Raw genomic sequence first — 455,411 nt, forward strand, 5'->3', positions numbered from 1 at the left:
TGGAAACGGCATGGGGCCCCAACGACCCCATCCCGGGCCTGCTGGCCGCAGGCGGCACGCTGGATGCGGCGCATCTGCGCATCGCCTACAGCCAGGGGATTTTTCCCTGGTTCAGCGAAGGCCAGCCCACGCTGTGGTGGTCGCCCGATCCACGCATGGTGCTGCAGACATCGCAGTTCCGGCTGCACCGCAGCCTGCGCAAGACATTGCAGCGCTTTCGCGCCACGCCGGGCTGCGAGATCCGCATCGACAGCGCGTTCGAGACCGTGATGCAGCACTGCGCCCAGACGGTGCGCCATGACCAGGATGGCACCTGGATCGTGCAGGAAATTCTTGACGCCTATGCCGACCTGCACCACCAGGGTGCAGCCCACAGCGTGGAGACCTGGGTGGACGGACGCCTGGTGGGCGGCCTGTATTGCGTGGCACTGGGCCGCGCCGTGTTTGGAGAATCCATGTTCGCGCATGCCACCGACGCATCCAAGATCGCGCTGGCGGCCCTGGTTGCGCTGTGCAGACACCAAGGCGCCGTGCAGATCGATTGCCAACAGGCCACGCAGCATCTGGCCTCGCTGGGGGCGCGCGAAATGCCGCGCGCCCGGTTCCTGCAAACCGTGGCCGAGCAAAGCCAGCTGCCGCCCATGCGCTGGCAGTTCGAAAACGTATACTGGGACGCGTTGCTGCCACCGTCCGGTGAGGCTGGCGACACATCACCGGCTGCCGCCAGCACACCATGACGCACCCGAACGATCTTCCGCTGCAGGCCCTGCAGTTCTATGCCACCGCCGCCTACCCCTGCAGCTATCTCGATGGCCGGCTGGCGCGTTCGCAAGTGGCCACACCCAGCCACCTGATCCAGAACAGCGCCTATTCGGAGCTGGTTTCACTGGGTTTTCGCCGCAGCGGAATGTTCACCTACCGGCCGTATTGCGACGGATGCCGCGCCTGCGTGCCAATGCGCATCCTGGTCCATGACTTCCGCCCCGACCGCAGCCAGCGCCGCGCCGCCGCGCGCCATGCCGACCTCACGGCATCGATCCAGCGCCTGCACTACTCGAACGAGCACTACCAGTTGTACCTGCGCTACCAGCAAAGCCGCCACAGCGGCGGAGGCATGGACCATGACAGCGTGGACCAGTACACCCAGTTCCTGCTGCAAAGCCGCGTCAACTCGCGCCTTGTGGAGTTCCGCACGCCGGCGGCCGATGGCGGCATCGGCACGCTGAAGATGGTCTCCATCCTCGATGTGCTGGAAGACGGGCTGTCTGCCGTCTACACCTTCTACGAGCCCAACGACCCCGCCAGCTACGGCACCTTCAATGTGCTGTGGCAGATCGACCAGGCCCGGTCCATGAGCCTGCCCTATGTCTACCTGGGCTACTGGATCGCCGACAGCCAGAAGATGAATTACAAGGCGCGCTTCCTGCCCCATGAAGTGCGCGTTGACGAGCGCTGGCAGCGCGTGGATCAGCTGCCGCGCTGATACAGCGTCACTCCACGCCTTTTCAGCGACATTTCTTATGCGCATAGCCGCTGTTTGCTGGCGGCACATATGCCGCCATGCCATGGCCGCCGCTAGAATGACCGAATGCCGAAACTCCACTCCGCCTCATGAAAAAAAACGATAACGCGGCCTCCCCCAAGCCCAGCGTCCAAGTCCTGGAACGCATGTTCACGTTGATCGACGTGTTGGCCTCGCGCGAGGAAGCGGTATCGCTCAAGGAGATCAGCGAGCGCACCGGCCTGCACCCCTCCACCACGCACCGCATCCTCAACGATCTGGCCATTGGCCGCTTTGTCGATCGCCCCGAATCGGGCAGCTACCGCCTGGGCATGCGCTTCCTGGAACTGGGCAATCTGGTCAAGGCCCGCCTGAGCGTGCGCGAAGCGGCCCTGATCCCCATGCGCCAGCTGCACAAGCAGATCCAGCAGCCGGTCAGCCTCAGCGTGCGCCAGGGCGATGAAATCGTCTATGTGGAACGCGCATACAGCGAGCGCTCCGGCATGCAGGTGGTGCGCGCCATCGGCGGCCATGCGCCGCTGCACCTGACATCCAACGGCAAGCTGTTCCTGGCGGCGGACGATGCGCAACAGGTCCGCGCCTACGCCACGCGCACCGGCCTGCCCGGCAAGACGCACTTCAGCATCACGCGGCTGGCCGACATGGAAAACGAGCTGGACAAGGTACGCCACCATGGCGTGGCCCGCGACAACGAAGAGCTGGAACTGGGCGTGCGCTGCATGGCCGCCGGCATCTACGACGACCAGGGCAAGCTGGTGGCCGGCCTGTCCATCTCCGCTCCCGCCGACCGGCTGGACGAGAGCTGGATGTCCAAGCTCCAATCCACCGCACAGGAGATCTCGAGCGCCCTGGGCTTCAACGCAACCCGCCCGGCGGCACCGCCACCCAACCCCTACGCGCGCAGCAGCCACTGAACGGCCGTCGGCCCCGTTGGCATTGGCCAGGGGCCATTGGCTACACAGACCTCTGCCCCCCCAGAAACAACAAAGGCGCCATCGGCGCCTTTGTCGTGAGGGGAAAGAAAACTCAGCCCTTGACCTTGTGGATCATGGGATCGCCAGCCACCTGTCCCATGGACTCCACCCAGTGGCGCACGCGCTCGGCATCGCCGAGGCGGCTGAACTTTCCGGCCGAATCCAAGAAGACCATGATGATCTTGCGGCCAGCCACCTGCGCCTGCATGACCAGGCAGCGGCCTGCCTCGGAGATGTAGCCGGTCTTTTGCAGACCGATGTCCCAGGTGGGGCTCATCACCAGACGGTTGGTGTTGTTGTACTGCAGCGTGCGGCGGCCCACGGCCACCTCATAGCCGGGCGAGGTGGTGTACTCGCGCACCAGCGGATCGCTGTGCGCCACATTGACGAGCACGGCCAGATCACGGGCGCTGGACTGGTTGCGGCTGGACAGCCCGGTGGGCTCCACGTAGCGGGTATCGGTCATGCCCAGCAGACGGGCCTTGGCATTCATCTGCTGGACAAAGGCATCAAGGCCACCAGGGAAAGTGCGACCCAGGGCATGGGCAGCGCGGTTTTCACTGGACATCAGGGCCAGGTGCAGCATTTCACCGCGCGTGAGCGTGGTGCCGACGGCCAGGCGCGAGCTGCTGCCCTTTTCGGTATCCACGTCGTCCTGCGTGATGGTGATGGTTTCATCCATCGGCAGATGGGCCTGGGAAATCAGCAGGCCGGTCATCAGCTTGGTCAACGAGGCGATGGGCAAGACGGCGTGGTCGTTCTTGCTCAGCAGCACCTCATGGGTGTCCTGGTCCAGAACCAGGGCCACGCTGCTCTTGAGATCCAGAGGATCGGCCACCGCATGCAGACCGGCCATCTGGCCGAAGGACAGGCGTGGCTCGTAGGCAACGGCGCGAATGGGGCTGGCCACGCTGCGTGCAGCGACGCGGCTGGGCTGGCGCGCGCTCTTGGCAACGCGCTTGCCCTGGGGAGCGGCCGTGGCGCGCTCCTTCACCGCCTTCTTCTTGACAGGGGCCACGGCCACCTGTTTCTTGGCAACTTTCTTGGCGGGCGCGGCATATGCGCCCGGAGCAGCAAGAGCACAACTCAGGGCCAGAAAGGACATGACCTGAGCAAATCGACCGAGGCGGGCACGGCGTAGGGTGGGCATGAGAAATGCTCCAAGCAGCAAGAATTTGTGACTAGACCTTACATTAATCGAAAAAGTCGCACTGTGACAATAACTTGTGCGACTTTTCGATAATTTAAGTGAAATTATAAGGCGAGTGCTTACCCCTGCGCAGCCACGATCTCTGCATTGCTGTGTAATTTGTTCAACGCGCTCAGATAGGCCTTGGCAGAAGCCACGACGATGTCAGGGTCGGCGCCCACGCCGTTGACCACGCGCCCGCTGCGCTGCAGGCGAACGGTCACTTCGCCCTGGCTTTCGGTGGAGCCGCTGATGGCGTTGACCGAGTACAGCAGCATCTCGGCACCGCTTTTCACCTCGGACTCGATGGCCTTGAACGAGGCATCGACCGGGCCATTGCCGTCGGACTGGGCCTTGATCTCTCGGCCGTCGCGGCTGAACACCACTGACGCGTGTGGGCGCTCACCTGTCTCGCTTTGCTGAGCCAGCGAGATGAACTGGAAGGGGTCGGCCTGCTGATGCGCGTCCTGCTCGGTCACCAGGGCCAGGATGTCCTCGTCGAAGATCTCGCTCTTGCGGTCGGCCAGCTCCTTGAAGGCGGCGAAGGCGGTATTGATCGCGGCTTCGCTGTCCAGCTCCACGCCCAGCTCGTGCAGGCGCTGCTTGAAGGCGTTGCGGCCGCTGAGCTTGCCCAGCACGATCTTGTTGGCGCTCCAGCCCACGTCCTCGGCACGCATGATCTCGTAGGTGTCGCGCGCCTTGAGCACGCCGTCCTGGTGAATGCCGGAGGCGTGGGCGAAGGCGTTGGCCCCCACCACGGCCTTGTTGGGCTGCACCACGAAGCCGGTGGTCTGGCTGACCATGCGGCTGGCGGCCACGATGTGCAGGGCGTCGATGTTGACGTCCAGGCCAAAGTAGTCCTTGCGCGTCTTGATGGCCATCACCACTTCTTCCAGCGAGCAGTTGCCGGCGCGCTCACCCAGGCCATTGATGGTGCATTCGATCTGGCGGGCGCCTCCGAGCTTGACGCCGGCCAGCGAGTTGGCCACGGCCATGCCCAGGTCGTTGTGGCAGTGCACGCTCCAGACCGCCTTGTCGCTGTTGGGCACGCGCTCGCGCAGGTTCTTGATGAAGGCGCCGTAGAGCTCGGGAATGGCATAGCCCACGGTGTCGGGCACGTTGATCGTGGTTGCGCCCTCGGCGATCACGGTCTCGATGACGCGGCACAGGAAATCCGGGTCGCTGCGGTAGCCATCCTCCGGGCTGAACTCAATGTCGGCAATCAGGTTGCGCGCAAAGCGCACGGATTGGCGCGCCTGCTCCAGCACCTGTTCGGGCGTCATGCGCAGCTTTTTCTCCATGTGCAGCGCGCTGGTCGCAATGAAGGTGTGGATGCGCGCGCGGTTGGCATCCTTCAGAGCCTCGGCCGCACGGGCGATGTCACGGTCATTGGCCCGCGCCAGCGAGCAGATGGTGGAGTCCTTGATGGCGCGTGCAATGGCCTGCACCGACTCGAAGTCACCGTTGGAGCTCGCCGCAAAACCGGCCTCGATCACATCGACCTTCAGCCGTTCGAGCTGGCGCGCGATGCGCAGCTTCTCGTCGCGGGTCATGGAGGCACCGGGCGACTGCTCGCCGTCACGCAAGGTGGTGTCGAAAATGATCAATTGGTCGGTCATGGGGAGTCTCGTCTTTCTTGTGGATGCGAAGCCCCTGCCCACGGGCAGGCGATGAAAAAAGCCGGTGCGCTTGTGGCTGCACCGGCTCGGGAACGAAATTCAGGCGGTAACCGCCTCCTGCTCCACCGCATTCTCGGCGGAGGGAACACGCTGCAAGCCCGACATGATGGCCCGGAACGAGGCAGAGACGATATTCGCATCGACCCCGACGCCGTAGCACACGTGGGACTCGTCCACGCGCAGTTCCACATAGGCGATGGCCTTGGCGTTGGCGCCTTCGCCAATGGCGTGCTCGGCATAGTCCAGCACGCGCACCGCGCGGCCGCTGTGCTCGCTCAGCGCCTGCACGAAGGCATCGATCGGGCCCGTGCCCTCGGCCTCGACCGTGCGCTTGCCGCCTTCGACGGCCAGGTCGGCCGACAGGCTGACCACACCATCGTTCTCGCTCAGCCGGTAGTGCGGCGCCTGCACGGATTGCAGGCCGTATTCGCGCTGGAACAGATTCCACAGGTCGGCCGCAGCCAATTCCTTGCCGCTGGCATCCATCTCGCGCTGCACGACCTGGCTGAACTCGATCTGCAGGCGGCGCGGCAACTGGAGGCCATATTCGCTTTCAAGCAGATAGGCGATGCCGCCCTTGCCCGACTGGCTGTTGACGCGGATCACGGCCTCATAGCTGCGACCCAGGTCCTTGGGATCGATGGGCAGATAGGGCATGTCCCAGACGTCGCCTTCCTTGCGGTCGGCGAAGGCCTTCTTGATCGCATCCTGGTGCGAGCCAGAGAACGAGGTGTAGACCAGATCGCCCACGTAGGGATGGCGCGGGTGCACGGGCAACTGGTTGCAATGCTCGACCGTGCTGCGGATGCCGTCGATATCGGAGAAATCCAGCCCGGGCGACACGCCCTGGATGTACATGTTCAGCGCCACGTTGACCACGTCGAGGTTGCCCGTGCGCTCGCCGTTGCCGAACAGGCAGCCTTCGAGGCGGTCGGCACCGGCCATCAGCGCGAGCTCGGCCGTGGCCGTGCCCGTGCCGCGATCGTTGTGGGGATGGACGGACAGCACGATGGAATCACGGCGCTGGATGTGGCGGTGCGTCCACTCCACCATGTCGGCAAACAGATTGGGCGTGGAATGCTCCACCGTGGTGGGCAGGTTGATGATGCACTTGCGCTCGGGCGTGGGCTGCCATACATCGGTGACGGCATCGATGACGCGCTTGGAAAACTCCAGCTCGGTGTCCGAATACATCTCGGGCGAGTACTGGAAGGTCCACTGCGTCTGGGGGTAGCCGGCAGCGATCTCGTTGAACATGCGGGCATTGGTGGTGGCCAGCTCGACGATCTCGTCTTCACTCATGTTCAACACCACGCGGCGCATCACGGGCGCGGTGGCGTTGTAGAGATGGACGATGGCACGGGGCACGCCTTCGAGCGCTTCGAAGGTACGGCGAATGAGGTGCTCGCGCGCCTGGGTCAGCACCTGGATGGTCACGTCATCGGGAATGCGGTTTTCCTCGATGAGCTTGCGCATGAAGTCGAACTCCACCTGCGAAGCGGAGGGGAAGCCGACCTCGATCTCCTTGAAGCCGATCTTCACCAGTTGCTCGAACATGCGCATCTTGCGATCGATGTCCATGGGCTCGATCAACGCCTGGTTGCCATCGCGCAGATCCACGCTGCACCAGATCGGAGCCTTGGTAATCGTCGCGTCGGGCCAGCTGCGATTTTGCAGACGCACGGGAGCGAAAGCGAACGGACGGTACTTGGTCGAAGGGTTTTGCAACATGGCTGAAGTGCTTTCTATCGTCTAGGTAAAAACAAGACCCACCTGCTCCAGCGACCCCACAAATGCAAAACGGCCCGTCGCTGGTGCAAACGGGCCGTGAAAGTAGGTATGTACGCGCGCGCTACTGTCTCTGCCCGTTGGACATCAGTAGTAGAGCTAGCGACAGGTATTGCATTCGAACGACTTTAGCACAGGTTCACAAAGGCTGTGAAGATGCTGCGCCGCATCACTTGTGCAGGCCGCGCTCCTCGGGCTCGTCGGTCGAGGTGCTGATGACGCTGGTGCGCTGGCCCTTGGCCTTGCGCCAGGCGTAGACGCCATAGCCCGAGAAACCGTAGAGCAGGAACACGCCGAACAGCACGATGGGCGGGTGGATGTTGATGATGGCAATGCCCAGCGCAATCAGCACGATGGCGGCAAACGGCACGCTCTTCTTGAAGTGCACGTCCTTGAAGCTGTAGAACGGCACATTGGTGACCATGGTCAGGCCCGCGTACAGGGTCAGGAAGAACATGATCCAGGTGATCTGCGTCCAGCTCAGCCAGGCATCCTGACCGCGCAGCAGGCCCGCTTCGTCCAGCAGCCAGATGAAGCCCGTGACCAGCGCCGCCGCCGCAGGCGAAGGCAGGCCCTGGAACCAGCGCTTGTCCACCGTGCCGGTATTCACGTTGAAACGCGCCAGCCGCAGTGCAGCGCAGGCGCAATAGACAAAGGCGGCAATCCAGCCCCAGCGACCAATGCCCTTGAGCGCCCACTCATAGGCGATCAAGGCGGGAGCGGCGCCGAAGGACACCATGTCCGACAGCGAGTCCATCTGTTCGCCAAAGGCGCTTTGCGTATTGGTCATGCGTGCCACGCGGCCGTCAAGACTGTCGAGCACCATGGCGCAGAACACGCCTGCGGCAGCCAGCTCAAAGCGGCCGTTCATGGCCATCACGATGGCGTAGAAGCCACCGAACAGCGCAGCCAGCGTGAACAGGTTGGGCAGGATGTAGATACCCTTGCGGCGCTTGCGCACCACCACGCCCTCAATCTCGTTGGACTCATTGTGGTTTTGCATCAATCCAGCCTCCAGCACAGCGCCTACGGGCGCGGGCAGCTATTAAAACGATAGTATTCTAAGGGAGCGGACCGCGCCGCCCCGAAAGGGTCAGTGTACCTGCGCGCCGCACCCCTTCCCTGCACGAAAAAGGCCACCCATTGGGGTGGCCTTGTCCTGCACCTTGCGTAGGCCGCTTGCGCGACCCAGGCAAGATGGAATGCAGCAATCTCAGTTGCGGCTCTGGTCAACCAGCTTGTTCTTGGAGATCCAGGGCATCATGGCGCGCAGCTGGCCACCGACCTTCTCGATGGCGTGGTCGGCGTTCATGCGGCGGCGGGCCGTCATGCTCGGGTAGTTGGTGCGGCCTTCCTGGATGAACATCTTGGCGTATTCGCCGGTCTGGATGCGCTTGAGGGCAGCACGCATGGCTTCGCGCGATTTGTCATTGATGACTTCGGTACCCGTCACGTACTCGCCGTACTCGGCGTTGTTCGAGATCGAGTAGTTCATGTTGGCGATGCCGCCTTCGTACATCAGGTCCACGATGAGCTTGAGCTCATGCAGGCACTCGAAGTAGGCCATTTCGGGAGCGTAGCCGGCTTCGGTCAGGGTCTCGAAGCCCATCTTCACCAGTTCCACCGCGCCGCCGCACAGAACGGCTTGCTCGCCGAACAGGTCGGTCTCGGTTTCTTCCTTGAAGTTGGTCTCGATGATGCCGCCCTTGCCGCCGCCGTTGGCCATGGCATAGGACAGGGCCAGGTCACGGGCCTTGCCGGACTTGTCCTGGTACACAGCGATCAGCGAAGGCACGCCGCCGCCCTTCAGGTACTCGGAACGCACGGTGTGGCCAGGACCCTTGGGGGCGACCATGATCACGTCCAGATCGGCGCGGGGCACGACTTGGTTGTAGTGGATGTTGAAGCCGTGGGCAAAGGCCAGCGTGGCGCCTTGCTTGATGTTGGGGGCCACGTTGTTGTTGTAGACCTCGGGGATGTTCTCATCCGGCAGCAGGATCATGACCAGGTCGGCGGACTTCACGGCGTCATCGACTTCCGCGACGGTCAGGCCAGCCTTGGCGACCTTGTCCCAGGAAGCGCCGCCCTTGCGCAGGCCGACCACGACCTTCACGCCGCTTTCGTTCAGGTTTTGCGCGTGTGCGTGGCCCTGGCTGCCGTAGCCGATGATGGCAACGGTCTTGCCCTTGATCAGGCTCAGGTCACAGTCCTTGTCGTAGAAAACTTTCATGTTGGCTCCAGGCTTCGTGTGTGTAGGGGTTGAAAAGGGGAAGGGGACAGGTTTCAGGTGCGTTGCAGCGCATCAAACGCGCAGAATGCGTTCGCCGCGGCCGATGCCGCAGGAGCCGGTGCGCACGGTTTCCAGAATGGCCGTGCGGTCCAGCGCCTGCAGGAAGGCATCGTTCTTGGATTGGTCGCCGGTCAGCTCGACCGTGTAGCTCTTTTCGGTCACGTCGATGATGCGGCCGCGGAAGATGTCCGCCATGCGCTTCATCTCCTCGCGTTCCTTGCCCACGGCACGGACCTTGACCATCATGAGCTCGCGCTCGGTATAGGAGCCTTCGGTCAGGTCCACGACCTTGACGACTTCGATCAGGCGATTCAGGTGTTTGGTGATCTGCTCGATCACGTCTTCGGAGCCATTCGTCTGAATGGTCATGCGCGACAGCGATGCGTCTTCCGTGGGGGCCACGGTCAGCGATTCGATGTTGTAGCCGCGGGCCGAGAACAGGCCCACCACGCGCGACAAGGCTCCCGGCTCGTTTTCGAGCAGCACGGCAATGATGTGTTTCATGAAAGAAAGATTCCTCTTTTCGCTGCCCTCCCCCGGCGCCGGTAAACGTCGGGCTTGGCAGGCAATAGATTCGTCAAAAAGGGGCCGCCTCGAGGACGGCTCACTGGAACGGATGCGGCAGGAATGAACCTGGGCAGATCCCGCAAGGGACCATGCTCAGAGGTCGTCAGCTCCCAGCAGCATCTCGGTGATCCCACGGCCGGCCTGCACCATGGGGAACACATTCTCGGTGGGATCGGTACGGAAGTCCATGAACACCGTGCGGTCCTTGAGCTTGCGTGCCTCGCGCAGGGCGGGCTCCACGTCCTCGGGGCGCTCGATCAGCATGCCCACGTGGCCATAGGCCTCAGCCAGCTTCACGAAGTTGGGCAACGAGTCCATGTAGCTGCTGCTGTAGCGGCCCGAGTACTCGATCTCCTGCCACTGGCGCACCATGCCCAGGTAGCGGTTGTTCAGCGACACCACCTTGACCGGCGTGTTGTACTGCAGGCAGGTGGCCAGCTCCTGGATATTCATCTGGATGGAGCCTTCACCCGTGATGCAGAACACCTCGGATTCAGGCTTGGCCAGCTTGATGCCCATGGCGTAGGGCAGGCCCACGCCCATGGTGCCCAGGCCGCCGGAGTTGATCCAGCGGCGCGGCTCGTCAAAGCGGTAGTACTGCGCGGCCCACATCTGGTGCTGGCCCACGTCGGACGTGATGTAGGCATCGGCGTCGCGGGTCATGTTCCACAGCGTCTCCACCACGTACTGGGGCTTGATGACCGAGCCATCGCCACGGCTGTACTGCAGGCAGTCGCGGCTGCGCCAGCCTTCGATGGTCTCCCACCATTGGCCCAGGGCCGCTGCATCGGGACGGGCACTTGCCTCGCGGATCATGGAGATCAGCTCGGTCAGCACCTCCTTGACGTCGCCCACGATGGGCACGTCCACCTTCACGCGCTTGGAGATGGAAGAGGGATCGATGTCGATGTGGATGATCTTGCGCTCCACCGACATGAAATGCTTGGGGTTGCCGATCACGCGGTCATCGAAGCGTGCACCCACCGCCAGCAGCACGTCGCAGTTCTGCATGGCATTGTTGGCTTCGATGGTGCCGTGCATGCCCAGCATGCCCAGGAACTTGCGGTCGCTGGCCGGATAGGCGCCCAGGCCCAGCAGCGTATGCGTGACCGGGTAGCCCAGCATGTCCACCAGCGTGCGCAGCTCGTTGCAGGCATTGCCCAGCAGAACGCCGCCGCCCGTGTAGATGTAGGGTCGCTTGGCGGCCAGCAGCAACTGCAGCGCCTTGCGGATCTGGCCGGCATGGCCCTTGCGCACCGGGTTGTAGGAGCGCATCTCCACCTTCTCGGGGTAGCCGGCGTAGAGCGCCTTCTTGAAGGACACGTCCTTGGGAATGTCCACCACCACGGGGCCGGGACGGCCGGTGCGCGCGATGTGGAAGGCCTTCTTCATCGTGTCCGCCAGCTCGCGCACATCCTTCACCAGGAAGTTGTGCTTGACGATGGGGCGGGTGATGCCGACGGTGTCGCATTCCTGGAACGCATCGGTGCCGATGTAGGCCGTCGAGGTCTGGCCGCTGATCACGACCAGGGGAATGGAATCGGTGTAGGCGGTGGCAATGCCGGTCACGGCGTTGGTCAGACCGGGACCCGAGGTCACCAGGGCCACGCCGACTTCACCCGTGGCACGGGCAAAACCGTCTGCCGCATGCACGGCCGCCTGTTCATGGCGCACCAGCACATGCTGAATGGAATCTTGTTTGTAGAGGGCGTCGTAGATGTACAGAACCGCACCGCCCGGATAGCCCCAAAGCTGCTTGACACCTTCGGCCTGCAGGGACTTGACGAGGATCTCGGAGCCCATCAGCTCCTGGGATGCATGGGACTGCGACGCCGCTGCTGCCGCGCTGGAGTACTCGGCTTTGGAAATTTCCATGATCAACCTTTGTGAATTTCTCTAACGAAAAACCTTGGGTGCCCCTTGCCTGAAGCCCTTGTGAGGCCGGTGCGGGACTTAGGACCAACAGACATGGGCGAGTGAGTAAACGCCGGACCGTGACCCGTTTGCCTTTTTGAATTGCAGCAGACATTATCGCACTGCAACAAGCCTGCGCACAATCCTGCGAAAAAAATTGACAGTGCGGTGCGATAATCAGGCCCCGCACCCGTTCAGCCCCTCATCAACGAGCCCCTCATCCGGGCCTGCGTTCCTTTTGGCAACCGAGCAAGAACTATCCGACTTCCTCAAAAGCGTAGAAAAGCGAGCCTTCAAGCGCAGCTTTTTTCACGTCCGGGATGAGGAGGCGGCGCTGGACATCGTGCAGGACAGCATGCTCAAGCTGGCGCAGCACTATGGCGACAAGCCCATCAACGAGCTGCCCATGCTGTTCCAGCGCATCCTGTCCAACAGCACGCTGGACTGGTTTCGCAGGCAAAAAACGCAGAACGCCCTCTTCACCCGCATGAGCGATCTGGAGGCCTCGGCCGGCGACGATGCGGACTTCGACTGGCTCGAAACCTATGCCGACTCCGGCCAGAACGGCGAAACCGCCCGCAGCGCCGAAGATCTGACCGAGCGGGCCCAGATTTTGCAAAGCATTGAAAAAGAGATACAGGAGCTTCCAGCACGTCAACGCGAAGCTTTCCTGATGCGTTATTGGGAAGAGATGGACGTCGCGGAGACCGCTGCCGCGATGGGGTGTTCCGAAGGAAGTGTAAAAACACATTGTTTCCGCGCCATCCAGACATTGAGCAAGGCACTGAAGGCCAAAGGAATCGAGCTATGAAGACTGCGCCCACTCTCACTCTCCACAGCGAAATGGCGGCCGACCGCATCGCACGCCGGATCACCGCGCGCCTGGGTGATGGCGAGGCGTTGCTGCCATACGACATCACCGAGCGGCTGCGCGCTGGGCGCGAGCGCGCCCTGTCCGTTCGCCGGCGCGAACTGCGCGCCGCACCGCTGCAGACCGCCAGCGCAACCCAGGCCCAGGGCGGCACGCTGACGCTGGGTTCGGGCGACGAGGGCGGCACCTGGTGGCGCGCGCTGATCTCGGCCGTGCCGGTGCTGGCGTTGATCGTTGGCCTGGTGGTCGTCAACGTGCAGACGGACCAGACAGGTCTGACCGAGGTTGCCGAGGTGGATACCGCCTTGCTGACCGATGATCTGCCGCCCGCCGCCTACGCCGACCCCGGCTTCATCCAGTACCTGAAGACTTCGGCCACCAACACGGAACGCTGATCCCCGCCTTGCCTGCCTGCATGCCCACTGATTCACGCGCCGCGTTCCACCGCTCAGCCGCCGCCATCCTGGCGGCGGTGCTGTTGATGGCGCTGGCCTGGACCGGCTGGCGCGTCGTGCAGCAGGTACGGCTGGCACCCAGCACCGTCTCGCCGGCCACGATCGCAGCCTCCAAGACCCTGCACGGTGATGCAGCCACACGCCAGCGCGCCACGGACCTGGCCTCCGGCCCGCGCTGGGCAGAGCTGACACCGGCGCAGAGCAGCGTGCTTGAACCCCTGTCCGAGCGCTGGTCCATGATGGACGCGCTGCAAAAGCGCCGCTGGATGGCGCTGGCCGAGGGCTGGGACAAGCTCAGTGAAAAAGAGCAGGAAAAGCTGCGCGATCGCATGCAGACCTGGTCCAGCCTCAGCGCCCAGCAGCGCAGCCAGGCCCGCCTGAATTTCGCCCTGACCAACCGCCTGGCCACGGACAAGCGCGCCCAGTGGGAGGCCTACCAGGCGCTCAGCGACGAGGAAAAACGCCTGCTGGCCGCGCGCGCCGCGCCCAAGGCCAAAGGCGCCGCCACCGCCATAGAGCCCGTGGCCCCCAAGCGGCTGGCGCGGATTCCCGCTGCCTCGGTGGCTCCGGCCACCATTCCGAATCCTCCGAAGATTCCGCCCGCCACCATCTACAACCCGCCGCTTCCCGTACCCCCTGCCCCATCCCCTGCGGCTGTGGAAACCCATCCCGTGCGCCCGCCGGCGCTGGTGGAGACGGCGCCGGTGGAAGTGCCCTCGGCCACGCCCATGCCTTTGCCGCCCATGGAACTGCATGACAGCCCCGATGCTGCATCCCAGCCATCGCACGGCGAAGCGCCCCTCTCGCATTGACGCACTGACGCACCGATCTCCCCGTCCGCATGACGAACGCCACATCCCCCGCCTCCACAACGGCAGCCGCAATCGCAGCCTCCCCACAGATGGCCCCGCGACTGGCGCGGCGCATGGCCTGCTGGCTCTACGAGGGCATGCTGCTGTTCGGCGTGGTCTTCATTGCAGGCTATCTGTTCGGCACCCTGTCGCAAACACGCAATGCCATGGACAACCGCCATGCGCTGCAGGCCTTCATGTTCGTGGTGCTGGGCATCTATTTCGTCTGGTTCTGGTCCAAGGGCCAGACGCTGGCCATGAAGACCTGGCACATCCGCCTGGTGGATGCGGCAGGCCAGCCCGTCAGCCAGTTGCGCGCGCTGCGGCGCTATGTGTTCAGCTGGATCTGGCTGCTGCCGCCACTGGCGGCCTATTCGACCGGCGTGCCTGCACTGACCACGCTGATGCTGCTGGTGCTGTGGGTGGCGCTCTGGGCGCTGCTCAGCCGCTTTCATCCGCGCCGCCAGTTCTGGCATGACGCATGGGCTGGCACCCAGTTGATCCACCAGGCACCGGCACCCAGGAAAAAGCGCTGACAGGCCCAGAGGCAGCGTCGCATCTCCTACACTCGCAAGCATGCCCGCCGCATCTCCCGACCCGACCGACAGTGCACCTGTCAATCCCCAGAAAAGCCGCACAGGCCTGACGCGTGTCTGGCACGCAGCAGGCTATTCGCTCTCAGGCCTTCGCGCCGGATGGAATGAAAAAGCCTTCCGCCAGGAAGCGCTGGCCGCCATCGTGCTGATCCCTGCCGCCTTCTGGCTGGGAAGCAGCTGGATCGAGGTCGCACTGCTGGCGGGCACGGTCTTGCTGGTGCTGATCGTGGAGCTGCTCAACAGCGGCATCGAGGCCGTGGTCGATCGCATAGGCCCCGAATGGCACGTTCTGTCCAAGCAGGCCAAGGACATGGGCAGCGCGGCCGTGATGCTGGCGCTGCTGCTGTGCGCCGGCGTCTGGCTGGCCGCCCTCTATCAACGGTTCATTGCATGACAAATCCCACGTTTTCCATTTGTGTGTATTGCGGCTCGCGCCCCGGCGACCAGCCCGGATTCATCGAGGCGGCCCGCGCCACCGGCCGCTGGATCGGTGAGCACGGCGGCCAGCTGGTCTATGGAGGCGGCCGCAGCGGCCTGATGGGGGAGGTGGCCGAGGCCACGCGGCAGGCCGGCGGCCGCGTCGTGGGCGTGATCCCGCAGGCGCTGGTGGACAAGGAACTGGCCAACCATGCCTGCGATGAACTGCACATCGTCCAGACCATGCACGAGCGCAAGGCCATGATGGCCGAGCGCAGCGATGCCTTCGTCGCCCTGCCCGGCGGCATAGGCACCTTCGAGGAATTGTTCGAGGTCTGGACCTGGCGCCAGCTGCGCTACCACGACAAGCCCATCGGCCTGCTCAATGTGGATGGCTACTACGACAGCATGCTGCAGTTCCTGCAGACCTGCGTGGGCCATGGCTTCATGGGTGAGTGGCAGATGGGACTGATCGAAAGCGGCAGCGACATCCCCACGCTGCTGCAATCGCTGGTGCAGAACGCCGGCACGGGCCTGGAGACTGCGCCCTTGCGCGCCGTGATCTGAACAGAAGCGGAAACGGAAACGGCCACCCTTGAGAGGATGGCCGCCAGCGTCGAGATATCAGGAATGCAGGGCGCCGAATGCGCCCTGCCCTGCTCTCGGACTCAAATGGCTCCGTCGTCGAGCTCGCCGGTACGGATGCGCACCACGCGCTCCACGGCCGTGACGAAGATCTTGCCGTCACCGATCTTGCCCGTGCGCGCCACGTTGACGATGGCATCCACGCAGCGGTCCACGTCCTCGGTGCGGACCACGACCTCGATCTTCACCTTGGGCAGGAAGTCCACCACGTACTCAGCGCCGCGGTAAAGCTCGGTATGGCCCTTCTGGCGGCCAAAGCCCTTGACCTCGGTGACGGTCAGGCCGTTGACGCCGCAGTCGGCCAGCGCCTCGCGGACCTCTTCCAGCTTGAACGGCTTGATGATGGCGGTGATCATTTTCATGGGGTGAACTCCTCAGTGCATGCAATACGGGGCAAGACGGCTGGCCGGGAAACCCCGCCGCCTCAGGTGCTTCAAGCGCGAAAGCGGTTGGTGATGGGGTAGCGCCAATCCTTGCCGAAGCTGCGGCGCGTCAGTCGCGGCCCCACGGGCGCCTGGCGGCGTTTGTACTCATTGATCTGGATCAGGCGCGTCACTCGCTCCACATCGGCGCTGGCGTATCCGTCGGCCACGATGGAAGCGATGCTTTCGTTATTTTCCATGTAACGGCGCACGATGGCATCGAGCACCTCATAAGCGGGCAGGCTGTCCTGGTCTTTCTGGTCAGGGCGCAGTTCGGCGCTGGGCGGGCGCGTGATGATGCGATCCGGGATGGGGTCCAGCCCCGTGCCGAACGGATCGTTGGCATTGCGCCAGCGCGCCAGCGCAAAGACCTCGGTCTTGAGCACGTCCTTGATCACCGCGAAGCCGCCTGCCATGTCGCCATAGAGCGTGCAGTAGCCGGTGGACATCTCGCTCTTGTTGCCGGTGGTCAGCACCACGGAGCCGAACTTGTTGGACAGGCCCATCAGCAAGGTGCCACGGATGCGGGCCTGCAGATTTTCTTCGGTCGTGTCCTCGGCGCGGCCCGCGAAGGCCGGGGCCAGGGCGGCCTTGAAGGCCTCGAACTGGGGCGCGATGGAGATTTCGTCATAGCGCACGCCCACGCGCTCAGCCATGTCACGCGCGTCAATCCAGCTGATGTCGGCCGTATAGGGCGAAGGCATCATCACCGTATGCACCTTGTCCGCTCCCAGGGCATCGACTGCAATCGCCAGCACCAGGGCCGAGTCGATACCGCCCGACAGGCCCAGCAGGGCGCCGGGGAAACGGTTCTTGCCCACGTAGTCGCGCACGGCCAGCACCAGGGCGGACCACAGCGCCGGCAGGTGCCCTGGCTGCGCAATCACCTCGCCTGCCAGCACCAGCGCATGCCCGCCCGTGCGGACCTCCACCCGCGGCAAGGCCTCGGCAAAGGCCGGCGCGCGCGCGGCAATGGAGCCGTCCGCCTGCACGGCAAAGGAGCTGCCATCAAAGACGATTTCATCCTGGCCGCCAATCAGATGTGCGTAGACCAGGGGCAGGCCGGTCTCGCACGCACGCGCGGCCAGCGTGGCTTCGCGTTCGGCCTGCTTGCCCTCATGGAAGGGCGAGGCATTGATCACGGCCAGCAATTGCGCACCGGCCTGAGCGGCGGCGCGTGCGGGTTCGGGATGCCAGGCGTCCTCGCAGATCAGCAGGCCCACGTGCACGCCCTGCACTTCGATCACGCAGGGCGATTGGCCGGCCACAAAGTAGCGCTGCTCGTCGAACACGCCGTAGTTGGGCAGGCATTGCTTGGCATGGCTGCATTCCACGCGCCCGTCGCGCAGCACGCTGGCCGCATTGCGCAACGCGCCAACGGCGCCCTGGTCGCGCCAGGGATGGCCCAGCACCAGCGCCAGGCCCGGCCATTGCGCGGTCTCCAGCGCAAGCTGCTGCACGGCCTGGTCGCAGGCATCCAGAAAGGCGGGGCGCAGATACAGGTCTTCGGCCGCATAGCCGCACAGGGCAAGCTCGGGCGTCAGCAGCAAGCGTGCTCCCGTGGCATAAGCTTCACGGGCTGCGGCAATGATTTTCTGGACATTGCCGGGCAGGTCGCCCACGACAAAGTTGAGCTGGGCAGTGCAGATGGAGAGCGTCATGGAATGCAATGGAGCCAACAGGGCCGACAAGGCCACCCCACAGCGAAAGGCGGCAGCGCGCGTCACACCGGCCTGCAAGGAATGGCATGGCTGAAACCGCAATTATCACCCGCGTGCTGGACAGCGTGCAGCAGCTCGATGCCCAGGCCTGGAATGCGCTGCTGGCATCGCAGGCCGCGCCCACTCCCTTCATGCGCCACGAGTACCTGAGCGCGCTGGAATCCAGCGGCAGCGCCGTGCCGCAAACCGGCTGGGCCGGCCGCGTGGTCACGCTCTGGCAGGGCGGCGAGCTGGTCGCCGCCTGCCCGGTCTACGCCAAGGCGCACTCCTATGGCGAGTACGTGTTCGACTTTGCCTGGGCACGTGCCTACGCCCAGCATGGGCTGGACTACTACCCCAAGGGCGTGCTGGCCGTGCCTTTCACGCCCGTGCCGGGCAGCCGCCTGCTGGCGCGCACGCCCTTGCTGCGTGCAGCCCTGGTGCGCGCGGTGCGCGAATGGGCCCAGGCGCAGCAGCTGTCTTCGCTGCACCTGCTGTTCAGCGATGCAGAGGATCTGGCAGCCTGCGATGCCGACGGCTGGATGCAGCGCAGCACCGTGCAGTTCCACTGGACCAACCAGGGCGCCGATGGCGCCGGGCACGGCGATTTCGAACACTTTCTGGCGACGCTGAACCAGGAAAAGCGCAAGAAGATACGCCAGGAAAGGCGCAAGGTGCATGAGGCCGGCGTGCGCTTTCGGGCCCTGCACGGGCCGGACATGGGCGCACAGGACTGGGCCTTTTTCTACCGCTGCCACGAGCGAACCTACCTGGAGCATGGCAACGCCCCGTACCTCGAACCGGCCTTCTTCGAGGCCATGGCGCGCCAGATGCCCGAGGCCTGGCTGATGTTCATCGCCGAGCGCGACGGCCAGCCCATGGCCTGCAGCCTGATCGCGCTGGATGCTGCGGCCGCAAGGCTGTCAGCGGGCCATCCAGGCGGGCGCGCCCACGCGCCGCAGACCCCGCAGGGAACCGCCTACGGCCGCTACTGGGGCGCACTGGAGCGCGTGGATTGCCTGCATTTCGAGGCCTGCTACTACCAGCCCATCGCCTGGTGCATAGAACGCGGGATTGCGCACTTCGAGGGAGGCGCGCAGGGCGAGCACAAGATGGCACGGGCGCTGTTGCCCGTGGTCACCCCCAGCGCCCACTGGATTGCCCACCCGTCCTTTGCCGATGCCATCTCGCGCTTTCTGGACCGCGAGGGCGAGGGCATGGCCGGCTATCTGCAGGAGCTGCAGGCCCACAGCCCGCTGCGCCAGGGGTAGGGCTCAGAAGGTTTCCCAGTCGTCATCGCCCTGACCGGGCTGGCCGGGCTGGCGTGGTGCCGGCTTGCCGGCCTGCGTGGGTCCGGCGCGCGGCCGGATGGGGGGTGTGGCATCGCGCTCAAGCCGGCGGGCCAGCGTCTCGCCGCCTGCAGGCGCACCGCCGCCGCCCAGGGCCGCAGGCCGCGCAGGACTGGCGGGTGGAGCGGGCCGGACAGGCGGGGCTGCGGGGCGCGCTGCGGGGCTGGCCGGTGCCGCCACCCTGTGCGGCACATGCGCATGGCTGTCCGTGGCGCCACGGGGCAACTGGAAGACGGCCACGGCCTCGACCAGGTCCTGCGCCTGCTTGCGCAGCGAGGCAGCGGCGGCCGCGCTTTCCTCGACCAGGGCCGCGTTCTGCTGCGTGGTCTGGTCCATCTGCGTGACGGCTTCGCCAACCTGGGCCACGCCGGAGCTCTGCTCGGTGCTGGCCGAGCTGATCTCGCCCATGATGTCGGTGACCCGGCCGATGGCGGCCACCACTTCGGTCATGGTCGTGCCTGCGCGGTCCACCAGTTGCGAGCCCTGCTCCACACGCTCCACGCTGGCCGTGATCAGCGCCTTGATTTCCTTGGCGGCCTCGGCGCTGCGCTGCGCCAGCGATCGCACCTCGCCCGCGACCACGGCAAAGCCCCGGCCCTGCTCACCTGCGCGGGCCGCCTCCACGGCAGCATTGAGCGCGAGGATGTTGGTCTGGAAAGCAATGGAGTCAATCACGCCGATGATGTCGCCGATGCGCCGGCTGCTGTCGTTGATGCCCTTCATGGTCTCCACAGCCTCGGCCACCACGTCGCCGCCACGGCGCGCAACGCTGGATGCATTGAGCGCCAGCTGATTGGCCTGGCGTGCGTTGTCGGCGTTCTGGCGCACGGTGGAGCCCAGCTCCTCCATGGAGGCTGCCGTCTGCTCCAGGGCACTGGCCTGCTCTTCCGTGCGGCTGGACAGGTCGGCATTGCCGGAGGCAATCTGCGCGCTGGCCGAGGCCACGCCTTCGGCGTTCTGGCGCACGCTGCGCACGGTCTGCACCAGGCTCGATTGCATGCGCTGCAGCGCGCCCAGCAGCAGGCCGGTTTCGTCATTGCGGTCGATGCGGATGGTCCCGCCCAGGTCGCCGTTGGCCACGCGGTCTGCGGCATCGACCGCATGCGCCAGCGGCGCGCGGATGGAGCGCGTCAGCCACAGGCCGGCCAGCACGGCCAGCAGCACGGCCGCCAGCGCCGCCACGCTGAGGACGACGACCGAGCGCCCGTACACGGCCTCGGCGTTGCGGCTTTCCTGCAAGGCGGCATCACTGTTGAGCTTGACCAGCAGATCCAGCGTGTTCGACGAATCGTTGTAGAGCTTCAGCGACTCGCCGCCCAGCACCGCCTGGGCCTTTTCCTTCTCGCCCTGACGCGACAGCGCCAGCACCTGCTGGCTCAGTTGCTGGTAGCGCTCGCGTTCCTGGACCAGTTGCGCGTAGAGCCTGCGTTCTTCGTCCGATGACAGCAGCGGCTCATAGGCCTTCTTGCGCTCGGCCAGGCGGCGCTGCAGTTGTTCCAGCTGCTTTTCCGAATCGGTCTTGTAGGCGGCATCGTCATTGTTGACATGGCGCACTTCCAGAAGGCGCGTGCGCACGACATCGGTGCCGATCTGGTTGATCACTTCCACGCTGGGCATGACGTTGCCCGTGATGACTTCCATGCTGGCGCGCATGGCGCGCAACTGCACCAGCGCCGCAGCCACCACGGCCAGCAGCAGCACTACCAGCAGGCCGAAGGTGCCCAGCATGCGCGTTGAGATCTTGAGGTTTTTCACGTTCGTCTTTCTTGTCGAAGTCCTGCCATCTTGTTGTGCCTGGCTTTGTGTTGCGCCATGGACAGGCGTCAGCCAGGCCCGGCGCGGACTTCGCAAAAACAGATCTGCCGCAACCGCGCAAGTCGGCTTGAGGGCAAGGATTGGAGAGGGAGGGCCACCGCGGTGGCGAGGTCCGCTGGAAGACTGATTGCCGCCAGGCGTGGCGGCCATGAGAACAAGGTGATCACGGGATACCCCTTCGTTCCTAGGGAGCGGCGCCAGAAGCCGCCATTGTTCACGCTGTAAGAATAGGACTACATCCACTTACATTCTGCCAGTATCCAGGCATTGTTCAGGACAAGTTCAGGTACTGGTAGTAGGCAGAAACCTTCACTGGCAGATTTGTGCCACAGCCTCTCGCTCCCGTCTCGCGCCAGCTCAGCGCCAGACGCAAAAGGAAAGCGGCCCCATGCAAAGCATGGGGCCGCCAGAAAAGGAAGCCGAACTGCGCGTGAGGCCTCAGAACGCGGCCCACTCCTCATCGTCGGCGGTGGTCGTCTTGGCGGCCTTGGTGGCCTTGGCCGGGGTGGCCGCAGCGATCTGTTGTGCCGGCCTGGCGGCCATGGGAGCCAGGGCCGGACGCGATGCCAAGGAGGCAACAACCGTTGCGCGCGATGCTGCGGCAGTCGCCACAGTGACAGCTGGCGCATCGGCAGCCGCCGTGCGGAATACCGAGACCGAGGCCACCATGGCCTGTGCCTGCTGCTGCAGCGACTGGGCGGCGGCGGCGCTTTGCTCCACCAGGGCCGCGTTCTGCTGCGTGGCCTGGTCCATCTGCGTGATGGCATCGCCCACCTGGGCCACGCCCGCGCTCTGCTCGCTGCTGGCCGCGCTGATCTCGCCCATGATGTCCGTCACGCGCCGGATGGCGGTGACGATTTCCGACATCGTCTCGCCCGCCTTGTCCACCAGCTGCGTGCCCTGCTCCACGCGCTGCTCGCTGGCCTGGATCAGCGCCTTGATCTCCTTGGCCGCCTCGGCGCTGCGCTGGGCCAGCGAACGGACCTCGCCCGCCACCACGGCAAAGCCCCGGCCCTGCTCGCCTGCGCGGGCCGCTTCCACGGCCGCGTTCAGCGCAAGAATGTTGGTCTGGAAGGCAATGCCATCGATCACGCCGATGATGTCCGCGATCTGGCGGCTGCTGTCGTTGATGCCCTTCATGGTGTCCACCACCTGGGCCACGACTTCGCCGCCACGCGCGGCGATGCCCGATGCGGAGGCCGCCATCTGGTTGGCCTGGCGTGCGCTGTCGGCGTTCTGCCGCACGGTGGCGCCCAGTTGCTCCATGGAGGCTGCCGTTTCCTCCAGCGCGCTGGCCTGGCTTTCGGTGCGCGCCGACAGATCGGCATTGCCCTGGGCGATCTCGCCAGCGGCCAGTGCCACGCCCTGCGCGTTGCCACGCACCTCGCCCACCAGCTCGGCGAGCTTGCGGCGCATGTCTTCCTGCGCATTGATGAGCTGGCCCATTTCGTCGCGGCGGCGGCTGGTGACCGGCGTCTCCAGATGGCCGGCCGCCACGTTGCGCGCCACATGGACGGCCTGGGCGACGGGGCCGGTCACGGCACGCGTGATGGCCCAGCCCACCAGGGCGGCAATGGCAACCACCACGGCCAGCGTGCCCAGCACCCAGATGCGGGCGAGGTCAAAGCCGGCCTGCGCCTGCTGGCGGGCCTGCTCGCCCGCCTCGCGCTGCAGGGTCAGCAGGCGGCCGGCGCTTTCGGCCAGCTTGCCGAACTGCGCCTCGGATTCGCCGGCGAACATCAGCCCCATCTCGTCGGCCATGAAGGCCTGCTCCTCGGTGGTCGAATAGTTGCCGGCACGCGCGCGCTCCAGCAGGCGCGCATGCATGGCCAGGAACTGCTGCTTGAAGCCGAGGTAGTCGTCAAAGGCCGCGCGCAGGGCCTGCTGGTCGATCAGCGCACGCAGAGCCGTCTCATGCTCGCCGATGGTCTGCAGCCGGTCCTGCACCTGCTTGGCAAAGCCATCGACCTCGCCCAGGCTGCGCGCCGAGGCGATGCCGGCCTCGTGGCGGCGCAGGCGGTTGTACTCGGAGCGCATGGCGCCCGCATGGAACATGCTGGGCAGGGCCACATCCGACAAATGCAATGCGTTGCGGTGCATCTGCGCCAGTTGCAACCACGCCACCGCCCCCAGGATGGCCGAGAACAGGACCATGACGAGGAATCCCATGCCCAGCTTCGTGCCCATGCGCCAATCTGCCAACTTCATTTGCTCGCTCCCGGGCTGATGGCTCGCACCAGCGCCTGATTGATCTGCCCAAACCCTGATCCACGACAAAACAAAAAACGCACCCGGCGCGTAGGCAACGGGTGCGTTTCAAATTGTATCAACTGCGAAGCGGGCATTTACCTCAGCGCAGTTGAGACTCCCTCAACGGGAGTGAAAAGGATCAGCCCTTGTAGTTGGCGATGCCGTCCACGACTTCCTTCTTGGCCTCGTCCACGCCCTTCCAGCCCAGCACCTTGACCCACTTGCCCTTTTCCAGGTCCTTGTAGTGCTCGAAGAAATGCTGGATCTGCTTGAGGGTGATCTCGTGGATGTCTTCCAGCGAGTTGATCTTGTCGTAGGCGGGCAGCAGCTTTTGCGTGGGCACGGCCAGGACCTTGCCATCCACGCCGGACTCGTCTTCCATCAGCAGGATGCCGATGGGGCGGCAGGCCACGACCACGCCCGGGGGCAGCGGGAAGGGCGTCATCACCAGCACGTCCACCGGATCGCCGTCGCCGGACAGCGTCTGGGGCACATAGCCGTAGTTGGCCGGGTAGTGCATGGCCGTGCCCATGAAGCGGTCCACGAAGACGGCGCCGCTTTCCTTGTCCACTTCGTACTTGATGGGATCGGAGTTGGCCGAGATCTCGATCACGACGTTGAAGGATTCAGGAGCGTTCTTGCCCGGTGTGACTTTGTCGAAAGACATGATGGATGAGGAGAGTTGAAACAAAAAAGCCCCCGCAGGGGGATAGCAGCGTGATTTTAGGCGCAGGCACACGCCCCCACGGATGGCTCCGCAGGAACGCCTGCCATGCTACGGCGCCAAGCCTGCGCCAAGCTTGCAGCGCCCGGGCCGTTTTCAGGCGTGTGCGCCGCCCGCGCGCCGCTGCACGGGCCCGCTGCGCTGCTCCACCGCATGCTGCACTTCGCGGCGCAGGCCCAGGGCAAAGCCCAGCTCGGCCAGCACGAACAGCGGCCCAATGACCAGACCCACGATGTCATCCAGGAAAGCCGGCTTGCGGCCCTCGTAGTAATGGCCCACGAACTGGATCACCCAGCCCACGGCGAAGATGCCCAGGCCCCAGCCCAGCCAAGCCCCCATCGGCAGCATGGCGATGGGCTGGGCCAGCGCCAGCATCAGGGCAAGCACCAGGGCCATGGCGATGCCGTAGCGCAGGTCCAGCAGACAGTAGTAGATGCCTGCCGCCAGTGCCGCCAGCAGGGCCAGGCTCAATGGCAGCTCGGGCAGGCCGTCGCCCAATGGGGCAGCCCACTGCAGGCGGGCCAGCAAAATCACCACCGCCCACATGATCAGCGGCACGCCGACGAAGTGCGTGAGGATGTTGCGTGGATCACGGTGATAGTCCGCGTACTGGGACAGTTGGTCGATGAGGGTTTTCATAGGCTGCACCTGCGGTGGATGTTGCGCAACCATGGTGGTGTCATCAAGGATTGGCGTCTGTCATGGATCCGACACAAGCCTCATCGCACACCTCGGGCTTACCCGCACCCGCCCCGGCAGCTCCGGCAGCCCACGCCGCCCCGCGCGGCGTACGGCGCCGTGCTGCGGCCGGCCCGCCGGGCATGGCCGATCTCTGGGCCACCATCGAGGCGGGCCGCTGGTTCCACGCCCTGCCGCCGGAGCTGGGCGCACAGCTCAAGGCACTGGCCCAGCCCCGCACGCTGGCGGCAGGCGACTGGCTGTTCCGGCGCGGCGACCCGCCCTGCGGCCTCTATGCGGTGGCGCGTGGTGCGCTCAGCATCTCGGGAACGGCCGCCTGCGGCGAGCAGGCCCGCACGGCGCTGCTGACCCTGGTGGAGCCTCCCATGTGGCTGGGGGAAATCGCGCTGTTCGATGGAGCCGAGCGCACCCACGATGCCCAGGCAGCCACGGCCTGCACCGTGCTGCACGTGCCCCAGGCCCCACTGCAGGCATGGCTGGCGGCCCATCCCGAACACTGGCAGGTGCTGGCCTTGCTGCTGACCGACAAGCTGCGCGTGTGCCTGATGGCGCTGGAGGAGCACACGCTGCTGCCTGCGCCGCAGCGCCTGGCGCGGCGTCTGGTGCGCATGGCCGAAGGCTTTGACCAGTGGCAGCCGGACGGCCAGGGCCGCCAGCGCTGGCGCCGCGAGCTGGATGTTTCCCAGGAACAGCTGGCGCGCATGCTGGGCCTGTCGCGCCAGACCACCAACCAGATCCTGCAGGAGCTGCAGCAGGCCGGTTGCCTGCAACTGCGGCGCGGCAAGATGGAGGTGCTGGACCGGCAGGGCCTGCGCGACGCGGGCTGGCCCGAGGACTGAAGCCACTGAAGCCACCAAGGCGATCGAGGGGACGCAGCAACGCCCGGGACTGGACAAGCGGCGCGGGCACCCCACAATCGGGCTCCATGCAATACCACTACATCGGCAATGCGTCCGTGCCCACGGAGTCGGGGCGCACGATCCCCGTGCTGGACCCGTCGGACGGGCAGGCTTTCGACGAGCTGCAGCGCGGCTCGCCCCAGGACATCGACCTGGCCGTGCGTTCGGCGCGCGAGTGCCAGGACAGCGTCTGGAGCAAGCTTTCTGCCGCAGAGCGCGGGCGCCTGCTGATGCGCCTGTCGGGCAGCGTGCTCCAGCATGCCGATGAACTCACGGCCATTGAGCAGCGCGACTGCGGCAAGCCCACGCGCCAGGCCCGTGCCGATGTGCTGGCGCTGGCGCGCTACTTCGAGTTCTATGCCGGCGCCTGCGACAAGCTGCACGGTGAGACCCTGCCCTACCAGCAGGGCTACAGCGCCCTGACCTGGCGCGAGCCCCACGGCGTGACCGGCCACATCGTGCCCTGGAACTATCCCATGCAGATCCTGGGCCGCAGCGTGGGCGCGGCGCTGGCCGCGGGCAATACCTGTGTGGTCAAGCCCTCGGAAGACGCCTGCCTGTCCGTGCTGCGCGTGGCGCGGCTGGCCACCGAGGCAGGCTTTCCAGCCGGTGCCTTCAACGTGGTCACCGGCCTGGGTCACGAGGTGGGCGAGGCCCTGGCGCGCCATCCCGGCGTAGACCACCTGAGCTTCACGGGCAGCCCCGGCGTGGGCACGCTGATCCAGCAGGCGGCTGCCGAGCGCCACTGCCCCGTCACGCTGGAGCTGGGCGGCAAGAGCCCGCAGATCGTGTTTGCAGACGCGGACCTTGATGCCGCCGTGCCCGCCATCGTCAACGCCATCGTGCAGAACGCGGGCCAGACCTGCTCGGCAGGTTCGCGCGTGCTGATCGACTCGCTGATCTACGAGCCGCTGCTCGAACGCCTGGGCCAGGCCTTCGAGGCGCTGCGCGTGGGCCCGGCCGCCATGGACCTGGACCTGGGGCCGCTGATCCGCGCCAGCCAGCAGCAGCGTGTCTGGGACTTCCTGTCCGACGCCCAGGTGGCCGGCATTGCCGTGGTGGCGCAGGGCCAGATCGTCGAGGATGCGCCCGACAGCGGCTTTTACCAGGCGCCCACCCTGCTGCGCGACGTGCCGCCCGAGCACCGGCTGGCGCAGGAAGAGATTTTCGGCCCCGTGCTCTGCGCCATGCCCTTCCATGACGAGGACCATGCCGTGCAACTGGCCAATGGCACGGCCTACGGCCTGGTGGCCGGCCTGTGGACGCGCGACGGCGCGCGCCAGCTGCGTCTGGCGCGGCGCCTGCGCTGCGGCCAGGTCTTCATCAACAACTACGGCGCCGGTGGCGGCGTGGAGCTGCCCTTCGGCGGCGTCAAGTCCAGCGGCCATGGCCGCGAAAAGGGCTTCGAGGCGCTCTACGGCTTCACCACGCTGAAGACCGTCGCCATACGGCATGGCTGATCTTCGCGCATGACGGAAAATCGCGGGATGCCCGGCGCCAGCCGGCAGCCCGCGACAGAAAGAACAGCTTCCCCCATGCCCTTGTCCCCCATTCCCGACCGCACGCCCCAGCATGAACGCGACGTGCGCTACCGCAGCTACGCCCGCGCCGATGGCCTCTGGGATATCGAAGGCGAGCTGCGCGACAGCAAGACCCATGACATCGAACTGAGCGGCGGCCGCCACATGCCCGCCGGCACGGCCATACACCACATGTGGATACGCACCACGGTCGATGCCCGCCTGGCGGTGCAGGCCATCGAGGTCGTCATGGATTCTCACCCGCTGGGCCACTGCCCCGAGGCCACGCGGGCCCTGCGGAAAATGGTGGGCTGCAGCATGGCGCGCGGCTGGCGCAAGGCCATCAACGAGAACCTGGGCGGCGTGGCCAGCTGCACGCATCTGCGCGAGCTGCTGTTCAACATGGCCACGGCCGCCTTCCAGTCCGTACCGGGCGTCTTTGGCGATGCCGACCCCAGCCAGCCGCCACGCCACCTGGGCCAGTGCCTGGGCTGGGACTTCAATGGCCCCGGCGTGGCGCGCTATTACCCGCAATTCGTGGGCTGGCAGCCCGGCACAAGCGGCGTGACCCCGATCCCGGCGACCACAGCAACCACAGCAACCACAGCAACCACCGAAACCCAGGGGGCCTGACCCCCGACCGAGGAGCAAAGCCCGATGCGTGTCCAGGACAAATCCATCATCGTCACAGGCGCCGGCAGCGGCATCGGGGCCGGCATCGCGCAGCGGCTGGCCGCCGAAGGTGCCCGGGTCATCGTCAACGACATCGACCGCGAGGCCGGCACGCGCGTGGCACAGGCCATCACCGCCGAAGGCGGCCGGGCACTTTTCGTGCAGGCGGACATGACAAGCAGCGAACAGGTCAAGGCCCTGGTGCAGGCCACGCTGCAGGCGCATGGCCGGCTCGATGCCTTCGTCAACAACGCGGGCTGGACGCACCGCAACCGCCCCATGCTCGAAGTCAGCGAGGCCGAGTTCGACCGCGTCTACGCCATCAACGTCAAGAGCATCTACCTTTCTGCCGTGCACGGCGTGCCCGCCATGCGCGCCAACCCGGCGCTGGCCGATGGCCGCCCTGGCGGCGGCAGCTTCATCAACATCGCCTCCACGGCCGGCCTGCGCCCTCGGCCGGGTCTGACCTGGTACAACGGCTCCAAGGGTGCCGTCATCATCACCAGCAAGTCCATGGCGGCCGAGCTCGGGCCCGAGAACATCCGCGTCAACTGCATCAACCCCGTGTTCAACCCGGACACCGGCCTGGCCGCCGAGTTCGCCGGCGGCCCGGTGGACGAAGCGCGCCGCGCACGCTTTCTGGCGACCATTCCGCTGGGCCGCTTCTCCACCGCAGGGGACGTGGCCAATGCCGCGCTGTATCTGGCCAGCGACGAGGCCGCCTTCATCAGCGGCACCTGCATCGAGGTGGACGGAGCGCGCTGCGTCTAGACACAGATCAAGAACTGCAGGCTTGCGCAGTGCCTGGACATAGGCATTCGGGCAAAATCGCAGGCATGGCAGAACGAGTGATCCCCCTGGTCGACGAGCGCTCCCCCACGCGCCCGGCCGCCGTGCCAAGTCTGCTGCAGACGCCCACCGGCGATCTGCAGGACAGGCTTGGCCGGTCGCTGCGCGACCTGCGCATCAGCATCACCGACCGCTGCAACTTCCGCTGCAGCTACTGCATGCCCAAGGAAGTCTTCGACAAGAACTACAGTTACCTGCCGCACGGCTCGCTGCTGAGTTTCGAGGAAATCACGCGCACGGCGCGCCTGTTCGTACAGCACGGCGTGCAGAAGATCCGGCTGACGGGCGGCGAGCCGCTGCTGCGCAAGAACGTGGAAACGCTGGTGGAGCAGCTCTCCGCCCTGCGCACGCCCGGCGGCCAGCCTCTGGACCTGACGCTGACCACCAACGGCTCCCTGCTGGCCCGCAAGGCCCGCGCGCTCAAGGACGCGGGCCTGAACCGCGTCACCGTGAGCCTGGACGGGCTGGACGACGCGGTGTTCCGCAGCATGAACGACGTGGACTTCCCGGTCTCCGACGTGCTGGCCGGCATCGAGGCGGCCCAGGCCGCGGGCCTGACCAACATCAAGGTCAACATGGTGGTCAAGCGCGGCACCAATGAAGACCAGATCCTGCCCATGGCGCGCCACTTCCAGGGCACGGGCGTGACCTTGCGCTTCATCGAATACATGGATGTGGGCGCGACCAACGGCTGGCGCATGGACGAGGTTCTGCCCTCCGACGAGGTCATCGCCCGGCTGCGCGCCGAACTGCCCCTGGTGCCGCTGCAGCCCAGCGCCACCGGCGAGACGGCCGTGCGCTGGGGCTATGCCGACGCGCGCGGCCTGCACGACCCGTCGCTGGGCGAGGTCGGCGTGATCAGCAGCGTCACCCATGCCTTTTGCGGCGACTGCAACCGCGCGCGCCTGTCCACTGAAGGCCGGCTGTACCTGTGCCTGTTCGCCTCCGAAGGCTGGGACCTGCGCAGCCTGCTGCGCAGCGGCGCCAGCGATGCCGAGGTCGCCTCCGCGCTGGCCCCCATCTGGCAGCAGCGCAGCGACCGCTACTCCGAACTGCGCGCCAGCCTGCCGGCCAGCACGGGCACGCAGCGCAGGCGCATCGAGATGAGCTACATCGGCGGCTGATCCGTGCGGCGTGCGCGGGGCGTCGGCGCCCTGCCATCGCCGCCTCGCCCCCTACTCCTTTTCCCCGCTGCTCCCTCCCGCCCCACATGCCCCCTTCTTCCCATCCCGCTCCCCTGCACGTCCCCCTGCCCCTGAACGACATCACGGGCTGCGTGCTGGCAGGCGGGCGCGGCATGCGCATGGGCGGCATCGACAAGGGGCTGCAGCCCTTTCTGGGCCAGCCGCTGGCGGCCCATGCGCTGGACCGCCTGGCGCCCCAGGTCGGGCATCTGCTGATCAACGCCAATCGCCATGCCGAGGCCTATGCGCAATTGGGCGCGGCCCACGGTGCGCCGGTCTGGCCCGATGCCGAACCCCACTATCCCGGCCCGCTGGCCGGCTTCCTGAGCGGCCTGATGCACTGCCGGACGCCCTGGCTGGTCTGCGTGCCCTGCGATACGCCGCTGTTCCCGCTGGACCTTGTGGAGCGGCTTGTGCAGGCGGCGCTGTCGCAGCAGCCTGCGGCCGACATCGTCGTCGCCCATGGCTGGGAGCGCTCGCTTGACGCAGATCAATCCCTGCTGCGGGCCCAGCCCGTGTTCTGCCTGATGCGGTCATCGCTGCGTGATAGTCTGCAATCGTTCATACGCTCGGGCGGCCGCAAGATCGATGCATGGACGGGCCAGCACCGCTGCGCCACGGCCCTCTTCGACCGCGCAGGCGACAGCCCGCTGGCCTTTGCCAACGCCAACACGCAGCAGGAGCTGCAGGCGCTGGCGCGCGCCGCAGCCACCCCGTCGTAGCGCCCCGCGCCGCCGGCCCGCACGCCGCCTTGCCCAACCGGATTCCGTTCTGATGACCGCATCCTTCCAGCCCGCATCCCCCACCACCGCATCCACCCAGGACCTGAGGGTCGATCAGGCCCTGACACAGCTGGCCAGCCTGCTGCAGCCCCTGGGCCCGGTGGCAGAGTTGGAGACGCTGGCGCTGGCCGATGCGCTGGACCGCGTGCTGGCCGAAGACATCGTCTCCCCCGTCGATGTGCCAGCGCATGACAACGCCGCCATGGATGGCTATGCCTTCGATGGCGGCCAGTTGCAGGCAGCTCACGCCGGTTCGCCCGCTGCACCGCTGGTGCTGCGCGTGGTCGGCCAGGCCCTGGCCGGCAAACCCTGGCACGGCACCGTGCAGGCCGGCGAGTGCATCAAGATCATGACCGGCGCCGTGCTGCCGAGCGGGCTGGACACGGTAATCGCGCATGAACGCACCGTGTCCGCAGGCACTGACCACATCGGCATTCCGGCAGGCAGCGTGCGTGCCGGGGACAACCGGCGCCTGCGCGGCGAGGACCTGAGCCTGGGCCGCGTGGCCCTGTCGGCGGGCCAGCGCCTGCATCCCGCGGCCCTGGGCCTGATCGCCAGCCTGGGCCAGCCCCAGGTGCGCGTGCGCAGGCGGCTGCGCGTGGCCTATTTCTCCACGGGCGATGAAATCCTCCACCCCGGCACGGCACCGCGCGAGGGTGCGGTCTACGACAGCAACCGCTTCAGCCTCATCGGCCTGCTGCAGCGCATGGGCGTGCAGGTGCTGGACCTGGGCGTGGTGGCCGACGAGCCCGAGGCCCTGCAGGAGCGCCTGCGCGAAGCCGCCTCCCTGGCCGACGTGGTGCTGACCAGCGGCGGCATCAGCGCAGGCGAGGCCGACCACACGCGCGCCATGCTGCAGCGCATGGGCTGCGTGCACTTCTGGCGACTGGCCATGCGGCCCGGCCGGCCGCTGGCCGTGGGCCTGCTGCAGCCCGATGCGGGCACGCCGTTTGCCGCAAGCCGCACGCCTGCACGCACCACGGTGCTGATCGGCCTTCCTGGCAATCCCGTGGCCGCCATGGTCAGCTTTCTGGTCTTTGTCCGTCCGGCGCTGCTGCAGCTCATGGGCGCTGCGCAGGCAGTTGCCGAGGCGGCCGCCCTGCCCCAGGCCGTGGCTGCCCATGCGCTGTCCAAGCGGCCGGGCCGCACCGAGTACCAGCGCGGCCTTCTGTCCACAGGCGCCGATGGCCGCTGCCTGGTCCGCACCACCGGGCCGCAGGGTTCGGGCGTGCTGCGCTCCATGGCCGAGGCGGACTGCCTCATCGTGCTCGAACATGAGCGCGGTGCCGTGCAAGCCGGCGAAACCGTATCCATCCTGCCGCTGCAGGCCTTTCCCTGACAGGAGATTCCCATGCCCTTCCAGTCCAAGCACCTGACCGACGCCCCCGATCGCAGCACCGTCGACATGCTGCCCGGCGCTACCTTGCTGGAGTTCGGCACCGCCTGGTGCGGCCACTGCCAGGGCGCGCAACCGCTGATTGCTCAGGCGCTGGATGCCGCCCCGCAGGTGGCGCACATCAAGGTGGAAGACGGCCCCGGCCGGGCCCTGGGTCGCAGCTACCGCGTCAAGCTCTGGCCCACCCTGATCTTTCTGCGTGACGGGCAGGAGGTGCAAAGGCTGGTGCGGCCCCAGCAGGCCCGCGAGATCGCGGACGCACTGGCCCGCATCACCGCCCAGCCCTGACGCTTGCGGCGCGGCCGCTGCCTGTGTATCGCCGACAATGGCCCGCATGCCGCCTCAAAAGAAGCCAACCGAATCCGCGCCCAAGAAGCCCCGCCGCAACAGCGGCCGCCCGCTGGCCGACGATGCCGTGGGACGGGACATCATCCTGCAGACCACGGTCAACCTGCTCAAGACCCGCACACCGGAGCAGCTGAGCATTCTGGAAATCGCGGCGGCAGCCGGTGTCACGCGTGCCCTGGTGCGCTACTACTTCAGCAGCCTCAAGGGCTTGCTGCAGGAGGTGACGGAGTCCCTGATGCGCGAGTTGCAAAACCGCATGGAAGTGGCGCTCAGGACACAGGGCACGGTGGAAGAGCGCGTCTACCAGCGCCTGCTGCTGCGGCTGGATTTCATGCGCGAGCACCCGCAGTTCGAGCGGCTGGCGCTCTCCGAGATCTACCACTACGAAAGCGAAGAAGAGCCGCCGCCCTCGGGCACGCCGCTGCAGCGCATCACGCGGCGCGGGCTGGAGCTGACCTCGACCATGCTGATGAACGGAGCGCAGGCCAGCCACCCGGCACAGGTGGACCCGCGCTTCATCCACCTGGCCATCCTCAGCATTTCGGCCTTCCTGCCCACGGCACGGCCGCTGCTGGCCGAGCTGTTCGGTGAGGGACCCGAGGCAGACCAGCAGATCGAGCGCTACCTGCGCTTCATGTCCCATCTGCTGGCCGAGCGCATCAGGCAGGATGCGCCGGCGCAAGACCACCCTCCGTCCCCGGGCCACCACCCGGGATGACTTGCGCCGGCGCCCGCTGCTTCCTCCCTCCTTTCGTTCGGTGCCTGTTCAATCTAGTCCGGCTGTATGCCCAGCTCCTTGACCAGCCGCCCGAAGCGCTCGAAATCGCCGGCATTGGTCTTGCCCAGCCGCTGGGGCGGGCCGCCCACAGGGACGGTTCCCAGCGTGGCCATGCGCGCCACCACGTCGGGCATCCTGAGGATCTCGTTGAGGTGCGTATTCAGGAGCTTGACCACCTCGGCGGGCATGTTCCTGGGGCCGAACAGGCCATACCAGGCGGTCAGCTCCACGTCCTTGTAGCCCAGCTCGGCCAGCGTGGGCACGTCGGGCGCCAGCGGTGAGCGCTGGGCATCGGCCACGGCCAGCGCCACCAGCTTGCCGCCGGGCAGGTAGGGAGCGATGGAGCCCAGCGTGCTGTAGGTGAAGGGCACATGGCCGCCCACCACATCGGTGACGGCCGGCGCCACGCCCTTGTAGGGTATGGCCTCAAAGCGGGCGCCCGTGGCGCGCCGGACCATCTCGCCGAGGAAGTGCATGGGCGAGCCGTTGCCCGGCGTGGCATAGCCCAGCGAGCGGCCTTGGCTGGAGGAGATGGCCTCCTTGAAGCTGCGCACGCCCGCACCGGGCCCGGCGACGAGGAACAGCGAAGTGGAGCCGACCTCGATCACGGGCGTGAAGCCATTGAGCACGTCGTAGCCGTGGCCCGCGCCCAGCTTGAGCACCAGTTGGGCCATGGCAAAGGTATTGGGCGCCAGCAGCAGCGTGTAGCCATCGGCCGGTGCCTTGGCCACGAAACTGCTGCCTATGGTGCCGCTGGCGCCCGCGCGGTTGTCCACGAGCACGGACTGGCCGATGCGGGCCGACAGCTTCTCGCCCAGCAGCCGCGCCAGCGCGTCGGTATCGCCGCCTGCGGGGTAGGCCACGACGATGGTGACCGGCTTGTGGGGGTAGGTCTGGGCCTGCGCCGGACCGGCGAGCAGCGCCAGGGCCATGGCCGCGCCCAGGGCGAGCGTTCTGCGTTTCGCTTTCATGGAGAGGGCTTTCATCGTGGTTTTTTCATTGTCAGCAAAGGTCGTTGCCGGGCTCAAGCCTGGCGTATCGCCACACGGTGCATCCGCCGCGCTGCGGGGTGGTAGTCATTGACCGCGTAGTGCTGCGTGGCCAGGTTGTCCCAGATGGCCACCGAGCCCTTGCGCCAGCGAAAGCGCACCTGCCATTCAGGCACCTTGGCCAGCCCGCTGAGCATGGCGATCAGGGCCGCGCTCTCGTCGCTGGTCACGCCTTCTATGTGCGTGGTGTAGAGCGAGTTCACAAAGGCCACGGGCAGGCAGGTCACCGGGTGCACCAGGACCACGGGCTGCTCCAGCGGCGGATGCTTGAGGCGGGTGGCGCGATAGGCCTCGCCAGACGGATCTCGGCGCATCAGGCTTTGCCTGAGCGCTGGCGCCTCCCAGTTGTGGGTGGCGCGCAGCTTGCGCAGATAGGCCTGCAGCTCGGGCGCCAGCGAGGCGAAGGCCGTGGTCATGCTGGCCCACATGGTGTCGCCGCCCGTGGGCGGCACGTCCACGGCGTAGAGGCAGGCACCGGCGGGCGGCTTGGTCTGCCAGGTCAGGTCGGCATGCCAGATGTCGGTGCCGGTGCGCGTGCCCTGGCTGATCAGCAGCTCGACATGGGGATCGTCCGGGTGCGAGGGAAAGGTGGAGGACACGGGCTCTACCTTGCCGAACACCTGGGCCACGCGCACCTGCTGCGCAGGGTCCAGCGTCTGGTCGCGGAAGAATATGACCTGGCGCTCGGCCAGCAGCCGGCGCAGCGCGTCCGCATGGTCATGCACCTGCGCCGGGTCCGAGAGATCGATGCCGTAGATCTCCGATCCTATGCACGGGGTGATGTGTTCGACTTGCATGAAATTCCTTTTCTCGAAAAAAGCGGGGTTGGGGTGGTGATCAGGTGGACGCGATGTCCTGCGGCAGCGGCATGGAGCGGAACCGGCGGCCGGTGGCATGGAACAGGGCCGTGGCCACGGCAGGCGCCGTGGGGCCCAGGGCCACTTCGCCGCAGCCCTGGGGCGGCCGGTCGCTTTCGACCAGGACCACTTCCACGCGGGGCATTTCGGACAGTTGCAGCAGCGGGTAGTCGTGGAAATTGCTTTGCTGCACCACGCCCTTGTCAAAGCCCAGCCGGCTCTTGAAGGTGTTGGTCAGCGCAAAGCCGATGCCGCCTTCGACATTGGCCTTGACCAGTCCCGGGTTGACCACGCGGCCCGCGTCGATGGCGCAGATGGCGCGCTCCAGCCGCACGCGGCCTTCCACAACACGCAATTCCATGACCAGCGCGACAAAGGTCTGGAAGCTCTCGCCCCGCCCCGTGTAGACGTTGAAGGTCATGGCGCGGTGCAGGCCTGCCGGTGCGGGCTGCTCCCAGCGCGCGGCCTTGGCCGCCGCATCCAGCACGCCCAGCGCCAGCGGCTGGCCGGCCAGCAGGCGGCGCCGGTACTGGTAGTCGTCCACGCCTGCGGTGTGGGCCAGCTCGCTGATGAAGCTTTCCAGGAAGAACACGCTGGACGTGGTGCCCACGCTGCGCAGATAGCTCAGCGGTATGGGCTGCTGCACGTCCACGGCATCCACCAGCAGGTTGGGCACGCCGTAGATCAGGTCGTAGATGGACTCGACCATGGTCTCGTCCCAGCCGCCTGCATCGGCCATCTTCTTGGGGTTGATGGCCCCGTACAGCGACTGGCCCGAGATGCGTGCATGCAGCGCGGCAGGCAGCCCGTCGGCGCCCAGCACGGCACTCAGCCGCCCCGAGGCACCGGGCCGGTAGTAGGAATGCCGTATGTCGTCCTCGCGCGAGCGGATGACCTTGACGGGCCGGCCCACGGCCTTGGATGCCGCTGCCGCATGCAAGGCGAAGTCGGGCATGTACTTGCGCCCGAAGCTGCCTCCGAGGAAGGTGGTGTGCACGATGACCTTGTCCGCAGGCACGCCGCAGGCCTTGCCCAGTTCGCCGCGCAGGAAGTCCTGGCCCTGGTAGGACCCCCAGGTTTCGACTTCGCCGTCGCGCACATGCACGGTGGCGGCCAGCGGCTCCATGGTGGCGTGCGTGATGTAGGGCGAGTGGTAGTCGGCCGTGATCGGCTTGCCCGCCGCCAGCATTTCGCGCGGCTTGCCCAGGCTGCGAGCAACGACGGCCTTGTCGTTCGACAGACCTGCGACGAACTGCGCATGGATGCGCTCGCTGTCCACGCCGGCCGCCGCGCCAGCGTCGAATTCGATGTCCAGCGCGTCGGCGGCCTGCTTGGCGATCCAGTACGAATCGGCCACCACGACCACGGTGCTGGGCTCAGGGTCGGGCCACTGCGTGGTGCGCACGATGGCATGCACGCCGGGGCGCGCGCGCACCTCTGCCTCGTTGCGGATGCGCACGATGCGCCCCGTCACGCTGGGCGCCATGCGCACGGCGCCGATCAGCATGCCGGGCACCTCGACATCGATGCCGAAGACCGCACTGCCATCGACCTTGGCCGGGGTGTCCACCCGGCGCAGGTTGCGGCCGATCAGGCCCTGCTCGGAAGCCGACTTCATGCGCGGGCGCGCGGCGATGGACAGCCTGGAAGCCTCGGCCACGATCTCGCCGTAGCCCACGCTGCGGCCCGTCGCGGAGTGCAGCACGCGGCCGGCGCGCGTGCTGCACTGGGATGCCCGCACGCCCAGCCGGGCCGCGCCGGCACGCAGCAGCACATCACGGGCCTGGGCACCGGCCAGGCGCATGCGCTCGTAGAAATAGTTCATCGACATCGACGCGCCCACGAACTGCTGGAACGGCATCTCGCCCGCATCGTTGCGATAGGCGTCGCGCCCCGTGACGAAGCGCACGGTCACGCTGGCCCAGTCGGCATCGAGCTCGTCGGCCAGCACCTGGGGCAGGCCCGTGTAGATGCCCTGGCCCACCTCGCACTGCGACACGCCGATCACCACCTGCCCCGAAGGCTCGATCCAGACCCAATCGCCGATGGAGGAAGCCGTTGCTGCCGCTGCACCGGCCTCCGCTGGCGCGGCCTGCGCCAGCGGAATCAGCAGGCTGCCGGCAGCAGGCGCCACCAGCAGCGCAGCAGCGCTCTGGAGCAGATGCCTGCGCCGCAGCGAGATGGCAGAGCCGGCCGTGCGGCCCCGTTCATTGCTTGGACGCTGCGGCATGGATGGCCTCCCGGATGCGGTGGTAGGTGGCGCAGCGGCACAGATTGGTCATGGCCTCGTCGATCTGCGCATCGGTGGGCTGTGGATGGGTCTTGAGCAGCGCGGCAGCGGCCATGACCATGCCGGACTGGCAGTAGCCGCACTGCGGCACGTCCTTGTCCATCCAGGCCTTCTGGATGGGGTGGGAACGGTTGCTGGACAGCCCTTCGATGGTCGTGACCGCCTTGCCGCCCACCGTCGAGACGGGCAGCACGCAGGAGCGCACCGGCTCGCCATCGACATGGACCGTGCAGGCTCCGCACATGCTGATGCCGCAGCCGAACTTGGTGCCGGGCAGCTTGAAGTGATCGCGCAGCACCCACAGCAAGGGGGTCTGCCCGTCGCCGTCAAAGGCCACGCTTCGGGAATTGAGGGTGAATTTCATCGTGGGGTCTCCAATGCGCCCGCATCGACCGGGCTGCATGTCTCATGCCTCTCAGAACGAGTGGTGTATGCCTGCCGCAATCACGGTCTGCGTGCGCCCGCTGGCAACGCCCACGGAATTCATCGCCGCCACGCCATCCGAGGCGCGCTGGTGCGTGACCGAGGCATGCAGCTGCGTGCGTTTGGAGAAGGCGTAGCGCGCGCCCAGGTGGACCTGGTTCCACTTCGTCTGCTCGAAGCGGCTGAAGGAGTAGCCCGTGTTGATGGTCACGGCCTGGCTGGTCTGCCAGGCCAGGCCCAGGTCAAGGGCACTCATGTTGCTGGAGGCTGCGCCGTACTTGAGCGTGGAGCGCGTCAGCAGCGCGTTGAGCCGGACCGGAAGCGCATCGAGCTGGTAACCGCCGCCGATGCCCAGCACCTGGAAGGTATCGAGCACCAGGGGCCGGCCCGCCACCAGGTCCTGGCCCAGCGCGTTCGCCAGGCCCGTGCGCCCGGCGATATCGAAGGCACGGCCACGCGCATCGGTGTAGGCCACGGCCAGATTGAGCTTGGCACTGGAATAGCTGCCCATGACGCTGTAGGTACGGTTGGCCTGCGAGCGGCCCGGCACCTCGCCAAAGCCGTACTGCGCGCCGAACTGCATGCCGCCCATGCTGGGCGTCAGGTAGACCACGGAGTTGTCCACCGGAAACTGGCTGGACAGGCCGTCCAGATTGCCGGGGTGGTAGAGATAGAAGTTGTAGAGCTGGTAGCCGTTGCCCCACTGGCTCAGCGTGCCGGCCGTGAAATCGACCTGGCGACCCAGCCGCACCGAGCCCATCGACGCGCTGTCCAGACCCACCCAGGAAGCCCGGTTGAAGTAGCTGGTCGGCGAGATCGGCGAGCCGATGTCCGTGAGGAATCCGTTCTCCAGCTGGAACGAGGCCTTCATGCCACCGCCCAGATCCTCCGATCCGCGCAGGCCCCAGAGGTCAGGCTGGGAAATGGCCGAATCCATGCGCGTCAGCCGGCTCCCGCGCACATCGCTGATCCAGGGCATGGTCAGGTCCATGCTGCCGTACAGCGTCACCGAACTCTGGGCCAGCGCCGCTCCCGCGCCGCCCAGCATCGCCAATGCGGCAATTGCTTTGTATTTCATCGCAAGGCTCTTTCATCGTGAGATGGGTAAAAAAATTCCACAAGTGGCAATTTTGAACACCACGCCACGGAAGATGCCTGGCAGGGCGCGAACTAATTTCCACTTATGGAAATATTAGCTGCGCGGGCCGAATTCTGGTTCTGGGGTTTTCATCTACCGCGTTGTAGGTAGGTCTCGGGAGGTGGAAGCAAGGGACGGGCATTGCACCCGCCCCACACCAGGCGCTCAGCGCCCCAGTGCCTGGTCCACGCCCTTGTTGGCCAGGGCGTCTGCCCGCTCGTTGCCAGGGTCGCCTGCGTGGCCCTTGACCCAGCGCCAGTCGATGCGGTGCCCGCCCCCCTGGACTAGGGCATCCAGCCGCTGCCACAGCTCCACGTTCTTGACCGGCTCCTTGGAGGCCGTCTTCCAGCCCTTGGCCTTCCAGCCATGGATCCATTCGGTGATGCCCTTGAGCACGTACTGGCTGTCGATGTAGAGCACCACATCGCAGGGCCGCCTGAGCGCGGACAGCGCCTCGATCACGGCCATCATCTCCATGCGGTTGTTGGTCGTGTTCAGCTCGCCGCCGAACAGCTCTTTCCTGGCGCTGCCGGCCTCCAGCACCACGCCCCAGCCGCCGGGACCCGGATTGCCCTTGCAGGCGCCGTCCGTGTAGATAACAACTTGATTCAAAAAATTTCCTTGGGTTGAATGGCCCGGCCTTCAGGCCGGTTGGAATGCGGATCGCTGCCCTGCACCGCCTGCGCCGGCATGCGGTGGGCCACAGGCACGGAGGCGCCCGACACGGCTGCGCGGCCACGCCAGGCAGGCTCCAGCATGCGTGCGCCCGGCACGCGCTTGACGGCCACCACGCAGTACACGCCGCCCAGCATGGGCCAGCCCAGCCGCCCCACGCGGTCCATGAACTGCCAGCGCCGCAGCCAGCGATCCGTCTGCACCGCGGGACGATAGCAGCCGAACTGCACGGCCTCGATCTCGAAGGCCAGCAATCGCAGCCAGTCGCGCAGCCGCCAGTAGCCCACGCCCCAGCCCACATCGGGCAGATACACGCCGCGCTCGGCACGGCGCTGCACGCCCAGCAGACTGGCGGGGTTGAGCCCGCACACGACGATACGGCCCTCCGGCATCAGCACCCTGGCCGCCTCGCGCAATACGGCATGCGGGTCCGGCGAGGTCTCCAGCGTGTGCGGCATGACGACGAGGTCGAGGCTGGCCTCGGGAAACGGCAGCGCGGCCGGATCGGCCAGCAGCGCCACGGGCACCTCCAGCGGCGGCACGCCCTCGGCTGGCACCGCATCCTGCATGGAATCCAGGGCCAGCCAGCGGTGCGGCATGCGATTGGCGCGCAGGCCCTGGAGCATGGGCATGCCCAACTGCAGGCTGTGATAGCCGAAAATATCGGCCACCGCCTCGTCGCAGCGCTGCTGCTCCCATTCCAGCAGGTAGTGGCCGAGGGCAGATTGCGTCCAGTGATGCGTCCCTATAATTTTGCTGCTCATGAACCTGTTGCCCATCCCCGCTTTTTCCGACAACTACATCTGGCTGCTGTACGACGCAGGGCAGGCCCTGGTCGTCGATCCCGGCGATGCAGCGCCCGTGCTGGCCAGCCTGCGCCAGCTGGACTTGCAGCTGCAGGGCATTTTAGTCACCCACCACCATGCCGATCATGTCGGCGGCGTGGCGCAGCTGCGCCAGGCCACGGGCGCCCAGGTCTGGGGCCCCGCCTACGAGCAGTTGCCCGAGCCCGTGCAGCGCGTGCAGGGTGGCGATACCGTGCAGGCCCTGGGCGGCCCCTGGCAGGTCATTGACGTGCCCGGCCACACCAGCGGCCACATCGCCTTCTACAGCACCGCGGCGCAGGCGCAGCCCGTGCTGTTCTGCGGCGATACCCTGTTTTCAGGGGGGTGCGGGCGCCTGTTCGAAGGCACGCCGCAGCAGATGCAGCAATCGCTGGACGATCTGGCCGCGCTGCCGGACAACACCCTGGTCTGCTGCGCACATGAGTACACAATGTCCAACCTGCGCTTTGCGCAGGCCGTGGAACCAAACAACCAGGCCCTGGCTCACTACCAGAGGCATTGTCAGGCGTTGCGCGAGGCCGGCCGGCCCACGCTGCCTTCCCTGATGGAGACCGAGCGCTCCATCAATCCCTTTCTTAGAACGCGCGAATCCGCAGTGGCCGCCGCCGCCGCAGGCTTCGACGCACAGGTGAGACAGCAGGACCCCGCCAGCGTGCTGGCCGGCCTGCGCCAATGGAAAAACGTCTTCTGATGAAACTGCTACACACCCTGCTGCTGGGCAGCCTGCTGGCTCTTGCGGGCTGCGCCACCACCAGCAGCCCGGACCTGGCCAGCACGGCCCCCGCCCCCAGCACCGCACCGCACTCCCCGATGTACCCCAACGGACCGCTGAGCCCGCTGGGCACAGGCAGCGCCGGCAACGGCGGCGTGGCCTCGCTGGAGACCACGGGCGATCTGTGGGTACGCATTCGCCAGGGCTTCGCCATGCCCGACCTGGACCAAGATCTGGTCAAGGACCGCGAGCAGTGGTATGCCAGCCGGCCCGACTACATACAGCGCATGACCGAGCGCTCCAGCAAGTACCTGTTCCACATCGTCGAGGAACTGGAGCGGCGTAACATGCCCACCGAGCTGGCACTGCTGCCCTACATCGAGAGCGCCTTCAACCCGCAGGCCGTCTCCACCGCCAAGGCGGCCGGCATGTGGCAGTTCATGCCGGCCACCGGCACCTATTTCGACCTCAAGCAAAACGCCTTCCGCGACGACCGCCGCGACGTGCTGGCCTCCACGCGCGCCGCGCTGGACTACCTGCAAAAGCTCTACGACATGTTCGGCGACTGGCACCTGGCCCTGGCCGCCTACAACTGGGGCGAAGGCAGCGTGGGCCGCGCCATCAAGCGCAACGAGAAGCTGGGCCTGCCCACGGGCTACACCGACCTGCAGATGCCGGCCGAGACCCGCATGTACGTACCCAAGCTGCAGGCCGTCAAGAACATCGTGGCCAACCCCGATGCGTTCAACACCGAGCTGCCGCTGATCGAGAACCACCCCTACTTCCAGACCGTCACCATCACCCGTGACATCGACGTGGAACTGGTGGCCAAGCTGGCCGATGTATCGACCGATGACTTCAAGGCGCTCAATCCCAGCTTCCGCAAGCCGGTGATCTTTGCGGCCGGCACGCCGGAGATCCTGCTGCCCTGGGACAACGCCAAGGTGTTTCGCCGCAACATGCAGGCCTTCGACGAAGGCCAGTACGCGAGCTGGACCGTGTGGACCGTGCCTTCCACCATCAGCGTGGCCGAGGCGGCCCAGCGTGTGGGCCTGGGCGAGTCCGACCTGCGCGCCCTCAACAACATCCCCCCGCGCATGCTGATCAAGGCAGGCTCCGCGCTCATGGTGCCGCGCGGCGCCAACGTGCGTGCCGACGTGGCCGGCCACGTGGCCGACAACGGCCAGATCAGCTTTGCCCCCGAGATCATCACGCGCCGCACCACCATCAAGGCCCGCAAGCGCGACACGCTGATCAGCGTGGCCAACCGCTACGGCGTCAGCGCGTCCAATCTGGCGGACTGGAATGACCTGAAGTCCTCCGCCACCCTGCATGCCGGCCAATCGCTGGTGGCCTACCTGCCGGTGCGCGCCAGCAGCGGCGGCAATGCCCGGGCGGCCAAGTCCACCGGAACCGCGCGCAAGGTAGCCGTGCAGCCGCAAAACCGCAATGCCAAGGTGTCGGTCACCACGGCGCCGCGTGGCGGCAAGCCATCCAAGGTGAAAAAGCGCTGAAGGCGCTGAAGGCACCGCCACTGCCCCACTCCAAAGAGCCCGCTTTCGCGGGCTCTTTTGCGTGCGGCCCGGGGGCTCAGGTGTGGAAACGCTGGCGGGACTGCCGCACGAATTCGTTGGTGAACGAGCGCTCCAGGTCGATACCGCTGCGCGCCAGCGCAGGGTTGAGCCGGACCAGGGCGCGCAGGGCCGTGGCAGGCCCGTCATCGGGCATCAGGCCATCGGGCGAGATGGTGGTGCGCATGTGCTCGAAGGCCGACAGATAGGCGCGCCGCGAGCCCAGCAGATAGGGTGCAGGCACGGCCCTGAGCACATCCATGGGCGCGGCGGTCTGCAGCCACTTGAGCGATCGGACCATGGCATTGCTCAGCGCCTGGGCCTTGGCAGGGTTCTTGCGCAAAAAGGCCTGGGTCGCGTACAGCGTGCCCGAGGGCATGGAGCCGCCGTACAGCTGCGCGCTGCTGCGCAGATCACGCAGGTCTCTGACGATGCGCACGGCTCCCTTGTCCTCCAGCACGCTCATCAGCGGGTCCGCATGGCACAGCGCATGCACGCGCCCGGTGCGCAGCGCCTCCATGGCGTCAGGCCCCGAGCCCACACCCACCAGTTGCACCAGATCGGCCTCCAGACCATCGCCCAGCAGCATCAGTTGCACGGCCCGGGCCGTGGATGCGCCCAGCGAGGACACGCCCACGCGCCGCCCGCGCAGGTCGGCCAGCGTCTGGTAGCGCGGCATCCAGCGCGAGGACACGCCCAGCGCAATCTGCGGCGCACGCCCCTGCACGACAAAGGCACGCAGCACACTGCCGCGCTGCTGCGCGACAAGCGTGTGTTCATAGGCACCCGCGCACACATCGGCGGCGCCCGATTCCAGCGCCTGCAGCGACTGCGACCCGCCCGGATAGTCATCGATGCGCACGGTCAGGCCCTCGGCCTCGAAGTACCCCAGTTGCTGGGCAATCACCAGCGGCAGGTAATACAGCAGGCCCTGACCGCCCACGGAAATCGTCACCAGCTCGGCCGAACCGAGGGAAGGAAACGACCAAAGGGAACCCAGCCCCATGAGGCTCAACAAGGTTCGGCGATCAAGCACGTGGGAAGACATGGTGGTTATTTTGCTGCAGTGCAACACGATCATGCCCAGAGCCCGCATGCACAGCATCGGTGCTTGCCCGTATGTGAAACACCGTAGGCTTCAGGGCCAGCACGGCGCGCGGTGAACACGCGCCCGGCCCTCACCCAGGTCTCACCCAGGCCTCAGCGGTAGCCCGCGAAAAACAGCAGCAGATTCACCACCAGCGCCAGCGCCCAGGCCAGACTGCGCAGCGTGGCGCGGTCCGTCACATAGAGGGCGATGTAGGCAATACGCAACACAACAAAGGCCACGGCCAGGCCATCGACACGCGCGGACGGTGCACCCAATTGCCAGGCAACCAGCAAGGCGCCAATGAAGAAAGGCAGGCACTCGAAGCTATTGGCCTGCGCCGCGTTGGCCCGTGCCTGGTAGCCCGTCTGCTGCGCCAGCCAGGCCCGGGGTTCGTGGTTGTCGAAACCGCGCTGCCCCGGCCGGTGCTTCATGCCGGGCGCCTTGGCGATGTAGGCGCAGGCCAGCGGCAGCAGGGCCGCCACCAGCAGGCACCAATGCGCTATGGAGAAGCCGCCGGGCGGCAGGATGACAGAGGTCGGCATACAGGCTCCTGATGAATAGACAAGAAACGCCAGCCGCCTCGGCCACTACCGGCGGTCCACCAGCGCATGGGCGATCGTACCGAGGTCCACGTACTCGAGTTCGCTACCTATGGGCACGCCGCGCGCCAGGCGCGTCACATGGATGCCGCGCGCCTTCAGGGCCTCGCTGATCGCATGGGCCGTGGCCTCGCCTTCGGCCGTGAAGCTGGTGGCCAGGATCACCTCCTGCACCTTGCCGTCGCCGGCACGCTCCAGCAGGGATGACAGGTTCAGATCGCGCGGACCTATGCCGTCGAGTGGCGACAACCGCCCCATCAGCACGTAGTAATAGCCTTGGTAGGCACCCGTGCGCTCCATGGCCGCCATATCGGCGGGTGCCTCCACCACGCACAACCGGGCCGCGTCACGCCCTTCATCCTGGCAGATGGAGCAGATGCGGCCTTCGGTGAAGGTATGGCAGCGCTCGCAGTGGGTGACCGACTCCACGGCCGTGGTCAGGGCACGGGCCAGTTGCCGCGCACCGTCCTGGTCGCGCTGCAGCAGGTGGAAGGCCATGCGCTGCGCCGACTTGATGCCCACACCCGGGAGCCTGCGCAAGGCCTCGATCAGGCCATCGAGCGATTGCACGTCCGACATGGCAGCTTCCTTTCAATGGAGAAGGTTCTCAGAAAAAAAGCGATCTGCAGGGGCAGATCGCTCGATGGCCACTCCACACGAGTGGGCAGCTGGAGAAGCCGGCATGGCCTCTCCAGGCTGTTCGGCACAACCGCTGGGGCCTGCCTCAGAACGGGAACTTCATGCCGCCCGGCAGGCCGGGCATGCCGGCCGTGAGCTTGCCCATCTTCTCGTTGGAAGTCTCTTCGGCCTTGCGCACGGCGGCGTTGAAGGCGGCAGCCACCAGATCTTCCAGCATGTCCTTGTCTTCGGCCAGCAGGCTGGGGTCGATGGTGATGCGCTTGACGTCGTGCTTGCAGGTCATGACCACCTTCACGAGGCCCGCGCCAGACTCGCCTTCCACCTCGATGTTGCCCAGTTCATCCTGGGCCTTCTTGAGGTTGTCCTGCATGGCCTGGGCTTGCTTCATCAGGCCGGCCAGTTGTCCTTTGTTGAACATGTGAGTTCCTTCTTCTGTAGGGTAAAAACGAAACGCTCTAGAGCGTGTCAGGGCTGAATGGATACGGGCTTGATACTGCCGGGCACGATTTTCGCGCCATGGCTGCGGATCAGGGTCTGCACCAGAGAATGATTCATCACGATGTCTTCTGCAATGCGCTGGCGCTCATGGCTGGCCACCGCATTGCGCCGCGCGGGGCTGTCTGCCACGGCGCCTTGCTCCACATGCAGTTGCCGCGCCAGGCCTGCGGCCTCCAGCGCCGCACGCAGGCGCTCGCGCGTGGCGGGCTGCGCCAGCGAGCTGCTTTCCACGCGCAGCGTCCATGCATCGCCGTCGCGCGCCACCAGTTGCGACTGCAGCGCCAGCTGCCGCGCCAGCGCCGTGACGGCCTCGGCATGCACCAGTTGCTGGACGGCAGCGTGCCAGACATCGCCATCGGGCGTGCGCTCCACGGTCGGCGCGGGTGGCGCACCGGGGGACTGACGGCCACGTTCGGGAGCGAAGTCCTGCACATCGATCTGAGTGTCGATCTGCGGTTCGGCCTGCCGTGCCACGGCAGCGGCAGGCGGCTCCAGGGCCAGATCTCCGTCATCGCTCCAGCGGCCTTCGTCGGCCCAGCCTTCATCGGGCATCCCGGCCCAGGCACCCTCGTCCGGCGCATCGGCATCCTGCGCCTGCGGCGCCTCATCGGCAGAAGAGTCTTCGTCTTCCTGCACATCGTCCACAGGCTCGTCCAGGGGCTCCTGGGCGACACCGGCGGCCGGCTTCACCGCTGGAGCAACGGAAGGCCTGGCCTCCTGGACAGGCGCAAGCACAGGTTCCGGCCTAGCAACTGGGGCCACGGCCACGGGCGCCTGAACAGGCGCTGGAGCCGCAACGGCTTGCACCACGGGAGCGACCACGGCGGGCGCAGCGGTCACTGGAGATGCGGCAGGCGCGACAGGAGCAGGAGGCGCGACCGGGACGGGCATGGCCGCCTCGGCTGGGACAGCGGGAGCCTCGGGCAAAGCGGGAGCCTCAGGCACAGCGGGCTGTGCGGGCCGCGTCTGCGCAACGGGCGCGGGAGATTCAGGCTTCGCCGTGGAGGGGGTCAGCGCTGGAGTTTTTTTTTCAGCCGCGCCCGGAGCGGGCTCTGCAGATTGCGGCTTGAACGCCAGCAGCCGCAGCAGCGCCATGGTCAGGGCCGCGTACTCGTCGGGTGCCAGGCCCAGTTCGGCCCGGCCATGCAGGCAGATGCTGTAGAGCAGCTGGGTTTCGTCGCGCGGCATCAGCACCGCAAGGCGGGCGATCTCTGCGGCCTCTGGATCGCTGGCGTCAGCGGCCATCTGCGGCACGGCCTGTGCCACGGCCATGCGCTGCAGCACGGCACACATTTCCTCCAGCGTGGAGGCAGCGGACAGGCCATTGCGGCGCAGCGCGTCGGAGGTTTCCACCACCACCTGGCCATCGGCCTGGGCGAGTGCCTCGATCAAGCGGAACACATGGCTGCGGTCCACGCTGCCCAGCATCTGGCGCACCGTGGCCTCCTGCAGCTGTCCGCTGCCAAAGGCAATGGCCTGGTCCGTCAGCGACAGCGCATCGCGCATGGAGCCACGCGCGGCGCGCGACAGCAGGCGCAGGGCCTGGGGCTCGGAGGCCACGCCTTCCTGCCCCAGCACCTGGCCCAGATGCTCCAGTACGGTCTCGGGCGCCATGGGCCGCAGGTTGAACTGCAGGCAGCGGCTGAGCACGGTCACGGGCACCTTCTGCGGATCGGTGGTGGCCAGCACGAACTTCAGGTATTCGGGCGGCTCCTCCAGCGTCTTGAGCATGGCGTTGAAGGCCGTGTTCGTGAGCATGTGCACTTCGTCGATCATGAAGACCTTGAAGCGTCCCTGCACCGGCTTGTAGACAGCCTGCTCCAGCAGGCTCTGCACCTCGTCCACGCCACGGTTGGAGGCAGCGTCCAGCTCCGTGTAGTCGGGAAAGCGCCCGCTGTCGATTTCGGTACAGGCCGCACAGACGCCGCAGGGCGTTGCCGTGATGCCGCCCTGGCCATCGGCGCCCTGGCAGTTGAGCGACTTGGCCAGAATGCGCGAGACCGTGGTCTTGCCCACGCCGCGCGTGCCGGTGAACAGATAGGCATGGTGCAGGCGCTGCTGCGTCAGGGCATTGGTGAGCGCCTGAACGACATGCTCCTGCCCCACCATTTCAGAGAAATTGCGGGGGCGGTATTTGCGGGCCAGCACAAGATAAGACATCCCGCGATTCTACGGGGCTGGGCGCCCTTGCCCGAGGCGACCCGGGTTTGGCCGGCCATGTCGTCCGGGCGGCCCGGTGTTTGCCCCTATAATCGAGAGTGACGGGCCTCCTCGCATGGGGAAGCGGCCAACCGGGTCAGGTGGGGAACCAAGCAGCCCTAACCGTGAAACCAGTGCCGAGGGCAAGGCTCGTCACCTTCATTGAACAGCAGGCCCTGCGGGCGCCTGCCCCGTCCAGGCCCGCTGCGGCACCCTCTCCTCCTTAACGCTCTGCGCCATCCGCCTTGAGATAGCGCGCAACGCCTTGCGCCGCCTGCAGGCCGCTGGCCATGCACGCCGTCAGCAGGTAGCCGCCCGTGGGAGCCTCCCAGTCCAGCATCTCGCCGGCGCAGAAAACGCCAGGAGCGGCTGCGCACATGCCGTTGGCGTCCAGAGCTTCCAGCCGCACGCCGCCTGCCGTGCTGATGGCCTCGTCAATGGGTCGTGCCGCCACCACGGTGATGGGCAGGGCCTTGATGGCATGGGCCAGCCGCACAGGGTCGGCCACACCTTCCTTGCCCAGCACCTCATGCAGCACGGCGGCCTTGATGCCGTCCAGGCCCAGGCGCCCCTTCAGATGGCTGGCCAGGCTGCGCGAGCCGCGCGGATGGCGCACTTCCACCAGCACGCGCTCGGGCATCAACTGGGGCAGCAGGTCGAGATGGACGGTGGCCTGCCCATCGCGCGCAATGGCTTCGCGCAGCGCCGCAGAGACGGCATAGATCAGGCTGCCTTCCACGCCCGTGGTCGTGGCAATGAATTCGCCCTTGCGCGAGAAAACATGGCCCTTGCCATCATCAAAGGACAGCGCCACCGACTTGAACGGCTGGCCCGCAAAGCGCTCGGTGAAATAAGGACTCCAGCCGCGCGCAGGCTGGGGGCTGGCACCCAGCAGCTCGGCCATGAACTCCCGGCGATCGATCTGTCCGCTCGAAGCCGCACCATCCAGGCCCACATCGAACCCGCAGTTGGAAGGCTTCAACGCAGCGACTTCAACACCGCGCTGCTCCAGCAAGGGCAGCCAGGCGCCATCCGAGCCCAGGCGCGCCCAGCTGCCACCGCCCAATGCCAGCACCACGGCCCTTGCCCGCACCTGCAGCCGCCCTTCGGGTGTATCAAAGCCCAGCGCATCGCCGTCTTGCCAGCCCACCCAGCGGTGGCGCGTGTGCAGCACCACGCCCTGGGTCTGCAGACGCACCAGCCAGGCACGCAGCAAGGGCGCAGCCTTCATGTCCTTGGGGAATACGCGGCCCGAGCTGCCCACAAAGGTTTCCACGCCCAGTTCACCGGCCCAGGCACGCAGTTGATCCGGCGACAGCAGTTCCAGCCAGCGCGACACCTCGGCACTGCGCTCGCCGTAGCGGGAGACAAAGGCGGGCAGGTTTTCGGAATGGGTCAGGTTGAGCCCGCCCTTGCCTGCCATGAGGAACTTGCGCCCAGCGGAGGACTTGGCCTCGAACACATGGACATCCAGCCCCTTGCCGGCCAGCCCTTCGGCCGCCATCAGGCCCGCAGGCCCCGCACCGATCACCGCCACATCGCAGTCCATCGTGCGCGCTGCCGCACCGGGTTCAAAAGCATCCATCACATCAGTTTCCATTCCATGCTCGCATTCAACTTGGCGCTGCCGGCCGGCACATATGCCTGCAGCGCGGGCGCGCAGAATACCCTGCCGCAGGCCGGTCTGCGCGCAGGCGCCACTAATTCCCGGAGTCCCGGCAACCCTGTCGCCACCCCATAAACAGCTATGACAGTCATAGCATTGAGCTACCGCCCATACGGTGCAGCAGGTGATAGGTTTCTGTCACAATCTTTTTGCGGTGCGGATTTTCCTGCGCCTTCCTCATTGCGAAAAATCAAGGACTCCACCCATGGCCAGCGAACTGATCAAACACATCTCCGACGCAAGCTTTGAAGCCGACGTCTTGCAGCCTGGCACCACGGTGCTGGTCGATTACTGGGCCGAATGGTGCGGCCCCTGCAAGATGATCGCCCCCATCCTCGACGAAGCAGCGCAGACCTACAAGGAAAAGCTGTCCATCGCCAAGATGAATGTGGACGAGAACCGCGAGATCCCCGCCAAGTTCGGCATCCGCGGCATCCCCACGCTGATGCTGTTCAAGGATGGCCAGCTGGCCGCCACCAAGGTGGGCGCCCTCAACAAGGCACAGCTGTCCGCTTTCCTGGAACAGCACCTGGCCTGATTCCCCCGACGGCCCCGCACACGGGGCCGTCACAGATGCGGGCCGGCGTTGGCCGCAGCACCGCATCGCACTGGCGCATAAACGAGGCGCCGGCGCAAATTTCCCTGTGACCTTCGGATTTTTTCCTGTCATAATGCCCTTCATCACCGGCCTTATGCATTGAAGGCCGCGCTGAGACCCTCAGGCAAGCCAGCCCACTTCCACAGTGTTTCGCTTGGCTCAACGCCTTCCCCTGGTTTCTTTCCACTCCGTTCTGGAGTCACTCCATGCACCTTAATGAACTCAAGGCACTGCACGTGTCTGAAGTCCTGAAGCAGGCCGAAGCGCTTGAGATCGAAAACGTCGGTCGCATGCGCAAGCAAGAGTTGATGTTCGCCATCATCAAAAAGCGAGCCAAGGCAGGCGAACAAGTGTTCGCCGACGGCGTGCTGGAAATCCTGCCGGACGGTTTCGGCTTTCTGCGCAGCCCCGACACCAGCTATACGGCCAGCACCGACGACATCTACATCTCGCCCAGCCAGGTCCGCCGCTTCAACCTGCACACCGGCGACATGATCGAAGGTGAAGTGCGTACGCCCAAGGATGGCGAGCGCTACTTCGCACTGACCAAGCTCGACTCCGTCAACGGCGGCTCGCCCGAGCAGAACAAGCACAAGGTGCTGTTCGAGAATCTGACCCCCCTGTTCCCCACCCAGCAGCTGCGCCTGGAGCGCGAGATCAAGGGTGAGGAGAACATCACCGGCCGCATCATCGACATCATCGCTCCCATCGGCCGCGGCCAGCGCGCGCTGATCGTCGCACCGCCCAAGAGCGGCAAGACCATGATGATGCAGAGCATCGCCCATTCCATCACGGCCAACCATCCCGACGTGCACCTGATGGTGCTGCTGGTCGATGAGCGCCCCGAAGAAGTGACCGAGATGCAGCGCTCGGTCAAGGGCGAAATCATCGCCTCCACCTTCGACGAGCCCGCCACGCGCCACGTGCACGTGGCCGAGATGGTGATCGAGCGCGCCAAGCGCCTGGTCGAGCTCAAGAAGGACGTGGTCATCCTGCTGGACTCCATCACCCGCCTGGCCCGCGCCTACAACAACGTCGTGCCCTCGTCGGGCAAGGTGCTGTCGGGCGGCGTGGACTCCAACGCCCTGCAGCGTCCCAAGCGCTTCTTCGGCGCGGCACGCAATGTGGAAGAAGGCGGCTCGCTGACCATCATCGCCACGGCCCTGGTCGATACCGGCAGCCGCATGGACGAAGTGATCTTCGAAGAGTTCAAGGGCACGGGCAACAGCGAACTGGCCCTGAACCGCCGCCTCTACGAGAAGCGCGTGTTCCCCGCCATCGAACTCAACAAGAGCGGCACACGCCGCGAAGAACTGCTGCTGGCTCCCGAGATCCTGCAAAAGACCCGCATCCTGCGCCAGTTCATGTACAACATGGACGAGATCGAGGCCATGGAGCTGATGATCAAGAACATGCGGGCCACGAAGACCAACGTGGACTTCTTCGACATGATGCGCCGCGGCGGCTGATCGCAGAGATCCAGCCCACGGCCCCTACAGACGCCTCGCTCACGCGGGGCGTTTTGCGTTCCAGCCGCCCGTCTCACCACGCTGCGGCAGACGTGCCCAGCGCACAGGCCGCGCGCTCCCAATGCATGGGCGCACCCGCCACCTCCACCGGCGCCCGCAGGCGCCGCGCCGCGCCCCAGGAGGTCGCCTCGATCGCCGCGCTGAAATCCTCGGCACCGTTCACCGGCGCCAGCGGGCAGGCATCCGGGTCGCCTACGCCATGTCCCGCCAGAAGATGGGCCGTGCGCGCCAACGAGGCGCGCACCGTGCTGCCGCCCTGCCCCTGCATGCGCCGCACCAGCGCCATCACCACGGCGGCAGCCATCAGATAGCCGGTGGCGTGGTCCAGCGCCTGCAGCGGCAGCGGCGTGGGTCGGTCACGGCCCAGCCGGTGCATGCCTGCATCGGCAATGCCGGCGCTCATCTGCACCAGGCTGTCGAAGCCGCGCCGCTGCTGCCAGGGCCCGCTCCATCCATAGGCGTTGAGCGACACATCGATGAGTGAGGGATTCAGCCGACGGCGCCACGCGGCCCCGAATCCCAGCCCCTCCAGCGCACCGTCCCGGTAACCGTGGACCAGCACGTCGGCGCCGGCCAGCAGTTGCTCGAACACGGCACGATCCTGGGGCGCCCGCAGGTCCAGCCGGGCGCAGCGCTTGCCCAGCGTGACTTCAGGCACCGTACCCGGCTCCTCCCAACCGGGCGGATCGATGCGCAGCACCTCGGCACCATGGCCCGCAAGCCAGCGCGTGGCGGCGGGACCGGCCAGGATGCGCGTCAGATCCAGCACGCGCAGCCCCTGCAGCGGCCGCTGCGCCGATGGCTGCCATGCACCAGCACTGAAACTGAAGGGCTGGCCCGGCTGCGGATGCATCTGCCACGCCAGCAAAGGCTCCTGCTGCACGGCCTGCCCCTGCGGATGCGCAGCCCAGGCAGCCAGCCCGCGCATGGCGGCAGCACAGCCACCCTGCGCGACAACGGCCGACTCCAATTCATGCGCCGTCCAGCGCCTGACCGCCGTCGCCACAGCCTCCCGGTCGGCCGGTGCGCCGAGCACGGCCAGCGCCGCTGCGCGGTGGTGGGGCGCATTGGTATGCAGGCGGATCCAGCCATCGGCCGTGCGGTAGTCACCGGCCACGGCGTCCCACAGCGCGGGCATCTCCCAGCCCAGTGGATGCAGGCTGCTGCCAAACCACAGGGACGCGAGCCTGCGGTCCACCACCACCTGCGGCGCGGCAGCGCCGCATTGGGCCACCAGCTCGGAGATGGCAAGGCCTGCCACACCCAGGCTGGCCGCCGCCAGATCGGAGACCGGAAACACCGAGGCCAAGGCGCCTTGCCCGCGCATCTCCAGACGTTGCAGCGCGCCGTGGGCACCTCCCAGTGCCGCCCAGATCTGGGCGGCGCAGTGATCAAAAGCGGAAGAGGACGGAAGACTGGACATGGAGCACTCCTGGCAACGGAAACAAGGGTTGGAACCCGCACCATAGATTTCCAGAAAATATTGTCAATATTGATTAAACAAATCAACATATCATCACACCCATGCCCGACTACCTGAACTCGACCGAAGCCACCGCACTGCTGGGCGTGAGCCGCGCCACGCTGTATGCCTATGTCAGCCGAGGACTGCTGCACGCCCATGCGGCAGACACGCCGCGCGAAAGCCGTTACCTGCGCGAAGAGGTCGAGCAGCTCGCGCGCCAGCGCGGCCAGGGCCGCAAACCCCGCGAAGTCGCCCAGGCCGCGCTCAACTGGGGCCTGCCGGTGCTGGAGTCATCGATCACGCTGATAGAACAGGGCCGCCTCTACTACCGTGGCGAGGACGCCGTGGACTGGGCACGCTCGCAAACGCTGGAAGAGACCGCCGCCCTGCTCTGGCAATACCCGGCCGATGCCGCCTTCGCTGCACACGCCGTGGAGGCCGCCCCTGTGTTGCCCGACCTGCAGCAGCGCATGGCCGGCCAGCCTTGCGAAAACACATTGCTGGCCCTGTTCACCGTCGCCAGCGATGACGCGGCCACTGCCGCATGGCAGCAATCGCCAGAACGGCTGGCGGCAGGCTGCGGAGCACTCCTGCGCCTGCTGGCAGCCTGCCTGCTGGGCACGGCGCCGGACAAGACCCCCATCCACCTGCAATGCGCCCAGGCCTGGGGTCTGGACGCACAAGGCGCCGACCTGGTGCGCATGGCCCTGGTGCTGTGCGCCGACCATGAACTCAACGCCTCCGGCTTCACGGCGCGCTGCGTGGCATCCACGGGCGCCAGCCTGCGGGCGGCCGTGGTGGGAGGCCTTGCCGCCCTGACGGGCGGGCGCCACGGCGGCACGACCGCGCGCGTCGAAGCGCTCTGGGACGAGCTGGGCGAGGCGCAGGCCCCGGCACGCCTGCGCCAGCGCCTGGCGCGCGGCGAGACCCTGCCCGGCTTCGGCCACCACCTCTACCCCGAAGGCGATGTGCGCGCCGCCCTGTTGCTGGAAATGCTGCCCAGGCAGGGACCGGCGGCGACCCTGGCGGCCGAAGTGATGGCACTCACTGGCCTGGCCCCTTCGGTCGATTTCGCATTGGTGGCCCTGCGGCGGCACCTGCAGCTGCCGGCGGGCAGCGCCTTCGGGCTGTTCGCGCTGGGCCGCTGCGCAGGCTGGCTGGCACAGGCGCTGGAGCAGCGCGCCACACGGCAGATCATTCGGCCACGCGCGGCGTACACGGGGCCCAGGCCCGCCGGCTTGGCACGCAACTGAGCACTATGCGATAATGCAGGGCTTTTTCTTGCGGAAAGTACGCTTGATTTGAACCGCTACAAAGGTTGCAGCGGGTCAGGCACGGCTACCGCACTTGCATCAGAAGGAAAGATCATGAAAGAAGGCATCCACCCCAACTACCGCGAAGTTCTGTTCGTGGACCTGTCCAACGGCTTCAAGTTCGTGACCCGCTCGTGCGTGAACACGAAGGAAACCGACACCTTCGAAGGCAAGGACTACCCCCTGTTCAAGCTGGACACCTCGTCCGAGTCGCACCCGTTCTACACCGGCACGCAAAAGTCGGTGGACAACATGGGCGGCCGTGTGGAGCGCTTCCGCAACCGTTTCGGCAAGAAGTAAATCCTGCTTCTCCGGCCAGAAGGGCAGCACGGGCAACCGCGCTGCCCTTTTGTTTTTCGCAGTCCGGCCAATCCATGGCGGCCAGGCATGCCCCATTCTTTTCGAGGCCTTTGCTTCGCGTATTCTTGCGCCCTCCGTTGCAGAAAGTCCTGTGAGTGAACCAGCCCACCCCTGCCATCGTTGCCCAAAGCGCCGTGCGCCGCCTGCCCCGCTGGTCGCTGCTGCTGCTGTGCCTGGCCTATGTCGTGCCCGGATATGTGGGGCGCAGCCCCTGGCGCATGGCCGACATGGAGGCCTTCGGCTACATGCGGGAGCTGGCCCTGGGCCATACCTCGTGGCTGGCACCGCGCATGGCGGGCCTGCTGCCCGAATCCGAGGGCCTGCTGTCGTACTGGCTTGGCGCGCTGGCCATGCAGGGAGCGCCTTCCTGGCTGAATCTGGAGATGGCGGCACGCCTGCCCTTCATCGCCATGCTGGTGCTCACGCTGACGGCCACCTGGTGGGGCGTGTACTACCTGGCGCGCACGCCGGGCGCGCGCCCCGTGGCCTTTGCCTTCGGTGGCGAGGCACAGCCCACCGACTATGCGCGCGCCATGGCCGATGGCGGCCTGCTGGCCCTGGTGGCCTGCCTGGGCCTGGCCCAGCTTTCCCATGAAACCACCAGCTACATGACCCAGCTCGGCTGCGCGGCCCTGCTGTTCTTTGCCGCCGCAGCCATGCCCTACCACGGCCGCACCGCCATGCTGGCGCTGCTGCTGGGCCTGCCGGGCCTGGCGTTGAGCGGCGCGCCGACCGTGGCCACGCTGTTCGGCCTGGGCGGTGCGACCATGGCGTTTTTCTCGCGCACCTGGGGTGACGAGCCCTCGCCCGCGCCGCGCGAGGCACGCATCTGGACCGCGCTGTGGCTGGGCGTCACGCTGCTGGCGGCCGCACTGTCCTGGTGGCTGGACCAATGGGCCTGGCGCCTTGTGGACAGCGGCACCGCCAAGGAATGGCAAAGCCTGGTCAGGCTGCTGCTGTGGTTCAGCTGGCCGGCCTGGCCGCTGGCCATGTGGACCCTGTGGGTCTGGCGCCGCCAGATCGCCACGCCTCGCCGCTATCCCCATCTGGCGCTGCCGCTGTGGTTTGCCGTCATTCCGGTGATCGCTTCGCTGAGCACGCTGCCTGCGGACCGCGCCCTGCTGCTGGGCCTGCCCGCCATCGCCACGCTGGCAGCCTTTGCCCTGCCGACGCTGCGCCGCAGCATCAGCGCCTTGATCGACTGGTTCACCTTGCTGTTCTTCAGCGCCGCCGCCATTGCCATCTGGGTGATCTGGCTCTCGCTGCAGACGGGCATTCCCGCCAAGCCGGCCGCCAATGTAGCCAGGCTGGCTCCGCAGTTCACGCCGGAATTCTCGGTGTTCTCCTTCGCCGTGGCGGTTGCCGCCACCTTGGCCTGGTGCGTGCTCGTCGCCTGGCGCACATCGCGCAACCGCGCCGCCATCTGGAAGAGCCTGGTGCTGCCGGCCAGCGGCGCCACGCTGGGCTGGCTGCTGCTGATGACGCTGTGGCTGCCGCTGCTGGACCACGCGCGCAGCTTCGAGCCGCAGATGCGACAGGTGCTGGCCGAACTGCCCAAGGACGGCAGCTGCGTGCAAACCTATGGCCTGCCCCGCGCCCACATTGCGGCGCTGCGCTACTACGGCGACATCGACACCCAACGCCTGAGCATGGCCGGCGCCGCCCGCTGCGACTGGATGGTGGCCGAGGAAGAAACCTGGCTGGACCCGCACAGCGCGCGCCTGCAGGGCACCTGGGAAACCGTGGCCCGCGTGGTGCGCCCCACCGATCGCAAGGACTTCCTGCTGGTCTTGAAGCGCAGGCCCGAGGCGAGCCGCGCCCAGGCCAGGCCATGAGCCAGCCCGCGCGCGCGCCACTGGGCACCGAACGGCGCACCATCGCCCAGCACGCGCTGACCGTGCTGGCCGGGCAGTTGGCGGTGATGGCCTTCGGCGTGACCGACACCATCGTGGCGGGCCGCTACGCCGAAGAGGCGCTGGCAGCGCTGTCCGTGGGCTCGGCCATCTTCGTGAGTGTCTATGTCTCGCTGATGGGCATCTTCCAGGCCCTGCTGCCGCTGTGGGCCGAGCATCGCGGCGCCGGACAGCCAGAGGCCATAGGCCGCACGCTGCGCCAGGCCATGTACATGCTGCTGGCCGCCTGCGCCCTGGGCATGGGCGTGCTGCTGTTTCCCGATGCGCTGCTGCGCTGGGCCGATGTGCCGCCACCGCTGCAGGTGGAGGTGCGGGCCTATCTTTCGGTACTGGCCTGGAGCCTTCCGGCCGCGCTGCTGTTTCGCATCTACAGCACACTGAACCAGGCGCTGGGCCATCCCCTGCTGGTGACCTGGCTGCAGCTGCTGTCGCTGCTGCTGAAAATCCCCCTGTCGATCTGGCTGGCCTTTGGCGGCGCCGGCCTGCCTGCGCTGGGCGCCGAGGGCTGTGCCTGGGCCACGCTGGTGGTGAACTACGCCATGGTTGCCCTCGCATTCGTGCTGATGCGCAGCCAGAGCCTGTATGCGCCCCTGGCGCTGTGGCAGCGCATGGAGCCCCCGGACTGGCCGCAACTGGCGCAGTTCGCTCGACTGGGCGTTCCTGCAGGGCTGGCAATTTTGGTGGAGGTGACCTCGTTCACGCTGATGGCCTTGTTCGTGGCACGCCAGGGCACGCTGTCCTCGGCCAGCCACCAGATTGCTGCCAATCTTGCGGCGCTATGCTACATGGTGCCCCTGTCGCTGGCGATTGCCACCAGCGCGCGGATCAGCTACTGGCGCGGCGCGGGGGACGAGGCCATGGCGCGCCGCCTTGTCACCATGGGCTGGCGGCTTGCGGCAACGGGTGGACTGGTGCTGGCCTCGGCACTGTTCCTGTCCCGCGAGGGCCTGGCCCGCATCTACAGCAGCAACCCCGAGGTAGTGGCCACTACCGCCAGCCTGCTGGCCTGGGTGGCTGCCTACCATGTGGCCGACGCCGTGCAGACCTTCTGCCTCTTCGTGCTGCGCTGCTACCGCATCACCGTGGCGCCGCTGGTCATCTACTGCCTGCTGCTGTGGGGCGGCGGATTGGCCGGCGGATACTGGCTGGCCTACGGCACGGACAGCGCCCTGCCCGCCTGGCTGCACCATGGCACGCCCGCCCCGTTCTGGGCCAGCAGTGCCTGTGCGCTGCTGGTGACAGCCCTGGTGTTCAGCGCCATCGTGCGCAAAGCCACAAGCCGCTGAACGGCAACGGCCGTACACACGGGGCCACGCCTACGCGGCGCGGCTTTCGCGGGCCTCGCCGACTTCGCGTGTGCCTGGGGCCGTGATGCGGACGCGGCTGGCCGGAAAGGTCACGGAAAACTCCGACCCCTGGCCCGGCGCACTGGTGATGCCCAGCTTGGCGCCATGGCGCTGCAGCACATGCTTGACGATGGCCAGGCCCAGGCCCGTGCCGCCGGTGTCGCGCGAACGGCTGCGGTCCACACGGTAAAAGCGTTCTGTCAGACGCGCCAGGTGCTTGGGTTCGATGCCTGGCCCGGAGTCCTGCACGGCAAAGCGTGCCGATCCATCAGGCAGGCTCTCCCAGGTCACCTCGATGCGCCCGCCTGCCGGCGTATAGCGCATGGCGTTGGCCAGCAGGTTGGAGAAAGCGCTTTGCAGCTCGGCGCTGGCGCCGGCCACCTCACCGGCCTGCGCCAGCATCTCGGCCGACGGAAAGCTCAGCGCATGCGGCAGGGATTGCTTGCGCGTAAGCATGGAAGACAGGCCGCGCGCCTCGTTCTCGCAGCGCTGCATCAGCTGGGCCACGGGCACCCATTCGTTGCTGCTGGGCAAGGGGCTGCCCTCCAGGCGCGACAGCGCCAGCAGGTCTTCCACCAGATGCTGCATGCGCTCGGCCTGCTGGGCCATCAGTCCCAGGTAGCGGTTGCGCTCCTCGGGCTCCAGCGGCAGGTTCTGCAGCGTCTCCACAAAGCCCACGAGCACGGTCAGCGGCGTGCGGATTTCATGCGAGACATTGGCCACGAAGTCGCGGCGCATGGCCTCTGCCTGCTCCACCGCGGTGACATCGCGCGCCAGCAGCAGCTTGCGCCCTTCGCCATAGCCATACAGCTGAACCGACAGTTTGACGGGCCGCGAGGCCGTGCTTTCGCGGCCCTGCATGACCAGGTCGCGTGAGAAATCCTGGGTGGCGAAATAAGCGCTGAACTCGGGGTCGCGCACCAGGTTGCCAATGCTTTGCAGCAGGTCGCGTTCGGCATCGAAGCCGAACTGCCGCGCCGCGATCTGGTTGCACCATTCGATGCGCCCATCGGCGTCCAGCAGGACCACGCCATTGGGGCTGGCCTGCAGGGCGGAAAGAATGTCGTTGAGGCGCTGATCGCCCTGCTGCACCTGCTGCACGCTCTGGCGCAGCCACCGGCGCATGCGCACGCTGGCCTCACCCCAGATGCCGCTGAGCTCGGGCGCCTCCCGCAGCTCCGACTGGCGCAGCCAGGACAGCAGGCGCATGGCGTTCCAGCTGTCCACCAGCCACCAGATCCAGCCCGCGCACAGCGCCCCCGTCAGGGCCGCCACGGCCTGGGCGGCCATGCCGGGGCTGGAGGCGGACATGACGCCCCAGAGCCACCAGCCCAGCAATGCGCCCGCGATCTGGGACGCCAACAAGCGAAAACCTCGCCAACCCATACTTGCGCCTTCTTTGCGTTGTATTCGCTGCCCGGGGCAGCGGCGCCCTGGCATGACCCGTGAAGGCCATGCGTGGATTCATGCGGAAAAAAGGCCTCAGGCCAGCGCCTGCGCGCTGAGCCGGTAGCCGGCGCCGCGTACCGTCTCGATCAATGCCCCGGCCATGCCCAGCGCCTCGCGCAGCCGCTTGACGTGCACGTCCACCGTGCGCTCCTCGATGAAGACGTGATCGCCCCAGACCTTGTCCAGCAACTGGGCACGACTGTGCACGCGCTCGGGGTGCTTCATCAGGTAGTGCAGCAGCTTGAACTCGGTGGGGCCCACCTTGATCATGTCGCCCTGCCAGCTCACGCGGTGCGCGGCGGCATCGAGCACCAGCTCGCCGATATTGACCTTGTCCTGAATCTGCTCGGGCGCACGGCGCCGCAGCACGGCACGGATGCGCGCGAGCAGCTCCTGGGTCGAGAAGGGCTTGGTGATGTAGTCATCGGCGCCCGCATCGAGCCCCGCCACCTTGTCGGGTTCATCGCCGCGCGCCGTGAGCATCAGAATGGGCACGGCCTTGGTGCGGCTGTCCGCGCGCCATTTGCGCGCCAGGGACAGGCCGCTGGCGCCGGGCAGCATCCAGTCAAGCAGGATCACGTCGGGCAGCACGGCATCCAGCTCGCGCTGAGCCGTCACGCCATCCTCGGCCCAGACCGGCTGGAAGCCGTTGTGCCGCAGGTTGACAGCGATCAGCTCCGCGATGGCGGGCTCGTCCTCGACGATGAGGACCATGGGCATCTTCTTCATCCGTTGTTCGCCTCCGGCACTTACAGCACTGCCGACTCAATGGCATCCATGGTCTGGTGACGGACATCCTTGCCCTCCACCAGATAGATGATCAGCTCGGCCACATTCTTGGAATGGTCGCCGATGCGCTCGATGGCCTTGGCCAGGAACAGCAGGTCCAGGCTGGCCGAGATGGTGCGCGGGTCTTCCATCATGTAGGTGATGAGCTTGCGCACGAAGCCGTCGAACTCCTGGTCGATCAGATCATCTTCCTTGAGGATGGCCACGGCAGCCTTGGTGTCCAGGCGCGCAAAGGCGTCCAGCGTCTTGCGCAGCAGGCCCGAGGCCATCTCGGCCGCCGTGCGCAGGTCGCCCGTGGGCAGGGAGCGCGCAGCACCGCTTTCGATGATGGACTTGACCATGCGCGCCATCTTGTGCGCTTCATCACCCATGCGCTCCAGATTGGCCGTGGCCTTGGAGAAGGCGATCAGCAGGCGCAGGTCGCGCGCCGTGGGCTGGCGCCGGGCGATGATGGACGAGAGCTCGTGGTCGATCTCCACTTCCATGGCGTTGACGCGCTTTTCCGCGGCATCGACCTGCTCCACGGCCTCGATGCTGAAGCGCGACAGCGCATAGACCGCCTGGCGGATCTGGGACTCGACCAGGCCGCCGAGCTCCATGACGCGCGCAGAGACGCGGTTGAGTTCGCTGTCGAACTGGCTGGAAAGGTGTTTTTCGTTCATCGATTGCTCCTGCTCAGCCGAAGCGGCCTGTGATGTAGTCTTCCGTTTCCTTGCGCTGGGGCTTGAAGAACATCTGCTCGGTGTCTCCGAACTCCACCAGATCGCCCAGGTACATGTAGGCCGTGTAGTCGCTGCAGCGCGCTGCCTGCTGCATGTTGTGCGTCACGATGACGACGGTGTAGTCGTTCTTCAGCTCGGCAATCAGCTCCTCGATCTTGGCCGTGGAGATCGGGTCCAGGGCCGAGCAGGGCTCGTCGAGCAGCAGCACTTCGGGCTTGATGGCAATGCCGCGCGCGATGCACAGGCGCTGCTGCTGGCCGCCGGACAGGCCCGAGCCGCTTTGCTGCAGCTTGTCCTTGACCTCGCCCCACAGCGCGGCCTTGCGCAGTGCCCATTCGACACGGTCGTCCATGTCGGAGGAGCTGAGGTTTTCAAACAGCTTCACGCCGAAGGCGATGTTGTCGTAGATGGACATGGGAAACGGCGTGGGCTTCTGGAAGACCATGCCCACCTTGGCGCGGATCAGCGCCACGTCCTGCTTGCTGGTCAGCAGGTTCTCGCCGTCCAGCATGATCTGGCCTTCGGCGCGCTGCTCGGGGTACAGCTCGAACATGCGATTGAAGGTGCGCAGCAGCGTGGACTTGCCGCAGCCCGACGGGCCGATGAAGGCCGTGACCTTCTTTTCGGGGATGTCCAGGTTGATGCCCTTGAGGGCGTGGAACTTGCCGTAGTAGAAGTTCAGGTCGCGAACCGTCAGCTTGGAGGAGTTCAGCGCGGTGGAAGAGGTCGCAGTCATTGCGTGATCCTTGTCCTTGTTGATTGCTTATTGCTGCATTACTTCTGGCGGGTCAGGAACCGCGCCAGGATATTGAGACCGAGCACCGCCACGGTGATCAGGAACACGCCGGCCCAGGCCAGTTGCTGCCAATTCTCGTAAGGGCTCATCGCGAACTTAAAGATCGTCACCGGCAGGCTGGCCATGGGCTTGGACAGGTCGGCATTCCAGAACTGGTTGTTCAGCGCCGTGAACAGCAGCGGAGCAGTTTCCCCGGCAATGCGGGCCACGGCCAGCAGCACGCCGGTGATCACGCCGGCACGCGCTGCACGCAGCGTCACCATGATGATGACCTTCCACTTGGGCGTGCCCAGTGCATAGGCCGCTTCGCGCAGACTGGCAGGCACCAGCACCAGCATGTTCTCGGTGGTGCGGATGACCACGGGAATCACGATCAGCGCCAGCGCCACCACGCCCGCATAGCCGGAAAAGCTCTTGAAGCGCGCCACGACCACGGTGTAGACGAACAGGCCGATCACGATGGAAGGCGCCGACAGCAGGATGTCGTTGACGAAGCGCGTGGTATTGGCCAGCCAGCCGCGCGCATCGTATTCGGCCAGGTAGACACCGGCCATCACGCCGATGGGCGTGCCGACGAAGGTGGCCAACGCCACCATGATCAGCGAGCCGAAGATGGCGTTGGCAATGCCGCCCGCCTCATTGGGCGGAGGCGTCATTTCGCTGAACAGCGCCAGGCTCAGGCCGCCGATACCCAGCGTGATGGTTTCCCACAGGATCCAGACCAGCCAGAACACGCCGAAGGCCATGGCAGCCAGCGACAGGGTCAGCGCCACCTGGTTCACGCGCTTGCGCTTGGCGTACTTGGCCTGACGCACGCGCGTCAGTTCAGCGGCATTGATCATCTTGGTGGAGGTGCTGCTCACGAGCGGGCTCCTTCATTCTTCTGCAGACGGTTGAGCAGCACCTTGGAGCAGGCCAGCACCACGAAGGTGATGAAGAACAGCACCAGGCCCAGATAGATCAGCGAAGCCTGGTGCAGGCCTTCGCCCGCTTCGGCAAACTCGTTGGCCAGCGCCGAAGTGATGCTGTTGGCAGCCTCGAAGACCGACAGAGAGTTGAGCTGGTTCATGTTGCCGATCACGAAGGTGACGGCCATGGTCTCGCCCAGCGCACGGCCCAGACCCAGCATCACGCCACCGAGCACGCCGGTCTTGGTGTACGGCAGCACGACCTTCCAGACCACTTCCCAGGTCGTGGAGCCCAGGCCGTAGGCAGACTCCTTGAGCAGGGCCGGCGTGACTTCGAACACATCGCGCATCACCGAGGCGATGAAGGGGATGATCATGATGGCCAGGATGATGCCGGCCGACAGGATGCCGATGCCCACGGGCGGGCCGGACACGAAGGCTTCCAGATAAGGAACGCCCTGAAACAGCTTTTGCAGCGGTTGCTGCACATAGGTGGAGAGCACGGGACCGAAGACCATCAGGCCCCACATGCCGTAGACGATGGAGGGCACGGCAGCCAGCAGCTCGACGGCGGTGCCCAGCGGGCGCTTGAGCCAGGCGGGCGACAGCTCGGTGAGGAACAGGGCGATGCCAAAGCTCACGGGCACCGCAATCAGCAACGCGATGGCCGAGGTGGCCAGCGTGCCGTAAATCATGACCAGGCCGCCATATTCGTTGCGAACGGGGTCCCAGACGCTGCGGCCCAGAAAGCTCAGGCCGTATTCATAGATGGCGGGCCAGGCGCCGACCAGCAGCGAAGCCAGGATGGCCAGCAGCAGGCCCAGCGTCAGCAGCGCGGCCAGACGCGCGAGAGCGCCAAACAAGCGATCCGCCACGCGCCCCGACAGCATCGGGGGGCGTAGCGGAGAAGGTGTGCGTCGCTGGGAAGCCTGTGCAGAGGCGGCCAGCGAGTTCGAGGGCGACGTTGTGGACACGTGAGGCGCCTTTATTCGCGGTTTGTGGGGAGATCAGGGGGGCCATGATGCACCTGCCGGCGGTGCGCCACGGCCCCTTTTCAGGGTTTACTTCAGGGAAATCGCGGTACCCGAGGCGTCCTTGACTTGACCCCAGGATTGGAAGATCACGTTCTTGACGGCGTCAGGCATGGGCACGTAGTCCAGGTCGGTGGCGGTCTTGTCGCCGGACTTGTAGGCCCACTCGAAGAACTTCAGCGAGGCAGCGGCCTGTGCGGGCTTGTCCTGGGCCTTGTGCATGATGATGAACGTGGCCGAGGTGATGGGCCATGCATCCTTGCCGGGCTGGTTGGTCAGGATCTGGTAGAAGCTCTTGGCCCAGTCGGCACCGGCGGCAGCGGCCTTGAAGGTGGCGTCGTCGGGCGACACGAAGGCGCCGCCAGCGGTCTGCAGCTGCGTGTAGGTCAGCTTGTTTTGCTTGACATAGGCGTACTCGACGTAGCCGATGGAGTTGGGCAGGCGGCCCACGAAGGCGGCCACGCCTTCATTGCCCTTGCCGCCGGCACCCGTGGGCCAGTTCACGGCCTTGCCCTCGCCAACCTTTTCCTTCCACTCGGCATTGACCTTGGACAGGTAGTTCGTGAAGCCGAAGGTGGTGCCCGAGCCGTCAGCACGGCGCACGGGAGCGATGGTGGCGTCAGGCAGGGTCACGCCGGGGTTCAGGGCCTTGATGGCCTCGTCGTTCCACTTGGTGATCTTGCCCAGGTAGATGTCGCCCAGCACCTGGCCGGTCAGCTTGAGCTGGCCGGGCTGGATGCCCTTGATATTGACCACGGGCACGATGCCGCCGATCACGGTGGGGAATTGCACCAGGCCCTTCTTGGCCAGTTCGTCGTCCTTGAGCGGCTCGTCCGAAGCACCGAAGTCCACGGTCTTGGCTTCGATCTGCTTGATGCCGGCGCTGGAGCCCACGGACTGGTAGTTGATCTTCACGCCGGTGGCCTTGTGGTAATCGGCGGCCCACTTCGAGTACAGCGGCGCAGGGAAGCTGGCGCCGGCGCCGGTGGCTTCCTGCTGGGCCAGGGCCTGGCCCATACCGCCCGCAGACAGAGCACCAGCCACCAGAATGTGAATCACAGACAACTTCATGTACAGACCTCTTAGGGGTTGAAAGATGCGATGGCTGGACTGTAAGAAGGCTTTGTGACATTGATATGACACGGAGAAAAGGCGTCACAAATGCTGAGCCATAGTCTGTAAGACCCGGGTCATCGCGGTGTCACAATTCCGTCTTAGTCTTGTGCCTCGCACGAGCTGGCACCAGACAAGCGCAGCCCTGCCACCCGGCACCGCTGCGCACTCCTGCTCGACGAATCTTGATTGGCGTTTCTTTCATGGCACCAGAATCCCTGCTCGCCGCCGTTGACCTCGGATCCAACAGCTTTCGCCTAGAAATAGGCCGCGTCGGCAGCCACCAGCGCATAGAGCGCGTGGAATATCTCAAGGAGACCGTGCGCCAGGGCAATGGGCTCAACGAGCACCATGAGCTGACCGACGGGGCCATGCAACGCGGCTGGGACTGCCTGGCACGCTTTGGCGAGCGCCTGGCCGGCTTTCCTGCCGACCAGGTCCGCGCCGTGGCCACACAAACCCTGCGGGAGGCCCGCAACCGCGATGTCTTTATCGCACGCGGCAGCGCCCTGCTGGGCTTTCCCATCGAGGTCATCTCGGGCGAGGAAGAGGCCCGGCTGATCTATCGCGGCGTCTCCAGCCTGTTGCCACCCTCGCAGCAGCGGCGCCTGGTGGTGGACATTGGCGGCCGCTCGACCGAAGTCATCATCGGCCAGCATGGCGAGGCGCGCCAGGTGGCCTCCTACCCCATAGGCAGCGTCGCCTGGAGCACGCAGTTCTTTGGCGAAGGCACGCTGTCGCGCGCACATTTCTCGGCCGCCATCAAGGCCGCGCAGGCGGCCCTCACCCAGACCGTCTCGGCCTACCCGGCCACTGCATGGGACTGCGCCTATGCCTCGTCGGGCACGGCCAACGCCGTGGGCGACATCCTGGCTGCCAACGGATATTCCGGCGGGCTGATCACGCCCGACAGCCTGCGCTGGCTGCATGAGCAGCTGATGGAGGCCGGCCATGTGGACCGCATCCGGCTGGCCGGACTCAAGGAAGACCGCCGCGCCGTCATCGCCGGAGGCCTGAGCATCCTGATTGCGGCCCTGGGCCTGCTGGGCATCACTGAACTGGAAGTCGCCCAGGGCGCGCTGCGCCAGGGCGTTTTGCACGACCTGCTGGAGCACGAGCCCCCCGCCGACCGCGAGGCAGCCGAAATTGCCGCGCTGCAGCAGGACTTCGGCATTGACGCCCCGCATGCGCTGCGCGTGCGCAAGGTGGCACGCTGGGCCTGGCAATCGCTGCACGCACAACAACCGCCCGATGTCCTGTCCACGCATGCACTGGACACGGCCGCCAGCCTGCACGAGATCGGCATGCGCATATCCCTGAGCGCCTACCACCGGCACGGCGCCTACATCACCGAGCACTGCGGTGCCGCGACATGGCCCGTGGAGCTGCGCGCGCGCATCACCCAGCTCGTGCTCGGCCACCAGGGCAAGCTGCGCAAGCTGGAAGCCGCCATCGAGGACCAGGCCGTGGCCTGGCCCCTGCTCGCACTGCGGCTGGCCGTGCAGCTGTGCCATGCCCGGCGTGACCCCGATCTGCAGGGCATTCGCCTGCATCGCTCGGACAGCGTCTTTCACCTGACCGTGCCGGAAGGCTGGGCCAAAAGCTATCCCCAGTCCGCCCAGCTGCTGCGCACCGAGGCCGTGGCCTGGCAGAAGACGCCCTGGACCTTGCAGCTGCATCTGCACTGAGCACGGCCACCCGCTTCGGCTTGCGCCGGGATGGCGCGGGGCGGCCGGCCGTGACGCAGCTCAGACCTGGGGCCCGTAGCGCTCCATCAAGGCGCGCTGCGCACCCAGGCCCGTGGTCGGATAGGGTGCACGCTGGTAGGCACCATTGGCCTCCAGGGTCCAGGCATCGCGGTTGTCATACAGGCCAGCGACCAGGCATTCGTCTATCACCTGCTGGCGCAGCACGGGGTCGCGCACGGGCCAGGCCAGTTCCACCCGGCGCATCATGTTGCGGTTCATCCAGTCGGCGCTGGACAGCAGCAGCTCCTGCTGCTTGCCCCAGGCAAAGTAGAAGACGCGCGAGTGCTCCAGGAAACGGCCGATGATGGAGCGCACGCGGATGTTGTCGGTCCAGCCCTTGCGCTGCGGCGGCAGCATGCAGGCACTGCGCACGATGAGATCGATGCGCGCGCCCTGCTGGCCGGCACGCACCAGGGCCTGCATGAGCAGTTCGTCGGTCAGCGCATTCATCTTGAGCACGATGCGCGCCTCTTCGCCGCGCTGCGCCGCCTCGCCCACCTGGTTGATCAGCGCCAGCATGCGGTCGTGCAGCTGGAACGGCGCAATCACCAGCTGGTGCAGCTTGGGCAGGCGGTTGTGGCTGGACAGGTGGCTGAATACGGCATCCATATCAGCCGTGATCTGCGCATCGCAGGTCAGCTGGCTGATGTCCGTGTACAGGCGCGCCGTGCGCACGTTGTAATTGCCGGTGGACAGGTGTCCATAGCGCTTGAGCTGTCCGCTGCGCTTTTCGCGGCGCGTGATCAGCAGCATCTTGGCGTGCGTCTTCAGGCCCAGCACGCCGTAGACCACCTGGGCGCCCAGGGCCTCCAGCTTCTCGGCGGAGTTGATGTTGGCCTCTTCGTCAAAGCGGGCCTTGAGCTCCAGCACGGCCAGCACCTCCTTGCCGCGGCGCACGGCCTCGGCCAGCAACTGCATGATTTCGGAGTCGGACCCGGTTCGGTAGATGGTCTGCTTGATGGCCAGCACCTCGGGGTCGTTGACGGCCTCGCGCAGCAGCTCCAGCACGCCGTCGAAGCTCTCGAAAGGCTGGTGGATCAGCACATCACGCTTGCGGATCTGGGCCATCACCGAGCGGCCCGGCTGCAGCTGGCGCGGCCATGCCGGCCGCCACGGCGGGAACAGCAGCGCGGGGTCATCGACCAGATCGACCAGCTGCGACTGGCGCACCAGGTTCACGGGCCCCTTGACGCGGAACAGTGCCTCGGTCGGCAGGCCGAACTGGCCCAGCAGCAGGTCGGACAACATGGGCGAGCAGGCAAAGGACACCTCCAGCCGCACGGCCTGGCCGTAGTGGCGGTGGTGCAGACCCTGGCGCAGCGCCATGCGCAGGTCGCTGACATCGTCCTCATCCACCGCCAGGTCCGAATGACGGGTGACACGGAATTGCGCGAACTCCGCCACCTCACGCCCCGGGAACAGCTCGACCAGATGGGCGCGCACGATGCTGGAGATGCTCACGAACAGGCGCTGCTTGCCCGCGATCTTCTCCGGCAGGCGCACCAGGCGAGGCAAGGCACGCGGGACCTTGACGATGGCCACCTCGTTGGCGCGGCCAAAGGCATCGACACCCTTGAGGCGCACGATGAAGTTCAACGCCTTGTTGGCCACCTGGGGAAATGGATGGGATGGGTCCAGGCCCACGGGCATGAGCAGGGGCTGGACTTCGCGCAGAAAGTATTCGCGCACCCATTTGCGCTGGGCGCTGCTGCGCTCGCCATGGGAGACCACGCGTATGCCCTGCCCCGCAAAGGCAGGAATCAGCGATTGGTTGTACAGCGTGTACTGGCGCAATACCAGCTCATGCGCCTTGTCCATCAGCGAGCGAAAGCTCTGCAGCGTATACAGGCCCTTGGCGTCGCCGGCCTTGGCCGCCGTCACATGGGGGGCGCAGCGCACCTCGAACCATTCATCGAGATTGGAAGAGACGATGCACAGGTAGCGCAGCCGCTCCAGCAGCGGCACATCCTCGCGCACAGCCCAGTCCAGCACGCGTTCGTTGAACGCCAGGATGCAATGGTCGCGGTCCAGAAACTGTTGTTGCTGCTGCTGTTGCTGTTGCACTTCACCGCTTTCGGCTGTGGCGTACAGGCCAGTGTATGCCGCGGCGACCAGCCCCGCAGCAGAGACCGGGGCAGACGCTGGCATCGCCTGGCCCTGCAATTCCAGCAGGGCGGTGGAAAGGCTTTTGGCCAGGGGCATCATCGGGACATTCAAGGGTGCAGAGACGGGTATGGGCGCTGTCTCGCGGGCCATGCCCAGCGAGGCCGGCCCTGCGGGCATGGTGCGCAGCCCCTGTTCATGTTCTGGTTCGGCAGGCGCGGCAGAGGCGCTGGCGGGAATCGGCGTGAATGTCTGGGGCATGGATGCAGGGGCCCGGCCTGTGCAGGACCCGGTAGTCACCCCGTGGACCGGGGATTCGGGCAGTCTGCCCCGGGTTTGTGACATGTTCATGACATAAATCCCGCCCACGCATGACACCTGTCATACAAGCGACTTCCGGCAAGGAATGGCTGCGCTGTCGCTGTCATGCAAAGGTCATGACCAGGTCACGCAGCCACGAGGGCCACGCTGTATCGCCAGGGTGCTAAGCTCACTGCCATCCCCCTGGATGGCGTTGGCTGCTGCAAACCTGCCGCAGCCGTGTCGTCGTCCGCCTTTCGCGCATGCCCTCTTCCAATCCCCCCGAAAGCCGCCTGGCCGCCATCGACATTGGCTCCAACAGCTGCCTGCTGGCCATGGCCCGCAGCGACGGCGCAAAGGTACAGCTGTTCAGCCACCGCAAGGAAGCCATACGCCTGGGCAGCGCCCTGGACGAACAGGGAGCCCTGAGCCTGGAGGCCATGCAGCGTGGCTGGGCCTGCCTGGAGCGCTATGCGCAGGTGCTGGGCGACCTGCCCCGCCACCGCGTTCGTGCCGTGGCCACGCAGACGCTGAGAGAGGCATCGAACCGCCAGGTCTTCCTGGACGAGGGCCAGCGCATCCTGGGCTGCGCCATCGAAGTCATCGACGGCGAGGAAGAAGCACGCCTGATCTATCGCGGCGTCGCCCAGTTGCTGCCGCCCGGCCCCCAGCGGCGGCTGGTGGTGGACATCGGTGGCCGATCGACCGAGCTGTGCCTTGGCCAGCAGCGGCAGGTGCTGCAGGCACGCTCCTTCGCTTTCGGCAGCGTGACCTGGGCATTGCGCCACTTTCCCGATGGAGAGCTGTCGGCCCAGGCACTGTCCCAGGCCGAAGCGGCGGTGGCCGACATCATTGCGCCCGAAGCCGCGCGGTTTGCCGCCGGGCAGTGGAGCCATGCCTATGGGTCCTCCGGCACGGCCGGTGCCATCGTCAAGGTGCTGGCCCATGCACCCGATGGTACGGCCGGCTGGATCACGCGGCAGGGACTGGACTGGCTGCAGGCGCAGTTGCTGCGTGCAGGGCATGTCAGCCGCGTGAACATGGACGGGCTCAAGGAAGAACTGCGCCCCATGATCGGCGGCGGCATGAGCGTGATGCGGGCGATCTTCTCCAGCCTGGGCATCGAGCGCATGCGCGTGACGCATGGCGCCCTGCGGCATGGCGTGCTGTATGAGCTGGCCGATCGGCTGGATGCCGAAGCCTCCGGAAAACGCAGGCGCAGGCAAGTTGCACCCGGCCCGTGACGGCCCATGATGGCCCAGGCCCTGCTTGCGTCAGGGAAGGCCGATAGAGTGTTTTTCGCACAAGTGCTACACTTTGTAAGCTTCCCACCCTCCCTCCATTACCGCCCCACCGCTTCGCCATGTCCGCGCCGACGATTGCGTACGACCCTGTACTCGAACGTCCGTCTTCGATGATGGCGGCGTCCCTGCAACGCAGCCTGCGCGAGCAGCAGGCCCTGCTCGACAATGCCGGCGTCGGCATCGTCTTCATTCGCCAACGCGTCATCGTCCGCTGCAACCAGTGCTACGCAGACATCTTCGGCTACGCGGGCGAGCATGCGCTGGTGGGCATCAACAGCGAACATCTGCATCCCAGCCGCGATGAGCTGCGCAGCCTGGGACGCGAGGCCTACCGCACGCTGAGCGCCGGCCTGTCCTTTCGCACGCAGCGCCGCCTGCGCCGCAAGGACGGCAGCCTGTTCTGGGGAGAGCTCACGGGGCGGCTCATCAATCCGGGCGATGCGCGCGAGGGATCAATCTGGATCGTGAGCGATATCGACGACCGCCTGCGTGCCCAGCAGGCCCTGAGCCAGGCCCACGAGCTGCTGGAGCAGCAGGTGCGCGACCGCACACGCGAACTCAGCGCCACGGTGGAGAACCTGCACCGGGAGATTGCCGACCGCAAGCTGGACCAGGAACGCATCTACTGGATGGCGCACTACGACGCGCTCACCGGCCTGCCCAACCGCACGCTGCTGGCCGAGCGCAGTGCCCGCGCCATCGAGCTGGCCAAGGCCAACGACACGCCGCTGGCCGTGATGTTCCTGGACCTGGACCACTTCAAGCATGTCAATGATTCGCTGGGCCACCGCGTGGGCGATGCCTTGCTGGTGGAGATTGCCCGACGCCTGCGTGCCGTCGTGCGCGACCGCGATACGGTGGCCCGCATCGGCGGTGACGAATTCGTGCTGCTGCTGCCCGGCGCCAATGCCCAGGGTGCGGCCCGCGTGGCCGGCAAGCTGCAGGAGGCGTCGCGCCAGGCCTACCAGATCGACCGCCATGAGCTGACCATTGCGCCGTCCATGGGCATTGCGCTGTACCCGCGCGACGGCCACGACATCGACTCGCTGACCCAGGCCGCCGATGCGGCCATGTACCACGCCAAGCAGGCCGGCCGCAACACCTACCGCTTCTTCACGCCGCAGATGCAGGCCCAGTCCCTGCGCGCCCTGCAACTGGAGAACGCGCTGCGCCGGGCGCTGGAGCGCAATCAGCTGTATCTGCACTATCAGCCGCAGATCACGCTGAGCACGGGCCGCGTGCGCAGCGTGGAGGCGCTGCTGCGCTGGGAGCACCCGGAACTGGGCTCAGTCTCACCGGCCGAGTTCATTCCCGTGGCCGAGGACAGCGGCCAGATCCTGCAGATCGGCGAATGGGTGCTGCGCAGCGCCATGCAGCAGTTGCAGGTCTGGCGCAATGCAGGCCTGTGCGACCTGAAGGTGGCCGTGAATCTTTCGGCCATCCAGTTCCATCAGCAGCAACTGCCCGAGATCATCAACCGCATCCTGCTCGACAGCGACCTGCCGGCCGATTCGCTGGAGCTGGAGCTGACCGAGGGCGTTGCCATCCATGATCCGCGCCAGGCGACAGCCACCATGGACCGGCTGCGCGAGCACGGCGTGCGCCTGGCCATGGATGACTTCGGCACCGGCTATTCATCCCTGAGCCAGCTCAAGCGCTTTCAGATCTACAAGCTCAAGATCGACCAGTCCTTCATCCAGGACCTGGACCACGACAGCAACGACCGCGCCATTGTCAGCGCCATCATCCGCATGGCCCAGGCCCTGGGCATGCAGACCACGGCCGAGGGCGTGGAGACCGAGGCACAGCTGGAGTTCCTGCGCGAGCAAGGCTGCGATGAGGCCCAGGGCTACCATTTCAGCCGCCCGCTGGCACCAGAAGCGCTGGAGTCCTTCTTGCGCAGCCAGGGCTGACCGGGCCGCATCACCGCGCGCATCGCATCACCTCGCGCACCGGAATCCAGACGAAAAAAAGCCGAGGCATGAAGCCTCGGCCTTCCATGCGCAGGAGCGTGCAACCGCTCAGGCAACCGGCGAATTCTTGGCCACGCTGGCCAGGCGCTCGGCACAGCGGCTGGCCTGATCGCCATCGCGCGCCTCCACCATCACGCGCAGCAAAGGCTCGGTGCCGCTGGCGCGAATGAGCACGCGCCCCGTATCTCCCAGCTCGGCCTTGACGGCCTCGGTAGCCTCTTCCAATTGGGTGTTGCGCTTCCAGTCCTGGCCCGGCTGCAGCCGCACGTTGAGCAGCACCTGGGGAAACAGCTGCACGGACGACAACCACTGCGACAGGCTCTTGCCCGAGCGCACGCAGGCCTGCAGCACCTGCAGTGCGCTGACCAGGCCGTCGCCCGTGGTGTGCTTGTCCAGCGCCAGCAAATGGCCCGAGCCCTCACCGCCCAGGGTCCAGCCCTGGCGGTGCAACTCTTCCAGCACATAGCGGTCGCCCACCTTGGCACGCACAAAGCCCACGCCCTGGGACTTCAGCGCCACCTCCACGGCCATATTGGTCATCAGCGTGCCCACGGCGCCCGGCACGGCCTCGCCGCGCGCCAACCGGTCGGCCGCCATCAGATACAGCAGCTCGTCGCCGTTGTAGAGCCGCCCTGCCGCATCGACCAGCAGTAGCCGGTCGGCATCGCCATCCAGCGCCACGCCGAAATCGGCCTTGTTGGCGCGCACGGCCAGCACCAGAGCCTCGGGGTGCGTGGCACCCACGTCTTCGTTGATGTTCAGTCCATCGGGCGCACAGCCTATGGCCACCACATCGGCCCCCAGTTCATGGAAGACCTTGGGTGCGATCTGATAGGCCGCGCCATGGGCCGCATCGACAACGATCTTCACGCCCTTGAGCGTGAGTGCATGGTCAAAGGTGCTCTTGCAGAACTCGATGTAGCGCCCTGCCGCGTCTTCAAGGCGCCGGGCCTTTCCCAGAGCGGCAGAGTCGGCCCACACGGGATCTTCGGTCAAGGCCTGCTCGACCTCTTCCTCCCAGGCATCGGGCAGCTTGGTGCCCTGGGCGCTGAAGAACTTGATGCCGTTGTCGTAGTAAGGGTTGTGGCTGGCGCTGATGACCACGCCCAGGCTGGCGCGCTGGGCGCGCGTCAGGTAGGCCACGCCCGGGGTGGGCAGGGGACCGAGCAGCATCACGTCCACGCCGGCCGAGTTGAAGCCGGACTCCAGGGCACTTTCCAGCATGTAGCCCGAGATCCGGGTGTCCTTGCCGATCAGCACCATCGGGCGGGCTTCCTTGCGCCGCAGCACACGGCCCACGGCGTGCGCCAGACGCAGTGCGAAGTCGGGGGTGATGGGCGAGCGGCCCACCAGACCGCGAATTCCATCGGTACCAAAATATGTGCGTGCCATAGTGCTCCTTTGTTGTTCAGTTGTTGTCGTGCATGGTCTGCCAGACCGTCAATGCCGCCACCGTATCGGCCACGTCGTGCACGCGCACCACGCGCGCACCCCGCTCCACTGCCAGCAGCGCCGCCGCCACACTGGGCACCATGCGCTGGCCCTGCGCAAGGCCACTGACCTGCCCGAGCGAGCCCTTGCGCGACCAGCCCGCCAGCAGCGGGAAGTCTAGGCCCAGCAATTCCTGCTGGCGCGCAAGCAGCGAAAAATTCTGTGCCACGCTTTTGCCGAAGCCGATGCCGTAGTCCCAGACAATGCGCTCGCGCGCCACGCCCCGGGCCAGCAGGGCATCGCTGTGCAACTGCAGGAAATCGCGCACGGCGGGCACGGCATCGCCTTGCATGGGCATGGTCTGCATGTCCTGCGGCGTGCCATGCATGTGCATGAGACAGATGCCGCATCGCGGGTGCGCAGCTACCACCTGCTGCGCGCCCGGCTGGCGCAGCGCCCAGATGTCGTTGACGATGTCAGCCCCCAGATCCAGCACGGCCTGCATGACCTCGGGCTTGTAGGTATCGACGGAGACAGGCACGCCCAGTTGCACCGCGCCCTGCACCACGGGCAGCACGCGCCGCAATTCCTCGTCCAGCGGCACGGCCGGTGATCCGGGCCTGGTGGACTCGCCGCCGATGTCGAGGATGTGCGCGCCTTCACCGACCAGCTGCTCTGCATGCCGCAAGGCCTGCTCCACCGTGTTGTGCCGCCCGCCGTCGGAAAACGAGTCGGGCGTCACATTGACGATGCCCATGACCAGTGGACGCTGAAGGTCTAGAACAAAGCGCGAAGTCTGCCATTGATGCGGCATGGGATTTCCTGAAGGTAGGCGCTTGCCGGACCGGGCCCCTCGCTCGGCCACCGCTGTGGGCGATTGAACACATCCTGCAAGCAAAGCAAAAGGGCCCCTCGGGGCCCTTTGCATGGGATTGGCAGATTCTGCGGCAAGCAGATCAGGCCGTGGTGGGCGCAGGGTCGGCATCCACTGCCGGCGTGCCGCCGGACGAGTTGCCACCGTCGGAAGACGGCGGGTTGCGCGGCACCCAGTCCTTGGGAGGACGCGGCTCGCGGCCGGCCATGATGTCATCGAGTTGCTCGGCGTCGATGGTTTCCCAGTCGAGCATGGCCTTGGCCATGGCATGCATCTTGTCGGAGTTGTCCTCGATCAGCTTGCGCGCCAGTCCGTACTGCTCGTCGATGATGCGGCGAACCTCCTGGTCCACCTTCTGCATCGTCTGCTCGCTCATGCTGTTGGTCTTGCTCATCGAGCGACCCAGGAAAGGCTCGCCTTCCTGCTCCGCATAGACCATGGGACCCAGCGCGTCAGTCATGCCATAGCGCGTGACCATGTCGCGTGCGATCTGCGTGGCCCGCTCGAAGTCGTTGCTCGCGCCCGTGGTCATCTGGTTCATGAACACTTCTTCGGCAATGCGTCCACCGAACAGCATGGCGATCTGATTGAGCATGAACTCCTTGTCGTAGGAGTAGCGGTCCTTCTCGGGCAGGCTCATCGTCACGCCCAGCGCACGGCCGCGCGGGATGATGGTGACCTTGTGCACGGGATCGCACTTGGGCAGCAGCTTGCCGATCAGCGCGTGGCCCGCCTCGTGGTAGGCCGTGTTGCGGCGCTCTTCCTCGGGCATGACCATGCTCTTGCGCTCGGGGCCCATGATGATCTTGTCCTTGGCCTTCTCGAAATCCTGCATCTCGACGGTACGCGCATTGCGGCGCGCGGCCATCAGGGCTGCTTCGTTGCAGAGGTTGGCCAGATCGGCACCCGACATGCCGGGCGTGCCGCGGGCGATCACGCCCGGATTCACGTCCTGGCCGACAGGAATCTTGCGCATGTGCACATTGAGGATCTGCTCGCGGCCGCGGATATCGGGCAGCGTCACATACACCTGGCGGTCGAAACGGCCGGGACGCAGCAGCGCCGCATCCAGGATGTCGGGACGGTTGGTCGCAGCCACGACGATCACGCCGAGGTTGGTCTCGAAGCCGTCCATCTCGACCAGCATCTGGTTCAGGGTCTGTTCACGCTCATCGTTGCCACCGCCCAGGCCTGCGCCGCGCTGGCGGCCCACGGCGTCGATTTCATCGATGAAGATGATGCAGGGTGCATTCTTCTTGGCGTTCTCGAACATGTCGCGCACACGGGCAGCGCCCACGCCAACGAACATTTCCACGAAGTCGGAGCCCGAGATGCTGAAGAACGGAACCTTGGCTTCACCAGCGATGGACTTGGCCAGCAGCGTCTTGCCGGTACCCGGAGGCCCGACCAGCAGCAGGCCACGCGGAATGCGGCCGCCGAGCTTCTGGAACTTGTTGGGGTCCTTGAGGAAGTCCACGACTTCCTTGACCTCTTCCTTGGCTTCGTCGCAGCCTGCAACGTCGGCAAAGGTCACGGTGTTGTTGTTCTCGTCCAGCATGCGGGCCTTGCTCTTGCCGAAGCTGAAGGCACCGCCCTTGCCGCCGCCCTGCATCTGGCGCATGAAGTACACCCACACGCCGATCAACAGCAGCATGGGGCCCCAGCTGACGAGCAGGGTCATGAGGACCGAGCCTTCTTCGCGGGGCTTGACGTCGAACTTGACGTTGTTGTTGATCAGATCGCCCACGAGCCCACGATCCAGGTAGGTGGCCGTGGTACGCACCTTGCGATCATCGTTGGTCGTGGCCACGATCTCGGTGCCGCCGGGGCTTTCCTGGATGGTGGCGCTCTTGATGCGGTTGCTTCGCACCTCTTCCAGGAACTCGGAGTAACCGACATGGGACGCGCCAGCGCCGCCGCGGGTGTCAAATTGTTTGAACACCGTAAACAGCACCATGGCGATGACCAGCCAGACGGCAATTTTTGAAAACCACTGATTGTTCAAGCGGGGCTCCAATGGGGATACAGATAAAACGACTTCCAGCGTGCTCGAAGCGTATTTGCGGTCCATTTTAGGTGTTTCAAGCTGGCTGGTCGCCTATATCCCTCTATAGCAGCCATAGCTTGAATGCGGTCTTGACCCGCGTCAGGGCCGCGCCGGGCGGCTGTGCAGGGCTACTTGAGCCCCATGCCCACCAGAAACGTCTCCGAAGACTTGTCGCGCGAGGACTTGGGCTTGATCGGCTTGACCACCTTGAAGGTCTGCCGGAACAGCGCTACAAGGTCGTCGTAGGCCCCGCCGTGAAAGAGCTTCACGACCAAGGCCCCTTCAGGTTTCATATGGTGGATGGAGAAATCAACCGCCAGCTCCACCAGCAGCGCAATGCGCGCCGCATCCGTCGTACCGTTGCCCGACAGGTTGGGAGCCATGTCGGAGACCACCACATCGGCCTTGCCGCCGCCCAGCGCTTCCTGCAGCTGCGCCAGCACCGGCTCCTCGCGGAAATCGCCCAGAATGAACTGCACGCCCTCGATGGGCTCCATGGGCAGCAGATCCAGCGAGATGATCCGGCCATTGAGCGCTCCCACCGCCGCACCTTCTGGCGACAGGCAGCGGCGCACATACTGGCTCCACGCCCCGGGCGTAGAGCCCAGGTCCACCACCGTGGCACCCGGCCGGATGAGCTTGAGCTGCTCGTCTATCTCCTTGAGTTTGTAGGCCGCGCGAGCGCGGTAGCCGTCCTTCTGGGCGGCTTTGACGTAAGGATCGTTGACGTGGCTGTTGAGCCAAGCCTTGTTGACCTTCTTGCTTTTTGTTTGGACTTTCATGCTGGATTCTTTCAGCCTCGATAATACGGCCATGCCCCAAATTCAATTGACTCCCGCCGAGCGCCGGGAACACCGCGCCAACGCACACCACCTGGACCCCGTGGTCCTCATCGGAGGTGACGGCCTGACGGCTGCCGTGCAAAAGGAGGTCAACGCCGGCCTTAACGCACATGGCCTGATCAAGGTCCGTGTCTTCAACGACGACCGCGCCGCACGCGAGCAGATGTATCTGCAGCTGTGCGACGAACTTGGCGCTGCACCCATTCAACACATCGGCAAGCTGCTGGTGCTCTGGCGCCCCATGCCAGAAAAGGAAAAAGCCGTCGACGAGAACCGCATGCCCGGTCCTCGCGATGTCAAGCTGCTCAAGTTCAGCAAGCGCTCCGGCCAAAAGCCCGAGGTCAAGCAGATCCGCGTGCTGGGCAACCAGCGCCTGACGGCAGGCGGCCAGGTCAAGCGCGCCAAGCCCAAGCAAAAGTCGGTCAAGAAGCGCCAGGCAGACTGAGTCCGCCGCATCCATGACCGTAGCATCCCATGCCGCCAGCGTGGCCCAGGCCGCGCAACCGCCCTCCGCCTCCCCCTCTGCGCAGCAGCGCTTCGTGATCTGCATGAAGTGGGGCAAGAAGTACGGTCCGGAGTATGTCAACAGGCTCTACGCCATGGTGCGTCGGCATCTGAAGGGCGATTTTCGCCTTGTCTGCCTGACCGATGACGGCGTGGGGATTCGTGACGAAGTCGAATGCCTGCCCATTCCGCCGCTGAACCTGCCCGCCGGCATTCCCGAGCGCGGCTGGAACAAGCTGGCCACCTTCAGTGCCGACCTGCATGGCCTGCGCGGCACGGCGCTGTTTCTTGACGTGGACGTGGTCATCACCGGGCCGCTGGACGATTTTTTCACCGAGCCCGGCGAATTCCTGATCATCCACGACTACAAGCGTCCCTGGCGCATCACGGGCAATTCCTCGGTGTACCGCTTCGAGCTGGGTGCCCACCCCGAGGTACTGGACTACTTCCGCACGCATTTCGAAGAGATCCGCAGCAGCTTCCGCAACGAACAGGCCTACCTGTCCGACATGCTGCACAAGCAGGGCAAGCTCAAGTACTGGCCACAGGCCTGGTGCCCCAGCTTCAAGTACCACTGCATTCCCGCATGGCCGACGAACTACTGGAAGCCACCCTTCGTGCCGGATGGTGCACGCGTGGTGATCTTCCACGGAGAATGCAATCCGCCCGACGCGTTGGCCGGCCGGCGCAATCGGCGCTTTCGCTATATCCGGCCTGCTACCTGGGTGGCCGAGCACTGGCACGAGTGAGCAGCTCGGCCCACAAAAAAACGCCCGCGCTTGCGGGCGTTTTCGTTTGGCATGGCACCGAACCGGCAGGACCGGGATCAGGCCGTGGCCTCGGCTTTCGCTTGAGACGGAGGACTGCCTATGCGCCACAGCACGACGAGCGCGCATAGCCACTGCAGCGCATACATCACCGTGCCCACGCTGTGCCACAGCTTGAGGTTGTCGCGTGCAACGATGCGCGGCGACACGCCGTACTGGACGACAAACGCCAGCAGCATGCCTGCGATCACAAAGCCCAGACAGGCCTTGGCCCAGGGCTGCAGGACCGGCTCCTTGTTGCGCCGGGACAGGACCAGCAGCAGGGCCGCGCAGGCGATGGACACCCAGGTCTGCGCGGCAAACAGCTTGGCTGCCATGAAGCCCGCGACAGCCGGCGTGGGCAATTGGGCGAACAGCATGGGCACGGCCATGAAGCCGATGGCCGACAGGCTGCCCCACCACAGGGCAGCAGCCAGCAGGGGAATGCGTTCGTACAGGTTGCTCATGGGCTTAGGCCTTCCTCAATGATCGAGGCACAGGCGCTGACGCATCAGAGGTAGCGCACCGACACCACTTCATAGCGGCGCTCGCCGCCCGGTGCCTGCACGACGGCGGTATCGCCCTCTTCCTTGCCGATCAGCGCGCGCGCGATGGGGCTGGAGACGTTGATCAGGCCCAGCTTGAGGTCGGCCTCGTCCTCGCCGACGATCTGGTACTTGACCGTGTCGCCGCTGTCTTCATCCTCGAGCTCCACCGTTGCACCGAAGACCACGCGGCCACCGGCATCCACGGAAGAGGGATCGATGATCTGGGCAGCCGACAGCTTGCTCTCGACCTCGGCAATGCGGCCTTCGATGAAGCCCTGGCGGTCCTTGGCGGCCTCGTATTCGGCGTTTTCGCTCAGGTCGCCCTGCGCACGTGCCTCGGCGATGGCCTGGATGATGGAGGGACGCTCCACGGTTTTCAGGCGGTGCAGTTCGTCCTTGAGCTTCTCGGCTCCGCGCTTGGTGATGGGAATGGTGGCCATTGAAAAGTCTCCATGTTCAGCGAACGCCGCGCGCTGCGCGGTTTCTTTGGTACAGGCGGGCCGGCGACTTTGCGGCTGGACCTGCACCCCAAAAGCAAACCGCCGCACGTTGCCGCGCGGCGGTTTCATCGAATGATTCGTTCCATTATGCCGTGTTTACCCACCCGAAATGGTGGGATAACCCGGCGGCACTGTCGGACAGTGCCGCTCGCTGCGCGCCATCAAAAAACAGGCGCAGCGGCAATGGAAGGATCTCAGGCAGCCTGCAGTTGGGCGTGCAATTCCTGGACCGAGTGCACGTCCATGTTGCCCATGGACTTCATGCCTTCGACGGCAGCTTCTGCACCGAAGATGGTCGTGAAGGTGGTCACTCGCGCCAGCAGGGCGCTGGTACGGATGGCACGCGAGTCGGCGATGGCGTTGCGGCGCTCCTCCACCGTGTTGATGACCATGGCGATCTCGCCGTTCTTGATCATGTCCACGATGTGGGGGCGGCCCTCGGTCACCTTGTTGACGAGCTGCACCTCGATGCCGGCCTCGGAGATGGCCGCTGCCGTACCGCGCGTGGCGCACAGCACAAAGCCCATCGCAGCCAGTTCCTTGGCCACGGCCACGGCACGCGGCTTGTCGGCGTTCTTCACGGTCAGGAAGACCTTGCCCTGGGTCGGCAGCGTGACGCCGGCGCCCAGTTGGCTCTTGACGAAGGCTTCGCCAAAGGTCTTGCCCACGCCCATGACTTCGCCGGTGGACTTCATCTCGGGGCCGAGAATGGTGTCCACGCCAGGGAACTTCACGAACGGGAAGACGGCTTCCTTGACGCTGAAGTACGGCGGCGTGACTTCCTTGGTGATGCCCTGCTGGGCCAGCGTGTCGCCGGCCATGCAGCGCGCAGCCACCTTGGCCAGCTGGATGCCGGTGGCCTTGGAGACGAAGGGCACGGTGCGCGAGGCGCGCGGGTTGACTTCCAGGACGTAGATCACGTCGCCGTCGGCCGTTTCCTTGATGGCGAACTGCACGTTCATCAGGCCGACTACGCTCAGCGCGTTGGCCATGGCGGCAGTCTGGCGCTTGATCTCGGCCACGGTCTCGGGCTTGAGGTAGTAAGGCGGCAGCGAGCAGGCGGAATCGCCCGAATGCACGCCAGCCTGCTCGATGTGCTCCATCACGCCGCCGATGAAGACGGCGCCTTCGCGGTCGCGCACGCAGTCCACATCGCACTCGATGGCGTTGGACAGGAAGTGGTCCAGCAGCACGGGCGAGTCGTTGCTGACCTTGACGGCTTCGCGCATGTAGCGCTCCAGGTCGCGCTGCTCGTGCACGATTTCCATGGCACGGCCACCCAGCACGTAGCTGGGACGCACGACCAGGGGGTAGCCCAGGCCGGCCGCCTTTTCCAGCGCTTCGGGCTCGGTACGGGCCGTGGCATTGGGCGGCTGGCGCAGGCCCAGCTCATGCAGCAGCTTCTGGAAGCGCTCGCGGTCTTCGGCCGCGTCGATCATGTCGGGCGTGGTGCCGATGATGGGCACGCCTTCCTTTTCAAGACCCAGCGCAAGCTTCAGGGGCGTCTGGCCGCCGTACTGCACGATGACGCCAACAGGCTTCTCGACAGCCACGACTTCGAGCACGTCTTCCAGCGTCAGCGGCTCGAAGTACAGGCGGTCCGACGTGTCGTAGTCGGTGGACACGGTCTCGGGGTTGCAGTTGACCATGATGGTTTCATAGCCGTCCTCGCGCATGGCGAGCGCAGCATGCACGCAGCAGTAGTCGAACTCGATGCCCTGGCCGATGCGGTTCGGGCCACCGCCCAGCACCATGATCTTTTTCTTGTTCGTCGGCTCGGCTTCGCACTCCTCGTCATAGGTGGAGTACATGTAGGCCGTGTCGGTGGCGAACTCGGCAGCGCAGGTGTCCACACGCTTGAACACGGGGCGCACGCCCAGTGCCTTGCGTGCCTCGCGCACGGCCTTTTCATTGCTGTGCAGCAGCTTGGCCAGGCGACGGTCGGAGAAGCCCTTTTGCTTGAGCGTGCGCAGCGTGGTGGCATCCAGTGCGGCCAGCGCGGCATCGCCCTTTTCCTCGTAGACCTGGTCCAGCTCGAGTTCGATCTTCACGATCTCTTCGATCTGCACGAGGAACCACTTGTCGATCTTGGTGATGTTGTGCACCTCGTCCAGCGTCCAGCCGGCAGCGAAGGCATCGCCCACATACCAAATGCGGTCCGGACCTGGCTCGCCGAGTTCCTTTTCGAGGATTTCGCGGTCCTGGGTCTTTTCGTTCATGCCGTCCACGCCGACTTCCAGGCCGCGCAGCGCCTTCTGGAAGGACTCCTGGAAGGTACGGCCAATGGCCATGACCTCGCCCACGGACTTCATCTGCGTGGTCAGGCGGTTGTCGGCAGCGGGGAACTTCTCGAACGCGAAACGCGGGATCTTGGTGACCACGTAGTCGATCGAGGGCTCGAACGACGCAGGCGTCTTGCCGCCCGTGATGTCGTTCTTGAGTTCGTCCAGCGTGTAGCCCACGGCCAGCTTGGCAGCGACCTTGGCGATGGGGAAGCCCGTGGCCTTGGAGGCCAGCGCCGAGGAACGCGACACGCGCGGGTTCATCTCGATGACGATCATGCGGCCGTCCTTCGGGTTCACCGAGAACTGCACGTTGGAGCCGCCCGTGTCCACACCGATCTCGCGCAGCACCGCCAGCGAGGCGTTGCGCATGATCTGGTATTCCTTGTCGGTCAGCGTCTGCGCGGGTGCCACGGTGATCGAGTCGCCGGTGTGCACGCCCATGGGGTCCAGGTTCTCGATGGAGCAGATGATGATGCAGTTGTCCGCCTTGTCGCGGACGACTTCCATCTCGTACTCCTTCCAGCCGAGCAGCGATTCCTCGATCAGCAGCTCATTGGTCGGGGACGCTTCCAGGCCGCGCTTGCAGATGGTCTCGAACTCTTCGGGGTTGTAGGCAATGCCGCCGCCCGTGCCGCCCAGCGTGAAGCTGGGGCGGATGACGGTGGGAAAGCCCATTTCCTTTTGCACGGCCCAGGCTTCGTCCATCGAATGGGCGATGCCCGAGCGTGCCGAACCCAGGCCGATGCGCGTCATCGCATCCTTGAACTTGAGGCGGTCCTCGGCCTTGTCGATGGCCTCGGGAGTTGCGCCGATCAGCTCGACCTTGTACTTGTGCAGCACGCCGTTGCGCCACAGGTCCAGCGCGCAGTTCAGCGCGGTCTGGCCGCCCATGGTCGGCAGGATGGCGTCGGGACGCTCCTTGGCGATGATCTTCTCAACCGTCTGCCAGGTGATGGGCTCGATGTAGGTGACGTCGGCCGTGGCCGGGTCGGTCATGATCGTGGCAGGGTTGCTGTTGATCAGGATGACCTTGTAGCCCTCTTCGCGCAACGCCTTGCAGGCCTGCACGCCGGAGTAGTCAAACTCGCAGGCCTGGCCGATGACGATGGGACCGGCGCCAATGATCAGAATGCTTTTGAGGTCGGTGCGCTTAGGCATTTTTGTGTTTCTCCATCAGCGCCGTGAAGCGGTCAAACAGGTAGGCGATATCGTGCGGGCCGGGCGAAGCCTCGGGGTGGCCCTGGAAGCAGAACGCAGGCTTGTCCTTGTGCTCAAGGCCTTGCAGCGTGCCGTCGAACAGGCTGATGTGCGTGGCGCGCAGCGTGTCGGGCAGGGACTCCATCTCCACGGCAAAACCGTGGTTCTGGCTGGTGATGCTGACCCGGCCGTTGTCCAGGTCCTTGACGGGGTGGTTGGCGCCGTGGTGGCTGTTGGCCATCTTGAAGGTCTTGGCGCCAGCGGCCAGGGCCATGATCTGGTGACCCAGGCAGATGCCGAAGACGGGCTTGCCGGACTCCACCAGCTCCTTGGTGGCGGCAATGGCGTAGTCGCAGGGCTCCGGGTCGCCAGGGCCGTTGGACAGGAAAACGCCGTCGGGGTTGAGTGCCAGCACATCCTTGGCGGGCGTCTTGGCGGGCACCACGGTCAGCTTACAGCCGCGCTCGGCCAGCATGCGCAGGATGTTGAACTTCACGCCGAAGTCATAGGCCACCACATGGAAACGCGGGGCCTGCTGCTGGCCGTAGCCTTCGCCCAGCTTCCACTCGGTTTCCGTCCATTCGTACTGCTGGGCTGCGCTCACCACCTGGGCCAGATCCAGGCCCTTCATGCTGGGAGCCGCCTTGGCTGCAGCCAGTGCCTCGTCGATGCGCGCCTGGGTCACTTCTTCGCCAGCGGCCAAACCGACGATGGCGCCGTTTTGTGCGCCCTTGTCGCGCAGCAGCCGTGTGAGCTTGCGCGTGTCGATGTTGGCAATCGCCACCGTGCCGCTGCGCGTGAGGTAGTCGGGCAGTGTCTCGGACTTGCGGAAGTTGCTGGCCAGCAGCGGAAGGTTCTTGATGATCAGGCCCGCCGCATGGACCTTGCCAGCCTCGACATCCTCTGCGTTGACGCCGTAGTTGCCGATGTGCGGATACGTGAGCGTCACGATCTGCTGGCAGTAGCTGGGGTCGGTGAGGATTTCCTGGTAGCCGGTGATTGCCGTGTTGAAAACGACTTCACCAACCGTGGTGCCTTGCGCACCGATCGAGTTGCCAACAAAGACCGTGCCGTCTGCGAGCGCCAGGATGGCGGATGGGAATGCTCCCTTGAGAGACAAAAGCACTGGGTTCTCCGGTTCTAATTACGGTTACGCCCAGCGTGCCGCACGGACGGATCCGGGCGGGTTATAGCTTGTCTGCAGGGGGTGGCGAGGAAGCGTCGCTAGGCGTAGTGTGGAATGCTTGAAAGCCGCCCATTATAGGCTGGTCGTGCTTCAGCCTCCTGACAGGAGGCGGGATTACCCTTGACGTGAGCCGGCACTCACGCTGCTTGCGTGCAGGCATATCGCCGCTGCAGCAGCCACGTTCAGCGACTCCTCACCGCCCGGCTGGCCGATGCGCACATGCTGCGCTGCCCGCTGCATCAGCGCCTCGCCAACGCCCTGCCCTTCATGGCCCATGGCCCAGGCACAAGGCCAGGGCAGCGCGGCATTTTGGATCAACTCGCCCTGGTGGGAACTGGTCACGATCAGGGGCAAGCCAAGCGCATCCAGGTCTTCGGGCGAGGCCGACTCGACCAGTTGCAGACCGAAATGCGCCCCCATGCCGGCGCGCAGCACCTTCTGGCTCCACAGCGCAGCCGTGCCCTTCAGGGCCACGATCTGGCCGAAACCGAAGGCAGCGGCACTGCGCAGGATGGAGCCCACGTTGCCTGCGTCCTGCACGCGGTCCAACACCACCGTGGCCACGCCGGCACGGATGACCACCGATGCCTGCCAGTCCATCAGAAAACCGATGCGCGCCGGGGATTCCAGGCCACTGACTTCGGCAAACAGGGCATCTGCCAGAACCACGCACTTGCCCGCGCCCTGCACCCATTCCAGCGGCACCAGCGGCCAGAAGGACTCGGCCACCACGGCCACGGAGGGCTGCATGCCACGCGCCAGCGCGGCACGGCACAGATGGTCCCCTTCCAGCCAGACGCGCCCTTGCTTGCGGTAGGCCCCACTGTCCTGGACAAGCCTGCGCAAATCCTTGACCAGGACGTTGTCACGGGACTGGATCAATGTGGCGGCGGGTTGTCGGCTCATGGTGAGGCTTTCGGGCAAAGGGAACAGCGCGCCACGGGCGCAGAAAGAAACGGCAAAGGCAATCAGGCCGACAGCAGCAAGGCCTGCGCGCCCTGCGCCGCAGCTGCCACGCGGGCAGCGGCCAGGGGCTCGGCCATGCGGGCAATGCTCACGACATGGGCCACCGGTGCGAAGGTTCGCCGGTGCTCCTCGCAGGCACCGTGCAGGCGCAGCGCCGCAAGGTGGGCCGCCGTGCCGTAGCCCTTGTGGCCGTCGAAGCCGTATTCCGGATATTGCTCATGCAGCCGTTCGCACCAGCGGTCGCGCGTGACCTTGGCCAGAATGGAGGCGGCCGAGATGGCCTGCACCAGGGAGTCCCCCTTGACGATGGCCTCGGCCTGCACATCCAGCACGGGCAGCTGGTTGCCATCCACCAGCACGAGCACCGGCTTCAGGCGCAGGCCCAGCACCGCGCGGCGCATGGCCAGCAGCGTGGCCTGCAGGATGTTCAGGCGATCAATCTCTTCGACCGAGGCCTCGGCAATGCTGCAGCACAGCGCCTTGGCACGGATCTCGTCATAGAGTGCCTCGCGGCGCGCAGCCGTGAGCTTCTTGGAATCGTTCAGGCCCTCGATGGGATTGAGATCGTCAAGAATGACAGCAGCGGCCACGACAGGGCCGGCCAACGGGCCGCGGCCCGCTTCGTCCACGCCCGCAACCAACCCCGGCGGATGCCAGGGCAGGCACGCCTGTTCAGGCGGCAGTGGGGGCAATGATTTTCTCGATCGCATGGGCGGCCAGTTCGGCAGTATCGCGCCGCAATTCATGGTGCAGCGCTGTGAAGCGCTGTACCAGCGCCTCGACGGTTGAAGGGGAATGTTCGCACGCCTGCAGCCATTGCAGCACAGCCGCGCTCAGCGCCTGGGGCGTTGCCGCATCCTGGATCAGCTCGGGCACGACGAAATCGCCGCACAGGATGTTGGGCAGGCCCACCCAGGGCTGCAACTGCTTGCCACGCATCAGGCGCCAGCTCCAGGGGTGCATGTTGTAGCCGATCACCATGGGACGCTTGTACAACGCGGCTTCCAGCGTGGCCGTGCCGCTGGCGATCAACGTCACGTCGCAGGCTGCCAATGCGTCATGGGACTGGCCGCGCACGATGTGCAGCGACGAGGCCATGCCGGACTCCTGGGCAATGCGCCGCAACTCGTCCAGTTGCGAAGGCACGGCAGGCACTACTATTTTAATAGCTGGCAGCGCCTTCCGGACCAAAGCTGCAGCCTGAAAGAAACGGGCTGCAAGATAGCGGATTTCGGAGCGTCGGCTGCCGGGCAGCACGGCCAGCACCAGACCATCTTCCGGCAGGCCCAGCCGACGGCGCGCGGCGGCACGGTCGGGCTGCAGCGGAATCACGCTGGCCAGGGGATGGCCCACGTAGGTGGCGTCTATGCCGTGACGGGCCAGCAACTCGGGCTCGAAGGGAAAAATGCACAGCACATGGTCGGCCGCACGCCGGATTTTCTCGACGCGATCGGCACGCCAGGCCCAGATCGAAGGGCAGACGAAATGCACGGTCTTGATGCCCGCAGCCCGCAGATCGGTCTCCAGGCCCAAATTGAAGTCGGGCGCATCGATGCCGACAAAAACGGCTGGCGGCTGTTTGAGCAGGCGCTGGCGCAACTGCCGGCGGATGTTCAGAATCTCGGCCAGCCGGCGAAACACTTCCCAGCTGTAGCCATGCACGGCCAGCCGCTCGCAGGACCACCATGCCTCAAAACCGCGCTGCTGCATTTGGGGCCCGCCGATGCCAAAGGCCGAAGCCTCGGGCCAGCGGGCCTGCAGCCCACCCAGGAGCAAGGACGCCAGCAGGTCGCCTGAGGTTTCCCCGGCGACCATGGCAATCGATGGACTCAGGCGCGCCAATGGCGCCGCGTTCTCTGTCATGCCGTCCTTTCGCGCGCCGGATCAGCGCGCAATGCCCCGGGTCGAAGCGGCCAGAAAATCCAGCATCAGCGATACATCGGCAGCGGCCTCGGGCTGCTCGCCAGCCAGCGCTCCAATGGCGTCGCGCGCGGCCTCCAGGGTCAGCCCCTGGCGATACAGCAGACGGTGCATCTGCTTGATGGCCTGGATACGCTGCGGCCCGAATCCGCGCCGGCGCAGGCCTTCGATATTGAAGCCACGCACAGCCAGGGGATTGCCATCCACCATCATGAAGGGCGGCACATCCTGCGAGATATGGCTGGCAAAGCCCGCCATGGCATGGGCGCCCACCTTGGTGAACTGGTGTACGCCCGTCAGGCCGCCCAGGATCACATGGTCGCCCACATGCACGTGGCCGGCCAGGGTGGCGTTGTTGGCCAGGATGGTGTGGCTGCCCACGACGCAGTCGTGGGCCACATGCACATAGGCCATGATCCAGTTGTCATGGCCGATGACCGTGACACCCTGGTCCTGCACGGTGCCCGCATTGAAGGTGCAGAACTCGCGCACCGTGTTGCGGTCACCGATGACAAGCCGCGTGGGCTCGCCTGCGTACTTCTTGTCCTGGGGCTGCGCGCCCAGGGACGCGAACTGGAAAATCCGGTTGTCGCAACCAATGCGGGTATGGCCTTCGACAATGCAATGCGCGCCAATCGTGGTGCCGGCGCCGATTTCCACATGCGGCCCGATGACGGCATAGGGGCCGACCGACACCGATGAATCCAGCTGTGCAGCGGAATCTATCAGTGCCGTGGGATGGATGCGTTCAATGCCAGCCATGCGCCCGTCAGCCCACGTTGCGCATGGTGCACATCAGCTCGGCTTCGCAGGCTACTTCGTCCTCGACGCGGGCCACGCCCTTGAACTTCCAGATGCCGCCGCGAACGCGGTCGATGGTGATCTCCAGCACCAGCTGGTCGCCCGGCTCCACGGGGCGCTTGAAGCGCGCACCGTCGATGCCCACGAAGTAGTAGATGTTGTTTTCGTCGGGAACCTGGCCCATGGCATCGAAGGCCAGCAGGCCGGCAGCCTGCGCCAGCGCCTCCAGGATGAGCACGCCCGGCATGACGGGACGGCCTGGGAAATGGCCCATGAAATAGGGCTCGTTGAACGTGACGTTCTTGATCGCCTTGATGCGTGTATTGCGCTCAAGCTCCGTGACCTTGTCCACCAGCAGGAAGGGGTAGCGGTGGGGCAGTTGCTTGAGAATTGCGTGAATATCCATCATTGCGTTCCGTTATGGCCTTGATCCGCCGATTGCTGCAGTTGCCGCTCCAGGGCCTTGATGCGATCGCGCATGGAGTGCAGCTGCTTCAGCGTCGCAGCATTTTTTTCCCATTTGGCGTTTTCATCCACGGGAAACATGCCCGTGTAAACACCTGATTGTGTCAGCGAACGGGTCACTACCGTCGCTGCCGAAATATGCACCCTGTCGGCCAGCTGCAGATGGCCCAGCACGATGGCGCCGCCTCCCACGGTGCAATGCGCGCCAATGCGCGCGCTGCCGGCCACCCCCACGCAACCGGCCATGGCCGTATGCTTGCCGACGTGCACGTTGTGACCGATCTGGATCAGGTTGTCGAGCTTGACCCCGTCCTCGATCACCGTGTCGTCCAGCGCTCCGCGGTCTATGCAGGTATTGGCGCCGATTTCCACATCGTCGCCTATCCGCACGCCACCGAGCTGCTCGATCTTCACCCATGCTCCGTTCTCGGGCGCAAACCCGAAGCCGTCCGCTCCCAGCACCACGCCGGAATGCAGCAGACAGCGCGCCCCCACATGGCAGTTCTCGCCAATGGTGACGCGCGACTTGAGCACGGTGTGGGCACCGATGGTGGCACCCTCTTCAACCACGCAGAGCGGGCCGATCGTGGCAGAGGCATCAACGATGGCACTCTCGTGCACCACCGCGCTTGGATGGATACCGGCCGACGCCACAGACCTGCAGTTCCGCTTCCACCACTGCGTGGCCCTGGCGAAGTAGGCATACGGGTCAGGGACCACGATGCAGGCACCCCGCTGCTGCGCCAGCTCACGCATGGCGGGCGCCACAATAACGCAGGCCGCCTCGGAGGCGGCCAGTTGCTGGCGGTAGCGGGGGTTGCTCAGAAAACTGAGATCCCCGGCCCCGGCGGAATCCAGCGGTGCGATGCGGGAGATGGGCATCTCCCTTTCGCCACCGACCAGTTCGCCACCGAGTGCATCGAGGATCTGACCCAACAATACGCTCACGGCATGCAGCCCTGGACTGCTGGCTTACTTGCCGCCGCCGTTCAGCGCCTTGATCACTTTGTCAGTGATGTCGTACTTGGGGTTGATGTAGACGGCTTCCTGGAGGATGACGTCGTACTTCTCGGATTCGGCCACTTGCTTGACCACCTTGTTGGCGCGCTCCAGCACCTGTGCCAGTTCCTCGTTCTTGCGGGAGTTCAGGTCTTCCTGGAACTCACGGCGCTTGCGCTGGAACTCGCGATCCTGGTCCACCAGCTGACGCTGACGGGAGACGCGCTGGCTTTCGGCCATGGTGGGCGCTTCACGCTCGAACTTCTCCGAAGCGCTCTTGAGCGTATTGCCCTGGTCGACCAGTTCCTTCTCACGCTTGGAGAATTCCTGCTCCAGCTTGGACTGCGCAGCCTTGGCCGTCGACGCTTCACGGAAGATGCGGTCTGTGTTCACAAAGCCGGCCTTGAACTCTTGAGCGTGCGCAGAAACAGCCATGGCGCCAAGCAGCACAGCCAGGGAAAAATGGCTAGATAGAGATTTCATTAGAAAGAGGTTCCGATTTGGAATTGCAGTCGCTGGATTTTATCCCCGGTCTGCTTGCGGATGGGTTGAGCAAAGGCGAGACGCAGGGGGCCCAGCGGGGAAATCCAGCTGATGCCCAGGCCCGTGGAAGCCCGCAGCTCCCCGAGATCGAAGTTCTCGTTGGCCCCGTAGACATTGCCCACATCGAGGAATGTAAAAAGACGCAAAGTCCTGTCATTGCCGGCACCGGGGAAGGGAATCATGAACTCTGCGTTCAAGGTCACCTTCTTGGAGCCGCCAAGCGCCAGGTTTTCCTTGGTGTCGCGCGGACCCAGCGAGCCCTGCTCGAAGCCACGCACCGAGCCCAGGCCACCCGAGAAGAAGTTCTTGAACAGCGGGAACGGACGGCCATTGAGGCCCTTGCCGTAGCCCAGTTCACCGTTCAGTGCCAGCGTGTACTTCTTGCTCAGCGGGATGTACTGCTGGATCTGGTAGTTGGCGCGCACATAGCGGGCCTCGCCACCCACCGACCACTCGGTGTTCAGGCGCTGGTAGAGACCGGAGTTGGGCGCCAGCGCGCTGTCACGGCTGTCGCGCGACCAGCCCAGGGTCAGCGGAATGCCCGTGTTGGAGTAGCCGTACTTGTCGGCATAGTCCTTGTACGCCTGGGGCAGGTAGGTGCCGGGCTTGATTTCGGAGCGCTCCACGCCGCCGCCGAAATACACGGTGTCAATCTCGCTGAACGGCACGCCAAAGCGAACGCTGCCGCCCGAGGTGACGATCTTGTAGGCCGCATCGTCGTAGTAGGGACGGTCGGTGCGGTAGTACAGGTCGTAGGTGCGCGAGATGCCGGTGTCCGTGAAGTACGGATCCGTGGTGGACAGCACCATGGTGCGGCGGTACTTGCTGGTGTTCACGTCCACGCCCAGGTAGTTGCCCGAGCCGAACACGTTTTCCTGCTTGATGCCGAACGACAGCGAAACCTTTTCGGCACTGGAGAAGCCAGCACCCAGTTGCAGCGAACCCGTGGGCTTTTCGGCCACCGAGATGACCAGATCCACCTGGTCGGGCGAACCCGCCACTTCCTGGGTTTCGACGTTGACCTCGGTGAAGAAGCCCAGGCGGTCCACACGGTCGCGCGACAGGCGGATCTTGTCGCCGTCATACCAGGAGGCCTCGTACTGGCGGAATTCGCGGCGGATCACTTCGTCGCGCGTGCGGTTGTTGCCACTGAGATTGATGCGTCGCACATAGGCGCGGCGAGAAGGCTCGGCGTGCAGCACCAGGGCCACGCGGTTGGTTGCACGGTCGATGTCCGGCACGGCCTCGACGCGTGCAAAGGCAAAGCCGAAGTTGCCGAAGTGCTCGGTGAAGGCCTTGGTCGTCGCCGTGACCTGGTCGGCGTTGTAGGGCTCGCCGGGCTTGATCTTGACCAGGGACTTGAATTCGTCGTCGCGGTCGAGGTAGTTGCCCTCCAGCTTGACGCCGGAGACGACGAAACGCTCCCCTTCATGGATGTTCAGGGTCAGCGAGATGGTCTGCTTGTCGGGCGAGATGGCCACCTGGGTGGAGTCCACGCGGAACTCCAGGTAGCCACGCTGCAGGTAGTACGAGCGCAGCGTTTCCAGGTCGGCGTTGAGCTTGTTGCGCGCATAGCGGTCCGACTTGGTGTACCAGCTCATCCAGTTGCCGGTGTCCTGGTCGAAGAGGTCCTTAAGCGTGGATTCGCTGAAGGCCTTGTTGCCGACGATGTGGATCTCGTTGATGCGGGCCGGATCGCCCTCGGTCACCGTGAAGGTCAGGTTGACGCGGTTGCGCTCGATGGGCGTGACCGTGGTGACGACTTCCGCGCCATAAAGGCTGCGGTTGATGTACTGGCGCTTGAGCTCCTGCTCGGCACGGTCGGCCAGGGCCTTGTCGAAGGGACGACCTTCTGCCAGGCCCACATCGCGCATGGCCTTTTGCAGGGTTTCCTTGTCGAACTCCTTGGTGCCGGCGAAGTTCACCTCGGCGATGGTCGGGCGTTCTTCGACGACGACAACGAGCACGTTGCCATTGGCTTCGAGGCGGATGTCCTTGAACAATCCCAGCGCGAACAGCGAGCGGATCGCAGCTGCGCCCTTGTCATCGTCATACTGGTCGCCCACGCGCAGCGGGATGGATGCGAAGACCGTGCCCGGCTCCACGCGCTGCAGGCCTTCGATGCGGATGTCCTGTACCCGGAAGGGCTCCAGCGCCCAGGCTGCATTGGCAGCCAAAACCATGGCAGCCAGGGTCGATGCAGCGCGCACGCCCAGGCGATTGATACGTTTAGTCATGAATGGATTTGCCGCCGCTGCGGCTTGCCGAAAACGGCTGAAAAGTTAGCCCCAAAGCCGGTTGATATCGTTGAAAAAGGCGACGGACATCATCATCATCAAAACCGCCACACCTGCACGCTGCAAGCGTCCGGCCCAGACTTCCGACACGCTTCGGCCAGTCACGCCCTCCCAAAGATAATACATCAGGTGCCCGCCATCGAGCACCGGCAGGGGGAGCAAGTTGAGAACCCCCAGGCTGATGCTTATCAGCGCCAGGAACGAAAGATATTGAACCAGGCCCATGCTGGCCGAACGCCCCGCATAGTCGGCAATGGTCAAGGGGCCGCTGATGTTCTTGAGCGATGCCTCGCCTATCACCATGCGGCCCATCATGCGCAGCGTCAGCGACGAAAGCTCCCAGGTGCGCTGCACGCCAGCCCACAGGCCTTCCAGCGGACCGCGCTGCACCAGAGCCATCTCGGGAGCGCTGCCGATGTAGGCACTGATGCGGGCAATGCTCTCCTTGCCATCTTCCGAGCGGCCCAGATCGGGCAGCACGGGGATCTGCAGTTGCCTGCCATCGCGCTCCACCAGCCAGACCTGCTGCTGGACCTGGCCGGATGCACCCATCTTGCGGATGAGATTGCGCAGTTGGGTGCCGTCATCCACCGGGGTGCTGCCCACGCGCAGCACCAGGTCGCCCTGGCGCAAGCCGGCCTTTTCGGCGGCACCACCGGCAATCACCTTGTCCAGCACGGGCTGCGTCCAGGGCCCCAGCAGGCCCAGGCGCTCGAAGAAGGCGGCATCGGGCTCGCCCTGCACCTGCCCGGCCAGCGCCAGCCGCAGTTCGGACGGAGCGGTGCGCCGGCCCTGGAGCACTTCCATGCGCACCGACTCATCATCGAGCGCGGCGCGCGTCAGTGTCCAGCGCAGATCATTGATGGAGCGGACCTCTTCCCACTCCTGGTCGCCCAAGGCGATGCGCAGCACGCGATCACCGCCCTGCACGCCCGCCATCTGCAGCACCGTGCCCGCCGGCGGCGTGGCCAATCGCGCCACGGGCTCCTGCATGCCCATCCAATTGACGATGGCCAGCAGCGCAATGGCCAGCACGAGATTGGCCACCGGGCCTGCCGCCACGATGGCCGCACGTGACCGCAGCGGCTGGGTGTTGAATGCCAGATGGCGCTGGTCGGCAGGGACTTCGCCCTCACGCTCGTCGAGCATGCGCACATAGCCGCCAAGCGGCAGTGCACCGATGACGAATTCCGTGTCCGAACCTTTGCGCTTCCAGCGCAGGATGGGGCGACCGAAGCCGACGGAAAACCGAAGCACCTTCACGCCGCAGGCCACAGCGACGCGGTAGTGGCCCCACTCGTGGACGGCAATCAGCACGCCCAGCGCGACCACGAATGCAACTACGGTCAGCAACAATTGATACTCCTTTGAATCCAATGCGCACCTGGATACCGCCGCAGGCCCACCGAGAAACCCGGTCTGGCCCGCGAAGCCGGCATTACAGCTGCCACTGCCGCGCCACGGTGTGCGCGATTTCACGGGCCTGGGCGTCCAGGGCCAGCAGATCGTCCAGGCTGCCCAGTGTAGGCGGCAGCAAGGTTTCGAGAGTGCGCAAATTCACAGCGTGGATACGGTCAAATGCCAGGCGTCGCTCCAGGAAGGCGGCAACGGCGACTTCATTGGAAGCATTGAGAACCGCCGTAGTTCCCTCGCTGGCGAGCAGCGCCTGCCAGGAAAGATGCAGGCCCGGAAAGCGCACGGCATCCGCCTCTTCAAAGGTCAGGGCCGACAGCTTCGCGAAATCCAGGGGCGCCGCGCCGCTGGCTATGCGCCGTGGCCAGGCCAGGCCGCAGGCGATGGGCACGCGCATGTCGGGCGTGCCCAGTTGTGCCAGCACCGAAGCATCCTTGAACTGCACCATGGAGTGCACGATCTGCTGCGGATGGATGACGACCTTGATCTTGTCGGGAGCCATGTCGAACAGCCAGCGTGCCTCGATGACCTCCAGCGCCTTGTTCATCATGGTCGCCGAGTCCACGGAGATCTTGCGCCCCATGGAGAAGTTCGGGTGCGCGCAGGCCTGCTCCGGCGTGATCTCGGACAAGGTGGCCGGATCGCGCAGGCGAAAGGGTCCGCCCGACGCCGTGAGCAGCAGACTGTCCACGCGATCGGGCCAGCTGGCTCGGTCTTCCGGCAGGCACTGGAAAATGGCCGAATGCTCGCTGTCTATGGGCAGCAGGGTCGCGCCATGGCGCTTGACCGTGTCCATGAACAGTGCGCCGCCAACGACCAGAGCCTCCTTGTTGGCCAGCAGCAGGCGCTTGCCCGCGCGCGCGGCCGCCAGACAAGGCGCAAGGCCCGCCGCACCGACGATGGCCGCCATGACGGCATCGACCTCGGGATGCGAGGCGATCTGCTCCAGCGCGTCTGGCGACTGCAGCACTTCGGTCGCCAGCCCATTGCTGCGCAGCTGTTCAGCCAGCAGCTTCGCGTGTGGCGCGCTGGCCATGACGGCATAGGCGGGCTTGAATTCGGCACACTGGCGCAGCATCAGGTCCACTTGCGTGGCCGCGCTGAGGGCAAAGACCTCGTAGTGCTCGCGGTGGCGCGCCACCACGTCCAGCGTATTGGTACCGATGGAGCCCGTGGAGCCCAGGACGGTGATTTTCTGCTTCATGAATGCGCGAAAGAGGAAAGCATCATGGCCAGCGGCAGGGTCGGCAGCAGGGCATCGACGCGATCAAGCACGCCGCCATGGCCGGGCAGCAGACCACTGCTGTCCTTGACGCCCACGCTGCGCTTGACCAGGGATTCGACCAGGTCGCCGACCACGCTCATCGCGGCCATGAACACAACCGCCAGCAGCAGGAACCAGGCCCCGCGCGCCAACAGCAACGAATAGAAACTGGGCACGGCCACCGCGTAGTGGCGGTCCGCCCAGACCCAGGCCAAGGCCAGCACCAGCACGCCGGCCATGCCGCCCCACACGCCTTCCCAGCTCTTGCCGGGACTGATGGACGGCGCGAGCTTGGACTTGGTGAATTTCAGGCCCAGGGTCCGGCCTGCGAAATATGCAAAGACATCGGCCACCCAGACCAGCACCAGCACCGACAGCAGGAAGTTGATGCCCATCATGCGTGCCTGCACCACGGCCACCCAGGCCAGCCACAGGGCCAGCACTCCGCCGACCAGACGCACAGGCCCCGCAATGCGCGGCCAGCCGGCCACGCCTGCGCGCAGCAGTGCCGCGCCGCCCAGCACCCAGGCGGAGCCAGCGACCACCCAGACCGCGGTCAGAGGCCGCTCCAGCCATCCCGCGGCCCAGGTTCCCACGCACATCGCCGTGCAGATGGCACCTATGCCGATGGCTCCAGCGGAGCCAAAGCCGTTGAGACGACCCCATTCCCAGGCACCCGCTGCCATGAGCACGAGCACCACCACGGCGAACGGAACGCCCGTCGGATAGAACAGCGCAGGCAGCAAGATGGCCAGCAGGATCAGGGCGGTGATGACTCGCTGCTTGAGCATGGCTCCCCCTTGTTCAGGTCGTCTGTTGATGGGACGACTTCGATTGTGATTGGTGTACTTGCGCGGAGGTCTGGCCAAAGCGCCGCTCGCGCGAAGTGAAGGCGGCAATGGCCTCGTCCAGGCAGGCCTCGTCGAAATCAGGCCACAGGCTGGCACTGAAGAAGAGCTCTGAATACGCGGCCTGCCACAACAGGAAGTTGCTGATGCGCATCTCCCCGCCAGTGCGGATCAGCAGGTCCGGGTCGGGCACATGGGACAGCGCGAGTGCGCGGTCCAGGCTCTGCGGGGTGATGGGCTCGCCCTGCTCTGCCAGCCGGGCTGCGGCCTGGGCAATGTCCCAGCGCCCGCCGTAGTTGAAGCAGACATTGAGCACCAGGCGGTTGTTGTGTGCCGTGACCTGCTCGGCCTGGGCCAGGCCTGCGCACACTTTCTCGCTCAGGCCACTGCGGTCGCCGATGAAGTGCAGGCGCACGCCATCGCGGCTCAACTGCTGCACTTCCTTGGCAAGGGCATTGGCCAGCAGGCCCATGAGACCGGAAACCTCCTCTTCGGGGCGGTTCCAGTTCTCGGAAGAGAAAGCGAAGACGGTCAGGACCTGCACGCCGCGCTGGACGCAGGCGCGGGCACAGCGGCGCAGCGATTCCACGCCCTGCTTGTGGCCGGCCAGTCGCGGCAGAAAGCGGCGATTGGCCCAGCGCCCATTGCCATCCATGATGACGGCAATATGGCGCGGCACCGCGCCGGAGTCTTGGTTTGTCAAAGGTACGGGCCCTGAGGCAAGCGAGGCAGAACGCCTCAGACCGCCATGATGTCTTGTTCCTTGGCAGCCACCAGCGCGTCGATCTCGGTGATGTGCTTGTCGGTCATCTTCTGGACATCGGCTTCGCAACGCTTTTGGTCGTCTTCCGAGGCTTCCTTGTCCTTGACCAGCTTCTTGACGGCTTCGTTGGCGTCGCGGCGCAGGTTGCGCACGGCGATCTTGGAAGCTTCGCCTTCGTTGCGGGCCAGCTTGGTCATTTCCTTGCGGCGCTCCTCGCTCATGGGAGGCATGGGCACACGGATCAGATCGCCCAGCGAGGCAGGGTTCAGACCCAGATCGCTTTCGCGAATGGCCTTCTCCACCTTGGCGGACATGCTCTTTTCCCAGGGTTGCACGCTGATGGTGCGCGCATCGAGCAGGTTCACGTTGGCCACCTGGGACAGCGGCACCATGGAGCCGTAGTAATCCACATGGATGGAGTCCAGCAGCGAGGGGTTGGCACGGCCGGTACGCACACGCGCAAGATTGTTCTTGAGCGCTTCGATGGACTGGCCCATCTTGGACTCGGTGGTCTTCTTGATGTCTGCAATCGTCATGTTCTTGTTCCTTGAAGAGCTGTGAAACGCGGGATCAAAACGCTCAAGCGTACACCAGCGTGCCCTCATCCTCGCCCATGACCACGCGCTTGAGCGCGCCGGGCTTGATGATGGAGAACACCCGGATCGGCAGCTTCTGATCGCGGCACAGCGCAAAGGCAGTGGCGTCCATGATGCCCAGGTTGCGCGAAATGGCCTCGTCGAAAGCCAGCTTGTGATAGCGGGTCGCGTTGGGATTCTTCATCGGGTCGTCGGTGTAGACACCATCGACCTTGGTGGCCTTGAGCACCACTTCGGCACCGATCTCCGCGCCGCGCAGTGCCGCGGCCGTATCGGTCGTGAAGAACGGGTTGCCGGTGCCGGCGGCGAACACCACCACCTTGCCCTCTTCGAGATACTGCAGGGCCTTGGGGCGCACATAGGGCTCCACGACCTGCTCGATGGCAATGGCCGACATGACACGGGCGATGAGACCCTGCTTGTCCATGGCATCGGCCAGGGCCAGGGCATTCATCACGGTGGCCAGCATGCCCATGTAGTCGGCGGTGGCGCGGTCCATTCCGACCGAACCACCAGCCACGCCACGGAAAATATTCCCTCCACCGATCACCACGGCCACCTGGACACCCACGCGGGTGACTTCGGCGATTTCGGAGACCATGCGCTCGATGGTGGCACGGTTGATGCCGAACGAGTCGTCGCCCATGAGCGCCTCACCGGACAGCTTGAGCAGGATGCGCTTGTGGGCCGGTGCGGCGTTGGACATGGTGTTTCTCCGAAAGGTGGATGGTGGTGGATGGTGAAGGGAACGGTTCAGGCGCTCAGACGAATCAGGCGCCGGCCTTGGCAGCGGCCACTTGGGCAGCCACTTCGGCAGCGAAGTCGTCAACCTTCTTTTCGATGCCTTCGCCGACCACGTACAGGGTGAAGCCCTTGACGTTGGTGTTGGCGGCCTTGAGCATCTGGGCCACGGTCTGCTTGCCGTCGGCAGCCTTCACGAAGACCTGGTCGGCCAGCGAGACTTCCTTCAGGTACTTCTGAACCGAGCCTTCGACCATCTTGGCGACGATCTCGGCAGGCTTGCCGGATTCGGCAGCCTTGGCGGCAGCAACGGTACGTTCCTTTTCGATCAGCTCGGCAGGCACGTCAGCGCTGGTCACGGACACGGGCTTCATGGCGGCCACGTGCATGGCGACGTCCTTGGCAGCGGTTGCATCGCCTTCGAACTCGACGATCACGCCGATGCGCGAACCGTGCAGGTACGAAGCCAGGCTGGTGCCGTCGAAACGCTTGAAGCGGCGGAAGGACATGTTCTCGCCGATCTTGCCGATCAGGCCCTTGCGCACGTCTTCCAGGGTGGGGCCGAAACCGTCCTGCTCATAGGCCAGGGCGCTCAGCGCGGCCACGTCAGCGGGGTTTTGCTCGGCGACCAGCTTGGCGGCGGCATTGGCCATCGCGATGAAGCTGTCGTTCTTGGACACGAAGTCGGTTTCGCTGTTGACTTCGATCATGGCACCCTTGTTGCCATCGATGAAGGCGGTGATCACGCCTTCAGCGGTCACGCGCGAGGCAGCCTTGCCAGCCTTGGTGCCCAGCTTGACGCGCAGCAGCTCTTCGGCCTTGACCAGATCGCCCTCGGCTTCGGTCAGGGCCTTCTTGCATTCCATCATGGGCGCGTCAGTCTTTGCGCGCAGTTCAGCCACCATGCTTGCGGTAATTGCAGCCATCGTATTTCTCCAATGTCAGTTCGATTCGTTACAGGATTTCGGCTAAAAAAACGGGGCTACCCTGAGCCCCGCTTCTTATTCAGCGACGAGGTCGCTCAGCCGGACAAGCTCAATCAGGCAGCGGATTCTTCCACTTCCACGAACTCGTCACCGCTCTCGCCGGATGCAGCCTTGACCACGTCGGTCAGTGCAGCAGCGCGGCCTTCCAGGATCGCGTCGGCGATGCCTTGGGCGTACAGTTGCACAGCCTTGGCAGAGTCGTCGTTACCGGGGATGACATAGTCGATGCCTTCGGGGTTGTGGTTGGAGTCAACCACGCCAACCAGGGGGATGCCCAGCTTCTTGGCTTCGGCCACGGCGATCTTGTGGAAGCCCACGTCGATCACGAAGATGGCGTCGGGCAGGCTGTTCATGTCCTGGATGCCGCCGATGTCCTTTTCCAGCTTTTCCAGTTCGCGAACGAACATCAGCTGTTCCTTCTTGCTCATGGCTTCCAGGCCGGCTTCTTGCTGGGCCTTCATTTCCTTCAGACGCTTGATGGACGTCTTGACGGTCTTGAAGTTGGTCAGCATGCCGCCCAGCCAACGCTGGTCAACGAAGGGCACGCCAGCGCGCTGGGCTTCAGCAGCCACCATCTCGCGGGCTTGGCGCTTGGTGCCGACCATCAGGATCGTGCCGCCGTTGGACGCCAGTTGCTTGACGAACTTCTGGGCGTCCTGGAACATCGGCAGCGACTTTTCCAGGTTGATGATGTGGATCTTGTTGCGGTGACCGAAGATGAAGGGGGCCATCTTGGGGTTCCAGAAACGGGTCTGGTGACCGAAGTGGACGCCTGCTTCCAGCATCTCGCGCATAGTGACGGACATATGAATACCTCAAAGGTTAGGTCTAAAATCCAGCCCGACAATTGCCCCCTGAAACACAGGGCGCAACACCTTGAAGGGACTGGTTTGCGATTGACTTTGCGCAGGATCCCCAAGCATGGGCAGGCGTTCTTGACGAACACCCCGCACCCAAAAGCTTTCACCTGACCCCCGGCAATCGCGGAGAAAATCAGGGGGAACCCCTAGCAAAGCCGCAAGATTCTAGCACACGCCACCCCTCAACCGAGGCTTCGCTCTCAAAGCGCGCTCATCGCCCCTCACGGCCGCGGCAGTTGCACAAGATGCACACACTCCTGTAGTGATAGCTGCATCCGCTTGATAATCCGGGCACTTCAGCAGATTCCACCCAAAAATGAACATCGCGATTGTGGGCGCCGGCAGCATTGGCGTTGCGACAGCCCACGCACTGGCACAGGCCGGCCACGAGGTCACCGTCTACGAGCGTCACGGCACCGCAGCCGAAGAAGCCAGCTTCGGACATGCCGGCTGGCTGGGCCCCAGCCTGCTCCAGCCCTGGAGCGTCCCCGGCCTTTCGACCGCCGAACGCTCCCCCACCCTCCCCGGCCGGCAGGCCCTGCCGCGACTGGGCTCTGGAAACCTCGCAGCCCAGCTGCGCTGGCTATGGCAATGGCGCCAGGCCGGACGGCAACTGCGCAAAGGCAACGTGCCCACAGCCGCCATGGCGGCGCTGGAGGCGCTCACCCAGCGCAGCCAGCAGTTCCAGCAATCGCTGTGGCGGCAATGGGAGTTTGACCCGGAATATGTCGCCGGAAGCCTGGTGCTGCTGGGCAGCGAGGCCGAGCACGAACAACTCAAGCCTGCGCTGGACGCACTGGCCGAGGCAGGCACACGCTGCGAGGCACTGGATGCCGCCCAGACCCGGCTGCGCGAACCCGCCCTGGGCGAGGAAACCACGCTCGCAGGCGCCCTGTATTTTCCACAGGCAGGCGCAGCCAATGGCCGCCTTGCCACGCTGATGCAACGCCAGGCAGCGCAGTCGGCAGGAGCACGATTCGAGACGCAGCGCCTGGTGCAGCGATTGCAGCCCGGCGGCGCCGGGCGCACCGCACGCCTGCAGTTGCTGGGCGAAGACACCCCCCGTTCGCACGACGCCATCGTCGTCTGCGCCGGCGCCGAGGCCGCGAACCTGCTCACGCCGCTGGGCCTGCGCCCACCCATGATCGCCCTGCACGGCTATGGCGTCAGCGCCCCTTTGCGCGAACAAGGTTATGCCCCCCGCCACGCCATCGTGGACTGGAGTGAGCAGATGACCCTGGTCCGCCTGGGCCAGCGCATGCGCATCGTGGCAGGCGCAGAGCTGGGCCGCCGCAGCCCCATGCATGGGGCCACGCTGCAGCGCATGTATCACCGCCTCAACATGGTTTTTCCCGGCAGCGCGGTGCTGGCCTCGGGCGTACAGATCTGGCATGGCACGCGCATGTGCACGGCCGATGGGCTGCCGCTGGTGGGCGCCAGCGGACTGCCCGGCATCTGGCTCAACCTGGGACACGGCAGCTGCGGCGCCGCCATTGCGCAGGGGTGCGCAAGCATGCTGAGCGACCTGATGGACAACCGCGCCAGCCTCCTGGACAGCGCACTGCTCGACCCGCGCCGCTTCGGCTGATTACCCGCGTCCGCCACCCGGCGGCGGACCGCTATGCTCGGTCCATGCTGCGCATTCCCACATCCACCGCCTTGCCGCTGTTTGATACGGCGGCCACTCGCACCCTGGAACAGCAGGCGGCAGCCAGACTGCCCGCGCACAGCCTCATGCAACGCGCAGGCGCGGGCCTGGCACGCCTGGCACGCGCCATCGCTCCCCATGCACGCTGCATCTGGATAGCCTGTGGCCCCGGCAACAACGGCGGCGATGGCTTGCAGGCAGCCGCCTGGCTGCAACAAAGCCTGAATGCGGTTCCAGAAACGGCCCGCAGTTGCCGCATTCTGGTCAGCTGCGTGCGCGAACGCGCCCACATGCCAGACGATGCACGCGCCGCCTGGGACGCCGCCCACGAAGCCGGCGTGCAATGGACCGAGCACATGCCCGCCGACATGGGACCACAGGACTTGTGCATTGATGCATTGCTGGGCATCGGCCTGCGCCAGCCAGACGCCGCAAGCCCACGCACCGGCACGAATGAGCGCCTGCTCACTCTGCTGCGCAGCCTGCAGCCCAGCACCAGCCCGGTCCTTTGCGCGGACATAGCCTCCGGACTGGATGCCGACACCGGGCAGTACCTGCCTGGATTCGCACCCCCGAACGCCCCAGCCAGCGCACGGCACACGCTGGCACTGCTGACGCTGCAGCCCGGACTGTTCACAGGAAGTGGCCGCGATGCCTGCGGCCAGATATGGTGGGATGACCTGGACACGGGACTGGCGAAAGGCGAGCCAACCCTCACTCCCCTGCCCTGCGCACAACTGTTTTCACCAGGCGCCAGCACCCCGCGCCCGCATGCCAGCCACAAGGGAAGCTTTGGCGACGTGGCCATTCTTGGCGGAGAGGGGCTGGGACAGCGCGGCCTTTCCATGACCGGCGCCGCCTGGCTGGCTGCCCTGGCCGCGCTGCATGGTGGCGCGGGGCGCGTGATGCTCGCCCTGCTCGATGCCTCGGCCGGCTCAGGCCAGGCCACCGCGCCCTGGCCCGAAATCATGCTGCGCAGCCCCGAGGCGCAGGACTGGCGCAGCACCACCGTGGCCTGCGGATGCGGGGGAGGCATGGCGGTGCGCGCATGGCTGCCCCAGATACTGGAACAAGCCCCCAGGCTGGTGCTGGACGCAGACGCACTGAATGCCGTTGCCGAAGATGAATCGCTGGCCTCGCTCTTGAAAGAGCGCCGCCAGCGCGACCTGCACACGGTGCTGACGCCCCACCCGCTGGAGGTCGCCCGCCTGCTGAAGACGAACACCGCACAGGTCCAGGCACAGCGGCTGCACGCCGCCAGGCAGCTGGCGCAACGCTTCGACTGCACCGCGCTGCTCAAAGGCTCCGGCACCGTGATCGCCGGACCCCAGGAAGAGAGTGATGCACTGCCTTGCTGGATCAATCCCACGGGAAACGCCCGCCTGTCGACCGGAGGAACCGGCGATGTGCTCGCCGGGCTGATTGCCGCACTGTGGGCCCAGGGCCTGGAGCCCACGCAGGCAGCAGCCCTGGCGGCCTGGCGCCATGGATTTGCAGCAGACCATTGGCCTGCGCACATCCCGTTCAGCGCCAGCGCTCTGGCCCAGCAGCTCGGAGCATAAAAACCCTCAGGACTTGCGCCGGGGCTTGGATGTGTTGCCTGTCACCTTGGACTTGACGGCACCCAAGGCCTTCTTGCCCAAGGCGCGCAGTGCCTGCACCGGCGACGGTGGAGGCAGCTGCGGCAGGCCGTGGGCAGCAGCATCCGTGGCCGCAGGCTTGCGTGCCTCGGACTTGTGCGCCTCGGACGCCCGGCCTCTGCGGGGTCGCGCAGCAGAGCCAGCGGATGATGGTTCCGCAACCGCCTCGCCCACATCGCTCTGCCGCGCCGAGGTAGCCGAGCGCGGCTGAGCATTCGCATATTCAGCTTCCAGCGCGGCCAGGTTCACACCCTTGACCATGGCCTTTTTAGACGCCTTGCGCCCCTGCTTGCCGGCCGACGCCGCTGCATCAGACTCAGGCCTTGCACCGCCGGAGCCTCCCGAGTTGCGCTGCGCCCGTTTTTCCTTGGCATCGCGACGGCCCCATTTTTCGCCCTGATGGGTTTCCGTGCGCGCCGGCGTCCTGCCGGGCCGGCCCGAGGCCGGCTGCTCTTCGCCATCGCGCACCAGGCGGAAATCGATGCGCCGGCCATCCAGGTCCACGCGGCTGACCTGCACGCGCAGCCGCGTGCCGATGCCATAGCGAATGCCCGAGCGCTCGCCGCGCAGTTCCTGGCGCGCCTCGTCAAAGCGGAAATAGTCGCCACCCAGCTCGGTGATGTGAACCAGCCCCTCCACATACATGGCGTCGAGCGTGACGAAGATGCCGAAGGTGGTCACCGCAGAGACCATGCCGCCGAACTCCTCGCCCAGATGCTCGCGCATGTACTTGCACTTGAGCCAGGCTTCGACATCGCGGCTGGCCTCGTCGGCCCGGCGCTCGTTGGCGCTGCAGTGCAGGCCAGCGGCTTCCCAGGCCTGGACCTCGGCGGCGGGCGCGCGCTTGCGCGGCTTCTGGCCGGGTGGACTGACGCGTGATGCCAGACGCTTGGCCAGCTTGGCCTCGGCTTCTCCGGGGGTGGGCAGCTCGGGCAGGCGATAGTGCGTGCCTTCGAGCTCGGCCTTGATCACGCGGTGCACCAGCAAATCGGGATAGCGGCGGATCGGGCTGGTGAAGTGCGTATAGGCGTCGAATGCCAGGCCGAAGTGGCCCGAATTCTCGGGCGTGTAGAAGGCCTGCATCATCGAGCGCAGCAGCATGGTGTGGATCTGCTGGGAGTCGGGACGGTCCTTGGTGGCGTTGGCAATGGCCTGGAACTCGGACGTGGCCGGGTTCTCGCTCAGCGCCACACCGACCCCCATGGCCTTCAGATAGTTGCGCAGAATGTCCTGCTTTTCCAGCGAGGGCTTGTCGTGCACGCGGAACAGGCCGACGCGACCGCTTTGCTCGATGAAGTCCGCACTGCAGACATTGGCAGCCAGCATGGCCTCCTCGATCAGCTTGTGCGCCTCGTTGCGCGTGCGCGGCACGATCTTCTCGATGCGGCCGTTCTCGTCACAGACGATCTGCGTCTCCGTGGTCTCGAAGTCCACGGCGCCGCGCGCCTCGCGCGACTTGAGCAGCGCCTGGTAGACACCATGAAGATTGAGCAAGTCACCCACGCGCTCCGAGCGCCGCGCAGCCTCCGGGCCACGCGTATTGGCCAGGATGGCCGCCACCTCGGTATAGGTGAAGCGCGCATGGCTGTGCATCACCGCCGGGTAGAACTGATAGGCATGGATCTCGCCCTTGGCGGTGATCAGCATGTCGCAGACCATGCACAGGCGGTCCACATCGGGGTTGAGCGAGCACAGGCCATTGCTCAACTTCTCGGGCAGCATGGGGATCACGCGGCGCGGGAAATAGACGCTGGTGGCGCGGTCATAGGCATCGATGTCGATGGCGCTGCCCGTGGTCACGTAGTGGCTCACATCGGCAATCGCCACCAGCAGGCGCCAGCCCTTGCTGCGCCCGACTTTGGCGGGCTCGCAGTAGACGGCATCGTCGAAATCGCGCGCGTCCTCGCCATCGATGGTCACCAGGGGCACATCGGTCAGGTCGATGCGCTTCTTGCAGTCGGCAGGCCGCACCCTGTCCGGCAGCGCCTTGGCCTGCGCCAGGCAGGCATCGGAAAACACATGCGGGACGCCGTACTTGCGCACCGCGATCTCGATCTCCATGCCGGGATCATCGACTTCACCGAGCACTTCGATGATGCGGCCCACGGGCTGACCGAACAGCGCAGGCGCCTCGGTCAGTTCCACCACCACCACTTGGCCGATCTTGGCCGATCCTGTGGCATTGGCGGGGATCAGGATGTCCTGGCCGTAGCGCTTGTCCTCGGGCGCCACCAGCCACACACCGCTTTCCTGCAAGAAGCGGCCAATGATGTTGTGCGCAGGGCGCTCGATGATCTCGACCACACGGCCTTCAGGCCGGCCGCGGCGGTCCTGGCGCACGATGCGGACCTTCACGCGGTCCTTGTGCAGCACGGCACGCATTTCATTGGGGGGAAGGAAGATGTCGCCTTCGCCGTCATCGCGGATGACGAAGCCATGTCCGTCGCGGTGCCCCTGCACACTGCCCTCGATTTCGTCGTTCACATCGGCGCTTTTGGCGTGAGGGTTCATTTTCTTGGTATACAATCTAAATCTTTCCTGAGATGCCCAGGTGGCGGAATTGGTAGACGCACTAGTTTCAGGTACTAGCGGGTAACTCCGTGGAGGTTCGAGTCCTCTCCTGGGCACCAAGTTTAACGACAACCTGCAGAGGTTGCGGTGAACTAAGGAACTATCTTCAGCAGAAGGCAGTTCCCTGGCTTCATGACTTGGCAGATGACAGTCTCAAGAAAAAATCGAAGATCGGGATAATTCTGCAAAAAATGCAGTAGAATTTCAGCTTCAGCAAGCCCAGGTGGCGGAATTGGTAGACGCACTAGTTTCAGGTACTAGCGGGTAACTCCGTGGAGGTTCGAGTCCTCTCCTGGGCACCAAACATGAAAAGGCCGTTGCACACGCAACGGCCTTTTTCTTTTCTGATCGCTGAAAGCCGATGGCAAGGGCATCTCGCCAAGAAAAGTTCGGGAAAATCTTTGCAAACCTGCCCGGCACATCGCTTTCACGCTATATAATTTATGTACTCTGAAATGCCCAGGTGGCGGAATTGGTAGACGCACTAGTTTCAGGTACTAGCGGGTAACTCCGTGGAGGTTCGAGTCCTCTCCTGGGCACCAAACATGAAAAGGCCGTTGCACATGCAACGGCCTTTTTTCTTGGGCGCTGCAGACGCATCGACCCCAGAAGGCCGCATCCATGGCGCAAAAAAAGGGAGCCAGCGGCTCCCTTCCTGGATGAGAGGATCACCTCCCGTGCATCACTTGCGCAGCAGTTGCTTGAGCACGTTCTGCAGGCGGCGCGCGCTGGCATCATCGCGCGGCGATGCCAGCACCCGGGCGGCATCGTTGCCCCAGGTTTCCTGCGGAGCAGGATCGTTGCGGCGCGTCAGCAGCTGCAGCTGCAGGGCACGGCGGGCGCTCAGATGTTCCGCAGGTGTGGGAACGTCGGCGGCCATTTCAAGGCGCAGCAGGGCTTCGCCCGCGTCTCCCTTGGGTGCCTGACCCAGGGCCTGCGACCAGGCACTGCGCACTTGTGCAGACACGCGGCCGCCAAGCTGCTGGGCAGCCGGCATCTGGGCAGCATCACGCGACTCCCACGCCGCCATCAGCTGGGTCAGTGCCTCACCATGGGCCTGGGCCGCGAGCTTGCGCAGGGCGTCCTGGGCATGCTCCATGGCTTCACGCTGGGCGCGGAAGGCGGGGTCCGCCAGGCGCGGTCCGCGCTCTTCGCGCGGCTCGCGGCTGAAACGGCCACTGTCGCGGCTGTCTCGGCCATCCCGGCCGTCGCGGCCACGGCCACCATCGCGGCGGTCGCCAGGACGGGCAGCACGTGCACCGCCCTCTTCCTTCTTCATGCCAGGACGATCATCGCCGCGCACGGCAACCACGGGGCGCACCGGCACCGGCTTGGCGTCGGATTCTTCCGAACCCGCTGCAGCAGCGGCAGGTTCCTGTGCTGGCTGGGCCGCATTCACGGAAGCATCGGCACGGCCACGCAGCGCTTGCTCCAGGGCCTCCACCGCAGCGCGGATTTGCTGCACGTCACCCGAGGTGTTGGCAGCTTCCACGGCCTGAGACGCTTCCAGCACGCGGCGATCATGGTCGCTGAGCGCCACGGCTGCGGCACGGGGGCCCCGCTCGGTGCCCTTGCGGTTGAAGGCTTCGTCCAGTGGCTTGCGGAAGGCATCCCAGAGCTTTTGCTCGTGCTTGCGGTCCAGAGGCACGGCCTGCGCCTCGGCCTGCCAGCGCTGCTGCAGGGCCTTGACGGCGTCGATGCGCAGATTGGGCGCTGCGCCCAGCGCCGTGGCCTCGTCGATCATGGCGTGGCGACGCTGCAGGCTGGCTTTTTGCGCGGCATGCAACGGAGCCTCGGCCAGGGCCATGGCCTGCTTGAACTGGGGTTGCAGTTCGGCAAACAGCTTCTCGCCGATGTGGCCGCTTTCACGCCAACGTTCAGCGAACTGGCGCAGTGCGCGCGCCGCGCCCTTGAGATCTTCGCTGGCGGTCTGCTGTGCTGCCCAGGCCTTGATCTCTTCGATCAGCGCCAGGCGCTGTGCCTTGGACTGGGTGGTTTCGGTGCGCAGCTTGTCGTGCCAGGACTCGACCACCTTGTGGGCCGTGTTGCAGGCTTCGTCAAACTTCTTCCACAGTGCGTGGTTGGCTGCGCTGCCCTGATCGGCCAGCTTCCATTGCTCGCGCAGGCTGCGCAGCGATTCCTGGATCTTGCGGCCACCCAGCGCCTGGCCTTCAGGGCGATTCAGCAGGGCTTCGGCCTTGGCAACCAGTTCCTCGCGCAGCTTGTCGGCGTTCTGGCGCGGCCAGCCTTCGGACTCGCCAGCTGCCAGAAGGGCCTCATGCACCTTGGTGACCAATGCATCGTCCACCAGGCGGCCATGGGCCTTGATAGCGGCGCGCACGGCCTGAACGGCGGCAGAACCCGCCTTGCTTTCGCCGGCAGCCGTCTCGGCCTGGAGCTGCTCCAGCGCCTGGGTCAGTGCACTGCTGGCGGCAGCCACTTGCTCAGGCGATGTCTTCGCCTTGGGCTGGGCTGCGCTGCGGGCAGCGGGAGCGGGCTTGGACGGCTCGGCAGCCGCTGCCTCGGGAGGCAGGCCACGCGCCACGCGCAGCTCATCGGCCCACACGGGCACGGTGGGCAGCGGAGCGGCTTCGTCGGCGGCGGCAGCTTCGGTCAGCGCCAGTGCAGACTGGAAGGCATCCCAGACCAGGATCAGCTGTGCGCTGGCGGCTTCCAACTGGGGCGGGAAACGTCCGTCCACGCTGGCCCAGTTGTCATCGCCAGTCAGTTCGCCGGCCTGCTCCTGCCAACGGGCCACGTCGGCGCGCAGGTTGTCGAGCACAGCCTGGGCATCGCGCCAGGGCTTGGTGGACAGGACCTCGATGCGCTGGGCCAGCAAAACGGCCACTTCGCGCTGGACCTGCACGCGGTGCTGCAGCTCCTCGATGGCCTTGACACGCTCGGCCAGCTGGGCCTTGTGCTGCGACAGAGGTTCACGCGACAGCGGGGCGCCCGCCTTGGCGGCGTCGCGCTGCCAGGCGATGGCGTCGGCGGCATTGAAGGGCGATGCGACCAGCAGCGCCTGGGCCTTTTCAGCCCACTCCACTGCGATCTTTTCCTGGTCCTTGGTGCGGCGGATCTCGTCCAGGCGCTCACGCACGGCACGGGCCGCGCCCTTGTCGCGCGCGCTCAGTTCCTTGAGGACGTCCTGCAATTGCTCGACCGAAGGCTGGGTTGCCAGCCAGTCGCGGATGCGCGCGGCGCGATCACCCGAGGTTTCGGCGGAGAAGGCACCGCCCGTGAGCACATCCAAGGGGTGTTGTTCGGGATTCTTGGCAGAAGCAGGGCTCACTTCAGGTGCATCGGACATGGTGCTGCGGGGGGAAAGAGAAGACATGAATCAATCGTTGAATGTCTGGCTGCCGCGGGCCGCCAGACGCGGCCGGCCAGGCCGCATGCGGGCATGCTAGCCGGACCGGGAAAACCATATTCTCGCCGTTATTTGAAGCGGAGCCAAAACCGGGCTACTGCGTGGACAGGCTGAGCTGGGCGCGCGGACTCCATTCCTGGTCGTCGGAGTCCAGTTTTGGAGCCCCCAGAAACAGGCGTTCAAGCGGCAACTGCTGCTGGGCAAGGTAGTCGCGCACGGCCACGGCGCGGGCCAGCGCCAGTTCGCGCATGGCGTCGTCGGGCACGGCAATCTGCTCCAGCAGCAGACTGCGCATCTGGTCGGTGGGCAGGTCCTTGGCCATGCCGATGACATTGCGCGGCTTGGCAAAGTCGGCGCGACTGTACAGCGCCTTGGTCAAGGCCGGCACTTCGGAGGCGGGCAACTCGGTCACGGACTCTGCCGATTTGCCGTCGCGCAGCACCTGGCGGCGTTTCTGGGCGAGCAGCAGGCGATCGAGCTCCGCCTGCTTCCAGGCCTCTTTGTCCTGCGCCTCGCGCGCCTCGCCGATCACGGTGAGCTTGAGGGCCGGGCGATCCTTGAGGGAAGCAACCACCTTGTCCAGGCTCTCGCGGGCCTTGCCGTCGATCTGGGCACGCCCCGGCGCGAAGGCCACTACGCCCGATTCGCTGCCGCCCCCAAAAGCGCCCGACAGCAGCGAGAAAGGCGAGGTGATGGCCTTCATGATCAGGTTGCCAATGATCTTGAAGATGACCGGCGCCAGCCTGAATTGCGGGTCGTTGAGCGAGCCGCTGACCGGCAGGTCCAGGTCGATGACTCCGTTGCGGTCAGCCAACAGCGCCACCGCCAGGCGCACGGGCAGCGAGGAGGGCGCGCCTTCGACGGCTTCGCCGAAAGTGAGCTGATGCAGCACCAGCTTGTTGCGCGCCGTGAGTTGGCCATCGGGCTCGATCTTGTAGTTGACGTCCATGCTGAGCTTGCCGCGCTCGATCCCGTGGCCCGCGTACTTGATGGAGTACGGCGACAGCGGGGGCAGTTCCAGGTCGCGCATCTGGGCACGTATGTCCAGGGCCAGCGGCTTGGCCAGCGGATTGACCTGGCCGGTGATCTCCAGCGAAGCCGTGCCCTGGGCGCGGCCGCGCAGTTCCACATCCGCCAGTTGCGGCGCCTGCTGGCTGGCAGGCTGCTCGGACGAGAAGGCGCTCAGGCGGCCCGCCAGCTCGCTGAGGTCGGCCGAGTAGTTGGGCTGGATGAAGTAGTCGGAGAACTGGACCCTGCCGCCCGTCAGCACAATCGGCCCGATCTTGATGACGGGCGCAGGCCCGGAGGCAGCCTGCGGCGGCGCCGGTTCGGCGGAAGCCGCCGTGCCATCCGCAGCCGGCGTGGCGTTCTGCTCCAGGGACTGCTGGGACTTCGCCGATTTGACGATGTCCTGCAGGTTGATGCGCCCGTTGCGCTGCACGATGACGCGCGCAAAGAAGTCGCTGAGCGCCGTCTCGCGCACGCTCAGGCGCAGCGGCTGGGCAGGCTGCATCTGCAGGTCCAGGCCGCGCACGGCCAGCGTCTTCCAGGCCACGAGTTCATCGCGCAGGCCGAGTCCCAAGGCAACCGACTGGGCCTTGGCCCGGTCGGCCGTGGACTCGCTGAGCACGGCAGCCACGGCACCTGCCGCCGTGCGTGGCACGCCCTGCCCTGCGGCCTCGCCCGCCGCTTGCACGGGAGAGGCCAGCGCGGAGCGCATGCGCAGATCCACGAGCTCGACATCCCCCTGCACCGCCAGCTCGGGGCCGGCCGGTTGGCTGACAAAGCGCAGTTGTCCGAGGAAATTTCCGTCGGCACGCACCAACTCCACATTGAGCATGTCGGCAAAGTAGGGCTCCAGCGCATGCAGCGGCAGGCTGCGCGCCTGCAATTTGCCCTGGAGCGACAGCGGCGCCAGCCCCAGGTCCCCCCGCAGGCTCAGCGAGCCCGCCTGGACGCGCCGGCCCGAGCCGACCTGGGCGGACAGCTCCAGCGGCGTGGGCGCGGATTTGGCGGCCAGCGGCTCGATGGCGCCCATGCGAAGGCGCAGTGAACCCAGGTCCAGCGACACGGTGCGCGCCGAATCCGCGTTGCGCACGGGCGCTTCGTCACGCAGCGCAATGGCGCCGCCATCGACCTCCACCGCCTGCAGCTTCAGGCCCCAGGGCCGGGACTTGTCCTTGCCGGCGTCCTGCGATGCGGACGCCGATGAGGCGAGCGGCAGCCATTGCTCGTACATCCACCGGCCCTGGGCATCGCGCAACACGGCCAGCTGCGGCTTTTGCAGTGCCAGGCGGCCAACGGAGACCTGCTGGCTGGCCAGATTGACCTGCACCTGCTCCAGCTGCAGGTGCGCGATATCGACGGGCGCGGCCTTGTCCTTGAGGCTCAACTGCTCCACGCCCAGCCCGGCCACCTGAACCACCATGGCGGAACCGTTCCAGCCCAGGCCGGCGTCGGTGCTCAACAGACCCGTCAGCTCGGGTTTGAGATGGGCAGACAGGTACGGTGCTGCCAGTTGCAGCGGCAATTGCCGCGCGGAGATGGCCAGTTGGCCCTGCTTGTCGGTCAAGGCGCCGCGCAGCTGCAACTCGGCAGGTTTCGCCCCCTCCCCCGCCGATTCGGGCTGCACCTGCATGCTGGCAGCAAGCTGCAGCGGTTGCTCCAGGGGCCAGCGGATATCGCGCACCTGCAACGACAGCTCGCGCGCCTGCAGCGCAGCGCCCGACTTTCCAGCGTCGGGAGCGGCATCGCGCCAGTGCACCGTGGCATTGGCAACGGACAGCCTGTCCAGGCTGACCTTCCACGGCTGGGGCGCGTCGGAGGCAGGCTTTTGCGCTGCCGGCCTGGCATCCGGGGAGGAAGCACCCCCCATCGCCGTCCAATTGATGCGGCCTTGCGCATCGCGGGCCGCAAAAATCTCGGGAGCGCTCCACTGCACGGACTCCAGCTCCGCAACCGATTGCAGCGGCTGCACGTTCTTGAGCACGGCGGCCAGGCGCTCGAAGCGCAGCAGGGGGGCACCGTCGCGGTCGTGCAGCTCGGCGCCGGACAGGCTGACCTCCCCGGTGATGCGGACCACGGCCTGCTCGGCCTGCTCAAAGGAGATGTGCAGGTTGGCATCCAGCACACCGGAACGCGGCTTGACAGGCGCGGTGACGGGCACATAGCCCAAATAAGGTGTCAGGTCCACGCCCTGCCAGTTCAGATCGACAGCGGTCTGGCGCTGCTCGGTGAAGGGCGTGCTCTGGGCGCTGGATTCAAACCGGCTGCCGTTGAGCGCAAAGGACAGGTGCGGGAGCACCTTGATCTCGCGCTTGGACTCCAGGTTGCTGATGAAGGGCAGGCGCAGCTGCAACTGCTCGAGCATGTGCTGGCGCTGCTGGACCTCGTCCTGCAATTCCACGCGGCCGTCGCGCAGCGCAATGTTGTACAGCGCAAAGCCCACGGGCCTGGAGGGCGGCGTGTCGCCGGGTTCGGCCAGCCTGGCCAGCACATCGTCCACATCGAAATGCCCCAGGCTCTGCTGGGTCAGGCGCAGCACCGGCGCATCGACCTCGATGGCATCCAGCACCGGCGCCAGCCGAAACAGAGACTGGATACTGGCATTGACATAGATGCGGTCGATCTGAAGCTGGGGGGACGAAGATGAAGACGGCACGGACTCCAGCGCCGCGCCTTCCGCCTGGCTCCTGGCAATGCTCAGGTCCCGCAGGGTCAGCTCCAGCGACCAGGGCCGGAACTCCACTGCACCCACACGGACCTGACGGCCCAGCTTGGCCGATGCCTGCTTTTCCAGTTGACTCTTGGCCACAACGGGCACCAGCGCCCACAGCAGCAGCCACAGCAAAAGGAACGCCACAAGGGCGATGGCCAGCCTGCGCAGCCAGCGGTGCTTGAAGAGAGATTGCATGGGGCTCTGGTAACTAGTACAGCCCTCATCCTGGGACACAGGACAGGGCAACGGCTGCATTGCACCAGAAATTGGGGCGGCAGCAACGGCTGGGCCCGCACCACGGCACATTTCTTGACGTTGCGGCCATCCTTGAACGACAAAGCCCGGAAGCCGTGAACCGGCTTCCGGGCTTTACGGCGGGCACAAGTCCCGACCGTTTTCCGCAGTCAAGGAGAGGATGGTCCTTGCTGCTTGGAAGCAAGAGATTGCTTCCAGGAAGGCCGCGGAAGAAGACTTGAACCACGGTGTCCGCACTATCGAACACCACTTTTACCTGTCTTCCACCTTGGCGAGACGACTGCAGGAGCAGTCGCCTCCAATATAGAAGGACGCAGGGTCGGCCTGCCAGTGCTTTTGCATTTCATTGCAATTTCATGACGCACTCTGAAAACGGCGGAAGCGGCGTACATCGGTAGCACGCCACCCGCTCTTCAAGACCTCAAAACTGTGTTTGCATCCATGGTTTGTTATTATTCATTGATCTAAAAAGTTGATTTCATAGTGTTGACCGTGTATTTGGTGAACTCCTAGAATCCGCCAGCGCTCGAATAGAGCGTTTTTTGTTTCTGCTGCCTCACGACTGAGCAGATCCCGCAGGCCTACAACGCAATGGCGCACCAAGCGCCAGCCTCCCGGATCCGCAGCACCCAATCCAGGGTGTCAGCCTCACCGGCCTTCGCTTCGGCGAAGGCCGTTTCGGGTTGATGCCCCTAGAAAGGAAAAAGCTATGCCAGCGTCAGGAAAATTTTTCGCCGCCGCGCGAACGTTCGCCATCGATGTGGCCAACGGTTTTCTTGCCATCATCCACAACAGCTTCGCCCTGCTGGGCCTTGCTGTGGCCTTCATGGCCATCACCTTGTTCGCCCGTCCTGACCTGCGCGATGCCGGAGAGAGCCAGCTGCGCTCCTGGCTGACCGCTCGCCAGATGGCCGAGCTGGGTGTTCCCGTCGAACTCGCTGCCAGCGATCGGGCGACGGCGACCAACCCCAAGAACCTGCCCAAGGAGCAGGCAGCCGTGGCCTTCTGGCTCAGCAAGAAGTACCGCGTGGCGCCTGAGCCGATCGCGGCACTGGTCAGCGAGGCCTATGACCTGGGCAAGGTCAACCGCCTGGACCCGACGCTGATCCTGGCCATCATGGCCATCGAATCCAGCTTCAACCCGTTTGCGCAAAGCGCTGTCGGCGCGCAGGGCCTGATGCAGGTGATGACCACGGTGCATACCGACAAGTATGAGAACTTCGGTGGCCAGAATGCTGCCTTCGACCCGGTCAGCAATCTGCGCGTGGGCGTGCGCGTGCTCAAGGAATGCATCGAGCGCGCCGGCTCCATCGAAGGAGGCCTGCGCTACTACGTGGGCGCGGCCAACCTGCCCACCGATGGTGGCTACGCCGCCAAGGTGCTGGCCGAGCACCAGCGCCTGCGCATGGCCGCCGGCCTGCGTGCCGTGCCTTTGATGACCGCCAAGGTAGATCAGCCCCGGCAGGCTGTACAGGTTGCCTCCACCAAGCCGGCCACCCCCGTGGCCGAGGCCTCGGGCCCGGCAGCAGCGGCTGCGCCTGCAGCCGTGCCGGTCAGCTCGAGCAACACCTCTGCCCGCTCCGAGCAGGTGGCCCTTCAGTCCCAGGAGCCGGCGCTGTAGCCTGACTTCCCGGCATAGTGAATGCACAGCTGGCCAAGGCCAGCTTTTTTCATGCCCGATCCAACTGCAGATGGCCCACGCAAACGCCTTCTGCAACGCCCCTGCCAGGTCTTCGGCGCCACCGGCTCAGCTACACTAGCGGGGTACGCAACTGGCGATAGGCGCAGCCGCTTCACGCACCGCTGCCGCTGACGTGGAAACCAGCAGAAGGCCCGAGAAGGACCACCTTCTGTGAACCACCGGGGAGCGTACCGCCCAGCCTCCATGCGCACGCGGGATCTGGAGTGTTCCGCCGTTCGCCTGGGCAGCCCTTGGCCTCAAGGGAATTTCAAGTTCACAGGACTGCCATGTTTCAACGCACCAATACCGTCGAGAAGGTCGACGCCGAAGTCTTTGCCGCCATCCAGGCCGAGAACCTGCGTCAACAAGAACATATCGAGCTGATCGCCAGCGAGAACTATTGCTCGCCTGCCGTCATGGAAGCCCAGGGCTCCCAGCTCACCAACAAGTACGCCGAAGGCTATCCGGGCAAGCGCTACTACGGTGGCTGCGAGAACGTCGATGTGGTCGAGCAGCTCGCCATCGACCGCGTCAAGAAGCTGTTCGGCGCCGAAGCCGCCAACGTGCAGCCCAACTCCGGCTCCCAGGCCAACCAGGCCGTGCTGATGGCCTTTGCCAAGCCCGGCGACACCATCATGGGCATGAGCCTGGCCGAAGGCGGTCACCTGACGCACGGCATGCCGCTGAACATGTCGGGCAAGTGGTTCAACGTGGTCTCCTACGGCCTGAATGCCGAAGAAGCCATCGACTACGACAAGATGGAAGCGCTGGCGCGCGAGCACAAGCCCCGCATCATCGTGGCCGGCGCATCGGCCTACGCCCTGGCCATCGACTTCGAGCGCTTCGCCAAGATCGCAAAGGAAGTCGGCGCCATCTTCTGGGTGGACATGGCCCACTACGCCGGTCTGATCGCCGCAGGCGTGTACCCCAACCCCGTGCCCCACGCCGACGTGGTCACCACCACCACGCACAAGAGCCTGCGCGGCCCGCGCGGCGGCGTGATCCTGATGAAGGCCGAGCACGAGAAGGCCATCAACAGCGCCATCTTCCCCGGCCTGCAAGGCGGCCCGCTGATGCATGTCATTGCCGGCAAGGCCGTGGCCTTCAAGGAAGCGCTGTCGCCCGAGTTCAAGACCTACCAGGAACAGGTCGTGAAGAACGCCAAGGTTGTCGCGGAAACGCTGACGGCACGCGGTCTGCGCATCGTCTCCGGCCGCACGGAAAGCCACGTCATGCTGGTGGACCTGCGCGCCAAGGGCATCACCGGCAAGGCGGCCGAAGCCGCGCTGGGTGCCGCCCACATGACGATCAACAAGAACTCCATCCCCAACGATCCCGAGAAGCCGATGGTGACCAGCGGCATCCGCGTGGGCACGCCCGCCATGACCACGCGCGGCTTCAAGGAAGAGGAAGCCCGCCTGACAGCCAACCTGCTGGCCGACGTGCTGGAGAACCCCGCCGACGAAGCCAACCTGGCCCGCGTGCGCGCCCAGGTGGCCGAGCTGACGGCCCGCTTCCCGGTCTACGGCGCCTGAGTTGCACGCATAGAGGCCTGCCATGAAGTGCCCGTTCTGCAGCCATCCGGACACCCAGGTCGTGGAGACCCGTGAGGCCGAGGATGGGGGCTTCATCCGCCGCCGCCGCCAGTGCGGCGGCTGCGACAAGCGCTTCACCACCTATGAGCGGCCCGAGGTCAGCTTTCCCGCCATCGTCAAGAAGGACGGGCGGCGCATCGAGTACGAGCGCGCCAAGCTGCTGGGCTCGTTCAAGATCGCGCTGCGCAAGCGCCCCGTGAGCACAGAGCAGATCGATGCCGCCATCGAGCGCATCGAGGAGCGGCTGCGCAACCTGGGCGAGCGCGAAGTGCTCTCCAGCCGCCTGGGCGAGATGGTGATGCGCGAGCTCAAGCTGCTCGACAAGGTCGGCTACATCCGCTACGCCAGCGTCTACCGCAGTTTCGAGGATGTGGACGATTTCAAGAACGTCATGGATGAGGTGCGCAATCCCGGCTGATCAGGCCGGCAGGACGCAAGAAAGCCGCCCTTGGGCGGCTTTTTCTTTGGTGGCCTGGCAGTGCTTTCAGGGTGCGGCGGCAGGGATGGGAGCCAGGCCCGAATCCACGTCACCGCACTGTGCGCGGTGGCGCAGCGCATGGTCCATCACCACCAGGGCCAGCAGCGCCTCGGCGATGGGCGCTGCGCGGATGCCGACGCAGGGGTCGTGGCGACCCTTGGTGATGACCTCGGTGCTCTGGCCCTGCACGTCGATGGATTCGCGCGGCGTGATGATGGAACTGGTGGGCTTGATGCCTATGCGCACTTCCAGGTCCTGGCCCGTGCTGATGCCGCCGACGATGCCACCGGCGTTGTTGCTGCGAAAGCCTTCGGGACTCAGCGAGTCACCGTGCGTGGTGCCGCGCTGGACCACGCTGTCGAAACCGGCACCGATCTCCACGGCCTTGACAGCGTTCAGGCCCATCATGGCGTAGGCGACGTCGGCATCGAGGCGGTCATACAGCGGCTGGCCCAGGCCCACCGGCATGCCGCTGGCCTGCACGCGCAGCGCCGCGCCGCAGGAGTCGCCCGACTTGCGCAGCGCATCCATGTATTCCTCGTATTGGGACACATCGGCCACCGGCGCAAAGAAGGGGTTGTTGCGCACATGCTCCCAGCTCTCGAAGGGCAGCGACAGCTCGCCCACCTGGGTCATGCAGGCGCGGAACTCGGTGCCGAACTTTTCCTTGAGCCACTTCCTGGCCACGGCACCAGCGGCCACCGTGGGGGCCGTCAGCCGTGCCGAGGAACGGCCGCCGCCGCGCGGATCACGGATGCCGTATTTCTGGAAGTAGGCGTAGTCGGCATGGCCGGGACGAAAGCTCTGCGCAATGTTGGAGTAGTCCTTGCTGCGCTGGTCGGTATTGCGGATCAGCAGCGCGATCGGCGTGCCCGTGGTGCGGCCTTCGTAGACGCCCGAGAGGATTTCCACCGCATCGGGCTCGTTGCGCTGGGTCACGAACTTGCTGGTGCCGGGACGGCGGCGATCCAGTTCTTGCTGGATATCCGCTTCGTTCAGCGCCATGCCGGGCGGACAGCCGTCGATGACGCAGCCTATGGCCGGGCCATGCGATTCGCCGAAGTTGGTGACAGTGAATAGGGTGCCGAAGGTGTTGCCGCTCATAGGCCGACGATTATGCCCGGGTAGCCCGCAAGCGCCGTGCCCGCGGCGGCGGTGCATTGCGCAGGCAGCCATCGCCTGGCGAGAACAAATATAGCTATCGGATTGCAAATATTCATAGTTAAAATTGCAATCCACCCTTTTTCAACCGCCTGCGGATCACCACACAGGCACCAGCCGCAAACTGCGGGAGGTTCGTGAAATGCAGGCCTCTTACGACTCAACGCAAAGCCAGGATCACAGCGACCCTGCGGGCAGCACTTCGCCGGCATCGCCAGGCCTTCAGCACAAGGACGAGGAGCAGGACCTTCGCCCCTCGCTGCTGAATGTGCTGCTGACATCGTCCAGCCCTGGCGATTTCAGAACCCGCAACAGGCTTGCCCAGGCCAAGCAGTACATGCGGGCCCGGCTCGACGACCCCGAGCTCAAGCCCTTGCAGGTGGCCCAGGACATGGGCATGTCGCTGCGCAGCCTGGCGCGGCTGTTTGCCACCGAAGGCCTGACCCCGAGCCGCTGGCTCTGGAACGAACGGCTGGCCCAGGCGCACCTGCTGCTTCGGGCAGACAATGCGCGGCGCGTGACCGATGTGGCGCTGGCCTGCGGCTTCACCAGCTTCTCGCACTTCAGCCGTGTCTTCAGACAGGCCTATGACGTGCCGCCCAGCGCCTTGCTCAAGCCCAAACGCCGCCGCGTGCACTGACAGGTCCTGCAGCCCATCCATTCGCTGTTCACGCGACTGTCTGCTTTGCGCCCTGCGCGCAAAGACAAAGGCCTCCGCCGCATTTTGCGTTCGGAGGCCTTGCTGCTCAAAGTGAAACGGTCGAAAGGTCGAAAGGTCGATATCGCCTCGACGATCAGTCCGCGCCCTGGCGCTCGCCCTCGGGCCAGTCGCGGATGTAGGCCTTGAGCATGCGGTTCTCGAAGTTCTGGCTGTCCACCACGGCCTTGGCCACGTCGTACAGGCTGATCACGCCCATGAGCATGCGCTTGTCCATCACCGGCATGTAGCGTGCGTGGCGGTCCAGCATCATGCGGCGCACCTCGTCCATGTCGGTTTCCATGGTGCAGGTCATGGGAGCGTCGTCCATGGCCGAGCGCACCAGCGTCTCGCCCACCCCGCCGTGCTTGACGAAGCCCTGGATCACTTCGCGGAAGGTCAGCATGCCGACCACGTCGCCATGCTCCATGACCACGAGGGAGCCGATATCGCGCTCCGACATCACCTGCACCGCGCTGGCCAGGCTTTCGTCCGGCGACACCGTGTAGAGGGTGTTGCCCTTGACGCGCAGGATGTCACTTACTTTCATGCCGTATCTCCAAATTTGTCTGTGTCGCCGTGGTTGCGGCAAGCCCGTGTCTGACAGGAAATATAGCCCACAATGCCCGCTTGCCTTGACAACCATGGAGACAGGAATGCCCGGCTACTCGGACCCCGGCTTTGACACCCTGGCGCTGCACGCGGGCGCACAGCCCGACCCCGCCACCGGAGCGCGCGCGACGCCCATCCACCTCACGACCTCGTTCGTGTTCGAGTCCAGCGACCATGCGGCCTCGCTGTTCAACCTGGAGCGCCCAGGGCACGTCTACAGCCGCATCTCCAATCCCACGAATGCTGTGCTGGAGCAGCGCGTCTCGGCCCTGGAAGGCGGCGTGGGTGCCATCGCCGTGGCCAGCGGCCAGGCGGCGCTGCACCTGTCGGTGGCCACGCTCATGGGCGCGGGCAGCCACATCGTGGCCAGCACGGCGCTGTACGGCGGCTCGCAGAACCTGCTGCACTACACGCTGGCGCGCTTCGGCATAGAGACCACCTTCGTCAAGCCCGGCGACATCGACGGCTGGCGCGCCGCGGTGCGCCCCAACACCAAGCTGTTCTTCGGCGAGACGGTGGGCAACCCGGGCCTGGATGTGCTCGACATTCCCACCATCAGCGCCATCGCACATGAGGCCGGCGTGCCGCTGCTGGTGGACTCCACGCTGACCTCGCCCTGGCTGATGAAGCCGCTGGAGCATGGCGCGGACATCGTCTACCACTCGGCCACCAAGTTCCTGTCGGGCCACGGCACCGTGGTCGGCGGCATCGTGGTGGATGGCGGCAGCTTCGACTGGGAAAAGTCGGGGCGCTTCCCGGAGCTGACCGAGCCCTACGACGGCTTCCACAACATGGTGTTCAGCGAGGAAAGCAGCACCGGCGCCTTCCTGCTGCGCGCGCGGCGCGAAGGCCTGCGCGACTTCGGCGCCTGCATGAGCCCGCACACGGCCTGGCTGATCCTGCAGGGCATAGAGACGCTGCCGCTGCGCATGGAGCGCCACATCCGCAATACCGAGAAGGTGGTGCAATTCCTGGCCAGCCATCCGCTGGTGGGCCGCGTGGGCCACCCGCTGCTGGAGACCCATCCCTCGCACCAACTGGCAAAGAAGCTGCTGCCGCGCGGCGCGGGCTCGGTGTTCAGTTTCGACATCAAGGGCAACCGCAACCAGGGGCGCAAGTTCATCGAGACGCTCAAGGTCTTCAGCCACCTGGCCAACGTGGGCGACTGCCGCAGCCTGGTGATCCATCCGGCCAGCACCACGCATTTCCGCATGAGCGACGAAGCACTGGCCCAGGCCGGCATCGGCCAGGGCACGATACGCCTGTCCATCGGACTGGAGGATGCCGACGACCTGATCGATGACCTCAAGCGCGCCCTCAAGGCCGCTGAAAAGGCAGCGTGAGCCGACAAGGGAGACACCAACAATGAAGATCGATGTTCAGGGCCACGCCATCTACGCCTATACCGGCGGCAAGGCCTTCAACCCCGCCCAGCCCACGGCCATCCTCATCCACGGCGTGCTGTGCGACCACAGCGTCTGGGCCCTGCAAAGCCGCTACCTGGCCAACCACGGCTGGAACGTGCTGGCCATAGACCTGCCCGGCCACTGCCGCAGCGCGGGTGACGCGCCCGCCAGCGTGGAGGCAGCGGCGGATTTCATCGGCCAGCTCATGGATGCGGCAGGCATCGGAAAGGCCGCGCTGGTCGGCCACAGCTGGGGCAGCCTGATCGCCATGGAAGCGGCCGCGCGTCTGGGCGCGCGCGTCAGCCACCTGGTGCTGGTGGGCACGGCCTATCCGATGAAGGTCTCGCCCGCCCTGCTGGACTCCGCACTGAGCACGCCAGAGCAGGCCATCCGCATGGTGAACGTGTTCTCGCGCGCCACGCTGGCGCCACCCAGCGGCGCAGGCAGCTGGGTATTCGGCGCCGGCATGGCGCTGGGCCGGCGCGTGCTGGCCAGCAATGACCGCACCAACCTGCTGCACGCCGGCTTCAAGGCCTGCGACAGCTATGCGGGCGGCGAGGCGGCCATGGCGGCGCTGCAATGTCCGGTCCTGTTCGCCCTGGGCGAGCAGGACCAGATGACGCCGCCCAAGGCCGCCAAGGGCCTGATCGAGGCGGCCCGGGGCGCGCAGCGCCAGGTCAGCATCGTGCACCTGCCCAGCGGCCACAACCAGATGACCGAGGCGCCCGACCAGACGCTGTTCGCCATCCGGGATTTCCTGGCGCGCTGAGCCCGGCCGGGTCCTGCCCGCAGGGCCCGGACGCACTTACGCGCCGCGCGCGGGGAAGATGCTCTTTTTCACGAGCGCGTGCACGCCCCAGTTGCCATCCACCACCTGGGTGATGCCGAAGTCCACGGCAATCGACATCAGCGAGATGGCCTCGTCCTCTCCCAGCCCCTGGGTGGTCATGAGGAAGTGGCGCATCTTGTGATAGGCGTCGCGCAGCGCCAGGTCCACGGAAGACTTCTTGAAGATCTGGTTTTGCGCATCTGGCCCCAGCTCCGCCAGGTAGTTGGCGTAGCTGAAGCCGTGCAGCAGCCATTCGTCCTGGGTTTCGAGCAGCGGATAGGCCAGTTCGGCCAGCGGCGTTCCAGGCAGGTCCGCCTTCTTGTGCAGGACCAGCTGGAAGGTGCCGGTCAGCGAGCACTCGATGGCCGTGCCGCACAGCTCGGAGTCCCCCTGCGAGGCATGCGGATCGCCCACGGTGAAGTTGGCCCCTGGCACGGCCACGGGGAAATACATGGTCGCCCCCTTGCCGATGCGCCAGTTGTCGATGTTGCCGCCCGTGTGGTTGGGTGGAATGGAGCTGGCCATCTCCACCTCGGCCGGCGCCACGCCGATGGTGCCGAAGTGCGGGCGCACGGGAACGCGGATATTGCGCAGCACGTTTTCGTTCTTGCTGATCGTGCGGTGGTCCACGGGCACGCCCGGATAGTCGATGGTCGGGTGGACCACGCCGAAGGGGTCGGTCTGTGGCGTCCAGCGGTAGTTGTAGACGGCGCGGGCCCAGTTGCGCTCGCCGGTCGCATCCACCTCGTAGATGGTGACCACCTCGCGCTTTCGGGGCTCGGTGAGCGTGTCGCCATAGTGAAAGCCCCAGTTCGCCGCCGCATTGCTGCCGAAGGTCCGGCCCTTGAACTGCGGATTGCCCGAGGGGCGTGGCACCACATCAATGATGCGCACTTCCAGCACATCGCCGGGCTGGGCGCCCTTGATGCGTACCGGCCCCGTGCAGATGTGCACGCCCTGGCCTCCGCCTGCGCCGTTCTTGGCGTCCATGGGCCCGGCGCCCCGGCGATCGACGTTCTTGCGCTGGCTGTCCCAGTGGAACACGCTCTCGGCGCCAGGGTCGCCTCGGACCATGCGTTCGGCATCGTCATTGGCATGGTGGGTCAGCGTCTCCATGGTCACGTAGTCACCCGATTCGACTTCGACCACCGGCTTGGCCGATCTGCTGAAGTAGCCCCAGAGCACGGTGCTGGCAGAGGCGGGAATGTAGTAGTGGCTGGCCATGCCCTGGCCGGCCCGGGCGCCAGGCGCGCCCTGGGCAAAGGCCCGGGACGGTGCCATCGCGCCGCTGATGGCGCCGGCCGAGACCGCGCCGCCACCGACCACCATGGCGTCGCGCAGGAAGGAACGGCGTGCAACCTGGAATTCCTCGCGGATCAGCTTCTCGTCGGCTGGCGAAGCACCGTGCTGGCAGCCCGGGCCGCAGATATGTTCTTGGTGGGGGATGGTCATCGAAAATACTCCTGCTGTTGTGGATCGGTGCCGGCAGCGCCAGTGTCCAGGCGAGCATGTCCAGGCCGGTTGTTCCTGCGCGCACAAAAACTTGTCGCGGCTGCCATCCGGTGCGCCGGGCTTGGACAGGCAGTACGCGGCAGTTCATAGTTCGCCCCTGATGCACGACGATCCAAGACGCTTTTCCACCCATGCATTTCCCGATGCCTTGCGGCAGGCTGCGCTCAATGAGGCGCTGTCCAGGGCAGACATCCATGGCGAAGCGCCCACGCCACCGGCCACCCACCTGGCGCTGCGCAGCTCGCCACTGGGATCGGTGTTCATCACGCTGGCCACCTCGCCGCTGACGCTGCGGGCCGTGGCCAAGCGGCTGCGCGGCCCGGGACTGCTGCTGTGCGCCTTGCTGCAAGGCAGCGCCAATGCGGTGATCGAGGACGCCGCGTTCCCGCTCAAGGCCGGCTCCGCGCTGCTGCTGGAGTCAGACCGGGACTGGCAGCTGCAGTTGCTCGGCGACGGCCGCCTGCTGCTTGCGCGGCTGGAGTCCTCGAGCTTTTTGTTGCGCCTGCTGCGCTCGTGCCCGCCCGAGGCCAGGCACATCGGCGGGACAGGCGGTGTGGGGGCCATGTGCATGGCAATGGCGGCCTCACTGGCAGAGCAGATCGACACACTGGCACAGGACGATCTGCTGTCGGTGGAGGCCACGCTCACCGACATGCTGGTCACCTGCCTGACACCGCGCGCCGGCAACCCCGACCAGGAGCAGGCCGAGGCGACCGAGCCGCCCAGCGCCGTGCAGCTTGGCCATCTGCGCCGCATCTGCCGCGCCATCGAAACCCGGCTGGGCGATGCCGAGCTGTCCATCGATGCCATCGCCGAAGCCGAGGGGCTGTCCACGCGCTATCTGCAAAAGCTGTTCAAGGGAGCGGCCACCAGCTTCAGCACCTACCTGCGCGAACGCCGGCTGGAGCGCTGCCGCATGGACCTGAGCAACCGCTCGCTGCAGCATTTCTCCATTGCCGAGCTGTGCTTTCGCTGGGGCTTTGGCGATGCCGCCAACTTCAGCCGCGCCTTCACGGCCCGCTATGGCCTGTCCCCCAAGGCCTATCGCGCCAGTCCGGCGCGCGTGCAGGATGCGCCGCCCGGCCAGCGCGGACGCCCCTCGCCCGCCGAGAGCGCTGCGCAGGGTGCAGAACCGGCCGCAGCGCGCCTGGCACACAGCCCGTTCCAGGCCCTGCTGCGCGACCATGCACGCTACGCCCAGGCGCTGGCCCTTGTGCCCAAGCGCTCGGCGCACGCAGACAATGGCGGTGCGTCGCCTCAGCACTACTACCTTCCGGTCTCCGACAAGACCGTGCACTGGGGCTACCTGAGCCGCTCACTCAAGCCCGTGCTTTCGGTGCGCTCGGGTGACGTGGTGACCATGGAGACGCTGACCCAGCATGCCTCGGACGACTGGGAACGCATGATCGAGGGCGATCCCGGCGCCGAAAGCGTGTTCCACTGGACCGCAGCCCAGAAGGCCGTGGACCGGCGCGGCGCGGGCCCGATGGATGCCTCGATCTACGGCCGCGGCGCGGGCGAGGGCTTCGGCGTGCACATCTGCACCGGCCCCGTCTATGTGCATGAGGCCGAACCCGGCGACCTGCTGGAGATACGCATCCTCGACGTGCAGCCACGCCCCAGCTGCAGCCCCGCCCACCACGGCCGTGTCTTCGGCAGCAACGCCGCCGCCTGGTGGGGCTTTCACTACCGCGACCAGATCACGGAGCCCCGCCAGCGCGAAGTGGTCACCATCTACGAAATCGACCACGCACTGCCCGAGGAGCCCACGGCCCGCGCTGTCTACAACTACCGCTGGACGCCGCAGACCGACCCCTTCGGCGTGGTCCATCCGACCATCGACTACCCGGGCGTGCCCGTGGACCCCGCCAGCATCACCCGGCGCTTTGGTGTGCTGGACAAGGCACGCGTGCCGCTGCGTCCGCATTTCGGCATGCTGGCCGTGGCACCGCGAGAGGCCGGCCTGATCGACTCCATACCGCCGAGCTACTTCGGCGGCAACCTGGACAACTGGCGCGCCGGCAAGGGCGCGACGCTCTTCCTGCCCGTATCGGTGCCAGGCGCGCTGTTTTCGGTGGGAGACCCGCATGCATCCCAAGGCGACTCGGAACTGTGCGGCACGGCCATCGAATGTTCGCTGACCGGCAGCTTCGAGCTGCGGGTGCACAAGCGCGCCGCGCTGGACAACCGCTTCCTTGCAGAGCTGGACCACCCTTTCCTGGAGACCGGCTCCGAATGGGTGATACAGGGCTTCAGCTTCACCGACCACCTGGCCGAACTGGGCAGCCAGGCGCAGTCCCAGGTCTATCGCAAGTCATCGCTGGAAGGCGCCATGCGTGACGCCTTCCACAAGGCAAGGCGCTATCTGATGCTGGCCCACGGGCTGGACGAGGACGAAGCCGTATCGCTGATCTCCGTGGCCGTGGACTTCGCCGTGACGCAGGTGGTCGACGGCAACTGGGGCGTGCACGCCGTGATCAAGAAGGCGCTGTTTCCGCCGGAACTCTCGGCGTCCGCCCAGGCGGGCCAATGAAGCCCACCCGGGATCAGACCCGTGCCAGGAAACGCGCGATGCGCTGGGCGATGCGCTCGGGCTGCTCGCGGTGGGGAACGTGGCCGCCACCGGCCACGATCTCCACCTCCACCGGGCCGCTGGCGCGGTCGCGGATGCGCTCGGGGTGGACCAGGGAGCCGAACTCGTCGAGCTCTCCATGGATGGCCAGCACCGGACAGCGCACGCGCTCCAGCGCCTCATCCAGCCGGTAGTCGGCAAAAGGCGGGGACAGCCAGGTATCGACCCAGGCAGACAGCACCCAGGCCGCCTTGTCGCCGTGGTATTTCTCCAGGCGCGCCAGCTGGCCGGGCCGGGCGAAATCCTGTTGGGCCGCGCGAATGCCCTGCAAGGTGCGATCTTCCACAAAGGCCTGGGCGGACTCCGTGATCACCGCCTTGCACTGCGCGCCATATCGGGCCGCCACCATGGCGGCCATGCCGCCGCCCACGCTGTGGCCCAGCACAATGAAATCCTCAAGGCCCAGCCCCTGGTGCACGGCCGGGAACACGGTCTCTGCCTCCCGGGCCACAAAGCCCGGCCCCAGCGTGCCCGGATAGGGATCGGACTGGCCAAAGCCCAGCCGGTCATAGGCCAGCACATCGCGGCGCGTGGCCTCGGCCAATTGCTGCGGGAAATCGCGCCACAGCGCCACCGAGCCCAGCGAGTCGTGCAGCAGCACGATGGGCGCGCGCGCCGGGCCTTGTTCGCCTTCGCCGGCCGCCGGCGCCTGCCAGCGCCTGACGTAGATGCTGCCCTGCGGCGTGGGAATGCGGATTTCGTTCAAGGATGCGGGGATGTCGGTCATGCACGAGGAAGGCATCGAAAAAAACTCCATGCCGGTCGGCGCCGGCCCGGCAGACATCATGCGCCTGCATGCCGCCAGAGGGCGACACCGTGGCGACGCGCGGGGCGAAATGCGGCAGCTTTTGTCTCTCTCGGGGCAGCTTTTGCGAACCCGGGCGCGCGGGTTCCTACGATGGTGAAAGGCCAGGCAGCGGCGTATAAGTTGAAGCCACCCCATGCACGCGAAGGCCTGCCATGTCACACGCTTCCGCTCCCCTGCCCGGCGCCGCACAGGCTGCCGTGGACCCGCGCCAGTTCAAGAGCTTTGCCGAGTTCTATCCGTTCTACCTTCAGGAACACAGCAACCGTACCTGCCGGCGCCTGCACTTCGTCGGCTCCACGCTGGCGCTGCTGTGCCTGTTCGCGCTGTTCCTGACCGGCAATTTCTGGTTCCTGCTCGGCGGCCTGCTGTTCGGCTACGGCTTTGCCTGGATAGGGCACTTCGGCTTCGAGAAAAACCGGCCCGCCAGCTTCAAGCGCCCGCTGTACAGCTTTCGCGGCGACTGGGTGATGTGGCGCGACATCCTCACCGGACGCATTGCGCTCTAAAGCGCCGCGCCGGGCACTACGGCCGGGGCCGGCTCTCCAGCAGGCTGGCCAGCGTCATGCCCGCCAGGCCCGTGCGCTCCCACAGCGGCTGCACGGCCGCGGAAGGGGCCAGCAGCAGGCGTTCGACCAGGGGCGCCAAGGGCGTGTGTTGCGGGTCCACCAGCAGCATGTAGCGTGGCTCGGTGCCCTCGCTGCCCGCCGCGACGCCTGGCGCCTGCACCGTTCCCACCCAGTCGAGCACAGACAGCGCCTGCAGCACCGGATCGATCTGCTGCCAGTCCACATGCAGGCGGCGTGCCAGATCGCTGGCATACAGGCCCTTGGCGGGCGACTCGCGCTCCTGCTCCAGGTACTGCAGGATTTCCACGGCCATCTCGAACTGCCAGCCCTGCTGTCCGGGCATGCGCTGCACGCCGGCCATGACGATGGGCAGATACGCGGTGACCACGGCGCCCAGCAGCACGATGATCCAGGCCATGTAGATCCAGATCAGCAGGATCGGCAAGGTGGCAAAGGTGCCGTAGATGACCGAGTAGGTAGGCACCGAGGCCAGGTACAGGCCCAGCGCCTTCTTGGCCAGCTCCATGCAGGTGGCCACGAACAGGCCGCCCACCCAGGCATGGCGCCAGCGCACCGCCGTGTTGGGCACGTAGTGGTACAGGCCCGCCATGCCAGCGGCCAGCGCCAGGTACTCGATGGAATCGAAGATGAAGCGCAACCCCTCGGGCAGCGCATTGACCAGCCCGCGCGAGGCCGACATCACATAGGACGACAGCACCAGGCTCAGGCCCAGCACCAGCGGGCCCAGCGTGATCGCGGCCCAGTAGATCAGCACGCGCTGGCCCAGCGGCCGCAGCTGGCGCACGCGCCAGATGTTGTTGAGCGTGCGGTCTATGGTGAGGATCAGCGCGACCGCCGTGATCACCAGAATGGAAAAACCGGCCATGCCCAGCTGGCTGGCCTTGGAGGCGAACTGCGTCAGATAGCCCAGCACCTGGCGTGCAATGGTCTCGGGGATCAGGCTGTCGATCAGCCAGCGCTCCAGCACGATCTGCACGCGCGAGAAGATGGGAAACGCCGTGAACAGCGCCAGCGCTACCGTGAAGAACGGCACCAGGGCCAGCACCGTGGTGAAGGTCAGGCTGCTGGCGGTGACGCCCAGCCGGTCCTCGCGAAAGCGTTCGCGCAGCGTGTGCGCGGTATTGCGCCAGGGAAAGCAGCGCAGGCGTTCGCGCCAGGATGGGGGCACCACCGGCTCGGGCCGCTCCATCAGCGAAAGGCTGCGCTCCTGCTCGGGCGCGGGCAGTGCAACGGCACCGTCCTCCAGGCCACCGGCAGGCTCCTGCCCGAGGCCGCCGCTCATCGCCATATCTCCGCTGCAACGCGCGTGCCTGAAACGGGAACGCGCGTGACCATCCAAGCAATCACATGTTCAAAGGACAAGACCATGGCCGATATGATGCCACCCCGATGACTGATTCCATTTCTCGCCCCGGCGCCGATGTCGCCGCCACCCGCTGGCTGGCGGTCTCCAGCCTCATGGGCCTGATCGTGCTGAGCCTGGCCTGGGAACTGTGGCTGGCGCCCATGCGGCCAGGGGGCTCCTGGCTGGTGCTCAAGGCCCTGCCGCTGGCGATTCCGCTGATCGGCCTGCTCAAGCACCGCATGTATACCTACCGCTGGGTCAGCCTGCTGGTGTGGATCTATTTCACCGAGGGCGTCGTGCGCGCCTGGAGCGACCCGGCGCCCGGCCGCTGGCTGGCGCTGCTCGAAGTTTTCCTGTGCCTGATGCTGTTCACCGCCTGCGCCCTGCATGTGCGCTGGCGCCAGCGCAGCGCGCGCCGCGCGGCCCAGGCGGCCGGCGGCTGAGTCCCCGTTTTCATGCCTTCACGTCTTTGAAAGAAGTTGCAACATGACTGCACTGCTTGAACGCCTGCGCCAGATCGTCGGCGAAGCCCATGTCCTCACCGAGGGCGACCTCGTCGCCTATGAACAGGACTGGCGCCGCCGCGTGCGCGGCAAGTCCCTGGCCGTGGTGCGCCCGGCCAGCACGGCCGAGGTGGCTGCCGTGGTGCGCGAATGCGCGGCCGCAGGCACCAGCATCATTCCCCAGGGCGGCAACACCGGCCTGTCGGTCGGATCCACGCCGGACGACAGCGGCACGCAGGTCGTGCTCAGCCTCACGCGCCTGAATGCCGTGCGCAACATCGACCGCGACAACCTGAGCTTCACCGTCGAGGCCGGCTGCATCCTGCAAAGCCTGCAGGAGCTTGCCGAGAAAGAGGGCCTGCTGTTCCCGCTGTCGCTGGCCGCCGAAGGCAGCTGCACGATTGGCGGCAACCTGGGCACGAACGCGGGCGGCACCCAGGTGGTGCGCTACGGCAACACGCGCGAGCTGTGCCTGGGCCTGGAAGTGGTCACCCCGCAGGGCGAGATCTGGGACGGCCTCAAGGGCCTGCGCAAGGACAACACCGGCTACGACCTGCGCGACCTGTTCATCGGCAGCGAAGGCACGCTGGGCATCATCACCGCCGCCACCATGAAGCTGTTCCCCCAGCCTGCGGCCCAGCTCACGGCCTTTGCAGCGGTGCCCTCCATGGAAGCGGCCGTGCGCCTGCTGGGCATGGCGCACCAGTACCTGGGTGCGGGGCTGACGGGCTTCGAGGTCATGGGCCAGTTCGCGCTGTCCCTGGTGATCAAGCACATGCCCCAGCTGCGCGTGCCCTTTGCGGGCCTGGACGGCGCGCCGCCCTATTACGTGCTGGTCGAGAACTCGGACAGCGAGTCCGAGCAGCATGCGCGCGAGCGTTTCGAGGCGCTGCTGGAGCTGGCCTTCGAGGACGGCTGCGTGCTCGACGCCGTGGTGGCCGAAAGCCTGTCGCAGGCCCATGAGCTGTGGCACATCCGCGAAAGCATTCCGCTGGCCCAGGCCGAGGAAGGCCTGAACATCAAGCACGACATCTCCATTGCGGCATCGCGCATTCCCGCCTTCGTCGAACACACCGATGCGGTGCTGCAGCGCGAGATCCCGGGTGTGCGCCTGGTCAACTTCGGCCACCTGGGCGACGGCAACCTGCACTACAACGTGCAGGCACCCGTGGGCGGCGACGCCAAGGCCTTCCTCAACGAGCGAGAGCACCTGGTCAACCACCTCGTCTATGAAGCCGTGGCCGAATTCGGCGGCTCGTTCTCGGCCGAGCACGGCGTGGGCGCGCTCAAGGTGGACAAGCTGGAAAAGTACCAGTCGCCCGTAGCCCTGGGCATGATGCGCGCCATCAAGCAGGCATTGGATCCTCAAGGCCTGATGAATCCCGGCTGCATCCTGGCGCGCGCCTGATCCGGCAGCGCCGGCTTATCAAGAAGGGGCAGGGCCGCGTGGCGGCGCTGCCCGTTCTTGCATCCAAACGCGGTCAGGTGCGGCCAAACTCGGCCAAGTGCGGCCCGGTGCGGCCAGGCGCAGATCAGGAAGCGGGCTTGTTGCTCTCGACCACGGCAAAGGACTTCTGCACCTGGCTGGGCCAGGCGATGTCGGCACCGGCCGCGTCGGAGAAGTCGGTCTGCTTGCCATCGGTCAGCAGCCACACACGCAGTGCGTTGCGCGCGGGGTCGATCACGATGGCGCCCATCTCCTCGCCGCCCTGGTGGGGGCGCAGGCCGACGATGCTCCACACATCGCCTTCCTTGGTCAGCGGGCCCACGGTGCGCATATTGCTCAGCAGGGTCGGGTAGCTGGTGCCCAGCAGCGCCTTGAGCCGGTCGGCCAGCACGCCCTGCTCCAGATAGTTGGTGCCGTCATAGGGGTACTTGCCCAGGTACTCGGCCAGGCTGTCCAGGCCGGGCTCGCCCGCCTTGGCGGTGGACGGCAGGCGCGTGCGCTCGGGAAAGTTCAGCGTCAATGCGGGCGCGGGCGCGGCCACATCGAGTGCCACGGACTGCACGGCCTTGGGAGTGGGAACGGTGGGAGAGCGCGGATCACAGGCTGTCAGCGCCAGCATGGCGGCACCCAGTGCGATTCCGGCCTGCCAGGGGGAGAGCATGGAAGACATGCGCAAGCTCCTTGTCAAAGCGGATGCGAAAAAACCATGGCGCCGGTATGAAAGCCCAGGCAAGACACCGGCGCCCGTCGGCAGCCATTTTCGCACCGGGGGTTGCAAACCTTGTTTCAAGGGGCATGGATACCGTCGGACAAGGCGCCGTATTCATCAAGGGATAATCCCCGCCATGAACATGACTGCCGCGCCCCGCCCTGCCCGCTCACAGTACGAAGATTTCATGCGCCATGTCTACGAACATGGCGTGTCCAAGACCGACCGTACCGGAACGGGTACGCGCAGCGTGTTCGGGCACCAGATGCGCTTCGATCTGTCCGAAGGCTTTCCGCTGGTCACCACCAAGAAGGTGCACCTCAAATCCATCATCCTGGAACTGCTGTGGTTCCTGCGCGGCGACAGCAACGTGCGCTGGCTGCAGGAGCGCGGCTGCACCATCTGGAACGAATGGGCACGCGAGGACGGCGACCTGGGCCCGGTCTACGGCGTGCAATGGCGCAGCTGGCCCACGCCGGACGGCGGCCACATCGACCAGATCGCCGAAGTGGTCAAGCAGCTCAAGAGCAACCCGGACAGCCGCCGCATCATCGTCAGCGCCTGGAACGTGGCCGACCTGCCGCAGATGGCGCTCATGCCCTGCCACGCCTTCTTCCAGTTCTATGTGGCCGACGGCAAGCTCAGTTGCCAGCTGTACCAGCGCAGCGCGGACATCTTCCTGGGTGTTCCCTTCAACATCGCTAGCTACGCGCTGCTGACCCACATGCTGGCCCAGCAATGCGACCTGCAGGTGGGCGACTTCGTCTGGACCGGCGGCGACTGCCATATCTACAACAACCATTTCGCCCAGGTCGAGACCCAGCTGGCGCGCCAGCCCTTCGCCTACCCGACGCTGCAGATCAAGCGCCGGCCCGACTCCATCTTCGGCTACGAGTACGAGGACTTCGAGGTCGTCGGCTACCAGCACCACGAGCCCATCAAGGCCCCCGTGGCCGTCTGAGGCTGCAGAAAGACCCGCCCGATGGCCATCCATCTCATCTACGCACGCGCCGCCAACGGCGTCATCGGCAAGGACAATGCCATGCCCTGGCACCTGCCCGAGGACCTGGCGCACTTCAAGCAATTGACCCAGGGCTCTGCCGTGGTCATGGGCCGCAAGACCTGGGACTCGCTGCCGGCCCGCTTCAGGCCGCTGCCCGGGCGCACCAACATCGTCGTCACGCGCCAGGCGGACTGGGCGCCCGAGCCGGCCGCCCCCGGCGTGCTGCATGCCACCAGCCTGGAGCAGGCCATGGAACTGGGCCGCCAGGCATCGGCCGACGTCTGGGTCATGGGCGGTGCCCAGATCTACGCCCAGGCCCTGCCGCTGGCCGACAGCATCGAGGTGACCGAGATAGAGCGCGACTACGAAGGCGATGCCTTCGCCCCCACGCTCGGCCCCGAGTGGCAGGAAGCGTCACGCAGCCGCCATGTGGCCGCCAACGGGCTGCCCTACAGCTTTGTGCGCCTGCAACGACGCTGACATACCCCTGTCGCACACGGGGCTGGCGGGCGCGGCGGGTCTGTGCAAATAATGTCGTTTTTCCACGCCTTCGCCGTCTTTCGCGCCTCTTCGCCATGAGCCTCGTCCAGCCCTTGCCCCCCGGTCCGCTCGACATCGTCGGCGACATCCATGGAGAGTCCGAGGCGCTGGACCAGCTGCTGGGGCACCTGGGCTACGACGCGCTGGGCCGCCATCCCCAGGGTCGGCGCCTGGTCTTCGTCGGCGACTTCTGCGACCGGGGGCCCGACAGCCCGGGCGTGCTCGCCCGCGTCGTGCCCATGCTGGAGTCGGGCCATGCGCTGGCCGTGCTCGGCAACCATGAAATCAATCTGCTGCGCGAGGATGCCAAGGACGGCTCCGGCTGGTTCTTCGACAGCCGCGTGGCCTCCGATACGCCCAAGTACGCGCCGTTCGCGCGCATGCCGCTGTGCGATATCCCTGACACCCTGGCCCTGCTGGAACGCCTGCCCATTGCCATGGAGCGCGAGGACCTGCGCGTGGTCCATGCGGCCTGGCGCCCGCAGCAGATCGCCATGGCGCGCGAGCTGCCGCTGGGCAGCGCACGCAGCGCCTATGACCACTACGAGGCCATGGCCGCCCAGCAGGCCCAGGTCAACAAGGTGGCCGAGCGCATGCGTGCCGAACGCCAGCAATGGCCGCATGACCTGGAAGACCGCAACTGGCTGCCGCCCTTCCTGCCCGCGCACAGCGAGAGCGAACTGGCCAAGGCCATGGTCAATCCGCTGAAGGTGCTGACCTCGGGCGTGGAGCGCGAATGCCGCAATCCCTTCTACGCGGGCGGCAAGTGGCGCTTCGTCGAGCGCGTGGCCTGGTGGAACGAATACGAGGATGCCCAGGCCGTGGTCGTGGGCCACTACTGGCGGCGCCTGAACCGGGGCGGCCCGTCCTTCCACGGCGCGCAGGCCGAGAACCTGTTCGGCCAGACCGGTCCGCTGTCCTGGCACGGCCGGCGCGGCAATGTGTTCTGCGTGGACTACTCGGTCGGCGGCCGCTGGAACGCCCGCCTGGCCGGCGAGGACCCGCAGCAGCGCTTCAAGCTTGCCGCCATGCGCTGGCCAGAGCGCCGCCTGGTCTTCGACGACGGTGCCCAGGCGGACAGCGAGGAGTTTGGCGTTACGGCGGCCGCTGCCGCATAACACGCGCTAGATCCGCGGCGCGTAGCGCAGCGTCAGCAACAGCGACCTGGGCGCACCGTAGTAGTTGTTGCCCGACACCGTGTTGTAAGAAGGCACGTAGTAGCGCTTGTCCAGCAGGTTGCTGACGTTGAGCGCCACGCTCAGCTCGGGCGAGACCTGGTAGGCCACGCGTGCATTCCACAGCGCAAAGCCTGCCAGGCGGAAGGCGCGGTCGGAGCTGAGGGTGTCGGTCTGCGCATTCACGCCCGTGCCCACCGTCCAGCGGCCCAGCTCGCCCGGCAGGCGGTAGCTGCCCCACAGGCGCAGCATGTGCCGGGGCGTCCAGGTGTTGAAGATCTGGCCCTGGTAGTCGGGATCGGACAGGTAGCGCGTGGTGTTGTAGGTGTAGCCGGCCGCCAGTTCCAGGCCTGTGGCGACCTTGCCGGAGACCTCGGCCTCCAGGCCCTGGCTGCGCACCTTGCCCGAGGAGCGCGAGCAGTACCAGTCATCACATGCAAAGCCGCTGTCGTAGTCGTTGACGGCGCGGTTTTTGTGCTCGTAGCGGAACACGGCCAATGCCATGTTCAGGCGGCCGTCGGCCATCTCGCCCTTGATGCCGGCCTCGTAGTTGCGGCCCTGCACCGGCTTGATGAGGTCGCCCTGCACCGTGCGCGCGGTCTGCGGCTCGAAGACGGTGGAGTAGCTGCTGTACAGCGACCAGTTGTCGTTGAGCGCATAGACGGCACCCGCGTAGGGGATGAAACGCCCCGTGGTCTTGCTGGTGGAAGAATCGCCCGATTGCGCGCGGTAGGCGAAGTCATACCAGCCCAGGCGCCCCCCGGCGATCAGCGTGAGCGCCTGCGTGGGCCTGACACGCCAGGTGCCGTACAGGCCCTTTTGCGTGATGTCGTAATTGCTGCGCACATCCGCGCCACGCGCGGCGATGCTTTCCATGTCCTGCCAGGGGCGGTTGTGGTCTATATCGAAGATGTTGCCGCCCGCGGTCCAGGCGCGCACGAAGCGGTCGCTGGTGGTGTAGCCAGCGTAGTTGGCGCCCAGCAGCACTTCCTGCTCCATGCCCAGCGCCTTGAAGCGGCCCGACAGCGACATGTCCAGGCCGCGCTGCTGGTTGTTGAAGTCCACGCCGAAATCGCCGTAGCTCATGCCACTGCCATCGGGCTTGATGGGGCCCACGGCGCGCTGGTGCACGTTGGTGTTCTTCTCGTTCATGGCCATGCCCACCATCTTGAAGCGCCAGTCCGCATTGAAGCGGTGTTCCAGGTCGGCGAACAGCATGTTCTGGTCATTGCCTGCACGGTTCCACATGGCGCCTGTGTAGGTGGAGCGCGGCAGGCCGATGTCGCTGCCGTCGGCAAAGCGCGGCAGGCCCACGATCATGGGGCGCGAGCGGCTGTGGCGCTGTCCCACGGCCAGGCCCACCGTGGTGCTGGCGCTGATGTCGTAGTCCAGCGCCGCGTAGATGTTGCGCGTGCGGTCGCGCGTGTATTCGGTGAACCCGTGGCTGTAGTCCCCGTCCAGCACCACGCGGCCGCGCAGCGTGCCTTCGGCATTGAGCGGCGTGCTGGCATCCATCTGCAGGCCGTAGTGGTCATGGGAGCCGAGCTTGCCTGTGAAGACCACGGAGCGCTCGCGGCCCGGGCGCTTGCGCACCAGGTTGATCGCGCCGCCGGGGCTGCCCGCACCCTGCAGCAGGCCGGCCGCGCCGCGCAGGATCTCCACGCGGTCATAGAACACCAGCGACTCCTGCTCCCAGTTGCCCAGGCTGTAGGTATTGCGCGTGAACGGCAGGCCGTCGTACTGCAGCGAGTCCACCGCAAAGCCGCGCGCATTGATGGCCAGGCCTGCGCCCACGCCCTGCACGGCCACCATGCCGGTGGCGTTGTGGATGGCGTCAGGCAGGTTGGTCATGCCCTGGTCATCCATGCGCTGGCGCGTGAGCACGCTGACCGATTGCGGAATGTCCTTGAGCGCCTGCGCGGTCTTGCCCAGCGTGACCGTGCCGCTGGTGTAGGAGTCCGAGCCTTCGGTGACGCCGTCACGGATGCGCGTGTCGGTCACCATGACGGCCGGCAGGCCCGCCTCTGCCCCAGCGGCAGCCTGGCCGCGCGATGTGCGCACCTCGGGCAAGGGGCGCAGCGCATAGCCGCCATTGGGCTGCGCATGGGCGGCCAGCCCCGAGCCGGCCAGCAGCGCATCCAGGGCCGCAGGCGCTGCATGGTTTCCACTCAGGCCCGCGCTGCGCCTGCCCGCGATGTCGGCCGCCGTGTACGACAGCATGACGCGGCTTTCCTGGGCGAAGCGGGCCAGCGCGCCTTCCAGCGGGCCTGCCGGTATGGCGTAGCTGCGCACTTCGGAGGGAGCCTGGGCCTGCGCGGTTTGCGGCGCAAGGGCTGCGCTGACGGCGCACAGCGCCAGCATGGTGCTGGCAGCCAGTGCCAGCGAATGGCGCCGGAAGGCCGGTGCCGCAGTGTGAGCAAGTCGTTGGACCATGAAATATCTCTTCCCTGAAAAGTGGCTTCTTCAGGACTTGCCACGCGAGAAAAGAAAACACCTCATGCCAACGGGTCTCAGGCATCGATCAAATTGCAACAATTCGCAACAACAACCATCCAGCCTTTTTTGGCTCATGTCCTGCTCTGCCGGGCACGCACGGTCAGCCAGTAGCGGCCAAAGCCGGTGAGCTCGATGGGCTGTGTGCGCACCAGCATGTCGAGCACACGGTCGGTATCGTCCAGCGGATACATGCCCGAGACGCGCAGCGAGGCGAGCGCGGGATCGCAGGCCAGGCGGCCCCTGCGGTGGCGCGCCAGCTCGGCAATGAAGTCGGTCAGCGGCATGTCCCGCGCGGCCAGCAGGCCTGTGCTCCAGGCGGCGGCCAGTTCGTCGGCGGGCTGGGGCGCGTCCACGGCAAGGCGGTCAAAACCGGCCTGCTCGCCCGCGGCCAGAATGCGCACGGCCTGCGGGGCGTTGGCCGGCCGCACCTCGACCGCGCCCTCATAGACGGCCACATGGCTGGCGCCATCGCGCTGGCGCACCGCAAAGCGCGTGCCCAGCGCACGCAGCCGCCCTTGCGCGGTTTCAACCAGAAAGGGGCGGGCCTGCGGGTCGCTGGCCGTGGTGACCAGCACCTCGCCGCCCAGCAGCCGCAGCAGGCGCTGGCTGGCGTCAAAGCGCACGTCGATGGCGCTGGCCGTGTTCAGGTGGATGCGCGTGCCATCGGCCAGGGTCAGTGCCTGGCGCTCGCCGGTGGCCGTGCGGTGGTCGGCCGACCATTCGCGCCAATCGCCGCCTTGTATCCACCAGGCGCTGCTGCCCGTGAACGCGGCCAGGGCCAGCAGCTTCATGGCCTGGCGCCGGCCGCGCGCACGGCTGCGGCGCGGCTGCAGCGCCCCATGCGCCAGCGGTGCGGGCAGATCGCGCAGGTGCAGGCCGCAGGCCTCGATGTGCCGCCAGGCGCGCTCATGGTCGGGATGATCGGCACGCCAGCGCCGCCACGAGGCCTGCGTGTCCTCGCCGGCCTCGCAGGCCTGCAGGGCCACCAGCCATTGCACGGCCTGCAGGCTCACGGCTTCTGAAACGGGCGGGCCTTCAAAAACGGGCAGGCCGGTGGATGCGTGGCGGAATTCGGTCATGGGCTGGCGCTCAGCCGCCGAAGAAGCAGCAGTGCGCGGCCTTGGCGATATGGCGCTGCACGGTGGCCAGCGACAGCTGCAGCTCGGCCGCGATGTCGGCCTGCTTCATGCCGTCGAGCTGCGACAGCAGGAAGGCACGGCGCACGGGGGGTGCCAGCGTGTCCAGGCGGCGGTCCAGCTCGACCAGCGTCTCCAGCAGGATGGCGCGCGTCTCGGGGCCCGGCACCTGCGGCTCGGGCAAATGCGCCAGCGTGGCCAGGTACGCCTCTTCGATCTGCCTGCGCCGCATGAAATTGGCCACCACGCCCTGCGCCACTGTGGTCAGAAAGGCACGCGGCTCGCGTGCGGCAATGGGCTCGCTGCGCGTGAGCAGGCGCATGAAAGTGTCCTGCGCCAGATCGGCCGCCTCCGTGGAATTGCCCAATCGCCGCCGCAGCCAGCCCTGGAGCCAGCCATGGTGGACGCGGTACAGCGTATCGACCTCTTGGTGCAAAGCGGCGGGGGCGGCGGGCAAGACAGGCTCCTGGTGCGGCAGCACGTGCAGGCGTGCGCCACATGAATGAGAAAGATTCTCATTCTATAAGGATTAGGCCTTGATGCCCTCCCCTTCGCAAACCGGCGCGCTCCAGAACCAGAGACACCGAGGAAGAGCCGCCTCGCACCGAGGGTGTCGTCCCCCTTCAGGAGGAAGGCGCGCAGCGCCTCAGGGGGTCTTCAAAAGCTACCGCGCAGCGTCAGCATCACATTGCGTGGCTCGCCATACCAGTTGTTGCCGCCGCTGGTGCCCACTGTGCGGTAGTAGACCTTGTCGAACAGGTTGTTCAGGTTGAGCACGGCCTGCCAGTTGCGGTTGATGCGGTACTGCACGCTGGCATTCCACACGGCATAGCCACCCTGGCTGAACTTGAAGGGCACGGCCGCGCCATCGAACTTGCCCGAGTCAGGATTGAAGGCCTTGGCCGTGCCGCTGACGAAATGTGCGCTCTGGATATTGGCCCCGCCGCCAATCGTCCATTGCGACAGCTCGCCCGGCAGGCGGTAGGTGCTCCACAGCTTGAACAGATGCTTGGGCGTGACGGAGTGGTAGATGCCTTCGATGCCCGGCGTCTTGTTGTGGTTGCGGTTGAAGGTGTAGCCGGCAAACAGCTGCCAGCCGCGCGCCAGCTCGCCCGAGATCTCGCCTTCCACGCCCTGGCTCACCACCTTGCCCTTGCTCAGCCAGCAGCAGTTCAGGCCCGCGTCGCCGATGTCGGTGTTGGGGTAGGAGGGATCGGCCACGGCCTCGCCATTGCGCTCTATGCGGTACAGGGCCATGGAGGCCATCAGCCGGCCCTCGTTGAACTCGCCCTTGGCGCCCAGCTCGAAATTGCGGCCCTTGATGGGGTCCAGCGGCGTGCCTGGCAAGGGCCCACCCAGCTTGTCGGCCTGGGACTTGTGGATCTCGGCGACGCTGCCGTAGGCCGTCCAGCGGTCGTCGATGTCGTAGACCAGGCCGCCATAGGGCGTGAAGATACCGCTCTCGCTATTGGACGACACGATGCGGCTGGTGAGATTGCCGGCCCGGTCGAAGCGCAGCCAGGGTGTCTGCGTTGCATAGCTGGCGCGGCGTGCGCCGACGATGGCCGTCAGCCGGTCCGTCAGGCTCAGGTTGAGCCGGCCGTACAGGCCCTTCTGCGTGGCGCCATAGCCCGCGAAGCTGCGCGTCTTCCAGACGAAGCTGGGCAAGGGAATGGCGCCCGGGTCGAAGCCGAACACGTTGATGCCCCCCGGCATGTCCACCTCGGACAGAAAGGTGTCCTGCGTGTCACGGATCTTGGCCCAGTCCGCGCCCAGCAGCAGCCGGTGCCTGCGCCCCAGCAGGGAGAACGTTCCGCTGACGTTGGCATCCAGCGCCTTCTTGGTGGAATAGAAGTCGTTGGAGAAGCCGTTGAGCGTGGCTCCCAGGCCCGTCGTCGGATCGACCGCGCCGGTGACGTCGGCCAACCGGCTGTCGCTGTCCACCTTGACATAGTTGGCATGGGCGCGGACGCGCCAGTCGCCCTCCAGCTTCTGTTCCAACTGGGCAAACAGCTCCTTGTTGGTCCTGTCGTAATGGCCCCAGCCCGCCATGAGTGCCGTATGGCGCGGCAGGCGCAGATCGTCGCCATTGGCCGCGCGCGGCAGGCCACCGCGCCAAGGCAGGCTGGCCGACTTGTCGTAGCTGCCGCCCAGGGTCAGCTTGGTCGCAGGCGTGAGATCGGCTTCCACGATGCCGTAGAGCAAAGTGTTGCGCGCATCGGCGTAGTCATAGAAGAACTCGCGGTCGCTGTGCGCCAGCACGGCGCGGCCGCGCACCCGGCCATCGGCAGCCAGGGGGCCCGCCACATCAAGTTCGGCCCGGCGCTGGTTCCAGCTGCCCACCGAGGCCGAGGCCAGCACCTGCGGCTGCGCCGTGGGACGCTTTCTCACCAGGTTGATGGAGCCGCCGGGCTCGCCATTGCCGCTGTACAGGCCGTCCGCGCCGCGGATCACCTGCACGCTGTCGTACATGGCCATGTTGGGGTCGAAGGTGCCCTGGCTGAAGGCATCCACCGCCGCTCCGTCGATCTGGACATTGCTGATCTGGAAGCCCCGCGCGTAGAAGCTGTTGGCCGTGCCGCCCAGGCCACCCGAGCCCGCGTAGTCCACCGTCACGCCCGTGGTCTGCTGCATCACGTCGCCCACGGAGACCAGGCCCTGGTCCTCGATGCGCTGGCGCGTGATCACGGAGATGGACTGCGGCGTCTCGCGCACGCTCTGCCCCTTGCCCAGCGACACGCGCGAGGCCGCATAGGAGCCCGAACCCTCCGTGGTATCGCCAGCGTGCGCCTGGGCCGTGACCAGCACCGTGCCCAGCGCAGCATCGGCTGCCGGCGACGGCTCCCTGGCGGGTGCCTTCAGCGTGTAGGCGCCCGGCACGGCGTCGATCACGGTCACGCCCGTGCCGGCCAGCAGCCGGTCCAGCGCCTGGCGCGGCGTGAAGCGGCCCTGCAAGGCCGGCGAAGTGCGGCCTGCAACGATCTGCGGATCGAACAGCACCTGGTGCTGGGCCTGCTGCGTGAACTGGCGCAGCGCGCCGGCCAGCGGCTGGGGCGCGATGCTGAAGGCCAGCTCCCCTGCCTGCCCTGCCTGGCCCGCCTGCACGGACGATGGCTGCTGCGCCTGCACCGCCGGCTGCGCCAGCGCAACCAGGGCTGCGGCCACCAGCGACGGCATCCTTGCCCGCCGCCATGGCCTGCCCCTGTGCTGAAACTCTCCTCCCCAAATGCCCGCGCCCATGGCGGCGCTGCCGTGTTCTTTTCCTGCTTGCATCCCTGCTCCTGCTGCACTGTGTCCATTGCCCGCTGTCGCGGTGTGCGCGGTGGGTGGCAGGCAGACAGTTGAGCGTCCACCCGCCACGCGCGTGCGCGGCCGTCGCGGTTGTTGGCTGAGCTGTGCACTGGGCAGCGGCCTGGCTGGCAACCATGGAGGCGCGAGAAAACCCGGCCTCCATGAAGGTAAAACCCGCTACCGCGCCAAAGTGGGAACGTGGCCGAACCGAGAAAGCGGGTTGTTTACATTAATTTACAAATAGACAAGGCACTCAATGCGCCGAGATTCGCCAGCCGCCTTGCGCTTCGGCCTGCACACGCACCGGCAACAAGTGCGGCAGCGAGCGCAGAAACACCTCGGGCTTGCCGGTCAGCGCCACGCCGGACACGGACAGCGCGGCCAGCCGCGCATCGCCATCCACCCGTACGGGCTGGCCCAGGTAGCGCGACAGATCGGCGGCGACCTCGGCCAGCGTTGCCTGCTGGAACACCATCTGGCCGCTGCGCCAGTCGCCCACCGTGTCCGCGCCGGCCGCCAGCGGATGCTGCGTGCCGTCGCGGGCATCGACGGACATGCCGGCACCCGCGCCCAGCAGCAGGCGCCTGCCGTCCGCAGCATGGCGGTCGGGACGCAGTTCCACCTTGCCCTCCAGCACCTTCACCACCAGCGCGGGCGGCCCGGCGCGCACATTGAAGGCCGTGCCCACCACCCGGACCTGGCTGGCGCCGCTGTCCACTGTGAAGGGCCGCGAGCGGTCGGCGGCGACCTGGAAGAAGGCCTCGCCCTGGTCCAGCACCGTCTCGCGGCGGCGCTGGTAGTAGCGCACCTGCAGCCTGGAGGAAAAATTCAGCGTGACCCGCGTGCCATCGGGCAGTTCGGCCTCGCGCACCTCGCCGGGGCCGGTGGCCATCTCGATCACATGGCTTGCGTGGTTGTCCCAGGCATACCAGCCCCCGCCCACGGCCAGCGTCGTGACCAGAGCCACCGACAGCAACGCAGGCATCAGGCCGCGGCGTGTGCGCTGACGTGCCGGCGCTGGCAAGTGGGCCTGTGTCTGCGCACGCGGCCCGCTCGCCCTGGCTTGCGGCGCAGCAGCCGCGTCGCAGGCCAGCGCCGGCCTGCGCAACTGCTGCAGGTCCAGCACCGTGCGCCCCAGGCTCTCGAAGATGCTGCGGTGCTGCGGGTCGGCGGCCAGCCAGGCGTCGAGTTCGCGCTCATCGGCGCCGGTCCAGTCGGCTTCGCGGCGGCGGGCGAAGTAGTCAGCGGCGCGGGCATGCAGTTGCAGGCGTTCGGGGGTCAGCGTCATTCCCGGCCCTCCCCGTCCGTCGCGGCCTGCGCCAGCAGGCCCTGCATCAGGCGCATGTCTTCGGCGCTGCCGTACTGCACGCGCAGTTCGCAATAGGCCATGGCCAGCGTCACATGGTTGTGCACCATGCGGCGCGAGATGCCCATGCGCTGCGCCACCTCGGTCTGCGTGAGACCGTCGATGCTGTGCAGAACGAAGGCCTCGCGGCGGCGCTCGGGCAGCTCGGCCATGGCCTGCTCCAGCCGGCTCAGGCGCTCGCGGTGGTGCGCCGCCTGCAGGGGGTCCGACCCCTCGCCGGCCGGCAGTTGCTGCGCCAGTTCCATGTGTTCATCCAGCGAGACCGATTCGCGCCCCGGCGCGCCCGCCGAGCGGCGCCAGGCATCGTGCGAGACATGGCGGGCGATCACGCGCAGATAGGGTTCCTGCTCCTCGGGCGGCAGGGCCTTGCCCGAGGCCGCATAGCGCACGAAGACCTCCTGCACCGCATCCTCGGCATCCTCGCGGTTGCGCATCTGCCGGCCCAGCAGGCGGCGCAGAGGCTGGTGCCAGCGCGCATACACGCGGGCCAGCAGCGAGGGAGCGGCATCATCGTCCGCGCCAGGCACGCGCGCGCTCACGGGCAGGCTCCCGGCACGGCGGTCTGGACGCGGGCAGGCACGCCAGCATGGGAAACGGACAGGACGAAGAAGAACGGCACGGGCGGCGATTGTACTGAGAATGGTTCTCATCAACGCCTTTGCGGCCGGCACGTGCCATGCGATGCGAGTGCTGCGGATGCCTTACCGGCCCGCTGCCCCATGCAGCGCCACCAGCGTGGGCACCACCCAGTGCGGCGCAGGCTGCGCCCCGTCGAAGCACTGGTCCTCGGACGGCACGGCGATGACGGTCATTCCGGCCTGCCGCGCCGCATGTGTCCCCGAGACGGAGTCCTCGAACACCAGGCAGCGCCCGGCCGGCACGCCCAGGCGTTGCGCCGCGAAGTGGTAGATGTCGGGTGCGGGCTTGCCGCGCACCACCTGCTCGGCCGAGACGATGGCGTCGAACGCCGGCCGCAGGCCCAGCGCATCCAGGGTGTGGTGGCACAAAGACAAAGGAGAGTTCGAAGCCAGCGCCACGCGCCAGCCCAGGGCGCGGCAGGCGCCCAGTGTTTCGCGCACGCCGGGCAGGGCCTGTCCATGCGCGCTGACCAGGGCCGCCACGCGCGCGACCACGCGGCTCTCCAGCTCGCGCTGGCTGGGCCCCTGCCAGGGCCGGTGGGCATACCAGTGCGCGGCAACCTGCGCCGTGGTCATGGGCGCCGTCACGCGGGACATCTCGGCCGTGATGTCGATGCCGACCTCGGCAAAGGACTCGCGCTCGGCACGCTTCCAGAAGGGCTCGGAGTCTATGAGCAGGCCGTCCATGTCGAAGATGGCGGCGCCGAATCCGGCCTGGCCAAGGCCTGCGAACGAGGGAGCGGCTTCAGGGATTTGCATGGCGCGCATGCTAGCGCAGGCGGCAAGTGAAAGCAGTTGCTGTTAGCCTGTGCCGGCTGGCGACGGATGCAGGTGCATGCGATTGCCAGCCCTTCACAATCCTTAGCGAGCCCGCAATGACCAGCCCCCTGTACACCGCCTCCATCCCCGTCCTGCAGCAGATGCTGAAGGCACTGTCCGACGTGCTCAAAAAGGCCGAGGAACACGCCGCGCAGAAGAACATCGATCCCGACGCCCTGCTGCAGGCCCGCCTGTTCCCCGACATGTTCCCGCTGGTGCGCCAGGTGCAGATTGCTGCGGACTTCGCCAAGGGTATCGCCTCGCGCCTGGCCGGCGCCGAGGTGCCTTCGTGGCCCGACACGCAGACCAGCTTTGCCGAACTGCAGGCGCTGATCGCCAAGGCGCTGGACCATGTGGGCTCGTTCGCGCCCGAGCAGTTCGCGCAAAGCGAGTCCCGCGAGATCGTGCTGCGCCCCGGCACGCCCAAGGAAAAGAAGCTGACCGCCAGCGCCTACCTGCTGCACTACGGCCTGCCGCAGTTCTTCTTCCATGTGACCACCGCCTATGCCCTGCTGCGCCACAACGGCGTCGAGGTCGGCAAGCGCGACTACATGGGCAGCTACTGAGCGTGCCGTGGCCGGTCTGGCCTGCGCTTCACTGCGCGGCCAGATCCCGGCCCCGCGTCTCCGGCAGGCACATGGCGAACATCACCACCATCACGTAGCCGGCCGTGGCGCAGATGCCGATGGCCGTGCCCAGCGACAGGCCCAGCCGGTCGCTGAACACGCCCACCAGCGCTGGGAAGGTGGCCCCGATGCCGCGGCCGAAGTTGTAGCAAAAGCCCTGGCCGGAGCCGCGCAGTTCGTTGGGGAACAGCTCGGCCAGGAAGGCTCCGGCGCCGCTGAAGATGCCCGACATGAAAAAGCCCAGCGGAAAGCCCAGCACCAGCATCCAGGCATCGGTGATGGGCAGCAGCGTATAGGCATAGGCCAGGCTGCCGGCGCCGATGGCGAACAGCGTGAAGGCCAGGCGCCGGCCCAGCCGGTCGGAGGCGTAGGCACCGCACAGGTAGCCTGCAAAGGCGCCAAAGATGAACATGAACTGGTAGCCGCCCGAGCCCAGCACCGTCAGATGGCGCTCGTTCTTCAGGAAGGTGGGCAGCCACACGGCAATGGCGTAGTAGCCGCCCTGCATGCCCGTGAACATCAGGCTGGCCAGCACCGTGGTCTTGAGCATGCCGCCCTTGAAGATGTCCAGGAAGTGCCCGCTGCGCTCGCCCCGGCCCACGGCGGCGCGGGTCTTCAGGTAGACCTCGGGGTCCTTGACGGAACGGCGGATGAACAGGATCAGCAAGGCCGGCAGCAGGCCCAGCAGGAACATGGCCCGCCATGAGATCTCGGGCGGCAGAAACGAGAACAGCGCCATGGACACCAGCACGGCCGCCCCCCAGCCTATGGCCCAGCTGCTTTGCACCAGCCCCACCGCCTTGCCACGGAAAGCCGGCCGTATGGTCTCGGCGATCAGCACCGAGCCCACGGCCCATTCGCCGCCAAAGCCCAGCCCCTGCAGCGTGCGGGCCAGCAGCAACTGGCCCGGCGTCTGCGCCAGGCCGCAGGCGAAGGTGAAAAGGGCGAACACGAGGATGGTCCACTGCAGCACGCGCACACGCCCGTAGCGGTCCGCCAGGATGCCGGCCATCCAGCCGCCGATGGCCGAGGCCACCAGGGTCGAGGTGCCGATCAGGCCGACCTCGGTCTTGCTCATGCCCCACAGCGACAGCAGGATCGGCGTGACCAGAGGCAGCGTGTAGTAGTCGAAGGAATCGACCGCGTAGCCGCCGAACGAGGCCGTCAGTGCGCGTTTTTCCCGGGGTTCGAGCTGGCCCAGCCAGCTGCCCTGCGACTGTTCGCCAGCCAGGGGCTTGGCATTTTCAAGGCTTGTCATTTTTCAGTCTCCTTGCGCTTCGGTATGGAGAAGCGTCTTGCCTTCAATGGCATTGCATCGGTGATGAACCAGGCCTGGCCGGGCGGCCCTCATCCACCACCCGGACAGACCCCTGCAGGCGGCGTGTCAGGCCGCCGCTCCGTAGCCGCCGCCCCCCGGCGTGCAGACCTCGAACACATCGCCGGGCTGCATCTGCACGGCGCCGATGTGCTCCAGCGCCTCGACCTGGCCATCGGCGCGCAGCACACGGTTGATGCCCGGCTGCCCCGGCTGGCCGCCCGCCATGCCGAAGGCCGGGTTCAGGCGCCCGTTGGACAGGATGCTGGCCGTCATGGTTTCCAGGAAGCGCACGCGCCGCACACCGCCGCTGCCCCCATGCCAGCGCCCGCTGCCGCCCGAGCCTTCGCGGATGGCATAGCTGTCCAGCATGACGGGGAAGCGGAACTCCAGCACCTCCGGATCTGTCAGGCGCGAATTGGTCATGTGCGTCTGGACGACGCTGGTGCCGTTGAACCCGCGCTCCACCCGGCCCTCGGCGTCCAGCACCGCGCCCGCGCCGCTGCCGCCGGCAATGGTTTCGTAGTACTGGTGGTGCGCATTGCCGAAGGTGAAGTTGTTCATGGTGGGCTGGCTGCCCGCCATCACGCCCAGCGCGCCGAACAGCGCATTGGTGATGCAGGTGGAGGTCTCCACATTGCCCGCCACCACCGAGGCCGGTGCATTGGGGTTGAGCATGCAGCCCTGGGGAATGATGACCTTCAAAGGCTTGAGGCAGCCCGCGTTGAGCGGGATGTCGTCGTCCACCAGCGTGCGGAACACGTACAGCACGGCCGCCATGCACACGGCGCGCGGCGCATTGAAGTTGTTGGTCTGCTGGGCGCTGGTGCCCGAGAAGTCGATGACCGCGCTGCGGCCCGCCGTATCCACGGTGACGGCCACGCGGATCTGCGCGCCGTTGTCCAGCGGCAGCGTGAACTGCCCGTTCCTGAGCCGCGTGATGACGCGGCGCACCGACTCCTCAGCGTTGTCCTGCACATGGCCCATGTAGGCCTGCACCACGGGCAGGCCGAACTGGGCCACCATCTTGCGCAGCTCCTGCACGCCTTTTTCATTGGCCGCGATCTGGGCCTTCAGGTCGGCCAGGTTCTGGTGCGGGTTGCGGCTCGGGTACTCGCCGCTTTGCAGCAGCTCGACCATCTCCTGGCCGCGCAGCACGCCGCGATCGACCAGCTTGAAGTTGTCGATCTGCACGCCCTCTTCCTCGATGCGCGTGGAAAACGGCGGCATGGAGCCGGGCGTGATGCCGCCCACGTCGGCATGGTGGCCCCGGCTGCCCACGTAGAAGGTGGGGGAGGCCTCGTCGGCCACGTACACGGGCGTGATGACCGTGATGTCGGGCAGGTGGGTGCCGCCCTGGTAGGGGTCGTTGAGCACATAGACATCGCCCTGGGCCATGCGCCCGGCGTTCTTGCGGATGACCGTCTGGATACTCTCGCCCATGGAGCCCAGGTGCACGGGCATGTGCGGCGCGTTGGCGATGAGGTGACCCTCGGCATCGAACAGCGCGCAGCTGAAGTCCAGCCGTTCCTTGATGTTCACCGAGTAGGCCGTGTTCTGCAGCTGCAGGCCCATCTGCTCGGCGATGTTCATGAACAGGTTGTTGAAGACCTCCAGCAGCACCGGGTCCACCGAGGTGCCGGCCGCGTACTCGGCCTTGCGCGCGACCACGCGGTCCAGCACCAGATGGTCCAGCGCCGTGAGCCGCGCCAGCCAGCCGGGCTCGACCACCGTGGTGGCATTGCGCTCGGCGATGATGGCCGGGCCGGGAATGGCGTCGCCGGGCCGCAGGTCCTCGCGCACCACCAGGGCCGCGTCATGCCAGGCACCGTCGGAATACATGCGCACGGTTTCGCGGCGCGGATGCTCGCGCGGCGGATGCTCCTGCAGCACCGGCTCGCTGGGCGCATCGCCCGCAATCACGGCTTCGACGGAAACGGCTTCCACCACCAGGCCCTTGCCCGCCATCAGGAAGGCGAACCGCTGGCGATAGGCCGACTCGAAGGCCGACTGAATGTCGTCCAGCCCGCCGAAGGGCACGGCCAGGGCGGAATCGGTGCCCTCATAGCGCACATGCACGTTGTAGCGTACCTGCACGGGGCTGGCACCGACCTGCTGGCGCTCAAGCTCGGCCTTGGCCGCGTCGCCCAGCGAATCCAGCGACTCCGCGATCAGCGGCAAGGCCGCAGCAGACAGCGCCACCTCCATCGCCTGTTCACGGATGACGGTCTGGTCCGCCAGGCCCATGCCGTAGGCGCTGAGCACGCCGGCCAGCGGATGCACGAACACACGGGTCATGCCCAGCGCATCGGCCACCAGGCAGGCATGCTGGCCGCCCGCGCCGCCAAAGCACTGCAGCGTGTAGCGCGTCACGTCATAGCCGCGCGCCACGCTGATCTTCTTGATGGCGTTGGCCATCTGCTGCACGGCGATGCGGATGAAGCCTTCGGCCACTTCCTCGGGCCTGCGCCCCGTCTGCACCGCCAGCTCATCGAAGCGCGCCCGCACGGCCTCGCCATCGAGCCGCTCGTTGGCGGCCGGGCCGAACACGCTGGGGAAGTAGCGGGGCTGGACCTTGCCCACCATCACGTTCGCATCGGTCACGGCCAGGGGCCCGCCACGGCGGTAGCTCACGGGGCCGGGGTTGGCCCCCGCGCTCTCCGGTCCCACGCGAAAGCGCGAGCCGTCATAGACCAGTACCGAGCCGCCACCGGCGGCCACCGTATGGATGCTCATCATCGGCGCGCGCATGCGCACACCGGCCACCTGGGTCTCGAACTCGCGCTCTAAGGCGCCAGCGTAGTGACTGACATCGGTGGAGGTGCCGCCCATGTCGAAGCCGATGACCTTGTCGTGCCCGGCCAGCCCCGCCGTGCGGGCCATGCCCACGATGCCGCCGGCCGGCCCGCTCAGAATGGCATCCTTGCCCTGGAAGCTGCCCGCATCGGCCAGCCCGCCGGAGGACTGCATGAAAAACAGCCGCACGCCCGGCATCTCGCCAGCCACCTGCTGTACATAGCGGCGCAAGATGGGCGAGAGGTAGGCATCGACCACCGTGGTGTCGCCCCGGCTCACGAACTTCATCAGCGGACTGGTCTCGTGCGAGGTGCTGATCTGCGTGAATCCCGCCTGCCGCGCAATGCGCGCCGCAATCTGCTCGTGCCGCATGTAGCGGTAGCCATGCATGAAGACGATGGCCACGCTGCGCAGGCCCCGGGCATGGGCCTGCAGCAGCGCGGTGTGCAGGTGCAGCACGTCCAGTTCCTGCTGCACTTGCCCATGGGCATCGACGCGCTCAAGCGCCTCCACCACCTCGCTGTACAGCAGCTCGGGCAGCTGGATATGCCGGTCGAACAGGCGCGGGCGGTTCTGGTAGGCAATGCGCAGCGCATCACGAAAGCCCCGCGTGGTCACCAGCAGCGTGGGCTCGCCCTTGCGCTCCAGCAGCGCATTGGTGGCCACCGTGGTGCCCATCTTCACGCACTCCACAAGGTCCGGCGTGACCGGCTCGCCGGGCTTGAGGCCCAGCAGGTGGCGGATGCCGGCCACGGCCGCGTCACGGTACTGCTCGGGGTTTTCCGACAGTAGCTTGTGCGTGGCCAGGCTGCCATCGGGCCGCTTGCCCACGATGTCGGTGAAAGTGCCGCCGCGGTCTATCCAGAATTGCCAGCGCCTGTCATGGGGAGTGGAGCGTTCTTGCATGGTGTCGGAACCCGTTTGTCTCGAAGTTGAAGTCAGGAAAACCGTGGCCTGGAGCACGGCCCTCCGCCGGTGCCCACCACTGGCGTCCAATCTAAAAGTGCCCCTGGACCGCGTCCATCGAGAAGTTTTCGCCCCCTCTGTTCACGAAAACTGAACAGGAGCGGCCCCTTGCCGGCCGGCGACGCAAAGAAAAAGGCCCGCCGAAGCGGGCCCCATGCCAGGCAGGCAGGCCGTCAGAACGCGGCCAGATGGCTGTTGCGCAACTCCGTCACCAGCATGTGGCCCGGCTCGTGCGTGATGGCGAATGGCAGGGCCGCCGAGCGTATGGCCTGCTGGGGCGTCACGCCGCAGGCCCAGAACACGGGGATCTCCCCGGGTTTGAGCGCCATGGGCTCGCCGAAGTCCGGCCGCTCGATATCGGCAATGCCGATCTGCGCGGGGTCGCCCAGGTGCACGGGCGCCCCATGCACGCTGGGAAAGCGCGAAGTCACCTGGATCGCACGGATGGCCTGGGCCGCCGTCATGGGCCGCATGCTGACCACCATCCGGCCTCCGAACCGGCCCGCCTGGCCGTTGGCAATGTCGGTGATGAACATGGGAGCGCCCCGGCCCTCGTCGATATGGCGCACGGGCACGCCCGCATCGCGCAGCGCGTCCTCGAAGGAATAGGAGCAGCCGATGACGAAGCCCACCAGGTCGTCGCGCCACAGGTCCGTGAGGTCATTCACCTGCTCGGCCCTGTGACCATCGCGAAACACCCAGTACGAGGGCAGATCGGTCTTCAGATCGATATCGCCGAGCTCGGGCACGCGGCTGCTGCCGGGCTCGGTCACGCCGATCAGCGGGCAGGACTTGGGATTCAGCCGTACAAAGCGCAGGAACTCCTCGCTGCACTCGCGCGGCAGTATCGCCAGGTTGCCCTGGGTGTAGCCGGGGCACTGCCCGGCCGTCTGCCCGCGAAAGCGTCCGGCGCGCACCTCCTGGCGGAATTCGGTCGGATGGGTCCAATGCGTCATGGGGGAGCCTCTATTGAATGGAGATGCCCCCCAATGTAAAAAGCAGCAGGCCACCGGTCCACTCAGGAATTGTGCGCAGCCTCCCCCAGGAAAACTGAACAGCCACTGCAGCCCGCGCAGCACCCCCATGAACATCCGCTTTCTGGAAACCTTTGTGCTGCTGGCACGCATCGGCAGCGTGCGCCGCGTGGCCGAACTGGTGCATGCCAGCCCCGGCGCGGTCTCCATGCGCATACGCGGGCTGGAGTCGGACCTGGGCGTGACCCTGTTCCACTGGGACCGCAAGACGCTGCAGATCACCGATGCCGGCGCCCGCTTGCTGCGGCATGCGGAAGCCGTCATCGAAGCCACACGCACCCTGGAGCGTGCCGCCAGGTCCGACGACGCCATCGGCTGCCGCCTGCGGGTCGGCGTGCTGGAGACGGCGGTACACACCTTCCTGCCCGAATTCGTCAAGGCGATGGGCGCCAGCCTGCCGCACATCGAGCTGGACCTGACCGTCGATCTGAGCACCCACCTGTCGGAGCAGATGATGCGGCGCGACCTGGACCTGATCGTGCGCACCGGCAGCGGCGTGGACCCCCAGTTCGCCGTGGTCGAGAACCTGCTGGAAGTGCCCGTGCACTGGATTGCCAGGCGGGGCCTGGTGCCCAGGAAGGATGGTCTGCACAAGGCGCTGGGCAAGCAATTGCTGACCCAGATGCGCGGCACCGGCCCCTACGAGCAGGCCGTGGCCATGGCACAGCAGCTGGCCGTGCAAAACGGCATGGTCTCCAGCGATCTGCGCATCTCGGGATCGCCCTCGCTGGCGGCCCTGGTCTCGCTGGTGCGCGAGGGCCTGGGCGTCGCCATCATGCACGGCATGCTGGTGGCGCCGCAGCTCGAAAGCGGGGAGCTGGTGGAGCTGGAGCTGCCCACGCCGCCTTCCTTTCGCATCACCACCTGGTACCCCAAGAGCCCGTCGCCCGGCGTCACCGACACCGCACAAGTGCTGCGCCGGGTCTGCAAGGGCTACTGCAAGCGGGTCAGCCCGCATCTGGCGCGGTACATCGGCTAGGGCGCGGATGCCGGCGGCGGCTCCTGCCCGTGCAACAGCGCCAGAAAGCTGGCGGCCGCCTGGCTCAGCGGCCGGTCGCGGCGCACCAGGCTGCCGTAGGCCTGCAGGTTGCGGCGCATGCGATAGGGCAGGATGCGGACCATGCCGTGCGCGGCGCTGTCCCGGGCCACGGCCTGCGGAATCACGGCGATCAGGTCGGAGTTGCGCACCAGGTTCATGGTCGTGAGGATGGAGCCCGTCTCGATCAGGCCGCGCGGCAGCGGCAGGCCATGGGCCTGGAATTCCTGGTCGATCAGTGCGCGCATGGGACTGCCGGGCGGCTGCAGCACCCAGCCATGGGCCTGCAGTTGCGCAAAGCCCAGGCTGCGGGCACGCGCCAGCGGATGGTTGCAGCCCACGATGATGGACAGGGCCTCGTCATCAATCGTGCGGAACAGATGGGCGGGATCGGCCTGCCCGGTCTGCCGGCCCACCACCACCTCCAGCACGCCGTCCTGCAACTGCGCCAGCAGCCGGTCGCTGGTGTCCACGGCCACCTCGATGGACAGCAGCGGCCACTGGCGCTTGAGCGCCAGCAGCGCCTGTGTCAGCCGCCCCGGCGAGGCCGCCATGATGCTGCCCACGGCCAGCCGCCCCGCGCTGCCTTCGCGCAGTTCCTGCAGCTCGCGGTTCAGCGCCTCCATGCCGCCGCGCAGATGGCGGAAGTAGCCCGTCACGCGCTCGCCGGCGGCATTCAGCTGCAGGCCGCGCCCAACGCGGTCGAACAGGGGCAGGCCCAGCGCGCTTTCCAGCTCATGCAGCATCTTGGTGGCGGCCGGTTGGCTCAGCCCCAGCTCGGCTGCGGCGCCGCGCAGCGTGCCCTTCTGGTCGATGGCCAGCATCAGCGCCACCTGCCGCATGCGCAGGCGGTTGAGCAGTTGCGGCGTGCTGTCCCTGCGGTCGATGGAGCCCATAGGAATATCCCGCGAATTGATTACCCAAGGTTATTGATTCATCAGCAACTTTCAGTTTACGGCAATCAATCATCTGCCTAGCATGGGTCCACAACAAAAGCACCGGAGACAAGACATGCAACGCCGCCCCCTGCTGCTGGCCGCAGCTGCCCTGCTGCCCGCCATCGCCCTGGCCCAAACCCCGCCGGACTGGCCCACGCGGCCCGTGCGCATGCTTGTGGGCTCGGCCCCGGGCGGCGGCACGGATGCCATGGCACGCGCCGTGGCCGACCGGCTGGCGCCGCTGCTGCGCCAGCCGGTGATCGTGGAAAACCGCCCCGGCGTCTCCAACACCCTGGCCGTGGACATGACGGCCAAGTCCACGGACGGGCACACCATGGTGATGGGCGTGGTCACGGCCCATGCCATTGCCCCGCACCTGCTCAAGCTGGGCTACGACAGCAACCGCGACCTGGTGCCGGTGGCCTATGTGGGCGCAGTGCCCAATGTGCTGGTGGTGGGAAACAACCTGCCCGCCAATTCGGTGCAGGAACTGGTCGCCCTGGCCCGCAAGGAGCCCGGCAGGATCAACTTCGCCAGCAGCGGCACGGGCAGCACCCAGCACATCGCGGCCGAGATGTTCAAGGACGCGGCCGGCATTGAACTGACCCACGTGCCCTACAAGGGCAGCGCCGCCGCCCTGGTGGACCTGGTCAGCGGCCAGGTGCAGATGAGCTTCGACACCATGCCTTCGGTGATCGGCCAGATCAAGGCCGGCAAGCTGCGCGCCCTGGGCGTGACATCGGCCCGGCGTAACGCCCAACTGCCCCAGGTGCCCACGCTGGCCGAGGCCGGCCTGCCCGGCGTGGAAATAGGCGCCTGGTACGGCATCTACATGCCAGCGGCCACACCCCGCGCCGTGCAGGCCCGGGTGCACGACGAGGTCAACAAGGTGCTGGCCCTGCCCGAGACGCGCACGCGCCTGGAGGCCGTGGGCGCCGAGCTGCAGCCCATGGGCCAGGCGGAGTTCATCGCCTTGCACAACGCCGAGTACCAGCGCTTTGGCGAAATCATCCGCAAGAACCACATCAAGATCGACTGAGCCGCACATGCCCGCATCCGAACTTCCCGTCGTCGCCCTGACCCTGGGCGATCCCGCCGGCATAGGCGCCGAACTGATCGCACGCCTGCTGGCGCGGCCCGAGGCCATGCAAAAGGCCAACATCGTGCTGGCCGGCGACCCCTGGCTGTGGCAGCAGGGCCAGCGCATCGCGGGCCTGCAGGTGGCCACCACACCCATCGCCAGCATGGCCCATGCACGGGGCCGCACCGATACCGCCCTGCCCGCCTTCCTGGCCCTGGACACGGTGGCCGCCGAAGCCGTGCACCAGGGCCGTGCCGAAGCCGCAGGCGGGCGCTCGGTGCTGCAGGTGCTGGACCGGTGCATGGACGCGGCCCAGGCCGGCCAGATCGACGCCATCTGCTTTGCGCCGCTCAACAAGCAGGCCATGAAGCTGGGCGGCCTGCGCCATGAGGACGAGCTGCACCACTTTGCCGAGTACCTGGGCGTCACCGGCTATTTCTGCGAATTCAATACGCTGGGCGATCTGTGGACGGCGCGCATCTCCTCCCACGTTCCGCTCAGGGATGTGGCCAGCTATCTGAGCCAGGAGCGCATCGCGCAGGCGGCCGAGCTGATCTACCGCGCGCTGCTGGCCAGCGGCATGGCAGCCCCCAAGGTGGCGGTGGCGGGCTTCAACCCGCACAACGGCGATGGCGGCACCTGCGGGCGCGAGGAGATCGACATCATCGCGCCGGCCGTGCGCGCGCTGCAGGCCCGCGACTGGCCTACGCCCGATCCGTTCCACGGCCCCTTCCCGGCCGACACCATCTTCCTGAAGGCCCAGGCGGGCGAGTACCAGGCCATCGTGACCATGTACCACGACCAGGGCCAGATCGCCATCAAGCTGCTGGGCTTCTCGCGCGGCGTGACCGTGCAGGGCGGCCTGCCGATCCCCATCACCACGCCGGCCCATGGCACGGCCTATGACATCGCGGGCCAGGGCCGGGCCAGCGTGGAGGCCACCTGGCAGGCCTTTCTGATCGCCTGCCGCATGGGCGCCGCGCGCCTGCCCTGACTGACTTCACTCCCTCGCCATCACCATCATGAAAATCAAATCCGTCCGCGCCCGCGTCTACGAATGGCAAGGCAAGACCGTGCCGCCCCAGGGCAACTTCTGCTCCAACGCCATGGACCTGCTCTATGCACCGCAGGAGACCATGTCCACCTTCCGCTTCCATTCCTGGACGGTGGTGGAGATCGAGACCGACGACGGCATCGTCGGCCTGGGCAACGTGGCGCTGGCGCCGCGCATCGCCAAGGCCATCATCGACGAGTACCTGGCGCCCCTGGTCATCGGCCAGGACCCGTGGGACTACGAGTACCTGTGGCAGCGCATGTACCGCGCCACGCACGCCTGGGGCCGCAAGGGCGTGACCATGGCCGCAATCTCGGCCGTGGACCTGGCCATCTGGGACATACTGGGCAAGAGCGTGAACAAGCCTGTGTTCAAGCTGCTGGGCGGGCGCACCAAGGAAAGGATTCCCTGCTACTACAGCAAGCTCTACCGCACCGACCTCAAGGCCATGCAGGAAGAGGCGCAAAAATTCCTGGACCAGGGCTTCAAGGCCTTCAAGATGCGCTTCGGCTACGGCCCGGCCCATCTGCAGGAAGGCGTGCGTGAGAACCTGCGCTCGGTCGAGGCAGTGCGCGAGGTCATAGGCTACGACTGCGACCTGATGCTGGAGTGCTACATGGGCTGGAATCTGGAGTACGCCAGGCGCATGCTGCCCAAGCTGGAGAAGTTCGAGCCGCGCTGGCTGGAGGAGCCCGTGATCGCTGACGACATCGACGGCTACGCCGAACTCAACCGGCTCACCAGCATTCCGATCTCGGGCGGCGAGCACGAGTTCAGCCTCTACGGCTTCAAGCAGCTGCTCGACAAAAAGGCCGTCAGCGTCGTGCAGTACGACACCAACCGCGTGGGCGGCATCACGGCGGCGCACAAGATCAACGCGCTGTGCGAGGCGTTCAGCGTGCCCGTGATCCCGCATGCGGGCCAGATGCACAACTACCACCTGACCATGAGCACGCTGGCCTCGCCCATGGCCGAGTACTTCCCCATCTTCGACGTGGAGGTGGGCAACGAGCTGTTCTGGTACATCTTCGACGGCGAGCCCGTGGCCGAGAACGGCTTCCTGCAGCTCAGGGACGATGTGCCGGGCCTGGGCCTCACGCTCAAGACCGAGTACCTGGACCAGTTCCGCATCGTCGAATGAGGGAGCACGCCATGCCCGGAATTTCTCGGCCGCGCTACAGCGGCATCTTTCCCGTGGTACCCACCACCTTCCACGAGGACGGCACGCTGGACCTGGCCAGCCAGAGGCGCTGCCTGGACTTCATGATCGACTCGGGCGTGGACGGCCTGTGCATCCTGGCCAACTTCTCCGAGCAGTTCCTGCTGGCCGATGACGAGCGCGAGACCCTCACGCGCACAGCCCTGGAACATGTGGCGGGCCGCGTGCCCGTGATCGTCACCACCACGCACACCTCATCGCGCGTGTGCGCCGAGCGAAGCCGCCGTGCGCAGGACATGGGTGCGGCCATGGTGATGGTCATGCCGCCCTACCACGGCGCCACCTTCCGCTTCGGCGAGCCCCAGATCCAGGGCTTCTTCCAGGCCGTGTCCGATGCCATCGCCATTCCCATCATGGTCCAGGACGCGCCGGCCGCAGGCACGCCGCTGCCCCCCGCCTTCCTCGCGCGCATGGCCCGCGAGATCGAGCAGGTCTGCTACTTCAAGATGGAAACCGCAGGCGCCGCCGGCAAGCTGCGCGAACTCATCGCCCTGGGCGGCGACGCCATCGAAGGCCCCTGGGATGGCGAGGAAGCCATCACACTGCTGGCCGACCTGGAGGCCGGCGCCACGGGCTCCATGACGGGCGGCGGCTTTGCCGACGGCATACGCCCCATCATCGAAGCGCACAGAAACGGCGACCCCGACACCGCATTCGCCCTCTACCAGCGCTGGCTGCCCCTGATCAACCACGAAAACCGCCAGGCCGGCTTCCTGGCCGCCAAGGCGCTGATGAAGGCCGGCGGCGTGATCGCCTGCGACGCGCCGCGCGCGCCCTGGCCGCCCATGCACCCCGAGGTGTGCCGCCAGTTGCTGGACATTGCACGGCGGCTCGATCCGCTGGTGCTGCGCTGGGGGCGCTGAGGTTCCAAGGCCCCGCAAATAGCTATCTCGGGGCCTCCACGATCCCCGACACATCCAGCACATACATCTGCCGCTGGTGCTCGTGCACGGAGTCGATGCAGACCTGGCGCCCGTCACGGCTCCAGCGCGGGTGCAGGTCACAGCGGTTTTCCTTGCTGAGATCGGGCGAGGCGTAGAAGCTGCCCAGGTCGTGGCGCTCGCCCGTGTGCATGTCGTACAGGAACAGGAAGCGCTCGTGCGTGCGGTCGTCGGGGTAGGTATCGCTGAGCAGCCAGCGCGTGTCCACGGGCGAGAAGCTCATGTGGCCGTTCTCCACCAGCACGCCTGCGCCCACCACCTGCACGTCACCGCCCTCCACATCGTCATAGAGGTGATAGTGGATCTCCCCGGCATGCGGGCCCCACACAATGATGTGGCTGTCGTCCTGCCATAGCGGATGCGAGATCTGGTATTCGGACTTTTCGTAGTCGAACGTACCCACGGCCATCGGGTCGAAGTCGTCGGCCAGTTGGGGCAGCGGATGGTCCGAGCATTCGAGCAGGCGCATGTCGGAGCCGTCGGGCGCCATGGTGATGAGGCGGTGCAGAAAGCAGGTTTCGTCCTTGACGCGTTCGGTCCAGCGGTGCAGGAACAGGATGCGCGATGACGACGGGTTGACCTCGATATGGCTGACCCAGTGGATGGCCTTGTCCATCGATGCGCGGTGATGAAAGGCCTTGAGCCGCGCATAGCTGGCAAGCAGCCTTGCCTCGCCCGTCGCGACCTCCATGCGCCAGATGCCGTCGTCCTCGGGCGCCAGGGGCAAGGCGAAGGGACCACCCTCTTCGCTGTAGCCGATGGTTTCGTGCGTGATGTGAAGGCGCCGGTAGTCCACGCACAGCGCCCAGGCGCTGCTGGGCGCCACCACATAGACGGGCATGGGCAGGGTGCGCCGCTCGCCGCTGTCCACATCGATGACCACGGAGCCGAAACCCGGATAGTGCCCCCCGGAATCTGCCGTCCTGTCGTTGTGGATCAGTTGGCGGCCCGCCAGCCCGTCCAGCCACTGCAGCTGGCTGCCCATCTGCCAGTTCCAGGCGCCGGTCTCGCCCACGGCGTGGAAGCGGTCGCCGTTTTCGGTATCGAAGTAGCCGATGGACGCCCGCGCCTGGGGCGTGAGGTACTGGTCCATCCACGGCGTTTGCTGCGCCAGCACCAGGCGGTTGCTGCGGTCCCAGCTGGACTTGTTGTAGTAGCCGAAGAAGTGGTGCTGGCGGCCATCGCCCAGGCGGCGGCAGGGGACGAAGGATGCGGGGGTGTTCGAAGTCATGGAGCGTTTCATTGAGCGGAGATGTGGCCTTCAGCGATCACGCGGTCCCAACGCTGCTTTTCGCGGGCAACGAAGGATTGCGCCTCAGGCAGGCTGTTGGCGACGGCGCTCATGCCCTGCTCTTGCAGGCCCTTGCGGAACTCGGGCGTGGCCACGACCTTTCGGATGTCGTCATTGAGCTTTTTGACGATGGCCTCGGGCACCTTGGAGGAGACGGCCACCGTGGTCCAGGAGGTGGCCACAAAGTCCTTGAGCCCGGACTCGGCCGCCGTGGGCACGTCCGGCAGGGCCGCCAGGCGCTGGCTGCCCGTGACGGCCAACGCCTTGAGCTTGCCGCCGCGTATGTGCGACAGCACCGTGGGCGGGTTCTCGAACATGAGCTGGATCTGGCCGCCCAGCAGGTCGTTGAGCGCGGCCGAGCTGCCGCGATAAGGCACGTGCACGATGGGCGCGCCCGCCTGCAGCTTGTACAGCTCGCCCATCATGTGCACGGACGAGCCCACGCCGGCCGAGCCGAAGTTGACCGTGCCAGGCGCCTTTTTGGCCAGCGCCGTCAGCTCGGCCAGGTTGCTGGCGGCAAGGCTGGGCGTGGCCACCACCACATGCGGCATCTCGGCCAGCACGGTCACCACGCGCAGATCCCTTGCGGGGTCATAGGCCAGCTTGCTGTACACGCCATAGGCGGCATGCAGGCCGATGGAGCCCACCATCAGCGTGTAGCCGTCGGCCGGCTGATCGGACACGTATTTGCCTCCCAAGTGCCCTCCGGCGCCGGGCTTGTTTTCCACCACCACCGGCTGGCCCCAGAGCCTGCTCAGGCGGTCGGCCAGCATGCGTGCCTGCACGTCGGAGCTGCCGCCTGCAGTGAACGGCACGATGATGCGCATCTGCCGGCCGGGCTGGGGAAAGCCGTCCTGTGCCTGGGCGGCTGCCGGCACCATGCCCGCCACGGCGGCGGCGATTAATGCAGCGGCCGTGCGGCGTGCTGTTGTCTTGTTCATGGAATCCTTTCGACGGCGCTGCCGCGCCTGGGCAATCGATGCAATGGAGGCAGTGTAGAAAGCCTGTCATCTTTGGAAAAATGCATTTTTCCGTGGCCTCTATACAAAAAAGATATACATTGCCAGCCACCCCGAGCAGGACCGAATCGCCATGTCCAGACCCCTGAGCGCCCGAGAGATCGAAGCCTTCCGTGCCGTCATGCAGACCGGCACCACCACGGCCGCCGCGCGGCTGCTGCATACCACGCAGCCTTCGGTCAGCCGGCTGCTGGCCCAGATGCAGGCGGCCGCAGGGCTCAAGCTGTTCGACATGCACAAGGGCCGGCTGCGCCCCACGGCCGAGGCCGTGGAACTGTTCGCCACCGTGCAGCAGCATTTCCTGGGGCGCGAGCGCATAGAGCGCGACCTAGCCGCACTGCGCCAGTCCGGCGCCGGCACGCTGCGCATAGGCTGCACGCCGGCCCTGGGCCTGAGCGTGATCCCGGCCGTGGTGCGCAGCTTCGCGCAGCGCTACCCGGGCACCCACATCAGCCTGCAGACCCTGGGCTCCACGCCCTTGCGCGAGGGCCTGCTGCATGGCCACTTCGACCTGGTGGTCAGCACCATGGCGCTGAGCACGCCCGAGCTGGATGCCACCGTGCTGCACCGCAGCCGCGCCGTCTGCGTCATGCACCCGGACCATGCGCTGGCCACGCGCACGCGGCTGCATGTGCGCGACCTGCAGGGCCAGCTGCTGCTGACCCTCAACGCCGATGACGATATCTGCCTGCAACTGCGCCACACCATGCAGGAACACGGAATAGAAGCCGGCTCCACCATGGAGACCACCTACTCCTCCACCATCTGCAGCCTGGCCGCACAGGGACTGGGGCTGGGCGTGGTCAACCCCTACGTGGCCTCGGTGTTCGCGCGCGACCTGCGTGTGCTGCCACTGCTTCCAGCCTGCGCGGTGGAGGTGGTGCTGGCCCTGCCGCCCCAATACGCGCCCACCGAAAGGGCTGACTGCTTCGTGCAGTTGCTGCGCGAGCAATTGCACGCCTATCCGCAGGCCCGCACGCCCTAAAATTGCGGCCGATTGGAGACAAGCGGTTTGCAAACGAGTACCCACGAGCCCATGCTCACCCCCGCCGAGCGCGAGGCCATCAATTCCGGCCAGTGGTTCTGCAGCCTTTCGCCCTCGCTGCGCCATGACATCCTGCGCCAGACTACGGTCCGGCGGCTCAAGGACGGGGCACTGATCTATGCACGCGGCGATGTGCCGCACAGGTGGTATGCCTGTGCGCAGGGCGCCGTGCGCATGAGCTCGACCAGCCTGTCGGGTCGGCAGACCACGCTGGCCTATGTGGAGCCGGGTGCCTGGTTCGGTGCCATGTCCACCTTTCTTGACGAGCCGCGCACGCGCGATGCCTATGCCCACGGGGACACCACGCTGCTGTGCGTGGACAAGGAGAGCTTTCACGCCATCCTGGCCACGCATGTGGAGTTCTACGACGCCCTGCTGCGCCTGCAGGCCCACCGCATACGCCAGACCTACGGGCTGGTGGAAGACCTCAACACCCTGCCCCTGCGCGCACGCCTGGCCAAGCAGTTGCTGCACCTGTCGCGCAGCTACGGCACACAGGTGCTGGACGACCCGCGCGAGCTGCGCATAGGCCTGCAACTGGTGCAGGAGGAGCTGGCCCAGTTGCTGGGCGCCTCGCGCCAGCGCGTAAACCAGGAACTCAAGCGCATGGAGCGCGACAACTGCATTCGCGTGGAAGCCCAGGGTCTGGTGGTGAGGGACCTGGTGGCTCTGCAGACCATCGTGCGCGAGGCCAGCCTGGCCGGCGCCTGAGGCCGGCGCCAGCGCAGCGGCAGTTCAGCGCCGGTTCAGCGGCGCCAGTCGATTCTTGCCGGGCGGCCCGGCAGATGCAGCGCAGCCGTTGCAGCAGGCGCCTCGGCCAGCAACCGGCCCTTGCGGAACACCTTCAGGCGCGTGGCGCGCAGCCGTATCGCCTCGGCCGCATCGCGCGCCTGCAGCAGCACGAAGCTGGCATCGCAGCCGGCCTCGATGCCATAGCCGTCCAGGTGCATCACACGCGCCGCGCGCGTGGTCACGGCGTCGAAGCAGTCGCGCATGCCGTCCTGGCTGGTCATCTGCGCCACATGCAGACCCATGTGGGCGACCTCCAGCATGTCGCCCGAGCCCATGCCGTACCACGGGTCCATCACGCAGTCATGGCCGAAGGCCACGTTGACGCCTGCGGCCAGCAGCTCGGGCACGCGCGTCATGCCGCGGCGCTTGGGATAGCTGTCCTGGCGGCCCTGCAGCGTGATGTTGATCAGCGGATTGGCAATCACGGCCACGCCGCTTTCTGCGATCAGCGGCAGCAGCTTGCTCACGTAGTAGTTGTCCATGCTGTGCATGGAGGTGCAGTGCGAGCCCGTCACGCGGCCCTGCAGGCCCAGGCGCTGCGCCTCGAAGGCCAGGGTTTCGATGTGGCGCGACAGCGGGTCGTCGGACTCGTCGCAGTGCATGTCCACCAGCAGGCCGCGCTCGGCCGCCAGCTCGCACAGCAGCCTGACGCTGTCGGCACCCTCGGCCATGGTGCGCTCGAAGTGGGGAATGCCGCCCACCACGTCCACGCCCTTGTCCAGCGCCCGCCGCAGGTTGGCGACGCCGCCGGGCGAGCGCAGCACGCCGTCCTGCGGAAACGCCACCAGCTGCAGGTCGATATAGGGAGCCACCTGGCGCTTGACCTCCAGCAACGCATCGACGGCCAACAGGCGGGCATCGCTGGTATCCACATGGCTGCGGATGGCCTGCAGCCCCTTGGCCGCCGCCCAGTCGCAATACTCCAGCGCGCGCGAGATCAGCGCCTCGGCCGTGAGCAGCGGCTTGAGCTCGCCCCACAGCGCAATGCCCTCCAGCAGCGTGCCGCTGCGGTTGACGCGCGGCAGGCCGTGGCTCAGCGTGGCATCCATGTGGAAATGCGGATCGACGAAGGGCGGCGAGACCAGCTGGTGCTGTGCATCGACCACCTGGTGGGCAGGCGCTGAAAGGCCCGCCGCGACCTCGACGATGCGCCCGCCCTGCACGGCGATGGACATGTCCTGGCGGCCGTCGGGCAGCGTGGCGTGAATGACGAGTAGATCAAGCATCTGCGTATTCTGCGGGCATGGCCGCGCAACCGCAGACTTGCCTGACCACGCTGAATGGCCTGCCAGCGGTCAGACCGAAAGCGCAAGGGATCAGGGGGAACTACTGGTAGCTGATGGTGAAGGTCGCCGCCGCATTGGCACTGCCTATGGTCACGTTCTCTCCGGTCTTGACATAGCGCGCCGTCAGCGGGATATCCAACCGCGCCTGCCCGTAGGCAACAGCCCCTGCAAACCATTGATTCCTGTTGCCGGCGGCATTGGAGTCCGGGCCAAAGCCCAGTATCTGGTCATCCTTGCGGATCTGCACACCCACACCTTTTGCCACCGAGGTTTTGGACAGGGTCAGAGCATTGCCGATATTTCCAGGATTTGCCACATCCGTCAGCGTGACATAGGCGTTGGTCAACGAACCTGGGATGCCGCCCTTGCACAACAACGAGATGAGGAAGGAGCGGGGAGCACCGGTTGAGCCGATTGAGGTGAGTTTTTGAGTGACAGTCTGGGCCATGCGCACGGGCTCCGGCGCCTGTGGGGTACAGGTGGGCACCTTGGGCCGGAGGACGACGGGCGAGGAAAAGTTGTATTGAGCGAGAAGCTGGCCAAATGCATCATTCGCGCGTTCGTACATGAAATCGCTGTCCAGCACGCCACCTGCAGTGATATCGCCATCTGCGGTCTTGATCAACTCAACTGTGACATCGATAAGTGGATATGCAAAAGATCCGGGGTGATTGGAATGCTCCGAAGTACTTACAGGCGCAGCACCATATCTAGTCGAAACCCTCATGCCAATACCATCGACTGTCGTCGGGTATATATTATTGACTGGTGTAGATTTACCTACAATATAGCCCGTGACCGATGGAACACAATTCATCAATCTAGCGCCAAGCCCATTACTTATTACCGCTACAGCGGTTTTTGAGTAAATCACCGTGTTCTTGGCCACATTGGAATTGAATTCTGGAGGATTGAAATTACTGAACACATACTTGTAATAGCCTGACCCATCAGTTGTATTTTCAATTGCGCATGCAGACCATGCGGAGGTGGCCATCATTGCAAAAATAAATATCATGACAGCCTTGTTTATTCTGCAAAAAACACCTATGAATATATGCATTTTGAATACCCCCGGATAATGAAAAAATTCCAAGGCCGCATTTCCTTGGAAAATTTTCAATCGTAGACACCTTTCATCCGAGATGAAATCAGATCAATCTGATTCAAGGTCTGCCCGGTGCCATGAAGGTCGTGGCGAGGCAGGCGATGGACATGTCCTGGCGGCCATCGGGCAGCGTGGCGTGAATGACGAGTAGATCAAGCATTTGCGTATGCTGCGGGCAGGGCCCGGCGTTCTCTCTTTCGGTGGGGTTTCATCAGGGCCTGCGGATAGCTGGCCCTGCGCTGCCGGCATGCGCGCGCCCTCCCCCGACGATACCTATCGGGGGCACAGTCCTGCGGCCTGCGCAGACTCGTGCTGGAGCCTGCGCTCCAGGTTTTGCCAGTCGCTATGAAGGTCGCGCGCCACGCGCGGGCTCCTGCAAAGCGCAACGTGGCGCGCCTGGGACAGCGGTTGCAACGCGGCCAGTGCCTGCATGCGCAGGGCATCGTCGTTCAGCAGTTGCGCGGCGGCCAGCCGGGCCTGGGCGATTCCGATTTCGGCATATGCACGGGGTGCAGGCAGCTGTTGCGCCAGGGCCTGGCGCACTTCAGCGGCATCACCCATGCCTATGGCAATCCAGAGCCAGGCGATCCAGCTGTCCTGGGAGGCGTAGTGGCCGGCCTTCTTCGGCGGGGTGCGCTCCACGCTTTGGCGGGCCAGTGCCACGGCAGCGCCAGTCTGGCCGTGCTCGGCCATGAACCGGGCATGCAGGGTTTCGGCCTGCATCAATGAGAAGATTTTCCATTCACGGCGCTGAGCCGAATCCGCAGTCACGGCATGCGCAGCTTGCGGCGCTGCCTGAAGCGCAGCCTGGAGCGCGATCACATTGGCCTGCAACTGGGCTTGCGCCGCTTCGGGGTGGCCGCTGGCATCCAGCAACCGGGCGAGCTTGATGCGCGCGTGCAGCAGCAGGAAATCGTCCGGCGCATCGGCGTCGGCGCGGCGGATCTCCACGGCTTGCACCATCCGATCAAGCCTTTGCGCCACGGTCTGATCAGGCGGTCCCCAGAACGCAAGAACTTCCTGCACGCTGGCCAGCACCCGGCGTGCAGGGCCTTGCACGTCCTGCAGGTCGGCCACCAGTTGCTGGCGCAAATTCGTTGCCTGCTCGGCGGTATCCGCCGTGTCGGCCATGCCTTTCAATGCATGGGCACGCTGCAGATCACTCTGTGCCCGGGACTGCGTCATCGCCCAGGCCGATTGGTAAAGTGCTTTGGCGCGCGCCTCGGCCTGAGGATGGTCGTCCATGAGTTGCAGTTCCCGGGCGGCCTCCAGGTAGATCTCCACCCGTTGCTCTTGGGCAGACGGGGGCAGTTGATCGGCCTGGGCCAGGCGGGCCTCGATCTCGGCCAGGTGCTGCTCCGGTACGTAATCACGGCGGGCAGACAGCTCCACATCCCACAGCGCAGCAAGAACCTGCCGCCCCTGCGGCGCAGCTTGATGAATGCCCATGACCATGGCCACCGGCAGCAGCAGGCAGGCCAGGTAGATTGCCAGGCCCGCTGCGCCTTCGGCCCAACCGGGCGCACGCGATTGCAAGGCAGGCAGCAGCGCGCCTGCAACGGCCGCGCGCCGGACAAAGGGCCAGCGCGCAAAAGCGGGTTGCTGCAGCACGCCGAATGCGCGGTGTACGGCATCGGCCTCACTGACCGGGGCCTGGCATGCCTGCTGTTGAGGAAGCGTGTGCAGGGTGCGATGCACGGCCCGCTCCAGTTGCATCACACGCCATTGCCACGGCAGCCCCATCAGCAGCACGCCGGTGAGGATGGAGATCAGGGGGTCCCGGCTGAACCAGGCCAGCCCACCCAGCGCGGCCATGCCCGCCAGTGCAAACACCAGCCGCATTGCGGGCAGGCGAGCGAACAGCAGGCTCTCCACCACGCGGCCGCCATCCAACGGCGTGAGGGGCAACAGGTTGAAGGCGTTGACGACCAGGGTCAGCAGCAGCAATTGCATGGTCCAGGCGGGTGGCTGCGGGACCAGGCCCCAGCCTACGGCAGCCAGCGCTCCCACAGCCAGCAACAGCCCAGGCATGGGACCGGCCAGATAGACGCCCACTTTTTGCAGCGGCGTGGCGTCCGCCTTTTCTCCGGTGGCCATGCCACCCAGGCCAGGAATGAAGAAGACGGATTGCCGCTGGTAGCCCGCCCAGCGCATGGCCAGCCAATGCCCTCCTTCATGCACGGCGATCACCACCAGAAGCATCCACGCCATGTCCCATGAAAACAGCACGGCGCCTGCTGCCAGGAACAGCGCCGCCGTGATCCAGAAACTGCGGTGGCGGTTGTGCGCCATGCCCAGCCCGCGCTGCACGGCCTTCTGGTAGCGAAAGCGCAGCGCCTCGGACACTTGCCGGACCTGCGGCCCATGAAGGCATGCGCCGGCAGATGGGCTGGCGGGCACCGGCCTGTCTTCCTTGCGCACCTGGCGCAAGGCGCGCCAGGCCAGCCGCAGCGACTCGCGCCAGCTGAGCCGCCAGAACCCTGGCCCGGCAGGCAGCGCACGGCCCTGGGCCACCAGTGCAGGGACCTGGCTCCGGCCCCACTCATCCAGGCGCTGTACCGCCTGGTCAAGGCCCTGGACCACGGGAGCCCGGTCGCCGGACAGGCGCTCGGCGTAGGCGGCCCAGGCCGATGCGGTATCGGGCTGGGCATCGTCCAGGTAGGTCCAGCCGGGCAGCGCAGGCAGGCTTGTCTGAGGTAGGCCATTGAAGCCCATCCAATTGCGCCCGTCGGCAAAGAATGTGAGCCAGGTCACGGAGCCCACGGTGCGGCCATGCCTGGCGCTTCCCGCCTGTTCGGCCTGGACCATCGCCCAGGCCCGCCCGTCGGCATGGACGAACAAGTCCACCTCCAGAGGCAGGTCGGGATCCATGGCCTGCGGATGCGTGCCCTGCAGGCTGGCACACCAGGTGAAGCCCAAGGCTTGCAACTCCGGCCGCATGGCATCCAGCACCGCCCGTGATTCGGGCTCCAGCGCCTGGCGCTCCACCACGGCCATGGGCGCAGCACGCAGGCGCAGGCGCATGCAGTTCAAAGTGGCCAGCAGCAGCGAGAGCGCATACAGCAAGGGAATCGCGCCCAGCAGCGCCAGCCAGGGCGCGGCTTGTGAGAGCCAGTTCATCATCTTGAATAGTCTTGTCGATGGAGTGTGACGGTTCTGATGTGCCCTCCCAAAAGCTCCTCCAGGCAGATCAGCATCGGGATCGTAGCCTTGCCACCCGTGATGCGACAATCAAATCAAAGGACCATTCTTCAAATGAAAATCGCCACTTGGAACGTCAATTCCCTGTCCGTGCGCCTGCCGCAGGTGCTGGCCTGGCTGCAGGCCAACCCTGTCGATGCGCTGGCGCTGCAGGAACTCAAGCTCACCGACGACAAGTTTCCGCTGCAGGCGCTGCAGGAGGCCGGCTACCACGCGGTCAGCCATGGACAGAAGACCTACAACGGCGTGGCCTGGCTGACGCGCACGCCGGTGCGCGACGTGGTGCGGAATATTCCGGGCCTGGATGACGAGCAGGCCCGCATCATTGCCGCCACCCTCGATGCCGAAGGCGGCCCGGTGCGCCTGATCAATGGCTACTTCGTGAATGGGCAGGCGCCGGGCACCGACAAGTTCGCCTACAAGATGCGCTGGCTGCAGGCGCTGCAGGGCTGGGTGAAAAGCGAAATGGCGACCCACCCGCGCCTGGTGCTGGTGGGCGACTTCAACGTGGCCCCCGAAGACCGCGACTCCTACGATCCCATCGGCCTGAAGGACACGATCCACCACACGGTGGAAGAGCGCACGCATTTCCAGGCGCTGCTGCAACTGGGCCTGACCGATGCCTTCCGCATGTTCGACCAGCCCGAGAAAAGCTATTCGTGGTGGGACTACCGGATGCTGGGTTTCCAGAAGAACCGGGGCCTGCGCATCGACCATATCCTGGTCAGTGAGGCATTGCGCCCCAGCGTCAGCGCCTGCAGCGTGGACCGCGCGCCGCGCAAGAACCCGCAGCCCAGCGACCACGCGCCCGTGGTCGTGACCTTAGGCTGAATTCCAGCCAGCCGGCTACAGCATGTACCGGCGCAGCCAGTGGATGGCCTCGATATGGCCGCGCAGCATCAGGGACTGGCGGTGAAGAATCTCGCTGAGCGCCCTGGGCAGACGTACCTGCTCGGCAGCCTCATAGGCGCTCAGCCATTGCTGCTGGCAGGACTCGGCCTGGTCCAGCACGTAGTCAGCGCCCTCTTCCCTGCCCAGCAGCCCGTCCCAGAAGGCGTTGCGACGCAGTGCGGCACGGCTGTCGCGCACGGGCAGGACCACGCCGCCGCTGGAGCCGATGGCACGTTCCAGGTCTTCGACGAGGATCTGGCTGGCATTGAAGTGCCGCGCCAGCACCTGTCCGATCAGCCCCTGGGGCATGGGATTCATGCATTCACCCAGGCGTGCATGCGCCTGGCGGCCCAGGGCCAGCACGGCATTGAGCAGGGCCGTGCTCTGCAATTCCAGCGTGGTGGCCACTGGCTGTGTGGGCGTGCGCTGGCGCGCCTGCAGCCATGAGGCCTCGACGGCCTCGCGCACCTGGCTCCAGCGCAGCAGGCTGCTGCCCCGAACCTGCTCCCAGCGCTCTTCAAGCTCGAATTCGACATCGTCGAAATCCTGCTGCGCGTGCTCGGGTTCAAGTGACGCTTTCCAGCCCAGTGCGTAGGCGGGACGGTATTGGTCGTAACCACGCCCTGCAACGAAGTAAGGCTCCAGGAAGTAGCGGTCATGCCAGTACGCATCGACCGGCTCGCCAAGCGTGCGCGGTGTCGATGGGTACATCAGGCCCGGACGAGCGGGCTTGGCTTTTTGCCAGAGGTTGGAGAGGACTGTGGGCACGATAGGTCGGGACGTAGGCCGTTCCAGCGAAGAGGACCCCATTGTCCCAAGCCCGGGCGGCCCGGCCCGTCAGCACCCCGGGCGCCGGCCTGTAGGAGCCGGACCCTTGCCGAAGCAAGGGCCCGGCCGCCCGCAGGCTTGCCTTACTCGAAGGCGTCCTCGTCCATGCCCAGCTCCTGCAGCTTGCGGGTGATGGTGTTGCGGCCGATGCCCAGGCGCTGGGCGGCCTCGACCCGGCGGCCGTGGGTGACGGCCAGGGCCGAGCGGATCAGCTGCGCCTCGAAGCGGCGGGACAGCTGGTCCCAGACTTCACCATGCCCCTGGGCGTGGGTGTGCTCCAGCAGCTGGCGCGCCTGTTGCCCCAGCAGATGGACCCAGTCCAGGTCGGAAGCGGCCAGGGCCGCGTCATGCGGCGGGGCCAGCGCGGACACGGGCACGGCCAGCCGGCCAAGGCCCTCTTCCGCCAGCGGTGCCGGCGCATGCGGCAGCGCGGCCGGTGCAGGCACGCCGCCGTTGCCACCGCCCACGGGCGGGGCGGCTTCGCCCAGCACCTCGGGGGGCAGGTCCTTGACCGAGATGACCTGGGCAGGGGCCATGACGGTCAGCCAGTGGCAGATGTTCTCCAGCTGTCGCACGTTGCCGGGAAAGGCGAAGGTCTGCAGCCGCTGCATGGCATCGACCCCCATGCGCTTGGGCTCCACGCCCAGTTGCCGCGCGCTTTGCTGCAGGAAGTGGCGAGCCAGCATGGGCACGTCTTCATTGCGCTCGCGCAGCGCGGGCAGGCGCAGGCGGATGACGTTGAGGCGGTGGAACAGATCCTCGCGGAAGCCGCCGTTGCGCACGCGCTGCTCCAGGTCCTGGTGGGTGGCAGCGATGACGCGCACATGGGCCTTGACGGCCTGGTGGCCGCCCACGCGGTAGAAGTGCCCGTCCGACAGCACACGCAGCAGGCGCGTCTGCAGGTCGAAGGGCATGTCGCCGATTTCATCGAGAAAGAGCGTGCCGCCCTCGGCCTGCTCGAAGCGTCCGCGCCGTTGCGTCTGGGCGCCCGTGAAGGCGCCGCGCTCGTGGCCGAACAGTTCGGACTCCAGCAGGTCCTTGGGGATGGCGGCGGTGTTGATGGCCACGAAGGGGCCACCCGCCACGGGCGAGTGCTTGTGCAGCGCGCGCGCCACCAGCTCCTTGCCCGAGCCCGACTCGCCCGTGATCAGCACCGTGACCTGGCTCTGGCTGAGCCGGCCGATGGCGCGGAACACGTCCTGCATGGCAGGCGCCTGGCCCAGCATCTCGGCCTGCAGCGGGGCCTGGGCCTCGGCCACATCCTCGCGCAGGCTTTCCTCGACGGCGCGCCGGATGAGTTCCACGGCCTTGGGCAGGTCGAAGGGTTTGGGCAGGTATTCGAAGGCTCCGCGCTGGAAGGCCGAGACGGCACTGTCCAGGTCGGAGTACGCGGTCATGATGATGACGGGCAGGCCCGGCTGCTGGGCGCGGATCTGCTCGAGCAGCTCCAGCCCCGAGCCGCCGGGCATGCGGATGTCGCTCACCAGCACCTGGGGTGGCTGGCGCGCCGGGTCGCCGGCATCGACATCGGACAGTGCCGTGAGCACATCGCGCGCCTGGATGAAGCTGCGCGTTGCCCAGCCTTCCCGGCCCAGTGCCTTTTCCAGCACGAAGCGGATGGAAGGGTCATCATCCACGATCCAGATCGGTTTCATTGGTGGTGCATCCTTCCCTTGTTGCAGTGTTGACTTCCGTGGGCCTCAAGGCAGGGGAATGAGGATGCGGAAATCCGTGCGGCCCGGCTGGCTTTCACATTCGATCAGCCCCTGGTGGCGCTGCACGAAGGTCTGCGCCAGCGTCAGCCCCAGTCCCGAACCGCCATCCCTTCCCGATACCAGCGGATAGAAGATCCGCTCCTTGATGGCATCGGGAACGCCTGGCCCGTTGTCGATCACATGCAATTCCAATGCCAACCGATAGCGCTGGCGACCAAAAGTTACCTGCCGGGCCACGCGCGTTCGCAAAATGATCTCGGCATCACCGGCGGCGATGCGCTCCTGCAGCGCCTGCGCCGCGTTCTGGACGATGTTGAGCACGGCCTGGATCAGCTGGGCGCTGTCGCCCCGGAACTCCGGGATGGAGATGTCGTAGTCGCGCGTGATGGTCAGCCCGGCAGGGTGCTCGACCAGCACCAGCGAGCGCACGCGCTCGCAGACTTCGTGGATGTTGACGTCGCCCACCTCATGCGGATGGCGGTGCGGCGCCAGCAGCCGATCCACCAGCGCCTGCAGCCGGTCGGCCTCGTGGATGATGACTTCGGTGTACTCGCGCAGCTCGGGGGCGTCCAGATCCATCTGCAGCAGCTGGGCTGCACCACGGATGCCGCCCAGCGGGTTCTTGATCTCGTGGGCCAGGTTGCGGATCAGCTCCTTGTGTGCCTGGGCCTGCTCGCGCAGCCGCTCCTCGCGGTCCTGGCGGGCCTGCTGCTCCAGCGGCCAGAACTCGACCAGCACATGGCCGGGCCGCTCGGCCAGCGAGACCGTGACGTGCACGGGCAGCGCATCGCCGCCCACGCGGTGCAGGCTGGCCTCGAAGCGCAGGGCCGCGAAGTCGTTGTCCTGGGCGCCACGCAAGGCCTTGTCCAGCAAGGCAGGCTCGGTGAAACAGGCCGCCAGCTCGCTGCCTTCGAGCATGCGGCGCGACAGGCCCAGTGCGTTTTCAAGGGCGGCGTTGGCGAAAAGCACGGCACCCTGCTCGTCGAGCACGGTCATCAGCGTGCACAGCAGGTCAAGCGCCTGATAGGAGGCCGGGGGCGCCGGCCGGTCGTCCTGGATCATGGCCGGGCTCCGGTGGGCCGCGCGGGCCCGTCAGTTCTTGGGAAGTCGATCCAGCTCACGGCGGATGCCGGCGACATCGCCTTCCTGCCGCGAGATGCTGCTCTTGAGCTGCTCGACACGTTCCAGATAGCCCTGGGGATTGCGCAACTCCAATGCGGTGCGCTGGGGATTGCCATCGTTGTACTCCTGACGCAGCTGTGTCAGCTTCTCCTGGGCGCGGGCCAGCTCGCTTTCCAGAATGGTCCGCGCGTCGGAGTCGCGGGCCTTCTGGGCGCTGCTGTTGACCTTGGCCGGAGCGGGCGATCCTGCGGCCGGAGCGGCGGAGGTGCGCGGTGCCTGGCTGCCGCCCGAGGCCGCCGGCTTGCTGCCGCCATGGATCACCGTCACATGCCCGCCATCCACCGGCTTGCAGTCCTTGGCCTTGGCCTGGCTGACGTTGTTGGTGTACTCGTTGCCGCAGCGGTAGATCACGTCCTGGGACCAGGCTCCCACCGATAGCAGGGGCAGCAGCAGTGACACAAACAGTTTCTTCATTCCATTCCCTCGGGTAGCCAGATCGGAAGGGCCCGGCTTATCCGGGCAAGTATCGCTCCATCTTCCGGGCTGGACGTCATTTCTTGAGCGGGCCAACCCCTTTTGGTTCCGCGCCCAGCATACCCAGGTCCTGGCCGAAAGCAAAAAAGGCGGCTTGCGCCGCCTTTTTGCCGACTCGCCTTACAGCGAGAAGTACATGTCGTACTCGACCGGATGCACGGCCTGACGGTAACGGGTCACTTCGCCCATCTTCAGCTCGATGTAGGCATCGAGCATGCTGTCCGAGAACACGCCGCCCTTGGTCAGGAACGAGCGGTCCGCGTCCAGCGCTTCCAGGGCCTGGTCCAGGCTGTGGCAGACCGTGGGCACCAGCTTGTCCTCTTCCGGGGGCAGGTGGTACAGATCCTTGGTCGCGGCTTCGCCGGGATGGATCTTGTTTTCCACGCCGTCCAGACCTGCCATCAGCAGGGCAGAGAAGCCCAGGTAGGGGTTCATCAGCGGATCGGGGAAGCGTGCCTCGACGCGGCGGCCCTTGGGGTTGGCCACGTAGGGGATGCGGATCGATGCCGAGCGGTTCTTGGCCGAGTAGGCCAGCTTGACCGGAGCCTCGAAGCCGGGCACCAGGCGCTTGTAGCTGTTGGTGCCGGGGTTGGTGATGGCGTTCAGGGCACGGGCGTGCTTGATGATGCCGCCGATGTAGTACAGCGCGAAGTCGGACAGGCCGGCGTAGCCGTCACCTGCGAACAGGTTCTTGCCATCCTTCCAGACGGACTGGTGCACGTGCATGCCCGAGCCGTTGTCGCCCGGATAGGGCTTGGGCATGAAGGTGGCGGTCTTGCCGTAGGTGTTGGCCACGTTCCAGATCACGTACTTCATGACCTGTGTCCAGTCGGCGCGCTCCACCAGGGTGCTGAAGCGGGTGCCGATCTCGTTCTGGCCGGCGCCAGCCACTTCGTGGTGGAACACTTCGACGGGAATGCCCAGCTGTTCGAGCAGCAGCACCATTTCGGCGCGCAGATCCTGGGTGCTGTCCACGGGGGGCACGGGGAAGTAGCCGCCCTTGTTGCGCGGACGGTGGCCGCGGTTGCCGGATTCGAACTTGGCGCCCGAATTCCAGGGTGCTTCGTACTCTTCGATTTCGTAGAAGGTGCTGCCGGGTTCGGTGTTCCAGCGCACGCCGTCGAAGATGAAGAATTCGGGTTCGGGTCCGAAGTAGGCGGTGTCGCCCAGGCCCGATGCCTTCAGATAGGCTTCGGCGCGCTTGGCCACGGAGCGGGGATCGCGGTCGTAGGCCTTGCCATCACCGGGTTCGATCACATCGCACTGCAGGAACAGCGTGGTCTCTTCAAAGAAGGGGTCGATGTTCGCGGTAGCGGGATCGGGCATCAGCTGCATGTCAGATGCTTCAATGCCCTTCCAGCCTGCCACCGACGAGCCGTCGAAGGCGTGGCCCGAGGTGAACTTGTCTTCGTCGAAGTGCGACACCGGCACCGTGACGTGCTGCTCCTTGCCACGGGTGTCCGTAAAACGAAGGTCCACGAATTTGACCTCGTTCTCCTTCACCATGTTCAACACGTCTGCAACGGTCTTTGCCATCAGATCTCTCCTGCCAATCTGGCTGATCAAAAAAGATAAATACTCTTAAGCAGTTTGCGTGCCAGGCTGCATCCATTGAGTGCATGCCTGCAGACTGGCACCTGCTTGGCGCGCCAGCCCCGTGATTCTGCCGCCTTGGGAAGGGCTTGTGGATGACATTGAGGCCTCTGTCGGCATTCGATCCACCGCCCGGCATCTTCACCAAATCGGTGCAGATTCAGGGACCGGCCCGTAAATCAGATATTACGCACCAATTCAGGGCCAAGACTTGCACCAAATGAGTGCAAACCTTCCAGCAGCGTGGGCCAGGCCTTGGTGACGGCACCAGCTTCGCCCTTGACACCAAGTTCTATGTGCCGGCCGTGCTTGGAATCATCCACGCTGGGCAGGCTGAACACCTTGACGCCCGGGTGGTCGCGCTCTATGGCCACCATCAGCGGGGTCAACGTGGCCTCCATGCCGCCGTAGACGATGACCGAATGCTCCCGCTGCACCGTGCTGTGGAAATGCTTGGCGTAGCGCTGCTCCAGCACCCACTCGACCATGGGCCAGGCCATGACAGGGAAACCGGGCACGAAGTGCACGGTGCCCGCTGCGCCCGAGCAGGAAAAGCCCGGGATCTTGTTGTAGACGTTGGGGATGATGCGCGCGCCTTCGGGGAAGTTGCCCATCTGCAGCCGGTGCAGGTTGTCGGCGCGCTGGGGTTCGTAGGGCTTGCCTTCTTCGGTGGCCACATCGCGCATGCGCTCGCGGATCAGGGCCACGGCTTCCGGGTGCAGTGCCAGCGGCACGCCCAGGGCCTCGGCCGCGCATTGGCGCGTGTGGTCGTCGGGGGTGGCGCCTATGCCGCCAAAGCTGAAGACCACGGCCTGCGATGCGAAGGCGCGGCGCAGGGCGTCGGTGATGCGCGCCCGGTCATCGCCCACGTACTCGGCATGGGCCAGGGACAGGCCACGCGCGCCCAACAGCTCGATCAGCTTGGGAAGGTGCTTGTCGGCACGCTTGCCCGACAGGATTTCGTCTCCGATGATGAGTGCGCCTACTTGAAGGGTCATGAGGTCTTTTCTTGCGGGGTGGAGGGGGGAGAGGCCGCGCCGGCTCCGAGCGGCGCGTCGGGAGCGTAGGGCACGATGGGGGTGTCGGGCAGCGCCGGTTCCTCCTCGCGCATGCGCTGCAGCGCGGCCAGGCAGAAGTGGGCAAACCACAGCGAGGAGAAAGCGAAGATCAGCGCATAGATCCAGATGGCCACCGGAATCAGTATCCAGAAGGCCGCGATGAAGACCACGCCGGAGGCCCAGACAATGGCCGGCGCCGCGCCCAGATAGCCGCAGACCACGCCCATGAGCATCAGCGCCAGGCGGTGGCGCAGGAACAGGCTGCGGCGCTCGGGCTTGCTGGCGTGGGCAGAGAGCGCGTCAAAGGCCATGACGCGATAGGTCAGCCAGCCCCAGATCAGCGGCGGGATCACCACCACCAGGGGCGGGACGAACCACAGCGGCACCGACACCAGCAGCGCGATCAAGGCAATCAGCGAAGAGCCTGCGGACCACACCAGGCTGCCGACCAGGGTGGCGCCCTGCCTGCGCTCCAGCGCGGGAAAACGCCGCTGGGCCACCAGCTCGACCAGGGCCGGCGTCATGAACAGCGCCACCAGCAGCAGCGAGACCACGACCAGCACCGGCGTGACCGAGAGCACGACCAGCACCGGCGCCACCAGCTCGGGCAGCGATTGCACGCCCATCCAGGACCAGACGGTGTGCAGCCAGCCCACGCCCTGCAGGACCCCTTCCGTCCAGACGACGGCATCGGCCCAGAAGAAATAGCCCAGCAGCCAGGCCGTGATGGCCATGAACAGCAAGGGAAACAGCGACCATGCAATCACCCGCTTATGCAGGCAATACGCCGTCGCACGCCAGAAGGAATCGAGTAGCAAGCCCATGCCGGCAAGCATACCCCGAGCCCAGCCTCAAGCGCGACCCATCAACCTTAGGAACCCACGCCATTGCTGGGCCCAAAAGCCCTGGCCGTAGTCGCGCAGCTGGCCCTGGGCATTGGGCTGGACCTGGTCGCGCACGCCGGTGGGATCGAAGCGCAGCTCGAAGTTGGCGGTGCCGAACAGCATGTCCCACCAGGGCAGCAGCACGCCGAAGTTGTTGCCATGCGCCTTCTTGTTGCGCACGGGCGCCATGGGCTCGTGGCCAATGCCGATGGCGTGGTGGCGGCGGTGAAAGCGCGGGCTGATCCACAGCCGCTCGCCGATGGTGCCGAACCAGACGCGCAGGTTGGCGTGCTGGAAGCTCTCGCTGAGCTGGGTGAAGGCCACGATGGCCACGAACTGGCCTGGCGCCACGCCGATGAGCTGGGCCACGAGCACGATGATGGTGTCGCGGATCACATCGTCGAGCAGGTGGTTGCGGTTGTCGCTCCACACCGTCATCTGGCGCTGCGAGTGGTGCAGCGCATGCAGCTTCCACCACCAGCCGATGCTGTGCTGGCCGCGGTGTATCCAGTAGTCGAGGAAGTCGAAGGCCAGCAGGTAGATGATCAGGCTGACCCAGGCCAGATCGGTCACGCCGGGCCAGACACCGTCCAGGTGAAAGCTCGGCAGCCCCCAGACATGCAGGCGGCCCATGAGCTCGTCCCACAGCGGGTCCAGCGTGAAGAACAGGGCCAGCCGGAACAGGCCCAGCCGGTGGACCACGGTGTAGATGATGTCCACGTGGATGGCGCGCCGGTCGGTGACGGGCTCGACGGGCCGCCAGTACTGCAGCGGCGCGATCACCGCCACCATGATGAAGATCTGCAGCAGGCCCACCAGCAGCCAGCCCGTGGCGCCATAGGCGTCCTCCAGCAGGCTGGCCTGCCCCAGGCCGAACAGCAGGGGCTGAACAACGCCCTCGAACAGGCGCTGCTGCGCATTACCGAACCACTGAATCCACCAGTCCACACCACGCTCCCATCGCCCGCCGCGCTGCGCGCGCGGACACTATGCGAATTTTGCTACCCAATCCCGATAGTCGGGATGCTCCCGCAGTGTGCGGAAGCAGAACCCCTGCTTGAGCAGGCCCGTGACCAAAGGTTCCAGCACGGCAGGTGCCCAGGGGTCCTTGCGTGACCAGATGCCCAGATGGGCCAGCAGGATGTCTCCGCTGCGGATGTTCTTGAGCGCCTGGGCCAGCAGCTGCGCATTCGGGTAGCGGTCGCTGGGCAGCTCATCGCCCAGAAAACCCGCGCTGGCCCAGCCCACATGCATGTAGCCGCCCTGCCGCGCGGCATCCAGCAGCGCGGGCGAGGTCTTGCCGCCGGGCGCACGGAACAGCGGCAGGGGCTTTCGCCCCGTGATCTGCTGCAGCCGCTGTGCGGATCGGCGGATCTCGTCGCAATAGCCTGCCGCATCGACCGTGAAGTTCTCGTTGGCGCGAGGCCCTGCCGAGGGGCGCACGCGAAAACCCGTGACCGGCCCGTTCTTCGCGGCGCGCAGATCACCGCGCCAGTACATGTGGTCGTAGGTGTGCGAGGCGAATTCATGGCCTTCGGCAGCGCGTGCGCGCCACCAGGGCGCCCAGGTCTCGCCCAGGCTGCCCTCGCCTTGCTGGGTGGGCTCGTTGGCCGCGAAAAACGTCACTGGCACCGCATGGCGCTTGAGCACATCGGCCACCAGGTCGGCAATGCCCATGTGGCCCGTGTCGAAGGTCAGATACGCGGTCTTGGCACAGCCTGTGCCCTGCCCTGCCGCCAAGGCGGGGCGCAGCAGGCCGAAAGCCGCCGTACCGGCCAGCGATTGCGCAAAGAGACGGCGGTCCATCAGCGTTGCGCGTGGGCCAGCGTCCACACGCCGTGCGGCGACTTGCCGACCTTGACCTGCTGGACCACCTTCTTTTCCACGGTGTCGATCACCGACAGCTTGCGCGCCCAGCGCGAGCTGACCAGCAGGTAGCGGCCGTCGGCGGAGACGTCCATGCAGTCGGGGCCGCCCGGTGCCGGGTAGTTGGCCACGACCTGGTTGGTCTGCATGTCGATCTTGCTGATGGTGTTGGCCACGCGGTTGCTCACATACAGGTGGCGGCCGTCGCCGGCCGCGCGCATGGCGTGGGCGCCAGCGGCTGTCTTGATGCGGGCCACGCTGCGCGGCTCGGGGCCGGTGATGTCGAACACTTCCACGCCATCGCTGCCAGTCAGGCCGATGAACAGCTTGGTGCCGTCCGGGCTGCCATAGAGATCGGCCGGCATGGGGCCGGTGGGCACGCGGGCCTTGATGGTCTGGGTGGCGATGTCGATGGCCACCAGGGCATCGCTGTCCTGCATGGTGGAATAAATGGTCGTGCTCTTGGCATCGATCCAGAGATGGCTGGGCGTCTTGCCCGTGGGCACGCGCTTGACCAGCTGCGGGTTCTGGCCATCCCAGCGGTAGATGTCGATGTGGTTGAGGCGGTTGGCCGCCGTGACGAACCACTTCATGTCCGGGCTGAAGCGCAGGTGATAGGGATCGATGATGTCGCGGATCACGCGCTGCACCTCGCCCGTGCGCGGATCGACCAGGGTCAGGGTGTCGCCCAGCGCATTGGCCACGACCAGCGATTTCTCGTCCGGCGTGAGGTACAGGTGATGCGGCTCCTTGCCCGTGGGAATGCGTGCCGTCTCCTGCCAGGTGACCGGGTCCACGATGCTGATGTTGGCATCAAGCGAGTTGAGCACAAAGATGGGCGTGGGGCCCTGGGTCTGCGGTGGCGGCGTGACACGCGCGACCGGGGCCGCGGGAGCTGCCGTAGCCGAGGGAACGGAAGGCGCGGCAGGAACGGCGGCCGCCTGGGCCGATGCGGCTTGCGCCTGCACGGCAGCAGACGTGGCCGAGGCCGCGCGGGCCGATTTGGATCCGGGCAGGGATGCCACGGCCAGCCAGGCCAGCGCACCGCCGCCCACAACCAAAGCCACAGCCGCGCTCAAGCGCCCGACGGAAAGACGTTTCACAAAGCACCACCTTCTGAGAATCTGCGCAGTGTAGCTGCGCCAATCAGCCCCTCGGACGCTCTGGGGCATCGGCTTTTGCTGCTGTGCAAAAAACCGACATTTGCGCGACGTTGGCCCGAGATATCGCGGCAAGCGCGCCAATCCATGACTTGCATCAAGGCATGACAACGGCGCATGGAAATACCCGCCACAACGAAAAAGGGAGCCGACAGGCTCCCTTCTCGCTGGCATGCACCCAAAGGCGCAGTGGCGATCAGATCTTCCACTTCTCCATGAGCTTTTCGGGACGCAGGGTGTCGTAGTGCTCGAAGGGCTGGTGGATCCAGGGGTTGGTCGGCAGGTAGTCCACCGAGTAGTCGGGCGTGAAAGCCGACAGGCCCTTGGTCCAGATCACGGCGCTGCGCAGCTCGGTGATCGGCGGGTAGTTGGTCTTGAGCATGGCGATCACGGCGTTCAGCGTGTGACCCGAATCGGCCAGGTCATCGACCAGCAGCACGCGGCCGGCGATCTCACCCTTGGGCGTGGTGATGAAGCGCGCGATGTCCAGATGGCCCTGCACCGTGCCGGCTTCGGCGCGGTAGGAGCTGGTGGACATGATGGCCAGCGGCTTGTCGAAGATGCGGCTGAGCATGTCACCGGGACGCAGGCCGCCACGGGCCAGGCAGAGAATGGTGTCGAATTCCCAGCCGGACTGGTGCACTTTGATCGCGAGCTTTTCGATCAGTCCGTGGTATTCGTCGTAGCTCACATACAGGTGTTGACCGTCTTCCGTCAGCATGGAATGGCTCCTGGTTCAATCTTGGGGTTCAGCCGCCAGTGGTTCACTGGGCGGCGTAGGGGTTTTGCATCAGGATGGTGTGATCCCGGTCGGGGCTGGTCGAAACCATGGCGATGGGCACGCCCGTCACTTCCTCGATGCGCTCCAGATAGCGGCGGGCATTGGCCGGTAGCTTGTCGTAGTCGGTCACGCCCACGGTGGAATCGGTCCAGCCGGGGATGGACTCATAGATGGGCTTGCAGCGGGCGATCTCGTCGGCGCCCATGGGCAGCAGGTCGATCTTCTCGCCATCGAGCTCGTAGCCCACGCACAGCAGCAGTTCCTGCAGGCCGTCGAGCACGTCGAGCTTGGTGATGCACAGGCCCGACAGGCCGTTGACCTGGGCGCTGCGCTTGAGCAGCGCGGCGTCAAACCAGCCGCAGCGGCGCGAGCGGCCGGTGGTCACGCCCTTTTCGGCGCCCACGGTGCTCATGTGCCAGCCCGGCGTGCCTTCCTTTTCCCAATCCAGTTCGGTGGGGAAAGGACCGCCGCCCACGCGGGTGCAGTAGGCCTTGGTGATGCCCAGGATGTAGTGCAGCATGCCGGGGCCCACGCCCGAGCCTGCAGCCGCATTGCCGGCGACGCAGTTGGACGAGGTGACATAGGGATAGGTGCCGTGGTCCACATCCAGCAGCGTGCCCTGCGCGCCTTCGAACAGCAGGTTGGCGCCTTCGGCGTGCGCGGCGTTCAGCTCGCGGGAGACGTCGGCCATCATGGGCTTGAGCAGCTCTGCATGGCGCATGGCCTCTTCGTACACCGCGTCGAATTGCACTTCGCCATCCTTGATGTACGGCTTGAGCGCGTCACCGAAGGTGAAGTTCTTCGAACCCAGCACGTTGACCAGGATGTGGTTGTGCAGGGCCAGCAGTTCGCGCAGCTTGGTGGCGAAGCGCTCGGGGTACTTGAGGTCCTGCACGCGCAGTGCGCGACGGGCAATCTTGTCTTCGTAGGCGGGGCCGATGCCACGGCCGGTGGTGCCGATCTTCTCGGTGCCGCCCTGCTCGCGCGCAGCTTCGCGCGCCACGTCCAGCGCCGAGTGGAAAGGCAGGATCAGCGGGCAGGCTTCGGACACGCGCAGACGGTCACGCACCTGCACGCCGGCCTTCTCCAGGCCTTCGATTTCCTCGAACAGCTTGGCGGCAGAGAGCACCACGCCGTTGCCGATATAGCACTTCACGCCGGGGCGCATGATGCCGCTGGGGATCAGGTGCAGTGCGGTCTTCACGCCGTTGATGACCAGCGTGTGGCCAGCGTTGTGGCCACCCTGGAAGCGGACCACGCCCTGGGCGCTTTCGGTCAGCCAGTCCACCAGCTTGCCCTTGCCTTCGTCACCCCACTGGGTGCCGACCACGACCACGTTGCGACCTTTGGTAGCTTTCATATTCAAATCCGATGAAATCCGAAGAAATTGACAAATGCGTCAGATGGCTTGCACGGCCCACTGCCCGGCAACCTGCACGAGCTCGCGGTCGCAGTGGAATTCGTCCACTTCGCTTTCATGCCCTGGCAGCACGCAGACCACGGTCTCGCCCTGCCGGCGCAATGCAGCAATGGCAGCCGCAACCTGGGGATCGTCGCCCCAGGGCGCGCGGATGGCAGCCTTGAGCGGGCGCTCGGGCACGACGGCGACGAGCTGCTTGATGTCCAGGCTGAAGCCGGCGGCGGGCCGGTTGCGGCCAAAGACCGCCCCCACCTCGTCATAGCGGCCGCCGCGCACCAGCGCATCGCTGGCACCCGGCACATAGATGGCGAAGCGCGTGCCGCTGTAGTAGGCATAGCCGCGCAGATCGGCCAGATCGAAGCTCACGCTCACGCCTTCGAGGCGCTGCGCCAGCCAGCGCAGCTGGTCCAGCAGAGGCTGCACGCCTGCGGTGCGGGCCAGCAGCTTCTCGGCGCGGTCCAGCACCTCGATGCCGCCGTACAGCTGCAGCAGGGCCATCAGTCCCTCGCGCGAGGCGGCAGGGAAGTCGCGCGTGAGGCGCTCGAGTTCGCTCGCATCCTTGGCGGCCAGCGCAGCGTGCACGCCGCGCAGCACCTGCATGTCCACCATCACGCCAGCCAGCAGGCTGCGCACGATGCGCACATCGGCCAGATCGACATTGATGTTGGTGACGCCTGCGCTGCGCAGGCAGTCCAGCGCCAGGTGCAGTGCCTCCAGGTCGGCTTCCATGCCCTGGTGGCCGTAGATCTCGGCACCGAACTGCAGCGGCTCGCGCGTGGCGCGGGGGCGGTCAGGGCGGGCATGGACGACGGGGCCGCAGTAGCACAGGCGCGTGAGGCCCTTGCGGTTGAGAAGATGGGCGTCGATGCGGGCCACCTGCTGCGTGGTGTCTGCACGCAGACCCATGGTGCGGCCTGTCAGCTGGTCGATGAGCTTGCAGGTCTGCAGGTCCAGCGCCTCCCCTGTGCCGGTGAGCAGGGATTCGAGGTACTCCAGCATGGGCGGCATGACCAGTTCATAGCCATAGCCACGCGCTGTATCGAGCAGGCCTCGACGCAATTCTTCGATGTGCCGGGCCTCGGAAGGCAAGACATCGGCGATGTGATCCGGCAGGACCCAAGCAGACATGGAAAAGGGGGAGGCTGTTAAAAACGTGATTCTACCGGCTGTTGCGGGCCAGCCCAAATTGGGGGTGACCCAAGGCCCACGGCGGGTGTTCGGTATTCCGAATCGATTCGGTGCACGGGCGACAGCGGCGGCGCAAGAAAAAACGGCGCCCCAACAGGGGCGCCGTGCAGGGACCGGGCGGCATTGCCGCTCAGGCGCGCTTATTTTCCAGAGCTTCCACCACTGCGGTAGGCCTTGAAGAAATCGGTCTGCGAAGGATCGAGCACGAGCACATCGCTCTTCTTGGCAAAGCTGGCCTTGTAGGCCTCCAGGCTGCGGTAGAACTGCGCAAACTGCGGGTCCTTGCCAAAGGCCTCGGCGTAGGTCCGGGCGGCCTCGGCATCGCCCTCGCCCTTGATCTTCTGGGCATCACGGTAGGCGTTGGCGATGGTGATCTCGCGCTGGCGATCGGCCTCGGCGCGGATCTTCTCGCCTTCGGCGGCGCCGGTGGAGCGCAGCTCGTTGGCCACGCGCTTGCGCTCGGCTTCCATGCGGCGGTAGACCGATTCCGTGATCGTCTCGGCATAGTCCACGCGCGTGATGCGCACATCGACCACGTCCACGCCCCAGGGCTTGGCGCCGCGCACGGTCTCCAGCACTTCGCGCTTGACGTCGTTCATCAGCGCATCGCGCTTGCTGGACAGCAGTTCGCGCACGGTGCGGCGGTTGATTTCCTCCTGGAAGGCATTGCGCACCACGCGGTTGAGCTGCATGGCGCCGGCCGACTCGTCCAGGCCCACATTGCGGATGTACTCCGACGGATCGGAGATGCGCCAGCGCACGTACCAGTCGATGACCACACGCTGCTTTTCGGCAGTGAGCATGGGCTCGGTGTCGGTGCTGTCCAGCGTGAGCAGGCGCTTGTCGATGTAGCGCACGTTCTGGAACGGCGGCGGCATCTTGATGTTCAGGCCCGGCTCGGTGATCACTTCCTTGATCTGACCCAGGGCATAGACCACGCCGAACTGGCGCTGATCGACGACGAACAGCATGGAGCTGAGCAGCGCGAGCGCCAGAAGAATGCTGGTGATGAAAAATCCAACTCGGTTCACTTGGGCTGCTCCTCAGCGTGCTTCGCGGTCACGGCTGCGACTGCTGTCGCGGCTGCGCGCATCGTTCGAAAGGCCGGGAATGGCGGCAGGCGCAGGCGCCTGGGTGCTGGGGGCCGCCGAGCTGTCGGCTGCCGGCACATTGCCGCTCACGCCTTGCATGATCTTGTCCAGCGGCAGGTACAGCAGGTTGGAGCCCTGGCGCGATTCCACCAGCACCTTGGTCACGTTGCCGTAGATCTGCTGCATGGTTTCCAGGTACATGCGGTCGCGCGTGACCTGGGGAGCCTTCTGGTACTCGGTGAACACCGAGCTGAAGCGCTGCGCATCACCCTGGGCCTGGGCCACGATGCGGGCCTTGTAGCCGTTGGACTCTTCCAGCAGGCGCGCCGCCGAGCCGGCTGCGCGCGGCACCACGTCGTTGGCGTAGGCCTGCGCTTCGTTCTTGGCACGCTCACGCTCCTGGCCGGCACGCAACACGTCGTCGAAGGCCGCCTGGACCTGCTCGGGCGGACGCACGCCGCCTTGCTGCAGGTTGATGCCCACGACTTCCACGCCCACCTTGTAGCGGTCCAGGATGGTCTGCATCAGGTCGCGCACGCGCGGGGCGATCTGGTCGCGCTCCTCGGCCAGCGCCGTGTCCATCTTCATCTTGCCGACGACTTCGCGCACGGCAGTCTCTGCGGCCTGGACCACGGCCTCGGACGGGTTCTTGCTCTCGAACAGCCAGGCGCGCGCGTCGCTCAGGCGGTACTGGACGGCGAACTTGATCTCGACGATGTTCTCGTCCTCGGTGAGCATGGCCGACTCGCGCAGGCCCGTGCTCTTGATGATGGTGTCGCGCCCCACGTCGGCCGAGCGGATCTGCGTCACGAAGACCAGTTCATGGCGCTGGATCGGGTACGGCAGCCGCCAGTTGATGCCGGCGCCCACCGTGCTCTTGTACTTGCCGAACTGGGTGATGACGGCCTGCTGGCCTTCCTGGACGATGAAGATGCCCGTGCCCATCCAGATGATGAAGGCAATGCCGGCGATCAGGCCCACGCCCATGCCGGCGCTGCGCATGTCCGGCGGCTGGCTGCCGCCGCCATTGCGGATGGGCGGCTGGCCACGGCCGCCGCCCGGCTTGCCGCCGAACAGGCCCGAGAGCTTGCGGTTGAGGTCGCGCCACAGCTCATCCAGATCAGGCGGCTGGCCGCCGCCCGACGAGGGGCGGTTGTCACGGCTGTCGCGGTTGTCGCGTGCAGGCTCCGCAGGCGGGGGCGGCGGCGCGGGACGGTCGGCATCGGGGCGCGAAGCATCGTCGTTCTTGTCGTCGCCGCGTCCCCATCGCGGATCATTCAGGTTGAACATCCCGCGAAGGCGCTGCGGCAGCATCGCCCAGCGATGGGCGCGTTGTGAAAGATTCATGCGAGAAGTCTCGGTTTCTTCGGTAAAGACAGGGACCCAATCGGCATTTTGCCCAATCAGGGCGCTAGCCCCTAGTATTCGGCGTCCTGCCCAGGGGGCATCGCGCCATCCACCTCCTCCTGATCCCGCTCATCACCACCGTGCGCTTCGGCGTGTTCCGCCTCCGCGCGCAGCGCATGCTCGGCCAGCAACTGCCGCAGCTGCGGCAGCCCCTCGCCGGAGCGGGCGCTGACGAACACCCGTGAAACAGGCAGCCCGTCAAGCTCGTACTGGTCCTGCAACTGCGCTGGAAGCCGCTCCGGATCGACGGCGTCCAATTTGTTGAAAACCAGTACCAGAGGCACCTCCTGGGCACCGATTTCCTTCAGAACTTTCTGGACTTGTTGGATTTGCTCTGGGAAATTCGGATTGGAGGCGTCGACCACGTGCAGCAGAAGATCGGCATCGATCGCCTCCTGCAACGTGGCCTGGAATGCATCGACCAGGCCGTGCGGCAGGTCGCGGATGAACCCCACGGTATCCGACAGGGACACCGATTGCTGGGCTTCATTCAGATACAGCTGGCGCGTGGTCGTATCCAGCGTGGCGAACAGCTGGTCGGCCGCATAGGCGCGCGCCTTGACCAGCGCATTGAACAGCGTGGACTTGCCGGCGTTGGTGTAGCCAACCAGAGAGATATTGAAGATGCCATGGCGCTCGCGCCGCCGACGCTGCGTGGCGCGCTGCTTCTTGACTTTCTGCAGCCGCTCCTTGGTGCGCTTGATCGACTCGTCGATCATGCGGCGGTCCAGCTCGATCTGCTTCTCGCCAGGGCCGCCACGGCCGCCGATGCCGCCCATCTGCCGCTCCAGGTGGGTCCAGCGCCGCACGAGGCGCGTGGCCACGTATTGCAGGCGCGCCAGCTCCACCTGCAGCTTGCCCTCATGGCTGCGCGCGCGCTGGGCGAAGATCTCCAGGATCAACAGGGTGCGGTCGTTGACCGGCATCTGCAGATGGCGTTCCAGATTGCGCTGCTGGGCCGGGCTCAGGGCCTGGTCGAACAGCACTTCCTGGGCACCGTGCATCTGGGCGAGCATGCGGATTTCGTCGGCCTTGCCACTGCCCACGAACAGCGCCGCATCGGGCACCTTGCGCTTGCAGGTCAGGCGTGCAACGGGACGCAGGCCGGCCGTGCCGGCCAGCAGGCCCAGCTCTTCCAACTCGCCATCGAAATGGGGAAAGCCGAAATCCACGCCCACCAGCAGCACTGGCGTTGGCGTGGACCGGTCAAAAGATTCAGAACTCAAGAAAAACCTCTCCCGAAGGGTGAGGAAGCTCCCCGGCGGTGCGGGGAGGCATCAGGGCGCAGCGAGCTCAAGCGCTGGCGTCGCTGCCGGCAGCTTCGGCCGTGGAGAAGTTCACGGCGCGGCCGGGAACAATGGTGGAGATGGCGTGCTTGTAAACCATCTGCGTGACGGTGTTGCGAAGCAGAACCACGTACTGGTCGAAGGATTCGATCTGGCCTTGCAGCTTGATGCCGTTGACGAGGTAGATGGACACCGGAACATGTTCGCGGCGAAGCGCGTTCAGGAACGGGTCTTGGAGGAGTTGGCCTTTGTTGCTCACGATATTCTCCGTGTTCGAAGAGTGTTGTTGTAAACCGACACCTTACCACAGTGTTTTGGGGCCCTTGTTCGCACAAGGGTTTTCCCGAAATCCCGTGGCTTGTTACTTGTCCTTGTCGGCAAAAGGATTATGAGAGGTTTTCAACTCGATCCGCAACGGCGTGCCAACCAAATTGAATTCCTTGCGGAATCGCCCTTCGAGGAAGCGCTTGTATGCCTCCGTCACATGCTCGAGCGAATTGCCGTGTATGACGATGACCGGAGGGTTCATGCCGCCCTGGTGCGCATAGCGCATCTTGGGGCGGTAGATGCCCGTCTTCTTGGGCGTCTGGAACTGTACGGCCTCCATCAGCAGGCGCGTGAGCACCGGCGTGGGCATCTTGCAGGTGGCAGCCTTGTGCGCCTGGATGATGGAGTTCCACAGCGGACCCAGGCCCTGGCGCTTTTCCGCCGAGATGAAATGCATGGGAGCGAACTTGAGGAAGGACAGGCGCGTCTCGATCGAGCGCTCCAGCATCTGGCGCTGGTAGTCGTCCACCGCATCCCATTTGTTCACGGCCAGCACCACGGCACGGCCGCTTTCCAGCACGTAGCCGGCAATGTGCGCATCCTGGTCGGTCACGCCCTGCGTGGCATCGATGAGCAGCAGCACGACGTTGGCGCTCTCGATGGCCTGCAGCGTCTTGACCACGGAGAACTTCTCGATGGCCTCGAACACCCGGCCCTTGCGGCGCAGGCCTGCCGTGTCGATCAGCTCGAACTTCTGGCCGGCGCGCTCGAAGGGCACCGAGATGGCGTCGCGCGTGGTGCCCGGCATGTCGAAGGCGACCAGCCGCTCCTCACCCAGCCAGGTGTTGATCAGCGTGGATTTACCGACATTGGGGCGCCCTGCCACGGTGAGGCGGATGGGCTTTTGGGCCACATCGTCGAAGGGGTCGTCTTCCTCGGGCTCGGGCAGGTTGAGCTGGCCCAGGGCCAGGTCGAGCAGGTCGCGCACGCCCTGCCCGTGTGCTGCGGAAACCGGCAGCACATCGCCCAGGCCCAGTTCGTAGAACTCGGTCAGCTGCACGCCTTCCTTCATGCCCTCGGCCTTGTTGGCCACGAGCACGCAGGGCTTGCCCAGCCGGCGCAGGTACTTGGCGATGTCGTGGTCCTGGGCGGACATGCCCAGGCGCGCATCGACAACGAAGACCACGACGTCAGCCTCGGCAACAGCCTGCTGCGTCTGGCGCGCCATCTCCTTGAAGATGCCGCTGGATGCATCTGGCTCAAAACCGCCGGTATCGATCACGATGTACTCGTGCTTACCCTGGCGGCCCTGTCCATAGTGGCGGTCACGCGTGAGGCCCGCGAAATCCGCGACGATTGCATCCCTCGACTTGGTCAGCCGATTGAACAGCGTCGATTTGCCCACATTGGGTCGCCCTACCAGGGCAATAACTGGCTTCATTCCCGAAAATACCTATCAATCCGGCCTGAAGCCGTACACAGTTCCGCTGCGGCTTACCACCACCAGCGTATTGGCAGCCGATACCGGGGGCGAGGCCACGCCGGAGTCGTCCGTCTTCAATCGTGCCAGCGCCTGTCCGTCCGTCTTGGACAGCAGGTGCACCACACCATAGTCATCACCAAACACCACCGAGCGGCCCAGCATCAACGGCGCCGTCAGGCGGCGGTGCTGCAGCTGGTCGATGGACCACACGCGCGAGCCGTCGCCGCGGCGCCAGGCCTGGACGGTGCCATTGCTCTCGGCGCCGAACACGGCATCACCATCGCCGTCGATGCCATCGGCACCCTTGGACGGCTGGGTCCAGCGCACCGATGCGTTTTGCGTATCCACACAGCCCACGGCAGCCTGGAAGGCACGCGCGCAGACGCTGTCACCGACACGGCTGACGCGGCCCACGAGGTCCACCAGGCGCTCCACGTCATTGGTGCCGCGCGGGCTGGCCAGCGGGGCCTCCCAGCGCACGGCGCCGGTGTCGGGATCGATACCCACCATGCGGCCCGACAGGCCGGCCACCAGCGTGTTGCCCACGGCGATCAGCACGCCGGGCTGGCGCAGCACCAGGGGCTCGCCCGGGCGCTGCGCGGTCCACAGCTTGCGGCCGTTGGCGGCATCGAAAGCGGCCAGCGAGCGGTCGGCTGCCAGCACGAAGACGCGGCCTCCCGCGACCAGAGGCGGCGTGTAGGCGGCTGCGGGCAGCGGCTGCTTCCACAGCTGCTTGCCTTGCGAGTAGACGATGACCTGGTTGCTGCGCGTGAGCACGGCCTGGCGCTCGGCGTCACCGCCCACGCCCGCGGTCAGCGGCTCGCCCACGGTGAAGCGCGACAGCTGGCTGCCGTTGCGTGCATCGAGAGCCGTGACGCTGCCATCCTTGGCAGCGATCAGCAGCGTGTCGCCCTGCACATGGATGTCGGTGGCCAGCGGCACTTCGGCGCCGAGCTTGGCGGTCCAGGCCTGGTGCACGGCCAGCAGGCCGGGGTTGGCTCCCAGCTCCTGGGGCTTGGGCTTGGTGTCGCTGCTGAACCACGAGGACACGGTGGAGCAGCCACCCAGGGCACCGGCCAGCAGGCCCAGAGCCATCCAGCGCGCAACGCCGCGCGGGCGCGAAATCGCCATCAATTGATCAGCCGAGGTTTTCAAGGTTGCTTCTCCGAAGTCGACGTCTTGGCCTGTGCCAGCACGGTGGGTTCAGCACCCAGCGCATTGAGCTTGAACTCGATCAGACGGCCATAGTCCACGCCCTTGTCCAGTGCGGCATGGGCGCGCTGATAGGCATCAATGGCCTCGGCCTGCTTGCCCTGGGCCGCAAGAATGTCGCCACGGCGATCGGCCACGATGCCGGCGAAGGATTCGGGCATGCTGCCTTCCAGCGCCTTGAGGGCTTCGTCGTATTGCTTTTGCTGCTCCAGCACGGCGCTCAGGCGCAGCTTGGCCAGGGCCTTGTAGCCTTCGTCGCCCTTGTCGGCCACCCAGGTCAGGGCTGCCTTGGCGTCATCGAGCTTGCCTTCGTCCACTGCAGCCTTGGCCAGCAGCAGGCCGGCCTGGGCCGCCTGCGTGGTGCCGGCGTACTTGTCCTTGAGATCGGCGAAGGCCTGGCCGGCGCGCGCCGCGTCCTTGCCAGCCAGCGCCACGTCAACGGCATGCGCCAGAGCGGCAGCCTGCGTGGCCTGGCGCTTTTCCCAGTACTGGTAGCCATTCCAGCCGGCAAAGCCGACGAAGATGACCACGAGCACGCCGGTGATCAACGTGCCCCAGGTATTCCAGAAATGCTTGAGCTGCTCTATCTGCTCTTGTTCTTCGAGATCGAAATGGTTTGCCATGGATCGCCTGTGTCGCTTTATGTATGGAGGTCGCCGCTGGAGCGGTCGCTTGAAAAGCTGCGGATGCTGGTCAAACCGCCGATTGTAGGGTGGCAGCCCATTGGGCCGCATCAGCCAGGGCTTGCTGCACCTGCTGGCCCGCGCCGTCGCGCAGCGACTTGACGGTGACCAGGCCCTGCTGCAGCTCATCGGAGCCGAAGATCAGCGCGAAATGTGCGCCGCTGGCATCGGCCTTCTTGAACTGCGACTTCATGCTGCCCATGCCTTCGGCGCTGGCCGCGTGCATCTGCACGCGAACACCGGCCTCACGCAGTTGCTGCAGGGTGCGCAGCGCCACGGGCATGGCCGCCACGTCGGGCACGATGGCGTAGGCATGCAGCGTGGGCGCGGGAATGTCGGTGCCGAGCTCCTTGACGAGTTCCAGCACACGCTCCACACCCAATGCCCAGCCCACGGCAGGCGCGCTCTTGCCGCCTACCTGTTCGATCAGGTAGTCGTAGCGGCCGCCCGCGCAGATAGTGCCCTGCGAGCCCAGCATGTCGGTGATGAACTCGAACACCGTCAGGTTGTAGTAGTCCAGGCCGCGCACCAGGCGCGGGTTCACGGTCCAGGGCACGCCGTTGGCGTCCAGAATGGCCTTGAGCCCGTCGAAGTGGGCCAGCGAGCCCTCGCCCAGGAAGTCCAGCAGGCGCGGCGCGCCGTTGACCATTTCCTGCATGGCGGGGTTCTTGGTGTCCAGCACGCGCAGCGGGTTGCTGTACATGCGGCGCTTGGCCTCTTCGTCCATCACATCCTGGTGCTGCTCCAGGTAGGCGATCAGGGCTTGGCGGTGTGCCTGGCGCTCCTCGGGCTGGCCCAGGCTGTTGATTTCCAGGCGCCACTGGGTCAGGCCCAGCTGCTTCCACAGGGAAACGGCCAGCATGATGAGTTCGGCATCGACATCGGGGCCGGCAAAGCCCAGGGCCTCGGCGCCGATCTGGTGGAACTGGCGGTAACGGCCGCGCTGAGGGCGCTCATGGCGGAACATGGGCCCCATGTACCACATGCGCTTGCCGCCGTCGTACAGCAGGTTGTTCTCGATGGTGGCGCGCACCAGGCTGGCCGTGCCTTCGGGGCGCAGCGTCAGGCGCTCGCCGTTGAGCTTGTCCTCGAAGGAGTACATCTCCTTCTCGACAATGTCCGTCACCTCGCCGATGCCACGAACGAACAGCTGCGTATGCTCGACGATGGGCGTGCGCACGTTGCGGTAGGCAAAGCGCGCCATCAATTCACGCACCTGCGCTTCCAGCCATTCCCAGCGAGCGGACTCGGCGGGAAGAATGTCGTTCATGCCTTTGACGGCGGAGAGTTTTTCGGGTTTGGCCACGTTGTTCTCGTTCGATGAATGCTCGGAAACAGGCGCTGACCCCGCTTTTTTTAGCCCCATGCCCTCAACGCCTGTCTCGCGTGAGAGCCAATAGGGCAAAGCGTGGTGCGCTATCTATTTTGCAATAACTGCAATGCTCGATGCAGCCGATCAGGCGGGTGCAGCGGCGGTGGCGCCATAGGTGCGCGCCACATAATTTTCGACCAGTGCCTGGAATTCCTCGGCAATCCGCTCGCCGCGCAGCGTGAGCGCCTTTTCCCCGTCGATGTAGACGGGGGCGGCGGGCGCCTCGCCCGTGCCGGGAAGGCTGATGCCGATGTTGGCGTGCTTGCTCTCGCCGGGACCGTTGACGATGCAGCCCATCACGGCCACCTTCATCGCCTCGACACCGGGATACTTCATGCGCCACAGCGGCATCTGGCCGCGCAGATAGTCATCGATCTGCTTGGCCAGTTCCTGGAAGGTGGTGCTGGTGGTGCGGCCGCAGCCCGGGCAGGCCGTGACGCTGGGCACGAAGATGCGCAGGCCCAGGGCCTGCAGGATTTCGGAGGCGACCACCACTTCCTGCGTGCGCGCCTCGCCGGGCTGGGGCGTGAGCGAGACGCGGATGGTGTCGCCAATGCCTTCCTGCAGCAGCACGGACAGCGCGGCGGCCGAGGCCACCGTGCCCTTGGTACCCATGCCGGCTTCGGTCAGGCCCAGGTGCAGCGCATAGTCGCAGCGCTGCGCCAGAGCCCGGTAGACCGAGATCAGGTCCTGCACGCCGCTGACCTTGCACGACAGGATGATGTTGTCGCCGTTCAGCCCCATGGACTCGGCCAGGCGCGCGGAATCGACGGCCGAGGAGATCAGCGCCTCGAACATGACCTGGCGCGTGTCCCAGGGCTGGGCGCGGCGCGAGTTCTCATCCATCAGCCGGGCCATCAGTTCCTGGTCCAGCGAGCCCCAGTTGACACCGATGCGCACGGCCTTGTCGTAACGGGCCGCCGCCTCGATCATCTGGCCGAACTGCTTGTCCTTCTTGTCGCCCTTGCCCACGTTGCCGGGGTTGATGCGGTACTTGGACAGTGCCTCGGCGCAGGCCGGGTATTCGGTGAGCAGGCGGTGGCCGTTGTAGTGGAAGTCACCCACCAGCGGCACGTACTCGCCCATGCGGTCCAGCTGCTCGCGGATGTAGGGCACGGCGGCGGCGGCCTCGGGCGTGTTGACGGTGATGCGCACCATCTCCGAGCCGGCCTGGGCCAGTTGGCGCACCTGGATGGCCGTCTCGACCGCGTCCACCGTATCGGTGTTGGTCATGGACTGCACGCGCACAGGCGCATCGCCACCCACGGTGACGACGTTGTTGCGCCAGACCACACGGGCCTGGCGGGACTTGCGCGGCAGCGGCGAGGCAATCGCTATCGGCTGCTGCGTGATGGGGAGATCTTGCACGGTCACTTCACCTCAAAGCGGGCCACATTGTCGCGGGTGGTCTTGGCGACTTCCAGCAATTCGCCACGCACACGCACCTCGGTGCCGCTGGCATTGCCGATGATGACCGACAGCGGCAGCGCGCCCTCGGCGCCAATGGATTCACCGGCCGCCAGCGTCTTTTGCAGCACCACGCGGCCGCTGGAATCCTTGACCTGTACCCATGATTGTGCGTTGGCCTTCATGACCAGCACGCCACCAGGCGTTTGCGCCGCGGTGGCTGCCGATGTCGCTGCGGCGCCCTCGGCAGGCGCATCGGCGGCAGGGGCAGCAGGCGTTGTGGTGGACGCAGGAGCCGGAACGGCTGCCGCTGCAGGCGCTGAAGTTGCCGGTGCAGATGCAGATGCGGATGCGGGGGCAGATGCAGCCGGCACATCGGCCGGCGTCGTCGCCGCAGGCGCAACGGGCTCCTGGGCGGCCACGGGCTCGGACACAGTCCCTGCAGGCTGCACCAGGGCAGCGGCATCGGAAGCGCCGGCCTGCGGCTCTTCGGCGTCGCCTTCATGCTTGGGCAGGAAGTAGACGGCAGCGGCAGCGGCCAGCAGCAGCAGCACGATGATGGCCACCTTGCGCGAGCCGTTTTCACGTCCCAGCGATGTTCCGGTGGCCTTGAAGGAGCGCTCCTTGAACGTGGCGTTGATGCTGCCGCGATCATCGGCCAGGCTCTTGAGCTGGGTGCGCGGCAGCAGGGCCAGCACCGATGCCGAGTCCATGCGCAGCGTGCGGCAGACGCTTTGCGCCAGGGCCCGCATGAAGACATGGTCCTGGAATGCGGCGTAGTCATCCGCCTCCAGCGCCTCCAGCTTGGGGGCTGGCACCTTGAGTGCCGCCGCCAGCCCGGCCAGAGACAGACCCGCCGCCTCGCGCGCCTGGCGCAGCAGCGTGCCCGCCGTCATGGAAGTTTGTGCGTTCTCGCCTTGCGTACCTGCTTCGTCATGCACCGCCAACACCTCACTCATTGAATGCTCCACGCTCGTAGGCCAGCCATTGGCGGGACTCGGGGAAGCGCTGGTGCAGCTGGTCAGCCAGCTGCCGCATCGCTGCAGATTGCTGCAGCGCCCTCTCTATCTTGATCCCCAGCCACAGGCTTTCCGCATTGGACTGGGGACTGCTGTTCAGGCGCCGGATGTAGAACTGCGCCCTCTTGGCGTCGCCGCCCTGCAGCATCACGTTGCTCAGGTGGTAGGCGATCACCGGGTTGGCGGGATCGAGTTCATAGCCCTTGAGCAGCGCCTGCTGGGCCTCGACCAGCAGGCCGGCCTGCTGCAGGCACAGGCCCTTGGCCATCCAGGTCTTGGGGCGCTCCAGGTAGCCGGGCTGGGCCAGGGCCTTGTCCAGCCATTCCTGGGCTTGCGCGTATTGCTTGCGCTGGCACAGCAGCCAGCCGTAGTTGTGCTGCAGGTCGCCGTCCTGGGGACGCAGCGACATCGCCTTGCGCAGGCTGGCGTCGGCCTGGTCCCAGTCCTGGTTGCGCATGTAGATCAGGGCCAGCAGGCCGTAGCCGTCGGCGGAACTGGGGTCAGCGGCCAGAGCCTGGTTCACCTCTTCCAGGGCCACATCGATGCGGCCAGCCTGGAAATAGGAAGCCGCCAGCTCCAGGCGGATGCTTGCGCGGCGGCGGGGATCGGCCTCGGCGGCAGAAGCCATCGAGGCATTGGAGACGGAGGAAGCGTTGCCGGAGCCAGAATTCGTCGGGGGCACCAAAGGCTGCTTGCCTGCGCAGCCCGCCAAGAAAAGAACCAGCGCGGGCACTGCCCAGCGCATGCCTGTACCGAAATCCCCCGTTCGCAGCCGCCGAGCCACTGACTTCATGAACTGTCCTTTGTTCCGTCGGGGCATGCCAGGCATGCCCCAGGTCTTCTCAAGGCACCTGCTTGAGAACAATGGTGCGCTGCCTGGCCATGCGCTCGGCAGCGCGCGTGCGGTCCTTGACATCGCCAGCCAGCTGTCCGCAGGCTGCGTCGATGTCGTCGCCACGTGTCTTGCGCACCGTGGTCACGATGCCGGCATTGCTCAGCAGGCTGGCGAACTCCGTCACCCGCGCTGCGGGTGAACGCAGCAGCCCCGAGGCCGGGAACGGATTGAACGGAATCAGGTTGAACTTGCACCAGCTGCGGCCATCGCCACGCGCGCGGACCAACTCTATCAGTTGGCGCGCATGCTCAGGCTGGTCATTGACGCCATCGAGCATGCAGTATTCGAACGTGATGAAGTCACGGGGCGCGAATTCCAGGTAGCGCTCGCAGGCATCGAGCAGCTCGTGGATGGGGTACTTGCGGTTCAACGGCACCAGCGGGTCACGCAGCTCGTCATTGGGCGCGTGCAGCGACACGGCCATGGCCACGGCGCAGTCCTGGGACAGCCGGTCGATCATCGGCACCACGCCCGAGGTGGACACGGTCACACGGCGGCGCGAGAGGCCATAGCCATGGTCATCGAGCATGGCGCGCAGCGCCGGCACCAGGGCCGTGTAGTTCTGCAGCGGCTCGCCCATACCCATCATCACCACGTTGGAGATGACGCGCTCGCCGCCCGTGCCCAGGCGCTTGCGCAGCGCATGCTCGGCATACCACAGCTGGGCCAGGATCTCGCCCGTGCTGAGGTTGCGGCTGAAGCCCTGGTGACCCGTGGAGCAGAAGCGGCAGCCCACGGCGCAGCCCGCCTGGGACGACACGCACAGCGTGCCCCGGTCATCTTCGGGAATGAAAACGGCTTCGACGGCATCGCCGCCCCCCACGTCGAACAGCCACTTGACTGTTCCATCGGCAGACACATGCTCGGTCAGAACCGGCAGGGCCGTGATGTGGGCACACGCCTTGAGCTTTTCGCGCAGGGACTTGGCCAGATCGCTCATCTGGTCGAAGTCGCTGGCGCCTCGCTGGTGGATCCAGCGGAACAGCTGCGTCGCGCGGAAACGCTTCTCGCCGAGTTGCTCGCAGTAAGCGGCAAGTCCGTCGAGATCAAAATCTAGCAAATTGGTATTCATGTCGGCAGGCCGGTGCCACGCCGCTCTCGGCTCTTCCGCGGCAGGCACGGCCTGCACCGGACAGACCATGACGGCCGCGGAAGACGCGGGGATTAGCGCGAGTAGACGTTCATGCCGGGGAAGAAGAAAGCCACTTCCACGGCTGCAGTTTCAGCGGCGTCAGAGCCGTGCACGGCGTTGGCGTCGATGCTGTCGGCGAAGTCGGCGCGGATCGTGCCCTTCTCAGCCTTCTTGGGGTCGGTGGCGCCCATCAGTTCGCGGTTCTTCAGGATGGCGTTCTCGCCTTCCAGAGCCTGGATCATCACGGGGCCGGAGACCATGAAGTCCACCAGGTCCTTGAAGAAAGGACGCTCCTTGTGGACGCCGTAGAACTGCTCGGCTTCGCCGCGCGACAGGTGCACCATCTTGGCAGCGATGACCTTCAGGCCAGCGCCTTCGAAGCGTGCGTAGATCTGGCCGATCACGTTCTTGGCAACGGCGTCGGGCTTGATGATGGAAAGAGTGCGTTCGATGGCCATTTGAATGGTTCCTAATCAGGGTTACTATGGATTTTTGTCAATTGGACAAAACCGTTGATTCTAGCTGTGCCATCAAAGTCCTTGATGACATGGTGCTGCCAAATGGCAGGCTTACAGGGCGGGCCGACCCCCTCTGGATGAACCAGAAGGAGGACGGCCCGGCCGCCTTTCAGCGGCGTCCTCCCGGCTTGCGCTTGGCGTTCTGGCGTGCACGCGAGAGGCTGTCGGAGCCGATGTAGCCCACCGATGTACGCATCGGATCGGGCTGCTGGCTGCCGCCGCCCTTGCCACGCCCGCCTGCGCCGCCCTGCCCCTTGCCCTGTCCCTGGCCGCCGTCAGCCTTGCCGCCCTTGGCGGCAGGCTTGGCACGCGGGCCGTCGAGCATGGCGTTGGGCGCCGGGCGATTGCCGTCGAAGTAGCGGCCGCCGCCTTCGCGGCGAACGGTGTTGCGGTCTGCCGGGCCACCACGGCGGCCTCCGGCCGGGGGCTTGGGTGCAGCGGGCGCACGCGCCTGCATGCCGGCCGCCGAAGCCAGGGACTGGATATCGGCCTGGTCCAGCTCCACCCAGGCGCCGCGCTTGAGGCCGCGCGGCAGCACCATGGCGCCGTAGCGGATGCGGATCAGCCGACTCACGGCATGGCCCACCGCCTCGAACATGCGGCGCACTTCGCGGTTGCGGCCTTCGGAAATGGTCACGCGGTACCAGCAGTTGGCGCCTTCACCACCGCCGTCCTCAATGGAGCCGAAGGCGGCCACGCCGTCTTCCAGCTGCACGCCGTCGGTCAGGCGCTGCTTTTCTTCCTTGCTGAGCGCGCCCAGCACACGGGCTGCGTATTCGCGCTCCAGGCCGAAGCGCGGGTGCATCAGGGAGTTGGCCAGCTCGCCCGAGCTGGTGAACAGCAGCAGGCCTTCGGTGTTCAGGTCCAGGCGGCCCACCGATTGCCATTTGCCATGCTGCAGGCGAGGCAGCTTGCGGAACACCGTGGGACGGTTTTGCGGATCGTCATGCGTGACGACCTCGCCCACGGGCTTGTGGTAGGCGATGACACGCGCCGGCGGCGGGTCGATGCGAAAGCGGATGGGCTGGCCATTGACCTTGATCTGGTCGCCGAACTGGATGCGCTGGCCCACGTGGGCAGGCTCGTTGTTGACCGAGATGCGGCCTTCAAGAATGAGCTGCTCCATTTCGAGTCGCGATCCCAGCCCGGCCTGGGCCAGCACCTTGTGCAGCTTGGGCGAATCGACCTGGGGCAGCAGCACGCGCTTGGCAGGCGCGGCATCGTCGCGCTCTTCGGCAGCGTCGAGCTCGCCCGAGATGACGTCCGCAAAACCGTAGCCTTCGACAGACCCTGAGTCGCTTGACTCTGATGCATCAGCCGGCACCAGCTCTTGCACGGTGTCTTCGGCATGCACCGCCTCGGCGGCCGGACGCGGCTTGCGCACAGGCTTGGCGCCGGGCCGCGCCCCGGCCTTGGGAGCGCGCGAGCGCGCGGGGCGGGCCTTGCGCTGCGCGCCGGCCTCATCGGACGCCGGCTGGGCGTCCTGGTCTTTGGAGATATCACTACCCGTCATGGCTTTCCTTCTTCGGCCTGCTTTGCAGTGCCGTCCGTATCCGTTGTATCCGCTGTATCCGCTGTATCCGTTGCGTCTGTTGCCTCTGCCGCATCCGCTGCGTCTGCCGCATCCGCCAGGTCTGCTGTATCTGCTTGAGCCGTATCTGCTGCCATTGCGGCATCTGCCCCGTCCGATTCCGTGGCATCTGTCTCGCCCTGGGGCTCTTCGGGCAAGGGAGCGTCACCGGCTGGCGCGGCCTCGTCCGCTGCCAATTCCTGCGCACCCGACTCTTCCAGCGCCTTGAACAGGCTTTGCTGGGATTCGGGCTCCTCGAGCATGGGCAACTGGTCCAGCGACTGCAGGCCCAGGTCGTCCAGAAACTGGCGCGTGGTGGCGAACAAAGAGGGCCGGCCCACGGTTTCCCGGTGGCCAATGACCTCGATCCATCCCCGGTCTTCCAGTTGCTTGATCAGCAGGCTGTTGACCGTCACGCCGCGTATGTCCTCGATGTCGCCACGCGTCACTGGCTGGCGGTAGGCGATGATCGCCAGCGTCTCCAGGGTCGCGCGGGTGTAGCGTGGCGGCTTTTCGGGATGCAGCCGGTCCAGATAGACCCGCATCTCGGGCCGGCTCTGGAAGCGCCATCCAGACGCCACCTGCACCAGCTCCACACCTTTTTGCGCCCAGTCTTTCTGCAGGTCCAGCAGCAGGTCCTTCAGCGTGTCGGAGCCCAGCACGTCATCGAACAGCGAGCGCAGCTCACGCAGCGTGACAGGCTGCGGCGCACAGATCAATGCAGTTTCCAGGACCCGCTTGGCATCTACCGTATTCATGGCTCAGCGTCTCGGGAACAAAGGCGCGCGTGCCACCAGAGGTGGCAGCCAGGGTGCGCCGAATCAAAGAAGAGGAAGCAAGCGCTCCACGGATGCCATGCGAGAGATGGTCAGAGGCTTTCGGCGGGATTGTAGCTCAGCCCCCAATTTTCCAGCGCCTGTGCCATATCGGGCGGCAGCGGCGCGCGCAGCACCAGGGCCTGGCCTGTCATGGGATGGGTGAAGGCCAGCCGGAAGGCGTGCAGCGCCTGGCGCGCCATGCCGCCAGCCTCCTTGCCGCCGTAGACGGCATCGGCCACCAGCGGGTGGCCCAGCGATGCCATGTGCACGCGGATCTGGTGGGTGCGGCCCGTGTGCAGCGTGCAGCGCACCAGGCTGACTTCCTCGTTGCCGGCCAGCAGGTCGATGTCGGTGCGCGCGGTCTTGCCCGCATGCTGCGCCAGGTCGACCACGGCCATGCGCAAGCGGTTGCGCGGGTCGCGGCCGATGGGCGCATCGACCTCGCGGCGCTTGCGCGGGCCCCAGGCCTTGTGGGCCAGCGCCAGGTACTGGCGGCTGACATCGCGCGCGGCGATCATGGCCACCAGCGCGTCCATGGCGGCGCGGCTGCGTGCCACCACCATGAGCCCGCTGGTGTCCTTGTCCAGGCGGTGGACGATGCCGGCGCGCGGCACCTCCCGCGCCTTGGGGTCGCGCCCCAGCAGGCCGTTGAGCAGGGTTCCCGTCCAATTGCCCGGGGCCGGATGCACGACCAGGCCAGCCGGCTTGTTGACGACCAGCAGGTGCTCGTCCTCATACACCACGTCCAGCGCCATGTCTTCGGGCTGGAAGGCCATGCTCTGCTGCGTGGGCCGCATCTCCAGCACCATCCGGTCGCCGGCGGCCACCTTGGTGGCCGGCTTGACCAGCACACGCCCATTGAGCGTGACCGCGCCCTGCGCCAGCAGTTGCTGCAGATAGCTGCGGGAGAACTCGGCCACGCATTCGGCCAGCACCTTGTCGGCGCGCAGGCCGTGCTGGGCCGGCGGCACGGTGATCTCGCGCAGCTCGGCTGCGGCGGCCTCGACCTCACCGCCTTCGGCCTCGTCCTCGACCGGCTCCCACGGCGATTCGCCGGGCGCAGAAGAAACAAGCCCCTGCGGGGCAGGGGCTTGTCCGGTTTGCCTGGTGCTGCGGCTCATCAGCGAGAAGGCAGGTAGCGCGAAGGATCGACAGGCTTGCCCTGGCGACGCACCTCGAAGTGCAGCTTCACGCGGTCCGCGTCGGTGCTGCCCATCTCGGCGATCTTCTGGCCCTTGCGCACGGTCTGGTCTTCCTTGACCAGCAGCGTCTGGTTGTGCGCGTAGGCCGTGAGGTAGGTGTTGTTGTGCTTGAGGATGATCAGGTTGCCATAGCCACGCAGGCCGGCGCCGGCATAGACCACGCGGCCATCGGCAGCGGCCATCACGGGATCGCCGGCCTTGCCTGCGATGTCGTAACCCTTGTTGCGCGCCTCGTCAAAACCGGCGATCAGGCTGCCCGATGCAGGCCAGATGAAGTCCACATCGTCGGCGCCCTTGCCGGCTGCGGGTGCAGGGGCGGGTGCCGGGGTCGGTGCGGGTGCAGGCGTTGCCGTGGAGCCGCCCGACGATGCCACGGGCGGCAGCGGCGTTGCCACCACGGGCGAGCCGCTGGGCGTGGAGGAGGCAGTGGACGACGGGCGCGTGCCGACGCTGTCCGAGCTGGTCGGCGGCACGACGCGCACCACCTGACCGACTTCGATCAGGTTGGGGTTCTCCAGATTGTTCCAGCGCGCGATGTCCTTCCAGCTCTGGCCGGTTTCCAGGCCGATGCGGATCAGCGTGTCACCGGGCTTGATCGTGTAGTAGCCGGGCTTGCCGGCGTTTTCGACGCCGGGCAGCGGCTTGACGGCTGCCGATGGCGAGGAAGAGGTGGAGGAGGTGGTGGTCGTTCCACGGTCCTCCACGGGAGCCCTGTTCACTTGGGATGTGCAGCCTGCCAGAACCATGCCGGCCAGCACCACCGTTCCCCAAGCCCCAAGACTTCGCGATACCAACATAAGTTATTCCCTTCTAGGCGATGCCCGATTTTAGGGGGACAAAGTTCACGGCCTCCAAAATCGACTGCGTAAACCCGTGTGAACTCTTGTCAATCACCAGCAGTGCCTGCTTACCACCCGTAACCACCATGGGGGCGACAAGCCGCCCGCCCACGGCCAGCTGGTCGCACCAGGCCGAGGGCATGCTCTCGCCACCAGCGGCCGAGATGATGCCCGCATACGGCGCGCCGCTGCCATAGCCTTCCATGCCATCTCCAAAGATCAGATGGACATTGGTCAGCCGCCAGGGACGCAGGTTGCTGCGCGCTTTCTCGTGCAGGCCGCGCAGGCGCTCGATCGAATAGACCTCGCGTGCCACGCGCGCCAGCACCGCCGCCTGGTAGCCGCAGCCCGTGCCGATTTCCAGCACGCGGCCCAGGCCCGACTTCGCGGCTTCCGAGCCCAGCAGCAGCTCGGTCATGCGGGCGACCACGCTGGGCTTGGAGATCGTCTGGCCCAGGCCAATGGGCAGGCTGGTGTCTTCATAGGCCTGGTTGACCAGGGCGCTGTCCACAAAGCGGTGGCGCTCCACCGATCCCATGGCGGCCAGCACGGCCGGCGACTGTATGCCGGTGGCAGCCAGCCGCTGCACCATGCGGGCGCGAACGGCGGCCGAGTCCAGGCCGATGCCCGAAGGCTGTTGCGGGGCACGGGCACCGGCCGGCGCCAGCGCAGAGCGCGCAGGCGCCGCGCGCGAGGCCGGCGCAGGGGTCTGCACCGAGCGCGCCACCCACGAGGGAACTCCGGGACGGCGCTCGCTCACGGTTGCACCGCCCCGCCCTGGGTTGCCTGCACGCCCTGGCCGGCCGACGCCAGCCTGGCCGCCGTCTGTGCCCAGTAGCCCAGGTTGTCATGGTCGGTCAGGTCCACCTTCAGCGGCGTGACGGACACATGGCCGTGCGCCGTGGCGTGGAAGTCCGTGCCCTCCGAGTCATCCTTGGCCGCGCCTGCGCTGCCTATCCAGTACATCATTTCGCCGCGCGGGCTCTCCTGGGTGATGACGCGTTCGGCCGCATGGCGGCGGCCCAGCCGGCACAGCTTGAGGGGCTTGAGCGCGGACAAGGGCATGTTGGGAATGTTCACGTTGAGCAGCCAGGGCGACAGGCCGATCAGCTCCTGCGATTGCATGTCCATGACCAGCTGGCGCGCGGCGGCGGCAGCGGCCTCGATCTCGGACCAGCCCTTGTCCACCTGCGAGAAGGCAATGGAGGGAATGCCGAACAGAAAGCCCTCCATGGCGGCGCCCACGGTGCCGGAATAGATGGTGTCGTCGCCCATGTTGGCGCCGTTGTTGATGCCGGAGACCACCAGGTCGGGCCGGTAGCCCAGCAGGCCGGTCAGGGCGATGTGCACGCAGTCCGCAGGCGTGCCATTGACATAGCGAAAGCCGTTGTGGGCCTGGTGCACATACAGCGGCGCGTTCAGCGTCAGGGCGTTGGACTTGGCACTGTTGTTGTGCTCCGGTGCCACCACCTCGACGTCTGCCACCGTGCGCAGCGCCTCGTACAGGGCCTGGATGCCGGGCGCCTGGTAGCCGTCGTCGTTACAAATGAGAATCTTCATGGATACAGCAGGGATTGCGGGCGATTGTAGGCGGGCGTCTCGTCGCCCGAGGGACAGGAGGCATTCCCACCACACTCCTATCATCGGCCAGGCATTCAATCACAGGAGACAACCACCATGCACGCTTGGCTTTGCACCACGCCCACAGGCGTCGATCAACTGCAGTGGACGCAGCTGCCCACGCCCACGCCGGGCCCGGGGCAGGTACTGCTCGAAGTGAAGGCGGCCAGCCTGAACTTTCCCGATCTGCTGATCGTGCAGAACAAGTACCAGATGAAGCCTGAGCTGCCGTTCGTGCCGGGCTCGGAATACGCGGGCGTGGTCCAGGCCGTGGGTGAAGGCGTGAGCCACCTGGCCGTGGGCCAGCGCGTGGCCTGCCTGTCGGGCACGGGTGGCTTCGGCACCCATACGCTGGCGCCGGCCGCGCTTTGCATGCCGCTGCCAGACGGTTTCAGCTTTGTCGATGCTGCGGCCTTCATCATGACCTATGCCACCTCGCACCATGCGCTGATCGACCGCGGCCAGCTGCGCGCGGGCGAGACGGTGCTGGTGCTGGGCGCGGCGGGCGGCGTGGGCACGGCCGCCATCCAGATCGCCAAGGCGGCGGGTGCGCGTGTGATCGCAGCGGCCTCCACCGACGAAAAGTGCGCGCTGTGCAAGGCACAGGGCGCCGATGCCACCATCAACTACAGCCAGGGCGATCTGCGCGCTGCCATCAAGGAAGCCACCGACGGCAAGGGCCCCGACGTGGTCTACGACCCCGTGGGCGGCGACTTCGCTGAGCCGGCCTTCCGCTCCATCGCCTGGCGCGGCCGTTATCTGATCGTGGGCTTTGCCGCAGGCCCGATTCCTGCCCTGCCGCTGAACCTGCCGCTGCTCAAGGGCGCATCGCTGGTGGGCGTCTTCTGGGGCGAGTTCTCCCGGCGCGAACCCAAGGCCAATGCGGCCATGATGCAGGAGCTGGCGCAGTGGTACGGCCAGGGAAAGATCAAGCCCGTGATCGACCGCACCATGCCCATGGCCGAGCTGCACGCCGCCTATGCGCGCATGGGATCGCGCCAGGTGCAGGGCAAGCTGGTGATGGTCAACGAGCAGTGAACCGGGCGCTGGCCATGCCACACTGGAGGGCATTGCATTCTGAAACAACTGCCCACCCATGGCCGAGCGCTCCGCTTCCGAACTGGCACGCGAAACCCTGCGGCAACTGGCGCTGAACCGCCTGCCGCCCACCCCGGAAAACTACACCCGCCTCTATGAACAGGCGGCCGGCGAGCCCGGCCCCGCCAGCTTTCCCCAGGGCCCGCTGCGCCACGTGCATGCGCTTTTGCCTGCGCAGACGCCCGGACAGAAGCGCCTGCGCGACCAGCTGGGCGCCGCCATAGAGCGCAGCGACTGGCAAGGGCTGCAGCAGGTCATCACCGCCTATGCCAACGCGGCCCTGCAGCCGCCCGCCCATGAGGCCAGGCCCGTGGAGCTGCCCGTGCCGCCGCCCGTCCAGGCCCTGCCCGACGACCTGACCCAGCAGTTGGCGCGGCGCTTCGAGGCCTTGTCCACGCTGCTGGACACCCAGGACACCAAAACCGGGCAACTGCACCAGCAGCTGATGGAGCAGCTGCAATCGCCGCCCGTGGATGCCAAGGCCCTGGCGCGGCGCCTGCACGACCAGCACTACCAGCTGTCGTTCGCCATCGCCGACCAGCTTCAGGTCCTGCAGTTGATGCAGGAGTTGCTGCAGACCCTGGTGCAGCACCTGGCCCAGGACCCCACGCATGGCAGCTGGCTGGTGCAGCAGCTCACGGCCATCGAGCAGGCCATCACCCCGCCGCTGTCGCCCGCGCCCCTGGCCGATGCACGGCGCGAGCTGCAGACCGTGATCCACCGGCGCCTGCAGCTGCAGGACGGCATGGCCGCCGCGCAGCAGGCGCTCAGGGATATGCTGGGCGGCTTCGTCCAGCACCTGGCGCAGATCACGAGCAGCAACGAAACGCTGGGCGCCCGCATGGAAGAGGCGGCACGCCAGCTGGACGGCATCCAGCGCCTGGAAGACGCAGCCCCGCTGCTGCAGCAGGTGCTGGAGGCCACGCGCACCATGGCCGCCGGCAGCCGCGTGGCCCAGGAGGAGCTGCAGGCGCTGCGCGCCCATGTCGATGCCTGCGAGGCCCGCATCGAAACACTGCAGCAGGAGCTGGACGAGGCCGCGCGCCGCGCACGCCACGACCCGCTGACCGGCCAGCTCAACCGCCTGGGCGTGAGCGAGGCACTGGACCGCGAGGTGGCACGCGCACAGCGCCATGGCCAGCCGCTGAGCGTTGCCCTGGTCGACATGGACGGCATGCAGGCCCTCAATGCCGAACTGGGGCATGCCATGGGCGATGCCGCGCTGGTGCATGTGGCCCAGCTGGCGCGCCAAGGGCTGCGCCCAGAAGACGTGGTGGGCCGCTATGAAGGCCAGGCCTTCGTGCTGCTGCTGCCACAGACCCCGGAGACGGCGGGCGCCCAGGCGCTGCAGCGCCTTCTGCAGTTGCTGGAGCAGGCGCCTTTGCCCGCATCTGCTCAGCCCCCAGGCCAGCCCGCACCCCGGCCCCTGAGCTTCAGCGCGGGCGTGGCCCAGTTGCAAAGCCACGAAAACGGCATGGACGTGCTGCGCCGCGCCGACACCGCCATGCTGCAGGCCAAGGAGCGCGGCAAGCACTGCATTGCCACGGCATCAGGCGCACAATGGCAGCCAGTTGGAAATGCAGGCGCCGGCCTTTGATCCACCCAGGGCCACGCCCCGTCTTTCCCCGCTTTTTTGCGCCACCTGCCCCGAACCGCCATGCACCTGCCCTTCAGCGCCTCCGTCCCTGCACCGCGGCGCCAGTTTCTGGTCGGCTCGGGCCTGGCCACGGCGCTGGGCCAGTTGCCTGCCTGGGCCCGGCTGGGCGAGCGGCCTGCGCACAACCCCTTCACGCTGGGCGTGGCCAGCGGCGACCCCGAACCCGACAACGTGCTGCTGTGGACGCGGCTGACGCCACCGCTGGCCCAGCTGGGCGAGACCGACACCACGGCCATGCCTGCGCTCAAGATCCGCTGGGAGCTGGCGCACGACCCGCTGTTCCGCCAGATCGTGCGCAGCGGCGAGGCCATGGCCCAGCCCGAATGGGGCCACGGCGTGCATGTGCAGGTGGGAGGACTGGCGCCCGACCGCTGGTACCACTACCGCTTCATGCTGGGACAGGCGGTCAGCGGCACGGGCCGCTGCCGCACGGCGCCCGCCCCCGGCAGCATGCCGCAGCGCCTGCGCCTGGCCTATGCCTCCTGCCAGCGCTGGGAGCACGGCTACTACGCGGCCTGGCGCCAGGTGGTGCAGGATGCGCCGGACCTGGTGATCTTCCTGGGCGACTACATCTACGAATACGCCACGCCCGCCATGACGCTGGGCCTGGCCCGCACGCACAACCTGCGCGCCGCGCAGACCCTGCAGGACTACCGCGACCGCTACGCCCTGCACAAGAGCGACCCGCTGCTGCAGGCCGCGCACGCCCTGTGCAACTGGTCCGTGGGCTGGGACGACCATGAGGTGGAGAACAACTACGCGGGCGACCAGGGCCAGGGCGATGCCGCGCGTTTCCTGGCCCGGCGCATGGCCGCCTGGCAGGCCTTCTACGAAAACATGCCGCTGCGTGCCAGCGCGCTGACGGGCGCCGGGGCATCGCATGGCGGCGGCGGACTGCAGCTGTACCGCAGCCTGCAATGGGGCCGGCTGGCCCGGCTGCATCTGCTGGACGGCCGCCAGTACCGCAGCGCCCAGGCCTGCCGCATCGAGGGCGAGGCAGACAAGGGCAGCGTGCGCCCTGCGCAATGTGCGGCCCTGTCGGACACGGCGCGCAGCTTCCTGGGCTGGACGCAGGAGCAGTGGCTGTACCGCCAACTGGCCGAGGACGCACGCCACCAGGGCAGCGAGGGGCCGCGCTGGAGCATCCTGGCCCAGCCCACCCTGCTGTCGGCACACCGGCCGCCCTCGGGATCGCAGGCCACGGACAGCTGGGACGGCTACCCAGCCGCGCGCCAGCGTCTGGTGCGCCACCTCACGCCGGGCGCCCAGCCCACGCCGCGCAACAGCGTGCTGCTGGGCGGCGACCTGCACCAGAACTACGTCTGTGCCGTGCATGCCGATCCCGAGGCCGCGCCCGAACGGCGCAACCCCATCGTGGCCAGCGAGTTCTGCAGCACCTCGATCACCTCGCGCAGCGGCACCACACAGGCCAAGGTCGATGCCATCGTCGCCCACAACCCGCAGGTGCTGTACGCACGCTGCGAGGAACGCGGCTATGGCCTGGCAGACATCACGCCCGAACGCTGGACCAGCGAGCTGCGTGCCGTGGCCAACCCCATGCGCGCCGACAGCCGCATCTACACGCTGGCCCGCTTCACCGTCGAGGACAGGCGGCCCGGCCCCGTAGCCAGCTGACAGGGCACTGACACAGGGCACGACCGAAGGGCACTTTCAGCAGGCCTCGGAATCAGTGGCTATCCTGACATCGCCCCCCGGCATGCCGCCTATCGTATGGTGAGCTGCCTTGCCCCGCCCACCAGAACACGGAAGCCATGCACCTGACTTTCAGCGCCTACTACACCCTGATCTTCGCCGCCCTCGTCCTTTTGCTGGGCAAATGGCTGGTGCAGCACCTGCGCCTGCTGCGCGAATTCAACATCCCCGAGCCCGTGGCCGGCGGTCTGGTCGTCGCCGTCGCCCTGTTCGTGCTCAACCAGACCCTGGGCTACACCTTCAGCTTCAGCAGCGAGCTGCAGATGGCCTTCATGCTGGTGTTTTTCTCGTCCATCGGCCTGAGCGCCAATTTCGCCAAGCTGCGCGAAGGCGGCCGTTCGCTGCTGCTGTTCCTGGCCGTGGTCGCCGTCTTCATCGGCCTGCAGGACCTGGTGGGCGTGAGCCTGGCCACGATGCTCGGGCTCGACCCGCTGTTCGGGCTGATCGCAGGCTCCGTCACCCTGACGGGCGGCCATGGCACGGCAGGCGCCTGGGGCCAGGTTTTCGAGCGCGAATACGGGATCCAGGGCGCGGTCACGCTGGGCATTGCCTGTGCCACCTTCGGACTGGTGATCGGCGGCCTGATCGGCGGCCCGCTGGCCAAGGCCCTGATCACGCGCCGCAGGCTTGCCGTGCACGACCCCGCAGCCGCCCCCGAAAAACAGCCCCCGCTGGGCGAAAGTGCAAGCCACGGCGGCTTCGAGAACCCCGAGCAGACGCGCCTGATCACCACCAGCGCGGCCATAGAAACACTGGCCCTGTTCGCGGGCTGCCTGGGCTTTGCCGAGTTCATGGCGCAGTTCACCGCCGGCACCCTGTTCTCCCTGCCCACCTTCGTCTGGGCGCTGGCAGGCGGCGTCGTGATCCGCAATACGCTGGACTATGTCTTTCACTTCCAGGTATTCGACCGGGCCATCGACGTCTTCGGCAATGCCTCGCTGTCCATCTACCTGGCCATGGCCCTGCTGTCGCTCAAGCTGTGGGAGCTGGCAGGGCTGGCGGCGCCGCTGATGGTGATCCTGGCGGCCCAGACCCTGGTGATGGGCCTGTATGCCGCGCTGGTGACCTTCCGCATCATGGGCAGCAACTACGATGCGGCCGTGCTGGCCGCCGGCCACTGCGGTTTCGGCATGGGTGCCACGCCCACGGCCGTGGCCAACATGCAGGCCATCACCAACCAGTACGGCCCCTCGCACAAGGCCTTTCTCATCGTGCCGATGGTGGGCGCCTTCTTCGTCGACATCGTCAATGCCACGGTGATCCAGCTGTTCATCCGCTGGCTGCACTGACCACCGCAAACACCGAACGCACCATGCCCCTGCTGCGCCGCGCCCTTGCCACCACCCAGGCGCTCGTCCTGGCCCTGCTGCTGGCAGGCTGCAGCCTGCCGCCGCTGGCTGGCCGCAGCGAATCCACGGCGCTGCCGCCCGAGGCCGCCCAGGCCACGCTGCTGGGCCAGGCGCTGGCACCGCTGCTGGACCAGCATCCGGGGCTTACCGGCATCCACGCGCTTTCCGATGCACGCAACGCCTACGCGGCGCGTGCCCTGCTGGCCCGCGTGGCCCAGCGCACGCTGGATGTGCAGTACTACATCTGGCGAGACGACACCACGGGCCACCTGCTGCTTGACGAACTGCGCCAGGCCGCCGACCGGGGCGTGCGCGTGCGCCTGCTGCTGGACGACGGCGGCACGGCGGGGCTGGACACGCAGCTCAGCGCGCTGGACCGGCATCCGCAGATCGAGGTGCGGCTGTTCAACCCCTTTGCGCAGCGCACGCCCAAGGCGCTGGGCTATGTGACGGATTTCTCGCGCACGCAGCGGCGCATGCACAACAAGAGCTTCACGGCCGACAGCCAGGCCAGCATCGTGGGTGGACGCAACATCGGCGACGAGTACTTCGCAGCCACCGACGGCGTGCTGTTCGCCGACCTGGACGTGGTCGCCATGGGGCCGGTGGTGGCCGATATCGCGCACTCGTTCGACCAGTACTGGGCCAGCGCCTCGGCCTACCCCGTGGCCAGTCTGCTGCCGCCGCTGCCCGACTATGCGGTGGCGCGCGCCAGCGAGGCCCTGGCCACCGAGGTGCAGCGGCCCGAGGCCCAGGCCTATGGGCGCGCCGTGGCGCAAAGCCCGTTCACGCAAGAGCTGCTGGCCGGCCGCCTGCCACTGCAATGGGCCCGCGCCACCCTGGTCAGCGACGACCCGGCCAAGGTGCTGGGCCAGGAGCCCAGGCAGGGGCTGCTGATCACGCAGCTGGCACCCGCCATCGGCCAGCCGCAGCGCCAGCTGGACCTGGTCTCGCCCTACTTCGTGCCCACCGAGGCCGGTGTGCGCGCCCTGGCCGGCCTGCGCCGCCAGGGCATTGCCGTGCGCGTGCTCACCAACAGCCTGGAGGCGACCGACGTGGCCGTGGTCCACGCCGGCTATGCCCGGTACCGGCGCCCGCTGATCGAGGAAGGCGTGCAGCTGTATGAGCTGCGCCGCCAGATCGGCGAGCCGGACACGCCCGCCGCCGATGCAGGCGTGCCCCGGCAAGGGCTACCGTCGCCCGCCGCGTCCTCGGGCGGGAAGTCGGGCGGGAAGGCGGGCGTGGGTTCGGGCAGCCGCCCCGGCAGCTCGGGCTCCAGCCTGCATGCGAAGACTTTTGCGGTCGATGGCGAGCGCATCTTCGTGGGCTCGTTCAACTTCGACCCGCGCTCGGCCCACCTCAACACCGAGATGGGCCTGCTGATCGACAGCCCCGAGATGGCTTCGCAGATGAGCCGCATGCTCGACCAGAGCCTGCCGTCCGCCGCCTACCACGTGCAGATCGATGCACAGTGCCGCCTGAGCTGGACCACGGAAAGCGGCACGCCGCCTGAGCCACTCACCACCACCACCGAGCCCGGCAGCAGTGCATTCAAGCGCCTGATGCTGCGCGTGCTGGGCTGGCTGCCCATCGAGGGGCTGCTTTGATGCCGGGCCTGGCCGCTCAGTCCAGCCGGATCGACGGGCGCAGGCGCGAATTCATCAAATCGATCAGCCACAGCAGCCCGCCGCGCCAAAAGCCGTAGATGCGGGCCTGGTGCGAGCGGTACAGCATGATGTGGCTCAGCATGGCCATGCGCCCGCGGATCACGCCGCCGTTGAACAGGCCGAATTTGCCCAGCGATCCATAGGCGTCGTAATGGGCCAATGACACCAGGGCGCCAAAGTCGCGGTAGGCAAAGCCTTCGGGACGGAAACCCGGCTCCTTCAGCAGGCGCGGCAGCGTCTCCACCAGATAGCGGGCCTGCTGGTGCGCCACCTGGGCGGTGGGCGGCAGCGGCACGCTGGCGCCGGGCAGGGTGAAGCTGGCGCAATCCCCCACGGCGTAGACATGGGGGTCGCTGGTCTGCAGCTGGCCGTTGACCTTGAGCTGGTTGCCTTGCGTGGTCTCCAGTCCCAGCTGCGCCAGGAAGGCCGGGGCCTTCACGCCCGCTGCCCAGACACGCAGGCCTGCGGGGACGAACTCGCCGCTGGCCAGCACAAACCCCTCTTCGCTGGCCGACTGCACGCGGCCGTTGACGATCACCGAAACGCCCAGGGCCTGCAGGCGCAGGCGCGTGGCTTCGGAAATCTCTTCAGGAAAACCGGGCAGCAGGCGCGGCCCGGCCTCGATCAGCACGATGCCGAAGCGCGCGGCCTCGCCCAGCGCGCCGTAGGCGCGGGCGCTCTCGGCCAGCTGCACCAGCTCGGCCGCCAGCTCCACGCCCGTGGCGCCGCCGCCCACGATGGCCACGCGCAACTGCTCGCCGCTGGTCATGCAGCGCACCATGCGCAGGCGGATCTCGCTGTTGAAGGCATCGGCCTTGCGGCGCGAGTCGATCATGAAGCAGTGCTCGTCCACGCCCGGTGTGCCGAAATCATTGGCGCCGCTGCCCACGGCGATCACCAGCCGGTCGTAGGCAATGCGCCGGCCCGGCACGATCTCGCGGCCATCGGGCGCCTCGATGGGGGCCAGCAGCACCTCGCGCGCCTCGCGGTCCAGGCCGCACATTTCGCCGGGCTGGTAGGCAAAGCTGGCGTCGCTGGCCTGGGCCAGGTAGGTGGTCTGCTGCTGGGCCAGGTCGCGCGTGCCGGCTGCAATGGTGTGCAGCATGGGCTTCCAGACATGGGCCGAATCGCTGTCCACCAGGGTCACCGAGCCGATGGCCCCCGTGCGCCCCTTGCCCAGCGCCGTGGCAATCTCCAGCCCCGCCACGCCACCGCCCACGACGACGATGCGCGCCCCGCCCGATCCCGTTGCCGAACCCGCTTCTTGTTCCTTGCCCATTGCTGCTCCCTGCCGGAAGGCCCGGCCGGCCGCACCATGCGCCGGCTTGCAGGACATTCGCTTCCAGACAGTCTTGATTCTTGTCAGTTTGGGTAGCAGGCGACTTGCTAGGGGTAAGCCCCAGATCTGCAACAGATATCTGATAGAAGACCGCCGATCGCGCAAGGCCCAGTCTTGTACAGGACCGCGCTGCAGGAAAAACATTGTCTCTGCCGGATGGCCAGCCGGACGTGATCATTGCGCTATCAACACAAGAGCATCCGCCCCGTCCGTCACGCAGCATTGCCGACGACATGACGACCTGCATCTGCAGGCCTGCACGAATGCCCCGCCTCCGGGCCCGCGATTTGCGATTGTCAATATACGAAACGTATATTCCCCGTATGATCGCCACCCCATGGGAATCGTCAAAATATCCGACCAATTGCACGACCAGATCCGCCTGTCCAGCGCGGCCCTGGGTCGATCCATCAACGCCCAGGCCGAGCATTGGCTGCGTGTCGGCCAGCTGGCCGAACACCATCCCCATCTCGACTACGCAGGCATCTGCGCCCTGCTGCTGCAAGAGGCCGCGGCCACGCTGAAGCTGGGCGAGCCCGAGGCGGCACCGGCTCCCGCCGATACGGCAGCACGCCGCCCGCGCCCCGTGCGCCTGTCGGGAGGCCTGCAATGAGGGGCGCCAAGCTGCGCAGCGTCCCGCTGCACGATGCCCTCGATATCGGGCAATCACGCAAGGCCGGTGGCCTGGCCGCCCGCGTCCTGCAGATGCTGGTGCCCCACGTGCAGCCGGGCGTCAGCACCGAGCACCTGGACAAGCTCTGCCATGACTTCATCGTCGATGAACTGCGCTGCGTGCCCACCAATGTGGGCTACCACGGCTTTCCGAAGACGGTCTGCACCTCGCCCAACCACGTGGTCTGCCACGGCATTCCCGACGCCCGGCAGATCCTGCGCGAGGGCGACATCCTCAATGTCGATGTGGCCGTGACCACGCCCGAGGGCTGGATCGGCGACACCAGCCGCATGTACTTCGTGGGCCAGCCCTCCAACCAGGCGCGCCGCCTGGTGGAGACCACCTACGAGGCCCTGCTGGCCGGCATCCGCGCCGTGCGCCCCGGCGCCACGCTGGGCGACATCGGCCATGCCATCCAGACCGTGGCCCAGCGCGAGCGCTTCAGCGTGGTGCGCGAGTACTGCGGCCACGGCATCGGCAAGGTCTACCACGACGACCCTCAGGTGCTGCATTACGGCCAGCCCGGCCAGGGCATGGTGCTGGAGGCCGGCATGATCTTCACCATCGAGCCCATGCTCAACGCCGGCAAGGCGGCCACGCGCGAACTGGCCGACGGCTGGACGGTGATCACCAACGACAAGTCGCTGTCCGCCCAGTGGGAGCACATGGTGGTGGTGACCGACACGGGCTTCGACGTGCTCACGCGCTGGCCCGAGGGCACGGGCAGCTACGCGGCCATCTGAGCATGGCGTCCAACTACCTGTACCTGGGCCTGGCCATCGTCGCCGAGGTGGCGGCCACGTCCTGCCTCAAGCAGTCCGAAGGCTTCACGCGGCTGTGGCCCAGCGTGGTCACGGTCCTGGGCTACGCGCTGGCCTTCTACTTCCTGTCGCTGACGCTGCGCACCGTGCCCACGGGCGTGGCCTATGCGATCTGGTCCGGCGCGGGCATCGTGCTGATCTCCCTGGTCGGATGGCTCTGGCAGGGCCAGACGCTGGACCTGCCCGCGCTGGCGGGCATGGGCCTGATCGTGGCGGGCGTGCTGGTCATCCAGCTGTTTTCCAAGACGGCCGGACACTGAGCCGCTGCCCGCGCTGCGGCCCGACCATCAGCCCGTGATGGCCTGGACCGATCCGGCCTGCCGGCGCAGCTCGAACTTCTGGATCTTGCCCGTGCTGGTCTTGGGCAGTTCGCCAAAGACCACGGCGCGCGGCACCTTGTAGCCGGCCAGGTGCTTCTTGCAGTGGGCCACGATGTCTTCGGCCGTGGTCTGCGCGCCGGCCTTCAGCTCGATGAAGGCGCAGGGCGTCTCGCCCCACTTGGGATCGGGCTTGGCCACCACGGCGGCGGCCAGCACGGCCGGGTGGCGGTAGAGCACGTCCTCGACCTCGATGGACGAGATGTTCTCCCCGCCCGAGATGATGATGTCCTTGCTGCGGTCCTTGATCTGTATATAGCCGTCCGGATGCTGCACGGCCAGGTCGCCCGTGTGGAACCAGCCGCCGCGGAAGGCCTCGTCCGTGGCCTGCGGGTTCTTCAGGTAGCCCTTCATGGCGATGTTGCCCTGGAACATGATCTCGCCCATGGTCTGGCCGTCATGGGGCACGGGCTCCATGGTCTCCGGATCGAGCACGCTGGCCGAGCGCTGCAGGTGGTAGCGCACGCCCTGGCGGGAATTGAGGCGCGCCCGTTCGCCGATGTCCAGCGCATCCCAGGCCGCGTGCTTGGCGCAGACCGTGGCCGGGCCATAGACCTCGGTCAGGCCGTAGACATGAGTGATGTCGAAGCCCAGCTGCTCCATGCCCTCGATCATCGACGCCGGTGGCGCCGCGCCTGCCACCATGGCCTTGACTCCGGCGGGCACACCCTCCTTCATGGCGGCCGGCGCGTTGACCAGCAGGCCATGCACGATGGGCGCGCCGCAGTAATGCGTGACGCCGTGGTTGCGGATGGCGTCGAAGATGGCCTGCGCCTCCACCCTGCGCAGGCAGACATTGACCCCCGCGCGTGCCGCCACCGTCCACGGAAAGCACCAGCCGTTGCAATGGAACATGGGCAGGGTCCACAGGTAAACGGCGTGCTTGGGCATGTCCCACTCCAGCACATTGCTGATGGCATTGATGGCCGCACCCCGGTGGTGGTAGACCACGCCCTTGGGGTTGCCCGTGGTGCCGCTGGTGTAGTTCAGCGCAATGGCGTCCCACTCGTCGGCAGGCAGCTGCCAGTCGAAACCGGCATCGCCACCGGCCACGAAGTCGTCGTAGTCCAGGCTGCCCACCTGCTCGGCGGCCGGTCCGTACAGCGCGTCCTCGACCTGGATCACCAGCAGCGGCGCGCTGCGCTGGCGCAGCTTCAGCGCCTTGGCCACCACGCCCGTGAACTCCGGGTCCACGATCAGCACCTTGGCCTCGCCGTGGTCCAGCATGAATGCAATGGTTTCCGCATCCAGCCGCGTGTTCAGCGCATTGAGCACGGCCCCCGCCATGGGCACGCCGAAATGCGCCTCCACCATGGGCGGCGTATTGGGCAGCATCACGGCCACGGTGTCGTTCTTGCCCACGCCCGCCTTGTGCAGGCTGCTGGCCAGCTGGCGGCAGCGCGCATAGGTCTCGCCCCAGCTGCGGCGCAGCGTGCCGTGGACCACGGCCAGCCGCTCGGGATAGACCTCGGCCGTGCGGGCGATGAAGCCCAAGGGGCTGAGCGGCGCATGGTTGGCGCTGTTGCGCTCCAGATGCTGGTCGTAAATGTGGGTCATCGTGGTCTCCGGTTCGCTGGGTTTTCTGGTGAGATGCCCGCCTGCCGCCGCAGGCTGGCGAAACCTGAAGATATAGCAAGACAGGCTTACACAAGCTTGATGCGCATCCATCCGGCTCGCCACCGCACAGGCCCGGATAACCAAAGCGGCATGCATGGTCTTTGCAGGGCATCACAACTTTCAGAATTTCATGGAAATTGAAAATACTTATGCAGAACAATCACTTGACCTGCCTGCAGGCGCGCCCCCGACTGTCCCCCAGGCGACTGCACAACCACAGTCCTCTATAAGACATCATTTATCAGATGACTCGGCCGCACGGCCTCGGCTTCACTCGTAGAATCGCCGCTTGGATTCGCCGGCCAGCACCGCTGGAAGGCGAACAAGGAGTTCCTAGAGGAGTCGCCTGGCAACGCTCCAGGCATCGTTGGAGACGAGCCTGCACCCCACCGGTGCAGGCTTTTTTTTGCTTCAGCGCAGGCTCAGGGACTGGCGCTTCCAGGCCGGGTCCTGCCAGCGCTGGAACAGCGGCAGGGCAGACACATCGCCGGTCACGCGCTCGGTGGCCAGGCCGTCCAGCCGCACCACCTCGAAGCTCTTGCGGTAGCGGCCCTGGCCACGGGCCTCGCGCGCCACCAGCATCAGCTGGCCGCCAGGCACCCAGCCCGCCCATTCGGCCACGCCGGTCTCCGGGGCGGTGGCGGCCGGGGGCAGCACGTCGGCCAGCCAGCCGCCTTCGGTCTTGCGCAGCACCCACAGTTCGCGCCAGCCTTCCAGCGGCTGCACGGCCAGGGCCACGGCCGTGCCCTCGCGGTTGGTGCTGGCCGATGCAGCCCACACCACGCCATAGGTGCAGCGGCGCAGCAGCGGGGCCTTGGCGCCGTGCTGGGCGTCCACCAGCAGCACGCAGGTTTCGCCGGCAGCACCGGGCTCGGTCAGCAGCGTCGGGCGGGCTCCGGCAGCAGGAGCCGCAGCAGCAACAGGCGACAGCGCCCAGCGCACGGCGCTCACCCGCATGGCCGCGTCGTTGTAGGCGCTCTGGTCTTCATCGGGCAGCTCGGACTTGCTGACGCCCGTGAACTCGGCAAGCGCCCGGGCGGCCGATGCCGCCACGGCAGGGTCGGCCATGCTCTTGCGCGCCTGCTGAAAGGCCAGCGCCGCCCACACGCTGGCGCGGCGCATCTGCACGCGGCCGCGCAGGTAGGGCGGCAGGCCGGTCACGTCCACGCGCTCCAGCACATCGGCCTGCCAGGCATGCATGCGGGCGCGCTCATGGGCCGGCAGATCGGGGTCCACGCATTCGGGCCTTGTCAGCGCCAGGGCGGCGCGGGCGCGCTGCGGCGCGTCGGCGGCGGGCATGGCCAGCACGCGGCGGAAGAATTCGCCTTCATAGCAGACCTGCATGCGGCCTTCGACCTCATAGGTCGCAAAGCGCAGGCCGTAGCCGTTGGCCACATCCAGGTGGGCCGACAGCGTGGCGCCCGAGGCCTTGCCGGGCGCCGCAGCGGAGGCGCGCCGCGCCAGCCGGTCGGCAAAGCCGCCCAGTGCGTCGAAGGCCTGCGCGCCTTCGGCGCCGGCCAGGGTCCTGGCGGGCGCAGCCTGCAGGTAGGCGGCCACCAGGCCGATGCCCAGCGCCTCGGCACCGGGCGTGTCCTGCACGAAGCGCAGCACGGCCAGCAAGGCGGGGGCATCGGCCTCGGTCATGGCCACGCGGCGCACATCGCCGGCGCGGATGAAGCCGCCGCGCTCGCGCTTGTGGTCCCAGACCTGGAGGTAGTCCAGGCGTTCGCCCCTGATCTCCAGCACCTCTCCCTGCCACAGGCTGGCCTGCTGCTGGGCGCCATCGCGCGGCGCGGCGCGCAGGCTGGCCTGGTCCTGCACCACGATGGCGCTGCCCATGCCGGTGGCCAGCGCTGCGGCGGCCAAGGTCGATACGGTCAGCATGGCTTATTGCTCCTGAACGGCTGCGTTGGCATCTTCGGCCGCCACGGAGGCTGCGCCGGCCTGTGCATTGCGGCTGCCGCCCAGCAGGGCCGCGCCGATGAAGTCGCCATTGGTCGGCGGGGGCGCGATGATGACCTGGATCTTGTCCGAAAGCTTGTCGGCCAGCGTCTTCTGGATGAGCAGCGGGTAGCGCGTGACCAGGGTGCCCTCGCGCGCCATCTGCTCGGCGTTGACCTTGCCCAGGCGGTCCATGCGGAAGGCCTCGGCCTCGGCCAGCTTCTGGCGTGCATCGGCTTCGCCATTGGCCTCGATGCGGCGGGCCTGGGCGCTGCCCTCGGCGGCTTTCACGCGGGCCACGCGCTCGGCCTCGGCCTCCAGCTGGCGCTGCTCGATCTGGCGCTGCTTGAAGGGCAGCACATGCTTCATGGCCTCTTCCTGGGCACGCGCCGCAATCACCTGCTCGCGGGCGGCGGCTTCGGCGGCCACTTCGCGGCGCACCTTGTCGGCATTGGCATCCAGCTCGGTTTCCTTGACGCGCTTGTCCTTGAGTTCCAGCGTGTAGCGCATCTTCTCCGAGGCCAGCTCCTCGGCCAGCAGGCTGTCCATGCCGCGGCGGTACTCGGCGGGCAGGTCCACCTTGCCGATCTGGATGCTGCGCAGCGTGACGCCGTCGGCCGCCAGGCGCGTGCGCAGTTCGGTCTCCATGATCTGGGCGATCTCGGCACGCTTGGTCGAGAAGATTTCGCGCACGGTGTAGCGCGCAAACACCTTGTAGACCAGGCCCTGCACGGCGGGCTCCACGATGTCGCCGCCTATGTCCAGAGGCAGGTTGCCGGCCTTGACGGCGGGCGATGCGGGATCGAGCGCATAGCGCACGTTCAGGTCCAGACCCAGGGACAGGCCCTCGACCGACTGCAGGGGTGCGCTGCCATTGGCCTGGCGCATGGCCTCCGGGCGGTAGCTCTGGTCGCGCAGGGAGAACACGCGCACCGTGTGCAGGCCCGGCACCACCCACACGCTGCCATCGCGCCACAGGCTGACGGAGCCTGTGAACTGGTTCAGGCGCACGCCCAGCGTGCCCTGCTCCAGGTGCTGCACGGGCGGGTTGCGCACCACCACCAGACCTGCCGCCACCACCACGGCGCCGATGGCCAACCAGCGCACGGTACGTGCCGTGGGCAGCAGGACCGCCCAGTCCACGGGCTGGCGGCGGGGCGCGTTGCCCGGCAGCGTTGCAGCATCGGACCCGGCTGCGGGCGCGGCAGTGCCGGCTTCGTCCAGACGGGCGGACTTGCGGCCCGTCAGGGCCTGCATGATGCGGTTCCAGGTGGCTTTCATGGTGTTCTCTCTCTCGGCTGTGATGGCTGTTGTTGGCTGTTTCTGAGGCACCGGAAACAGGGGTGGCTCATTGAGGACCGATTGTTCGGATCTCCCCCGGAAGCAACAACGCAGCGCACGGACCAAAGCGCTCACACCGGCGGCGCAAACGCTCCGGCCCCGGAAGAAAAACTCACACCCGGGCCGGCGCAGGGCCGAGATAATCCCGCGAACACCGCCACGGCGGCCTCCCCCGACCCCACCACCGCACAGCCCCATGACCCGTATCGCCGTGATCGAAGACGACCTGCCCACCAGCAACCAGTTGGCGGGATGGATACGCAGTGCGCGCAGCGGCATCGTGATCGACCAGTGGTTCACGCGCGACGAGGCCGAGGCCGCCCTGGCCCGCGAGCACTACGACGCCGTGGTGCTGGACATCGAGCTGGGCCGCGAGCGCCATGCGGGCGTGGCCCTGATCAACGCCATCAACAAGCTGGGCCAGGGCACGCCGGTGCTGGTGGTCTCGGCCATGCCGGCCGCCATCTACCGCAGCATCATGAAAGCGCTGGACGCCTGGGATTACCTGCAAAAGACCACCTTCGAGGAGGCGGACTTCATCGAGACCTTCCTGGACATCCTGCGCACCACGCAGCGCGCGGCGCCCGTGGCCGCGCAGGCCGCCGCAGCGCCCGCAGGCGACGCCCTGGTGCTGGACCCGCTGTGGCAGCGCACGCCCACCTGGCGCGGCGAGCGCATCAACCTGCCGCTGACGGCCCAGCGCATCCTGGCCACGCTGCACCAGCGCGGCGGCGAAGTGGTGTCCTACGACGAGCTGTTCGAGGTGGTCAAAAGCGGCCGCAACCGCGACAACGTGCGCAAGCACGTCAGCACCATCCGCGAGGCCCTGCGCGAGGTGGACCCGGGCTTCGAAGGCATAGAGAACGTGCCCATGCGCGGCTTTCGCTGGGTGGGCCAGGCCGGCGCCGCCGTCCGCACATGAAGCGCCTGCTCAACCCCAGGCTGGAGCTGCGCCGGCTGGAAGTGCCTCGCCTGGGCCTGGCCGCCTTCCGCCAGCGCATCCTGCTGCGCGGCGTGTTCGTGCTGCTGGCCGTGGCCACGGTGTCCTTGAGCGTGGTGGTGCTCAAGGACGAGAAGGAACGCGCCTGGCAGGCCTACCAGCACGGCTTTGTGCGCAGCCAGGCCGAGGTCATGGCGCGGCTGCGCCATCCTTCGGGCCGGCTGGCCCTGCTCAACGCCGGCCACCTGGGCCAGGGCGTGACGCCGCTGGCGCCGCTGCTGCTGCCCTACGCGGCCATCGACTTCGACGATCCGCAAAAGTCCCAGCAGGCCGTGGAGATGGCCGGCTGCTCGGTGCAGTACCCCGATGGCGCCTCGCTGTGCGCAGCCATTGGCAACAATCCCTACGCAGGCGGATTCATCTATCTGGTGGGCAGCTTCTTCGCAGGCGAGCTGACACCGCGCGAGCGCGGCTCGCGCGAGCCCGCCCAGGCGCACCGCGCCCGCATCACGCTGGACATGCGCGGCAGCACCTACCGCTGGATCGCGCCCTATGAGGCCATGCCGCAGCAGGGCAACAAGTCCGGTAACGGCGAGCACGGCCGGCTCACCGGCTTTGTGGACAACGGCACGCCCCAGCTTGAGGCCCGCGCGCGGCCCGTGCGCGATTTCCGTGGCTGGCTCTGGCAGAACGGCCATTGCCGCGACCTGCCGCCTGGCGTGCAGGGCAATGCAGGCAATGACAAGACCCCCCCTGCAGCCGACTGCCTGCGCCGCACGCACTACTCCATCCGCCTGCCGGTCGAGCTGTTCCGCGAAGCCCTGTTCCGCAGGGACGTGCGCCCCGTCTGGCCGCCCGAAGACCTGGGCAGCATGCGTGTGCGCGTGGAAATGCTGGCCCCCGGCAACACGGAGCCGCCGCTGTTCGACAGCAATGCGCCGGGAGCGCAGCTTGCGGCCTCGCTCAACGACATCTCGCGCAGCCTGCTGCCGGGCGAGCGCGTGCAGATCCGCAAGGTGGGCGCCGATGAAGCCAGCGCCATCACCCTCAAGGGCGTGGATGTGCAGGCCGCGCCGTCGGCGCCCTGGCTGCTGCGCCTGATCAGCTGGCTGCCGCTGGATGCGGCCGGCGTCTCCGCCGCCACCATGACCCCGGCCGTGCCCACGGGCCAGGACATTCTGGACACGCCCACGGGCAATTACACCGTCAGCTTCACCGGCCACCCGCGCGATGTGGAGCAGGGCCTGGCCGCCGTGGCCACGCGCCTGTCCTGGTACCTGGGCGCCATGCTGGCCGCCATTGCGCTGGCCTGGCTGATCGTCGAGCTGGGGCTGATCCGCCGCGTGACCGCCCTCACCCGGCGCGCCGCCGCCGTGTCCTACAACGTGCAGGACGGCCATGTCGGCCCGCGCCTGGGCGACCTCGAAGTATCGGACCTTCGTGGTTCCGACGAGCTGGGCATTCTGGCCGGCGGACTGGCCGACCTGCTGCAGCGCGTGAAGGACGACCTGCAGCGCGAGCAACTGCGCGCCCAGCAGGAACGCGACATGTGGCATGCCGTGGGCCACGAGATCATGTCGCCCCTGCAATCGCTGATGGTGCTTTACGGGCCCGACGACCCCGGCCACCGCTACGTGCAGCGCATGCAGCAGGCCGTGCATGTGCTCTACGGCACGGCATCGCCGGCCGAGGCGCTGCAGGCCGCCAACGTGCCCGAAGGCCGGCTGGACCTGAACGCCTTTCTGTCCCACGTGGCCGCCAACGCGCACTTTGCGGGCATTGCCAACGTGGTCTACGAAGGCGGGAGCGGGGGCGGGAGCGGGGGCGGGAACAGGGACGTCACGGGCGCCGTGATCGTGCGCGCCGACGAGTTTGCGCTGGAAGACGTGGTCACCCACATCCTGCGCAATGCCGACAGCTACCGGCCCGCGGGCACGGCCATCACGCTGTCGCTGTCGGCCTCGGAGTCCGCCGCCAGCGCCACGCTGCACAACCAGGGCGCCACCATTGCGGAGGACCTGCTGGAGCGCATCTTCGAGCTGGGCGTGTCCGCCCCCCAGGAGCCGGCGGCCGCCGGCGGCGCCGAGCACCGGGGCCAGGGCCTGTTCGTGGCCAGGACCTACATGGCCAAGATGGGAGGCACGATCAAGGCGCACAACACGCGCGATGGCGTGGCCTTCACGCTGACCTTCCAGCGCCTGGGCTGAGGGCCGGGCACCGCCGGCCAGTGCCCCCGGGGCACGGCCGGATGGCCCCGCGAAGGCACAATACGCGGGTGTCCATTCCCCAATCGTTCATCCAGGAATTGCTCTCGCGCGTCGACGTGGTCGATATCGTGGGACGCTACGTGCAGCTCAGGAAGGGCGGCGCCAACTTCATGGGCCTGTGCCCGTTCCACAGCGAGAAGTCGCCCTCCTTCACCGTCAGTCCCAGCAAGCAGTTCTATCACTGCTTTGGCTGCGGCAAGAATGGCAACGCCATCGGCTTTCTGATGGACCATGCCGGCATGGGCTTCGTCGAAGCCGTGCAGGATCTTGCCGGCCAGGTCGGCCTGCAGGTGCCGCAGGACGACATCAGCCCCGCCGAGCGCGAGCGCCAGGCCGCGCAAAAGCAGAAACAGGCCACCCTCACCGACGTGCTGGAGAAGGCAGGCGACGCCTACCGCAAGCACCTCAAGGCATCGCCCCAGGCCATCGACTACCTCAAGCGCCGCGGCGTCTCGGGCGAGACCGCCAAGCGCTTCGGCCTGGGCTACGCGCCTGCGGGCTGGCGGTCGCTGGCCAGCGTGTTTCCGCAGTACGACGATCCGCAGCTCGAAGAATCGGGCCTGGTCATCGTTGGCGAGGGCGACGACAAGCGCTACGACCGCTTCCGCGACCGGCTGATGTTTCCCATCCGCAACGTCAAGGGCGAGTGCATCGGCTTCGGCGGCCGCGTCTTCGGCGACGAGAAGCCCAAATACCTGAATTCGCCCGAAACCCCGGTCTTTCACAAGGGGCGCGAGCTCTACGGCCTGTTCGAGGCCCGCACCGCCCTGCGCGACATGGGCTATGCGCTGGTCACCGAAGGCTATATGGACGTGGTGGCCCTGGCCCAGCTGGGCTTTGCCAACGCCGTCGCCACGCTGGGCACGGCCTGCACGCCCGACCATATTCACAAACTGTTTCGATTTACCGAGGCCGTCGTCTTCAGCTTCGACGGCGACGCGGCGGGCCGGCGCGCCGCGCGCAAGGCGCTTGATGCCGCCCTGCCCTATGCCAGCGACACGCGCAGCGTCAAATTCCTCTTCCTGCCCGCCGAGCATGACCCGGACAGCTTCATCCGCGAATACGGCAGCGAAGCCTTTGCCCGCTACGTGGGCGACGCGCTGCCGTTGAGCCGCTTTCTCATCGAAGCCGCCAGCGAGGGCTGCGACCTGGGCCAGGCCGAAGGCCGTGCCCACATGGCCAGCAATGCCCGCCCGCTGTGGACGGCACTGCCTGACGGCGCCCTCAAGCGCCAGCTGCTGGGCGAGATCGCCGAACTCGTGCAGCTGGATGCGCGCGATCTCTCGGACCTGTGGTCGCAGGAAGCCGCCCGCAGCGGCCCGGCACGGGGCTCCATGGCCGGTGGCGCCCACCATCCGGGCCAGGCCAGCCATGCACCGGCCGCGGCCGACTGGGGCCAGCCGGCCGAATACAACGCCCCATCGGGCTGGCCCGAGGGGGGCAGCCAGGGCGGCGGCACAGGCGGCTGGCGTGGCGGCGAGCCCGGGCGCGGCGGCAAAAAGCCCTGGCCGCGCAAGCCCTGGGACAAGAATGGCCGCAGCGACTTCAACCCGCCGCCCATGGGGCCGCGCGTAGCCCCCGCCACGCGCACGGACCAGGCGGCGCGCCTGCTCATGGCGCACATGGAGTTCATGGAAGAACTCACCCACGAGGACTTCGAGGCGCTGGCGCGCTGCGCCGCCGGGCACGGCGCGCTGTTCCGCTGGATGGAAGCACAGTTCCAGGAATCCGGCCCCCGGCCCTTCGCCGTGCTGCGCGAGCAACTGCGCGGCCTGCCCCATGAGGTGCTGGCGGACAAGCTGATGAGCGGCCCCCACGCCCATCCCGAAGGCGAGCTGTCCGAGCTGCGCCGCGAGCTGCGCGGCGTGCTCAACCGCATCGTCATCGACCACATCAAGGCCCAGATCGACGAAGCCGTGCGCGACATGGCACGGGACCCCAGCGCCGCCCAGCGCTATCGCGATCTCTTTGCCCGACAGCAGGTCCTGGAAAACCAGATGCGTACTTCCTCTTGAAATCGAGGTAAGCAGATATAATTAGGGGCTATCGGCAAGAGCGACAGCAGCACCTCCGGACCGGGCCCCGTGAAGAACTCACGTGATTGCAGCAACTGCACGGCCCAATTTCCCGCAAGGACTGCACACCAAATGTTCGCCCAGACATCTTGCCTGGAACGTTTTTCGCTTCCCTGGCGGACCTAGTCCGTCCGCGCGTGCGCCTAGGCGGCGCTTGTTTGAGTTTCCCTTTGTGTGTGTTCGCTCCTGACCGTGAGGTGTTCATGCCCGTTTCAAAGTCCGTGAAGTCCAAGCAGGCCCCCGAAGCTCCAGCGAAGCCCAAGACTTCGACAACCTCTTCAGCCCCGGCCAAGGCCGGTGCCGGCAAAGCCGCTGCAGGACCGAAGAGCGCCGCATCTGCGGCCAAAGCAAAGAAAGATACCGACGTGGTAACCAAGTCCCAAGCCGAACTCAAAGCCATGGCCGACGAGCTGCTCGCCGCCGCGACCCCCAAGCGCGGCCGCAAGAAGGCAGCCGAAGGCGACGACGCCCCCGCCCAGACCGAAAAGAAGCCTGCCGCCGCCAAGAAGGCGCCGGCCAAGGCAGCCGCAAGCTCCACCGCCGCTGCCAAGACCCCCGCCAAGCGCGGCCGCAAGCCCAAGGCCAAGGAAGGCGGCGACGACATCGATGATGCCGACCTGTCCGACATCGATGGCGACATCGACGGCGAAGGTGAAGGCGAGTCCGAGGTCGAGACCGAAGTGGAAGTCGAGGTCGAGACCACTTCGGCCCCGGCCGAAAAGGTCAAGCCCCTGCGCATGAAGATCAGCAAGGCCAAGGAACGCGCCTTGATGAAGGAATTCGGCCTGGACGAAACCGTCCTGACCGAAGAGGAAATGTCCACCCGCCGCCAGCGCCTGAAGGCGCTGATCAAGCTGGGCAAGACGCGCGGCTACCTGACGCACAGCGAAATCAACGACCACCTGCCCGACAAGCTGGTCGATGCCGAGACGCTGGAAGTCGTGATCTCCATGCTCAACGACATGGGCGTGGCCGTCTACGAGCAGACTCCCGATGCGGAAACCCTGCTGCTGAACAACACGGGCCAGTCCGCCACCACCGAAGAGGAAGCCGAGGAAGAGGCCGAAGCCGCCCTGTCCACGGTGGACTCCGAGTTCGGCCGCACCACCGACCCCGTGCGCATGTACATGCGCGAAATGGGCACGGTCGAGCTGCTGACGCGCGAAGGCGAAATCGAAATCGCCAAGCGCATCGAAGGCGGCCTGATGGACATGATGGAGGCCATCTCGGCCTCGCCTGCCACCATCGCCGAAATCCTGGCCATGTCCGAGGAAATCCGCGAAGGCAAGGTTGTCATCTCCACCATCGTCGACGGCTTCGTCAACGCCAATGAGAACGACGACTACGTGGCCGAGGAAGACTTCGACGAATACGACGAAGAGGATGACGACGACGGCAAGGGCGGCTCCAAGGCGCTGACCAAGAAGCTCGAAGAGCTCAAGAACGAGGCGCTGCGCCGCTTCGACGCCATGCGCGAGAACTTCGACAAGATGCACAAGGTGTACGACAAGGACGGCTACGGCACGCCCGTGTACATGAAGGTGCAGAAGGCCCTGACCGAAGAGCTGATGACCATCCGCTTCACGGCCAAGACCATCGAGAAGCTGTGCGACCTCGTGCGCGCCCAGGTGGATGACGTGCGCAAGAAGGAACGCGAGCTGCGCAAGATCATCGTGGACAAGTGCGGCATGCCGCAGGAGACCTTCATCGCCCAGTTCCCGCCCAACCTGCTGAACCTGCAGTGGGTGGTGCAGCAGGTCGCAGCCGGCAAGCCCTGGAGCAACGTGCTCGAGCGCAACATCCCGCCCGTGCAGGAGCTGCAGCAGAACCTGATCGACCTGCAATCGCGCGTGGTCGTGCCGCTGGACGAGCTCAAGCGCATCAACAAGCGCATGAACGATGGCGAGCGCGCCAGCCGTGACGCCAAGAAGGAGATGATCGAGGCCAACCTGCGCCTGGTGATCTCCATCGCCAAGAAGTACACGAACCGCGGCCTGCAGTTCCTGGATCTGATCCAGGAAGGCAACATCGGCCTGATGAAGGCGGTGGACAAGTTCGAATACCGTCGCGGCTACAAGTTCTCGACCTATGCCACGTGGTGGATCCGCCAGGCCATCACGCGCTCGATCGCCGATCAGGCGCGCACCATCCGTATCCCGGTGCACATGATCGAGACCATCAACAAGATGAACCGCATCTCGCGCCAGCATCTGCAGGAGTTCGGCTTCGAGCCCGATGCGTCCATCCTGGCGGCCAAGATGGAGATCCCCGAGGACAAGATCCGCAAGATCATGAAGATCGCCAAGGAGCCGATCTCCATGGAAACGCCGATCGGCGACGACGACGATTCGCACCTGGGCGACTTCATCGAGGACACCAACAACACCGCTCCCGTGGACGCCGCCATGCAGGCCGGCCTGCGCGACGTGGTCAAGGACATCCTCGACGGCCTCACCCCGCGCGAAGCCAAGGTGCTGCGCATGCGCTTCGGCATCGAAATGTCCACCGACCACACGCTGGAAGAAGTGGGCAAGCAGTTCGACGTCACGCGCGAACGCATCCGCCAGATCGAGGCCAAGGCCCTGCGCAAGCTCAAGCACCCGAGCCGCTCGGACAAGCTGCGCAGCTTCATCGACTCGCTGTAAGGCGCTGTGGATGCCGGCCCCCGGGCCGGCAAACACCCCCTGGAAAGCCCCGCACTCCCCTGCGGGGCTTTTTGTTTGTGGCGGGCCATCTGCCGGGCAGGGCGACGGTGGCGCGATAGACTGCCGCCTTTGTCTGCACGGGCAACAGCATGGCTCTCGAAATCGAACGCAAATACCTGGTGGCCGACCCTGGCATCGTGGCAGGCCTGACCGGCGTGCGCATGGCGCAGGGATACATCGCCGACAACGGCATGTGGGTGCGGGTGCGCATCGCCGGAGACACCGGATTTCTCACGCTCAAGGGCCCGGCACGCGGCATGAGCCGGGCCGAATTCGAATACCGGATCCCGCTGGCCGATGCCGAGACGCTGCTGGCCCAGCACTGCGCACATGGCGCCATCGACAAGGTGCGCTACATCGTGCCGGTGGACGGCTTCGACTTCGAGGTCGATGTGTTCGAAGGCCCCCTGGCCGGCCTGGTCACGGCCGAGATCGAACTGGCGAGCGAGGATATCCAGCCGCCATCGCCCGCCTGGCTGGGCGCGGAGGTCACCTCCGACCTGCGCTACAGCAATTCGCAACTGGCCAAGACCCGGCAGTTGCCTTCGCCGGCACTGCTGCCGGGTTGAAACAGGACGGCCCTGTGCCGCGGCGGTTCAGCCGCCGGCGCGGTCCAGGGCCATGGCCTGCACCTGCAATCCGGAGCCCTCGCGCAGCGGCTGCAGATCGCCCTGCGCCCGGAAGCCATGCGCCAAATACAGCCGCATGGCGGGAGAGTCTGCTGCGGTCACGCCCAGCCGCACACGCCGCATGCCCATCTGCCAGGCCCAGGCGACGGCCTGCGCCAGCAGCGCCTGGCCCGCGCCCCGGCCACGCGCGGCAGGATCGACCCACATTTGAAAGAGATCGGCCACGCCGGGCTCGTCGGCACACAGCTTGCACCAGACCAGGCCGCAGGCCTGTTCGCCGTTGACGGCGAAGAGCAGCCTGTCCCTGCCCCCGGCAGCAGCAGCCTGCAGCCGTGCAGCCCAGTCCGCGTCAGCCCTTGCAGCCTCTGCCGCCCAGGTGCTGCCGAAGGCGTCGGGGGCATCGCGCAGGGCACGCAGGCGGATATCGCGGTACTGCGGCCATTCATGGGGATCAACGGGGCGGGTGGAGATCATGGAGCTTTCTGCGTCGGACAAAGGGGTTGGGAAAGAGAACTTCAGCCCCGGCCATGCCGGGCTGCGAGCACCGCCAGCATACGGAAGAAGGCGGCACCGATCTCCTCCTCGCAGACGCAGGCGTATCCCAGCAGCAGGCCGCGCCGCTTGTGCGGGCCTGCGTAATAGCGCGACAGCGGCTTGACGAAGATGCCCGCCTGCCGGAGATCCCCGGCAAGCGCCACATCGTCGTCCTGGCCCGGCAGCTGCATCACGAAATGCAGGCCTGCGCTGCTTTCCACCCAGGGCAGGTGGTCGGCGCCCAGGTAGCGCTCGATCAGGGACAGCAGCATGCGGCGGCGCTTGCCGTAGAGCAGGCGCATCTTGCGGATGTGGGCGGCGTAATGGCCTTCGGTGATCAACTCGGCAATCACCTGCTGGGGCAGCTGGTGCCCCTCGCGGTACAGCTCGGAATGGATGCGCCGCAGGGGCTCGGCCAGGGCCGGTGGCAGCACCATGTAGCCCATGCGCAGCCCCGGATAGAGGGTTTTGCTGAAGGTGCCTATGTAGATCACGGGCGCACCTTCCTCCATGCCCTGCATGCTGGGCACGGGACTGCCGGAGAAGCGGAATTCGCTGTCGTAGTCGTCCTCCACGATCCAGGCGCCCACGCGGCGCGCATAGGCAATCAGCGCACGGCGCCGGGCCATGCTCATGACGGTGCCCAAAGGATATTGGTGCGAGGGCGTGACGAAAATCAGCCGGGGCGCGGGCAGGCCTTCGGGCAGTTGCATGCCCTCCTCGTCCACGGGCACGCTGTGCAGGTGCAGCCCGTGCTGCATGCGCAGCACGTTGGCAATGCCCCAGTAGCCGGGCTCCTCCATCCACACGCAGTCGCCGGGATCGGCAAGGCTGCGCACCACCAGATCGATGGCCTGGTGCACGCCTTCGGTGATCAGCACCTGGCCCGGCCCGCAGTCCACCGAGCGCGCCACGCGCAGGTGCTCGGCCAGGGCCTGCTTGAGCGCGTCCACGCCGCCGCGCGTGCCGTAGGTCAGCAGTTGCGGCCCGGCGTGGCGCAGCAGGCGGTTGTGGATGCGCGCATAGGTGGCGCGCGGAAATTCGGTCACGTCGGGCACGCCGGGCATGAAGGCGCCCCATTGCTGCTCGGAGGCCTGGGCCGTTTTCAGCAGGGCCTGCGCCTGTGCAGACAGGCCGCCGCCCGGTGCGGGCGCCGTGGCGGTGGCGCGGCGTGCGGGCGCACGCCCGCCACTCAGCAGCAAGGCCGCAGGCAGGGTGTCCACCACATGCGTGCCCCGCCCCACCTGGCTGCGCACATAGCCCTCCACCTGCAGCTGCTCGTAGGCGTGGTTGACGGTGTTGCGCGACACGCCCAGCTCGCGCGCCAGGTCACGCGAGGCAGGCAGACGGCTGCGCGGCAACAGGGCCCCGCTGTCTATGGCCTGGCGGATGGCCAGGTACAGGCCCCGATTGAGATGGGTGCGGTCGCCGCCCAGCCCGCGCCAGTCCATCTGGAGGATGAGATCCGCGCACACGGAGGGTTTTGCCATGCCTGCCTTGGTGGAGTGAGGATAGAGGTGGAAGTGGAGGCGCGCTCAATTGGCACCACCATCTTTTCAAAAGATGGCTCCAGTCATGGAACCAATGGCCACTATAACGGGAAGCCTTGCATCCCCATCAACGGAGAACCCTCTCATGTCCAGCGCCACCGCCTCTTCCCCGAACCAGCAACTCCAGAACCGGCGCAACGCCGCCATGCCGCGCGGCGTGGGCGTGATGTGCGGCTTCCATGCCGTGCAGGCCGACAACGCCCTGCTGACCGATGCCGAGGGCCGGCAGTACATCGATTTCGCGGCCGGCATTGCCGTGCTCAACACGGGCCACCGCCATCCGCGTGTGGTCCAGGCCGTGCAGCAGCAACTGGAGCGCTTCACGCACACGGCCTTCCAGATCGTTCCCTACGAAAGCGCGATTGCGCTGGCCGAGCGCATCAATGCGCTGGCGCCCATCGCCGGCCCGGCCAAGACCGCCTTCTTCACCACGGGCGCCGAGGCCGTGGAGAACGCCGTCAAGATCGCGCGCCATGCCACGGGCCGCTCGGCCGTGATCGCCTTCCAGGGCGCCTTCCATGGCCGCACCCAGCTGGGCATGGCACTGACGGGCAAGGTGGCGCCCTACAAGCAGGGCTTCGGCCCCATGCCGGGCGAAGTCTTCCACGCGCCCTTCCCCGGCGAGCAGGCCGGCGTGAGCGTGCAGCAGTCGCTGGACGCCATTGCCATGCTGTTCAAGACCTCGGTGGACCCGCAGCGCGTGGCCGCCATCATCGTGGAGCCCGTCCAGGGCGAAGGGGGCTTTCACCCCGTGCCTGCCGCCCTGTTCACCGGCCTGCGCCAGCTGTGCGACCAGCACGGCATGCTGCTGATCGCCGACGAGGTGCAGACCGGCTTCGCTCGCACGGGCAAGCTGTTCGCCATGGAGCACTACGGCGTGCAGCCCGACCTGATCACCATGGCCAAGAGCCTGGGCGGCGGCCTGCCGATCTCGGGCGTGGTGGGCCGCGCGGCCATCATGGACGCACCCCACCCCGGCGGCCTGGGCGGCACCTATGCCGCCAACCCGCTGGCCGTGGCCGCGGCCCATGCCGTGCTCGACGTGATCGATGAAGAACGGCTGTGCGAGCGCGCCCACGCACTGGGCAACCAGCTGCGCGCGCGCCTGCAAGCCCTGCAGGCGCAGGATGCCGGCATTGCCGACGTGCGCGGACTGGGCTCGATGCTGGCCGTGGAGTTCCGCCTTCCCGGCAGCGGCGAGCCCGACGCGCAGCGCGTGGCCGCCGTCGTCCGGCACGCGCAGGAGCAGGGCCTGCTGCTGCTGACCTGCGGCCTGTACGGCAACGCCATCCGCTTTCTCTATCCGCTGACGATTCCACAGACGCTGTTCGCCAGGGCCCTGGACATCATCGACAGCGCCATCACCCAGAGCGCGTCCCAGCCAGTCGCCGCCTGAATCCCCATCCCAGCCACACCCTGCCGCACCATGAGTCTTTCACTGCAACGCCCCGATCTGTTCCGCCAGGCCTGCCTGCTCGCCGAGGGCTGGCGAGCCGTGGGCTCCGGCCCCGCCATCGACGTCTTCAACCCCGCCACGGGCGAGCGCCTGGGCCAGGTGCCCGCCCTGCAGGCCGGCGAGACCGAAGCCGCCATTGCCGCCGCACAGCGCGCCCTGCCCGCCTGGGCCGCGCTGACGGGCAAGCAGCGCGCAGGCATCCTGCGCCGCTGGTTCGACCTGATGCTGGCGCACCAGGACGATCTGGCGCGGCTGATGACCCTGGAGCAGGGCAAGCCCCTGGCCGAGGCACGCGGCGAGATCGCCTACGCGGCCTCCTTCATCGAATGGTTTGCCGAGGAAGGCAAGCGCGTGGACGGAGAACTGCTGCAGTCGCCCACGGCCGGCCAGCAGCTGCTGACGCTGCGCGAGCCCATTGGCGTGTGCGCCGCCATCACGCCCTGGAACTTCCCGGCCGCCATGATCACGCGCAAGGCCGGCCCGGCGCTGGCCGCCGGCTGCACCATGCTGGTCAAGCCGGCCGAAAGCACGCCCTTCACCGCCCTGGCCCTGGCCGTGCTGGCCGAGGAGGCCGGCATTCCAGCCGGCGTCTTCCAGGTGCTGACCGGCCACCCGCAGGACATCGGCCAGGCGCTGACGCAAAGCCCCGTGGTGCGCAAGCTCAGCTTCACGGGCTCCACGGCCACCGGGCGGCTGCTGATGCGCCAGTGCAGCGACACGGTCAAGAAGCTGTCGCTGGAGCTGGGCGGCAATGCGCCGTTGATCGTGTTCGACGATGCCGACATCGACCAGGCCGTGGCCGGCATCCTGGCCTCCAAGTTCCGCAACGCTGGCCAGACCTGCGTATGCGCCAACCGTATCTATGTGCACAACCGCATCCATGACGAACTGGCCCGCCGCCTGGCGCGGGCCATGGCGGGCTTCAAGGTCGGCAATGGCCTGGAGCCCGGCGTGACGCATGGCCCGCTGATCAACGAGGCCGCCGTGCAGAAGGTGGAAAGCCATGTGGCCGACGCGCTGTCCAAGGGCGCACGCCTGCTGGCCGGTGGCAGGCGCCCGGTGCCGGGCCAGCTGTTCTTCGAGCCCACGCTGCTGGCCGATGTGAACGACAGCATGCGGGTCTGCGAGGAAGAGACCTTCGGCCCGCTGGCGCCGCTGTTCCGTTTCCACGACGAGGACGAAGTGGTGCGCCGCGCCAACGACACCATCTACGGCCTGGCCGCCTATCTGTTCACCAACGACAACCGCCGCATCTGGCGCGTATCGCGTGCGCTGGAGTACGGCATGGTGGGCATCAATACCGGCCTGATCTCCAACGAGGTTGCGCCCTTCGGCGGCGTCAAGCAGTCCGGCCTGGGCCGCGAGGGCTCGCGCCACGGCATCGAGGAATACCTGGAGACCAAGTACCTGTGCCTGCAGACGGCATGAGCACGGCATGAGGACGGCCTGAAGTCCGCAGTGCCCCCCGGCAGGGAAGACAGCATGGGCCCTTGACGGCAGCCTGGCTAGACTGGGCGCCATCAAAGGCCTATCCGATTCGCACCATGGACGCTTCTTCCGCCAGCCCCTCCTCCCCCACCGCGCCGCTGCGCATCGCCGTCATGGGCGCAGGCGCCGTGGGCTGCTATTTCGGCGCACTGCTGGCACGCGCCGGCCACCAGGTCACGCTGATCGGCCGCCCCGCCCATGTGCAGGCCGTGCAGCAGCATGGCCTGCGGCTGGAGACGGCGGCGCTGGACATCCAGGTGCCCATGCAGGCATCAACCGAGGCCAGCGCCGTGCGCGATGCCGATGTGGTGATGTTCTGCGTCAAGTCCACGGCCACCGAGGAAGCGGCCCGCGAGATGCAGCCGCACCTGGCGCCGGGCGCCCTGGTGCTGACCATGCAAAACGGCGTGGACAACGACGAGCGCGTGCGCGCCGTGCTGGGCCCGTCCGTTGCCGTGGCGGCCGCCGTGGTCTATGTGGCCACGGCCATGGCCGGTCCCGGCCATGTGCGCCACTTCGGGCGTGGCGAGCTGGTCATCGCGCCCTCTGCACTCAGCGAACAGGTGGCCCGGCAATTTGGCGCGGCGGGCATTGCCGTGCAGGTATCGCCCGATGTGCGCGGCGCGCTGTGGGCCAAGCTGGTGATCAACTGCGCCTACAACGCGCTGTCGGCGCTGTGCCAGCTGCCCTACGGCCCGCTGGTGCAGGCGCCCGGCGTGGCGCACGTGGTGGACGATGTGGTGGCCGAATGCCTGGCCGTGGCAAGGGCCGACGGCGTGGCCCTGCCCGGCGACGTGCCCGCTGCCGTGCGGGGCCTGCCGGCCACCATGCCGGGCCAGTTCTCGTCCACCGCCCAGGATCTGGCGCTGGGCAAGCCCAGCGAAATCGACCACCTGAACGGCTACGTGGTGCGGCGCGGCGAGGCCCTGGGCGTGCCCGTGCCGCTGAACCGCACGCTGCAGGTGCTGGTCAGGCTGGCCCCTTCACGCATGCAGGCCAGCCAGGCGCCCCGGAACCCGCCTCAGAACTCGTAGTTGGCGGACACCCACAGGCGGCGGCCTTCCTGGTTGTTCGCGTAGCGGTTGCCAAAGATCACGGTACCCTGGACCTGGCCCGGTACGTTGTAGGGCTGGTAGTCCACGAAATCCTTGTTGAACAGGTTGTAGATGGCCGCGTTGATGGTGAACTGCTTGCTCACGCGGTAGCTGCCACCCAGGTGGAACTGGGTATAGGCCTTGTAGTTGCCCAGCGCGGCCTTGGCGGCCTGGGAGCTGGCGCTGGTGCCGGGGTCGCGGAAGCGCTCGCTGCGGTATTCGGCACGCAGCCACAGGTTCCACTGGGCACCCGGCTCCCAGTTCAGGCGGGCGTTGAGCGCATGCTTGGGCGTGTCGCTCAGCGGGTTGCCGCGGTTGGGGCCGCTCTTTTGCTCGCTCCTGGTGAAGGTGTAGTTGGCGCTGGCGTTCCAGCCGCGCGCCAGCGGCATGCGCGCACTCAGCTCCAGGCCGCGCGTGACGGCCTCGTCCACGTTGATGGACTGGCCGAAGGCATCCACCAGGGGCCAGTTGCCGAAGCTCACGCAGCCGGGGCGGTTGGGCGCTGCCGCAAAGTCGCAGTTGATCAGGCCCGGGCCGCTGGTGATCTTGTCCTTGAACTCGTTGTTGAACACCGTGGCGCTGCCCGCAAAGCCCGTGGGGCTGTCGAAATAGACGCCCAGTTCGGTGGTGCGGCTGGTTTCGGGCTTGAGGTTGGGGCTGCCCACCAGCGGCAGGCGGCCCTGCTGGCCGAAGCCGTTGATGCCGGGCGCCAGCTGCTCCACGCGCGGCGTCTTGTAGCCGTTGCTGACGCCGCCCTTCACGGTCCACTGCGGCGCGGCATTCCACACGCCGTAGATGCGCGGGCTGAGCTTGCCGCCGAAGAGGCTGTGGCGGTCATAGCGCGCGCCCATGGTGAGCTTGAAGGCGTCGGTCAGGCTCCATTCGTCCTCGGCAAACAGGGCCTTCTGCGTGAAGGCGAACTTGTTCGGCGCCACGCCGTCCTTCATCTCGGCATCCCACCACTGGCCGCCCAGCGTGGTCAGGTGGGCACCCCAGGGCAGGACCAGCTTGCTGTCCAGCACCTTGCTTTCCACCTCCAGCGTGCGCGCAGCGCCCGGTGTCGCGCCCGGCGTTCCCGGGGGAACGGTGCGGCCCATGGTTTCGGTGCGGTTGACCATGAAGCTGGTGTCCCAGGTTCCGAAGCCGAAGCGGCCCGTGTGCGCCAGCGTGAGCTGGTCGCGGTTGTATTTCTGCTCGGGGCCGTAGCCGCCCTGCAGCCCCAGCGTGCCGAGCTGGCCGCGCGAGTTGTCATAGGTCTGGCGGCCCGAGTCCAGGTCCAGCGTGATGTCGTGGTACCTGTTGGGCGTGAGCGCCAGGCGCAGGCCCAGGTTGTTGATCTCGGACTTGACGGGGTTGCCGCCCATGATGGGAACGGCGGGCTGGCCGTTGGCGCCCGCATAGGTGATGTCCGAAGCGGCCCGGCGCTGCGTGCTGCCGCGGATCGACAGGCCCAGCAGGTCCTCCTTGATGGGGCCGCTCAGGTAGAACTTGCCGGATTTGATGTCGCCGAACTCCGACTCTTGCTGCAGCGTGTAGTCGGCGCTGACGCTGCCCGTCCAGGTCTTGCCGACCTTGCGGGTGATGATGTTGATCACGCCGCCCATGGCGTCGGAGCCGTAGAGCGTAGACATGGGACCGCGGATGACCTCGATGCGCTCGATGGCGCCGATGGGCGGCATGAAGCTGGTCTGCGTCTCGCCAAAGCCGTTGGGCGTGACGTTGCCGGCCGAGTTCTGGCGGCGGCCGTCGATGAGCACCAGCGTGTAGTCGCTGGGCATGCCGCGGATGCTGATGTTCAGGCCGCCGGTCTTGCCTGCGGGGGCGCCCACGTCGATGCCTTCCACGCTTTCCAGCGCGTCGGTCAGGCTGCCGAAGCGGCCCTTGGCCAGTTCCTCACGCGGGATGACGGTGATGGAGGCCGGCGCCTCCTTGATGTCCTGCTCGAAACCCGAGGCGGAGACCACGACTTCGCGCAGCTCCGTGGCGGGCGCGGCATTGCCTGTTGCCGTCTGTGCAGAGACGGCACCCGAAGCGCAGACGGCAGCCACCACAAGGGCCAGATGGGAAGGACGCGACGGAAGAACTCCGCGCAGATCGCGATACGACATGCAAACACTCCAGAAACGGAAAACGGGCTGTGGGGCCCGTGCAACTCGCTTTGAAATGTTTGGTTATGCGATGGGATGGGGATATGTAACGAAATTATATGAACATTGAGAATCATTTCCATTCTCATGATCACAATAGGATTTATCTGTCGCACGGATGCTACGTTCCTAGGAGCAGAAAGCGCTGACGGCACCAATGCTTGCGCTGGCGCAAGCTGCTCTCACCACCTCAATACACATCACGCCGGTATCGGCCGCTGCGCACCAGCTGGTCCATCTGCGCCTCGCCCAACACGGCGTGCAGCGCCTGGTCCACGCCCTGGGCCATGCCCTGCAGGCTGCCGCAAACGTAGATGGCTGCGCCCTGCGCCACCCATTGGCGCAAGACATCGCCGGACTGCGCCAGCAGGTCCTGCACATAGGCGCGCGGCGCGCCTTCGCTGCGGTCGCGCGAGAAGGCCAGGTCCAGGCGCTGCAGCACGCTGCCATCGCACCATGCCTGAAGCTCGTCGCCGTACAGCCGGTCGTGCGCCGCATTGCGCTCCCCGAACAGCAGCCAGTTGGGACCCAGGCCCGCCGCAGCACGCGCGCGCAGGTGGCTGCGCAGGCCGGCCAGGCCCGTGCCGTTGCCGATCAGCACCAGCGGGCGCTGCAGGTTGTCTTCCAGCCGGAAATTGCGGTGCGCACGCAGCCGCAGGGTGATGGCTGCCCCCAGGGGCGCGCCCTGCGTGAGCCAGCCCGAGGCCAGGCCCGGCGAGCCATCCTCGCGCCGCGCCTGGCGCACCAGCAGGTGCACGCAGCCATCCTGGGCGATGGAGGCGATGGAGTACTCGCGCGGATGCTGCGGGTCCGCAGGAATGCAGACCTGCGCCAGGTCGCCGGACTCCCACAGCGCGGGCTCCGTTGCAGGGGGCTGCAGCTCGATGTGGAACACCGGCTCGCCTGCGCTGCCCGGGTTCATGTGCCGGCGCGCGGCCAGCGTCCATTCGCTGAAGACCGGCTGCTCCCATGCCGGCATGTCGCCCAGGCTGCTGATCTGGGTCAGCTGGTGCTGCCAGGCGGTCAGCGCCTGCGGCGCGCCGTTGTCCATTTCAATGCGCTCGAACCAGGGCCTGGCGCCACCGGCACGCAGCCAGCTGTCCAGCGCGCGGCCAAAGCCGCAGAACTGCGCGTACTGCCGGTCGCCCAGCGCCAGCAGGCCGTATTGCAGATGGGACAGCGGCCGTGCATCGGCCATGGCGTTCGCCAGGAACAGCGCCGCGTTGTCGGGCGGGTCGCCTTCGCCATAGGTGCTGGCGATGAACAGCGCCCTTTGCGTGCGCGCCAGCAGGTCGGCATCCACAGCGTCCAGGGCGCACAGGTGCACGCTTTCTCCGGCCGTGTGCAGCAGCCGGGCGGTTTCGCGCGCCAGTTCCTCGGCCTGGCCGGTCTGGCTGGCATAGGCCACGAGCAGGGGCAGCGCGCCCTCGCGTGCGCTGGTCAGCGCAGCCGCTTCCTGCCGGGCCCGCATGCGCTGGCGGCGCTCGCGCCACCAGATGGCGGCGCACATGGCCGCATAGAGCAGGACCAGCACGGCGGCTGCGAGTACGCGCAGCCCGGTTTCGGACAAGGTCATGGCGGGGACCGGAAATCTACACGGCGGAAAAAGGGAAGGAAACGCTCACGGCAGCAGCGCGGCAAAAGCCGTTGTCATCGCCATGGCAGGGCCTTGCGCAGTGCGCTCGCACAGCAGCGCCGCCACGCCGCGCTGCTCGGCAAAGTCCAGGCCCTCGCGCGGCCCCAGCACGGTGAGCACGGTGGCCAGGGCGTCGGCCTGCATGCATTCGGCATGCAGCACGGTGACGCTGGTCAGGCCATGCGCCACGGGCTCGCCGCTGCGCGGATCGATGGTGTGGGAGTAGCGGCGCCCGCCCTGCTCGAAGGCATGCCAGTGGTCGCCCGAGGTGGCGATGGCCATGTCGCGCAGCGGCAGCGCCAGCGGCGTGGACGGGTCCGCCATGCTGGCCACGGCCACGCGCCAGGGCTGGTTGCCAGGGCGCTGACCGCAGGCCCGCAGCTCGCCGCCCACCTCGACGAGGAAATCGGTATGGCCCAGCGCCTGCAGGCGCTCGGCGACCAGGTCCACCGAATAGCCTTTGGCGATGCCGCTGAAGTCCACATGGACGGCGCCGGGCTGCAGCGCGCGCCGGCCCGCCAGGTCCAGCACGATGCGCTGATAGCCCACGCGCTCGCGCACCCGCCGCAGCGCATCGGCATCGGGGATGCCGGCGCCCTGCGACTTTTCCGCACGCGGGCCGAAGCCCCACAGATCGACCAGCGGCCCCACGGTAGGGTCCCAGGCGCCGCCGCTGGCCTGTGCCCAATCGAGTGCACAGGCCAGCACGGTGAAGAATTCGGGCGGCAGTGCATGCCAGCTGCCGGGCTCGGCGCGGTTGAAGCGCGAGATGTCGGAGTCGGCTTCCCAGTTGCTCATCTGGCGCACGACCAGGGCCAGCGCAGCCTCTATGGCCTGGCGCGCCTCATCGAGCGGGCGGAAATCCGGGTTGTGCAGGCGCACGCTCCAGGTCGTGCCCATGGCCTCGCCGGTGAGTGTTTGCAGCGCGGCGGGATCTGCCCGCCGCACCGCCTGCGGCGCGTAGCCGGAGACGGCAAAGGACGCCGCGCCTGTGGGCACAAGCGTGGCAAGGCCCCGGCCTGCGCTGCCCTGCAACAGGGCGGGCGCGAAGCTCACGCGCACGGGCACGGGCGCAGACGGAGCCCCGGGTGGGGACGCAAGGCTCAGGGCAGCACCTCGAACGTGCCCACGTAGGACAGGCGGCGCTCCTTGGCCTGGGGCAGCGATGTCTTGCTGTCCTGGGCATCGGCATCCACCCAGTACATGCCGGCGGTGGGCCAGGTCACGCTGAACTCGCCCTTGGCGTCGGTCGTGGCCTTGATCTCGCCCTTGTTGTCGCGGTAGCGAGTGGCGCCGGGCACCAGCACGACTTCCAGGTTGGCGGCGGGCTTGCCGTCCACATGGAAGGCGAAGGTGGCCTTCTCGCCCTTGACCAGGTCGTTGGGATGGGTCACGGGCACCAGCTCCAGCCCCTTGCCGGAAGGCTTGACGGCGCTGGGCTTGCCCACGGTCACGAAGGTCTCGATGCGGCCCACGGACTGGGTCACCTTCAGGTCCTGCGCGTCGGCGGGCACATCGGCGGCGAACTTCTCGGGCGAGCCGCGCCAGCGGCGGTTCTGGCCCGTGGCCTTGTCCTTCCAGGAGGCAAACAGGCCGTCGTTGACGATGGCCAGGCGGTAGGTGCCGCTTTGCTGCAGGTCCAGGTCGAACACGCTGCGCAGCTTGCCGCGATGGGCATTCTGCGGCGCGACGGCCGAGCCGTCCGGCGCCGAGACAACGAGGTTGTCCAGGCCCAGCGGCACGTGGTTGAAGAAGAACAGGTCGTTGGAGACAGCGGCATCCACCGTGATCCATTCGGCCTTGGACAGCACCGTGGTCGAGGGCAGCAGCCACAGGTTGTGGGCCTGCGCGGCCTGGAAGGCGCCGCAGGCAATGGCGAGGCTGGCAGCCAGACGGACGGCAAAGCGGGTCTTGGACTTCATGAAAAATCTCCTTGGTTCGTGGATGGGTCTGGCACGTGCAGCGATGGCGTAGTCCCCCTCGTGAGGGGGAACGCGCACAGCGCCTCGGCGGCTTTCAATTTCAAGGCTTGAGCTCGACGCTGATCTCGCCCAGCTCGCTGCTGCCCTTGGCGCTCAGTTGCTCGGCCTTGGCCGCGGGCCACTTGAAGGGCACGGTGACCACTTCGCGGCCGCCGACTTCGCGCGCGGCCTCGACCACGAGCTTGTATTCACCGGGCGGCAGCTTGGCGAAGGGATTGGCGCCTTCGGTGAAGCTCAGCTGGTGCTTGCCCACGGGACGCGTGGGGCTGGTCACGCCATCGATCGGCAGGGTCAGGTCACGGCCCGTGCGGCGCCACCACTGGCGCATGTCCTTGAGCCACTTCGTGCCTTCGGCATTGCGCATCTTCACGTCGTACCAGACCGACAGCGTGGAGGCCACCGAGGCGTCGGCGCGCTCGATCCACACGGCCACGTAGGGGCGGTGGTATTCGGCGACATCCAGGCGCGGAATTTCCACGCCCACGTTCAGGCCGGCGGCAAAGACCGGGACCGCGCCCAGGCAGGCGCCAAGCGCCATGGTGTAGCGCAGAGAGAAGTGCGGATTCATTGGCAAGGCTCTTTCGGTTCTCAGTGGATCAACAGGAGGGCCAGCAGCATGGGAATCACCAGCCCCATGCCGACCATGGGCCAGGTGAAGGGGCGGTTGCCTGCGTGCATCTTCAGGATGAACAGGCCCGTGACGGTGAACACCAGGCAGGCTGCGGCAAAGATGTCGATGAACCAGCTCCAGGCGGCGCCCGTGTTGCGGCCCTTGTGCAAGTCGTTCAGATAGGCGATCCAGCCCCGGTCGGTGCGCTCGTATTCGGCCTCGCCATCGGCCAGGGCAACGCGCACCCAGGCATCGCCGCCAGGGCGTGGCAGGGAGACATAGAGTTCGTCGGCCGTCCATTCGGCCTCGCGGCCCTCGGCCTCAAGGCCCCACTGGCCGCGCACCCAGTCCGCAAACGGCGCAGGCACGGGCGCCCGGTCGCGCGGCTGGCTGGCCTGCTGCTGGACCAACTGCACGCGCAGCGCATCGGGCAATGCCGCCTCGCCACGCACGATGCGCGGCTTGGACTCGATCTGCCCCGCATGGTTGAGCGTGAACCCCGTGACGGCGAACAGCAGCATGCCGATCAGGCACAGCGCGGAGCTGACCCAGTGCCACTCGTGCAGTGTCTTGAGCCAGTAGGAACGGCGCCGAGGGTCCGGTTTGGGGGATGTCATCGCAACAGAAAAAGGCGGCAGCGCCACGCGGCGTCAACCATCACGGATGGCGGGCACGGGAGCCCAGGAAAGGAAAGGCCCGGGGATTCTACCGCCCACAAATAAGAATTGATCGCATTTACACAAGCTTTACCGGCTTAATCGTGCGCCACGCCAAGGCGGTGCCAGCATCACCCAAAGTAAAATAAGAATGCTTATCACTTGCATCCCCCTCTTCACCCTTCGTGTCCTGTCCCGCCGTGACTCCCCACCAGGCCCTTGCCCATCTCTACCAGCAGCACCATGGCTGGCTGCGCACCTGGCTGCAGCGCCGGCTGGGCCATGCAGGCGATGCGGCAGATTTCGCACAGGACACCTACGTGCGCGTGATGGAGTCCCGCACCGAACTGTCCGAGATCCGGGAGCCCCGCGCCTTCCTCACCACGGTGGCCAAGCGCGTGATGGCCAACCACCTGCGCCGCCGAGAAATTGAACGTGCCTATCTGGACACGCTGGCGCTGCAGCCCGAGCCGCTGGCGCCCTCGCCCGAGGAACGGGCCATCGTGCTGGAGACGCTGTGCGAGCTGGACCGCCTGCTCGACGGCCTGCCGCCCAAGGTGCGCGCGGCCTTTTTGCACGCCCAGCTGGACGGCATGGCCTATGCCGAGATCGCGTTGCTGCTGCAGGTCTCGGTCAGCTCGGTCAAGCAGTACATGGCGCGCGCCATCCGGCATTGCTACTTCCCGGAACATGCGGCATGACGCAGCGCTGCGCTGCCGGGCGCGTCCATGGCGCCGATGGCTCCACCCATAGTGCCGACCCCGCGCTGCCGCCTGACGTGGTCCACAGCGCCGTGGACTGGCTGGTGCAGCTGTGGTCAGGCGAGTGCACAGAGGAACAACGCGCGCAATGGCTGGACTGGCGCGCAGCCCATCCGCTGCATGAGCGGGCCTGGCAGCGCATCGAGGCCACGAATGCGCGGCTCAGGCTGCCTGACGCACGCCCGGACAGCGGTCCCCTCAATGGACCCCTTGCCACGGCCACGCTGGCGCGCAGCCTCAAGACCGCCCAGTCACGCCGCCGCCTGCTGGCCAGCGTCGCTGGCCTGGCCGGCGCAGGTGCTGCGGCATGGACTGCGCATGAGCGCCTGCCGTGGCAGGCCTGGAATGCCGATGTCAGCACCGCCAAGGGCGAGCGGCGCTCCCTGCAGTTGCCCGATGGCACGCAGCTGCTGCTCAACACCGAGACGTCCGTGGACCTTGCCTTCGACGACCAGCTGCGCCGCGTGCTGCTGTTGCGCGGCGAGCTGATGGTCACCACCGCCCATGACACGGCCCAGCCCGCGCGCCCCTTTGTGGTGGACACGCCCGCGGGCAGGCTGCGCGCCCTGGGCACGCGTTTCACGGTGCGCCATGACATGGAGACTGCGGATACGCGCGTGGCCGTTTTCGAGGGTGCGGTCGAGGCCCGCAGCCGCACGGGCGAGTTGCTGCGTGTCGACAGCGGCGAAGCCGCAAAGCTCAGTGCCACGCAGGCGCTGCCGGCCGGCGCGGCCGGCGAGGGGCCGGGCTGGGACGAAGGCGTGCTCGTGGCCTCGGACATGCGCCTGGACCGCTTCATCGACGAACTGCGCCGCTACCGACCCGGGCTGATCACGCTGGCACCCGAGGTGGCCGGGTTGCGCCTGTCGGGCGTCTTCCCGCTCGCCGATACGGACCGCATCCTGCAGTCCCTGGTACAGGTGCTGCCCGTGCGCATCCATGTGCCGGTGCGCTACTGGGTGCGCATAGGTCCGACATGAAGAGAAGGCGGCGGGACAACCCGGCCCGGTGACCTCGGTCTGTACCTTTTCCCATCTCGCGTGACAAGCAGGGGAGAGGCGCTTTGCGGCGCCATGTTTCCTCCCTGATCCAAAGACCGCACCAACATGTCCGACCTCCATCACCAGCGCCGCCTCGCTACCGCCGCGGCACGCGTCCTCCGCCCCGCGCAGCCTGCGCCCCTGTTCCACCTGTCCGCATTGACCCTGGCCCTGGCCGCCGCACTGGCCAGCCTGTCCGCCCTGCCCTTGCCCGCGAATGCCCAGGGCCAGGGCCAGGGCCAGGCCCAGGCCCAGACAGGTACCGAGCGCGCCCAGGCCTACGACATTCCGGCAGGACCGTTGGAGGCCGCGCTCACGCGCTTCGCCAAGGCCTCGGGCGTGCTGCTGGCCTATACGCCCGAGCTGGTGCGCGATCTGCAAAGCCCGGGCCTGCAGGGCAGCCATGCGCCGGCCGAGGCGCTGACCCGCCTGCTGGCGGGCTCGGGTCTGGCGGCCGCGACCTCGGGCAACGGCGGCTATACGCTGCGCCGCTCGCAAGCATCGCCTGCGTCCTCGACAGCGCCTGCCGCCTCAGCCGTGGGCGCCACCACGCTGGGCGAGGTGCACGTCACCGCCAAGGCCGAGGTCGGCAGCGCCACGGAAGGCACGGGCGCCTACACCGCGACCGGACCCAGCAGCACGGCCACGGGCCTGGGCCTGTCGCTGCGCGAGACGCCGCAGTCGGTGAGCGTGATGACCCGCCAGCGCATGGACGACTTCAAGCTGGAGACGCTGACCGACGTGCTGGAGCAGACGCCCGGCGTGGCCGTGGTCCGCCAAAGCGAGATGACCACCTTCAACGTGCGCGGCTCCAGCGTCAACCTGCAGACCGATGGCAGCCGCCAGCTCACCAATGGCTGGGGCTGGAACACGCACATCATGTACTCGCTGGACGATCTGGCCGAGATCGACCGCGTTGAAGTGCTCAAGGGCTCGTCGGGCCTGATCAATGGCGACGGCGCCTACGGAGCCACGGTCAACCTGATCCGCAAGCGCCCCACGCGCGACTTCCAGGCCAGCGCAATGGCCAGCGCGGGCAGCTGGGGCACCTACCGTGCCGATGCCGACATTGCCGGTCCGCTGAACCAGGAAGGCAGCCTGCGCGGCCGCCTGGTGGCCTCGCGCAAGAGCGGCGACAGCTTCCGCGACCACCAGCACAGCAACAGCTCCATGCTGTACGGCACGCTGGAATACGACCTCACCCCCGACACCCTGCTGAGCGCCGGCATCACCTATCGCCAGCGCGAGCTGCGCGGCTCGGGCGGCACCACGCCCATCCAGGGCTACACGGGCACCGGCCAGTTCGTCGGCTGGATGCCGCGCTCGCTGAACATCGCCGCGCCCTGGTCGGGCTACGAGCAGGAGTCGCTCAACAGCTTCGCGCGCCTGGAGCACCGCTTTGCCAGCGGCTGGAAGGCCAAGCTGCAGATGTCGCATGAAGAGGTGAAGACGCCCGACATGCAGATCGGCCTGCTGCGCTACGCCCTGCCCAGCTCGGCCCAGTTCGCGGCCTACAAGGACATCGAGTCCCGCAACCAGAACATCAGCATCGACGTGCAGGGCCCGTTCACGCTGTTCGGCCGCCAGCATGAGTTGCTGGTGGGCGCGGGCGCCGCACGCAACCGCACCACGCTGCTGCGCGGCGCGCGCCCCGGCCTGGACCTGCCGCAGGTGGACTTCAGCCAGGGCGGCGCAGCCATCCCGGCGCCAGCGGACAACATCCCCTATTCCAACGACCTGTTCAGCAACAAGCGCAGCTATCTCTACAGCGCGGCACGTTTCAATCTGGCCGATCCGCTGAAGCTGATCGCCGGCCTGCGCGTGACCAACTACGACCAGAAGGATGTGACCGACATCAGCTGGTACAACTACAACATGCGCGAGCACGGCGTGGTCACGCCCTATGCGGGCCTGGTGTATGACGTCAGCCCGAACATCTCGCTGTATGGCAGCTACGCCAGCATCTTCAAGGCGCAAAGCGCCAAGGATCTGCAGGAACGCACCCTGCCGCCTGAGGAGGGCCTGACCTACGAGATCGGCGCCAAGGGCGAATTCTTCGACAAGCGGTTGAACGCCAGCGTCGCCCATTTCTGGATGCGCACCGACAACACAGCCGTGGAAGACGGGCTCATGCCCAATGGCGAAACGGCCTACCGCGCGGTCCAGGGCGCGCGCAGGCGCGGCTTCGAACTGGAACTGTCCGGCGAGCTGGCCAAGGGCTGGCAGGCCCAGGGCAGCTACGTGACCATCAACAGCAATCTGGACAACGCCGCCACCAGCCCGCGCCACCAGTTCAAGCTGGGCACCACCTACCGCTTCGCGCAGGGCGCGCTGTCCGGCCTGACCGTGGGCGGCGCCGCGCGCTGGCAAAGCGCCATCTCCACCAGCCGCGGCGCCGCCACGCTGCGCCAGGACGCCTACTGGGTGATGGACCTGATGGCGCGCTACCAGATCAACCGCCACCTCAGCATCGCGGCCAACGTCAACAACCTGTTCGACAAGCACTACTTCTCTGGCGTGACCAACTTCAATGCCCAGGGCCTGTACTACACCTGGGGCGCGCCACGCAGCGTCAACGTGAGCATGCGTTACGACTTCTGAGCGCTGAGGGACCGCACCGGCCCAGAGATCACAGAGCCGCGCGGGCCGCACTGCGCTGTACTGTGTTGTGTCAAGCAGCTGACGCACATGCTTACATAATCTGCTTTTCTGATTCATTTGCGCCCACAATGGCGCGCGAACCCGATTGGAGACTGCATGCGCCTTCCGAGCTTTTCGCAAACCGCCGCCAACGCCGCCCATACCGTCGCCCATACCGCCGATGGAACGCGCCAGAACCGCCGCCAGATGCTGGCCCAGGGCGCTGCCCTGGCCATGCTGTGCTCTCCTCTGGCCCATGCCGCACCGCCAGCGGCAGCACCTGCAGCCCATGCGCCACGGGCTGCCGGCAGCGCCCAGCGCGTGGCGACCAGCCTGCGCATCGTCATTCCGGCCAATGCCGGTGGCGGCTGGGACCAGACCGGCCGCGCATTGGGCGCGGCGCTGGTGGCCAGCGGCGCGGCCGAGCGCGTGGAGTATGAAAACGTGGGCGGCAAGGGAGGCACCATCGGCCTGGCCCAGTTTGCCGAGCGCCATGGCAAGGACCCCGACGCCCTGCTGATCGGCGGCATGGTGATGGTCGGTGCGGTGGCACTGCAAAAGCCGGCCGTCAACATGTCGCATGTGCAGCCGATTGCCCGCCTGACCAGCGACTACCTGGTTGTCGCCGTACCTGCCGACTCCCCCATCCGCAATGCCAAGGACCTGGTGGCCGCGCTGCGCAGCGACCTGGCCCACCAGTCGTTTGCGGGTGGCTCGGCCGGTGGCGTGGACCACATGTTCGCCGGCCTGCTCACGCGCGCGGCCAAGGCAGCGCCCGAGCAACTGGTCTACAAACCATTCCCGGGTGGCGCCCAGGTGGTGGAGGCCTTGCTCAAGGGCGATGCGCGCATGGGCGTGTCCGGCTACAGCGAGTTCAGCGAGGCGCTGGCCAGCGGCAAGCTGCGCGCCATCGGCGTGTCCTCGCGCCGCAGCCTGTTTGGCCTGCCCTCGTTCCGCGAGCAGGGGCTGGATGCGGACATGGCCAACTGGCGCGCCGTCTTCACCGGCAAGCAGGTCAGCGCCGCACGTGCCCAGGCCCTGCTGGGCGCCGTGGAGCAGGCCACACAGCACGAGAGCTGGCAACGCGCCCTGCGCCAGAACCGCTGGGAGCCTTCCTGGCAGGCGGGCCGCGATTTCAACGGCTTTCTGGAGCTGGAGCACACCACGGCCAGCGTGATGACCTATCTGCTCAAACTCAAGAGCTGAGAAACCGCCGCGCAGCGGGCAAGCCACGTGGCGGGCCTGCAACACTGGCTTGGTCATACGCGTATTCCTCTAGCGTGGGGCATTGCCGCTGTGGGTTTTGAGCTACCAAACTTGTAGCAGAATGGATCCAGAGCTATAGTTCCCCGGGACTTGGCTCGGCGCGCGTCCCACCCGGACGCACCCGCCGGCTCACCCACACCATTGCGCAAGGAGAAGCGTCATGAGCTCCAAGGAAAACGCCGCCATCAACCAGCTGTTCGAGAAACTCGAATGCCGCTACGCGTTGCGCGTGCTGTGGGCGCTGCGGGACGGCCATCCTCAGACCTTTCGACTGCTGCAAGACAGCGTGGGCGGCATCACGCCCAACACGCTGAACACCCGCATCAAGGAGCTGCGCGAGTGCGGGCTGCTGGAGCATGGCTCCGACGGCTACACCGTGACGCTGGCCGGCCAGGACCTGCTCAAGCGCCTGTCCGATGTGCAGGCCTTTGCCAACCGCTGGGTGGCCGCGCGCGCCAAGAAGTGATGTCAGGCCGGGCGCGGCACCAGGCGCCACGGCCTCTTCCCGCGCAGGGCCACCGGCCCGCCGGGTCGTCTCCTTTCCCCCTACCGTTTCTCTCTCAAGGAATACCACCATGGCTTTCACCACCACCGCATCCGGCCTGCAGTATGAAGACACCGTCGTGGGCGACGGCGCCGAAGCCCAGCGCGGCCGCAGCGTGACCGTGCACTACACGGGCTGGCTCTACAACAACGGCGTGCAGGGCGCCAAGTTCGACTCCAGCAAGGACCGCAACGATCCCTTCGTCTTCCCCCTGGGCGGCGGCATGGTGATCAAGGGCTGGGACGAAGGCGTGCAAGGCATGAAGGTGGGCGGCCAGCGCACCCTGATCATCCCGGCCGAGCTGGGCTATGGCGCCCGCGGCGCCGGCGGCGTGATCCCCCCCAACGCCACGCTGAAGTTCGACGTGGAGCTGCTGGCCGTCTGAGCCTGCACCCACGGATTCATGCAAGGGCAAGGTGCGAAGGCGCCTTGCCCTTTTTCATGGACGGTCCGCCCCAAACCCTCTCGGGACGCGTGCGGGCCATTCCTCATTCAAGGTGCCTTGCCGAACAGCGCCTCGTGCAGCGGCAGGTAGCTGGCAGGACTGGCCGCCTCGCGCAGGCGCGGCGCCAGCGCCACCAGCTGGTCGTAGCCCATGGCCGCTTCCACGGCAAGGTTGAGCCGGAACCCCTTCAGGCCCAGGTTGGCCGTGATGGCCACGGCCAGCGGATAGGCGTTGCGATAGCGCACGGCCAGCGATGGCTCGGACTGCGCGGGGGCATCGCCAGTCGAATCCGTGGACGAAGCCGCTGCAGCAGGCGCGGCAGGGACCGAAGGCACCGCAACGGCCACCACGCCCAGCCGGGGCTCGGCCGCGTCGCGCGGTGCCAGCCATTCGCGCTCCACCAGCGCCAGGATCTCGTCCTGCGTCACGCCCATGCCGGCCACGGCCTGAAGCACCTGCGCCAGGCTGCGTTGCCCGTCAAACAGCAAAAAGGCCGAGCGCAACCGGGGCGAGAGATCGGCATGGCGTTCCTTGAATGCCTGTTGGCCGGCGGACGTTTTCACAAAATGCATGGCGGACGGGATTCTCTGCAAGGGATCGGATCGGACACGGCTCGCAGCGTGTCATGAGCCTCCGGCTCCCAAAAGCGGGTTTTCCAGCACGCACGGGCTTCAGTGGGGCCGGCAATGATCCAGATCTGCCAAAAGCGCAAAAACGGGGCAGAAAATGGCCATCCTCCCGCCCGGCGGCCTCTGCCCGTCAGGACGCTTTTGCGGGCACGGAACGCGCCGGTGCCCGGCGGCGCGGGTCCAGGCAGCTGACCAGCCAGGTCACCAGCAGGCCGGCCGGCACGCCGAAGACGCCCGACGAAATCGGCTGTATGCCCCACCACAGGCGCGCGTGCAGCGCTTCGGGCAGCACGGGCTGCAGTGCCGGCACATGCGAGACCATGTAGTACAGCGTGACGCCCAGCCCGGCCAGCATGCCGGCCACGGCCCCCCGGCGCGTGGTGCCACGCCAGAAGATGCCCAGCACCATGGCCGGAACGAAGGCCGAGGCCGCCAGCGAGAACGATGCCGTGACCATGGGCAGGATGTCCGAGGAACGGCGCGAGGCCACGAAGGCGGCCGACAGCGCCATCACCAGCAGCGCGAACTTGGACAGGATCACGCGCTGCTCGGGCGAGGCGCGGCGGCGGCGCTCGCGAAAGTACAGGTCGCGCACCAGCGCGTTGCTGATGGTCAGCAGCAGTCCATCGGCCGTGGACAGCGCCGCAGCCAGGCCGCCGGCCGCCACCAGGCCGGAGACCACGTAGGGCATGCCGCCCAGCTCGGGCGTGGCCAGCATGATGAGGTCGGCGCCCATGCGGATCTCGCCGAACTGCAGCACGCCGTCGCCGTTGACATCCTCCACGGCCAGCAAGGAGGCATCCACCCTGGCCCACTGCGCCATCCAGTTGGGCAGCTCGTCAAAGCGGATGCCCACGAGGTTGTTCATGACCTCGAACTTGACCAGCACGGCCAGGGCCGGCGCGCTCATGTACAGCACGCCGATGAAGAACAGCGTCCAGCCCACCGAGGCCCGCGCCCCCGACACCGAGGGCGCCGTGTAGTAGCGCGTGAGCAAATGCGGCAGGCCGGCCGTGCCGGCCATGAGGCAGAACATCAGCGCCAGGAAGTTGCGCCGGCTGTCCTCGTAGACCTGCTGCTCCTGGGGCGATCCGTCGGGGTTGCCGGCGAATGGCAGGCTGTGCAGCGGGATGCCGCCCAGCGGCTTCTCGCGCTCGCGCATTTCCTGCAGCTGTCGTGTCCACAGCGCGCGCGCGGCGGCTTCGTCGCGCGGCATGGCGGCCAGTTCGCGGCTGGCGGCCATGATGGCGCCGATATCGCCGCTGCGCGTGCGCAGATCGCGTATGCGCTCGGCCAGCGCCTGGCGCTCGGCGGCCAGAACGCGCGGCACGTCCTTGAGCTTGTCCTCCAGCACCTCGGCGCGCAGGCGGTAGGCGGCGATCACCTCCTGCTCGGCCGGCGAGTCCAGCAGGCGCTGCTCCATCTCCGCAATCTGGCTGAGCTGGGCCGTATAGGCCAGCGGCGCCACGGGATTGCCCATCTGCCGGTAGGCCAGCCAGGACACGGGGATCAGAAAGGCCAGCAGGATCACCACGTACTGCGCGACCTGGGTCCAGGTGATGGCGCGCATGCCGCCCAGGAAGGAGCACAGCAGCACGCCGCCCAGGCCCAGCATGATGCCGATCTCGAACTGCACGCCCGTCAGCCGCGAGGCGATCAGCCCCACGCCGTAGATCTGCGCCACCACATAGGTGAACGAGCAGATCACGGCCGCCAGCGCCGCGATCACGCGCGGCCAGCGCCCGCCGTAGCGCTGCTGGAAGAAATCGGGAATGGTGTAGAGCTTCATCGCCCGCAGGTGCGGCGCGATCAGCATGGCGACCAGGCAAAAGCCGCCCGTCCAGCCCAGCAGGTAGGCCAGTCCGCCGGCCTGGCCCGGCACGCCGGCAAAGCCCTGCAGGTACAGCGCCCCCGACAGGCTGATGAACGAGGCCGCGCTGACCCAGTCCGCCGCAGCCGCCATGCCGTTGTAGAAGGGCGGAATGCGCCGGCCCGCGACGTAGTACTCCTCGGGGTCACTGGTGCGCAGGTACACGCCGATGGCCGCATAGACCATGACGGTGAAGAACAGGAAGATGGGGCCTATCCAGTGGCGCGACAGGCCTTGCTGCTCGGCCCAGAACATGAGGGCCAGAAAACCCAGCACGCCCAGCGTGTATAGGGCCACGATGCGGTGCAGCCGCCAGTGGGAGGCCGCCGTCAGCGGTGCTCGCTCAGCCATGGCCGGGAGGCGATGGCGGTGCGGACGGTTGCGTATCGGCCGATGGGGATGCGGGAGCCGGTGCCGTCGCAAAAGCGGCCCGGGCCTCGCGGCGCTCGAAATGGTCCATGGACAAACAATAGACGATGACGATGGCCAGGAACATCAGGACTGCCCCCTGGGCCGCGAACCAGTAGGCCAGCGGCCAGTCGGGCATCAGCGCCTGCAGGTCGCGCGCGTAGTAGCAGGCGCCAAAGGAGACGGCCACCCAGACCGCGAACAGCACGGCCTTGAGCCACAGATGGCGGATGTCGTGCAGGTCGGGGGCGAAGGTCTCGCCTTCGGACGGTCCCCCGACCGCGTCGTCATGCAAGTGCGCTTTCGGCGTATGCATGGCGACGCTGCCAGCCCTTACTGCGCCAGGCGCTGCCAGGTGGCGACCACGCTGTCGGGATTCAGCGAGATGGAGGCAATGCCTTCGTCAGCCAGCCATTGGGCGAAGTCCGGGTGGTCCGAAGGGCCCTGGCCGCAGATGCCCACGTACTTGCCCTGGTCCAGGCAGGCCTTGATGGCGCGCGACAGCATCTTGCGCACGGCGGGGTCGCGCTCGTCGAAGTCGGCAGCCAGCAGCTCCAGGCCGGAGTCGCGGTCCAGGCCCAGCGTCAGCTGGGTCAGGTCGTTGGAGCCGATGGAGAAGCCGTCGAAGAACTCGAGGAACTCGTCGGCCAGGATGGCGTTGGAGGGCACCTCGCACATCATGATGAGCTTGAGTTCGTTGTCGCCGCGCTTGAGGCCGTTGGCCGCCAGCAGCTGGGTGACGCGCTCGGCCTGCTTGAGCGTGCGCACGAAGGGAATCATGATCTGCACGTTGGTCAGGCCCATGTCCTCGCGCACGCGGCGCAGTGCCTCGCACTCCATGCGGAAGGCCTCGCCGAAGTCCTCGGAGATGTAGCGCGCGGCGCCACGGAAGCCCAGCATGGGGTTCTCTTCCTCGGGCTCGTAGCGGCTGCCGCCGATGAGCTTGCGGTACTCGTTGGACTTGAAGTCCGACATGCGCACGATGACGGGCTTGGGCCAGAAGGCGGCGGCAATCGTGGCCACGCCTTCGGCAACCTTGTCCACATAGAAGGCACGGGGCGAGGCATGGCCGCGGGCCACGGACTCGACGGCCTTCTTGAGGTCGGCATCGACGGCGGGGTAGTCCAGGATGGCCTTGGGGTGCACGCCGATGTTGTTGTTGATGATGAACTCCAGGCGGGCCAGACCCACACCCTCGTTGGGCAGCTGGGCGAAGTCGAAGGCCAGCTGGGGGTTGCCCACGTTCATCATGATCTTGGTCTTGATGGCGGGCATCTCGCCACGCTGCACTTCGGTGATCTCGGTCTCGATCAGGCCGTCGTAGATCTTGCCGGTATCGCCTTCGGCGCAGCTGACGGTGACCAGGGTGCCGTCCTTGAGCAGGTCGGTGGCATTGCCGCAGCCGACCACGGCCGGAATGCCCAGTTCGCGCGCAATGATGGCCGCGTGGCAGGTACGGCCGCCACGGTTGGTGACGATGGCCGAGGCGCGCTTCATCACCGGCTCCCAGTTGGGATCGGTCATGTCGGTCACCAGCACGTCGCCGGGCTGGACCTGGTCCATGTTGGCGATGTCATTGACCAGGCGCACGGGGCCCGTGCCGATCTTCTGGCCAATGGCGCGGCCTTCGGCCAGCACATTGCCGGTGCCCTTGAGGGCGTAGCGCTGCTCGGCCTGGCCCTTGGCCTGGCTCTTCACGGTCTCGGGGCGGGCCTGCAGGATGTAGAGCTGGCCGTCCGTGCCGTCCTTGCCCCACTCGATGTCCATGGGGCGGGCATAGTGCTGCTCGATGACCAGGGCATAGTGGGCCAGCTGCTGCACGTCCTCGTCGGACAGCGAGTAGCGGTTGCGCAGCTCATGGGCCACGTCGGTGGTCTTGACCAGCTTGCCGCTGGCGGCCTTTTCCTCGGGCGAGGCAAAGACCATCTGGATCAGCTTGGAGCCCAGGTTGCGGCGGATCAGGGCCTTCTTGCCGGCCTTGAGCATGGGCTTGTGCACATAGAACTCGTCAGGATTGACGGCGCCCTGCACCACAGTCTCGCCCAGGCCATAGCTGGAGGTGATGAAGACGACTTCCTCGAAGCCCGATTCGGTGTCGATGGTGAACATCACGCCGGCCGCGCCCAGGTCGGAACGCACCATGCGCTGCACGCCGGCCGACAGGGCCACCACGTCGTGGGCAAAGCCCTTGTGCACGCGGTAGGAGATGGCGCGGTCGTTGTACAGCGAGGCGAAGACTTCCTTCATCTTGTGCAGCACCGACTCGATGCCCACCACGTTCAGGAAGGTTTCCTGCTGGCCGGCGAACGAAGCGTCGGGCAGGTCTTCGGCCGTGGCCGAGGAGCGCACGGCGAACGAGGCTGCCTCGTTGCCGCCCTGCAGGCGCACGAATTCCTCGCGGATGGCCTGCTCCAGATCGGCCGGGAAGGGCTGGTTCTCGACCAGGGCACGGATTTCGGCACCGACCTGGGCCAGGGCGCGGACGTCTTCCACGTCCAGGGCGGCCAGCTTGGCGCTGATCTTGTCGGCCAGGCCGTCGTGGGCCAGGAACTGGCGGAAGGCGTGGGCCGTGGTGGCAAAGCCCGTGGGAACGCGCACGCCTTGCGGCAGCTGCGAGATCATTTCGCCGAGCGAGGCGTTCTTGCCGCCTACGGACTCGACATCGGTCATCCTCAGTTGTTCAAACGGAACGACGAGGGCGGTGGCCTCGAACAGTTGAGACATGGGAAAGCTCCAGAAGTTGAAAACCGTCGTGCGCCGCCCCGGCTGCCAAAGCCGGGCACGGTCGATCCATCCACGCAGGCGTGCGCGAGGCTTTGCTGTTCTGGTTGGAGGCCGGCAGCGAGCATGGATGGGAAATTGGGAATAATGGGCGCCATTGTAGGCGTTTGCCGTGAACCGACGGCAGCCCCCCTGTCCAGAGTCCGACCACCATGCACACCCACACCATCTTCGTCATCTCCGATGGCACTGGCATTACAGCCGAGACCTTCGGCACGGCCATCATGGCCCAGTTCGACACCAAGTCGCGCCTGGTTCGCATCCCCTTCGTGGACACCATGGACAAGGTGCACCAGGCCGTGCGCCAGATCAACCATGTGGCCGAGTCGGAAAGCCACAAGCCCATCGTCTTCACCACCCTGGTCAACCAGGACATGCTCGACCTGATCGAGAGCCAGTGCAAGGGCAAGGTGTTCGACATGTTCGGCACCTTCGTGCGGCCGCTGGAGCTGGAGCTGGGTCAGAAATCGCTGCACCGCGTGGGCCGCTTCGCCGACATCAGCGAGAGCAAGGAATACCTGGAGCGCATGGAGGCCATCAACTACACGCTGGCCCATGACGACGGCCAGACCCACCAGGACCTGACGGGCGCCGACGTGATCCTGGTCGGCGTCTCGCGCAGCGGCAAGACCCCCACCAGCCTGTACCTGGCCATGCAGTTCGGCCTCAAGGTGGCCAACTACCCGCTGATCCCCGAGGATTTCGAGCGCAAGCAGCTGCCGCCCGCCCTGGTGCCCTCGCGCAAGAAGCTGTTCGGCCTGACCATCGATCCGCAGCGCCTGTCCAGCATCCGCAACGAACGCCGGCCCGACTCCAAGTACGCCAGCCTCGTCAATTGCCGCTACGAGGTGGCCGAGGCCGAATCCATGATGCGCCGCAGCGGCATACCGTGGCTGTCGAGCACGACCAAGTCCATCGAGGAAATCGCCACCACCATCCTGCAGGAGGTGCTGCCCCAGCACCTGGGGCACTAGCCTCCCCTGCGCTGCTCAGTCCGGGACGTTCCAGCGCAGCATGGGCTGCTGCGGCAGCGTCTCGACCAGGTAGTCCACCAGGGCACGCACCTTGGTCGGCACGTACTGGCGGTCACGAAAGCAGGCGAAGAAATCCAGCGTGGTGTCCTCGAAATGCAGCTGCCCCTTGCGCGCCGGGCCCAGGGCCAGCGGCTGCAGCAGTCCTTCGCGCATGTAGCGGTGGGCAATGAAGCTGCCGATCCAGACAATGCCGCCCCCGGCCACGGCCATCTCGGTCAGGGCATCCACGTCGCTGGCGATGGCGGTCACGCGCAGCTGCGGGTCCACGCGCTTGCCGTCGCGTGAAAACGGCCAGCGCATGAAGCGGCCATCGGCCTCGCGCCGGTACAGCAGGCAGGCATGGTCCAGCAGATCCTGGGCCGTCCGTGGCCTGCCATGGGCCTGCAGATAGGCCGGCGATGCACACAGCACGCGCGGCACGGCCGCCAGCTGGCGCACGGCCATGCCGGGCTCCAGTACATCGCGGTAACGCACGCTGATGTCCACGTCTTCCTTGAGCACATCCACCTGCCGGTCCACCACCAGCAACTCCAGCTCCAGCCGGGGATGCTGCGCGGCAAAGGCCGGCAGCAGCGGCGCCAGCACATGGCGGCCAAAGGCTGCCATGCAGGCGATGCGCAGCCGGCCCTGCAACTCGCCGTGCAGCTGGGACAGGTCGGACTGCGCTTTTTCCAGCTCCTGCAGCACGGGGCCCACGCGCGCCAGATAGCGCTCGCCCGCCTCGGTCAGCGCCATGGATCGCGTGGTGCGCGTGATCAGCCGCGTGCCCAGCTCGCGCTCCAGCCGGGCGATGTTCTGGCTGGCCGCCGCCGGAGAAATGCCCAGCTGGCGCGCAGCCGAGGCAATGGAGCCGCCTTCCAGGGCTTTGACGAAGGTCTCGATGGAACGCAGATTAGGCACAAAAAACTATGGATGAAAAATCAATTCATCAATATAGCTTACGAGTGCACCAAGCTGCAGCCCTCTACACGGCAGCACGGGCCTTGCCTACAGTCCTGCACTTGCCGCGCCGAATCGACAAGCGGCCTGACCGGACCGTGTCCATGCCTCCTACCTCCGCATCCACCTCTGCCTCCATTTCCCCTGCAGCCCCCCGCAGCCGCAAGCTGCACCGCCGCTTCGCACCCATCGTCTTTGCCTTCTACATGTCGGCCATCATGGCGTTTCTGATGTGCTGCGCCATCGTCGGCGCCAACAGCGGCCTGGGCGCCGACTACCTGCGGCGCGTGATACAGGCCTATGTGCTGGCCATGCCCGTGGCCTTTGTCTGCGTGATGGTGGTGCGTCCGCTGGTGGGCAAGCTGGTGGCCGCCACCGTGCATCTCTGACGCGGCCCGTCGCAGGGCCGGATCTTTGTTTTCAGGGCCTGGGGGCGCTCAGGCAAGCGCCTGCGCTGCCAGGCGCGGCAGGCCCGCCACCAGTTCGCGCCAGCCCGGCAGCTCGGCCCGGCCCGGCTTGCGCTCGCCAAAGAACATGGCCATCAGGTCGCCCTGGGCATCGAAGGCCTCGACCGAGGTGACCACGCCATCGGCCGTGGGCTTTTGCACGGCCCAGACGCTGGCGATCAGGTCGCAGCGCAGATGCAGGTTGAAATTCGGGTCCATCACATTGATCCATTGCGCGCCGCCGGGCGTGTCCATGGGCTGGATGTTGTGCACGGGGCCGGTGTGGATCTGTATGCAGCCGCCGCTGTCCACGAAGACCATGATGGGCAGGCCGTCCACGGCCGCATCGCCCAGCAACTGGGCCACGGACTCGGGCGCCAGCCGCGCGCAGTGGCCGGGCACCAGGCGGAAGGCCTGCTGGCGCTCAACGCCGAACCGGCGCAGCAGATCGAAGAATTCATGCGTGTCCTGCATGGCGGCCCAGGCAGTGCTCAGGCCGGGCACGTCGATGGCCTCGTCGGCCTGCGGCAGCGCACGCGGGCGGGCATGGCGGAACAGGTAACCAGCGCTGGGCTCGGCGAAACGCTGCACCAGCGCCTCCCACGCCTGCAGGTCGGTGGACTCGCGCGCATGGACCTTGTGCACGGCACGGCCCTGCGCATTGAAGAACTGCAGGCTGCGCATGGCCGGCCTGCCGGCCTGTGCAGGCTGCTCGGTCACGGCATAGCCGGCATGCCATTGGGCAAAGAACATTCGCAGGTCGATGTCGCGGCCCAGGGCAAGGCCCACGCCGCCGTTGGCCGAAAGCTTCTGGTAGACCCCGGTCTTTTCGTGGACCGTGGACTCGTTGCGCGTCAGCGCCATCACGGGGCCGCAGTCCTGCAAGCCCTTCAGGATGGCCAGCCATTCGGCGCGCAGCGGCACGGCCTGGAGGCTGCCCTCATGCTGGCCCGCATGCGCGGCAATGGCGGCGCCTTCCGGCAGGCCCAGGGAATCGGCTGCCTCCTTGGCGCGCAGGCCACCCTGGCGCGCCCGCGCAAAGCGCTGGCGGACTGCGGGAGCATCGACGGGAATCAGGAGCCCGCCCTCCTCGGCATCGTGGACGGCGCTGCTCATTGCAGGGTGTCCAGCGGTGCGTGCCAGAGCGCATGGGGCACCGGCTGGGCTGCATGGGCTGCAGGCAGGGACACTCCGGCATCGGGCACGGCGCGGTGCGAGCGCGATGGCGCGCCCGCATCGGCCACTGCCTGCCAGCGTTGCTGCAGCCGCCCCAGCAGGGCGCGCATGTCATGGGACAAGCCGCCCGCGCAGGCCAGGCTCTCGAGCTGCTCGGCCACCCGGGCGGCCATGGCCGGCCTATGGGTGTCGCAGCAGCCGTGGCCGAAGCCGGTCATCAGGGCCAGCGTGGCAGCCAGCGCGGCCTCGTTCTCGGGCAGCAGGTATTCCTCGTCCTGGGCAAGGCTCTCACTCTTGGATGGATGCATGGGGTTCTCCTTGCGTTTCAGTTGGCAGCGTTGCACATGCATGCGCCCGCGCCACAGGCGCATGCTTCAGAAATCCTTGACCATCGACACCCGCACATGGCGGCCGGGCTGGCTGTAGGCGTCGGCAATCGCCGTGCTGGCAGCCAGGCCGCGCACATCGGCCCAGCGCCAGTACTTCTTGTCGGTCAGGTTGTAGATGCCGGCGTTCAGGCGCAGGTCGGGGCGTATGCGCCACTGGGCGCTCAGGTCGGCCACGGTGGCCGAGGGGCTGAGCCAGGCGGCGCTGCCGTTGGACACGTCGCCGGCCTTCTTGCCACTCCAGTGCGAGACGTTGAACTGCACGCCCACGGCAGAGCGCTCATAGCGCACGCCCAGCACCAGTTGCTGGGGCGAGATGGTGTCCAGCGGCTTGTCGGTCTGGGTGTCCTTGCCGTCGGTGTAGCCGTAGGCCAGGCGCGTCTGCCAGTCGCCGCCGGCCCAGCGGCCCCAGTCGTAATCGGCCTTGAGTTCGAAGCCGCTGATGCGGGCGCGGCCCACGTTGATGGACTGGTAGATGGCGGGGTTGGCCGCGTTGCCGGGCTGGCCCGCAACCAGTTGCTGGTCGACGATGAAGTCCTTGTAGCGCCCCGTGAACACGGCGGCGTCCAGGCGCAGCCTGTCCATGCGCCCGCGCAGGCCCAGCTCGAAGGTCTGGCTCTTTTCGGGCCGCAGATTGGGGTTGGGAATGTTCCGGTAGAACGCCACCGGGTTCTCGAAGAAAGCGTTGATCTGGCCGGCATTGGGCGCCCGGAAACCTGCCGCATAGTTGCCATAGACGGACCAGGCCGGGCTGGCCTGCAGCATCACGCCCAGCTTGGGCGAGAGCGCGGAGTCGGAGTTGCTGACCACGGTGGGCACAAAGCCGTTCTGCCGGGGCTTGATGCTGTAGTGCTCGGCGCGCAGGCCCGGGGTCACGCTCCAGGGGCCGCTGTGCAATTCGGCCTGGGCGAACAGGGCGGTGGCGCTTTCGGTGGTGTCGGGAAAGCGCTTGAGCGGGAAGCTTTCGCCCACGGGCGGCGTGATGCCGTTTTGCGCGTTGACCACCTTGTTGCGGAGGTAGTCCAGCCCGTAGGTGAACTTGCCGCTGGCCGAAGAACTCCAGCGCAGCAGGCGGCTGGCCTGGGCGTGCAGCTGGATCGCGTCCTCGTCATAGGTCAAGTCGCGCTCGCGGTAGGGCAGGCCGATGCGCGTCTCGGTGACGAATTCGCGCGCGTCGGACTTCTGGTAGCTGGCCATCAGCTGCAGTTCGTCGGCCAGCGCCGTGCCCAGTTGCTGCCATTGGCCCTGCCAGCTGGCCCGCCAGCGCTTCATGTCGGTGCGCGAGTCCGAGTTGGCCACGGTGGCCGATCGCGCGGACAGCAGGGCGTAGTCGGCACGCTTGTCCACGTTCTCGAAGGTGAAGACATGCTTTTGCACGGCGCTGGGCGTGAAGACCAGGCGTCCCATCAGCGACTCGCTGCGGTCTTTCTCGGGATTGGGCGTGGTGCGCGCCGCGCCCGTCACGTTGTTCGTGCCCATGTTCTCCAGCGCGTGCGAGCGGCCCAGGCCCGCCGACAGCAGCCATGCCCATTCGGGGCTGGCACGGCCCGCCACGGTGGCGCCCAGCTTGCGGCCGTTGTCCGAGCCGTCATAGCCGGCAGCCACGCGGCCGGCGATGCGCTTGTCCTTGCCCAGCAGATCGTCCGGCTGCACGGTCACGAAGTTGACCAGGCCGCCCATGCCGTCCGATCCATACAGCGCGGGCGTGGAGCCGCGCAGGATTTCCACGCGCTGCACCAGGCCTAGGTCCAGGTAGTCGCGGCCGAAGCTGTTGGCGCTGAAGCTGTAGCTGCGCGGCAGGCGCACGCCATCGACCAGCATGAGCACGCGGTTGCCATCCAGGCCACGGATGTTGAAGCCGCTGTTCTGGTCACGCCCGGCCGACGAGGCCGCCAGCGAGAAGCGGGCCGGGGCGCGCGGCACTTCGACATTGGGCAGCAGGTTGACCATCTCGCGGATGTCGCTGGCCTGCTCGCGTTCCATGCGGCCGGCGTCGATCACGTCGATGCTCATGGGCAGGGTGTCAGGGTCCTGCACCTCGCGCGAGGCGCTGATCACCATCTCCTTGAGGGCCGGGGCACGGGTCCGTGCCCCGGACGCGGCCTGCGCCAGCAATTGCGTGTCGGCATCTCCGGCGTTTGCAACGTTTGCGGCGTCTGCGGCGGCCCGCCCCGGCTCCTGGGCCAGGGCAGCGGAGGCGCACAGCAGCGCGCAGGCGGCGGCCAGGGGATGACGCGCCCGCCGGGCGCTTGATTGCATTGCGAAGTCGTAAGCCATTGCGAAGCCCTCTCTCTCTCTGATCAACATGGATGTGCGAGAGCTGGCTTCTGCTTGCAGCAGCTGGCGGGTGGTCCGCCAGCCGTTGGCGCGTCATGTGCTGGCTGGATGAAGAAAAATTATATGCGAATAGTTCTCATTTATTGATTTGATCTGGCGCATGGTCCCAGGAACAAACCCTGCTGGCGCCGCGTGCCGCCAGGCAGCTATCTGTGCGACACCCACAGCGACAAGGCCCGCGCCTGAAGACGCGGGCATGAAAAATAGCCCCACCCTCTCCTTGCTGCCAGGCCTTCTGCCCCTGGCAGGGCGATGAAAAAAGGGCCCGGATGCCATGGCATCCGGGCCCTTTCTCCGCCTGCTCCGCACCATGGCGGAGCAGCAACTGGTCAATGGCTGGTCAGTGGCGGATCAGGTGGTCGAAGGCCGACAGCGCAGCCGTGGAGCCGGCACCGGCAGCAATGATGATCTGCTTGTACGGCACGTTGGTGCAGTCGCCTGCGCCAAACACGCCGGGCACGCTGGTGTGGCCCTTGGCGTCGATCACGATCTCGCCGAAGCGTGTCAGCTCCACCGTGCCCTTGAGCCAGTCGGTGTTGGGCAGCAGGCCGATCTGCACGAAGATGCCTTCCAGCGCCACGGTCTTGACCTCTTCCGTCGTGCGGTCCTTGTAGGTCAGGCCGGTGACCTTCTTGCCGTCGCCGTTGACCTCGGTGGTCTGGGCGTTGAGGATGACCGTGACGTTGGGCAGGCTGCGAAGCTTCTTTTGCAGCACGGCGTCGGCCTTGAGCTCGCTGGCGAACTCCAGCAGCGTCACGCTGCGCACGATGCCGGCCAGGTCGATGGCCGCTTCCACGCCCGAGTTGCCGCCGCCGATGACGGCCACATTCTTGCCCTTGAACAAGGGACCGTCGCAGTGCGGGCAGTAGGTCACGCCCTTGGTGCGGTACTTGTCCTCGCCCGGCACGTTCATGTTGCGCCAGCGCGCGCCGGTCGAGAGGATGACGGTCTTGGCCTTGAGGCTGGCGCCCGAGGCGGTCTGCACCTCGATCAGCCCGCCTTCCGTGGCAGCCGGAATCAGTTTGGACGCCGTCTGCAGGTTCATGATGTCCACCTCGTAGTCGCGCACATGGCGCTCCATGGCGGCGGCCAGTTGCGGGCCTTCGGTCTTGGAGACCGAGATGAAGTTCTCGATGTCCACGGTGTCCAGCACCTGGCCACCGAAGCGCTCGGCGGCGATGCCGGTGCGGATGCCCTTGCGTGCCGCATAGATGGCAGCCGCCGCGCCGGCCGGGCCGCCGCCGACGATCAGCACGTCGAAGGCATCCTTGGCGGAAATCTTGGCCGCTTCACGCGAAGCGGCGCCGGTATCGACCTTGGCCACGATCTCGGCCAGCTCCATGCGGCCCTGGCCGAAGCGCTCGCCGTTCACAAAGACGGTGGGCACGCCCATGACTTCGCGCTGCTCGACTTCCTTCTGGAACAGCCCGCCGTCGATGGCGGTATGACTGATCTTGGGGTTGAGCACGGACATCAGGTTCAGCGCCTGCACCACGTCGGGACAGTTGTGGCAGGACAGCGAGTAATAGGTCTCGAAGTGCAGCGGCACGTCGATATTGCGCACCTGCTCCAGCAGCTCGGCCGATTCCTTGGACGGATGGCCGCCGACCTGCAGCAGGGCCAGCACCAGCGAGGTGAATTCATGGCCCAGGGGGACGCCTGCGAAACGCACGCCGCTGTCCACGCCGGGATTGGTGATCAGGAACGAGGGCTTGCGCACCTCGGCGTCGTTGTGCTCGACGACGGTGATCTTGTCGCTCAGCTCGCGGATTTCCAGCAGCAGTTCCTTCAGCTCGCGCGCACCCTGGCTGTCATCCAGCGAAGCCACCAGCTCCACCGGACGCTGCAGGCGCTCCAGGTAGGCCTGCAATTGGGCTTTCAGGTTGTTGTCAAGCATGTCGGACTCCTAGGGAAATACGAATTTTCGGAAAAAAAAGCCCGGGCGCCAGGCACCCGGGCGTCTTCAACAGTTCAACTGTGAACAGGAAGCGGTGTACCGCTTAGATCTTGCCGACCAGGTCGAGCGAGGGAGCCAGGGTCTTGTCGCCTTCTTCCCACTTGGCGGGGCAGACTTCACCGGGGTGGTTGCGGACGTACTGGGCAGCCTTGACCTTGCGCAGCAGATCGACGGCGTTGCGGCCAATGCCTTCGGCGGTGATTTCCACGGCCTGGATCACGCCATCGGGATCGACGATGAAGGTGCCGCGGTCAGCGAGGCCCTGGCCGGGACGCAGGACTTCGAAGTTGTTGCTGATTTCCCAGGTGGGGTCGCCCAGCATCGTGTACTTGATCTTGCGGATGGTGTCAGACGTGTCGTGCCATGCCTTGTGCACGAAGTGGGTGTCGGTGGACACGGAGAAGACTTCCACGCCCAGCTTTTGCAGTTCGTCGTAATGGTCGGCCACGTCGCCCAGTTCGGTGGGGCACACGAAGGTGAAGTCAGCGGGGTAGAAGAAGAACACGGCCCACTTGCCCAGGACGTCCTTTTCGGTCACTTCGATGAACTTGCCATTCTTGAAGGCCTGCGTCTTGAAGGGCTTGATTTGGGTGTTGATCACGGACATTGCTGTTTCCTTTGTGGTTGGTGAGTGAACACAGGACGAAGTCTAGGCCCAGGCAATCGATTGATCCAATGAATTGATTGAATTCATCCGATTGCCAAAAACTATGTGAACATCCTTGGTCTCCAGGCCTGCGGGCTTGACCAGCCCGCCACCGGCCTGAAGAGGCTATTTTGGGCCGAAATATGACAAGGCAATGCAGCAACCCCGCGGCCGCGTCGGCAGCCGGCCCGCAAACGAGAACGCGCCTCATAAGCAGCCAATGCGCGATAACAGGGGTTTGCTTGATCTGACGCAGAAACCCTAGACAATCCACCCCTATAGCGGCCGGCGATCGGCGCGGTCCCCCACGTACAACAAAGGAGTTCCCCATGCAAGGCGACGCACAAGTCATCACCTGGCTGCAAGCCCAGCTCAAGAACGAGCTGACGGCCATCAACCAGTACTTCCTGCACTACCGCATGTACAAGCACTGGGGCTTCGACAGGCTGGCCAAGAAGGAATACAAGGAGTCCATCGGCGAGATGAAGCACGCCGACTGGCTCATGGACCGCATCTTCGTGCTCGACGGCCTGCCCAACCTGCAGGACCTGGGCAAGCTGCAAGTCGGCGAGGACGTGCCCGAAGCCCTGGCTTGCGACCTGAGCAGCGAGAAAACCGCGCAGCAGACCATCAAGGATGGCATCGCCCACTGCGAAAGCGTGCGCGACTATGTCTCGCGCGATCTGCTGCAAAAGATCCTGGACGATACCGAGGAGCACATCGACTACCTCGAAACCCAGCTGGACCTGATCGACAAGGTCGGCATCCAGAACTACCTGCAGTCGCAGATGGACGAAGAGTCCTGAGCATCGGACTCAGGGGCGGCGGCACAGGCCGCACCCCCCACTCGAAACGACGGGCCTGTGTGCCCGTTTTTTCATCTTCTGGCCCGGCTATCGGTCACTCGTCGGCATATCGCAGCGGAAACAACAGAAGAAAGGTCGTGCCGGTCTGCGCGGCCGACTGCACCTCGATGGTGGCGTCCAGCAATTCCGCCAGCCGCTTGACGATGGACAGGCCGATCCCCTCGCCTGCGCCGCTGCGGTAGCTGGCCGCCGCACCGCCTTGCTGCGGCGCGCCCCCGGTGCGGACCTCCCCGGACGCCGCCGTCCCCAGGTGGCCCGAAGGGTCCATGTCCGTGGCCTGCTTGAGGGCGGCAACCAAAGGCGCCGCAGGCGCCATGCCAGGGCCCGTGTCCCCGATGGAGAGCATCCAGCGGCGCCGGTCCTCCCCATCGCCCAGAGCCCACTTCACCGTGACACCGCCCTCCTGGGTGTACTTGAGCGCGTTGAGTATCAGGTTCTGCGCGATGCGGCGCAGTTTCAAGGCATCCCCTTCCACCGGCATCGTCCCCGGCCCCTGCAGGTGCAGGTACAGGCCGCGATCGTTGGCCAGGGCCTGCAGTCCCTCGCACAGATGGGTGATCACCTCGACTGCGTCAAAGGAGGTCAGCTGGCGATGCTCGCGCCCGGCGTGCAGCTTGGCCAGCTCCGTCACGTCATCCAGCAGATGGCGCAGCGACTGGACGTTGCGGTCCAGCATGCGCAGGAGTTTCTCGCGCGACTGCGCCGGCGCATGCTGCATGCCCAGGCCATGCGTCACATTGGCCACCACGCCGACGTTGCTGCGCAGGTCATGCGCGACCTGCTCCCACAGTTGCGAGCGCTGCAGGTCCAGCGTGCTCACGTCATGCAGCGCCGCTTCCAGGTCCCGGACATGGCCCTCGGCCTCCTGCTGCTGCAGGCGGAAATACTGGGTGCTGCTGTCCTGCACGTCGCGCGTGTAGGTGGCGGCCCAGGCCTTGCGCGCAACGGGCATGGCGCCATGCGCATCGGGATGCTCCTCGGCATAGGCCTCCAGTTGCGCCACCATGACTTCGTTGAGCAGGCCCAGCTCGCGCACGACTTCATGCAGGTCATAGCCCTGTTGCCAGCGGTGCAGGCCGTGGGCGGCGGCCTGCTCGCCATCGACCGGCGGCTCGGCAGCGCCTGCCGGGGCACCGCCGAGGGCCCGCAATTGCTGCTCGAACGCGGCCAGCACGGCCGGAATGTGATCGTTCAACTGGGTGCGGGGAAGCGCCTCGCCGGCGGTCAGTGCCGGGTCCCGCCTGACGGCCTTGCGCCATGTCTGCAAGAGTCCTTCGCGCTGCGCCGCGAGGGCGTCTGCCAGTCTGCAGAGTTCATTTCCTTGGCTTGTCATGGATCGGCATCCGTGGCGGTCTGTAGAGAGGGAAAAAATGCGTTGCGCCAAGGATGGTAAGGCCAAAAACCCGGCCGATCGGGCTCGTGCCGGCGCGCCTACAGGCCGGTGGGAAAGTGCACGCCCGCGCGCTGGGCAGCCTGCACGATGTGCGTGGCCATGGCCTGCTGCGCCAGTTCGGGCCGACCCTGGGACAGGGCCTCGATGATGGCGGCATGCTCCTCGGCGGTCGCATGGCGCGCGCCGCGCTTGTAATACGGCAGGCGCTGGCTTTCCTGCATGACCTCGCCGCTGCCGCGCAGCACGTCGGCAATCGCATGGTTGCCCGAGATGGTGGCGATCTGCAGGTGAAACTCGAAATCCAGGCGCGTGGCCTGCACGAAATCGGCCAGCTCGATGCTCTGCTGCATGGCCTGCAGGTTGGCCTGCAGGGCCGCCACGTCTTCGGGCTGCACCACCAGGGCGGCCAGGCGTGCGACAAAGCCCTCCAGCGCATAGCGCAGCTGATAGACATCGGTGAGCGCATGCGAGTCGGCAAAGCGCCAGGCCTCTGCGGCAGAGGCCGGGGCGTCGGTGGCCTCGGTCACGTACATGCCCTTGCCGGGCCGCGCCACGACCAGGCCCAGCCCCTGCAGCGTGGACAGCGCCTCGCGCAGCGAGGTCCGGCTGATGCCCAGTTGCTCCGACAGGTCGCGCTGCGACGGCAGCAGCGCGCCCACCGGATACACGCCGCCCTCGATCCACTCGCGGATCACGCGGGCGGCATTGCCGGCAACGGCGGTGCTGGCGGAAGGACTGGAAGCGGTGCTGGGTTCCATGCGTTGGCAGGTCTCGGGGTCGGGGGCGGCAGGTGCGCTGATCTTAGCGACTGCGCACCGCTGCCGCATGGTCGTGGGTCGTGTGGTCGTGTGGTCGTGCGGCGTTGGTGCCTCTACTTGTTGACCAGCTTGGCCGGCACCGTATAGGTCAGGAAGGCGCCGAACAGCAGCACGCCGGCCAGCACGAACATGGCGGCATTGGTGCTCTGTGTCGCATCCTTGATGAGGCCGATCATGTAGGGACTGATGAAGCCCGCCAGGTTGGCAAAGGAGTTGATCAGCGCAATGCCGGCTGCCGCACCCGCGCTGGACAGGATGGCCGTGGGCAGGCTCCAGAACAGCGGAGAGGTCGCCAGGCTGCCGCCCGCGGCCAGCGCCAGGGCGGCCAGCGACAGATAGACGTTGCCGCTGAAGATGGCCGACAGCATCAGGCCCGCTGCGCCCACGCAGAACGGCACGATCAGGTGCCAGCGGCGCTCGCGCATGCGGTCCGAACTGCGGCTGACCAGGTTCATGGACACCACGGCCACCGAGAACGGCACGGCCGTCAGCAGGCCGATGTGAAAGGCACCCTCCACGCCCGACTGGCGGATCAGGCTGGGCAGCCAGAACGTGAGGCCGTACTGGCCCATGACGGTGCAAAAGCAGATCAGGGCCATCTTGATGATGCGCGGGTCGGAGAACAGCGCGCGCAGCGTCACATGGCTATCGCTCTTGCTGGCGTTCTCGCGGGCGATGTTGCGCTCCAGCAGAGTCTTTTCCGCCTCGGTCAACCAGCGTGCGGCGCGGATGCCGTTGTCCAGGTACCAGAGCACGGCCAGGCCCAGGATCATCGAGGGAATGGCCTCGAGCAGGAACAGCCATTGCCAGCCGCGCAGCCCCGCCACGCCCTGCATCAGGTCCATGATGCCGCCCGACAGCGGTCCGCCCAGGATGCCCGAGACCGGAATCGCGCACATGAACAGCGCCACCATGCGGGCGCGCCGGTACGACGGAAACCAGTAGGTCATGTACAGGATCATGCCCGGGTAGAAGCCCGCCTCGGCCGCGCCCAGCAGAAAGCGCAGCACGTAGAACTGCGTGGGCGTGCTCACGAACATCATGGCCGCCGAGATCAGGCTCCACATGATCATGATCCGCGAGATGGTGGCCTTGGCGCCTATGCGGTGCATCAGCATGTTGCTGGGCACCTCGAAGAAGAAGTAGCCGATGAAGAACAGCCCCGCACCCAGGCCGTACATGGCCTCGCTGAACTGCAGATCGGCCAGCATGTGCAGCTTGGCGAAGCCCACGTTCACCCGGTCCAGGTAGGCCGCCACATAGCAGGCCATGATGAAGGGCAGCAGGCGCCAGGCCACCTTGCGGTAGACGGCGGCCTCGGCCGGCGTTTCGCTGGCCAGCGCCGGCGCCGCGCCGGCGACCTCGGCAGATGCGGGAAGAGATGACATCAGGGAGTCCTTGGTTGAGGAGTTGCGACCAACTGGTATTACCGGTATGAAATTACGAAGCGAACGGTACCCCCAGCGCTTTGCCATGTGCACTCGCATTTACCCCAATTCAACGCAATGAAAACTAATTCCCCGAGGTTTGACAAAAATCCGGTCCAACTGCAAACTGGTATTACCAGTACGAAAACAAGAGGCAAAACTTCGTGAACACCTTGTCAGAGACCCGCCCCGCCAGCCTTTGCCTGCGCGCCCAGCCGCTGACCGCCGAGGCCTTTGCCGAGTTTGGCGAGGTCCTGGACAGCACAGGCCACACACCGCTGCTCATCAACGATGGCATGACCGAGCGCTACCACGCCCTGGCCCGCGTGGACACGGGCGGCAGCGAAGGCCATGGGCTGATCAACCTGTTCCATGCCCGGCCCTATGCGCTGCCCCTGCGGCTGACCAGCATGGAGCGCCACCCCCTGGGCAGCCAGGCCTTCATGCCGCTGGATGCACAGCCCTTCATCGTAGTGGTGGCCCCCCTGGGCGAACAGGTGGCAACCGCCGACCTGCGCGCCTTCATCACCAACGGCCGCCAGGGCGTGAACTACCGGCGCGGCGTCTGGCATCACTCGCTGATCGCGTTGAATGCGCCGGCGCGCTTCATCGTGATCGACCGTGGCGGCCCTGGCGACAACTGCGACGTGCTGCCCATCGGCGGCGCCGAGGGCGTTGTGCTGGACCTGGGCAGCGCGCAGGCCTGAATTCGGCCCACCCAATGAACCAATGAACAAAGCCGCCCGAGGGCGGCTTTGTGCTGCATGGCGGCCGGCGGACTCAGGCGGGCACCAGAAAGTCCCGGCTGATGCCCTGGCCCAGGTCGTGCACGCGGTCCAGGAACTGCGTGAGATAGGCGTGCAGGCCCGTGGCCAGGATTTCGTCGATGCGCGCATAGCGCAGGTCGGCCAGCAGGCGGCCTGCCTTGCGCTGGGTCTCGCGCGACTGGGCGTTGGCCACGCTTTCCAGGTTGGCCACCACCTCCAGCATGCTGGCCAGCAGCGAGCGCGGCATGTCGCTGCGCAGCATCAGCAGCTCGGCCACGCGCTCGGGCGTGATCACGTCGCGGTAGACCTTGCGGTAGACCTCGAAGGCCGAGACGCTGCGCAGCAGCGCGCTCCAGTGGTAGAAGTCGAACGGCGTGGCCGCCTTGCCCGATGCGCCATTGCGTGCGCTGCCGTGGTAGTCGCGCTCGATGGCGTGGAACTTCACGTCCAGCAGGCGTGCCGTGTTGTCGGCGCGCTCGATGAAGGTGCCCAGGCGCAGGAAGTGGAAGGCCTCGTCCTGCAGCATGGTGCCCAGCGTCACGCCGCGCGACAGGTGCGAGCGGTGCTTGACCCATTCGAAGAACTGGCCCGGATCGCGCTCCCAGTCGCCCTCGGCCAGCAGGCGCTTGAGCTCCAGCCAGGTCTGGTTCTGGGTCTCCCAGGCCTCGGTGGTCAGCGCGCCGCGCACGGCGCGCGCGTTCTCCCGCGCAGCGCGCAGGCAGGAGGCGATGGACGAGGAGTTGCTCTCGTCGCGCACCATGAAGTGCAGCACGGCCTCGCGCTGCACCTCGCCGTGGCGGGCAGCGTAGGAGGGGATCAGCTCGCTGATGGACAGCACACCCTGCCAGGCCTTGCGCGCCACCTGCGGCGCCTGGGGCAGCATGGAGGTGTCATAGGAGACGTTGAGCATGCGGGCGGTGTTCTCCGCACGCTCCGTGTAGCGGGACATCCAGTACAGATGATCGGCAGTACGGCTGAGCATTCAATGTCCTCCCTCGTTTGACTCACCGGCCCCGAGCACCCAGGTGTCCTTGGTGCCGCCGCCCTGTGATGAATTGACCACCAGCGAGCCCTCCTTGAGCGCCACGCGCGTGAGGCCGCCGGCCACCATGCGCACCTGGTTGCCGCTGAGCACGAAGGGCCGCAGATCGATGTGCCTTGGTGCGATGCCCTGCTCCACCAGGGTGGGGCAGGTGGACAGCGCCAGCGTGGGCTGCGCGATATAGCCGCCGGGATTGGCGATGAGCGCGCGGCGGAAATCCTCGATCTCGCCGCGCGAGGCGGCAGGCCCGATCAGCATCCCGTAGCCACCGGCGCCGTGGACTTCCTTGACCACCAGCTCGTCCAGGTGGTCGAGCACGTAGCGCAGGTCATCGGGCTTGCGGCACAGCCAGGTCGGCACGTTCTGCAGGATGGGTTCCTCGCCCAGGTAGAAGCGGATCATCTCCGGCACATAGGGGTAGACCGATTTGTCATCGGCCACACCCGTGCCCGCTGCATTGCAGATGCTCACGTTGCCGGCACGGTAGGCGCGCATGAGGCCGGGGCAGCCCAGCGTGGAGGTGGGGCGAAAGACTTCGGGGTCGAGAAAATCATCGTCCACGCGCCGGTAGATCACGTCCACGCGCTGCGGGCCGCGCGTGGTGCGCATGTAGACCACGTCCTTGTCCACCACCAGGTCCTGGCCCTCGACCAGCTCCACGCCCATTTGCTGGGCCAGGAAGGCATGCTCGAAGTAGGCGCTGTTGTGCATGCCGGGCGTCAGCACCACCACCGTGGGCTCGGGCGTGCCGGCCGGCGCGCTGGCGCGCAGCGTCTCCAGCAGCATGTCGGGATAGTGGGCCACGGGCTCCACGGGATGGCGCGAGAACAGGTCCGGGAACAGCCGCATCATCATGCGCCGGTTCTCCAGCATGTACGACACGCCCGAGGGCACGCGCAGGTTGTCCTCCAGCACGTAGTACACGCCCTCGCCCTGGGCATTGGCGGCGCGCACGATGTCGATGCCGGCAATGTGGGCGTAGATGCCGCCCTGCACCGCCAGGCCCCGCATCTCGGGCCGGTACTGGCTGTTGTTCAGCACCAGCTCGCGCGGCACCAGGCCCGCGCGCAGGATCTCCTGGTCGTGATAGACATCGTGCAGGAAGCGGTTGAGCGCCGTCACGCGCTGCACCAGGCCCGCCTGCATTCGCGACCACTCATGTGCGGGAATGACGCGCGGTATCAGGTCGAAGGGGATGAGGCGCTCGTTGCCGGCGCCGCTTTCGTCCTTGTCGCCGTAGACGGCGAACGTGATGCCGACGCGCCGGAAGATGATCTCGGCCTCGGCGCTGCGCGCTCGCAGCGTCTGTTCGGACTGGCGCGCAAGCCATTGCGCGTAGTCCTTGTAGTGCAGGCGCACATCGCTGCCGTCGAACGGCGTCATCGTGTACATCTCGTCAAATGGATGCATTCGTCACCTCCTGTCGCTGCATGTGTACGGGGTCTAGCAAGCTACGGGCCAGCCCTCGTATCGCACCAGTGTAGCGATAGGTAACCTCAATCCGGACAAGCGGTATCCAGCATATGCATCCTGTTCCGCCATCGGCGCACGCCCTATCCGCCCTGCCTCTGCGTGACGTGCACATCCCAATAGCGGCGCGCCCTTTCCCGCTCGCAGACCAGGTGCACGGGGTCCGAAGAGCGCCAGTGCGCCGCGCCGCAGCGGGCCGACTGCACCACGCCGGCGCCATGGGCCTCATAGCGGCGCACCACCTCGGGGACAGGATGGCCATAGCGGCTGCGATATCCCGCCTGCACCATGGCCCAGCGCGGTGCCAGGGCCTGCACCAGGGCGGTGCTCGATGAGGTGCGGCTGCCGTGGTGGGGCACCAGCAGCCACTGCACCGGCGTGAGGGCGCCGGCCCTTGCCAGTGACCGCTCCTGCGCAGCCTCGATGTCACCGGCCAGCAAGGCCTGCACACCAGATGCCGAGCGCAGCAACAGCACGCAGCTGCCCGCATTGGCATGGGCCAGCGCCCGTGCGGAGGGCAACCGTTCGCCGGCAGACGGATGCAGCACCTCCAGCCGCACGCCATCCCATTCCCAGTGCTGGCCCGCCTGGCAGCGGCGCACAGCGCCCAGGCCGGCCAGCGCAGGGGCAAGGATCACGGAATCCGATCCCCAGACCTCCGCCTGCGGCTGCGCGGCATGCACGGCCAATGCACCGCCCGTGTGGTCATTGTCGCGGTGGCTGAGCCACAGGGCATCCAGCCTCAGACCCAGAGCCTGCAGCAGCGGCACCAGCACCCGGTCCCCGGCATTGCTGTCCAGGCCGTACTGCGGCCCCGTGTCATACAGCAGGCTGTGCCGCGCCGTGCGCACCAGCACGGCATTGCCCTGGCCTATGTCCACGGCCATCAGGTCGAACTCGCCATGCGCCGGTGATGGCGACGGCCACCACAGGGCCGGCAGGCACATGGCCAGGCCCCAACAGCGCCATCCGGCAGGCACCGGAGCCACCAGCGCCAGGCCACCGCACAGCGCAGCCAGCCCTGCCCACAGCGGCGGCTGCGGCAGTTGCACCACGGCCCATGCCCACTGGTCCAGCCATTGCAGCAGCTCCAGCAGCGGGGCCAGCGCCAGCGCCGCGCCTGTCCACAAGGGCGGCCACAAGGCCCCCAGCAGGGCCAGCGGCGTGACCACGAAGGTCACCCAGGGAATGGCCGCCAGATTGGCCAGCAACCCCGACAGCGACAGCTGGCCGAACAGCATCAGACCCAGCGGCGCCAGCGCCAGCGAGATGCGCCATTGCTCGCCCCACAGGGCCAGCGCACGGGCAGGCAGCGAAGGCCGCTGCGCGCCCTGCATGCGCGCATCGGTGGCCAGCAGCACGCCCACGGCCACAAAGCTCAGCCAGAAGCCGGCCTGCCACAGGGCCCAGGGGTCCAGCACCACGACCACGGCCAGCGCCAGGCACCACACGGCAGGCCAGGGCCAGCACAGTCCGGCGCCGCGCAACGCAGCCACGCTGGCCAGCATGCAGACGGTGCGCTGCGCCGGCAGGCCCCAGCCGCTGAACAGCGCATAGCCGCCCGCCAGCAGCACGCCGGCCAGCAGGGCCGCCTGCGGCGCCGGGCACCACAGGCAGGCCCGTGCGCTGCAGCGCCAAAGCCTCCCCATCACCAGTGCTGCCAGCCAGGCGAACAAGGTGATGTGCAGGCCGGAAATGCTCATCAGATGGGCCACGCCGGTATGCCTAAACAGCGCCCAGTCATCCCGCGCAATGGCCTGCTGATCGCCCATGGCCAGGGCGGCCACCACACCCAGCATGCGCGGCGCATGGGCAGGGTCCAGGCCGATGCGCTGCAGGGATGACGCAAGCGCGGCTGTGCGGCCCAGGATGGCGTCGCGCATCTGCTGGCGCCAGCGCTGCAGGGCATGGCTGCCGGTGTCGGCCAGTTGGCGTGCAGCGGGCTGTTCGCGCACATGGCCCGTGGCCTGCACGCCCTGCTCCCACTGCCACAGCTCATAGTCGAAACCGTGGGGATTGCGCGCGCCATGCGGGCGCTTGAGCCGCACGGTCAGCGCCCAGCGCTGGCCCGGCCGCAGATGGGGCAGCATAGCAACACCCCTGGACTGCCGGCCCCGGGGGGCGTACCAGGACAGTTCGATCAGTGCAGGAAACGGCGCCAAGACCTCTTCGCTGCCGACGATCCGAGCCTGCTCCACCTCCATGCGCCAGCGCATGCCCTGGGCCATGTTCTGGGGAAGCGATGCCACGACGCCGACGATGCGCAGGTCACGCCCCTCCAACGGCGGAGACAGCGCCTGGCCCGCAAAGTCCTGGGCTCGCCAGCCGGTCAACCCGCCCACCAGCAAGGCGGCGCAGACAGCGGCCCACAGGCCGTGCACAACAAGGCAACGCCGGCCTGCCCATGCCCTCCATGCCAGGCCTGCCAGCCCCATGCACGCCAAGAGCAGATACATCCACAGCGGCCACAGGCGCGGCTGCGTGACCTGCCAGGCCGCACCGGCCACGCAGCCGAGCAGCAGGGGCGTCCAGGAAGACGGCGAGAGGGTTTGGGCAGCTGCCGCAGGGTGCATCCACACATGCTAGGAGCGGATGCCGCGCAGCCACCATGCAGCGCCTCGGATTCAGACAACAATCAGACTGACGGAAGCCCAGGCCCTGACATGCCAGGGTGCAAGGGGCTGTGTCACACTGTCCGCCACCCCGGCACTGGTGCCGGATTTTTCTTGTCTCGAAGGAATCAACGATGAGCGTTTACGAACAACTGAAGGCCCTGAACATCGAACTGCCGTCGCCTGCCATCCCGGCGGCGGCCTACGTGCCCTATGTGCAGACGGGCAATCTGGTGTTCCTGAGCGGCCATATCGCGCGCAAGGACGGCAAGGTCTGGGCCGGCCAGCTGGGCCGTGATCTGCAGACTGCCGACGGCCAGCAGGCCGCGCGCGCCATCGCCATCGACCTGATGGGCACGCTGCAGCACGCCGCCGGCGGCGACCTGGGCCGCGTGCGCCGCATTGTCAAGCTGATGTGCCTGGTCAACTCCACGGGCGACTACACCGAGCAGCACCTGGTGGCCAACGGCTGCAGCGAGCTGCTGGGCCAGGTCTTCGGCGATGCCGGCACGCATGCGCGCAGCGCCTTCGGCGTGGCCCAGATCCCGCTGGGCTCCTGCGTGGAAATCGAGCTGATCGCCGAACTGGCCTGATCGGCAGCATGCCGCCGCACGGCGCCGCCGTGCTCGCAGGCGGCTAGAAGCTCTCCCATTGGCCATCCTCGGCTGCCGGTGCGGCAGGCCGGGGCGCCGAGGCCAGCTTGGGCGCCGCCGCCCTTGCTGCGGCAGGCCGCGCGACAGCCGGCCCGACAGCCGCAGGCGCCACGGCTGTTGCCGGCCGCCTTGGCGCTGCGGCAGCGCTGTGCGCAGTGCGCACCGCCGGCGCAGCCTGCCTTGCGAGCGTCGTCGGCGAAGGCGCCAGGTGCGCCACCTTGAACACCGCCACCGTGCGCGACAGCTGCTCGGCCTGCTCCCGCAGGCTTTGCGCTGCGGCCGCGCTTTGCTCGACCAGGGCCGCGTTCTGCTGCGTCATCTGGTCCAGCTGTCCCACGGCCTGGTTGACCTGGGCCACGCCCGCGCTTTGCTCCGAAGAGGCCGCCGTGATCTCGCCGATGGTGTCGGCCACGCGCTGCACGGACTGCACGATGCCCTCCATGGTGGTGCCGGCATCGCCCACCAGGCGGGCGCCGTCCTCCACCCGTTCCACCGAAGCGCCGATGAGCTGGCGGATTTCCTTGGCAGCCGCCGCACTGCGCTGTGCCAGCGTGCGCACCTCGCTCGCCACCACGGCAAAGCCCCGGCCCTGCTCTCCGGCGCGGGCCGCCTCCACGGCGGCGTTCAGCGCCAGGATATTGGTCTGGAAGGCAATGGAGTCGATGACGCCGACGATGTCGGCAATCTGCCTGCTGCTGTCGTTGATGCCCTTCATGGTCTCGACCACCCGGGCCACGACCTCACCGCCGCGCTGCGCCACCTGTGACGCACCCGCCGCCAGGCTGCTGGCCTGCTGGGCACTGCTGGCGCTTTGCTGCAGCGTGCTGGTGAACTGCTCCATGGCGGCAGCCGTCTCCTGCAGGTTGCTGGAGGTCTGCTCGGTGCGCACGGACAGGTCCTGGTTGCCGGTGGCGATCTCGGCGCTGGCGATGGCGATGCTGTCCGTGCTCTGGCGCACCTGCTGCACCATGCCCGACAGCGATTCGCTCATGGCCTGCAACGAGCGCAGCAGGTCGCCGAATTCATCAGCACGCTGTGCCTGTCCCTGCACGCCTGCGCTCAGGTCGCCTGCGGCAATGCGTTCGGCCAGTTCGCTGGCCTCGGCCAGGGGCCGGCGGATGCTGGCAATCAGGAAATGGGCGCCGATGACGATGCCCAGCAGCAGCAGGCCCACGGCCGCAGCGGCAAAGCCCACAGTGAGCCTGCGCGAGGCGGCCATCTCTTGCTGGCTGCTGCGCGCCACCTGCTCCTGCATCTGCACGAAGTCGCGCAGCGACTGCAGATAGGCATCCACGGCAGGGTTGTAGGACTGCTTGACCAGGACCAACGCCTGCTCCTGCCGGCCATCGGCCTTGAGCTGGCGTGCCTGGGCACGCAGTTCGATCATGGTCTTGCGGGCTGCCGCAATCCTGGCCATCTGCGCCTTGTCTGCGTCGGACAGGGGCATGGCTTCCAGTGATTTCTGCACCTCGGTGATCCGCGCCGAGGTGGCGCTGATCACGTCCTTGAACTCGGCCTCGACGGCAGCATCACTGCTGACCACCACGGCCTGGGTGCGGGCTGCGTTGGTTTCGGTCAGCCCCATCCAACGCACGGCGGCCTGGACCCGCGCCTGCATCTCCTGGGTCACCGCCTCGGACCGGGCCTGGACCTGGGCCGAGCGATAGCCCGACAAGCCGACCACGCCCACCAGCGCCACCACGATGGCGGCCACTGCAAGCCACAGCTTGTGTGCCATGCGAAGTCGCAGCATATCCAGTCTCCCTCATTTTGGAAGACTCCATGTTGAGGCCTGGAAGAAGGCCTGGTGGGCGGAAAAACCCAGAGGAAACCCCTGATCCGCCCCTTTCGCGCAGGACATTGCAGGGGCGGCCGCGTTCTTACTCCACGCGCGTCACGCTTTGCGGCTTGAAGCCCAGGTCGGCCGACTTGCCCTTGCGGCCGCGCGTGCCACGGGCATTGTTGAGACTGCGGATCTCCAGCGTCTCGCTGCGCTCCTTGCCGCCGCGGCCCAGGCCATCGATGCGGATGCTGCGCGTGTAGGCGGCAGCGCCCGCCAGCGTGTCCTTGTCCTCCAGGTCGAGCAGCATGAGGCCGCGCCCGCCCTTGGCCATGTGCTTGAGGCTGGCGATCTCGAAGGTGAGGATGCGGCCACCCGTGGAAGCGCAGATCACATGCGTGGCCGGCAGCAGCAGGCCCGCGCCCTGCTCGCCTTCCTGCGGCTCGGCGCGTGCGCCCATGGGCACGCCGTAGGCCGTGGACGGGGCGCACAGCGTCTCGCCGTCGGCCAGCGTGACGAAGGCCTTGCCCGCCTTCTGGCGCGAGACCATGTCGCTCACCATGGCCACGAAGCCGTAGCCACCCGACCCCGACAGCAGCAGCGCCGTGCCCTCGGCACCGGCGAAGTAGTACAGGATCTGGGTGCCGGCCTCCAGCTCGATGAGCGTGGTCACGGGCTGGCCATCGCCGCGCCCGCCGGGCAGTTGCGCCACCGGCACCGAATAGATGCGGCCATTGCTGCCAAAGGCCAGCAACTGGTCCACGGTGCGGCACTCGAAGGTGCCGTGCAGGCTGTCGCCGGCCTTGAAGCTCAGCGTGCCCGCATCGACGCCATGGCCCTGGCGCGTGCGCACCCAGCCCTTGTCCGAGATGATGACCGTGGTGGGTTCATCGACCACCTTGACTTCGGCGACGACCTTCTTTTCCTCCTGGATCAGCGTGCGGCGCGCATCGGCGAACTGCTTGGCATCGGCCTCGATCTCCTTGCAGATCAGGCGGCGCATGGTGCTTTCGCTGCCCAGGATGTCTTCGAGCTTGCCTTGCTCCGTGCGCAGCTCCTTGAGTTCCTGCTCGATCTTGATGGCCTCCAGCCGCGCCAGCTGGCGCAGGCGGATTTCAAGAATGTCGTCGGCCTGGCGCTCGGACAGCGCAAAGGCATCGATCAGCGCCTGCCGGGGCTCGTCGCTGGCCCGGATGATGGCGATGACCTTGTCGATGTTCAGCAGCACGGCCTGGCGGCCTTCGAGGATGTGGATGCGGTCCAGCACCTTGGCCAGCCGGTGCTGGCTGCGCCGCGTGACCGTGGTCTGGCGGAAGGCGATCCATTCCTCGAGCATCAGGCGCAGGCTTTTCTGCACCGGGCGGCCATCGAGGCCGATCATGGTCAGGTTGATGGAGCTGGACGACTCCAGGCTGGTATGCGCCAGCAGCGCCGTGATCAGTTCCTGCTGCGGCACCTTGCCGGTCTTGGGCTCGAAGACCAGGCGCACGGGCGCATCCTTGCTGGACTCGTCGCGCACGCCGTCGAGCACGGCCAGCATGCTGGCCTTGAGCTGGGTCTGTTCCTGGCTCAACGCCTTCTTGCCGGTCTTGACCTTGGGGTTGGTGATGTCTTCGATCTCTTCGAGCACCTTCTGCGCCGAGACGCCGGGCGGCAGCTCGGTCACCACGATCTGCCACTGGCCGCGCGCCAGTTCCTCGATCTTCCAGCGCGCGCGCAGCTTGAGGCTGCCACGGCCCGTGCGATAGGCGTCCTGGATGTCGGAGGCGCTGCTGATGATCTGCCCGCCACCCGGATAGTCGGGGCCGGGGATGATCTGGAACAGTTCCTCGTCGCTGAGCTGGGGCCGCTTGATCAGGGCCACGCAGGCGTCGGCCACCTCGCGCAGGTTGTGGCTGGGGATTTCCGTGGCCAGGCCCACGGCAATGCCGCTGGCGCCATTGAGCAGGGCGAACGGCAGGCGCGCGGGCAGTTGCTGCGGCTCCTGCGTGCTGCCGTCGTAGTTGGGCACGAAGTCCACCGTGCCCATGTCGATCTCGTCGAGCAGCAGGCCGGTGATCTTGGACAGGCGCGCCTCGGTGTAGCGCATGGCGGCTGCGCCGTCGCCGTCGCGGCTGCCGAAATTGCCTTGGCCATCGACCAGCGGATAGCGCTGGTTGAAGTCCTGCGCCATGCGCACCAGCGCGTCGTAGGCCGACTGGTCGCCGTGCGGGTGAAAGCGGCCCAGCACATCGCCGACCACGCGTGCGCTCTTGACGGGCTTGGCTGCCGTGTTGTGGTTGGGACCGCTGTAGCTCAGGCCCATGCGGTCCATGGCGTACAGAATGCGCCGCTGCACGGGCTTGAGGCCGTCGGTCACATCGGGCAGTGCCCGGCCCTTGACCACGGACAGTGCGTATTCGAGATAGGCCCGTTGCGCGTACTGGCCCAGGTCCAGTGCATCGCCGGCCGCCTGTTGTGCCAGATCCAGAGAGGTTTGGTCGCTCATGAAGAAATTCGTGATCTCAAAAAATGCAATGAATGCCGCTCATTGCGGCGTGGGCAGTCCTGTGGGCAGCGTCATGCGCACCCGGGGCGTGGTGCCCGGCAACGCCGCTGCTGCAGGCGCTGCAGGGCCCGCGCGCTCGCGCCCGCCCTGCAGCTGCTCGTAGATGCCGAGCACGGCCTTCACGTAATTGCGGGTTTCCTGGAAGGGAGGGATGGCCTGGCCCGCGCGCCGCACGGCGCCCTCGCCTGCGTTGTAGGCGGCCAGCACCAGGTCCAGCCGGCCGGGGAACAGCCCCATCAGATGGTTGAGGTAGCGCGCGCCGGCCGGCACGTTGACGGCCGGATCGGCCAGTTGCTGCTGCACGCTGCGCTGGCGGCTGGCCTCCACGCCGAAGCGCTGGGCCGTGGCCGGCATCAGCTGCATCAGGCCGACCGCCCCCTTGGGCGAGATGGCCTGCGCGTCAAAGCCCGACTCGACGGCGATCACGGCCTTGAGCAGGTCGTAGTCCACGCCCGTGTGGTCCGCCGCCTTGCGCAGATGGCCGCGCACGCTCTTGTAGCGCGGCGAGATGTCGAAGAAGCTTTGCAGCCGCGTATGCGCCTGCAGCCTGCGGCCGGCATCGCCGCTGCCGTCAGCGTCGGCAGCGGCCTCGGCCTGCACCATCGGGGGCTTGAGCCCCTGCTCGGCGCTGTCATAGACCGAGCCGCGAAAGTACAGCCTGTAGCGCTCGTCCAGCGCCTCGGCAGCGAAGTGCGTGATGCCGCGCTCGTCCACGAAGGCCCAGAGATCGGCATGCGCCGGCCGCGCCAGCCCCCACAGCGCCAGGGCCAGGCCCAGCGCCGCCAGCGCGCGCACCCCGGCGCCGCGCGCCGGGTGCGGGCGGTGCTTCAGGGCGGCGCGGAGCACAGTCATGGGTCAGATATCGACTTCAATGGCGTCGCCATGGAGCTCCATGAGCTCGCGGCGCGCTGCGGCCTCGCCCTTGCCCATGAGCTTGGTGACGACCTGCTCGGCCGCCGCGAAGTCCAGGTTCATGAACTGCACGGGCAGCAGGCGGCGCGTGTCGGGGTTGAGCGTGGTCTCCCACAGCTGCTCCGCATTCATCTCGCCCAGGCCCTTGAAGCGGCTGATCTGGCATTTCTCGCGCGGCACGCCGTCCTTGGCCGATTTGTCCAGGATGGCGGTCAGCTCGCCCTCGTCCAGCGCGTACATCTTGGCCGCAGGCTTCTTGCCGCGCGCAGGCACGTCCACACGGAACAGCGGCGGCAGCGCCACATGGATGTGGCCGGCCTCGATGAGCTTGGGGAAATGGCGGAAGAACAGCGTCAGCAGCAGCACCTGGATGTGCGAGCCGTCCACGTCGGCATCCGAAAGAATGCAGACCTTGCCGTAGCGCAGGCCCGACAGGTCGGGCGTGTCGTTGGGGCCATGCGGGTCCACGCCGATGGCCACCGAGATGTCATGGATTTCGTTGTTGGCGAACAGCCGGTCGCGGTCCACCTCCCAGGTGTTGAGCACCTTGCCGCGCAGGGGCAGCACGGCCTGGGTTTCCTTGTTGCGGCCCATCTTGGCGCTGCCGCCGGCCGAGTCGCCCTCGACCAGGAAGACCTCGTTCAGGCTCAGGTCGCGGCTTTCGCAATCGGTGAGCTTGCCCGGCAGCACGGCCACGCCCGAGCCCTTGCGCTTTTCGACCTTCTGGCCCGCCTTCTGGCGGGTCTGCGCGGCCTTGATGGCGATCTCGGCCAGCTTGCGGCCCCATTCCACGTGCTCGTTGAGCCACAGCTCCAGCGCGGGGCGCACATAGCCGCTGACCAGGCGCACGGCATCGCGCGAGTTCAGGCGCTCCTTGATCTGGCCCTGGAACTGCGGGTCCAGCACCTTGGCGTTGAGCACATAGCTGGCGCGCGCAAAGACGTCGTCCGGCATGAGCTTGACGCCCTTGGGCAGCAGCGAGTGCATCTCGATGAAGGCCTTGACCGCCTGGAACAGGCCGTCGCGCAGGCCGCTGTCATGCGTGCCGCCGGCGGTGGTCGGGATCAGGTTGACATAGCTTTCGCGCAGCGGTGCGCCGTCCTCGGTGAAGGCCACGCACCAGGCGGCGCCCTCGCCTTCGGCAAAGCTGTCGTGGTGGCGGTCGGCAAAGCCCTCGCCCTCGAACAGGGGGATGACCGCCTCGCCATGCAGGCTTTGCTGCAGGTAGTCGCGCAGGCCGCCCTTGAACTGCCAGGTCTGGGTGTCGCGCGTCTTCTCGTTGACCAGGGTCACCGAAACGCCGGGCATGAGCACGGCCTTGCTGCGCAGCAGGTGCATCAGCTCGCCCATGGGCAGCTGGGGCGATTCGAAATAGCGGGCATCGGGCCACACGCGCACTGTCGTGCCCTGCTTGCGTTCGCCTGCGGCCAGCGGCCGCGACTGCAGGGGCTCGACCACGTCGCCGCCCGAGAAGGCGATGGTGGCCACCTTGCCCTCACGGTGGATGCAGGCCTCAAGGCGCGTGGCCAGCGCATTCGTGACCGAGACGCCCACGCCGTGCAGGCCGCCCGAGAAGCTGTAGGCGCCGCCCTTGCCCTTGTCGAACTTGCCGCCCGCATGCAGCCGGGTGAAGACCAGCTCCACCACGGGCGCCTTTTCCTCGGGATGCATGCCGAAGGGGATACCCCGGCCGTCGTCTTCGACGCTGTAGGAGCCGTCGGAATGCAGGGTGAAGCGGATTTTCTTGCCGAAGCCGGCCAGTGCCTCGTCGGCCGCGTTGTCGATCACCTCCTGCAGCACGTGCAGGGGGTTGTCGGTGCGCGTGTACATGCCGGGACGCTGCTTGACGGGCTCAAGGCCCTTGAGCACGCGTATCGAGCCTTCGGAGTATTCGCTGGCGGAAGTGGGAGATGGTTTGACTGCCATGGGGGCGGATTGTAGTGCGCGGCCCGGCTCAGTGCTGGATGCATTCACAGTCATTGACATTGACTATCCCGAAAAAGCCGCTGCCATCAAGGGCCGCGCTGGCGCATGGGCGACCCAAGCGGCACAGCGCAAAACCCGGAGTTTCGCTAAAGTTTGCCGCATGCAAAAAAACAACCAACCCATGTCCATGGTGCAGATACTGCTGTGCGGGGGCGCAGTCGTGACGCTGTCCATGGGAATCCGCCATGGCTTCGGCCTGTGGCTGCAGCCCATCACCCAGGAAATGGGCTGGACGCGCGAGTCCTTCGCGCTGGCCATCGCCATCCAGAACCTGTCCTGGGGCGTGCTCGGCATCTTCGGCGGCATGCTGGCCGACCGCTTCGGCGCCTTCCGCGTGCTCCTGGTGGGCGCGCTGCTGTATGCGCTGGGCCTGGCCGGCATGGCCATGGCGCCCACGACAACCTGGTTCGCCCTGACGGCCGGCGTGGTGATCGGCGCAGCCCAGGCAGGCACCACGTATGCCGTGATCTACGGTGTGCTGGGCCGCCAGATTCCCGTGGCGCGGCGCAGTTGGGCCATGGGCGTGACGGCGGCGGCGGGCTCCTTCGGCCAGTTCTTCATGGTGCCCGTGGAAGGCAGCCTGATCTCGAACTTCGGCTGGTCCAACGCCCTGCTGCTGCTGTCGCTGTGCGCGCTGATGATCATTCCGCTGGCCTTCGGCCTGCGCGAGCCGGGCTTCCAGCCCGGCAACACCCGTCCCGTGCGCGACCAGAGCGCGGGCCAGGCAGTCGCCGAAGCGCTGCGCACGCCCAGCTTCGTGCTGCTGACGGCCGGCTACTTCGTCTGCGGCTTCCAGGTGATGTTCATCGGCGTGCACATGCCCAGCTACCTCAAGGACTACGGGCTGGCGCCACAAGTGGCCAGCGTGTCGCTGGCGCTGGTGGGACTGTTCAACATCGTTGGCACCTACGTGGCCGGCAACCTGGGCCAGCGCCTGCCCAAGCGCTACCTGCTGTCCACCATCTACTTCACGCGCTCGGTGGTGATCGTGCTCTTCCTGCTCGCGCCGCTGACGCCCTGGTCGGTCTATATCTTCTCGGCCGCCATGGGACTGCTGTGGCTGTCCACCGTGCCGCTGACCAATGCCACCGTGGCCCAGATCTTCGGCGTGCAGCATCTGTCCATGTTGAGCGGAATGGTGTTCTTCAGCCACCAGGTCGGCAGCTTTCTGGGTGTCTGGCTGGGCGGCTATCTCTATGACCACACGGGCAGCTACCAGGTGGTCTGGTACCTGGCCATCGGCCTGGGCGTGGCCGCCGGCCTGCTGAACCTGCCCATCCGCGAAGCCCCCGTGGCACGGTTGCGCGCAGCCCAGGCCGCTGCCTGACATGACGACATCCATGACCACATCCACCAGGCCCCGCCCACGCATCCTGCGCAGGCTGGCGCTGTGGGCCGCCGTGCTTATGGTGCTGGGCCTGGTATTCATGCTCTACCTGCAGCCGCAGTTCATGCTGGGCATGGCAGACCAGATCTGGGCCTGCTTCTGAAATGGAAGCGGGAGCGGCGAAGGCCCGGCGGCACAATGTCGGCCGCTTTCACTTTATTTCCAAAATTGCACATGCACGCAGCCACGCCGCCCTCGCCCTGGATCCAACGCTGGTCGCACCTTCTGGCGCCCCAGGCCTCGGTGCTTGACGTAGCCTGCGGGCCCGGCCGGCACATGCGCTGGTTCCATGCGCGTGGCCACGCCGTCACCGGGGTGGACCGCGACGCCCAGGCCCTGGCCGGCCTGCAGGGCGTGGGCGAGCTGCTGTGCGCCGACATCGAAAACGGCCCCTGGCCCCTGCCCGGCCGGCAGTTCGGCGCCGTGGTCGTGACCCACTATCTGTGGCGCCCGCTGTGGCCGGCACTGCTGAACAGCGTGGCCCCCGGCGGCGTGCTGCTGTACGAAACCTTTGCCCAGGGCAATGAGGCTTTCGGCAAGCCTTCCCGCCCTGATTTCCTGCTGGCGCCCGGCGAGCTGCTGCAGGCCTGCGCGGGCTGGCACATCGTGGCCTACGAGCACGGCCAGCTGGGCGAGCCCGATCGCATGGTCCAGCGCATTGCGGCACTGCGCCCCGATGCAACAGGCCGGGAACCCGTGGCCATGCTGGCGCATCAGAAGGCGTCAGGCTCTGCAATCGCCTGAATCCCTACAGGCGCCCGCCTTGGGCCTGCCTCCGACACTCGTTAGAATGATCCTTTCCCGTTTTTTCTTGCGGACATGACATCCTCCTCCGTCGCTCTCACTGGCAGCATCGTTGCCCTCATCACGCCCATGCACGAGGACGGTAGTGTTGACTACCCGGCGCTGCGAAAACTCATCGATTGGCATGTGGCCGAAGGCACGGACTGCATCGGCGTGGTGGGAACGACAGGTGAATCCCCCACCGTCAACGTGGAGGAGCACTGCGAAATCATCCGCGTGTCCGTCGAGCAGGCCGCAGGCCGCGTGCCCGTGATGGCCGGCTGCGGCGCCAACAGCACGCACGAGGCCATCGAGCTGGCCCGCTACGCCAAGAAGGTCGGCGCCGACAGCCAGCTGCAGGTCGTGCCCTACTACAACAAGCCCACGCAGGAAGGCCAGTACCAGCACTTCAAGGCGATTGCCGAAGCGGTGGGCGACCTGCCCGTGGTGCTCTACAACGTGCCCGGCCGCTCCGTGGCCGACATGCAGCACGACACCGTGCTGCGCCTGGCGCAGATCCCCGCCATCATCGGCATCAAGGAAGCCACGGGCAACATCGAGCGCGCCCAGTGGCTGATCCGTGAAGTGCCCAAGGACTTCGGCGTGTACTCCGGCGATGATCCGACCGCTGTGGCCCTGATGCTGTGCGGCGGCCACGGCAACATCAGCGTCACGGCCAACGTGGCACCGCGCCTGATGAGCGATCTGTGCAAGGCGGCCCTGGCCGGCGATGTGCGCACCGCCATGGACATCCAGCTGCGCCTGATGCCCGTGCACAAGAACCTCTTCGTCGAGGCCAACCCCATTCCCGTCAAGTGGGCCGCAGCGCGCCTGGGCCTGTGCGGCCCGGCCATGCGCCTGCCGATGACACCTCTGAGCAAGAACCTGGAAGCCACCGTGGAAGCCGCCCTGGGCTCCGCTGGCCTGCTGTGAGGCGCCCCGCCCCACCGACCGAACGCACCAAGGATATTCGCGTGAAACAGCCCATTGCACGTCTGAGCCTGCTGAGCCTGGCCATCGGCCTGACAGCCTGCACGACCACGTTCCAAGAGAGCAAGATCGACTACAAGAGCGCCGGCAAGCAGCAGGCGCCCACCCTGGAAGTCCCCCCGGATCTGACCCAGCTGTCCACGGACTCGCGCTATGCCGTGCCCGGCGGCGTGGTCTCCGCCGCAGCCATGGAAGCCAACTCCAAGGCGCAAAAGCCCAGCGAAGGCCGCACGGCCACCGTTGCAATGGGCGATGTGCGCATCGAGCGCAACGGCGAACAGCGCTGGCTGGTGATCAAGCGCCCGGCCGACCAGCTGTGGGAGCCCGTGCGTGACTTCTGGCTGGAAAACGGCTTCATCTTCACCACCGAAGACCGCCAGCTGGGCATCATCGAGACCGACTGGGCCGAGAACCGCGCCAAGATCCCGCAGGACGTGATCCGCAAGACGCTGGGCAAGGTCTTCGACGGCCTGTACTCCACCAGCGAGCGCGACCGCTTCCGCACACGCCTGGAGCGCTCAGCCGACGGCTCCACCGAGGTCTACATCACGCACCGCGGCATGCAGGAGGTCTACACCAGCGCCCAGAAGGACCAGACCATCTGGCAGCCGCGCCCCTCCGACCCGGAACTGGAAACCGAATTCCTGCGCCGCCTGATGGTCAAGCTCGGCGTGAGCCAGGAGCAGGCCGATGCCGTGGCCAAGGCCAACACCACCACGGCAGCCGCCACCGGCAGCGTGCGCATGGAGTCCGCCAACGGACAGCCCGTGCTGCAGATCGACGAAGGCTTTGACCGCGCATGGCGCCGTGTCGGCGTGGCCCTGGACCGCACGGGCTTCACCGTGGAAGACCGTGACCGCAGCCGCGGCATCTACTTCGTGCGCTATGTCGCGCCTGACGCCAAGGTCGAGCCCAAGGGCTTCTTCGGCAAGCTGTTCAGCCGCTCGCCCGATGCGGCCGCGCCGGTCAAGTACCAGATCCAGGTGCGCAGTGAAGGCGACAAGTCCACCGTCACCGTGCTCAACACCCAGGGCCAGCCCGAGACATCGGCCAATGCCCAGCGCATCGTGCGCGTCATCACCGACGACATGAAGTAAGCAAGCCTCTTTTCGGGCCTTGGGGCGGCAGCGTCCGCCCTTGGCTTGCAGCCACCGCGCAGTCATTTGCCGGTGGCTTTTTTACTGGACCAAAGCAAAGCGAAGACGAAAAAAAACCGCAGCCCGAAGGATGCGGTTCTTTCGCGGCAGAGGCCGAAACCTCTGCCATCGGCGAGGGCCGAATTACTGCTTGGTGGCTTCCTTGGCGGCAGCGTCGGCAGCAGCCTTGGCGGCGTCTGCAGCGGCAGCGTCAGCAGCGGGAGCAGGTGCTGCAGCGTCAGCGGCAGGCGCTGCGGGAGCAGCAGCGTCGGCGGCGGGAGCAGCAGGAGCTTCTGCGGGAGCGGGAGCTGCCGGTGCGGGAGCTTCAACGGCGGGTGCGGGAGCGGGGGCCGGAGCCTCTTCCTTCTTGCCGCAAGCGGCCAGAGCTGCAGCAGCGATCACGGTAGCCAGGATCAGAGAGTTCTTCATCACAGTTTCCTAGAGAGTAGGTAAGAAGACAGTACACAGGAGGGGCCCCGCCACTTGCGCCACCGGATGCGGGCAACCGGTACGCGGCAGCCAGGCCACGTCAAACACATTCATTCGACTTGGAGCGAATTATAGGGAGATTTTCTCAAGGCTGACTGAAACTGACAACCTCTGAACAATTCCGCACAAATCCTCTTGCCAAGTCCGAATGGGGCAGCACGAAGCTGCCTTGGCGTCCACTGTGTAACAAAACCAGGTTGCTGTCAATTTACTGACGAACCCAAGACAATTCTTTACAAATCTATCGGAGTCCGCCTTGAATCAGCAGAACGCTGTCAACGGTGAATGCCCGAACTTAGCATGACTGCGTCACAGCGTCTACCCGGTTCAGGACAGCGGCCCGCCTCGCACCCAGCCGGCGTCAAACCAGGAGGACAGCAGCTCCAGCGCGTCATCGCTGGCCTTGGCCAGATCGGCGCGTGACAGGGCGCGCGTATCGGCCAGCTTGCGCATCAGGGTGGCATCGCGGCCACCGGCCAGATAGCTTTCGCCGTTGATGAAGATGTGTTTTGCGTCATACATCATGCGCGTGCGGCGATCGAGGACCACGCTCTCGAACATGCCGTGTTCCTCGCCATGCTCGAACCAGACATTGGCCTTGGGCTCGGTCATGTACTCGCCCAGCGCGCGCTCCAGCGCCAGCGGCTCGGCCAGCGCGCGCTCCAGCGCCTTGCGCGCGAAGTCGTGCAGGCTCGACGGAATCTCGCCCGGGGCCTCGACGGCGGGCTGGTCGGGGTCGCGGTAGACCATGGGCGCTTCGGGTTCATCGGGCTCGTCGGACATGCGCAGCAGCAGCTCGCGGGCCAGTTCGTCGCGCGCGGGCGAGCGAAAGCCGATGGAGTAGGTCATGCACTCGCCCTCGGCGATGCCGTCATGGGCCCACTTGGGCGGCAGGTAGAGCATGTCGCCGGGCTCGAGCACGAACTCCTCCTCGGGCTCGAAATTCGAGAGCACCTTCAGCGGCACATCGGGCTGCAGCGACAGGTCCTTCTGGCGGCCGATGCGCCAGCGCCGGCGGCCATGCGCCTGCAGCAGGAAGACGTCGTAGCTGTCGAAATGCGGGCCGACGCCGCCCTGGTCGGTGGCAAAGCTGATCATCAGATCGTCCAGCCGCGCCTCGGGCACGAAGCGGAACTGCTGCATCAGCTGGTGCACGCCGTCGTCGTGCAGGTCCACGCCCTGCACGAGCACGGTCCATCCGGGCTTTTGCAGCGAGGGCAGGCTGCGGCGCGACAGCGGGCCGTGGCTGAGCTTCCAGTGGCCACCGTCCTGCTGCTGGATCAGGCGCGATTCCACACCGTCCTCGCCTGCCATGGCCAGCAGCCTGGCGCGGGGAATCAGGGGCTTGAAGCCCGGGATTGCCTGGCGCACCAGCAAGGGCTTCTTGTGCCAGTGGCGGCGCATGAATTGGGAAGCGGTAAGCCCGCCCAGCAGGGCAAGCGGTGTGTTGGTGTCCATGAAATGGTCCGAAGTGAGCGAAGAGACAGGGCGGCATTGTCCTATGCGGGCATTGCCCTGTCCTGGCGCCAGCGCAAGCTGCCCCGCAATGGCTTCGTGGCAGTCAGCCGGCCGGCTTGCGCATGGCCCTGAAATCCGAGGGCGACAGGCCCGTATAGATCTTGAAAGCGCGGCTGAAATGCGCGGTGCTGCCAAAGCCGCAATCCATGGCGACCTCGGTGATGGTGCGCTGCGCCTGGGCGGGCTGCAGCAACTCGCGCATGCACAGCTCCAGGCGGCTGTGCTGTATGAAGGCGCCCAGGCTGGTCTGGCTGTCCGCGAAGGCGTTGTGCAGGTGGCGCTTGCTGCAGTTGAGCGCGGCGGCCACCGACTCCACCGACAGGCCCGGGTCGCGCAGATGGGCCGCCACATGGGCGCGGATGCGGTCCTGCAGCGCCAGTTGCTGCGTGCCTGCCGTGCCCTGCCCGGCCAGCTCCTGCAGCGACAGATGGACCATGTCCACCAGCAGCTCGCCCGCGCGGCGCGCCAGATGCGGCGCCATGCCGGGCAACTCCTGGTAGGTGCTGCGCATGGTTTCCAGCGCGATGCGGGCAATGCCCGAGCTGCCGCCCACATTGCGCCCCATCAGCCCTTCCAGCCGGATGCCCCGTTCCACGATGGCTTGGCGCGGCAGCATCACGATGAGGTGTTCGGACCATTCGGGGTTGGTGACCTCGTACTCCTGCGCCGTGTCATAGATTACCCAGCTGCCCTTGCGCACGCTGGCCTCGCGGTTGTGCTGTCGCACGCTGGCCACGCCCTCCCAGGGCGCGACGATCTTCAGATAGGGGGACTCATGGGCGCGCAGGCCCTGCATGCTGCGCATGACGCGGTGGCGGCCCGCCTCCAGCCGAGTCAGCACCACATCGCCGGCATTGGCCACGCGCACATGGCCTTCGAACAGGCGATCGCCATAGACATCGGTATCCAGGCCCGCAAACAGGCGCGACATCCAGGCGTGCCAGGCCGACGCCGTCTCGCCGGGCGGCAGTCCGTCGGTGCTCAACACCATGGCATCGGTCATGTGCGGTCTCTCCTGCTCGCCGCACGGGTGAAGGATCTGTGTGCGGCCATGGACGTGATTATGGGAAAGTGCAGGCCCGTCGCGCCCCATGGCTTTCCCCGCGGACAGCCAGGACAAGGGTAAACCCCGGAGCCCGTGCACGATCCGTCATGCGCTTTGTGCGCGCAGCGGGCTGCCTGCGCCATCGCCTGCTTCTACGATGACCGGCACGCCCGGCTACGCCAACGCCCAGGCCACAACCGCATACCAAGGAGACAGTCATGATCGAACAAACCATGCTCATCGCAGGCCAGGCCGCACAGGCCGGCAATGGCGCCACCTTCGAGCGCCGCAATCCGCTGGACGGATCGGTGGCCACGCGCGCCCCGGCCGCCACGCCCGAAGATGCCGTGCGCGCCGTCGAGGCCGCGCAAAAGGCCTTCCCCGCCTGGGCCGCGCTGGGCCCGACCGAACGCCGCCAGATGCTGATGAAGGCATCGCAGGCGCTGGAGGCCAAGACCGAGGCGTTTGCCGCCGCCATGGCCGCCGAGACCGGCGCATCGGGCATCTGGGCCGGCTTCAACGTGCACCTGGCCGCCAACATGTTCCTGGAGGCCGCATCGCTGACCACCCAGATCAATGGCCAGATCATTCCCTCGGACGTGCCCGGCAGCCTGGCCATGGCCGTGCGCCAGCCCGCCGGCGTGGTGCTGGGCATTGCGCCCTGGAATGCACCCGTCATCCTGGCCGTGCGCGCCATTGCCACGCCGCTGGCCTGCGGCAACACCGTGGTGCTCAAGGGCTCGGAACTGTGCCCCGCCACGCACGGCCTGATCATCGAGGCCCTGCAGGAAGGCGGCCTGCCGCCCGGCGTGGTCAACTTCGTGACCAATGCGCCCGAAGATGCCGGTGCCGTGGTCGAAGCCATGGTGGCCCACCCGGCCGTGCGCCGCGTGAACTTCACCGGCTCCACGCGCGTGGGCCGCATCATCGGCCAGACCTGCGCCAAATACCTCAAGCCCGCCATCCTGGAGCTGGGCGGCAAGGCGCCCTTCGTGGTGCTGGACGATGCCGACATCGACGCCGCCGTGGCCGGCTGCACCTTCGGTGCCTTCGCCAACTCGGGCCAGATCTGCATGTCCACCGAACGCATCATCGTGGACGAGTCCGTGGCCGGTGATTTCCTGGACAAGCTCGTGGCCCGTGCCACCTCGCTGCCGCTGGGCGATCCGCGCAAGGGCCCCGTGGTGCTGGGCTCGGTGGTGGATATGGCCACCGTGGAGCGTGCCAACCGCCTGATCGACGACGCGCTGGCCAAGGGCGCAAAACTGCTGTGCGGCGGCAAGGCCACCAACACCCTGATGGCCGCCACGCTGATCGACGGCGTCACGCCCGAGATGGACATCTTCCGCGAGGAAACCTTCGCCCCCGTCAAGGCCATCGTGCGCGTGCGCGGTGAGGAGCAGGCCATCGCCATGGCCAATGACAACGAATTCGGCCTGTCCTCGTCCGTCTACACCCGCGACACCGCACGCGGCTGGCGCGTGGCCGCGCGCATCGAGGCCGGCATCTGCCACGTCAACGGACCCACCGTGCATGACGAGGCCCAGATGCCCTTTGGCGGCGTGAAAAACTCGGGCTACGGCCACTTCGGCGGCCAGGCAGGCATCGATGCCTTCACCGAGACGCGCTGGATCACCATGCAGACCACCCCCCGCCACTATCCGTTCTGATCGGCAGGACTCGCCGCCCGGCCTGCACAGCAGCCGGGCAGCCGTGGGAAAATCGCGCCAACGCGGCCGCCGGCACGCCTTCTTCAAACACGGGCGCGCGCGGCGGTCTTTCTTTTTCCCCACTGCGGCATGGGCCGCACAAGCTGCACACCATGGAAATCACAGAACAATGCGTGGTCGCTCTGACCTGGACCCTCAAGGACACCCTGGGCGAGGAACTGGACGTGCTCGATGAGCCCGTGGAGTTCCTGGTCGGCGGCGACGATCTGCTCAAGCGCATCGAGGAAGCCCTGCAGGGCCACGGCCAGGGCAAGACCCTGGACCTGCACCTGGAGCCCGAGGAAGCCTTTGGCGACTACAACGAAAGCCTGATCTTCCTGGAGCCGCGCGCCCTGTTCCCGGCCGAGCTGGAGGAAGGCATGAGCTTCGAGGCCAGCGCCCTGCCCAAGGGCTGCAGCGCCGTGCAGCCCGACCTGCTCTACACCGTCACGGAAATCTATCCCGAGCACGTGGTGCTGGACGGCAACCACCCGCTGGCCGGCATTGCGCTGCGCCTGCACCTGAAGGTCGAAGGCGTGCGCGAGGCCACCGAGGAGGAAATCGGCCGCGGCTCGGCCGGTACCGGATTCTTCCGCATCCAGCCCATGGCACCGGGCAACGACACGCTGCACTGAAATTGCCGCGCTGAAATGGCAAAGGGCTCCCTGCGGGGAGCCCTTTTGCATGGAGCGAGCCTGGTACTCAGCGAATCAGCTGGTTGTTGTCCACGCGCACGCTCTCGCCTATGCGCAGCTGCGGATTGTTCTGGTAGTCGAACACGCGCGTGCTGCCGTCGTTCAACTGCACGGTGACGCGGTAGACATCGCGCAGGTCGCCAGGGCCGGTGTTCTTCTCGATGGCATTGCCCGCCATGGCACCGCCCACCACGCCCGCAATGGTGGCGATGTCGCGCCCACTGCCCTTGCCCACCTGGCGGCCCAGCACCCCGCCGACCACGCCGCCCACCACGGCCCCTGCGCCTATGCCCGAGCCGCCAATGCCGCTGGGCTGCTGGATCTGCACCAGTTGCACATTGGTCACGCGCCCCTGCTGCACATAGCCACCGCCGCCCGGGTAGGCCGTGCCGGGCTGGCCGCCGTTGGGATAGCCACCGCTGGGGTAGCCGCTGGTCGGATAGCCGCCGGCTGGATAGCCACCGGCAGGGTAGCCGCCACCCGGGTATCCGCCCTGCTGGGGGTAGCCCGCGCAGGCGCTGAGCATCAACGCGGCAATGCAGCCGGCGCCCATGGCGCTCAAGCGATGAATGGAAGGCATGAGAATCTCCTGTGTACTGTCCGTGGATCGATCAAGGGCAGCCACCGGACCGGCCGGCGGCTGCATACCGCTTCAACGTCCCAGGCCGCATGCCTGCCGACCGGACAGAACACTTGCTGACAAAAATCAGCCTGCCCACCCGGCCTCAATTGCGTGCGCGGATGCTGAGCACGTTGCCGTTGTTGCCATCGACGTAGAGCTTCACAGGGCGGCCATCGCCGGTCTGGCCCTTGACCTGGTAGAGGCCGTCCTCCCACTCGATCTCACGCAGGTCGCGGTAGCCCAGGACTTCCATGCGCTCGAAGATTTCGCGGATGCTCAGGCCCGGCCCCTGGAAGGCGCCGCGCACGGAGGCCACCGTGGTGGCCACGGCCTCGCCGGCCTGTACGGTCACGGAAGGCCCGCCCGTGGCGGCGGCCTGGGCCTGCACCTGGGCGACCAGCCCGGCAGTGGCGATCAGAACAATGCCCAGGCCCGTCAGGCCATGGCGTGCAGCGCGGGAAATCAGTTGTCGGATGGAAGGCATGAGGTTCTCCTTTGGCATGTGAAGGTCGGCGACTGGGCCGGCGATTGGGTCGGCGATTGGGCTGGCGATGCATCTGAAAAGGCCGCATCTGCCGGCTGCTGCGCCTTCGTTTCCGTTGGATTGCGACGGCGTGCAGCCATTGTTCGATGCAGGCCATGAACGCAAGCTGAAGCAGCCGTTCATCCGAGGTTCATCCACGCTGGGCTATAAAGTTTTCCATGCCCACTCCATGCTTCTCCATTCCTCGCAGGTCCTGGATGCTGCTGGCCGCACTGCTGCTGATGGCGGCGGCCCTGGCCTCCTGGACCACGCCCTCGGATGCCGGCGACAGCGACCATGAACTCGCTCGCCAGGCCCTGCAGCAAGGCCGCGTGCTGCCGCTGCGCACCGTGCTCGATCAGGTCGAGCGCGACTACCAGGGCCAGGTCATCAAGGTCGAGTTCGAGCATGACGACGGCCGCTTCATCTACGAGATCCGGCTGCTGCAATCGGGCGGCCGCGTGGCCAAGCTCAAGATCGATGCACGCGATGGCAAGGTGCTGAGCTTCAAGCGCAAGGACTAGACGCAGATGCGAATCCTCGTGGTGGAAGACGAGCCCACGCTCTGCGGGCAACTGGTACAGGCCTTGCAGCAGGCAGGCCATACGGTGGAGACGGCCGCGGACGGCGCAACGGCCCAGTACCTGGGCGAGGTCGAGGAATTCGACGCCGCCGTGCTGGACCTGGGCCTGCCCGTGCGCGACGGGCTCACCGTGCTGCGCGCCTGGCGTGCGCAGGGCAGGGTCATGCCGGTGATGATCCTCACGGCGCGCGGCGCCTGGCATGAGAAGGTGGCCGGCATGGATGCCGGCGCCGACGACTATCTGGCCAAGCCCTTCCACATGGAAGAGCTGATGGCCCGCCTGCGCGCCCTGCTGCGCCGGCTCAGCCCGCACGCCAGCGCCCAGTGGCAATGCGGCCCCATCGTGCTGGACTCGCGCCATGCCCGCGTGAGCGTCGCCGGCCAGCCGCTCACGCTCACCAGCCATGAATTCAAGGTGCTGGCCCTGCTGATGCAGCGCGTGGGGCAGGTGATATCGCGAACCGAACTGTCAGAACACATCTACCCGCAGGACAGCGACCGCGACTCCAACACCATCGAGGTCTTCGTCGGCCGCCTGCGCAAGAAGCTGCCGGCCGGCAGCATAGAGACCGTGCGCGGCCTGGGCTACCGGCTGGTGGAAGGCGCGCCTGCTGCATGAACGCGCCGCAGGAAAGACAGGTATCCCGGCTTGGCGATTCGCTGCGCCTGCGCCTGCTGGCCGGCACGCTGGCCTGGGTGCTGGCGGCCGTGCTGCTGGCCGGCTGGGGGCTGCGCGGCCTGTTCCGCGACCACATCGCGCAGCAGTTGCAGGCGCAGCTGGTGCTGCAGCTCGACCAGCTCAGCGCAGCCGTCAACAGCCTGCCCGGAGGGCGCATCGAAGTCGGACTGGCCGTGGGCGACCCGCGCCTGGCGCAGCCGCTGTCGGGCCTGTACTGGCAGATCGACCAGGTGAGCGATGGTGCGGGTCCGCCCGAGAAGGCCGGCTTGCTGCGCTCTCGTTCGCTGTGGGACCAGACGCTGGACTGGCACCAGTTCCGCGCCGATGCCGGCCGCCCGGATGAGCACCACGAGGACACGGCGCTGAACACCGGCATGCTGCCCGATGGCCAGGGCCACCAGCTCGTGGCCGTGGCACGCCCCCTGCAATTGCCCGAAGCCGACGCGCCGCCGTTGCGCCTGATCGTTGCGGCCGACAGCGCCCTGCTGGCCGAGCCCATGCAGCGCTTCACCACCATGCTGATCGCCGCACTGGGAACGCTGGCGGCCGGGCTGGTGCTGGCCGTGGTGCTGCAGCTGCGCCTGGCGCTGCGGCCGCTGCAGCTGCTGCGCAAGGGCCTGTCCGACGTGCGCAAGGGGGCAACGCCGCGCCTCGAAGGCCGGTTTCCGCAGGAACTGCGCCCCCTGGTGCAAGAATTCAACCATGTGCTGGATGTGAACGCCGACATGGTGCAGCGCGCGCGCACGCAGGCCGGCAACCTGGCCCATGCGGTGAACACGCCGCTGTCCATCCTCGGCAATGCCGCCGCGCAGGAAGGCGGGGCGCTGGCCGAACTGGTCCGCGAGCAGGTCGCCAGCGCCAGCCGTCAGGTGGACCACCATCTGGCACGCGCCCGCGCTGCGGCCCGCCAGGCCACAGGCCTGCGCACGCCGCTGGAGCCGCCGCTGGCCTCGCTGGTGCGCACCATGGAGCGGCTGCACGCCGGCCGCGGCATCCGCTTCGCGCTGAAGGGCGATGCGCAGCCTTGGGACTTTCTGGGCGATGGCCAGGACCTGATGGAAATCCTGGGCAACCTGCTGGACAACGCCGGCAAGTGGGCGGCCCAGGCCGTGAGCCTGGAAGTCCAGGGCCTGGAGCACGATCAGGCCGGCGGCCCCTTGCTGCTGACGGTGGACGATGACGGCCCCGGCATCGAAGACGCCGACCTTGGCCGCATCTTCGAGCGCGGCGAGCGCCTGGACGAACGCAGGCCCGGCGCAGGCCTGGGCCTGGATATCGTGCGTGACCTGGTGCAGACCTATGGCGGCAGCATCGCGGCCAGCCGCTCGCCACTGGGCGGCCTGCGCATGCAACTGCGCCTGCCGGGGGCAAAAAGACAGGCGTGACGGCAGGAGCCGCGCAGCAGCGGCTCAGTGCCCTCTAAGGGGCTTTTCAGTGTCCTCTCAGCGCACGCAGCACCTGCACCAGGGTGTCTGCCTGGGGAAACAGCCAGTCGGCCAGCGCGCCAAGCGCCACGGCGGCCACCAGTGCGCCCAGCACCGGCTTCCAGCTCAGGCGCAGCGCGGCCAGCAACCAGCCTTCGCGCTCCACCACATAGAGCGTGCGCGCCATCAGCAGCGCAAAGGCCACCTCCACCGCCACGGCCAGGAACAGGTCGGCCCCAAAGACCAGCCACAGCAGCGACCCTGCCCCCGTGACCGCGACCAGCAGCGCCGCAAACACCAGCAGCACGGGAACCAGGACGACGGCGCCTTCGTCCAGCCCATCGATGCCCGGCATATCGAAGCCTTGCGACGCCGAGGAAGCGGCCTCGGACATGGCGCCGCCGTCATCCCAGCTGCCGCTGGATCCACCGCCGCCATACGAGCCGCCCTGCCCGCTGTCGAATCCGCCAGCCTCCGGCGTGCGGGCCGGTGAAGAGCCGCTGCCGCCGGGCGTCACATCGGGAACATCGGACACCTCCCAGTCGCGGCGCAGCATGCATTCGGCCCACAGGCGCAGCAGCAGCAGGTACAGCAGATAGCCGCAGGCCAGGGCCACGCCATAGCGCAGCGCCATGCTGTGCATGCCCGCGTGCAGCAGGCCCAGGCTCAACAGCGACATGCCGGCCAGGCTCAACCCGCCCGTCAGTGCCGCATGCAGGCGCAGCCAGTGGCGCTGCTGCAGGCGGCGGCGCATGCGGTCTTCCTGCGTCAGCATCACGCGCGTCCATGACGCGGATGGGCGGTGGCGCGTGCGCCGGGATGGCCTGGCCATGCGGATTCCTCCCTGGAGCGATGCCCGGGCAGCGCGGCTGCGGGCGTTTTCTGGCTGAGCGCCTTATTGCTTGCCGGTGGAGCCGTAGCCGCCCGCGCCGCGCTCGGAAGCCGACTCGAACTCCTCGACCACATTGAAGCTGGGCTGCACCACGGGCACGATGATCAGCTGGGCCAGGCGGTCCATGGGCTGCAGCGTGAAGGCCGTGGTCGAGCGGTTCCAGGCGCTGACCATGAGCTGGCCCTGGTAGTCGCTGTCGATCAGGCCGACCAGGTTGCCCAGCACGATGCCGTGCTTGTGGCCCATGCCCGAGCGCGGCAGGATCATGGCCGCGTAGCCGGGGTCCTTGAGGTACATGGCCATGCCCGTGGGCACCAGTTGCCATTGGCCGGGCTCCAGCATCAAAGGCGCATCGATGCAGGCGCGCAGGTCCAGGCCCGCGCTTCCCGGCGTGGCGTAGGCGGGCATGTTCTCGCGCAGGCGCGCGTCAAGGATCTTGATATCAACGTTCATGGAAACAATCTGGGGAGCGCCTCACGGCAGGCTCTCTTGAAAAGCAAAGCGCGCATTGTGCCCCGCGCCGTCACCCGGACGACTTGAGCCCGCTGCGAAAGCCTTTGACGATGGCATTGATGATGGTGAGCAGCAGGATGAAGGGGCCGATGCCCGGAATCACCACGGCCAGGATCAGGCCGATCACGATACCCAGCAACTGGCCCGGACCTATCTTGAAGACCGTCTTCTTGACGGCCTTGGCGGCGGAGGAGGCCTGGGCTTGCTGTGCCCGCGCCGCCTGCCGGCCGCGATCGGCCCTGCCACCATTTCTATCGCCGTTCCTGTCGCCATTCCTGTCGCCTGCAGACGGCTGGCGCCCCGGCAGGGCAGGCACCGAAGCCTGCTGCGCGGCGATGCGCGCCTTCTCGGCCGCAGCCTGCACCTGCTCGCGCACGCGCTCGACCACGGACTGGGACTGCGCGCCCGGCGTGGCCACCGCATCGGTGAAATCGCTGCGTCCCTGCACCATCCAGCCGTGGGCCGCAGAGCGGTACAGGGGGCTGGCGCGCAGCAGCTCGTCCACATAGCGCACATAGTCGCCGTGGCGGGGGCCTTCGTAGGTGTTCTGTGACATGCGGGCCTTCGGTAGTGTCAACGGGCGGGCGGCAGGCGCCGGGCGATCTCGGCCACCAGCTGGCGCGCCAGCAGGGACTTGGAGGCGTGCGGCAGCTCCATGGTGCCAGCCTCGTCGATCAGCAGCAGGGCATTGTCATCCCGCCCAAAGGTTGCGGGACCGATATTGCCCACCAGCAGCGGCACCTGCTTGCGCAGGCGCTTGGCGCTGGCGTGCTGCAGCAGGTCATGGCTTTCGGCGGCGAAGCCCACGCAGTACAGCCGGCCGCTGCGTGCGGGCTCGGACTGCGCGGCGGCCGCCAGGATGTCGGGGTTCTCGACGAAGGTCAGCGTGGGGGTCTGGCCCGAGCCGTCCTTCTTGATCTTCTGGTCTGACGCCGTGGCCGGGCGCCAGTCGGCCACGGCCGCCGTGGCGATGAACACGCCGGCTTGCGGCAATTGCTGGTGCACGGCGTCAAACATCTGCTGCGCCGATTGCACGTCGATGCGCTGCACGCCGCGCGGCGTGCGCAGGTGCACGGGCCCGGCCACCAGGGTCACCTGGGCGCCCGCCTCGCGGGCGGCGCGCGCAATGGCAAAGCCCATCTTTCCGCTGGAATGGTTGGTAATGCCGCGCACGGGGTCAATGGCCTCGAAGGTCGGGCCCGCCGTGACCAGCACCTGGCGGCCCTGCAGCAGCTTGGGCGTGAAGAAGGCAGCCAGCTCCTCCATGATTTCCTCGGGCTCCAGCATGCGGCCGTCGCCCACCTCGCCACAGGCCTGGTCGCCCGTTCCCACGCCCAGCACCATCGCACCGTCGGCCGCCACTTGCGCCAGGTTGCGCTGCGTGGCCGGGTGCGCCCACATCTCGCGGTTCATGGCAGGCGCCAGCAACAGGGGCACGCGGTCCATGGGGCGCGCCAGGCACATCAGGCTCAGCAGCTCGTCGGAGCGGCCCTGCACCAGGCGCGCGATGAAGTCGGCACTGCAAGGCGCGATCAGCATGGCATCGGCCTCGCGACTGAGGTTGATGTGGGGCATGTTGTTGGGCTCGCGTGCATCCCACTGCGAACCATAGACGGGGCGGCCCGACAGCGCCTGCATGGTCACCGGGGTGATGAACTGCTCTGCCGCCTCGGTCATCACCACCTGCACGGTGGCCCCGGCCTGCACCAGCAGGCGCACCAGCTGGGCAGATTTGTAACAAGCCACGCCTCCGGAGAGGCCGAGCACCAGATGTTTACCTGCGAACACTTCAGTCATGGCGCGCAATTTAGCAGAGCCGGAGCATCCGAGCAGCCCCGCGCGGCGCGGCGAATTCGGCGGCGCATCTATAATCCTGCTTTACCACCACCAATAAAAGACATGACCAAATTTGTCTTCGTCACAGGCGGTGTGGTGTCTTCCCTGGGCAAGGGAATCGCCTCAGCCTCCCTTGCTGCGATCCTCGAATCGCGCGGCCTCAAAGTCACCCTCATCAAGCTGGATCCCTACATCAACGTGGACCCGGGCACCATGTCGCCCTTCCAGCACGGTGAAGTGTTCGTGACCGATGATGGCGCCGAGACCGATCTGGACCTTGGCCACTACGAGCGTTTCATCGAAACGCGCATGAAGCAGTCCAACAACTTCACCACCGGCCGCATCTACCAGAGCGTTCTGGAAAAGGAGCGCCGCGGCGACTACCTGGGCAAGACCGTGCAGGTGATCCCGCACGTGACCAACGAAATCCAGGAGTACATCAAGCGCGGCGCCGGCCTGGGCACGCCTGACGCTGTCGATGTCGCCATCTGCGAAGTCGGCGGCACGGTGGGCGATATCGAGTCCCTGCCCTTCCTCGAAGCCGTTCGCCAGCTGGCCCTCAAGCAGGGCCCCAACAACACGGCCTTCGTGCACCTGACCTACCTGCCCTGGATTGCCACGGCCGGCGAGCTCAAGACCAAGCCCACGCAGCACACCGTGCAGAAGCTGCGCGAGATCGGCATCCAGCCCGACGCCCTGCTGTGCCGCGCGCAGCACCAGGTGCCGGAAGAGGAGAAGGAAAAGATCTCGCTGTTCACCAACGTTCCCGAGTGGGGCGTGATCTCCATGTGGGACGTGGACACCATCTACAAGGTGCCCCGCATGCTGCACGAGCAGGGCCTGGACGGCCTGATCTGCGACAAGCTGCGCCTGAACACGCCGCCCACCAACCTCAAGCGCTGGGACGACCTGGTCCATGAGACCGAGCACCCGCAGGGCGAGGTCAAGATCGCCATGGTCGGCAAGTACGTCGAGCTGTCGGACGCCTACAAGTCCGTCAACGAGGCGCTCAAGCACGCCGGCATGCAAAGCCATGTGGCAGTGAAGATCACCCACGTCGATTCCGAGACCATCAGCGACGCCAATGCGCGCGACAAGCTCTCGCAGTACGACGCCATCCTCGTGCCCGGCGGCTTCGGCTCGCGCGGCGTGGAAGGCAAGATCTCCACGGCCCGCTACGCCCGCGAGAACAAGGTGCCCTACCTGGGCATCTGCCTGGGCATGCAGGTGGCCACCATCGAATACGCCCGCCACGTGGCCGGCCTCGAAGGCGCCAACTCCACCGAGTTCGACCCCAAGTCCGCCAACCCCGTGATCGCCCTGATCACCGAGTGGAAGGATGCCGACGGCACGGTCAAGACCCGCGACGAGAACTCCGACCTGGGCGGCACCATGCGCCTGGGCGCGCAGTCCTCCGACGTGCAGGCCGGCACGCTGGCCCACAGCATCTACGGTGATGTGGTCACCGAGCGCCACCGCCACCGCTATGAAGCCAACGTCCAGTATCTGGACCAGCTGCGCGAAGCGGGCCTGGTGATCTCGGCGCTGACGCAGCGCGAGCAGCTGACCGAGATCGTCGAGCTGCCCAAGGAAGTTCACCCCTGGTACATCGGCGTGCAGTTCCACCCCGAGTTCAAGTCCACGCCGTGGAGCGGCCACCCGCTGTTCAATGCCTTCGTGAAGGCTGCGATCGAGCGCCAGAAGGCGCCGCGCAAGCCCTGATCCCGCACCGCCGCCCACCATTTCCCAAGGAATCCCCACCATGAAACTCTGCGGCTTCGATGTCGGCCTCGACCGGCGCTTCTTTCTCATTGCAGGCCCCTGCGTCGTCGAGTCCGAACAGCTGCAGATGGACGTGGCGGGGCATCTCAAGGAAATCACGGCGGCCCTGGGCATCCACTTCATCTTCAAGAGCAGCTACGACAAGGCCAACCGCAGCTCGGGCGCCAGCTTTCGCGGCCCGGGCATGGACAAGGGCCTGGAGATCCTCGCCAAGGTGAAGAAGGACCTGCAGGTCCCCATCCTGACCGACGTGCACACCGAGTCCGAAATCCCGGCCGTGTCCCAGGTCGTGGACGTGCTGCAGACGCCGGCCTTCCTGTGCCGCCAGACCGACTTCATCCGCGCCGTGGCCCAGTCGGGCCGGCCGGTGAACATCAAGAAGGGCCAGTTCCTGGCCCCGCATGACATGAAGAATGTCATTGACAAGGCCCGTGCGGCTGCAAAGGAAGCCGGCCTGCCCGAGGACAGCTTCATGGCCTGCGAGCGCGGCGCCAGCTTCGGCTACAACAACCTGGTCTCGGACATGCGCAGCCTGTCCATCATGCGCGAGACCGGCGCGCCCGTCGTCTTCGACGCCACGCACAGCGTGCAGCTGCCCGGCGGCAACGGCACCAGCAGCGGCGGCATGCGCGAGATGGTGCCCGTGCTCTCGCGCGCGGCCGTGGCCGTGGGCGTGGCGGGCCTGTTCATGGAAACCCATCCCAACCCTCCCTGCGCCCTCAGCGACGGCCCCAACGCCGTGCCACTCAAGCACATGAAGGCCCTTCTCGAAACCCTGGTCGCGCTCGACGACGTGACCAAGAAGAACGGCTTCCTCGAAAACGACTTTGGAGTCTGACCCATGGCCAGCGGCTACATCATTGCGTCCGTCACCGTCACCAAGCCCGAGCAGTACGAGGAATACCGCAAGTGGAGCACCGAGGCCATGCGCGTGCATGGCGCCGAAGTCTGCGTGCGCGGCGGCAAGGTCGAAGTGCTCGAAGGCGACTGGAACCCCGGCCGCACCGTGATCCTCAAGTTCCCCAGCTTCGAGGCAGCCCGGGCCTTCTACGACACGCCCGAGTACCTGCGTGCCCGCGAGGCGCGTGAAGGCGCATCCATCATGCGCATGGTCTGCGTGGAAGGCGTCTGACGGCCAGCCACCCCGGCTCGTCAAGAGCGCAGCGCATACAAAGCCATACAACCAATTTGTGCACAATAGCCGCCGCCCGATCGCAGATACTGCGCCGCGGAGCACGGCTGTGCCCGGTGGCACGGCAGCCTGCCACGCCATCGACCACCCATACCGCTTGCCCGGCAAGCACCAGGGCGCAACCTCACCGGAACCCGCCTGCACACCGATTTCAAAAACCGCAAAGGAAATGCCATGAGTGCAATCGTTGACATCGTAGGCCGCGAAGTGCTGGACAGCCGCGGCAACCCCACCGTCGAGTGCGACGTGCTGCTGGAATCGGGCGTGATGGGCCGCGCCGCCGTGCCTTCGGGCGCGTCCACCGGCTCGCGCGAAGCCATCGAGCTGCGTGACGGCGACAAGAGCCGCTACCTGGGCAAGGGCGTGCTCAAGGCCGTCGAGCACATCAACACCGAGATCTCCGAAGCCGTTCTGGGCCTGGACGCCTCCGAGCAGGCCTTCCTGGACAAGACCCTGATCGACCTGGACGGCACGGACAACAAGGGCCGCCTGGGCGCCAACGCCATGCTGGCCGTTTCCATGGCCGTGGCGCGCGCCGCCGCCGAAGAAGCCGGCCTGCCGCTGTACCGCTACCTGGGCGGCATGGGCGGCATGCAGCTGCCCGTGCCGATGATGAACGTCATCAACGGCGGCGCGCACGCCAACAACAGCCTGGACCTGCAGGAATTCATGATCATCCCCGTGGGCGCGCCTTCGTTCCGCGAAGCCGTGCGCTGGGGTGCCGAAGTCTTCCACGCGCTCAAGAAGATCATCCACGACAAGGGCATGAGCACGGCCGTGGGCGACGAAGGCGGTTTTGCGCCTTCCGTGGAAAACCACGAAGCCGCCATCCAGCTGATCCTGCAGGCCATCGAAAACGCAGGCTACAAAGCCGGCGAACAGATCGCCCTGGGCCTGGACTGCGCCGCCAGCGAGTTCTACAAGGACGGCATGTACGTGCTGGCCGGTGAAGGCAACCTGACGCTGACCGCCACCCAGTGGACCGACATGCTGGCCGGCTGGTGCGACAAGTACCCCATCATCTCCATCGAGGACGGCATGGCCGAAGGCGACTGGGATGGCTGGAAGATCCTGACCGACCGCCTGGCCGCCAAGGTCCAGCTGGTGGGCGACGACCTGTTCGTCACCAACACCAAGATCCTGAAGGAAGGCATCGACAAGAAGATCGCCAACTCCATCCTGATCAAGATCAACCAGATCGGCACGCTGACCGAAACCTTCGCCGCCATCGAAATGGCCAAGCGCGCAGGCTACACCGCCGTGATCTCGCACCGCTCCGGTGAAACCGAGGATTCGACGATTGCCGACATCTCCGTGGGCACCAATGCCGGCCAGATCAAGACCGGCTCGCTGAGCCGCTCGGACCGCATCGCCAAGTACAACCAGCTGCTGCGCATCGAGGAAGACCTGGGTGACATCGCCCACTACCCCGGCCGCGAGGCTTTCTACAACCTGCGCTGAAAAGCGTTAGGCTTGCAAGCCATCGGGCCTGCAAGCCTTTTTCCTTTCCGCAACATCTGCTGCCATGGTCAACCGCGTCGTCCCCCTTGTCCTGCTCGCCCTGCTCGCCGCCGTGCACGCGCAGTTGTGGCTGGGCCATGGCAGCGTGGCCTACGTCAAGGAACTGCAGCAGCAGATCCACGACCAGAACGTGGCCAATGCCCTGGAAAAGGCCGAGAACGACCGCCTGGCCTCCGAGGTCAACGACCTCAAGGACGGCCTGGCCATGGTCGAGGAAAAGGCCCGCAGCGAGCTGGGCATGGTCAAGCCCAACGAGATCTTCGTGCAGATCGTGCGGCGCTGAAGGTTGGGATTTTTTGCACCAAGGCCGGCTTCATGCCGGCCTTGTGCTTTTGCAACAAGGCGCCTGCACCCCTTAACCGGGCCTGCGCGCAAGCCGAGACAGGTACTTGGACACAGACCGCTTGCCCCCGCCCCCGGTGATTCTTCTGGGATCGCCGCCCGCGCTCGCGCTTTCCATGGCCCATGCATTGCGCCAGGCCTGGCGGCACCACGGAGCATCTCCTGCCGACTGGCAATGCCTGGCGGCCGAGCCGGGGCAGTCTCTGCCGGAACATGGGGCCGTCTACCTGCTGGGACTGGATTGGAGAGCCTCCGTCACCGAGCACGAAGGGGTGAGCAATGGCCCTGCCGCACAGCTCCAGCATTGGCGCGACCAATTGCAAAGCCAGTCGCGCGACTACGTGGTGCTCTACGGCAATACCGCCCGGCAATGGCAACAGCTGGCCGAGTCGCTCAGGCTCAAGGCTCCGCAAATGGACTGGTCCTGGCTGCCCGCAAGCCCCGCGCAACGCAGCGCCCGCCTTCGCCCCTACGGCTGCGAGCAATGCAGCGACCCGGACTGCGAGCGGCGACTGTTCGACGCACTGCGCAGCGGGCGAGACTGACTCCGAGCGTATTTACTGCACGTTCGTCGAGGTCGGCGGCTGCTTGCCGGCCTCGGTGAACAGCTGGGCGGCATCGATGGGATCGAACTCGTACTGCTTGCCGCAGAAGTCGCAGCCCACCTCGATATTGCCGCGCTCCTCCAGGATGCTGTCCACCTCTTCAATGCCCAGCGACACCAGCATGGCGCCCACGCGCTCACGGCTGCAGGTGCAGGCAAAGCGCGGGCGCTCTTCGTCCTGCTGGGGGACGAAGCGCATCAGCTTTTCTTCCCAGAACAGGCGCCGCAGGATGGTTTCCACATCCAGCGTGAGCAGTTCGTCGCGCGTCAGGCTGGCGGCCAGCGTGGCGATGCGGTTGTAGTCCTCGTTCAGGCCGATGGCGTCCTGGCCCGATTGCTCGCTTTCGGTGGCGGAGGCCAGGTTGGCCTCGCCCTTGACCGGCATGCGCTGGATCAGCAGGCCGGCAGCCAACTGGTCATTGGCGGCCAGCACCAGCACGGTGTCCAGCTGCTCGGACTGCAGCATGTAGTGCTGCAGTGCATCTGACACCTTGGAGAACCTGCGGCCTTGCGCATCCTGCAGCGGCACCACGCCCTGGTAGGGCTGCTGGCCCGGCTGGCGTCCCTTGGGGTCCAGCGTGATGGCGCAGCGGCCACCACCGTTCACATTGAGCAATTGCTCCAGCGTGGCGCCTTCGGGCGCCTCCCCGATCAGGGTGGCGGTGGCGCGCAGGCCGAAGTCGGACTGCACCTCGGCCACGGCCAGCTTGACCGGGCCGTCGCCCATGACCTGGAAGACCAGGGCGCCGTTGAACTTGATGTTGGACTGCATGAGCACGCCGGCAGCCGCCATTTCGCCCAGCAGTTCGCGCACGGCAGCGGGGTAGGCGCCGGTCTCGCCGTTGCCCGCGCGGCGTTGCAGGATTTCCTGCCAGGCGTCGGTGAGGCGGACGATGGAGCCGCGCACGGGCAGGCCTTCGAAGATGAATTTATGCAGTTCAGACACGCTGATGGATTCCGTAAAAAAGTGCCGGGCCTCGCTCAGCCCAGCTTGCGCAACCCGGTCTTGAACCGGCGCGCATTATCGACATAGTGTTGGGCGCTGCGGCGCAAGCCTTCGATCTGCTCGGGCGTCAATTGGCGCACGGCCTTGGCCGGGCTGCCGATGATCATCGAGCCATCGGGAAACTCCTTGCCCTCGGTGATGAGGGCGCCTGCGCCGACCAGGCAGTTCCTGCCGATCTTCGCGCCGTTGAGCACCACGGCACCGATGCCGATCAGCGATTCGTCGCCGATGGTGCAGCCATGCAGCATGACCTGGTGGCCCACGGTCACATGGCGCCCCACGACCAGCGGCTTGCCCAGGTCGGCATGCAGCACGCTGGCGTCCTGGATGTTGCTTCCCTCGCCGATGGAGATGCTCTCGCAGTCGCCGCGCAGCACGGCGCCGAACCAGATGCTGGCGTCTTCGGCCAGCTGCACATTGCCCATGACCTCGGCGCTGTCGGCCACCCAGGCCGATGCTGCCACTTCAGGGGCCACTCCATCCAGTTCATAAATCGCCATGGGTCTTTGTCTCCGTCAATTATTGGTGATGGCAGGAAACCTAGAATTGTAGGGATGGAGTTACGTCACCGCGCCCTTGAGGTTTTGTGCCTCCCGGACCCCGAAGAAAAGGCCGCCGCCGCGTTGGACATGTATGCACGGCAGGCGCTTTATTCAATAGCAGCGCAGGCACCGGCCCTGCCCGATCCCGCACCGGACCTGCCGGGCCGCCCGCTGCGGCCCGAGCTGCGCCACCACACTGCCGTTGCAAGGCGCTCGCCGGCCACGCCCGAAGGCCGGGCCGTGCTGATCCACGCCATTGCCCACATCGAGTTCAACGCCATCAATCTGGCGCTGGATGCCGTCTGGCGCTTTGACGGCATGCCGCAGCAGTACTACCTGGACTGGCTGCAGGTGGCCGCCGAGGAGGCCAAGCACTTTCGCCTGCTGCGCGAGCATCTGCGCGCGCACCTGGGCCATGACTATGGCGACTTCCCGGCCCACCAGGGCCTGTGGACCATGTGCGAGAAGACCGCGCATGACGTGGTGGCCCGCATGGCCCTGGTGCCACGCACGCTGGAGGCACGGGGCCTGGACGCCACGCCCCAGATCCAGAACAAGCTGCGCAACACGCGCGCGCCCGATGCGCTGGCGGCCGTGGACATCCTCGACATCATCCTGCGCGAGGAAGTGGGCCACGTGGCCATAGGCAACCACTGGTACCGCTGGCTGTGCGAACGGGAAGGCCTGGAGCCGGAGGCGCACTACCAGCACCTGACGCAGCGCTACGAGGCACCGCGCCTGCGCCCGCCCTTCAACGAGCGCGCGCGCCGCGCCGCTGGCTTCACCGATACCGAACTGGCCTGGCTGCAGCAGGTCTGAAGAAAGACCGCCACAGCCGCGCGGACAGGCCCGTCCCGTCCGCATGGCCGCACAATGGTTTACAAACTAGGATGGGTCCGACTCCGCAATCGGACTTGTCCCAGCAGACACTGCCTGTCGGCATATTTATTCAGAACATTCCTACAATCAGATCTGCTGCTTACCGTGCCTCTTCGACCGAACACTCCATGACCGAATTGCCTGTCCATCTCTTCAACGATGCCCCTGCGGCCAGCCCCGCGTCCACAGACCGGGGAATGATCGCGCGCCAGGCCATCGTCAACGGGGTGCAGCAGATCATCGGCTACGAGCTTTTCAATCGTTCTCGCGCCTACCCGGACCATACGGCGGCCTCGGACGTGTCCCTGGTGTTCACGGCCCTGTCGCATGCTGGCGAAGAGGACCTGGTCGGCACCAAGTTGATGTTCGTCAACTGCACGCATGAAAGCCTGGCCGGCGGGCATCTGGAGCTGCTCAACCCCGACAAGGTGGTGCTGGAGATCCCGCCGCTGGGCCTGGCCGCACAGCAAGAGGTGCAGGCCCGCCTGCCCATCCTCAGCAATCTGCGCGCGCGCGGCTTCAACCTGGCCTTCAATCACACGGTGCTGGAGTCCGCCTATGCGGCCTGGCTGCCCCTGGCCGACTACATCAAGTTCGACCTGTCCGTGCTGGCCCCTGACCAGTTGGCCGTGCTGGTCAACTTCGCTGGCCGCCACACGCGCGCCGAGCTGATCGCCGAGAAGGTGGAAAGCGCACAGCAGTACGAGCAGGTGGGCCGCCTGGGCATACAGCTGTTCCAGGGCTTCTGGTTTGCGCGGCCCACGGTGGTGCGCACCAAGCTGCTGTCGCCCTCGCAGCAAAGCATCGTCCAGCTGCTGAATCTGGTGCGCCAGCAGGCCAGCACCGATGCCATCGAGGATGTGCTCAAGAAGGATGCGGGCCTGGCCTTCAACCTGATGCGCCTGATCAATTCCGTGGGTTTTGGCGTGCAACGCGAGATCACCTCCTTCCGCCAGGCCGTGATGCTCATGGGCCTCAAGAAGCTGTTCCGCTGGGCGGCCATGCTGCTGACCGCATCGCGCAACGGCGGCCCGCCGCCGGCCATCGGCCAGACCGCCGTGATCCGCGGGCGGCTGATGGAGCTGCTGGCCCAGGAATCGCTGAGCGAGGAAGACTCCGACCAGGCCTTCGTCGTCGGCATCTTCTCGCTGCTGGGCAGCATGCTCGACCTGCCCCAGGACGTGGCCATGAGCCTGATCCCCGTGCCCGATGCCGTCTCCGCCGCCGTGCTGCGCCACGAAGGCGTGCTGGGCGAGCTGCTGATCCTGGCCCAGGCCTGCGAAGCCAGCGACGACGCAGCCTTCAACCGCAGCGCAGACGCACTGCGCCTGAGCAGCCAGCAGATCAACTGGGCCCATCTGCAGGCCCTGGCCTGGACCGATCAACTGGCAGACAGCTCGCTATAGTCATGAGCTATCGCACGCAACTCAACGCCGCCGCTCCTTCATCTTTCTCAGCTTCCAAATGACTACCAACGACAACTCCTCCGCTCCGCCACCGCCCCTGCCAGAAGGAGTGGAGGACGGACAGGTGGCCGTCATTGCGCGCCAGGCCATCGTCAACGAGGCGCGCGATGTCTTCGGCTATGAACTCTTCGATCGCTCCACAGCCCAGCATGCGCACACGGCGGCCTCCGATGCCGCCCTGCTGTTCAATGCGCTGTCGTATGCGGGAGCCGAGGCGCTGGTGGGCAAGAAGACGGTCTTCATCAACTGCACGCATGACAGCCTGGCCGGCGGCCACCTGGAACTGATCCACCCCGACAAGGTGGTGCTGGAAGTGACCACGCTGGGCGAGAACGCCACCACAGCCGATATCGAAGAGCGCCTGCCCACCTTCCAGGCCCTGCGCCAGCGCGGTTTCCGCCTGGCCTTCAACCAGCACCTGCTGCGCCGCGCCTATGCCAGCTGGCTGCCTGCGGCCGCATTCATCAAGCTGGACATGCAGACCTTTGCGCTGGCCGATGCCGAGACCCTGGTGAATTTCGCACGCGCCCATACCAATGCCCAGATCGTGGCCGAAAAGGTCGAGACCTCCGAGCAGTTCGAGCGCATGCGCGACCTGGGCGTGCGGCTGTTCCAGGGCTTCTGGTTCGCCCAGCCGCAGCTCGTGCAGGCGCGCACCATCCGCCCCACGCAGGCCACCATCATCCAGCTGATCAACCTGGTGCGCCAGCAGGCCAGCACGGACGAGATCGAGGCCCTGCTCAAGAAGGACCCCACGCTGTCCTTCAACCTGCTGCGCTTCATCAACTCCTCGGGATTCGGCCTGTCCTGCGAGATCACCTCGTTCCGCCATGCGGTGATGATCCTGGGCCTCAAGAAGCTGTTCCGCTGGGCCGCGCTGCTGCTGACCACCTCGCGCGCGGGCGGCACGCCACCGGCCGTGGGCCAGACCGCCGTGGTGCGCGGACGCCTGATGGAGCTGCTGACGGCCGAGCTGCTCTCGCCCGAGGAATGCGACAACGCCTTCGTGGTGGGCGTGTTCTCGCTGCTGGACGTGATGCTGGGCCAGCCCATGGAAAAGGCGCTGGAATCCATCGCCCTGCCCCAGCCCGTGATCGATGCGCTGGTGCACAACAAGGGCGTGTTCGCGCCCTTCCTGGAGCTGACGCGCGCCTGCGAAAGCGGCGACGACGAAGGCTTTGCGCGCGCCGCCAACGCCTTGCAGCTGTCCAACCACCAGGTCAACTGGGCGCACCTGCAGGCCCTGGCCTGGGCCGACAACCTCACGGCGGACGACGCCTCGGTCTGAACGGGTCGGCCATCATGGCAAAGGGCTTGCGGCCGGGAAGCCGCAAGCCCTTTTTGCATGCCACGCGCCGCAGCGGTATCAGTTCAGCTTGATGCCTGCAGCCTGGATGATGCGCGCGTTGGACTGGGACTCGGCCTCGATCTGGCGCGCGAAATCCTCGGCCTTGCCGCCCGTGGCCACGTTGTCGGTGGCCTCCAGCTTGGCACGCATGTCGGGCTGGGTCAGCACCTGGTTGATCTCGGCATTGAGCCTTTGCAGCACGGGCGCGGGCGTTCCTGCGGGCGCGAAGATGCCGAACACCGAGGTCATGTTGGCGCTCTTGTAGCCCAGCTCGGCCAGCGTGGGCACGCCGGGCAGCGACTCCAGGCGCTGGGGAGCGCCCACGGCCAGGGCCTTGAACTTGCCCGCCTTGATGTGCTGCAGCACGGCCGGCCCGGCGTTGGTGGAGAGCACCTCGAACTGGGCGCTCAGGCCATCATTGAGCTGCTGGCCGCCGCCCTTGTAGGGAATGTGCGTGATCTTGGCCTGCGAGGCATACATGATCTGCTCGAGCATGATGTGGCCCAGCGATGCCAGGCCGGCCGTGGCCCAGCGGACTTCGCCGGGCTGGGCCTTGGCCTGCGCCACCAGTGCCTTGAAATCGGTCGCCGTGGAGCGCGCCGTGCCCAGCAGCAGCACGGGCGAATACATCACGCTGGTCACGGGCACGAGATCGCGCTGCGGATCGAACAGCGGCTTGCCCAGGTGCGGGCTCAGCGTCAGCGGGCTGATGGAGGAAAAGCCCAGCGTATAGCCATCAGGTGCGGCCTTGGCCACCAGGTCCAGGCCGATGGCGCCGCCGGCGCCGGCCTTGTTGTCCACCACCACGGGCTGGCCCAGGCGGGCGGCCAGCTTCTCGCCCAGGGCGCGCGCCACCACGTCGCTGACGCCACCGGCCGGATAGGAAACCACCACGCGGATGGGCCGGCTGGGCCAGGCGGCATCGGCGGCCGACGCGGACATCGGCAAGGCCGCAGCAGCGACCGTCGCCGCCAGCATGGAAGTCACCAGCACATGCCGGCGCAGGAAATCAGTCATCGAAAACTCCGCAGAAACACATCGAACACGGCGGTGATTGTTCTGCAAAGCGCATATCCCCGGGACAGGCTTTGCCACTTCGACGATTTCAACGGCAGAAACACCTAAACCGGCGAACCCTCCACATCCAATCAACCACGCGGATGGTGCAAAGCGTGCAATGCCTTGAGCCGCTCGCGCGCCACATGGGTGTAGATGGTGGTGGTGGAGATGTCGGCATGGCCCAGCAGCATCTGCACCACGCGCAGGTCTGCGCCATGGTTGAGCAGGTGGGTGGCGAAGGCATGGCGCAGCGTGTGCGGTGACAGCGGTGCCGTGACGCCCGCAACCTGCGCGCAGCGCTTGACGATGACCCAGAACATCACGCGGCTCATGGCCGCTCCGCGCTGGGTCACGAAGACCGCATCGCTGCGCTGCCCGCCCAGGATGGCACCACGCGCCGTGGCCAGGTAGCGCTCCAGCCACCAGTGCGCCTCCTGGCCGAAGGGCACCAGCCTTTCCTTTTGCCCCTTGCCCGTCACGCGCAATACGCCCGAGCGCAGATCGATGCCATGCAAGGGCAGATCCACCAGCTCGCTCACGCGCAGGCCGCTGGCATACATCAGCTCCAGCATGGCGCGGTCACGCAGGCCCAGCGGCGTATCGACATCGGGCGCCCTGAGCAGTGCCTCCACCTGCGCCTGCGTCAGCGTATGCGGCACGCGCGGCGGCTGCCGGGCCGCCAGCATGCGTGCCGTGGGATCGGCGGCAATGCGCTGCTCGCGCAGCGCCCAGTGGTAGTAGCGGCGCAGCACCGTCAGCCGCCGGTTGGAAGAGCTGGCCTTGGTCTGCTCCACCCGCACCGCGAAATAGCCCTGCAGCTCCAGCTCGCCCGCCGCATCCAGCGCCAGCGGCGGCTGCTGGTGCGCCAGCCACCGCCCCCAGGCCGTCAGATCCCGGCGATAGGCCGCCAGCGTATTGCGCGACAGCCCGTCCTCCAGCAGCAGCGCATCCATGAACAGGTCCAGCGCATCCAGGCTGGCCGGCAGCGGCGCCGGCCAGGATGCAGGATCGGCAGCAGATTCGGCTTCGGCAGCCGATGGGGAAGCGATGGAAGCAGCAGGCACTTGGGACATCCCATCAAGCCTACAACGAAAAAACCCGAGGTCCGCAAGGAGCCTCGGGTTCTGAGCCAACCGCTCAAGGCGGTGCTTACTCCAGCGTGAGTTTCTGCTGAGCAACCACCTTCTTGTACGTCTCGTACTCGTCCTTGATCTGCTTGGCGAACTCTTCAGGCGAGTTGCCGATGACCAGGGAGCCCGTGTCCTCGATGCGCTTGCGCACGGCCGGGTCCTGCAGCACCTTGCGCACGGCGGCGTTGATCTTGTCCACCACGTCCTTGGGCATGTTCTTGGGGCCCAGGATGCCGTAGTAGGCCATGCGGTTCACCGGCTCCAGGCCCACTTCCTTGAAGGTGGGCACATTGGGCAGCACGGCCAGGCGCTGGGGCGCGGCCACCACGATGGGCACCAGGCGGTTGTCCTTGATGAACGGCAGGGCCGAGGGCAGGTTGTCCAGCACCATGGGCACCTGGCCCGCCACCACGTCGTTGAGCGCCGGGCCCGCACCGCGGTAGGGGATGTGGGTGACGAAGGTGTTGGTCAGGCTCTTGTACAGCTCCATCAGCATGTGCTGGATGCCGCCCGTGCCCGAGGAGGCATAGGAGTACTTGCCCTGGGACTTCTTGAGTTCGGCCTCGAAGCTCTTGTAGTCCTTGGCGGGGAACTTGGGGTTCACCGCAATCACGTTGGGCGTGGCCGCCACGTTGATGATGGGCGTGAAGTCCGTCAGCGTGTTGTACGAGATCTTGGGGTTGATCGCGGGGTTGGTCGCCGTGGTCGAGACCGTGGCAATGCCCAGGCTGTAGCCATCGGGCTGCGAGCGCGCGGTTTCCATGGCGCCGATGACGCCGCCGCCACCGCCGCGGTTGTCCACCACCACGGGCTGGCCCAGTTCCTTGGTCAGGGGTTCGGCGATCACGCGGGCGATGATGTCGGTCGTGCCACCGGGGGCGAAGGGCACCACCAGCTTGATCGGCTTGGTGGGATAGGCCTGGGCCAGGGCTCCGGTGCTTGCGAGGACCAGGGTCAGGCCCATCCAGCTGCGACGATTCATACAAGATCTCCTTTTGGGGGTCGTGTTGACGAAGAAGGTTTCATGGACATCCGCAAGGCCGTGCCTGCGGATGGATGGTCTGCGAAATGAAGGCTCGCAAACGCTGCCACGGAACAGCCATGGTGGGGCCTGGAGCCCGCTGCGCGCTTGACGGTCGTCAGGACCTGCGCTTTCGGATCGGCTGTGTGGACCCCAGCGATGCTAAGGCCCGGGGCCCGGTTGTCACAGTTTGTCGCAGCACTGATTTCCCGGTGTTTACCCCTAGCCTCGCGCCATGGTTTCTCGGGAGACGCGGCGACTGCGGGGTTGCGCTTATGCTCTGCCCCCGTGAACTACGCCGTGCTGCTCTTCCCCGATTTTTCGCTCATCGTGCTTGGCTACGTGCTGTGCCGCTTCACACAGCTCAACCGCACGGTCTGGCAGGCAGTGGAGGCGCTGGTGTACTACCTGCTGTTCCCGGTGCTGCTGTTCCACTCCATCGTCAAGAGCCCGGTGGACTGGGGTGCCACCTCCCACTTGCTGGCCGCTGGCGTGTGCGCGGCCCTGGTCGGCATTGCCCTGGCCTACAGCCTGCCCTGGTGGCCGGGCCTGCGCGGCCGGATCGACACACGCGAGCATGCCGGCGCCGTGCAGGTGGCGTTTCGCTTCAACTCCTTCATCGGCCTGGCGCTGGCCAGCCGGCTGGCGGGGCCTGAGGGCCTGCTGTTCATCTCGGTGCTGATCGGCGTGAGCGTGCCGCTGTGCAATATCGCGGCCGTCTGGCCCATGGCGCGCGGCAGCAACCAGCATTTCCTGGGGCAGCTGGTGCGCAATCCGCTGATCGTGGGCACGCTGTCGGGCTTGGTGTTCAGCGCGCTGGGGTTGAAGCTGCCGGCGCTGATCGAGCCGTCGATCTCCCGCATAGGCGCAGCCTCCATCGCGCTGGGCCTGATGTCGGCCGGCGCAGGCATGCAGTTCGGCGCGCTGGCCGCCGGCAAGCTGCTGGCCGTGTGCCTGCTGGCCGTGCGGCATCTGGTGCAGCCGCTGATCGCCTATGCCATGGTGCGGGCGTTTGGCCTGAGCGGTGCGCAGGCGCTGATCCTCATGGCCTTCTCGGCCCTGCCCACCGCATCGTCGTGCTATGTGCTGGCCGCGCGCATGGGCTACAACGGCTCGTATGTGGCGGGGCTGGTCACGCTGTCCACGCTGCTGGGCGTGCTCAGCCTGCCCTTTGCGCTGAGCCTGCTGCAGGTCTGATGCCGCTGTGCCACGGCGCCCCTACAGCACGGCACGCATGTCGTCCGTGAACGCGGCCGTGATGTCGTCCTGGCGTGCGCGCTTCTTGGCCACCATGGTGATGTCCACGTCATAGCTGAAGAGGGATTCGTCCAGCGCATGCAGCAGGCCGGCAGCCACATAGGGCGCCGCGTAGTGCTCTGGCAGGTAGCCCAGGTGGGCGCCTGACAGGATGAGGATGGCGGCCGCCTCCATGTTGTCCGCCTCTGAGGTGACATGGCGCGGGCGCCCCGTCAGCGGGGCCTGCGGCAGTGGATAGGTGCGCCAGGTCCAGTCGGCCTCGCCCGCCTCCTGCGCGCCGATGCGGCCCGCGCGTGCGGCAAAGGGATGGCTGGCGCTGCAATAGGCCACCTGCCTTTCGCTGAACAGCAGCGTGTATTCCAGCGCCGGGGCGCGGTGCAGGAAATAGCCCACGGCGACCTGCAGCTCGTCGCGCAGCAGCATCTCTTCCAGCTCGCGCGGCCCGCGCACCAGCACCGACAGGCGCACGGCCTCGTCGCGCTGGCGAAAGCGCTGTATGGCCCGCCCCATGAGCGCGTTGTATTCCATGGGTGCATTGCCGATCAGGCCGATGGCCAGGCTGCCGACCAGCTGCCGGTGCATGTTGCGCGCCTGCGCACTGAAGCCTTCCAGTCCCTGCAGGGCCGTGCGAGCCATATCGACGAAGCGCCGGCCCTTGGCCGTCAGGCGAAAGCCGCCGCGCCCCCGTTCGCACAAACTGAAACCCAGCCGCGTCTCCAGTGTGGACAGCTGACTGCTGAGCGTGGACTGCCCTACGCCAAGGCTGGCCTGCGCCGCCGACACGCCGCCCGCGTCAACGATGGCCAGAAACACGCGCAGCAGCCGCAGGTCCAAGTCTGAAACGGTATGGAGCATGGGGTTTTCACTCGGAAAAGATCGATTCTTATCGATGTTTGTAAATGGAACTTGAAATGGATGCAATCCGGGCTGCTGTCTAGCATCCACGGCTGTTGCAGCACATCTGGATTGAACAAAGAGGGACTGCAATACAGAACAAGAGGGGCGGTCCAGGGGATTCACTTCCATGGATACCGCTGTTTCAAGAGGCCCCTGCCAACAGGGCCGCAACAAAAGGGAGACAAACCATGTTGCTCGATATCTCGGTCGTGGTGATCTACGCGGCGGCCATGCTGCTGCTGGGCTGGTACGGCATGCGCCGCGCGAAGACGCAGGAGGACTTTCTCGTGGCCGGCCGCAACCTCGGGCCCGGCCTGTACATGGGCACCATGGCCGCCACGGTGATAGGCGGCGCCAGCACCGTGGGCACGGTGCGCCTGGGCTATGTGTACGGCATCTCCGGATTCTGGCTGTGCGCGGCGCTGGGCGCGGGCCTGCTGGTGCTCAACCTGTTCCTGGCCAAGCCCCTTCTCAGGCTGCGCATCTGCACCGTGACCCAGGTGCTGGAGCGGCGCTACAGCGCCCGTACCAAGCAGGCCAGCGCCCTGGTGATGCTGGCCTACTCGCTGATGCTGGCGGCCACGTCGGTGATCGCCATCGGCACCGTGATGCAGGTGCTGTTCGACCTGCCGCTGTGGATCTCCATCCTGGTGGGCGGGGGCGTCGTGGTCATCTACTCGGCCGTGGGCGGCATGTGGTCGCTGACGCTGACGGACATCGTGCAGTTCGTGATCAAGACCGCGGGCCTGATGCTGATCCTGCTGCCCATCTGCCTGTACCGCGTGGGCGGCTGGGACCAGCTGGTTGCACGGCTGCCTGCGTCCAGCTTCGATGTCACCCACATCGGCTGGGACACCATCGCCACCTACTTCGTCATCTATTTCTTCGGAATCATGATCGGCCAGGACGTGTGGCAGCGCGTGTTCACGGCCCGCAGCGAACGGGTGGCCGCCGTGGCGGGCAGCCTCGCCGGCGTGTACTGCGTGGTCTACGGACTGGTCGGCGCCCTGGTGGGCATGACAGCGCGCGTGCTGCTGCCGGACCTGGACAACGCCAACAATGCCTTTGCCGCCATCGTGCAGGCCAGCCTGCCGGACGGCATCCGCGGCCTTGTGATCGCTGCCGCACTGGCGGCCATGATGTCCACCGCCAGCGCCGCCATGCTGGCCGGCTCCACCGTGCTGGCCGAGGACCTCGTGCCCCTGCTGCGGGGCGGCCGGCCGCTGGTCGATGTGCGCTGGCACCGGCTGCTGACGCTGCTGGTGGGGCTGGCCGTGCTCGGCATCGCCCTGGTGGTGGACGATGTGCTCAATGCCCTGACCACCGCCTACAACCTGCTGGTGGGCGGCATGCTGGTGCCGCTGATCGGCGCCATCTACTGGCGCCGGGCCACCACGGCGGGCGCCATCGCCAGCATGCTGCTGGGCTGCGCCACGGCCGTCGCCTTCATGGTCAGGGACGGCCTGGCGTCCAACACGCCCATCTATGCCAGCCTGGCCGTGAGCACGGCCAGCTTCATCCTCATCAGCCTGGCGCAGCGCACGCAGCAGCGCTCGCTGTCGGGCATTCAATCCTGATCCCGGCACTGAATCGGAGACCACATGACGCTTTTCACACCAGACAGGCTGCAGGCGCTGCGCGCACGCTTCGGCGGCGCCAACGAGTCCGTGATCCACGACCCGCATTTCCGCGCCGTGGCCGCCCACATCATCGATGCCAGCGGCACGCGCAACGCGCCCTACGCAGGCATGCCCACGCTGCTGGACGCGCCCATGCGCCCCATGGACTGGAGCCGCCCGGATTTCGGCGACCTCCAGGCCGCGCTGATCGGCGTGCCCATGGACCTGGGCATCAGCAACCGCAGCGGCTGCCGCTTCGGCCCCCGGGCCCTGCGTTCCATCGAACGCGTGGGCCCCTACAACCATGTGCTTCGATCCGCTCCCACACGCGAGCTGCGCGTGGCGGACATCGGCGACGTGCCGCTGTCCAGCCGCTACAGCCTGGAACAGTCGCACCGCGACATAGAGTCGGCCTTCGCGAAGATCCATGCGGCCGGCGTGATTCCGCTGTCTGCGGGCGGAGACCATTCCATCACCCTGCCCATATTGCGGGCGCTGGGCCGCGACCGGCCACTGGCCCTGGTCCACTTCGATGCCCACTGCGATACCGGCGGCCCCTTCGACGGCAGCCGCTTTCACCACGGCGGCCCGTTTCGTCAGGCCGTGCTGGACGGCGTGCTCGACCCCACGCGGACCATTCAGATCGGCATACGCGGCGCGGCCGAATATCTCTGGGAGTTTTCCTATGAGTCGGGCATGACCGTGATCCATGCCGAAGACATTCCCGCGCTGGGCGTGGACGGCGTCATTGCCCGCGCACGCGAGGTGGTGGGCGATGCGCCCGTCTACGTCTCCTTCGACATCGACTGCCTGGACCCGGCCTTTGCGCCCGGCACGGGCACGCCCGAGGTCGGGGGACTCACCGTGCGCGAGGCACAGGCCATGGTGCGCGGCCTGGCCGGCATCCACATCGTGGGCGGCGATGTGGTGGAGGTGTCGCCAGCCTACGACGCCACCACCAACACCGCCCATGCGGGCGCGCAGATGATGTTCGAAATCCTCGGCCTGATCTGCGCACGCCACGCCGGGCGCGGCGCCGCCCAGCCTGCCTAGGCCCCCTGCCCGCCCTCCGCATCCCGCAGCAGTCCCAGCGGCGTGCTGCCGTAGCGTGCCCTGAACCGCCGGGAAAAATGCGCGGGTGAGCTGAAACCGCAGTGCTGCGAGATCTCCGCGATGCCCAGCGTTCCCGGCTCCGTGCCACGCAGCAGCGCATGGGCGCGTTCCAGGCGATAGGCCATGAGTTCGGCGCTGAGGCTGGTGCCTTCGCGCGACAGCTGGGATTGCAGCGAGCGCACGGACAGCCCCAGCCTGGACGCCACGCGCTCGGGCCCCAACGCCGGGTCCGGGTACTGGCGGGCAATGAGCTGGCGCACCCTGCGCAACAGCACGTGCATGGGCGCGCCCGGTCGGGCCGTCGCCATGTCGGCGCTGGCCTGCAGCACGGTCTTCACGGTGTTGATGACCAAGTCGGACAGCCTGGCGGATTCGGCCTCGGGCAAGGGGTCCTGCCACGCGGCCAGCAATTGCATCTGCTGGACCAGCAGTTGAAGCGACGCACAGTCGGGCAGGCTGCGTGCCAGCAGTTGCGAAGCCAGGCCGCCACGCGGATCGATCAGTGCCAGCGGCACGGCCAGCACCACCAGGTCCACGGCCTCTTTCTGCCAGATGCGGTAGCCGCGCCGCTCATCCAGCAGGAACAGCTGGCCGGGTTGCGCCTGCAGCCTCCTGCCCGCAACCGCCATGCCCGGCTCCCCGGATGACGCCGAGGCATCCGGTACGTCCGGCACGTCCGACAGGTCAGGTACGTCAGGTGCATCCGGTGCGAATACCTGGGCTCCACCTTTGGCATAGAGCACGCACAGCAGGCAGGGCGGGCCTGCGCGCTGGCCATCGTCATGCAGGCGCTCCATGCCATGTTCGGCCGCCATCTGGATGCGGTTGAGCACCACCGCGCCCACGCCGCGCGATGTCAGCACGGCCTCGAAGCGCTCGGGCTGCGCGACCAGGGGCGTGTGCGGCATCTGCGCCTCGCGGCTGGCATCGCTCCAGAACTGCGCTCGCGAAAGCGGCGCGATATGCACCGTGGACCAGCGGTTGTACGTCATACATTCCTCGCCCTGCGCTCGGCGCGCAGCCTCTTTTTGTGATGGGTTGCACGGAGAGTCGGCCGCACCCGAGTGTTGGGGCCAGGCAAGAGGCGGCAGGTCCACGCGACAGCATGAACCCAGGATTTTCGGGATTGCGGCCCGATCAGGCCATTGGATGATTCTGAAAATTCACCGGGGTGAATTCCTAGGCCTGTGCGCCGCACCAGCCCGGATCAGCGCGCGATGGCAGGCAGCCGCTCGCTCCACAGCGTGGACTGGTTGCGGCCGTTGCGCTTGGAGTAGTACAGCGCGGCGTCGGCACGCTCCAGGCAGCCCTGGGCCGAGGCATCGCTGCGCTGCAGCTCGTACACGCCCAGGCTGATGGTGATGCGCAGGTCGCCAGCCATGCCCGCATCGATGGCGCGCGCGGCAACGGTTTCGCGCAGGCTTTCGGCGCGGCGCAGGCCCACCTCGGCATCGGTGTCGGACAGCAGCACGGCAAACTCCTCGCCGCCCAGCCGGCCCACCATGTCTTCCTTGCGCATTTCCTGCGCCACCGAGGCCAGCAGCTCCTTGAGCACGATATCGCCCACCGCATGGCCGTAGCCGTCGTTCACCTGCTTGAAGTGGTCTATGTCCAGCATGATCAGCGTGGAGTGCGCCACCAGTCCGCTGCGCAGATGGTCCAGCTCCATCGCCAGCCGCTCCATGAAGGCGCGGCGGTTGGGAATGCCGGTCAGCGCGTCGGTCAGCGCCAGGGTCTCCAGCTGGGATTCGCGCTGCTGCCGCTCCGTCGCATCGTGGAAGACCCAGCAGTGGCCGATGGAGCGATCACCGTCGCGCAGCTGCATGCCCTCGATCTCCACATAGTGGTCGTCGGGCAGCGCATGCAGGGAACGGCCAGCCACGGGCCCCGCGCTGAGCACGCCAGCCACCGAAGGCGGCAGCAGCTGGATCAGCGCCGGCATGCCCAGCCCCACCAGGGCGGCAGGCGCCATGTCCAGCCGCAGCGCGGCCGCCAGCATGCGGTTGGCGGCCAGCACCTGGCGGCCCTGGGCGTCGGTGACCAGAATGCCTGCGGGAAAGCGGTCGATGATGGCTTCCAGCCGGTGCTGGGTCTCGGCCAACGCGGTCTCGGCGCGCCGGCGCGCGTCGGTATCGATCATGGTCCAGATGACGCGGCCGTCGTCCTCGTCGGGGTCCAGCAGCGAGCCCTGCATGTCGAACCAATGGCCCGAGCCCGAAGGCATGCGCAAAATCCATTCCGTGCGCACCGTGCCGCGTGCGTTCAGCTGTGCGTAGAGCTGGCCGAAGCGCTCGAAGCTCTCGTCGCTGACATGCAGGGCGCGAAAGTTCACGCCGCCGGGCAGCCGGTCTGTCTCGATCTCGAAGGTCTGCACCGCGCGCTCGTTGGCATAGAGGATTTCGCGCTGGGGACCGGCCATGACGATCAGGGCGCTTCCCCGGTCCAGCAAGGCCTTGATGAGCCGGGACTGCTCCACGCGCTGCTGTATGTCGGTGTGCGTTCCCAGCATGCGCACGGGCTTGCCGTCGGCATCGCGCTGGGTGATTTCGCCGCGCGACTCCACCCACAGCCAGCTGTCGGCCGAGCTGCGCAGCCGCATCTCCACGCGGAAGTCGGCCCCGGCCTCGGCATGGCGCTGCAGCCGCGCCAGCATCCGCGCCCTGTCCGAGGGATGGACCATGGCGCAGAAGGCGTCATAGTTCATGGGGAACTGCGCGGCCTCGAAGCCCAGCATCTGGTAGCAGCGGGCATCCCATTCCACATGGCCGCTGCGGCAGTCCCACTGCCACAGGCCGTCGCGCACGGCGCCCACGGTCAGGCGCAGGCGTTCCTCGCTGTGGCGTATGGATTCCTGCATGGCCTGGTCCTGCGTCACATCGTGCACATAGCCATGCCACAGCAGGGAGCCGTCTTCCTCCTGCTGCGGCCGGGCGTGACCATGCAGCCAGCGCAGCTCGCCTGCAGAGCCGTAGACGCGGTACTTGTGCTCCCAGACACCCTTGCTGCCCACGCTGGCCTGCACCGAGGCCGCCAGGGCCGGCAAATCCTCGGGGTGGACCCGCTTGAGCAGTTCATGGTCGGCAAACCTTGCGGCATCGGCCTTGGCGCCATGCAGTTCGAAGAATCCGGGGCTGGTGAAAGGGAACCGGAACTGTCCATCCGCGCCTATGCGGAACTGGAACAGCCCGCCCGGCACCTCCTGCGCCAGCCGCGCAAAGCGCCGCTCACCCTGCAGCCGCATGCGCTCGCTGAGCTGGCGCTGGCGCGCCAGCCACAGCGTCAGCAGCATGCCCAGCAGCAGCACGGCCGTGCCTATGCCGTTGCGCAGCAGGCCGCGCTCCAGCGATGCCTCCAGCGACTCGAAGATGGCTTTCTTGTCCAGCCCTGCACTGACGATCAGTGGATAACCCTCCACCCGGCTCCAGGCATACATGCGCTGCACGCCATCGACGGACGATTCGGCCTCGTAGGTGCCGCGCTCCAGGGCCGGTGCGAACAGCGCCACGCGCACATCGGAGACCGAGCGGCCCATCACCTGCTCCTGCCCCTGCGAGCGCGCCAGGTAGGCGCCATCGGTGCGCAGCAGCAGGATGACGTCGTTGGCGCCATCGAAGATGGACTGGAAATAGCGCGAAATGTATTCGGGCGACAGCGACAGCACCAGCACGCCCGAGAACTGCCCCTGGCGGTACAGCGCGCGGCTCAGCTGTATGGTCCATTTGTGGGAGACACGCCCCTGCACGGGGCGGCCGATGAACATGCCCATGTTCTCGCGGTTGGCATGCACCTGGAAATGCTCGCGGTCCCGGATGGAGACCTTGGCAGCCCGCGTCTGCGCCTCCTGCTGGAGGTTGGAGTACACGATGTCCCCTTTCTCGTCGGCCACGGCGATCTGCAGGAAGGTGCCGGCCGGGTAGGCGTCGAACGTGGTCTGCACGGCACGCCGGAACCCGTCGACATCGCCATCGGCAAAGTCGGACTCCAGGCCGCGCATGGTGTAGTCCAGGCCGGACAGCAGGGTCTGCACCTGCACCGACACCGCATGCGACATTTGCCCCACCCGCAGCCAGGACTGGGACTCGGTAAAGCTGCGCTGCGTGCGGTGGCTGTCCACCAGCACCGTCCAGTACGCCACCGTGGCCAGCAGCACGCAGCACAGGCCCACCCAGACGGCCACCGTGGTCTGGGTCAGCGGTTCTGCGTTCAGCAGGCGGGACAGGCTGCGGGGAGGCTTTGCGCGCATATCAAACATCATGTTGAGTCACACAGGCCCCGCGCCTTCAAGGGCAGTGGCCCGCAACAGGCCGCCGGGGGGCACTCCGACAGAGCGCAACAATTGTTTCACACACAAGCGCCCTGGTCTTATCAGCTCAATCCGATCTTTGCGACAGCGCCCAGGCCACGTGCTCGCGCACCAGGGCGTCCGGATGTTCGGCGCGGCTGGCCAGTGCCTGCTGCAATGCCGCGTTGCCGGTTTCACGCCAGGCATTGCCCAGCGCCACGGCCACATTGCGCAGCCAGCGCGCATGGCCTATGCGCCGGATGGGACTGCCTTCGGTCAGGCGCAGAAAGGTCGGCTCGTCCCAGGCAAAGAAGTGCACCAGCTGCCCGCCGGACAGGGCCTCGCGCGCATCGAAGTCGGGCAGGCGGCTGGGCTGGGCGAACTTGTTCCAGGGGCAGGCCAGCTGGCAGTCGTCGCAGCCATAGATGCGGTTGGCCATCAGCGGCCGCAGCTCCTCGGGAATGGCGCCCGCATGCTCGATGGTCAGATAGGAGATGCAGCGCCGCGCGTCCACCCGGTGCGGCGCCACGATGGCGCCCGTGGGGCAGGCCGTGATGCAGGCCGCGCAGCTGCCGCAGTGCGCGGTCACCGGCTCCGTGGGCTCCAGCGCAAGGTCCACATAGATCTCGCCCAGGAAGAACATGGAGCCCGCTTCGCGATTGAGCACCAGCGTGTGCTTGCCGCGCCAGCCCTGGCCGCTGCGCCGGGCCAGCTCGGCCTCCAGCACGGGCGCGGAATCGGTGAAGGCGCGGTGCCCGAAGGGGCCGACTTCCTGTGCAATGCGCTCGGCCAGCTTCTGCAGCCGGTTGCGCAGCACCTTGTGATAGTCGCGCCCCCGGGCATAGACGGAGACAATGCCCTCATCGGGCCGCTGCAGCCGCGCCCACTCCACCGCTTGCCAGGCGCCCGGCGCATCGGCAGGCGTGTCGCGCGGCAGGTAGTCCATGCGCGCCGTGATCACGCTGACCGTGCCCGGCACCAGCTCGGCAGGCCGGGCGCGGCGCAGGCCGTGGGCCTGCATATAGTCCATCTCGCCATGGAACCCTTGGGCCAGCCACTGCATCAAACCCGGCTCCGCAGAAGACAAATCCACGCCGGCCACGCCAATTTGGGAAAATCCCAGCTCGCGGGCCCAGCCTTGCATCAAAGGAACCAATTGACTGCTGCACAACATACTCCCTCGATTGTAGAAAGCGCCCAGCCGCAGGATGCGGAAACTGCGGGCCGTCGCTGGATATGGGGCAGCGAGGAAGACACGCAGCGGTTTGCGCAGCAGCTCGCGGACCATCCCGCGCTGCGCAACGCCTACGTCACGCTGCACGGCGACCTGGGCGCAGGCAAGACCACGCTGGTGCGGCACTGGCTGCGCGCACTGGGCGTGCAGGGCCGCATCAAAAGCCCCACCTATGCCGTGGTGGAGCCGCATGAGGCGCCGGACCTGGCCATCTGGCACTTCGACTTCTACCGCTTCGATGATCCGCGCGAATGGGAGGACGCAGGATTTCGCGATATTTTCGCCAGCCCCGGTCTCAAGCTGGCAGAATGGCCCGAAAAGGCCGCAGCGCTTACGCCTGCGGCAGATATAGCTATTCATATCGAAGCAATCGACGAGACGCAGCGCCAGGTGACCTTGCTCGCCGGCACGCCCGTCGGACGCGCCGTGATCCAAGCACTCAAGGCATGAGCGACGCCAACTCCTCCTCCTATCCGTCCGGCCTGTCGCGCCGCAATCTTTTGCAGGCGGGCTCCATCGTGCTGCTGCTGGGCCGCCAGCACATCGCGCACGGCGCCACCATCGTGGCCGTGCGCGTCTGGCCCGCGCCCGAATACACGCGCGTGACCATTGAGTCCGACCGGCCGCTGGCTGCCAAGCAGTTCTTCGTGGACCAGCCCCCGCGGCTGGCCGTGGACATCGAGGGCATCGACCTCAATCCCGCGCTGCGTGAACTGGTGGCCAAGGTCCGCTCCGACGATCCCAACATCGCCTCCATCCGCGTGGGCCAGAACTCGCCCAGCGTGGTGCGCCTGGTCATCGATCTCAAGCAGCCCGCCAAGCCCCAGGTCTTCACGCTGCAGCCCGTGGCGGCCTACAAGCACAGGCTGGTGTTCGACCTGTACCCCGCCAAGGCCGTGGACCCGCTGGAGGCGCTGATCAGCGAGCGCCTGCGCGATGCCTCCGGCGACGATACCGCTGTCGCATCGGCACCGCCGCCGCCTCCACCACCGCTGCCCCGGCCCTCAGGCTCCACGGCGCCAGCCCCCGACCCGTTGGGCGACCTGATCGCCCAGCACAGCAGCGGCTCCGGCGGCAAGACGCCTGCACCGCCCGCCGTGGTGGCACAGGCACCTTCCCCTGCGGCTCCGGCCCCGGCGCCTCGCCCTCCCGCGCCTGCGCCCGTTCCGGCCCCTGCCCCGATCGCCGCGCCCAACATCGCCACCTCGCGCCAGACCGACCGCATCATCATCGTGGCGCTGGACCCCGGCCACGGCGGCGAGGACCCCGGCGCCACCGGCCCCAGCGGCACGCGCGAAAAGGACGTGGTGCTCAAGATCGCCCACCTGCTGCGCGACCGCATCAACGACACCCGCATCGGCGGCAGCCCCATGCGCGCCTTCATGACGCGCGATGCCGACTTCTTCGTGCCCCTGGCCACGCGCGTGGAAAAGGCCCGGCGCGTGCAGGCCGACCTGTTCATCAGCATCCACGCCGACGCCTTCACCACGCCGGCCGCGCGTGGTGCCAGCGTCTTTGCGCTCAGCGACAAGGGCGCCTCCAGCACGGCCGCGCGCTGGCTGGCCAACAAGGAAAACCAGTCCGACATCGTCGGTGGCCTGAACATGGGCTCGCAGGACCAGCATGTGCAGCGCATGCTGCTGGACATGAGCACCACGGCCCAGATCAAGGACAGCCTCAAGCTCGGCGGCGCCCTGCTCGGCGAGATCGGCAACATGGCCAAGCTGCACAAGCCGCGCGTGGAGCAGGCCGGGTTTGCCGTGCTCAAGGCGCCCGACATTCCCAGCGTGCTGGTGGAAACCGCCTTCATCAGCAACCCCGAGGAAGAGGCCCGCCTGCGCAGCAGCGCCTACCAGGTGCAACTGGCCGACGCGCTGATGCGCGGCATCCGCAACTACTTCGCGCATAACCCGCCGCTGGCACGCAGCCGCTCCGTCTGACAGAGCCAAAAGGCACGAGCGCAGGGCACGGGCGAAGGGCGCGGGCGATGCCGCCCGCAGCCGCTGTCGGACGGCAAAGACGCGACACTTCCGAGCCGCCCGGCGGCAGCTCGGGCAGATCTCCTACCGCTGCCGCAAGCCCTGAATGAGAGCATGCAAACATGTTCCACACAGTGCTTGCGCCACACGCCACTCACGGCGACAAGGCAGGCCATCACAGGAGATGAACATGAAGACACGCCTTTATTCCATTGCCGCCGCAGCAGCCATTGCCCTGTTCTCTGCCGGCTGTTCCACCAATCCCAGCAGTGCACAGATCGGTACTGGCGTAGGCGCCGTGGCCGGTGGTGTCGTGGGGGATGCCCTGTTCGGCAGCACGCTGGGCACCGTGGGCGGTGCAGCCGCCGGTGCACTGATCGGTAACGAGGTGGGCAAGCGCAACGACCGCCGCTGATTCCCACTCCCGCTCCATGAAAAAACCCCTTGCGCCATGAAGGTGCAAGGGGTTCTTTCTATGCGCGGAAAGCTCAGGCGGCCGTCTTGGGCGCGCGCCCCGCGCGCCAGGCGCCAAAGATCGCGATCAGGCCCGGCACCAGGATCAGGCCCCAGATGATCTTCTCCAGGTTCTCGCGCACCCAGGGCAGGTTGCCGAAGAAATAGCCGGCTGCGCTGATGCCGAACACCCAGACAATCGCCCCGCCCACATTGAAGGCAGTGAACTTGCCCCGGTTCATCGCGGCCACCCCGGCCACAAAGGGCGCAAAGGTGCGGATGAACGGCATGAAGCGGGCCAGCACGATGGTGATGCCGCCATAGCGCTCGTAGAACGCGTGGGCCTGGTCGAAGGCGCGGCGGTTGAACCAGCGCGAGTCCTCCCACTGGAACACCTTGGGCCCTATGTAGCGGCCGATGGTGTAGTTGCACTGGTCGCCCAGCACGGCCGCCACCAGCAGCACGGTGCAGGCGATCGAATAGTCCATGAGCCCCACGCCGCACAGCGCGCCGACGATGAACAGCAGCGAGTCGCCAGGCAGAAAGGGCATGACCACCACGCCCGTCTCCACGAAGACGATGAGAAACAGCAGCGCATACACCCAGGGTCCATAGGCCACGACAAAGGCCTCCAGATGCTTGTCGATGTGCAGGATGAAGTCGATCAGGAACTGAATGATTTCCAAAAGAGAGTCCTCCGCGGCGGGCGCCGCACCGGCCCGTACTGTACTTCGCCGACATGCCCCCACGGCCGAGCCGGAGCCGGTCACGCCATCGCACACACCGGCGCTTGCAGGAATCTACAAATGCTTGAAATCAAGCTTGTTTTGTTACACAACTTGATAAAACTCTACGAAAAACTCATGAGTGCGTCAGCTTTTTGCAGGCAAAGTGCTTCCATGCCGTCGGCAATGCCGGCCCGGCCTCACCACCATCGCCAAGACATAAGGAAGCAAGCCATGAACAAGACCCTTCGCACTTTCGCGCACAAGTCCGAACGCCAGTCCGGCTCCACGATGGGCCGCACCCTGGCCATCGCCGCCCTGCTGACCGGCGCGCTCGCGATGGGCGGCTGCGCCCACCGTCCCAACAATGCGCAACTGGGCACGGGCGTGGGCGCCGTGGCCGGTGGCGTGCTGGGCAGCGCGCTGTTCGGCACCACGCTGGGCACCGTGGGCGGCGCCGCGGCCGGTGCGCTGGTCGGCAACCAGATGGGCAGCAACAGCGACCGCGCAGGCCGCCGCCGCTGACCCTGCAGCCACCCTCATTCAAAGAGTGCCCCCGGCTCCGGCCTTTGTTGCCGGGGACGCCTCTTGGAGCCGCTTTCGCGGCTCCTTTTTTTTGCGGGCGCCGGCGCCGCACACCCCATTCCCACAGCCCGCAAGCGGTGGATGCGAGCCCCTAGAATTGCCGCGTGAACGCATCCATCCCCTCCTCCGACACCCTCCCCCGCCGCCCCATCCGCGACCTGCCCGACGAGCTGATCAGCCAGATCGCGGCCGGCGAAGTCGTCGAGCGCCCTGCCTCGGTGGTGCGCGAACTCGTGGACAACGCACTGGATGCGGGCGCCCGCCAGATCAACGTGCGGCTGCTGGCCGGCGGCGTGCGGCTGATCTCGGTGGAGGACGACGGCGGCGGCATCCCGCGCGACGAGCTGCCCGTGGCATTGCGCCGCCATGCCACCAGCAAGATCACCGACCTGCACGACCTGGAGACCGTGGCCACCATGGGCTTTCGCGGCGAGGCGCTGGCGGCCATCTGCTCGGTGTCCGAGGCATCCATCCTCTCGCGCCCTGCGGGCCAGGACTCGGCCTATCTGCTCGATGCGCGCAGCGGCGAGCTGCGCCCCGCCGCCCGCAACCAGGGCACGACGGTCGAGGTCAAGGAGCTGTTCTTCTCCACGCCGGCCCGCCGCAAATTCCTCAAGAGCGATGCCACGGAGCTGGCCCACTGCATCGAGTCCGTGCGCCGCCATGCGCTGGCCCGGCCCGACGTGGGCTTTGCCATCTGGCACGAGGGCAAGCTGGTCGAGCAGTGGCGTGCCGCCGGCAGCATGTCGGATGAAGCCCTTGCGCGCCGCCTGGGCGATGTGCTGGGCGACGCCTTCGTGCAGAACTCCGTGACGGTGGAGCACTGGTCGGGCGCCGTCCACGTCACGGGCCGCGCGGGCATTCCCGATGCGGCGCGCTCCCGGCCCGACCACCAGTTCTGCTACGTCAATGGCCGCTTCGTGCGCGACAAGGTGCTGACCCACGCCTCGCGCAGCGCCTACGAGGATGTGCTGCACGGCCACAAGCAGCCTGTCTATGCGCTGTATGTGGAGATCGACCCTGCGCGCGTGGACGTGAACGTGCATCCCACCAAGATCGAGGTGCGCTTTCGCGACAGCCGCGAGGTGCACCAGGCCGTGCGCCACGCCATAGAGAACGCGCTGGCCGCCCCGCGCGCGGCGGCGGCCGCCGCCGCTGCCGCCGAGGAAGCCGCCCGCACCCCGGAGCTGGCCCCTGCCGCACCGGCCACCGCGCCCAAGGTGGCGGCTCCCGCCTGGCCCCAGGCGCGCATGAGCTTTGGCGATGAACAGGGCGGCCACAAGGTCAGCAACATGGCGGGCCTGTGGGCTCCCATGCGCGAAGCCGCGCCGGCCCCCGTGGCGCTTCCTGCCCAGACTGCCGGTGCCGCCGAAGTCGCGGTGGACACGCCCGGCGTGCAATGGCCGGCCGGCGATGTGCCCGCCAGCTACGCACCCGCCGCACAGCCCCGGCCAGTCACCGTCACCGAGCCTTCACCTGCGAACTTCACGCCCCCGGCAGCGGACACCCCTGCCGCTGCCGAAGAAACCATCTGGCCCCTGGGTCGCGCCGTCGCCCAGATCCACGGCGTGTACATCCTGGCCGAGAACGCCCAGGGCATGGTCGTGGTGGACATGCATGCGGCGCACGAGCGCATCGTCTACGAGCAGCTCAAGAATGCCGTCAACGCGGCAGAGCAGATCCCCAGCCAGCCGCTGCTGATTCCCGCCACCTTCGCCGCCACACCCGAGGAAGTGGCCACGGCCGAGGCCCATGGCGACACGCTGCAGGCGCTGGGCATGGAGGTTTCCCCCTTCTCGCCCAAGACGCTGGCCGTGCGTGCCGTGCCCGCCACCCTGGCCCAGGGCGATGCCGTGGAGCTGGCGCGCAGCGTGCTGGCCGAGCTGGCCCAGCACGACGCCAGCACCGTGGTGCAGCGCGCGCGCAATGAGATCCTGGCCACCATGGCCTGCCACGGCGCCGTGCGCGCCAACCGCCGCCTGACGCTGGACGAGATGAACGCCCTGCTGCGCCAGATGGAAGTCACCGAGCGCTCCGACCAATGCAACCACGGCCGCCCCACCTGGCGGCAGATGAGCATGAAGGAACTGGACGCGCTGTTCCTGCGCGGTCGCTGAACCTGCGCGGCTGCCGCCAGCGCCGTCAGCACCGTCTACACCGTCAGTCGCGCATGTTCGCGAAGGCCGCGAGCTGCTCGTACTTGCGGTCTTCCTCGGAGATCAGGCGCGCCAAGTCCTCGCTGCCGGAGGCGGGCACCATGCCTGCATCTTCCAGGCGCTTGCGCACGGCGGGCTCGGCCAGCGCCTCCTGCAGGGCCGCCGTGATGTGCTGCGCGGTGGCGGCGGGCAGCCCGCGCGGCGCCATCAGCGCAAACCAGCCCACCAATTCATAACCGCGCAGCGGCGCCAGCTCGGCCATGGCCGGAACCTGGGGCAAGGCGGACAGGCGCTGCGCGCTGGTGACCGCCAGCGGCACGATGCGCCCGCTCTGCAAAAACGGTTGCGCCGCCGTGGGCGAGAGCATGGCCAGGTCCAGGCTGCCGCCCGCCAGGTCGCTGGTCAACGGCGCCACGCCGCGGTAAGGCACATGGGTGATGGAAACACCCGCGCGCTGCTTGAACAGCTCTCCCGCGAAATGCAGGGTCGACCCCACGCCCGAGCTGCCGTAGCTGAGCTTGCCGGGCTGGCGCTTCGCCAGCTCCAGCAAGTCGGCCATGCTCTTCACGCCCAGGCCCGGGCGTGCGGCCAGGATCAGCGGGCCGGTGGCCACCAGGCCCAGCGGCGTGAAATCGCGGCGGCCGTCGTAGCGCTGCGCGGGGTTGACGATGCGCGTGGCCACCAGCTCGTTGCTGGCCCCCACCAGCAGCGTATAGCCATCGGCCGGTGCCGAGGCCACGCGCTGGGCCGCAATGGCACCCGCCGCCCCGCCCACGTTGTCCACCACCACCGTGCCGCGCAGCCGCGCGGCCAGCGCATCGCCCACCACGCGGGCGACCAGGTCCACCGAACCACCGGCCGGGTATCCGACGACCAGCTTCAAGGGCTTGGCAGGAAAGCCGACCTGTGCAGCAGCCGGCAGGGCCAGCCCCAGCGCAGCGGCGCCCAGAAGGCTGCGGCGGCTCAGGACCTGGCGGGCCTCGGAGGAGAGAGGAAATGCAGTGCGCATGGTGGCAATCGCAGGTGAAGTCGTGAAAGGAATCCGGTGCGGGCGCGGCGCCTCAGGCGGCGGACAGAAAACGCCGGGCCAGCTTCACCCAGTAGGTGGCTGCCAGCGGCAGGATGCGGTCGTTGAAGTCGTAGCCGGGGTTGTGGACCATGCAGCCGCCCGTGCCATGCGTGTCGCCCACGCCGTTGCCCACGATCAGATAGCTGCCAGGGCACTGTTCGAGCATGAAGGAGAAGTCCTCGCTGCCCGTCAGCGGCTGCAGGTCGGGGATCAGCGCCTGCTCGCCCAGCCAGTCGTGCGCCACCTCGCGGGCGAATGCCGTGCTGGCCGCGTCGTTGACCAGGGCCGGATAGCGCCAGCGGTAGTCCACCACGGCCTCGGCCCCCAGCGTGGCGGCCTGGGCATGGGCCAGCGCGGTGATGCGTTCGCGCAGCAGGGCACGCACCTCGGGCCGGTAGGCGCGCACGGACAGGCGCAGCTCCACCTCGCCGGGGATGACATTCGGTGCATCGCCGCCATGGATGGCGCCCACGCTGACCACGGCCATGTCGCGCGGATCGACATTGCGCGAGACCACGGTCTGCAGCGCCAGCACCAGGTGGGCCGCCGCCACCACCGGGTCGGCCGACAGATGGGGGGCCGAGCCATGGCCGCCCTTGCCGCGCACGGTGATGATCACCGTGTCCGACGAAGCCATGAACGAGCCCTCGCGAAAGCCGAACTGCCCCTCGGCAAAGCCCGGCATGTTGTGCAGCGCAAAGATGGCATCGCAGGGGAAAAGATCGAACAGGCCGTCCTCCACCATCTTGCGGCCCCCGCCCAGGCCCTCCTCGGCCGGCTGGAAGATCAGGTGCAGCGTGCCGTCGAAGCCGCGCGCCTGGGCCAGCTCGCGCGCGGCGGCCAGCAGGATGGCGGTATGGCCGTCATGCCCGCAGGCATGCATGCGGCCCGCGTGGCGGCTGGCATAGGGCAGGCCGGTCTGCTCGTGGATGGGCAGCGCGTCCATGTCGGCACGCAGGCCCAGCCGGCGCGTGCCCGTACCGCAGCGCAGCGTGCCGACCACGCCCGTGCCTCCCAGGCCCCGGTGCACTTCGTAGCCCCAGGAGGCCATGCGCTCGGCCACCAGGTCGCTGGTGGCGAACTCCTCGAAGGCCAGCTCGGGATGGGCATGCAGGTGACGGCGCAGGGCCACCATCTCGGCCTGCGTGGCACGAATGCCGGCAAGCACCGGATCGGCGGCTTCGGCCGTGGTGGAAACGGGCGGTTCAATGTTCATGCCCGCAGTCTAGGAAGCGTGGGCAGCGGGCGGAAGACCGCCAGCGCCTGCCCTGCCAGGCATTGCCTGTCATCCCCTGAACACCTGCACGCGCCAATCACGGGCATGGCACACATGGCACGAAACCTGCAAGATCGGCCCATGAATTCCCAGCCCCACCCCGATGCCGGCCCCGCAATGAAGCTGCACCAGATGCGCTACCTCGTCGCCGTGGCCGGCTGTGGCAGCGTGCGCGCCGCGTCACGCGCGCTGGGCATCACGCAGTCGGCCATCACCCAGGCCCTGCGCGAGCTGGAGGGAGGCCACCGCCTTGCGCTGTTCGAGCGCCAGAGCAGCGGCATCGTCCTCACGCCGGCCGGGCGCACGCTGCTGCGCCACGCCCAGCTGATCACCGGGCAGATGGCCCAGGCCGAGGATGAAATGGCCCGCCTGCGCGACACCTGCGCCGTGGCGCGCCTGTCCGTGGGCGTGACGCCCTGGGTGGGCCAGAGCCTGCTGCCCCATGTGCTGCGCGCCTTCCGCGCCGAACTGCCCCAGGTGCGGCTGGAGCTGTTCGAGGGCCTGTCGGCCGTGGCCCATCCGCGCCTGCGCGAAGGCACGCTGGACCTGCTGATCGGCCGCGTGCCTTCAGGCCCCTCGGGCGGCGACCTGCATGGCACGCCGCTGTTCCGTTATGACGCCACCGTCGTGGCCCGCACCGGCCACCCGCTGGCAGGCGCCCGCTCGCTGGCCGAGCTGATGGACTGCGACTGGCTGCTCAACTACACGCCGCCTGAAGAAGACGACCTGGTGCGGCGCCTGTTCCTGCGCCACGGCCTGCCCGTGCCCGTGGGCCACATCCACCTGGTGCATTCGGCATCGCTGCTGCTGCACCTGATCGCGCACAGCGACATGCTCTCGTTGTGCCCCTGGCCGCTGATCGAATCGGGCGTACCCCAGGGCACGCTGGTGCCGCTGTCCCTGCACGAGCAGTTCGAGCCCCACACGGTGGGCGTGGTCCAGCGCGGCCACGGCCCCCTGCCCTGGGTGGCCGAGCGCTTCGTGCACCACCTCATGGAGCAGGTCCACGCCTGCCGCCACAGCCCGGACCCGGTGCTGCAGCGCGTGTTCCGCTCCATCGACGTGCTGGCCTGAGGGTGCCTCAGCGCAGCGCGGCCTGGGCCACCGGCACGTCAGCCGGCACATCCCAGCCCCCGCCCAGCGCGCGGATCAGGCCCACGGCGGCCTGGTACTGAGCGGATTTCACCTGCAGCGCCTGGCGGCGGTTGCGCAGTTCGCTGCGGCGCGCATCCAGCAGGTCCAGCTGGCTGACGTAGCCATTGCGGTAGCGCGTGTCCGAAAGGCTGGTGGCACGCTTGGCGGCCACCACGGCCTGGCCCTGCACGGTGGACTGCTCCTGCAGGATGCGGATGGAAGACAGCTGGTCCTCCACCTCCTGGAAGGCCACCAGCGCCTGCTGGCGGTAGGCGGCCAGCGCAGCATCGAGCTGTGCGCCTGCGGCCTGCACGCCGGCCTCGCGCCGGCCGCCGTCGAACAGCGGCAGCGACAGCAGGGCGCCCACGCCCCAGGAGCGCATGGACCACTTGAACAGGTCACCGACCTCGGGCGAGGCATGGCCGGCCGCGCCGGTCAGCGAGATGCTGGGGAACCATGCCGTCTTCGCCACGCCCACGCGCGACTGGGCGGCGAACACGGCGCGCTGCGCGGCCGAGATGTCGGGCCGGCGCATGAGCACCGTGGCCGGCACGCCGGCTGGGATGGAGGGCAGCGCCGTGGTCCAGGCGCCTTCACCCAGGCCGAAGCGCGAGGCCGAGTCACCCACCAGCACGGCCAGCGCATGCTCGACCTGGGCGCGCTGGCGGTCCAGTGCCAGCGCGTCCGATTCGGTGGCCGACAGCTCGGCCTGGATGCGGGCCACGTCCAGCTCGGCAATGTCGCCGGCCTGCAGCCTTCGCTCCGACAGGCGCAGCGTGTCGCGGTAGGCCTCCACGGTCTCGCGCATCAGGGCGCGCTCGGCGTCCAGTGCGCGAAGCTGCAGATAGGTCTGCGCGACCTCGGCCTGCACGGCCAGCCGGGTGCTTTGCAGCAGGGCCTCGCGGCCCTCGGCATCCAGCCGCGATGCGTCGGCCGCCTGGGAAATGCGGCCGAACAGATCGACCTCATACGACAGGTTCAGCCCCGCATTGACCAGGGTGGCAGGCCGCGTGCCCGAGGCCTTGTCCAGCCCCGCGCCGCGCGTGGCCCCTGCGCCCAGGCCCAGTTGGGGCAGGCGCTCGGCATTGGCGCTGCGCGCCAGGGCGCGGGCCTCGGCCAGGCGTGCGGCCGCGGCCTGGATGCTCTGGTTGTCCAGCGTGGCCTTGTCCACCAGCGCGTCCAGCGCCGGATCGGCAAAGGCCAGCCACCATTGGCCGCGTGCCTGGGCTTCGGCGGGCAGGGCCTGGGTCCAGCCCGCCTGCGGCGCGGCGCCCTGCTCCTTGAAGGCGGGGGCGGCCGGCAGCTCGGGCAGGCTCTGGGACACGCTGGCGCAGCCGGCCAGGGCCAGCGCCGCCACCAGGGGCAGCAGACGCCTGGACAGTTTCGAAAGCGATGGGATCTTCATGATCGGTTCCTGTTCTTGTGGTGTGGGCTCATTCATGCTCGCCACGCGCAGCAGAGGGCATGGGCAGCGCGCCGCCACCCGAGGCATGGCCGTGGGCGGGTGCATGTGCAGGGGCCTCTTCCTCCATCTCTGGACCATGCTGCTTGAGCGGCCGGTTGCCTGCCAGGCGGCGCATCAGCACGTAGAACACGGGCGTCAGGAACAGGCCGAAGGCCGTCACCCCGATCATTCCCGAGAACACGGCCACGCCCATGGCACGGCGCATTTCCGAGCCCGCGCCTGTGGACAGCACCAGGGGCAGCACGCCCATGACGAAGGCCAGCGAGGTCATCAGGATGGGGCGCAGGCGCAGCCGGCTGGCCTCGATGGCGGCCTGTATGGGCGTGCGGCCCTCGAACTCCAGCTCCCGCGCGAACTCCACGATCAGGATGGCGTTCTTCGCACTCAACCCCACCAGCACGATGAGCCCGATCTGCGTGAAGACATTGCTGTCCCCGCCCGACAGCCAGACGCCGGTCATGGCCGCCAGCAGGCCCATGGGAACGATCAGGATGATGGCAATCGGCAGGGTCAGGCTCTCGTACTGCGCGGCCAGCACCAGGAAGACCAGCAGCAGGGCCAGCGGGAACACGATCACCGCCGAATTGCCGGCCAGGATTTCCTGGTAGGTCAGGTCGGTCCATTCGAAGTCGATTCCCTTGGGCAGGGTCTCGGCCGCGATGCGCTTGATGGCATCCTGCGCCTGGCCCGAAGAGAAGCCCGGTGCGGCACCGCCGTTGATGTCGGCCGTGAGGTAGCCGTTGTAGCGCATGGCGCGCTCGGGGCCGAAGCTGGAGTCCACCTTCATCAGCGCCGACAGCGGAATCATCTCGCCCGAGCTGGAGCGCACTTTGAGCATGCCCACGTCCTCGGCACGCGCGCGGTAGGGCGCGTCGGCCTGCACGCGAACGCTGTAGGTGCGGCCGAACTTGTTGAAGTCGTTCGCATACAGGCTGCCCAGGTAGATCTGCATGGTGTCGAAGATGTCCGTCACCGGCACGCCGAGCTGGCGCGCCTTGGTGCGGTCGATGTCGGCATACAGCTGGGGCACGTTGACCTGCCAGCTGGTGAACATGCCGGTCAGCTCGGGCGTCTGGTAGGCCTTGGCCATGAAGGCCTTCACGGCCGCGTCCATCTGGTCATAGCCCAGGGAGGCGCGGTCTTCCAGCTGCAGCTTGAAGCCGCCCGTCGTGCCCAGGCCCGCCACGGGTGGCGGCGGGAACATGACGATGAAGGCGTCCTGGATGCCTGCGAAGGCCTGGTTGAGCTGGCCGGCCACGGCGCCGCCGCTCTGGTCGGCGCGCTTGCGCTCGTCGAAGGGCTTGAGCGTGGCGAAGACGATGCCCGAGTTGGAGCTGTTGGTGAAGCCGTTGATGGACAGGCCCGGGAAGGCGATGGTGTCCTCCACGTTGGGGTTGTCCTTCATGATCTCGCCCATGCGGCGGATCACCTCGTCCGTGCGGTCCAGCGTGGCACCGTCGGGCAACTGGGCAAAGCCGATCAGGTACTGCTTGTCCTGCGCGGGCACGAAGCCCGAAGGCACGGCCTTGAACAGGCCGAAGGTCACGGCGATCAGCGCCAGGTAGATGGCCAGCATCAGCGCCTTGCGCGAGATCACGCGGCCCACGCCGCCGCTGTAGGCCTCGGAGCCCCGGTGGAACATGCGGTTGAAGCCGCGGAACAGCCAGCCGAAGGCCCGGTCCATGCCGCGCGTCAGCGCGTCCTTGGGCGCATCGTGGCCGCGCAGCAGCAGAGCCGCCAGCGCGGGCGACAGGGTCAGCGAGTTGATGGCCGAGATCACCGTGGAGATGGCGATGGTCACCGCGAACTGCTTGTAGAACTGGCCCGTGAGGCCGCTGATGAAGGCCAGCGGCACGAACACCGCCACTAGCACCAGGGCGATGGCGATGATGGGCCCGGACACTTCGCGCATGGCACGGTAGGTGGCGTTGCGCGGCGTCAGCCCCGCCTCGATGTTGCGCTCCACGTTCTCGACCACGACGATGGCGTCATCCACCACGATGCCGATGGCCAGCACCAGGCCGAACAGGCTCAGCGCGTTGATGGAAAAGCCCAGCAGATGCAGCACGGCGAAGGTGCCGATCACCGACACCGGCACGGCCAGCAGCGGGATGATGGAGGCACGCCAGGTCTGCAGGAACAGGATCACCACCAGCACCACGAGCACGATGGCCTCCAGCAGCGTGTGCACCACCGATTCGATGGAGGCGCGCACGAACTGCGTGGGGTCGTAGGCGATGCGGTACTCCAGGCCCTCGGGCATGTTCTTGTTCAGGGCCTCCATGGTCTTGCGCACGTTGGCCGAGATCTCCAGCGCATTGGAGCCCGGCGCCTGGAACACGCCCATGCCCACCGCCGGGTCGTTGTTCAGCAGCGAGCGCAGCGAATAGTCGGCCGCACCCATCTCCAGGCGGCCGATGTCGCGCAGGCGGGTCACGGCGCCGTCGGAGCCGCTCTTGACGATGATGTCGCCGAAGTCCTCCTCGCTCTGCAGGCGGCCCTGGGCGTTGATGGACAGTTGCATGTCCACGCCCGGCAGCCCCGGCGATGCGCCGACCACGCCGGCCGCAGCCTGCACGTTCTGGCCGCGGATGGCAGCCACCACATCGCTGGCCGACAGGCCGCGCTGCGCCACCTTCTGCGGGTCCAGCCACACGCGCATGGCGTAGTCGCCGCCGCCGAAGATCTGGATCTGGCCCACGCCCTCGATGCGAGCCAGCGGGTCCTTCACGTTCAGCACCGCGTAGTTGCGCAGGTAGTTGATGTCATAGCGTTGGTTGGGCGAGACCAGGTGCACCACCATGGTCAGGTCGGGTGCGCTCTTGACCGTGGTGATGCCCAGGCGGCGCACTTCCTCGGGCAAGCGCGGCTCGGCCTGCGAGACGCGGTTTTGCACCATCTGCTGCGCCTTGTCGGGGTCGGTGCCCAGGCGGAAAGTGACGGTCAGCGTCATCACGCCGTCGCTGGTGGCCTGGCTGCCCATGTAGAGCATGCCTTCGACGCCGTTGATCTGCTCTTCCAGCGGTGTGGCCACGGTCTCGGCGATCACCTTGGGATTGGCGCCCGGGTACTGGGCGCGCACCACCACGGAAGGCGGCGCGACCTCGGGGTATTCCGAGATCGGCAGCCCGCCCATGGCGATCAGGCCGGCGATCAGCATCAGCAGCGAAAGCACGCCTGCGAAGATCGGCCGGTCAATGAAGAATTTGGATAGGTTCATGGTGTTTGGCTCCGCCACGGCAAAGCGCGGCCCATGCCGCCTGCGGTCAGGCGGCATTACAGAGGCAGGAAAGGTGTGCGGCTAGATCAGGACTTGGTTGCGTCAGCCACTTGTTCGGCTGCCTGCCGGGTGCCCGGCTGGCGGGCATCGGCCCGCGCATCCATGGACACCTCCTTGGGCGCGACCAGGGCGCCGGGGCGGATGTGCTGCAGGCCGTTGACGACCACGCGCTCGCCGGGCTGCAGGCCCTGGGTCACGTTGCGCAGGCCGTTGACCGAGGCGCCCAGGGCCACCTCGCGGTACACGGCCTTGTTGTCGCCGCCCACCACCATCACGTACTTCTTGCTCTGGTCCGTGCCGATGGCGCGCTCGCTGACCAGCAGCATGCTGCTGTCGCGCGCCTGGCCCATGCGGATGCGGGCGAACTGGCCGGGCATGAGGGCGCCATCCTTGTTGTCGAAGGCGGCGCGCACGCGCACCGTGCCGCTTCGGGCATCGACCTGGTTGTCGATCAGCTGCAGCCGGCCCTCGAAGGGCGTGCTGCCGGCCGTGGCCGTGCCCATCTGCACGGGAATGCTGTCGATCTTGGCGCGGTTGCCCGCGCCGCCGCCGAGTTCCTTGAGTGCACGCGTGATGACCTGCTCATCGGCATCGAAGCTCGCATAGATGGGGCTGACCGAGACCAGCGTGGTCAGCACCGGCGCGCCCGGGCCTGCGGCCACCAGGTTGCCCACGGTGATCTCGCGCTTGCCGATGCGGCCCGACACGGGGGCGCGCACCTGGGTGTAGCCCAGGTTCAGCCGTGCCGATTGCAGGGACGCCTGGGCCGCGCGCAGATTGGCCTCGGCCTCGCTGCCTGCGTTGATGCGCTCGTCCAGCTCGCGCTGGGCAATCGCCCGCTCGTCCCACAGGCGGCGTGCGCGCTCCTGCTCGCTGCGTGCATAGGACTGGCGTGCCTGGGCCGAGGCCACCTGGGCTTCGGCGCGCTCGACCTCGGCCGCATACGGTGCGGGATCGATGGTGATCAGCAGATCGCCCTGCTTGACCAGCGCGCCCTCGCGAAAGTGCACGGCCTGCACGGCGCCGGCCACGCGCGAGCGAATGTCCACGCGCTCCACGGCTTCGAGGCGGCCTGAGAACTCGTCCCAGGCGGTGACCTCGCTTTCGGCGACCGTGGCCACCGACACGGGCGTGGCGGCGGGCTGGGCGCTGGCGGGCGCGTCATCGGCCTTGGCCTCGAAGCCATGCAGGCCGAACAGGCCGGCGCTGACGGCGAGGACAGCCGCAGCGGCGGCCGGCAGCTTCCAGCCCTTGCGCTGGGCCGAGACGGAAGAAGAGGATGAGGTGGATTCGGTGGACATGGTGTTTTTTTGCGAAATTCAGGGAACACGATGCCCGCCCGGCGCCTGAACGCGCCGGGAAGGCGGAAGGGGAAAACAGGGCAGCAGGTGTCGCCGGCTGCGGCGGCGCGGGGCCTAGCCCGGTGCTGCGGGCTTGTTCATGGTGGCCTCGAAGAAGTCATGCACATGCTGGGACACGGCGGCGCTGCAGGCCGTACAGGCCTCGGCCTCGGACAGGGCCTGCGGCCAGTTCGACGCGCTGGGCAGCACATGGCTGCTGGCTGTCACCCCGGCCGCGCGCAGGCGGGCCGCATAGGCCTGGGCCTCGTCGCGCAGCGGGTCGTCGCCACCCACCAGCACCAGGGCCGGCGGCAGCTGGGCCAGGCGCAGCGAGCTGCCGGGCACGGCATAGGGATGCATGGCGTCCTTGGGGCAGCTCAGGTACTCGCGCCAGCCCGTGGCCCAGCGGCATTCGCCGGCCTCGGGCGTTGCCTCGCGCTGCGAGGCGGTGCCGGTGCAGGGATCGAGCATGGGCGACACCAGGATCTGGCCCGCCAGCGGCGGATGGCCCCGGTCGCGCGAGATCACGGCCACGGCGGCGGCCAGGTTGCCGCCGGCTTCTTCACCCGCGAGGAACAGCGGCGCGCCCTTGCCCGCCATCTTCACGCGGTGCTTGTACAGCCACTGCAGCACGGCGTAGCCCACCTCGATGGGCTGGGGAAACGGATGCTCGGGCGCCAGCGGGTAGGCCAGCGACACCACGACGGCGCCCGCCTCGGCCAGCAGCCGGCCGATGTAGCGCCCGTTGTCCAGCGTGCCGCAGACAAAGGTGCCGCCATGGAAATGCAGCACCAGCGGCGAGACCGTGCCGGGCCTGCGCTGGCCATAGGCGCGCGCAGCCACGGTGCCGTGCTCGGGCAGCTCGATGGAGAATTCTGTTTCGGCAATCTGCGCCCCGGCGGCGGGGCCGTTCGGAAGCGACGGGGAAGTGGACATGGCGCGAACCTGCGGCAATGGTCGATGGTTGGAATATAGGCGGCGCCGGCCATGTCTGAAATAGCAACGCAGCCATCGCTCTGTTTCCGTTTCACGAACAATCGCCCGATACCGCGCATGTGAGAATTCCGCCGAGCCGGCATTCCCTTGCCGAGCGCTGCAGGAGCAACTTTCCATGGACCAGATCCAGGCCATGCGTGTCTTCGTTCGCGTGGTGGAAGCCGGCAACTTCACCCGCGCCGCCGATTCGCTCGACCTGCCCAAGGGCACGGTCACCAAACAGATACAGGCGCTGGAGGCGCGCGTGCGCGTCAAGCTGCTCAACCGCACGACGCGGCGCGTCACCGTCACGCCGGATGGCGCGGCCTACTACGAACGCGCGGCACGCCTGCTCAACGACTTCGACGATCTCGAAGCCAGCATGGTCAACACCCAGACCGCGCCCAGCGGGCGGCTGCGGCTGGACGTGGGCAGCTCCATGGCCCGGCTGATCATCATTCCGGCGCTGACCGAATTCTGCGAACGCTACCCCGACATACAGATCGACCTGGGCGTGGGCGACCGCCTGGTGGACCTGATCAGCGACAACGTGGACTGCGTGATCCGCGGGGGCGAGCTCAGCGACCAATCCCTGGTGGCGCGGCGCATCGGCTCGATGAACTGGGTCACCGTGGCCTCGCCCGCCTACCTGGCACGCCACGGCGTGCCCCAGCACCCTTCCGAGCTGGATACGAAGCACCAGATCGTCGCCTTCTTCTCGGGCCATACGCGGCGCATGTACCCGCTGGAATTCCAGCGGGGCGATGAATCCATCGAGGTGGCGGGCAACTACCGCATCGCGGCCAACGACAGCAATGCCTACACGGCCGCCGTGCTGGCGGGCTTTGGCATCGCGCAGCTGGTCACGGCCTTTGCCCAGCCGCTGATCGACAGCGGCGAACTGGTCGAGGTGCTGCCCGAATGGACCCAGCCGCCGCTGCCCATTCACGTGGTCTATCCGCCCAACCGCCACCTCAGCGCCAAGGTGCGGGCCTTCGTGGACTGGGCCGCCGATCTGTTCGCGCGCCATCCCCAGCTGCAGCGCAGCTGAAAGGCCGTCGATGGGAGGGCCGGACGGGCCCAAGCCCCGTCCGGCTGCAAGGCCTTCCTAGCCACTCTTCATGTCAGCTGGCATGGCGCCAGCCATTCCCATTCGCCATGACCATGCACGCCACTGGATACGGCTGATCCAGGCCGCAGCCTGCCCGCTCACTGCGGCACGCAGGCCCTGCCCATGCACCAAATACCGTCGGCACCTCTCTGGAAATGCACCGAAAAACGGCATTCAAGCACCAAGCACGGGCACCGTTCACCAAAACGATGCATGACGGCATAACTTTTTGGCATAATTTTGGTTTGCACTCACCCCTTCCCGCAGCCGTTTTTTAGTCAGAGGTTTTTCCATGAAGTACGAGTCCGTCGGCCAATTCCTTGAAGAAGTGGCGCAACGCAACCCCGGCCAGCCCGAATTCCTGCAAGCCGTCACCGAAGTGATGGAAAGCCTCTGGCCCTTCATCGAGAAGAACCCCAAGTACGCCGAACTCGGCCTGCTGGAGCGTCTGGTCGAGCCCGAGCGCGTGGTCATGTTCCGCGTGAGCTGGACCGACGACAAGGGCCATGTGCAGGTCAACCGCGGCTTCCGCATCCAGCACAGCATGGCCATCGGCCCCTACAAGGGCGGCCTGCGTTTCCACCCCTCGGTCACGCTGTCCGTGCTCAAGTTCCTGGCCTTCGAGCAGACCTTCAAGAACGCGCTGACCACGCTGCCCATGGGCGGCGGCAAGGGCGGCTCGGACTTCGATCCCAAGGGCAAGAGCCCCGCTGAAGTCATGCGCTTTTGCCAGGCCTTCGTCACCGAGCTGTTCCGCCACGTGGGTCCGGACACCGACGTGCCGGCAGGCGACATCGGCGTGGGTGGCCGCGAAGTGGGCTTCATGGCCGGCATGTACAAGAAGCTGTCCAACAGCGCCGCCAGCGTGTTCACGGGCAAGGGCCTGTCCTTCGGCGGCTCGCTGATCCGCCCCGAAGCCACCGGCTACGGCACCGTCTACTTCGCCCAGGAAATGCTGGCCACGCGCGGCCAGTCCTTCGCAGGCAAGACCGTCTCCGTCTCGGGTTCGGGCAACGTGGCCCAGTACGCCGTGGAGAAGGCCCTGCAGCTGGGCGCCAAGGTGGTGTCGGTCTCCGACTCCTCGGGCACCGTGTATGACCAGGACGGCTTCACCACCGAGAAGCTGGCCATCCTGATGGACGTGAAGAACCACCGCTACGGCCGCGTGGACGAGTACGCCAAGCTGGTGGGCGCCGAATTCCTGCGCGGCAAGACGCCGTGGCACCTGAAGGTGGACGTGGCCCTGCCCTGCGCCACGCAGAACGAACTGACCGAGGAAGACGCCAAGGTGCTGATCGCCAACGGCGTGGTCTGCGTGGCCGAAGGCGCCAACATGCCCTCGACCATCGAAGCCGCCAAGGCCTTCGAGAAGGCCGGCGTGCTGTATGCACCGGGCAAGGCCAGCAACGCCGGTGGCGTGGCCACCTCGGGCCTGGAGATGAGCCAGAACGCGGCCCGCCTGTCCTGGCCCGCCGAGGAAGTCGATGCCCGCCTGCTGCAGATCATGCAAGGCATCCACGCCGCCTGCCTGAAGTACGGCAAGCGCGAGGACGGCACGGTCAGCTACATCGACGGCGCCAACATCGCCGGTTTCGTCAAGGTGGCCGACGCCATGCTGGCCCAGGGCGTGATCTGAGCATCAACGCTCCCCATCCCTGACGAAAGCCCATGCAGCCTGCTGCATGGGCTTTTTTCATGGCTGGCCCGCACACAGAAAGCGCGACGGCCTTCGCTATTGGAAGCCAATTCTCAGAATTGCTCAGATTCGCCGACCAACGGGAGAGGACACTCAGCGCGCCCTGTCTCCACCCCCGTTCCCCATGCTCCCTGCACCCATCACCAAAGCGCTGCTCGTCGGCGCCGCTGCCCTGTCGCTGGGCAATGCCTTCGCCTACGAATCCCTCGGCTTCAAACCCAATCTGGATGCCAACGGCTACTGCATATCCACGACTGACACGACGCCTTCATCGCCCAGCTATCTTTTCTCTGCACAGATGACCAGTGGCGTCATCCGCTGCGGAACCGACAGCAGCGGCTGGATGAGCTTTCGCATCAGCGGCGCGGCCTATCCCTTTGCCTCCTGGTCCGTGACGGCTCTCTCCGGAAAGATCAATCTCCAATCATTCGTGATGCGCAACAGCACGGCCAATCCGTTGCCACTGACCATCACATCGGGCGCCGTGACGTACAGCAAGACGGCGCCTGTGGGCATCTCCACCATCACGCTGGACGAGCCCATCACCAACAGCGGCGCCGTGAAGATCACTTTCTCGGCCACCGACATCGTGGGCGTAGACCTGCAGTCCGTTTCCGTCGAGCCCTTCATTCCCCTGAGCATCAGCCCCTCGACCTTGCCCAGCCCCCAGGTCGGCAGCCTGTACTCCCGGACACTGACGGCAACCGGCGGCCTGGGCGCACCCTACACGTTTGCACTGCAAAGCGGAGCGCTGCCTGCAGGACTTGAACTGGACCCCGCCACAGGCACGATCAGCGGCACGCCCACGGCCGCAGGCAGCACCTCGTTCACGATCCGGGTCACCGACAGCAAAGCCAATACGCTGGACCGCAGCTACACGCTCAATCCCATCAAGATCCCCGAGCCCCAGGCAGCCACCGTGACCGCGACGCCTACAGCCGTCGCCGTGGGCGAAACCACCACCCTGGCCCTGAGCGGCGGCATCGGCAATGCCACCCCCGCCTTCCAGCTCCTGAGCGGGCCATGTACGGTCAGCGGCAACCAGCTGACCGGCACGGCCACCGGCACCTGCGTCGTGCGGGGGACCAAGGCCAGCAGCGATCCCTTGAACTACGCAGCCGCAACCGGCACCGTCTCCGTGACTGTTCTCGGCCTCACACAGCACGCCGATGGAACGAGCAGGACACAGTTCACGCAAGGCCAGCCCAATGGCACCTGCACCTTCCGCCATGTCGCATTCACCAGCGCCCTGCCCGGCCCCTTGCCCGCCGGCTTCACGGCCGTGCCCGACATGCCCAGGCCCGTGCTGGAGTTTGAGACCCGGGACTGCACCGTCGGCGACACGCTGACCATGCAGGTGACGCATGCAGACGTGCCCGCAGGTGCCGTTCTGCTGAAATGGAAGCCGCTGGCAACGCCTGCCCAGTGGGTGAAGATTTCCAGCTTCAATGGTGGCACTGCCAGCTACACCGTCACGGACGGCGGTGATGGCGACGATGACGGAGCCCAGGACGGCGCCATCCTCGACCCCGTGGTCGTGGCCATGCCTGCAGCAGCCACCACCACCGCGGTGCCCACCCTGTCGCAGTGGTGCCTGATAGCCATGTCGGCCCTGCTGGCCCTGTTCGGCATGACCCGGATGCGGCGCCGCCAGGTCTGACGCGTGCGCTCCATTGTGGGCCGTGCCAGGCGGTCAGAAACCGGCCCGGCCTGCCCACGGGCCGAAGGCAGCGTGTTTGCGCACGCTGCCTTTTTTGCTGCCTTTTTTGCTGCCTGCGACCTGTTCCTGCTGCCTGTTCCTGCTACCTGTCGCGCACCGCATCGGCCAGCGCCGCCCAGGCCTTGAGCGTCAGCGCATGCGTGAAGGCCGCGCCCGCCACCGGGTGCGATGACAGCTTGACCACCACCATCTGCGCGGCCGGGTTCACATGGATGAACTGGCCGTGTATGCCGGCGGCCTCGTAGGCGCCATCGGCGTTGTGCAGCACCCACCACTGGTTGCGGTAGCTGTAGCCGGGCCGCGCGGCCTGGATGCCGCGGAACTTGAACTGCTCGCGGTCGCCGCCGCGCGCAATGTCGTCCAGCACAGCCTTGTCGAAGATCTTGTGGCCGTTGAAGCTGCCGCCCAGGCGCAGCATCTCGCCCACGCGCGCCAGGTCACGCGCCGTGGCGTTCAGGCCCGCGCCCTGCAGCGGCGTGCCGGTGCTGTCCACCATCACATAGGCGTCTTCCTGCATGCCCAGCTTCTGCCAGATGTTCTCGCTCATGAGATCGCTCCAGCGCCGGCCCGTGACGCGCGAGACGATCCAGCCCAGCACCTCGGAGTGCACGGTGCGGTAGACAAAGCCCTCGCCATGCGTGCCTTCCTTGGGCAGCGTCTTGAGGAAGTCGTAGACATTGGTCGGCCCCGCGTAGCCGGGCGGACGCGGCAGCATGCCCGAGGCCCAGGAGTAGCCGAAGATCTCGGTCTTGGGGTCGGTGTAGTCCTCGCGAAAGCGCACGGCGCCCGTCATGTCCATGACCTGGCGCACCGTCATGTCGCCCCAGGCCGAGCCTTCCAGCTCAGGCACGTACTTCGTCACCAGCGCCTGGGGGTCGATGCGCCCTTCGTGGGCCAGTTGAGCGGCCATCAGGCCGGTGAACGACTTGGTGACCGAGAACAGCAGGTGCGGCGAGCTGGCCTGCATCTGGTTCTGGTAGCGCTCGAAGACCACCCGCCCCTTGTGCAGCACCACGATGGCGTCGGTATAGGTGCGGTCCAGCCATTGGTCCACGGTGACGGGCTGGCCCTTGTCGTCGTCAAAGCGCAGGCCGCCCAGGGCCATGGGCGCTTCGGGCAGAGCCGAGGGCGCCGCCGCGCCGCGACGGATGTTCTGCGTGGGCTGGATTTCGCGCAGGTGCTGCACCACCCAGCGCAGTTGCGGATAGCGGTAGCCGTTGGACACATCCACACGCTTGTCTGCGGCCGGAGGAAAGCCCTGCATCAGCCCCAGTTGCTCCAGGCGCACGCTGTCGGGCGGCGGCAGCGCGGGCGCTGCGGGGGCCTGTGCCTGGGCCGCCACCCAGCCGGGCTGTAGCGCCAGCAGGGCCAGCAAGGCCATGGCATGCCGGGAACGCCGAAAGAGCGGACTGACCATCGTTGTCTCCTTGGTTTTGGAAACGGCCAGTCTTGCAGAAAGCACTCGGCCGGTCACGGGTGTTCGCCCGCCCGCAGGCCGCAAGGCTGTCGTCTGCGCGACGAAGATTTCAGCGGCGCATCAAGGCCGCATCGCACCAGCGCTGCGCCACGGCCGGAGAAGTGGTGCAGACCGTGTCGTGCGTCACCGTGGTCACGGCGCGCTCCAGCAGCTGGATGTCGGCCTCGTGCTGGCGCGCCACATGCGGGTCCTCGAAGAAGATCACGCGCTGGCAGCGGCGGTCCAGCACCAGGTCGGCGATCTGCGCATCGCCGCCCAGCGGGCCGCTGTTGTAGCGGTCCACCCAGGGCCGGTCCTCGGGCCAGCCACGGCTCCAGGCCATTTCGTTGAGGCGCTGGCCCGTGGTGCCCGTGCCCACGCGCCGGCCAAAGCGCGACAGCAGCTCGAAATTGCGCGCCGCGAAATCCAGCATGGTGGGCTTGAGCGCATCGTGGGCGATCAGCGCCAGCGTCTGCTGCGCGTAGTCGTGGAAGCGCTGCGCGCCCGCATCCCTGGGAAGGCCGGCATGGATGCGCTCCATCTCGATCCAGTCGCGCGCCGAGGCCACGGTGGACAGGAAGGGCTTGCCATGGATCACGCATTGGCGCTTGAGCGCCACGGCCTCAGGGAAGATGGAGGACGGATCGACCGGGTCGGTCAGATAAATGGCGCCGTCAATCGTGCGCTCGTCGCCTTCCACGCCCACCACCTCGGCCACCAGCTTCATCAGCCCGCCTTCGCGGCCATAGGGATAGCGGCGCAGGCCCCGGTAGGACGCCAGCATGCCGGCGGCCTGGATGGCGTCGAAGGTACGGCCCACGGCATGCAGGCCCAGCTGCAGCTCGCGGATGCCGGACTCGCAGGCGCGCAGCCAGCCGAACAGTGCGGCATCCTCGGTTTGGTGGTGGATTCGGTTGGCGGCCAGGCCCAGGCGTATCGGCATACAGGTTCACTCATCAACAGTGGGGAGAGGTCCGCATCGCCTTGTCGGCCCGCGAACCAGCGGCAAGAATAGCGCCAATCCATGACGGCGCCGGACCGCAGGGCAGCGGCGCTGAACTTTTGGCCAGCCCGTGCATCCATTGTTGCGTCATGCCCTCAATGCTTCCCTTTCTGTGGCCCCGAAGGCGCCTGCACCGGATCACGGCGGCGCTGGGCGTGGCCGCGCTGCTGGCGGCCAGCGGCTGCTCCGTGCTGGACACCAAGCAGCGCGAATGGATCTTCCAGCCCAGCGACCGCAGCTGGCCGGGCGCCAACACGGCCGGCATGGAAGATGTCTGGATCGACATGCCCGCACAGGACGGCGCCCGCCTGCATGCGCTGTGGCTGCCCCAGCCGGCCACGGCCAGCAACGCCCCCGTGCTGCTGTACCTGCATGGGGCGCGCTGGAACGTTGCCGGCTCCTCGCCGCGCATCCGGCGGCTGCACGAACTGGGCTTTTCGGTGCTGGCCATCGACTACCGGGGCTTTGGCAAGAGCAGCGCCGGCCTGCCGTCCGAGGAATCGGCCGCCGAGGACGCACGCGCAGGCTGGGACTGGCTGGGCCGGCAAGCTCCGGACCGGCCGCGCTTCATCTTCGGCCATTCACTGGGCGGCGCCATCGCCATCGACCTGGCGCGCAGCGTCCAGGATGAGGCCGGCGTCATGGTCGAGGCCACCTTCACCAGCATTCCCGACGTGGTCCGCAGCTTCCGCTGGGGCTGGCTGCCCGTGGGGCCGCTGATCACGCAGCGCTTTGCCTCCATCGACAAGGTGGCCGGCATAGGCTCGCCGCTGCTGGTCGTGCACGGCAGCGCCGACCCGCTGATCCCCGCCACGCTGGGCCGCCAGCTGTTCGAGGCGGCCAGCGAGCCCAAGCGCTTCGTGCTCATCGAAGGCGGCAACCACCACAACACCCAGTCGCGCGCCATGGAGCAATACCGGCAGGCGCTGGACGAGCTGTTCGGGCTGCGCCTGCTCGCACAGGCGCCCACAGCGCCAGCAAGCCCGCGCTGAGCGGCGCAGCCTGCGCCGCCTTCCACGCTACGGGCAGCTTGCCGCGTTCTGCGAGATCACAGCGCGCAACTGGCGCGTGGTGGTGCTGTCATCCGGGCCCAGCGTGTTGCGCGTGTAGCGGCAGCCATAGGTGGGCGCGGCCACCGTGGCGGCCGTCTGCACATCGTCACCACCCGGCTTGGCGCCGCCCTGCTCCCACTGCACCATGGCATCGAAGGCTTCCACCTGTTCGGCCACGGTGAAGTCGCAGTGCGATGCGCCGCGGATGGCGCGCTGCACCAGCCACTGGCTCCGGCCCTTGTCGGCCACGCGCCGCTGGTAGATCTGCTCCATGCTGAAGGGCACATACAGATCGCCCAGCGTATGCAGGGTCACCACGGGAATGTTGATATCGCCGGAAGTCACGGGAATCCAGCGCAGGCCGTCGCGGCGCGGCCGGTTGGCATCGGGCGCGGCCGTGCGCTTTTGCGCAGCGGCATTGAGCGCGGCCGAGGCCGCGGCATCCCCGTCGATGCGGTAGGTGAAGCGGTTGGTATCGGCCACGTTGCGGTTCAGGATGCCGTTGACCGAGCCATCGCTGCCGAACACGCCCCAGACCGGCGCGAACGAGCCGCCCACGGCCACGCCCAGATCGAACAGCGGCCGCGGGCCACCCGTGAGGTTCTGGATGACCGACAGATAGGCGCGCCCCGTCGCGGTGGGAGCCGAAGGAAAGGTGGTGAACAGGGTCGAGGTCACCTGGCCCTGGATGGCGGCCCACTCGGTGACAGGGCGCTGGGCCACGCCGGCCATGGCCTGCGCGGTGACCTGGGCCGCGGCGAAGTAGTCGAACAGTTCGGTATCTCCCGTCACGCCGCACATGGGCACGGCGCCCTGGTAGCGCACCTTGTTCCTCGCGGTGGCCTGGGCCTCGGCCTCGATGGCCGCCGCCGTGACATGGCCGCCCATGGAATGGCCGGTGATGTACAGGCGCTGCGGCTGCGCCAGCGGCCGGCCGTGGGATGCGGCCAGGCGGTTGAAGGCCAGCGCCAGCGCATTCGTGTCCTCCACGCCGGCGCGCACGTCGTAGTAGTTCTTGCTGTAGCTGGACGCCGCCCAGGCATAGCCGTTCTGGATCAGGTACCGGCGTATGGACGGATTGGTGACGTTGAGCGCACTGCCCTCGCCCGCATAGCCGTGGGCATACATCACCAGGCGGCCATTCCAGTTGGCCGGCACCTCGATGCGGTAGGCCGCACCTTCCAGCACACCGGCCCAGCGGCTGGTGCTGGCGTTGTCGACCACATCGCCCGAAGCGGCGGCCAGCGCGTCGAAGCTGGTGGCCGAAGGATTGGCCGGCGCAAAGCTGCGGCTGTCCTGTGCCCGCGTCTCCTCGGGCGCATCACCGTCCCCCCCGCCGCAGGCCGCAAGGCCCGTGGCCGCCAGCAGACCGAGATACTTCCAACGATTCCAACGCAGGGCTCGCATAAGACTGTCTCCTTGGGATGAAGGTGTTGAGAGGAACGCGCGCAAAAAATCAGGTTCAAGCGGGATTGCCGACGCAGCCTATGCCAGACAACTGGCCCGCCATGCGGGTAGGAACCCGCAAGCAGGGGCTGCCGGCTGTCACCCAGATGACTGTCGCCTTGCGCTAACATCCGCGCTTGCGGTGCAGGCCGCACCCGGACCTGCGGGAAGGGTTGAACCCACCTGTATGCGCCTCCCGGCGTTTTTCTCTTGCCACATGCCTTTGTGCGCCAAGCTGCAGGTCATTGGCCTTCGTGCACGGAGGTATTCCTGTGAAACGCATTCCCGCCCGGCCCGACATGGGCCACCTCAAGAAACAGGCCAAGCAACTGCTGGCCGCCTATCGCGCAGGCTCGGCCCAGGCCATGGAGTCCATGCGCTCCCACCTGCCAGCGGCCAAAGGCCTTGCCGATGAGGCGCTCGCCGCCAAGGACCTGCGGCTGCACGACGCCCAGTCCTGCGTGGCGCGCGAGCACGGTTTCGCTTCATGGAGCGAGCTGTCAGGCTACGTCGAGGCATGCCAGCGCCTGGCGGCGGACCCCGAGAAATCCCGGCTGCACTGGCTGACCCTGGTCTATGCCGGCGATGTGGCGGGCGGCACGCACCGCGCGCAGCCCGCGCTGGCCCGGCGCCTGCTGGACGAGCGGCCAGAACTTGCGGGCAGTGATGGCAGTGATCCCTGGGTGGCCTGCGCCACCGGCAATCTGGCCGTGCTGCGCGAGGCCGGGCGCAACGACCCCGGCTGGCTGCGCCGTGCAGGCGGGCCGTTGGCGCTGCCGCCGCTGATGGCCGTCACCCATTCCTGCCTGCTGCGCCTGCCCGAATTCACCGAGCACCTGCACGCATGCGCGCGCTGGCTGCTGGACGCGGGCGCCGACCCGCTGCAGACCATAGGCAACCGCTGGCCACCCGCCTCGCTGCAGTCCCCCTCCGATACCGAGCGGCTGTCGGCCCTCTATGGCGCAGCAGGCCAGAACCATGATGCGCAACTGACGCAGATGCTGCTGCAGGCCGGCGCCGACCCCAACGACGGCGAATCGCTCTACCACTCTCTGGAAGGCACGCCCGCCAGCCGCGAATGCACGCGGCTGCTGCTGCAAGCCGGCGCACGCGTGGACGGCAGCAATGCCCTGTTCCGCGTGCTGGACCTGGACGATGTGCAGGCCCTGCGCCTGCTGCTGGACCACGGCGCCGATCCGAACGAGGACAACGGCCAGGGCGAATGGGGCCGCCCGCTGCTGTGGACCATCCGCCGGCGCCGCTCGCCCGCCCATGTGCAGGCGCTGCTGGATGCCGGCGCCGATCCGTCGGTGCGCACGCCGCAGGGCCTGAGTGCCGCTGCACTGGCGCGGCGCTTCGGCCTGGCCGACGTGGCCGCCCTGCTGGAACAGGCGGCGGGCAGCGAGCCCACCACGCCGCAGGAGCAGCTCCTGGCCGCCTGCGCCGTGGGCGACGCAGCACAGGCCCGCCGTCTTGCCGCAGCCCACCCCGGGCTGCTCCAGGGCCTGGCACCCGAACAACTGCGCATGCTGCCCGAACTGGCGGCCCTGGGCTGCATGGACGCCGTGCGCTGCATGGTGGAACTGGGCTGGCCCATCGCCGCGCGCGGCGGCGACTGGGATGCATCCGCACTGAACCAGGCCGTGTTCCGTGGCGATGCCGCCATGGCGCGCTTCCTGCTGGAGCACGGCGCGCAATGGACCGAGCGCCACGCCTACGGCGACAACTGCGCAGGCACCCTGTGCTGGGCTTCGCTGAACCGGCCCGAATCCACGGAACCCGGCGGCGGCGACTGGCTGGGCTGCGCCCAGGCCCTCATCGACCACAGCATGCCCCTGGCCAGACCCGACCCAGAGGCGCCCGGCTGCGTGCTCATCGACGGAAGCCGGCAGCGGTATCCGGAGGAGATCGCGGATCTGCTGCTGGGGGTTGACGCGGACTAGGTCCGCCCGACCCGAAAACCCGTCCTGCCGGCTGGCCCGGCAGGATTCAGTTGCAGGGCCTGCATGGGTCAGAACAGATCAAACCGGCTCATGTAGGCATCGCATGCCAGCAGCCACGCATGTTCATCATTGGACCCCGAAGGCGGCGGGCCGATGAAGTTGTTGAGCCGGGATCTGGCACGGACAGGCTTGAGCAGGCGTGCCGCCTCGCCAAAGGCGGGCAGCGTCAGCCCCTGGTCCATGTCCCCCAGCCCAGGAAAATCTCCTGCGCGGATTCCCAGACAGTTGCCCACATCCCCGGCCGAAAGATACTGGCTGGCCTCCACCTGCTTGCGCACCGCTTCCCGCCCGCCCAGTTTCTCCAGCAAGGCATCGCTGACAAAACTGAGCCAGTTGATGCTGTACATGGCGTTGTTGAAGTCATGGCTAATCAATGCAAGACTGCCCAGGGCATTCAGTCCCGGAAAACGCTGCAGATAGGGATACAACACTTGTTGTCCTTTGCCGTCGGGTCCGATATTGCGCTCATCCACTGCGGGCATGACGCCCCAGCCAGCAATGGCCCAGAAGGGCTGCATCAACTCCACCATCTGGGTGGTAAGCCGGCCCACATTGTGCTCAGGTGGCTGGTCAAGAATCCACCAGGCAGGGAATGCCATGCGAATGAAAGACATGGCTGGCCCTATGCCTGGTGAAACGTGGCGATCATGCAGCCATATGTACTCCTCGTTTGCAATGCAACAGTGAAGACGAAAGTCCTGAGAATTATTTTCCCAGGCTTCTGGTGGCGATGGTTTACCAGATGCCAAGTTAAAAACCATTGCAAACCCTTTGGGATTTTTGAGGGTGCTGGGTTTGTGTTTGGCAATTCTCTCCCGCCCTTTCTTGCCACCCAGTGCAACTGGCGCCAGACCCCACCATATTGCGAGATTTTCTGGACCAACAACATCACAGAACAAATCGACCACCTTCCATGCACGCTCACGCACAGCCAATGAATCCCCGTCATGGAACACCATCTCGATCGTCCAGCCTGCTCTTGCACAAATACGCCCAAATTGGTTCTGCAATACCAGCGCCTTGAGAATATCCATCGTCGCCACGGTGGCTTTTTGTAGTTCTCTGGTGCTCAAAGGTTTGTTGAAGTCCTTCGCCATATCCGTCCTCCTTATTTCACCCAACCCCATCCATTACTTCAGAATGACAACCCGAGGACTCTCGCCAGTGCGATCCCTACCGCACCAACACCTCGCAATGCCCGCCCCAGCGCAGACGCACCGGCCGCAGCCCCGACCGCCGCCGCTGTATCCTTATTCACCCGCTCGGACAAAGAGATGGCCTTTTCCCTGTTGGCCTGCCATCGCGTTGCCTGGTTCAGCACACTTTCGTTTGCGTTTTCGCCGTCACTGTCGCAAGCACAGCTTCCAGCATCCAAGGCTTCCTTAAGAAACTTGTTTTCAAATATGTATGTATAGGCCTGAAACTGATTCATGCCGTCTGGACCAAAGTCCGATGAGTACCCATCCCCCGGAAACTTCATCTCATAGACCCGCTGCACGTTGTCCAGCACAGGCGGAAGGCGCGGGTTCTTCACCACGACCACATCCGGGATACGCGAGCCCGCAGGCCGGCTGCGCGTGGGGCGCACGGGCTCGTTGCGGGACATGACCGGCGCACCATCCCGGTACGGCACTTCCTGCTTGTAGTAGCCCCGGTAGCCTTCAAACCCATCGGCCTGCATGACCACGCCGGCCACGCAGCGCTGGCCCAGGCCGCCGGTCATGCAGCAGCAAAACAGCTCGCACAGCGCCCTGCGGTCCAGTTCGTTGTCGAAGTCCCGGGTGCCGCATACCTTGTCAAAGCCCATGAGCACGACGGCCTTGCACAGCTGCCTGGACCGCTTCAGGCGGTTGAGGGCAATGAAGGCGGGGACCAGTTGCCCGCAGCTCATGTATCCGCGCGGATGGCCAGTGGCCGCTCCACTGCCTCATTCAACTCATGGAAACGCCCTGCGCGGCCCAGTGGCGTATGGATGTCGATCCTGAATGTCATTGGCTCCTTCGCCTTTGAAAGGCGCTCCCTTCGTTCTGAAGGAAAAATAATAGGAGCAATGAATTGGGCAGGTAAATCCTATTTTCCAGACATTTCCAGGAATGACCTGCCCGCAATTGCCAGCGGTCTCCTCTGAAAACTGGCAGAAAAAAGCCTAGGACAGACAATGACCAGAAAGCCTGTTTCAGGCGCCGCTCTCGCCTGTCACTCGGCCATCATCTCCTCCTGCAGGTCAAAGCCCCCGCACTCCCGCACGCTCGTGCAGCCAACGCCGCAACACAAACCCCAACCACAGCGCCGTGAACACAGCCGCGCCAAAGACCCAGCCCGACAGCGCGCCCGCCATGCTGCCCGACAGCAGCGTGCCAATGGTGCAGCCCAGCCCCGTCATGGCGCCCCATCCCAGCAAGGCGCCACCGGCCAGGCCGCGTGCCGCATCGCGCCAGGTGGGGCGACGCGGCGTCCACTGGCGGCTGGCCACGGCAGCGCCCCAGGCACCGGCCACCAGGCCCAGCAGCAGCACGGCATGGGGCGTGAGCAGGCTGTTGAGTACGGCCGTGGCGCATCCGCCCAGGGTATCCAGGCCATGCAGGCGCTCGGGCACCCAGCCGCCCGCCTGGGCCCAGCCGCGCACGGTGCTGCCCAGCGTGGTGGTCACGCCCAGCGGCCGCATGCGCACGATGGCGGCGGCCGCGATCAGGCCCACGGCCAAGCCGCCCAGCGCGGCATTCCAACGGCCTTGCCACAGTGACAGCCACAGCTGGCGCAGGCCCGGTGGCTGCGCCGGTTCTGCCGCAGGCCGGGGCTGTGCACGGCCCGAGCGCCCATGAATGCGCCAGACCCAGGCCGCCAGCAGGCCCAGCACGGCCAGTTGCAGCGCCAGCGCGCCGCCATAGCCCAGATGGGCCGGCAGCCAGATGACGGGCGCATCGGCAATGGCCAGGCTGTACAGCGGGTTCCAGCTGCGAAACCCCAGCACGAAGCCCAGGCCCGTGCCGACCAGGGCAAACGGCGCCACGGGCGAGCCCTCGCCCAGCCGGTACCAGTGGGCGCTGATGCACGAGCCCGAGACCGACATGCCCGCGCCAAAGGCCAGGCCCGCAAGGACCAGCACCCAGCTCACGGGACCTATGTGCATGTCGGGCGGCAACTGGCCCGGCTGGGGCACGGCCACCCAGCTGCCCAGCACCACGGTCATGCCCGCCGATCCCACGGCCAGCGCCAGCAGGATGGAGAGCACGCCGCGCGGATCGCCGAACTCGAACCAGTCGCGCGCATGGCAGTAAAAGCAAAAGCGCGAGCGCTGCAGCACCAGCCCCAGCAGCAGGCCCAGCGCCAGCGCAAAGACCAGGGTGCGCCCGCCGCCTTGCAGCTGCAGCTGCGCCGCCACAGGCCAGGCTGCGGCCAGCACGGCGGCCAAGGGCAGCCATCTGGTCCAGTCCCTTGCCCTGTGCCCGCCATTCACGTTCTGCGTGTGCTCACCGGTCACGCTTGTCATTCCTGCCCCCTTTGTTGCCATCAACGCATAAAAAAAGGGGCCCGCAGTCTGCGGGCCCCAAAGGAGCCGAGCTTTTGCCAAAGCCACTCGTCACCACCCCTGATCCGTCGAACCAAGAGCACCGACACCCCTCGCCCGGCCCCCGCCTTCAAGACAGGTTGATCGACTGCAGGATCATTTCGCGGCCCAGACCGTGCCGGCCGGGTTGTTGATCGGCACACCCACGGAGTTGCCGTATTCGGTCCACGAGCCGTCGTAGTTGCGCACTTGGTAGCCCAGGATCTTGGACAGCGCAAACCAGGTGTGGCTGGAGCGCTCGCCGATGCGGCAGTAGGTGATGACGGGCTTGCTGCCGTCGATGCCCACGCCCGCATAGAGCTTCTTGAGTTCTTCGGCGGACTTGAAGCTGCCGTCCTCGCGCACGGCCTGCCCCCAGGGCACGTTGACGGCGCCGGGGATGTGGCCGGCGCGGATGGCCAGCTCCGGCACGCCGGCCGGGGCGAAGACCTTGCCCTGGTATTCGTCGGCCGAGCGGATGTCGACGAGCTTGGCGTCGCTGCGTCCCTCGGCCGAGGCCAGCGCATCGGTCAGGCGCGCGCGCAGCGCGGTGTTGACCTTGCCCACGCGGTAGGTGGTGGCCGCATATTCCGGGGCGCGGTTGTTGAGGGGGCGGTTCTCGGCCTCCCACTTCTTGCGGCCGCCGTCCAGCAGCTTGACGTTCTGCACGCCATAGATGTCGAAGACCCAGGCCCCCCAGGCTGCGAACCAGTTGTTGGTATCGCCGTACAGCACGACCGTGTTGCCGTCCTTCACACCGGCCTGGGACAGCAGCTTCTCGAACTGCTCCTTGCCCACGATGTCGCGGCGCACCTTGTCATTGAGGTCGTTGTGCCAAGAGAAGTTGACGGCGCCCGGCACATGGGAGCGTTCGTACAGGCCGGGGTTGACGCTGACCTCGACGATGCGCACATCGGTGCGGTTGAGGTTGGCCGCCAACCATTCGGTGCTGACCAGCGGGCCTTCGGGCACAGGCGCATTGGCATGGGCCGCACCACCGACCAGGGCCACGCCCCACAGCAGGGTGCACGCCCCCTGGCGCAGCGCGGCGGGAAGGGAGGAGAAAGCGGTCAGCGTTGCCATTGCGGTCCTTTGTTCACAGTTGCGTTGATCGGGTTGATTCCTCTGCAATGCAATGTAGGCAGGGCCCGGCCGGTTCCCAACTGCGCAATCCGCAGATGGATATGCACCGCCGGAACATGGACAGCGGCACCCCTTGTTCTCTGCTACCCTCGGTCGCCTATGTCAGCGCCCCTGTCTCCCGCCGCCGCGCAAGCGCAGCCGGCCATGTCCCCCGTCCTGGTCGTCGTCCTGCTCGGCCTGCTGCTGGGACTGCAGCCGCTGGCCACCGACCTGTACCTGCCGGCCCTGCCGTCGATACAGGCGGCCTTCTCCACCCAGGTGTCCCAGGTGCAGCTCACGCTGACGGCGTTCCTGCTGGCCTTCGGCTGCTCGCAGCTGGCCTGGGGGCCGCTGTCCGACCGCTTCGGGCGCCGGCCCATCCTGCTGGCGGGCATGTCCATCTACGTGCTGGCCGCGCTGGGCAGCGCCAGCGCCGAGACCATGGAGTCGCTGATCGCCTGGCGCGCGCTGCAGGGGGCATCGCTGGGCGCCGGCGTGATGTGTGCGCGCGCCATGGTGCGCGACCTGTTCGCGCCGCACCTGGGTGCCCAGGTCATGTCCAAGGCGCTGACCGGGCTGGGCGTGATCGCCTTCCTGAGCCCCGTCAGCGGCAGCCTGCTGGTGGATTCGCTGGGCTGGCGCTCGACCATGCTGGCCCAGGCGGTGATGGGTGCGCTGGCCCTGCTGCTGGTGGCCCTGCGCTTCACGGAGACACTGGCCCGCACCAATCCCACGGCGCTGCAGCCGCTGGCCCTGGCGCGCAACTGGATCACCATCTTGCGCCACCCGGGATTCCAGTCCTACCAGTTGCTGACCTGCTGCACCTATGCGGCCCTGTTCACCAACCTGGCCGCATCTTCCTTCACCTATATCCATGTGCTGGGCGTGAGCCGCACGGGCTACGGCCTGCTGATGGGCAGCAATGCGCTGTGCTACATCGCGGGCACCTTCCTGTGCCGCTGGCTGCTGCAGCGCATGGATGTGCGGCGCGCCGTGCAGATTGCCGGGCTGGCCAGCCTGCTGTCGGCCACGGCCATCGGCATTGCGGCGCTGGCCGATGCGCGCAGCCTCTGGGCCTATGCCCTGCCCTTCTATATCTTCCAGATCGCCCATGGCGTGCACATGCCCTGCGGCCAGAGCAATGCCATCGCGCCCTTCCCGCAGTCGGCGGGCACGGCCTCGGCGCTCAACGGCTTCACCATGATGCTCATCGCCTTTGCCATGGGACACTGGCTGGGCCTGCACCTGGACGGCCAGTCCACCCGGCCCATGGCCTTCGGCATCTGGTTCTGGGGCGTGTGCACGGCCCTGGTCGCCTGGGGGCTGGTGCGCCGCCACGGCCGGGTCGATGGCCACCGCTGATTCCACTTTCCTGCGTTCCCGTTTCTCGAATGTCCACCGCTTCCACGCTCCCATGCCTGGCCATCGCCGGCCCCACCGCTTCCGGCAAGACCGCTGCCGCCCTGGCCCTGGCCAGGCTGTTGGCCGAACGCGGCCAGGCCGCAGAAATCATCAGCGTGGACTCGGCCCTGGTCTATCGCGGCATGGACATCGGCACGGCCAAGCCCACGCCCGAAGAACTGGCTGCCTGCCCCCATCACCTGATCGATATCCGCGACCCGCTGCAGGCCTACAGCGCGGCCGAATTCGTGCAGGACACGCAGCGCCTGGTGGCCGAGATCCGCGCGCGCGGCGCCCTGCCGCTGCTGGTGGGCGGCACCATGCTGTATTTCAAGGCCCTGCAGGATGGCATTGACGACATGCCGGCCGCCGACCCCGCCGTGCGCGAGCGGCTGGACGCCCAGGCCGCGCAGATCGGCTGGCCCGCCATGCATGCGCTGCTGGCCCAGGTCGATCCCACCACGGCAGCACGCCTGGCGCCGGCCGACAGCCAGCGCATACAGCGCGCGCTGGAGGTCTGGCATGTGTCGGGCAAACCGCTGTCCAGCTTTCATACGCGGGCGGGCAAGGATGCGGCACAGGGCCTGATCAGCCCCGGCGGCTTCTTCTCGCTGGAGCCGCAGGACCGCGCCTGGCTGCATGCGCGCATCGCCCAGCGCTTCGACGCCATGCTGGACGCCGGTTTCATCGACGAAGTGCAACAGCTGCGCGCGCGCGGCGACCTGCACCTGGACCTGCCCTCCATCCGCTGCGTGGGCTACCGCCAGGCCTGGGAATCGCTGGACGGCCTGTACTCCATGAACTCGCTGCGCGAACGCGGCATTGCCGCCACGCGCCAGCTGGCCAAGCGCCAGATCACCTGGCTGCGCAGCATGCCCGCCCGCCATGCCATTGCCTGCGATGCGCCCGATGCCCAGCAGCAACTGCTGCAGGCAGCGATGGCCGTGGTGGCTGCAGCAAACCAGGCCCGCAACGGCTGAACAGGAAACCGCCTTCATGACTGCCGCGCCCCGGGACAACACGCCACTGACTCAGCCGCCGCTGCTTCAGGTCCAGGGCCTGGCGCGGCGCTACCGCAACGACGGCGGCACGGAAACCGCCGTCTTCGAGAACGTGGACTGCAGCGTCGCGCGCGGCGAGTTCGTGGCCATCGTGGGTGACTCGGGCGTGGGCAAGTCCACCTTTCTCAACTGCCTGGCCGGGCTCGATGAATGGCAGCAGGGCCGCGTGCTGCACGAAGGCCAGGACCTGTCGGCCCTGGATGAAACCGGCCGTGCGCTGTGGCGGCGCAGCCATGTGGGCTTCGTGTTCCAGGCCTTCCATGTGCTGCCGCACCTGGATGTCTGGCACAACGTGGCCCTGCCGCTGATGCTGCTGCAGCGGCTGGATGCGGCGGGCCGCCAGCGCGTGCCGCAACTGCTGCAGGCCGTCGGGCTGCAGGGGCTGGAGCAGCGCCTGCCCTGGCAGCTCAGCGGCGGCCAGCTGCAGCGCGTGGCCATTGCACGCGCCCTGGTCCACGGCCCGGCCCTGCTGCTGGCCGACGAGCCCACCGGCAACCTGGACCCCGGCACGGCCGCACAGGTCATGGAACTGCTGCTGCAGCAGACCCGGGAACACCAGGCCGCCCTGGTGCTGGTCACGCACTCCATCGAGGCCGCGCGCCGTGCCGACCGCGTGCTGCGCCTGACCGCACAGGGCATGCAGCCCGCCTAGCGCCAAAGATCGCTCGCCCATGCTCGCCCTGCTTCGCACCTTTTCCTGGCAGGAGCTGCGCCAGCATCCCTGGCGCACGGCCACCGCCCTGGTGGCCATCATGCTGGGCGTGGCGCTGGGCTTTGCCGTGCATGTGATCAACCAGTCCGCGCTCGATGAGTTCTCGCGCGCCGTGCGCACGGTCAGCGGCCAGCCGGACCTGGAGCTGCGTGCCATGCAGGGCGGCCTGCCCGAATCGCTGTATGGCCGTGTTGCGCAGCAGCCCCAGGTCAGCCTGGCCGCCCCCTGGATCGAAGCCACGGCCCTGGCCGGCACCGCCACGCCGGTGCAGTTGCGCGTGCTGGGCGGCGATGCGCTGCGGCTGGCGCCCGTGGCGCCTGCGCTCATGCCCCGGCTGTTCGATGGCGGCGGGCGGCTGGACCTGTTCGCGCCCGATGCGGTCTTCCTCAATGCAACGGCACTCGAAGCCCTGGGCCTGACGCCGGAGCAGGCGCGGCACACGCCCCTGCCATGGCAACTGGGCGGGCGCGCGCAGACCCTGCGCATCGCGGGCACGGTGGCCGCATCCGGCCCGCCGCTGGCCGTGATGGACATCGGCGCGCTGCAGGACAGCCTGCAGCGCTGGGGCCAGGTGGACCGCATCGATGTGCTGCTGGCCGAAGGCGCCACGCGCGAGTCCCTGCTGGCCGAGCTGCGCCGCCTGCCCGACTGGCCCGCCCAGGCCCTGGCCAGCCGCCCCGGCGACGACCAGCAGCGAATTGCCGAGATGTCGCGCGCCTACCGCGTCAACCTCACGGTGCTGGCCCTGGTGGCGCTGTTCACGGGGGCGTTCCTGGTGTTCTCGGTGCTGGCGCTCAGCGTGGCCCAGCGCGCGCCGCAGTTCGCCCTGCTGGCCGTGCTGGGACTGACGCCTCGCCAGCGCCTGGGCCTGGTGCTGCTGGAATCGCTGCTGCTGGGCATGGTGGGCAGCGCGGCCGGCATTGCGCTGGGCGCGGGCCTGGCCTGGCTGGCCCTGCACCTGCTGGGCGGTGACCTGGGCGGCGGCTACTTTGCCGGCGTGCAGCCCGCGCTGCAGTGGAGCGCCGGCGCCGCGCTGACCTTTGGACTGCTCGGCGTGGCCGCCACCGTGGCTGGCGGCTGGTGGCCGGCGCGCCAGGCGATGGAGTTGCAGCCCGCCGCCACGCTCAAGGGCCAGGGTGCGGGCTCCGAACGCGCGGCGCGCGGCCTGCCGGCCCTGCTGCTGATGGCAGCCAGCGTGGCCCTGGCCTTTGTGCCGCCCGTGGCCGGCATTCCCCTGGCTGCCTATGCAGCCGTGGCCCTGCTGCTGCTGGGCGGCATGGCCGCCCTGCCCTGGCTGCTGGGCCAGCTGTTGCGCCTGGTGCCGCAATCGCTGCTGCGCCAGCCGCTGGCCCTGCTGCCCGTGGAGCGCGCACGGCGCATGCGCCGCAGCACCACCGTGGCCGTGGGCGGCGTGGTGGCCAGCCTGAGCCTGGCCGTGGCGCTGACCGTGATGGTGGCCAGCTTCAGGGACAGCATGATCGCCTGGCTGGACGCCGTGCTGCCCGCCCCGCTGTACCTGCGCACCGCCGGCAGCGCAGGCCGTGCCGATGCCGCGCCCCTGCCCGCCGATCTGGCCGCGCGCATTGCCGCCCTGCCTGGCGTGCAGCGCGCCCAGCCCATGCGCAGCACCAGCCTGTGGCTCAGCCCGGATCGCCCCGCCGTTAGCCTGCTGCTGCGTCCGCTGCATGGCCCCCAGGGCCAGCAGTTGCCGTGGATACAAGGCCCCGTGCAAGCGCCCGCTGGCAGCACGCCCGTCTATGTCAGTGAAGCCGTGGCCCAACTCTATGGCGTGCGGCCGGGCCAGGAGTGGCCGCTGCTGGCCCAGGCCCTGCCGTCGGAAGATTCCAGCGTGTTTGTGGCCGGCATCTGGCGCGACTATGTGCGCCAGTTCGGCGCCATCGCCATGGACTGGGACGACTACCAACGGCTTGCCGACGGCAGCGCCACCACGGCAGGCCCCACCGAAATCGCCATCTGGCCGGACGGCGACGACACGGCCACGGCCCAGCAGCTTCAGGCGCGCATCCAGTCCCTGCTCGCCGGGCCGGGCGCCGCGCAGGCCCTGGAGTTCGCCAGCAGCGGCGCGCTGCGCGAGCGCTCCATGCGCATCTTCGACCGCAGCTTTGCCGTGACCTACTGGCTACAGGCCGTGGCCATCGGCATCGGGCTGTTCGGCATCGCGGCCAGCTTCAGCGCCCAGGTGCTGGCGCGGCGCAAGGAATTCGGCCTGCTGGCCCACCTGGGGCTGACGCGGCGCGACATCCTGGCCGTGGTGGCTGGCGAAGGCATGGCCTGGACCACGGCGGGCGCCATCGCCGGCAGCCTGCTGGGCCTGGGCGTGGCCGTGATCCTGGTGCACGTGGTGAATCCGCAAAGCTTTCACTGGACCATGGAGCTGTCCCTGCCGTGGCCCCGCCTTTTGGCGCTGGCTGCCAGCGTGATCGCAGCAGGTACGCTGACGGCCTGGCTGGCCGGGCGTGCGGCTGCAGGGCGCGAGGCAGTGCTGGCGGTCAAGGAGGATTGGTAAACCCCATCCCTCCGCGCAAACCGATAGCCTGCTAAAAATGAAAACGCATAATCAATTGTTAATTTTTCTTACAAGAGAATCATTTTCTATCTGATCATTCGCCCGACTTCGGCAGTGCTGCGCCCTATCCACGGGGGTGCCTGCCTCTACAAAAATCAGACAGGCGCATTGCCGTCTGTACGCGGGAGATCGGACTCATGGCAGGTTTCGGAAAACGTTGGGCGGCGTCGCTGGCCCTGGGCACGGCGCTGTGCGGCTCGGCGTGGGGACAGATGGTCGTTCCGGCGGGAGGCAGCATCGATCTGGCCGGCGGCTCATTCCAGCTGCCATGCACGGCGGTCCTCATGCAGGGCGAGTTGACACTGGGCACAGGGACGTTCGACACGGGGTCCTTCAGCTTCGACACCGGCGCGACGGTCACCGGCGCCGGGGGCCAGCTCAACGTCAGCGGCGATCTCACCAGCACCGTGCCGTTGAACCTGGGCACCAGCAGCGTGGTGCTGTCCGACTCGTGCGCAGCCGGCTCCACCCTGCAACTGAGCGGCAACATCATCGTGAAGGACCTCACGCTGATCAGCACCAGCGCAACGCCTCCCACCATCGTTCTGCCGGCAGGCACCAACCTCACGGTGCTGGGCACCCTTACCCTGGGCTCTCCTGGCAGGCCGGTGGTACTGACCTCTTCCGGCCCTGGCACCGCCGTGGTGACCATGGGGCCGTCGGCGACCCTGGTCAACAGCAGCGGCAGCGTGGTGCCTGGCAACGTGCAGATCGGAGCGCCTGTGGTGACGGCTCCGGCCAGCATTCCCACGCTCAGCACCTACGGGCTGATGCTGATGAGCCTGTTGCTGGGCGGCATGGCCCTGCACCGCCAGCGCCGCAACACACGGATCTGAGGGGCGGACATGCAACAGAACCGTCTCCCTGTCCCGGCCTTGCTGCTTGCGATGTTTGCGGGCGCAGGCCTGCACACCTCCGCAGCACTCGCGGCCGATGTCTCCATCACCCTGCCAGCCAATGGCGATTTCGTGATCAAGAACTCCGTGGGCGCCGAGCGGCTGCGGGTGCAGCGTACCGGCGAGGTACTGGTTCCGGCCCTGCCGGCCGATACGGCCACCAGCAACCAGTTGCTGTGTTTTGATGGCGTCTCGGGCCAGCTCACGCATTGCGCGGCGGGCGTGGGTGGAGGTGCCACGGGAGCGACAGGCGCCACGGGGGCCACAGGTTCGACAGGTGCCATCGGCCCTGCAGGCGCTACGGGCGCAGCCGGCCCGACCGGACCCACAGGTGCCGCCGGTGTCACCGGAGCAACAGGACCCACGGGCGCCGGCATCACGGGAGCGGCCGGCCCCACGGGTCCGCAGGGCATTCAGGGCACGATGGGACCGACCGGCGCCACGGGGATCGGGGAGATCGGGCCCATGGGCCCACAAGGCATCCAGGGCATACAGGGTGTCACGGGCGCCACGGGCGATGCAGGGCCCACTGGACCCACCGGCCCCGCAGGCGGGGGGGGCGTCACCCTCAGGGACAACAGCGGCGCCATATTGGGAACGTTGATCGACATGAACACGGCCAACTACAGCACCGTCGGCGTGCTTACCTCGACCCGTCATTTCTTAAGAATGCGCTTCGACGGCCGTATCCAGAACGACAACAACCTGTTCTTTCTCACGCCCGACTGCACGGGCACGCCCTACATGGCGTCAGGAGGGTCGGTGGAGGGCATCCCTCGCTTTGCCAAGACGCTGGTCTATGCCAAGGTCAACAACAAGACCTATAGCTTGAGCGGTGCCAATGCCAACGGCGTGGTGCTGTCGCAAAGCCAGACCAGCCTGGGCATTGACGTGACATCCACCGAGGACATTCTTTCGGGCGACTGCACAGGAAGTACTTCCAACCAGGCAGTGTTCCCTCTCGTCGAGACGCTTCTCAGCAACGCGGGTCTGCCGGCAAGCATCACTGCGCCGCTGCAGTTTTCGGCGCCCTGAATCGGTATGCATCCAAGCATCACAGGAACCCTGGATCGTCGCACCTGCTGCATCCACTCCCGTCGCATCCGGACCCTGTGCCCCAGTGCAGGCATGTTCAGCACAGCAGCGCAGGCCGCCGACGTGGGCACTGCCGTGACGTGCCAATAGGCTCGCGCAAAGCCACACCATGCCTGGTTCCACGCCGCGCAAACGCCCAGGCTCTGCTGCCCGCATCTGCCTGAACATGATCGTCAAGAACGAGGCCCCGGTGATCGCGCGTTGCCTGGCCTCGGTCAGGCCGTGGGTGGACCACTGGGTGATCGTGGACACGGGCTCCAGCGATGGCACGCAGGCCCTGGTGCGCCAGTGCATGGAGGGCGTGCCTGGCAGCCTGCATGAGCGGCCCTGGGTGGACTTCGCCCACAACCGCAACGAGGCGCTGGAGCTGGCGCGGCCGCACGGCGACTACCTGCTGTTCATCGATGCCGACGAGCAGCTGCGCGTGCCCGAAGGCTTTGCATGGCCGGCGCTGGAGGCGGACGGCTGCATGCTGTCCTGCCACATGGCGGGCACCGAATACCAGCGCAATGCGCTGATCGCCACGCGCGTGGACTGGCGCTGGGAAGGCGTGCTGCACGAGTACCTGACCGCGCCTGCGCACCAGCCCTGGCAGATGCTTGCAGGGCCGTTCATCGATGTCTCGCACGACGGCGCGCGGGCCCGGGACCCGCAGACCTACCTGCGCGACATCGCCGTGCTCGAGAAGGCCGTGCGCGAGCAGCCCGACAACACGCGCAACGTGTTCTATCTGGCGCAAAGCCACCGCGACGCGGGCCAGATCGAGTCCAGCCTGCATTGGTACCGGCAGCGCGCCGCCATGGGCGGCTGGGCCGAGGAGCAGTGGTTTGCGCTGTTGCAGATCGGCGTGCTGCTGGAGCGCTCGGGCGCCGAGCCGGCCGCCGTGCGCGAGGCCTATCTCACCGCCTATGCCGCGCGACCGCAGCGGGCCGAGCCCCTGTGCGAGCTGGCGCGCTACCACCGCGAGCGGTCCGAGTTCGCCCTGGCCTGCCTCTATGCGCGCCAGGCCGCCGCGCTGCCGCGCCCGGCCGAGGACATCCTGTTCATCGACGCCCAGGTCTACGCCTGGCGCGCGCTGGACGAGCTGGCCGTCAGCGCCTTCTACACCCCGCTGCGCGACCTGGGTCGCGCCGCGCTGCAGCAGTTGCTGGCCGAACGCCGCTACCCCGCCAGCGAGCAGACACGCATCGAGGCCAACCGCCCGTTCTACGGCCTGTAGCCACGTGGGCAGGGCAGCCTGCGACAATGGCCGCCATGCCGCACACCACCTCTTCCTGGCTGCACGAGGCCATCAACCGCATCGAGGCCGATTACCAGCGCAGTGCCGACACGCACCTGATCCCGCTGCCCCTGCCCGGCTTTGCCGACCTGGGGATCGACCTCTACCTCAAGGACGAATCCACCCACCCCACGGGCAGCCTCAAGCACCGGCTGGCGCGCTCGCTGTTTCTCTATGCGCTGTGCAATGGCTGGGTGCATGAGGGCTCGACCATCGTCGAGGCATCGAGCGGCTCCACGGCCGTGAGCGAGGCGTATTTCGCGCGCCTGCTGGGCCTGCCCTTCGTGGCCGTGATGCCGCGCAGCACCTCGGCCGAGAAGATTGCGCTGATCGAGTTCTACGGCGGCCGCTGCCATCTGGTGGACAGCGCAGGCCAGGTCTACGACGAGGCACGCGCCGTGGCCGCGCAGACCGGCGGCCACTACATGGACCAGTTCACCTATGCCGAGCGCGCCACCGACTGGCGTGGCAACAACAATATTGCGGAGAGCATGTTCACCCAGATGCGGCGCGAGCGCCATGCCGTGCCGCGCTGGATCGTGGTGGGCGCGGGCACGGGCGGTACCAGCGCCACCATCGGCCGCTACGTGCGTTTCCAGCGCCATGCCACGGGCATCTGCGTGGCCGACCCCGAGGGCTCGGTGTTCGCCGCCTACCACCGCACGGGCGATCCCACCCTCACCGCGCCGGGCTCGCGCATCGAAGGCATAGGCCGCCCGCGCGTGGAGCCCAGCTTTGTGCGCACCCTGGTGGACCGCATGGAGGAGGTGGCGGACTGCGATTCCCTGGCCGCCATGCGCAGCCTGTCCGCACTGCTGGGCCGGCGCGTGGGGCCGTCCACGGGCACCAACTACGTGGCCATGCTCAGGCTGGCCAGCGAGATGCGCCAGCGCGGCGAGCAGGGCTCCATCCTCTCGCTGCTGTGCGATGCGGGCGAGCGCTACCTGCCCACCTACCATGATGCGGACTGGGTGATGCAGCGCATTGGCGACTGCGGGCCGGCCCAGGCACGCATCGCGCAGTTGCAAAGCTGATCCATGATGCCCCTGCCCCGCCGCCATCTGCTGGGACTGGCTGCCGGCCTGGGCCTGGGGGCGGCAGGACTGCCCGCCCAGGCACTGCCGCCACGCACGCTGGTCTTCCCGCGCGACCATGGCAGCCACCCCGGGCTGCGCACCGAATGGTGGTACATCACCGGCCAGGCACGCGCGGCGGGCCAGGCCTGGGGTTTCCAGATCACCTTCTTCCGGTCACGCGTGCAGGCCACGCAGGAGCTGCGCTCCGCCTTTGCGGCGCGCCAGCTGCTGTTTGCCCATGCGGCGCTGTGCGATGTGCAGGGCGCCCGCCTGCACCACGACCAGCGCATCGCACGCGCAGGCTTTGGCATTGCCCAGGCCAGCGAGGCCGATGCCGACGTGCGGCTGCAGGACTGGTCGCTGCAGCGCACCGATGAAGACACCGGTAACGGCGAGGCCGAACGCTACACCACCCGCATACGCAGCACCGCATTCGCACTGGACCTGCGCTTCGAGACCCGCGAGCACCCGCTGCTGCAGGGCCGCGCCGGCCTCTCGCGCAAGGGGCCGGAACCCGAGCAGGCCAGCTACTACTACAGCCGCCCGCAACTGCAGGTGAGCGGCACGCTGGAGCTGGCAGGCCAGCGCATGGAGATCGAAGCCGCGCGCGAACCCGGTGACAACCGCGCCTGGCTGGACCATGAATGGAGCCGGGCCCTGATGCACCCCGAGGCCGTGGGCTGGGACTGGATAGGCATGAACCTGTTCGACGGCGGTGCGCTCACGGCCTTCCGAGTGCGCCGCAGCGATGGCAGCGCGCTGTGGGCCGGAGGCTCGCTGCGCGGCGCCGATGGCAAGGCACAGGTCTTCGCCCACGATGCCGTGCGGTTCACACCGCTGCGCCACTGGAGCAGCCTCGCCAGCGGCGCGCGCTACCCCGTGCAATGGCAGGTGGACACGCCCGCTGGCCGCTTCACCGTGAACGCCCTGGTCGATGACCAGGAGCTGGACAGCAGCGCCTCCACCGGCGCCATCTACTGGGAGGGCCTGTGCAGCCTCCAAAAGCCGACCGGCCCGGGCCAGGAGGCGCGAGCCGGTCAGGGATACCTGGAGATGACGGGCTACGCCCGGCCGCTGCAGTTGTAGCTATAGCAGTCAAGAGCATGGGCACGTAGCCCACCCCCTTGAAACCGTCCCAACCCGGCTCTCAAGGAGTACGCTTTTTCTGCAGCCAGGCGATCAGCTCTCCCATGATGCCCTTGCGGAACAGCAGCACGCAGACCACGAAGATCAGGCCGGTGACGATGGTCACCGACTCGCCCAGCGTGGAGAACCACACCACGCCCGTGAGGCGCTGCAGGAAGCTGCCGAACTCGCCGATCTTGTTCTCCAGCATGACCACCACGGCCGAGCCCAGGATGGGGCCGGACAGTGTGCCCAGGCCGCCCATCAGCGTCATCAGGATCACATGGCCTGAGGTGGTCCAGTGCACATCCGACAGCGTGGCAAAGCCCAGCACCACGGTCTTGAGCGAACCGGCCAGGCCCGTGAGCGCGGCCGAGATCACGAAGGCCAGCAGCTTGAAGCGCGCCACGTCATAGCCCAGCGAGGTCGCGCGCGGCTCGTTCTCCTTGATGGCCTTGAGCACCTGGCCGAAGGGCGAGTGGATGGTGCGCACGATCAGCAGGAAGGCCAGGACCACGATGACCAGCGTGACGTAGTACATGGTCAGGTCGCTGGTCAGGTCGATGAGGCCGAACAGCTTGCCGCGCGGTACGCCCTGCAGTCCGTCCTCGCCGCCCGTGAAGGGCGCCTGCAGGCACACGAAGAACAGCATCTGGGCCAGCGCCAGCGTGATCATCGAGAAATAAATGCCCTGGCGGCGGATGGCCAGCCAGCCGAAGATCAGCCCCAGCAGCGCGCCCCCGGCCGTGCCGGCCAGCATGGCCAGCTCGGGCGTGAAGCCCCAGCCCTTGATGGCGTAGCCCGTCACATAGGCCGCGCCGCCCAGGAAGGCCGCGTGGCCGAAGGACAGCAGGCCCGTGTAGCCCAGCAGCAGGTTGAAGGCCGAGGCGAACAGTGCGAAGCACATGAGCTTCATCACGAACACCGGGTAGGCACCCAGCATGGGCGCCGCCAGCAGGCCCAGCAGCAGCAGGCCATAGCCCCAGGGGGCGATGCGTTGAACGAGAGTCTTGGATTTCATGTGGTCGGCCCCTTGTCCTCGTTCTTGTTATTTCTCTTTGCCGAACAGGCCGGCGGGGCGGATGAGCAAAACGATGACCATGATGAAGAACACCACGGTGGACGAAGCCTCGGGCCAGAAGACCTTGGTCAGGCCCTCGATCACGCCCAGGCCCAGGCCGGTGAGGATGGAGCCCATGATGGAGCCCATGCCGCCGATCACCACCACGGCGAAGACCACGATGATGAGGTTCTGCCCCATCAGCGGCGTGACCTGGTAGACGGGCGCCGCCAGCACGCCGGCAAACGCCGCCAGCGCCGCGCCGAAGGCATAGGTCAGCGTGATCATCACGGGCACGTTGACGCCGAAGGCCTCGACCAGGCGCGGGTTCTCGGTGCCCGCCCGCAGGTAGGCGCCGATGCGCGTCTTCTCGATCATGAACCAGGTGGCCACGCAGACCACGATGGAGGCCAGCACCACCCAGGCGCGGTAGTTGGGCAGGATCATGAAGCCCAGGTTGGTCGCGCCTTCCAGCAGCTCGGGCGTGTCGTAGCCCAGGCCCGAGACGCCGTAGACCGAGCGGAACAGGCCCTCGATCAGCAGCGACAGGCCCAGGGTCAGCAACAGGCCGTAGAGATGGTCGAGCTTGTAGATCCAGCGCAATAAAAAGCGCTCGATCAGCACGCCCAGCAGGCCCACCAGCAACGGCGACAGCACCAGCATCACCCAGTAGTTGATGTTGAAGTAGCTCATGGCCATCCAGGTGACCATGGCGCCCAGCATGAACAACGCGCCGTGGGCGAAGTTGATCACGTTGAGCAGGCCGAAGATCACCGCCAGCCCCAGGCTGAGGATGGCGTAGAACGAGCCGTTGACCAGCCCCAGAAGGAGCTGGCTCATCAGGCCTGGCAGGGAAACACCAAAGATTTCCATGGGATGCAGCTGTCGTGGTTGGCCGGGTGGCGGTTGGGGGTCAGTGGCGGCGCAGCGTTACTTCCACAGCGCGCACTTGGTCTCGGCCTTGGTGGTCCAGACCTGGTCGGCGGGCAGCGTGGCCACGACCTTCAGGTAGTCCCAGGGCTTCTTGGACTCGGCGGGCTTCTTGACCTCGACCAGGTACATGTCGTGGGCGAAGGTCCCATCGGGACGGATCGAGCCCTTGCCGTAGAAGTCGTCGATGGGCGTGCTCTTGAGATGGGCCATGACCTTGTCGGCATCCGTGGACTTCACGGCCTGCACGGCCTTGAGGTAGCTGGTCACGGCCGAGTAGTCGGCAGCCTGGATGGAGGTGGGCATGCGCTTGGTCTTGGCGAAGAAGCGCTCGCCGAACTTGCGCGTGGCATCGTTCTGGTCCCAGTACCAGCTGGTGGTGAACTGCATGCCTTCGGTGTTCTTCAGGCCCAGGCTGTGGATGTCGGTCAGGAACACCAGCAGGCCCACGGTCTTCATGCTCTTGTTGATGCCGAATTCCTTGGCGGCCTTGATGGCGTTGATGGTGTCGCCACCGGCATTGGCCAAGCCCAGGATCTGGGCCTTGGAGGCCTGCGCCTGCAGCAGGAAGGACGAGAAGTCCGAGGCATTGAGCGGGTGCTTGACGCCGCCCACCACCTTGCCGCCCTTGGCCTTGATCACGGCCGTGGTGTCGTTCTCCAGCGCGTGGCCGAAGGCGTAGTCGGCCGTCAGGAAGAACCAGTCCTTGCCGCCGCGCTCCACCACGGCCGTGCCCGTGCCCTTGGCCAGGGCCACGGTGTCATAGGCGTAGTGCACGGTGTAGGGATTGCACTGCTCGTTGGTCAGCGCCGACGAGCCTGCGCCGCTGTTGAAGTGCACGCGCTTTTTCTCATTGGCCACCTGCGAGACCGCCAGGGCCGTGCCGGAGTTGGTGCCGCTGAACACCAGCGAGATACCCTGCGTGTCCACCCACTCGCGCACCTTGGAGGCGGCGATGTCGGCCTTGTTCTGGTGGTCGGCGCTCAGCAGCTCGATGGGCTGGCCCAGCACCTTGCCGCCGAAGTCATCGATGGCCATCTGCATGGCGGTGACGGCGTTCTTGCCTTCCACGTCCGCATACAGGCTGGACATGTCGGTCACGAAGCCGATCTTCACCTTCTCCTGTGCCATGGCAAGCGGGCTGGCCAGGCCGGCCGCAGCCAGCATGCACGACAGTGCGGTCAGTTTTGCTTTCATTGGTGTCTCCTTCGCGTTGATGTCTTGGGTTTTTGTCACAGGGCCATGGCAGGAATGCAGCCGGCGAGCCCCAGGCGCCGGCCACGATGGATATCCGGGTCAGACTCCGAGCAGCTCGTTGAGCACGGGCATCTTGGCCTGCAGCTCGGACGCGCCGAAACGCTCGACCACATGGCCGTGCTCGACCACGTAGAAGCGGTCGGCCAGGGGCGCCGCGAAGTGGAAGTTCTGCTCCACCATGACCACGGTGTAGCCCTTGGTGCGCAGCATGGTGATCATGCGGGCCAGCGCCTGCACGATGACGGGTGCCAGGCCTTCCGAGATTTCGTCGAGCAGCAGCAGCCGCGCGCCCGTGCGCAGGATGCGCGCCACCGCCAGCATCTGCTGCTCGCCACCCGACAAGCGCGTGCCCTGGCTGTGGCGGCGCTCGGCCAGGTTGGGGAACATGGCGTAGATCTCATCCACGCTCATGCCCAGCTGGCCGGTCTTGAGCGGCGGCGGCAGCATCAGGTTCTCTTCGCACGAGAGGCTGGAGAAGATGCCGCGCTCTTCAGGGCAGTAGCCCACGCCCAGGTGGGCAATGCGGTGCGTGGGCAGGTGGATGGCCTCCACGCCGTTGATCCGGATGGAGCCCTTGCGCGCGCCCGTCAGACCCATGATGGCGCGCAGCGTGGACGTGCGGCCCGCGCCGTTGCGCCCCAGCAGCGTGACCACCTCGCCGGGCTGGACCACCAGGTCCATGCCGTGCAGCACATGGGATTCGCCGTACCAGGCCTGCAGGCCCTTGATTTCCAATGCCGGTGCAGTCATCTCAATGCGCTCCCTGCAACTGGCCGTCGGTGGTGCCCATATACGCTTCCATCACTTGCGGGTTGCGCGAAACTTCCTCGTACGGCCCCTCGGCCAGCACGGCGCCGCGCTGCAGCACCGTGATGCGGTCGGCAATGGTGGAGATCACCTTCATGTTGTGCTCCACCATGAGAATCGTGCGGCCGGCCGAGACCTTCTTGATCAGCTGGGTCACGCGATCCACGTCTTCGTGGCCCATGCCCTGCGTGGGTTCGTCCAGCAGCATCAGCTCGGGCTCCATGGCCAGCGTGGTGGCAATCTCCAGCGCGCGCTTGCGGCCATAGGGCAGGTTGACCGTGACCTCGTCGGCCAGATCCTGCAGGCCCACTTCGGCCAGCAACTGCATGGCGCGGTCATCGAGCTGCGACAGGCTCTTCTCGCTGCGCCAGAAATGGAACTCCGTGCCCAGCTTGCGCTGCAGGCCGATGCGCACGTTCTCCAGCAGCGTGCAATGCGGGAACACGGCCGAGATCTGGAAGGACCGGATCACGCCACGGCGCGCAATCTGCGCCGGTGCTTCCCGCGTGATGTCCTCGCCATTGAAACGGATGGTGCCGGAGGTGGGCTCCAGGAACTTGGTCAGCAGATTGAAGCAGGTGGTCTTGCCTGCGCCATTGGGGCCGATCAAGGCATGGATGGAGCCACGGCGCACCGAAAGGTCCACCTTGCTCACCGCCGTAAATCCCTTGAACTCTTTGGTCAGGTTCCGGGTTTCGAGAATAACGTCGCTCATGTGCGCTTCGCCTGCTCCGTTGATGCTGCCAGCCCCCAACGCGTCGCCAGAGGCTCTGGCGGGCGTTGTGCAGGGTCGGACGCATCGTAGGCTTGCCGACGTTGTGCACCGCAGCGGGAAAACGCCTACGTAGGTGCTCCTAAGCACAGGCCCTGCCCCGCACTGCAGCATGGCGCATCAAGCCTGGCCTTCGCAAACAACAAAAGCAACCACTCACACTTGAAATAATCAAGCACAGACGGGGCTGTAAGGTGCCGCGGTGGCAGGCAGGGCCTAGGGTTCTCCACCATCTAGGCCCGGCGCGGCCCACACGGAAGGCCAGAGCGCTTCCAAAGCGATAGCAAACTACCCTTTTTGCGACTTACAGGGCAGCGGCCAATGTCCGCTGCCTTACGGGAAACACCCAGGTCGGCAATCTCCCTGTGGCCTGCTCAGTCACTATGCGAAAAGCCGCGGATATGCTTGAGTTTGTCGTCTCTTCAATTAAAGGGCGACAAAGTCAGCTGGAGCGCTACTCAATCAATAGCAACAAGCAAAGGCCTGGCCTGGAAATTGCCGATCCATTGCAATGGGCGCAATTGTCGTCGCTAAGACAGCACGTGCCAGTCGCCACTTACTGCAGCGTTTCCTTGCTGCCTTCGGGCAAGGCCAATGGAAGGACGGCAATGCCTTCGTCCAGCAATTGCATGGCCTGCTCGGGGCTGGCCTTGCCGCGGATGGCGCGCTCGTCCGTCTCGCCGTAGTGCATGCGGCGGGCTTCATCGACAAAGCGCTCGCCCACGTCCTCGGTCTGCTGCGCCACCTGGCGCGACCATTTCAGCCAGGCGGCCTGCATGGCCTGCAGCTGCTCGCGCGCCTGGGGCGGCATGGACGGTGAGGGAACGGCTGCCGCACTGGCAGCCGAGGCGGCTGCAGCAGGCTCAGCCGCCGCAGCCGGGGGCGAGGCTGCTGGCTTGGCGCCAAGATTGATGCGGGGGGCGCTCAGTCGCTTGGTGATGTCGCTGTGGCCGCAGACGGGGCACAGCACCAGCTGGCGCTGCAGCTGGCCCTGGAAATCATCTTCCGAGGCGAACCAGCCCTCGAACAGATGGCCGTGCGGGCAATGCAGGTCGAGCACTTTCATCACGCACCCCCACCCATGAGACAACCGGCACCGCAGCCTCAGCCGCGGCGGTGAATCAGGAAACGATAGACGAAACCGGGGAAGGCCAGCGTCAGGAACAACGCTCCCGTGACGGCATAGAACTCCCAGCCCTGGGGCGCGATCTGCCCCACACGGCGCTCCAGCAGCAGCGCCACGCCGCCGACGATGAAGTACAGCAGCACCATCTCCAGCAGGCACATGGCCAGCGGCTTGCGCTGGGCGCGCAGCGGCCCCAGCTGAAGCCAGCGGGCGTTGAAGAAAGGCAAATTGGCTGCCACAAGGGCAGCCAATATCACGAGCCAGATCGAAGCGGTTTGCGACAAGCCGATGTCCTCACCGCGAAGCCCTGCGTGCAGGGCCCCGCATCGGGAAAGTGGATCAGGAAGCCAGGGCGCGCACGACGGCGTCGGCGCACAGTGCCATCAGGCCACCCGGCAGAAGGCCCAGCCCCAGCACCAGGGCGCCGTTGAGGGTCAGCACCACGCGCACGTCCAGCGAAGCGGAAACGCTGGTGGCGGTGATGGGTTCGTCAAAGTACATGACCTTGACGACGCGCAGGTAGTAGAAGGCGCCGATCAGCGACATGACCACGGCAAACACGGCCAGAGCGATGTACAGGCTGTGGCCCGATGCCACGAGCGCCTGCAGCACCGACAGCTTGGCGTAGAAGCCCACCAGGGGGGGGATACCGGCCATGGAGAACAGGCAGATCGCCATCACGCCGGCATACAGCGGGCTGCGCTGGTTGAGGCCGGCAAAGTCGGCGACCTCTTCGCTCTCGAAGCCTTCGCGGGCCAGCAGCTGGATCACGCCGAAGGCGGCCAGCGTGGTCAGCACGTAGGTCACCACGTAGAACATGGCCGAGCTGTAGGCGTTCTCGATGGTGGCCGGATCGACCTTGCCATCCACCACACCCGACATCAGGCCCAGCAGCACGAAGCCCATCTGCGAGATGGTCGAGTAGGCCAGCATGCGCTTGAGGTTGGTCTGCTGCAGGCCGGCCAGGTTGCCGACCAGCAGCGAGGCGATGGCAAGCACCGCCAGCATCTGCTGCCAGTCGATGGCCAGCGGCAGCAGGCCGTCCACCAGCAGGCGGATGACGATGGCGAAGGCGGCCAGCTTGGGCGCGCCACCGATCATGGTGGTGATGGCCGTGGGAGCGCCCTGATAGACGTCAGGAACCCACATGTGGAAGGGAACCACGCCCAGCTTGAAGGCCAGGCCGGAGACCACGAAGACCAGGCCGAACACCAGCACCTGGTGCTTGATCTCGCCCGAGTTGATGGCCTTGAAGACCTGGCCGATGTCCAGCGAGCCGGTCGCACCGTAGAGCATGGACATGCCGTACAGCAGGAAGCCGCTGGCCATGGCGCCGAGCACGAAGTACTTCATCGCGGCCTCGACCGACGCCGTGTGGTCGCGGCGCAGGGCCACCAGGGCGTAGCTGGACAGCGTCAGCAGCTCCAGGCCCAGGTAGATGACCAGGAAGTTGTTGCCCGAGATCATGATGAACATGCCCAGCAGCGCGAGCATGGCCAGCGTGAACAGCTCGCCGCCGCGCAGCATGTCGCGGTCGGCGGCGTAGGGGCGGCCGTAGACCAGGGTGACCATCATGGCCACGGTGGCGAAGCACTTGAGCCAGTTGCCCATGGCGTCGGAGACCACCATGTTGCCCCAGCCATAGAAGGTGTTGCCACTGGAGGCGTACATGCCTTGCAGCACGGCCACCACGCCCAGGGTCAGCAGCGTCAGAACATAGGTGCCCGTGCGGCGCGGGCTTTTGACGCCCAGGTCCACCAGGGCGATCACGCAGGCCATGACCAGGAGAAGGATCTCCGGATAGATGGCCAGCCAGCTGATGTTGTCAATCATCTCGATTCTCTCGTTTCAGTCTGGTCACTGCAGCTTGCTCATGGCCACATGCTTGAGCAGCTCGGCCACGGACACATCCATCACGTCAGTGAAGGGCTTGGGATACAGACCCATGTACAGCACGGCGATGGCCAGCAGACCCAGCACCAGGAACTCGCGGTTGCCGATGTCGGTCAGGCCGCGCACATTGTCGTTGGTGACCGGACCCAGGTAGACGCGCTTGTACATCCACAGGGTGTAGGCGGCGCCGAAGATCAGCGCCGTGGCAGCGCCCAGGCCGATCCAGAAGTTGTACTGGACGGCACCCAGGATCACCATCCACTCGCCCACGAAGCCGGCCGTTGCGGGCAGGCCGCAGTTGGCCATGGCGAACAGCAGTGCGAAGGCCGCGAACTTGGGCATGGTGTTGACCACGCCGCCGTAGGAGGCGATTTCACGCGAGTGCACGCGGTCGTAGAGCACGCCGATGCACAGGAACATGGCGCCCGACACGAAGCCGTGGGCAATCATCTGCACGATGCCGCCGGCAACGCCCAGCGGGTTGAAGATGAAGAAGCCCAGGGTCACGAAGCCCATGTGGGCCACGGACGAGTAGGCCACCAGCTTCTTCATGTCCTTTTGCACCAGCGCGACCACGCCCACGTAGATCACGGCGACCAGCGACAGCGCGATGACCAGCCAGGCCCACTTGTGCGATGCATCAGGGGCGATGGGCATGGAAAAGCGCAGGAAACCGTAGGCACCGAGCTTCAGCATGATGGCGGCCAGCACGGCGGAGCCGCCGGTGGGCGCTTCCACGTGCACGTCGGGCAGCCAGGTGTGCACCGGCCACATCGGCACCTTCACGGCGAAGGCCGCGAAGAAGGCGAAGAAGATCAGCGTCTGGGCCGTCATGGACAGCGGCAGCTTGTGCCAGTCGAGGATCTCGAAGCTGCCACCGGACTGGGTGTACAGATAGATGATCGCGATCAGGGTCAGCAGCGAACCCATCAGCGTGTACAGGAAGAACTTGAAGGCCGCATAGATGCGGTTGGGGCCGCCCCAGATACCGATGATCAGGTACATCGGGATCAGCGTGGCTTCGAAGAACACGTAGAACAGCAGGCCGTCCAGTGCGCTGAACACGCCGACCATCAGGCCGGACAGGATCAGGAACGCGCCCATGTACTGGTTCACGCGCTCGGTGATGTTTTCCCACGACGCGATCACGACGATCACGGTGATGAAGGCCGTCAGCGGCACGAACCAGAACGAGATGCCATCCACGCCCAGGTGGTAGTAGATGTTGAAGCGCTCGATCCACAGCGCCTTCTCCACGAACTGCATCGCAGCCGTGCTGTTGTCGAACTGCTGGATCAGCGGCAGCGTGACCGCCAGGCCGGCCAGCGCGCCGACCAGGGCCAGCCAGCGCACTGCCTTGACCTGATCCTCGCGGCCCAGGGCCAGCAGGAGGGCGCCGAATGCGATCGGCACCCAGATTGAAAGACTCAACCAATGCATTTTTGTTCTTCCTCTACTACTTGTTGAGCCACACGAAATACGTCATGAGAGCGAACACGCCCAGCAGCATGACCAACGCGTAGTGATAGAGATAGCCCGACTGCAGCTTGCGCACCCACTGGCCGATGCGGCCGATGAGCTTCCACGAACCGTTGACGATGGCGCCATCGATGATGGCCTGGTCGCCGACCTTCCAGAAGAAGCTGCCGAAGGCGCGAGCACCACGGGCGAAGATGTTTTCGTAGACCCAGTCCACGCCGTACTTGCCTTCCAGTGCCTGGTAGACACCGATCTTCTGCATGGCCGACTTGATGGCCGCAGGAACTTCGGGCTTGACCATGTAGAACAGGTAGGAGACGACGACGCCTGCCAGAGCCAGCCAGAACGGCGCGGCCGTGAAGCCATGCAGTGCCATGGGCACCCAGCCGTGGATCTTCTCGGCCAGTTCGGCCATGGCGCCGTGCTTTGCGCCATCGACGTGGATCACGCCCTTGAAGAAGTCACCGAACAGCATGGGCATCAGCGCGATGGCACCGATCACCACCGAGGGGATGGCCAGCAGCATCAGCGGACCGGTCACGACCAGGGGCGACTCGTGCGGCTTGGCATCGTGGCCATGGCCGTGGTGGTCATCGTGACCGTGGTGGTCATCGTGGTGCGCGTCCGGGTTCTGGTCGTAGCGCTCCTTGCCGTGGAAGACGATGAAGTACAGGCGGAAGGAGTAGAAGGCCGTGATGAACACGCCGGCCAGCACCGCGAAGTTCGCGAAGCCTGCGCCCGGCAGGTTCGTGGCGTGCACGGCTTCGATGATGGCGTCCTTCGAGTAGAAGCCCGAGAAGAACGGCGTACCGATCAGCGCCAGGTTGCCCAGCAGGAAGGTGATCCAGGTGATGGGCATGTACTTGCGCACGCCGCCCATCCAGCGGATGTCCTGGTTGTGGTGCATGCCCATGATCACCGAGCCGGCGCCAAGGAACAGCAGGGCCTTGAAGAAGGCGTGGGTCATCAGGTGGAATACGGCCACCGAGTAGGCGGAGGCGCCCAGGGCCACGGTCATGTAGCCCAGCTGCGACAGCGTGGAGTACGCGATCACGCGCTTGATGTCGTTCTGGATGATGCCCAGCACGCCCATGAACAGCGCCGTGATGGAGCCGATCACCAGGATGAAGCTCAGTGCCGTGTCCGACAGCTCGTACAGCGGCGACATGCGCGAGACCATGAAGATGCCGGCCGTCACCATGGTGGCGGCGTGGATCAGTGCCGAGATGGGGGTCGGGCCTTCCATCGAATCGGGCAGCCAGGCGTGCAGCGGGAACTGCGCCGACTTGCCCATGGCGCCGATGAACAGGCAGATGGCCGTCACCGTCACCAGCAGCCAGCCGGTGCCCGGCAGCAGGGTGTTCTGGATCTCGGGCAGCTTGGCGAAGATTTCGCCGTAGTTCATGGTGCCGGTGTAGGCAGCGATCAGGCCGATGCCCAGGATGAAGCCGAAGTCACCCACACGGTTGACCAGGAAGGCCTTCATGTTGGCGAAGATGGCCGTGGGCTTGTTGTAGTAGAAGCCGATCAGCAGATAGGACACCAGGCCCACGGCTTCCCAGCCGAAGAACAGCTGCAGCAGGTTGTTGCTCATGACGAGCATCAACATGGAGAAGGTGAACAGCGAGATGTAGGAGAAGAAACGGTTGTAGCCGTCATCTTCCTGCATGTAGCCGATGGTGTAGATGTGCACCATCAGCGACACGAAGGTCACCACGCACATCATCATGGCCGTGATGCTGTCGATCAGGAAACCGACCTCCATCTTCAGGCCGCCGATTTCCATCCAGGTGTAGATGGACTGGTCGAAGCGCGCGCCGTCGAAGATCACGCTGTTGAACGTGATGGCCGACAGGATGAAGGCGATCAGCACGCCCGCGATGGTGAGGGTATGGCTGCCGCCGCGACCGATCTTGTTGCCGCCGAAGGCCGTGCCCCAGATGCCCGCGAGCACGGAGCCCGCCAGCGGTGCCAGCGGCACCGCCAGGAGCAGGGATGCAGAGAGTGTTTGACTCATTCTTAAGAACCTTGCAAGTTACGGCGGACTCAACCCTTGAGGGAGTTGAGATCTTCCGCATTGATGCTGGTCTTGTTGCGGAACAGAAGCACCAGGATCGCCAGACCGATGGCCGACTCGGCGGCTGCCACTGTCAGGATGAAGAACACGAACACCTGGCCGTGCATGTCACCCAGATAGCTGGAGAACGCCACGAAGTTGGTGTTGACGGCCAAGAGCATCAGCTCGATGGCCATCAGCAGCACGATCAGGTTCTTGCGGTTCAGAAAAATGCCAACGACGGAGAGCGCGAACAGCATGGCGCCCAGCGTCAAATAATGGCCCAAAGTCAACGTCATGCTTTTGTCTCCACGGCGGGGGTTGCCTCGGCGGCCGGTGCCTGCGGCGCCTGGGTGACCGGCACCTTGACCAGCTCGAGGCGATCCTTTGCGCGCACGCGGATCTGCTGGGCCGGGTTCACTGCCTTGCTGTCCTTGCGCTTGCGCAGGGTCAGGGCGATGGCGGCAATCATGGCCACCAGCAGGATCACGGCAGCGATCTCGACGGGGTACAGGTATTCGGTGTACAGCAGCTTGCCCAGGGCCTGGGTGTTGGAGTACTGCACGGTCTGGCCGGCAGCGTTGACCGTGGCCGCAATGGCCTTGGGCTCCTCGACGCCGCTGAAGCCGCCCATCAGCACCATGCCCATTTCAAAGGCAATCAGTGCGCCGATCAGGGCAGCGAAGGGGAAATGCTTCCAGAACCCCTGGCGCACGGCGTCGATGCGGATATCCAGCATCATCACCACGAACAGGAACAGCACCATCACGGCGCCCAGGTAGACCAGCACCAGGGTCACGCCCAGGAACTCGGCCTTGAGCAGAAGCCAGATGCCGGCAGCCTGCGAGAAGGCCAGGATCAGGTTGAGCACGGCATGCACGGGGTTGCGTGCCGTGACGACCCGGAAGGCTGCAAACAGCAGCACGACCGAGAACAGATAGAAGAAACCAGTTTTGGCGTCCATGGATCGAATCTTTTCAAGTGATCAAGGAGCCGCTTCAGCGGTACTTGGCGTCCGCAGCCTTGGCGGCGGCAATCTCGGGTTCGTAGCGATCGCCAACGGCCAGCAGCATGTCCTTGGTGAAGTACAGGTCGCCGCGCTTTTCTCCGTGGTATTCGAAGATATGCGTCTCGACGATCGAGTCCACCGGGCAGCTTTCCTCGCAGAAGCCGCAGAAGATGCACTTGGTCAGGTCGATGTCGTAGCGCGTGGTGCGGCGCGAGCCGTCGTCACGCACATCGGACTCGATGGTGATGGCCATGGCCGGGCACACCGCCTCGCACAGCTTGCAGGCAATGCAGCGCTCTTCGCCGTTGTCATAACGGCGCAGGGCGTGCAGTCCGCGAAAACGCGGCGACAGGGGTGTCTTTTCCTCGGGGAACTGCACCGTGACCTTGCGGCGGAAGGTGTAGCGGCCAGTCAGGGCCATGCCCTTGGCCAGTTCCCAGAGCATGAAGCTCTTGAGGAAATCTTTGATCGAAAATGGGGTAGCAGCAACCGCAGACATTCTTGCTCCGCTCAGTTCCAGATGTTCCAAGGCGAGTGCATCCAGCCACCCACGACGACCAGCCACACCAGGGTGACGGGAATGAAGATCTTCCAGCCCAGACGCATGATCTGGTCATAGCGAAAGCGCGGGAAGGTGGCACGGATCCAGATGAACATGGACACGACCAGGAAAGTCTTCGCCGCCAGCCAGATCCATCCGGGGATGAACGACAGGAAGTCGAACGGAGGCAGCCAGCCGCCCAGGAACATCACCACGGCCAGGATGGACACCAGCCACATGCTGGCGTATTCGGCCAGGAAGAAGATGGCAAAGCCCATGCCCGAGTACTCGACCATGTGGCCGGCCACGATTTCGGCTTCGCCTTCGACCACGTCGAAGGGGTGGCGGTTGGTCTCGGCCACGGCCGAGATCAGGTAGACCACGAAGATCGGCAGCAGCGGCAGCCAGTTCCACGACAGGACGCTGACACCCATGCTGGCGAATTGGCCCTGGCCCTGGCTCAGCACGATCTGCGTCAGGTTCATGCTGCCCGTGACCATGATCACCACCAGGAAGCAGAAGCCCAGCGCGATTTCATAGCTGACCATCTGTGCCGAGGCACGCAGCGCGCCCAGGAAGGCGTACTTGGAGTTGGAGGCCCAGCCCGCAATGATCACGCCATAGACTTCGATGGACGTGATGGCCATGATCAGCAGCAGGCCGGCATTGACGTTGGCCAGGGCCACGTCGGGACCGAAGGGGATCGCCACCCATGCCGCCAGGGCGGGCATGATGGCCATCACCGGGCCCACGTAGAACAGGCCCTTGGCAGCAGCCGTGGGCTGGATCAGTTCCTTGGTCAGCAGCTTCAGGCCGTCGGCCAGAGGCTGCAGCAGGCCGAAGGGACCGACGCGGTTGGGACCCATGCGAACCTGCATGAAGCCCAGCAGCTTGCGTTCCCACAGCGTCAGGTAAGCCACGGCGCCCATCAGCGGGGCGACGATGGCAACGATGCCCAGCAGGATCCAGAGCACGGGCCAGGCCACGTCGGTCCACCAGGGTGCGGCGATCAGGCCGGCACCGGCCGTCTTGAGTGCGTCAATCATGCGGCGCCTCCCTCACGAGCCTGACGTGCATCTGCCGTCAGTTGCAGCGATGTCGCGCGGCGCACGATGCTGTCGAGCTGATAAATGCTGGCCACCACGGGCGCGGCATGGCCGGCACCGTTGGCGATGGAATTCACGGCAGGCGCACCGTTGCCCAGCAGGTTGGCCGGCACGCTGGTGGCAGCGGCCGTGGCGGCTGCGAGCACGTCCTGCGACGTCTCGTAGTCCACGCCCTGCACGCCCAGCAGGTTGGCCAGCACGCGCAGCACCTTCCATCCCGGACGGGCTTCGGCCAGCGGCTTGACCACGGCGTGGAAGCTCTGCAGGCGGCCTTCGGCATTGACGAAGCTGCCCGAGGTTTCCGTGAACGGGGCGATGGGCAGCAGCACGTCGCTGAATTCCATGTTGGCCTTGAAGGGGCTCAGGGTCACGACCATCTCGGCCTTGCCCAGTGCCTCTGCGGCGCGGGCGCCGGCAGCGGAGTCGAACACGGGTTCGTTGTTCAGCAGCAGCACGGCCTTGAGGCCGCCGGCCAGCATCTGGCCTGCGTTCAGGCCCGAAGCGGCAGGCTGTGCACCCACCCACTGAGCGCCCACCGTGTTGGCGGCTTCGGTCAGGTAGCCGACCGAGGCGCCGGTCTGCTCGGCAATCCAGTTGGCCAGCGACAGCAGGGTCGATGCCTGTGCGTGGTGCGCAGCGGCATTGCCCAGCAAGATGGCCTTGCGCTCGCCGCGCAGCAGCGCGGCGGCGATGGCCTGGGCCTCGGCATGCACGTCGGCGGCGGCCACGGGAGCGGCAACGCCTTTTTCCTGCGCCACGGCGGCGGCCACATCGGCCAGCGCCTGGGCCCAGTCCGGGGCAGCCACGATGGACGCCGTCACCGGCATGGCCCAGTCGTAGACACGCTCATTGATGGCGAGCACGGCGCAGCCCTGCTTGGCAGCCTGGCGGATGCGCTGCGCGAACAGCGGATGGTCCTTGCGCAGGTTGGAGCCCAGCACCAGGACGCCTTGCAGCTTGGACAGCGACGCGATGGGCGTGCCCAGCCACTGCACGCCCTGGGCGGCGGTGAACTCGGCATTGCGCAGGCGGTAGTCGATGTTCTCGCTGCCCAGGCCACGCACCAGCTTGCCTGCCAGGTACAGCTCTTCCAGCGTGCTGTGCGGGCTGACCAGCGAACCGATGGCGGAGGCGCCATGGTCGTTCTTGATCTGGCGCAGGCCGTTGGCCACGTATTCGAGGGCGGTCTGCCAATCGACTTCCTTCCACTCGCCGCCTTGCTTGAGCATGGGGCGGGTCAGGCGTTCGTCGCTGTTCAGGGCTTCGTAGGAGAAGCGGTCGCGGTCGGCGATCCAGCACTCGTTGACCTCTTCGTTCTCGAAGGGCACGACGCGCAGAACCTTGTGGTTCTTGACCTGGACGATGAGGTTGGCACCCGTGGAATCATGGGGCGAGACCGACTTGCGGCGCGACAGCTCCCAGGTGCGGGCGCTGTAGCGGAAGGGCTTGCTGGTCAACGCGCCCACGGGGCAGATGTCGATCATGTTGCCCGACAGCTCGGAGTCCACCGTATCGCCCACCACCGTGGTGATCTCGGAGTGCTCGCCGCGGTTGATCATGCCCAGCTCCATCACGCCGGACACTTCCTGTCCGAAGCGCACGCAGCGGGTGCAGTGGATGCAACGGCTCATCTCCTGCATGGAGATCAGCGGGCCCACGTCCTTGTGGAAGACCACGCGCTTTTCTTCCTCGTAGCGCGAGGCGGAGCTTCCGTAGCCCACGGCCAGATCCTGCAGCTGGCATTCGCCGCCCTGGTCGCAGATCGGGCAGTCCAGCGGGTGATTGATGAGCAGGAACTCCATCACCGATTGCTGTGCCTTGATCGCCTTCTCGCTCTTGGTGCGCACGATCATGCCCTGCGTCACGGGCGTGGCGCAGGCGGGCATGGGCTTGGGGGCTTTTTCCACATCCACCAGGCACATGCGGCAGTTGGCGGCGATGGAAAGTTTCTTGTGATAGCAGAAATGCGGGATGTAGGTGCCTGCCTTCTCGGCTGCATGCATGACCATGCAGCCTTCGGCGACCTCCACCTTTTTTCCGTCCAGTTCAATTTCAACCATATGCTTTTCTCGCGATCAGGCGGCGTGGACCGTCTGCTTGGAAGCGTTCTGGATCTTCGCTTCAAACTCGTGGCGGAAGTGCTTGATCATGGCGCGCACCGGCATCGCTGCCGCATCGCCCAGCGCACAGATCGTGCGCCCCATGATGTTCACGGACACCGAGTCCAACAGCTCGATGTCTTCAGGACGGCCTTCGCCGTGCTCGATTCGGTTGACCACGCGCCACAGCCAGCCCGTGCCTTCGCGGCAAGGGGTGCACTGGCCGCAGGACTCGTGCTGATAGAAGTAGGACAGGCGCAGCAGGCTCTCGACCATGTCGCGCGAGTCGTCCATCACGATCACGGCGCCCGAGCCCAGCATGGAGCCGGCCTTGGCGATGGAATCGTAGTCCATCGTGCATTCCATGATGATGTCAGCCGGCAGCACGGGCGAGGACGATCCACCGGGGATCACCGCCTTGAGCTTGCGGCCCGTGCGCACGCCACCTGCCAGCTCCAGCAGCTTGCTGAAGGGCGTGCCCAGCGGCACTTCGTAGTTGCCGGGCAGGTTGACGTCACCGCTGACCGAGAAGATCTTGGTGCCGCCGTTGTTGGGCTTGCCGCACTCCAGGTACGCAGCGCCGCCGTTGCGGATGATCCAGGGAACGGCCGCAAAGGTTTCGGTGTTGTTGATCGTGGTCGGCTTGCCGTACAGGCCGAAGCTGGCCGGGAACGGCGGCTTGAAGCGCGGCTGGCCCTTCTTGCCTTCCAGCGACTCCAGCAGCGCCGTCTCTTCGCCGCAGATGTAGGCGCCGAAGCCATGGTGCGCGTGCAGCTGGAAGCTGAAGCTGCTGCCCATGATGTTGTCACCCAGGTAGCCGGCGGCGCGGGCTTCCTCCAGCGCGGCCTCGAAGCGCTCATAGGCTTCGAAGATTTCGCCGTGGATGTAGTTGTAGCCTAGGGAGATGCCCATCGCGTAGGCGGCGATGATCATGCCCTCGATCACGATGTGCGGGTTGTGCACCAGGATGTCGCGGTCCTTGCAGGTGCCAGGCTCGCCTTCGTCCGAGTTGCAGACCAGGTGCTTCTGGCCCGGGAACTGGCGGGGCATGAAGCTCCACTTCAGGCCCGTGGGAAAACCTGCGCCGCCGCGGCCGCGCAGGCCCGATTCCTTGACGGTGGCGATCACCTGGTCCTGGGTCAGGCCTTCGCTGCCATCCTTGCCCAGGATCTTGCGCAGCGCCTGATAGCCGCCGCGTGCCTCGTAGTCCTTGATGGACCAGTTGGCGCCGGTCAGGTCGGCGTAGATCTGCGGATTGATGTGGCGGTCGTGAAAGCAGGTCTCGCTGCCCGAAGAGGCAAACTTGGCCAGGACCGATTGTGCGGCGGCGTTCATGCCTTGCCCTCCGCGGCGCGCAGGCCGTCGATCAATTCGTCGAGCTTCTCGTTGCTCATGAAGCTGCACATGCAGCGGTCGTTCACCAGCATCACAGGCGAATCCGCGCAGGCGCCCAGGCACTCGGACTGCTGCAGCGTGAACATGCCATCAGGCGTGGTCTCGCCCATCTTGATGCCCAGGCGGGATTCCAGATGGTGCAGCGCCTTGTAGCCGTCGCGCAGCTGGCAAGGCAGGTTGGTGCAGACGTTCAGCTTGTACGTGCCCGTGGGGCGCTGGTTGTACATGTTGTAGAACGTGGTGACTTCATGCACCGCGATCTCGGCCATGCCCAGGAACTCGGCAATCACGGCCTCGCTCTCGGCGCTGACCCAGCCCTGCTCCTGCTGCACGATGGACAGGCAGGCCATCACGGCAGACTGCTTCTGGTCGGCCGGGTACTTGGCCACCTCGCGCGCAAAGCGCTCCTTGGTCGCTTCGGTAATCATCGGTCAACGTCTCCAAACACGATGTCCAGGGTACTCAGCACCATCACGGCGTCGGCCAGCATGTGGCCTCGGCACATTTCGTCCATGGCGGACAGATTGGCGAATCCCGGCGGACGGATCTTCAGGCGGTAGGGCTTGTTGGCCCCATCGCTCACGATGTAGATGCCGAACTCCCCCTTGGGGTGTTCGATGGCCGCGTAAGCCTCGCCTTCGGGCACGCGGAAACCTTCGGTGAAGAGCTTGAAGTGGTGGATCAGCTCTTCCATGTTGGACTTCATGCCTTCGCGCGGCGGCGGGGCAATCTTGTGGTTGTCCACGATCACCGGGCCCGGGTTGGCACGCAGCCAGTCCACGCACTGCTTGATGATGCGGTTGGACTGGCGCATTTCGGCCACGCGCACCAGGTAGCGGTCGTAGCAGTCGCCGGTCTTGCCCACAGGCACGTCGAAGTCCATGCGGTCATAGACCTCATAGGGCTGCGACTTGCGCATGTCCCAGGCCACGCCGGAGGCACGCAGCATGGGGCCGGTCAGGCCCAGGTTCATGGCACGCTCGGCCGTCACCACGCCGATGTCCACGTTGCGCTGCTTCCAGATGCGGTTGTCGGTCAGCAGGGTCTCGTACTCGTCGGCGCACTTGGGGAAGCGCTGCGTGAAGTCGTCGATGAAGTCCAGCAACGAGCCGTGGCGGTTGCGGTTCATGATCTCGACCGAGCGCGCATTGCGCACCTTGCTGGCCTTGTACTGCGGCATGGTGTCGGGCAGGTCGCGGTAGACGCCGCCCGGACGGAAATAGGCCGCGTGCATGCGCGCGCCCGAAACCGCCTCGTACATGTCCATGAGGTCTTCGCGCTCACGGAAGGTGTAGATCAGCGTCGTGGAGCTGCCCGCATCGTTGCCGCTGGAGCCCAGCCACATCAGGTGATTCATGATGCGGGTGATCTCCGAATACATCACGCGGATGTACTGGGCGCGGATGGGCACCTCGATGCCCAGCAGCTTCTCGATGGCCAGGCAGTAGGCGTGCTCGTTGCACATCATGGACACGTAGTCCAGCCGGTCCATATAGGGCAGCGACTGGATATAGGTCTTGCTCTCTGCCAGTTTTTCTGTCGCACGGTGCAGCAGACCGATGTGCGGGTCTGCGCGCTGCACCACTTCACCGTCGAGCTCCAGCACCAGGCGCAGCACGCCGTGCGCTGCCGGGTGCTGCGGACCAAAGTTCAGGGAATAGTTCTTGATTTCAGCCATGGTCGTCCATCAAAAAGGCGCCTGGAGCGCCTTCAGTGCAGGCCCCCGTAGTTGTCTTCGCGGATGATCCGCGGCGTGATCTCGCGGGGCTCGATGGTGACCGGCTGGTACACCACGCGCTGTTGCTCGGGGTCATAGCGCATTTCCACATGGCCCGACAGCGGGAAGTCCTTGCGGAAGGGATGGCCGATGAAGCCGTAGTCGGTCAGGATGCGGCGCAGGTCGTCATGGCCATCGAAGACGATGCCGAACAGGTCGAACGCCTCGCGCTCGAACCAGTTCGCGCCCGCCCAGACGGAAGTGACGGAAGCCACCACCGGGAAATCGTCGTCGGTGCAAAAGACACGAACGCGCAGGCGCTGGTTCAGGCTGATCGACAGCAGGTGGGATACCACGGCAAAGCGCGGGCCTTCACGCCCGACTTCTGCATAGGTGGAGTAGTCCACGCCGCACAGGTCCACCAGGACCTCGAACCGGCAATCCGGGGCGGTGTGCAGAACCTGCATGGCCTCCAGATACTGGGCGGCGGACACTTCGACCGTCACCTCGCCCAGGGCCACGGTCACGCTGCGCGCCTTGTCGCCCAAGGCAGCAGCCACCACATCCCGAAGCACTTCGGGGTGAATCGCAATAGCAGTCATCATCTAGCCCTTAGACGCGAGCGATGGTATGGGTGCGGCGGATCTTCTGCTGCAGCTGGATGATGCCGTAGATCAGGGCTTCCGCCGTGGGGGGGCAGCCAGGCACATAGACATCGACCGGCACGATGCGGTCACAGCCGCGCACCACGGAATAGCTGTAGTGGTAGTAGCCGCCGCCGTTGGCGCACGAGCCCATGGAGATGACCCAGCGGGGCTCGGACATCTGGTCATAGACCTTGCGCATGGCGGGCGCCATCTTGTTGCACAGGGTGCCGGCCACAATCATCAGGTCCGACTGCCGCGGGCTGGCACGGAAGACTTCCGAGCCAAAGCGACCGATGTCGTAACGCGCCGCCGCAGCGTGCATCATCTCCACCGCGCAGCAGGCCAGACCAAATGTCATGGGCCACAGCGAGCCCGTCTTGGCCCAATTCACCACAGAGTCGTAACTCGTGGTGATGAAGCCTTCTTTCATCACGCCTTCGATCATCGTGTTTCCTTAGTGAACCCGCTTCAGTCCCAGTCCAACGCACCCTTCTTCCATTCGTAGACAAAGCCCACGACGAGAACGGTCAGGAAAATAAGGACAGCGGCGAAACCAGCCCCACCCACGTCCCGAAGCGCAACGGCCCAGGGCAGCAGAAAGGCGATTTCCAAATCAAACAGGATGAACAGGATGGCGACGAGGTAGTAGCGCACATCGAACTTCATGCGCGCGTCTTCGAAGGCCTCGAAGCCACATTCATAGGGGGAGTTCTTGGCGGCATCGGGTCGGTTCGGACCCAGCACATACCCCAGTACCAGGGGGACTACGCCGACACCCATGCCGACGAGAATGAACAAAAGAACGGGAAGATACTGGTCGATGTTCATCGTGTGCGGCTACCTTGAAAGGCATGCCCGCACCGATCAGCCTGATCAGCAGGGCAGGCTCTTAGTTATATCTTGGTGCCGTCGGCGAGACTCGAACTCGCACAGCTTTCGCCACTACCCCCTCAAGATAGCGTGTCTACCAATTTCACCACGACGGCAAGTCTTGATTTCGGCTGGCTCTTTATCTCCGTTGCAAAGATTCCGCCTACCGAACAATCTCTAGATTCTACTCTGAAAAACCCTCGGACCCGGAGGACCGAGGACTTTGTTCGAAATTATTTCGTGGGGATCTGGGCAGCGCCTTCAGCACCGGCAGCAGGCGCCTGGCCTGCAGCAGGAGCAGGCACTTCGCCAGCAGCGCCAGAGGCCGCAGGAGCTGGCGCCGTGATGGGTGCGGCACCTTCCAGCACGCTGCCCGAACTGACGGGACGCGCATTGCTCAGATAGGCCAGCGCCAGCGTGGCCACGAAGAACACCGTGGCCAGGCCTGCCGTGGAGCGCGACAGAAAGTTGGCGCTGCCGGAGGCACCGAACAGGCTGCCGGAGCTGCCGCTGCCGAACGAGGCGCCCATGTCGGCACCCTTGCCGTGTTGAATCAGGATCAGGCCGATCATGCCGAGAGCCGACAGCATCTGAACGGCGAGGATCACGCTTGCGAATGCATTCATTGGTTGTACCTGCTAGTAACGCGAGAGCTAAAAAAGCGAATGGAAAAACCGCCCCGGCTTACTGGGCCGCAGCGATGATGGTCAGGAAATCGGCCGCCTTGAGCGACGCTCCGCCCACCAGGCCACCATCAATGTCGGCCTGGGCCAGCAGCTGGGCTGCATTGGAGGCATTCATGCTGCCGCCGTACAGCAAGGCGATGCGATCGGCCTGCTGGCTGGCAGCCGCCAGCTGGGCGCGCAGCACAGCATGCACCTGCTGGGCCTGCTCCGGCGTGGCGGTCCTGCCGGTGCCAATGGCCCAGACGGGCTCATAGGCCACGACCAGCTCATTGATGCACTGGCCCACCTGGTGGATCACAGCCGCCAGTTGGCGCTTGACCACTTCTTCGGTCTGCCCCGCCTCGCGCTCCGCCAGCGTTTCGCCCACACAGACGATGGGCGTGACGCCCTTGGCCAGCGCAGCCTGCGCCTTCAGCGCCACCACGGCATCGGTTTCGCCATGGTATTGGCGACGCTCCGAGTGCCCCACCAGCGTATAGCGCACGCCAAAATCCCGAAGCATTGCGGCCGACAGCTCGCCCGTATAGGCACCCGATTCATGCTGCGACACGTCCTGCGCGGCCACGCCGATGGCCGAGCCTTCAAGCTCGGCCTGGGCCTGGGCCAGATAGACGGCGGGCACGGCCACAGCCACGCCCGCATTGCCCCCCTCGGGCAGCCCCTCCTTGAGGGCCTTGAGCAAAACGGCATTGGCAGCCAGGCTGCCATTCATCTTCCAGTTGCCGACGATGAGTTTCTTCTTCATGGTTACCACGTCAAAACGATTTTGCCGGTGTGCTGACTCGACTCCATCAGCGCGTGCGCCTTGTCGGCATCAGCGGCAGCAAAGGTGCTATGGATCACAGGACGAATGCCGCCTGCCTCGATGAGCGGCCAGACCTCGCGGCGCAGGGCCTGGGCGATGGCTGCCTTGAAAGCCACAGGCCGCGGACGCAGTGTGGAGCCCGTCACCAGCAGACGGCGACGCAGGACCAGGCCCGCGTCGAACTCCGCCTTGATGCCACCCTGCACCGCAATGATGACCAGGCGGCCATCCTCTGCCAGGCTTTGCACTTCGCGCGCCACATAGCCACCCGCCACCATGTCCAGGATCACGTCCACGCCCCTGCCTTCGGTGATGCGCTGCACCTCCGCGGCAAAGTCCTGCGTACGGTAGTTGATGGCATGGTCGGCACCCAGCTTGAGGCAGTCGGCGCACTTGGCATCGGAGCCAGCGGTCACGATGACCGTGGCGCCGCGCGCCTTGGCCAGCTGGATGGCCGTCACGCCGATGCCGCTGCTGCCGCCCTGCACCAGCAGGGTTTCACCTGCCTGCAAGGCACCGCGGTCGAACACATTGCTCCAGACGGTGAAGAAGGTCTCGGGCAATGCCGAAGCCTCCACCTCGCTGAGCCCTGCCGGGATGGGCAGGCACTGGGCCACGGGCGCAACGCAGTACTCCGCATAGCCACCGCCGGCCAGCAGCGCGCACACGCGGTCTCCCACGCGCAGGCCTGCCAGCCGCATGGCTTCGTCGTCGCCCGACACGATCACCCCGGCCACTTCCAGCCCGGGCAGATCGGAGGCGCCCGGCGGCGGAGCATAGTGCCCCTTGCGCTGCAACACATCAGGGCGATTGACACCACTGGCCGACACCTGGATCAGCAACTCCTGCGCACCCGCAACGGGCAGCGGACGCTCGCCCAGGCGCAATACCTCGGGAGCACCAAAGTCCGTGAGTTCCACGGCACGCATGATTTGCTTTTCCATCTTTCGACCTCGCAATCCCTGTCAAAAATGCCACAAGCGCTGAACAGGTCAGCGCTTTTTGCCAGTCACCACATGCACCTGCAAGGCCACCCCCTTTTGGGCAATGGCCTTGCCGGGCATTACTGCTGCTGTTGCTGTTGCTGCTCGCCCTCGGCAGCCGGACGGCCGCCGTCACGGGGCTCGCGGGGTTCACGCGGCTCGCGGAACTCGCGCTGCTGGCGGGGCTCACGCGGCTGGCGGAACTCACGCTCGGCAGGCGCGGGGCGCTCGCTGCGCTCCATGCCGGCAGGACGCTCGGTCAGCGCCTTCAGCGACAGCTTGACACGACCCTTTTCGTCGGTCTCCATGACCTTGACCTTGATGATCTGGCCTTCCTGCAGGTAGTCGGCGACGCGCTCCACGCGCTCGTGGGCAATCTGGCTGATGTGCAGCAGACCGTCCTTGCCGGGCAGCAGGTTCACAAGAGCGCCGAAGTCCAGGATCTTGGTGACCGGGCCTTCGTAGATCTTGCCGATTTCGACTTCGGCCGTGATCTCTTCGATGCGGCGCTTGGCTTCATCGGCCTTGGCGGCATCGCTGGAAGCGATGGTGATGGTGCCGTCTTCGCCGATGTCGATCTGCGTGCCGGTCTCTTCGGTCAGTGCACGGATGGTGGAGCCGCCCTTGCCGATCACGTCACGGATCTTCTCGGGGTTGATCTTCATCGTGTACAGCTTGGGAGCGAAGGACGAGATCTCGGCCTTGGCTTCGCCCATGGCTTCCTGCATCTTGCCCAGGATGTGCATGCGCGCTTCCTTGGCCTGGGCCAGGGCGACCTGCATGATTTCCTTGGTGATGCCCTGGATCTTGATGTCCATCTGCAGCGCAGTGATGCCGCTGGTCGTGCCGGCCACCTTGAAGTCCATGTCGCCCAGATGATCTTCATCACCCAGGATGTCGGTCAGCACGGCGAAGCGGTTGTCTTCCTTGATCAGGCCCATGGCGATGCCGGCCACGTGGGCCTTCATCGGAACGCCTGCATCCATCATCGACAGGCAGCCGCCGCAGACCGAAGCCATGGACGAGGAGCCGTTGGACTCGGTGATTTCCGACACCACGCGGATGGTGTAGGGGAATTCTTCCTTGCTGGGCAGGCAGGCCGCCAGGGCGCGCTTTGCCAGACGGCCGTGGCCGATTTCGCGGCGCTTGGTCGAGCCCATGCGGCCCACTTCGCCGGTGGCAAAGGGAGGCATGTTGTAGTGGAACAGGAAGCGGTCCTCGAACTCGCCAGCCAGCGCGTCGATGCGCTGCGCGTCGCGCTCGGTGCCCAGCGTGGACACGACCAGGGCCTGCGTCTCGCCGCGCGTGAACAGGGCCGAGCCGTGCGTGCGGGGCAGCACGGAGTTGCGGATTTCGATGGGGCGCACGGTGCGCGTGTCACGGCCGTCGATGCGCGGCTCGCCGGCCAGGATCTGGCTGCGAACGATGCGTGCCTCGATGTCGAACAGCATGCCTTCGACCTTGACGCCGTCGAACTCCACACCCTGGGCCGTCAGGCCGGCCTTCACGGCGGCGTAGGCTTCGCGGCAGGCTTGCGTGCGGCTTTGCTTGTTGCGGATCTGGTAGGCCGTGCGCAGGGCTTCGTCGCCCAGTGCCGCCACCTTGGCGATCAGCTCTTCATCCTTGGCGGGAGCGACCCAGTCCCAGACGGGCTTGCCGGCTTCGCGCACCAATTCATGGATGGCTTCGATGGCGATGCGGCCTTGCTCGTGGCCAAAGACCACGGCGCCCAGCATCACGTCTTCAGGCAGTTGCTGCGCCTCGGACTCCACCATCAGCACGGCGGCTTCGGTACCGGCCACGACCAGATCCATCTGCGAATCCTTGCGCTGGGTCTGACCGGGGTTGAGCACGTACTCGCCATTGATGTAGCCCACGCGGGCGGCACCGATGGGGCCATTGAAGGGAATGCCCGACACGGACAGGGCAGCCGAGGTGGCGATCAGGGCGGCGATGTCGGCATCGACCTCAGGGTTCAGCGACACGGTGTGGATGACCACGTGCACGTCGTTGTAGAAACCTTCGGGGAACAGCGGGCGGATCGGGCGGTCGATCAGGCGGCTGGTCAGGGTTTCGAGTTCGCTGGGCTTGGCTTCGCGCTTGAAGAAGCTGCCGGGAATCTTGCCTGCGGCGTAGGTCTTCTCGATGTAATCGACGGTCAGCGGGAAGAAGTCCTGGCCGGACTTGGCCTGCTTGGACGCCACCACGGTGGCAAGCACCACGGTGTCATCGATGTTGACCAGCACGGCGCCGGAAGCCTGGCGGGCGATCTCGCCGGTTTCCATGGTGACCGTGTGCTGGCCCCACTGGAAGGTCTTGGTGACTTTGTTGAAGATGGACATTGTTGCTCCTTTGGAATGGGTGGACCGATGCACTCATCGGGCCATGATGGAGAGCAATTCAGAACACGATGCCATTCCAGTGCTGGATTCACTGCTATCAAATCAGCAGCATTGGAATGACACAGCTTCGCTCTGTCTTGCATTCTCCGAAGTAAAAAACGCCTGAGCTAGACAGGCTAACTCAGGCGTTTTGATCTCCCACCGTGCTTACTTGCGCAGGCCCAGCTTGGCGATCAGTGCGGTGTAGCGATCAGCGTCCTTGGACTTGAGGTAGTCCAGCAGCTTGCGACGACGGCTCACCATGCGCAGCAGGCCGCGACGACCGTGGTGGTCCTTGGCGTGTTGCTTGAAGTGAGGGGTCAGCTCGTTGATGCGTGCGGTCAGCAGAGCCACTTGCACTTCTGGGCTGCCAGTATCGTTGGCAGAGCGTGCGTTGGACTTGACGACTTCAGCCTTAACGGAAGATGCGATCATTTTTTTCCTTTGAAATTGGCCCCTCACAGACAAAAGCAGGGAGGCAGCCTTGGTTACTTGCGCCGGGACTGGAAAGGCCCCGACGTGCGTCTTGCACCATGCAAAACCCTGGGATTATAACAAGCGCGCCCTGTCCAGCATCCACACATGCTTTGTGACCCCACACCGCGCCGGCCGACAGCCCGCCCAGAATGCCGCAAAGCCTGCAGACATTCATAGATCACGGGAGGGCAACACCATGGCAACGCGTTTTTCATTCACTGCTGCAACCTGGCGCGCACATCGGCAGCAATCCACCCTGCTCTGCCTGGTCGCGGCCCTTTGCCTGGCCCTGCCGGCCCAGGCGAGCCCTCACCGCTCCGACACATCGGCTGCGCAAGGCGCCAAGCGTAAAAAGGTCGGACAGCGGGTCCGCGTTCCAACCCACCGCAGCAGCTCCGAGGAATCGCCCGAACAACGCGACAGGCGGCTGTACCGCGAATGCCAGGGCCGGCACAACGCCGGGGCATGCGCCGGATATACCCGGCCGCCACCCGGCAGACAGCAGCGTTGAGCGTTCCCCCAACAAAAAAACAGTCCTACCCCGGAGTCCGATAGCGGCAAAGCCGGCAATACCTTGTCACCATTGGATTTTTTGACGCATCGTCATGCCGGATGACCCTGCACCAACGGCACGACTCCTAATTGTTGAGGGCAGAAACAGATTTGTCTGAAAGACATGTACGAACAACCCCAATAGATTGAGCGGCGCGCAAGGACAACCAGCGCTTCGCAAGCAGATCGACGGGGAGGGATTCAAGACATGTCATCGACCTGGCCTCAGGCCCACCCGGGCGCAAAAGGCTTCACGGCCATCGAGCTGATGGTGGTCGTCGCCATCCTCGCCGTGCTCACCACGCTGGCAGCACCCAGCTTCCACCTCATCATCGAGCGATGGCGCGTTCGCCAGACCGTGGAGGGCCTGCAGTCGACGCTGCAATACGCGCGCTCCGAAGCCGTCCGGCGCGGGGGCGGCGTCTTCATCCAGAAACTGCCCCAAGGCACCAACGGCTGCACTCTGGCTGCACGTCACGCGGACTGGGGCTGCGGCTGGGTGGTGTTCGTTGACCGCAATGGCAACAAGCGCTGGGATCCCCGGGAAGAACTGCAGCGCTTCGACACTCCCGCTCGCACCCTTGTCATCCGCTCCAGATCCGCCGCCATCATCAGTGTGGACCAGTGGGGGCAAATGGGTGGATTCACTGCCATGGGCTTCGCCGTCGCCCCGTCTTCCGCCGGCCTCGTCTCCGCTGCAGCAAAAGGCATCTGCGTTTCGTCCGGCGGACGTATCCGGGTGGTCGGCCGGGAGGGCATTCCATGCGCCTGACAAGCACCCAAGCTCGGCACGCCAATGGCTTCACCCTGATCGAAACCCTGGTTGCCACCGTCGTCACGGCCTTGGGTGTTCTAGGAATCCTGAGCCTGCAGATGCGCACCCTGGCCGACACCCAAAGCGGCGTACGCCGCGCTCAGGCCATCCGGCTGATCGAAGACTTCAGCGAGCGCACCCACGCCAATCCCAATTCCCTCGGGCAGATGGGCAATTACGAATCCGATTGGGATCACACCCCTGAATCCACCGCCGACTGCAGCGCCACACCATGCGACCCGGAAACGCTGGCCAGCTACAACCTCGCGCTGTGGAAGGCTTCCGTGCACCAACTGCTGCCAGGCGGAGCAGCCAAGGTCTTCCCTGCAAAAGACGACACCAGCAACGGGCGGCACCTGGGCATCGTGATCAGCTGGCGTGAAAACGAGAAATCCAGCAAAGCCGGCTACAAAAAACCCATCGGACTCCATAGCGATGGCACACACGGCGACGAAGCCATGGCCTGCCCCACCGGCAGAACCTGCCACCTGCAGTACATAGCGCTCAGCGCTCGTTGCGCGCCATATCTTGCCAACAACGCAGTCCAGCTCTTCTGCGCAAGCCCATGAAGCACACCCACATCGCCGCCGCAACGCTGGTGCAGCCTGGTCAACGGGGCTTGAGCTTGGTCGAACTGCTGGTGGGCCTTCTCCTGGGACTGTTGATCATCGGTGTGGCCCTGGGCGCACTCATGGCATCACGCGCCGTCTCCGGCACCGTCAGCGATGCCAGCCATCTGCAGCAGCAGGCATCCCACATCTTCCGGGTCATGGGCCGGCAGATCCGGCAGGCGGGGTCTCTTCGGCTGCTTCTCTCGTCTGCAAAACAGGGAACAGACACCGTTGACGTGGCGGACCCCGTTGCATTCGAGGCGAGCGCACAAGATTTCAACCCTGCGCACGACACCATCCTGGGCCTTGATGCGCCAGGCCGCGCTCAATACAAGCTCACCGTGGGCTACAGCAACTACACGCAACCGCTGCACGGCTCGGCCATCGAAACTTCACTGCAGCGCAATTGCCTGGGCCAGGCCAACAGCCACAACCTGATCCTGAGCCGCTTTGCGCTGGACGCCCGCAAAAACACCCTGCGCTGCACCGGAGCACCCTCTGCAGGAGCCCAGCCACTGGCCCAGAACGTCGCCAACTTCCAGGTGCGCTATCTGATCCAGTCGCCGAAAGGTGATGCACGCCTGCAGTACGTCAACGCAGCCGCCGTGGGCCAGGACTGGTCACGCGTCGTTGCCGCCGAGGTCTGTCTGGTGCTTTTCGGGATCGAAGTCATCAACATGCCCGCCGACAGCCGCTACACCGATTGCGCAAGCAGTGACGGCACAGCCGAATCCATCGACATGACCACGCTGCCGGCGCCCAGGACCCGGCGCCTGCACATGGTCTTTCGCAGCGTGTATCAGTTGCGCAGCCAGGGGATGGCTGGATGACCGCCAAAGCAGCAGGCATGCGGCATGCCCACACCTGTGCCGCGCAGCGCCAGAAAGGCGTCGCACTGTTCATCGTGATCACCCTGGTCATGCTTTCCATGCTGCTGGCACTTTGGGCATCGCGCAGCGCCCTGTTCAACGAAATGTTCGTGGGCAACGATGCCGACTACCAACGCGCCCTCGAAGCTGCACAGGCATTGCTGCAGGATGCCGAACTGGACATTCGAGGCGAACAGGCCAACGGCGCCGCCTGCATCGCCAACAGCATCCGTCCATCCGTCTGCCGCAACGCTGCAACCATCACCCAGTTTCCCCAGGAAACCCAGCAGGTAGGTCTGCTGCTGGCCAACCTGAACCGAGCCACCCCCACAAGCTGCCGAGACGCCCTGTGCACCAAGCGCACAGGGCCTCAGGACTTCTGGAACAACGTGGACGACACCAAAGGGATCACGCTGAGCCAGATGACCGCCCCCGATGTAGCCGCACGCTATGGCCAGTTCACGGGCGCCATTTCTGAAGGCAAGAGCAATCCCATCCTGGCAAACCGTGAGACAGGAAAGGGGGGGTGGTACTGGATAGAGATCCTGCCCTATGACGCCAACGCAGGGAACTCAGGTCTCATCGACAACGACTCTCCACGTCTGGCCCTCTACATGCAGCCCCAGGTGATCTATCGCATCACAGCCATCGCTCACGGCCGCAAGAGCGGCACCCAGGTGGTGCTGCAACAGACCTATGTCCGCCAGAAGCGCCGCGACTGATTCAGAACGTCTGACATGCCTTATCTCTTCCACCCTGGGTTCCGCCCCCTCCTGCTGCCAGCCGTGATCGCCGCACTCCTGGCCGCGCAAAACAGCCAAGCCCAACGTTTCTCTGAGGCAGGCACGCCAGTTTCCCCGGCGCAAAGAGAAGACAAAGAATTTGCCACGCCCATTGAAGACTGCCCGACAGGCCAGCCAGCCAATGCCAAGGGCCGCAGCAGCTCCGCCACTTCCAACGGCAGCGTGATTGCACAAGCAGGCGTGGACATATTCACGGCACGCTACAGCGCCAAAGCTGCCTGGAGCGGCTGGATCAACGCAGAAACGGTCCAAGCCGACGGGAGCATCACCGCAGCAGCCGGCTGGCAAGGCAAAAGCACGGCTGACCACCTGGATGCACTCAGTGATCAACAGGTACTCAATGAGCGCCTGATCCTCACCTGGAGTGACAGACTGCAAAGGGGCGTGTCTTTCCAATGGCATGAGCTGGACCGCCCACAGAAGGCCTCTTTCAGCGTCGATGCCGAAGGCAGGGCAGACAAACTGGGCAAGCACAGGTTCAACTTCATACGCGGCGACCGCCGCATGGAAGCTGCGGGACAACCGCCGCGCCCTGACCCGGCCCACCCTTTTCGCCAACGCGGCTCGCGCCAGGGCGATATCGTCAACTCCCAGATCTGGCACACCGGCCGCCCCGTGGACAACTCGCCTTTGCCGGGCTACGCAGCCTATACGCTCGCCCAGCAGAAGCGCCAGCCCATGATTTACGTGGGCGGCAACGACGGCATGCTGCACGGCTTTTCTGCCACTGACGGCAGCGAGAAGATCGCCTACATCCCCCGTGGCGTGATTTCGGGGCTGGCACGCCTTTCCGACCTCGATTACGACACCCGGCATCGCTACTTCGTGGATGGCTCTGCCATGAGCGGCGACATCAACTCAGGCAGCCATGCATCCCCGCAGTGGCGCACCGTGCTGGCAGGCATGCCGGGCGCCGGTGCCAAAGGCTACTTTGTGCTGGACATCACGCACCCAGAGGCTTTCAACGAACACGGCGCCGGCACGCTGGTCCTGCTGGACCGCACCCAGACCCGCAACAGCGATCCCGGTGACTGCGCCATCTCCGCCGACCTCTGGCAGCGCACCACTTGCCAGCAAGACAAGGACCTGGGCCATATCCTTGCAGCCCCCGTGCGGGACGATGCCAACCCGCAACGCAGCATCCAGATCACGCAGTTGAACAACAACCGCTGGGCTCTGGTGACGGGCAACGGCTACCACAGCATCAACCAGCGACCCGTGCTGCTGATCCAGTACCTCGATGGCAACCAGGAGCTGCTGCGCATCGTGGCCACAGGCGACATCCCCACCGGCACCACACCAGAGACCACCAGCAATGGGCTCTCCGCACCACGCCTCGTTGACATCAATGGCGATGGCCGGCCCGACGTGGTCTATGCGGGCGACCTCCAGGGCAATCTGTGGAAATTCATCATCGCCAGCGATGCCTCCTCCGCTTGGAGCGTGGCCTTCGACGGCCGGCCGCTGTACACCGCCATGGGTGGCAGTTCGCCAACGGCCTCTCCCGCGCTGCGCCAGCCTATTACCGCCCCTGCGTCCGTGCGAGCCAATGACCGGTACAGCGTCACCACAGAACCCAAAGGAAGCGATGAACGCGTGACTGTGGGCGGCATGCTGGTGGCATTCGGCACAGGACGCAACATCAACCAGCAGGACACTGGCATTACGGCGGTGCAGAGCATCTATTCCATCCTCGACAACACCCGCTACAAGCTGCTCGCGGACGGCCGGGTACAGCCTTGCACGGGTGACCCGGACTCTGAGTGCAAGCTGCCTACAGGGGAGCGTCCAGCCCCTGTATCCGGCATCGGTGAGCTGGCCAAACGCTCGGTGAACCCCCAGACGCAAGGGATCGTAGGCCGTGGCACCTGGCGAGTGGACTCCACCACCGACCTCGACTGGACGCGGCACAAAGGCTGGTACATGGACCTTCCCCTGTCAGGCGAGCGCCTGCTCAAGCCGATGAGCTTCTACGACGGCAGCAACCTCCTCGCGATCTACAGCCAGATACCCGCAAGATCCTCCAAGCGTCCTGGTGAAGCCATAAACCGTCCCGCTGACGCCTGCAATGTGAGCGAGGAAAGCCAATTTCTGACGCTCATGAACATCATGGATGGCAAGCGGCCCAGTGTTCCATTGATGGACAGCAACGGCGACGGCGTCTACGACACGGCGGATCAGGAAGCCTCGCGCGCAACCGTCTCCGGGGGATCCCAGACATTGCTCAACAAAGGCCATCACGCCATTGGCTACGACACCGATGGCCGCCGCAACGTCATCGCCCGCATGCCCGAGCAATCCCTGCGCCCCAGCTGGCGCCAAATGAAATGAGCCGCACAATGCGCCACCCTCCTCCCCCGGGCTTCACACTCATAGAACTCATGATCGTCGTAGCCGTCATAGTCATCCTCGGCACCGTCGCCGTGCCCAGCTACAACGAATACATTCGCGGAGTCCACCGTGCCGATGCCCGCGCCGGCCTGCTGCAGGCCCAGCAATGGCTGGAGCGCGCAGCCACGGCCAACGGGGTCTACCCCACCACGCTCCCCGTCGATCTGACCTGGGCCCGCGACTCCAGCAAGCGCTACACCATCGACTTTTTGGCAACCAGCGGCCAAGACGCCGACACTTACACCCTGATTGCCACGCGCCGTGGCTCCCAGCTCAACGACCGATGCGGCGATTTCACACTGACCCATACGGGCGAGCGCGATGCGCTCGGCCTGGGTGTGAATACCACTGCAGTGGAGTGCTGGGGGCGCTAGGGGCAAGTCACTACGGATCGCGCATTGGCCACTCATCCATCGGCCAACTCCGTTCATCCGGTTACATTCCCAGCCAGGACATGCGATGCCTAGCATTCGCGCATGCTCGCATTGCTTCCACAAAGGCTGTCCCCCCCCCACACGACACCCGCCCAGGGCTTCAGGGGATTTACCACTCTTGAACTTCTGGTGGTGATTGCCGTCCTGGCAATACTTACCTCCCTTGCTGCTCCCAGTTTCACTCCTTTGATGGAACGCTGGCGTGTACGCCAGATTGCTGAGGACCTTCAGGCAACGATCTACTTTGCACGCTCGGAAGCTATTAAGCGCGGCGGCAACATCGCCATCACCAAAACGGCCAACGGCAACGGCTGCACCAATGCGACGGGCAATACTCAGTGGGGCTGCGGGTGGCAGGTACTGACCGGCAGTACCGTACTGCAACAGACCTCATCCCCCAGTCGCATTCAAGTTACTCTGAGCAACAGCACTGGGTCCATCACAGTGGACCGTTGGGGCATGCTTTCTCACGATGGTGGGACTGCCAGCGCCATGGACTTTCTGATTACGTCTCAGGGCAAGGCTTCCAGCGACACCAGCTCAGTCCGGCTTTGCACGGGTACAGGCGGGCGAATCACGAGGTTGAAGGGCAGCGAATCATGCTCTTGAGCCGCTCCAATCAATACACCATGCACCAATCACACGCCACCCCTTTTCGCCGTCAGCGAGGCCTTACGCTGATTGAATCCCTGGTTGCCATTGTCGTGGCGGCGTTGGGCATCCTGGGCATCTTGGGTACCCAGATGCGAACCCTGACAGATACCCAGACCACGGTTCGACGTGGACAAGCCATACGACTGATAGAGGATCTCAGTGAGCGCCTGAAGGTGAATCCCAATGCATTGGCAGGCTTCAGTGCTTATGTCTCCAACTTCGGCACCACACCGTCGCCTGGCGACTGCGCAACCGCTCCATGCGACCGTGCGGGTCTGGCAGCCTACGACCTTGGCATCTGGAAACAAGCCGTCAAAGACGATCTTCCCTTGGGGCAGGCCAATATCTTTCTTGCACCCGGTGAATCGGCGGATGCCAACCGCCGTCAGATTGGCGTGATGATCGCCTGGCGCGAGAACGAGCGGGATCTATCCGACAGCGATGACGACAACAAAAAAGCCTACAAGGACAATATTGATGCGACAAAGGTTCGTGCCACCGATGGCACGCTGAGTGCAGGCAGCGGAACCGACACAGCAAATTCATGCCCGAGCGGCTACACCTGTCATCTTCAATACATACCTCTGCCCGCCCGGTGCGCCCCCTATTTCGGAAGCGGCAGTCTGACGCCTCAATACTTCTGCCCAGGATCCTGAATATGCCTCAACGCACCAAATTTCGAACTTTGCCGGCATCAAGAAGCCGATACCAAGGTCATATGCGGAGCTTGCCAACATTACAACAGGGATTCACATTGATCGAGTTGATGGTGGGCATTGCCATCGGGCTGCTTGTCATCGCCGTATCCATGGCCGCGCTGATGGTGTCCCGCAGTGTTTCAGGAACAGTAAGCGATGCCAGCGGTATCCAGCAGCAGTCTGCCTATGTTATGCGGATCATCGGCCTTCAAATGCGTCAAGCCGGCTCCCTGTATCTGAACCTCGATCCCGGCAATCTAAAAACAGGGTATGCATACGCGAGAGGGGTTGCCTTTGAAACAACGGCAGAAGGCGGCTCCGGCATGAACTTCGATCCCTCAACCGATACAATTCAAGGTACTGCTTCGCCTGTCACACTTTCAATTGGCTATCGTCGCTACAAGGAGCCCGTTTACACGCATGCAGCCGAGCAAGCTTTGGCGCGCAACTGCCTAGGAGGGCCAGACAACGACAGCTCAGACGCGCGAATAGACAATGTTTTCCAACTTAACGGCAATCAACTTCAATGCAGTGGCAATGGAGACAACGCGCAAACCTTAGCACAGAATGTGAGTAATTTTCAGATCCGCTATCTGGCTCAGAACAATAAAACTCCGGGCAACCCTCTTATACAGTATGTCGCTGCGGCTGATACAGAAAAATGGAATGCGCAACAATGGGCCATGGTGCAGGCAGTGGAAGTCTGCCTGGTTGTCTATGGAAACGAACCCATTGATGTGCCATCCGGAAGCACGTATGTTGACTGCGATGGCAAAGCCGTGGATATGACCAAGCTCACAGGACAACGGGCTCGCCGCATGCACATTGCCTATCGCAACGTCTTCCAGCTGCGTAGCCAGGGCCTTGTCGGTTCTGTACTCTGAAATCATGAAAAAATCTGCAATGCTCCGCAAGACTTGCCGCAGCGCCTTTCAACAGCAGCGTGGCGTAGCACTGTTCGTTGTCATCATATTCGTCATGCTTTCCATGCTGTTGGCGCTCTGGGCCACACGCACCTCCATTTTCAATGAGATGGTGGTTGGCAATGATGCTGATTATCAGCGCGCCTATGAAGCCGCCCAGGCACTATTACAGGATGCGGAATTGGACATTCGCGGCGAAAATTCCGACGGTACATCATGCATTGGTGAAGCCGATGTATGCCGAAAGACCACTGCAGCAAAGATTCCGCTCGAAACCCAGGAAATTGCCCCTTTACTATCAAGTGTGGCGTCAATGTGCAGCCAAGGCCTTTGCAGCAAGCGCGATGGCAAACAAGATTTCTGGAACAACAGCGACGAAAAACTGGGCCTGACACTGGCGCAAATGGCAAAGGCAGGGGTCGGCGCGCGATACGGCCAGTACACAGGAGCCTCCCTGGGGTCAACTAGCAAGCCCGCTAACCCCATACTTGCCGACACCAGTGCCGCCAATCGTGGAGGATGGTACTGGATCGAAGTGCTTCCTTATCTGGACACAAAAAATATGGGTCTCATTACCGACAATCCCAAAAACTTTCTGGCACTCAACCTCAAGCCCAATATTGTGTACCGCATCACCACACTGGCTTATGGCCGCAAGCCCAATACCATGGTCGTTCTGCAGCAAACCTACGCGCAGCAAAAACGCAAGGACTAGGCCCCTGACTCATCAACTGCATTCGCCAAACTATCCAACATGCCCGGCATGAATATCAGAGAAGCAGCCATGAAACGTACGCCCCAGATAATCCCACATCTTTCCCCCCGTACCCTGCTTTCCTTGGCAGTTGCTGCAGCGTTACCGCAAGGCGCATGGGCTCTGGACCTGGCACAATCGCCGCCAGGCACTAAAGAGCCTTATGTCGCACCCAACGTCATCATTTCTATTGATGACTCCGGAAGCATGGACTTTCGCCTGGATGCCGAAAACGCTAGTGGGGTGAGCAACCAGACCACCCCCAATACGGATGGCACATGGCCAATGAACAGCCGCCGCGTCAATGTTCTGAAATACGCCCTCATCGGAACAAAAGGAGTCGGCGGTATTTTAAGAGATACCACATTGTTACCTGATAGAAAGATTCGAGTTGCTTGGCAGGCCATGTGGAATAACGGAGGCTCTCCCGGCGCTAGCAGCGTGGACAGTGCGCAGATGAATACGAATTCGATGCGTCCGCTGGAAAACACGCATCGATCGAATTTCATTTCCTTCATCAATAATCTGGATCCTAACAATGGCACGCCGTCGCATCTCATGTTCAGCCAAGCTGATAGCTACATGCGGCGCAAGCTTAGCAAGGACAGCCCATGGGCCAGCGACCCGGGTAACACGGGAGCCCCCTACCTTGCCTGCCGACGCAACTACCACATCATGATGACCGATGGACGCTGGAACGGCACGGCAACCAGCGTTCCAGACAGCACTCGACGGGACAACGCCAGCAACCTTGTTTTGAACGACAAGATGGTGTACGGAGGCAGCACGACAGCTGACAGGCAAAAGTCGGCGCTCTACCGCGATACGTCAGGCGGTACGACCCTGGCAGATTGGGCCTTCTATAGCTGGGCGACCCCGATGCAGACCGCAGGCTTGACAGGAACCATGCAGCCTACCGCTGACTACCGCAAGGCTCCGTCCACTGAAACCTTCAACTCAGGCAGCACGTCCACCACACTCGATCGCTACTGGAACCCACGCTACAACCCTGCCACCTGGCCACACATGGTGACTTACACCATCGGCTTCAGCAGGATGGCCTTTAACTGGAACTATGCCAGCATTACAGCGCCATCTCAGATGGTGCCATTTGGCTATGACGGGAGCTTCCCAAGTTTGGCCAATGGCACTGTCACTTGGCCTAACCTGACCTCCAGCACCGAAACACGCAATGCCCTGGATCTCTGGCACGCGGCCCTCAATGGCCGAGGCCGCTTCTACGCCGTGGAAAAAGGCGAGGACCTCGAAAAGGCCTTCCGCGAGATCTTCGGGCAGATCAATACGCAGACTGAACCCGATCTGACCTCCACAGCCACCAGTGGATCCAACGCATCGCGCAATGACGTTGGCAAGTTTACAGGCGCATATGAGCCCCAGAATTTCTGGAAAGGCTTCGTCACCGCTGAAACTGTGCAAAAGGACGGAACGACGGTAGCAGCCAAGAGCTGGGAGGGCACGAATACGGCGGACAAATTGGATTCCATAACAGATCTCAATACACGCCTTATTTTGACCTGGAGCGACAAATGGGAAACCACGAAATACAAAGGTGGTGTTCCATTCAAATGGTCCACCGATGACTCCAACCTGAGCACATTTCAGAAATCTCTACTGGGCTTGAATCCTACCGATTCGGCGGTGAAGGTTTCAACCAACACTCAGAACATCATCAACTACATCCGAGGCGATCGCCGCCTGGAGGGGTCAGATTCCGACGGCTATACCACATCAAAACCTTTCCGGGAACGAAAGAGCCGCCAGGGTGACATCATCAACTCAGTTGTCTGGTACACCGCAAAGCCTTCCAGCAATTACTCCTTTCCAGGATATCTCGATTTTGTGAGTGGCAGCACGCGCGCCGCCATGATTTACGTAGGTGGAAATGATGGAATGCTGCACGGCTTCTCTGCCGTGGATGGCACTGAAAAAATAGCCTATATCCCCAGAGGAATTATTCCATCCATAAAGCAACTATCCAACCCTGAGTTCAATAGCACACACAGATATTTTGTAGATGGTTCCCCCATGACGGGAGACATCTTACTCGGTACGGGCGCCAACTCCTACTGGCGAACCATGCTTGTTGGAACCTTGGGCGCCGGAGGAAAAGGCTACTTTGTGCTGGACGTTACCAACCCGGCGAGCACCAATACCTCAGGAGGAACACCTGGTTTCTCGGAAGCCAATGCACAACAACTAGTCAGGCTGGATCGCACACGTGATTCATTGGAAACCCTCACATGTACGCTGGACGGTATGAGCACTGCTGAAAAAGCGGCATGCAATGCCGCGGCAACGGAAGACATGGACATCGGGCACATTACTTCTCGGCCAGTGCTTGATGAAAACGATCCCATGCGCACGACGCAGATCACGTTGATGAACAATAACCGCTGGGCCGTAGTCATGGGCAATGGATACAATAGTTCCAATCAACGTCCAGTTCTGCTGATTCAGTACCTGGATGGAGCCCAGGAACTGCTACGCATCCCGGTCACTACCGACACAGCAGGCACTGGTGTAGCGGCAGACAATGGGTTGGCAGCTCCAAGCTTGGTTGATATCAATGGCGATGGTCGACCAGACATCGTTTATGCCGGCGATAATCTTGGCAACCTCTGGAAGTTTGACATCACCAGCGACACCAGCAGCAAATGGCAGGTAGCTCTCAGTGGCCACCCCCTCTTCACGGCAAGGGGCCCGACGGCGTTGAATTCATCATCCCGCACCAATGTTCAACCTATAACGATTGCGCCCACCGTACGGTCCAATGATCGCAAAATGACTACTGGCACTGGTACCAAGATCAAAACTCTGCCAGTGGGCGGGATGATGGTAGCCTTCGGCACCGGTCGCAACGTCACGAAGGATGACCCCAACAGCATTCAAGTACAGACACTGTATTCCGTGTTGGACGAAACACGCTATCGTTTTGCCAACGAGAACAAAACGCTGATTGAAGTCCATCCGGGTGATGCATCCTGCGAGCGAGGATCAGATTGCATCCCTACGCCAAAAGCCCGAGGAATAGGTGTAACAAATGCCAAGTTGGCACAACAAGCCTTTCAAGAACTAGGCAATGGAGATTTCGCAACCGTCAACGCCACAGACGATCTGAAAATTGACACCTGGAAGGATTTTAATGGCTGGTATATAGACATGCCAGCCATTGGAGAGCGCCTGCTAAAGCCTCTGGAATTCTATGATGGCAGCAATATTTTGGTCATGTATTCACAAGTTCCGGCAAAGGGCTCAAATGTGGACGTCAGCATAGAAAGCTGCGAATCCTCTTCTGTAGACGAAGAGCGCCAATACCGCACACTCATCAATATCATGGATGGAAAACGGCCAACCATTCAGATCGTGGACAAGAACAAAGATGGATACTACAACAGTGCTGACGAGGCTGTTTCACGCGCAAAGGTAAGCAAGGGAGCACACAATCTAATCACGCAAAAGAATAAGATTCTTGATATTGACGCTAAGAATAACAAGGAAGCCCTTGCACCCATGCCGGAAGAATCCTTGCGCCCCAGCTGGCGCCAGCTCAAATGACTCTGGCCCGCTTTTTAGTTATCTCCGCATGAAATCATGAAAAACAAAAATCTTGGCTTCACTTTGATCGAACTGATGATCGTGGTCGCAGTCATGGGAATCCTTGGCGCCATCGCGATACCCAGTTACTCCGAGTACGTTCGTCGCGGATATCGCGCAGAGGCCAGGGCTGGCCTTCTGCAAGCAGCTCAGTGGCTTGAACGGGCATCCACCGCCACAGGAACCTATCCCCTGACTGCGGCATTTCCCACTTCGCTCGCGACAACTCCATCCAAGCGATACGACATCTCCCTGACCTCTACCAACGGAAGCACATTCACGTTGACGGCGACTCCCAAGGGGTCTCAATCAAACGACAAGTGCGGAAACTACACTCTGACCAACACGGGATTGCGTGGCGCAAATGGAAAAACCTCGTCAGAGACAGGATTCAACCCTGATTGCTGGGGCAAGTAACCCAGTCGGATGGTTTGCCTTACCATGCGGGTCATGCCAGATTCCGACCAACACATGCACCAAGCGCTTGGGCTCGCCGCCCAGGCGCTTTTTCTTTCCTCCCCCAATCCGCGCGTGGGCTGCGTACTGGTGGCACCTGATGGCAGAGTCGTCGGCCAAGGGTTCACTCAGCAGGCTGGCGGCCCACATGCCGAAGTGATGGCACTGCGCGATGCCGTGGCCCGAGGCGAGGATGTGCGCGGAGCCACCGCCTATGTGACGCTGGAGCCTTGCTCGCACCAGGGCCGTACGGGTCCCTGCTGCGATGCCCTGATCGCCGCTGGCGTTGCCAAGGTGGTAGGCGCACTGACGGACCCCAATCCCCAGGTCGCCGGCCAAGGCTTCGCGCGCCTGCGCGCGGCAGGCGTGGATGTGGTGGTGGGGCCGGGTGCAGACGAGTCCCGGGAGCTGAACATCGGCTTCTTCAGCCGCATGCTGCGCGGCATACCGTGGGTGCGCATGAAGGCGGCCAGTTCCCTTGACGGAGCAACCGCGTTGCACAACGGCACCAGCCAATGGATCACGTCGCCAGAGGCTCGCGCTGATGGCCATGCCTGGCGAGCGAGGGCATGCACCATACTGACGGGCATAGGCACGGTGCTGGAAGATGACCCGCGCCTGAACGTGCGGGATGTGGCTACGCCGCGCCAGCCGCGCATCGCTGTTGTGGACAGCCGGCTGGACATGCCGCTCACCGCCCGGGTACTCCAGGCCCCGGCCGGCTGTCTGATCTACACCAGCAGCCGGGATGCATCGAAAACCAGTGCACTGCAGGACCTGGGCGCGACCGTCATTCCCGTGCCCAACGCGCACGGCAAGGTGGACCTGTGCGCCATGCTGCGTGACCTGGCGGCGCGCGGCACGAACGAGTTGCATGTGGAAGCCGGCTTCAAGCTCAATGGCTCGCTGGTACGCGAGGGGCTGGTCGATGAACTGCTGCTGTACCTGGCCCCCAAGCTGCTGGGGACGGGTGGCATGGGCATCGCCAGTTTCGGGCCGCTGGACGCGCTGTCCGAGGCCCTTGCATTGGCACTGCATGATGTGCAACGCATCGGGCCAGATCTGCGCGTTGTGGCCCGCGTTGTGGACCGCGCCAGCTTCTGACGCGAACAGCGGCTTCCTGGACCACCGGCTGGCGCAGCCGTCCGACACCCGATTGACCGATCCTTGGGCCAAATCTCCGAATCATGTCCGGCGCTCGCAACTTACAGCCCCTTCCACCCACCAGCCTGTTTCGAGGCCTGCGGACCACGCTTGTCCTGCTGGTGTCCGCCGTGGTCTGCGGCTGCGCAAGCAGCTTGCCCTCCCAGGTCGATCGCCCCGTCACTGCAGCGTTGGAAGCCCCGCAAAGCACGCCATTGGGGTCTTTGGTTCAGCAATTGCGGCCTGCCAGCGTCAAGCCTCAAACCTCCTCCTTTACCCTCCTGTCCGGTGCCCAGGCAGCCTATGGCGCCAGGCTGGCACTGGTCGAGGGAGCGCAGCAGACGCTGGACCTGCAGTACTACGCCATCCATGCTGACGAGAGCACGCAGCGCCTGCTGCGCGGCGTGGTTGAGGCAGCCCGGCGTGGCGTGCGCGTGCGCGTGCTGCTGGACGATTTCCACAGCACGGGCGCGAATGCGCAGGTCATGCGCCTGGCCTTTGTGCCGGGTATCGAGATGCGCATGTTCAACCCCCTGGCGGGCGCGCGCAGCTCGGCGCTGGGCCGTGCCTATACCTTGCTGACCGATTTCCAGCGCGCCCAGCAGCGCATGCATAACAAGTTGTTCATCGCCGACAACGCCATGGGTGTGATCGGGGGGCGCAATCTGGGCGATGCATATTTCGATGCGGACAGCGCCAGCAATTTCGTGGACCTCGACGTGCTGGCGGCGGGGCCGGTGGTCAACGACCTGTCGCGCAGCTTCGACAGCTACTGGAACAACCAGCGCGCCTATCCCGTCCAGTCGCTGATCAGCCTCAAGGAACTCAAGCAGTTGCGCGAGCGCTTTGCGGGCGATGATGACCAGGCGCAGGAGGAGGACCCCACGCCTGCCGTTCCCCCGAAGGAGGCAAAGGCAGATGACCAGACGGCCGAGCAGCGCCGGATCATCTGGGACCAGCAGCCCATGGATCTGCGAAAGGCTCGCTGGACGTGGGCATCGGCCGCCGTGCTGGTGGATGAGCCCGCCAAAATTCCGCTGGACAGGGATGACGGCCCAGGCTCCATCACAAGCGCTGGCACGGATGCGTCTGCACAGGCCAGCCCCGCGCCGAACAGCCCGCAGGCCAAGCCTGCCGGCACGCTGCCCATGGGCCAGTCGGCTGGAGCCCTGCGCCAGGCGGCGCGTCCGGTGCTGGAGGCCGATTCGGTGGTCGATGGCCTGCTGGCCCTGGTGCGCAAGACCCGGCGCGATTTGCTGGTGGTCTCGCCCTATTTCGTGCCGGGCCCGGACATGATGGAGGCGTTTCGTGGCGCGCGACAACGCGGAGTGCGCGTGCGCATCCTGACCAATTCGCTGGCCTCCAACGATGCACCTTTGGCCCATGCCGGCTACGCGCGCCACCGCAAGGCGCTGCTGGAGATGGGCGTTGAACTCTACGAGATGCGCAGCACGGCGGCCAGCGTCCGCTCTGCGTTCGGCGCGGGCAGCACGGGCGGTGGCGGTCCTTCCGGCTCGACAGGCGCCTCACGTGCGATGCTGCACTCCAAGCTCCTGGTGGTGGACGGGCATCTGGTGGCAGTCGGCTCGATGAACCTGGATCTGCGCTCCCAGTTGCAGAACACTGAGATTGCCCTGCTCATCGCCAGCCGCGAGTTCGGCCGCCTGGCCACGCAAAGCATCGACGAGGGCCTGCAGGATGGCAGCTGGCGCGTTGAGCTCGACAAGGATGGCGAGCTGGTGTGGAGGGCTTCGGAAGACAGTGAGCGCGGTGACGAGCACAGCGAGCCCGATGCCAGCTGGGGTCTGCGCCTGATGCTCAAGCTCATTGGCCCGCTGGCGCCCGACCATCTGCTGTGACCGGCCGATCGCGCTAAAGCCCGGCCCATTCCTGGCGCCGCGCCAGCGCTTGCACCCACAGCGTGATCTCGCGCTGGTCAGTCTGCGTGCGCACTTCCTGATAAGCCTGCTCGGCTTCGGGAAAGCGGCGGCGCAGCAGGTTCAGCCATTGCTTGAGGCGGCCTGCGCGCTGGCGCGGCTCCAGATCCTCGCAAACCATGTCCCAGAAACGCTGGACCTGCGGCACCAGATCGCTCCAGAACACCTGTGCTTCAACATGCTCTGCTGACATCTGCCCGCCTTCCACGGCGGCGCGAATGGCCAGCGCCAGGCCTGGGTCGGCAACGATCCCCCGGCCCAGCATCAGATCGCCGCAGCCCGATTGCTCGCGGCAGCGCAGCGCATCCTCCACCGTCCAGATCTCGCCATTGGCCACCACGGGCACGGTCACGGACTCGCAGATGCGCGGGATCATGTCCCAGTAGGCAGGCGGACGGTAGCCGTCGAGCTTGGTGCGGGCGTGGACGACGATCTCGCAGGCGCCACCGGCCTGCATGGCCTGGGCGCATTCGGTCATCAGGGTAGTGTCGTTGAAACCCAGGCGCATCTTGGCCGACACAGGCATGGCCGCCGGCACGGCAGCACGCACGGCCCCCACCACGCGCGCGATCTGCTCAGGGTCCTGCAGCAGCGCAGCACCGCCGCCATGGCGGTTGACCACCTTGGCGGGGCAGCCGAAGTTCAGATCGATTCCCTCCGGACCCAGGCGCGCCAGATTGGCCGCATTGGCCGCCATGCTGTCCGGGTCCGAGCCCAGCAGCTGCGCACGCACGGGCACACCGGCCAGCGTCCGGCTGCCGTTGTTGAGCTCCGGCATGGTGCGCAGAAACACCTTGTCGGGCAGCACGGTCCCCGTGACGCGGATGAACTCCGAGACACAGCGGTCTGCGCCGCCCACGCGCGTGAGCACATCGCGCAGCACGAAATCAAGCAAGCCCTCCATGGGCGCCAGCAACAGTCTCATCACCTATGTCGCGAGGCCTGCGCCCCGTCTTCCTGTTACAGATCAAACAATATTTCTGCGACCGGCATCGGCCGCCAGCCCCTGCAGATCAGCGCCCGCCCATGCGATGGCAGGCGATTGTGCGCTTGCCGCAGAACATCGGGGCGGGCCAGTTGTCATGGCTTCTTCACGCCACGGTCATTCATGTAACGTGCAATCGGGGCTTGTCGGACTCCCTGCCCCCACCATGCTGCTGCAAAAAACCGCCAAGGCCCTTGAAGAGCTGCAGCCCGGCCGCCGCAGCCTGCCGCTGCGCGAGCGCTCGGTGCTGCTGATGGCCGATGGCCGCACCGAGGAGCAGTTGCAGCAGGTCCTGGGCGCACAGGCCGGCGAACTGATCGAGCAACTGATCGCCAGCGGCCACCTGCAGCGCCTGGCTGGCCAAGCCGCCGAATCATCACCCCCGGCTCGTGCTCAGGCCCCCTCCTTGGCACCGGCCGCTGCGAAGGAATCCAGCCCGCCCGGCCCCGCTGCCACGCTGAATCTTGCCGGCACACGCATGTACCTGTTCGATATGTGCGAGCGCATGTTCGCCAACCGCCATGAGGACAAGGCCCAGGTGCTGCGCCATCTGCTGCGCGAGGCGCGCGATCTTGAGGCACTGCAGGCCGCCGCCCTGCAGCTGCTGCAGACCGTGCAGGAACATGCGGGCGACGAGCGCGCCGATGCCCTGCGCGAGCGCCTGCGGCATCTGCTGCCCCAGGAGGCAGCGACGGCACAGGGCGTCTAGACGAAACGAAGGGTGGACGCGCGCGCGATCAGCGCGGCGCCAGGCGCCACAGCGAGGTGAGTTCGGCGGCGCGTGCCGCGTGCAGCGGATCGGTGGAGTCCGCAGCCTTTCCATGGCGCGGGCGGATGTCCTCGCGGCCCAGGACCTGCAGGCCTGCGGCATCGATCCAGCCCAGCAGTTCCTCGCGCGAGCGCAACTGCAGGTGCTCGGCCAGATCCGACAGGATCAGCCAGCCTTCGCCGCCCGGCAGCAGATGTGCAGCAAGGCCCTCGACAAAACCGCGCAGCATGCGGCTGCCTTCGTCATAGACGGCCTGCTCCAGCAAGGAGCTGGCCTTGCCCGGCAGCCACGGTGGATTGCAGACCACCAAGGCGGCCCGGCCTTCAGGGAACAGGTCGGCCTTGCGCAGGCTCACGCGCTGCGCCAGACCCAGCCGCTGCAGGTTGTCCTGCGCGCAGGCCAGTGCCCGGTCGCTCAGGTCGGTGGCCACCACCTGCCGCACGCCACGGTGCAGCAAGAGGGCGGAAAGCACACCCGTGCCCGTGCCGATATCCCAGACGGCGGCGTCGGCCTGCTGGGCCACGGCGGGCAGGGGCGCCTGGGCCACCAGATCCAGGTACTCGCCGCGCACCGGGGAGAACACGCCGTAGTGCGGGTGAATGCTGAACTCCGGCATGCCCGGCACGGCCAGGGCCACGCCCTTCTTGCGCCACTCATGTGCGCCCAGGGCACCCAGCAGTTCACGCAGGGGAACGATCACGCTGTGCGCACCCTGGTCGGCGGGAATCTCGCCCCAGGCTTCGCGACAGGCTTCGCTCCAGTCCGGTGCGCGGCGCAGGGCGCAGTGCCAGCGGGTATCGAGCTCGATCATCACGCTGGACAGGATGCGCGCACGCTGCGCCAGTGCCTGGCGGTGCAGGTGGAAGGCGTGGGGAAAGACCGGCTTGGCGTCTTCCTTGCCGGCGCGGCGCTGGCGCGCCTTGGCGGAAGTCTCACGTGCGGGCTTGTCGAGGCGGCGGCCCAGGGCCGACAGCAACTGCCGGGCATTCTGGAAATCGCCGCGCCACAGCATGGCCTGGCCTTCGCAGGCCAGGCGGTAGGCACTGTCGGCGGCCAGGCTGTCATCAGCGATGACGATGCGGCGCGGTGCGGTCATGGTGCTGTCCGCGCGCCACAGGGCAACCTGGGTGGCCTCGTGCTCCTGCCACTGCAGCAGGGACCAGTTCTGGGAAGAGGACAAGGCCTGCTGCTCCGTGAGTGATGGGTGGATGGTTTGGCGAATCGATCAGTTCAGTGCGCGCTTGAGCCGCACTTCCTCGATCTTGAGAGCGCCAACCTGGGCCGTCTTGGCGGTGGACATTTCGCGCTTGAAGCCGGCGAGCTCATGAAAGCGCAGCGCGCGTTCATTGCGCAGCGGCACCCACGAGGTGACATTGGTGCAGCCTTCTTCGAGCAGGCCGTCGCGTGCGGCGTCCCACAGGGCCACGCCCACACCCTGATTCCAGTGCGTGGGAGCGGCATAGATGGCCCAAATTTCACCGGTGGTCTGGCGCGACTTCTCATCGCGCGAGCGGTCGAAACCGACGAAGCCGACGATCTTGTCGCCGTCGATGGCGACCTGAACCTGGGGTTCGCAAAATTCGATGGCTTCGCGCCAATAGGCCTGGCGTTTTTCTACCGACGACATGCTCTTGAGCTGGTCATCGGGAACCAGACCGCGATAAGCCTCCATGGCGGAAGCAGTATGGATCTGGGCAATCGCTTTTGCATCGCGGAGAGTGGCTGGACGAACCTGGATACTAGACATGGAAAAACCGAAACGAAAACAGGTGAAAATAGAAGGGCGTGATTTTCACAGGAATCGCGCTTTTTGCGTGCGTTGCGGCTCTTAGCCATGCACGCAAGTACGGCTGTGCTCGTTTTCTTGCCCTCGGCATTGGGATGTGCTATGTGCTCTCCAAAAAAGAGCAGCTGGTGCACGCGACACAAGGCTTGGCAAGGAGTCAGTTGACAATTTCTCACGATGCAGGCAAGCCCGGCAACGGCGAGAAATCACCCCCTCGCTCACAGCCAGCGGCGCATCAACTCCATGATGCGGTCGAACCTTGCGCCATAGGGCGGATACAGCATCGAAGCCCCCGACCAGCGCGACTGCACAAACACCGCCTTCTGATGGCTCAGCCGTGCAAAGCCCTGCTCCGAATGGTAGGCACCCCAGCCGCTGTCGCCCACGCCGCCGAAGGGCAGGTTCTCGTGGGCGAAGTGCAGCAGGGTGTCGTTGACCGTCACCCCGCCGCTGATGGTGCGTGACAGCACGGCATCACGCACTTTCTCATCGCGGCCGAACCAGTACAGCGCCAGCGGCCTGGGCCCCGCATTGATGGCCGAGACCACGTCATCCAGCCTGTCGTAGCTGATCACGGGCAGGATGGGGCCGAAGATCTCCTCCTGCATGAGCTGCATCTGGCTGGTGGCATTGAAGACCAGGGCCGGCGCCATCTGGCGCTCCACGGCATCGCCCCAGGCCATGTCGGCGCTCTCCTGGCCGGCTCCGCCGTCCTCCATCCATTCGACATGCGCCCCCATGCCCTGGGCCTGGCGCAGCATCTGCCGCAGGCGCGCCAGGTGGCGCTTGGTGAGGATGGCCGCATAGTCCGGATTGCCGGCAAAGCGCGGGAACAGCCGCCGTGCCGCGGTGCGGAAGGCCTCGGCAAACTCCGCCTCCTGCCCGCGCGGCAGCAGCACGTAGTCGGGGGCGATGCAGGTCTGGCCCGCGTTGACGAGCTTGCCATGCGCGATCTTGAGCGCGGCCTCCTTCAGGTCGCAGTCGGTGGAGATGATGCAAGGCGACTTGCCACCGAGCTCCAGCGTCGTCGGCGTCAGGTGCGCCGCCGCCGCCTGCGCCACGCGACGGCCCACGGCAGTCGAGCCGGTGAACAGCAGATGGTCGAAGTGCAGGCCCGAGAACTGCGTGGCAATGCTCACATCGCCTTCGATGACGGCGAATTCCTCGGGCGCGAAAAACTGCCCCACCAGCGCCGCCAGCTGGGCCGAGGTGTGCGGCGTGAGTTCGCTGGGCTTGAGCATGACGCGGTTGCCCGCCGCCAGGGCCGTGATGGCCGGCCCCAGCGCCAGCTGCACCGGATAGTTCCACGGGGAAATCACCCCCACCACGCCCAGCGGCTGGCGCTCTATCCAGCCCCGGCCGGGCATGAGCATCAGCGGCGTTCGCACCCGCTGGCGCCCCGACCAGCGCGCCAGATGGCGCAGCGTGTGCTTGAGCAGGTTGCGCAGCACGAACAGCTCCACCATCTCGGTCAGCCGTGGCGAGCGCATGCCGAAGTCGGCCTGCACGGCGGCGGCCAGCACGGGGCCGTGTTCGTCCAGCAGCTTTTGCATGCGCAGCAGGCGTTCGCGGCGCACCAGCAGGGGCACGTCCACCTGCGCCCGGCTGGCCTGGTACTGAAGGTCGAAGACGCGGTGGAGATCCAGCTGGGTCATAGGCTCAATGGTAAGAAGACACTTGCATGCGCCGCATTCCAATGATGCGTCGCGGCACATGTTGGCATGCAGCGGCAGAAAAAAAAGGGAGCCTTGCACGGGCTCCCGAGGGTTTCAGACTATACGGGCCGCCACGCGCGGCCTGGGCACGAAGATGCGCAGGCCGCGTAAAGGCTGCAGCAAGACGCTTCAGGGCTCGCGCACTTCACGGGGTTGAACGTCGGTCACCTCGCCCGCACCCGGCAGTACGCCGGCACCGGCGCGGCGGCCACCGCCCTCGGCAGCGCCATAGGCGCGCTGCGGACGCTGTGCCATCCACTCGGAGCCGGAGCGGTACACGGTCTGCCAGCCCGCCCGCGGGCTCATGCGCATGGCCCAGGGCATCACCGGCTGGCCGGTGAGCCTGGCCCACAGCGCTCTCACGGCCCAGACCAGGGCCAGCAGCGCCGCGGCGGTCAGCAGGCTGACAAAGAAGACCAGGCCCACAAGCATCAGCAGGATGCGAACGGCCCAGCGGGTCAGGGTGGCGACAAAATCGTTCAAAGCAAAGCCTTTCTTGGCTGGCCCGGTGCGTCAGGCGTGGTCTGCCGCATCGAACCGGAATACGCCCGGCTCCAGTACCGGGTCCACATGTACCGCAATCGTGCTCTTGGGCGGGAAGCGCCCTTCGAGCAGCAGTTTCGACAGCGGATTCTCGATCCGCTGCTGTATCGCGCGCTTGAGCGGCCGGGCCCCGAAAACGGGATCGAAGCCCACCTTGGCCAGTTCGGCCAGTGCCTGGTCGGACACCTGCAGCGCAAGGTCCATTTTCTCCAAACGACGCTCCAGCAGCTTGAGCTGAATCCTTGCGATCGACTCGATATTCTTCGCGTCGAGCGCGTGGAAGACCACGGTTTCGTCGATGCGGTTGAGGAATTCGGGTCGGAAATGGTTCTTGAGTTCCCCCCAGACCGCATCTTTCACATCATCGTAATCCTCGCCGACCATGGCCTGGATCAGCAAAGAGCCTATGTTGCTCGTCATCACGATGACCGTGTTCTTGAAGTCCACGGTGCGGCCCTGGCCATCGGTCAGGCGACCATCGTCCAGCACCTGCAGCAGCACGTTGAAGACGTCGGGATGGGCCTTTTCGACCTCATCGAGCAGCAGCACGCTGTAGGGCTTGCGGCGCACGGCCTCGGTCAGGTAACCGCCTTCCTCGTAGCCCACGTAGCCCGGCGGCGCGCCAATCAGGCGGGCCACGGAATGCTTTTCCATGAACTCGCTCATGTCGATGCGCACCAGATGGTCTTCGCTGTCGAACAGAAAGCCGGCCAGCGCCTTGCACAGCTCGGTCTTGCCCACGCCCGTGGGGCCCAGGAACAGGAAGGAGCCGGTGGGCCGGTTGGGATCGGACAGGCCCGAGCGCGAGCGGCGAATGGCATTGGCCACGGCCGAGATGGCCTCGTCCTGGCCGACGACGCGGTCATGCAGCCGGTCTTCCATGCGCAGCAGCTTGTCCTTCTCGCCCTGCATCATCTTGGCCACGGGAATGCCGGTGGCACGGCTGACCACTTCGGCAATTTCCTCGGCGCCGACATGGGTGCGCAGCAGCCTGTGGGCGGGCGCGCCGCCCTGCCCCTGCTCGTTGGCCTGGGCTTCGTTGAGCTGCTTTTCCAGCGAGGGCAGCTTGCCGTACTGCAGCTCGGCCACCTTGTTGAAGTCGCCCTTGCGCTTGAGCTCCTCGATCTGGATGCGGATCTGGTCGATCTCCTTGCGGATCTGCTCTGAGCCCTGGGCGCTGGCCTTCTCGCTCTTCCAGACCTCTTCCAGGTCGGCGTACTCGCGCTCCAGGCTGCCGAGTTCTTCCTCGATCAGTTGCAGGCGCTTTTGCGAGGCCTCGTCCTTTTCCTTCTTCATGGCCTCGCGCTCGATCTTGAGCTGGATCATGCGGCGCTCGAGCTTGTCCATGACCTCGGGCTTGGAGTCGATCTCGATCTTGATCTTGGCCGCGGCCTCGTCGATCAGGTCGATGGCCTTGTCGGGCAGGAAGCGGTCGGTGATGTAGCGGTGGCTCAGCTCGGCCGCAGCCACGATGGCCGGGTCGGTGATGTCCACGCCGTGGTGGGCCTCGTAGCGCACCTGCAGTCCGCGCAGGATGGCGATGGTGTCCTCCACGGAAGGCTCCTCGACCAGCACCTTCTGGAAGCGCCGCTCCAGCGCCGCATCCTTTTCGATGTACTTGCGGTATTCATCGAGCGTGGTCGCGCCGATGCAGTGCAGCTCGCCGCGCGCCAGGGCCGGCTTGAGCATGTTGCCCGCGTCCATGGCACCGTCGGCCTTGCCGGCACCGACCATGGTGTGGATCTCGTCGATGAACAGGATGATGCGGCCCTCTTCCTGCGCCACTTCCTTGAGCACGGACTTCAAGCGTTCCTCGAAGTCGCCACGGTATTTAGCGCCGGCCAGCAGGCCCGCCATGTCCAGCGACAGCACGCGCTTGTTCTTGAGGCTTTCGGGCACCTCGCCGGCCACGATGCGCTGGGCCAGGCCCTCGACAATGGCGGTCTTGCCCACGCCGGGCTCGCCGATGAGCACAGGGTTGTTCTTGCTGCGGCGCTGCAGCACCTGGATGGAGCGGCGGATTTCGTCGTCACGCCCGATCACCGGATCGAGCTTGCCGATGCGCGCGCGCTCGGTCAGGTCCATGGTGTATTTCTTGAGGGCCTCGCGCTGGCCTTCGCCTTCGGCGCTGTCCATGGTCTGGCCGCCGCGCACGGCGTTGATGGCCGACTCCAGGCTGGAGCGCGTCACGCCGCTTTCCTTGAGCAGTTGGCCTGCGCGTGTGGAGGATCCGCTGCTGTCGGTCAGCGCCAGCAGGAACAGCTCGCTGGCAATGAACTGGTCGCCGCGCTTGAGGGCTTCCTTCTCGGTCGCCTGCAGCAGCCGACCCAGCTCGGAGCCGACCTGCACCTGGTCCTGGTGCTGCACGCGCGGCAGATCGGCCAGGGCCTTCTCGGCCGCGGCCTGCAACTGGCCCACGTTGGCGCCGGCGCGCTGCAAGAGCGAGCGCGGACCATCGTCCTGCCGCAGCAGCGCCACGAGCAGGTGCAGGGGTTCGATATTGGATTGGTCACCGCCCAGGGCCAGCGTTTGCGCGTCGGCCAGGGCTTCCTGGAACTTGGTTGTCAGTTTGTCGATTCGCATGGTGTTTCTTTTCGCTCCTGAAACAGGGTCATTGCGATTTATCTGATACCGGCAGGGCAAATTTCAAGCCATGCCCGGTCTGCAAGGACAGACGCTTGCGCCAGATCAAGGCCGGCGAGGCCGGCCATCCTTCTCAAGCATTGCGCTGAAAGATTGAGAACTGCGTAGGCGTAACGCCCAAATGCGCCCGGAAGCTGCGCACCAGGTGGCTGGCGCTGGAAAAGCCGCAATCCAGCGCCAGCTCGGCCAGCGGCGGCACGTTGCGCGCAGACAGGGCACGCCGTGCCCGGGCCAGGCGCTGCTGCAGCACCCATTCGTGCACCGTGCAGCCCATGCTCTGGCGGAACATGCGTGCGAAATGGAATTCGGAGAGGCAGGCCTGTCTCGCCAGTGCCGGCAGCGACACGGCCTTGGAGTCATGCAGATGCGCCTCGACATGGGCCAGCACCCTGCGCCGCATGGCCGCAGAAAGCCCGCCCAGCGGCCGCTGCAGCGCCTGCAGCTGGCGCGGCGTGGCGGACTGCAGCACCAGCCGATCCACCAGTTGCTGACCAATGGCATCGGCCGCCAGTTGCTGCTGCGGGTCCTGCCAGTCCAGCTGCATCAGCGCACGGGCACCGGCGTGGAAGGCCTGATCATCCCCGTAGATCTGCGCACGCAAGGTGCGCGAGCGGGGCTCGGCATCCAGCATGCGGACCACGCGCCCCGCCCAGGCCAGGTCGGACACATACAGGTGCAGGAACTGCACGGGCGATCGCACCAGCCAGTGCGATTCGTCCTCTGGCGTGAAGATGCAGATGCGCCCCGGCGCCCCCATGGCCTCGGGCCGCGCCTTGAGCTGCGAGCCCTCGCCCCCGGCCAGGTAGACCGACAGCGTGTGGTGACCGGGCTGGCAGTAGCGCACCTCGTCGTCCACATTGGCCCAGACGGCCAGCTCCACCCCCTCGCTCAGGCGCACGCGCCGCTGCAGCCGGGCCTTGGAGCGTGACAGCACCTGGCACAGGTGGCTGGAGGGCAGCTCGGGCAGCGGCGTGGGCGTCATGGCAACGATTGTGGTCCCGCAGCCATACCGACGCATGGCGCCAGGCCATCAAACCGCAGGAATCTGCCATGCCCGCCCAGCCTGCGGCGCCATCATCAACGGCCATGACTGCCACCCTCTATGCCCTGGTCGTGCTGATCTGGGGTTCGACCTGGATCGCCCTGAAGCTGCAGCTGGGCGCCGTGCCCGTGGAGCTGTCCATTGCCTACCGCTTTGCGCTGGCCGCCGTGCTGATGTTCGCCTGGCTGGCCTGGTCGCGGCAGCTGCGCGTGCCCCGCGGCCCGGCGCTGCCGCGCGTGCTGGCGCAGGGCCTGTGCCTGTTCAGCTTCAACTTCGTGTGCTTCATGCATGCCAGCGAGACGCTGGCCAGCGGCCTGGCCGCCGTGGTGTTCTCCAGCGCCAATCTCTGGAACGCGCTGCTGGCGCGCATCATCCACGGCCGCAGGCTGGCGCCCCATGTGCTGGCCGGCAGCCTCTTTGGCCTTGCAGGCCTGGTGGCGCTGTTCTGGCCCGAGCTGCGCGCAGGCCGGCATGCCAGCCTGCCTGGCCTGGCCTGGGCGGTGCTGGGCACGCTGTGCTTTTCCTGCGGGAACATGCTGTCTGCGTCGCTGCAGTCCATGGGCTGGCGGCCCGCACAGACCAATGCCTGGGGCATGCTGGCCGGCACGCTGCTGCTGACCGGCTATGCGCTGGTGGCAGGCCTGCCCTGGCGCTTCGATGCCAGCTGGACCTATGTGGGCTCCTGGCTGTACCTGGCCATTCCAGGCTCGGTGATTGCGTTCACGGCCTACCTGACCCTGGTGGGTCGGCTGGGCCCGGAGAAGGCGGCCTATGCGACGGTGCTGTTCCCCATTGTTGCGCTCAGCATCTCGGCCCTGTTCGAGGGCTATGTCTGGACGCCGCTGGCCGTGGGCGGGCTGCTGCTGGTGATGTTCGGAAACCTGCTGGTGTTCCGCCCGCCGCAATGGTTGCGGGGCGCTGCGCTCAAGGCCTGAAGGCCCGCCGCCTCACTGGCGCCAGCGCGCCAGCGCCTCTTCGTCGCTGACGCGCGCATCCACCCAGCGCGCGCCCTCGGGCGTCTGTTCCTTCTTCCAGAAAGGCGCCAGCGACTTGAGGTAGTCCATGATGTATTCGCAGGCCTGGAAGGCCATGCCCCGGTGCGATGCGGTGACGGCCACGAGCACGATCTGTTCCATGGGCTGCAGCGGGCCGATGCGGTGGATGACGCGCGCGCCATGGATGCCGAAGCGCTGGACCGCCTCGTCGATGATGGCCTCGATCGATTTCTCGGTCATGCCCGGGTAGTGCTCCAGCTCCATGCTGGCCACGGCGGCGCCCTCGTTGCGGTCACGCACCGTGCCGATGAAGCTGCAGACCGCGCCCACGCGCGCGTCGCCGCCGCGCAGGGCGGCGAGTTCGGCCGATACGTCGAAATCCTCGGTCTGGATGGATACACGGGCTGCTTGCATGCCCGCATTGTCGCAGGGCGGCGGCGCACCAGGGCGCACCAGGGACTGGCGAACGCGGTAGCATTGCCCTCCCCCGCCGCCGGCCTTTTGCTGCAGCGGGCCATGCATGGCCACACTCACGATCACCACCCCCGAATACACGCTCTACCCGTCGCCGCGCAACGAGCAGCGCGTGGTCTACGAGCATCAGCTGTTCGTGTCCCATCCCTACACCATCATCCATCTGCCCGACTACAACTTTCGCGGCAAGGCCACGCTGTTCGCAGCCCACCGCCTGGCCGACGGCAAGATGGGCCAGCTCGTGAGCTGCGAGCTGGCCGAGGACCTTGCACGCTTCGAGCGCCTGTTCGAACCCGATTGAGGCGCGCCATGGACGAGACCAGCCAGATACAGCCGCCGCCGAGCTTTGCCGCCCTGTATGCCGACCGGCACGGCCGGCTCAAGGCATCGATTGCAAACGTGGTCGGGCGCTATGAACTGTGCGAGGACCTGGCCAGCCACCTGGTCGAGCAGGCGCAGACGCTCTATCACTCCGGCAACTCCTCGGAGCAAGGCGTGCTGCTGGGCATGCACGCGGGCCTGGCGGCCGAGGGCTCCATCGTCAGCCCTGGCGAGGCGCGCTGGATCGTGCAGCGCCTGGCCGAGCTGCTGGAGTGGCAGGCACCGCTGCTGCCCGATGCATCACCCCCTCCCGGCGCCGACGGCGCAACCTGAAGGCCACCACTCTGGCGCTCAGGCACGCTACACTGCGCGCCATGCCTGCAATCTTTGCCTTCCCCACATGCCACGGTGATGCCGTGCGCCTGTGCCTGGGCAAAGCCTGCAAACCCCAGCTCGTCTGACCGGAGCTGAGGTTCCGTCCAGATGAGCGACGGAACCGGCCCGGCAGCCTCCATCTCCCCTTCCCGTATCCCTTCAGGCGCCTGCCTTTCCGCCCTCGGTCTGGCCGGTGGCTGCGTCCGGTCGTTCATTGTTTGAATCACCCGAAGGGATCTTCCATGTCTTTGCCTTCCACCACCTCGCCGCAAGCCCGATTCCAGGGGCTGTGGCTTCCGCTGGTCACGCCCTTTCTTCCTGGAGATGAGGCGGCGGTGGACCACGGGGCGCTGCGCGCCCTGGTGCAGCACTACAACGCCACCGGCATCGCCGGCTACGTGGCCTGCGGCTCGACCGCCGAGGCCGCCGCGCTGAGCGAAGCGGAGCACGATGCCGCCCTGTCCACCATCCTCTCAGCGGCCCAGGGCATGCCCGTGGTCATGGGCGTTTCGGACTGCCACCTGGGGCATGCGCTGGCCCGCGTTCAGGCACTGAACGCTCTGCCGCTGGCCGGCATTCTGGTGCCCGCGCCGCATTACATACGCCCGTCGCAGGCGGGGCTGCTGCAGTGGTTCACGGCGATTGCCGAGCGCAGCGCCCATCCGGTCATCGTCTATGACATTCCCTACCGCACCGGCGTGGTGCTGGAGCTGGCCACGCTGCGTGCGCTGGCCGCACATGAGCGCATCGTGGCCATCAAGGATTGCGGGGGCGATGCCGCCAAGACCCAGGCACTGATCGCCGATGGGCAACTGCAGGTGCTGGCTGGCGAAGACGCGCAGATCTTTTCCACGCTGGCCCTGGGCGGTGCGGGAGCGATTGCTGCCAGCGCGCACGCGCATACACGGCACTTCGTCGAGTTGATGCAATGCCTGGAGCGCGGCGACCTGCCCGCTGCCCGTGCGCTGTGGCAGCCGCTGCAGCCGCACATCGCCGCCTGCTTTGCCGAGCCCAATCCCGCACCCATCAAGGCCTTGCTGGCGCAGCAGGGCCGAATGCGGGCAACGCTGCGGGCGCCCATGCAGCCGGCATCGGCCGCGCTGGCGCAGCGGCTGGCTGGAATTCAGCTGCCGCTGCTGCCGTCTGCAGACGGTGTTGCAGAGCGCAGGTCGGCATAGCGGTTCAGGATGCGTTGCACCTGACCGTGCGTCCACTCGCCGCCCCGGGCCGCGGCAATGCCGCGGGCATTGAGTTCGGCGGCCATGGCGCGGTGCGTCAGGCCGCGCGCCTGCAGTTCGGCGAACAGCGCCTCATGCTGCTGGGCGAAGGCATCGGCCGTGGATTTGCGCTTTTCCACGGTGGCGCGCAGGTTGTCTGCGCCTGCGCGGCCCAGTTGCACGCCGCGCGCCTTGGCCTCGGACAGGGCCTTGCGCGTGCGCGCGCTGATGGCCTGGTCCACGGGCTTGTCGGTGGTCATTTGGATCAGCCTCCGGTCACGGGAGGGAAGAAAGCCACCTCATCTCCCTGGCGAATGGCGGCACCGGCATCGCACAGGACCTGGTTCAGCGCCATGCGCACGGCCTTGCCAGGGGCCAGCGCTTCGGCGGCTGCACCGCCACGCGCAATCAGTTCCTCACGCAGCGCGCCCACGGTGGCGGTCTCGGTGGACAGGGTTTCGCTGCCCGTGCCCAGGGCTTCGCGGATGGAGGCGAAATAGCGCACGGTAATGGTGATGGCGATGGGGACGGCCTGGCTCATGACAGCAGCTCCGAAAAGGCGATGAAGCGCACCCGGTCGCCCGGCGCAATGGCCTGGCCCGGCGGGTTGTCCACCACGCCATCGCCCCAGGCCGCCGAGGTCAGCACGCCCGAACTCTGGTTGCGGAACAGCTCCAGCCCGCCGCTGTCGTTGTAGCGCACGCGCAGGAATTCGCGGCGCTTGTCCCCGCGCGGCCAATGGAAGTCGGCGCGCACCTCGACCGAGCGCGGCAGCGCCTGCTGCACGCCCTGCAGGCGCAGCACGAAGGGGCGCACCAGCAAAAGGAAGGTGACGAAGCTGGAGACTGGATTGCCGGGCAGGCCGATGAAGTGGGCAAAGCCTTCGCCATCGCGGTTCACGCGGCCATAGGCGAAGGGCTTGCCGGGCTTGACTGCGATCTGCCAGAGGTCGAGCTGGCCCAGCGCCTGCACGGCGGGCTTGACATGGTCTTCCTCGCCGACAGACACCCCGCCGCTGGTCAGGATCAGGTCATGCGCGCGGGCCGCCTCGCGCAAGGCATCCACAGTGGCTTCGTGCCGGTCGGGGACGATGCCGAAGTCGGTGACCTCGCAGCCCATGCGCTGCAGCAGGGCGCGAAGGAAGAATCGGTTGCTGTTGTAGATGCTGCCGGGCGGCATCTGCTCGGGCGCCACGGTGCCCGGCATGACCAGCTCATCGCCTGTGGAGAACAGGGCCACGCGCGGCTTGCGTGCCACGCGCAAAGCGGCCAGGCCGATGCTGGCCGCCAGCCCCAGCTCGGCCGGCGACAGGCGCGTGCCGGCTGCGATGACGGTGGCGCCGCGCCGGATGTCTTCGCCAGAGCGGCGTATCCATTGCCCGGCCTCGGGCCGCGCCTTGATGCGCACGCGACCGTCTTCCAGGACTTCGCAGTCTTCCTGCATGACGATGGCATCGGCACCTTCGGGCACCGGAGCGCCCGTGAAGATGCGCGCCACCGTGCCCACGGCCAGCGGCTGGCCCATGGCGCCTGCGGGGATGCGCTGCGAGACGGGCAGCTCGGCATTGCCCTGGGTGCATTCGGCGCTGCGCACGGCGTAGCCGTCCATGGCGCTGTTGTCCTGGGGCGGCACTTGCAGCGGAGAGACGGCATCGGCCAGCAGCACACGGCCATCGGCATCGAAGCTGTCCACGGTGTCATCGCCGGCCAGCGGCAGTGCCTGGGCCAGCAATTCGGCCAGCGCTTCGTCAAGGGGCTTGAGCGGGGCTCGCATGGTGTTTTCCTAATTTCGAGGGAGGCCGGGGGCACGGTAGCGCAGTTGCTGCGCATGCTCCAGCAGCCATTGCAGTATCTGCCCTGGCGCATTGAGATCGAGCACGGGCTGGCGTGGCGGCTCTGGCAGGCGCTGCGGTGCGTCGGTGGCAATGGCCAGCACATGGGGGTCGTGCGGATACAGCGGCGCCTGGGTCTTGCCGGCGCTGGCGCGCTCGGGCTGGTCGCGCCAGATCTCTATCTTGGGCAGGTCGGCGTGCTTGAAGCCTTCGACCAGCACCCAATCCACGCGCGGATCGAGTTCGGCCAGCATGTCGTGCACCGACAGCTCCGCGGGATGGGGGAATTCGCGCATCAGCGCCAGACGGCGATCCGAGGCCAGCACCACTTCATAGGCGCCCGCCTTGCGGTGGCGCCAGCTGTCCTTGCCCTCGTGATCGACATCGAAATGGTGGTGGGCATGCTTGACCACCGAAACGCTGAGCCCCTGCGCACGCATCAGCGTGATCAGGGGCTCCACCAGGCTGGTCTTGCCCGAGCCCGAGTAGCCGGCGAAGCCGATGACCTTCATCGCCATGCACTCCTGCTGCGGACCTTTGGACAGCCCGGCTGCCGCATCAGTCGCAATGCCGGGCGATATAGGCCTTGACCTGCTCGGCGTCGGCCGGCAAGTCGGTCACGCGCTTGGGCAGGTCCTCGATGCCTTCGAACTTGGCCGGGCGATCGGGCAGGCGGCCCAGGGCCTCCTCGATGGTGGCGGCGAACTTGATGGGCAGTGCCGTCTCCAGCACGATCATGGGCACGCCGGCCTGCAGCTGCTCGCGCGCCACCTTGACGCCGTCGGCCGTGTGCGTGTCGATCATGGTGCCGAAGCGCTCGAAGGTATCGCGGATGGTGGCCAGGCGGTCGGCATGCGTGCTCTTGCCGCTGACGAAGCCGTAGCGGGCAGCAGCTTCCTGGAACAGCGGGTTGCCGCCCAGGTCGAAGCGGCCCTGGCGCGCCACGCCCTCGGCGAACAATTCGCGCGTGGCCTGGCCATCACGGCCCAGCAGGTCGAACACGAAGCGTTCGAAGTTGCTGGCCTTGGAGATGTCCATCGAGGGGCTCGACGTCTCGTAGGTATGTTCGCTGCCGCGCACCACGTAGGCGCCTGTGCGGAAGAACTCGTCGAGCACATCGTTCTCGTTGGTCGCCACCACCAGGCGCTCTATCGGCAGGCCCATCTGGCGCGCCACGTGGCCGGCGCAGATGTTGCCGAAGTTGCCGCTGGGCACCGTGAAGCTGACCTTCTGGTCATTGCTCTGCGTGGCCTGCAGGTAGCCGGCGAAGTAGTAGACGACCTGGGCCAGCAGGCGGGCCCAGTTGATCGAGTTGACCGTGCCGATCTTGTACTTCGCCTTGAAGGCGTGGTCGTTGGAGACGGCCTTGACGATGTCCTGGCAGTCGTCGAACACGCCCTCGATGGCGATGTTGTGGATGTTGGCATCCTGCAGGCTGAACATCTGGGCCTGCTGGAAGGGGCTCATGCGGCCGCGCGGGCTGGTCATGAACACGCGCACGCCCTTTTTGCCGCGCATGGCGTACTCGGCCGCGCTGCCGGTGTCACCGCTGGTGGCCCCCAGGATGTTCAGTTCCTCGCCACGGCGGCCCAGTTCGTACTCGAACAGGTTGCCCAGCAGCTGCATGGCCATGTCCTTGAAGGCCAGCGTGGGGCCGTTGGACAGGGCTTCGAGCCACAGGCCGTCTTCCAGCGGGCGCAGCGGCGTGATCTCGGCCGTGCCGAACACCTGCTGCGTATAGGTCTTGGCGCACAGGGCGCGCAGATCCTCGGCCGGGATGTCGTCGATGTACAGGCTCAGGATCTCGAAGGCCAGCGCTGCGTAGCCCTGCTCCTTGTAGATGCTGCGCAGCTCGCCCAGGCGGGCGGCATCGATCTGCGGATAGTGCTCGGGCAGGTACAGCCCGCCATCGGGAGCCAGGCCCTCGAGCAGGATGTCGCAAAAGCGCTTGCGGTCCGCGTGGCCGCGCGTGGAAAGATAAAGCATGTCGCTTCCTCGTCAGTATTCTGTGAGACGGGGCGCGGCCGATGCCAGGGATGCCGAGCAAGGGCCGCCCCGCAGCGAGGGCGTCGTCCCCCTCCCGCGTGCGAGAGAGGGGGAAGCGGCGCAGCCGCTCAGGGGGTGTCTTAGTTCAACTCTTCCTTGCGGATGCGGTTGATAGGGGCCAGCACCGTGGGCAGTTGCTGGATCTGGGCCAGGGCCGTGTCCATATCGCCTTCGCGCGTGGCATGGGTCAGGATGATCAGGTCGGTCTGCGGCACGCCCTGGCTGCCTTCGCTGTCGCCGCTCACTTCGCCGGCCTCTCGCTGCAGCAGGGCGTCGATGCTGATGCCCATGCCCGCGAGGATGCTGGTGATCTTGGCCAGCACACCGGCTTCGTCGGCCACGCGGATGCGCAGGTAGTAGCTGGTGACCACCTCGCTCATGGGCAGCACGGGCAGCTCGCCACCTGCGGCGACCAGCGTATTCGACTGGAAGGCCAGCGGGGGCACGCGGTGCTCGGGATCGGCCGTGTGCAGGCGGGCGATGTCCACCAGATCGGCGATCACGGCGCTGGCCGTGGGCTCGGAGCCCGCACCCTTGCCGTAGTACAGCGTGGTGCCCACGGCATCGCCATGGACGACGACGGCGTTCATCGCGCCTTCCACGTTCGCGATCAGGCGCTTGGTCGGCACCAGGCTGGGGTGCACGCGCAGCTCGATGCCCTTGTCCGTGCGCTTGGTGATGCCCAGCAGCTTGATGCGGTAGCCCAGTTGCTCGGCGTACTTGATGTCGGCCGCAGACAGCTTGGTGATGCCTTCCACATGCGCCTTGTCGAACTGCACGGGAATGCCGAAGGCGATGGCGCTCATCAGCGTGACCTTGTGGGCGGCGTCCACGCCTTCGATATCGAAGGTCGGATCGGCTTCGGCATAGCCCAGGCGCTGGGCTTCCTTGAGCACCACGTCGAAGTCCAGGCCCTTGTCGCGCATTTCGGACAGGATGAAGTTGGTCGTGCCGTTGATGATGCCGGCCACCCACTGGATCTGGTTGGCCGTCAGGCCTTCGCGCAGCGCCTTGATGATGGGGATGCCACCGGCCACGGCCGCTTCGTAGGCCACCATCACGCCCTTCTCGGCGGCGGCCTTGAAGATTTCGCTGCCATGCACGGCCAGCAGGGCCTTGTTGGCCGTGACCACATGCTTGCCGGCGGCAATGGCTTCCAGCACCAGGGCCTTGGCAATGCCGTAGCCGCCGATCAGCTCGATCACCACGTCGATCTCGGGGTTGGCGATGATCTCGCGCGCATCGCCGACCACCTTGGCCGTGTCGCCCACGACGGAGCGGGCGCGTTCCGTATCCAGGTCGGCCACCATGGCAATCTCAATACCGCGGCCCGCACGGCGGCGGATCTCTTCCTGATTGCGCTGCAGCACGTTGAAGGTGCCGCTGCCCACGGTGCCAATGCCCAGAAGGCCTACTTGGATCGGTTTCATAAACTACTTGCCAGTCAAAAAACGCTGCGGCGCCCAGAGGGTGCGCGCCGGCAGCCGGTAAAAAGCAATGGCCGGCGGAAGGCCCTCTCCTCCACCGGCCCGCACAGCTCAGCCGCGGTCCGTGCCGTGGCGCTTGCGGTATTTCTCGAGGAACACTGCGAGACGGCGGATGGCCTCGCGCAGGTCGGTGTCGTGCGGCAGGAAGACGATGCGGAAATGGTCGGGGTGCGGCCAGTTGAAGCCTGTTCCCTGCACCAGCATGACCTTGGTCTCTTGCAGCACTTCCAGGAAGAACGCCTGGTCATCCTTGATCGGGTAGATCTCGGGGTCCAGGCGCGGGAACATATACAGCGCGGCTTGCGGCTTGACGCAGCTCACGCCGGGGATTTCGGTGATCAGCTTGTGGGCCAGATCGCGCTGCACGCGCAGCCGGCCGCCCTCCTGCACCAGCTCGTCGATGCTCTGGTGGCCGCCCAGCGCCGTCTGCACGGCCCATTGGCCGGGCACATTGGCGCACAGGCGCATGTTGGAGAGCATGTTCAGGCCCTCGATATAGTCCCGGGCCGCCTTCTTGTCGCCCGAGACCACCATCCAGCCGGCGCGGTAGCCGCAGCTGCGATAGGCCTTGGACAGCGAGTTGAAGGTCAGCGTCAGCACATCGGTGGACAGGCTGGCGAGCGGCGTGTGCACCACGTCGTCGTACAGCACCTTGTCATAGACCTCGTCGGCAAAGATCACCAGGCCATGCTCGCGGGCCAGCGCCACGATGCTTTGCAGCAGCTGCTTGCTGTACAGGGCGCCCGTGGGGTTGTTGGGATTGATGACGACGATGCCCTTGGTGCGCGGCGTGATCTTGGCGCGGATATCTTCCAGGTCGGGCATCCAGCCGTTGGACTCGTCACACATATAGTGCACGGGCGTGCCGCCCGACAGGCTGGTGACGGCGGTCCACAGCGGATAGTCGGGCGCCGGCAGCAGCATCTCGTCGCCGTCGTCCAGCAGCGCGTTCGTGGCCAGGCTGATCAGCTCGGATGCGCCATTGCCCAGGTAGATATCGTCCAGTGTCACGCCCAGGATGCCCTGGCGCTGGGTCTCGTGCATCACGGCCTTGCGCGCCGCGAAGATGCCCTTGCTGTCCGAGTAGCCTGCCGAATTGGGCAGGTTGCGGATCATGTCCTGCTGCACTTCCTCGGGGGCATCGAAGCCGAACACGGCCAGGTTGCCGATATTGAGCTTGATGATCTTCTGCCCGTCCTCTTCCATCTTCTTCGCCGCGTCCATGATGGGCCCGCGGATGTCATAACAGACGTTGGCTAGTTTTGCGGATTTGAGAACGGTTTTCATGCTGAGAATATGAAAGTGGCCGGCGCGGGCTTGCGGCCTTCATGCACGCCAAAGTGCCCCATGCACCCTGGTGAAACCTATAATTTGACCACAGTTCCGCAATGCAGCATCGCCCTGGCCCCGGCCATGTGGCGGCCACCCCCATCGCGCAGACCGCGCCACCCTCATCCATGAAATTCCACGCCGACAAATCCGAAGCACAGAGCATCACGGGCTATGGCCCCGGCTGGGTCGCCGTGGACAGGGAAAAATTCGAGCACAGCCTGCTGGTCGGCGCCAAGGGCCTGCGCCAGGCCTGGGACTGCGTCCGCTTCGAGGACCTGACGCCCGAGCATTTCGAGGCGCTGTCCCAACTGGATGCCGAGGTCATCATCCTGGGCAGCGGCCAGCGCAACCGCTTCCCGCCGGCGGCCTGGCTGCGCCCCCTCATGGCCCGGCGCATAGGCCTGGAAAGCATGGACACGCAGGCCGCGTGTCGCACCTACAACATCCTTGCCAGCGAAGGCCGTAACGTCGTCGCGGCCCTACTCTTGGAGTAGACTCCTGCCCCCCTGATTGGGTGAAATCCCGTTTTCAGGGTAAAATTGCAGGTTGCGGTTGGGGGCATTTCCGATAAAAGCAAAAACACAAACACGGCCCTCGGCATTTCAACGACTACACCCGAGAGATATAAGCGCATGGCGATCGTTGTCAACAAACCCCTTCCCGAATTTGAAGCCAACGCTACCGGCGGGATCAAGGTGACCAACACCTCCCACACGGGCCAGATTCTGATCCTGTATTTCTACCCAAAGGACAATACGCCTGGCTGCACCACTGAAGCCATGCAGTTCCGCGACAAGTACAAGGACTTCGTGAAAGCTGGTGCCACCGTGTTTGGCGTCTCGCGCGACAACATGAAGTCGCACGACGACTTCAAGGAAAAGCTGGAACTGCCGTTCGAGCTCATCGCCGATACGGAAGAGAAGATGTGCCACATGTTCGGCGTGGTCAAGAACAAGATCATGTACGGCAAGAAGGTGAAGGGCATCGAGCGTTCCACCTTCCTGGTGGGCACCGATGGCCTGCTGGTGCAGGAATGGCGCGGCCTGAAGGTCCCCGGCCACGTTGACGAGGTGCTCAAGGCTGTCAAGACCCTGAAGGCACTGAAGCAGGCCGCCTGATAGCGACAATCTGACAGGCGACAAAGCGCCGGCCGACATATTCAGGCCATCAGCCTATGCATAATGGGACGATGCCTCTTAGCAAAGACGCTTTTCCCTGTCACCCCACCAAAGCCGCCTCGGTTTCCAGGCGGCTTTGTGCTTTTTGATCCCTGTTGAGGAACGGTTCGTCCACTATGCCCCTGCCCCCCGCACCCGGCCGCCGTGCCGCCAAGCTCTCCCCCGAAGCCTTTCTTCCCGTGCGCGGTGCCCAGCACGCAGACCCCCTGCCCGCTGACGATCTTCCCGATGCAGCCGAGGCCGTAGCTGCCGCCGCGACGCGCAAGCGCAAGCCGGCCCCAGCCGCCGCCTCCAACAACACCGCTACAACTGCAAAGCCCGCACCGGCGCGCGGCCGCAATACCAAGCCCGCAGCACCGGCACCGGCTCCTGCGCCCGCGACTGCAGCCCCGGCCAATCGGCAGCGCCGCGCAACCGACAACTCCAACGCAACGGCAGCGCCGTCCAGCGCCCGCTCGGCCAAAAGGTCCTCCACAGAAGCCAAGCCGGCAGCATTGCTGGCAGCGCCGGTTCGCCCGCGCCGCACGCGCACAGGGCCAAAGACGCTGTTTGTACTCGACACCAACGTGCTGCTGCACGACCCGACAAGCCTGTTCCGCTTCGAGGAACACGACATCTTCCTGCCCATGGTGGTGCTGGAAGAACTCGACGGCCACAAGAAGGGCATGACCGAAGTGGCGCGCAACGGCCGCCAGGTCAGCCGCACGCTGGATTCGCTGGTCGCCTCCCAGCCCTCCGAAACGCTGGACAAGGGCCTGCCGCTGAATGCCACGGGCCAGCGCAGCGCCACGGGCATGCTGTATTTCCAGACGGAACCGCTGGAGACCTCGCTGCCCGACAGCCTGCCCCAGGGCAAGGCGGACAACCAGATCCTGGGCGTGGTCGCCGCGCTGCGCAAGAAGTTCAGCGAGCGCGAAGTCGTGCTGGTGTCCAAGGACATCAACATGCGCGTCAAGGCACGCGCGCTGGGCCTGGCGGCCGAGGACTACCAGAACGACAAGGTACTGGACGACGGCGACCTGCTGTACGCAGGCGCCCTGGCCCTGCCCCAGGACTTTTGGGCCAAGGCGGGCAAGAACGTCGAGAGCTGGCAGGAAGGCGCCATCACCTACTACCGCATCAGCGGCGCCATCGTCGACCAGCTGATGATCAACCAGTTCGTCTACCACGAGGCACCGGGCGAGCCCAGCCTGTTCATGCGCGTGACCGAGATCCGCGACAAGACGGCCGTGCTCAAGACGCTCAAGGACTTCGGCAACCCCAAGTACGCCGTCTGGGGCGTCACGGCGCGCAACCGCGAACAGAACTTCGCGATGAACCTGCTGATGAACCCGGACATCGACCTGGTCACGCTGACCGGCACGGCCGGCACCGGCAAGACCCTGCTGGCCCTGGCCGCCGGCCTGTCCCAGGTGCTGGACGATCGCCGCTACACCGAGATCATCATGACGCGCGCCACGGTGAGCGTGGGTGAGGACATCGGCTTCCTGCCCGGCACCGAGGAAGAGAAGATGGGCCCCTGGATGGGCGCCCTCGACGACAACCTCGAATTCCTGGCCAAGGGCGATGGCGGCAATGCCGGCGAATGGGGCCGCGCGGCCACCAATGAGCTGATCCGCAGCCGCATCAAGATCAAGAGCATGAACTTCATGCGCGGCCGCACCTTCCTGAACAAGTACGTCATCATCGACGAGGCCCAGAACCTGACGCCCAAGCAGATGAAGACCCTGATCACGCGCGCCGGCCCCGGCACCAAGATCATCTGCATGGGCAATCTGGCGCAGATCGATACGCCCTACCTGACCGAAGGCTCCTCGGGCCTGACCTACGCCGTGGATCGCTTCAAGGGCTGGCCGCACAGCGGCCACATCACGCTGGCGCGCGGCGAGCGTTCGCGCCTGGCAGACTTCGCCAGCGAGGTGCTCTAAGCCATGGCGATCAGCTGGATCACCGCGTTGAAGCTGGTGCCCTGGGGCGATGTCATCGAGGCCACGCCCCAGGTCGTCAAGGCCGCCAAGAACCTGCTGCGCAAGAAGGACGCTGCGCAGGAGCTCGATGCACAGCATCCTGCGGCCGTCGAGCCGCTGGCACCGCCGCGCTCGGCTGGCGAACAGGCGCTGCAGCTGATCCAGGCCCAGGACGCACGCATCGTGCAACTGGAACAATCCCAGCGCCAGTCGCTGGAGTTGATCGAAAAGCTGGCGGAGCAGAACGCCCAGATCGTGGCCACCGTGGGCGCGCTGCGCACGGGCGCCCAGCGGCTGGCCTGGGCATGCGCCATCCTTGGCGTCTGCGCGGCGGGCCTGCTGATCCAGGTCTGGCGCATGTAGATCGCCAACCACCCAAAGCAAACGGCCCCTCGGGGCCGTTTTTCATTGCGGGCACAAAGCCGGGGTATTCCGGTCAGTACTCGTCGCCGCCACCGTAGCCCACAGCCAGGTTCTCGAAGCGCGTCTGGTTCTTCTGGAAGAACACCTTCACCGTCCCCGTGGGACCGTTACGCTGCTTGCCGATGATGACTTCGGCAATGTTCGGCTCCTTGCTGTCCTTGTTGTAGTAGTCATCACGGTAGATGAACATGATGATGTCGGCATCCTGCTCGATGGCGCCCGATTCGCGCAGGTCGGACATCATGGGACGCTTGTCGGTGCGCTGCTCCACCGAGCGGTTGAGCTGGGACAGGGCAATCACCGGGCACTGCAGTTCCTTGGCCAGCATTTTCAGGCCCCGCGAAATCTCGCCCAGCTCGGTCGCACGGTTGTCGGAACTGGCAGCCGAGCCCGAGCCGCTCATCAGCTGCAAATAGTCCACCACGATCAGGCCCAGCTTGCCGCAGGTGCGCGCCAGGCGCCGCGCATTGGCGCGCAGTTCCGTGGGGGACAGGCCCGGTGTCTCGTCGATGTGCAGGGATACCGTGCGCAGCCGCTCGATGGCTTCCGTCAGGCGCGGCCACTCGTCGTCGTTGAGCTTGCCCGTGCGCAGATTGCCCTGGTTGACGCGGCCGATGGAGCCGACGATACGAACCGCCAGCTGGGCCGCGCCCATTTCCATGGAGAAAATGGCGACCGGCAGGCCCTCGTTGAGCGCCACATGCTCGGCGATATTCACCGCAAACGAGGTCTTGCCCATCGAGGGACGGGCAGCCAGCACCACCAGGTCACCGGCCTGCAGGCCGCTGGTCATGCGGTCCAGATCGACGAAACCCGTGGGCACGCCGGTCACATCCATGGGGTTGTCAGCCATCTCCTGGACACGGTCCAGCAGGTCCACCACCAGCGTGTCGAGCGACTGAAAGCCCTGCTTGTTGCGCGCACCCTCCTCGCCGATGGCCAGGATTTTTTGCTCAGCCTCGTCCAGGATGCGATCGACCGTCTTGCCCTGCGGATTGAATGCATTGGTGGCGATGTCGTCGCTGGCAGTCACCAGTTTGCGCAGGATGGAGCGCTCCCGCACGATCTCCGCATAGCGCCGGATGTTGGTGGCGCTGGGCACGTACTGCGCCAGCTGGTTCAGGTACAGCAGGCCGCCGATTTCCTCGGCCTTGCCCATGCTCTGCAAATGCTCGTAGACCGTGATCACGTCGGCCGGCTTGCTGCCGTTGATCAGCTTGCCGATGGCCTCGTAGATCAGCTTGTGCTCATGGCGGTAGAAATCACCATCCACCAGCAGATCACCAACACGCTCCCAGGCGTTGTTGTCCAGCAGCAGCCCCCCTAGAACGCTGGACTCGGACTCCATCGAATGCGGCGGCACGCGCAACTGGGCCACCTGCTGGTCGCCAGCAGGCAGCGGTGCGAACGCATCATCGAGATCGAGCGGGGGCATTACGGACGACATGGAATTCCTGGAGATGAGCCCGCCATCGTAGCGGCTGGCAAAAGGCCGCGCCACCCGGCGTCATCACCCTGGCACGGCAAAGCAAAAAGCCGCCCTAAGGCGGCTTTTTGGTGATACGGGACAAGCCCCGGATCAGGAGTGGTCGCCGTAGACCGACACCGTCACTTCGACGCTGACGTCGGTGTGCAGTGCCACGACCACGGTGGCGTCGCCCACGGTCTTGATGGGACCGTTGACCAGGCGAACTTGCGACTTGGCAACGGCAAAGCCGGCCTTGGTCAGTTCTTCGGCGATGTCGGCGTTGGTCACCGAGCCGAACAGGCGGCCGTCAACGCCAGCCTTCTGGGTCAGCTTGACGTTTGCGCCATTGAGCTTTTCGCCCAGTTGCTGAGCAGCAGCCAGCTTTTCAGCCGCTTGCTTTTCCAGTTCGACGCGCTTGGCTTCGAACTCGGCCTTGGCGGAAGCCGTGGCACGACGGGCAGCGCCCGTGGGGATCAGGAAGTTGCGGGCGTAGCCGTCTTTGACCTTGACGATGTCGCCGAGGCCACCGAGGTTCACAACCTTGTCGAGCAGAATGACTTGCATGGTTGTATTCCTTAGATCTTGTGCTGGTCAGAGTAAGGAACCAGAGCCAGGAAGCGGGCGCGCTTGATGGCCGTGTTCAGCTGACGCTGGTAGATGGCGCGCGTGCCGGTCAGGCGAGCGGGCACGATCTTGCCGTTTTCACCGATGAAGTCACGCAGGGTGTCCACATCCTTGTAGTCGATTTCTTCGACGCCGGCGACGGTGAAGCGGCAGAAGCGCTTGCGCTTGAACAGCAGCGACTGCGTGTTGCGCTTGGGGCGCTTGTCCTTGTTGAATTTCTTGAACGTGGCCATTTCTGGACCTCTTGAAAATTAGTTTTGTTGAATGTCCTGGATGTGGAAAACCAGCAATTTGCCGTTGCGGGGCGTTGCCAGGAAGCCCTGGAACTTCCACTGGCTGCCGAGCGCCTGGCGGGCCAGCTTTTCAGCCAGCGCGCCAAAGGCCACCGCCTTGACAGATGCCGTCACGCTGCGTTCGCTTCCTGCTTCCTTTTGCCGCGACGCGTGTTCGAGTCGCAGTTCAAGGGCGGGCAGCCCTGCCGGCGTGTAGCGCAGTGCTTGAAGCTCTGCGATGGCGGCCGTCAGTGCAACGTGGTTCTCCACTCCTTCAGGTTCTGAAAGGGCTGGGCTCAGGCCTGTTCGGTCTGGCTGGCCTTGCGGGCTTCTTCACGCTCGACGGTCTTCATCATCGAGGAAGGCGCAGTGTCGGCCTTCTTCTTCTGAACCGTCAGGTGACGCAGCACGGCATCGTTGAACTTGAAGGCATGCTCCAGCTCAGCCATCACAGCCTGGTCGGCTTCGATGTTCAGGCACAGGTAGTGGGCCTTGGCGAGCTTGTTGATCATGTAAGCCAGTTGGCGACGGCCCCAGTCCTCTTCGCGATGGACCTTGCCACCGCCAGCGGTGATCATGCCCTTGTAGCGTTCCAGCATGGCGGGAACCTGCTCGCTCTGATCCGGGTGGATCAACAAAACGATTTCGTAATGACGCATATCGACTCCTTTTGGGAAAACGCCGCCCACTGCGTCTTGTAGCGGTGCGGCAAGGCAAAGCATTGGATTCTAGCGCAGCCCTCTTCCATCTGTACACTCCGCACTGCCCGAGACCCCGGATTCGTGTGGGGCTTTTGCCCCTTCGCCCGGCTTTTGCCCCCACCGTGTGCACCTGCAGTGCGCATGCACAGGCACAAAGCCCTTGAAAATACACCGATCCGCTCGCATCTCGATTCAAGATCGTGCAATCGCCAAGCCTGGCCTCCAGCGCGGCGATCTTTTTGTTTTGTAGCTGAAGTCTCCATCCATGTCCGAACAAAACTCCAACCCCTTTCAAGACGCAGCCCCGGAAGAAATCGAAGCCGCCATGGCGGCCAACGCCGCCGACGAGCTGCAGCGCCTGCAGGCCGAGCTGGCCGAACTCAAGGCCAAGAGCGCCGAGCTGGCCGACCAGTTCCTGCGCGCCAAGGCCGAGGCAGAGAATGTGCGCCGCCGCGCGGAAGACGAAGTCTCCAAGGCCCGCAAGTTCAGCATCGAGAGCTTTGCCGAAAGCCTGCTGCCCGTCTGCGACAGCCTGGATGCCGCACTGGCCATCCAGCAGGCCACGCCGGAGCAGCTGCGCGAAGGCGCCGACGCCACGCTGCGCCAGCTGACCTCGGCCCTGGAGCGCAACAAGGTCGTGACCATCAACCCGGCAGCCGGCGAGAAATTCGACCCCAACCTGCACCAGGCCATCAGCATGGTGCCTGCCCAGCAGGAAGCCAACACCGTGGTGTCGGTGCTGCAAAAGGGCTACCTGATTGCCGACCGTATCCTGCGCCCGGCCCTCGTGACCGTGGCCCAGCCCCAGTAAGCGTGCGCTCACGGCATCGCTGACAAAAAAGAGGCAAAGCCCCTTGAAGCAGCGCCTGCCGGCCACAAGTTAGCAGTCATTCAAACATTTCACAGAACGCGGAGAGAACTCAAAATGGGAAAAATCATCGGTATTGACCTGGGCACCACCAACAGCTGCGTGGCCATCATGGACGGCAACACCACGCGCGTGATCGAGAACAGCGAAGGTGCACGCACCACGCCGTCGATCATTGCCTACCAGGAAGACGGCGAGATCCTCGTCGGCGCCTCGGCCAAGCGCCAGGCCGTCACCAACCCCCGCAACACCATCTACGCCGCCAAGCGCCTGATCGGCCGCAAGTTCGACGAGAAGGAAGTGCAAAAGGACATCGACCTGATGCCCTACACCATCTCGCGTGCCGACAACGGCGACGCCTGGGTGGAAGTGCGCGGCCAGAAGCTGGCCCCGCCGCAGATTTCCGCCGAAGTGCTGCGCAAGATGAAGAAGACCGCCGAGGACTACCTGGGCGAGCCCGTGACCGAGGCCGTGATCACCGTGCCCGCGTACTTCAACGACGCCCAGCGCCAGGCCACCAAGGATGCCGGCCGCATCGCCGGCCTGGAAGTCAAGCGCATCATCAACGAGCCCACGGCAGCTGCGCTGGCCTTCGGCCTGGACAAGATCGACAAGGGCGACCGCAAGATCGCGGTGTATGACCTGGGCGGCGGCACGTTTGACGTGTCCATCATCGAAATCGCCGATGTGGACGGCGAAAAGCAGTTCGAAGTGCTGTCCACCAACGGCGACACGTTCCTGGGCGGCGAAGACTTCGACCAGCGCATCATCGACTACATCATCACCGAGTTCAAGAAGGACCAGGGCGTTGATCTGGCCAAGGACGTGCTGGCCCTGCAGCGCCTGAAGGAAGCCGCCGAGAAGGCCAAGATCGAGCTGTCGAACTCGGCCCAGACCGACATCAACCTGCCCTACATCACGGCCGATGCCTCGGGTCCCAAGCACCTGAACATCAAGCTGACCCGCTCCAAGCTGGAAAGCCTGGTCGAAGACCTGATCGAGCGCACCATTGCGCCCTGCCGCACGGCCATCAAGGACGCAGGCGTGTCCGTGTCCGACATCGATGACGTGATCCTGGTCGGCGGCATGTCCCGCATGCCCAAGGTGCAGGAGAAGGTCAAGGAATTCTTCGGCAAGGAACCCCGCAAGGACGTGAACCCCGACGAAGCCGTGGCCGTGGGCGCCGCCGTGCAGGGCCAAGTTCTGTCGGGTGACCGCAAGGACGTGCTGCTGCTGGACGTGACGCCGCTGTCGCTGGGCATCGAGACGCTGGGTGGCGTGATGACCAAGATGATCACCAAGAACACCACCATCCCGACGAAGTTCGCACAGACCTTCTCGACGGCCGACGACAACCAGCCGGCCGTGACCATCAAGGTGTTCCAGGGTGAGCGCGAGATGGCTTCGGGCAACAAGATGCTGGGCGAGTTCAACCTCGAAGGCATTCCGCCCGCAGCGCGTGGCGTGCCCCAGATCGAAGTGGCCTTTGACATCGACGCCAACGGCATCCTGAACGTGTCCGCCAAGGACAAGGCCTCGGGCAAGGAAAACAAGATCACCATCAAGGCGAACTCGGGCCTGTCCGAGGACGAGATCCAGAAGATGGTGAAGGACGCCGAGCTGAACGCAGCCGACGACAAGAAGAAGCTGGAACTGGTCCAGGCCCGCAACCAGGGCGAAGCTGCCGTGCACAGCGTCAAGAAGAGCCTGGGCGAGCATGGCGACAAGCTCGACGCTGGCGAGAAGACCGCCATCGAGAGCGCCGTCAAGGACTTGGAAGAGGCCCTCAAGGGCGAGGACAAGGACGCCATCGACGCCAAAACCACGGCGCTGATGACGGCCAGCCAGAAGCTCGGCGAGAAGATGTACGCCGATGCGCAGGCAGCCGGCGGCCCCGAGGCAGCAGCAGCCGCCGCAGCGGCCGGTGCAGCAGGCGCCTCGGCCGGTGCAGCAGCCGCTGACGACAACGTCGTTGACGCCGAAGTCAAGGAAGTCAAGAAGGACTGAACCCAGCGCGTGGTCCCTTGACGACCGCTTGCCGCCGCGCTCGGCCCTGCCAAGGGGCTGACGCGGCGTTCCTGTTCTCACTGACTGGCTAGCAAACACCATGTCCAAACGCGATTTTTACGAGGTCCTCGGCGTTGCCAAGAACGCCTCGGACGACGACATCAAGAAGGCTTATCGCAAGCTGGCGATGAAGTACCACCCTGACCGCAACCAGGGGGATGCTGCAAGCGGGGCGGAAGAGAAATTCAAGGAGGCCAAGGAGGCCTACGAGATGCTCTCCGACAGCAACAAGCGCGCGGCCTACGACCAGTACGGCCATGCGGGCGTGGACCCCAACCGCGGCATGGGCGGCGGCGCCGAAGGCTTTGGTGGCTTTGCCGAAGCCTTTGGCGACATCTTTGGCGACATGTTCAACCAGGGTGGCGGCAGACGCGGCGGCGCCGGTGGCGGCCGCCAGGTCTACCGCGGCAACGATCTCAGCTACGCCATGGAGATCACGCTGGAGGAAGCCGCCCACGGCAAGGATGCGCAGATCCGCATCCCCAGCTGGGATGGCTGCGACACCTGCCACGGCAGCGGCGCCAAGCCCGGCACCAGCGCCAAGACCTGCACCACCTGCAACGGCATGGGCAGCGTGCAGATGCGCCAGGGCTTCTTCAGCGTGCAGCAGACCTGCCCGCACTGCCGGGGCACGGGCAAGATCATTCCCGAGCCCTGCACCAGCTGCGGCGGCCAGGGCAAGGTCAAGCGCCAGAAGACACTGGAAGTGAAGATTCCTGCCGGCATCGACGACGGCATGCGCATCCGTTCCTCCGGCAATGGCGAACCCGGCACGAATGGCGGGCCTGCGGGCGATCTCTACATCGAGATCCGCATCAAGGACCACGACATCTTCGAGCGCGACGGCGACGACCTGCACTGCAACGTGCCCGTGAGCTTCATCACGGCGGCGCTCGGCGGCGAGATCGAGGTACCCACCCTGTCGGGCAAGGCGGCCATCGACATCCCCGAAGGCACCCAGGCCGGCAAGCAGTTCCGCCTGCGCGGCAAGGGCATCAAGGGCGTGCGCTCCAGCTATCCCGGCGACCTTTACTGCCACATCGTGGTCGAGACGCCCGTCAAGCTGACCGAGTACCAGCGCAAGCTGCTGCGCGAGCTGGAGGAATCGCTCAAGAAGGGCGGCGCCAAGCATTCGCCCAGCGGCGAGAGCTGGACCGACAGGCTCAAGAGCTTCTTCAGCTGATGCGGCACTGAGCCCCCAACAAAAACGCCTCTTCCGAGGCGTTTTTCATTGGTGCATGCTCAACAGGACTCAGGGAGCGGGTTTGGCCTTCCAGGCCGCCGCCTGGCGCTCGGTGCGTGCACGCTCGGCCGCGCTCAGCGGCTGGGCCATGCTGTCACGCTTGGCGGCCAGCGAGCTGTCCCTGCCCGCCGCCAGCAGCATCCAGAAATAGGCCTGGGACGGGCTGCGCTCCACGCCCTTGCCCGACGCATAAAGGCTGGCGAGATTGGACTGCGCCAGCGCGTCGCCCTGCTGGGCGGCACGCTCCAGCCAGCGCGCGGCCTTCTCGTCGCTGGCGGGCACGCCCTGGCCATTGGCATACAGCACGCCCAGGTTGGACTGGGCTGCGGCATTGCCCTGCTCGGCCGCCTTCTCCAGCCAGTGGGCGGCCTGCGCCATGTCGCGATCGACCACGCCACCCTCGGCATAGAGCATGCCGGCATTGAATTGCGCATCGGCATGGCCCTGGCCTGCCGCCGCCACAAACCAGCGCAGCGCCTGCGCCACGTCCTCGGCCACGCCCCGGCCCGTGGCATACATCACGCCCAGGCTGTACTGACCGGCCGCTTCACCTTGCTCGGCCGAGCGCTGGAACCACTGCACGGCCTGCGCGGGGTCCTTGGCGGCTCCGCGCCCCTCGGCCAGCATCAGGCCCAGGTTGTTCTGGGCCACGGCATCGCCCTGCTCGGCAGCCTTGCGATACCACTGCACGGCCTGGGCATCGTCACGCGCCACGCCACGGCCATTCGCATACATCAACCCCAGGTCGGACTGGGCTGGCGCATAGCCCTGCTGCGCAGACTTCTCATACCACTGGGCCGCCGTCTCGGCACTCAGGGCAACGCCCTGGCCGCGCTTGTACAGAGAACCCAGCGCGTACTGGGCGCTGGCCTCGCCCTGCTCGGCATGCTGGTGCAGCGCTGCGACCTCGGCCGCGCTCAGGCCGGGCTCGCCCTTGGGGGCATGGCCCACTGCGGCTGCGGCAGTACCGGCCGCAACGGCCCCTGCCGCCACGCCAGCGGCGGCGGCCTTGGCCGGCGCATTGCGGGTTGAAGAGGGCGCCGACTTGCCCCCGGTCTTGACGGCGGCCTTGCCCGCTGGCCTGGCTGCCGCTTTGGCTGCAGGTCTGGCTGCAGGTTTGGCCGGTGCCTTAGCACCGCTCTTGGCCGTGTTCTTCGCTGGCGGCTGCGGCTTGGCAGACGCCGGGACGGCCATGCAGGACAGGGCTGCGGCCAGCAGCAATGACAGGCCTGCAGGCAGGGCTCGCAGGCCCGTCGGATATCGATCGTTCATATGCTCTTATTTTTGCAGCAATCCATGCAGGCGACTGGCGCAAAGATTGACAAATTCTTTCAGTATGCAACCGGCTTTCCGGCGGGCATGGCTGCCCGCAGCCATCGCCACGAGGCATGACCCCCATCTCCATGAAATCGCACGACATCACCAAAGACATCGCGCTTGAAGATGACAGGTCGATGACTTGTGCGAGAAAATCCATCCAACTTCTCCTAATGAGAAGCCTGAACCCCACCACATGAAGAATTCAGAGCGCAGTTTTGCACGGCGCATAGACCTTACCTCCTTGCAGCTGTTCGTGGCTGTCTGCGAACTTGGCAGCATCGGCCGCGCGGCCGAGCGCGAGTTCATTGCAGCCTCGGCGGTGAGCAAGCGCCTGTCCGATCTCGAAGCCACGGTGGACACAGCCCTGCTGTACCGACACAGCCGTGGCGTGACCTTGACGCCGGCCGGCGAAAGCCTGCTGCACCATGCCCGCAACGTGCTGTACGGCCTGGAGCGCATGCAGGGCGAGCTGTCCGAGTACGCCGATGGCGTGCGCGGCCATGTGCGCATCCATGCCAACATGTCTGCCATCGTGCAGTTCCTGCCGGAAGACCTGGGCGTGTTCGCGCGCAAGCACGGCCAGGTCAAGATCGACCTGCAGGAGCAGCTCAGCCCCGCCGTACTGGCTGCCGTACAGGAAGGCACGGCCGACATCGGCATCTGCTCCATGGCGTACATGCCGCTGGGCAATGGCCAGGCCACTCCCGTACTGCAGCACCGCCCCTACCGCGAGGATCGCCTGGTCGTCGTGGTCCCCGAGCAGCACGCGCTGGCGCACAGCGACAGCGTGGCCTTTGCCGATGTGCTCGAATGGGACATCGTCAGCCTGCAGGCCGGCTCCTCCATCAGCCTGGCCATGCGTGCGGCTGCCGCACAGGCGGGGCATGCGCTGCACCAGCGCATCCAGGTCACCAGCCTGGATGCCATGTGCCGCATGATCGACAACGGCCTGGGCGTGGGACTGATCCCCGACCGCGCCTTCGAGCTCATGCACGGCGTGGGCCATCTGCGTGCACTGGAGCTCAGCGACGACTGGGCTCGGCGCGAGCTGAGCATCGTGGCGCGTGACTTCGACGCGCTACCCGTCACGGCCCGCCTGCTGGTCGAGCACCTGAGCCCGCCGGCCAGCGCATCCTGAAGGCCACTTGGCCGCTGGATGTCCCCAAAAATTTCCCCACGACACCAACCATTCGAGAACGCCATGGGACGCACCCTCTACGACAAGATCTTCGACGAGCACGTCATCCACACCGAGGATGACGGCACCGCCGTCCTCTACATCGACCGCCACCTGGTGCACGAAGTCACCAGCCCCCAGGCCTTCGAAGGCCTACGCATGGCCGGCCGCAAGCTGTGGCGCATCAGCTCCGTGGTCGCCACGGCCGACCACAACACCCCCACCGACGGCTGGGAGCGCGGCTATGACGGCATTGCCGACCCGATCAGCAAGGAACAGATCACCACACTGAACACCAACATCGGCGAGTTCGGCTCTGCGGCCTTCTTCCCCTTCATGGACAAGGGTCAGGGCATCGTCCACGTCATGGGCCCCGAGCAGGGCGCCACCCTGCCCGGCATGACCGTGGTCTGCGGCGACAGCCACACGTCCACGCATGGCGCCTTCGGCGCACTGGCCCACGGCATCGGCACGTCCGAGGTCGAGCACGTGATGGCCACCCAGACCCTGCTGGCCAAGAAGGCCAAGAACATGCTGATCAACGTCAGCGGCAAGGCTGCCCCCGGCATCACGGCCAAGGACATCGTGCTGGCCATCATCGGCAAGATCGGCACGGCCGGCGGCACGGGCTACACCATCGAGTTCGCCGGCGAAGCCATCCGTGACCTGAGCATGGAAGGCCGCATGACGGTCTGCAACATGGCCATCGAAGGCGGCGCGCGCGCAGGCCTGGTGGCCGTGGACGACAAGACCATCCAGTACGTCAAGGGCCGCCCACTGGCCCCCACCGGCGCCGAATGGGATGCCGCCGTCTCCTACTGGAAGACGCTGCACTCCGATGCCGATGCGAAGTTCGACCGCGTGGTCGAGCTGCAGGCCAGCGAGATCGTGCCTCAGGTCACCTGGGGCACCTCGCCCGAGATGGTGCTGGGCGTGGATGCCCGCGTGCCGGACCCCGACAAGGAAAAGGATGCCAGCAAGCGCGGCGCCATCGAACGCGCGCTGACCTATATGGCGCTGGAGCCCGGCAAGGCGATCGACGACATCTTCGTGGACAAGGTCTTCATCGGCTCGTGCACCAACAGCCGCATCGAAGACATGCGCGAGGCCGCCGCCGTGGTCAAGAAGCTGGGCCAGAAGGTGGCGCGCAACATCAAGCTGGCCATGGTCGTGCCCGGCTCCGGACTGGTCAAGGAACAGGCCGAGCGCGAAGGCCTGGACCAGATCTTCAAGGCGGCAGGCTTTGAATGGCGCGAGCCCGGCTGCTCCATGTGCCTGGCCATGAATGCCGACCGCCTGGAGCCCGGCGAGCGCTGCGCCTCCACCAGCAACCGCAACTTCGAAGGCCGCCAGGGCGCGGGCGGACGCACCCACCTGGTGAGCCCCGCCATGGCTGCGGCCGCCGCCATCCACGGCCACTTCGTGGACATCCGCAGGTTCTCCTGATCCGATCCCGCAACTGCCCCGCCTGCACACCATGAAGCCCTCCTTCTCGATCCTCCTGATCGGCCTGGCCTTCACCCTGGCCGCCTGCAATACCGTCAAGGGCATTGGCCAGGACGTGCAAAGCGCGGGCAGCGCCATCGAACGCGCCGCCCGCTGAACCCTGAATCCGATACAGCCATGCAACAATTCACCGTGCACAAGGGCCTTGTCGCCCCCATGGACCGCGAAAACGTCGATACCGACGCCATCATTCCCAAGCAGTTCCTCAAGTCGATCAAGAAGACCGGCTTCGGCGTGAACCTGTTCGACGAATGGCGCTACCTGGACCATGGCGAGCCCGGCCAGGACCCGGCCTCGCGCAAGCCCAACCCCGACTTCGTGCTCAATCAGCCCCGCTATGCGGGCGCCTCCATCCTGGTCGCACGCAAGAACTTCGGCTGCGGCTCCAGCCGCGAGCACGCGCCCTGGGCCCTGGACCAGTACGGCTTTCGCGCCATCCTGGCACCCAGCTTTGCCGACATCTTCTTCAACAACTGCTTCAAGAACGGCCTGCTGCCCATCGTGCTGCCCGAGGCCACGATCGACATGCTGTTCAACGAGATCGCGGCCTTCCCTGGCTACGAGCTGACCATTGATCTGGATCGCCAGGTGATCGTGCGCCCGCAGGGCGAGGAGATCCCTTTCGATGTCATCGCCTTTCGCAAGTTCTGCCTGCTCAACGGCTTTGACGATATCGGCCTGACGCTGCGCCACGCCGACAAGATCCGCGCCTACGAGGCCGAGCGCCTGGCCACCAAGCCCTGGCTGGCCCACACGCTGGTGCAGCGCTGATCGATCTCTACTTGCGCGCATCAATGGGCCGCAGGCGTTGCTGAACCAGCCGCCGGCGGCCTTCCACCATCCGAACAGTCTCTCAAAAGGAACACCATGAAAATCGCAGTCTTGCCCGGTGATGGCATCGGCCCCGAAATCGTTGCGGAAGCCGTGAAGGTGCTGGGCGCCCTGGGCCTGGACTTCGACATGCAGACGGCCCCCGTGGGCGGCGCTGCCTACGAAGCTGCCGGCCACCCGTTGCCCGAATCCACGCTGAAGCTGGCCATGGAGGCCGACGCCGTGCTGTTCGGCGCCGTGGGCGACTGGAAGTACGACACGCTGGACCGCCCGCTGCGCCCCGAGCAGGCCATCCTGGGCCTGCGCAAGCACATGGGCCTGTTCGCCAACTTCCGCCCGGCCATCTGCTATGCGGAACTGACCCACGCCTCCAGCCTCAAGCCCGAGCTGGTCGCGGGCCTGGACATCCTCATCATCCGCGAGCTGACCGGCGACATCTACTTCGGCCAGCCGCGCGGCCGCCGCGTGGCCACCGACGGCCACTTCCCCGGTGCCGAGGAAGCCTTCGACACCATGCGCTACTCCAAGCCCGAGATCGAGCGCATCGCCCATGTCGCCTTCCAGGCCGCGCAAAAGCGCAGCAAGCGCGTGACCAGCGTGGACAAGGCCAACGTGCTGGAAACCTTCCAGTTCTGGAAGGACGTGGTCACCGAAGTGGGCCAGCAGTACCCCGATGTGCAACTGGACCACATGTACGTGGACAACGCCGCCATGCAGCTGGTCAAGGAACCCAAGCGCTTTGACGTGGTGGTCACGGGCAACATGTTCGGCGACATCCTGTCCGACGAAGCCTCCATGCTGACCGGCTCCATCGGCATGCTGCCCTCGGCATCGCTCAACTCCAGGGGCCAGGGCCTGTACGAGCCCAGCCACGGCTCGGCCCCCGACATCGCCGGCAAGGGCATTGCCAATCCGCTGGCCACCATCCTGTCGGCCGCGATGATGCTGCGCTTCTCGCTGAACCAGGAAGCCGCCGCACAGCGCATCGAAGCCGCTGTGCAAAAGGTGCTGGCCCAGGGCCTGCGCACGGCCGACCTCTACAGCGAAGGCACGACCAAGGTCTCCACCCGCGAGATGGGCGATGCCGTGGTGGCCGCACTGGCCTGAAGTCCATGACGGCCGCCAGCCTCCCGGCTTGCGGCCGTCCCTGTGGCGGGCAGGCACTGCCCTGCTTCGCCGCAACATGGCAAAACGTCAAAATAGACGTCCACTTTTCGCCGATTCGACGAAGATATTCATCAAAACAGACATTCTCTTTCCTGGCGTATTCGATAGAATGACGTCTCTTATGTTTGCCGCCCGCCCGTTCCTCCTGCTGAACATTGCACCCGCCGCCCTGGCTGGTGTGGCTGCGCGCGCAATCACATCCACAACCATTACGACAATCAAAGGCTGACCCAGCCCGGTTCGTCGTGCGCCCTCACCTGGCCTAGACGAGCCGGGCGACAACAGTCTTGATCAAGCACTGTTTTCACACTGAAAGGGCGTTTCAAAAATGAGCAAGCAATTGGTAGGCCTCGTCGGCTGGCGCGGCATGGTCGGCTCCGTGCTGATGGACCGCATGCAGGCAGAGGGCGACTTCGACCTGATCGAGCCCGTGTTCTTCTCCACCTCCAACGCCGGCGGCAAGGCCCCGGCCATGGCGAAGACCCACACCGAGCTGCGCAATGCCAACGACATTGCCGAGCTGTCCAAGTGCGACATCATCATCACCTGCCAGGGCGGCGACTACACCAAGGAAGTCTTCCCCCAGCTGCGCGCCTCGGGCTGGAACGGCCACTGGATCGATGCCGCGTCGTCGCTGCGCATGGAAGGCGATGCCGTCATCGTGCTCGACCCCGTCAATGAAGGCCTGATCCAGTCCAAGCTCGCCGCGGGCGGCAAGAACTGGATTGGCGGCAACTGCACCAACTCCATCTTGCTGATGGGCCTGGGCGGCCTGTTCAAGGCCGGTCTCGTGGAATGGGTCAGCTCCATGACCTACCAGGCAGCCTCCGGTGGCGGCGCCAACCACATGCGCGAACTGCTCAAGGGCATGGGCGTGGTGCACGCTGCCGTGGCCGACGAACTGGCCACGCCCGCATCCGCCATCCTGGACATCGACCGCAAGGTGGCCCAGACCATCCGCACCGACGTGCCCACCGAATTCTTCGGCGCACCGCTGGCCGGTGGCCTGATCCCCTGGATCGATGCGCAGCTGGACAACGGCCAGTCCAAGGAAGAGTGGAAGGGCCAGGCCGAGGTCAACAAGATCCTGGGCACCGAGCAGACCATCCCTGTCGATGGCCTGTGCGTGCGCATCGGCGCCATGCGCTGCCACAGCCTGGCGCTGACCCTCAAGCTCAAGAAGGACCTGCCCCTGGAAGAGCTGGAAGCCATCATCAAGTCCGGCAACCCCTGGGTGAAGTGGGTTCCCAACGACCGCGCCATCACCGTCAAGGAACTGACCCCTGCCGCCATCACCGGCGGCCTGGAAGTCGGCGTGGGCCGCGTGCGCAAGCTGAACATGGGCCCCGAGTATCTGTCGGCCTTCGTGATCGGTGACCAGCTGCTGTGGGGCGCCGCCGAGCCGCTGCGCCGCATGCTGCGCATCCTGCTCGCCGCCTGAGCATCGCCGGCTTGAGCCAACACAAAAAGCGCCATGTCCCGGCCCGGGACATGGCGCTTTTTTCGGCTTTAAACCCTGGGCAATTGGGCACAATGCCCAGGTCTCTTGTCCATTGGCTGTAGGTGGTTGCCTACAATCACCAAAGATACATTGTGTTTCTTCTCGTTGCCGTTCGACAACAACTATTGGCGTTCGCCGGCAACCAGACGCTTGTGATCCTATAGCGTGGCCGACAATGCGACCCAAGCACCTTGGTAGATGGCGTGCCATCTATCCCCGGGTAAATTTCAATTACATGTGCAAGCGCGGGCATTCCCACAATAACAATAGTGCCTGCCCAATTGCATCCACACAGGTTTGACGCTTTATGCATCGTTGGAAACTCTCTGTGCTGGCCACTGCGGCCGTCGTCTCGGTCGCACTGCCCGCCTCCGAGGCCTGGGCACTGGCTCTGGGCCGGGTGAACGTGCAATCGGCCCTGGGCGAGCCCCTGCGTGCCGAAGTCGAAATCCCCCAGATCACCGCCGCTGAAGCCGAAGGCCTGCGCGTGGGCGTGGCCTCTCCCGGCGTCTTCCGCACCCAGGGCATGGAGTACAACGCCACCGCCAGCCAGGTGCGCGTCAGCGTGCAGCGCCGCGCGGATGGCTCGGCCGTGCTGCGCCTCACAAGCACACAGCCCGTCAACGAACCCTTTGTCGATCTGGTGATCGACGCCAGCTGGGCCTCGGGCAACCTGCAGCGCAACTACACCCTGCTGCTGGACCCGCCCACCCTGCAAAAGCTCCCGCCTGCCGTGACGGCTGCAGCCCAGGCCTCGGCACCCGAGCCTGCCGCAGCGCCGCGCCGCGCAGCCCCCACCCCCTCGCAAACTCCATCGCAAGCTGCATCGCAAGCCGCTGCAGGCAACACCGAGGAAAGCCGCCCCGCGCCAGCAGCCGCGCGCCGTGCCGCCCCGGCAGCCCGCGAGCGCGCCGCAGCGGCTCCCGCGTCGTCCGAGGCCTCCGAAGTCCGCATCAAGACCGGGGACACGGCAGGCCGCATCGCCGCCGCCCACCTGCCAGCCGGCGTTTCGCTGGACCAGATGCTGGTGGCCATGCTGCGCACCAATCCCAAGGTCTTCATCAACGGCAATGTGAACCGCATGCGCTCCGGCGCCGTGCTCACCGTGCCGGACGAAGCCACGGCCCAGGCCACCTCGCCGCGCGAAGCGCGCCAGATCGTTGCAGCCCAGTCCCGCGATTTCAACCAGTTCCGCCGCCAGCTGGCCAGCGCCGCGCCGGCCGCGCCCGTGGCATCGGCCAACCGCGAAGCATCGGGCAGCGTCCAGGCCCAGGTCGAAGACCGCAAGCCGTCCACCGCAGCACCCGACAAGCTCACCCTGTCCAAGGGCGCCGTCAAGGGCGTGGAGGCCGACGAGCGCCTGGCCAAGCAAAAGCAGTCGGACGACCAGGCATCGCGCACGGCCGAGTTGCAGCGCAACATGTCCGAGCTGAGCCAGATCGCCGCCGCCACCAAGCCCGCCGAAGGTGCTGCTGCAGCACCTGCCTCGGCAGCCAGCGGCACGGCAAACGGCGTCGCTGTGCCGGGCGCGCCGACCGTGCCTGCAGCGCCTGAAGCTGCAGCACCCCAGACAACTCCCGCGGCCCCGGCAGCGCCTGCCGATGCAGCTGCTGCGGCCGCTGCGCCCACCGCTGCTCCAGACGCCGCAGCCAATGCAGCCGGCTCGGCAGCGCCCGCAGCAGAAGCCGCGCCCGCCACGCCCGCTCCGGCCGAGCCGCCCAAGCCCAAGCCGGCACCCGCCCCCGTCACGCCGATCGCCGAGCCCAGCTTCATCGATACGCTGCTGGAAGACCCCACCATCCCGCTGGCCGGTGCTGCCCTGCTGGCCCTGCTGCTGGGCTATGGCGGCTACCGCGTCATGCAGCGCCGCCGCGCCGCTGCCGCCTCCAGCGAAAGCGCCTTTGGCGACAGCCAGCTGGCAGCCGACTCCTTCTTTGGCGCCAGCGGCGGCCAACGCGTGGACACCGGCACTTCGAGCCAGCTGTCCGGCACCTCCATGCATTACTCGCCCAGCCAGCTTGATGCGGGCGATGTGGACCCCGTGGCCGAGGCCGACGTCTACCTGGCCTATGGCCGCGACCTGCAGGCAGAGGAAATCCTCAAGGAAGCGCTGCGCACCGACCCCAACCGCACCGCTCTGCACCAGAAGCTGGCCGACATCTACGCCAAGCGCCATGACCGCAAGGCCTTCGAGGCCGTCGCGCAGACCCTGCATGGCCTGACCCAGGGCAAGGGCGTGGACTGGCAGCGCCTGGCCGACCAGGGCCGCATCCTGGACCCGGAAAACGCCCTCTACCAGCCTGCAGGCGCCGCGCCCCTGTCTGGTGCCGCCGTTGCCGGTGGCGCCGCAGTGGCTGCTGCCGGACTGGCTGCCGCCTCGCTGGCCAGCCGCCCCCTGGACATGGATGCGCACCGCGAAGGCCCTGCCACCCTGCCCATGGACCTGGACATGGACCTCAACATGGACCTGCCCGGCGGCCTGGCCGATGCCAGCCTGCCCGCGCAGCACGCCAGCCCCCTGCCCGCACCGGCCCCCATGCCCAGCGAACAGGACTTCGCAGCGCTGGAGCCCACGCTGCGCGCGCCGCTGGAAGCCACGCCCTCCGCAAAGGACGACACACCTCGCATCGAGCCCCACGTCGAGCCACCCGTTGCATCGTTGGACATGCCCGGCTTCCAGCCCACGGCCCACGCCTCGCTGACGGACGCCCTGAACCACAGCAACGCCATGGACGGCATGCAGCCGACCGAGATGCTGTCGCTGGACATGCCCGGCACACAGGCGTCCGACAGCTTCCCGGCCACCGAGCCCTCGCCCCTGACCAGCTCCACCACGGACGACAGCCATGCCAAGACCGAGCTGCTGTCGCTGGACGCCATGGAGTTCAACCTGGAAGGCCTGAGCACGGAGGCACCCGCCCCAACGCCGGCAACGCCCCAGGCAGGCGGCGTGCTGGAGACGGCGGCCAAGGCCAAGCCGGAACAGGCCGAGTCGCTGGAATTCGACCTTGGCAGCCTGTCCCTGGACCTGGGCAACGACACTCCTGCCGTGGCAACCCCGCCCTCGGCCCCTGAAGACCCGCTGGCCACCAAGCTCGCGCTGGCCCAGGAATTCAACGCCATCGGCGACAGTGACGGAGCCCGTACACTGATCGAGGAAGTGATCGCCGAGGCCCACGGCGATCTCAAGGCCAAGGCCCAGCGCCTGCTGGCCGAGATAGATTGAAGCCCGGCGGCGCCTGCCCAGGCGCCGCACCGGTTTCGCGTGACAGGGTGGTGCAAGCCGCCATGGAAAACTGACAACTTGATGCACACCCAACCCATGCCGGAGGCCTCGCAATGCGCGTAGCCCTCGGCGTCGCCTACAACGGCCAGCGCTACAGCGGCTGGCAAAGCCAGCTGTCTGGCAACACCATTCAAGACCATCTCGAAGCGGCCCTGGGCCGCTTTGCCGCTCAGGAGGTGCATACCCTCTGCGCGGGCCGCACCGATGCCGGCGTGCACGGCCTCATGCAGGTCGTCCACTTCGACACCCCGCTGGACAGGGCCCCGTTCTCCTGGGTCCGTGGCACCAACACCTTCCTGCCGCCGGACATTGCCGTGCAATGGGCCCAGCCCGTGCCCGATGCCTTCCATTCGCGCGCCTGTGCCACGGCAAGGCGCTATGCCTATGTGCTGCTGCAATCGCCCGTGCGCCCCAGCGTGGAGGCCGGGCGCGTGGGCTGGGTGTTCCATGCGCTCGATGGTGACGCCATGCAGGCCGCCGCCCGGCACCTGCTGGGCGAGCACGACTTCAGCTCGTTCCGCGCATCGGGCTGCCAGGCCAAGTCCCCCGTCAAGACGCTGCACCGCCTGTCCATCACCCGCCGCATGGCAGGCGATGGCGCCCAGATGGCCGCAGCCAGCTCCATGCGGCCCGGCGATGCGGCCATGGAATGCTGCTACTGGCGCTTCGAGTTCGAAGGCAGCGCCTTCCTCCACCACATGGTGCGCAACATCATGGGCTGCCTGATCGCCATCGGCCAGGGCGCGTATGCGCCGCAGTGGATGCAGCAGGTACTGGACGCCCGTTCCCGCGATGCCGCCGCGCCCACCTTCTCGCCCGACGGCCTGTACTTTCTGGGCCCCGTATACGATCCTTCATGGGGCCTTCCTTCGCGCAGCCCGGCCTATGATTGGCTCCCGTGAACGGACAAGCCCTCCCCCATTCTTCAGCCCCCATGCAGCGCACTCGAATCAAGATCTGCGGACTCACCCGCGAACAGGACGTGGACGCCGCCGTGGCTGCGGGCACCGATGCCGTGGGTTTTGTGCTCTACGCCCCCAGTCCGCGCGCCGTGACGGTGCAGCGCGCTGCAGAACTGGCGCGGCGCCTGCCGCCCTTTGTGACCCCGGTGCTGCTGTTCGTCAATGAAAGCGCCGCCAACGTGATGGCTGCCTGCGCCGCCATCCCGGGCGCCTGCGTGCAGTTCCACGGCGACGAGTCCCCCGAGGACTGCCTTGCCGCCACATCGGGCGGCACCCGCGCCTTCCTGCGCGCCGCACGCATTCCCCTTGGTCCCGACGCCGCGCGCTTCGACCTCGTAGAATATGCCCAGCGTTACTCGAAAGCCCAGGCCATACTGCTCGACGCCCATGTCGACGGCTATGGTGGTGGCGGAAAAGCATTCAATTGGTCACTCCTTCCACCAAACGTCGCCTCTCACCTCGTTTTGTCTGGTGGACTCACGCCTGCAAACGTGACCGATGGCATCTTGCAAGTGCGCCCGCGAGGACTCTCGCTGGCCGTTGATGTCAGTTCCGGCGTCGAGGCCGATGGTCCCGACGGCAAGCCCCTCAGGGGCATCAAGGACGCCGGCAAGATACACCGATTCATCGCCGCCGTGCGCGCGGCAGATGACCAACTTTTGCAGACAAGCCATGTTCGAATACCAGTACCCTGACGCATCCGGCCACTTCGGCCGCTTCGGCGGCAGCTTTGCCAGCGAAACCCTCACACACGCTCTGACCGAGCTGCGCGACGCCTACGCCAAGTACCAGAATGACCCGGAATTCGTTGCCGAATTCCAGTCCGAGCTGGCCCACTTCGTCGGCCGTCCCTCGCCCGTCTACCACGCGGCACGCATGTCGCGCGAGATGGGCGGCGCGCAGATCTACCTCAAGCGCGAAGACCTCAACCACACGGGCGCGCACAAGATCAACAACGTGATCGGCCAGGCCATGCTCGCCCGGCGCATGGGCAAGCCCCGCATCATTGCCGAGACGGGCGCCGGCCAGCACGGCGTGGCCACGGCCACCATCTGCGCGCGCTACGGCCTCGAATGCATCGTCTACATGGGTGCCGAGGACGTGAAGCGCCAAAGCCCCAACGTCTACCGCATGCGCCTGCTGGGCGCCACCGTGGTGCCGGTGGAGTCGGGCAGCCGCACGCTCAAGGACGCGCTCAACGAGGCCATGCGCGACTGGGTGGCCAACGTGGACAACACCTTCTACATCATCGGCACCGTGGCCGGCCCCCATCCCTACCCGGCGATGGTGCGCGACTTCCAGAAGGTCATCGGCGAGGAATGCCTGACGCAGATGCCCGAATTCCTGGGCGCCGACCGCCAGCCTGATGCCGTGGTCGCCTGCGTGGGCGGCGGCAGCAATGCCATGGGCATCTTCCACCCCTACATCCCGTTCGAGAACACGCGCCTGATCGGCGTGGAGGCTGCCGGCGAAGGCCTGGACAGCGGCAAGCACTCGGCCTCGCTGCAGCGCGGCAGCAGCGGCGTGCTGCACGGCAACCGCACCTTCATCCTGCAGGACGAAAACGGCCAGATCACCGAGACGCACAGCATCAGCGCCGGCCTCGACTACCCCGGCGTCGGCCCCGAGCACGCCTGGCTGCAGGAACTGGGCCGGGCCCAGTACGTGGGCATCACCGACCAGGAGGCGCTGGACGCCTTCCACTACCTGTGCCGCACCGAAGGCATCATTCCCGCCCTGGAGTCCAGCCATGCCGTGGCCTACGCCATGCAACTGGCCAAGACCATGCGCGCCGACCAGTCCATCCTCGTGAACCTGTCCGGTCGCGGCGACAAGGACATCGGCACCGTGGCCGACCTCTCGGGCGCCGATTACTACGACCGTCCCTCCATGCGCGGGCTCACGGTCAAGGGAGGAGCAGCTCAATGAGCCGCATCACCACGACTTTCGCCAAACTCCAGGAAGAAGGCCGCAAGGCCCTGATCCCGTACATCACCGCAGGCTTCCCGTTCGCGGCCATCACGCCGTCGCTGATGCACGGCATGGTGGAGGCCGGCGCCGACGTGATCGAGCTGGGCGTGCCCTTCTCGGACCCCATGGCCGACGGCCCCACCATCCAGAAGGCAGGCGACCGCGCCATCGCCAATGGCGTGGGCCTGGTGCAGGTGCTGGCCTATGTGCGCGAGTTCCGCCAGAAGAACCAGACCACGCCCGTGGTGCTGATGGGCTACGCCAACCCGGTGGAGCGCTACGACCAGATCCACGGCAATGACCGCTTCGTGGACGATGCGGCCGAGGCCGGCGTCGATGGCCTGCTCATCGTGGACTACCCGCCCGAGGAGTGCGAGGCATTCGCCGCGCAACTGCGTGCGCGCGACATGGACCTCATCTTCCTGCTGGCGCCCACCTCCACCACCGAGCGCATGCAGCAGGTGGCGCGCGTGGCCAGCGGCTATGTCTACTACGTCTCGCTCAAGGGCGTGACCGGAGCAGGCACGCTCGACACGGCGGCCGTGGAAGCCATGCTGCCGCGCATCCGCGAGCATGTGAGCATTCCCGTGGGCGTGGGCTTCGGCATCCGCGACGCGGCCACGGCCCAGGCCATTGGCCGGGTGGCCGATGCCGTGGTCATCGGCAGCCGCATCATCGAGATGCTGGACGGCCAGCCCCACGAAAAGATTGTCCCCCTGACCATCGACTTCCTGCGCGGCGTGCGCAAGGCACTCGACGCGTAGGTCGCATAATGCAGCCCTTGCATGCGGCCCGGTGCCGCATGCCCTGCGCCTGAAAAGGAAACACCATGTCCTGGCTTGAAAAACTCCTGCCTGCCAAAATCCAGCAAACCAACCCCACGGATCGCCACCAGCAGATCCCCGAGGGTCTGTGGATCAAGTGCCCGAGCTGCGAGACCGTGCTCTACAAGGCCGATCTGGAGAAAAACCAGAACGTCTGCCCCAGCTGCAGCCACCATCACCGCATCGGCGCCCGCGCCCGCCTGAACCATTTCCTGGATGCCGAAGGCCGCTATGAAATCGGCCAGGAAGTCATTCCCGTCGACGCCCTGAAGTTCAAGGACAGCCGCAAGTACCCCGAGCGCCTCAAGGAAGCGCTGGAGAACACCGGCGAGACCGATGCCCTGGTCGTCATGGGCGGCGCCATCAAGAGCGTCAACGTGGTCGCAGCCTGCTTCGAGTTCGAGTTCATGGGCGGCTCCATGGGCTCCGTGGTCGGCGAGCGCTTCGTGCGCGGTGTCGAGACCGCCATCGAGCAGAAGGTCCCCTTCATCTGCTTCACCGCCACGGGCGGTGCGCGCATGCAGGAAGGCCTGTTGAGCCTGATGCAGATGGCCAAGGCCAATGCAGCGCTCACGCGCCTGGCCAAGAAGGGCCTGCCCTACATCTCGGTGCTGACCGATCCCACCTTCGGTGGCGTCTCCGCCAGCTTTGCCTTCGTCGGCGATATCGTCATTGCCGAGCCCAAGACTCTGGTCGGCTTCGCCGGCCCGCGCGTGATCGAAACCACCGTGCGCGTGAAGCTGCCCGAAGGCTTCCAGCGCGCCGAGTTCCTGCAGGACAAGGGCGCCGTGGACATGATCGTGGACCGCCGCGAGCTGCGCGACCGCATCGCCGCATCGCTTGCCATGCTGCAGCGCCTGCCGGCCGACGCGGTCCAGTAAAGCCTCGCGCAGACACAAAAAAGCCGCCGCAGGTTGATGCCTGCGGCGGCTTTTTCACGTCCAGGAAACCTGGGAAATCAGGCCAGCAGCATCAGGCCCGATCCCTGGATATACCCCAGCACCATCAGCGCGATCTGCAGCAGCACCAGAGCCACCAGTGCCGACAGATCGATACCGCCGATCAGCGGAACAACACGGCGGATGGGCCGCAGCATGGGCTCGGACAGGCGCTGCAGCACGCCATACATCGGCGACTGCGGCTGCACCCACGACAAGATGGCATAGATCAGCAGCACGCCCACCATGCCCGACAGCGCCACGCGCGCCAGGCCGCACAGCGCCAGCCAGGGCAGGGCAACCACGGTGGACTGCCCACCCATCAACAGCCACAGCAGCACGAACTGCAGCATCTGCAGCAGGAAGGCGGCGATCAGGCTGGACATGTCCCAGCGCGCGGCCGGCTTGATGATGCGGCGCAGCGGCATCACGATCCAGTCGGACAGCGCAAACACCAGCTGCCCCACAGGGTTGCCGAAGGGCACGCGCTGGGCCTGCATGTACATGCGCAGCAGGCAGACGCCGGTCAACAGGCCAACGACCACGTCGAGCAAAAAGGAAACGATCTGAAAAAGCATGGCGTTGTAGGACTGCGGGAGGAAGATCGGACCACGGCCATCCGGCCTTGGCACAGCATGGGATGATAGCTGCCGCATCCCGCCCATCACATGACTGCCCCTACCGCACTGCACTCCCTGCCGCTGTTCCCCCTGGGCAGCGTCCTCTTCCCCGAAGGCCTGCTGAGCCTTCGCGTCTTTGAAGTCCGCTACCTGGACATGATCCGCAAGTGCGAGCGCACGGGCGCTCCCTTCGGCGTGGTGGCGCTGCAGGCCGGCAGCGAAGTGCGCAAGGCCGGCGCGGCCGCCGAGCAATTGCACGCCGTGGGCACGCTGGCCCGCATCGTCCAGTTGCAGCAGCCCCAGCCCGGCCTGCTGCACCTGCAGTGCGAAGGCACGCAGCGCTTTCGCATGCAGGAGCACCGCCAGCTGCCCCACGGCCTGTGGGTGGCCGATGTGCAGATGCTGCCTGCCGATGCCGCCGTACCCATCCCCAGCCACCTGCTCGCCACCGCCCAGGCCTTGGCCCAGGTGCTGATGCAGCTGCACGCGCGCTCCACAGACGCCGACCATGCCCGACTGCCCAGCGCCGAACAGATGGGCGACTGCGGCTGGGTGGCCAACCGCTGGACCGAGCTGCTGCCCATGCCGGTCTCCATCAAGCAACAACTGATGGCGCTGGACAGCCCGCTGGTGCGGCTGGAGCTCGTGGCCGATGTGCTGGAGCGCAGCGGCATAGGCCATGCCCAGGGCCCGGCACCCGGCTCCCCTTCCGCCGGGCACTGACGATTTGGCAGGACTGCGGCGTCATACCGCAGCGGCGTCCGGCACATTGGCAGCACCGCGCACCGAAAGCGCGCCAAAAAACTTAAAATCGCGGATTCAGCCCGCCAGCTGTGGGGCTTGCCGGTGGCATTTGCTGCCGCCTCTGCGCCCTCCAGCCCTTTGCGCCTGGCTTTTTTCGGCTTTTCCCGCTTTTTTTCCTCCGGCTTTTTTCCGGCCCCTCGGCGTTTTGCGCTGGCGCTCATTGTCATGACCGAACACAACACCCCATCCGCAGCGGACCAGACCGCTCCCCAGGACGAAAACCAACTCATCGCCGAGCGCCGCGAAAAACTCAAGGCCCTGCGCGAACAGGTCCGTGAACAGGGCGGCGTGGCCTTCCCCAACGACTTCAAGCCCGCCGACCGCGCCGAGGCGCTGCAGCAGGCCCATGCCGACAAGAGCGCCGAGCAGTTGGACGCCGAAGCCGTGCAGGTCAGCCTGGGCGGCCGCATGATGCTCAAGCGCGTCATGGGCAAGGCCAGCTTTGCCACCATCCAGGACGGATCGCTGGGCCCCACGCACGGCCGCATCCAGCTGTACATCACGCGCGACACCGTGGGCGAGGAGGTCTATGCGGCCTTCAAGCGCTGGGACCTGGGCGACATCCTGGGCGCCGAGGGCACGCTGATGAAGACCAAGACCGGCGAGCTGTCAGTCAAGGTGCAGACGCTGCGCCTGCTCACCAAGAGCCTGCGCCCCATGCCCGACAAGTTCCACGGCATGGCCGACCTGGAGCAGAAGGTGCGTCAGCGCTACGTGGACCTGATGATGGACGAGCAGGCCCGCCGCCGCTTCATCGCACGCAGCAAGGCCGTCTCGGGCATCCGCGAATTCATGGTGGAGCACGGCTTCCTGGAAGTGGAAACGCCCATGCTGCACCCCATTCCCGGCGGCGCCAACGCCAAGCCCTTCGTCACCCACCACAACGCCCTGGACCAGGAGATGTACCTGCGCATCGCGCCCGAGCTGTACCTCAAGCGCCTGGTGGTCGGCGGCTTCGAGCGCGTGTTCGAGATCAACCGCAACTTCCGCAACGAAGGCATCTCGGTTCGCCACAACCCCGAGTTCACCATGATGGAGTTCTACGCGGCCTACTGGAACTACCGCGACCTGATGGACTACACCGAGGCCCTGGTGCGCGACGCCGCGCAAAAGGCCGTGGGCACACTGCAGCTGACCTACGGCGGCAAGCCCGTGGACCTGTCCCAGCCCTTCCAGCGCCTGACCATTCCCGAGGCCATCGTCAAGTTCACCGAAGCCGGCGACAAGGTGGCAGACCGCGAATGGCTGACCAATGCGCTGCGCAAGCTGGGCATGACGGAAGAAAAGGACCGCCTGTCCGCCCGCACCCTGGCCAGCCTGCAGGTGCTGTACTTCGAGGAAGTGGTGGAAGAAAAGCTCTGGCAGCCCACCTTCATCATGGAGCACCCCACCGAGATCTCGCCGCTGGCACGCGCCAATGACGAGCGCCCCGAGGTCACCGAGCGCTTCGAGCTGTACATCACGGGCCGCGAATTCGGCAACGGTTTCTCCGAGCTCAACGACGCCGAGGACCAGGCCGCCCGCTTCAATGCCCAGGTCCAGGCCAAGGACGGTGGCGACGACGAAGCCATGTACTTCGACCACGACTTCGTGCGTGCCCTCGAGTACGGCATGCCCCCCACGGGCGGCTGCGGCATCGGCATCGACCGCCTGATGATGCTGCTGACCGACAGCGCCAGCATCCGCGACGTGATCCTGTTCCCCGCCCTGCGCCGCGAACAGTAAAAACCACGGCATCCAGCGCCTGCGCGCGTTGCCAACTGAAGCCGCCTGCATTCCCTTGGGAGCCAGGCGGCTTTTCCCTATACTGGCTCGCCATGCACATCCCCACCTACTGGGCGCAGGCGCGCCTGCGGCATGAAAGCCGCCCCACCCACGGCATCACCGTCCAGCGCTGGGGATGGTCCGACACCAGCCAGGAAGCCGCCCAGGCCCACGCCCAGGAGCGTGCCGCCAAGGCCCTGGAAGCCGCCCGCAATGCGGCGCTTCCAAAGGGCGAGCCTCGCATGGAATGGAAGAACGAGTACGCGCTCGACGGCTTCACCACCCCCATCCGCGAAGAAGTCCTGCAGCGCCGCGACGGCACGGTGATGACGCGCAACAGCTACGGCGCCCACTGCCTGAACACCGAGCGCGTGGCCATCGCCGATATCGACCTGCCCGAGCCGCCCAGCGCCGTGCGCTTTCCCGTCGTGACCCTGCTGTTGTTGGCTTCGGTCGCCATCTGGCTGGCCCGGCTGGCACCGCACAAGAACAATTCGCGGATGGTGGCCACGGCACTGGTCGTGCTGCTGCTGTTCCTGGCCATGCGGCGCGTGCAGCGCTGGTGGGAAGCACGCCAGGCGCGCCAGCGTGCGGCCACGGACTCGCCGGCCGCGCGCGC

Annotated in this window: 394 protein-coding genes, 4 tRNA genes, 1 other RNA gene and 1 riboswitch (2 of these 400 only partly in view); of the genes, 170 read left to right on the plus strand and 229 right to left on the minus strand. The window is 66.3% G+C overall.

The genetic code is table 11. The features are described 5' to 3' along the window. From aat to ACUTR7_RS11515, 3 genes are all read left to right on the plus strand, one after another. Positions 1–737 carry the 3' portion of a leucyl/phenylalanyl-tRNA--protein transferase gene (gene aat, locus ACUTR7_RS11505; protein WP_063325907.1) on the plus strand. 49 nt of this gene lie to the left of the window's left edge, so only the last 737 of its 786 coding nucleotides appear in the window; its start codon lies beyond the left edge, outside the window; the stop codon is at positions 735–737. Continuing rightward, positions 734–1,483, plus strand: coding sequence for an arginyltransferase (locus ACUTR7_RS11510; protein ID WP_012206658.1), 750 nt, complete (start codon positions 734–736; stop codon positions 1,481–1,483). The genes aat and ACUTR7_RS11510 overlap by 4 nt, the downstream gene beginning before the upstream one ends. Positions 1,484–1,611: 128 nt before the next feature. After that, positions 1,612–2,436, plus strand: coding sequence for an IclR family transcriptional regulator (locus ACUTR7_RS11515; protein WP_012206659.1), 825 nt, complete (start codon positions 1,612–1,614; stop codon positions 2,434–2,436). A 112-nt stretch (positions 2,437–2,548) separates the two neighbouring features. On the opposite strand, the gene ACUTR7_RS11520 is transcribed toward ACUTR7_RS11515, so the two are convergent. From ACUTR7_RS11520 to ACUTR7_RS11550, 7 genes are all read right to left on the minus strand, one after another. After that, positions 2,549–3,646 (minus strand): serine hydrolase, encoded by a 1,098-nt coding sequence (locus ACUTR7_RS11520; protein WP_013801508.1) that lies wholly within the window; start codon positions 3,644–3,646, stop codon positions 2,549–2,551. Between the two features lie 119 nt (positions 3,647–3,765). Further along, positions 3,766–5,304 carry a 2-isopropylmalate synthase gene (locus ACUTR7_RS11525; RefSeq protein ID WP_012206661.1) on the minus strand — a complete coding sequence of 513 codons (1,539 nt, stop codon included), beginning with the start codon at positions 5,302–5,304 and terminating at the stop codon, positions 3,766–3,768. Between the two features lie 99 nt (positions 5,305–5,403). Continuing rightward, positions 5,404–7,095: a 2-isopropylmalate synthase gene (gene leuA, locus ACUTR7_RS11530; protein WP_445608891.1), complete on the minus strand. Its 1,692-nt coding sequence runs from the start codon at positions 7,093–7,095 to the stop codon at positions 5,404–5,406. Between the two features lie 226 nt (positions 7,096–7,321). Then, positions 7,322–8,155, minus strand: a complete 834-nt coding sequence (gene pssA / locus ACUTR7_RS11535; protein ID WP_012206663.1) for a CDP-diacylglycerol--serine O-phosphatidyltransferase — start codon at positions 8,153–8,155, stop codon at positions 7,322–7,324. Between the two features lie 210 nt (positions 8,156–8,365). Beyond that, positions 8,366–9,382 carry a ketol-acid reductoisomerase gene (gene ilvC, locus ACUTR7_RS11540; protein ID WP_012206664.1) on the minus strand — a complete coding sequence of 339 codons (1,017 nt, stop codon included), beginning with the start codon at positions 9,380–9,382 and terminating at the stop codon, positions 8,366–8,368. Between the two features lie 72 nt (positions 9,383–9,454). Further along, complete coding sequence (gene ilvN / locus ACUTR7_RS11545) at positions 9,455–9,946, minus strand: acetolactate synthase small subunit (RefSeq protein WP_012206665.1); 492 nt, start codon at positions 9,944–9,946, stop codon at positions 9,455–9,457. A 156-nt stretch (positions 9,947–10,102) separates the two neighbouring features. Beyond that, positions 10,103–11,884: an acetolactate synthase 3 catalytic subunit gene (locus tag ACUTR7_RS11550; RefSeq protein ID WP_043819761.1), complete on the minus strand. Its 1,782-nt coding sequence runs from the start codon at positions 11,882–11,884 to the stop codon at positions 10,103–10,105. Positions 11,885–12,161: 277 nt separating this feature from the next. Here ACUTR7_RS11550 and ACUTR7_RS11555 point away from each other — a divergent pair, with 277 nt between their 5' ends. The 6 genes from ACUTR7_RS11555 to ACUTR7_RS11580 are packed head-to-tail and all read left to right on the plus strand — an operon-like array spanning position 12,162 to position 15,680. Then, positions 12,162–12,734, plus strand: a complete 573-nt coding sequence (locus tag ACUTR7_RS11555) for an RNA polymerase sigma factor (protein ID WP_013801505.1) — start codon at positions 12,162–12,164, stop codon at positions 12,732–12,734. Then, entirely contained in the window at positions 12,731–13,189 is a 459-nt protein-coding gene (locus ACUTR7_RS11560) for a DUF3619 family protein (protein WP_043819737.1), read from the plus strand. The genes ACUTR7_RS11555 and ACUTR7_RS11560 overlap by 4 nt, the downstream gene beginning before the upstream one ends. A gap of 20 nt (positions 13,190–13,209) precedes the next feature. Further along, a complete protein-coding gene (locus tag ACUTR7_RS11565) occupies positions 13,210–14,061 on the plus strand; it encodes a DUF3106 domain-containing protein (protein WP_013801503.1) in 852 nt (283 codons plus the stop codon). A 29-nt stretch (positions 14,062–14,090) separates the two neighbouring features. Beyond that, positions 14,091–14,636, plus strand: coding sequence for an RDD family protein (locus ACUTR7_RS11570; protein WP_034396055.1), 546 nt, complete (start codon positions 14,091–14,093; stop codon positions 14,634–14,636). 40 nt (positions 14,637–14,676) lie between these two features. Beyond that, a complete protein-coding gene (locus ACUTR7_RS11575) occupies positions 14,677–15,090 on the plus strand; it encodes a diacylglycerol kinase (protein ID WP_043819740.1) in 414 nt (137 codons plus the stop codon). After that, a complete protein-coding gene (locus ACUTR7_RS11580; protein WP_012206672.1) occupies positions 15,087–15,680 on the plus strand; it encodes an LOG family protein in 594 nt (197 codons plus the stop codon). The genes ACUTR7_RS11575 and ACUTR7_RS11580 overlap by 4 nt, the downstream gene beginning before the upstream one ends. Before the next feature lie 101 nt (positions 15,681–15,781). Here ACUTR7_RS11580 and ACUTR7_RS11585 read toward each other — a convergent pair whose 3' ends face one another. Both ACUTR7_RS11585 and ACUTR7_RS11590 read right to left on the minus strand, forming a co-directional pair. Beyond that, on the minus strand, positions 15,782–16,120 hold the full coding sequence (locus tag ACUTR7_RS11585; protein WP_012206673.1) for a P-II family nitrogen regulator: 339 nt from the start codon (positions 16,118–16,120) through the stop codon (positions 15,782–15,784). A gap of 71 nt (positions 16,121–16,191) precedes the next feature. After that, complete coding sequence (locus ACUTR7_RS11590; protein ID WP_445608892.1) at positions 16,192–17,841, minus strand: NAD+ synthase; 1,650 nt, start codon at positions 17,839–17,841, stop codon at positions 16,192–16,194. Between the two features lie 86 nt (positions 17,842–17,927). On the opposite strand from ACUTR7_RS11590, the gene ACUTR7_RS11595 reads away from it, so the two are divergent. After that, positions 17,928–19,151 (plus strand): GNAT family N-acetyltransferase, encoded by a 1,224-nt coding sequence (locus ACUTR7_RS11595; protein WP_207442277.1) that lies wholly within the window; start codon positions 17,928–17,930, stop codon positions 19,149–19,151. Between the two features lie 3 nt (positions 19,152–19,154). On the opposite strand, the gene ACUTR7_RS11600 is transcribed toward ACUTR7_RS11595, so the two are convergent. The 4 genes from ACUTR7_RS11600 to ACUTR7_RS11615 all read right to left on the minus strand — a co-directional run bounded on the left by ACUTR7_RS11600 (position 19,155) and on the right by ACUTR7_RS11615 (position 24,657). Then, entirely contained in the window at positions 19,155–20,984 is a 1,830-nt protein-coding gene (locus ACUTR7_RS11600) for a methyl-accepting chemotaxis protein (protein WP_445608893.1), read from the minus strand. A gap of 498 nt (positions 20,985–21,482) precedes the next feature. Then, positions 21,483–23,252, minus strand: coding sequence for a methyl-accepting chemotaxis protein (locus tag ACUTR7_RS11605; protein WP_445608894.1), 1,770 nt, complete (start codon positions 23,250–23,252; stop codon positions 21,483–21,485). Between the two features lie 181 nt (positions 23,253–23,433). Next, positions 23,434–23,961, minus strand: coding sequence for an inorganic diphosphatase (gene ppa / locus ACUTR7_RS11610; protein ID WP_046987851.1), 528 nt, complete (start codon positions 23,959–23,961; stop codon positions 23,434–23,436). A 153-nt stretch (positions 23,962–24,114) separates the two neighbouring features. Beyond that, positions 24,115–24,657: an Mpo1 family 2-hydroxy fatty acid dioxygenase gene (locus ACUTR7_RS11615; protein ID WP_012206679.1), complete on the minus strand. Its 543-nt coding sequence runs from the start codon at positions 24,655–24,657 to the stop codon at positions 24,115–24,117. A 62-nt stretch (positions 24,658–24,719) separates the two neighbouring features. Between ACUTR7_RS11615 and ACUTR7_RS11620 the strand changes: the two genes are divergently transcribed. From ACUTR7_RS11620 to ACUTR7_RS11660, 9 genes are all read left to right on the plus strand, one after another. Further along, positions 24,720–25,556 (plus strand): Crp/Fnr family transcriptional regulator, encoded by an 837-nt coding sequence (locus tag ACUTR7_RS11620; protein WP_013801494.1) that lies wholly within the window; start codon positions 24,720–24,722, stop codon positions 25,554–25,556. An 86-nt stretch (positions 25,557–25,642) separates the two neighbouring features. Next, positions 25,643–27,076 (plus strand): aldehyde dehydrogenase family protein, encoded by a 1,434-nt coding sequence (locus ACUTR7_RS11625; RefSeq protein ID WP_012206681.1) that lies wholly within the window; start codon positions 25,643–25,645, stop codon positions 27,074–27,076. A gap of 75 nt (positions 27,077–27,151) precedes the next feature. Beyond that, on the plus strand, positions 27,152–27,769 hold the full coding sequence (locus ACUTR7_RS11630; RefSeq protein WP_445608895.1) for a DUF2889 domain-containing protein: 618 nt from the start codon (positions 27,152–27,154) through the stop codon (positions 27,767–27,769). A gap of 24 nt (positions 27,770–27,793) precedes the next feature. Beyond that, positions 27,794–28,579, plus strand: coding sequence for an SDR family oxidoreductase (locus tag ACUTR7_RS11635; protein ID WP_445608896.1), 786 nt, complete (start codon positions 27,794–27,796; stop codon positions 28,577–28,579). Between the two features lie 65 nt (positions 28,580–28,644). Further along, complete coding sequence (gene moaA, locus ACUTR7_RS11640; protein WP_013801490.1) at positions 28,645–29,781, plus strand: GTP 3',8-cyclase MoaA; 1,137 nt, start codon at positions 28,645–28,647, stop codon at positions 29,779–29,781. An 86-nt stretch (positions 29,782–29,867) separates the two neighbouring features. Beyond that, positions 29,868–30,563 carry a molybdenum cofactor guanylyltransferase MobA gene (gene mobA, locus ACUTR7_RS11645; RefSeq protein ID WP_445608897.1) on the plus strand — a complete coding sequence of 232 codons (696 nt, stop codon included), beginning with the start codon at positions 29,868–29,870 and terminating at the stop codon, positions 30,561–30,563. A 52-nt stretch (positions 30,564–30,615) separates the two neighbouring features. After that, positions 30,616–31,962, plus strand: coding sequence for a molybdopterin molybdotransferase MoeA (gene moeA, locus ACUTR7_RS11650; RefSeq protein ID WP_445608898.1), 1,347 nt, complete (start codon positions 30,616–30,618; stop codon positions 31,960–31,962). A gap of 12 nt (positions 31,963–31,974) precedes the next feature. Then, positions 31,975–32,307, plus strand: coding sequence for a thioredoxin family protein (locus tag ACUTR7_RS11655; protein WP_445608899.1), 333 nt, complete (start codon positions 31,975–31,977; stop codon positions 32,305–32,307). 46 nt (positions 32,308–32,353) lie between these two features. After that, a complete protein-coding gene (locus ACUTR7_RS11660; protein ID WP_224986460.1) occupies positions 32,354–33,085 on the plus strand; it encodes a TetR/AcrR family transcriptional regulator in 732 nt (243 codons plus the stop codon). Between the two features lie 53 nt (positions 33,086–33,138). Here the strand turns inward: ACUTR7_RS11660 and ACUTR7_RS11665 are convergent, their stop codons facing one another. From ACUTR7_RS11665 to ACUTR7_RS11695, 7 genes are all read right to left on the minus strand, one after another. Continuing rightward, positions 33,139–34,116, minus strand: a complete 978-nt coding sequence (locus ACUTR7_RS11665) for a Bug family tripartite tricarboxylate transporter substrate binding protein (protein ID WP_013801486.1) — start codon at positions 34,114–34,116, stop codon at positions 33,139–33,141. A 53-nt stretch (positions 34,117–34,169) separates the two neighbouring features. Then, on the minus strand, positions 34,170–34,991 hold the full coding sequence (locus ACUTR7_RS11670; protein WP_034396088.1) for a TauD/TfdA dioxygenase family protein: 822 nt from the start codon (positions 34,989–34,991) through the stop codon (positions 34,170–34,172). Between the two features lie 40 nt (positions 34,992–35,031). Then, entirely contained in the window at positions 35,032–37,281 is a 2,250-nt protein-coding gene (locus tag ACUTR7_RS11675; protein WP_445608900.1) for a molybdopterin cofactor-binding domain-containing protein, read from the minus strand. After that, positions 37,259–37,705 carry a (2Fe-2S)-binding protein gene (locus ACUTR7_RS11680; RefSeq protein WP_012206692.1) on the minus strand — a complete coding sequence of 149 codons (447 nt, stop codon included), beginning with the start codon at positions 37,703–37,705 and terminating at the stop codon, positions 37,259–37,261. Before ACUTR7_RS11680 ends, ACUTR7_RS11675 begins: the two co-directional genes overlap by 23 nt. A gap of 51 nt (positions 37,706–37,756) precedes the next feature. Beyond that, on the minus strand, positions 37,757–38,842 hold the full coding sequence (locus ACUTR7_RS11685) for a porin (RefSeq protein ID WP_445608901.1): 1,086 nt from the start codon (positions 38,840–38,842) through the stop codon (positions 37,757–37,759). Between the two features lie 225 nt (positions 38,843–39,067). After that, positions 39,068–39,514: a ribonuclease HI gene (rnhA, locus tag ACUTR7_RS11690; RefSeq protein ID WP_013801482.1), complete on the minus strand. Its 447-nt coding sequence runs from the start codon at positions 39,512–39,514 to the stop codon at positions 39,068–39,070. Continuing rightward, entirely contained in the window at positions 39,511–40,341 is an 831-nt protein-coding gene (locus ACUTR7_RS11695; protein WP_096913653.1) for a class I SAM-dependent methyltransferase, read from the minus strand. The genes rnhA and ACUTR7_RS11695 overlap by 4 nt, the downstream gene beginning before the upstream one ends. Between ACUTR7_RS11695 and gloB the strand changes: the two genes are divergently transcribed. Together gloB and ACUTR7_RS11705 are read left to right on the plus strand one after the other, a co-directional pair. After that, on the plus strand, positions 40,340–41,113 hold the full coding sequence (gloB, locus tag ACUTR7_RS11700; RefSeq protein WP_012206696.1) for a hydroxyacylglutathione hydrolase: 774 nt from the start codon (positions 40,340–40,342) through the stop codon (positions 41,111–41,113). The genes ACUTR7_RS11695 and gloB overlap by 2 nt on opposite strands. Then, positions 41,113–42,648, plus strand: a complete 1,536-nt coding sequence (locus tag ACUTR7_RS11705; protein ID WP_192366397.1) for a transglycosylase SLT domain-containing protein — start codon at positions 41,113–41,115, stop codon at positions 42,646–42,648. Before gloB ends, ACUTR7_RS11705 begins: the two co-directional genes overlap by 1 nt. Before the next feature lie 76 nt (positions 42,649–42,724). On the opposite strand, the gene ACUTR7_RS11710 is transcribed toward ACUTR7_RS11705, so the two are convergent. The 5 genes from ACUTR7_RS11710 to dnaX form a co-directional block, all read right to left on the minus strand. Beyond that, on the minus strand, positions 42,725–43,810 hold the full coding sequence (locus tag ACUTR7_RS11710; protein WP_012206698.1) for an ABC transporter substrate-binding protein: 1,086 nt from the start codon (positions 43,808–43,810) through the stop codon (positions 42,725–42,727). A 95-nt stretch (positions 43,811–43,905) separates the two neighbouring features. Further along, positions 43,906–44,337 (minus strand): MAPEG family protein, encoded by a 432-nt coding sequence (locus ACUTR7_RS11715; RefSeq protein ID WP_065346089.1) that lies wholly within the window; start codon positions 44,335–44,337, stop codon positions 43,906–43,908. Between the two features lie 45 nt (positions 44,338–44,382). Continuing rightward, complete coding sequence (recR, locus tag ACUTR7_RS11720) at positions 44,383–44,973, minus strand: recombination mediator RecR (protein ID WP_012206700.1); 591 nt, start codon at positions 44,971–44,973, stop codon at positions 44,383–44,385. Positions 44,974–45,118: 145 nt separating this feature from the next. Then, positions 45,119–45,451, minus strand: coding sequence for a YbaB/EbfC family nucleoid-associated protein (locus ACUTR7_RS11725; protein ID WP_012206701.1), 333 nt, complete (start codon positions 45,449–45,451; stop codon positions 45,119–45,121). A 47-nt stretch (positions 45,452–45,498) separates the two neighbouring features. Further along, entirely contained in the window at positions 45,499–47,691 is a 2,193-nt protein-coding gene (gene dnaX / locus ACUTR7_RS11730) for a DNA polymerase III subunit gamma/tau (protein ID WP_445608902.1), read from the minus strand. A gap of 100 nt (positions 47,692–47,791) precedes the next feature. Between dnaX and ffs the strand changes: the two genes are divergently transcribed. After that, positions 47,792–47,888: signal recognition particle sRNA small type (gene ffs, locus ACUTR7_RS11735), an RNA gene on the plus strand. Positions 47,889–47,953: 65 nt separating this feature from the next. On the opposite strand, the gene ACUTR7_RS11740 is transcribed toward ffs, so the two are convergent. Next, positions 47,954–49,330: a TIGR03862 family flavoprotein gene (locus tag ACUTR7_RS11740; protein WP_445608903.1), complete on the minus strand. Its 1,377-nt coding sequence runs from the start codon at positions 49,328–49,330 to the stop codon at positions 47,954–47,956. Positions 49,331–49,601: 271 nt separating this feature from the next. On the opposite strand from ACUTR7_RS11740, the gene trxA reads away from it, so the two are divergent. Then, the gene (gene trxA, locus ACUTR7_RS11745; RefSeq protein ID WP_012206704.1) at positions 49,602–49,934 is read left to right on the plus strand and encodes a thioredoxin TrxA; all 333 of its coding nucleotides are present in this window, start codon (positions 49,602–49,604) and stop codon (positions 49,932–49,934) included. A 266-nt stretch (positions 49,935–50,200) separates the two neighbouring features. Next, complete coding sequence (rho, locus tag ACUTR7_RS11750) at positions 50,201–51,463, plus strand: transcription termination factor Rho (RefSeq protein ID WP_012206705.1); 1,263 nt, start codon at positions 50,201–50,203, stop codon at positions 51,461–51,463. 73 nt (positions 51,464–51,536) lie between these two features. Here rho and ACUTR7_RS11755 read toward each other — a convergent pair whose 3' ends face one another. Then, entirely contained in the window at positions 51,537–52,946 is a 1,410-nt protein-coding gene (locus ACUTR7_RS11755; protein WP_445608904.1) for a CoA transferase, read from the minus strand. 101 nt (positions 52,947–53,047) lie between these two features. Here ACUTR7_RS11755 and ACUTR7_RS11760 point away from each other — a divergent pair, with 101 nt between their 5' ends. From ACUTR7_RS11760 to ACUTR7_RS11775, 4 genes are all read left to right on the plus strand, one after another. Continuing rightward, positions 53,048–54,241 carry a citrate/2-methylcitrate synthase gene (locus tag ACUTR7_RS11760; protein ID WP_445608905.1) on the plus strand — a complete coding sequence of 398 codons (1,194 nt, stop codon included), beginning with the start codon at positions 53,048–53,050 and terminating at the stop codon, positions 54,239–54,241. A 114-nt stretch (positions 54,242–54,355) separates the two neighbouring features. After that, positions 54,356–54,601 (plus strand): type B 50S ribosomal protein L31, encoded by a 246-nt coding sequence (locus ACUTR7_RS11765; protein ID WP_013801474.1) that lies wholly within the window; start codon positions 54,356–54,358, stop codon positions 54,599–54,601. A 155-nt stretch (positions 54,602–54,756) separates the two neighbouring features. Further along, complete coding sequence (locus tag ACUTR7_RS11770; protein ID WP_197943959.1) at positions 54,757–56,496, plus strand: hypothetical protein; 1,740 nt, start codon at positions 54,757–54,759, stop codon at positions 56,494–56,496. Continuing rightward, positions 56,493–57,860, plus strand: a complete 1,368-nt coding sequence (locus ACUTR7_RS11775; RefSeq protein WP_034396134.1) for an MATE family efflux transporter — start codon at positions 56,493–56,495, stop codon at positions 57,858–57,860. The genes ACUTR7_RS11770 and ACUTR7_RS11775 overlap by 4 nt, the downstream gene beginning before the upstream one ends. A gap of 30 nt (positions 57,861–57,890) precedes the next feature. On the opposite strand, the gene phoR is transcribed toward ACUTR7_RS11775, so the two are convergent. The 7 genes from phoR to pstS all read right to left on the minus strand — a co-directional run bounded on the left by phoR (position 57,891) and on the right by pstS (position 64,686). Then, complete coding sequence (gene phoR, locus ACUTR7_RS11780) at positions 57,891–59,285, minus strand: phosphate regulon sensor histidine kinase PhoR (RefSeq protein WP_445608906.1); 1,395 nt, start codon at positions 59,283–59,285, stop codon at positions 57,891–57,893. A gap of 117 nt (positions 59,286–59,402) precedes the next feature. Next, positions 59,403–60,098 carry a phosphate regulon transcriptional regulator PhoB gene (phoB, locus tag ACUTR7_RS11785; protein WP_012206712.1) on the minus strand — a complete coding sequence of 232 codons (696 nt, stop codon included), beginning with the start codon at positions 60,096–60,098 and terminating at the stop codon, positions 59,403–59,405. Positions 60,099–60,118: 20 nt separating this feature from the next. Further along, positions 60,119–60,820: a phosphate signaling complex protein PhoU gene (gene phoU, locus ACUTR7_RS11790; RefSeq protein WP_012206713.1), complete on the minus strand. Its 702-nt coding sequence runs from the start codon at positions 60,818–60,820 to the stop codon at positions 60,119–60,121. 13 nt (positions 60,821–60,833) lie between these two features. Next, positions 60,834–61,616 carry a phosphate ABC transporter ATP-binding protein PstB gene (gene pstB, locus ACUTR7_RS11795; protein WP_012206714.1) on the minus strand — a complete coding sequence of 261 codons (783 nt, stop codon included), beginning with the start codon at positions 61,614–61,616 and terminating at the stop codon, positions 60,834–60,836. Positions 61,617–61,654: 38 nt separating this feature from the next. After that, entirely contained in the window at positions 61,655–62,518 is an 864-nt protein-coding gene (pstA, locus tag ACUTR7_RS11800; RefSeq protein ID WP_034398840.1) for a phosphate ABC transporter permease PstA, read from the minus strand. A 17-nt stretch (positions 62,519–62,535) separates the two neighbouring features. Next, positions 62,536–63,474, minus strand: a complete 939-nt coding sequence (gene pstC, locus ACUTR7_RS11805; protein ID WP_012206716.1) for a phosphate ABC transporter permease subunit PstC — start codon at positions 63,472–63,474, stop codon at positions 62,536–62,538. Between the two features lie 171 nt (positions 63,475–63,645). Next, positions 63,646–64,686 (minus strand): phosphate ABC transporter substrate-binding protein PstS, encoded by a 1,041-nt coding sequence (gene pstS / locus ACUTR7_RS11810; protein ID WP_012206717.1) that lies wholly within the window; start codon positions 64,684–64,686, stop codon positions 63,646–63,648. 245 nt (positions 64,687–64,931) lie between these two features. Between pstS and ACUTR7_RS11815 the strand changes: the two genes are divergently transcribed. Continuing rightward, positions 64,932–66,416: a Ppx/GppA phosphatase family protein gene (locus tag ACUTR7_RS11815; RefSeq protein WP_445608907.1), complete on the plus strand. Its 1,485-nt coding sequence runs from the start codon at positions 64,932–64,934 to the stop codon at positions 66,414–66,416. A gap of 60 nt (positions 66,417–66,476) precedes the next feature. Here the strand turns inward: ACUTR7_RS11815 and ppk1 are convergent, their stop codons facing one another. Beyond that, a complete protein-coding gene (gene ppk1, locus ACUTR7_RS11820; protein WP_353179039.1) occupies positions 66,477–68,930 on the minus strand; it encodes a polyphosphate kinase 1 in 2,454 nt (817 codons plus the stop codon). A gap of 212 nt (positions 68,931–69,142) precedes the next feature. Between ppk1 and ACUTR7_RS11825 the strand changes: the two genes are divergently transcribed. Both ACUTR7_RS11825 and ACUTR7_RS11830 read left to right on the plus strand, forming a co-directional pair. Beyond that, the gene (locus tag ACUTR7_RS11825; protein ID WP_445608908.1) at positions 69,143–70,123 is read left to right on the plus strand and encodes a Ppx/GppA phosphatase family protein; all 981 of its coding nucleotides are present in this window, start codon (positions 69,143–69,145) and stop codon (positions 70,121–70,123) included. A 119-nt stretch (positions 70,124–70,242) separates the two neighbouring features. Next, entirely contained in the window at positions 70,243–72,096 is a 1,854-nt protein-coding gene (locus tag ACUTR7_RS11830) for an EAL domain-containing protein (RefSeq protein ID WP_034396146.1), read from the plus strand. 108 nt (positions 72,097–72,204) lie between these two features. Here the strand turns inward: ACUTR7_RS11830 and glmM are convergent, their stop codons facing one another. The 4 genes from glmM to ACUTR7_RS11850 all read right to left on the minus strand — a co-directional run bounded on the left by glmM (position 72,205) and on the right by ACUTR7_RS11850 (position 77,290). Then, positions 72,205–73,548 carry a phosphoglucosamine mutase gene (gene glmM, locus ACUTR7_RS11835; protein WP_034396150.1) on the minus strand — a complete coding sequence of 448 codons (1,344 nt, stop codon included), beginning with the start codon at positions 73,546–73,548 and terminating at the stop codon, positions 72,205–72,207. Between the two features lie 16 nt (positions 73,549–73,564). After that, the gene (gene folP / locus ACUTR7_RS11840; protein WP_099750750.1) at positions 73,565–74,401 is read right to left on the minus strand and encodes a dihydropteroate synthase; all 837 of its coding nucleotides are present in this window, start codon (positions 74,399–74,401) and stop codon (positions 73,565–73,567) included. Positions 74,402–74,543: 142 nt separating this feature from the next. After that, a complete protein-coding gene (gene ftsH / locus ACUTR7_RS11845) occupies positions 74,544–76,466 on the minus strand; it encodes an ATP-dependent zinc metalloprotease FtsH (protein WP_016447469.1) in 1,923 nt (640 codons plus the stop codon). Positions 76,467–76,636: 170 nt separating this feature from the next. Further along, positions 76,637–77,290, minus strand: coding sequence for an RlmE family RNA methyltransferase (locus ACUTR7_RS11850; protein WP_043819011.1), 654 nt, complete (start codon positions 77,288–77,290; stop codon positions 76,637–76,639). Positions 77,291–77,321: 31 nt separating this feature from the next. Between ACUTR7_RS11850 and ACUTR7_RS11855 the strand changes: the two genes are divergently transcribed. Together ACUTR7_RS11855 and ACUTR7_RS11860 are read left to right on the plus strand one after the other, a co-directional pair. After that, positions 77,322–77,795 (plus strand): YhbY family RNA-binding protein, encoded by a 474-nt coding sequence (locus ACUTR7_RS11855; protein ID WP_013801462.1) that lies wholly within the window; start codon positions 77,322–77,324, stop codon positions 77,793–77,795. Positions 77,796–77,808: 13 nt separating this feature from the next. Beyond that, complete coding sequence (locus ACUTR7_RS11860) at positions 77,809–78,603, plus strand: hypothetical protein (RefSeq protein ID WP_013801461.1); 795 nt, start codon at positions 77,809–77,811, stop codon at positions 78,601–78,603. Between the two features lie 77 nt (positions 78,604–78,680). Here the strand turns inward: ACUTR7_RS11860 and ACUTR7_RS11865 are convergent, their stop codons facing one another. The 20 genes from ACUTR7_RS11865 to rpsB form a co-directional block, all read right to left on the minus strand. After that, on the minus strand, positions 78,681–79,127 hold the full coding sequence (locus tag ACUTR7_RS11865) for a DUF4149 domain-containing protein (RefSeq protein ID WP_088164106.1): 447 nt from the start codon (positions 79,125–79,127) through the stop codon (positions 78,681–78,683). A gap of 44 nt (positions 79,128–79,171) precedes the next feature. After that, entirely contained in the window at positions 79,172–79,648 is a 477-nt protein-coding gene (greA, locus tag ACUTR7_RS11870) for a transcription elongation factor GreA (RefSeq protein ID WP_012206729.1), read from the minus strand. Positions 79,649–79,902: 254 nt separating this feature from the next. Then, entirely contained in the window at positions 79,903–83,151 is a 3,249-nt protein-coding gene (gene carB / locus ACUTR7_RS11875; protein ID WP_034396158.1) for a carbamoyl-phosphate synthase large subunit, read from the minus strand. Continuing rightward, entirely contained in the window at positions 83,144–84,316 is a 1,173-nt protein-coding gene (carA, locus tag ACUTR7_RS11880; RefSeq protein WP_016447475.1) for a glutamine-hydrolyzing carbamoyl-phosphate synthase small subunit, read from the minus strand. The genes carB and carA overlap by 8 nt, the downstream gene beginning before the upstream one ends. 174 nt (positions 84,317–84,490) lie before the next feature. After that, complete coding sequence (locus ACUTR7_RS11885) at positions 84,491–85,282, minus strand: TrmH family RNA methyltransferase (protein ID WP_445608909.1); 792 nt, start codon at positions 85,280–85,282, stop codon at positions 84,491–84,493. A gap of 62 nt (positions 85,283–85,344) precedes the next feature. Further along, on the minus strand, positions 85,345–86,052 hold the full coding sequence (gene rnhB / locus ACUTR7_RS11890; RefSeq protein WP_012206733.1) for a ribonuclease HII: 708 nt from the start codon (positions 86,050–86,052) through the stop codon (positions 85,345–85,347). Then, positions 86,015–87,205: a lipid-A-disaccharide synthase gene (gene lpxB / locus ACUTR7_RS11895; RefSeq protein ID WP_034396164.1), complete on the minus strand. Its 1,191-nt coding sequence runs from the start codon at positions 87,203–87,205 to the stop codon at positions 86,015–86,017. Before lpxB ends, rnhB begins: the two co-directional genes overlap by 38 nt. A 21-nt stretch (positions 87,206–87,226) precedes the next feature. Continuing rightward, positions 87,227–88,024, minus strand: a complete 798-nt coding sequence (gene lpxA / locus ACUTR7_RS11900) for an acyl-ACP--UDP-N-acetylglucosamine O-acyltransferase (RefSeq protein WP_445608910.1) — start codon at positions 88,022–88,024, stop codon at positions 87,227–87,229. 7 nt (positions 88,025–88,031) lie between these two features. Continuing rightward, a complete protein-coding gene (fabZ, locus tag ACUTR7_RS11905) occupies positions 88,032–88,472 on the minus strand; it encodes a 3-hydroxyacyl-ACP dehydratase FabZ (RefSeq protein ID WP_012206736.1) in 441 nt (146 codons plus the stop codon). Then, positions 88,469–89,476, minus strand: a complete 1,008-nt coding sequence (lpxD, locus tag ACUTR7_RS11910; RefSeq protein ID WP_097201684.1) for a UDP-3-O-(3-hydroxymyristoyl)glucosamine N-acyltransferase — start codon at positions 89,474–89,476, stop codon at positions 88,469–88,471. The genes fabZ and lpxD overlap by 4 nt, the downstream gene beginning before the upstream one ends. 24 nt (positions 89,477–89,500) lie before the next feature. Continuing rightward, positions 89,501–90,010, minus strand: a complete 510-nt coding sequence (locus ACUTR7_RS11915; RefSeq protein ID WP_013801453.1) for an OmpH family outer membrane protein — start codon at positions 90,008–90,010, stop codon at positions 89,501–89,503. After that, a complete protein-coding gene (gene bamA / locus ACUTR7_RS11920; RefSeq protein ID WP_013801452.1) occupies positions 90,010–92,307 on the minus strand; it encodes an outer membrane protein assembly factor BamA in 2,298 nt (765 codons plus the stop codon). Before bamA ends, ACUTR7_RS11915 begins: the two co-directional genes overlap by 1 nt. Before the next feature lie 45 nt (positions 92,308–92,352). Continuing rightward, positions 92,353–93,723 carry an RIP metalloprotease RseP gene (gene rseP / locus ACUTR7_RS11925; RefSeq protein WP_043795909.1) on the minus strand — a complete coding sequence of 457 codons (1,371 nt, stop codon included), beginning with the start codon at positions 93,721–93,723 and terminating at the stop codon, positions 92,353–92,355. A gap of 82 nt (positions 93,724–93,805) precedes the next feature. Next, entirely contained in the window at positions 93,806–94,984 is a 1,179-nt protein-coding gene (gene ispC / locus ACUTR7_RS11930; RefSeq protein WP_043819021.1) for a 1-deoxy-D-xylulose-5-phosphate reductoisomerase, read from the minus strand. Beyond that, entirely contained in the window at positions 94,981–95,835 is an 855-nt protein-coding gene (locus tag ACUTR7_RS11935) for a phosphatidate cytidylyltransferase (protein ID WP_063325296.1), read from the minus strand. Before ACUTR7_RS11935 ends, ispC begins: the two co-directional genes overlap by 4 nt. A gap of 13 nt (positions 95,836–95,848) precedes the next feature. Continuing rightward, entirely contained in the window at positions 95,849–96,595 is a 747-nt protein-coding gene (gene uppS / locus ACUTR7_RS11940; protein ID WP_065346073.1) for a polyprenyl diphosphate synthase, read from the minus strand. 35 nt (positions 96,596–96,630) lie between these two features. Then, a complete protein-coding gene (gene frr, locus ACUTR7_RS11945; RefSeq protein ID WP_012206744.1) occupies positions 96,631–97,191 on the minus strand; it encodes a ribosome recycling factor in 561 nt (186 codons plus the stop codon). 43 nt (positions 97,192–97,234) lie between these two features. After that, on the minus strand, positions 97,235–97,957 hold the full coding sequence (gene pyrH / locus ACUTR7_RS11950) for a UMP kinase (protein WP_012206745.1): 723 nt from the start codon (positions 97,955–97,957) through the stop codon (positions 97,235–97,237). A gap of 64 nt (positions 97,958–98,021) precedes the next feature. Beyond that, a complete protein-coding gene (tsf, locus tag ACUTR7_RS11955; protein ID WP_013801447.1) occupies positions 98,022–98,918 on the minus strand; it encodes a translation elongation factor Ts in 897 nt (298 codons plus the stop codon). A gap of 113 nt (positions 98,919–99,031) precedes the next feature. Then, positions 99,032–99,784: a 30S ribosomal protein S2 gene (rpsB, locus tag ACUTR7_RS11960; RefSeq protein WP_012206747.1), complete on the minus strand. Its 753-nt coding sequence runs from the start codon at positions 99,782–99,784 to the stop codon at positions 99,032–99,034. 370 nt (positions 99,785–100,154) lie between these two features. Between rpsB and ACUTR7_RS11965 the strand changes: the two genes are divergently transcribed. Further along, positions 100,155–101,426 carry an FAD-dependent oxidoreductase gene (locus ACUTR7_RS11965; protein ID WP_445608911.1) on the plus strand — a complete coding sequence of 424 codons (1,272 nt, stop codon included), beginning with the start codon at positions 100,155–100,157 and terminating at the stop codon, positions 101,424–101,426. Positions 101,427–101,470: 44 nt separating this feature from the next. Continuing rightward, positions 101,471–103,048 (plus strand): NAD(P)H-hydrate dehydratase, encoded by a 1,578-nt coding sequence (locus ACUTR7_RS11970; protein ID WP_445608912.1) that lies wholly within the window; start codon positions 101,471–101,473, stop codon positions 103,046–103,048. Positions 103,049–103,054: 6 nt separating this feature from the next. Here the strand turns inward: ACUTR7_RS11970 and rnr are convergent, their stop codons facing one another. Continuing rightward, the gene (rnr, locus tag ACUTR7_RS11975) at positions 103,055–105,637 is read right to left on the minus strand and encodes a ribonuclease R (RefSeq protein WP_445609025.1); all 2,583 of its coding nucleotides are present in this window, start codon (positions 105,635–105,637) and stop codon (positions 103,055–103,057) included. Between the two features lie 34 nt (positions 105,638–105,671). Between rnr and ACUTR7_RS11980 the strand changes: the two genes are divergently transcribed. The 3 genes from ACUTR7_RS11980 (at position 105,672) to ACUTR7_RS11990 (ending at position 106,239) form a co-directional block, all read left to right on the plus strand. Next, a tRNA-Leu gene (locus tag ACUTR7_RS11980) sits at positions 105,672–105,756 on the plus strand. Between the two features lie 158 nt (positions 105,757–105,914). Continuing rightward, positions 105,915–105,999, plus strand: a tRNA-Leu gene (locus tag ACUTR7_RS11985). A 155-nt stretch (positions 106,000–106,154) separates the two neighbouring features. Further along, positions 106,155–106,239: transfer RNA gene (locus ACUTR7_RS11990), tRNA-Leu, on the plus strand. 140 nt (positions 106,240–106,379) lie between these two features. On the opposite strand, the gene ACUTR7_RS11995 is transcribed toward ACUTR7_RS11990, so the two are convergent. Together ACUTR7_RS11995 and ACUTR7_RS12000 are read right to left on the minus strand one after the other, a co-directional pair. Continuing rightward, positions 106,380–109,007 (minus strand): DUF349 domain-containing protein, encoded by a 2,628-nt coding sequence (locus tag ACUTR7_RS11995; protein ID WP_445609026.1) that lies wholly within the window; start codon positions 109,005–109,007, stop codon positions 106,380–106,382. 154 nt (positions 109,008–109,161) lie between these two features. Continuing rightward, positions 109,162–112,980, minus strand: coding sequence for a DUF748 domain-containing protein (locus tag ACUTR7_RS12000; protein WP_445608913.1), 3,819 nt, complete (start codon positions 112,978–112,980; stop codon positions 109,162–109,164). A gap of 769 nt (positions 112,981–113,749) precedes the next feature. Here ACUTR7_RS12000 and ACUTR7_RS12005 point away from each other — a divergent pair. From ACUTR7_RS12005 to nrdR, 3 genes are all read left to right on the plus strand, one after another. Further along, complete coding sequence (locus ACUTR7_RS12005; RefSeq protein ID WP_012206753.1) at positions 113,750–114,661, plus strand: lytic transglycosylase domain-containing protein; 912 nt, start codon at positions 113,750–113,752, stop codon at positions 114,659–114,661. A 137-nt stretch (positions 114,662–114,798) separates the two neighbouring features. Further along, positions 114,799–114,974: riboswitch (ZMP/ZTP riboswitch) on the plus strand. Positions 114,975–115,008: 34 nt separating this feature from the next. Continuing rightward, positions 115,009–116,256 (plus strand): serine hydroxymethyltransferase, encoded by a 1,248-nt coding sequence (gene glyA, locus ACUTR7_RS12010; protein WP_012206754.1) that lies wholly within the window; start codon positions 115,009–115,011, stop codon positions 116,254–116,256. Between the two features lie 22 nt (positions 116,257–116,278). Continuing rightward, on the plus strand, positions 116,279–116,734 hold the full coding sequence (nrdR, locus tag ACUTR7_RS12015) for a transcriptional regulator NrdR (protein WP_012206755.1): 456 nt from the start codon (positions 116,279–116,281) through the stop codon (positions 116,732–116,734). A gap of 66 nt (positions 116,735–116,800) precedes the next feature. On the opposite strand, the gene aroC is transcribed toward nrdR, so the two are convergent. Further along, positions 116,801–117,898: a chorismate synthase gene (aroC, locus tag ACUTR7_RS12020; protein WP_013801440.1), complete on the minus strand. Its 1,098-nt coding sequence runs from the start codon at positions 117,896–117,898 to the stop codon at positions 116,801–116,803. A 199-nt stretch (positions 117,899–118,097) separates the two neighbouring features. Here aroC and ACUTR7_RS12025 point away from each other — a divergent pair, with 199 nt between their 5' ends. Next, positions 118,098–118,595: a helix-turn-helix domain-containing protein gene (locus ACUTR7_RS12025; RefSeq protein ID WP_445608914.1), complete on the plus strand. Its 498-nt coding sequence runs from the start codon at positions 118,098–118,100 to the stop codon at positions 118,593–118,595. 154 nt (positions 118,596–118,749) lie between these two features. Here the strand turns inward: ACUTR7_RS12025 and ACUTR7_RS12030 are convergent, their stop codons facing one another. Next, the gene (locus ACUTR7_RS12030) at positions 118,750–119,202 is read right to left on the minus strand and encodes a CBS domain-containing protein (RefSeq protein WP_012206758.1); all 453 of its coding nucleotides are present in this window, start codon (positions 119,200–119,202) and stop codon (positions 118,750–118,752) included. Between the two features lie 106 nt (positions 119,203–119,308). On the opposite strand from ACUTR7_RS12030, the gene ACUTR7_RS12035 reads away from it, so the two are divergent. Beyond that, on the plus strand, positions 119,309–120,607 hold the full coding sequence (locus ACUTR7_RS12035) for an O-acetylhomoserine aminocarboxypropyltransferase (RefSeq protein ID WP_012206759.1): 1,299 nt from the start codon (positions 119,309–119,311) through the stop codon (positions 120,605–120,607). Between the two features lie 22 nt (positions 120,608–120,629). Next, on the plus strand, positions 120,630–121,439 hold the full coding sequence (locus ACUTR7_RS12040; protein ID WP_445608915.1) for an alpha/beta fold hydrolase: 810 nt from the start codon (positions 120,630–120,632) through the stop codon (positions 121,437–121,439). Positions 121,440–121,475: 36 nt separating this feature from the next. Here ACUTR7_RS12040 and ACUTR7_RS12045 read toward each other — a convergent pair whose 3' ends face one another. Continuing rightward, complete coding sequence (locus ACUTR7_RS12045; RefSeq protein WP_013801436.1) at positions 121,476–122,951, minus strand: acetamidase/formamidase family protein; 1,476 nt, start codon at positions 122,949–122,951, stop codon at positions 121,476–121,478. A 160-nt stretch (positions 122,952–123,111) separates the two neighbouring features. Here ACUTR7_RS12045 and ACUTR7_RS12050 point away from each other — a divergent pair, with 160 nt between their 5' ends. Next, positions 123,112–125,544, plus strand: a complete 2,433-nt coding sequence (locus tag ACUTR7_RS12050) for an acetamidase/formamidase family protein (RefSeq protein WP_445608916.1) — start codon at positions 123,112–123,114, stop codon at positions 125,542–125,544. Positions 125,545–125,557: 13 nt separating this feature from the next. On the opposite strand, the gene ACUTR7_RS12055 is transcribed toward ACUTR7_RS12050, so the two are convergent. Then, the gene (locus ACUTR7_RS12055; RefSeq protein WP_013801434.1) at positions 125,558–126,385 is read right to left on the minus strand and encodes an alpha/beta fold hydrolase; all 828 of its coding nucleotides are present in this window, start codon (positions 126,383–126,385) and stop codon (positions 125,558–125,560) included. Between the two features lie 218 nt (positions 126,386–126,603). Between ACUTR7_RS12055 and ACUTR7_RS12060 the strand changes: the two genes are divergently transcribed. Beyond that, positions 126,604–126,957: a DUF962 domain-containing protein gene (locus ACUTR7_RS12060; RefSeq protein ID WP_012206764.1), complete on the plus strand. Its 354-nt coding sequence runs from the start codon at positions 126,604–126,606 to the stop codon at positions 126,955–126,957. A 16-nt stretch (positions 126,958–126,973) separates the two neighbouring features. Here the strand turns inward: ACUTR7_RS12060 and ACUTR7_RS12065 are convergent, their stop codons facing one another. Beyond that, positions 126,974–128,320 (minus strand): YihY family inner membrane protein, encoded by a 1,347-nt coding sequence (locus ACUTR7_RS12065; protein WP_012206765.1) that lies wholly within the window; start codon positions 128,318–128,320, stop codon positions 126,974–126,976. A 107-nt stretch (positions 128,321–128,427) separates the two neighbouring features. Here ACUTR7_RS12065 and ACUTR7_RS12070 point away from each other — a divergent pair, with 107 nt between their 5' ends. After that, positions 128,428–128,826: a DUF2069 domain-containing protein gene (locus ACUTR7_RS12070; protein ID WP_016451330.1), complete on the plus strand. Its 399-nt coding sequence runs from the start codon at positions 128,428–128,430 to the stop codon at positions 128,824–128,826. A 43-nt stretch (positions 128,827–128,869) separates the two neighbouring features. Then, a complete protein-coding gene (locus ACUTR7_RS12075) occupies positions 128,870–130,294 on the plus strand; it encodes an FAD-binding oxidoreductase (RefSeq protein ID WP_099733097.1) in 1,425 nt (474 codons plus the stop codon). A 124-nt stretch (positions 130,295–130,418) separates the two neighbouring features. On the opposite strand, the gene ACUTR7_RS12080 is transcribed toward ACUTR7_RS12075, so the two are convergent. After that, a complete protein-coding gene (locus tag ACUTR7_RS12080; protein ID WP_043819045.1) occupies positions 130,419–131,003 on the minus strand; it encodes a hypothetical protein in 585 nt (194 codons plus the stop codon). A 175-nt stretch (positions 131,004–131,178) separates the two neighbouring features. On the opposite strand from ACUTR7_RS12080, the gene ACUTR7_RS12085 reads away from it, so the two are divergent. The 3 genes from ACUTR7_RS12085 (at position 131,179) to ACUTR7_RS12095 (ending at position 133,703) form a co-directional block, all read left to right on the plus strand. Further along, on the plus strand, positions 131,179–132,003 hold the full coding sequence (locus ACUTR7_RS12085; RefSeq protein WP_097201670.1) for a thymidylate synthase: 825 nt from the start codon (positions 131,179–131,181) through the stop codon (positions 132,001–132,003). A gap of 21 nt (positions 132,004–132,024) precedes the next feature. Further along, positions 132,025–132,525, plus strand: a complete 501-nt coding sequence (locus ACUTR7_RS12090) for a dihydrofolate reductase (RefSeq protein WP_013801429.1) — start codon at positions 132,025–132,027, stop codon at positions 132,523–132,525. A gap of 95 nt (positions 132,526–132,620) precedes the next feature. Then, a complete protein-coding gene (locus ACUTR7_RS12095) occupies positions 132,621–133,703 on the plus strand; it encodes a metallophosphoesterase (RefSeq protein ID WP_445608917.1) in 1,083 nt (360 codons plus the stop codon). Between the two features lie 6 nt (positions 133,704–133,709). Here ACUTR7_RS12095 and ACUTR7_RS12100 read toward each other — a convergent pair whose 3' ends face one another. The 7 genes from ACUTR7_RS12100 to hxpB form a co-directional block, all read right to left on the minus strand. Further along, positions 133,710–136,193 (minus strand): TonB-dependent siderophore receptor, encoded by a 2,484-nt coding sequence (locus ACUTR7_RS12100; RefSeq protein ID WP_445608918.1) that lies wholly within the window; start codon positions 136,191–136,193, stop codon positions 133,710–133,712. Between the two features lie 134 nt (positions 136,194–136,327). Further along, complete coding sequence (locus tag ACUTR7_RS12105; RefSeq protein ID WP_445608919.1) at positions 136,328–137,335, minus strand: FecR domain-containing protein; 1,008 nt, start codon at positions 137,333–137,335, stop codon at positions 136,328–136,330. Between the two features lie 10 nt (positions 137,336–137,345). Then, positions 137,346–137,849, minus strand: a complete 504-nt coding sequence (locus ACUTR7_RS12110) for a sigma-70 family RNA polymerase sigma factor (protein ID WP_043819287.1) — start codon at positions 137,847–137,849, stop codon at positions 137,346–137,348. 200 nt (positions 137,850–138,049) lie between these two features. Beyond that, positions 138,050–140,665, minus strand: coding sequence for a TonB-dependent siderophore receptor (locus tag ACUTR7_RS12115; RefSeq protein WP_445608920.1), 2,616 nt, complete (start codon positions 140,663–140,665; stop codon positions 138,050–138,052). A gap of 271 nt (positions 140,666–140,936) precedes the next feature. Next, positions 140,937–141,971: a FecR family protein gene (locus tag ACUTR7_RS12120; protein ID WP_445608921.1), complete on the minus strand. Its 1,035-nt coding sequence runs from the start codon at positions 141,969–141,971 to the stop codon at positions 140,937–140,939. Beyond that, complete coding sequence (locus tag ACUTR7_RS12125; RefSeq protein WP_445608922.1) at positions 141,968–142,588, minus strand: RNA polymerase sigma factor; 621 nt, start codon at positions 142,586–142,588, stop codon at positions 141,968–141,970. The genes ACUTR7_RS12120 and ACUTR7_RS12125 overlap by 4 nt, the downstream gene beginning before the upstream one ends. 162 nt (positions 142,589–142,750) lie before the next feature. After that, on the minus strand, positions 142,751–143,446 hold the full coding sequence (gene hxpB / locus ACUTR7_RS12130; RefSeq protein ID WP_445608923.1) for a hexitol phosphatase HxpB: 696 nt from the start codon (positions 143,444–143,446) through the stop codon (positions 142,751–142,753). Between the two features lie 116 nt (positions 143,447–143,562). On the opposite strand from hxpB, the gene ACUTR7_RS12135 reads away from it, so the two are divergent. Then, on the plus strand, positions 143,563–144,072 hold the full coding sequence (locus ACUTR7_RS12135; RefSeq protein ID WP_047473888.1) for a DUF1993 domain-containing protein: 510 nt from the start codon (positions 143,563–143,565) through the stop codon (positions 144,070–144,072). A gap of 28 nt (positions 144,073–144,100) precedes the next feature. Here ACUTR7_RS12135 and ACUTR7_RS12140 read toward each other — a convergent pair whose 3' ends face one another. The 3 genes from ACUTR7_RS12140 to ACUTR7_RS12150 form a co-directional block, all read right to left on the minus strand. Continuing rightward, positions 144,101–145,390, minus strand: a complete 1,290-nt coding sequence (locus ACUTR7_RS12140; RefSeq protein ID WP_013801419.1) for an MFS transporter — start codon at positions 145,388–145,390, stop codon at positions 144,101–144,103. Between the two features lie 126 nt (positions 145,391–145,516). Next, entirely contained in the window at positions 145,517–149,149 is a 3,633-nt protein-coding gene (locus ACUTR7_RS12145) for a hydantoinase B/oxoprolinase family protein (RefSeq protein ID WP_445608924.1), read from the minus strand. Positions 149,150–149,382: 233 nt separating this feature from the next. Continuing rightward, a complete protein-coding gene (locus ACUTR7_RS12150; RefSeq protein WP_445608925.1) occupies positions 149,383–150,165 on the minus strand; it encodes a putative hydro-lyase in 783 nt (260 codons plus the stop codon). 127 nt (positions 150,166–150,292) lie between these two features. Between ACUTR7_RS12150 and ACUTR7_RS12155 the strand changes: the two genes are divergently transcribed. Further along, the gene (locus ACUTR7_RS12155) at positions 150,293–151,222 is read left to right on the plus strand and encodes a LysR family transcriptional regulator (RefSeq protein ID WP_445608926.1); all 930 of its coding nucleotides are present in this window, start codon (positions 150,293–150,295) and stop codon (positions 151,220–151,222) included. Here ACUTR7_RS12155 and ACUTR7_RS12160 read toward each other — a convergent pair. Then, on the minus strand, positions 151,219–152,175 hold the full coding sequence (locus ACUTR7_RS12160) for a LysR family transcriptional regulator (protein ID WP_012206778.1): 957 nt from the start codon (positions 152,173–152,175) through the stop codon (positions 151,219–151,221). The two genes, ACUTR7_RS12155 and ACUTR7_RS12160, sit on opposite strands and share 4 nt — an antisense overlap. Positions 152,176–152,290: 115 nt before the next feature. Here ACUTR7_RS12160 and ACUTR7_RS12165 point away from each other — a divergent pair, with 115 nt between their 5' ends. From ACUTR7_RS12165 to ACUTR7_RS12180, 4 genes are read left to right on the plus strand one after another with little or no spacing between them, the layout of a single operon-like run. Beyond that, entirely contained in the window at positions 152,291–153,256 is a 966-nt protein-coding gene (locus ACUTR7_RS12165; RefSeq protein ID WP_392443230.1) for a Bug family tripartite tricarboxylate transporter substrate binding protein, read from the plus strand. Between the two features lie 7 nt (positions 153,257–153,263). After that, entirely contained in the window at positions 153,264–154,292 is a 1,029-nt protein-coding gene (locus tag ACUTR7_RS12170) for a 4-hydroxythreonine-4-phosphate dehydrogenase PdxA (RefSeq protein ID WP_445608927.1), read from the plus strand. Positions 154,293–154,320: 28 nt separating this feature from the next. Then, positions 154,321–155,493 (plus strand): L-rhamnonate dehydratase, encoded by a 1,173-nt coding sequence (locus ACUTR7_RS12175; protein WP_065345999.1) that lies wholly within the window; start codon positions 154,321–154,323, stop codon positions 155,491–155,493. 11 nt (positions 155,494–155,504) lie between these two features. Beyond that, positions 155,505–156,434, plus strand: a complete 930-nt coding sequence (locus tag ACUTR7_RS12180; RefSeq protein ID WP_445608928.1) for a dihydrodipicolinate synthase family protein — start codon at positions 155,505–155,507, stop codon at positions 156,432–156,434. A gap of 22 nt (positions 156,435–156,456) precedes the next feature. On the opposite strand, the gene ACUTR7_RS12185 is transcribed toward ACUTR7_RS12180, so the two are convergent. Both ACUTR7_RS12185 and ACUTR7_RS12190 read right to left on the minus strand, forming a co-directional pair. Continuing rightward, entirely contained in the window at positions 156,457–157,755 is a 1,299-nt protein-coding gene (locus ACUTR7_RS12185; protein WP_445608929.1) for a hypothetical protein, read from the minus strand. Then, positions 157,752–158,744, minus strand: a complete 993-nt coding sequence (locus tag ACUTR7_RS12190) for a Bug family tripartite tricarboxylate transporter substrate binding protein (protein ID WP_445608930.1) — start codon at positions 158,742–158,744, stop codon at positions 157,752–157,754. Before ACUTR7_RS12190 ends, ACUTR7_RS12185 begins: the two co-directional genes overlap by 4 nt. 151 nt (positions 158,745–158,895) lie before the next feature. On the opposite strand from ACUTR7_RS12190, the gene ACUTR7_RS12195 reads away from it, so the two are divergent. Both ACUTR7_RS12195 and ACUTR7_RS12200 read left to right on the plus strand, forming a co-directional pair. Then, positions 158,896–159,807 (plus strand): LysR family transcriptional regulator, encoded by a 912-nt coding sequence (locus tag ACUTR7_RS12195; RefSeq protein ID WP_063325324.1) that lies wholly within the window; start codon positions 158,896–158,898, stop codon positions 159,805–159,807. A 51-nt stretch (positions 159,808–159,858) separates the two neighbouring features. Further along, positions 159,859–160,578: a Crp/Fnr family transcriptional regulator gene (locus tag ACUTR7_RS12200; RefSeq protein WP_013801399.1), complete on the plus strand. Its 720-nt coding sequence runs from the start codon at positions 159,859–159,861 to the stop codon at positions 160,576–160,578. Positions 160,579–160,613: 35 nt separating this feature from the next. Here the strand turns inward: ACUTR7_RS12200 and ACUTR7_RS12205 are convergent, their stop codons facing one another. From ACUTR7_RS12205 to ACUTR7_RS12215, 3 genes are all read right to left on the minus strand, one after another. Next, positions 160,614–161,885 (minus strand): amidohydrolase family protein, encoded by a 1,272-nt coding sequence (locus ACUTR7_RS12205; protein ID WP_012206794.1) that lies wholly within the window; start codon positions 161,883–161,885, stop codon positions 160,614–160,616. Positions 161,886–161,985: 100 nt separating this feature from the next. Continuing rightward, positions 161,986–163,068, minus strand: coding sequence for a fimbrial protein (locus tag ACUTR7_RS12210; protein ID WP_445608931.1), 1,083 nt, complete (start codon positions 163,066–163,068; stop codon positions 161,986–161,988). A 258-nt stretch (positions 163,069–163,326) separates the two neighbouring features. Further along, positions 163,327–166,176 (minus strand): site-2 protease family protein, encoded by a 2,850-nt coding sequence (locus tag ACUTR7_RS12215; RefSeq protein WP_445608932.1) that lies wholly within the window; start codon positions 166,174–166,176, stop codon positions 163,327–163,329. Positions 166,177–166,308: 132 nt separating this feature from the next. Here ACUTR7_RS12215 and xth point away from each other — a divergent pair, with 132 nt between their 5' ends. After that, complete coding sequence (gene xth, locus ACUTR7_RS12220) at positions 166,309–167,085, plus strand: exodeoxyribonuclease III (RefSeq protein ID WP_445608933.1); 777 nt, start codon at positions 166,309–166,311, stop codon at positions 167,083–167,085. 15 nt (positions 167,086–167,100) lie between these two features. On the opposite strand, the gene ACUTR7_RS12225 is transcribed toward xth, so the two are convergent. The 32 genes from ACUTR7_RS12225 to surE all read right to left on the minus strand — a co-directional run bounded on the left by ACUTR7_RS12225 (position 167,101) and on the right by surE (position 201,055). Continuing rightward, positions 167,101–167,913, minus strand: a complete 813-nt coding sequence (locus ACUTR7_RS12225) for a hypothetical protein (RefSeq protein WP_224986152.1) — start codon at positions 167,911–167,913, stop codon at positions 167,101–167,103. 143 nt (positions 167,914–168,056) lie between these two features. Further along, positions 168,057–169,628, minus strand: a complete 1,572-nt coding sequence (gene ntrC / locus ACUTR7_RS12230; protein WP_445608934.1) for a nitrogen regulation protein NR(I) — start codon at positions 169,626–169,628, stop codon at positions 168,057–168,059. Positions 169,629–169,673: 45 nt separating this feature from the next. Beyond that, positions 169,674–170,750 carry a nitrogen regulation protein NR(II) gene (gene glnL / locus ACUTR7_RS12235; protein ID WP_012206799.1) on the minus strand — a complete coding sequence of 359 codons (1,077 nt, stop codon included), beginning with the start codon at positions 170,748–170,750 and terminating at the stop codon, positions 169,674–169,676. A gap of 30 nt (positions 170,751–170,780) precedes the next feature. Continuing rightward, the gene (locus tag ACUTR7_RS12240) at positions 170,781–171,284 is read right to left on the minus strand and encodes a hypothetical protein (protein ID WP_013801180.1); all 504 of its coding nucleotides are present in this window, start codon (positions 171,282–171,284) and stop codon (positions 170,781–170,783) included. A 180-nt stretch (positions 171,285–171,464) separates the two neighbouring features. Then, on the minus strand, positions 171,465–172,880 hold the full coding sequence (gene glnA, locus ACUTR7_RS12245) for a type I glutamate--ammonia ligase (protein ID WP_012206801.1): 1,416 nt from the start codon (positions 172,878–172,880) through the stop codon (positions 171,465–171,467). Between the two features lie 236 nt (positions 172,881–173,116). Next, a complete protein-coding gene (locus ACUTR7_RS12250) occupies positions 173,117–173,935 on the minus strand; it encodes a competence/damage-inducible protein A (protein WP_012206802.1) in 819 nt (272 codons plus the stop codon). Beyond that, positions 173,932–174,831 (minus strand): EI24 domain-containing protein, encoded by a 900-nt coding sequence (locus ACUTR7_RS12255; RefSeq protein WP_043782572.1) that lies wholly within the window; start codon positions 174,829–174,831, stop codon positions 173,932–173,934. The genes ACUTR7_RS12250 and ACUTR7_RS12255 overlap by 4 nt, the downstream gene beginning before the upstream one ends. Before the next feature lie 15 nt (positions 174,832–174,846). Further along, positions 174,847–175,827, minus strand: a complete 981-nt coding sequence (locus ACUTR7_RS12260) for a sterol desaturase family protein (protein ID WP_012206804.1) — start codon at positions 175,825–175,827, stop codon at positions 174,847–174,849. Positions 175,828–175,866: 39 nt separating this feature from the next. Further along, the gene (locus ACUTR7_RS12265) at positions 175,867–176,685 is read right to left on the minus strand and encodes a polysaccharide deacetylase family protein (RefSeq protein WP_445608935.1); all 819 of its coding nucleotides are present in this window, start codon (positions 176,683–176,685) and stop codon (positions 175,867–175,869) included. Further along, the gene (locus ACUTR7_RS12270; RefSeq protein WP_012206806.1) at positions 176,685–177,917 is read right to left on the minus strand and encodes a YncE family protein; all 1,233 of its coding nucleotides are present in this window, start codon (positions 177,915–177,917) and stop codon (positions 176,685–176,687) included. Before ACUTR7_RS12270 ends, ACUTR7_RS12265 begins: the two co-directional genes overlap by 1 nt. 184 nt (positions 177,918–178,101) lie before the next feature. After that, the gene (locus ACUTR7_RS12275) at positions 178,102–178,626 is read right to left on the minus strand and encodes a phosphoribosyltransferase (protein WP_012206807.1); all 525 of its coding nucleotides are present in this window, start codon (positions 178,624–178,626) and stop codon (positions 178,102–178,104) included. Between the two features lie 43 nt (positions 178,627–178,669). Continuing rightward, positions 178,670–180,046 (minus strand): adenylosuccinate synthase, encoded by a 1,377-nt coding sequence (locus ACUTR7_RS12280; RefSeq protein WP_012206808.1) that lies wholly within the window; start codon positions 180,044–180,046, stop codon positions 178,670–178,672. A gap of 39 nt (positions 180,047–180,085) precedes the next feature. Beyond that, entirely contained in the window at positions 180,086–181,234 is a 1,149-nt protein-coding gene (locus tag ACUTR7_RS12285; protein WP_012206809.1) for an ATP phosphoribosyltransferase regulatory subunit, read from the minus strand. A gap of 200 nt (positions 181,235–181,434) precedes the next feature. Continuing rightward, the gene (hflC, locus tag ACUTR7_RS12290; protein WP_012206810.1) at positions 181,435–182,325 is read right to left on the minus strand and encodes a protease modulator HflC; all 891 of its coding nucleotides are present in this window, start codon (positions 182,323–182,325) and stop codon (positions 181,435–181,437) included. A gap of 12 nt (positions 182,326–182,337) precedes the next feature. Then, positions 182,338–183,732: an FtsH protease activity modulator HflK gene (hflK, locus tag ACUTR7_RS12295; protein WP_012206811.1), complete on the minus strand. Its 1,395-nt coding sequence runs from the start codon at positions 183,730–183,732 to the stop codon at positions 182,338–182,340. A 71-nt stretch (positions 183,733–183,803) separates the two neighbouring features. Further along, the gene (gene hflX / locus ACUTR7_RS12300; protein ID WP_012206812.1) at positions 183,804–185,018 is read right to left on the minus strand and encodes a GTPase HflX; all 1,215 of its coding nucleotides are present in this window, start codon (positions 185,016–185,018) and stop codon (positions 183,804–183,806) included. A gap of 67 nt (positions 185,019–185,085) precedes the next feature. Beyond that, a complete protein-coding gene (hfq, locus tag ACUTR7_RS12305; protein ID WP_012206813.1) occupies positions 185,086–185,337 on the minus strand; it encodes an RNA chaperone Hfq in 252 nt (83 codons plus the stop codon). Between the two features lie 102 nt (positions 185,338–185,439). Further along, complete coding sequence (gene der / locus ACUTR7_RS12310; protein ID WP_012206814.1) at positions 185,440–186,786, minus strand: ribosome biogenesis GTPase Der; 1,347 nt, start codon at positions 186,784–186,786, stop codon at positions 185,440–185,442. A gap of 15 nt (positions 186,787–186,801) precedes the next feature. Then, on the minus strand, positions 186,802–187,959 hold the full coding sequence (gene bamB / locus ACUTR7_RS12315) for an outer membrane protein assembly factor BamB (protein WP_043819101.1): 1,158 nt from the start codon (positions 187,957–187,959) through the stop codon (positions 186,802–186,804). Positions 187,960–187,979: 20 nt separating this feature from the next. After that, positions 187,980–188,663 carry a YfgM family protein gene (locus ACUTR7_RS12320; protein ID WP_445608936.1) on the minus strand — a complete coding sequence of 228 codons (684 nt, stop codon included), beginning with the start codon at positions 188,661–188,663 and terminating at the stop codon, positions 187,980–187,982. A 70-nt stretch (positions 188,664–188,733) separates the two neighbouring features. After that, complete coding sequence (gene hisS, locus ACUTR7_RS12325; RefSeq protein WP_212739077.1) at positions 188,734–189,993, minus strand: histidine--tRNA ligase; 1,260 nt, start codon at positions 189,991–189,993, stop codon at positions 188,734–188,736. A 186-nt stretch (positions 189,994–190,179) separates the two neighbouring features. Beyond that, positions 190,180–191,463 carry a flavodoxin-dependent (E)-4-hydroxy-3-methylbut-2-enyl-diphosphate synthase gene (gene ispG, locus ACUTR7_RS12330; RefSeq protein WP_012206818.1) on the minus strand — a complete coding sequence of 428 codons (1,284 nt, stop codon included), beginning with the start codon at positions 191,461–191,463 and terminating at the stop codon, positions 190,180–190,182. Between the two features lie 2 nt (positions 191,464–191,465). Further along, complete coding sequence (locus ACUTR7_RS12335; protein ID WP_199960068.1) at positions 191,466–192,461, minus strand: RodZ domain-containing protein; 996 nt, start codon at positions 192,459–192,461, stop codon at positions 191,466–191,468. Further along, a complete protein-coding gene (gene pilW / locus ACUTR7_RS12340) occupies positions 192,454–193,314 on the minus strand; it encodes a type IV pilus biogenesis/stability protein PilW (protein ID WP_232245236.1) in 861 nt (286 codons plus the stop codon). Before pilW ends, ACUTR7_RS12335 begins: the two co-directional genes overlap by 8 nt. Before the next feature lie 49 nt (positions 193,315–193,363). Continuing rightward, the gene (gene rlmN / locus ACUTR7_RS12345) at positions 193,364–194,488 is read right to left on the minus strand and encodes a 23S rRNA (adenine(2503)-C(2))-methyltransferase RlmN (protein WP_034396288.1); all 1,125 of its coding nucleotides are present in this window, start codon (positions 194,486–194,488) and stop codon (positions 193,364–193,366) included. 92 nt (positions 194,489–194,580) lie between these two features. Next, positions 194,581–195,006, minus strand: coding sequence for a nucleoside-diphosphate kinase (gene ndk / locus ACUTR7_RS12350; protein WP_012206822.1), 426 nt, complete (start codon positions 195,004–195,006; stop codon positions 194,581–194,583). 169 nt (positions 195,007–195,175) lie between these two features. Further along, positions 195,176–196,579 (minus strand): pseudouridine synthase, encoded by a 1,404-nt coding sequence (locus tag ACUTR7_RS12355; RefSeq protein WP_043819108.1) that lies wholly within the window; start codon positions 196,577–196,579, stop codon positions 195,176–195,178. Beyond that, the gene (scpB, locus tag ACUTR7_RS12360) at positions 196,576–197,394 is read right to left on the minus strand and encodes an SMC-Scp complex subunit ScpB (RefSeq protein WP_445608937.1); all 819 of its coding nucleotides are present in this window, start codon (positions 197,392–197,394) and stop codon (positions 196,576–196,578) included. The genes ACUTR7_RS12355 and scpB overlap by 4 nt, the downstream gene beginning before the upstream one ends. A 110-nt stretch (positions 197,395–197,504) precedes the next feature. Then, positions 197,505–198,575, minus strand: coding sequence for an RluA family pseudouridine synthase (locus ACUTR7_RS12365; RefSeq protein WP_034396294.1), 1,071 nt, complete (start codon positions 198,573–198,575; stop codon positions 197,505–197,507). Further along, the gene (locus ACUTR7_RS12370; RefSeq protein WP_012206826.1) at positions 198,575–199,453 is read right to left on the minus strand and encodes a peptidoglycan DD-metalloendopeptidase family protein; all 879 of its coding nucleotides are present in this window, start codon (positions 199,451–199,453) and stop codon (positions 198,575–198,577) included. The genes ACUTR7_RS12365 and ACUTR7_RS12370 overlap by 1 nt, the downstream gene beginning before the upstream one ends. A 13-nt stretch (positions 199,454–199,466) precedes the next feature. Then, positions 199,467–200,255, minus strand: coding sequence for a protein-L-isoaspartate(D-aspartate) O-methyltransferase (locus tag ACUTR7_RS12375; RefSeq protein WP_065346020.1), 789 nt, complete (start codon positions 200,253–200,255; stop codon positions 199,467–199,469). Further along, entirely contained in the window at positions 200,252–201,055 is an 804-nt protein-coding gene (surE, locus tag ACUTR7_RS12380; protein ID WP_199960071.1) for a 5'/3'-nucleotidase SurE, read from the minus strand. The genes ACUTR7_RS12375 and surE overlap by 4 nt, the downstream gene beginning before the upstream one ends. 117 nt (positions 201,056–201,172) lie before the next feature. Between surE and ACUTR7_RS12385 the strand changes: the two genes are divergently transcribed. The 5 genes from ACUTR7_RS12385 (at position 201,173) to ACUTR7_RS12405 (ending at position 208,539) form a co-directional block, all read left to right on the plus strand. Then, the gene (locus ACUTR7_RS12385; RefSeq protein WP_012206829.1) at positions 201,173–202,153 is read left to right on the plus strand and encodes an NADPH:quinone oxidoreductase family protein; all 981 of its coding nucleotides are present in this window, start codon (positions 201,173–201,175) and stop codon (positions 202,151–202,153) included. Between the two features lie 58 nt (positions 202,154–202,211). Further along, the gene (locus tag ACUTR7_RS12390; RefSeq protein WP_063325338.1) at positions 202,212–203,810 is read left to right on the plus strand and encodes a GGDEF domain-containing protein; all 1,599 of its coding nucleotides are present in this window, start codon (positions 202,212–202,214) and stop codon (positions 203,808–203,810) included. A 60-nt stretch (positions 203,811–203,870) separates the two neighbouring features. Next, complete coding sequence (locus tag ACUTR7_RS12395; RefSeq protein WP_013801162.1) at positions 203,871–205,505, plus strand: alkaline phosphatase D family protein; 1,635 nt, start codon at positions 203,871–203,873, stop codon at positions 205,503–205,505. Between the two features lie 137 nt (positions 205,506–205,642). Further along, positions 205,643–206,872 (plus strand): sodium/glutamate symporter, encoded by a 1,230-nt coding sequence (gene gltS, locus ACUTR7_RS12400; RefSeq protein WP_012206832.1) that lies wholly within the window; start codon positions 205,643–205,645, stop codon positions 206,870–206,872. Between the two features lie 23 nt (positions 206,873–206,895). Then, the gene (locus ACUTR7_RS12405; protein ID WP_445608938.1) at positions 206,896–208,539 is read left to right on the plus strand and encodes a phospholipase D family protein; all 1,644 of its coding nucleotides are present in this window, start codon (positions 206,896–206,898) and stop codon (positions 208,537–208,539) included. A 16-nt stretch (positions 208,540–208,555) separates the two neighbouring features. Here ACUTR7_RS12405 and ACUTR7_RS12410 read toward each other — a convergent pair whose 3' ends face one another. Then, positions 208,556–209,878 (minus strand): NAD(P)/FAD-dependent oxidoreductase, encoded by a 1,323-nt coding sequence (locus tag ACUTR7_RS12410; protein WP_016447575.1) that lies wholly within the window; start codon positions 209,876–209,878, stop codon positions 208,556–208,558. 397 nt (positions 209,879–210,275) lie between these two features. On the opposite strand from ACUTR7_RS12410, the gene ACUTR7_RS12415 reads away from it, so the two are divergent. The 3 genes from ACUTR7_RS12415 to ACUTR7_RS12425 are packed head-to-tail and all read left to right on the plus strand — an operon-like array spanning position 210,276 to position 211,692. Then, positions 210,276–210,551 carry a ParD-like family protein gene (locus tag ACUTR7_RS12415; RefSeq protein ID WP_012206835.1) on the plus strand — a complete coding sequence of 92 codons (276 nt, stop codon included), beginning with the start codon at positions 210,276–210,278 and terminating at the stop codon, positions 210,549–210,551. Beyond that, the gene (map, locus tag ACUTR7_RS12420; RefSeq protein ID WP_445608939.1) at positions 210,548–211,354 is read left to right on the plus strand and encodes a type I methionyl aminopeptidase; all 807 of its coding nucleotides are present in this window, start codon (positions 210,548–210,550) and stop codon (positions 211,352–211,354) included. The genes ACUTR7_RS12415 and map overlap by 4 nt, the downstream gene beginning before the upstream one ends. Before the next feature lie 2 nt (positions 211,355–211,356). Continuing rightward, on the plus strand, positions 211,357–211,692 hold the full coding sequence (locus ACUTR7_RS12425; protein WP_012206837.1) for an SMR family transporter: 336 nt from the start codon (positions 211,357–211,359) through the stop codon (positions 211,690–211,692). Between the two features lie 27 nt (positions 211,693–211,719). Here ACUTR7_RS12425 and ACUTR7_RS12430 read toward each other — a convergent pair whose 3' ends face one another. The 3 genes from ACUTR7_RS12430 to ACUTR7_RS12440 form a co-directional block, all read right to left on the minus strand. Continuing rightward, on the minus strand, positions 211,720–213,366 hold the full coding sequence (locus ACUTR7_RS12430) for an acyl-CoA synthetase (RefSeq protein ID WP_192366349.1): 1,647 nt from the start codon (positions 213,364–213,366) through the stop codon (positions 211,720–211,722). A 471-nt stretch (positions 213,367–213,837) separates the two neighbouring features. After that, complete coding sequence (locus tag ACUTR7_RS12435; RefSeq protein WP_099733062.1) at positions 213,838–215,310, minus strand: hypothetical protein; 1,473 nt, start codon at positions 215,308–215,310, stop codon at positions 213,838–213,840. Between the two features lie 3 nt (positions 215,311–215,313). After that, positions 215,314–216,648, minus strand: a complete 1,335-nt coding sequence (locus ACUTR7_RS12440; RefSeq protein WP_013801155.1) for an SPFH domain-containing protein — start codon at positions 216,646–216,648, stop codon at positions 215,314–215,316. Between the two features lie 256 nt (positions 216,649–216,904). On the opposite strand from ACUTR7_RS12440, the gene ACUTR7_RS12445 reads away from it, so the two are divergent. From ACUTR7_RS12445 to ACUTR7_RS12465, 5 genes are all read left to right on the plus strand, one after another. After that, a complete protein-coding gene (locus ACUTR7_RS12445; protein ID WP_445608940.1) occupies positions 216,905–217,630 on the plus strand; it encodes a response regulator transcription factor in 726 nt (241 codons plus the stop codon). Beyond that, on the plus strand, positions 217,627–219,855 hold the full coding sequence (locus ACUTR7_RS12450) for a sensor histidine kinase (RefSeq protein WP_445608941.1): 2,229 nt from the start codon (positions 217,627–217,629) through the stop codon (positions 219,853–219,855). Before ACUTR7_RS12445 ends, ACUTR7_RS12450 begins: the two co-directional genes overlap by 4 nt. Positions 219,856–219,896: 41 nt before the next feature. Beyond that, positions 219,897–221,930 carry a DNA primase gene (gene dnaG, locus ACUTR7_RS12455; protein WP_065346030.1) on the plus strand — a complete coding sequence of 678 codons (2,034 nt, stop codon included), beginning with the start codon at positions 219,897–219,899 and terminating at the stop codon, positions 221,928–221,930. A gap of 263 nt (positions 221,931–222,193) precedes the next feature. Beyond that, positions 222,194–224,635: an RNA polymerase sigma factor RpoD gene (rpoD, locus tag ACUTR7_RS12460; RefSeq protein ID WP_013801152.1), complete on the plus strand. Its 2,442-nt coding sequence runs from the start codon at positions 222,194–222,196 to the stop codon at positions 224,633–224,635. Positions 224,636–224,784: 149 nt separating this feature from the next. Continuing rightward, entirely contained in the window at positions 224,785–225,264 is a 480-nt protein-coding gene (locus tag ACUTR7_RS12465; protein WP_043819133.1) for a CYTH domain-containing protein, read from the plus strand. Positions 225,265–225,291: 27 nt separating this feature from the next. On the opposite strand, the gene ACUTR7_RS12470 is transcribed toward ACUTR7_RS12465, so the two are convergent. Both ACUTR7_RS12470 and pdxR read right to left on the minus strand, forming a co-directional pair. Beyond that, positions 225,292–225,798, minus strand: a complete 507-nt coding sequence (locus ACUTR7_RS12470) for a GNAT family N-acetyltransferase (protein ID WP_445608942.1) — start codon at positions 225,796–225,798, stop codon at positions 225,292–225,294. A 41-nt stretch (positions 225,799–225,839) separates the two neighbouring features. After that, positions 225,840–227,348 carry a MocR-like pyridoxine biosynthesis transcription factor PdxR gene (gene pdxR / locus ACUTR7_RS12475; RefSeq protein WP_445608943.1) on the minus strand — a complete coding sequence of 503 codons (1,509 nt, stop codon included), beginning with the start codon at positions 227,346–227,348 and terminating at the stop codon, positions 225,840–225,842. Positions 227,349–227,493: 145 nt separating this feature from the next. Here pdxR and gabT point away from each other — a divergent pair, with 145 nt between their 5' ends. The 3 genes from gabT (at position 227,494) to ACUTR7_RS12490 (ending at position 231,386) form a co-directional block, all read left to right on the plus strand. Continuing rightward, positions 227,494–228,804 (plus strand): 4-aminobutyrate--2-oxoglutarate transaminase, encoded by a 1,311-nt coding sequence (gabT, locus tag ACUTR7_RS12480; protein ID WP_445608944.1) that lies wholly within the window; start codon positions 227,494–227,496, stop codon positions 228,802–228,804. Between the two features lie 30 nt (positions 228,805–228,834). Then, complete coding sequence (locus ACUTR7_RS12485; protein ID WP_445608945.1) at positions 228,835–230,292, plus strand: NAD-dependent succinate-semialdehyde dehydrogenase; 1,458 nt, start codon at positions 228,835–228,837, stop codon at positions 230,290–230,292. A 116-nt stretch (positions 230,293–230,408) separates the two neighbouring features. Further along, the gene (locus ACUTR7_RS12490) at positions 230,409–231,386 is read left to right on the plus strand and encodes a ketopantoate reductase family protein (RefSeq protein ID WP_099733057.1); all 978 of its coding nucleotides are present in this window, start codon (positions 230,409–230,411) and stop codon (positions 231,384–231,386) included. Here the strand turns inward: ACUTR7_RS12490 and ACUTR7_RS12495 are convergent. The 6 genes from ACUTR7_RS12495 to ACUTR7_RS12520 form a co-directional block, all read right to left on the minus strand. After that, positions 231,374–233,554 (minus strand): TonB-dependent receptor domain-containing protein, encoded by a 2,181-nt coding sequence (locus ACUTR7_RS12495; protein WP_445608946.1) that lies wholly within the window; start codon positions 233,552–233,554, stop codon positions 231,374–231,376. The two genes, ACUTR7_RS12490 and ACUTR7_RS12495, sit on opposite strands and share 13 nt — an antisense overlap. 229 nt (positions 233,555–233,783) lie before the next feature. Beyond that, on the minus strand, positions 233,784–235,169 hold the full coding sequence (locus ACUTR7_RS12500; protein WP_445608947.1) for a sulfite reductase subunit alpha: 1,386 nt from the start codon (positions 235,167–235,169) through the stop codon (positions 233,784–233,786). Positions 235,170–235,214: 45 nt separating this feature from the next. After that, entirely contained in the window at positions 235,215–236,291 is a 1,077-nt protein-coding gene (locus ACUTR7_RS12505; RefSeq protein ID WP_445609027.1) for an FAD:protein FMN transferase, read from the minus strand. Between the two features lie 41 nt (positions 236,292–236,332). Continuing rightward, positions 236,333–237,151 carry a DUF4198 domain-containing protein gene (locus ACUTR7_RS12510; RefSeq protein ID WP_012206854.1) on the minus strand — a complete coding sequence of 273 codons (819 nt, stop codon included), beginning with the start codon at positions 237,149–237,151 and terminating at the stop codon, positions 236,333–236,335. Between the two features lie 100 nt (positions 237,152–237,251). Beyond that, positions 237,252–237,779 carry a DUF2271 domain-containing protein gene (locus ACUTR7_RS12515; RefSeq protein ID WP_034396360.1) on the minus strand — a complete coding sequence of 176 codons (528 nt, stop codon included), beginning with the start codon at positions 237,777–237,779 and terminating at the stop codon, positions 237,252–237,254. A gap of 20 nt (positions 237,780–237,799) precedes the next feature. Then, positions 237,800–238,438 carry a PepSY-associated TM helix domain-containing protein gene (locus ACUTR7_RS12520; protein ID WP_013801140.1) on the minus strand — a complete coding sequence of 213 codons (639 nt, stop codon included), beginning with the start codon at positions 238,436–238,438 and terminating at the stop codon, positions 237,800–237,802. Positions 238,439–238,662: 224 nt separating this feature from the next. Between ACUTR7_RS12520 and ACUTR7_RS12525 the strand changes: the two genes are divergently transcribed. The 6 genes from ACUTR7_RS12525 (at position 238,663) to ACUTR7_RS12550 (ending at position 245,113) form a co-directional block, all read left to right on the plus strand. Next, entirely contained in the window at positions 238,663–239,178 is a 516-nt protein-coding gene (locus ACUTR7_RS12525; RefSeq protein ID WP_013801139.1) for a sigma-70 family RNA polymerase sigma factor, read from the plus strand. Continuing rightward, positions 239,175–240,218, plus strand: a complete 1,044-nt coding sequence (locus ACUTR7_RS12530; protein ID WP_445608948.1) for a FecR domain-containing protein — start codon at positions 239,175–239,177, stop codon at positions 240,216–240,218. The genes ACUTR7_RS12525 and ACUTR7_RS12530 overlap by 4 nt, the downstream gene beginning before the upstream one ends. Positions 240,219–240,344: 126 nt before the next feature. Beyond that, complete coding sequence (locus ACUTR7_RS12535) at positions 240,345–242,879, plus strand: TonB-dependent siderophore receptor (RefSeq protein ID WP_445608949.1); 2,535 nt, start codon at positions 240,345–240,347, stop codon at positions 242,877–242,879. A 156-nt stretch (positions 242,880–243,035) separates the two neighbouring features. After that, positions 243,036–244,124 carry a Bug family tripartite tricarboxylate transporter substrate binding protein gene (locus tag ACUTR7_RS12540; RefSeq protein WP_445608950.1) on the plus strand — a complete coding sequence of 363 codons (1,089 nt, stop codon included), beginning with the start codon at positions 243,036–243,038 and terminating at the stop codon, positions 244,122–244,124. Positions 244,125–244,344: 220 nt separating this feature from the next. Then, positions 244,345–244,650, plus strand: a complete 306-nt coding sequence (locus tag ACUTR7_RS12545) for a winged helix-turn-helix transcriptional regulator (protein ID WP_012206858.1) — start codon at positions 244,345–244,347, stop codon at positions 244,648–244,650. 109 nt (positions 244,651–244,759) lie between these two features. Beyond that, the gene (locus ACUTR7_RS12550) at positions 244,760–245,113 is read left to right on the plus strand and encodes an FKBP-type peptidyl-prolyl cis-trans isomerase (RefSeq protein WP_012206859.1); all 354 of its coding nucleotides are present in this window, start codon (positions 244,760–244,762) and stop codon (positions 245,111–245,113) included. A 107-nt stretch (positions 245,114–245,220) separates the two neighbouring features. Here ACUTR7_RS12550 and ACUTR7_RS12555 read toward each other — a convergent pair whose 3' ends face one another. From ACUTR7_RS12555 to ppsA, 4 genes are all read right to left on the minus strand, one after another. Next, entirely contained in the window at positions 245,221–245,745 is a 525-nt protein-coding gene (locus tag ACUTR7_RS12555) for a hypothetical protein (protein ID WP_043819156.1), read from the minus strand. 187 nt (positions 245,746–245,932) lie between these two features. Beyond that, on the minus strand, positions 245,933–248,023 hold the full coding sequence (locus tag ACUTR7_RS12560) for a VC_2705 family sodium/solute symporter (protein WP_071956556.1): 2,091 nt from the start codon (positions 248,021–248,023) through the stop codon (positions 245,933–245,935). Continuing rightward, on the minus strand, positions 248,016–248,396 hold the full coding sequence (locus ACUTR7_RS12565; protein WP_012206862.1) for a DUF4212 domain-containing protein: 381 nt from the start codon (positions 248,394–248,396) through the stop codon (positions 248,016–248,018). The genes ACUTR7_RS12560 and ACUTR7_RS12565 overlap by 8 nt, the downstream gene beginning before the upstream one ends. A gap of 17 nt (positions 248,397–248,413) precedes the next feature. Then, on the minus strand, positions 248,414–250,804 hold the full coding sequence (ppsA, locus tag ACUTR7_RS12570) for a phosphoenolpyruvate synthase (protein WP_445608951.1): 2,391 nt from the start codon (positions 250,802–250,804) through the stop codon (positions 248,414–248,416). Positions 250,805–251,013: 209 nt separating this feature from the next. On the opposite strand from ppsA, the gene ppsR reads away from it, so the two are divergent. Beyond that, on the plus strand, positions 251,014–251,835 hold the full coding sequence (gene ppsR / locus ACUTR7_RS12575) for a posphoenolpyruvate synthetase regulatory kinase/phosphorylase PpsR (RefSeq protein WP_012206864.1): 822 nt from the start codon (positions 251,014–251,016) through the stop codon (positions 251,833–251,835). A gap of 15 nt (positions 251,836–251,850) precedes the next feature. Here the strand turns inward: ppsR and ACUTR7_RS12580 are convergent, their stop codons facing one another. Beyond that, on the minus strand, positions 251,851–252,795 hold the full coding sequence (locus tag ACUTR7_RS12580) for a LysR family transcriptional regulator (RefSeq protein ID WP_445608952.1): 945 nt from the start codon (positions 252,793–252,795) through the stop codon (positions 251,851–251,853). Between the two features lie 143 nt (positions 252,796–252,938). Between ACUTR7_RS12580 and ACUTR7_RS12585 the strand changes: the two genes are divergently transcribed. After that, complete coding sequence (locus ACUTR7_RS12585; RefSeq protein ID WP_192366332.1) at positions 252,939–253,223, plus strand: DUF2798 domain-containing protein; 285 nt, start codon at positions 252,939–252,941, stop codon at positions 253,221–253,223. 48 nt (positions 253,224–253,271) lie between these two features. Here the strand turns inward: ACUTR7_RS12585 and ACUTR7_RS12590 are convergent, their stop codons facing one another. The 5 genes from ACUTR7_RS12590 to ahpC form a co-directional block, all read right to left on the minus strand. Beyond that, positions 253,272–254,396 (minus strand): hemin-degrading factor, encoded by a 1,125-nt coding sequence (locus ACUTR7_RS12590; RefSeq protein ID WP_445608953.1) that lies wholly within the window; start codon positions 254,394–254,396, stop codon positions 253,272–253,274. After that, positions 254,393–254,764, minus strand: coding sequence for a hypothetical protein (locus ACUTR7_RS12595; RefSeq protein ID WP_349612734.1), 372 nt, complete (start codon positions 254,762–254,764; stop codon positions 254,393–254,395). The genes ACUTR7_RS12590 and ACUTR7_RS12595 overlap by 4 nt, the downstream gene beginning before the upstream one ends. Before the next feature lie 66 nt (positions 254,765–254,830). Beyond that, positions 254,831–257,119 (minus strand): TonB-dependent hemoglobin/transferrin/lactoferrin family receptor, encoded by a 2,289-nt coding sequence (locus ACUTR7_RS12600; RefSeq protein ID WP_445608954.1) that lies wholly within the window; start codon positions 257,117–257,119, stop codon positions 254,831–254,833. Positions 257,120–257,519: 400 nt separating this feature from the next. Beyond that, positions 257,520–259,076 (minus strand): alkyl hydroperoxide reductase subunit F, encoded by a 1,557-nt coding sequence (gene ahpF, locus ACUTR7_RS12605; RefSeq protein ID WP_012206870.1) that lies wholly within the window; start codon positions 259,074–259,076, stop codon positions 257,520–257,522. Positions 259,077–259,179: 103 nt separating this feature from the next. Next, complete coding sequence (gene ahpC / locus ACUTR7_RS12610; protein ID WP_012206871.1) at positions 259,180–259,743, minus strand: alkyl hydroperoxide reductase subunit C; 564 nt, start codon at positions 259,741–259,743, stop codon at positions 259,180–259,182. 368 nt (positions 259,744–260,111) lie between these two features. Here ahpC and bfr point away from each other — a divergent pair, with 368 nt between their 5' ends. Next, positions 260,112–260,588: a bacterioferritin gene (bfr, locus tag ACUTR7_RS12615; protein WP_012206872.1), complete on the plus strand. Its 477-nt coding sequence runs from the start codon at positions 260,112–260,114 to the stop codon at positions 260,586–260,588. 94 nt (positions 260,589–260,682) lie between these two features. Here bfr and ACUTR7_RS12620 read toward each other — a convergent pair whose 3' ends face one another. The 3 genes from ACUTR7_RS12620 to ACUTR7_RS12630 form a co-directional block, all read right to left on the minus strand. Continuing rightward, on the minus strand, positions 260,683–261,981 hold the full coding sequence (locus ACUTR7_RS12620) for a sensor histidine kinase (protein ID WP_445608955.1): 1,299 nt from the start codon (positions 261,979–261,981) through the stop codon (positions 260,683–260,685). Between the two features lie 98 nt (positions 261,982–262,079). Beyond that, positions 262,080–262,799 carry a FadR/GntR family transcriptional regulator gene (locus ACUTR7_RS12625; protein WP_043795813.1) on the minus strand — a complete coding sequence of 240 codons (720 nt, stop codon included), beginning with the start codon at positions 262,797–262,799 and terminating at the stop codon, positions 262,080–262,082. 113 nt (positions 262,800–262,912) lie between these two features. After that, the gene (locus ACUTR7_RS12630) at positions 262,913–264,247 is read right to left on the minus strand and encodes an MFS transporter (RefSeq protein WP_013801125.1); all 1,335 of its coding nucleotides are present in this window, start codon (positions 264,245–264,247) and stop codon (positions 262,913–262,915) included. A gap of 203 nt (positions 264,248–264,450) precedes the next feature. Here ACUTR7_RS12630 and ACUTR7_RS12635 point away from each other — a divergent pair, with 203 nt between their 5' ends. Beyond that, the gene (locus tag ACUTR7_RS12635; RefSeq protein WP_043782625.1) at positions 264,451–264,993 is read left to right on the plus strand and encodes an ureidoglycolate lyase; all 543 of its coding nucleotides are present in this window, start codon (positions 264,451–264,453) and stop codon (positions 264,991–264,993) included. A 73-nt stretch (positions 264,994–265,066) separates the two neighbouring features. On the opposite strand, the gene ACUTR7_RS12640 is transcribed toward ACUTR7_RS12635, so the two are convergent. The 3 genes from ACUTR7_RS12640 to ACUTR7_RS12650 all read right to left on the minus strand — a co-directional run bounded on the left by ACUTR7_RS12640 (position 265,067) and on the right by ACUTR7_RS12650 (position 270,138). Continuing rightward, the gene (locus tag ACUTR7_RS12640; RefSeq protein WP_012206877.1) at positions 265,067–266,035 is read right to left on the minus strand and encodes an alpha-E domain-containing protein; all 969 of its coding nucleotides are present in this window, start codon (positions 266,033–266,035) and stop codon (positions 265,067–265,069) included. Beyond that, positions 266,036–267,505, minus strand: coding sequence for a circularly permuted type 2 ATP-grasp protein (locus ACUTR7_RS12645; RefSeq protein WP_012206878.1), 1,470 nt, complete (start codon positions 267,503–267,505; stop codon positions 266,036–266,038). Positions 267,506–267,648: 143 nt separating this feature from the next. Continuing rightward, positions 267,649–270,138: a DNA internalization-related competence protein ComEC/Rec2 gene (locus tag ACUTR7_RS12650; RefSeq protein WP_445608956.1), complete on the minus strand. Its 2,490-nt coding sequence runs from the start codon at positions 270,136–270,138 to the stop codon at positions 267,649–267,651. 173 nt (positions 270,139–270,311) lie between these two features. Here ACUTR7_RS12650 and ACUTR7_RS12655 point away from each other — a divergent pair, with 173 nt between their 5' ends. Next, complete coding sequence (locus ACUTR7_RS12655; RefSeq protein ID WP_012206880.1) at positions 270,312–270,770, plus strand: RidA family protein; 459 nt, start codon at positions 270,312–270,314, stop codon at positions 270,768–270,770. A 43-nt stretch (positions 270,771–270,813) separates the two neighbouring features. Here the strand turns inward: ACUTR7_RS12655 and ACUTR7_RS12660 are convergent, their stop codons facing one another. The 4 genes from ACUTR7_RS12660 to ACUTR7_RS12675 all read right to left on the minus strand — a co-directional run bounded on the left by ACUTR7_RS12660 (position 270,814) and on the right by ACUTR7_RS12675 (position 277,996). Next, positions 270,814–272,583, minus strand: coding sequence for a methyl-accepting chemotaxis protein (locus ACUTR7_RS12660; RefSeq protein WP_445608957.1), 1,770 nt, complete (start codon positions 272,581–272,583; stop codon positions 270,814–270,816). Positions 272,584–272,710: 127 nt separating this feature from the next. Further along, positions 272,711–275,098 carry a DNA topoisomerase IV subunit A gene (gene parC / locus ACUTR7_RS12665; protein ID WP_034396406.1) on the minus strand — a complete coding sequence of 796 codons (2,388 nt, stop codon included), beginning with the start codon at positions 275,096–275,098 and terminating at the stop codon, positions 272,711–272,713. A 39-nt stretch (positions 275,099–275,137) separates the two neighbouring features. Continuing rightward, on the minus strand, positions 275,138–276,010 hold the full coding sequence (locus ACUTR7_RS12670) for a lytic transglycosylase domain-containing protein (protein ID WP_043819169.1): 873 nt from the start codon (positions 276,008–276,010) through the stop codon (positions 275,138–275,140). 3 nt (positions 276,011–276,013) lie between these two features. Then, entirely contained in the window at positions 276,014–277,996 is a 1,983-nt protein-coding gene (locus tag ACUTR7_RS12675; protein WP_012206884.1) for a DNA topoisomerase IV subunit B, read from the minus strand. A gap of 160 nt (positions 277,997–278,156) precedes the next feature. Here ACUTR7_RS12675 and ACUTR7_RS12680 point away from each other — a divergent pair, with 160 nt between their 5' ends. From ACUTR7_RS12680 to bamC, 5 genes are all read left to right on the plus strand, one after another. Beyond that, positions 278,157–279,383, plus strand: a complete 1,227-nt coding sequence (locus ACUTR7_RS12680) for an MFS transporter (RefSeq protein ID WP_404827537.1) — start codon at positions 278,157–278,159, stop codon at positions 279,381–279,383. Positions 279,384–279,396: 13 nt separating this feature from the next. Then, entirely contained in the window at positions 279,397–279,546 is a 150-nt protein-coding gene (locus ACUTR7_RS12685; protein ID WP_180319011.1) for a hypothetical protein, read from the plus strand. Between the two features lie 71 nt (positions 279,547–279,617). After that, positions 279,618–280,187 carry a class I SAM-dependent methyltransferase gene (locus ACUTR7_RS12690; protein WP_445608958.1) on the plus strand — a complete coding sequence of 190 codons (570 nt, stop codon included), beginning with the start codon at positions 279,618–279,620 and terminating at the stop codon, positions 280,185–280,187. A 75-nt stretch (positions 280,188–280,262) separates the two neighbouring features. Beyond that, complete coding sequence (gene dapA / locus ACUTR7_RS12695) at positions 280,263–281,159, plus strand: 4-hydroxy-tetrahydrodipicolinate synthase (protein WP_012206888.1); 897 nt, start codon at positions 280,263–280,265, stop codon at positions 281,157–281,159. Between the two features lie 41 nt (positions 281,160–281,200). Then, the gene (gene bamC / locus ACUTR7_RS12700; protein WP_013801116.1) at positions 281,201–282,313 is read left to right on the plus strand and encodes an outer membrane protein assembly factor BamC; all 1,113 of its coding nucleotides are present in this window, start codon (positions 281,201–281,203) and stop codon (positions 282,311–282,313) included. Positions 282,314–282,496: 183 nt separating this feature from the next. Here bamC and ACUTR7_RS12705 read toward each other — a convergent pair whose 3' ends face one another. From ACUTR7_RS12705 to ACUTR7_RS12715, 3 genes are all read right to left on the minus strand, one after another. Further along, positions 282,497–282,781: a hypothetical protein gene (locus ACUTR7_RS12705; RefSeq protein WP_012206890.1), complete on the minus strand. Its 285-nt coding sequence runs from the start codon at positions 282,779–282,781 to the stop codon at positions 282,497–282,499. 387 nt (positions 282,782–283,168) lie between these two features. Further along, complete coding sequence (locus ACUTR7_RS12710; protein WP_013801115.1) at positions 283,169–284,299, minus strand: cupin domain-containing protein; 1,131 nt, start codon at positions 284,297–284,299, stop codon at positions 283,169–283,171. Positions 284,300–284,402: 103 nt separating this feature from the next. Then, entirely contained in the window at positions 284,403–285,362 is a 960-nt protein-coding gene (locus ACUTR7_RS12715; RefSeq protein ID WP_013801114.1) for an AraC-like ligand-binding domain-containing protein, read from the minus strand. Positions 285,363–285,622: 260 nt separating this feature from the next. On the opposite strand from ACUTR7_RS12715, the gene ACUTR7_RS12720 reads away from it, so the two are divergent. Further along, on the plus strand, positions 285,623–287,074 hold the full coding sequence (locus tag ACUTR7_RS12720) for an aldehyde dehydrogenase (protein WP_445608959.1): 1,452 nt from the start codon (positions 285,623–285,625) through the stop codon (positions 287,072–287,074). Positions 287,075–287,226: 152 nt separating this feature from the next. Then, positions 287,227–287,748 (plus strand): FKBP-type peptidyl-prolyl cis-trans isomerase, encoded by a 522-nt coding sequence (locus ACUTR7_RS12725; RefSeq protein ID WP_012206894.1) that lies wholly within the window; start codon positions 287,227–287,229, stop codon positions 287,746–287,748. Positions 287,749–287,815: 67 nt separating this feature from the next. On the opposite strand, the gene ACUTR7_RS12730 is transcribed toward ACUTR7_RS12725, so the two are convergent. Next, positions 287,816–288,388 carry a glycine zipper 2TM domain-containing protein gene (locus tag ACUTR7_RS12730; protein WP_034396430.1) on the minus strand — a complete coding sequence of 191 codons (573 nt, stop codon included), beginning with the start codon at positions 288,386–288,388 and terminating at the stop codon, positions 287,816–287,818. Positions 288,389–288,533: 145 nt separating this feature from the next. After that, positions 288,534–288,914: a PepSY domain-containing protein gene (locus tag ACUTR7_RS12735; protein WP_013801111.1), complete on the minus strand. Its 381-nt coding sequence runs from the start codon at positions 288,912–288,914 to the stop codon at positions 288,534–288,536. 257 nt (positions 288,915–289,171) lie between these two features. Between ACUTR7_RS12735 and ACUTR7_RS12740 the strand changes: the two genes are divergently transcribed. From ACUTR7_RS12740 to ACUTR7_RS12750, 3 genes are read left to right on the plus strand one after another with little or no spacing between them, the layout of a single operon-like run. Continuing rightward, positions 289,172–289,477: a PepSY domain-containing protein gene (locus ACUTR7_RS12740; RefSeq protein ID WP_012206897.1), complete on the plus strand. Its 306-nt coding sequence runs from the start codon at positions 289,172–289,174 to the stop codon at positions 289,475–289,477. A 6-nt stretch (positions 289,478–289,483) separates the two neighbouring features. Further along, entirely contained in the window at positions 289,484–290,155 is a 672-nt protein-coding gene (locus tag ACUTR7_RS12745) for a response regulator transcription factor (RefSeq protein ID WP_012206898.1), read from the plus strand. Further along, the gene (locus tag ACUTR7_RS12750; RefSeq protein WP_099733035.1) at positions 290,152–291,600 is read left to right on the plus strand and encodes a sensor histidine kinase; all 1,449 of its coding nucleotides are present in this window, start codon (positions 290,152–290,154) and stop codon (positions 291,598–291,600) included. Before ACUTR7_RS12745 ends, ACUTR7_RS12750 begins: the two co-directional genes overlap by 4 nt. A 46-nt stretch (positions 291,601–291,646) precedes the next feature. On the opposite strand, the gene ACUTR7_RS12755 is transcribed toward ACUTR7_RS12750, so the two are convergent. The 4 genes from ACUTR7_RS12755 to coaBC form a co-directional block, all read right to left on the minus strand. After that, complete coding sequence (locus ACUTR7_RS12755) at positions 291,647–292,471, minus strand: hypothetical protein (protein WP_216294197.1); 825 nt, start codon at positions 292,469–292,471, stop codon at positions 291,647–291,649. Between the two features lie 63 nt (positions 292,472–292,534). Next, positions 292,535–292,984 carry a dUTP diphosphatase gene (dut, locus tag ACUTR7_RS12760; RefSeq protein ID WP_071956572.1) on the minus strand — a complete coding sequence of 150 codons (450 nt, stop codon included), beginning with the start codon at positions 292,982–292,984 and terminating at the stop codon, positions 292,535–292,537. A gap of 70 nt (positions 292,985–293,054) precedes the next feature. Further along, positions 293,055–293,600 (minus strand): hypothetical protein, encoded by a 546-nt coding sequence (locus tag ACUTR7_RS12765; RefSeq protein WP_096913746.1) that lies wholly within the window; start codon positions 293,598–293,600, stop codon positions 293,055–293,057. 17 nt (positions 293,601–293,617) lie between these two features. Beyond that, positions 293,618–294,841 carry a bifunctional phosphopantothenoylcysteine decarboxylase/phosphopantothenate--cysteine ligase CoaBC gene (coaBC, locus tag ACUTR7_RS12770; RefSeq protein ID WP_216294196.1) on the minus strand — a complete coding sequence of 408 codons (1,224 nt, stop codon included), beginning with the start codon at positions 294,839–294,841 and terminating at the stop codon, positions 293,618–293,620. 102 nt (positions 294,842–294,943) lie between these two features. Here coaBC and ACUTR7_RS12775 point away from each other — a divergent pair, with 102 nt between their 5' ends. The 6 genes from ACUTR7_RS12775 (at position 294,944) to ACUTR7_RS12800 (ending at position 300,262) form a co-directional block, all read left to right on the plus strand. Then, positions 294,944–296,602: a CTP synthase gene (locus ACUTR7_RS12775; RefSeq protein ID WP_012206904.1), complete on the plus strand. Its 1,659-nt coding sequence runs from the start codon at positions 294,944–294,946 to the stop codon at positions 296,600–296,602. Between the two features lie 40 nt (positions 296,603–296,642). Next, entirely contained in the window at positions 296,643–297,500 is an 858-nt protein-coding gene (gene kdsA / locus ACUTR7_RS12780) for a 3-deoxy-8-phosphooctulonate synthase (RefSeq protein WP_012206905.1), read from the plus strand. A gap of 3 nt (positions 297,501–297,503) precedes the next feature. Next, positions 297,504–297,794 carry a DUF1330 domain-containing protein gene (locus ACUTR7_RS12785; protein WP_012206906.1) on the plus strand — a complete coding sequence of 97 codons (291 nt, stop codon included), beginning with the start codon at positions 297,504–297,506 and terminating at the stop codon, positions 297,792–297,794. A gap of 234 nt (positions 297,795–298,028) precedes the next feature. After that, positions 298,029–299,315: a phosphopyruvate hydratase gene (gene eno / locus ACUTR7_RS12790; RefSeq protein WP_012206907.1), complete on the plus strand. Its 1,287-nt coding sequence runs from the start codon at positions 298,029–298,031 to the stop codon at positions 299,313–299,315. A gap of 64 nt (positions 299,316–299,379) precedes the next feature. Continuing rightward, positions 299,380–299,658, plus strand: a complete 279-nt coding sequence (ftsB, locus tag ACUTR7_RS12795) for a cell division protein FtsB (RefSeq protein ID WP_012206908.1) — start codon at positions 299,380–299,382, stop codon at positions 299,656–299,658. A 175-nt stretch (positions 299,659–299,833) separates the two neighbouring features. Beyond that, positions 299,834–300,262: a hypothetical protein gene (locus tag ACUTR7_RS12800; RefSeq protein ID WP_034396449.1), complete on the plus strand. Its 429-nt coding sequence runs from the start codon at positions 299,834–299,836 to the stop codon at positions 300,260–300,262. Positions 300,263–300,274: 12 nt separating this feature from the next. Here ACUTR7_RS12800 and hslO read toward each other — a convergent pair whose 3' ends face one another. Next, positions 300,275–301,267, minus strand: a complete 993-nt coding sequence (gene hslO, locus ACUTR7_RS12805; RefSeq protein WP_012206910.1) for an Hsp33 family molecular chaperone HslO — start codon at positions 301,265–301,267, stop codon at positions 300,275–300,277. Positions 301,268–301,302: 35 nt separating this feature from the next. Then, positions 301,303–301,827 carry a gamma carbonic anhydrase family protein gene (locus ACUTR7_RS12810; RefSeq protein ID WP_012206911.1) on the minus strand — a complete coding sequence of 175 codons (525 nt, stop codon included), beginning with the start codon at positions 301,825–301,827 and terminating at the stop codon, positions 301,303–301,305. Positions 301,828–301,881: 54 nt separating this feature from the next. Here ACUTR7_RS12810 and ACUTR7_RS12815 point away from each other — a divergent pair, with 54 nt between their 5' ends. The 3 genes from ACUTR7_RS12815 to ACUTR7_RS12825 all read left to right on the plus strand — a co-directional run bounded on the left by ACUTR7_RS12815 (position 301,882) and on the right by ACUTR7_RS12825 (position 305,502). Beyond that, entirely contained in the window at positions 301,882–302,688 is an 807-nt protein-coding gene (locus ACUTR7_RS12815) for a ferritin-like domain-containing protein (protein WP_013801101.1), read from the plus strand. A 188-nt stretch (positions 302,689–302,876) separates the two neighbouring features. Further along, positions 302,877–304,154: an EAL and HDOD domain-containing protein gene (locus ACUTR7_RS12820; protein WP_013801100.1), complete on the plus strand. Its 1,278-nt coding sequence runs from the start codon at positions 302,877–302,879 to the stop codon at positions 304,152–304,154. A 58-nt stretch (positions 304,155–304,212) separates the two neighbouring features. After that, positions 304,213–305,502, plus strand: a complete 1,290-nt coding sequence (locus ACUTR7_RS12825) for an EAL and HDOD domain-containing protein (protein WP_180319006.1) — start codon at positions 304,213–304,215, stop codon at positions 305,500–305,502. Between the two features lie 78 nt (positions 305,503–305,580). Here ACUTR7_RS12825 and ACUTR7_RS12830 read toward each other — a convergent pair whose 3' ends face one another. From ACUTR7_RS12830 to ACUTR7_RS12840, 3 genes are all read right to left on the minus strand, one after another. Continuing rightward, positions 305,581–306,579: a Bug family tripartite tricarboxylate transporter substrate binding protein gene (locus ACUTR7_RS12830; protein WP_013801099.1), complete on the minus strand. Its 999-nt coding sequence runs from the start codon at positions 306,577–306,579 to the stop codon at positions 305,581–305,583. 131 nt (positions 306,580–306,710) lie between these two features. Then, positions 306,711–307,694 carry a site-specific tyrosine recombinase XerD gene (xerD, locus tag ACUTR7_RS12835; protein WP_445608960.1) on the minus strand — a complete coding sequence of 328 codons (984 nt, stop codon included), beginning with the start codon at positions 307,692–307,694 and terminating at the stop codon, positions 306,711–306,713. 76 nt (positions 307,695–307,770) lie between these two features. After that, positions 307,771–308,733, minus strand: coding sequence for a tripartite tricarboxylate transporter substrate binding protein BugE (locus ACUTR7_RS12840; RefSeq protein WP_012206917.1), 963 nt, complete (start codon positions 308,731–308,733; stop codon positions 307,771–307,773). 327 nt (positions 308,734–309,060) lie between these two features. Between ACUTR7_RS12840 and ACUTR7_RS12845 the strand changes: the two genes are divergently transcribed. Further along, entirely contained in the window at positions 309,061–309,969 is a 909-nt protein-coding gene (locus ACUTR7_RS12845; protein WP_445608961.1) for an AEC family transporter, read from the plus strand. Between the two features lie 21 nt (positions 309,970–309,990). Here ACUTR7_RS12845 and ACUTR7_RS12850 read toward each other — a convergent pair whose 3' ends face one another. Continuing rightward, positions 309,991–310,884, minus strand: a complete 894-nt coding sequence (locus ACUTR7_RS12850; RefSeq protein WP_012206919.1) for a LysR family transcriptional regulator — start codon at positions 310,882–310,884, stop codon at positions 309,991–309,993. A gap of 230 nt (positions 310,885–311,114) precedes the next feature. Between ACUTR7_RS12850 and ACUTR7_RS12855 the strand changes: the two genes are divergently transcribed. Together ACUTR7_RS12855 and speB are read left to right on the plus strand one after the other, a co-directional pair. Continuing rightward, positions 311,115–312,503: a sodium:solute symporter gene (locus ACUTR7_RS12855; RefSeq protein WP_071956580.1), complete on the plus strand. Its 1,389-nt coding sequence runs from the start codon at positions 311,115–311,117 to the stop codon at positions 312,501–312,503. Positions 312,504–312,527: 24 nt separating this feature from the next. Beyond that, positions 312,528–313,598, plus strand: a complete 1,071-nt coding sequence (gene speB / locus ACUTR7_RS12860) for an agmatinase (RefSeq protein WP_445608962.1) — start codon at positions 312,528–312,530, stop codon at positions 313,596–313,598. Here the strand turns inward: speB and ACUTR7_RS12865 are convergent. The 3 genes from ACUTR7_RS12865 to queG form a co-directional block, all read right to left on the minus strand. Continuing rightward, the gene (locus ACUTR7_RS12865; protein WP_445608963.1) at positions 313,595–314,650 is read right to left on the minus strand and encodes a helix-turn-helix transcriptional regulator; all 1,056 of its coding nucleotides are present in this window, start codon (positions 314,648–314,650) and stop codon (positions 313,595–313,597) included. The two genes, speB and ACUTR7_RS12865, sit on opposite strands and share 4 nt — an antisense overlap. 215 nt (positions 314,651–314,865) lie before the next feature. Continuing rightward, entirely contained in the window at positions 314,866–317,913 is a 3,048-nt protein-coding gene (locus tag ACUTR7_RS12870) for a diguanylate cyclase (RefSeq protein WP_445608964.1), read from the minus strand. Positions 317,914–318,028: 115 nt separating this feature from the next. After that, positions 318,029–319,084 (minus strand): tRNA epoxyqueuosine(34) reductase QueG, encoded by a 1,056-nt coding sequence (gene queG, locus ACUTR7_RS12875; protein WP_097201598.1) that lies wholly within the window; start codon positions 319,082–319,084, stop codon positions 318,029–318,031. Positions 319,085–319,096: 12 nt separating this feature from the next. Between queG and tsaE the strand changes: the two genes are divergently transcribed. The 3 genes from tsaE to ACUTR7_RS12890 all read left to right on the plus strand — a co-directional run bounded on the left by tsaE (position 319,097) and on the right by ACUTR7_RS12890 (position 321,568). Beyond that, positions 319,097–319,624: a tRNA (adenosine(37)-N6)-threonylcarbamoyltransferase complex ATPase subunit type 1 TsaE gene (gene tsaE / locus ACUTR7_RS12880; protein WP_034396474.1), complete on the plus strand. Its 528-nt coding sequence runs from the start codon at positions 319,097–319,099 to the stop codon at positions 319,622–319,624. Further along, positions 319,621–321,114 carry an N-acetylmuramoyl-L-alanine amidase gene (locus tag ACUTR7_RS12885; RefSeq protein ID WP_043819191.1) on the plus strand — a complete coding sequence of 498 codons (1,494 nt, stop codon included), beginning with the start codon at positions 319,621–319,623 and terminating at the stop codon, positions 321,112–321,114. The genes tsaE and ACUTR7_RS12885 overlap by 4 nt, the downstream gene beginning before the upstream one ends. A gap of 229 nt (positions 321,115–321,343) precedes the next feature. Continuing rightward, positions 321,344–321,568, plus strand: coding sequence for a glycine zipper domain-containing protein (locus ACUTR7_RS12890; protein WP_012206927.1), 225 nt, complete (start codon positions 321,344–321,346; stop codon positions 321,566–321,568). A 73-nt stretch (positions 321,569–321,641) separates the two neighbouring features. Here the strand turns inward: ACUTR7_RS12890 and ACUTR7_RS12895 are convergent, their stop codons facing one another. Further along, positions 321,642–322,292: a DedA family protein gene (locus tag ACUTR7_RS12895; RefSeq protein WP_043782650.1), complete on the minus strand. Its 651-nt coding sequence runs from the start codon at positions 322,290–322,292 to the stop codon at positions 321,642–321,644. A 273-nt stretch (positions 322,293–322,565) separates the two neighbouring features. Here ACUTR7_RS12895 and ACUTR7_RS12900 point away from each other — a divergent pair, with 273 nt between their 5' ends. Together ACUTR7_RS12900 and mutL are read left to right on the plus strand one after the other, a co-directional pair. After that, positions 322,566–322,856 carry a glycine zipper 2TM domain-containing protein gene (locus tag ACUTR7_RS12900; protein ID WP_013801089.1) on the plus strand — a complete coding sequence of 97 codons (291 nt, stop codon included), beginning with the start codon at positions 322,566–322,568 and terminating at the stop codon, positions 322,854–322,856. Between the two features lie 164 nt (positions 322,857–323,020). Next, complete coding sequence (gene mutL, locus ACUTR7_RS12905; RefSeq protein WP_445608965.1) at positions 323,021–325,033, plus strand: DNA mismatch repair endonuclease MutL; 2,013 nt, start codon at positions 323,021–323,023, stop codon at positions 325,031–325,033. 43 nt (positions 325,034–325,076) lie between these two features. Here mutL and ACUTR7_RS12910 read toward each other — a convergent pair whose 3' ends face one another. Both ACUTR7_RS12910 and ACUTR7_RS12915 read right to left on the minus strand, forming a co-directional pair. Continuing rightward, entirely contained in the window at positions 325,077–326,081 is a 1,005-nt protein-coding gene (locus ACUTR7_RS12910) for a Bug family tripartite tricarboxylate transporter substrate binding protein (RefSeq protein WP_445608966.1), read from the minus strand. Between the two features lie 52 nt (positions 326,082–326,133). Then, complete coding sequence (locus tag ACUTR7_RS12915; RefSeq protein WP_445608967.1) at positions 326,134–327,357, minus strand: M20 aminoacylase family protein; 1,224 nt, start codon at positions 327,355–327,357, stop codon at positions 326,134–326,136. A 114-nt stretch (positions 327,358–327,471) separates the two neighbouring features. Between ACUTR7_RS12915 and ACUTR7_RS12920 the strand changes: the two genes are divergently transcribed. After that, entirely contained in the window at positions 327,472–328,491 is a 1,020-nt protein-coding gene (locus ACUTR7_RS12920; protein WP_445608968.1) for a LysR family transcriptional regulator, read from the plus strand. Positions 328,492–328,498: 7 nt separating this feature from the next. Here the strand turns inward: ACUTR7_RS12920 and ACUTR7_RS12925 are convergent, their stop codons facing one another. The 4 genes from ACUTR7_RS12925 to ACUTR7_RS12940 all read right to left on the minus strand — a co-directional run bounded on the left by ACUTR7_RS12925 (position 328,499) and on the right by ACUTR7_RS12940 (position 335,572). Next, complete coding sequence (locus ACUTR7_RS12925) at positions 328,499–329,956, minus strand: efflux transporter outer membrane subunit (protein WP_123690701.1); 1,458 nt, start codon at positions 329,954–329,956, stop codon at positions 328,499–328,501. 28 nt (positions 329,957–329,984) lie between these two features. Continuing rightward, positions 329,985–333,236 carry an efflux RND transporter permease subunit gene (locus ACUTR7_RS12930; protein ID WP_013801083.1) on the minus strand — a complete coding sequence of 1,084 codons (3,252 nt, stop codon included), beginning with the start codon at positions 333,234–333,236 and terminating at the stop codon, positions 329,985–329,987. An 86-nt stretch (positions 333,237–333,322) separates the two neighbouring features. Further along, positions 333,323–334,597 (minus strand): efflux RND transporter periplasmic adaptor subunit, encoded by a 1,275-nt coding sequence (locus ACUTR7_RS12935; protein WP_445608969.1) that lies wholly within the window; start codon positions 334,595–334,597, stop codon positions 333,323–333,325. Positions 334,598–334,711: 114 nt separating this feature from the next. Further along, positions 334,712–335,572, minus strand: a complete 861-nt coding sequence (locus ACUTR7_RS12940) for an alpha/beta hydrolase (RefSeq protein WP_043819199.1) — start codon at positions 335,570–335,572, stop codon at positions 334,712–334,714. Between the two features lie 175 nt (positions 335,573–335,747). Between ACUTR7_RS12940 and ACUTR7_RS12945 the strand changes: the two genes are divergently transcribed. The 3 genes from ACUTR7_RS12945 (at position 335,748) to ACUTR7_RS12955 (ending at position 340,078) form a co-directional block, all read left to right on the plus strand. After that, positions 335,748–336,662 (plus strand): LysR family transcriptional regulator, encoded by a 915-nt coding sequence (locus ACUTR7_RS12945; protein ID WP_012206938.1) that lies wholly within the window; start codon positions 335,748–335,750, stop codon positions 336,660–336,662. A 352-nt stretch (positions 336,663–337,014) separates the two neighbouring features. Continuing rightward, positions 337,015–338,358 carry an NADP-specific glutamate dehydrogenase gene (gdhA, locus tag ACUTR7_RS12950; RefSeq protein ID WP_013801081.1) on the plus strand — a complete coding sequence of 448 codons (1,344 nt, stop codon included), beginning with the start codon at positions 337,015–337,017 and terminating at the stop codon, positions 338,356–338,358. A gap of 184 nt (positions 338,359–338,542) precedes the next feature. Then, entirely contained in the window at positions 338,543–340,078 is a 1,536-nt protein-coding gene (locus ACUTR7_RS12955; RefSeq protein WP_445608970.1) for an IPTL-CTERM sorting domain-containing protein, read from the plus strand. Between the two features lie 142 nt (positions 340,079–340,220). Here ACUTR7_RS12955 and ACUTR7_RS12960 read toward each other — a convergent pair whose 3' ends face one another. Together ACUTR7_RS12960 and ACUTR7_RS12965 are read right to left on the minus strand one after the other, a co-directional pair. Beyond that, a complete protein-coding gene (locus ACUTR7_RS12960; RefSeq protein ID WP_097201589.1) occupies positions 340,221–341,555 on the minus strand; it encodes a serine hydrolase domain-containing protein in 1,335 nt (444 codons plus the stop codon). Between the two features lie 109 nt (positions 341,556–341,664). After that, positions 341,665–342,537 (minus strand): methylglyoxal synthase, encoded by an 873-nt coding sequence (locus tag ACUTR7_RS12965; protein WP_012206945.1) that lies wholly within the window; start codon positions 342,535–342,537, stop codon positions 341,665–341,667. A 149-nt stretch (positions 342,538–342,686) separates the two neighbouring features. Between ACUTR7_RS12965 and ACUTR7_RS12970 the strand changes: the two genes are divergently transcribed. Beyond that, positions 342,687–343,589, plus strand: coding sequence for an alpha/beta hydrolase (locus ACUTR7_RS12970; RefSeq protein WP_445608971.1), 903 nt, complete (start codon positions 342,687–342,689; stop codon positions 343,587–343,589). Between the two features lie 27 nt (positions 343,590–343,616). Here the strand turns inward: ACUTR7_RS12970 and ACUTR7_RS12975 are convergent, their stop codons facing one another. Beyond that, positions 343,617–345,056, minus strand: a complete 1,440-nt coding sequence (locus tag ACUTR7_RS12975; protein ID WP_445608972.1) for an alpha/beta hydrolase — start codon at positions 345,054–345,056, stop codon at positions 343,617–343,619. A gap of 311 nt (positions 345,057–345,367) precedes the next feature. Between ACUTR7_RS12975 and ACUTR7_RS12980 the strand changes: the two genes are divergently transcribed. Then, positions 345,368–347,038 carry an ankyrin repeat domain-containing protein gene (locus ACUTR7_RS12980; protein WP_445608973.1) on the plus strand — a complete coding sequence of 557 codons (1,671 nt, stop codon included), beginning with the start codon at positions 345,368–345,370 and terminating at the stop codon, positions 347,036–347,038. A 68-nt stretch (positions 347,039–347,106) separates the two neighbouring features. Here ACUTR7_RS12980 and ACUTR7_RS12985 read toward each other — a convergent pair whose 3' ends face one another. From ACUTR7_RS12985 to ACUTR7_RS13000, 4 genes are all read right to left on the minus strand, one after another. Continuing rightward, on the minus strand, positions 347,107–348,195 hold the full coding sequence (locus ACUTR7_RS12985; RefSeq protein ID WP_445608974.1) for a type VI immunity family protein: 1,089 nt from the start codon (positions 348,193–348,195) through the stop codon (positions 347,107–347,109). A gap of 38 nt (positions 348,196–348,233) precedes the next feature. After that, entirely contained in the window at positions 348,234–348,989 is a 756-nt protein-coding gene (locus tag ACUTR7_RS12990) for a hypothetical protein (protein ID WP_445608975.1), read from the minus strand. 333 nt (positions 348,990–349,322) lie between these two features. Beyond that, a complete protein-coding gene (locus ACUTR7_RS12995; RefSeq protein ID WP_445608976.1) occupies positions 349,323–350,588 on the minus strand; it encodes a YeeE/YedE family protein in 1,266 nt (421 codons plus the stop codon). 174 nt (positions 350,589–350,762) lie between these two features. Continuing rightward, positions 350,763–351,728: a sulfurtransferase gene (locus ACUTR7_RS13000; protein ID WP_445608977.1), complete on the minus strand. Its 966-nt coding sequence runs from the start codon at positions 351,726–351,728 to the stop codon at positions 350,763–350,765. Positions 351,729–351,932: 204 nt separating this feature from the next. Between ACUTR7_RS13000 and ACUTR7_RS13005 the strand changes: the two genes are divergently transcribed. The 9 genes from ACUTR7_RS13005 to ACUTR7_RS13045 all read left to right on the plus strand — a co-directional run bounded on the left by ACUTR7_RS13005 (position 351,933) and on the right by ACUTR7_RS13045 (position 362,960). Beyond that, on the plus strand, positions 351,933–353,129 hold the full coding sequence (locus ACUTR7_RS13005; RefSeq protein ID WP_071956594.1) for a multidrug effflux MFS transporter: 1,197 nt from the start codon (positions 351,933–351,935) through the stop codon (positions 353,127–353,129). A 29-nt stretch (positions 353,130–353,158) separates the two neighbouring features. Continuing rightward, entirely contained in the window at positions 353,159–354,148 is a 990-nt protein-coding gene (miaA, locus tag ACUTR7_RS13010) for a tRNA (adenosine(37)-N6)-dimethylallyltransferase MiaA (RefSeq protein ID WP_445608978.1), read from the plus strand. A 16-nt stretch (positions 354,149–354,164) separates the two neighbouring features. Continuing rightward, positions 354,165–354,881 (plus strand): ABC transporter ATP-binding protein, encoded by a 717-nt coding sequence (locus ACUTR7_RS13015; protein WP_445608979.1) that lies wholly within the window; start codon positions 354,165–354,167, stop codon positions 354,879–354,881. 19 nt (positions 354,882–354,900) lie between these two features. Next, a complete protein-coding gene (locus tag ACUTR7_RS13020; protein ID WP_445608980.1) occupies positions 354,901–357,468 on the plus strand; it encodes an FtsX-like permease family protein in 2,568 nt (855 codons plus the stop codon). Between the two features lie 197 nt (positions 357,469–357,665). Continuing rightward, positions 357,666–358,364 carry an IPTL-CTERM sorting domain-containing protein gene (locus ACUTR7_RS13025; protein WP_199959888.1) on the plus strand — a complete coding sequence of 233 codons (699 nt, stop codon included), beginning with the start codon at positions 357,666–357,668 and terminating at the stop codon, positions 358,362–358,364. Between the two features lie 9 nt (positions 358,365–358,373). After that, on the plus strand, positions 358,374–359,459 hold the full coding sequence (locus ACUTR7_RS13030) for a collagen-like protein (protein ID WP_216294175.1): 1,086 nt from the start codon (positions 358,374–358,376) through the stop codon (positions 359,457–359,459). A gap of 169 nt (positions 359,460–359,628) precedes the next feature. After that, positions 359,629–360,738 (plus strand): glycosyltransferase, encoded by a 1,110-nt coding sequence (locus ACUTR7_RS13035; protein ID WP_216294174.1) that lies wholly within the window; start codon positions 359,629–359,631, stop codon positions 360,736–360,738. A 26-nt stretch (positions 360,739–360,764) separates the two neighbouring features. Beyond that, positions 360,765–361,832, plus strand: coding sequence for a PLP-dependent cysteine synthase family protein (locus tag ACUTR7_RS13040; protein ID WP_216294173.1), 1,068 nt, complete (start codon positions 360,765–360,767; stop codon positions 361,830–361,832). Positions 361,833–361,835: 3 nt separating this feature from the next. Beyond that, on the plus strand, positions 361,836–362,960 hold the full coding sequence (locus ACUTR7_RS13045) for a lipocalin-like domain-containing protein (protein WP_445608981.1): 1,125 nt from the start codon (positions 361,836–361,838) through the stop codon (positions 362,958–362,960). A gap of 61 nt (positions 362,961–363,021) precedes the next feature. Here ACUTR7_RS13045 and ACUTR7_RS13050 read toward each other — a convergent pair whose 3' ends face one another. From ACUTR7_RS13050 to rpsO, 27 genes are all read right to left on the minus strand, one after another. After that, complete coding sequence (locus ACUTR7_RS13050; protein WP_445608982.1) at positions 363,022–364,020, minus strand: branched-chain amino acid ABC transporter permease; 999 nt, start codon at positions 364,018–364,020, stop codon at positions 363,022–363,024. 27 nt (positions 364,021–364,047) lie between these two features. After that, positions 364,048–364,932 carry a branched-chain amino acid ABC transporter permease gene (locus tag ACUTR7_RS13055; RefSeq protein ID WP_012206960.1) on the minus strand — a complete coding sequence of 295 codons (885 nt, stop codon included), beginning with the start codon at positions 364,930–364,932 and terminating at the stop codon, positions 364,048–364,050. Between the two features lie 57 nt (positions 364,933–364,989). Then, the gene (locus ACUTR7_RS13060) at positions 364,990–366,186 is read right to left on the minus strand and encodes an ABC transporter substrate-binding protein (protein WP_445608983.1); all 1,197 of its coding nucleotides are present in this window, start codon (positions 366,184–366,186) and stop codon (positions 364,990–364,992) included. 99 nt (positions 366,187–366,285) lie between these two features. Further along, positions 366,286–366,996: an ABC transporter ATP-binding protein gene (locus tag ACUTR7_RS13065; RefSeq protein ID WP_445608984.1), complete on the minus strand. Its 711-nt coding sequence runs from the start codon at positions 366,994–366,996 to the stop codon at positions 366,286–366,288. A gap of 1 nt (position 366,997) precedes the next feature. Further along, positions 366,998–367,768, minus strand: a complete 771-nt coding sequence (locus ACUTR7_RS13070) for an ABC transporter ATP-binding protein (protein WP_012206963.1) — start codon at positions 367,766–367,768, stop codon at positions 366,998–367,000. Between the two features lie 613 nt (positions 367,769–368,381). Next, positions 368,382–368,891, minus strand: coding sequence for a DUF1178 family protein (locus tag ACUTR7_RS13075; RefSeq protein ID WP_199959902.1), 510 nt, complete (start codon positions 368,889–368,891; stop codon positions 368,382–368,384). Between the two features lie 38 nt (positions 368,892–368,929). Beyond that, on the minus strand, positions 368,930–369,235 hold the full coding sequence (locus tag ACUTR7_RS13080) for a DUF2818 family protein (RefSeq protein WP_012206965.1): 306 nt from the start codon (positions 369,233–369,235) through the stop codon (positions 368,930–368,932). 55 nt (positions 369,236–369,290) lie between these two features. Next, a complete protein-coding gene (nuoN, locus tag ACUTR7_RS13085; protein WP_012206966.1) occupies positions 369,291–370,784 on the minus strand; it encodes an NADH-quinone oxidoreductase subunit NuoN in 1,494 nt (497 codons plus the stop codon). 24 nt (positions 370,785–370,808) lie between these two features. Next, positions 370,809–372,284, minus strand: a complete 1,476-nt coding sequence (locus tag ACUTR7_RS13090) for an NADH-quinone oxidoreductase subunit M (protein ID WP_012206967.1) — start codon at positions 372,282–372,284, stop codon at positions 370,809–370,811. Positions 372,285–372,300: 16 nt separating this feature from the next. Then, positions 372,301–374,340, minus strand: coding sequence for an NADH-quinone oxidoreductase subunit L (gene nuoL / locus ACUTR7_RS13095; RefSeq protein ID WP_445608985.1), 2,040 nt, complete (start codon positions 374,338–374,340; stop codon positions 372,301–372,303). Positions 374,341–374,369: 29 nt separating this feature from the next. Next, positions 374,370–374,678, minus strand: coding sequence for an NADH-quinone oxidoreductase subunit NuoK (nuoK, locus tag ACUTR7_RS13100; RefSeq protein WP_012206969.1), 309 nt, complete (start codon positions 374,676–374,678; stop codon positions 374,370–374,372). Continuing rightward, positions 374,675–375,343 (minus strand): NADH-quinone oxidoreductase subunit J, encoded by a 669-nt coding sequence (locus ACUTR7_RS13105; RefSeq protein ID WP_012206970.1) that lies wholly within the window; start codon positions 375,341–375,343, stop codon positions 374,675–374,677. Before ACUTR7_RS13105 ends, nuoK begins: the two co-directional genes overlap by 4 nt. A 34-nt stretch (positions 375,344–375,377) precedes the next feature. Continuing rightward, entirely contained in the window at positions 375,378–375,887 is a 510-nt protein-coding gene (gene nuoI / locus ACUTR7_RS13110) for an NADH-quinone oxidoreductase subunit NuoI (protein WP_012206971.1), read from the minus strand. An 11-nt stretch (positions 375,888–375,898) separates the two neighbouring features. Further along, positions 375,899–376,975 carry an NADH-quinone oxidoreductase subunit NuoH gene (nuoH, locus tag ACUTR7_RS13115; RefSeq protein WP_013801064.1) on the minus strand — a complete coding sequence of 359 codons (1,077 nt, stop codon included), beginning with the start codon at positions 376,973–376,975 and terminating at the stop codon, positions 375,899–375,901. Continuing rightward, positions 376,972–379,095, minus strand: a complete 2,124-nt coding sequence (gene nuoG / locus ACUTR7_RS13120; protein ID WP_013801063.1) for an NADH-quinone oxidoreductase subunit NuoG — start codon at positions 379,093–379,095, stop codon at positions 376,972–376,974. Before nuoG ends, nuoH begins: the two co-directional genes overlap by 4 nt. Positions 379,096–379,110: 15 nt before the next feature. Further along, on the minus strand, positions 379,111–380,469 hold the full coding sequence (nuoF, locus tag ACUTR7_RS13125; protein ID WP_034396578.1) for an NADH-quinone oxidoreductase subunit NuoF: 1,359 nt from the start codon (positions 380,467–380,469) through the stop codon (positions 379,111–379,113). After that, positions 380,466–380,957, minus strand: a complete 492-nt coding sequence (gene nuoE, locus ACUTR7_RS13130) for an NADH-quinone oxidoreductase subunit NuoE (protein WP_012206975.1) — start codon at positions 380,955–380,957, stop codon at positions 380,466–380,468. Before nuoE ends, nuoF begins: the two co-directional genes overlap by 4 nt. Continuing rightward, positions 380,954–382,207, minus strand: coding sequence for an NADH-quinone oxidoreductase subunit D (locus tag ACUTR7_RS13135; protein ID WP_013801061.1), 1,254 nt, complete (start codon positions 382,205–382,207; stop codon positions 380,954–380,956). The genes nuoE and ACUTR7_RS13135 overlap by 4 nt, the downstream gene beginning before the upstream one ends. Positions 382,208–382,239: 32 nt before the next feature. Then, positions 382,240–382,848 carry an NADH-quinone oxidoreductase subunit C gene (locus tag ACUTR7_RS13140; protein ID WP_043783660.1) on the minus strand — a complete coding sequence of 203 codons (609 nt, stop codon included), beginning with the start codon at positions 382,846–382,848 and terminating at the stop codon, positions 382,240–382,242. A gap of 10 nt (positions 382,849–382,858) precedes the next feature. Further along, positions 382,859–383,338 carry a NuoB/complex I 20 kDa subunit family protein gene (locus ACUTR7_RS13145; RefSeq protein ID WP_012206978.1) on the minus strand — a complete coding sequence of 160 codons (480 nt, stop codon included), beginning with the start codon at positions 383,336–383,338 and terminating at the stop codon, positions 382,859–382,861. A gap of 23 nt (positions 383,339–383,361) precedes the next feature. After that, positions 383,362–383,721: an NADH-quinone oxidoreductase subunit A gene (locus tag ACUTR7_RS13150; protein WP_012206979.1), complete on the minus strand. Its 360-nt coding sequence runs from the start codon at positions 383,719–383,721 to the stop codon at positions 383,362–383,364. Positions 383,722–383,794: 73 nt separating this feature from the next. Then, a tRNA-Leu gene (locus tag ACUTR7_RS13155) sits at positions 383,795–383,879 on the minus strand. Between the two features lie 117 nt (positions 383,880–383,996). Then, positions 383,997–384,389 (minus strand): preprotein translocase subunit SecG, encoded by a 393-nt coding sequence (secG, locus tag ACUTR7_RS13160; RefSeq protein WP_012206980.1) that lies wholly within the window; start codon positions 384,387–384,389, stop codon positions 383,997–383,999. A 58-nt stretch (positions 384,390–384,447) separates the two neighbouring features. Then, positions 384,448–385,194 carry a triose-phosphate isomerase gene (tpiA, locus tag ACUTR7_RS13165; RefSeq protein WP_013801060.1) on the minus strand — a complete coding sequence of 249 codons (747 nt, stop codon included), beginning with the start codon at positions 385,192–385,194 and terminating at the stop codon, positions 384,448–384,450. 2 nt (positions 385,195–385,196) lie between these two features. After that, positions 385,197–386,198, minus strand: coding sequence for an NAD(P)H-quinone oxidoreductase (locus ACUTR7_RS13170; RefSeq protein ID WP_012206982.1), 1,002 nt, complete (start codon positions 386,196–386,198; stop codon positions 385,197–385,199). A gap of 119 nt (positions 386,199–386,317) precedes the next feature. Further along, entirely contained in the window at positions 386,318–388,579 is a 2,262-nt protein-coding gene (pnp, locus tag ACUTR7_RS13175) for a polyribonucleotide nucleotidyltransferase (RefSeq protein ID WP_013801059.1), read from the minus strand. A gap of 207 nt (positions 388,580–388,786) precedes the next feature. Next, on the minus strand, positions 388,787–389,053 hold the full coding sequence (gene rpsO / locus ACUTR7_RS13180) for a 30S ribosomal protein S15 (protein WP_012206984.1): 267 nt from the start codon (positions 389,051–389,053) through the stop codon (positions 388,787–388,789). Positions 389,054–389,855: 802 nt separating this feature from the next. On the opposite strand from rpsO, the gene ACUTR7_RS13185 reads away from it, so the two are divergent. From ACUTR7_RS13185 to ACUTR7_RS13250, 14 genes are all read left to right on the plus strand, one after another. Next, entirely contained in the window at positions 389,856–390,419 is a 564-nt protein-coding gene (locus tag ACUTR7_RS13185; RefSeq protein WP_445608986.1) for a GspH/FimT family pseudopilin, read from the plus strand. Next, entirely contained in the window at positions 390,410–391,030 is a 621-nt protein-coding gene (gene pilV / locus ACUTR7_RS13190; protein ID WP_445608987.1) for a type IV pilus modification protein PilV, read from the plus strand. The genes ACUTR7_RS13185 and pilV (ACUTR7_RS13190) overlap by 10 nt, the downstream gene beginning before the upstream one ends. Next, positions 391,027–391,902 (plus strand): PilW family protein, encoded by an 876-nt coding sequence (locus ACUTR7_RS13195; protein ID WP_445608988.1) that lies wholly within the window; start codon positions 391,027–391,029, stop codon positions 391,900–391,902. The genes pilV (ACUTR7_RS13190) and ACUTR7_RS13195 overlap by 4 nt, the downstream gene beginning before the upstream one ends. Continuing rightward, positions 391,899–392,663: a pilus assembly PilX family protein gene (locus ACUTR7_RS13200; RefSeq protein ID WP_445608989.1), complete on the plus strand. Its 765-nt coding sequence runs from the start codon at positions 391,899–391,901 to the stop codon at positions 392,661–392,663. Before ACUTR7_RS13195 ends, ACUTR7_RS13200 begins: the two co-directional genes overlap by 4 nt. A gap of 15 nt (positions 392,664–392,678) precedes the next feature. Next, positions 392,679–395,075, plus strand: coding sequence for a pilus assembly protein (locus ACUTR7_RS13205; RefSeq protein WP_445608990.1), 2,397 nt, complete (start codon positions 392,679–392,681; stop codon positions 395,073–395,075). 8 nt (positions 395,076–395,083) lie between these two features. Continuing rightward, positions 395,084–395,509, plus strand: a complete 426-nt coding sequence (locus ACUTR7_RS13210; RefSeq protein ID WP_445608991.1) for a type IV pilin protein — start codon at positions 395,084–395,086, stop codon at positions 395,507–395,509. 102 nt (positions 395,510–395,611) lie between these two features. Continuing rightward, positions 395,612–396,178, plus strand: coding sequence for a GspH/FimT family pseudopilin (locus ACUTR7_RS13215; protein ID WP_445608992.1), 567 nt, complete (start codon positions 395,612–395,614; stop codon positions 396,176–396,178). A gap of 20 nt (positions 396,179–396,198) precedes the next feature. Continuing rightward, a complete protein-coding gene (gene pilV / locus ACUTR7_RS13220) occupies positions 396,199–396,879 on the plus strand; it encodes a type IV pilus modification protein PilV (RefSeq protein ID WP_445609028.1) in 681 nt (226 codons plus the stop codon). Positions 396,880–396,941: 62 nt separating this feature from the next. Continuing rightward, positions 396,942–397,805 (plus strand): PilW family protein, encoded by an 864-nt coding sequence (locus tag ACUTR7_RS13225; protein WP_353175037.1) that lies wholly within the window; start codon positions 396,942–396,944, stop codon positions 397,803–397,805. Between the two features lie 4 nt (positions 397,806–397,809). Further along, positions 397,810–398,559, plus strand: a complete 750-nt coding sequence (locus tag ACUTR7_RS13230; protein ID WP_353174825.1) for a pilus assembly PilX family protein — start codon at positions 397,810–397,812, stop codon at positions 398,557–398,559. 69 nt (positions 398,560–398,628) lie between these two features. Next, on the plus strand, positions 398,629–402,174 hold the full coding sequence (locus ACUTR7_RS13235; protein WP_445608993.1) for a pilus assembly protein: 3,546 nt from the start codon (positions 398,629–398,631) through the stop codon (positions 402,172–402,174). Between the two features lie 36 nt (positions 402,175–402,210). Continuing rightward, positions 402,211–402,630 carry a type IV pilin protein gene (locus ACUTR7_RS13240; RefSeq protein ID WP_353174827.1) on the plus strand — a complete coding sequence of 140 codons (420 nt, stop codon included), beginning with the start codon at positions 402,211–402,213 and terminating at the stop codon, positions 402,628–402,630. 24 nt (positions 402,631–402,654) lie between these two features. Beyond that, positions 402,655–403,773: a bifunctional diaminohydroxyphosphoribosylaminopyrimidine deaminase/5-amino-6-(5-phosphoribosylamino)uracil reductase RibD gene (gene ribD / locus ACUTR7_RS13245; RefSeq protein WP_445608994.1), complete on the plus strand. Its 1,119-nt coding sequence runs from the start codon at positions 402,655–402,657 to the stop codon at positions 403,771–403,773. A gap of 83 nt (positions 403,774–403,856) precedes the next feature. Next, entirely contained in the window at positions 403,857–405,671 is a 1,815-nt protein-coding gene (locus tag ACUTR7_RS13250; protein WP_445608995.1) for a phospholipase D family protein, read from the plus strand. A gap of 13 nt (positions 405,672–405,684) precedes the next feature. On the opposite strand, the gene ACUTR7_RS13255 is transcribed toward ACUTR7_RS13250, so the two are convergent. After that, positions 405,685–406,674 carry a tRNA dihydrouridine synthase gene (locus ACUTR7_RS13255; protein ID WP_269198409.1) on the minus strand — a complete coding sequence of 330 codons (990 nt, stop codon included), beginning with the start codon at positions 406,672–406,674 and terminating at the stop codon, positions 405,685–405,687. 226 nt (positions 406,675–406,900) lie between these two features. On the opposite strand from ACUTR7_RS13255, the gene ACUTR7_RS13260 reads away from it, so the two are divergent. Continuing rightward, positions 406,901–407,443, plus strand: a complete 543-nt coding sequence (locus ACUTR7_RS13260; protein WP_445608996.1) for a hypothetical protein — start codon at positions 406,901–406,903, stop codon at positions 407,441–407,443. A 28-nt stretch (positions 407,444–407,471) separates the two neighbouring features. On the opposite strand, the gene ACUTR7_RS13265 is transcribed toward ACUTR7_RS13260, so the two are convergent. The 6 genes from ACUTR7_RS13265 to ACUTR7_RS13290 all read right to left on the minus strand — a co-directional run bounded on the left by ACUTR7_RS13265 (position 407,472) and on the right by ACUTR7_RS13290 (position 415,172). Next, positions 407,472–408,683 carry a methyltransferase gene (locus tag ACUTR7_RS13265; protein WP_065347070.1) on the minus strand — a complete coding sequence of 404 codons (1,212 nt, stop codon included), beginning with the start codon at positions 408,681–408,683 and terminating at the stop codon, positions 407,472–407,474. A gap of 45 nt (positions 408,684–408,728) precedes the next feature. Further along, on the minus strand, positions 408,729–409,250 hold the full coding sequence (locus ACUTR7_RS13270) for a GNAT family N-acetyltransferase (RefSeq protein ID WP_012207003.1): 522 nt from the start codon (positions 409,248–409,250) through the stop codon (positions 408,729–408,731). 257 nt (positions 409,251–409,507) lie between these two features. Next, positions 409,508–411,004 (minus strand): coniferyl aldehyde dehydrogenase, encoded by a 1,497-nt coding sequence (locus ACUTR7_RS13275; RefSeq protein WP_080736955.1) that lies wholly within the window; start codon positions 411,002–411,004, stop codon positions 409,508–409,510. A 129-nt stretch (positions 411,005–411,133) separates the two neighbouring features. Then, positions 411,134–411,487, minus strand: a complete 354-nt coding sequence (locus ACUTR7_RS13280; protein ID WP_012207005.1) for a hypothetical protein — start codon at positions 411,485–411,487, stop codon at positions 411,134–411,136. A gap of 30 nt (positions 411,488–411,517) precedes the next feature. Next, positions 411,518–414,130, minus strand: coding sequence for an ATP-dependent chaperone ClpB (clpB, locus tag ACUTR7_RS13285; protein ID WP_445608997.1), 2,613 nt, complete (start codon positions 414,128–414,130; stop codon positions 411,518–411,520). A 133-nt stretch (positions 414,131–414,263) separates the two neighbouring features. Then, entirely contained in the window at positions 414,264–415,172 is a 909-nt protein-coding gene (locus tag ACUTR7_RS13290) for an AraC family transcriptional regulator (RefSeq protein ID WP_013801038.1), read from the minus strand. Between the two features lie 104 nt (positions 415,173–415,276). Here ACUTR7_RS13290 and ACUTR7_RS13295 point away from each other — a divergent pair, with 104 nt between their 5' ends. Beyond that, entirely contained in the window at positions 415,277–416,167 is an 891-nt protein-coding gene (locus tag ACUTR7_RS13295; protein ID WP_233626119.1) for a DMT family transporter, read from the plus strand. A 12-nt stretch (positions 416,168–416,179) separates the two neighbouring features. On the opposite strand, the gene ACUTR7_RS13300 is transcribed toward ACUTR7_RS13295, so the two are convergent. Then, positions 416,180–416,641, minus strand: a complete 462-nt coding sequence (locus ACUTR7_RS13300; RefSeq protein WP_013801036.1) for a molybdenum cofactor biosynthesis protein MoaE — start codon at positions 416,639–416,641, stop codon at positions 416,180–416,182. Positions 416,642–416,747: 106 nt separating this feature from the next. Here ACUTR7_RS13300 and ACUTR7_RS13305 point away from each other — a divergent pair, with 106 nt between their 5' ends. The 3 genes from ACUTR7_RS13305 to dapA (ACUTR7_RS13315) all read left to right on the plus strand — a co-directional run bounded on the left by ACUTR7_RS13305 (position 416,748) and on the right by dapA (ACUTR7_RS13315) (position 418,575). Further along, positions 416,748–417,002: a hypothetical protein gene (locus ACUTR7_RS13305; RefSeq protein WP_012207010.1), complete on the plus strand. Its 255-nt coding sequence runs from the start codon at positions 416,748–416,750 to the stop codon at positions 417,000–417,002. An 8-nt stretch (positions 417,003–417,010) separates the two neighbouring features. Further along, positions 417,011–417,355, plus strand: a complete 345-nt coding sequence (locus ACUTR7_RS13310) for a hypothetical protein (RefSeq protein WP_445608998.1) — start codon at positions 417,011–417,013, stop codon at positions 417,353–417,355. A 284-nt stretch (positions 417,356–417,639) separates the two neighbouring features. Beyond that, positions 417,640–418,575, plus strand: coding sequence for a 4-hydroxy-tetrahydrodipicolinate synthase (gene dapA / locus ACUTR7_RS13315; protein ID WP_445608999.1), 936 nt, complete (start codon positions 417,640–417,642; stop codon positions 418,573–418,575). Here the strand turns inward: dapA (ACUTR7_RS13315) and ACUTR7_RS13320 are convergent. The 7 genes from ACUTR7_RS13320 to ACUTR7_RS13350 all read right to left on the minus strand — a co-directional run bounded on the left by ACUTR7_RS13320 (position 418,521) and on the right by ACUTR7_RS13350 (position 425,265). Beyond that, positions 418,521–418,874, minus strand: a complete 354-nt coding sequence (locus tag ACUTR7_RS13320) for a recombinase family protein (RefSeq protein WP_016447744.1) — start codon at positions 418,872–418,874, stop codon at positions 418,521–418,523. The genes dapA (ACUTR7_RS13315) and ACUTR7_RS13320 overlap by 55 nt on opposite strands. Before the next feature lie 5 nt (positions 418,875–418,879). Next, positions 418,880–419,155, minus strand: a complete 276-nt coding sequence (moaD, locus tag ACUTR7_RS13325) for a molybdopterin converting factor subunit 1 (RefSeq protein ID WP_445609000.1) — start codon at positions 419,153–419,155, stop codon at positions 418,880–418,882. Further along, complete coding sequence (locus ACUTR7_RS13330) at positions 419,152–420,387, minus strand: molybdopterin molybdotransferase MoeA (RefSeq protein WP_445609001.1); 1,236 nt, start codon at positions 420,385–420,387, stop codon at positions 419,152–419,154. The genes moaD and ACUTR7_RS13330 overlap by 4 nt, the downstream gene beginning before the upstream one ends. A 9-nt stretch (positions 420,388–420,396) precedes the next feature. Then, positions 420,397–420,957, minus strand: coding sequence for a molybdopterin-guanine dinucleotide biosynthesis protein B (gene mobB, locus ACUTR7_RS13335; RefSeq protein WP_445609029.1), 561 nt, complete (start codon positions 420,955–420,957; stop codon positions 420,397–420,399). Between the two features lie 46 nt (positions 420,958–421,003). Further along, positions 421,004–422,431: a threonine synthase gene (gene thrC / locus ACUTR7_RS13340; RefSeq protein WP_016451195.1), complete on the minus strand. Its 1,428-nt coding sequence runs from the start codon at positions 422,429–422,431 to the stop codon at positions 421,004–421,006. Between the two features lie 140 nt (positions 422,432–422,571). Then, positions 422,572–423,921 carry a homoserine dehydrogenase gene (locus ACUTR7_RS13345; protein WP_012207018.1) on the minus strand — a complete coding sequence of 450 codons (1,350 nt, stop codon included), beginning with the start codon at positions 423,919–423,921 and terminating at the stop codon, positions 422,572–422,574. Positions 423,922–424,029: 108 nt separating this feature from the next. Continuing rightward, entirely contained in the window at positions 424,030–425,265 is a 1,236-nt protein-coding gene (locus ACUTR7_RS13350) for a pyridoxal phosphate-dependent aminotransferase (RefSeq protein ID WP_012207019.1), read from the minus strand. A gap of 170 nt (positions 425,266–425,435) precedes the next feature. On the opposite strand from ACUTR7_RS13350, the gene ACUTR7_RS13355 reads away from it, so the two are divergent. The 4 genes from ACUTR7_RS13355 to ACUTR7_RS13370 all read left to right on the plus strand — a co-directional run bounded on the left by ACUTR7_RS13355 (position 425,436) and on the right by ACUTR7_RS13370 (position 428,818). Continuing rightward, a complete protein-coding gene (locus ACUTR7_RS13355) occupies positions 425,436–425,804 on the plus strand; it encodes an Mth938-like domain-containing protein (RefSeq protein ID WP_012207020.1) in 369 nt (122 codons plus the stop codon). Positions 425,805–425,942: 138 nt separating this feature from the next. After that, entirely contained in the window at positions 425,943–426,428 is a 486-nt protein-coding gene (locus ACUTR7_RS13360) for a peroxiredoxin (protein ID WP_013801026.1), read from the plus strand. Between the two features lie 176 nt (positions 426,429–426,604). Then, on the plus strand, positions 426,605–428,416 hold the full coding sequence (locus ACUTR7_RS13365; RefSeq protein WP_445609002.1) for a PhoH family protein: 1,812 nt from the start codon (positions 426,605–426,607) through the stop codon (positions 428,414–428,416). 3 nt (positions 428,417–428,419) lie between these two features. After that, positions 428,420–428,818, plus strand: a complete 399-nt coding sequence (locus tag ACUTR7_RS13370; RefSeq protein WP_445609003.1) for a hypothetical protein — start codon at positions 428,420–428,422, stop codon at positions 428,816–428,818. Positions 428,819–428,891: 73 nt separating this feature from the next. Here the strand turns inward: ACUTR7_RS13370 and dnaB are convergent, their stop codons facing one another. The 5 genes from dnaB to rpsF all read right to left on the minus strand — a co-directional run bounded on the left by dnaB (position 428,892) and on the right by rpsF (position 431,901). Next, the gene (gene dnaB, locus ACUTR7_RS13375; RefSeq protein WP_012207024.1) at positions 428,892–430,325 is read right to left on the minus strand and encodes a replicative DNA helicase; all 1,434 of its coding nucleotides are present in this window, start codon (positions 430,323–430,325) and stop codon (positions 428,892–428,894) included. A gap of 132 nt (positions 430,326–430,457) precedes the next feature. Beyond that, positions 430,458–430,910: a 50S ribosomal protein L9 gene (rplI, locus tag ACUTR7_RS13380; RefSeq protein WP_013801023.1), complete on the minus strand. Its 453-nt coding sequence runs from the start codon at positions 430,908–430,910 to the stop codon at positions 430,458–430,460. Positions 430,911–430,921: 11 nt separating this feature from the next. After that, the gene (gene rpsR, locus ACUTR7_RS13385; RefSeq protein WP_012207026.1) at positions 430,922–431,203 is read right to left on the minus strand and encodes a 30S ribosomal protein S18; all 282 of its coding nucleotides are present in this window, start codon (positions 431,201–431,203) and stop codon (positions 430,922–430,924) included. Positions 431,204–431,221: 18 nt separating this feature from the next. Next, the gene (gene priB, locus ACUTR7_RS13390) at positions 431,222–431,512 is read right to left on the minus strand and encodes a primosomal replication protein N (RefSeq protein ID WP_012207027.1); all 291 of its coding nucleotides are present in this window, start codon (positions 431,510–431,512) and stop codon (positions 431,222–431,224) included. 26 nt (positions 431,513–431,538) lie between these two features. Continuing rightward, positions 431,539–431,901 carry a 30S ribosomal protein S6 gene (gene rpsF, locus ACUTR7_RS13395; RefSeq protein ID WP_012207028.1) on the minus strand — a complete coding sequence of 121 codons (363 nt, stop codon included), beginning with the start codon at positions 431,899–431,901 and terminating at the stop codon, positions 431,539–431,541. Between the two features lie 307 nt (positions 431,902–432,208). On the opposite strand from rpsF, the gene grpE reads away from it, so the two are divergent. The 3 genes from grpE (at position 432,209) to dnaJ (ending at position 436,061) form a co-directional block, all read left to right on the plus strand. Next, positions 432,209–432,754 (plus strand): nucleotide exchange factor GrpE, encoded by a 546-nt coding sequence (grpE, locus tag ACUTR7_RS13400; RefSeq protein WP_013801022.1) that lies wholly within the window; start codon positions 432,209–432,211, stop codon positions 432,752–432,754. A 114-nt stretch (positions 432,755–432,868) separates the two neighbouring features. Continuing rightward, the gene (gene dnaK, locus ACUTR7_RS13405; protein ID WP_034396649.1) at positions 432,869–434,818 is read left to right on the plus strand and encodes a molecular chaperone DnaK; all 1,950 of its coding nucleotides are present in this window, start codon (positions 432,869–432,871) and stop codon (positions 434,816–434,818) included. Between the two features lie 100 nt (positions 434,819–434,918). Continuing rightward, complete coding sequence (gene dnaJ / locus ACUTR7_RS13410; protein WP_013801020.1) at positions 434,919–436,061, plus strand: molecular chaperone DnaJ; 1,143 nt, start codon at positions 434,919–434,921, stop codon at positions 436,059–436,061. 69 nt (positions 436,062–436,130) lie between these two features. Here dnaJ and ACUTR7_RS13415 read toward each other — a convergent pair whose 3' ends face one another. After that, the gene (locus tag ACUTR7_RS13415; RefSeq protein WP_445609004.1) at positions 436,131–437,393 is read right to left on the minus strand and encodes a tetratricopeptide repeat protein; all 1,263 of its coding nucleotides are present in this window, start codon (positions 437,391–437,393) and stop codon (positions 436,131–436,133) included. Positions 437,394–437,634: 241 nt separating this feature from the next. Here ACUTR7_RS13415 and ACUTR7_RS13420 point away from each other — a divergent pair, with 241 nt between their 5' ends. From ACUTR7_RS13420 to accD, 12 genes are all read left to right on the plus strand, one after another. Continuing rightward, on the plus strand, positions 437,635–438,579 hold the full coding sequence (locus ACUTR7_RS13420; protein ID WP_012207033.1) for a LysR substrate-binding domain-containing protein: 945 nt from the start codon (positions 437,635–437,637) through the stop codon (positions 438,577–438,579). A 63-nt stretch (positions 438,580–438,642) separates the two neighbouring features. Then, on the plus strand, positions 438,643–440,064 hold the full coding sequence (gene leuC, locus ACUTR7_RS13425) for a 3-isopropylmalate dehydratase large subunit (RefSeq protein WP_034396655.1): 1,422 nt from the start codon (positions 438,643–438,645) through the stop codon (positions 440,062–440,064). Between the two features lie 31 nt (positions 440,065–440,095). Further along, positions 440,096–440,221, plus strand: a complete 126-nt coding sequence (locus tag ACUTR7_RS13430; protein ID WP_012207035.1) for an entericidin A/B family lipoprotein — start codon at positions 440,096–440,098, stop codon at positions 440,219–440,221. A gap of 20 nt (positions 440,222–440,241) precedes the next feature. Further along, positions 440,242–440,895, plus strand: a complete 654-nt coding sequence (gene leuD / locus ACUTR7_RS13435; protein ID WP_012207036.1) for a 3-isopropylmalate dehydratase small subunit — start codon at positions 440,242–440,244, stop codon at positions 440,893–440,895. Between the two features lie 96 nt (positions 440,896–440,991). Next, a complete protein-coding gene (leuB, locus tag ACUTR7_RS13440; RefSeq protein ID WP_445609005.1) occupies positions 440,992–442,062 on the plus strand; it encodes a 3-isopropylmalate dehydrogenase in 1,071 nt (356 codons plus the stop codon). Positions 442,063–442,450: 388 nt separating this feature from the next. Next, a complete protein-coding gene (gene asd / locus ACUTR7_RS13445) occupies positions 442,451–443,563 on the plus strand; it encodes an aspartate-semialdehyde dehydrogenase (protein ID WP_013801017.1) in 1,113 nt (370 codons plus the stop codon). A gap of 367 nt (positions 443,564–443,930) precedes the next feature. Then, on the plus strand, positions 443,931–446,849 hold the full coding sequence (locus ACUTR7_RS13450) for a FimV/HubP family polar landmark protein (protein WP_445609006.1): 2,919 nt from the start codon (positions 443,931–443,933) through the stop codon (positions 446,847–446,849). Positions 446,850–446,962: 113 nt separating this feature from the next. Continuing rightward, the gene (truA, locus tag ACUTR7_RS13455; protein ID WP_034396664.1) at positions 446,963–447,811 is read left to right on the plus strand and encodes a tRNA pseudouridine(38-40) synthase TruA; all 849 of its coding nucleotides are present in this window, start codon (positions 446,963–446,965) and stop codon (positions 447,809–447,811) included. 32 nt (positions 447,812–447,843) lie between these two features. Beyond that, positions 447,844–448,566 carry a phosphoribosylanthranilate isomerase gene (locus ACUTR7_RS13460; protein ID WP_013801014.1) on the plus strand — a complete coding sequence of 241 codons (723 nt, stop codon included), beginning with the start codon at positions 447,844–447,846 and terminating at the stop codon, positions 448,564–448,566. Further along, positions 448,544–449,800, plus strand: coding sequence for a tryptophan synthase subunit beta (gene trpB, locus ACUTR7_RS13465; RefSeq protein ID WP_012207042.1), 1,257 nt, complete (start codon positions 448,544–448,546; stop codon positions 449,798–449,800). The genes ACUTR7_RS13460 and trpB overlap by 23 nt, the downstream gene beginning before the upstream one ends. Then, a complete protein-coding gene (gene trpA / locus ACUTR7_RS13470) occupies positions 449,797–450,606 on the plus strand; it encodes a tryptophan synthase subunit alpha (RefSeq protein ID WP_013801013.1) in 810 nt (269 codons plus the stop codon). The genes trpB and trpA overlap by 4 nt, the downstream gene beginning before the upstream one ends. Before the next feature lie 65 nt (positions 450,607–450,671). Further along, positions 450,672–451,547: an acetyl-CoA carboxylase, carboxyltransferase subunit beta gene (accD, locus tag ACUTR7_RS13475; RefSeq protein ID WP_013801012.1), complete on the plus strand. Its 876-nt coding sequence runs from the start codon at positions 450,672–450,674 to the stop codon at positions 451,545–451,547. A gap of 77 nt (positions 451,548–451,624) precedes the next feature. Here the strand turns inward: accD and ACUTR7_RS13480 are convergent, their stop codons facing one another. Beyond that, positions 451,625–452,182 (minus strand): YggT family protein, encoded by a 558-nt coding sequence (locus tag ACUTR7_RS13480; protein WP_445609007.1) that lies wholly within the window; start codon positions 452,180–452,182, stop codon positions 451,625–451,627. Between the two features lie 90 nt (positions 452,183–452,272). On the opposite strand from ACUTR7_RS13480, the gene ACUTR7_RS13485 reads away from it, so the two are divergent. The 3 genes from ACUTR7_RS13485 to ACUTR7_RS13495 form a co-directional block, all read left to right on the plus strand. After that, complete coding sequence (locus ACUTR7_RS13485; protein ID WP_445609008.1) at positions 452,273–452,947, plus strand: LON peptidase substrate-binding domain-containing protein; 675 nt, start codon at positions 452,273–452,275, stop codon at positions 452,945–452,947. 246 nt (positions 452,948–453,193) lie between these two features. Next, the gene (lysS, locus tag ACUTR7_RS13490; RefSeq protein WP_013801009.1) at positions 453,194–454,753 is read left to right on the plus strand and encodes a lysine--tRNA ligase; all 1,560 of its coding nucleotides are present in this window, start codon (positions 453,194–453,196) and stop codon (positions 454,751–454,753) included. Between the two features lie 92 nt (positions 454,754–454,845). Further along, positions 454,846–455,411 carry the 5' portion of a hypothetical protein gene (locus tag ACUTR7_RS13495; protein WP_445609009.1) on the plus strand. It continues 451 nt past the right edge of the window, so only the first 566 of its 1,017 coding nucleotides appear in the window; the start codon lies at positions 454,846–454,848; the stop codon falls past the right edge of the window.

This window comes from Delftia sp. NA_296.1 (genome assembly GCF_052692095.1).

Bases quoted from the DNA above. Each gene is read 5' to 3' on its own strand.
- ACUTR7_RS11510 (WP_012206658.1), top strand. From the start codon at position 734: ATGACGCACCCGAACGATCTTCCGCTGCAGGCCCTGCAGTTCTATGCC.
- ACUTR7_RS11515 (WP_012206659.1), top strand. From the start codon at position 1,612: ATGAAAAAAAACGATAACGCGGCCTCCCCCAAGCCCAGCGTCCAAGTC.
- ACUTR7_RS11520 (WP_013801508.1), bottom strand. From the start codon at position 3,646: ATGCCCACCCTACGCCGTGCCCGCCTCGGTCGATTTGCTCAGGTCATG.
- ACUTR7_RS11525 (WP_012206661.1), bottom strand. From the start codon at position 5,304: ATGACCGACCAATTGATCATTTTCGACACCACCTTGCGTGACGGCGAG.
- leuA (WP_445608891.1), bottom strand. From the start codon at position 7,095: ATGTTGCAAAACCCTTCGACCAAGTACCGTCCGTTCGCTTTCGCTCCC.
- pssA (WP_012206663.1), bottom strand. From the start codon at position 8,155: ATGCAAAACCACAATGAGTCCAACGAGATTGAGGGCGTGGTGGTGCGC.
- ilvC (WP_012206664.1), bottom strand. From the start codon at position 9,382: ATGAAAGTTTTCTACGACAAGGACTGTGACCTGAGCCTGATCAAGGGC.
- ilvN (WP_012206665.1), bottom strand. From the start codon at position 9,946: ATGAAACACATCATTGCCGTGCTGCTCGAAAACGAGCCGGGAGCCTTG.
- ACUTR7_RS11550 (WP_043819761.1), bottom strand. From the start codon at position 11,884: ATGGAAATTTCCAAAGCCGAGTACTCCAGCGCGGCAGCAGCGGCGTCG.
- ACUTR7_RS11560 (WP_043819737.1), top strand. From the start codon at position 12,731: ATGAAGACTGCGCCCACTCTCACTCTCCACAGCGAAATGGCGGCCGAC.
- ACUTR7_RS11565 (WP_013801503.1), top strand. From the start codon at position 13,210: ATGCCCACTGATTCACGCGCCGCGTTCCACCGCTCAGCCGCCGCCATC.
- ACUTR7_RS11570 (WP_034396055.1), top strand. From the start codon at position 14,091: ATGACGAACGCCACATCCCCCGCCTCCACAACGGCAGCCGCAATCGCA.
- ACUTR7_RS11575 (WP_043819740.1), top strand. From the start codon at position 14,677: ATGCCCGCCGCATCTCCCGACCCGACCGACAGTGCACCTGTCAATCCC.
- ACUTR7_RS11580 (WP_012206672.1), top strand. From the start codon at position 15,087: ATGACAAATCCCACGTTTTCCATTTGTGTGTATTGCGGCTCGCGCCCC.
- ACUTR7_RS11585 (WP_012206673.1), bottom strand. From the start codon at position 16,120: ATGAAAATGATCACCGCCATCATCAAGCCGTTCAAGCTGGAAGAGGTC.
- ACUTR7_RS11590 (WP_445608892.1), bottom strand. From the start codon at position 17,841: ATGACGCTCTCCATCTGCACTGCCCAGCTCAACTTTGTCGTGGGCGAC.
- ACUTR7_RS11595 (WP_207442277.1), top strand. From the start codon at position 17,928: ATGGCTGAAACCGCAATTATCACCCGCGTGCTGGACAGCGTGCAGCAG.
- ACUTR7_RS11605 (WP_445608894.1), bottom strand. From the start codon at position 23,252: ATGAAGTTGGCAGATTGGCGCATGGGCACGAAGCTGGGCATGGGATTC.
- ppa (WP_046987851.1), bottom strand. From the start codon at position 23,961: ATGTCTTTCGACAAAGTCACACCGGGCAAGAACGCTCCTGAATCCTTC.
- ACUTR7_RS11615 (WP_012206679.1), bottom strand. From the start codon at position 24,657: ATGAAAACCCTCATCGACCAACTGTCCCAGTACGCGGACTATCACCGT.
- ACUTR7_RS11620 (WP_013801494.1), top strand. From the start codon at position 24,720: ATGGATCCGACACAAGCCTCATCGCACACCTCGGGCTTACCCGCACCC.
- ACUTR7_RS11625 (WP_012206681.1), top strand. From the start codon at position 25,643: ATGCAATACCACTACATCGGCAATGCGTCCGTGCCCACGGAGTCGGGG.
- ACUTR7_RS11630 (WP_445608895.1), top strand. From the start codon at position 27,152: ATGCCCTTGTCCCCCATTCCCGACCGCACGCCCCAGCATGAACGCGAC.
- ACUTR7_RS11635 (WP_445608896.1), top strand. From the start codon at position 27,794: ATGCGTGTCCAGGACAAATCCATCATCGTCACAGGCGCCGGCAGCGGC.
- moaA (WP_013801490.1), top strand. From the start codon at position 28,645: ATGGCAGAACGAGTGATCCCCCTGGTCGACGAGCGCTCCCCCACGCGC.
- mobA (WP_445608897.1), top strand. From the start codon at position 29,868: ATGCCCCCTTCTTCCCATCCCGCTCCCCTGCACGTCCCCCTGCCCCTG.
- moeA (WP_445608898.1), top strand. From the start codon at position 30,616: ATGACCGCATCCTTCCAGCCCGCATCCCCCACCACCGCATCCACCCAG.
- ACUTR7_RS11655 (WP_445608899.1), top strand. From the start codon at position 31,975: ATGCCCTTCCAGTCCAAGCACCTGACCGACGCCCCCGATCGCAGCACC.
- ACUTR7_RS11660 (WP_224986460.1), top strand. From the start codon at position 32,354: ATGCCGCCTCAAAAGAAGCCAACCGAATCCGCGCCCAAGAAGCCCCGC.
- ACUTR7_RS11665 (WP_013801486.1), bottom strand. From the start codon at position 34,116: ATGAAAGCGAAACGCAGAACGCTCGCCCTGGGCGCGGCCATGGCCCTG.
- ACUTR7_RS11670 (WP_034396088.1), bottom strand. From the start codon at position 34,991: ATGCAAGTCGAACACATCACCCCGTGCATAGGATCGGAGATCTACGGC.
- ACUTR7_RS11675 (WP_445608900.1), bottom strand. From the start codon at position 37,281: ATGCCGCAGCGTCCAAGCAATGAACGGGGCCGCACGGCCGGCTCTGCC.
- ACUTR7_RS11680 (WP_012206692.1), bottom strand. From the start codon at position 37,705: ATGAAATTCACCCTCAATTCCCGAAGCGTGGCCTTTGACGGCGACGGG.
- ACUTR7_RS11685 (WP_445608901.1), bottom strand. From the start codon at position 38,842: ATGAAATACAAAGCAATTGCCGCATTGGCGATGCTGGGCGGCGCGGGA.
- gloB (WP_012206696.1), top strand. From the start codon at position 40,340: ATGAACCTGTTGCCCATCCCCGCTTTTTCCGACAACTACATCTGGCTG.
- ACUTR7_RS11695 (WP_096913653.1), bottom strand. From the start codon at position 40,341: ATGAGCAGCAAAATTATAGGGACGCATCACTGGACGCAATCTGCCCTC.
- ACUTR7_RS11705 (WP_192366397.1), top strand. From the start codon at position 41,113: ATGAAACTGCTACACACCCTGCTGCTGGGCAGCCTGCTGGCTCTTGCG.
- ACUTR7_RS11710 (WP_012206698.1), bottom strand. From the start codon at position 43,810: ATGCTGTGCATGCGGGCTCTGGGCATGATCGTGTTGCACTGCAGCAAA.
- ACUTR7_RS11715 (WP_065346089.1), bottom strand. From the start codon at position 44,337: ATGCCGACCTCTGTCATCCTGCCGCCCGGCGGCTTCTCCATAGCGCAT.
- recR (WP_012206700.1), bottom strand. From the start codon at position 44,973: ATGTCGGACGTGCAATCGCTCGATGGCCTGATCGAGGCCTTGCGCAGG.
- ACUTR7_RS11725 (WP_012206701.1), bottom strand. From the start codon at position 45,451: ATGTTCAACAAAGGACAACTGGCCGGCCTGATGAAGCAAGCCCAGGCC.
- dnaX (WP_445608902.1), bottom strand. From the start codon at position 47,691: ATGTCTTATCTTGTGCTGGCCCGCAAATACCGCCCCCGCAATTTCTCT.
- ACUTR7_RS11740 (WP_445608903.1), bottom strand. From the start codon at position 49,330: ATGGAAACTGATGTGATGGATGCTTTTGAACCCGGTGCGGCAGCGCGC.
- trxA (WP_012206704.1), top strand. From the start codon at position 49,602: ATGGCCAGCGAACTGATCAAACACATCTCCGACGCAAGCTTTGAAGCC.
- rho (WP_012206705.1), top strand. From the start codon at position 50,201: ATGCACCTTAATGAACTCAAGGCACTGCACGTGTCTGAAGTCCTGAAG.
- ACUTR7_RS11755 (WP_445608904.1), bottom strand. From the start codon at position 52,946: ATGTCCAGTCTTCCGTCCTCTTCCGCTTTTGATCACTGCGCCGCCCAG.
- ACUTR7_RS11760 (WP_445608905.1), top strand. From the start codon at position 53,048: ATGCCCGACTACCTGAACTCGACCGAAGCCACCGCACTGCTGGGCGTG.
- ACUTR7_RS11765 (WP_013801474.1), top strand. From the start codon at position 54,356: ATGAAAGAAGGCATCCACCCCAACTACCGCGAAGTTCTGTTCGTGGAC.
- ACUTR7_RS11775 (WP_034396134.1), top strand. From the start codon at position 56,493: ATGAGCCAGCCCGCGCGCGCGCCACTGGGCACCGAACGGCGCACCATC.
- phoB (WP_012206712.1), bottom strand. From the start codon at position 60,098: ATGAAGAAGATGCCCATGGTCCTCATCGTCGAGGACGAGCCCGCCATC.
- phoU (WP_012206713.1), bottom strand. From the start codon at position 60,820: ATGAACGAAAAACACCTTTCCAGCCAGTTCGACAGCGAACTCAACCGC.
- pstB (WP_012206714.1), bottom strand. From the start codon at position 61,616: ATGACTGCGACCTCTTCCACCGCGCTGAACTCCTCCAAGCTGACGGTT.
- pstA (WP_034398840.1), bottom strand. From the start codon at position 62,518: ATGATCAATGCCGCTGAACTGACGCGCGTGCGTCAGGCCAAGTACGCC.
- pstC (WP_012206716.1), bottom strand. From the start codon at position 63,474: ATGCTGTCGGGGCGCGTGGCGGATCGCTTGTTTGGCGCTCTCGCGCGT.
- pstS (WP_012206717.1), bottom strand. From the start codon at position 64,686: ATGAAGTTGTCTGTGATTCACATTCTGGTGGCTGGTGCTCTGTCTGCG.
- ACUTR7_RS11815 (WP_445608907.1), top strand. From the start codon at position 64,932: ATGGCACCAGAATCCCTGCTCGCCGCCGTTGACCTCGGATCCAACAGC.
- ppk1 (WP_353179039.1), bottom strand. From the start codon at position 68,930: ATGAACATGTCACAAACCCGGGGCAGACTGCCCGAATCCCCGGTCCAC.
- ACUTR7_RS11825 (WP_445608908.1), top strand. From the start codon at position 69,143: ATGCCCTCTTCCAATCCCCCCGAAAGCCGCCTGGCCGCCATCGACATT.
- ACUTR7_RS11830 (WP_034396146.1), top strand. From the start codon at position 70,243: ATGTCCGCGCCGACGATTGCGTACGACCCTGTACTCGAACGTCCGTCT.
- glmM (WP_034396150.1), bottom strand. From the start codon at position 73,548: ATGGCACGCACATATTTTGGTACCGATGGAATTCGCGGTCTGGTGGGC.
- folP (WP_099750750.1), bottom strand. From the start codon at position 74,401: ATGCCGCATCAATGGCAGACTTCGCGCTTTGTTCTAGACCTTCAGCGT.
- ACUTR7_RS11850 (WP_043819011.1), bottom strand. From the start codon at position 77,290: ATGAAAGTCCAAACAAAAAGCAAGAAGGTCAACAAGGCTTGGCTCAAC.
- ACUTR7_RS11855 (WP_013801462.1), top strand. From the start codon at position 77,322: ATGCCCCAAATTCAATTGACTCCCGCCGAGCGCCGGGAACACCGCGCC.
- ACUTR7_RS11860 (WP_013801461.1), top strand. From the start codon at position 77,809: ATGACCGTAGCATCCCATGCCGCCAGCGTGGCCCAGGCCGCGCAACCG.
- ACUTR7_RS11865 (WP_088164106.1), bottom strand. From the start codon at position 79,127: ATGAGCAACCTGTACGAACGCATTCCCCTGCTGGCTGCTGCCCTGTGG.
- greA (WP_012206729.1), bottom strand. From the start codon at position 79,648: ATGGCCACCATTCCCATCACCAAGCGCGGAGCCGAGAAGCTCAAGGAC.
- carB (WP_034396158.1), bottom strand. From the start codon at position 83,151: ATGCCTAAGCGCACCGACCTCAAAAGCATTCTGATCATTGGCGCCGGT.
- ACUTR7_RS11885 (WP_445608909.1), bottom strand. From the start codon at position 85,282: ATGAGCCGACAACCCGCCGCCACATTGATCCAGTCCCGTGACAACGTC.
- rnhB (WP_012206733.1), bottom strand. From the start codon at position 86,052: ATGCGATCGAGAAAATCATTGCCCCCACTGCCGCCTGAACAGGCGTGC.
- lpxB (WP_034396164.1), bottom strand. From the start codon at position 87,205: ATGACAGAGAACGCGGCGCCATTGGCGCGCCTGAGTCCATCGATTGCC.
- lpxA (WP_445608910.1), bottom strand. From the start codon at position 88,024: ATGGCTGGCATTGAACGCATCCATCCCACGGCACTGATAGATTCCGCT.
- fabZ (WP_012206736.1), bottom strand. From the start codon at position 88,472: ATGATGGATATTCACGCAATTCTCAAGCAACTGCCCCACCGCTACCCC.
- ACUTR7_RS11915 (WP_013801453.1), bottom strand. From the start codon at position 90,010: ATGAAATCTCTATCTAGCCATTTTTCCCTGGCTGTGCTGCTTGGCGCC.
- bamA (WP_013801452.1), bottom strand. From the start codon at position 92,307: ATGACTAAACGTATCAATCGCCTGGGCGTGCGCGCTGCATCGACCCTG.
- ispC (WP_043819021.1), bottom strand. From the start codon at position 94,984: ATGAAGCAGAAAATCACCGTCCTGGGCTCCACGGGCTCCATCGGTACC.
- ACUTR7_RS11935 (WP_063325296.1), bottom strand. From the start codon at position 95,835: ATGCTCAAGCAGCGAGTCATCACCGCCCTGATCCTGCTGGCCATCTTG.
- frr (WP_012206744.1), bottom strand. From the start codon at position 97,191: ATGACGATTGCAGACATCAAGAAGACCACCGAGTCCAAGATGGGCCAG.
- pyrH (WP_012206745.1), bottom strand. From the start codon at position 97,957: ATGTCCAACGCCGCACCGGCCCACAAGCGCATCCTGCTCAAGCTGTCC.
- tsf (WP_013801447.1), bottom strand. From the start codon at position 98,918: ATGGCTGCAATTACCGCAAGCATGGTGGCTGAACTGCGCGCAAAGACT.
- rpsB (WP_012206747.1), bottom strand. From the start codon at position 99,784: ATGTCCGTCACTATGCGCGAGATGCTGGAAGCAGGCGTCCACTTCGGT.
- ACUTR7_RS11965 (WP_445608911.1), top strand. From the start codon at position 100,155: ATGAACATCGCGATTGTGGGCGCCGGCAGCATTGGCGTTGCGACAGCC.
- ACUTR7_RS11970 (WP_445608912.1), top strand. From the start codon at position 101,471: ATGCTGCGCATTCCCACATCCACCGCCTTGCCGCTGTTTGATACGGCG.
- rnr (WP_445609025.1), bottom strand. From the start codon at position 105,637: ATGAACCCTCACGCCAAAAGCGCCGATGTGAACGACGAAATCGAGGGC.
- ACUTR7_RS11995 (WP_445609026.1), bottom strand. From the start codon at position 109,007: ATGTCCGATGCACCTGAAGTGAGCCCTGCTTCTGCCAAGAATCCCGAA.
- ACUTR7_RS12000 (WP_445608913.1), bottom strand. From the start codon at position 112,980: ATGCAATCTCTCTTCAAGCACCGCTGGCTGCGCAGGCTGGCCATCGCC.
- ACUTR7_RS12005 (WP_012206753.1), top strand. From the start codon at position 113,750: ATGCCAGCGTCAGGAAAATTTTTCGCCGCCGCGCGAACGTTCGCCATC.
- glyA (WP_012206754.1), top strand. From the start codon at position 115,009: ATGTTTCAACGCACCAATACCGTCGAGAAGGTCGACGCCGAAGTCTTT.
- nrdR (WP_012206755.1), top strand. From the start codon at position 116,279: ATGAAGTGCCCGTTCTGCAGCCATCCGGACACCCAGGTCGTGGAGACC.
- aroC (WP_013801440.1), bottom strand. From the start codon at position 117,898: ATGAGCGGCAACACCTTCGGCACCCTATTCACTGTCACCAACTTCGGC.
- ACUTR7_RS12025 (WP_445608914.1), top strand. From the start codon at position 118,098: ATGCAGGCCTCTTACGACTCAACGCAAAGCCAGGATCACAGCGACCCT.
- ACUTR7_RS12030 (WP_012206758.1), bottom strand. From the start codon at position 119,202: ATGAAAGTAAGTGACATCCTGCGCGTCAAGGGCAACACCCTCTACACG.
- ACUTR7_RS12035 (WP_012206759.1), top strand. From the start codon at position 119,309: ATGCCCGGCTACTCGGACCCCGGCTTTGACACCCTGGCGCTGCACGCG.
- ACUTR7_RS12040 (WP_445608915.1), top strand. From the start codon at position 120,630: ATGAAGATCGATGTTCAGGGCCACGCCATCTACGCCTATACCGGCGGC.
- ACUTR7_RS12045 (WP_013801436.1), bottom strand. From the start codon at position 122,951: ATGACCATCCCCCACCAAGAACATATCTGCGGCCCGGGCTGCCAGCAC.
- ACUTR7_RS12050 (WP_445608916.1), top strand. From the start codon at position 123,112: ATGCACGACGATCCAAGACGCTTTTCCACCCATGCATTTCCCGATGCC.
- ACUTR7_RS12055 (WP_013801434.1), bottom strand. From the start codon at position 126,385: ATGCCTTCCTCGTGCATGACCGACATCCCCGCATCCTTGAACGAAATC.
- ACUTR7_RS12060 (WP_012206764.1), top strand. From the start codon at position 126,604: ATGTCACACGCTTCCGCTCCCCTGCCCGGCGCCGCACAGGCTGCCGTG.
- ACUTR7_RS12065 (WP_012206765.1), bottom strand. From the start codon at position 128,320: ATGAGCGGCGGCCTCGGGCAGGAGCCTGCCGGTGGCCTGGAGGACGGT.
- ACUTR7_RS12070 (WP_016451330.1), top strand. From the start codon at position 128,428: ATGACTGATTCCATTTCTCGCCCCGGCGCCGATGTCGCCGCCACCCGC.
- ACUTR7_RS12075 (WP_099733097.1), top strand. From the start codon at position 128,870: ATGACTGCACTGCTTGAACGCCTGCGCCAGATCGTCGGCGAAGCCCAT.
- ACUTR7_RS12080 (WP_043819045.1), bottom strand. From the start codon at position 131,003: ATGTCTTCCATGCTCTCCCCCTGGCAGGCCGGAATCGCACTGGGTGCC.
- ACUTR7_RS12085 (WP_097201670.1), top strand. From the start codon at position 131,179: ATGAACATGACTGCCGCGCCCCGCCCTGCCCGCTCACAGTACGAAGAT.
- ACUTR7_RS12090 (WP_013801429.1), top strand. From the start codon at position 132,025: ATGGCCATCCATCTCATCTACGCACGCGCCGCCAACGGCGTCATCGGC.
- ACUTR7_RS12095 (WP_445608917.1), top strand. From the start codon at position 132,621: ATGAGCCTCGTCCAGCCCTTGCCCCCCGGTCCGCTCGACATCGTCGGC.
- ACUTR7_RS12100 (WP_445608918.1), bottom strand. From the start codon at position 136,193: ATGGTCCAACGACTTGCTCACACTGCGGCACCGGCCTTCCGGCGCCAT.
- ACUTR7_RS12105 (WP_445608919.1), bottom strand. From the start codon at position 137,335: ATGACCGAATTCCGCCACGCATCCACCGGCCTGCCCGTTTTTGAAGGC.
- ACUTR7_RS12115 (WP_445608920.1), bottom strand. From the start codon at position 140,665: ATGCAAGCAGGAAAAGAACACGGCAGCGCCGCCATGGGCGCGGGCATT.
- ACUTR7_RS12120 (WP_445608921.1), bottom strand. From the start codon at position 141,971: ATGACGCTGACCCCCGAACGCCTGCAACTGCATGCCCGCGCCGCTGAC.
- hxpB (WP_445608923.1), bottom strand. From the start codon at position 143,446: ATGCAAATCCCTGAAGCCGCTCCCTCGTTCGCAGGCCTTGGCCAGGCC.
- ACUTR7_RS12135 (WP_047473888.1), top strand. From the start codon at position 143,563: ATGACCAGCCCCCTGTACACCGCCTCCATCCCCGTCCTGCAGCAGATG.
- ACUTR7_RS12140 (WP_013801419.1), bottom strand. From the start codon at position 145,390: ATGACAAGCCTTGAAAATGCCAAGCCCCTGGCTGGCGAACAGTCGCAG.
- ACUTR7_RS12145 (WP_445608924.1), bottom strand. From the start codon at position 149,149: ATGCAAGAACGCTCCACTCCCCATGACAGGCGCTGGCAATTCTGGATA.
- ACUTR7_RS12150 (WP_445608925.1), bottom strand. From the start codon at position 150,165: ATGACGCATTGGACCCATCCGACCGAATTCCGCCAGGAGGTGCGCGCC.
- ACUTR7_RS12155 (WP_445608926.1), top strand. From the start codon at position 150,293: ATGAACATCCGCTTTCTGGAAACCTTTGTGCTGCTGGCACGCATCGGC.
- ACUTR7_RS12160 (WP_012206778.1), bottom strand. From the start codon at position 152,175: ATGGGCTCCATCGACCGCAGGGACAGCACGCCGCAACTGCTCAACCGC.
- ACUTR7_RS12165 (WP_392443230.1), top strand. From the start codon at position 152,291: ATGCAACGCCGCCCCCTGCTGCTGGCCGCAGCTGCCCTGCTGCCCGCC.
- ACUTR7_RS12170 (WP_445608927.1), top strand. From the start codon at position 153,264: ATGCCCGCATCCGAACTTCCCGTCGTCGCCCTGACCCTGGGCGATCCC.
- ACUTR7_RS12175 (WP_065345999.1), top strand. From the start codon at position 154,321: ATGAAAATCAAATCCGTCCGCGCCCGCGTCTACGAATGGCAAGGCAAG.
- ACUTR7_RS12180 (WP_445608928.1), top strand. From the start codon at position 155,505: ATGCCCGGAATTTCTCGGCCGCGCTACAGCGGCATCTTTCCCGTGGTA.
- ACUTR7_RS12185 (WP_445608929.1), bottom strand. From the start codon at position 157,755: ATGAAACGCTCCATGACTTCGAACACCCCCGCATCCTTCGTCCCCTGC.
- ACUTR7_RS12190 (WP_445608930.1), bottom strand. From the start codon at position 158,744: ATGAACAAGACAACAGCACGCCGCACGGCCGCTGCATTAATCGCCGCC.
- ACUTR7_RS12195 (WP_063325324.1), top strand. From the start codon at position 158,896: ATGTCCAGACCCCTGAGCGCCCGAGAGATCGAAGCCTTCCGTGCCGTC.
- ACUTR7_RS12200 (WP_013801399.1), top strand. From the start codon at position 159,859: ATGCTCACCCCCGCCGAGCGCGAGGCCATCAATTCCGGCCAGTGGTTC.
- ACUTR7_RS12205 (WP_012206794.1), bottom strand. From the start codon at position 161,885: ATGCTTGATCTACTCGTCATTCACGCCACGCTGCCCGACGGCCGCCAG.
- ACUTR7_RS12215 (WP_445608932.1), bottom strand. From the start codon at position 166,176: ATGATGAACTGGCTCTCACAAGCCGCGCCCTGGCTGGCGCTGCTGGGC.
- xth (WP_445608933.1), top strand. From the start codon at position 166,309: ATGAAAATCGCCACTTGGAACGTCAATTCCCTGTCCGTGCGCCTGCCG.
- ntrC (WP_445608934.1), bottom strand. From the start codon at position 169,628: ATGAAACCGATCTGGATCGTGGATGATGACCCTTCCATCCGCTTCGTG.
- glnL (WP_012206799.1), bottom strand. From the start codon at position 170,750: ATGATCCAGGACGACCGGCCGGCGCCCCCGGCCTCCTATCAGGCGCTT.
- ACUTR7_RS12240 (WP_013801180.1), bottom strand. From the start codon at position 171,284: ATGAAGAAACTGTTTGTGTCACTGCTGCTGCCCCTGCTATCGGTGGGA.
- glnA (WP_012206801.1), bottom strand. From the start codon at position 172,880: ATGGCAAAGACCGTTGCAGACGTGTTGAACATGGTGAAGGAGAACGAG.
- ACUTR7_RS12250 (WP_012206802.1), bottom strand. From the start codon at position 173,935: ATGACCCTTCAAGTAGGCGCACTCATCATCGGAGACGAAATCCTGTCG.
- ACUTR7_RS12255 (WP_043782572.1), bottom strand. From the start codon at position 174,831: ATGCTTGCCGGCATGGGCTTGCTACTCGATTCCTTCTGGCGTGCGACG.
- ACUTR7_RS12265 (WP_445608935.1), bottom strand. From the start codon at position 176,685: ATGGACCGCCGTCTCTTTGCGCAATCGCTGGCCGGTACGGCGGCTTTC.
- ACUTR7_RS12270 (WP_012206806.1), bottom strand. From the start codon at position 177,917: ATGCCCCAGAGCGTCCGAGGGGCTGATTGGCGCAGCTACACTGCGCAG.
- ACUTR7_RS12275 (WP_012206807.1), bottom strand. From the start codon at position 178,626: ATGCTGACGGAAGACGGTCAACACCTGTATGTGAGCTACGACGAATAC.
- ACUTR7_RS12280 (WP_012206808.1), bottom strand. From the start codon at position 180,046: ATGAAAGCTACCAAAGGTCGCAACGTGGTCGTGGTCGGCACCCAGTGG.
- ACUTR7_RS12285 (WP_012206809.1), bottom strand. From the start codon at position 181,234: ATGTCTGCTTGGGTCCTGCCGGATCACATCGCCGATGTCTTGCCTTCC.
- hflK (WP_012206811.1), bottom strand. From the start codon at position 183,732: ATGAATCTTTCACAACGCGCCCATCGCTGGGCGATGCTGCCGCAGCGC.
- der (WP_012206814.1), bottom strand. From the start codon at position 186,786: ATGAAGCCAGTTATTGCCCTGGTAGGGCGACCCAATGTGGGCAAATCG.
- bamB (WP_043819101.1), bottom strand. From the start codon at position 187,959: ATGGCGATTTCGCGCCCGCGCGGCGTTGCGCGCTGGATGGCTCTGGGC.
- ACUTR7_RS12320 (WP_445608936.1), bottom strand. From the start codon at position 188,663: ATGGCAAACCATTTCGATCTCGAAGAACAAGAGCAGATAGAGCAGCTC.
- hisS (WP_212739077.1), bottom strand. From the start codon at position 189,993: ATGAACGACATTCTTCCCGCCGAGTCCGCTCGCTGGGAATGGCTGGAA.
- ACUTR7_RS12335 (WP_199960068.1), bottom strand. From the start codon at position 192,461: ATGAGTGAGGTGTTGGCGGTGCATGACGAAGCAGGTACGCAAGGCGAG.
- pilW (WP_232245236.1), bottom strand. From the start codon at position 193,314: ATGAAGTCAGTGGCTCGGCGGCTGCGAACGGGGGATTTCGGTACAGGC.
- rlmN (WP_034396288.1), bottom strand. From the start codon at position 194,488: ATGAATACCAATTTGCTAGATTTTGATCTCGACGGACTTGCCGCTTAC.
- ndk (WP_012206822.1), bottom strand. From the start codon at position 195,006: ATGGCCATCGAACGCACTCTTTCCATCATCAAGCCCGACGCCGTTGCC.
- ACUTR7_RS12355 (WP_043819108.1), bottom strand. From the start codon at position 196,579: ATGACGGGTAGTGATATCTCCAAAGACCAGGACGCCCAGCCGGCGTCC.
- scpB (WP_445608937.1), bottom strand. From the start codon at position 197,394: ATGAATACGGTAGATGCCAAGCGGGTCCTGGAAACTGCATTGATCTGT.
- ACUTR7_RS12365 (WP_034396294.1), bottom strand. From the start codon at position 198,575: ATGAGCCGCAGCACCAGGCAAACCGGACAAGCCCCTGCCCCGCAGGGG.
- ACUTR7_RS12370 (WP_012206826.1), bottom strand. From the start codon at position 199,453: ATGTTGGTATCGCGAAGTCTTGGGGCTTGGGGAACGGTGGTGCTGGCC.
- surE (WP_199960071.1), bottom strand. From the start codon at position 201,055: ATGAAGATTCTCATTTGTAACGACGACGGCTACCAGGCGCCCGGCATC.
- ACUTR7_RS12385 (WP_012206829.1), top strand. From the start codon at position 201,173: ATGCACGCTTGGCTTTGCACCACGCCCACAGGCGTCGATCAACTGCAG.
- ACUTR7_RS12390 (WP_063325338.1), top strand. From the start codon at position 202,212: ATGGCCGAGCGCTCCGCTTCCGAACTGGCACGCGAAACCCTGCGGCAA.
- ACUTR7_RS12395 (WP_013801162.1), top strand. From the start codon at position 203,871: ATGCACCTGCCCTTCAGCGCCTCCGTCCCTGCACCGCGGCGCCAGTTT.
- gltS (WP_012206832.1), top strand. From the start codon at position 205,643: ATGCACCTGACTTTCAGCGCCTACTACACCCTGATCTTCGCCGCCCTC.
- ACUTR7_RS12405 (WP_445608938.1), top strand. From the start codon at position 206,896: ATGCCCCTGCTGCGCCGCGCCCTTGCCACCACCCAGGCGCTCGTCCTG.
- ACUTR7_RS12410 (WP_016447575.1), bottom strand. From the start codon at position 209,878: ATGGGCAAGGAACAAGAAGCGGGTTCGGCAACGGGATCGGGCGGGGCG.
- ACUTR7_RS12415 (WP_012206835.1), top strand. From the start codon at position 210,276: ATGGGAATCGTCAAAATATCCGACCAATTGCACGACCAGATCCGCCTG.
- map (WP_445608939.1), top strand. From the start codon at position 210,548: ATGAGGGGCGCCAAGCTGCGCAGCGTCCCGCTGCACGATGCCCTCGAT.
- ACUTR7_RS12425 (WP_012206837.1), top strand. From the start codon at position 211,357: ATGGCGTCCAACTACCTGTACCTGGGCCTGGCCATCGTCGCCGAGGTG.
- ACUTR7_RS12430 (WP_192366349.1), bottom strand. From the start codon at position 213,366: ATGACCCACATTTACGACCAGCATCTGGAGCGCAACAGCGCCAACCAT.
- ACUTR7_RS12435 (WP_099733062.1), bottom strand. From the start codon at position 215,310: ATGCTGACCGTATCGACCTTGGCCGCCGCAGCGCTGGCCACCGGCATG.
- ACUTR7_RS12440 (WP_013801155.1), bottom strand. From the start codon at position 216,648: ATGAAAGCCACCTGGAACCGCATCATGCAGGCCCTGACGGGCCGCAAG.
- ACUTR7_RS12445 (WP_445608940.1), top strand. From the start codon at position 216,905: ATGACCCGTATCGCCGTGATCGAAGACGACCTGCCCACCAGCAACCAG.
- ACUTR7_RS12450 (WP_445608941.1), top strand. From the start codon at position 217,627: ATGAAGCGCCTGCTCAACCCCAGGCTGGAGCTGCGCCGGCTGGAAGTG.
- dnaG (WP_065346030.1), top strand. From the start codon at position 219,897: ATGGCCCCGCGAAGGCACAATACGCGGGTGTCCATTCCCCAATCGTTC.
- rpoD (WP_013801152.1), top strand. From the start codon at position 222,194: ATGCCCGTTTCAAAGTCCGTGAAGTCCAAGCAGGCCCCCGAAGCTCCA.
- ACUTR7_RS12465 (WP_043819133.1), top strand. From the start codon at position 224,785: ATGGCTCTCGAAATCGAACGCAAATACCTGGTGGCCGACCCTGGCATC.
- ACUTR7_RS12470 (WP_445608942.1), bottom strand. From the start codon at position 225,798: ATGATCTCCACCCGCCCCGTTGATCCCCATGAATGGCCGCAGTACCGC.
- pdxR (WP_445608943.1), bottom strand. From the start codon at position 227,348: ATGGCAAAACCCTCCGTGTGCGCGGATCTCATCCTCCAGATGGACTGG.
- gabT (WP_445608944.1), top strand. From the start codon at position 227,494: ATGTCCAGCGCCACCGCCTCTTCCCCGAACCAGCAACTCCAGAACCGG.
- ACUTR7_RS12485 (WP_445608945.1), top strand. From the start codon at position 228,835: ATGAGTCTTTCACTGCAACGCCCCGATCTGTTCCGCCAGGCCTGCCTG.
- ACUTR7_RS12490 (WP_099733057.1), top strand. From the start codon at position 230,409: ATGGACGCTTCTTCCGCCAGCCCCTCCTCCCCCACCGCGCCGCTGCGC.
- ACUTR7_RS12495 (WP_445608946.1), bottom strand. From the start codon at position 233,554: ATGTCGTATCGCGATCTGCGCGGAGTTCTTCCGTCGCGTCCTTCCCAT.
- ACUTR7_RS12500 (WP_445608947.1), bottom strand. From the start codon at position 235,169: ATGACCTTGTCCGAAACCGGGCTGCGCGTACTCGCAGCCGCCGTGCTG.
- ACUTR7_RS12510 (WP_012206854.1), bottom strand. From the start codon at position 237,151: ATGAAGTCCAAGACCCGCTTTGCCGTCCGTCTGGCTGCCAGCCTCGCC.
- ACUTR7_RS12515 (WP_034396360.1), bottom strand. From the start codon at position 237,779: ATGAATCCGCACTTCTCTCTGCGCTACACCATGGCGCTTGGCGCCTGC.
- ACUTR7_RS12520 (WP_013801140.1), bottom strand. From the start codon at position 238,438: ATGACATCCCCCAAACCGGACCCTCGGCGCCGTTCCTACTGGCTCAAG.
- ACUTR7_RS12530 (WP_445608948.1), top strand. From the start codon at position 239,175: ATGACGCAGCGCTGCGCTGCCGGGCGCGTCCATGGCGCCGATGGCTCC.
- ACUTR7_RS12535 (WP_445608949.1), top strand. From the start codon at position 240,345: ATGTCCGACCTCCATCACCAGCGCCGCCTCGCTACCGCCGCGGCACGC.
- ACUTR7_RS12540 (WP_445608950.1), top strand. From the start codon at position 243,036: ATGCGCCTTCCGAGCTTTTCGCAAACCGCCGCCAACGCCGCCCATACC.
- ACUTR7_RS12545 (WP_012206858.1), top strand. From the start codon at position 244,345: ATGAGCTCCAAGGAAAACGCCGCCATCAACCAGCTGTTCGAGAAACTC.
- ACUTR7_RS12550 (WP_012206859.1), top strand. From the start codon at position 244,760: ATGGCTTTCACCACCACCGCATCCGGCCTGCAGTATGAAGACACCGTC.
- ACUTR7_RS12555 (WP_043819156.1), bottom strand. From the start codon at position 245,745: ATGCATTTTGTGAAAACGTCCGCCGGCCAACAGGCATTCAAGGAACGC.
- ACUTR7_RS12560 (WP_071956556.1), bottom strand. From the start codon at position 248,023: ATGGCTGAGCGAGCACCGCTGACGGCGGCCTCCCACTGGCGGCTGCAC.
- ACUTR7_RS12565 (WP_012206862.1), bottom strand. From the start codon at position 248,396: ATGCATACGCCGAAAGCGCACTTGCATGACGACGCGGTCGGGGGACCG.
- ppsA (WP_445608951.1), bottom strand. From the start codon at position 250,804: ATGTCTCAACTGTTCGAGGCCACCGCCCTCGTCGTTCCGTTTGAACAA.
- ppsR (WP_012206864.1), top strand. From the start codon at position 251,014: ATGCACACCCACACCATCTTCGTCATCTCCGATGGCACTGGCATTACA.
- ACUTR7_RS12585 (WP_192366332.1), top strand. From the start codon at position 252,939: ATGCCTCCTACCTCCGCATCCACCTCTGCCTCCATTTCCCCTGCAGCC.
- ACUTR7_RS12590 (WP_445608953.1), bottom strand. From the start codon at position 254,396: ATGAGCAGCGCCGTCCACGATGCCGAGGAGGGCGGGCTCCTGATTCCC.
- ACUTR7_RS12595 (WP_349612734.1), bottom strand. From the start codon at position 254,764: ATGCATCCATCCAAGAGTGAGAGCCTTGCCCAGGACGAGGAATACCTG.
- ACUTR7_RS12600 (WP_445608954.1), bottom strand. From the start codon at position 257,119: ATGGCTTACGACTTCGCAATGCAATCAAGCGCCCGGCGGGCGCGTCAT.
- ahpF (WP_012206870.1), bottom strand. From the start codon at position 259,076: ATGCTTGACAACAACCTGAAAGCCCAATTGCAGGCCTACCTGGAGCGC.
- ahpC (WP_012206871.1), bottom strand. From the start codon at position 259,743: ATGTCCGTGATCAACACCCAAATCAAGCCCTTCAAGACGCAGGCCTTC.
- bfr (WP_012206872.1), top strand. From the start codon at position 260,112: ATGCAAGGCGACGCACAAGTCATCACCTGGCTGCAAGCCCAGCTCAAG.
- ACUTR7_RS12620 (WP_445608955.1), bottom strand. From the start codon at position 261,981: ATGACAAGCCAAGGAAATGAACTCTGCAGACTGGCAGACGCCCTCGCG.
- ACUTR7_RS12625 (WP_043795813.1), bottom strand. From the start codon at position 262,799: ATGGAACCCAGCACCGCTTCCAGTCCTTCCGCCAGCACCGCCGTTGCC.
- ACUTR7_RS12630 (WP_013801125.1), bottom strand. From the start codon at position 264,247: ATGTCATCTCTTCCCGCATCTGCCGAGGTCGCCGGCGCGGCGCCGGCG.
- ACUTR7_RS12640 (WP_012206877.1), bottom strand. From the start codon at position 266,035: ATGCTCAGCCGTACTGCCGATCATCTGTACTGGATGTCCCGCTACACG.
- ACUTR7_RS12645 (WP_012206878.1), bottom strand. From the start codon at position 267,505: ATGCATCCATTTGACGAGATGTACACGATGACGCCGTTCGACGGCAGC.
- ACUTR7_RS12650 (WP_445608956.1), bottom strand. From the start codon at position 270,138: ATGCACCCTGCGGCAGCTGCCCAAACCCTCTCGCCGTCTTCCTGGACG.
- ACUTR7_RS12655 (WP_012206880.1), top strand. From the start codon at position 270,312: ATGAGCGTTTACGAACAACTGAAGGCCCTGAACATCGAACTGCCGTCG.
- ACUTR7_RS12660 (WP_445608957.1), bottom strand. From the start codon at position 272,583: ATGCTGCGACTTCGCATGGCACACAAGCTGTGGCTTGCAGTGGCCGCC.
- parC (WP_034396406.1), bottom strand. From the start codon at position 275,098: ATGAGCGACCAAACCTCTCTGGATCTGGCACAACAGGCGGCCGGCGAT.
- ACUTR7_RS12670 (WP_043819169.1), bottom strand. From the start codon at position 276,010: ATGACTGTGCTCCGCGCCGCCCTGAAGCACCGCCCGCACCCGGCGCGC.
- ACUTR7_RS12675 (WP_012206884.1), bottom strand. From the start codon at position 277,996: ATGGCAGTCAAACCATCTCCCACTTCCGCCAGCGAATACTCCGAAGGC.
- ACUTR7_RS12680 (WP_404827537.1), top strand. From the start codon at position 278,157: ATGCAAAAAAACAACCAACCCATGTCCATGGTGCAGATACTGCTGTGC.
- ACUTR7_RS12685 (WP_180319011.1), top strand. From the start codon at position 279,397: ATGACCACATCCACCAGGCCCCGCCCACGCATCCTGCGCAGGCTGGCG.
- ACUTR7_RS12690 (WP_445608958.1), top strand. From the start codon at position 279,618: ATGCACGCAGCCACGCCGCCCTCGCCCTGGATCCAACGCTGGTCGCAC.
- dapA (WP_012206888.1), top strand. From the start codon at position 280,263: ATGACATCCTCCTCCGTCGCTCTCACTGGCAGCATCGTTGCCCTCATC.
- ACUTR7_RS12705 (WP_012206890.1), bottom strand. From the start codon at position 282,781: ATGAAGAACTCTCTGATCCTGGCTACCGTGATCGCTGCTGCAGCTCTG.
- ACUTR7_RS12710 (WP_013801115.1), bottom strand. From the start codon at position 284,299: ATGGACACCAACACACCGCTTGCCCTGCTGGGCGGGCTTACCGCTTCC.
- ACUTR7_RS12715 (WP_013801114.1), bottom strand. From the start codon at position 285,362: ATGACCGATGCCATGGTGTTGAGCACCGACGGACTGCCGCCCGGCGAG.
- ACUTR7_RS12720 (WP_445608959.1), top strand. From the start codon at position 285,623: ATGATCGAACAAACCATGCTCATCGCAGGCCAGGCCGCACAGGCCGGC.
- ACUTR7_RS12725 (WP_012206894.1), top strand. From the start codon at position 287,227: ATGGAAATCACAGAACAATGCGTGGTCGCTCTGACCTGGACCCTCAAG.
- ACUTR7_RS12730 (WP_034396430.1), bottom strand. From the start codon at position 288,388: ATGCCTTCCATTCATCGCTTGAGCGCCATGGGCGCCGGCTGCATTGCC.
- ACUTR7_RS12735 (WP_013801111.1), bottom strand. From the start codon at position 288,914: ATGCCTTCCATCCGACAACTGATTTCCCGCGCTGCACGCCATGGCCTG.
- ACUTR7_RS12740 (WP_012206897.1), top strand. From the start codon at position 289,172: ATGCTGCTGGCCGCACTGCTGCTGATGGCGGCGGCCCTGGCCTCCTGG.
- ACUTR7_RS12745 (WP_012206898.1), top strand. From the start codon at position 289,484: ATGCGAATCCTCGTGGTGGAAGACGAGCCCACGCTCTGCGGGCAACTG.
- ACUTR7_RS12750 (WP_099733035.1), top strand. From the start codon at position 290,152: ATGAACGCGCCGCAGGAAAGACAGGTATCCCGGCTTGGCGATTCGCTG.
- ACUTR7_RS12755 (WP_216294197.1), bottom strand. From the start codon at position 292,471: ATGGCCAGGCCATCCCGGCGCACGCGCCACCGCCCATCCGCGTCATGG.
- dut (WP_071956572.1), bottom strand. From the start codon at position 292,984: ATGAACGTTGATATCAAGATCCTTGACGCGCGCCTGCGCGAGAACATG.
- ACUTR7_RS12765 (WP_096913746.1), bottom strand. From the start codon at position 293,600: ATGTCACAGAACACCTACGAAGGCCCCCGCCACGGCGACTATGTGCGC.
- coaBC (WP_216294196.1), bottom strand. From the start codon at position 294,841: ATGACTGAAGTGTTCGCAGGTAAACATCTGGTGCTCGGCCTCTCCGGA.
- ACUTR7_RS12775 (WP_012206904.1), top strand. From the start codon at position 294,944: ATGACCAAATTTGTCTTCGTCACAGGCGGTGTGGTGTCTTCCCTGGGC.
- kdsA (WP_012206905.1), top strand. From the start codon at position 296,643: ATGAAACTCTGCGGCTTCGATGTCGGCCTCGACCGGCGCTTCTTTCTC.
- ACUTR7_RS12785 (WP_012206906.1), top strand. From the start codon at position 297,504: ATGGCCAGCGGCTACATCATTGCGTCCGTCACCGTCACCAAGCCCGAG.
- eno (WP_012206907.1), top strand. From the start codon at position 298,029: ATGAGTGCAATCGTTGACATCGTAGGCCGCGAAGTGCTGGACAGCCGC.
- ftsB (WP_012206908.1), top strand. From the start codon at position 299,380: ATGGTCAACCGCGTCGTCCCCCTTGTCCTGCTCGCCCTGCTCGCCGCC.
- ACUTR7_RS12800 (WP_034396449.1), top strand. From the start codon at position 299,834: ATGGCCCATGCATTGCGCCAGGCCTGGCGGCACCACGGAGCATCTCCT.
- ACUTR7_RS12810 (WP_012206911.1), bottom strand. From the start codon at position 301,827: ATGGCGATTTATGAACTGGATGGAGTGGCCCCTGAAGTGGCAGCATCG.
- ACUTR7_RS12815 (WP_013801101.1), top strand. From the start codon at position 301,882: ATGGAGTTACGTCACCGCGCCCTTGAGGTTTTGTGCCTCCCGGACCCC.
- ACUTR7_RS12820 (WP_013801100.1), top strand. From the start codon at position 302,877: ATGACCGAATTGCCTGTCCATCTCTTCAACGATGCCCCTGCGGCCAGC.
- ACUTR7_RS12825 (WP_180319006.1), top strand. From the start codon at position 304,213: ATGACTACCAACGACAACTCCTCCGCTCCGCCACCGCCCCTGCCAGAA.
- ACUTR7_RS12830 (WP_013801099.1), bottom strand. From the start codon at position 306,579: ATGACTGATTTCCTGCGCCGGCATGTGCTGGTGACTTCCATGCTGGCG.
- xerD (WP_445608960.1), bottom strand. From the start codon at position 307,694: ATGTCCCAAGTGCCTGCTGCTTCCATCGCTTCCCCATCGGCTGCCGAA.
- ACUTR7_RS12840 (WP_012206917.1), bottom strand. From the start codon at position 308,733: ATGAATCGTCGCAGCTGGATGGGCCTGACCCTGGTCCTCGCAAGCACC.
- ACUTR7_RS12850 (WP_012206919.1), bottom strand. From the start codon at position 310,884: ATGCTCCATACCGTTTCAGACTTGGACCTGCGGCTGCTGCGCGTGTTT.
- ACUTR7_RS12855 (WP_071956580.1), top strand. From the start codon at position 311,115: ATGTTGCTCGATATCTCGGTCGTGGTGATCTACGCGGCGGCCATGCTG.
- speB (WP_445608962.1), top strand. From the start codon at position 312,528: ATGACGCTTTTCACACCAGACAGGCTGCAGGCGCTGCGCGCACGCTTC.
- ACUTR7_RS12865 (WP_445608963.1), bottom strand. From the start codon at position 314,650: ATGACGTACAACCGCTGGTCCACGGTGCATATCGCGCCGCTTTCGCGA.
- ACUTR7_RS12870 (WP_445608964.1), bottom strand. From the start codon at position 317,913: ATGATGTTTGATATGCGCGCAAAGCCTCCCCGCAGCCTGTCCCGCCTG.
- queG (WP_097201598.1), bottom strand. From the start codon at position 319,084: ATGCAAGGCTGGGCCCGCGAGCTGGGATTTTCCCAAATTGGCGTGGCC.
- ACUTR7_RS12885 (WP_043819191.1), top strand. From the start codon at position 319,621: ATGAGCGACGCCAACTCCTCCTCCTATCCGTCCGGCCTGTCGCGCCGC.
- ACUTR7_RS12890 (WP_012206927.1), top strand. From the start codon at position 321,344: ATGAAGACACGCCTTTATTCCATTGCCGCCGCAGCAGCCATTGCCCTG.
- ACUTR7_RS12900 (WP_013801089.1), top strand. From the start codon at position 322,566: ATGAACAAGACCCTTCGCACTTTCGCGCACAAGTCCGAACGCCAGTCC.
- ACUTR7_RS12910 (WP_445608966.1), bottom strand. From the start codon at position 326,081: ATGCGCACTGCATTTCCTCTCTCCTCCGAGGCCCGCCAGGTCCTGAGC.
- ACUTR7_RS12915 (WP_445608967.1), bottom strand. From the start codon at position 327,357: ATGAACATTGAACCGCCCGTTTCCACCACGGCCGAAGCCGCCGATCCG.
- ACUTR7_RS12920 (WP_445608968.1), top strand. From the start codon at position 327,472: ATGGCACGAAACCTGCAAGATCGGCCCATGAATTCCCAGCCCCACCCC.
- ACUTR7_RS12925 (WP_123690701.1), bottom strand. From the start codon at position 329,956: ATGAAGATCCCATCGCTTTCGAAACTGTCCAGGCGTCTGCTGCCCCTG.
- ACUTR7_RS12930 (WP_013801083.1), bottom strand. From the start codon at position 333,236: ATGAACCTATCCAAATTCTTCATTGACCGGCCGATCTTCGCAGGCGTG.
- ACUTR7_RS12935 (WP_445608969.1), bottom strand. From the start codon at position 334,597: ATGTCCACCGAATCCACCTCATCCTCTTCTTCCGTCTCGGCCCAGCGC.
- ACUTR7_RS12940 (WP_043819199.1), bottom strand. From the start codon at position 335,572: ATGTCCACTTCCCCGTCGCTTCCGAACGGCCCCGCCGCCGGGGCGCAG.
- ACUTR7_RS12945 (WP_012206938.1), top strand. From the start codon at position 335,748: ATGGACCAGATCCAGGCCATGCGTGTCTTCGTTCGCGTGGTGGAAGCC.
- gdhA (WP_013801081.1), top strand. From the start codon at position 337,015: ATGAAGTACGAGTCCGTCGGCCAATTCCTTGAAGAAGTGGCGCAACGC.
- ACUTR7_RS12955 (WP_445608970.1), top strand. From the start codon at position 338,543: ATGCTCCCTGCACCCATCACCAAAGCGCTGCTCGTCGGCGCCGCTGCC.
- ACUTR7_RS12960 (WP_097201589.1), bottom strand. From the start codon at position 341,555: ATGGTCAGTCCGCTCTTTCGGCGTTCCCGGCATGCCATGGCCTTGCTG.
- ACUTR7_RS12965 (WP_012206945.1), bottom strand. From the start codon at position 342,537: ATGCCGATACGCCTGGGCCTGGCCGCCAACCGAATCCACCACCAAACC.
- ACUTR7_RS12970 (WP_445608971.1), top strand. From the start codon at position 342,687: ATGCCCTCAATGCTTCCCTTTCTGTGGCCCCGAAGGCGCCTGCACCGG.
- ACUTR7_RS12975 (WP_445608972.1), bottom strand. From the start codon at position 345,056: ATGCGAGCCCTGCGTTGGAATCGTTGGAAGTATCTCGGTCTGCTGGCG.
- ACUTR7_RS12985 (WP_445608974.1), bottom strand. From the start codon at position 348,195: ATGGCGAAGGACTTCAACAAACCTTTGAGCACCAGAGAACTACAAAAA.
- ACUTR7_RS12990 (WP_445608975.1), bottom strand. From the start codon at position 348,989: ATGAGCTGCGGGCAACTGGTCCCCGCCTTCATTGCCCTCAACCGCCTG.
- ACUTR7_RS12995 (WP_445608976.1), bottom strand. From the start codon at position 350,588: ATGACAAGCGTGACCGGTGAGCACACGCAGAACGTGAATGGCGGGCAC.
- ACUTR7_RS13000 (WP_445608977.1), bottom strand. From the start codon at position 351,728: ATGGCAACGCTGACCGCTTTCTCCTCCCTTCCCGCCGCGCTGCGCCAG.
- ACUTR7_RS13005 (WP_071956594.1), top strand. From the start codon at position 351,933: ATGTCCCCCGTCCTGGTCGTCGTCCTGCTCGGCCTGCTGCTGGGACTG.
- miaA (WP_445608978.1), top strand. From the start codon at position 353,159: ATGTCCACCGCTTCCACGCTCCCATGCCTGGCCATCGCCGGCCCCACC.
- ACUTR7_RS13015 (WP_445608979.1), top strand. From the start codon at position 354,165: ATGACTGCCGCGCCCCGGGACAACACGCCACTGACTCAGCCGCCGCTG.
- ACUTR7_RS13020 (WP_445608980.1), top strand. From the start codon at position 354,901: ATGCTCGCCCTGCTTCGCACCTTTTCCTGGCAGGAGCTGCGCCAGCAT.
- ACUTR7_RS13025 (WP_199959888.1), top strand. From the start codon at position 357,666: ATGGCAGGTTTCGGAAAACGTTGGGCGGCGTCGCTGGCCCTGGGCACG.
- ACUTR7_RS13030 (WP_216294175.1), top strand. From the start codon at position 358,374: ATGCAACAGAACCGTCTCCCTGTCCCGGCCTTGCTGCTTGCGATGTTT.
- ACUTR7_RS13035 (WP_216294174.1), top strand. From the start codon at position 359,629: ATGCCTGGTTCCACGCCGCGCAAACGCCCAGGCTCTGCTGCCCGCATC.
- ACUTR7_RS13040 (WP_216294173.1), top strand. From the start codon at position 360,765: ATGGCCGCCATGCCGCACACCACCTCTTCCTGGCTGCACGAGGCCATC.
- ACUTR7_RS13045 (WP_445608981.1), top strand. From the start codon at position 361,836: ATGATGCCCCTGCCCCGCCGCCATCTGCTGGGACTGGCTGCCGGCCTG.
- ACUTR7_RS13050 (WP_445608982.1), bottom strand. From the start codon at position 364,020: ATGAAATCCAAGACTCTCGTTCAACGCATCGCCCCCTGGGGCTATGGC.
- ACUTR7_RS13055 (WP_012206960.1), bottom strand. From the start codon at position 364,932: ATGGAAATCTTTGGTGTTTCCCTGCCAGGCCTGATGAGCCAGCTCCTT.
- ACUTR7_RS13060 (WP_445608983.1), bottom strand. From the start codon at position 366,186: ATGAAAGCAAAACTGACCGCACTGTCGTGCATGCTGGCTGCGGCCGGC.
- ACUTR7_RS13065 (WP_445608984.1), bottom strand. From the start codon at position 366,996: ATGACTGCACCGGCATTGGAAATCAAGGGCCTGCAGGCCTGGTACGGC.
- ACUTR7_RS13070 (WP_012206963.1), bottom strand. From the start codon at position 367,768: ATGAGCGACGTTATTCTCGAAACCCGGAACCTGACCAAAGAGTTCAAG.
- ACUTR7_RS13075 (WP_199959902.1), bottom strand. From the start codon at position 368,891: ATGAAAGTGCTCGACCTGCATTGCCCGCACGGCCATCTGTTCGAGGGC.
- nuoN (WP_012206966.1), bottom strand. From the start codon at position 370,784: ATGATTGACAACATCAGCTGGCTGGCCATCTATCCGGAGATCCTTCTC.
- ACUTR7_RS13090 (WP_012206967.1), bottom strand. From the start codon at position 372,284: ATGCATTGGTTGAGTCTTTCAATCTGGGTGCCGATCGCATTCGGCGCC.
- nuoL (WP_445608985.1), bottom strand. From the start codon at position 374,340: ATGAGTCAAACACTCTCTGCATCCCTGCTCCTGGCGGTGCCGCTGGCA.
- nuoK (WP_012206969.1), bottom strand. From the start codon at position 374,678: ATGACGTTGACTTTGGGCCATTATTTGACGCTGGGCGCCATGCTGTTC.
- ACUTR7_RS13105 (WP_012206970.1), bottom strand. From the start codon at position 375,343: ATGGACGCCAAAACTGGTTTCTTCTATCTGTTCTCGGTCGTGCTGCTG.
- nuoI (WP_012206971.1), bottom strand. From the start codon at position 375,887: ATGTCTGCGGTTGCTGCTACCCCATTTTCGATCAAAGATTTCCTCAAG.
- nuoH (WP_013801064.1), bottom strand. From the start codon at position 376,975: ATGATTGACGCACTCAAGACGGCCGGTGCCGGCCTGATCGCCGCACCC.
- nuoG (WP_013801063.1), bottom strand. From the start codon at position 379,095: ATGGTTGAAATTGAACTGGACGGAAAAAAGGTGGAGGTCGCCGAAGGC.
- nuoF (WP_034396578.1), bottom strand. From the start codon at position 380,469: ATGAACGCCGCCGCACAATCGGTCCTGGCCAAGTTTGCCTCTTCGGGC.
- nuoE (WP_012206975.1), bottom strand. From the start codon at position 380,957: ATGATTACCGAAGCGACCAAGGAGCGCTTTGCGCGCGAGGTGGCCAAG.
- ACUTR7_RS13135 (WP_013801061.1), bottom strand. From the start codon at position 382,207: ATGGCTGAAATCAAGAACTATTCCCTGAACTTTGGTCCGCAGCACCCG.
- ACUTR7_RS13140 (WP_043783660.1), bottom strand. From the start codon at position 382,848: ATGACTGCTATTGCGATTCACCCCGAAGTGCTTCGGGATGTGGTGGCT.
- ACUTR7_RS13145 (WP_012206978.1), bottom strand. From the start codon at position 383,338: ATGATCGAAGGCGTGATGAAAGAAGGCTTCATCACCACGAGTTACGAC.
- ACUTR7_RS13150 (WP_012206979.1), bottom strand. From the start codon at position 383,721: ATGAACATCGACCAGTATCTTCCCGTTCTTTTGTTCATTCTCGTCGGC.
- secG (WP_012206980.1), bottom strand. From the start codon at position 384,389: ATGAATGCATTCGCAAGCGTGATCCTCGCCGTTCAGATGCTGTCGGCT.
- tpiA (WP_013801060.1), bottom strand. From the start codon at position 385,194: ATGAAGAAGAAACTCATCGTCGGCAACTGGAAGATGAATGGCAGCCTG.
- ACUTR7_RS13170 (WP_012206982.1), bottom strand. From the start codon at position 386,198: ATGGAAAAGCAAATCATGCGTGCCGTGGAACTCACGGACTTTGGTGCT.
- pnp (WP_013801059.1), bottom strand. From the start codon at position 388,579: ATGTCCATCTTCAACAAAGTCACCAAGACCTTCCAGTGGGGCCAGCAC.
- rpsO (WP_012206984.1), bottom strand. From the start codon at position 389,053: ATGATCGCATCTTCCGTTAAGGCTGAAGTCGTCAAGTCCAACGCACGC.
- ACUTR7_RS13185 (WP_445608986.1), top strand. From the start codon at position 389,856: ATGTCATCGACCTGGCCTCAGGCCCACCCGGGCGCAAAAGGCTTCACG.
- pilV (WP_445608987.1), top strand. From the start codon at position 390,410: ATGCGCCTGACAAGCACCCAAGCTCGGCACGCCAATGGCTTCACCCTG.
- ACUTR7_RS13195 (WP_445608988.1), top strand. From the start codon at position 391,027: ATGAAGCACACCCACATCGCCGCCGCAACGCTGGTGCAGCCTGGTCAA.
- ACUTR7_RS13200 (WP_445608989.1), top strand. From the start codon at position 391,899: ATGACCGCCAAAGCAGCAGGCATGCGGCATGCCCACACCTGTGCCGCG.
- ACUTR7_RS13205 (WP_445608990.1), top strand. From the start codon at position 392,679: ATGCCTTATCTCTTCCACCCTGGGTTCCGCCCCCTCCTGCTGCCAGCC.
- ACUTR7_RS13210 (WP_445608991.1), top strand. From the start codon at position 395,084: ATGCGCCACCCTCCTCCCCCGGGCTTCACACTCATAGAACTCATGATC.
- ACUTR7_RS13215 (WP_445608992.1), top strand. From the start codon at position 395,612: ATGCTCGCATTGCTTCCACAAAGGCTGTCCCCCCCCCACACGACACCC.
- pilV (WP_445609028.1), top strand. From the start codon at position 396,199: ATGCACCAATCACACGCCACCCCTTTTCGCCGTCAGCGAGGCCTTACG.
- ACUTR7_RS13225 (WP_353175037.1), top strand. From the start codon at position 396,942: ATGCGGAGCTTGCCAACATTACAACAGGGATTCACATTGATCGAGTTG.
- ACUTR7_RS13230 (WP_353174825.1), top strand. From the start codon at position 397,810: ATGAAAAAATCTGCAATGCTCCGCAAGACTTGCCGCAGCGCCTTTCAA.
- ACUTR7_RS13235 (WP_445608993.1), top strand. From the start codon at position 398,629: ATGAAACGTACGCCCCAGATAATCCCACATCTTTCCCCCCGTACCCTG.
- ACUTR7_RS13240 (WP_353174827.1), top strand. From the start codon at position 402,211: ATGAAAAACAAAAATCTTGGCTTCACTTTGATCGAACTGATGATCGTG.
- ribD (WP_445608994.1), top strand. From the start codon at position 402,655: ATGCGGGTCATGCCAGATTCCGACCAACACATGCACCAAGCGCTTGGG.
- ACUTR7_RS13250 (WP_445608995.1), top strand. From the start codon at position 403,857: ATGTCCGGCGCTCGCAACTTACAGCCCCTTCCACCCACCAGCCTGTTT.
- ACUTR7_RS13255 (WP_269198409.1), bottom strand. From the start codon at position 406,674: ATGAGACTGTTGCTGGCGCCCATGGAGGGCTTGCTTGATTTCGTGCTG.
- ACUTR7_RS13260 (WP_445608996.1), top strand. From the start codon at position 406,901: ATGCTGCTGCAAAAAACCGCCAAGGCCCTTGAAGAGCTGCAGCCCGGC.
- ACUTR7_RS13270 (WP_012207003.1), bottom strand. From the start codon at position 409,250: ATGTCTAGTATCCAGGTTCGTCCAGCCACTCTCCGCGATGCAAAAGCG.
- ACUTR7_RS13275 (WP_080736955.1), bottom strand. From the start codon at position 411,004: ATGTGCCGCGACGCATCATTGGAATGCGGCGCATGCAAGTGTCTTCTT.
- clpB (WP_445608997.1), bottom strand. From the start codon at position 414,130: ATGCGAATCGACAAACTGACAACCAAGTTCCAGGAAGCCCTGGCCGAC.
- ACUTR7_RS13290 (WP_013801038.1), bottom strand. From the start codon at position 415,172: ATGACGCCCACGCCGCTGCCCGAGCTGCCCTCCAGCCACCTGTGCCAG.
- ACUTR7_RS13295 (WP_233626119.1), top strand. From the start codon at position 415,277: ATGACTGCCACCCTCTATGCCCTGGTCGTGCTGATCTGGGGTTCGACC.
- ACUTR7_RS13300 (WP_013801036.1), bottom strand. From the start codon at position 416,641: ATGCAAGCAGCCCGTGTATCCATCCAGACCGAGGATTTCGACGTATCG.
- ACUTR7_RS13305 (WP_012207010.1), top strand. From the start codon at position 416,748: ATGGCCACACTCACGATCACCACCCCCGAATACACGCTCTACCCGTCG.
- ACUTR7_RS13310 (WP_445608998.1), top strand. From the start codon at position 417,011: ATGGACGAGACCAGCCAGATACAGCCGCCGCCGAGCTTTGCCGCCCTG.
- dapA (WP_445608999.1), top strand. From the start codon at position 417,640: ATGTCTTTGCCTTCCACCACCTCGCCGCAAGCCCGATTCCAGGGGCTG.
- ACUTR7_RS13320 (WP_016447744.1), bottom strand. From the start codon at position 418,874: ATGACCACCGACAAGCCCGTGGACCAGGCCATCAGCGCGCGCACGCGC.
- moaD (WP_445609000.1), bottom strand. From the start codon at position 419,155: ATGAGCCAGGCCGTCCCCATCGCCATCACCATTACCGTGCGCTATTTC.
- ACUTR7_RS13330 (WP_445609001.1), bottom strand. From the start codon at position 420,387: ATGCGAGCCCCGCTCAAGCCCCTTGACGAAGCGCTGGCCGAATTGCTG.
- mobB (WP_445609029.1), bottom strand. From the start codon at position 420,957: ATGAAGGTCATCGGCTTCGCCGGCTACTCGGGCTCGGGCAAGACCAGC.
- thrC (WP_016451195.1), bottom strand. From the start codon at position 422,431: ATGCTTTATCTTTCCACGCGCGGCCACGCGGACCGCAAGCGCTTTTGC.
- ACUTR7_RS13345 (WP_012207018.1), bottom strand. From the start codon at position 423,921: ATGAAACCGATCCAAGTAGGCCTTCTGGGCATTGGCACCGTGGGCAGC.
- ACUTR7_RS13350 (WP_012207019.1), bottom strand. From the start codon at position 425,265: ATGAAAACCGTTCTCAAATCCGCAAAACTAGCCAACGTCTGTTATGAC.
- ACUTR7_RS13355 (WP_012207020.1), top strand. From the start codon at position 425,436: ATGAAATTCCACGCCGACAAATCCGAAGCACAGAGCATCACGGGCTAT.
- ACUTR7_RS13360 (WP_013801026.1), top strand. From the start codon at position 425,943: ATGGCGATCGTTGTCAACAAACCCCTTCCCGAATTTGAAGCCAACGCT.
- ACUTR7_RS13365 (WP_445609002.1), top strand. From the start codon at position 426,605: ATGCCCCTGCCCCCCGCACCCGGCCGCCGTGCCGCCAAGCTCTCCCCC.
- ACUTR7_RS13370 (WP_445609003.1), top strand. From the start codon at position 428,420: ATGGCGATCAGCTGGATCACCGCGTTGAAGCTGGTGCCCTGGGGCGAT.
- dnaB (WP_012207024.1), bottom strand. From the start codon at position 430,325: ATGTCGTCCGTAATGCCCCCGCTCGATCTCGATGATGCGTTCGCACCG.
- rplI (WP_013801023.1), bottom strand. From the start codon at position 430,910: ATGCAAGTCATTCTGCTCGACAAGGTTGTGAACCTCGGTGGCCTCGGC.
- rpsR (WP_012207026.1), bottom strand. From the start codon at position 431,203: ATGGCCACGTTCAAGAAATTCAACAAGGACAAGCGCCCCAAGCGCAAC.
- rpsF (WP_012207028.1), bottom strand. From the start codon at position 431,901: ATGCGTCATTACGAAATCGTTTTGTTGATCCACCCGGATCAGAGCGAG.
- grpE (WP_013801022.1), top strand. From the start codon at position 432,209: ATGTCCGAACAAAACTCCAACCCCTTTCAAGACGCAGCCCCGGAAGAA.
- dnaK (WP_034396649.1), top strand. From the start codon at position 432,869: ATGGGAAAAATCATCGGTATTGACCTGGGCACCACCAACAGCTGCGTG.
- dnaJ (WP_013801020.1), top strand. From the start codon at position 434,919: ATGTCCAAACGCGATTTTTACGAGGTCCTCGGCGTTGCCAAGAACGCC.
- ACUTR7_RS13415 (WP_445609004.1), bottom strand. From the start codon at position 437,393: ATGAACGATCGATATCCGACGGGCCTGCGAGCCCTGCCTGCAGGCCTG.
- ACUTR7_RS13420 (WP_012207033.1), top strand. From the start codon at position 437,635: ATGAAGAATTCAGAGCGCAGTTTTGCACGGCGCATAGACCTTACCTCC.
- leuC (WP_034396655.1), top strand. From the start codon at position 438,643: ATGGGACGCACCCTCTACGACAAGATCTTCGACGAGCACGTCATCCAC.
- ACUTR7_RS13430 (WP_012207035.1), top strand. From the start codon at position 440,096: ATGAAGCCCTCCTTCTCGATCCTCCTGATCGGCCTGGCCTTCACCCTG.
- leuD (WP_012207036.1), top strand. From the start codon at position 440,242: ATGCAACAATTCACCGTGCACAAGGGCCTTGTCGCCCCCATGGACCGC.
- leuB (WP_445609005.1), top strand. From the start codon at position 440,992: ATGAAAATCGCAGTCTTGCCCGGTGATGGCATCGGCCCCGAAATCGTT.
- asd (WP_013801017.1), top strand. From the start codon at position 442,451: ATGAGCAAGCAATTGGTAGGCCTCGTCGGCTGGCGCGGCATGGTCGGC.
- ACUTR7_RS13450 (WP_445609006.1), top strand. From the start codon at position 443,931: ATGCATCGTTGGAAACTCTCTGTGCTGGCCACTGCGGCCGTCGTCTCG.
- truA (WP_034396664.1), top strand. From the start codon at position 446,963: ATGCGCGTAGCCCTCGGCGTCGCCTACAACGGCCAGCGCTACAGCGGC.
- ACUTR7_RS13460 (WP_013801014.1), top strand. From the start codon at position 447,844: ATGCAGCGCACTCGAATCAAGATCTGCGGACTCACCCGCGAACAGGAC.
- trpB (WP_012207042.1), top strand. From the start codon at position 448,544: ATGTTCGAATACCAGTACCCTGACGCATCCGGCCACTTCGGCCGCTTC.
- trpA (WP_013801013.1), top strand. From the start codon at position 449,797: ATGAGCCGCATCACCACGACTTTCGCCAAACTCCAGGAAGAAGGCCGC.
- accD (WP_013801012.1), top strand. From the start codon at position 450,672: ATGTCCTGGCTTGAAAAACTCCTGCCTGCCAAAATCCAGCAAACCAAC.
- ACUTR7_RS13480 (WP_445609007.1), bottom strand. From the start codon at position 452,182: ATGCTTTTTCAGATCGTTTCCTTTTTGCTCGACGTGGTCGTTGGCCTG.
- ACUTR7_RS13485 (WP_445609008.1), top strand. From the start codon at position 452,273: ATGACTGCCCCTACCGCACTGCACTCCCTGCCGCTGTTCCCCCTGGGC.
- lysS (WP_013801009.1), top strand. From the start codon at position 453,194: ATGACCGAACACAACACCCCATCCGCAGCGGACCAGACCGCTCCCCAG.